The organism is Paenibacillus allorhizosphaerae, from assembly GCF_042659105.1.
GTDB lineage: Bacteria > Bacillota > Bacilli > Paenibacillales > NBRC-103111 > Paenibacillus_G > Paenibacillus_G allorhizosphaerae.
Genome location: NZ_JBHSRV010000008.1, coordinates 1 through 325945 on the forward strand (window position 1 = coordinate 1; position 325945 = coordinate 325945).

Consider the following 325945-nt stretch of genomic DNA (forward strand, 5'->3'; position numbering starts at 1 on the left):
ACAAAAAGAAGCCATAATGAAACAAGCGGTTCGAAGGCTCGAGAATCTTGGTTTTCAGGTAGCTCTCACCGCCTCGACAGCCTCGTAACCATCTTGATTTCACATAAATTCTATGAAGCACAGTTTTTAAAAAAACACTAAAGCTGGGCTTAGTTTCGTATTGCCAATTTTAGATCTATGCTATGTGAAATTTTCGGGGTAGTGCAACAAAGCTGCCGTTCAAAGCGGCAGCTTTATCCTGGTGTGCATTATTGCATTAACGTTCCCCGTTAGTTACTTGTAATTAATATGTTTGAACAAATGCTCCCTCCCAATATGAGTCGCCTGTCCAGTGCATACCAAAAACTTCCTAAAACCTTTCTTATTAGGTTGCAAATAATCTCCTCCAACAATGACCGATCGGCGTTACCGATAATCTCGTCACTGAATCTAATAATAGCAGGCAGATTCATTATGACATTCGCCTTTTTAGCCATTTTACGGTCAATCATACAAGCTTCCTCTTTTCGAGAGCGTATATTGCAATCGAGGAGGTGAGAACAATGCAGAAAAAGACTTTCGCAAAAAATCCAGGCGTTCGCAAAGCAGTTATCACCCAAACACTGCCTCAGCTGACACTTTGGAGCGACAACGAACAAAGAGGACGCCGCCTTCGCTTTCGCGGCAACCTGGGGGTGCGCTCCTTGGTGATCTTTAACTTCAACGATGTCCTGTCGAGCTTCGTGTTAACAGGCAATCGCAACAGCACCCTCGTGCTTTTCCAGGATATCAATTACCAAGGTCCCCGCAGGGTGTTTCGCGGCTCCATCGAAGTAGACAGCCTGCCTGACTTCAATGATCAGACATCTTCCTTCATCTTGTCGCGCCGCCGGCTGTCCAATGCCGAAATCGACCGTATTCAACGGCGCCGTGTCGCACCGGAAAACTTCGCCGAAGTTCTCGGAAACGGGACCGTTGCCATGAACGGAAAGAATGTAAAGCGTTAATTTGCACCAAGGACAATCTAGGCAGCGGCCCAGATTGTCCTTCTTTATTTCATGGAAGGGCTTTAATACTACGACCGTCAGGACTCTGAATTAACCTAGTGGTAATATAATGAAATGAATTATCGATATTCTCCTCCATAGTTTACTGAATTATTCTGCCCGTTAGCATAGCGAGGCTGCCGATCATCTCTGCGGCAGCCTCGTGGCGTGGTTTATTCAGCTATCGTAACCCGTTAGCGTAATGGGGTGCAGCACGTTGTTGAAAACGAAATATCGGATCCACCGCTATGCTTGCGCTTTTGCTTCTTTTAATATTCTCCCTTAATTACAAAAAACGAGCCTCGAATTGTTCCAGCTAGTTTAGACTTCTGTCTAGCAAACTTAAACTTCTTCTCTTCTAACTCCTTTGGTACCTCCATCCCTTCAGAAAGCTTAAAACCAACGGCCCGCTTCTTAGGGTCATCAACCGTATACAGGACGTTGACCGCTAGACCATCCTCATAAAAGACGAAGGTCCATTTAATATTTTCCACTTGAAAACGCGACGTTTCTAAAGGTTTGGCCGCAAACTCAATATCACGTTCTTCTTTCAAAATTCGGTTCACATAATCAAGGGTCTCCTGGCTTTCGCTAGCTGGTACCACCGTAAATTCATGCTTGTATTTGTTCATGAAGTAACGAGCTTCATTCGCACGCAAACCAGCAAGCGCATCTGCTACAGGTGAAGACTCTAAACCAAGCATAGACACATTTTTAAAATCAACGATATAGGACATATCCATCCCGCTCCTTTATCTCTTTGTTCCCTAACATTGGATTTACAATTCGACTAGTACTTGTTCAGGCTGTCCGCACATGCTCGTCCAGCCGTATTTTGCGCCTCCGACTCCTGTTCCTCCTTAAGAAGTTGATCCAGACGAACCATATTTTGTTTCCAAAATTTCTCGTAGTACGACAACCAATCCTGAAGCTCCTTCAGCGGTTCGAGATTGAGACGGTTTCGCGTCTCACGACCGACTTTACGCTCACTCACGAGGCCGGCTTCCTTCAATATCGTCAAATGCTTGGAGACTGCGGTGCGGCCCATCGCAAAATGCGGAGTCAACCGATTGAGCGGCAATTCATCCGCATCCGCCAGCAGTCGAATGATTTCACGCCGGGTCGGATCGGCCACGGCATAATAGACATCCCGTGTCTGTGCAACTGCGCTCATCATCACCCACTCCCTCGCATGAAATGAAATTACACCAAATGGTGCCTCTATTTTAGGACACTATATAGAGTCCCGTCAATAAGAAACATCCACCTTCTTTCCTATCAACCGTTTTCATGTGAAGATGAAAAAATACTATTGACACGACACCAAATGGTATCCTATACTCAGATGCGACACCAAATGGTATCCATTTTTATTGTGAGGTGGAAACAGATGAGCAAGATTGTCGGTGCGGAAACAACCGCGAAAGAAGAAACCCATTCCCGAGGAAGAGTTATCGCTTATTGGGTTACAACGGCGCTGCTTGCATTCGTTGTTGGGAGCGGAGGAATCGGGGATATAACCAATCAATGGGGGACACTCGAGACGGTGGAAATATTAGGGTACCCTGTGTACCTTCTGACCGTAATCGGGATTTGGAAAGTGCTGGGGGCGATAGCCATCCTCGTACCTAGTCTTCCGCGGATTAAAGAATGGGCATACGCCGGTATTTTCTTTGAAATGACGGGCGCTGCTGCATCACATGCATTCGTGGGGGACTACGGGGCTTATGCGTACCATATTTTTACCACCATTGGCTTTGCAGCCCTGGCACTCGTCTCGTGGGCGCTACGTCCGAAGAGCCGCAAACTTTAAGGTGGTGATGAGATTATCGGCGAGGCGATCTAAAAACAATCGAATTGCATCAAGCAACCGGCAATGTAGTCTGCGTAAAACTTATCTGACAAGGAGTTGATGTTATGCCAGCACGCATGAAAAACCCTGCAATGATCATTTCCGAAGCCATGAAGGCGATACAGTCTTTGAATTGGCGCGAGTCAAATTAATGGTTGCAGCGCTTGCGTGGAATCCGGTGCATTGTATGCCAAGAAGTCTGGAGAATCTAATGAGCGCTTATTTGCGGTTACAGCCTGGCGGGATTCACCGCGCTTTACGGACGCCGAACGTGCCGCTCTGGCGTTAACCGAAGCGATCACCAGGCTCAGTGATCGAGAAGACCCGATTCCGGACAAAATTTGGGATGAAGCAACCCGGCATTTTGACGAAACCGCCTTGGCTGCCCTGATTCTCTCGGTTGCTACAACCAACCTGTTTAATCGTCTCAACGTCACAACCAGACAAGTTGCGGGTTCTTGGGGTTGAATGCCGGTGCCAAGTTTTGTTTGAAAGAATTTTAGGAGGGGGTGTTATGAGCGAGAACGACAGGTTGCGAGATTTGTTTGCCGCGGTAGCGGATCCAACCAGACGTCGACTCATCCGTCTGTTGGCAGAAGCGGATGAGATCCCGCTTCATGAATTGACGGCACAATTTAAAATGGGCCGCACAGCGGTATCCAAGCATTTGACAATCCTTAAAGAGGCTGGGCTGGTGATTGACCGAAAAGTCGGCAGAGAACCGCGATTCAGGCTGAACGCCTCTCCACTTAAAGAATTTCAGGTCTGGGTGTCTTCCTACAACAAGTTCTGGAGCAAAGGCATGTTGGGATTGAAACTATTATTGGAGGATGAAGAAAAAAAGAGTGAAACCTTGATCATGGATTTTCAGTACAACACATCGATCGAGAAGGTTTGGTCCGCCTTGACCGATTCAAACAAGCTTGCCAAGTGGGTCATGGAAAATGATTTTAAACCCGAAGTAGGACACCGGTTTCAGTTTCGCACTCAGCCGGTCGAAGGGTGGAATGGAATTATTGACTGCGAAGTGCTGACTTTGGACGCACCTAATCGGTTGTCCTACACTTGGGTCAGCGGAGGACAGAATAACACAGTAACCTGGACTTTGCAGGACCTGGGGAACGGCAAGGTGAACCTTCATTTCGAACAATCCGGAATCACGAATGAGTATGTACTCGAAAACGCTAAGCATGGCTGGGCTGCAATGTGCGGTTCGCTTGAAAAGGTATTGGCTGAATAACCTCCTGCTTGATGCTGGAAAACATAAACCGGCTGCATGCCGTTTGCAGCCGGTTTATGTTTGTTTCGGACAATCTCATGGATACGGCTTCTAAATCATTATCGGTTGAGGAAGCGTTACCTTGATATGCAATCGTAGTCATATTTCCTCCTTAATTTCCTTGAATCATACCATTTGACTACTCAGCATTTTATCATATCATAGTCCACTTTTTATCCATCTTTTGGCACAAATAGTAACTGCCATTTTTCACGCGGCAGCTTGTTTATTGAGCTATAGTACTCAGTGAAATCAATTATTTAGAACGATTGCTTGTTTTTATAATTATTTAAGAGTTCTTCAACCAGTATCCCATTAATCTTCATACCTTTTAGTTCACAATCCAATATCTCTACATTGCTAAGGTCACAGTTTGAAATCTGGCTACCCCTTAGTTCACAATTCTCAAATCTTATTGGCTGACCTGCGGTTTTTGGATTGTAGTGGGGATCTCCTTCTTTAGGTATACCAATGTTACGTATATAGGCTCCACCCATTTGAGCTTCAGAAATTTCAAGATTGCTCAAATTAGCGTCCGAAATTTTAAACCCAGACATATTGACATCATTTAATGCCATCCCACTCATATTTGCATTATGAATTTGTGTCCTTACTAAACAAACATCATTAAAGTTTAAATCCTCTGCTTTAACCTTTTCAAACCTAGACCCAGAAATATCAGCCATTTCTAATTCTAATTTTTCCAGCTTCAAATTCATTCTTCAAAGTCCCCTTTCGCAGCTCATTGTTAATCTAACGATTGTATTTTCGACATTTAAGTCGGATTCCCTTTATTATCCATTTAAAAAACTGCTCGTTAGCGTAGCGAGTCTACCGAGCAATAGCTGCAGTTTTCGAAATACGAAGTGTCAAATCACGTCACGGGGATCTCAAAGCAATGGCGGATCGTCAAACGGCCATTAAAAAAAATTAACAAATTATTCAATATTATGGTATATAATGGATTTGACATCTTAAGAGAATCGTCCAGTCTATCATTCTGAATGAATCAAGGAGGTAGAATGAAATGATCTCAGGAAGAAACGCGAGGAAGAAAGCAAGCTGGATTGCGCTGGTTGCCTTGGGTACCGCGCTGGTCAGCGCCATCGGCGTCAACGCCGCAGCGCCGGACGTGCCCTTGCCGCAGGCGGCTTATGCTGCGGTTTCCGATCCGGTCGGCGGCATCCGGTTCTCCGACCCCGATCCGGTCGCCCCAGGCGTGACCTACCGGACGTTCCAGCTCACCACGTCGCACGGCTCGGCCTCCGGGCATCTGGTGAGCGTAGATCTGCGCAACCCGAAGGTCTCGCTGGAGCTCCTGCACCCGGATGCAGTGGCCAAGAAGGAGCGGATCTCGCAGATGGTGGGCCGGCAGGGCGCCGTCGCCGGGGTGAACGGCGACTTCTTCAACGTCAGCGAGACGCATGCCGGCGTTGCGCCGACCAACTCCGCAGTCGGACCGGAAATTTCGGGCAGCGAATCCCTGAAGTTCGCGGTGCCGAACAAGCAGCGTTTCGGTCCCAAGCTCCCTGACGGCACGTCCACCCGGAACGTCTTCGGCCTCGGCGTCGACGGTCGGGCCCGGGTATCCAGCTTAGCCTTGGACGGCGAGCTGAAGACCAAGGATGGCCGGATCACCATTAACGGCCTCAATCAATATGCGCTGCCGGAAGGCGGCATCGGCGTGTATACCCGCGACTGGGGGACCGCTTCCCGGGTCCGGCCGACCTGCGGCTCCGACACGAGCCGGAGCGCTCCTTGCAGCGGCGAGACGATGGAAGTCACGGTGCGGGACGGCGTCGTCGCTTCCGTGTACAGCAAGCCCGGCGCCGGCGCAATCCCAGACGACACGGTCGTGCTGGTCGGCCGGGAGCAAGGCGCCGCCATACTCGGCCAACTCCAGCCCGGCGACAAGTTGAAGGTCGACTACCGTCTCGTCGCCGAGGACCATCCGCGCTTCTTATTTGCGGTCGGCGGGTTTCCGATTCTCCGGGACGGCCAGCCGTTAGCCGGTATGGACGACCCGGCGCTGGCGCCGCGAACGTCGGCCGGGGTCAGCGCCGACGGCAAGCAGGTGTACCTGGCCGTAGTCGACGGCCGGATCGCCGCCAGCGTCGGCATGACCGTCAGCGAGCTGGCCGCGCTGATGCAGTCGTTCGGCGCCGTCGACGCGGTCAACCTGGACGGCGGCGGCTCGTCGACGCTCGTCACGCGGCAGTCGGAAGCGCCGGCGGCGACCGTGCGGAACGCGCCGTCCGACGGCTCTGAGCGCGCGGTAGCCAACGGGATCGGCGTGTTCGTCCGCGACTGACCCGGCCGAACGCCGGGGATGTGGAATCTCCCCGCGAGCTGCATAATGCGACCCGCTAACAGCATAACGCCCCCCGGAACAAATCCGGCGGGGCGTTTCTATTCTCGAGACGAGCTTATTACCGGCCCCTCGTTGACCACATCGCAATCAACGCCTGAACGTCGCTCGACAGCGTGCGCTTGGCTTCCGGAACGGCCTCCATGTTCTCCAGATGCTTGAGAAATCCAGCATATGCTTTGTCGGAATGCTCACGGTCGCCTTTGTTCAAATCGTTCGCGTGCTTGACGATCGCGTTGCCGATGCCGGCGCAAACGAGCTTCGCCGCTACGGGCAACACTGCCACACGGCGGTCAATTGCAGCAGCAGCTCGCCGATGATGCGCTCCGCGTCGGCGCTTTTTTCATGGTGAGAATTATTGCACTATCGTACTCCATAGCACAATGATTTACTTTATAAGATACGTTTCTCTCAATGTCTAAGGTTCCCTATTTTCCTCGCATGAGTTTAGCTGAAAACCCTTCAATTAATACACTCAATCCAAAACGAAATTCATTCTCCCAATTGGTTTTCGTGGTATAAGTAGCAAGGCGAATCATATTCGGAAATCGTTCTGCCGGTAGTTTTCGATAAAATTGGTCATATTGTTCGCCCAATTCTTCGAATGAAGAATGATGGTGCCTTGCAATTATGTGTAATTGCACCTCTTCGGCTGCAAAACCTTGCACGTAATTTTTCAGCATGGATGCGATCCATGGAACGTGGGGATCTGAAAAACCCGCTGAAACGAGTAATTGATACAGCCTTTCGATTTGGGTTAGCCGCTCGTAGCCCATTGCGATCATTTGATTGAACAACTCTACTGCATCCCGATGGGAGAGAAGAACCTTTCTGAACTGCCCCGCCCATTGATAAATCTGTTCTTGCCAGGAAAGGGACGTTTCCGGCCAAACTATTTCTCCGCTTATCCGGTCTGAAAGCAGCTGCATCAATTCTTCTTTGTCTTTGACATGATAGTAAAGGGATGCCGTTTTTACTTGTAATTTGTCCGCTATTTTCCTCATACTTAACTCTTTCAAGCCAATCTCGTCCAGTAAGAATAAGGCGGTTTCCAGGATTCGAGCCCGGTCAAGCGGAATATGTCTCGTGCCTTCTTCGGTTTCGTTGTTCAGTAGTGGGGTTGTTCGCCGTCTAGCCAATGCGTTCACCTCTTTCACTTGACAAGTATACCACATATTTGTATTCTAACATCATTAGATTATTCTAATAGGATTAGATTGTGAGGGGGCTTATAGTGTATAATGTGCGCGAAATTGCATATTTTACACTGCGGACAAGTAAAGGTCGATCAACGATAAGCCTTATAAAACTGAACATGCGGATGTTCCGCTCGTCGGATCAAGATCAGAAAAAGACCAGCTCCGGCTCCCTGTTATTGATTGAACGCCACAAGGAGATCTCCGATCGTCTATTCCGAGATATCGTGGAAAAATGGTTCTGCTCGGTTATACAAGTGATGGCGAAATGGCATTTCAATCTTTGCAATGGGTCGGTGAGTTTTCTCAAAGAGAGGAGATCATCAAATGAAACTTAACCATTTAAATTTATGTGTTTACGATCTGTCAGAGGCAATTATATTTTTTCAAAATCTTTTCGACTTTCAACTTTTAGATCAAAAAGGAGACTTCATTGCCGCGATGACCGACGGTCATGGGTTTAGCCTGGTTCTTAGCAAATTACGGTCCGACCAAAACGATGCAGCCCCTTACCCAAAAGACTTCCATCTAGGTTTCTATGTCGAAACGATGACCGAGGTTGACCATTTCTTTAAGAAACTTGCGGCAGCCGGCATTGCTTCGGAACATGAACCTAGAATGATAAGGGGCGGTTACACCCTATATTTCACGGCTCTGGGCGGAATTCTTTTTGAGGTAACATGCTATAACCTTCAGAAATGATTTGTTATAAGTTCAGATTCTATTTGAATTATGCCTACGACAAAAGTTGCCGTCGTACTCTCTTCTTCCTTGTATAAACAACGCGGCAGCTTTGCTGTGAATTATTTTGTAACTAACCCATTAAATTCTTGACCTTTGTGAAAGTAAAAGCATAGATCATATGGAACCACTTTCTTTCCATATAGCTTAAAACCAATCCTTTTGTATCCCATACAGATACATTCAATTTGTGAAGCCATATAATGCTTTCCATTCGTGGATATAACGATATCTTCACCAAGGGTGATATGAAGTGTGGTAAAAAAACGGCGCATCACTATAGCCCGATAATGATCGAGAGGGAAAGCATCATTAGAACATTGACGAATATAAAAATGGTGCCTCTATTGCTTAAAATATTAAGAAAAAAACAACCTTCAAGTATTATATACGGCGCTATGTTATTAATGGCTCTTGGATAAAGTTTACATATCGCACGCCTCTCTCCACAAGGTCCTTGGGACCATTGCCTATTCCCAATAACTTTGTTCCAAACCGCATCACTCTTAAGTACATCATAGTCAGCCGGTTTCTCCGTATCAAAATCCCACAAAAAGGAGATTATGCAGGTACCTAAAGATATGCTATTTAAATTCTCATGCCTATGCATAACTCTATCCCTCCCGACATAACCGTCTTTGTCGCAGCCGTTAGTATAACGTTAACCCTTTTTCTAAAACTGGCTCAGTTTCAATCAGGGTGGTCTTAGTTCCGGACCTGCTTTTCTCTCAAACACCATCGTATTTATTTCCTCCCCACTCTATAATAAAATAGATATACGCCTATGACCCACGAACTAGTGATTCATCGGCGTCCGTCTGCATCGCGGTGGCGAATTTACAGGATTACTCATTTTCTATTTTTAGCAAGGAGTCTTGCAATGCGTTCTTCTACTATAAATGACGAGCTATGGCACAAGATGCTCGAACAGGTGGCTAAAACCTTTACGGAGGTCACCCTAAGCCGGGGTTTCACTTATTTTAAACAGCAGCGCGTAGAAGACCTACGCCTGACTGAAAACCATATGATTCACGCAAGAGTAACAGGTTCAGAGGATTACGCGGTTACGCTCAATCTGGACAATCTCAGCTCCTACTCCTGTACTTGTCCGGCGCCTCCGCCTTGCAAGCATTTGGCCGCAGTGATGATGGAGCTGGCCGATCGTTACGGCTATCCCTCTTCCCATATTATGAATGCCAAGCATCATCTTGAGCGGGCGGAGGTACGCTCCTCCTCCTTAGTATGGCTTGAGCAGTTGCCTGACGTCGATGTATCCGAGTGGCATACCTTTTTAAATCAATACACAGCTCATATTAAGCAGTCCTATGACCCTGGCATCTATTTGAACCTGCTAAGGGATCAGCTTCAAGCGATGCGTAAAGCTTCTAATCCGTTATCCGACATCGACCAGAAGTTTTTTGAGCTGCATCAGGAGCTGTTTATGGTCCGGAAGCTGAAGGACTTGAGCGCTCAAAGCAGCGTTGCCTACTTCACCTCCCACGTGTTGACCCGGGCGTACGATAACATTCACGCTTGGCTTTCGCAAGCCTCCGAACACTTCAACTTCACGCTTTCTCCGGAGCGCCTTAAACAAACCTTAGCTTACTTGAGAGTACAAATGGCTGAGGAAAAAGACAAAGACTATCTTCATTTCCGCATTTATGCGGCATTATGGCAGCAAGAGATAGCCCCTCAGCCGGATGCGGGACAATGGGTAACTCATGAATTAAGCGATATCAACAGCCAGTCGACAGGTGATGCCAAATCCATCGGATGCTCCATGGTGAAGGCTTACTTACTCATCAGTCAATCCAGAAATGAAGAGGCTTGGACTGCTTTGGAAACCGGTGGCGCGCTAAAGGACGCTCCGACGAGTCTGCTAATTGTTTTCCTTCAGCAGCTTGCCAAAGCCGGGAATTGGCGGGACCTGCTCGGATGGTTGATCAAGTCGGCCCCGACCTTCAACAGTCGCTTGAATAATGATATGAATAGCTATATGAATTATTGGAAAATGACGGCGGCGCATTTACCTGAAGCCGAGGAGCATTGGTGGAAGGTACTCAAGGACATGCTGCCCCTCTCCTCCCATCTCATCGAGGAAGCGCTATATGAGCAGCGGAAATGGAAAGCATGGATCGAAATGCAAATACATCAAGGCCATGGTCCCTTCTACCATCGGGTCAGTGTGCTGCAGCCGATCGAAAAGGAGGCGCCCGAGCTCCTTCTGCCGTACTACCACCAAGCGATCGCCCACCATGTGTCGCTTAAAAACCGGCAGGACTACAAATTAACGGTGAAGCTTCTGAAGCGACTCCAGAAGGTTTACAAAAAAATGAAGGCGGTAGAGCGCTGGGATCTTTTCTTCCACGATTTTGTGGAGCGGCACAGCCGGCTGCGTGCGCTGCAGGAGGAAATTAAGAAAGGAAAGCTTATGGAATGAATATAAGATTTTACAATATCAACTTGCATATTATGCTGACGGACAGCGGAGATGCCTTGCTGTGGGGATATGACAATGGTTTCGAGATGCCCGGCGATAAATTACGCAAGCTGTTATTCGCGTGGCACGAACCCTCCTGCTACGGCACTTTGCTGGAGCTGCAGCAGGCTGGAGAGCTGACGGTGACGGTCTTGCCTTCGAAGATGGTGCTCCTGTTCTTCTCCGAGCTGAATGTTATGGAAATTGTTGAGTGGGAGGGCGGCGAGCCGGCGGTCAAGGCATGGCTTCATGCCGCACCGAACATTTATAGAGCAGCCAAGGCGAGGCGTTATGTGCCGAGCTACCGTGCTTTTCGGTGCGGCAAGCTGGAGTGGACATGGGATGCTGAAGCCGACGAGCTCAAGGAAGTGGATTGGGATGCGCTTAAAGGCATAGACGCATCCGGCGGGGAGCTGTCTGGCTTGCGTGCCGCCTTCTCCGCTGCGGTATCCGCGCTGCACTATGCCGATGACCTCTCCAAGGCTGAGCTTCGCAGCGAGTACCCGGCGCTGTTCGAGCAGGCGCCTGCTTCCGCCGCGCTAACGGAGGAGGAATGGCTTGCCCTGCTTGGCTGGAGGCCGGACACGGCTCCCTTCCGCCCCGCCCTGCAGTTGCTGGAGCCCGACGAGGAGCATTACGACTGGCGCCTTCGCTTGGTGCTTCAGGATAAAAGCGAGGGCTCGGCGCTTGTCCCCATCCGTCTGATGGCAGACGGACAAGCTTACGGCATATGGGTCAGTGATTGGGGACCCTACATCGGCGAGCGCTCCCAGGGCTGGGCGGCGAGACTGCGCGAGGCACTGCCATATGCATTAAACGGCGATGAGCTGTTCTCCCAGCCGATCAGCGATGAAGACGCTTGGCGATTCCTGAGCACCGACAGTCGCCAACTGTTAAGTGAAGGCTGGAACGTCATGCTGCCCGGCTGGTGGGAGGCAGCCTCGAAGCGGAGGCCGCGACTTCGCGCGCGCGTTTCGGAGAATGCCGGCGGCGAAGCCCAGTCGTCGCTCTTCGGTCTGAACGCCCTCGTCGATTTTGACTGGCGGATCGCTATAGGGAATATGGACCTGAATGAGGAAGAATTCGCGGAGCTGCTCAGCCGCAAGGAACGGCTGATCCGCTTCCGCGGGGAATGGGTCTATCTGGACCCGGCACTGCTGAAGCAAATTCAAAGGCTTATGAGCAGTACGAACCCGGAGGAAGGGCTGTCCCTGCAGGATGTCCTTCAGCTGCATCTGCTGAGCGAACAGGAGGTGGACACCTCCTCTTCCAAAAGGAACGCATCTAAAGCCGATGAACCATCGGAAGATGATGAAGAGAGGGTGCAGCTGGAGATCGAGCTAAACGCACATCTCTTGGCGCTAATACGTCAGCTAGAGAAGCCGTCGCAGCTAGTGGAGCTCCCCGTGCCGGAAGGGCTTCGCGCCGAGTTGCGCAGCTACCAGCGCGAAGGCTTCACGTGGCTAAGCTTCTTAAGAAGGTTCGGGCTCGGCGCGTGCCTGGCCGACGACATGGGACTTGGCAAAACCGTCCAGTTCATCACGTATTTGCTGTATCACAAGCCGGTCTCCGACTCCCCCGCCCTGCTGATCTGTCCAACCTCCGTACTCGGCAACTGGCAGAAGGAGCTTGCTCGGTTCGCCCCTGAGCTTGAGGTCATGCTCCATTATGGGAAGGGCCGCTTAAGCGGTGAGGCGCTCAAGGAAGCCTTGAAGCAGATCGACGTTGTCATTACGTCCTATACAACCGCTTTATCCGACCAGGAGACCTTGCAGGATATCGTCTGGAGCTCCCTGTGTTTAGACGAGGCCCAGAACATTAAGAACGCGCAAAACAAGCAATCCATCGCTGTCCGCTCATTCCAAGCGAAGCACCGCGTTGCCCTAACGGGAACGCCGATAGAAAACCGGCTGTCCGAGCTTTGGTCGATATACGATTTCCTAAACCCCGGCTATCTCGGGAACCAACGGGGGTTTCAGCACCGGTTTTCGGGTCCTATCGAGAAGCATCAGGATGAGGAAAAAACGGCCCAACTCCGAAGACTCGTCAAGCCTTTCATGCTGCGTCGCAAAAAGAAGGATCCCGCGATCCAGCTGGACCTGCCCGACAAGCAGGAGATGAAGGTGTATATTAACCTGACCCCTGAGCAGGGAGCGCTTTACGAGCAGACGGTCAAGGAATTGATGGAGCGAGTGAGAAATCTGGAAGGCATGGAGCGCAAAGGAGCAATCTTAGGCGCGCTGACCCAGCTCAAGCAGCTGTGCAACCACCCCGTTTTGCTGACGAAGGAAGCCGGACTTGCCGTGGAGGTGCTGCAATCGGCAGTGGCGCGGGAGGCATTCATCTCACGTTCAGCCAAGCTGGAGCGGCTCATAGCCATGGTCGGCGAGCTCCGTGATGAGGGCGACTCCTGCTTGATCTTCACTCAGTACGTAGGTATGGGCCGAATACTTACCGACATCCTTCAGGCGGAGCGCGGAGAACCGGTTCTGTACCTGAATGGCAGCACCTCCAAGGCGGGTCGCGATAATATGATCGAGACCTTTCAAGCGGAAGGCGGTACGGGGCCGGGAATCTTCGTTCTGTCGCTGAAGGCGGGAGGCGTCGGCCTGAACCTGACGGCGGCCAACCATGTGTTCCACTTCGACCGCTGGTGGAATCCCGCTGTTGAGAACCAAGCAACCGATCGCGCCTACCGAATAGGTCAGAAGCGGAACGTGCAGGTGCATAAGTTTATATCTTTCGGTACGCTGGAGGAGAAGATCGACGACATGCTTGAGAGCAAAATGAGCTTGAGCGAAAATGTCATCTCCACCTCCGAGAGCTGGATTACCGAGTTTACCAACGAGGAGCTGCACGAACTGTTTGCGCTTCGCTAGGCACCGTAGCAATATAAACGAAGTGTCCTCGAGGATGCTGCGGGCGATTTGCCCAGCAAACCCATAAAGCCTCCCGTCGCCGGGAGGCTTTATGGGCTACAACAAACATAATTACCCCCAAATCGCATTCAACAAGAAAGTTACACCTCAAAATCAGCTACATATTACATAAAGCTTCTCAGCCATGCTTGCATGTTGGCGGGAATTGCTGTAATATAAGAACTCTGGTCGATGTTAATAATCACAGTGCTCGATTATACTTTCGCGGGGTGGAGCAGCCCGGTAGCTCGTCGGGCTCATAACCCGAAGGCCGCAGGTTCAAATCCTGCCCCCGCAACCAACTTTCAATTCAAGCTCGTCACATAAATAGAAATGCCTTCAATCCACGATCAGTGGTTTGAAGGCATTTTTGCATTACCCTAGTGCCTGATTTTTCTCGAAAAATCACTTGAGCGATCTACGTTAAATTATATTCAGCTATCGTTATCCGTTTAGCACAATGCTTTCCGCGTTTGCTGGAAAGAGAAACTGTACCATCAATAATAGCTCACTCACTTCGTTCTATTGCGCTTGTATAGCATATAAGAATAAAACACAGGAATGATAGAAGCAATTAAAATCACGATTAAAAATACGAGTACTGCTGCTAAGCCGCTAAAGAACAATGTAATCAAGGAGGTTACTCCACCGATCATCATTAGGGGACCTGCTAACCTATGGGTTTTCCTCCATATTTCTTCATTAGCAAGCGTCCACGGTGTTCGTATTCCAAACATATAATTATGCTTAACTTGGGTTAAGTAGTTGCCCATGATAGCGAAGAAAAGACCTATAACGAACATGACCACCTTAGTCATGTCGACATGATTTCCCAAATTGTAGGCGATGATCATCCAACCTATTACAGTTAACAGTATAGTGACACCAACTCGAGATACTTCAAATGCTTTTGAAAACTGTCTATAATTTGCTCTCTTGGGGTCGACGTAACGTGCAACACGCATTAAAACCGGCAATAAACCAAGTAAAATAAGAGTGATGATTAGCGCTCCTCTACTCATGGTTCCATTCACTTCGTTATCAACTCCAAAGTGTGTAGCCATCGTTTCCGGAAGTTGGTTATAAAAAAGCAATGCCCCGAATGCCGGCGAAATACTAAGCAAAATAAGAACGATTTCTCTCATTACCTTCATCAGTTTTTTTCCTCACTTTTGTTTAAAATATTGAACATCCATCCGATAACATCTTCTACAACTGTCGTATGCAGTGTATAAATAATGTTTTGCCCTTGCCTTTCGTCTAGGACCAAGCCAGCCTGCTTAAGCAAGTTCAAGTGATGAGAAATGCTTGGCTTGCTGATCTGGAAATGTTCGGATATTTCCCCGGCACTCATACTTTTGTCCCGTAACAGCTGTAAAATTTGCCGACGAGTCGGATCCGATAATGCTTTAAAAGCATCGTTCACAAGAATCACCACCACATTTCAATATTTAGATAAATTTCTAAGTTTCTAATTATAGATTACACATATATTGATTGAATGTCAACAAGCCACTATCCAACCTCTTGCCAATTGCACCTACATGACCTTTACAGTCTCCTTCAACCGTGGATTCAAAAATATTTTATTGCTTCGACAGACTAAAATATGTATTTTTTGTTGACTTAAACCATGGTTTAAGTCGTATCATATTCCTGTCGACATCGAAAGATAAAATTTGGAGGTCTCCAGATGAAGTATTGTTCAATTAGCGAAGCTTCAGCTAAGTTCAATATTCCAGAATCCACGTTACGTTATTATGAAAAAAAAGGACTACTACCATTAATCGAGCGTGATGAAGCCGGCAGGAGGCTATTTTCAGAAGATCAGATTGCGCTCCTTGAAACCGTTATTTGTTTAAAAAACACGCATATGCCAATAAGCGGTATTAAGCAATATATTGATTTGGTAGTGGAAGGAGATAACACCATAGAACTCCGACTTGAAATGATGAAGAATCACAGGCAGGCCGTGCTCGCTGAAATTTCGTTGATGACAGAATCCTTGAAAGGGATTGATGTAAAAATTACACGTTATACAAACGTACCCAGGAAAGAAAAGTAGAATGAGATGAATTCAGGTTTTGCTTAGCGCTAGTTTAATACAAATCTAGAAAGGCATAATAAATTTGTTTTTATTAAGTTAAAAAAATGGAGAAGAGGAAATAATATAATGAAACTTTCAGGAAATACAATACTTATTACAGGCGGAAGTTCTGGAATAGGATTAGCTTTCGCAGAACGCTTTATAAAAGCTGGAAATAAAGTCATTATTTCTGGACGACGCGAAAATGTACTTCAAAATGTGAAAGAAAAATTCCCAAGCCTTATTACGCGTGTAAGTGATTTGGATATTGAATTCGAGCGTGTAGCATTGTTTGATTGGGTAACAGCGAACTATCCAGAAGTGAATGTGTTAGTTAACAATGCGGGGGTCCAACAACGCTTTAATGTGTTAAAAGCGGATACGAGAAACAATTGGAGTTATTTCAGTAAAGAAATTACAACCAACATGGAAGCACCTTTACATCTCTCTATGCTGTTCGCTCCATTTTTTGCAACAAAAGAAGAGGGAACTATCATTAACGTGACATCTGGGTTAGCCTTTACACCGTTTGCGATAGCTCCAATTTATTCAGCAACGAAAGCGGCGCTTCATTCATTTACAATGAGTCTAAGACACCAGCTTTCCGATACGTCTGTTGAAGTAATAGAAGTTGCTCCTCCGGCAGTGAATACAGGTTTAGGCGGAGTGGGGTTGCATACGCATGGAGAACCATTAGATGCCTTCGCAGATGGAATTTTCAAAGGATTAGAAGAAGGTAAAAAGGAAATTGGATATGGCACTTCTGTGAATCGCTTACGCATGTCACGAGATGAAGTCGACGAACACGTAGAAAATATGTATAAGGCAACGAAAGACACAATTGAATAACTACGCTTACCGAAAAAGGTGCTACCATTGTATAGGTGCTTTTCCGAAATTAAATCAAAATGACAGTTGTTTTGACTTCGTATTGGCATATAAAAAAGCAAAGCTATTTCTAAAAGTTGTTTACATTTAATCATACTCACGGTGGACTTTCGGAACTTCTCGGAAGCATTCATGAGCTTGCCTTACGCGTCAATATGAGTCCCTGTCGACTATGTGAAGCCGCCGTTATCGATCTACGGCAGCTTCAAAGTGTCGTGTGTTAAGCTTTTGTCACCCATTAACGTAAATATACCAAACTATTTCCTTCATCGAATCCAAGCATGAGATTCATATTTTGTACAGCAGCACCGGATGCTCCTTTACCTAAATTATCGTATCTTGAAATAATATTTATCTTGTCTTTTTGTCCAAAAACAAATATTTCCAGTCGGTTCGTATGATTACATTCAGATATCATAAAGTGCCCTTCATCGAGGTAAGCTTCTGAATCGTACGGCATCACATGTACGAAACGCTCTGTTTCAAAGTACGTTGATAATACTTCATGTACATCTTTTGCGGAAGGGTTTTTCGGCATATACCTACTCATTAAGGGAACTGACATTGCTAATCCTTGCGCATAATTAGCTTTAATGGGTGTAAATAATGGCTCATATAAAAGTCCTGAATACAACAACATCTCAGGGATGTGCTTATGATTGAGTTGCAACGCATAATGTCTCGGAACATTGAGTTTTTTCTCAGCGACTAATGTTGAATTCTCATATTCCTCAATTCCACTTCTTCCAGCTCCGGAATAGCCAGTCACTGAATAACATGTAACGGGATAATCTTGTTGAAGAATACCAGCTTCGATCAACGGTCTAACGGTAAGAATAAAACCGGTAGCATGACAACCAGGGACGGAAACTCTTGATGCGTTACGTATGAAATCTCTTTGATTTTTTAACTCGGGCAAGCCATATACCCAATTTTTATCGGTTCTAAAAATAGTGCTGGCATTAATGATTTTGGTTTTTTCATTTTTCACAAGAGCAATGGACTCTTTTGCAGCCGAATCGGGAAGGCAAAGAAAAACAATATCTGCTGTATTAAGGAATTTACTTCGTTCTTTAGGATCTTTTCTTTTATCGTAGTCAATCCTGAGAACCTCTATGTCTGATAGTTTTGATAGATACTCAAAGATCTTCAAGCCTGTTGTCCCTTCTTGTCCGTCAACAAATACTTTATATTTCATAATCAGCCTCCTTGTGATGCATAAATATTCTATAATAAGTATAATTATACATATATTTTTGTTTCAATCAAATAAGGCTAAGCCGCTTCAAACGAGCGTACCCGTAACAAAAAGGCTGCCTTCATGATTGAGCTATCGTTCTACGAAAGCTTAATCGATCCTCGATCGGGTCCGGTTACAACGTACCCCGTCAGAATGACGCTCCTTGGCCGGTTTCTGCCTTGCGTAAATACACCCCCGTTATCGAATGCTCGGAAGCAGCCAGCTGGACAGGAGTGCCTTCGAATATAATTCGGCCACCCCGGTGGCCGCCCTCGGGACCCATGTCAATGATCCAGTCTGCGCTCTTGATCACATCCAGGTTGTGTTCGATGACCACCACCGTGTTGCCCCCGTCGACCAAGCGGTTCATAATGTCCATCAGACGAGAGATATCAGACATATGCAGTCCAGTTGTCGGCTCGTCCATTACATAGAGACTGCCTTCCTTGTGAAGTTCCCCGGCCAATTTGATGCGTTGGCATTCTCCGCCCGACAAGGTGCTCAGAGGCTGGCCCAGCGTCACGTATCCGAGTCCCACATCCTCCAGCGTCTGCAATTGACGGAGCAGCTCCTTCCCGCTGAAGAACTCTGAAGCTTCCCGTACCGTCATGGCGAGGACGTCGCTGATGTATTTTCCGTTCAGCTTATACTCTAGCACTTCATCGCTGAACCGCCTGCCCCCGCAAATTTCACAAGTCGTCCTTATTGGCTCGAGAAAGGCCAAATCCGTGTAGATCATCCCGAGACCCTGACAGTTGGAACAGGCTCCCTTGGAGTTGAAGCTGAACAACGATGCGCTCACCTTGTTGGCGGCTGCGAACAGCCGCCGGATCTCGTCCATCATGCCCGTATAAGTGGCCGGGTTAGAGCGGATGGATGTGCCCACGGCCGACTGGTCGATGATAATTGCTTCCGGATGCGACGGCAGGAATGCTCCGTTAATCAACGTACTTTTGCCTGAGCCGGCTACCCCCGTTACCACGGTCAGCACACCGACGGGTATATCGACTGTCACATCCTTCAGATTGTGCAGGCTGGCGCCGGCTACGGTCATCCAACCCTTGGGTACCCTGGTTGAAGTTTTCAAGGGTAGACTTTGCTTCAAGTATCGTCCTGTCAAGGTATCCGCGCGGAGCAAGCCCGCAAAGTCGCCTTCGTAGACGATTTCTCCGCCGCGGGATCCCGCATGAGGTCCGACATCGATGATGTAATCGGCGATCTCCATGACTTCGCGGTCGTGTTCGACGACGAGCACGGTATTCCCTTTGTCCCGGAGCTGGCGCAGCATGCCGTTCAGACGATGGACATCTCGCGGATGCAGCCCGACGCTCGGTTCGTCGAAAATGTAGATCATGTCGGTAAGACTGCTGCTCAGATGACGGACCATCTTGATGCGCTGCGACTCCCCGCCCGACAAGGTTGCGGTCTGTCGGTCCAGACTCAGATACTCAAGCCCGATGGAGACCAGATGATTCAGCCGGGTCAGAATCCCGTCAGTCATCGGGCCGGCAACGGGATCCTGAATGGCTTCAATCATACGTATTAGCTCGCCAATCTCCATCGCCGCGCATTGGGCAATGTTGTATCCGTTAATCCGGCAGCCCAAGGCCGCTTGATTAAGCCGGCTTCCCCCGCAAAGGTTACACTCACTATAGGTTAGAAAGCGGTTAAGGGTTTCGCGTTTGGCATCTGACATCTCGCTGCTGTCTCGCTTCAAATACAGGCGGGTGAGCTTGGGCAGCAGACCTTCATAATCCGATTCGATATCGCCGCCTTTGGTTCGGTATAAGATCTTGCTTTCTTTGCCGTGGAGGAGGGTATCCCATTCTGCCGGCGTAAAGTCGGCGAGCCGCTTGTCGTTGTCGAACAAGCCGGAATGGGTATACGTATTCAAGTACCAGCTTCCTACCTTAAATACGGGGAACAGGATTGCTCCTTCATTCAGCGACTTGGGCCTGTCAAGCAGCTTGTCCACATCGAACTGCACCACCTGCCCGACTCCGGAGCATTCCGGGCACATGCCGGCCGGGTCGTTAAACGAGAAAACATGCGAATAGCCGGCAAAAGGTTTACCGATTCTGGAGAACAGCAACCGGAGCATCGCATAAATATCCGTGATCGTGCCGACAGTCGAACGGGAGTTGCCACCGAGCTTTTTCTGATCGATCACAACCGCCGTAGACAAGTTCTCGATGCGATCGGTATCCGGTTGACTAAACCGGGGCAGCCGATTGCGGATGAATGCAGAAAACGTCTCGTTAAGTTGCCGCTGAGCTTCGGCGCTGATGGTGTCGAAAACCAGGGAAGATTTGCCCGAGCCCGAGACGCCGGTGAAGATCGTGATTTTTTGCTTCGGGATGCAGACATTCACGTTTTTAAGGTTATTCTCGCGTGCTCCTTCAATTACGATATCATTGACTTTCATAGCCCCTCCACCTCGGATTTCTATTTTCTAAACTTTCAGTGTAATGAAAAAGCGGCGATCGAAGACCGGAAAATAAAGTCTTAGACTTGCCGCCGCTGTTAATCTGAAACTAACGATTTTATCATAGGAATGTGCAAAATGATTAGTTCCCATCCAAATGATAAATTAGTTGTACAACACCTGAGGAGAAGGTTCTTGTATTAACGATTTTTAAATTCAATCTCTGTTTTATATCCACAAACAGCGGTTTTCCTTCTCCCAAAACAACAGGGTGAACAGATAATCTAAATTCATCAACAAGTCCTAAATTGATAAAAGTTGTAATAAGACTTGCTCCACCATATAGCCAGATGTCTTTACCAGGCTTATTCTTTAATTCATTTACCTTTTCAAGAATACTATCATTTATGAATATTGCTTTATTATCCGTCCCCTTTTGCGTCCTGGAAAACACATATTTCTCTTTACTATGAACCAATTCCCAGAATTCTCTTTCAGAATCAGCATGTTCAAGTTCCGGAGTAAATTGTCCCCATAAATCATAGCTTTTTCTTCCATATAAAATGGTATCAATTTGATTTAAAAAATGATTAAACCCCATCTCAGAGTCCATAATGCACCAATCAACTTCACCATTTTTTCCTTCAATAAAACCATCTAAAGTAACCGCTAAATCCAAAATTATTTTTCGTTTCATGTTTTGTTACTCCTTTCGTTAATCTACCACCCATTATAGACCTCAACTACGTCACCTATTGTCATATTAATAAAAGAGAGCTCTCCGTCAGAGCGATTCCCTGAAAAGCAATACAGCATTTCTTCTACGCGGGTTCTCATCAATCATTGAAAAAAGTATTAAAGGTAATATTCTTTTCAAGAATCTGCCCAACCTTACTTTATTCTGCCGCCAAGCATTGTGGTTATTCATTGACTTAAACTGCCTTTCAACGAATATCAAAGAGGAGCTGTCCTTTACGGCAGCTCCACACTATCGTTCCCCTTTATTTTAAAGTTACTTATCGTCTATTCAACAGCACCTTACACCGTTTTATTGTTTATTTCTTTTCTAAAATTCGCTATAACCAGGTTAAAGATGTCTATAAAGATATTTCAATGTCATTCAAAGAAATTAATAATAATTAAAATAGAGAACACTGAGGGTTACCATGGTATTTTTTTTTACTTTCTTTGTATTCCATAGAACCCTTAAACTATCCTGTCCTTTAGCTTAACGGGGCCGCCGATTATTTAACTGTCGTAACTGTCAGATTAATAACTTGCTCAGAACAGCACCCGCTGCGCGAACCATTGCTCCAAATCGACAGACCCTTGCACCCCTAACAGTCTATACAAAAAGCGGTATACCTGGCGATAGTTTGATAAATCCGGAGGATCTTGGATCGTCGAATAGCCTTTGAGGAAAGAAGCTGCCGATTTCTCATCCAACACGCACTCCAATCCGACAAAATCAAACTCCCGAGGGCCTATCGCATACGCTTCAACATCAACGACCGCCGACAGCACCCCATCTTGAATCAAGAACTGCGACGGATCAAGATCAATAAACACGGGACAGAAATGATCCGGAACCGGCAGAACGCCAAGTTCTCGGATCATGGCATCGAGCCACACTTTGATCTTGCTATCATTCACATAATCACGCTCGACGAGCTGCCGCATGGTTTGGGACAAACGGGCATGGAATAATTCCCGTCTCTCCATTTGGGGGCGAGCAAGGTTTCCGAAGTAGTCGCAGCGCTGCAAATGCACCTGGGCCAGCCAAACGCCTAACTGATGTAAAAGCGCATCGGATTGCCCGATGAAAGACTGCAATGCCTTGCCGTTCATTTTCTCGACGACGATATATTCCCTGCCCTCGATCGTCGCATGTGCCTGCACTCGCGGCACCGGAATGCCCGCAATTGATCCGAGCATGGCAGCGTTGGCTTCGAAGTGGCGCATTCGTCTGGGATCGATTCCAAACAAATCGTAACACCCCCACCAAAACTCGCGGCTCGGTGCTTCATTCCATCTGGATGAACGTACAACGCGCTCCTCCGAAACGGTCTTGACCAACCAGACGTCGCTGGCATGCCCGGAATAACCAGGATCAAGATACGTGATCCGTTCGATCGGTTCATTAAAGAGCTGCTGCAGCTTAGAAGCGATAGCCATAAATGGAACACTCCCCGTTTATATATCCACCCGATTAGGAGCCTTGCATGTGGAATTCTATATGACTTACCAATGGGCTTGTAGCTTGTTCCCGCTCGGGTCAAAAAAGTGAAAATAGAAATGCCCATTATCTTCTTTCATTTCATCCACCGCTACGCCTTGCTCGCTCAAATACTGTCGCAATTGATGGATATCAGGACTGGTGAAGCCAATGGAAAACTCCGGAAGTCCATCCTTATTAAAATGACCGCGAGAATTAACATCCGCATGCACAAGTACCAACAATGCACCCGCCTTTAATTCCAGCACAGCCCTGTCACCTTCTTTCCTACGCAGCATAAACCCCAAACAGTCGGTGTACCATTGAACTGAAACGTCCAAATCAATAACAGGAATGCGGAAATAATGGATTTCTTCAATTAGCGACCGCTTCAAATAGAGCGCCCTCTGGAAATAAATGGAATATCATTTAATATTTTATTCTACCATATCCCTTCGGTTCCTTCTAAAAGAATGATAGGTTCGAGATGGCCGTAGTACCGATGACTGGCCCAATTTTTCATGCTCCTCTTGACCATCACATTAATGTCATGGTTTAGAATAAATCGTAGGCGAATCACCAAATCAAATAGAAATCGGTGGGATGATCATATGAATGAAAATACAACGTTCCGCATTTTGGCCATTTCCGGCAGCCTTCGCAACCGTTCGTCCAATACTTTTTTGCTGCGTGCTGCCGCCGAACTAGCTCCCGGGAATATGATCGTGACGATGTACGAAGGGTTAGGCGGTATTCCGCCATTCAATCCCGATATTGACGGGGATGAACCGCCGGCGTCAGTCGCGATTTTGCGCGCGCAGCTCCAAGCGGCAGACGGCGTGCTTATTTGTACGCCGGAGTATGCCGGCGGGGTTCCGGGGGTGTTAAAGAACGCGCTCGACTGGATCGTATCTTCTGGAGAGCTCATGAATAAACCGGCAGCTGTCATTAGCGCTTCACCTTCCATGACAGGCGGCGCGAAAGCACTAGAATCGTTGCTGCTCACGTTGAAAATAATGTCCGCCGCCATTGTGGACGGAGGAACCGTTGCTGTCCCGCTTGTGAGCGCAAAATTGAACGCGGCGGGCGAATTGACCGACGATGCAACGGCGCAGCAGTTACAAATATTGCTCGACGCGCTTGCACAGAAGGCAAAAATCGATTGACCTCTCACCGTGGTCAATCGTTCTAAAAGAACCGGTCTACGACGCAAATGAGCCGCGGGAGCCGTACGCCCCTCCAAATAGCGAAAGTTGGGAGGCGTAGGACCACGTCAAAGCTCTGGCTCTGTTTATTCCGTATGAACCGCGGCATAAAGCTGCGCCATCAACCCCATCCCCATCTGCGACAGGACGCGGTAGCCGGACCGCTGCAATTCCAGGCCGCCCGCATTATGCTGGGCTACACCCGACAAGATGCCGTCCGGCGTCAAATACGATTCCAATGCACTCAAGCTTGCTTCGGCTTCGGAAAAGCAAGCTTGCGGCAGCACGCCGTGCTTTGCGCCGAGGGCAAGCGCGGCGGCGATGCCCGCCGAACCGGAGGTGTCGATTCCGGTATCCGGTTCATCCAGGAAGCAAGCCCATAAGCCTTCCGGCCGCCTCCAGGCCAGCGCCGCCCGGGCAACGCGACCAAGCTCCGCTTCAATCTCGGCCATTCCAGTTAAACCGGCATAGCCCGATGCTTTCAGCTCAATCCACGTCCGCGTCATTCCGAGCATATACCAAGCGTACGCACGCGCCCAGCTGCGAAACGATTGCGTTCCTTTTTTCTCGCTGTAGCGCAAATGGATGTGATCGCCTTCGACCAGCCGGTCGCGCCGCAGCAGCAGTTGCCGGATCGCCCGCTCCGCAAGATCCTGCCTGCGCAGTCTAGCGGCGACTGCCGCCATAGGATACGCGACGGTATACGCGCCTTCCGCGGAAACCGTATCTCCGTCGATGACGGATCCGCCAGCAGCCATCCCGCGCGAATCCCAGAAGGCAAGCGCCCGGATGACCGCGGGATGGTCATGGTGAAGCTTGGCGATGATACCGACGGGAAGCGTCGCTTCAATCGTCGTAAACGAGCCGGACACCGCTCTTCCTTGAAGATCCTCATAACGCAGTTCCCCGTCCGCGCTCACGAACTGCCCGAGATGTCGGGCAATGACCGAGTCAACGAGCTCCGTCCCAAGTACCGCTCGCAAGTCATACAAGCCGTCAAGCACGCAGCCTTCCAGCCAACCGAACGGCTGCAAAGAAGCAAGCGACGCCATCCGTTCCAGGAAATGCTCCGATTTCGAGTGCTCCGGCTGCGCGTCAATATAAAGATGCGGCGCTGAAAATTGCCGCGATGCATCCCCGTTCAGCTCGTCAAATATCCACAGCGGGCTCCCTTCATCGACGCCGTCTCCGTCATCCGCCCTCAGTCCTACGCCTTCGCGCAGCACCGCTTCCGTCTGCTCCGCCGTAAGCATTAGCTCGAACGGCTGAAACGCATAAGCGTAACGAATATCGAAATAGCCCAGTATCCGGCCGGACTCCGGCAGGAATGCTTCCACCTGCCTTGCAGCCCTATAGTCCAAGGCCGCGGAAATCCGCAGCCGGCTGACCGCGGGAAGCGGCCGTTTCACGGAAATGCCGCCATCCGGCCACGCGAGCCGCAGCTCCTTGCCTACCCGTACCCCGGACCATCCTCTTGGCAGCCGCTTGCCCTCCGGCAAGGCGCCATCCTGCGAATGAACGATGCGCGCCGGAACATATCTTCGTGAATCCATTATGCTGCCGCCGCCTTTCTATATCATAATACCGACCTTACCGTGATCGACTTGAACCTTGTAGCTTCTCGCCCGCACTTTTTCATCGAAGACCGATTTGCCCGTCTTGATGTCGAACTCCCATCCGTGCCAAGGACAGCGTACCAGCTCACCCTTGCGGCCAAATTCGTATTCGTATACGCCCGACGGCAGCGTCGTGCCGCATACGGGACCTTTGCACAGCGGAGCGCCTTCATGGGGACACCGGTTATGCAGGGCATAATATTCGTCGCCTATTCGGTATATACCGATGGAACGGCCTTCGATTTGGACGATTTTGCTTTTTCCTTCCTGAATTTCTTCGGCCTCGGCCACGTAATGAATCGCCATTTCGGTCACCCGGCTCCCTTCCTAGAGTTTATATAACGTTTTGGCGTTTTGATAAAAGATTTTTTGACGCGCTTCCGGACTTAGTCTTTTCAATATTTCCGTCGGCATGTCATTGTCCCAGTGCGGATAGTCGCTTGAGAACATCAGGAAGTTCTCCGCATCGATCATATCGAAGATGCTGATCAAGTCTTTCGGGTTGTCCGGCTCTTCAATCGGCTGGGTGGAGAACAGGCAATGATCACGAATATATTCGCTCGGCATCCGCTTGAGCCACGGCACCGAGGAACGCAGCCCTTTGTAGTTTTTGTCGAGCCGCCACATCAAGTGCGGGAGCCAGGCGATCCCGCCCTCCAGCATGACGAATTTCAGGTTGGGAAACTTCTCGAACACGCCTTCGCACACGAGACTGATCAAGTGTCCCATGTAATTCAGCGACAAGCACGTATGCCATTCCAAATAACGCGTCGGATACCCGGCCGGGGACGGAGGCGGCGTCGAGCCTGCGCCTTCGCCTCCCGGATGAATCGCAACGGGAAGGCCATGACGCTCCGCCATTTCGTAGATCGGGTGGAATTGGCGCTGGCCCAGCGGCGCCCGCTGCGCGCTCCCCATGAGCACCTGCACCATGCCCGGATGACCGGCCAACCGGTCGATCTCCTTGGCGGCGAGATGCGGGTCTTGCGGTGCGACGGTGATAGAGCTTCGGAACGATTCATGCTTCGGCAGCCAGTCCGCGATCATATGGTCATTGTAAGCCGAAGCGATAACGGCCGCATAATCGGGGTCGTGCATCGTCGAAATGTTCATCATGTTGCCGGTTAAAATCGCGTATTCCATGTTGTGCGGCTCGACAAGATCTTGAACGAGATAATCCGGGTCCGAGGCCGAAGGCCCTCCGGATGGCGGAATGCAATCCTTGCGCATGACGCCGATCGGCGACCGGTATCCGTGCCCGGGCATGCCGATGCCGGAGCTGGCTACCCACGACTTCCACGGTTCCGGCAAAAAAGGAACAAGCTGCTTCGGACTTTTCAGGTCGTTGTGCACATCGACGTCAATAATTTTCATTTCCGTATTCATATGGGTATCCCCTCTCTTGTTTATATTCCCTATTGTAAAAACGATCGGCAGCAATTACGATTGGTAATCATACGTCTTTTTTAGTAATTCTACGGCTTGGTGATCTGTCCGGGATCGGATCGACGGAAAAAGGAGAGGACGTTGGAGTTGAAGATCGAGCATGTATTTTTTGATCATTCCCATACGAAATGGAATATGGCCTTAGCGCCTACCCGTTACCATATTCTTCTTCTGGTCGTGAAAGGAACGGTAGACTACCGGCTTGGCGATGCCAACGTCACCTTGGGCAAAGGCGACGGGCTGTTCATCCCGCAAGGAACGCTGCGTTCGCGTTCCGTACATACCGATGCATCCGAACCGCAGCAAATGTATTCGGTTCATTTTAGGGATTCCTCTCCGGAATATCTCGTTCATTTCATGGACGAACCGTACAAACGGATTCGTCCGTTCGGATACGATTATCTCAAGCAGCGTTTCTCGATGCTGAGCGAGTGCTGGCTCGGGAAGATGCCCTGCTATGAAATGATTTCGCAAGGCATCGCGCTCGAAATCCTCGGCCTCATTCAGAGCGAGCTGGTCGCCGAAGGAATTCCTTCTTCCAAGCGGAACCTGGCTGCGCGCATTCAGCAATATATCGTGAAACATTACCGTGATCCGATCCGGCTGCAGGAGCTCGCCGCGTATGTGGACCGCAGCCCGAATTATATTTCGTCCGTGTTCAAAGAGGTGACCGGGCGAACACCCGTGGAGTATATGCATGAGGTTCGCATCACGTCCGCCAGGGAGATGCTGCTTACGACCAACATGACGATCGGGGAAATCGCCGACGCGCTCGGCTACTGCGACCAAACGTACTTCAATTACATGTACAAAAAAATCGTGGGACAGCCCCCTTCCCATTTAAAAAAAGGAAAGATCGTATGACCCTGATCGCAATCGCTCCCTTCCAAACCGGCAGCGCCAACAATGGCCTGCCTTTTTTACGTCCTGCTACAGATTCATGTTATCCAATGGCGAATAAGGAGGAATCACGGGCAATGCTCCATTCAGAGAAACCGTTGGATCGTTAAAAAAATAGTAAAATTACTAATCGTAATCCGTTTCCTGCCATCGATATAATGAAGGTGTGATCTGGATCACATCTCTGGGAGAATATTCCGTCGGATGAAACCTCGGGCATGCGCATACCGGGTGTTACGCAGAACATCAGCCGATGAAAGCGCTTATTTATCGAAGGGGGAAGCACATGAATCGAATACGACAAGGCGGCTCTTTGCTACTGATCGTCGTTATGCTGGGATCGCTCCTTGCCGCTTGCAGCAAAACAGACCCATCCAGCGCTCCGAACGCGCCCAATGCTTCGGCTAAAGCGCAAGAACCGATCGAGCTTGTATTTTACGGGGGACAGAGTAACTGGACCGATGAGATGTTCTGGGCTTTGTACGGCGACCCGATCAAGAAAAAATTTCCACATATTACGCCCAAATACATTGCCAATACCAGCACTCCGCTTGAGCAGCTCATCACCGCAGGGGCAACGATCGATCTGATGCTCGTCACGCCGGCGGGTACGCGGAGACTTGTGCTGGACAACAAGCTCCATTACGATATTTCCGGGCTCATCAAGGAGAGCGGCTATGATCTGAACCGCTTCGATCCGAGCATCGTCAATGCGCAGCGGGATATCGCCAAAGGCGGTTTGTACGCGCTGCCTGCGTTCATCCAGTTTCCGATCTTATTTTACAACCGGAGTTTATTCGATAAGTTTGGCATCCCGTATCCAAAATCGGGGATGACTTGGGATGAAGCGTACGATTTGGCCGTCAAAATGAGCCGTAGCGTCGACGGGGTCAAATATTACGGACTCGGCACCAACGCCACATTTCATTTTAAAACGAGCCAGCTTCCTTTGGCTCTCGTAAATCCGCAGACGAATAAAGCATTAAACGACGACAAAGTAAAGCGGGTCACCGAAAATCTTACTAGATTTTTTACGGTCCCAGGGTATGAGTTTACGGAAAAAATGAGCAAAGGCGGAGACCTGGAACAAATGTTTTTCAAGGACCAGACCCTGGCCATGTATCCGCACTTTACGAACGTGTCCCGCCGATTGCCCGATACGGAGTTGTTGAACTGGGATGCGGTATCGCTGCCTTATTATCCGGAAGCCAAAGGCGTAGCGCCGGCCGTCGATCCCTACTATCTCTACGTGACGTCTTCAAGCAAATACAAGAAGCAGGCATTCGAAGTGAGCGCATTCCTGACATCGCTGGAGGTGCAAATGGGACTGGCCAAGGAAGGCTTTACCCCCGCCATCCGCGATAAAGAAGTTCAAGCCGTCTTCGGTAAAAACAACAAAAATTATGAGGGTAAAAACATTCAAGCGTTCTTCCCGGAAAAGTTCGCTCCGGCCCCGCCCTTTTCACCTTACTATGCGATCGCCGACACGAGTCTTCTTACAGCCATCAGCAAAGTCGTTACGGGCAAGAAAGATATGAATACGGCCTTGCGGGAGTATGAGGAAGAAGCGAACAAAAGGATTGAAGATCAGATGAAATCGGAGAAATAAGGAGGCAGCCGTATAGCCCGGAATATTCTTGAAGCGGCACGGCACCGGGGTTCGGCTGCCAAAAACAGCAATGCCGGAAAGATGCGGTAAGCATCCTTCCGGCATTTGCCGTTTATACGGAGTCCGGCTTGACGACGATGACGATTTTGCCCCTCGCCCGCCTGCTTTCGCTCCGCTCGTGGGCCTGGCGAGTTGCAGCCAGCGGCACGGTCATATCGAGCGCGACTTGCAAGTCACCCCGGTCGAACCACCTCGCAATGTCCTCCAGCGCCGCCGAACCTATTTGCAGCAGCTGCACTGCTGTAACGGTCACGTTCCGGGCGGCCGCCTTCTCCAGATCGTACTGACCGAAGGCAACAGGCACCAGGCGGCCGCCGGGGCGGAGCAGGTTCAGCAGCAAGTCGCCGGATGTCCCTCCAACCGTATCAAGCGCCAGATCGGCCGGCCATAGCGGCTGCTCCCGTGGTGCCGCCGTATAGTCGATCACTTGGTCGGCACCCAATTCGCGCACGAACGGGGCGTTGCGGCCGGAAGCGATGCCGATCACCCGCGCGCCCGCCTGCTTGGCCAACTGGACGGCAAAGTGGCCCACCCCACCGGAGGCGCCGTTCACGATGACGGTCTCGCCCGCCTGCAGCCGGCCCTGCTTCGTTAATGCATGCCAAGCAGTAAAGCAGGACATCGGCACGGCTGCGGCCTGTATATGGCTGAGCACCGCCGGTTTTCGCGCGAGCTGCGTCACGGGCACGGCGACATATTCGGCGCAAGCTCCGCTGTTCGCCGTCATCCCGTAGACTTCATCGCCTACCCGGAACGCGCTTACGCCAGGCCCGATCGCCTCTACGACGCCGGATACATCCCAACCCGGGATGTAAGGCAGCGGAAACCGGTCGCCGGCATAGCCGGAACGGATCTGCCAATCGCCAGGATTCAATCCGGCGGCATGGACGCGGACCAGCACCTCCATCTCGGATGGAGCCGGCCGCGGAATTTCCTCGAGCTGCAACACTTCAGGACCACCGTGTTTATGATAACGCACAGCCTTCATCGTCATATCGCCTCATTCCTTTCTGTCCGAACTGTAACTATAATAGTAGTAACGAACCGCGTCAGGTTCAATCGATAATGGAGTCGCGATTTCGGATAAGCGACAAACGGCCCGAATTGTCGGATAACAGGGAGTGATTCGTATGGAAGAAAGCATGAGGCGGGATAGACGGATCGGCCGTTCGCAGAAGATGCTCAAGCAGGCGTTTACCGACTTGATGCGGGAAAAAGGTTTCCCGTCCATCACGATTCAGGATATCACCGACCGGGCGGATGTGAACCGCAGCACGTTTTACGCTCATTTTCCCGATAAATACGCGCTGCTCGAAACGGCCGTCCGGGAAAAGTTCCAGCGCATCCTGGAGTCGAAGTTATCTCCGTCTGCCCGGTGGGAACCGGCTCAATTGCGCATCTTGATCCAAGCGGTTCTCGAGCATTATAAGAGCATGAGTGGGCGGTGTTATCCGGTCGATACCGTCAACCCGATTTTTGAGCGAACGGTGCAAGAGGAACTGTATTCACTGCTGCTTCATTGGCTCAAACGAAGCCGGAAAGAACCGAACGAGTGGCCGTTTCCGGCGGAAACGCTAGCGCTGATGACCAGCTGGGCCATTTTCGGGGCGGCAGCCGATTGGAGCAAAGGAACGAGACGGCTGTCGGTGGAACAAATGACAGACCATGTGCTGACGGTCATTACGGAAGGTACAGCCAAGCTGCTGCCAAGTTAGTAAACAAAAGAACATGGCCTGAACGTGTCGCGTTAACATGATACTGCTGTCGTGTCCAACTAATATGCAGCAGGCCGCCGAATCGATGATCGGCAGCCTGCTTTACTTCGTAAATTTGAACTTCTTATTGCTTATCTACATACCATTTGGCCACAGCGATGGAAGAACTATACCGCGGATTCGTCAGCATACTGACGGCCGTTATCCGATATAATCCGGGCTCCTCTGGCAAACTCAGCTTCGCGTGGAACGTATCCTCGTCGAAGGGAGCCGTGGCATCGGAAACTTTCCGGAACCCGTCTCCTTCCTGTTTTTCAACGGTAAACGTAAGGCCGCTCCCAACTTTCGAGTCGATTTGGCCGGAAAATTCCAGTTCGGCCGCCGATGTTTTCAAGTAAGCCCGTTCCGGATCAACGCGCTTGAGCACGGAATAGTTTCCAAATCCAAACGGACCGTTATAGTCGATGATCGAGTCCACGTCATGCATCGTCAGGTTCACAACCAATGTTTTGTAAAACAACAGCCTGCCGTCTTCCACTAGCGACACTTCCAGTTCATTGCGGCCAAAATCGATCGGCGCGCCTGAGCCGAAACGATATTTCGGACCATCGTCCATCCCGCTTCCCGAAGCTCCTCCACCTCCGCCGCCGCCCCGTTCACCGCCGTTTATACGGCTCGTCACATATAGACTCGGGACCCCGGCGTAACCCGATACATATTCATCCGCAAAAACATAGTAATTATAACTGCTGGGGCTTTCGGACAATCCGTAATCTTCCACTTCATAATTCCGGTAGTCTATATTCAACGCACGCGTTTCCGGACTCCAGACGGAGTAGTACCCGAACAAATGCTTCAAATCGGTTTCGAAGGCAAGCAGTTCCCCGTTCACCGTCTTCGGCTCGACGTATAACTCGAAATCCGCCGCAGGGCTGCCGAACCAGAACCGTTCCGCCTTCGTATTGCCGGCTTGAAGGTTAAAGCTGTACGTACCGCTTTTGACGTAAAGCTTGCCATCCTTCGCTCGTTCCGTACGGTAACCCAGCCGCTCCGCCAGCCACGTTACGGACACCATCGGTCTGCCTTCGACAATGCGGCCGATTTCGCTGTCCTCATACGTGATCGTCTCGTCTCCGATGGCGATGCCTTCTATAGCGATGGATTCCTTTTGATGGATTGCGAGCGGCGTATTGGCCGTCCGTGCCCCCTTCCCGGAGCCGGGTGCCGGCGAGAAAGACAGCTTGCGCTCTTGTTCCGACCAGCTTACTTGTCCGAACGGCTCCAAATCGTTCAATAGCACGGCCGTTTTGCCTCCGATATTGTAGGATGGTATCTTTGTATCCCCATAGTACGCCGCTATATCGGTGTACAGCACATCGGCCAGCTTCTCTCCAACCTTTGGGCTGGACGGAGAAACCGGCAGTGGACTTGGCTGTTTGCCGGCAACATTATGGATGACGATCTCGCGCCGCTGCGGAATCCATGCCACATCGAACCCATACTGCCGCAAATCCTCTGCAACGACGGCTGTATAACCGTTCACATTCATGGATGGAATGGGGCTTCCGTTAACAACGGCTTGAATATCAGTTGACAGGACCTGACCGACAACGTCTCCGATTTCCATCTCCGCTGCCAAACCTGTCCCCGACGTTACAATTGATGAACAAAGCGCCGCGATCAACAGCCATTTTATTTTCATAGCGCAAACACTCTCCTTACATTTGGGAGGAATAGGCCGATCCGAAATCTGAAGCCGCATCGCCTGATTCGGCATCCTTCGTGTTAGACGCTATGACCGGCCAAATGGTTGCTGCGTTATGCTATATTCGCCTTCCGCCGTGTTTATATCCTCTTGCCTTGTTCTTCTCCATCTTGTTCTCGATGGCGGCAGCCAGGTCAAGATTATATTCCCCGCAAGCATTAAAAATGCGTATGCAAACATCGGCGAATTCCTCGGTGATATGGGACCACATCACTTCTTCCGAATCTTTCCGGTACGCTTCAAGCGCTTCCGATAATTCCGAATGCATGAGCGCGATCAACGTTCCGAATTCCCGTTGCTCCTCGTGCCAACCGTTTTGTTTCGCCGTCTCGTATGCCTCCCGGCAAAGGTCGTTTATCGTTTTGCTGTGAAATAAGTCCGAAGCCATTCATTCATCTCCTAGCTTTCAATGTTAATATCGGTGTAGTGCTCCCTTTAGTTTCGATAATCATGCTGCGTCTCCTTCCTACGTTAACTGTAAATAGCGGAATGAAACGGGAACGCTTTGGAACAACCGCCGATAAGGTGGTTTCTTATGTAAGAAAAATCATTGACCGCCTGAAAGAATCAGTGATAAGATTGATAAAATTTATTTGCTGAAGCCTGAAAAAATAATTTTTAGGAGGAATGAATGAAGTGGCTACGTATTACCTGGAACCATCGCGCACATTCAGCGAATTTCTGTTAATTCCAAATCTGACAACCAAGGAATGTACTCCGACGAATGTTAGCTTAAAGACACCTCTCGTTAAGTTTAGGCAGGGCGAAAAGCCGGCCATTTCGCTTAACATTCCATTCTCGTCGGCGGTAATGCAAGCCGTGTCCGACCACGGGATGGCGATTGCTTTGGCCCGTTGCGGAGGAATCTCTTTCATCTTTGGCTCCCAATCCATCGAGGAAGAAGCGGAAATGATCCGTAAGGTCAAAGGCTACAAGGCGGGCTTTGTCATTAGCCGATCCAACCTGACCCCCGATCATACGCTCCAGGACGTCTTGAATTTGAAAGAGAAGACAGGACATTCCACTGTTGCTATAACCGAAGACGGCACGGCTAGCGGCAGGCTGCTCGGAATCGTCACCAGCCGTGATTACCGGATCAGCCGCGATCCGCTTACGAAGACCGTTCGCGAATTTATGACGCCCTTTTCCGCGGTGATTTACGGTCAATCCGGAATTACGCTTTCGGAAGCGAACAATTTGATCTGGGAGCATAAGCTGAACTGTTTGCCCATTATAAACGAACGGCAATGCCTCGAATATCTTGTTTTCCGCAAAGACTACGACGCCCATAAGGAAAATCCGCTGGAGCTTCTGGACGGCAACAAAAGCTATATTGTCGGAGCCGGTATTAATTCGAAGGATTATACGGATCGCGTTCCGGCGCTAGTAGAAGCCGGCGTTGACGTGCTTGTCATCGACTCCTCGGACGGCTACAGCGAATGGCAGCGCGAGACGATTCAGTATGTAAAAGCGAACTTCGATGTGAAAATCGGTGCAGGAAATGTCGTCGACCGCGAAGGCTTTCTTTATTTGGTCGAGTCCGGCGCAGATTTCGTCAAGGTAGGCATCGGCGGAGGCTCCATCTGCATTACAAGGGAACAAAAAGGGATCGGGCGCGGGCAAGCTTCTGCGGTGATGGAGGTCGTGGAGGCGAGAGATCAATACTTTAAGGAAACGGGAATTTATGTGCCGATCTGCTCAGACGGAGGCATTGTTCACGACTATCATATTACTCTGGCTTTGGCGATGGGCGCCGACTTTGTCATGATGGGAAGATACTTTGCCCGCTTCGACGAAAGTCCTACCCGAAAGCTGAGAGTCGGCAACAATTTTGTGAAAGAGTTTTGGGGTGAAGGCTCCAACCGAGCGCGCAATTGGCAGCGATATGACACCGGCGGCAAAAGCAGCCTGTTATTTGAAGAAGGCGTTGATTCGTACGTGCCTTATGCAGGCAGTCTGCAGGAAAATTTGGACAAAACGATCGGCAAAATAAAATCCACCATGTGCAATTGCGGCGCCACGAGCATCGAAGAGCTGCAACGTGTTGCGAGAATTACCGTTGTATCCTCTACAAGCCTTGTGGAGGGAGGCGCACACGACGTTATTTTGAAGGAAAGCAGCTTATCCGAAGAGTAGTTCAGGAGGGGCAATGCCCCTCCTTTTCGCATTTTCAGTACTATTGACCTAAAGCTTTGGTAAAAGGAGCGGTCACCAGGAACTTGTTAGCCGGGCCATCTTTGGACTCTTATATTCCTAACCTATTTACTCGCGAACCCAAACGGTCATTTCTCCCTCGCCCCGATTGCCCCAAAGAAAGTATGGAATCGCCTTAAATGGAATCGTTTCGGAGGTTTTTGGCTTTGCTTCGTATAGGTAGTCCCCCCACGATGCTTCTTCCTCCCGCATGGCTCTGCCTTCGATGACGATAGCGCCCCCAAGCAGCTCGGCATCAAACCGTGCTGTCATTGGAGACGTCTTATCCAAGCATAAAGACGCAAGGGGAGCGCCGTTATCGGTCGCTTCCAATGCATACACAAGCGGTCCCCTCTGAATGGCGACCTTTCCCGCATTGGCCCGGACCCGAGGGTGGGATCGGATCAACTGGATCTCCATGTGAAACTCAAGCTCGATCCAGTCCTCCGCCTTCCAGAGGCGGCGTATGTACGCATATCCGTCCTGAAGGCAGGAAGCGACATCGACGGCTTCCCCGTTCACGCGCAAGACCGGCGTACGGCTCCAAGCCGGGATGCGCATCGCTATAGTAAACTCCGCAGGCGCTTCCGCCGCAATGCGCAGATTCACGCTTCCTTCCCAAGGCAAGCGGGTCTCCTGTGTAAGCGTGACCGTTGTGTGGTCAAGCTCCACCGCTGCTTCCCCGCCGATGTACAGGTGGACAAACGCGGTGCGGCCATTCGCGGTGTACATATACTCCCCGAGCGAGGCGATGAGCCGGGAAACGTTAGGCGGACAGCAGGCGCAGGCGAACCAGCCCGGCCGGGTCGGCTTCACATGATGCTTGCCCGGATTATGCCTGCTGGCCTCCGGCCATACCTCCAGCGGATTTACGTAGAAGAAATGCTTGCCGTCCCGCGCCATCCCGGCAATGACCGTGTTGTACAACGCCCGCTCCATCGCATCGGCGTACTCTCCCTTCGCCTCAAGCCGCAGCATGCGGCTCGCAAAAAAGATGAGTCCGATCGAAGCGCAAGTTTCCGCATACACCGTATCATTCGGGAGATCGTAATCAAAGGTGAACGCCTCGCCATGGTGCGTGGAGCCGATGCCGCCGGTAATGTACATTTGTTTGCGAACGATATTGCTCCACAGCTTGCGACAAGCTTGAAGCAGCGACTCGTCCCCCGTATGGGCCGCCAAGTCCGCCATCGCCGTATACATATAGACGGCACGCACGGCATGGCCTGTTGCCGTCTCCTGCTCCCGTACCGGAAGATGACTTTGGAAATACGATAGCTGCGGCGGCTTTTGCGGACCGCCTCTCCAATGGGACGTCCTGCCCCTTCTCTCCCACTCCTCCAAAAAGAAGTGCGGCGCTTGGCCTCGCTGGTCAATGAAATATTGGCTGAGCCGCAAATAACGGTCACTGCCCGTAGCTTGATAAAGCTTCACAAGCGCAAGCTCGATTTCCTGATGGCCGTCATAGCCCTTGAGTTTCCCTTCTTCCTCACCGAACACCGTCCCGATATAATCGGCGAACCGGCACATAACATCCAGCAGCTTCTTTTTTCCCGTCGCCCGGTAATAAGCTACTGCCGCTTCGATCATATGTCCGGCGCAGTACAGCTCATGGCAATCGGTTAAGTTCGTCCATCGTTTGTCCGGCTCTTTGATCGTAAAATAGGTGTTCACATAACCGTCCGGCTGCTGTGCCGCCTCAATGAGATCGATGACTTCGTCGGCTAACCGCTCCAAAGTTTCATCCGGATGGGTAGTCAAAACGTAAGCAACCGCTTCCAGCCACTTAGCCAAATCGCTGTCTTGGAACACAAAGCCGCCGAATTCGCCTTCTTCGACTCCCGCCGCAATCCGGAAGTTCCGAATCGCATGGCTGGGCTCCACGCCGGGTACCCGGTCGTTCAACGTCTCGTATTGATAAGGAATGACGACCTCTCGGATCCGTTTGGCGTATTCCGACCAAAAGTCATCCTCGATTTTCACGTTTTGCAGCAGAACCGGCTTGCTTGCATTCATCGGATTCATGCATCGCACTCTCCCTTGGGTTCAAATGGATATCGACCTCGACAATCTCCATTTTACCGTTTACAATAGGGACCAACCATGCAAGATTTCCCCCGATTTTTATACGATTTCACACAAATTGCCGGAGGTTCTCATGCACGAACGCGAACGTCCCATGCTTTCCATTTCATCTACGCCGCTTCCCTATTATCTGGAATCGGGCAGAGCCTTTTATGCTCCCGGGGAACGGCATCCGAACCGGCGCAGCATCGGCGTATATGATCTCATCGTAGTGGAAGCCGGGCATCTCTATATAGGCGAGGAATCCGTGCAATGGGACGTTGGCCCAGGGCAAATGCTGCTGCTTCAACCGGACCGATTCCATTACGCCGTTCGTCCGTGCGATGCGGAAACGCGGTTTTTCTGGCTGCATTTTCAAACAGCAGGGCTTGCGGCCGCCGACGCCATCCAGTACGTCATTCGTTTGCCGCAGTATTGGATGCTCCCGTTCCCGGGCCAGACGTACCGGCAGTTCGAAAGGCTGCTTCGTTTATCGACGGAACGCCGTTCGGAAGCGTTCTGGGAAGAGCAATCCATCTTTCAGGAGCTGATTCGTCAGCTCGACGGGGCCCGGACGTCGCAGGAAGGGTCGCGTACGCTCACCGTCGCGGAAATGGTGGAGTCGTACCTCAAGCGAAATTATCAAAGGCCGATCAGCAACGCAAAGCTGTCTACCGATCTTCATTTTCATTACAATTACTTAATCCGCTGCATGAAGGAAGCTTACGGCTTGTCGCCTATGGAGTACCTGCTGCGAATTCGGCTGGAGCAAGCAAAGCTGCTGCTGATCAAAACCGATTGGTCCGTTGCGCGAATCGCCGAGCATGTCGGTTTCGGGTATGCTCCCTATTTCTCCCGCTGCTTCTCGGCTCATAACAACATTTCCCCATTGCAGTTCAGGAAGCTTTATTCACAATGACGGGGTCTATTGAAATGCCGTACAAGCCGCCGGTTTATCAACCGTTCCTATCGACGACCCCTTATATAAAAGAATCCCCTACCTTTATAAAGCATCGCCGCTCGTTTCTCGTCGGCAGCCCGCATAAAGGAGAGGATTCCTGTTTCGGTTGTACGATTCCACTTGGCGTAGTTTTTTTAATCAGAAATTATCGGTACTCCAGAATATGTACGGCGTTTCCGGAAACAGGATCCGGAGGTAATCGTGGCCTTGCGACGGCGGTTTTTCCAGCGCATCGCATCCTTTCAGCAGCAGCGTGATCCACTCCGCCTCGCTAAAATGTACCGCGAGATGGTAAGACACGGCCGCCGAAGCTTTGACCACCTCTACCTCCTCCTCGCGGATGCGTAATACCGCCTCCTGCTCTCCCACGCCGATCAGCAGCGCTACAGGGAAAACAATGCCGTCTGCAGCCGAACTTTGACGTACACGGCGCGTTAATTCCGGCGCGAGTTTCGTCAGCAGCCGGACGATGTCGAAGGACTTCCACATCGCGCTCGCCGTTGTTCCTGACGTTCCATGCCCGCGGAAGCATTCCAGCAGCGCATGGCCTGCGGGCAACGCCGCCTGGACGCTCTGCACATCCGGCTGTGCGTCGAGTGCGCCCTGCAATAGCGATAACGCCGCTTTCTCCTGCCCGGACTCGTAGCAGCACTCCGCGATTTGCAGTTGTTGCCCGTCTTTGCGAATTTTATAGCGCATGTAAGCCATAATATTCCCCGAGCCCGTTCCCGTACCAGAACCCTCGGCCACCAGAAAATGTTCCGGCTTCACGGCCTTCCACTGACTTTGGCCCTGCCAATACGCTTTCGTCCGAATCATCGAGCCGGTCAGCCCGCTGTTCATTTCTTCGTATATATCCATCACTCGGGTCAAATCCGCATCCTCATACGTCCTTACCGAGCCGGAAGTCTCGAATGCGCACAGCTTGAGCTCGGATGCTTTGGCGTTCCATATGTTGTTTACCGATCGCACCCAGCCCACTTGCTCGTAAAAGGAATGAATGCCTGTAAACAGCAGCGACGCATCGTATCCGTTGTCCTCCATGTATTCGGACTGACAGCGCAATATGCGCTGAGCGAGTCCGCGTTTTCTGTATTCGGGCGACGTCGCCACGCTGCCAATGCCGCCGACCTTCAATTGTACCGAACCGTATCTCATCCGGTAAGGAAAGATTTGAATCGCCGCGGCGATCTCCCCATCCACCAAGGCGATCCATGTCGTATCCATCGCATAGGCGTCGTCGTAATCAAGCCGCTCTTGAAAAAAGCTTCGTCCTGCGGCAAACACGGTCCCCCAAATATCATATGCCCGCTCGAGCTCCATCCTTGATACGACGGGGCGAATCTGTATCGTCTCCACTTCCATTCCTCCTGCCTGTCCTCGGAATGCCCTGGTAACCGTTTCCGGTACAAAAGCCGGGTTTATTATACCATCCCGCTTCACAGAAAAATATCACATAAAATCGCTCAATTATTATGCGATTTTGTCCTGAACATTGCGGTCAAACCGGCTCTTCCGTAACGTCCCTCTTCCGCAGCCGGGCTCTGAATTCCTTCGGCGAGCAGTGGTTGTACCGTTTAAACATTTTGTAAAATTGAGATATGTTCGGTATCCCGACATTGTGGCCGATTTCAGCGATGCTCAATTCCTGCGTCAGCAGCATACATTCCGCAAGCTTGATGCGCTTGAAGTTTAAATAATCGAGAAACGTAAGCCCCATCACCTTTTTAAAATATTTCACAAAATAGTGATAGCTGAAATTAAGCAGTCGGCAGGCGTCTTCCACCGTAACTTTCTCCGCGATATGTGCCTCCACATGCTGCAGCACCGGCCGCAGCCGCATAATCTCGATATCCTCCGACGCTTTCAGCATGCCCAGGCGATCATGACGCACAAGCAGCAGCAGCAAGCTTCGGACCGATATGCCGACCGCCATCTCGTGCCCTTTCCGTTTGCCCGTCATTTCTTCAAAAATATGCATAATGAGCCGGAACGCTTCCTGACGCGCCGTCGGATCACTTTTGAATATATAGTTCAAATCGTCAAGCGGACGGGTCAACTCCGAAAGACCGTGCATGAATGGCAATGTGCTTTGATCAAAATACGGGGACAAATGGACCTGAAGCACCACATAGTGCACTTCGTCCGTACTCGGCCTGTCCGTTCGATGCGGCTGGGAGGAACCGATCAAGAACACGTCGCCCGCTTCGAGCACCGCGGACTCATGCTTCGTATGCATGATGATCCGGCCTTTGATAATCGCCAGCAGCTCAACCTCCTTATGATGATGCCATTTGCCGGACAACACGCTGTTGCGCCGCAGCTCATAGATGTCCAGGAACAGCAGCGGATTTTGATAAACGACGCGTTCCTTTACCGCACCGGGGAGCATTTCAACCGATTTGACCATATGTCCCTCCTGCCCTCGCTATACGATATATTTTCACTATAGCACCAATGAGGACAAATTCGCATAAAGAATGAATAAATTATGGAATATCATTTTACGGCGCAACTCCCTATACTTACTACTAAAATCGTTCCACGGAGGGGTTGCAATGAACAAAAAGAAAGCGATACCACTATTGCTCGGCATGTCTCTTCTCGGCACACTCGCGCTGAACGGCTGTGGAAAGGAAGCGGCTGAACCCGGAAAAGCGGGCGAAGCCGTCAATCCCGACCGATACAATAATGAGCCGGTGACGCTCACTTTTTTCTCCAACGGCGCAGGGGTGCTGAACGGTGCCGATCTGGATGCGCTCGTAACGAAACCGGTCCAGGCCAAATATCCGAACATTGCGACGCAGCTCGTCACAGGTACGTCACTCGACAAACTCATCGCCGCCGGCGAAGTGCCCGATGTGATCTTGACCAGCAACTATTTTCTATACGATATGGTGGAGCTGGGGCTTGTATCCGACTTGAACGAAATGATCAAGCAGGAGAAGATCGATCTCGGCAAATTCGAGCCGGAAACGATTAACGTCACGAAAAGCTACGGCGATAAAGGACAGTTTTACGGCATGCCTTATGCGATGAACTATGGGTTGCTGCTGTATAACAAAGACATCTTCGACAAATTCGCCGTTCCTTATCCGAAGGACGGCATGACGTGGAATCAAATGATTGAGCTTGCAGGCAAGGTCACCCGCATGGATCAAGGGACTCAATATATCGGTCTCGATCTGCAAAATCCGTCGATTTTGACACGGCCTTACGGATTGGGCGTCGTGGATGCGAAGCAGGAAAAAGCGGCCCTGACAACGGATGCTTATAAAAAAGTATTGGGCCTCTACGAGCAGCTATATAAAGTGCCGGGGATCGTCGAGCCGCAAAAAAAATACACGTACGGCATCGACTACTTCATGAAGGAACAGAAGACCGCCATGTTCCCTTATTGGCACGATTCCACCACGGCGCGCCTTCCGCAGCTCAAGGAAGCGGGCAAAAACTTCAACTGGGACCTCGTTTCGTTCCCGTCCTTCGATGACAAGCCGGGCATCGGCCGGGAAATCGACTACCATCTGGCGCTGGTCACGCCGAACAGCAAAAACAAGAAAGCGGCCTATGCCGCCATCCACACATTGATCGGCGAGGAAGCGCAAAAAACGATGAACAAAGGAACGCGCCTTACAGTGCTCAAAGACCCCGCGCTCAAGAAAGACGCATCGATCGATACGAAGCTGTATGAAGGAAAAAATCTTCAGGGCATTTTCACCGTCAAGCCGGCTCCGCTGCCGAAGGCGACCAAATATGACAGAAAGCTGTACCCGTTTCTGAGCGAGGCCGCCAAAGGCATGGCATTCGATAAAAAGGACGTCAATACGGTGCTGCGGGAAGCCGAGGAAAAAGCGAACAAGTTCATTCAAGAGAATCAGTAGCCTGCATTATTCAAAACCCCGACTTGGAGCCGCTTCGTGGTTCTGGGCCGGGGTGCTTTTACTACATCCACGGACGTCTCATGATCGCTCTGTACATCCGGGCAAAACCCTGCTTGCCTCCTTCGAAGGCATGCTGCCGTGCGGCAATGATTGCTGCAGCAATGGTAGGGAGAATAAGCAGCGTGATCACAACGAGCGGATTTTTGTAATAATCCGATCCGGTTGTGAAAATAATCAAAAAGGCGCTGGCGGGGAACATAGCTACCGAAAAGATTAAATACATAAAGCCTGCATAAAATTGGAGTGGCTTGCCCGATTCCGTCGCCTGATTCGTCTTCAACAGCGACATCATGATGCCAAAAATGGACATGGGCATGAAAAGCAGGAAAAGCGGCGGATACAGCTCCGCCCCGGCCCAAAACAATGCGAAGTACAACAGCGGTTGATACCGATTCTTCGGTTCATCCGACTTCCTCCCGATTCAGGATCGATCCATGAACCCCCGTTTATTTATATTACAGCACGGTACGGATAATTTTGGAAAAAGTTTCGCAGTTTGGAAGTTGCAAAACCCAAAAAAATAGAATATTATTACGTTAGGTGATATATCGCCTTACGTAATAATATAGGGGGTGAACCTTTACATGGGGACTGCCGATTTTGACCGGTTTTCCGATCCGTCCGTACTCATTATGGCAAGCCTCGCAGGCGGCGCTAAGCATGGCTATGCCATGATGGAAGATATCGAAGCGATGTCCGGCGTACGCCTTGGACCGGGCACGTTATATGGTGCGATTTCCCGGTTGGAGAAGCAAGGATTCATTATCTCGCTCGAATCGGAGGATCGGAGGCGGCCGTACAACATCACGCCATTGGGGGCGGATGCGTTAAGAAAGCAGCTCACCAGCTTAAGCCGCATTGCCGAAGTCGGTCTGCAAAGGCTGGCGATGACATGAACATTATGAAATGGCTCATACGCCTTTATCCGAAATCATGGCGCGACCGATATGAAGAGGAATTCATAGCGATGTTGGAGCAATACGACAAGTCTCGGGCAGCCGACATATTGGATATGATCCTTGGCGCTGTGGATGCGCATATATATCATAATGTCAAAAACAACCATCTTCCTCAGACTATTCCCTTAAAAGGAGGAGCTGCAAGCATGCAATCACCATTTGAATCCGGTGCGATCGATAAAACGTTGGCCCAAAAAGTAGTGGAAGAGGGCATCATTAAGCATCAATTGATGATGCAATATGTCGATGTTGCGTACGCCCCTTCATTTGTCGATCAAAAGCCAACGCTGACCTTTTATTTCCGGGCGGATCATCGTCTCGAGTTGGGACCGTTATGCAAAGATTTAGGATCCGTTTACAACCAACGGATTCAGTTAAAACAAACAGGACGCATGACTCCCATACCGCAAGCAGACTCTCATGAGGCAACGGTATGATACCATGTAAATAAGGAGCTGCCGCGGTAGCTCCTCTAATCCTCCAAATTGACCCATATAATCGCGCCGTTCGAATGCTTACACGGCTTCGGCCGTTCAAACAATAGCCTACATCAACCAAAAACCGGCTACCGCAACAGCCGGTTCCACGCCAAACTAAGTCGATCCCGTTATCCTTTCACATCAACCCGCAATTCTTTGGACGGATTATCGGTATAATACCAGAAAATATAGAGCTCCGCATCCGTTCCCGTAAAGTTGGGGTACATATCAATCGACTGGTTGTTGCCGTCACCATACATATTAGCGCTCACACGCCTGCCAACGATGGAACTTTTTCCAGTACCCATGTACGTTTGATTGATCCCGCCAAAGCTTGGGTCCGCGGACTCGCTCTGCACGTAAAGATTTCCGTCCTGCTTGTAGTAGGTCCATTTTACATCATAGCCGCCGACCTGCGTGGTCGAGGTTTGTTTTTGCTCGGTTATGCCTTTCAAACGGATCGGTTCTTTGGCGTCTCTGTGTTCGAGCACCTCATATTTGGCGATGAGCGTCATCTGCGTCTGCTCAGTCACTTGCAGTCCTGGAGGAAGCTCAAAGCGGAACGTCGTTTCCTCGCGATTGTCTCCCCCGTACCAAATGCCTCCGTTCAGCACTTTGCCGTTCACTTCCAAAGCATAGTTCACGAACGGGAACCGCAAATATTTCTCATGACTGGCTTTGATCCGGATTTGCGTCGGCGTCACAATCATTTCCTTGAGCACCATTTGCTTCTCCGCATGCGCAATAGGAATGTTCAAATTCCTTTTGATGGTACCGCTCAGCATCTGCTTTTTATCCAAATGTAGATCGTAGGTCCACGTTTTGTCGATCCGCCGATCCTCCCGCGTATAGAGCAGCTTGTATTTGACGGTCGGTTCCTGCAAATCGCTTACCGCGAAATGCTGTTGGCCGGTGTATTCCCCATGCTCCCCCGGTTTGCCGAATACGCCGGAAGCCGCGTCCTTGACGAGGGTATCCCCTTTGAACACGCCGATCCGAGGATGCGACCAAGCTTGGGCATCCGCGTCACTAAAAGCAACCGCAGAAGCGAACATCACTTTATCCCCTTGAATAAAAGGCTGCAGTGTCAGCTTGCCGATCCCGTCCTGCTGAATATCGAACAATTGCGATTTGTTCTCGAACGGCCGAAACGCAATATCGCGCTGCACGGAGGAAAAAGATTGCAGTTTTTGCGCCGTGAATCGAACGTCGGCTTCCTGACCTTCCGGCGTCCACTCCGTCTCGAAATAGCCGGTCCACGCTTTGTTCGCTTGATCCCATGACTGACTGTGCCGTCCTTCAATGACGTTGCCCTTACTATCCGTCAGCTGCATCTTGGCAAAGTACAAGCTGTCCTTCTCCGAACCGCCGTCAGTCTTCAAGCTGTACAGCAGTACCGTCCGGTTATCGTCCACGATGGCGGTATGTACGGTCAGCTTGGCGCCGTCCTGCGTCACCGACTTCTCAATGCTTTGCCCCAAGCCTTGCTGCAGCGCAGATTGAATTCCGCTGCGATAGGAAAGGATTTGGTCCCAGTTATACGAGATGGCCGCTACTACCGGGGTAGCCACTAGCACCGCGGAAAGAATCGAGATCACTGCTGCTTTGCGAAGGCGCCTGCGCTTCGGGGCGTTCATATCTACCGGCTGCAGCTTATCGCCGGGCCCGGGCAGCGTCTTCTCCAGCCGGTTCCACATCGCGTCAAAGTCCGGGTATTCCAGCTGCTTGTCTTCGTTTATCAATCTGGAAAAAGTTTGCTCCTCTTTATCCATATGCCTTCTCATCCTTTCCACGATGAATTTCCCCCTTAATCATCATCAGCCTCATCAGCTTCAATGCCTTATTCAAACGCGACTTGACCGTCCCAACCGGGATGCCGAGAATGTCCGCGATCTCGTTCAAGCTGCATTCGTTCAAAAACCGAAGCGATACGACCGCCTTCATTTTCCCGGGCAGCCTGCGCAGCAATAGCATCGCTTCCGTTACGGTCTCCCGTTCCTCGGCAATCGTCTCGGCGGCCTTCTCCGTCACCGGCGCAGGCTCGAGCTCGAGTCGTTTTTGTTTGGTTCTGGCACGGCTATCTTTCTTCAAATGGTTGAGGCAGTGATTTACCGTTACGCGCATCAGCCATGTTTTCAAATATTCGACCTTCCTCCAGTCGTGCCGGAATACGGTCATAAACACTTCCTGACACACATCCTCCGCATCGGCGGCATGGTGCAACATATAATAGCATGTTCGGTAAACGTCCTTACTGTATGTTTGAAATAACTCCTTCTCCGTCAAGCTGTGCCCTCCTTTCCGTTTCTGACCTATAAACAACGTCAGCCGTCAAAAGGTTCATTTGATTTTCCCATTGCGCTATGAAAATGATAAAATGTTTCTAACCGCAATGAAAGGTGGAAAAAACGATGGGATATGCATTCACGATCGAGCCCATTACGTATAGCGCCTTTGAAGACGAAACGGCGCAGATGGATCAGTGCAAAGAATGGGGCTTGCTGTCCGAGAAAGCGACCAAAACGAAAGCATTTTATTACAAGCGGGGCAGCCTCCACTTGGCCTGCACCATTGTCGGATATGTCGATGAGATGACGGCGGTCATTGAACTCGAGAATGGGCAAAAGCACTGCATTCACCCTTCGTATCTGAAAGAGATGCAGGCCGCGAATTACGGACAGAAGGTCGGAACGGTGACGGAGGAAACCGCCGCACCGGAGACGGCTGACCTAGGGGCCGAGCAGGAAGCGGCTCCGGTCGCCGCGGAAACGAAAGCGCCGGAGTCTGAAATCGATGCTTCTACCGGCGAAGAAACGGACGCATCAGGGGCCGAAGAAGCCGCGGCGGACAAGCCTAAGGCCGAACAACCGCCGAAGGAAAAGGCGAAAAAGGGAAAGGCTGCAAAAATTGAGCTGCCTGAAGAGAAAGTCAAGATGACCGCCACCGTTCAGCAGTTCACGACCGTGCCGAACCATTTCACCGAAACCGACGATGAAGTGATCGTCTACGAGGCGGTATCCATCGTGGATCCTGCCATCGAGCTCGGCGCCGCGTGGTCCAGCTACAGCAATACGCTGAAAAAGCTGGAGCTCAGCGTCGGCGACGCGATAACGTTCGAAGCGAAAGTCGTAGCCAAGAAGTTGACCAAGCATCCCGTGCCTTACAAAATCAACAATCCGGCTAAAATTCAAAAAGCGGAAGCTTGAATGAAGAGCGGAAGTATGCGTCGGCGTACTTCCGTTTTTTTATTTTTTTAAGCCACCGCATCCGGGAAAAATTTTGCTACAATAGGATTTGGTTTTCATTATCCCAAAGGAGGAGAATGGGCTTGAATCTGTTTCACATGATACCCGAGCTTCGTCAGAAGCTGTTCGGACGGTTTTGGAACCCGATGTTGGTCACCGTCATCGCGGGTGTGCTGAGTGCGCTCTATTTTGGGGTCACCGGCACGTTTTGGGCGGTAACGGGTGAATTTACCCGTTTTGCCGGCCACGGTATGGAGTGGTTCGGAATCGACCCTCACAAGCTTTCGTACATTGAACAAATTATGCATCTGGAGGGCAGTCCCATCGACCGGATTGACGGCTGGGTCGTCACCGGCATGTTTCTGGGCGCCCTGCTCAGCGCGCTGATGGCAGGGCAGTTCAAGCTGCGCCTTCCGAAGCAAAAACGCAGACTCGTTCAAGGCTTCGTCGGCGGCATCATCGCCGGGTTCGGCGCGCGTCTTGCGATGGGCTGCAACCTCGCTTCTTTTTTTACGGGCATTCCGCAATTCTCGTTCCATGCCTGGCTCTTCATGCTCGGGATGGGCATCGGCACTTGGATCGGCGTGAAGCTGGTGCTGCACCCGCTGCTGCTGGGCAAACCGAAGCTTGAGAAAGCAGCCCCCAGGCCTCGTTCGATGGTATCCACTACGCCGAAGGTCCAGCCCTGGATCGGGCTGGTCGTGCTGGCGGCAGCCGTCGTCTTTATCGCAACGGAGTTCGCAGCCGGTAAACCGAAGCTGGCCTTGGCCGGTATGTTCGGAGTAACCTTCGGCTTGCTGATCCAACGAGGGCAAATCTGCTTCACATCCGCCTTCCGCGATTTGTGGGTCACCGGGCGCGCCACGATGGCCAAGGCGCTTTCCGTAGGCATCATCGCCGCAACGTTATGCACTTCCGTCATCATTTCGCTCGGCGTTCCGCAAAAAATTATGTGGGCCAGCCCGGGCGCGCTGATCGGCGGACTGCTGTTCGGCATCGGGATCGTCGTCGCCGGAGGCTGCGAAACCGGATGGATGTACCGCGCGATGGAAGGCCAACTGCAATACGTTGTGGTCGGCGCAGGCAACATCGTAGGCGCCGGTCTGCTGGCATGGGGATGGGATCACTGGTCGTTATATGTGAAGCTGGTGGAAGGCTACCCAAAATACAATCTCGTATCGGAGTGGGGCTGGAGCGGAGCGATTTTCGCCACCGTCGGGCTGATGCTCGCTTTCTACCTATTCGCATTCTTTTGGGAGAAGCGCGTCCGTTATAAAGCGGACCGCAAGGGTCAAACCGTGCTAATGAAAGCCGGCGTGGCGAGAAAGGAGATGGCTTAAGATGAATCCACTTCGGGCGGAAGACTACAAGCCGGAGCAAATCCAACCGACCATGACGTTGAATTTGGAAGGAGAGCCTTGCCCCTACCCCGTCGTCTATAGTCTGGATGCGATGGAACAGCTGCGAAAAGGGGAAATTTTGGAGGTCATCGCCGATTGCCCACAATCGTTCCATGCCGTGCCGGAAGAAGCGCGGCGTGCCGGGTATGTGCTGCTCGGCGTGCCGGTGACGGACGGACCGACGATCCGCTTTTATATTTTAAAGCCTTAAGCAGCGCCCAAACCTCCTGCCCCGCTTCCGCTAGCGGAGCCGGAGGTTTTCGTTTTTACGCGGTTCGATTCAAGGCATTCTTTTAAGAAATCGTAAACACTTCGTGCTCGGCCGAAAGCTCGATGAAACGCTTCATCGTCGATATTTCCCCGGCGTACAGCTTGTCCGACACTCCGTAATAATCGGCGCATGTTTTGCAAGCGAGCACCGGTACGCCCTGCTCCTGAATTTCTTTCAGATGCAGCGATGCGACGGATGCGTCCGTTAAGGCAAGCACCCCTCGATGCATGCAAAAAATAGCGGCCGGCTTCCCTTCCTCCTGCTTGAGAATCGTAAAGAACGATTCCAGGATCGATTGCCCAAGCTCCCCGTCGCCTTTTCCCCAGCTGTCCGTACTAAGCAAAATCACTTTATTGCGCATCGCAACGTCCTCCTTGAATAATATCGGTTCCTGTTCCATTGTATCAGAAATGCTTTCTTTTAGCCGATTCCCATTGGGCTATAAAAACCGCAATCAATAAGAAACGTCCGCTCGTATTTTTTGTTAATATCAAACTGTAGAAGTAACTTCCAGGGATAACCAAGCAAACATAAAATGAAGGAGTTGGCCGTATGAAAACGAAAATTCAAAAAATCACTCCGAATCTATGGTTCGACACACAGGCCGAAGAGGCGGCGAAGCATTACGTATCTATTTTTAAAGATGCCCAGATCGGTAGAATTACCCGCCATGGAAAATCGGAACTGGCCGAAGTCCACGGGATCCCGGAGGGGACGGTCATGACCGTCGAATTCCAGTTGGAAGGGCAGCAGTTCGTTGCCTTAAACGGCGGGCCGCATTTCCAATTTACGGAGGCCATATCGTTTATCGTCCACTGCGAATCGCAGGAAGAGATCGATTATTATTGGGACATGCTTGGCGAGGGCGGGGATGAGAAGGCCAAAGTGTGCGGGTGGCTAAAGGACCAGTTCGGCGTATCGTGGCAAGTGATTCCTGCCGACCTGAGCGAGATGATCAGCGGCCCCGATCCTGCACAATCGCAAAGAGTGATGAACGTATTGCTGCAAACAAAAGCCAAAATCGATATGAATGCTTTACGGCAGGCGTATGAAGGTTAAAAAAGATTCAGCTTCTTGAACTAACAGCGGAGAAACCGACACGGCAGGAAGAGCATGTTGCAATTTCACTGGACCTTAGCCTAGATGAAGTCTCGACTCCCGGCTATTTCCTGAAAATTCCTCACATCGTACACTAAGACTATAAAACAACGATATGAGGAGCGTCATTCTTATGAAAAAAGCAATCTGTTCTATCCTTGCCATTATGTTAACAACGGGCAGTTTTGCAGGGTCAATCTCCGCTTCCTCCGCGGTGAAGGAACCGACCGTGAGTACTGCTACCGCAGCCGCACAAACTACACTTCCTCCACTCGACCCTGGAGCGATGCGTGAAGTGCTCTCCGGCCTACCGAACTCGAAAGCCACGGCGGCCCTGGTCTACGTTGGAACCCCGACGGACAGCTGGATGGGAGCATCCGGCGTAGCCGATATCGCTTCCAACGCCCCTGCGCGGGCCGACGGCAGATTCCGCATCGGCAGCATCACCAAGGTGTTTACCGCGGCTCAGGATCAAAATCTGTTGGGCCTCAACATCGGAATGGCCGCCTTCGGCATAAAATAAGGACAAATCAAAAACCAAGCCCACATGTCCACCACGGGCTTGGTTTTTTGTTTACACGTATTCTGTTAAGATCCTTCTACCCGCTTCCTGAAATAAACAGCGGATTCCTCATACCGGCCATTCCCCTTTCCAGGCATCATTCAACTGCAGGTGGAATTGTTTTTTTGGAGATTCAACCAACAATTGATAGATTGAACCGAATCCGTATGATAACCTGATTACGAACAGAGCGCTCTGAACTATTTTTAGGGAGGTTCATCCATGCTCGATATTTCAAAGATCGGCGCATATATTTCGCGTCTCCGCAAAGAAAAAGATATGACTCAATTGGAATTGGCAGAAAAGTTGAATATAAGCCATCAAGCCGTGTCCAAATGGGAACGAGGCGATTCCATGCCTGACATCGGGACGCTTCCTTTATTGTCCGAACTTTTTCAAGTATCCGTCGACGATTTGCTCCACGGCGGCGAGCGTAAGGAAGCGCGCGGCCTCGGGGCCATAGTCGAGCAACTGGCTAACGAACAGCCGGGGAAAGTGGCCGAGTTGATCAATACGGGGCAAAGCGATCCGGAACAACTGGTGGCGATCGCGCCTTTGGTTAAAGCGAGCACGCTGGATCATATTGTCGATCATATGGAGAAAGATACGCTTCAGGTGAAGGAGCTGATCAAGCTCGCTCCTTTTCTTCATCAAGATACGCTGCACCATCTGGCCGAAAATGTCATCGAAGGGGCGAACGACGTAGAGAAATTAGCCGGACTCGCTCCTTTTTTGGGGAAAGAATGGATTCAAAAGCTCGTTATGATCGTTCACGAAAAAAATCTCGAGTGGAAAACGGTCTCCAAGCTTGCTCCTTTCAGCTCGCCGGAAACTTTCGATTGGCTGGTCGATCGATGCATCGAGGGGCATTTGGATAACAAAAAAATGAGCAGTCTAGCTCCTTTTTTGAAAAAAGAGCATCTTCTCAAGCTTGTAAAGGCAGTGGAATCAGGACGGCTGCCTTTCGCATTCCTTACTCCATTTGCTCCATTTCTGGACCGGTCGGTACTTGGAGATATTGTCGTCCAAAAAATGCAAGCTTGAGAATGATATACAAAATGCAGGCGGCCGAATCAAACTTCGGCGGCCTGCTCTTATCGACGCGGGGCTTGTCGACGACGGCCGGTTCATCGCCCCCCTACCCTCGCCCTATCCGGAGGACTATCTTCCCTTTGCAATAAGGCGCAGTAATCCAAGCTTCTTTTCTTCGCCGCGCACCAATCGAATAATATTGGGCCAATGGGCGATGACGGCTAATATGAAATATACGCCTGTGAATAAAGGTATCCACCAATGCTCATGAACGATGAAATAATAAATGGCTTCTACCGCAAAAAAAGCTAGAGCGAACACCGACATTCGATCTACAATGAACAGCATAATGACTCCCAGGAGCAGTACGATGAATGTAAACAGCGGATTGACGGCAATAAACACCCCTATACCCGATGCAAACCCTTTGCCGCCCCTTAAGCCAAGCAGGACAGGGTAATTATGACCCAATATGACGGCAAGGCCGGCCAAATATTCGGCAAGCATGCCTGCATCCGGCCCACCGATGGACGTAAGGACCCATTTGCTGACCAGCACGCATGCAAATCCTTTAAGGAGGTCAATCAGCAGCGTTGCGGCTCCATATTTCATACCGAATACGCGAGTCATGTTCGTCGTGCCGGCGTTTTTGCTTCCCATCCCCCTGATATCCTGGCGAATAAACTTTTTGGATATAAAAATGGCAGCGCAAAAATTACCGACAAAATAACTAAATAATACGACAAGGGCGAGCTGCCACCCGTAATTCAGCACGATCATTCCGGTCACTCCCTGCGATATGGGTTCGTTGACTCCCATGTTAGCATTTTCCAATTGCAATATTACTTGAATTCTAGCATTGGAACTCCGGAAAAATAAAGGATTAAAATGTGGTGATCCATCTTGCAACCTAATTTGAATCGATCAGCTCTATAACCTTTTTCCCATCTCTGTTCATAATCAATCAACTGAGTAATGATACTTTTTCAAGTAGGACGCTATGGTTTTGGGATTTTCATGCCACCACAATATAGGCAGATCGCATACCTTAATAAACCCTAAACGTTGGGCCAAGCTGTTGGAAGCATCGTTCCCTGCATCACAGTTCCAGTATGGCGTAAGTCCAAGCTCCCTGCTTTTTTGAACATAAAAGGTACATACGATCGTTGCCAGTCCCGTTCTTCGGTGCTTCTTTAAAGTAAGGATATCTGGAGCAATGAACCCTCCGCCTACAAAAGACGTATTACATACACTAGCGAGCTCTCCATTGGTTCTTAAACAAAATCCAAACGCTTTTTGCAAATATTCCTCATCTGATTCCCAAAGTAGACTGTACGTTGTATCTATCTTATCTTGATAGATGTTGAAAAGCGGAGAATCAATCGGTATTACTTCGTAACCTTCAGGTACTGCAATAGGATTATCTACTTTAACCTCATCGTTCAACAAATAATGGTTCGCGTTAACCGCACGACTAGTCCTTTTAGCGCTTGTTCCAACAACCGAATCCAGTCCATCGACGATACATATAGATCGAAATAATTGCCATGATTGGACCGGTTTTTTAAGAAAGCAATAAGAGCGCTATGAAAACTGACGTCGGAAGGATCGCCAAAAACATAGTAGGAACCTCCGCGATGTACGACTAATCCTGATGTCGGCTTGCTAGAGCAATTTACATAGATTTCGCCGGGTTGATGATGGTCTATTACTGAATATACGAATACATTGTGACAATGAAACGAGTTGTTAATGATCTCGCTAATATATCCATAATCGGACTTTGGAAGCAGCTTCATAAATCCTTTCCTTTCAACTGATTGAATTTACTGTCCAGCTCCCGAAACGAGCAGTCGGTGTCAACCGCTAAAAAACATATCGTCTACATGATTCATTTGCTGAGGAATCAGCTTGACTCTTTCGCCTTCTAATGGGATTCCGTTTGTATTCATCACATTCCCTCATCTTGTTGTTCGCTTAATTGCTTAATTAAGCTGATGCGAATGACGTCATCCCAAATCGGACCGCGCCGCACCTTACGATAACCCATCTTTTCGTTCAACTCGATCACATGGTGGTTGGCTTCTTCGGTATGGGTATAAATCAAATTCACTTGATGGCTCTTAGCTTCTTCTTCCAGCCTGCGTTTCAGCTTTGTCGCCAGCCCCAATCTTCGGTAGTTCGGATGGACCCATAATTGAAAAACTTCCATGAATCGGCCGTCGCTTTGAAATAATGCCCGGTCGATCTCACTGTATACGGTTTTCCAAGGATACGTCACGTCCCTGTTGGCTATGTTGTACATAATCATGCCAATCGGTTTGTTCAGAGCGGAGTCCTCGACAATAAAGGCACCTTTACTGGGATCTGTGAGAAAGCGTTCAATTTTGTTACTATGTGCTTCAAGTTGCTGTGTTGTCATTTCAGCTTGATCCGAGACGGTGTACCCGTCGTTCTTCAGGTCAATGTGAACTAAAAACGGATGGTCCGTTATCGTTGCTTTGCGCATGAGCTGCATGCCGTCACCTCATTGTTCCTTATTTTTACTTAACCCCAGACTCCTACGACGATCACCCCTAGCGTTATGAATACGGAGGAAATTAACCGTCTTACTCCTTGTTGTTCGCGAAGAATGAGTACTCCCATAACGGTGCCGAATACGGTTCCAATTTCTCTCATTGGAGCGAGCTGGGCTACAGGAGCAAGCGATAAAGCAAACAAGAACAATACGTATCCACCTGGTGCAATCAACCCGCCAAGCAGCATGATCCTCCAGTTGGCTCGCAGTTCCGTTTGTATACCGCTCGATTTAAAAGTCGCCCAAGAAAGAGCAAGCAAATTCCCGATATTGGTCGCCTCGTTTAAAACGACAGCCGATACATATTGCAATGCCAACTTATCGATTACGATGTAACCGGCGATACATATTCCTACGGCTAGTGCCAACAATGGCGCCTTGAATGATACCGATTCATTGCGCTTCGGCTTGACGTTGCTCAGCAGCACAATACCTGTGACAATAGCCAGTACTCCCATCCATCCCGGAGCCGTTAACTTTTCGTTCAGCAACGTTACCCCTAGAATCGGTACAAGTAAAGGGTTCGTTCCCCGCATGATGGGATACACTTGGGACAAGTCGCCTACGGTATAGGCAGCAGCGAGCAGCAGTACATACAGGCCGTGCACGATCATGGACGCAACAATGACCCCCCAGCCGGTTATCGTTAGCCCGCTGCTATCCCATTCCAGAACAGCCCAAGGTAAAAAAATTACGATCGCGATAAGCTGACAAAACCACAAAAAAACATTTTTGTTTATGCTTCTCTTCGTATATAAATTCCAGACCGAATGCAAAAATCCCGAACCGAGCACGAGGAGTATGGCTATACTCATACGGGGATTCGCCGCCTTCCGCGGCCAGAGAATGCTATAACGCCGATGTTTTCGCTGCTTAGCATAATTTTCTCACCATATGAATGTCATACGGTTCTTTTTCAAATAATTCTTTATCCACTTCCCGCGTTAGCATGGAACCGCAGCTTGTGTAAAATCTCACTGCCGATTCTGTTTCGGTGGATGAAATATATAAAGATTTCGCCCCTTGCGCAATCGCCGCTTGGCTCAGCGCTTCGAGGAGTCGTCGCCCGATCCCTTGTCTGCGGTATTCCCGCGTCACATACATCAGGTCGAGCTGAAGCTGGCTCTTGTCGTTGCCTCGAAATTGATGAGCCAGAACGCCAAATCCGACCAGCCTCTCCCCGTCAAATGCTCCGAAAGCGGTCCCGCCGTTTGCCAGCTCATTCTCGTAGCGGGAAATCATCTCACGGTAATCGTCTTCGCTCCAGTTCGGGCATAGGTGCCCTGCTGCGGTTGCTTCAAGTACTCCTTCGTGGCATCGATACACTCGTTCGATGATCTCCGACCGGTCGATGTCGCGAATTCGATACGAATCCTCAAGCTTCATTGGAAAAATAGAAATCATAGTATGCTCTCCTCTAAAAAGACGTGTCCTCATTTAACTCTATTTTACCATGCGTTTCCAACGGTATTGCGGAAAAATTGATTTTAGTCAAATTGCCTGCGACGTTACATTACCTCAAGGTTACTATATGACTTCAAAGTGCGTACTTTTCACCAACGATGCGGGGGTGCACAATGTGAGTATATCCCAACAGAAAAAGGAGAGAAATTCATATGAACAGTACAGAAACAGCAGCTCGCAAAGTAGCACTTGTCGTCGGAGCAAACGGCGTGATCGGACGGAACCTGATCGACTATCTCGTCATGCTGCCGGATTGGGACATTATCGGGGTTTCGCGGAGAGGCGGCATGTCATCCGACCGTGTGCGATACGTCGCCGCCGATCTGCTTGACCCCGCTGACAGCAGTGACAAGCTGAGCCGCCTGACAGAAGTGACGCATATTTTCTACGCAGCCTACCAGGACCGCCCGACATGGGCGGAGCTTGTTGCTCCGAATCTCGCCATGCTCGTTAATGTGGTCGAAGCGATCGAGCCGGTCGCCGCCGGACTGCAGCATATTAGTCTGATGCAGGGCTTTAAAGTGTACGGAGCGCATCTCGGGCCGTTCAAGACGCCGGCTCGCGAAACGGACGCCAACCATATGCCGCCGGAGTTTAACATCGATCAACAGAACTTCCTAGAGCAGCGGCAGCATGGCAAAGCTTGGACTTGGTCGGCGCTTCGCCCTTCCGTCGTGTGCGGGTTCGCGCTTGGGAATCCCATGAACCTAGCCATGGTCATCGCCGTTTACGCGTCGATGTCGAAAGAGCTTGGGCTGCCTCTTCGTTTTCCGGGCAAACCCGGCGCCTACCACAGCTTGCTGGAGATGACCGATGCCGGGCTGCTTGCGAAAGCAACGGTATGGGCGGCAACGGACGAGCGCTGCGCCAATCAGGCTTTCAATATTACGAACGGCGATCTTTTCCGATGGAATGAGCTGTGGCCCAAGATTGCCGCGTACTTCCAGCTCGAGACAGCGCCTCCACTGCCGATGTCACTGGAAGTGATCATGGCCGACAAGGAAGCGTTATGGGACGCCATGGTGCAAAAATATGGCCTCGAGAATAACACCTACAAGGATGTATCCTCTTGGCGGTTTGGCGACTTTGTGTTTTCCTGGGATTACGATTTTTTTGCCGACGGGACCAAAGCACGCCGTTTCGGCTTTCATGAATTCATTGATACGGAAACGATGTTCCTAGACATCTTCGATGACCTTCGCAGACGCAAAGTGATCCCCTAACCGGTCATGACAAAACGCCGGTCTCTAAATAGCAGAGACCGGTTCCTTATGTCCGTACGCTAACCGTCTGAACGCAGTGCGGCTTCGGACAGGACCGTAGCTTGATCGCCGTACACGCGCTCAATGTGAGTATCGCCCCATTTGCACATCAGATGGAGGATCTCCTTTAAGCTCCAACCGTAGTCTGTCAGCTCATACTCCACTTTAGGCGGGACCGTATTGTAAGTGATTCGCTGAATGACTCCATCCTCTTCTAGCTCCCGCAGCTGCTCCGTCAGTACTTTCTGCGTCACTGCGGGCATAAGGCGCATCAGCTCGCCGTTGCGTCTCTTGCCGAAGGTGAGATAAAACAAAATCACCGGCTTCCACTTGCCCCCGATGACTTCAAGCGTTGCTTCCACCGCCGTATTGTAGGTTTTACCTGATGTAGACATCGTTCGTACGCCTCCTTGCCTTAACGATATCGCCTCAAGTACGTCTTTGCAAGCAACGAAAGTATCCTGCGTTAGGGAAACAATTGAGTCGATATTTCATTAACCACGATTAACCTTCCTTGCTTCCATCCGAAATGAGCTGCTCTAGAGAAATCGGATAAATCGGCTTGATAAGCTCAAGAATCGCCTTGGCGTAATCCTGAATTTCCTTTTGAGCATCGTGCTCGAGCCGCTGCGCCAAAAAGTGTGCAACCGATTGAACGGAAGCGGTCCAGTACCACCGTACATACATGCCGTAAGATGGCAAAAACAATCGGGCTTGCTCGGCGCAAATGCCGTCGGCCAAAGCGTTTTCGTACTTTTGTATCCCTAGCTCGATGTAGTTCATCAACTCTCGTGTATGCTTCTCGCCCAGTTCCCAAGCGATTGGATCCCCGCTCCCCTGTTTGGAATTCTCCGGCTTGGACCTCCACTCATCGGCTTGCGGGATGTAGAATACCGGTTCCTCGGTAATGTAACGGCGGCTTGACTCATTCCAAGCATCCAGGCTGTCGCCGGTGCCTTCATAATGGGCGGAGCCGACCACATATTTCCCTGTTATGTTACGACATGACCGCTTCCGTCATATCTCTTGCAGTTTCCTGCAAGCACAGACTATATCATCATCTCGATTTAGAGATGCCGCGCGCTTCGAGTTCGCTTGAACCCTACTCCTTAAAGGATAGTCGTTGCACCTTCCCTATTAGCAGTCGTAACCACTTATATAAGGCTCGGCTCAGGGTTATCATAGCTTTTTAGGCCTTAGACGTTCCCTGAGTTCACGCGGTTCCGAACGATCATCACTGACCGTTGGGGCTATATTGTAACTTCCAGTATTTTCGTATAGGCTATACTGATAATCTACAATTAATCTAACCATTGCCGAGCTACCATGAGCGGCGCATATACCTCGAATTGCGCGATCGCATGACGAAATGGCGACGTATGCCCTTCGCGAGCAAGGAATTTGATCAGCTTGATGTCTCGTTCGCTCAGCTCCGGCGATTCCTTGGCATAGGATACTCGGGCGGCATTGACAACGGTCAAATCGGAACCCATATGATCCACCAGCCGCACATAACCTTCATTCAGCACTTTTATAAACGACATTCGATTTCCCCCTCAAAATGGTCTAAAATATTGCTTGTATAATAATTTTGTTTGAATTGCGCTCTGCAGAGCGTTCCAATCCCGGCTTCTCCCCTTTTCGGTCTTGGTTAGCCGAATCATATCGAAGGCATAGTCCGGGGTCACCCATCGCACTTCCTGCGTCTCGTGATCATGCGGTACTATACGCGTTGCCGGCTTCATCAAGAAATATTTCGTTACGCATGTATCCGATTGGAACTCCCCGGGGATCGGGGCGACGATTATGCATTCATGCCCGGTTTCCTCAAGAACTTCCCTTAATGCGGTTTCTTCAGGCGATCGATCGTCCGGGTCAGCTCCACCCTTCGCAAATGTCCATACATACCCTCCCCAATAACCGCTCGGACTTCGCATAAGTACTTTCCCTTCATGATTAAATACGATACCTCCATAGGCGTATTCCGTTTCAATCACCTCCCCTCCCTTTGGGTTGTTCAATATTATGCATATAATCGACTCAAAGTCCAGCCTATAGCGGCTTTACCTGAAGGGGTGCGATGCGTTTCGAGGCGAACCGTAAGGCATGACCACATTGGCCAATTGACCTGGCCGATAATACGGGTAGTCCATCATCTTTTGAACGTGCTGCACGATATCCGCGTTGGTTAAAGATTCGACGAAGTACAACCCCAAATCGATGGAGGCGGAGACGCCGCCGCCCGTGAACACATTCCCGTCCCGGACGATGCGGGCTTTAACGACTTCCGCGCAATACGGCGTCAGCAGCTCATAGGCAGACGGGTTCGTTGTAGCCTGTTTTCCGGTTAACAATCCCGCCGCCCCTAACAGCAAAGCCCCGGTACAAACCGACACTTTGTATTCCACATCGCTTGCGCTCCGAATCCAGGAAATAAACTCCGTATCGTATCTCAGTTGTCTGGTGGACATCCCGCCGGGAATAAAGATCAAGTCATATCCGGATAGATCCGGGAGAACATGTTGTATTTTTAGTGTCATCCCCCGGTCATCCGTTATCTCGTCTTTATTGGCACACAGATCCCATGACACGCCTTCTCTGGCCTTTAGAATCTTTAGCCATGACACCGCCTCGTAAAAGCCGATGAAATCCAATGACGTCATCTTGTCAAACAAAACGAAAGCCATCTTCATGTCCATGCACCTGACCTTTCATTGTCTGAAAATAAAAACAGCACCTGATCGAACGATCAAATGCTTTGCCCAGGCGTACGGCTTATGAAATATGCGCTCCCCCGCAGTGACCTGCGTTACGCCAGTCACGCATACTCGTTACCATTAAGCTAACAGATTATTTCAATAATCTCAATATCATTTTTGGATCGTTTCGTTCCGTCCCAACGTGAAAACGAGCCGCTGTTCCCTATGGAAACAACAGCCCGTTTCAGTGCCTCTTGGTTGACGCTTATTTATTTCATCCCTTTTTGCTTGTTGATCGAGTTTTCCAGGCTGCCATCATATCCGTCTTGGAAAAAGTACAGGTTGACTACATCCTTACTTTCGCCGGATATGCCTACAACATAGGCAGTACCGTTAGACAGCTCGCACAGGACGGGCACTCCGAAATTGGGGCTTTGTGACGATACCACTTTGCTGTTGACGATGGAAATATTTTTGGGCAGCAGGACAGCCACCGCTTGCTCCGCCGTTTCGCGCCATGCCGGGTCGTTCACATCCGCCTTTTTCGGCGTAGAGACTGATGACCCGTCGAAAGCACTGGCATTCATGATCGTACCGCTAACCGCGTTCATATAAACATTAAATGATTTTGCAGCTGCTGTGGTAGAACCGTTCGGTTGACCGGATGAACTCGCCGGATCAAATGAAATCGTCCAGGTGTCGGTACCTGGGAGAGATCCCCCTAAAAACATGGCACGGGCCGTGTAACCGCTAAGATTTGCGGCAAACGATTTTTTGAGTACGGCTGCCCCGTAGGCCGCGGCTTGTTCCGCGGAAAGATCTTTATCCCCGGGGATATAGGTGGATTGGATGCCGTCGACCCATTGCTCCTTCGCCTCCGGACTAAGTCCCTTTACTTTGGGCGAATCCATCAGTTCATCTTTTGTAAAAGATTTCGACTGGTCTATCACTGTGTATTCCGCTTTGGCTTCCGTCTTACCTGGCGTTTCAACAGTCTTCTGCAAAGGGTCCGGCTGATATTCGATCACCTGTTTGCCGGTTTCCGCAAACGTCTTGTTGCTCAAAATGAAATTCATGGTTACACCGCTCCCGGCAATCAGCGCGGCAGCTACACTAAATACCCATACCTTGTTCATTGTTTTATTGACCTTTACCATCCCGATCGTCTCCTCTTCAACTTGTTCTGTAGTACTACGAAACCATCATAGCCCGCCCGATATCATCGAGTTTTCAGAGAGTTGTAAAGGAGTTGTAAAAATGACCTGCACCGTCGTACCTACGCCCGGCCGGGATTGTATCGTCAGCTCCGCTCCATGCAAAATAGCGATTTGCCGGCAAAGCGACAACCCCAGTCCGACGCCGCCCGCATGGCGGGTACGTGCTTTGTCCACGCGATAGAACGGTTCACACACCAGCGCGATCTGTTCCTCTTCCATGCCGCAGCCAAAATCCTGCACTTCCAGGATGGGGACAGCGCCGCCATAGACGGATAAGCGAATGGTTGAACCCGGAGTAGAAGCTTTCGCTGCGTTGTCGATGAGGTTGATCAGCAAAGATTGCAGCAGCACCGGGTCCCCTGTCAGTTCATGCAGCATACAGGAAACATCCAGCTTGATATGTTTTTCACTCAGCTTCTGTTCCGCTGCCTGATTCACCGAATCTATCAACAGTGAAGGAACAATGGGATGCAAATCGATGGTACTGTTGCTTAAAAGCGCAAGATCCAGCAATTTGAACGCAAGGCTCTGCATCCTGTCGGTTTCACTCAAAATATATTTTGCCGCCTTGATGCGATCCTGTTCACGGGCATTGGCGTTTTGCAAATATTCCGCATACCCGCGTATAGCCGTTAGCGGCGTCCGCAGTTCATGTGCCAGATTGTCGACAAGACGCTGTTTATTTTGCGCCGTTTGGTCGAGCTCGGATATTTTCTCCTGAATGCTTGCCGCCATTTGATTGAAACTTACGGCAAGTTCATGGAATTCATCTTTGCCCGCGATACTTATTCTACGATCATATACGCCGCCGGCGATTTCAAAAGCGGCTTTCTGCAAAGCTCGTACCGGAGAGGTAAGTTTCCTTAGCAGAAGCAGCAGCACCAAGGCTAGCGCGATTTCCATTGAAATGCTTACGATGATCAAATAACGGGTAAGCTGGGATTGGGCCACATACAGCTCGGACTTATCGCGCACGTACACAAGCGTATATTTACCATCATGATCGCTAACGTTACCGGTAATAAACAAATAGTTCATGTCGTTAATCATCTGTATCTTGGAATCGTCCGCATCCTGAATAAGGCTTTGGATTGTAGCATGGCTATCGGCGTCGGACGGTGTATTCGAGAAAATCGGCTTACCGGCGTTCCACAGCTCCAAATATACATGCTGCTTTGCGTAATAATCGGCGTAGGAACGCATAAAACTTTGCATATAGTCGGGCACCGGTATCGTTTGTTCCCTGAAGTACATGCTGTCGAGCGTCTGGTAAACGCTTTTCGATATAAAATGATATTCTCCGAGCGCCCTGTCGGCGTCACGTTTCATATCCAGGGTGTAATAGTATCTGGCGATGAGGTACAGGCATATATTAATGAATACGATAAAAACCGCAAGGATGACGATAAACGTTTTTTGCCAAAATTTCATGGACTTGCCTCAAGCCGGTATCCCATTTTATACACCGTCTTTATTCGGCTATCCCAGTTTAATTTTTTGCGCAGTTTTTGAATATGTACGTCAACGGTTCTCGTCTCACCGATATAATCATAACCCCACACGAGATGAAGCAGCTTCTCGCGGGACAGCGCAATATTTTTATTTTTGATCAGCGTCTCCAGCAGTTCGAATTCCCGGAGCGTCATTTCAATTTCACTGCCGTCCACGGTGATCACCCGGCTATCCAAATTCACCACCGTACCGTCAAGCGAAAATAGTGGCGTTGCCCGCTGAATCCGGCGAAGCACCGCATCAATGCGTGCCAGCAGCTCCACGGTTTCGAACGGTTTTACGATGTAGTCGTCCGCGCCAAGCTTTAGCCCCTTGACCCTATCGGACAAATTGCCCATTGCCGTAAGGAAAATGACCGGCGTATCCTGATCGACGTGCTCCATCAGACGAAAGCCGTCCAATCCCGGCAGCATAACATCCATGATGATCAATGAATAAGTATGATTGTTTAAGCATACAAGCGCCTCGTCGCCGTCATATACTTGTTCGCTGGTATGGCCTACGAGTTCCAGGTTCATGGCAATAAGATCGTTTATGGATTGTTCGTCTTCGACGATGAGAATATGCGCCATAAAGCCACCTCCGGTATTATTGTAGCACATGAAAGAAATAGACATCGCGGGGCGAGGCGCGCCGGCATTTTGTTACGGATTTGACCTTCACATGGGCCGAACAACAGCAGCGTACCAACGCATTTGACCGGCTTCATCTTTGGCGAGCAGCAGGTTGTCCAAATCCATTGATGAGAATGTCTTCATTTACAACAACGTTCACATACGGATGAAAGTTGCACAATCGCTCACCAAATTCACTCTTTGTGCGGGACTGCAACTCCAGCTTTTGCTCGAGTTGGGGAGCAATCTATAGCGTTAAAAGGGCTTTTTGCACGCAACAAAAGACTGCCAGCGGCAGCCTCGCAATGATTATTACCGTTCATCCAGCTTATTCGCAATGATGAGTTCATTGGCCATTCGCTTGTTCATAGCCTTCATATCGTACTCCAGTGCGTTGCGCTCGATTAAGTCGATTTGCGTCCGGGTCGCCGGCTGCGCTTCAATGATTTCCAGAAAGTTTCGTCTTGCGATTTGCTCGCCGATCGCTTCATCTTCACATAAGTCGATGACTTCGTACATCGCATTAATCGCCTTTTCATAATTGAGGTTTCGTGCCGTGGCGGAATCTGTGCTTAAAAAGAATCGTTCGGAATAATTTCGGATGAGCGGAATGTAGCTTTCTAAAGCATATTGATTATTAGGGTCATAAACGGTAAACCCTGCGAAAAAATCAATATAGAGGTTGGTATGGCGGCTAAGCAGGTTCTCCATCCGTTCCGGAGGATTATATACATTGGCGTGTGCGAATATAAACTTCGTGTCCGGAAATGCGCGAAGCGCTTCTTTCAGCCTGTCTATCGGTTCCCCGAAAGGCGGATCGATATGTAACAATATCGGCACCTTGTATTGTGCACAAAGTTCGTAGATCGCCGGGAGGTTGCCGTCCATCGGATGCTGTGCTTTCCATTGCAATTTCGAAGTGAGCGGAGAATACGTGGAGGCGGCTACCGTCTCTCCGACGCCGTAGTACCCTTTTTCCAGTTTCTCCTTTACAACGGCAAGCGCTCCTTCATCATACATGGAAAAGCCGGAAAAGAACGGATAAAACTTCTCCGGATATTTCGTGTACGCCTTCCAGGACCGCTTATCGCTGACCATCGCGGCCGGTTCGGAAATCGATCCGAATAGTACCGTTTTATCGATATGGTATCGTTCCCATATAGCGATCGAGCCTTTCTCTGCATAATAATCCGCATCGTGATTATGTACATCAATAAGCCCAAGATGCTTGTATTTGTGAAACAAATCCGGCCTGAAGCCCATCGTTTGCCCGCCTTCCTTTCAGCAGTGTCATACGACTGCTCGATCTTCGTCTCCGTCCATGCAATGCTGCCCGAACAGGACTCATCATTTGTTTTCGATATTATGTTTAGTTTAAGTGTTGTCCGCTGGCGCGGTAAAGGGAATGTTTGGTTTATAAATGTTCGCTGATCGATCCGTGCAACATTAGCATCCGGCAAATCGTATTTCGATTGCGGAGCCTGTTTTCGAATGTGAAAAAAGCCGATCTCCCAATGCGAAGAAATCGGCTCTTGTTCTATGGTTTTAACCGTTATGTTTTTGGGCCCAAATGTTAAATGGCTCGAGTTTGCGAGACGAATGCATATGCTGGAATGGAATCGTCCGCTTCTCGGGCGCCTGTAACATATCCGAATAAAAGTGGCTGAGCGGATCGACGAACCCGGTGCCGCTTGCCGCTTCTTTTTTGCTGCATGCATAATACACCGATCCGAGCTTGGCCCAATATATGGCTCCCATGCACATCGGGCAAGGCTCCCCGCTCGCGTACAGCTCGCAATCCGACAAATCTACTTTGCCAAGCCGCATGCAAGCATCCCGAATCGCCAGCAGCTCCGCATGCGAGCTCGGATCGCAGGTCGTATGAACGCAGTTGACGCCGGACGCTACGATTTCCTCTCCTCGCACCACGAGCGCCGCAAACGGTCCTCCTCCTATCGCCGCATTCTCCTCTGCCAGTTGGATAACCCGTTCGATCCACGGATTGCTTGTATTTTCCATCTAATCATCTCCCTTTACACGCTACATTTTACCATGCTGCATGAGGGAAAGTTCAATTATAACGAAACGATCCTTCCCACTCGATGCCGATATTACCATTCCGCTTTCGTGCGATTGCGGAAAAAACCGCCGTTCGGGCCGTCTTCATCGAGCGTCGCAAGCCAAACGGCCGTATCGGCTCCTTCGGCGACCGTCTGGGGCGCATCGGCTCCTCCCATGTCCGTCTGTACCCTGCCCGGGCAAGCGGCATTCACTTTGATGCCCGAACCTTCGACTTCCTGTGCCACTAAACAAGTCAAAGCATTGAGCATCGTTTTCGAGATGCGGTAAGCGGCCGAACTGCCTTTTAGACCCAGCATGCCTTGATGTACCTGAAAAGACCCCAACGCCGAAGAGACGTTAACGATGCGTCCGTATTGCTGCTGTTTCATTAACGGTACTACGGCCTGCATCAGATGAAGCGCTCCGAAGTAATTGGTCTCAAACGTTTCCTGCATAACCGCCTGCTCCACTTGCAAAACGGAAGTGCCCCGATCCAGAATGATTCCTGCATTATTCACGAGAACATCAAAGCGGCCGAACCGCTGCGCCACACGGTCCATCATTTGAGCGATACTGCCCGGACGATTCACTTCAACGACCGCGAGTTCTACCGATCCCCCTTCCTTGCGCAACTGATTGACGGCATCTCGCCCCTTTTCTTCGTCGCGGCATCCGATTAATACGTGCAAACCTTTCTGGGAAAGCTGCCGGGCAATTTCTTTGCCGATCCCGCGGTTCCCCCCGGTCACAAGCGCAATACGCTGCTGATTCATCGTATTCATCCCATCCCCTCCGTCCCGCTGACCATATGTTTCCATTTCGACAAACTCTCTTCCAACCGCGACTCGGCTTTGCTTAAAATATCGATTTGTTTTTTGATTTCGGCTAATTTTCGTTCACCCACTTCAATCGCATTCGGGAGACATTGGGGCTTCTCCCCGCTTTGGAACAAACATTCGAAAAAGTCCATAATTTCTTTGGCCGTCAGTCCAAGGCTAAAATACAGCTGGATAAATTCGACTCTTTCCGCATCGGACTCCGCATAATCTCGGTAACCGTTCTCCAATCGCGTAGGATTCAGCAAATTTTTTTCTTCGTAATATCGCAAAGAACTCAGGCTCACGCCCGTCCTTCTCGACAACTCACTGATGTTGATTGTAATCCCTCCCCTTTTCTCGGCTCATATCGTCATTCTAAACCATCACATCATGTGAAGGTCAAGCGGCATGCTCCGAGTTAACAAACGAACAGTGTCATAATCCATTTGGCAGTAGATGCGAATATGTTTACCCTAATTTTTACTTTTAATGAATGACAAAAAAACGACTTCTCCATTGCAGGAAAAGCCGCTTGTTGTTCTGACTTGTCCGAAAACGATAGTGATCAGGGATCGCTGCAATCTATGTATTACCCCTTTTCAAGATGGAGCTTTCCCCAATCCGATAACGCTTGCAGTACCGGATATAATGTCTGTCCATACTCGGTTATGGCGTACTCCACTTGAACCGGCCTGGCGGGCCGTATTTCTCGGCTCACAACACCGTGCCGCTCCAATTCGCGCAAATGTTGAATCAGCATCTTTCTTGTGATGAACGGAACCTTGCGCTCCAGCTCACGAAACCGGTGGGGCTTCCTGCACAGATGATGAATAATCAATGGTTTCCATTTCGCCCCGATGACTTCCAGCGCTACATCCACCAAGCAGCGATAATGATCTCGTTCGCGCTCCAAAAGCTCCCCTCCCCTAATGCCGTTACTAAAAAGTGCCTTCTTATGCAGCCGGTGCTTTTTTGATATAGTCCATTATACCATACCTTATTTTTCCAAATCATTTAAAAACAGGAGGGCTTTTTCATGCGTACAGAGAAATTAGCGCTAATCGCTGTCTTGGTTATGTTCATAGGATGCGGCTGCGGGAACCAAGTCCGTCAGGAAACCACTGCCTTGCCAGAGCCTCGTGAAAAGACCGTCAGCGGTAACGAGCCTGTCATTTGGGTTAACGGAACTTCCCTAAAGAAACGTATCGATAATTTCATTTTCTCTCCCGATATGAAAACGATGCTATTCGAAGAAGTGGCCGGGCGCTCGTTCGCTATTTATGAGACGCATATGCAGGATGGAGCTTGGAGCGCTCCGGTCACCCCAACGTTCAGTATCTCGTCGGTACACGAAGGCACCCCATTCCTAAGCAGCGATACGCGAAAAGTATATTTCCACTCCTTCCGCTCCTTTCCGGGACAGCAACCGTCCGCTTCCCTCGACTTATGGGTTGCAGACAAAAAGGAACAAGGCTGGAGCGAGCCGCAACGTATAGGCATCCCCAAAGCAAAACCCGACGATTTCCACTATTATCCTTCCGTCAGCGCGAATGGAACGGTGTACTTCACTTCGTTTCGCTCGGATAGTAAAGGGAAGGATGATATTTACCGCTCCCGCTTCGTGAACGGTGCCTATTCGGAACCTGAGCATTTGGGGGATGAAATCAATTCTGCCGATATCGACGCTTATCCGAGCATCAGCCCGGATGAAAGTATCCTGCTGTTTGGCCGAAGTTCCGATTTGTTTGTAAGCTACAACAAGGACGGACGCTGGACGGAAGCAAAACCGCTTGGCCTTCAACGATGGGGGATACGCAAACTCCGCTCGCCCCGGCTAAGCAACGATCAGAAAAATCTTTACTTCGTCGGAGAGAAGGATGGCGTTGCTCATATTTTCCAGATCGGCTGGCCGCTTTCCTGAGCGGCACATTCATTGAAATCGAAGAAAACCCATGAGCATATTAGCACTCATGGGTTTTGACGTTCCATTATTAATGGCTTGGTACTACATATACACTGCCATCGGACAATTGTCTCACTGTGCCGGAAGCCGACTCAATGTCCTGGATTGCCCAGTGGTCCTTCGGTACGTCCGGCCAGCTCGAAGATTGCACGCTTGCCGTCAGTCGTTCAAATAATTTGTTCAACACCTTGACGGCTTCCGCGCGATTCAGCTTGTTATCCGGTTGGAAGGAACCGTCCGGATAGCCTTGTAAAATGCCTGCCTGCGAAGCTTGCTTGATCGCCTCGGATGCCCAATGCCCCGAAGTATCGCCGTAATCGCCCGGCAGCGCCGCGCCGTTCACGGTTTGCGGAAGCAATCTGGCCGCAATGCTGGCCATCTCGCCGCGGGTAATTGCGTCGTCCGGACGGAACAGCCCGTTGTCATCGCCAAGCATCAGTCCTGCACGCTGCATGTCGGCGATCGCTTCCGCCGCCCAATGGGATTCGGCAACGTCAGGATAACCCTTCGCTTGTGCCGTCCCCGCTTGGCCTGCGGCGCCGCGTGCACCGATGCGATGCAGGATCGTCGCCAGCTCCGCACGCGTGATTGCCTGCGCCGGGCGGAAGGTGCCGTCCGGGTAGCCGGACAAGTACGGCTCCAGCACTTTCAGCGCATCCGATCCGTTCTTCTGGATAATGGTAAACGTACTGAACTTATTAATTTCAATCGCAATTCCGACCGGCTTGCCTTCCGCATCGTAACGGATTTCGCCTTGCGAAAGCGCCTTGTCGCCGTCGCTGTGCTCAATATATACAGCCAGCTCCGATAGGATTTGTTTGGCGGCCGCCTCATTGACCGGCAGCGTCAAGTGATCGAGCGGGAACAGGAGCTCTGTCGTGTACCCGGTGTAATTCGTTTCAATCTTGACCGGTTGACCGAAGACGGTGACTGATCGGCCTCCCGCCGCATTCCGCACCAGCTCGGCCGTCTGCACGCGCGCAGTAACCTCGCTGCGCTCGGCATTGTCGCGGACCGGAACAACCCGGAAATAAGCATCTTTGCCATCTTTGCTCAGCTGTTGCAGCGAAGCTGCCGATAAAGCGAGCTGCGCGTCAGGCAGCAAGATTTGCAGCGACATGCCGCCCTTAGCGAGCAAGGACACGGAATCGGCGCTCAAGCTGACAATCCGCTCATCCGCCGGCGCATTCGGTACATCCGTCACGTAAATGCGTGCAATGCTGTCCTTGTTCTGAACCGCTTTGTCGAGTACGTCGCGCGTTTTCTCGGCATCCAGCTTCACGATATCGAGCGTTCTTCCTTCTTCCGTACGCGTCCGAACGATCGTCGTTTGATCCGTCCAGCCTCCGGCGCCGCCCGTAATCGTCGTTTGGCGCGCATTTTGGATCGGTTCTTCAGAAGAAGATTGTTCCTCTACGCGTTTCACGTCGATAGAGTACGTCTGCGAGGCTTCCTTATTCGCGGATTCCACTCTCACGATCAAGGTGTTATCCCCCATGTTAAGCTTAGGCAAGAAGCTGCCGCCGCCCTTCAATGATTCGTCCGCTACCGTCACGGTTGCCTCCGGATCATTGGCCATCGCCGTTATAGCCGCGTTGCCGTTCGTCGTCGTTCCGATCGTGCCGTAGTTCAGCTTGTAAGGATTGAAAGCACCACCTAGAACGCTATCCGCCTGTAAGCTTGCCAGCAAAGGCGGCTTCGCAGGCGACGCCTGCTTACGCAGCAAGGAAATGGTGTACGTGAGCTTCGTGCCATCCTGCGCGCTGACTTCGATGGCGGCGGTTTGCGCAGTTTGATCCAGCTTGAATGGGATCGACGCAACCAAGCCCTTCGCTACCTCTTGATCATTGATTCGAATCGTTGCATCGGCTTGCTGTGCCACCGGCAGCAGTTTTACCTCATCCGCTGCGCTTGGCACAAGCAATTGGTAATTCAATGCGGCCGGATGGAAGGCGGTTACGAGCTCCGCGCCTTCCGTAGCCAGACCCAACTGCTGCAGCTGTGCATTGCTGCTTGGCTCCCGCCACACGGCCACCTGATAGCTGCGCATCTCCGAGCTGTTCGGTGAAGTAACCGTCACAGGAATTTGATTCTCGCCCACTCGCAGCGTAATCGCCTGCGAGGCCTGCTCGCTCTGAACCGCTTGTCCTTGGACCTTGATGCCGGATCCCGCTTGCAAAGCACCGGCTGTCAAAGTAACGCTGTCCACTGTGTTGCCTACATATACGGTATAGCTATTTTCCGCTCCCGTAAAAGGCTGCGCAGCAAGCGCATCGCCGTTTTGCCCGGCAGTCGCGTTGTTCAGCTTCAGCGTGCGCAATGCAGCAACGCTGGAGCCCATTCCGGTGATGTGCAGTGTATAAGTTTTACCCGCCACACTACCCGGCTGAACCTGGATTTGCACGGTACGGCCTGCCGTCGGCACCTCTATCTCGACATAGCCGCCGTCCGTAAGCGCCTGTCCGTCTATCGTCACTGCAGAGGCCGATACCACCGGAACCGCATAGACTCGGACTTTATCGGAGTAAGCCACCGCCTGATACGAAGTCGTGCCGAATGTATATGGCGTGCTCATCGTCGCGTTACCTGTCGTCAGCGCCGCAAGGTCGCTACGATAAGTCGGGATCGTATCCGCGGTGTCCCGCAATATTTCAAATCCGGATTCGGTCTTGTTGCCTATCTCGTCCGAAGCCGTAACCGTAAACTTGTTGCGGTCGGCCTGAGTTTCCCAGTCGAGCGGGGCGTAGTATACGAAGCGCCCTGCGTCATCAAGAGGCACCCTTGTTCCGTTGATGTCCAGCTTCGCGCCGGAGTCCGTTTGACCGGCAATATATATTTTGCTGTCCGCCGTAACGGTGCCGTTCAGCGCAATCCGCTTGCCCTGTGCGTCATCGCCTCCGGACACGATCAGCATTGGCCCGGTGCGATCCACAAACAGCTTGCGGTACGCCGTGCTGCGGTCGCCGCGATCGTTGACCGCTTCGATCAGCACGTTGTAGTCGCGTTCTTTCAGCACGCTTACGTTAAGCAGCTCCTGCAGCGCGAACGCATACGTTCCGCCAGCCGCTACCTGCCCGCTGCCAAGCTGCTGTCCATTAACCGTCAGCGTCAATGTTGCGCTTTGATTGGCAGTTACACGCAAGGAAGCCTGCTCCGCCGCTGTAAGCAGCATCGTCTCTTTATTGCCGTCAATCGCCGTATAGGCGCGTTCTTTAACCGCATGCACGCCGGCGTCAAGCGCCACGGCCAAAGCAGCCGGCTGCGGAACGGGAAGTTCCGTCGTTACGCTTGCGGACGGCGGGCTCAATACGAGACGCCCTTGCTCCTGCCCCATAGCCGATACATATAAGGTATAAGTTGCATCGGTAGACAAGCCGCTAATGACCGCATACTGCAGATTCCCCGACTGCGGCGCGAAGTCCATGACCGGTACGGCTGTTTGGCCGTTCGCAGCTTTGCCTACCCACACCCGGTACGACGTCACATTGCCCGGCAAGGAAGAAAAGCGCAGCGACACTTCGCCGTTTCCGGTAGAGAACACCTCGGGCCGCTCCGGCGCTTGCAGCGTGTACGGTGCGGTTACTTCCACCATTCCTTCTGCAATCGCGTATACCGGTGCTTTACCGGCGCTTGTTCCAGCCACGGTCAAATGATAAGTCCCGGGAATCGTCGTCGCCGGTATATCGATCGCCTTGCTGCCGGAAGCAGACAAACCGTCTGCGATCACTTCCCCGATATACTGATCGGCGCTGTCGGTCAGCATGATCGTCACTTCGGCATCGGATGCTGCATTTTCCATCGACCATATCACTTGAATACGGTTTTCCGCACCGCTCACAGGCGCCGCCGATGCTTTGATCGCAGGCTGCGGGATCAGCTTCTGGATTTGCAGATCCACCTTCTTCGCGTTCTGGATCGACCATTTGCCTGCAGGCGCATTCAGCAGCGAGACGTATAGCGTATCCCGTCCGTCCTTCGCAGGGTTCGGGGTATCGATCTGCGTCTGCTGCAGCGGATCTCCGCCCGCGTTACCGCTTGCCGTCCGGTCTGCCGCCGGTTGCAAATAGGCATTGCCGTTCGGAGCGTTAAAGTTCAGCGTATACGGCGAGCCGTCCGGTGCAGTAATTACCGTGTTCGCATCTCCGCCGCTCACCGTTAGCATGTAGTCGCCTTTTTCCGCCAATTCGAATCGCTTCGTAAATCGGCCTTCCATCAGCATCGGCTTGATCGATTTAAACTTCCTGCTGGACTTGTAAGCAATGATGCTGGTAAAGCTGCTGCCTACCGCCTTCCACTGCCCGCTCAGATCGTCTCCGTTTAGCAGAACGGTCAGCTTCTGCTGCGGTTCATCATAAATGGCATTCATGCCAGGCTGATTCGGATCAAGCTGCAACGGATAAAGCGCGCCGCTTGGCGTGTACAGCTTCGTCTGGGCGTCCGCTCCGTAAATCTCGACAACGGCTTGACCGTTATCGGTACGGTTCATCTCAAGCGCCGTTGGATAAGCTTGGGCTTTCACCCACTGCGCTACGTCGCCGATCGTTGCCTGAGGAAGAATGCTGTATAATGACGTTTTCGGGCTCGTCCCTGCGCTAATCATCCAGGTTCCTGCTTCCACTGCATTCAGCAATACGTACAGATTGCCGTTGGCATCGCGGTAAGCGTTCCAGTCCGGCTGATTTTGCGCCGTTTGCAGGCTGTATGGACGGCCGTCCGGCTTATAGACGATGACCTCGCCCTGCGCTGCTGCAACTTTCAGCACGTAAGCTCCACGCTCCTCCATCACAAGCGATGTCACCGCCCGCTCCGGCGTTTGCGCCCACAGCTTCGACAACGCTTCAAGCGTCATCGATTCGCCCGCAAACAGCAATTCATGGATGCTGATGCGGCTGCTGCCGTTCATCGAGAGCCTCCAAGTTCCAGCAGACAACAACACGCGCATAAATGTCGTATTGCTTGCACTATCGTAGAACATTTCAGGCCGCACGACTTGCTCTTGCGTCTGATTCGGCACGGCCGGCGGGCTTAAAACCGCAGTTCGCTGGTCGCCCGTCAACGCAATGAGTGCGTTGTAGGAACGTCCTACCGTAAAGCTGGAGCTCGACTGTCCGTTCGAAGCATTGGCCTCCGCCGTCATCAGCGGCGTCCGGTCAAGCGTTGTAAACTGTCCATCTACCATCCGAGCTTTAACGTCGGTCTGTGTTGTATCCTCCGGTTGGAAAGACAAGCCGATCGGCGTCAAATCAAATACTCTCTTGAGCGGATTCGCTGCGGCAATGCGTACTTGCTTGCCCGAATCCGGCTTCATCAGGAACAATTCTTCCGCTATGTCCAGCCATGGTTCTGCCGCGTCCATGAAGTCGGAAACATTGTTCATGAAGTCCAAGCCTTTTTCCCACCACGACTTTTTCGGAGGCTCCGCTTCCACCTCGAACAGGATCGTGTTGTTGTTGAACGTATACTTCACGTTCGCGCCTACTCCGTTATGCCGGAACGTGCCGTAAATTCCGGTTTCCGTCACGCTGAGCGCAACGTTTTTCACGGTCGCCCCGCCGATGCGAGGAATGCCTTTGGGCACATAAACGGTTCCCTTGATCACTCCGTTGAAGCCTTTTTTGTTGAAGGAATACGTGGTCATGGCTCCTTTGACGACTTCGAATACGTTGATGTCGCCCTTCGAAGCGAAGCCCGGAGACGTAAATCCTTTCATGCCCGCAGCTGACGGATTCACCACCGTCTGCATGTTCATGTTGTTCACAGGCAGCCAGTAGTAATACTCGATCCCGTTGGCGTTGAAGCCGTAAGAGGATACATCCATATTCACCGCATCGGTTCCGATCAGGTTAAATTTGTAATTCGCCTGCGGATGCTTCAGCTCAGGCACAATGACATCATTCACCGAACCTTTGACGCTGAACGTCTGCGGAACTTGCGTTTTGTCCGCCAGCTTGTCCACGCTGCCGAACAAATAATTGACCTGCAGACCGGTCGAAGCCACCTTCGCCTTGCGGTACATGCTGAAGTTCAAGCCATCCAGTCGTCCCTGCTTGGTCTTCATGCTCAGGTCGAAGCTGATGTCGGTATCCGGCAAGCTGCCCTTGCCTTGAACGCCAACATAAGGAATACGGCTGTCCATGACAAATTGGGTGTCGCTGACGTTAAACGGTCCCACTTTAAATTTGTTACTCATCGTAAACGTGCCGGATAAATCAAAACGGTTGTTGCGGAATTTGATTCCATCCACCGGGACGGATTCCGTCACCTTTTGGCTGCCGACTTGCAAGCCGATTTGAAGATCACCGGTTAGACGCAAGCCGTCCTTGGCAAAAACGAGCGAGCTCGCCTTGACCGGCATGCCCATGTTCAAATAGTCGGTTGCCTCGGCACTGTTCAAAGCGATCGTAAAGTTATCCGACGAAATCGTGAACGGTCCGTCCTGAATCGTATAGGACACATTCGTCCCCAGTGATCCGCCGCCGTTTACATACAAGCGTCCTTCGCCGCTAATCGTGGACTTGTCGCCGGACTTGGTTACATTAAGGCGGCTGCCCTTGAACATAACGGAGTCGTTGATCGATACGATTTCCGACGTGTCGTTGAGAACATACACACCCACATTTGACGGATCCTCTGTAAACGGCCCTTGCAGCATCAGGCTGCTAACTTCATTGCTTGCCGACGTGCTCGGTACTTCTACTCGGGCAAAGTTGCGCGGTTTGTAGAAGTCTAGCGCCGTTACAGTGAGTCCTTGCGGGAATACATAATGTAAATAATCTTCGTGCAGCAAGCGGACATCGTATTTCCCCGGAGGTAATTCAACACCCGGATTCTTTAATGTCAGCTCCAGTTGGCGGTCATTTAAAACATTGTAAGCCAACTCATACTTTGTACCATCCTCACCCTGCAGGAAGTAATTAATGTGGTTTAATGGTTTACGGAGCAAGTTAGTGACGCCCGTACCAATGGCGACCAACCGCTTCTTGTCTTTGACATGTAGGAACGAAGCGCCTACACGGTCATATTTGACATCTGGAGGTTCCAAATTCGTATCGTCATTCATTATAAAAGGCTTGATTTCAGTGTAATTTGTCCCGACTTCGTTAACTGCGTAACCTCGAATCTCATACTCCTGATGCCAAACGAGCCCCGTTAGGATTACTTCAAAAGAGCCTATTCCTTTCGGTTCTGTACCGGTGAACGGTACACGAGTCCAAGCGCTATCTCCCTTCTTTCGGTATTCTGCGCCTCGCATGGTAATCGTTCTCGTGCCATCGTCGTACACACTCGCGATAACGCTGACTTTATCATTGGTATGCTGCGGATCAAATACAGGTAACGGTTCCACATCAAACCTCACACCCGGCGCTGTCGGCGGCGTAAAGCCGAACACCCAGGTTTCGTTCACATTGCCGGCAGGCATGGAACCAACTACTTTACCGCCTTCGGTCCCATACTTATCCATAATAGTGATCTGATTACGGTTTCCGCCAAACAAGACGAAGTTTTTGCCGTCAAACGCCATGTTTGCATAGCTGAGAGCAAAAGGCAGATTCCTCGGTTCATTTTGATATAATGCTTCCATTCCTACTGTGTAATGATAATACTCCCATCCGCTGCCGTTCCAACCATACGCTATCGATCCAGACCACCCGAAACCTGGACCGTCTTTGCCTTTCATATCGGGATACATGCTCGAAGGCAATTTCAGGCGAGGTACTAATACCGCGTTGTACATATGGACATAGTCGCGTTCCCCACTAAAGATCACAACGCGTCGTCCGTCATAAGCCATGGCTTGGCCCCAACGTCCATAACCTGGTTCCGGACCTTCCACCGAGCTCCATGACTTGGCCGTACGATCCCACTTCCACAACAACGAGGAGCTGTCGTCGTGCGTGAGCGTTTTTGTCTCGTGAGTGCCCGTACTTTCATAGGTCTTCATCACCGACCCGATATTGCCGCCGTACAGTACCGCCGTATTGCCATCATAGGCCATTTGGCCTCCATAGGCAGCAGGCGGGGATTGAGCCGGCTGCTGTACCTGCGTCCACGCCGTTCCGTTCCACAACCACGTATCGCCGAGCGGCGGCTTCGAATTTCCGGTGCCGGAATAGCCGCCGAACAACACAAGCTGCTCGCCGTCGTAGGAGATTTGCGCTCCGCCACGGGCCGAAGGAGCGACGGCAAGTCCGGTTACTTGCTCCCATTTGGCATTAATGCCATCCCACAGCCATGTGTCGTTAAGCAAGCCTGATTCGCCTTCCCCGCCAAACAGAAGCACCTTTTTGTTAACCGCGTCATACGCCATGGCTGCGCTTTTGCGTTTAGGAGGCTTGGGGGAAAGATCCAACAATTCCTCCCACTTTTTCTCTCTGCCGTCCCAAATCCATGTTTCATCGAACGGCCTGCCGCCATCGTCTGCGCCGCCGAACATGATCACATTGCCCGCATTTTCGTCGTAGACCATCGATGCGGCTTGTCTCGGATCAGGTTTTAGATTAAGATCGACCCTCTCCCAAACATAATCCTTAATATTGCTGCTGATCGCTTTGGCCGCTATGGACCGCGGTGTCGGCGTATATGTATTCGACTGCACCGTACCGTTCCCAGTTCCGGTACCATATGTTTGTCCCGTTACTGTCCCATCGGCCTGAGCCACATTCAGCCCGCCATGCAAGAAAGGCACATACTGCAATAACAGTACAGCGATCAAAAGCTTGGCCAAGCCGGCATTCCAACGTTTTCGCACTTCTGTTTCCCCTCCACCTGGACTTCTTTCCAAAAGCGTTAATAGAAAATGCAATTCATTTTCGCTGCAACAAGACATGCGAAAATTCTACATCATTTGACATATCCCGCCCTTTCTTTTGTCTAATTTTGTAGTACTTTAGTCATGCAATTATTATAATCGGCGGCTCACAACAAATTCTGAACAAAATAGAGAGCGCCTTTCGCAGGTAAATGTTGGGCATTGGACAGACTTGCAAATGCGGTTGCCTCGTGCCTTGCGAACGAAAACGCAAAAAAACCTCCATTGCTGGAGGAAATCTTCGTATCTTCAAATAGATTTACGCATGCGAGGAATGCGACTCGGCCGTCTTTTTGTTGAGACATGTGCCCTCAGACTCAGCCCAAGCTCTCATGGCGGCAAAAATAGGCTGGAGACGCTGCCCCCGCTCGGTAAGTTCATATTCGACATGCAATGGTACTCCAGGATAAAGAGTACGTGTTACGATGCCATGTTCCTCTAACATACGAAGCCGATCGGTCAACGTTTTCGGACTAATGGGATGCAGGGAACGGCGCAGCTCCCCAAACCGCTTGACGCCATTAAACAAGTCGCGAAGCAGAAGAAGAGTCCATTTGCCATCTAATATTTCAAAGACCGATTCAATGGCGTCGGGACAAGCAGGATCGATCATCGGCATTTCCCCCTTAGTTCATTTTTTGAAACTATTGCACTTTTATGTAACTACTTTTCAAATGTACCATAACAAGCTACGATTGTGAAAGAACGAAAATACGCAATGCAATGTATGCTTGCAACTTATGATTATTTTTAATGAAATCAGGAGGCATTTATATGAAAACTGTATTATGGGCAACTTTGACCGCTAATGGAAACTATGCACAATCCAGTCCAGAGCATCCGCCCAAAAAGGAAGCACTGGATGATTTTGCGGCGCATGCCAAAACCGCAGGCAACTTTATTGTCGGACGCCGAACGTTCGAAGGCATGCAGGCAGCAGGCGGTGGCGGATCGTTTGGCGATGTGGACATCGTCGTAGTATCCAAAAGTATCGAACCCATCCCCGGTATAACCGTTGCGGGATCGCCAAAGGAAGCTCTCGACTATTTGCAGCAAAAAGGGCATCAAACCGCCCTCATCGCAGGCGGCGCGGATCTGCACAACGCATTCCTGGGTCAAGGGCTTGTGGACGAGTTGATATTCAATGTCGCTCCGGTATTGGAAGGAAAAGGACTGCATCTAACGATTGACACGGACCGCTACCAGTACAAGGATGCGCAGCTTTTGGATTGTAAACCGCTCGGCGGAGGTATCATTCAGCTGCGTTATGCAGTAGGCTGTTTCTAAGCAAGCGATCGCCGGTATTCCTCCGGTCGAGATTTGGACTGGCATCGTCATAACCAGGAAGTTATCGATGATTTGATCCATTACGACGGGAAGTTGATTGTAAAGTAAGAGCATGAGAAAGAGCTGCAGCTATGCAGCTCATTTCGCCTTTGTATTGAGCCCGATTAGAGCCACTGAGTCATGTTAACCTCCGAAGCCGATTTTATATCCGTCTATATCTTGAACAATAAACTCTTTCCAACCCGACTCGGATACGGTCAACTCGGACGCGATGATGGCTCCTTTGGATACAAACTCTGCATAAAGTTGTTCTTGTGCATTCGTATAAACAAGAATGTCCCACGGAGGTCCACCCGCCACACTACTAATGGGTTTCACGTCTTCCCGACTTTTCGCTTCATACATTAAGAGGAACAATCCTTCACGGGAAGTATGGCCGCAAGAATCGTGCTCACAACCAAGCATGTCTTTATAATACTTTTTAGATTTTTCCAAATCCGACACCAGCAATAATGTTGGCCCCGTTTGGATGTTCCTTTTCCCTTCCTTTTGGAATGTCCCCCTCGCTGCAGTGTCCAATAATGCCCGCTCTTCCAATGCAATCAACTCCCATTTATTCATGGATAGGTCTATTTTGTTGCCTTTACGATCTTTTGCAACCGTACCGTTCGGAACACGCGGAGGACTACGATAACGATACTTTGCAAGGAGGCGACTGCGAGCCAAATCACAATACTCGGCATCATCATAAAGATTCCCTCCAAGCTGAGCACGCGGCCGCCTCCGATGAATGTGATGATTTGGGGTACGGAAATCAATACATAACACGGGAATAGCGTAAAAATATAAGAAAGCAGCATCCGCCATCGAGAACGGCGCTTATAGCGTTCTTCCCATTCTTTCAAACGTGCAAGACTGCGGAGCCCCATCAACACCGTAATCAGTAAGATGATCCCCATCCCCAGTTCCAGGTTGCTACTGGTAAGAAATGAATCTTCCGGTGGGCGACTCGTAAGCACTCCCGATAAACCGCTGGCGAAGGAATAATAATCGACAAATGCATTCAAACCGCTATTGAATAAAACCACTACTCCAAGTCCCTCGTCCGGCAATAGGATTTCTTCCGCTTTGTAGGTCCATAAAATGCCGCCATGCTGTATCCGTTTTTTTCCATCTTCCGTTTTCGAAATTTCCCAGCCCATCCCGTAGCCGTTCGAAGGATCTGACGGGGCATGCATGGCGTCGATTCCCTCGCCGCTAAGCAGCTGCGCATTTTTATAATTCCCATGATTTAATTGCAGCTGCAGCCATTTGGCCATGTCATTGACCGTAGACACCATGCCGGCCGCGCCTTCCACGAACCACTCCGGTTCTTCCGCCGCTACCGGTTTACCGAATAGCAAATAGTGACCCTGCGATAAGTAGTTGCCGAACATCGATTGAAATTGATTGGTGTTCGCCACATCCAGCGTACGATTCATTTCCAGTGGCCCGAAAATATGCCTCTGCAAATATTCGGGAAACGTTTCGTGACTAACCGCTTCGACCAGCCCGGCTAACAGCTGGTAATTCGTATTATTGTAACGAAATTGTTTGCCGGGATCGCTATGCAGCGTAACGGCATTTAATCGCTGCACTACCTCATCCAACGAATACGGCTGCGGCTTTATTGTCATATCGGGATATACCGTGTCGGTTATGCCGCTTGTATGATTCAATAACTGTCTTACCGTGATCGTCGATCCGCGCGGATCGCTTGGCTGGTAAGAAGGGATATACGCGGCAACTGGTTTATCCAAGTTAACCTTCCCTGCCTCGACAAGCTGCATGACGGCCAAAGCTGTAAAGGATTTGCTTAGCGAAGCGACTGCAAACGGTGTATCTGCTGTAATGGGACGCTGCTCTGACGTGCTTCCGTAACCTTTGGAATAAATGATCTCATCATGGCGAGTAATCGCAACAGCCAATCCGGGAATGTTATTTTGTTTCATTTTGGCTTGGATATAACGGTCGATTTCATCTTCGGGAATGGCGGCTTGCGCCGAGGCGCTTGGAATGAACAGCTGAAATAGGCTTAAACATAAGATAAACATGAACACGGCTATGGCAATTGCCGCGCTCCGTTGTCTTTTCATCCAGATAACTCGTTCTGCTTCGTAATTCATCAGGTCGCTCCTCTTTCTTGTCCTTTTTTATCATTGTAAGAGGAGGATCTTAATACCATTGTAAGTTATTGCTTATGATTTTCTTAAAACCAAGGCAAAATCCGGCTGCCGGGCATCATGGTCAGGTATACAGATATTACCATATAATGCAAAAATAAAACATACGTTCCTATTTAAAAAAGAGCTGTGAGGCAGCTCCATCTCATATTTAGGCCGCAGTACCGGCTGAGCCTTATTTTCTAATATACTAAATCGGTACGAATGGGGTATCGCAAAAGTCGATATAGTGCTTGTAGATCGTGAGCACGTCATCCTGAGCTACGATGCCATCGCGTTTATGCCCCGCACATAAAAGCAAAAAGCACCGATCCTCCAATCGGTGAAGTTCCTTTCGCGATTTGCAGATCGGCTCCTTAACTGAAATAAATTATATTGTGCATGAACTAATGTTGCATGTTCGGGAGATAATTTTCTGTTTATGATTAAATCGAATACGAATTTTAAAAGGGGTGCGATGATTGGCTGTAAGATGAGAAGAGACGACTGAAAAAAACCGTTTCGTTTGAAAGCGATTACAATTTTTATCCAGAATCTGAAGCAAAAAAAGCGATATAGAGAAAGGGTGGATCATCTTTGAAAACTTGGAAAATGGGTATGGCACTAGTATTAATGATGACTGCGGCAGGCTGCGGGAAGGAAGAAGCGGGACAGAAGAGCGGAAGTGATCAGCAACAGTCCGCCCCGGCAAAGGTCGTGGATACGACGCCGGTTACGCTCAAATTCGCCATTCATTTGCCCATTAATGACGAATTCAAGCAGCTGTATATTGAGCCGATCGCAAAAAAATATCCCCATATCACGCTGGAGCTTGTGACCGCCAACTCGTTCAAAACGTACGATCAGCTCATTGCGGCGGGCGAGCTTCCGGACCTCTACATCTCATTTAACGGCAACATGCCGGGGTTAAAAGATCGTGGAATCAACATGGATATGAAATCACTATTCCAGCAAAATAAAGTGGACTTGAACCGATTCGGACAAAACTACCTGGACGATATTCAATATGCTGCGACCGAAAAAGGCGAATTATACGGCTTGCCGCTTGAAACGAGTTTTCATGCGCTGTATTACAACAAGGATATTTTCGATAAATTCGGTGTTCCTTATCCGAAGGACGGCATGACCATGGAGGATACTTATGAGCTTGCCAAAAAGGTAACGCGTCTCGATAACGGCGTTCAGTACCGCGGTTGGGATATCGCGAGTATCGTGAGGCTGGCGCAACCGCTCGGTCTGGAATATATTGACCACAAAACGGAGAAAGCCATTACGTCAAGCGAAGGCTGGAAGCGCGTATTCCAATTAGGCCAGCAAGTATATTCGATTCCGGGCAACGAACCGTCGAAAGATGCGAACAAGAACAGATTAAACGGATTCGCCAAGGAGCGCACCATCGCCATGCTGAATGAAACAAACCTGTTCTCGCGGCTGAAAGAGGCGGAGAAAGACGGGCTCAAGTGGGACGTCGTGCAGCATCCGTTCTACAAGGACAAGCCGAACACGTTCGGCAATGCGACCGTGTATATGGTAGGGGCTGTTCCAAAAACGAAACATATGGATCAGGTGCTCCAGGTGATGGAGGTGTTAACCTCCGATGAGGTGCAGATGAACGTTTCCAGAGCCGGCCGTGTCTCGCCGCTCAAAAATGAAGCCGTTCAGAAAGCGTTCGGTCAAAACGACGAAACCTTGAAAACCAAAAACTTGGCCGGAATCGTGAAAAGCAAGCCGGTAAAATACCCGACTTACTTATACCGGGAAATCGCCGAACCCATGACTGAGAAAAAATTCAGCCAAATATTGTCAAGCAATGGAGATGTAAATTCCGGACTTCGGGAGCTGGACGAAGAAATTAATAAAGCGGTTGAAGCCGAGAAGAAAAAATAACGGAGCGGTTAACAAGGCTCTTCTTGGAGGATATCGACCTCTTTCTATTTAAAATACCGATGACCCGTGGTAACTATTCCGCGGGTCCTTTTTTGGTGTGCCTCACATTCGCACAGTCTAGGTGGTTCAAAGGTGCAGCCCGGCAATGCGCTGAACCAGAGGTGGCAGCGCGTCCCCGTTTCCATATTGTATTAACCAAGTCTATAATTGAAATATAGTCCATTTCACTTGACAGGGGGTGCCGTTATGGGGATCCGAGACGTCCAGCAAATGTTCAATCGCTTTTTCGACGGTCTTGAGGTGCGCAGGCAGTCGGACCACCAGACGGAGCAGATGAAGCTGCATTCACGAATAGGAGAAGGCTCGGTTCACCGGATTGCTCCCCGCGCCGACCTGGGAATCGCTATGGCCGATTTTACATTGAATCACGATCGGCAAGTGAACTTCCGCACCGAGTTGCCCATGGTGGAATTGAGCTACTGCCTGCAGGGAGCAAGAATGGTTCATGTACCCGGTGCGCAATACGAGGTGCCGCCCGGCAGCTACACGCTTCAATTGGCCAATCCTGCCGAAGCCAGACTGCATTTTCCCCGCGATCAAGCCGTTCAAGCAGTGAGCATCGGCATTCCGGTCACCACCTTCCATCATTTTATGGAAGAAGTCGGCGGCGCACGTTCAATCGACTTTCACCGGGTGATCGGCGGACAGCCGTTTCGCATGTTTCATGAAAGGATCGATCCCTCCACTTCCATCCTGCTTGCGCAATTGGTGCAATCCGCCACCAAGCCGGGAGTAAGAAATCTCGAGATGGAGTACAGGATTCTCGAACTGATGTCTCTAGGCTTTCGCTCTTTCTTGCTCGACGGGAAACCCGAATTAACCAAGCTGTCCAGAACCGATCGGGCAAAAATCGAGCATGCGAGGGACATTATGCTCCGACGGATGGCTGAACCTCCTTCGCTGTTGGAGTTGGCGCGCCTGGTTGGCTTGAACGATCATAAATTGAAAGTCGGCTTTAAAGAGGTGTACGGCAACACCGTGTTCGGCTATTTAAGAGAGCAGCGTCTGGAGAAAGCGTTCCGGCTGCTGCAAGAAGGCCCTGCCAGTGTAATCGAAGTATCCTATGCCGTCGGGTATTCCAATCCGAGCTATTTTGCTGAAGCGTTTCGTAAGAAATACGGCATAAACCCCGGACAACTCGTTCGTCGGAGGTAAAAGAGCTTTCCCAGCCTTCGCAGTTCTCTCCGCATATTGAGCAATCCGCAATTTGCGACGTTGCAGGAACAACTGGAAGCGATGTGTCGAGTTCGACAAAACAAAAAGACGAGACCGAGCCTCCTTACTTGCCCGGCAGCCCGTCCTCGTCTTTCAAACTAATGAAATAAAATTTGCGAAAGGTATACCACAATCGATACCGTAATGCTGCTTAGCATCGTCGTCAAGATCACGGACTTGGCGGCATGTTCGGGATGATTATCGTATTCCAAAGCAAGCAGCGACGCATTCCTCGAGGTCGGGAAGGAGCTGGCGATAAACAACGCCTGCGCAATGACTCCATTCAGCCCCAGGTAAAGGATCAGCAGCAGAGATACAACCGGAGATACGATCAACCGCCCCAGAACGCTAAGGATAAGCACCAAGGGAATCTCGTTTATTTTCAAGTAAGCGCTTTGCGCCCCAAGCGTGAACAAGGCAATCGCAAGAAAAGCATCGGAAACGTTGTCTATCGGGTTCCAAACAAATGAAGGAATGCGAATCGCAAACGTATTCATCATAAGGCCGAGAAGCACCGCGTACAACGTCGGAATTTTCAAAAATTCCATCACCGTTTTCCAGCTCTTTTCATGCATGGCTGATACGGAGTTCATCATCCCGTAGCTGTAAGTCAGCATATTTTGGTAAACGGATATGACGACTTGGACGGACAGCCCGATCGGGTTGTCATGGAACACAAGCTGGCTGACGGGAAGGCCAAAATTGCCCGAATTGATGAGTACGACGCTATTTTTGAACACGGCCGCATGCTTTTTGTCAAACCTCGCGATGTTGGAAACGACCGTTGCGATCGCAATGAGCGAAATACTTAGCAAGATTAAATAACCGACGACGCCTAATAATAAGCTCCACTGCACTTTGCTTTCGTAAATGTTGGCGAAGCTAACGGTCGGCAGCAGCACGTACGTAGTTAATTTCGATAACGTGCCGATATCGAAATGAAATCGCCGATGCGCCACCAGTCCCGCCGCAATCAAGGCAAACACAGGGAAAATAACGTTGACTATAATCGTGAAAAATACATCCATCGCATCCACCGGCTCCCTGCTGGAATGTAACGCCCTCCTTATTCATAGTCGGGATCGCCGAAACAATCAAGATTTGCACCATAAATTGCATTAAAATCATACTGTTCATATGCCACGCGGCATGGTCAAATAAAAAAACGGCTGATTCCTCGGGAGAATTCCTCCGGGAAGCAGCCACGGCAGCATCTTTGCTTGCTTTTCGTGCGTGTCGAGTAAGCTTGATCACTTTATTTACAATTCGCCGTGACGTAATCAATCAGCTCATCCAAAGTTCCAATATATTGATCGATTTCATCCAATTGATAAAACGTGCTTGTCGTTTCAACGTTATTGACTTCGTCATCGGGAGCGTACAGATATACCTTTTTACCCAGTCCAAGCGCGATGCCGAGCTCGATGTGACTTCCTTTTCCAGCCGGCAATATGACGATGACAAGGTCGGCTTCGATCACGGCATTCCTCTCTTGCTGCCCGATTTCTTTCAACCGCTCCAGCGTCAGAGCCCCTCCCGGGTTCGTCCAATCATAAGTATGGGTAAATCCGAGATGTTTCAGCTGTTCGCTAACGTACCTGACTTTCTCTATGTTTTTAAAACTCGATGCAACGTAAAATTTCACTGGCTTTCCTCCGACTTGCGTTCTACATGTCTCACTCTAGGGCAGCGAGTTGCCGTTCACCGAAGTTACTTTATCGACGATTTGCTCCCGTGTAACATATCCGATATCCCGGCTGTCCGCACTATTCGACCGATTGTCGCCCAGAATGAAATAGCTGCCGTCCGGCACGATGGCAGCAATGAAAATGAACATTAGTTTTTCCACGATTCCATATAACCCCCAATGAGGAATAAACTTGCGCCAGGCGGCTATTTCCAAACGATTTGCTGTTTGCCGCTAAAGCCTCCCGGAATGGTCGTCCACAGTTGATGAAGCCGCGACTCGGCAAGCTGCAGCTTCCTGAAATGCCATGCCTCCTCTTTGGAAAATGCGCCGCAGTACCGGGCATCCCCGTCTTCGGACAGAATGAAATATTGCCATGAATCATACGGATTTTGAAAATAGCCGTCCAGGCTTTCTTTGTGGCCTTCGTCCGCGAACAAAAACTGTAAGGTATAATCTACACCGTAATTGGCGACGTACACTTTTTTATTCGTTGTGGCATCGATACCCGGCTCAAACTCGCCTCGAATCGCCCGCGGGCTGGAATGCCGGTTGAACAGTTCCATATACCGGTGGCCGCCCGACGCATTCCATGGCACAAGCGCGTATCGTGAGCAAGAAGGAAACGTCCCTCTCACCGACGCTTCAAAGCACGGTTCGCCGTACGGAACGTATTGGCCGCGGAAGCATGGGTCGTCTTCGGGCCGATCGGGCAGCTGCTGGTAATACGGATCCGGCTTGGCTGCAGCGAGCCGCGGCGCGATCCGCTCCGCAAAGGCGTACACCGTGATTTCGAGCGGAGCGAAAAAGCCGTGATTCGAAACGCCAAAGAAGTCAACGACACCGCACACCGTTTCGTTCACCTGCACAAGCTGCGACTCCAACATATGCATCGACCCGCCTGCACGCAATGTGCTTGCATAGGTGTCCTGTCCGTTCGGAGCATTGGTCAGCCACCCGTGCCAGGCAAGCGTTCCTGCCATGATCGACTGGCTGTGGACCGAGATGCCTGTGCGGTTCACATATAGATGCACGGCGGACTTGCCCGGATTTCTTACGGCGACAGCCAGCTTCACAGGAAACTTCGTATTGTTGTAATGGTATAAGAAGACCCGTACCCGGCCGGTTACGGTATCTCTGTACAAATATAGCCCTTCATCCGCCACCGCCTGCTGCTTCAACTGCTGCCCGCCCAAATATTCCGGGTTGTTGCTTTGCATTAGCGTGTAGCCTGTTTTAAAAAGCGATATATGGCTGTTCATGAAGGCTCCTTCGCGAACCTTGCGCACTTTCTCACATTCACCCAGTGTCATCGTTTCCTCCCCCATACCGCAAATAGTTAGGCCTTTTTATACTGTATGTGCGGGATGGAGCGAATTATCGATGATTTTTAAGCAAAAGTTGCGTTCGGCAGGCGGAACGAAATCAACTCGCGCAGGGATGCATCCGTCAAGAAGCCGACTTTGTCCGGTTCGCCGCTTCCATCAAGCGTGCTTTGCGCCAATTGCCGAAACGGTAATACAGCACGTTGAGGGCTGCGGCGATCGCGAAGCTGATCGGAAAGCTCCACCAGATCATATCGAAGCCGTACGCGCTGCCAAAGTACTCTGCGAACGGGATTCGGACAAGGAGCAGCGCGATGAACGAGATGACGAGCGGAACGACAACCGCCCCCGCGGAACGGACCACACCCGCCACGACGTTAAAGATACCGAAGAGAATGAAAGACCAGAGCGTAAGATTATTGATATGGATGCCCAGATCGATCGCCTTGCCCTCCAGCGGCAAAAACAAACCTAACGCTTCGCGGTTGAACAGATGAATGATGGCGACGATAGAGCCGGTCAATCCAATGTTGAAGGCAACGCCGATCCAGGTAATGCGGCTGACCCGGTCCCACTTGCCGGTCCCGATATTTTGCGAAGCCATGGACGTCACCGCTCCGCCGATCGCCATCGCCGGCATCTGCACGTAGCTGGATATTTGGTTGGCAACGCCGAAGGCCGCCGTAGCCTCGGAGCCGAAGGCGTTGACAATATGAATGAGCACCAAGTTGCTGAGCGAGACGACCACCATGTTCAGCCCCATCGGCAATCCTTTGCGGATCAACACGCCGATTAAGGGCCAATCCAGTCGAAGCAGGTGGAGATCGTTTCGCGTAATGCGCAAAAAATATTTTTTCGCGTACAAATACATCAAAAGCAGCACGAAGCTGACGAACTGGGCGATGAACGTCGCGATCGCCGATCCGCTGATGCCAAGCTCCGGGAACGGACCGATGCCTGCAATGAGCAGCGGGTTCAGCACGATGTCCAGCAGCGCGGACAGCAGCAGGAAATAAAACGGTGTCTTTGCGTCACCCGAGCCGCGTAGCACGGCCATGACCAGGTTGTATCCGAACATAAACGGGATACCGGCGAAAATGATTTGGGTGTACTTCACGGCCAGCTCTTTGGCGTCGGGCGGCGTATTCAGCAGGTCCAAAATATGTGGAGAAAATAGGATGCCCGCCAAGCCGACGATCACGGACATGACGGCAAAGAACACCGTGCTGGTACCCACGACACGCTTGGCTTCGTCCACCTTTTGAGCGCCGAGATTTTGCCCGACGAGGATGACCGCCGCCATGGAAATTCCGAAGATGAGACTTAGCAGGAAAAACATAATGATGTTCGCGTTAGACGTGGCCGCCAAAGCGGTCTCGCCGAGAAATTTGCCGACCCAGATGGAGTTGATCGAGCCGTTGAGCGACTGCAGCACGTTGCCCAGCAAAATGGGCAGCGAAAAAAGAAAAAGCGTCTTGCCGATGGGTCCTTCTGTTAATACCGGTCGTGCCTTGGCTTGCGGCTTCATGGAAGATCCTCCTAATGTCCGTCGGTAGTAAAACGGCACCATGCAATCCAGGCCAAGGGAATCCGTTTCGATCGTTACCTTGGCCAAGACATCTACACATTGCCATTACTGCCTATTTTACGTTTCACGGGAGCTATTTTCAATTGCAGCAGGCTCTACTCCCCATCGGACGTTGACAATAAATAATATTGCGTTGAGCTGACGTATTCGCGGAACGACCGTATTCGGCTGTGCTCGAACGCTGGGTGTTGGGTGAAGATGCTTCGGCAGTATCGTTAAGGGGCCGGACTTGAATCACCAGGCATAATACGACTTCACATCCGCGCCGACAAAGCTCTCCAGTAGACCAAATTGAATGGATAATCCCAATCGATCGTTTGCGGTTCGTCAACCATCTGGTGAAGCCGATTATTGTTAAATAGTATCGATCCTCTCTGGTCAAAAGCAACCCCGTCGACCCACAACATCCGGTCATGGATCCATGGTACCCGCTGTTCATTTCCCTACATATACTGTAAGTAGGGAGAGATGAGCATGATCAATAACGGTCACAAAAGAACGGCTAACGACTTCGTTCTATTGGATAGGCGGTATATCGATGTTACCGGGGATCATATTCTTGACCGCATTTCCTTTTACGGGCAAAAATACAACCCGGATACCGCCTATTACAAACAGTTGGTTGTTGAAGTGGCGGATAGAACCCAGCCTAAACCAGCCATTATTACACTGCCGGGCGGATATAATCCGACCATGCAGTTTTGCGATCTTAACGGAGATAACGCCGCAGACATTTATGTTTCTGCTGAGACGGGTGGAAGCGCTGGAACATCGGACTTTTACTTGTATACTGATCTCAATAACATTCCAAAACAACTTCCTGTACCTCAGCCTCTTGAAATCTCCGGCCAATTTCAAGATCAATATCAAGTATCCATTTCGATCAAAGAGTCCAATAAAACCTTTACCCTGGATTTATCTGAAAGGAAAAATCAATACGATCAAGCCGGCTATTATAGGAACGGCAAACTAATCACCCCGACTAACGTGCTTCCGAATGCGTACACCGTTCTTCGTCCGGTTCGCCTGAGTCATGACGGAGTTTGCAGTTTATATGGTATTCAGCGAATCGCCGGATTTTACAATGCCGATACGATCGCTTATGTCACTTCTCTATGGAAATGGCATACCAATCATTGGATGCTTCTCGAAACTGACGTTCGTAAGGCCCCTTGATATTCTATATCTCTTGGAGACGGCAGAAGACTGGGACCTCTCTCTGTTCGAGACCAAAGCTTTGCTAATGAGAATATGCCCACCTGCTGCATGTTGCACGGTCGTAAAGGAACGCGCTGATTGCAAAGAAAAAGCGGCTGCCTCCCGGCAACCGCTTCCCTCGCAAAGACAACTACGTATTCACCAACTTGCCCTGCATATCCACCTCTTCGTTATACCACTGCGCCTGGGCGCGATACATTTTGGCGTATTGGCCGTCCAGGGCCATCAGCTCTACGTGGCTGCCTTCTTCTATAATTTCACCGTCCGCGAATACGAGGATACGATCGACGATAGAGGTAATCCCTAATCGGTGGGAAATTAGAATCGTCGTCTTGTCTCCGGTAAGCTCGGTGAAGTCGCGGTACAGCTGCGCCTCGGCAACCGGATCGAGTGCGGCCGTCGGCTCGTCCAGCACCATGATTCTCGCCTTGTCGCGATATATCGCTCTTGTGATCGCGAGCTTCTGCCATTGCCCGCCAGACAAATTATTGCCGCTTTCGCTGAACGTGCCTACCACTTCGTCCAATCCGCGGGGCTGCGATTCGATTAAAGAATAAGCATTCGTCTTTTTCGCCAGCTGTATGAGTTCTTCATCCGTTGCGCTGCGAGTCCGATCCCCAATCGTAATGTTGTCGCGAATCGAAGTCTCGTACTTGCCGAAGTTTTGAAACACGACCGAAATCGCACTGCGCACGGTCGCAAGATGATCCGCAGCATCCAACCCGCCGACGGTGATGTGCCCGGAGGTCGGCTGATGCATGCCGCACAACAGATTGATGAACGTCGATTTGCCCGAGCCGTTCTCGCCGACAATCGCAATCTTCTCCCCTTGCTTGATGGTCAGATCGATATGCTTCAGTGCCTGTACGTCGGCATTCGGGTAGGCGAAACTGACATTGTCGAATAGAATATCCGCCCGCTCCAGAACGACGGGATGCTCCTCCAGCTTTTCTTTCGGCGTATCTTCCAGCTGGAAAAAATCACGCATATATTGAATGTCGCCGAAAAAACGCGCCGCTCCCACGAACACTTTGGTCGTCGCCGTTTGCAGCTGGGCGGAGAGCGTGAACACCAGCATGAAGATACCGAGGCCCATCGCCGGATTATCGTAAATTTTCTTCGCAACGAGCAGCAGGATACCGATATACACTGCGTTTCGGAGCACATCTGCGATAGAGTTATACAGGACGTGCTTGCGGGTGATGCCGTTTTTCTTTTTCAAATAACCGCTCGATACGTCGCGCCACTTCTCTTTAATCCAATCGTAAATGCCGTAAAATCTTACATCGTTCATCGACTTGCACTGCTCGTTCGCACCGGACGCCATGTAAAACAAATGGACGGACATGGCTCCCTCTCTCATGTTCTTCGTATTATTCTTGTAATCCTCATCCTTCTGGATAATGGAGAGCACGACGGCGGGAATGCAGGTCACGAGCAAAATGACGACAACCCACGCGCTGACATTCGACAGCACTGCAATAATGCTAAGGAACGTAATCAACTGCTGCAAAATGACGACCGTCTGCTGCATGCTTGCCGCTACCTGCGAGCCGCCGAACATTTCGGCAAACGCCAGCTTTTCGCGAAAATCCCCTTCGTTCTCGATATACTTGTACTCCACGCGGCTCGCGCAATCGATAATCGTCTTCTTGATATACTTCGTCGTCCGCTGCTGGTCGATCTCGGCGCAATAGTCGCTCACAAACGTATATCCGGCCTGAATGATATAAAGGCTTATAAGCAAAATGAAGACGATGAGCCCTTGAGACACGGTCTCTTGCCCCTGGGACATGAATTGAACGTGATCCGTAAACGTTCTAAGCGCAGTCGAGATCCATACCGGCATAAACGCCATGGCAAAGCCCAATACGTTAACCGTAAAAGATAGTTTGCTTTTCGTGCGGAAGCTGACCGTCAGCGCCCTCCAGGCAATGGATACGACGTCGGAAGCTTTGAGCTTTTCTTTGTTTGGTTCCCGTTTCATCGGTCGCTCCTCCTTTTCGCCGTTATTGTCCGGTTCCTGCGGCCGGTCTTAGATCGCCGCTCGTTTCGTTGTCGTACCACTGCGCCTGTTCCCGGAACAATTTGGCGTACACGCCGCTTCGCTTCATCAGATCGTCGTGGGTGCCATCCTCGACGATGGTGGCGCCGTCCAGTACGAGTATACGGTCGGCGAGGCGGGCAAAGCCGATCCGGTGCGATACGAGAATCGAAGTTCTTCCTCCCAGCTTCTGCTTGATGTGAAAAAACTGCTCCATCTCCGCGATCGGATCCAGCATCGAAGCCGGCTCGTCGAAAATCATCACGTCCTTGTCGCTCATGTGCGTGCGGGACACCGCCACGCGCTGCCCTTCGCCGCCGGAGAGCACCGCGCCGTCTTTGTACACTTGCTTGCCCAAGCGGTGGCCCAGCCCCTGCCTCAGTTTGTTGATCAGCTTCGCGGCCCCGCCCTTCTCCATCGCGCTCCTGATCATGCGCTCGTTGCCGACTTCCTTTATATTCCCAATGCCTACATTTTCTCCAAGCGTTAGATGAAACAAGTAAAAATCTTGAAAAAACACGCCGACCTTGTCCATCATAAAATGTTTGCGGTAATCGATATGCGGCCGGCCCATAAACTTCACTTCTCCGGACGTCGGCCGGTACAAGCCTAGCAAAACTTTGATCAGCGTCGTTTTTCCGCAGCCGTTGCCGCCCACTAGCGCCACCGTTTCGCCGTATTTGATCTTGAAGTTGAGATCCTTCAGAATCGGCTTCGCTTCGCTGTACCCGAACGTCATGCCGTTCACTTCAAAGCAATGCTCATCATCCAGTGCCGTGTTTGCTTTATGCTGCTCTTCTTTCGGATCGACCGCCTTCGTATTTTCGAAAAAGCGCCGCTGAATATCAAGACCGTAAAGACCGTAATCAAGCTGCTGGTAGCTTCTAGGGACAGTGGAAACGGCTTCCGAAATGTGGAGGCAAAGCGTAAAAATCATGAGCAGCACATCCGGGCCCATTTTGCCGCCCGCTACTTGAAACAAGGAATAGACGATCATCAGCACCATGAACAAATAAAACCCGGCTTTGCTGAGAAAGGTCAGCTGCGCAATGCCGAACGTGCGCCGCACTTCGCTTTGTTCGATCTGACGGTACGCTTTCTCCCAATCCGCTTTAATTTGCTCCGCGCTGCCGAAAATTCGCGTTTCCTTCGCCGTATCGCCGGTCTGTGTGAGCTTCTCGAAATAATCCGCTCTGCGCAGCATTTCCCGCAATTCTTTCCAGACGGTGCGCACTTTGCCGGAGAAGGCGGAGTTGAGGAAAATCACGACTACGATGTAGACCGCCGCCATGACAAAAATGAATTTGGACGCGCTGAACGCTACCGCCAGAAGCGAAACGATCGAGGCGAGCTTGGCGAGAAGCGCGCACCCCGAGCTGGTCAAATCCGTTAGCGAACCGCAGCGGGAGATGGCCGAGAAGTAATCATCCCTGACGTCCTTCTTCACCATTTCGGTCAGATCGATTCGCTGGGCGCTGTCCATCATCACTTCTTCCAGACCCAAGTAGTATGAATCATACATCATCATGTACAGCAGATCGTCGTTCAGCCGCGCCGATAGCCCGGATATCGTAAGTATGAGGCCGAGCATTACAATATCGGGCATTACGGAAGCAAATGTCCCCGTACCTGAGGAAAGAAAGGCGGACAAGTTCGCGATAATACTCCGGTTGTAATGGAGCGCCACCGCAGGCAGTACGGCAAGGCCGACGCTAAGCACCGTCCAGAACAAAAACATCTTCTTGTCGATTTTCCAGGCAAGCTTGATTCCCCACTGCGCCGCTTTCAGTTTGTTCTTCATTTTGTATGTTTTCTTTGCTGCCATGTTGCCCTCGCTTTCTCATCCGATTATGTCAAAAAAACGCGAAAAAGACGCCGGAATCCCTGCTTTCTGCCATTCAGGGTTTCTCAGCGTCTCTCCCTTGATCGAAAGATAACTACCATATTATGCTAATCAAATTTTACTGTCAATCGTTTCCTGCCCTATTTTTCAATAAACTCGAACAAAAACGATTGTCCATTGCGATAGAAGCGCGGATCATACAGCCCGAGCCGCTTCTCATCGTCGACAATCACTACAAAAGGAGACCACTCGTACAGCGTCTTCGCTTTCGGATTTTCCGTGAACAACTGATCCAGGTTCGTACCTTCTTTCGATACGAGCTGCATTTGATGCTGCAGCCCAGTCCATACCGTCGCCCTGGAAAGATCGACCTTATCGCCTTTCTTCCCGATCACCGTAAATACGCCGGGAACAAAGTCCGCCGACAAGGCAATTTCGTCATATATCGGTTCAGCCTGGCGGTATAATGTATAGCCTTGCGCGGACTGCACCAGAACATGAAGCGCCATGACCAGCCACACCAAGCGATAAATGCGAAATGAAGGGATCCGCTTCAAGCGCCCGCCCCATCGAACGGCGACAAAGCCGATGAGCATGACCGCCCAGAAGACGAGATCGACGATCGGCACCGTGCCGAAGGTGACGCGCATCGGCGAGAAAGGCTCGAAGTACCCCGTTCCCCAAGCATTGAACAGATCGCTTGTATCGTGAATGAACACCGCGATCAGCGCGATGATGAATAAACTCCATCCTTTGGTGCGCCACAGCAGGCGTGCCATCCCCGAGAGCAGCGCCGCCCATACCGGCACAAGCCAGACGGAATGCGTCAGGCCGCGGTGCCACATCTGGTATCGGCCGGCCGAATCCCACCAGGCGGAAATGACGTCGATGTCGGGAATTTGCGAGCCGGCTACCGTCGTGAAGAGCAGAGCCTGCTTCTCCCGCTTCGACATCTCGCTTTTATCCACCGCGCCGTACAGTGTAAGTCCGAATAATGTGTGTGTAATCGTATCCATAAATGTTAACGGCTCCTCCCCTACCGCTAAGTATAACGTACTCTGAAACCGGGTGAAAGCTGAGGCTTTTCCCGCTCTCCTGCGGCGCGGGGTTTTCCGTCATCGGCCCAAATGTTTGGAAAAGGAACCGGCTCTTCGGCTATAATAAACCAAGACTATATGGAAGGGAGCGGAGTCAACCATGTCCAGCGTCAGCATTATTTATGCGCACCCTGATGATGAAACGTTTCTAAGCGCCTGTCTCATTCGGCAGCTTGCCGATTCGGGGCATCCGCCCGCCTTGCTGCTAGCTACCAGGGGCGATGCAGGAAAGAAGAACGGTGCCTTCGGCCATCTATCCAATGAGCAGCTGGGAGAACTGCGAGAGCGCGAAATGAGCCGCGCGGCAGCCGTTATCGGGTTATCGGAAGTCGTTCAGCTCGGTTATCCCGACGGAAAGCTCGCAGCCGTGGAGGAGAACGAAGCCGTGAAGCGGGTCGCGGAATTTATCAACCAATGCCGGTCCAAGGCAGTGTTCACCTTTCCCGAAGACGGCGGCAATCGCCATCCCGATCATATGGCGATCTCCCGTATCACGACGAAGGCTGTGCTTAGCGGCCAGTGTCCGGCCGTGGAGCGGCTCTACTATGTCATGTCGGATGAATTGCGGAAGGAAGGGCACAAGCCTACGTTGTCTATCGATACGGAGCCGCAGTGGCGGATGAAAGCGGAAGCGCTGCGGGCACACGAATCGCAAATTCTCGCGATTGAGCGGTATTTCGGCAAATTGGACGTATTTCCGGAAAATCGCAAATACGAGTCTTTCATTCTGGCATGGGAGCAAGGGACTTTCTGGCCTGGGAAAAGCGAAGCGAAGGCCAGAGAAGAACTTCATTTGCCGTCGGTCTAAAGGAAGTCGGACCAAGCGGAATCTATTTTCCAACAAAGGAGCTTCTGACGATGCCACAGATCGATATGCCTTCCATTGTTCTTTTAATTTTAGCGGCGCTCGGGATTCTCAGCAGCAACTCCTCGGTTACGATTGCCGTCGTCGTGCTGCTGCTCGTTCGTGTCGTCCACCTTCATCAAGCCTTTCCTTGGATCGAAAAATACGGTCTGACGCTTGGAATTATTGTATTGACCGTAGGCATCCTGGCGCCGATCGCCAGCGGCAAAATTGAGTTCCAGACCATCTACCAGTCTTTCCTTCATTGGAAATCGCTGCTGGCGATCGCCATCGGCGTACTGGTCGCCTATATGGGTGGCCGCGGCGCCGCTCTAATGACGAATCAACCCACGGTCGTTACCGGATTACTGCTGGGTACGATCATCGGGGTCGCCTTTTTCCGGGGCGTTCCGGTCGGCCCGCTCATTGCGGCGGGAATATTGTCGTTGTTTCTCGGCAAATCCTAACGACCCGGGGTTCAGATTTCATGTGTACAATTGCGGCTACTGCATTATACTAAGTAAAATAGGAACGAGAATCGCAGGAGGATTATAACAAAATGAGCGTACATATCGCAGCCAAACCAGGAGATATTGCAGAAACGATTCTAATGCCGGGCGACCCGCTTCGGGCCAAATTTATTGCGGAGACGTATTTGGAAAATGTCGTTTGCTATAACGAAGTGCGGGGAATGCTCGGTTTCACCGGAACGTACCGCGGGCAGCGCCTGTCCGTGCAAGGTTCGGGCATGGGCATACCCTCGTTCAGCATTTATGCCAATGAATTGATTCGGGAATACGGCGTGAAGAACTTGATCCGCGTCGGAACGTGCGGCGCGATGCAGGAGCATGTCCACGTTCGGGAGTTGATCCTCGCTCAGGCCGCTTGTACGGATTCCAACATCAACCGGCTTGTGTTCCCCGGATTCGATTTCGCTCCGATCGCCAGCTTCGCTTTGTTGAAAACGGCTTATGAGCAAGCGACAGCAAAAGGCATCAAGCCGCATGTTGGGAACATTTTCAGCTCCGACTCCTTTTACCGCGACGACAAAACGGTGGTCGAAAGACTGATGGCTCACGGGGTATTAGGCGTCGAGATGGAAACAACCGCGCTGTATACGGTTGCCGCCAAGTACGGCGTAAACGCGCTGACGATATTGACGGTTAGTGATCATTTGTTGACCGGGGAAGAAACGACATCGGAGGAGAGACAAACTTCCTTCAGAGAAATGATGGAAGTGGCTCTAGAAACGGCTATAACGATGTAACGTGTCATAAAAAAAATGGATCCCGGGCTTCCGTTAAAGGTTGCTCGGGATATTTTTGTTGAAACATTTAAGCATTGTTCAGTACGAATTTACAACCGATCCGCAATCTTCTGCGCCGTCTGTTCGCCGTTCAGGATGCAATCCGGGATGCCGACGCCATAATAGGAGCAGCCGGCCAAGATCACGTTTGGGTAACTCTCGGCAAGTTTGTCTTCAAGCGATTTCACGGTCTGCGGGTGCTTCAAATGATAGTTGGGCATCGTTTCATGCCATTTGGTTACTTCGAACGATACCGGTACGCCTGTGATGCCGAGGCTGTCTTCAATGTCTTTCCGTGCTACCTCCAGCAATTGTTCTTCGGTCATTTGCTGGAGCCTTTCATAATCGCGGCCGGTGCTCTTATAAAATAAGCGGACCAATAACCGTTTTCTCTCCGAAGTGTGCTCCCACTTGCGGCTCGTCCATGTACAGGCATTACACTTCAGATCGCTGCCATCCGCGACGATAAAGCCCGTCCCGTCCTTGGGCAATTCGCTGTCCAGAATGTCGAATCCAAGATAGGCACTGATGAGCGAGCTGTTTTTCAGCCGGTTGAAATCTTCATCCAGCCGCTCGTCCTGAAGAAGGCGCTGCGCCACCGGATGCAGCGTACTCAGTACGATGAAATCCGCCGCCACCTCTTCGTTGTTGGATAGCGAAACGAGGTACCGCTGCGGACGCTTCTCGATTTTCTCGGCCCGTACACCCTTATAAATACGTGCATCCGTCAGCCGTTCTTCCATACGATCGACCAGAGAAGAGACGCCTTGTTTGAACGACAAAAACTTCTTGTCTCCGGTTCCCTGGAACCGCTGCTTGTTCTCGGCCAATCCTTGAATAATGCTGCCGTATTTATTTTTATATTCGAGCAGATACGGCAGCGTAGAGGCGATCGTCAAGTCTTCCAGTTGACCGGAGTATACGCCCGACAACACTGGGGAAATTTGCTTTTCCACCAGTTCCTTGCCAAGAAAATATTCCAGAAACGCCCCGACGGAGCTTTCCTTTGTAAACGTTTCGTTCGTCGTGTAGAAATCTTTTAACGCGTCGACCTTGCCTTGCGCCGATACGAGAGTGGTCGTAGCCAACGATTCCACGCTGAGCGGAATGCCGAACACCGCATCCTTCGGAATTTGTTTTAACTCGCCGTCCGTATAAATATAGGAGATTCCCGTGGCGTTATACACAACGTCATCCTGCAAACCGAGCTCTTCCAATAATGGAGCGACGTTCGTCTTGCGCGCGACAATTGAGTCCGCTCCGGTCTCCATAATAAATTCACCGTCATGAACGGTTCTGATTTTACCGCCTAAGGTATCGCCTGCTTCCACCAGCACGATGTTTGCATCCAGATTCCTCGATTTCATCGTGTTCTGAAGATAATAAGCAGCCGATAGTCCGGTAATGCCTCCGCCGATAATGACTACTGTTTTCAATGCGATCCACCCGCCTTGCCTGTAATGTAAACCGTTATCGTAAACGAAACGCAACCGAATTGCGAGTATAAGTTCTACTCATTATTATACGTCTCTTTGCCAGTCATAACCATGAATTCGGGCTTGTTGTAACGGCAAACAGGGAAAGTTTCATATAAACGACAATTTTAGGAGAGCATCCTGCGCAGCAGTAGAGCCTCTCCTTATGCCAAGCCGCACAGGCCAAACACGGAGACAAAAGGGCTAATATTCCTTCAAGCACAAATTTGCGTCTGTCCATTGTATGGCGGACGTCCGTCTTCAACTTTTCTAATGCGGAAGCCGTGTTATATAATAAGTTATGTATATGCATTCCTGCTGCTGGAATCGGCGCAATTATCGTATATTAGGAGAATCGCAAATGAACATTACCGAAATTCGAACGGATTTGATTGATGAAGATACCGACCAGCCTCGATATCAGTTTATCGAAGAGTCGCTGCAGGAATTAATGAAAAGCATCGAGGAGCTCGGCCTGCTGTCCCCGATCAAAGTGAGAACGACGAATGACGGCCGTTATAAAATCATTTACGGCAACCGGCGGTACAAAGCATGCCGCGAGCTGGGCCGACCGACCATCCCGTGCATCGTGTCCGACGTAACGGATGAGATGGAAATTTATTTGGAGCAAATCGCGGAAAATTTGACGAGAGAAGGCTTCTCTCCGATCGAAGAAGCGGAAGCGTTCCACAAGCTGCTGCACGATCCGAAATTCAGCAGTTCGACCAAATTTTTGTCCAGTAAGCTCGGCAAACCGGAGTCCTATATCAAAAATAAATGCGACCTGCTGAAATTCGGCAATGCGGTGCGCAAATTGATCGTTCACGGGACGGAAATCCGCAAGGATGCACTGACGGAAGATCAATTGATGCCCATCAAAGATTTGCCTCTCGAGTACCGCGATCCCCTCGCCCTGATTATTGCCAGAGACGAGATGCCCGTAAGCGATGTGAAGAAAATTGCCCGTTTGTTCAAAGACGGTGAATTTTCGGACGCCACGAAGGGCAAGCTGCTCTACAAGACAGGGCCCGGACTGCTCGAGACGTGGTCGGTGCATCAGCATAACAAAGCGGAAAGAAACAAAATCGCTGAACCGAAAGAAACAAGTCCCCGGCAAAAAAAAGCAAAAAAAGAAGAAAGCGCGCCGGCGGCCGTTACGGCAGCTTCCATCGAAAGCGAGCTGCACAAGCTAGCCGCCGCCTTGCCGACATACCGACCGATGACGGAAGAAACGATCCTTACCCGGGACGCCCTCCCGGCGGATGCGAAAGAGCGCTTCGCAAGCGATGTCGACGCACTGATCGAGAACTTGGAACATTATTTGGCGGAGTGGAAAAAGGTAAAGGAGCTGTTAAAGTAACGCTATCATAGAGGCGGTTCCCCTGGTCAATTGACTTGGGGGACTGTCTCTTTTTGTTGTATTCGTGTTATTCCTCATTTCATTCATTTACAGTATAATAATGGAAATCAATTGGCATAGGAGGATTGTCCATGGTTCACAGCGACGATATCGTCATTGGCATCGACGGCGGCGGAACGCATACCCGGGTCATGATCAGCGATTTGGCGGGGAATGTGCTTTCTTACGTGGAGAAAGGCGGCGCATCCATCCGCAAAGACATTCAGGCCAAGCGCAATGTTCATGAGGCCATTCACGAAGCGCTGCAGCGTACGGGAAGCGAACTTCATCGCGTTCGCGGAATCGCCGCGGGCATCGCAGGATATGATTCGGAATCGGATCTGGAATGGGTCGAGCCTTTGACCGACGTGGACGGGCTCTCTTGTCCCAGATGGCACATCAACGACGCTGTGGTTGCACACTACGGGGCGCTGCTGGCTCAGCCCGGGATTGTCGTCATCTCGGGAACCGGCTCCATTATTTTGGCGATTACGGAAGATGGGCGGTCGATCCGAAATTACGACTTCCATCATTATGCCGCAAGCGCAGCAAGATTTATCGCGTATGACGCCGCTTACGAAACGTTGGCCGGAAATACCGATGAAACGGATGCCGCATTCGTGCGGTCCATGCTTCGGCATTGGGAGGTCGTTTCCATTCAGGACTTCGAAAAACTCGGACGAGCTGGATTCCTGAACGATAGACGCGAACGCGACAAAAAATTCGGGCAATTCGCCCCCGCCGTCACGGAAGCCGCTTTGCAAGGCAGCTCCACTGCCAAACGCGTATGCGACCGGGCGATTGCGCAAATTAAAGTCGGTGTGGAACTATTGGCTGCTTCCTTTTCCGAACCTACCGTAGCGGTGACCTTCATCGGCAGCGTCGTCAACAGTCCCTACTTCCTCGACCGCCTCGGCGATCATCTGGCCTCCGGCAATAATAAACGATATCGCATCGTTAAGCCCTGCTGTTCTCCCGTTACCGGAGCGGTCCTTTACGCCATGAACCGACTGAATGTACCGCTTCATGACGACTTGGTCCGCAATCTGCAAAAAAGCGTCTACTCGGTTTCGTAACTCCGGGCTTAAACGATTCCCCTTTCCGCTCCCTGTGATTTTCGCAAAAAACGAACAGCCATGTCTCTAATCATCGCGGCGCAGTCGTACGAATTTCGGCCTGCAAGCGATTTGTATTATACTTGACTATATCTCAAATAAACTGGAGTTGAACAATCGCGATGAAACACGAGATTATATCCCGCTTCATCTCCTACGCGAAAGTGGATACGCAGTCCGACGACGGCAGCGAGACTTGCCCTTCAACCCCCGGACAGCTAACGCTTGCGCGTCAACTGGTCGATGAATTGAAAGCCATCGGCATGCAGCAAGTGACGCTCGATTCCAACGGCTATGTGATGGCGACGCTCCCGGCCAATTCGGATAAAGACATTCCGACGATCGGCTTCCTGGCGCATATCGATACAGCCACCGATTTCACCGGAGCCGGCGTCAACCCGCAAGTCGTGGAAAACTATGACGGTCAGAATATCGTGCTGAACGAAGCGATGAACATCGTCCTCTCCCCTCGCGATTTTCCGGAGCTGGCCGGCTACAAAGGCCATACGTTAATCACGACGGACGGCACCACGCTGCTGGGCGCTGACGACAAGGCCGGCATCACCGAAATCATGACGGCTATGGCTTATTTGATTCAGCATCCCGAGCTGAAGCATGGCAGGATCAGAGTTGCTTTCACGCCGGACGAAGAAATCGGCAGAGGCCCGCACCGGTTTGATGTCGAGGCGTTTAACGCTGCATTTGCCTACACGATGGACGGCGGGCCGCTGGGCGAGCTTCAGTACGAAAGCTTCAACGCAGCGGCGGCTCGCATCACATGCAAAGGCAAAAACGTACACCCCGGCACGGCCAAAGGCAAAATGGTCAACGCCGCCAAAATCGCCATGGAGCTGCACGGGAAATTGCCGCCGGCCGAGGCGCCGGAGCATACCGAAGGCTATGAAGGCTTTTATCATTTGATTTCGATTCAAGGTGGCGTGGAGCAAACGGAGCTGCGCTACATTATCCGCGATTTCGACCGCAGCCGGTTCAACGAAAGAAAGGTAGAGCTGACCCGCATCGTCAAGGAGTTGCAATCAGTATACGGCGAACAGCGCATCGTCCTCGAAATGAAAGACCAGTATTTCAACATGCGGGAAAAAATCGAGCCCGTGAAGCATGTCGTCGATATCGCCCATCAAGCGATGGAGAATCTCGGCATTTGGCCGGTCGTTCAACCGATTCGCGGCGGTACGGACGGTTCCCAACTGTCGTACATGGGCCTGCCGACACCGAATATATTTACCGGCGGCGAAAACTATCACGGCCGATTCGAGTACGTTTCCGTGGACAATATGGTTTTAGCTACGAAGACGATCATTGAAATTGCCAAGCTGTACGAACAGAAAGCATAACCGTTCGAATCGACGCAAGCGAGGATCCATCATCGCATGCAAAAAACCAGACGTCCGACATCGGCGGTCTGGTTTTTTCGTCAGGGCGGGATCGCTTATGCCGGAAGCGACCTCTTGCGACCGCCTATGTATTTTTGACTGCTGCCGGCAAAGCCCCATTCGGATAAGCCGCTGTCAGCTCAAGTACACTTTTTCGCCGACCTGGATCTCCCCCGTCTTGGTAACGGATGCATACACGCCGAAATTCAAATTCATTTCCTCGTTTACTTTCTTGAGCAATGTATGATCACGTTCCAGCGTATCCGGGTCGATGGAGATCATCGAGCACCGCTCGCAATACGCGTCCACTTGCAGCCCCGCCGTTCCCACGGACAGCCGCTTTCCGATCCAATCGTCTTCACCGAATGAATGATCGGCTAGTGCCACAACGATGTTTGCCCGAAACCTTCGGTGATCTACCGGCTTTCCCCACTGCGCTTCCAGTTTGCGTAAAGCGGCGTCGGTAATGATCAATATTTCTCCCGTATCGACAGCCATCAGGTCGTCGTTCCGCTCCCCGCTATAGCTCATCATGGACATTTTTATACGGGAATGCGTCTGCATTTCCTTTAATAACTCTTCATTCCATGTAAATTCCCGTTCATCCGGCGCTGCGACAAGCACGGCAGGAGAATCGTTTTCGCGCTGCCCGCCTGTGAGTCTCGCCTTGTACGCCAGCATGGCCGGAATGGTTCTAGCCGTGATGAAACGATCCCAGCCTTCCTTCTGCTCATCGATAAAGGCATAGCTGCGGTCGCCATACAGTCCGTATCGTTCAACCGCGCAGCGATCCAATCGTTCCCCTGCAAACGACTTTACGGGATACCGGTTGATTTCAATCACTTCGCCGACCGCTTTTAATGACATGCTTCTACCCCCAACGTTCGATCCTCGTTTCGTAATCTGCTGAATAAAATGAGCAGCTGCCGCGGCACCTGCTCGTCTCTATCTTTATGATATTGAACCATTCACCTAATTTTTGAAAAAATTCAAAATCGCTTGCAGCCGAATTTTATCATTGCATTGTTCGCAGTAATGCATGCCTTTTCTGTCTTCTTTCAGCTGCTTGTATTTCTGTGAGCCTTCCTCCGCTTTAAAAACTTTTTGGCATACGAAACAGATGGCTTCATAGGAGAACATAGAGATCTACCTCCCTAAAAACCATTTTATCATTTTACGCCATTCCAAATCTATATTTCACTTCGTTGACACGTGTAACCTTTGCTTGACATCGTATAACGGCCGCGCTATCGTTGACCTTACAAAGGACTGGCAAGGAGAATGAATATGGTGACAAGAGACGATGTGGCCAGGCATGCGGGGGTATCCGTTGCGGTCGTATCTTATGTGGTAAACAACAAAAATAACGTGAAGGAAGAGACCCGTCAGAAGGTGCTCAGGGCGATTGAGGAGCTCGGATATAACCCCAATATGGCGGCACGAAGCTTAAAAACCAGAAAAACGAACCAAATCGGCGTGTTGTTTAACAACTTGGGCAATTCGTTTGAAACCGGGATTTCGTTAGGGCTTGAACAACGGGCCAGACAGTACGACCAATCGCTCATTTTCCAAACGTATATCCGGTCGGAGGAACATAAATTAAAGTCGATCTTCAGCGGACGGACGGACGGCATTATTCTGATGGGACAGAGCTTGAAGCCGGAGACGATCGAGCACTTTGCCAAATTCGGCGTTCCGCTCTATTCCGTTTTGAAGCCGGTTCAGGACCACGCCTATGTACGGAGCATTGACATTGACTGGTATGACGCGATGCTCAAGCTCGTTGAACATCTCAAGTCGCTCGGGCATCATAAGATCGGGTTTATGGCCAATGCAATGCACGATCATTACCACCATGTGCGGTTTCTTCACTTTCGGCAAGCAATGGAAGCGTCCGGGCTCGAATTTGAAGAGCATTCGCTGCTGCAAGCGGGCGGATATCTCGAGTCGGCTTACGACCGCATGAGCAATAGGATTAAAGCGAACCCCAAGCTGCCGTTTACCGCGATCGTCTGTGCGGGCGACCTGATGGCCATCGGCGTGCTGTCGGCCTGCAAAGATTGCGGACTATCGGTTCCGGGCGATTTGTCGGTTGCGGGATGCGAAAATATTTTGATGACTTCCCATACGACACCAACGCTTACGACCATTCATTATCCGAGGAAAGAGATCGGCTATATGGCCGTCGATACGATTATGGGTCAAATTCATAACGGGGATGAACCGACGGATTCCACCTTCGGCTTCGAGCTGATGATCCGGCAGTCGACAGTGAAACCAACAGGGTGACTGGCAGGAGCTAGCATCCACTGTCACTATATCGTAATACGAAACGGACGGGATAAGTGCGCTATTTTTCAACCCATGGGAAATAATAGTTGATACGCAAAATATACACGAGTATAATGGAGCCGACGGATCGAACAATTGCATCCTTGATCCATTTTATACAATAATCTACACGAGTAAATAGAGGAGGTAAATTCGATGGCGGACTTGACCCTTGATATCCCGTCGCTCGCAAAGCAATTTGAACAGGACGGCTATTTGCTCTTGCGCAGCGTCCTTTCCGCATCACAGGTAAAGGATCTGAATAAGGCGGTAGACCGAATCATAGCGGAGGAGCCTGAGGCACTTGCCTACAATGTGTACAACAGCGTAGAGAGAGACCCGTCCATTTTGTCGCTGATCGATCATCCGCAAATGTTACCGCTGATGGTCCATTTGATGGGCTACAATATTCAGCTTCACATTTCCCATCTGACCGTGCGCAAGCCGAATCCGAACGACCTCAAGACGACGACCAGCAGTTTCATTAATTGGCACCAGGACGGCCCGCATCCGAAGTTTCCGAACATCGGCGGCCTCACCGCAACGTATTACATTAAAGTTTGTTATATCTTGAGCGACATGTCCGAGCCGGACCGGGGCAATACGAAGGTCATCCCGGGCAGCCACCTTTTGCCGCACTTTCAGCCCTCCCAAACCGACGTGAATGTACCTCTCAAGGGAGAAATCCAAATATGCGGCAAACCGGGAGACGCCTTTGTTTTTGCGCAAAACCTGTGGCATGCCGGATCGCCGAATCGTTCGGCGTCATTTGAAAGGCGCCAGCTGTTCATCGGCTACAGCCCGATCTGGATGCGACCGATCGACTATCATAGCGCCTCGCCGAAACTGCTGGAGGGGGCCGACCCGATCCGCCGCCAGCTGCTTGGAGACATCAGCACGAACTGCTTCAAGTATTACGTTCCCGAACCGGCTATGGTCCCTCTTAAAAAGCTGTGGCATGGCGGTGCCTCTTCACAAAGCGGCTATGAGCAGTAGCTTTCGATTCATGGAACAAAGGGTTACACATGCTTGATTTGATGGGGGGCTGCGCGAGGAGAGCAACGGCTCTGTTGGCCCTCCTGTTCTACAGCGTTCTCTGATGCTTGCAGCCGTGCGCGCCGCCATGTTTGACTCGTCCGGGGCAATCCGATAATATCGGACTTACAACGCATCTGCCGCGAATGGCGGAGCTCCCGCACGATGGAGTTCATCGCGATTGCGGCGAATCTAACGGAGGTGCTGCGAGTCCATGAATCCGGTCATCGATTTATTGAAAAGCCACCGGTCGATCCGTAAATTTACAGCGCGAGCGCTGTCCCCGGAGCAGATCGACGCCATTGTCACGTCCGCCCAAGCGGCTTCGACCTCGAGCAACGTCCAAGCTTACAGTATCATTGCCGTGACCGAGCCCGATATCAAATCGGAGGTTGCGAGACTCGCCGGTTCGCTTGCTTACGTGGAACAGTCAGGCTTGTTTCTTGTTTTTTGCGCCGACCTCCATCGGATCAGGACGGCAACGGAACAACAAGGCGAGATGTTCCATCAAAATGCGGAAAGCTTCATCGTCGCCACCGTCGACGCCGCCCTTGCCGCGCAAAATGCCGCCATTGCTGCGGAATCGATGGGCCTGGGCGTTTGCTATATCGGTTCGATCCGCAACGAGATCGAACACGTAAGCCGGCTGCTAAAGCTGCCGGAGCTCGTCTATCCGGTGTTCGGCCTGACGATCGGCGTGCCGGATCAAGAGCCGTCCTTTCGCCCGCGCCTGCCGAAACAAGCGGTCGTGCATCAAAACGCGTATCAACCGGACCGGATTGAGGCCGGCATTGAAGCCTATGACGAAGTCATGCACGAATATTATAAAGTGCGTACCAACGGCAAAACGTTGACGAATTGGTCGAGCGGGATTGCCGATAAATACCGCAAGCCTGTTCGGGGGCACATGCGCTCGTTCCTTGAAGCGCAAGGCTTTCGGCTCGACTAGTCTTATACTGCTTAAGCGCACGCTTCACGAGCGGCAGGAACACGGACGATGCGAAGGGCTTCCTCACGTCCGCTTCTTGTCCGCGTGTTTCAGCGCTTCCCTAACGCTGAGCGGAGACAACTGGGTCTCCGCCACAAACCGCCGAACCGCCTCTTCATCCGTCTTCGAATATTCGCGCAGCGCCCAGCCGATCGCCTTCCGAATAAAAAATTCATCCGACTCCGATCGCCGCCGAATCAGCGCGAACAGCAGCTCCTTATCTGTCCGTGTCTTGTAACCGAGCTGGAACAAGATCGCCGTTCGCTGAAGCCAAATGTTGTCCGAGGCGATCCACCGCTCCGCTCTTTCCGGAATCAGCTCCGGAAAACGCGAGAGATGCAGCCCTACCAGCCTCGCTGCAATCAAATCGACCGTATCCCACCAAGATTTCGTAACGACCAGCTCCTCAAGCAGCACGATCTGTGCCCGATCCGCTTTCTTTGCCTGCCTTTCCAGCAGGCCCATCGCCGCATACTGAAATTCCCGTTCCGGGAGCCCCCACAGCCCCCGTACGCAAGCTTCGAGCTCATCCTTTGCCGGCAGCCCGCGCTCCTTCCAATATTGCTTCTCAAGCGCAACGCGTTCGGGCGATTTGATTCCAAGAAAAGGGAACTGATCCCGCATATACGCCTGCATCGGACCCGCTTGCCGCGGATTGGCATGCGTGCGCAGCAGTGCCTCGAGACCGGCCGCCGGCTCATAAATACGTGCTTCCATCCGCTTCGCCCCTTTTTGATTTCCGGTTTATTGAATCCGCATATACTCCTCTATTCGTCGCGTCCTTTCGTTTTCCTTTGCATATCCCTAGAATGAAAAAAACGCAGAAATCGCGAGCATCACCTAGAAAATGAAAGAATAATATTTTCAGAAAACGCCATGTTTCCATATGCTGTAACTTCGGATTGCCATATATGCGAATACACAAAACGCTCCTTTTCCGAGTTGACTAGCGAACATACATTCGATATTCTTCTTTCATGGGCATCCGCTCTCTATGAATGATTTCGGATAGGATGGTGTGAACATTGAAACAAACTGGCATCCAATTAGACGGAACGGCATTCTGCATACGCTCATACGGCGATATCGTTTTGCAACAATATAACGAGCACTCTTACGATAATCTGGGCGCTCAGCGCATGAATAATATCGCGAAGCCGCCCCACTCACGGACCGCTGGTCCGAAGCGGACGGGACAAAGGCGGGATGCGAATTGACTTTGACTGCAGAAGCCCGCGTGATAGATGACCCTGCGGTGAGAGAGACGGTATTTGCGCATCTGTCGCGCGCATGGGGAGTCCGGATTACCGGCTACAAACCGAACTTTCTCGGGCTGCACAACAGAAAATGGATCGTACATACCGACGCCGGGGACCTCTTCGTCAAGTGCTACCACCCGAAGCGCTATTCGCTGCTTGATCCGAAGCGCCTTGAGAAAATCGAGCGTTCGCTGATGGTGCAGCAGTATTTGCACGAGAACGGTGTGCCATGCCCCGCAGTTAAGACCGGCGCGGACGGCAGACCCGTTTATCGCACGCCCGACGGCCATTTCTACGTTGTCATGCACTGTGCCGCGGGACGGACGGCGAAAGCCGGTACGGTAGATCCGCTCCGCATGTATCGGCTGGGTCAGGTGACCGGCCTGATGCATCGCCTGCTTGCCCGCTCCTCGCCGCAAACCGGGGCGGTAGAAGGCTGGAAGCCTTCCCTACCGGTCATGAATGAGGAGTGGCGCAGCAATCTTAAGGCGGCACAGCAGCTGCCGAACCTCGACGCGCGCTTGCTCGCAGCGATGGAAGAGCACGGCCGTATTTTATCCACAATCGATCTGTCGATATTCGATGGCCTCAAGCACGGATGGGCGCACTGGGATTATTGGGTCGATAACATCTTGTTTGATGAGGACCAGGTGTCAGGCCTGATCGACTTCGATACCGTTACATACGGCTACCCGGAGATCGATGTCGCCAGAGTGCTGCTATCCGCGGCGTTTGACGCAGAGGAAGGGGAGCTGCGCACGTATGCCGCGGAAGCGTTCCTGGACGGCTACAGGGAGCATCGCATCTTCCCTTACAACCGGCTGCCGCTGGCCTTCAAGCTGCTCTGGTGCCGTGAAGCGCACTGGTGGCTTAGAGGAACGATCAAAGAAAAGGACGAGCCGCCAAAACGGTTCGCCGAAGAAATGATTTGGTTGACGGCACAGTGGGAATACCTGGAATCGCAATATGCCGATTGGTAAACGGCTTCTTCCTAAAGGGGCTGAAGACGAAGCTCATATGTCAACATGCGAAGGACGGCGCTACGAATATACGGGGAATTCGCAAAAATATTGTCCGTTCGGCAAAACAAATATAGTATAATCGAAACTGACCATATGATCGGAGATGACCTTTGCGGCTTCAGGCCGCTACTCCCATTTTGCATAATTCAAGCTTCGCTGGAGGAATGCACTTGTCCACAACCCCCGGTCCAAACCCGCCATCTAGCCTGGAAGACGAACTGCATTTTGCATTAGGCATGGTAGAGGCGCTTACCAACAATGCTACGGTCGCTTTTGTCGTTTGCGACTTGCACCATCTCGTAAGCCATATCAACGGTACGTTCATCCGGTTATTCGGCTGGTCGGAACAAGAGATTATCGGACAACCGAATCCGATCGTCCCTTCTTCGCTGTGGCCGGATTTCGCCGGACAATTGGCGACGCACGACTACGCCGTTCCCAATGTCGAAACGCTGAGGCAGCGCAAGAACGGCTCGATATTCCCGGCGAGCGAGTCGGTCATGCCGATCCGGGATAAGGATGGCCAGGCCATCGCTTATTGCTGTATCATCCGCGATATTTCCGCCCGCAAGCAGGCCGAGCTCGCACTTAAAATCAGCGAACAGCGATACAAATCGCTGTTCGAGCAAAATCCGGACGTCGTCTTTTCCCTTGACCTGAACGGCGTATTTACAAGCGCAAACGCCTCCTTGCGTCGCATCTCGGGCTATCTTCCGCACGAGCTGATCGGCAAGCCGGTCATGGAGCTTGTGCAAATCGACAACGGCGACGAAGTGCGCAAACGATTCATTGACACGAAGGAGCAGGGCGAGCCTCAGTCGATTGAAACGAGCGTGCTGCACAAGAACGGCTCACAGTTGCACCTTCAAATCATTATGCTGCCGATTATGATCGATGAGGAAGTCGTCGGCGTCTATTGTATCGCCAAAGACATCACCAAGCAGAAAGAAGCGGAGGCCACGATCCATTACTTGGCCTATCACGATACGCTTACCGGCCTGCCTAACCGCCGACGCTTCAATGAGGCGATCCAGCTTTCGGTCGAGAAAGCTTCCGTGGACGGCTCCAGGCTCGCCGTACTGCTGATCGATCTGGACAGCTTCAAACATATCAACGACAGTTATGGCCACGCGATCGGTGACCGGGTGCTGGAATCGGTGTCCACCCGCTTGAAAGCAAATGCCGTGAGCGGGTATATGGCCGCTCGGATGGGTGGCGACGAGTTTACGGTGCTGCTGACGGAAGTGCAAGATGAGGAGTCCGTACAGACGCTGGCCGCACGGCTGATCGATTCGCTATGTCTGCCGATACCGATCGGGCATCTGCAGCTGAGCGTTACTCCGAGTATCGGGGTTGCGATCTACCCGCAGCACGGAACCGATGCAGACACGCTGCTGCTGCATGCGGACACCGCGATGTACCGGGTGAAAACCGGGGGAAAGAACGGCTACGGCATGTATACAGGAGCATAAACACCGTCCGGCAATATGCCGGATTTTTTTGATGAGGGGCTTTAACCGGGCGAAGCTTTGTTCAACCGAGGCGATACGGGCGAAACGTTTTCGTGCTTCCCTTCCGAATCCGTGGGGGCTGCGCATTCATATTCGTTGGTGCAGCCAGTTCCAAATACTGGTCAGCGTGAGCTCCAAGTTGGAGAAGCCCTCACGGTTCACATAAGGCGATCTTCGCCGGAAGTAATCGGCGTGCTTGCCGATGATCGGCAGCCGCACATGATGGGATGGCGCATACTTGCGCGCGTTCCACCAAGGCTGCCCGAACGATCCTCGCTCGAAGCCGCCCCAGTTGCCGATCAGCGTGGCCGGATCGCGCGCCGAGCGGATGTAAAGCGTCCGCTCCCGCAGCGGTTCCGGTACGGGGCATTTGGGAGATCCGATTTGCACAACCCGCAGCTGCGCGCTGTGCACCGTACCGGCCCGGCAGAGCAGCTCCGCCGCTTGAACGGCCGCGACACCTCCTCCGCTGTGTCCGATCAACAAGGCGAGGCCGCCGGAGTACGAACCCGCTACCGCATCCGCCGCCAGCTTGCCGCCGATCGGCGCTAGCCTCGCTCTCCGCAGCGGGTACAGATCGTTGCGCATCTCCAGCAATTGATACAACAGCTTGCGGCTCCAATCGCCGTACGGAAAGAGCAGCTCCGTATGCCGAACATCCCAGCCGCCCAGGCGAAGGCGGACCGTAAGCTCGCTGCTGAAGTCTTCCATGAACGTAGGAGCCGTCGCAACGCCGGCCAGCGTGTAGATGTTTATTTTATTTTCCGGCAGGTCGGTACGTTTGCGCATCGATAATCCTCTCCATGATGCTCGGATGAGTCGAGCGGAACAGCTTGACGAGCAGCGGCGGATTCACATCGCTTAATGAGGAAGCAGCCAGTTTCTGATACATCGTTACTGCATTGTCGCTGCTGCCAATCAGCTCGAAAGCGAATAAGTCCGCGGCATGCTCCGCTTGCCTGGAAACCGTATTGGCGACAGGCAGCGAAACGAACGTAAGCACGGATAAAATCAACAACACGAGCGGGAATCCGGCCATGCTGCCGGCTTGCGGAATGCCGAGGCTTCGCCCCCACCGCTGTTGCACCCAGCGGTAAAGCCAGCTGCCGATCCAGATCAGGAAAAACGATGAGACGACCGCCCCGACCGCGCTCCATTCCAGGTGATGCATCACATAATGTCCCATTTCATGTGCCATAATGAGCAAAATTTCCGGTTCCATCAGGCTTCGAAGCGTCGTATCCCACAGTACGATCCGCAAGCTTGACCCGATGCCGGTAACATAGGCGTTGAGCTCATTCGTTTTTTGCGACATATCGACTTCATACACCCGATCCGCCGGGATGTCCGCCTTCGCCGCCAGATCCAAAATATGCCGCTCCAGCTTCGGATCGGACAGCCTTGTAAATTCATTGTACAGCGGATCGATCACAACCGGCTGAATATAGATCATGAACAAAGTGAAAGGAACCGACAGCAGCCACAGTTTGACCCACCAGCGGCCTCCGCGGCGAATGAACCAGAAAGCAACCGCGGCAACAAGCAGCATGACCGCATAATTGACGCCGAAACCGACCGCCTTGTCCCTTAGCCAGCTCCACACCGTTTGCGTGGACAAGCCGTAGCTTCTTGAGAGCGAATAGCTCGTAATGCGGAGCGGAAGGAAGACCAGAAATACAATCAGATTGATCCACAGTACGTAGAGCGGAAACCGCAGAGACACCGGCCGGACTGTCCGTTCCAATCGCTCCTGCCATCGCCCGGCGAAACCGGCGAGCAGCAGCACCAGATAGACCGCCCATTCCCAAGGGTAGCTGATGAAAAAAATCCAGTTGCGCGCTGCGGAAAGCGTCTGGCTCTGCTGCAGCTGCGCCTCGGATAAGTACGTAGCCGGGTCTGCCGCCGTTCCGCGGTACACAGTCGGCACCCCGCCCGTCGGAAATAAGCAAACGTAGAGGGCCATCAAGATGGCGTAAATGGCGAATACCATGAAGAAAATTCGTAAAAGCTTGCGCTGAGCGTCGGACATACCGCTTGTTTCCTCCCGGCTGCATTATCGTTATTTCCATTATATTGCTTCCCGTCCCAAATGAGAAATAAACGATCCGGCCGAAAGAAGGCCGTGTCGACTTTTTGTAATTCTCAAGTAACTTTCATCTCCTGTCTATCGTCTGTATAATGAAAATAGACAACAACAGGATAGGAATGATACGATGCTGAACTTGAATCAACCATGGAAATTGGCCGCTGTCGTCGCGTTAAGCGGCGCGCTTCTGCTGACGGCCGGGTGCGGCGGCGACAAAAAGCCCGAACCGGCAGCCGCCGATCCGGGGAAGGCGACAACGACGACGCCAGTGACGACGCCAGGCACGGATGCCGCTGCAAAGCCGGGATCGGATACCGGAAAAAACGGCGGAACGTCCAGTCAGACGCCGGCAACCCAACCATCGCAGCCTACGACGCAGCAGCCCCCGACACAGGGTGCCGGACCGAAAAGCAATACGGCCATTCAAGTTGTCGCCAATCCGACCGATAATGCGGTGATGGTCAACAAAACGTACAAACTGCCGGACAACTATAAACCGACGGACTTAGTGGAGCCCGACGTTCCTTTTACGTTCAAGGAGCATTTGGAAAAGCGCAAAATGCGCAAGGAAGCCGCTGCCGCGCTGGAGAAGCTATTTGCGGCCGCAAAGAAAGACGGTTTGCCGCTCGCCGGCGTGTCCGCCTACCGCTCTCACGAAACGCAAACGACGCTATATAATAATTATGTCAAGAAGGACGGCGAGGAAGCCGCGAACAAATACAGCGCGAAGCCGGGCCATAGCGAGCATGAGACGGGGCTGGCCATCGACGTTTCCGGTTCCACCGGCAAATGCGCAGCCACCGATTGCTTCGCGGATACGAAGGAAGCGAAGTGGCTTGACCAGCACGCACCGGAATACGGCTTCATCATCCGCTATCCGAAAGGCAAAGAAGCGATTACCGGCTACCAGTATGAGCCATGGCATCTGCGGTACGTCGGTACGGAAACGGCCAAGGACATCGCCAAAAAAGGCGTAACGTTCGAGGAATATATGGGCAGTTCCGTCCCCGTAAGCAAACCGAAATGAGACCTTTGCAAATGCGACAGACTTCGGCACGAACCCGCCCGAAGTCTGTTTTTCTTTTTCCTAACGGTAGGCCGTCTCGCGCCGCATCATGTAGGGATACAGCAGCACCAGGCCGGCAGCGTACAACGCAAAGGCGAAATACGCCGGCAGCAAATGCATGAAATCCGTATAGCCGATCTGAAAATGAACGCTGAAACCGGCGACAAACCCCGGCAGCCCGCCAAGCAGAAACGTCCACCAGAGCCAGCGCCGGCCCTGGTTTATTCCCCACAGCGCCATGATAAGCAGCGCGAGCGCATCCGAGAACAGCGCGCCGCCGAATCCTGCACGGTCGTGCGCGATCAAGGGAACTAATCGCTCGTTGATCGCGTTCAGCATATCCGGTGAAGTGCACAAATATTGCAAATCCTGCGGTACGAAGACGCCGGTCACGCCAACGCCGGCAATCACGAGGCCGCCGACAGCCAGTGCGATTCCAAGCGAGACGAGCATCAGCTGCCCCCATTGCGCCCGAAGCCACATGCGGTCGTTGATCCGGCTCGGCGCATCGCGCGGCGGAGCGTCTGCGCCCGCACGCATCGACAGGATGAACATCGGGAGCAGCACAGCGGCAGCCACTGCATGCAGCGGGTCGAAATAGCCGTAACCCAAATACAGGAAAAAACTGCTGAACCCAACGAGGCCCGAGGTCATCAGTGCGGTTTTGGCCCAATGATGCCGATAGCGCAAGCCGTGCCAGGCAAGCTGAAAGTACAAGATTCCGATCGAAATCATCGTCCCCGCGAGCGTCACACGGTCATGCGACATGAAGCCGAGCAGCCGGGCGTTTGTCGCTGAAAGCTCGCCGCGGCTTAGCCCCAGAAAAGATAAATCATAAGGCAGCACCACTTGGGTCGCCGCAATGAGCCAGGCCAGCAAACCGCCGATCATCATGCCTATCCCAAGCAGACACATCCAGCCCCAGCCGGACCAGAACGACGGGAGCTCCGCCTCCGGCAAGATGCCTTGCCGAATCCGCTCGCTGATGATGGCCTCGTTAATTCGCTTCGGCAGCCCGGGGCCGGCGTACACGAGCCCGCTGTGCAGCTGCACGTACGTTGCGCCGGCTTCCAGCAGGTCGAGCGCATCCTGCGGTTCATGGATGCCGCCGCTCGCGATAAGAGCAAGCCTCGCATCGCAAAGCTCGCGGAGCCGGCCTATAAGGGCCAGACTGACGGCTTTCGCCGGCTTTCCTACCGCAGCGCCTTCCGTAGTTCGAAGAGCCTCGCCCAATACGATGCCGTCCCATTCAGCCGGGCGGATCTGATGAATAAGCTTCTCCAAAGTTTGTTCCGATATGTCAAGAGGCACATACAACAGCAGCGGTTTTTCCTGCCCCCACCGCTCTCTTGCCTCCCGTTGCAGCCGGTTCGCCAGCTCCGCATTCCGTTCTGCGGACCAGGCATGATCGTAAGCATCGATATAAAACGCGGAAGCATACGGAGCGAGCTCAGTCATACCGCTGAGCTGCTGCGCGCAAGCTGCTTCCCATGTACTTCCCGGCATTTGCCGGGTTCGAATGAATAACGGCAGCCGGTGGCCTTGCTTTTTTTGCAGCCGCCATACCGTCTTCGCAAGTCCCGCGTTCGCATACGGCTCGGGATATACGATGACCTCCGCCTCGGGCTCGCGCCGAATCCGCCGGTGCGCGACGATTTCTTCAGGTGTGATCGGGCCGATCTCGATAAACCCGAAACCGAAAGGCGACATCGCTTTGTTGGCCGTACCCTGGCTATCGAGCGTACCGCTCAATCCGACGGGATACGGTATTTGGATGCCCGCCAGCTCACTTTCAAGTATGGGTGACGACTCCATATGTCCAAGCGTTCGTATGAGAAAGGTGCCTCCGGGCATGCGGCTGATCAGCCCCATCGCCTGCAGCGTGAAATCCCGGGCGGTTTCGGACGGCAGACGAAACAGCACAGGACGAAACACGGTTTGATACGACCAGTCGGGCATAACGATTCCCCCTTTTTCCCTACTATATCAGCTGCCCATCCGGTTGGCGATGCCCAGCCGATGAAGTAACGCATCTTGCCTTCCATCGAAAACCATCGGGATACCGCCGTTTCGTTTCGTCAAACTCTGGGCCTCAATGCGGGATAAACGTCCAGTTCAAAGAAGCAATACGGTCATATAATACAGTAGTTCCACCGGAAAGGAGTTGCTTACGATGGGTGTAGGATTCGGCAGTTGTGGTGTAGGCGGCGTATGGACCAGCACGGCAGCGATTCTGGTTCTGTTCATTTTGCTGGTTATCGTTTCCCGCGGTTTGGGCTGGTAATATTCGTCCATGAAATAAGGAGGCCGGGTGCATACCCGAGCCTCCTTTATTTGTCCTGACCCACGCGATGACCGTAACCGGTCATTCCGAATGTAACGAACCCGTCAACGTGCCAAGCCATGGATCCCGGACCGCCCCCCTCACGCCAACCGATATCCGTAAGCAAGCTTCCTCTTGTTCGTCAAACGACTCGATTCCGCTTACGTCCGGGAAATGTTTTGCACCGCCTGCGTTCCCATCCGCTCCACTAACTGCTGCAAATACAGGCTTCTCGGCTGAACATGCTGTCCTTTACGATCCCAATAACCGTCCTGCCGCGGCCGCGGATCGTGCCGGTTCGGCAAAAACGGCGGCTCCACGGTTCCCACGTGCCCGACGGCGTAATTTTGAGCTGTCGGCGGCTGCTGCACGGTCAGCTTCCCTTCCGTGTTCCACGTTACATAGTTCGCCCCGGCCCAACCATGACCGCTGCCCATCCAGCCCCGGTCGCGGATATAAATCGGGGAGCGCACGTTATCGTACAACCCGCCGACGGACCACCGGTGATGCGGCTCGCTCGCGTTAAAATCGACGCTCGATTCGCTGTCGAGAAATACGTTCGGGCCGCAGACGCGGGCATCGAATACGAATGCATGTCTGGCCGTCTCCGTATAGCAGCGCTGCACGAGCGAGAGCTGCCCGGTCACATGGAACGGATACCGCCTGCCGCCCGTAATGATGCTGACCATGTCGGTGACCGTGCAATCCTGTACGGTGACCCATTTGGCATCGCGGTCGATAGTGACAAGCGCGTGTTCCAAATGGCGGCCGCTCACGTCTCTTACCCATGCATTTTTTACGTGATTCAGCACGGCAAAATGGACGACATGGTTTTCATCCGCGCAATAAGGCTCCGTAGCGTCCTGTTTTCCGTCCACTTGGGTATTCGTAATATCCGCATCATAATCGGAGCTGACACTCAAATGCTCAATGCCAACCTGGGCGATTCGATCCCTATCGTCGTATTTCACCATCGCTCCGCCGCCCCACTCCGCCTCGATGGCGCTGGCGATCGGCGCATCCACGGTAATTCGGTCACCCTCGATCTGAGTGATGACCCGGTCAAACAAAAGATCGAACGGGCCCCACTGCTTTGTCCCGCCGGCATTCGGCCTCGGTACGATCGCATCCATGCCGATGGCGTGGATCCACGGCTCGTTGCCTCGGCGGATCACCATCACCGAATCGCCCGGAGCAAATCGGCCGGCATCGGCGACATGAAATGAGCGGGCGCCGGAAGGCACATAGTCGTCAAGGATGTCCGTGATCGTTTGCTCGAGCAGCTGAGGAGCGCCGCCGCCGCTCACCTGCAGCATGTCTCTTCTTCCTTCGCCTCGGGCATGGAGAATCGTTCCGTCTTCCCGCTGGCCTTCCCCTCGAAGCACGACGCCACTTGCTCGAATCGTCAAGGTCCCATCCAACGCGTACGTCCCTTTTTTCAGCAGCAGCGCGCCTCTGAACCCTGCCGGCGACAAAGGCAGGCGGGACAATTGATCGATCGCTTCCTGAATGCGCGCCGTTTGATCGCCCTCCTCCGGCTCAAGCGTCAACACGGCCGGCACTTCGGGAAGCCGGACGCCGCCGCCCATGTAACCGCAGTTCGAAAAGTCGAGAATCCGGTTTCCTTTATAGTCGGGAACGTACGTCATCCGCCCCTCCGCATCCGGAAAGGCGATGCTGCTCTGCTCCGCGGTTAAAAGCGATGGGTCGTACGCCACAAATGAAAAACGATCGTAGTACGGCTTCTGCTCCTCTTTGCTCTCCACCCGGATGTGCAGTTCATACAATCCGGAGCTCAGACTGTCGCATTCCAAGTCGACCGTGCGCTCTTCGCCGGCTGTAAGCATGATTTTCGAAGGTTGCGGCGCGGCCTGTTTCCCCGCCTCGGCTCCAAGCAGCTCCATCGTCAAGGTCAAGTCGGTTACGGCCTGAACATGGAGCTTCGGTGCCATCTCTCCCGGGCGGATGAACGCCGGTTGACCGATTTGCTGCACAAGCGTTGGATGCACGAGATGAATCATCGCTGCCCTGCACCCTATGCGATGGTCCTCCGGTTCCGAACGATGCAGCGAATTCCCTATATTCGTCATCGCTTGCTTCCTCCTCTACAGGTCCACCTCGAATACAAGCACTTTCAGCACTTCATCCGTATGGTTTTCCAAACTGTGCGCCCACTCCGGCCGGTTAATCAAGACGTCGCCTTGACGCACCTCGCGCACTTCCTCGTTTACCGTCATTCGGCCACTGCCTTCTAAAATGATATAAATTTCTTCATCCTGCCGGTGTTTATGGTATCCGATGGACGTATGCGGCGGAAGCTCGGCGTAATTCAAAAACTTCAGCTTCGTCATAAAGTCCTCGTTTTTGAATAGCTGTACGTTTTTGATTTCGCCGTTGCCTTTATGGCTTCGCCCCATAGTGAACTCTGCTTCCAAATAATTTTTGACGATCACGCCTGCGCAGACCTCCCTTCCGGCAACGAGTCCGCCGGAAAATCGTAATCAACCCAGCGCTGCTCGCGGGCGGATTGAATCGCGCCGTCCACCATAAGGAACGTACGGATATTATCGGAAAGATCGGTAACGGACGGAGCGCCGCTGCGAACCGATCGAACGAATGCGTCCAGCGTAAAGCCCTTGCTTTCATAAGGAAGGGCGGGAAGCGGCAGCTGTTCCTTGCTTCCGTCTTTCCGGACAAGCGTCGGCACATCGTCCGTCAGCTCGATAGCGCCCTCGTTGCCTACCAGACGAAAGTTGCCATTCCATGGCGTTAACGTCCCGGTGTCTTCCAGGCTGCCGAAATAATGAACGTTCACCTCGCCGGGAAAGCGGAAAAACGCGCCGTTCACCATGTTCCCCTCACACCAGCTCCAAGACGGACGAAACCCGCTCGCACATACGGCGATCGGGTCCGTACCAAGCAAATAGCGCATTAAGTCAAAATGGTGAACGCTTACATCCGTAAACAAAAAATCGGACGATTGGACGCGCCACGTCCCTTGCCTTGGATTGTGCATCCGCCGGAAAGTCCAATCGACGTAGGCGATCTTTCCGATGACGCCGCTCGTGAGTCCGTCCTTCACCGCCTGAATTTCCGGGGTCCAGCGGTAGTTTTGATTTACCGTTACTTGTTTGCCGTACCGGGGCCGCTTCTCATATAGCGTCATCGCTTCCTCGAAGGAGTAGGATAACGGCTTCTCGGTCAGTACATGCAGTCCTGCCTCCAACGCAAACAGCGCAATCTCGATATGCGTCCTGGGCGGGGTGACGATCAATACCGCATCGGCGGCAACCGATCGGATCGCTTCGCGGTAATCTTGATACGCCGGCAGCGCGTCGTGCTCCAGAATGCTTTTCGCTTCAGCCAAGTTGCTTTCCGACACATCGACTACGGCCGCCATCTCCGCATCCGGATTGGCTTTCACCGTTCGAAGCCAAGAACGGCCAAAGCCGCCGACGCCAATTTGAATGATTTTCAATTTGCTCATGTCGCCAACCTTTCCTAAGCCAATTCTGCTATGTATACGCACGGCTTGATTTTACATCGGTCGGTGTCTCGGCTCCATGGCGGATATATCCTTTATTTTGTATATAATTATCTTTTTGAAGAGAACCGGGTTCGGTGGATGATGGATCATCGTTTGATTCGCGGTAATTACGGGTTCTGGTTCCAACTCGATTCAAGCGTGGGTGGCCTGAACCCACTTTCTTCTGTAGTTTGCATAATGCGTTTTGCAGAGGCCTCTCGCTTGCGAAGGAGAATGACAGCCGGTCATGATGCATTCCGCTTTCGTACCGCTTCGATTGATCAAAGAAACGGACGGATCTTTATGTCTTAACCAGCGCTGATAATGCGTATTGCACAAACCGCGTGATCTGCTCATTCGTCCGCAACCGTCTACGATGCAAGCTATTTCTTTTGTCCTCATGACAAAACCCCCTTGTAATATATACGATACAAATTGTATCTACCAAGTTATAAAAAAAGCGCCTCCTTATACGATCGTTCATGCTGCTTAAATCCATGCTGTGAGATCGTCGAAAATGCAATCGCTTCATTCATATTACATTAATTTTACATCCGTCTCTCTGCTTTTTACAATGGCTGTTGACGCGAATCTTCATAAAAAAATAATAAAATTTTACTGTTCGATTATTTAAATTTGCATTAATTTGTAATAAATGTAAATTACGGCGCGAGATTTTTCAGGTCCGTCAAATGAATCGCAAACTCCCGTTCGATGGCATCGATCCGGACTTTCAGTTCTTGTCCCCATTCTTCATCGCAGACCACGGATGCTGCATACGCGCAGTTATACAGTTCCCCGAGCTTTCGGGCAAACAGCGCATTCGCCTGAAGACATATCGACAGTTCGTGATGCTCCTCTGTCGTCAACTCTCTGGTTTGATGATACGTCCAAAGTTCCGCCATCCGATAATGAAAAGGCTGCATCTTTTCCCACGCTCCCCGGATAAAATGATTACCTTCCCATTGTTGACCGTTTTACGGAGAGTTAGACGCGGCATGGAGATTTTCATCGGGATTCCGCCTATCGAATCATTGTAAACTCGCACTCGTCGCGCAAAAACAATCTGCCCCCGACATTAACGAAGATCGGATTGAAACTTTCGAGCCCGCCGATGAATCCGTATTGTTCCATCATCTCATGCTTGACGAATACGGGCGATTGTGCCAAAAACGCGGCTTCGAAGTCGTAGTCGGTTTTCATGCGTTTCTTCATGTCGTTCACCCCATGTTTAGGATGCGGACCGATTCCCATTTTCATCCGTTCATATAAAAATAATGATTACCTGCGGTGTCACATTGCCGGCAACGGCTGCATATAATGTTTTGGTTGAACAAGTTGATGTTGGAGGGATTCCGGTGGTTGTTACAGAGGAGCTTTGTGAAAAAGAATTGGTTATGCACAAGCTGCACGACATGGGGTTGGATCAGATCGCCAATTGGATTCATGCTTTACCCGAGGACAAGTGGAAGACGCTGTTCATGCTTTACTGGCCTACGCTTGTTAAAAAATGCGGCATTGAGGCATAAGTTTTCGTCCTACATAGCTGCATAATGGTGGAAGAAAACCCTTGACCCTTCAAGGGTTTTCACATGATTAGAGCCAATTTTGGAAAAAATTTGAATTTAACTTTGAACCGCGTTGATAGACGTATTCCGTACAAGAATCTCATTCTTACGAAGCAGCATTTCGAATGTCTTGGCCGGGAGCGGCTTGCCGAATAAAAAGCCCTGCACCTCATCGCAGCCGTACCGTCTGAGATATTCGTACTGCTCGACCGTTTCCACTCCCTCGGCAATGACATTGAGTCCCAGGCTGCGGCATAAGGAAATGATCGTATTCGCTATGACCGCATTCGGTATTTGCTGGACGAATCGCCGATCGATTTTGAGCGCATGTACATCGAACTGCATCAAATAATTCAAAGAAGAGTAGCCTGTCCCGAAATCGTCGATCGAAATATGGATGCCCAAGCTGCGAAGTTCCCGCAATTTCACGATGTTCGTATGTTCCGACCGCATCAAGCCGCTTTCCGTTATTTCAATCTCCAGCCATTCCGGGCTCAGACGGGTTTGTGCGATCACTTCCTTGATCATCGGAATGAAATCATCCTGCTGCAGCTGTCTGGACGAACAATTGACCGCGACGCGCACCGGGGGCAATCCTTGGTCCTGCCAAGCTTTGTTTTGCCGGCAAGCCTCTCTTAACACCCATTTGCCGAGTGGAATAATAAAGCCGGTCTCCTCCGCAAGCGGTATAAATTCGAGCGGAGAGATGGTGCCGCTCTCCGGATGATCCCAGCGGATCAACGCCTCGACGCATTGAATTTTACTCGTCCCCGTATGATACCGGGGTTGGTAATGCAGCACGAATTCATTTTCCCTGAGCGCGCGGTTGAAGTCGCTGACCATCATGAAATTTTTATATATTTTTTCGCTCATTTTCGGCTCGTACAAACCGTAATCCTTTTTGCCCCTTGATTTAACCTGACACATCGCGATATCCGCATGTTGAATTAAATCCTCCGCCCGGCCGCCATGGTCCGGAAACAGGCTGATCCCGATGCTCGCGCTGATGTGGAACAAATGCCCGGCGTAATAAAGCGGTTCTTCCATAATGCGCAGCAGCTGTTTGCAAAGCAACTCCGCCTCTTCTATTCGGTCGATCCGGGAGAGCACCGCAAATTCGTCCCCGTCCATTCGAGCGAGCACCTTCGTTTGCGGCAGTGCCTCCCGGATTTTACGGGAAACGACCTGCAATACCCGATCTCCCATTTCATGGCCGAACGTATCGTTGATCGGTTTAAACCAGTCCAATCCCAAAAAAAGGACGCCGACTTTGGAACGCTCCGACTCAGCCGCCGTCAATGCCTGCTCCAGCCGTTCAATGAAATAACGCCGGTTGGGAAGGCTGGTCAAAGGATCCAGATAGGCAAGACGTTCCATCTTTAGGCCGGCATGATATTTCTCTATAATTTCTCCGAGCAAAAATGACAGCATCTCGACCACTTTTACATTTTCTTTGTTCGGCGTACACACGTGTCTGGAGTATACGGCGAATGTGCCAAGCACCTTATTCGACGCGGATAATACCGGCAACGACCAGCAGGACCTTATGTCGAGCCGTCGCGCTATATCCCTCCACGGACGGCAGGCGGGATCGGACCATAAATTCGATACGATCACCGTTTTTTTGTGCCATGCCGCCGATCCGCACGCCCCTCTTCCCGGGCCGATCTTCACAACGTCGATGGATCGGCTGTATTCACCCGGCAGACTCGGTGCGGCGGCCAGCTGCAGCATCTCCCCGGTTTCATCCACCAGATGAATGGAACAAATCTTGTCTGCAAATATCGTTTCTACGATTCTGATCAGCTTATGTAATATGTCGGATAAAGGCCGTCCGTTCACCATCATTTCCAATACTTCTTGGTGGCCCTTTATCATGAGTCGGCATCCTCCTGTCCGTTTATTTGGATGTTCATCGCTGACGATCCTTCGTCATCGGTCTGCTTTTCGTCAATATCCCTCCCACGAGAAATAAAAAAAATCCAGTCCGAATAAGACTGGATTTGATCGTAGCGATCCCTTCCTAATTCGGCAACCCGGCTGTCGTAGCGATCCCGCTTTAGACCCGCAGCTTTGCGTCCCCACTTTTCAATGGGTTTGCCCTTTGTCGTTAGAACATTTCAAAGAAACGATCAGTAGTTATATTGACCTAGTCGCTTAGATTCATATGCATCACTTATTATACACTTACATAATTCGACAGTAAATATAAAATTTTGCGTTTTTTTGCTCCTCTTATGCCGGATCCGCCGGAAACCGCAGGCCGATTTGCTTTCTCGCCTCATCCATGATTTCCATCGCCGTCAAGGAGACGGCATGAGAGTTCATAGTAGATTCGACGCAGCCTTTTTGCAGTAACCCGATAAATTCCCTCACCTCATGCGACATTGCGTTGGTAGTGTCTGGTTCCACTACACTCTCGACCCTTCCGTCTTTATAGCGAATATGGACATGGCCCGGATCATTGATTTTATCGATCACCATCGTTCCTTCCTCACCCTGGATTTCGGCAGGCAAATCTGAATTTGAAATTTTCGAGTGCATGACGACGGCCTCCATGTCCCGGTACTTTAGAATCAGACTTCCTTCCCCGTCCACTCCGGAGTCCAGAAGGATGCCGCTCGCCTGAATCCGCTCCGGTTTCCCGAACAAAGCCGCCATAGGATAAATGCAATAAATTCCGAGATCCATCAAGGAGCCGTTGGATAATTCTGGATTGAACGCGTTCAGTACTTTTCCTTGCTTGTAAGCGTCGTACCGGGACGAATATTTGCAATAGCTCGCAACATAGCGCCGCACGCGTCCGATTTTCGGCAAGTGGTCGCGGATCGCCTGAAACTGGGGAACCGTCGTAGACTTTAAAGCCTCCATGAGCAGAACACGGTTGTTTACGGCAGCCGCGATCATGTCCTGCACTTCGCGTGCATTGGAAGCGAACGGTTTTTCACACAGTACGTGCTTCCCGCGATTCATGCAGATGATCGCCTGCTTCGCATGAAAAGCGTTAGGGCTGGCGATATATACGGCGTCCAGCTCATGACTTTCTGCCATGCGCTCCAGATCCGTAAAACGGTGCGGAATATCCCATGCCTCCCCGAATGCGCGAGCCTTCTCCTCCGTGCGCGAGTAGACGGCGGTCAGTGCAAAGTGTTCCGACTCGCGAGCCGCTTCAATAAATTTCTCAGTAATCCAGTTCGTTCCGATAACCCCAAACCGTATCATTGGCAATCCCCCATCTCTAAATTGAAAAACACCCCTTGTATGGCAGCGGAATACTCTCACTTTACCAAACGAAGAGATGTTTTTCATGTCGGAACGAAGAAGCTTTCGCTTCCCCATTCCGACAGTTCGGTTGCTGTGCTATGATGCACCGACGCAAATAGCTGCCAGCGCTTGTGCCTGCGTTCGGTTACTTTTTGCCCGCTTTCAACTCGGTCCACAAGCGGTCGTATACTTTAGCCTGCTCGCCGGTGTCCTTGATCCACTCCGTTTGCTTGAGCTGATCGGCGGTCAAGTTCAGCATCGGGATGCTGCGGAATTCTTTGCTGTGCAGCGCTTGCGCTTTCTCGTTCGGATCGCTGTAGCCGATCGACTCGTAGTTTTTGGCGCTCACTTCCGGCTCGAACATGTAGTTGATGAATTTTTCGGCGAGCGACTTATTTTTCGCCCCTTTCGGGATCGCGTAATTATCCGCGAAGATGAGCGCGCCCTCCTTCGGAACGACGAATCCGAGATCGATGTTTTTTCCTTCGCTGACGATTTTGGCCGCATCTCCGGACCAGACCGTACCGATCCAAGCTTCCTCGGCGATAAATTTTTGCTTGATGTTATCGGTATCGAAGGCGAGCACGTTCGGCAGCAAATTTTTCAGATCGGCAACGGCCGCTTGCAGCTGCTTTTCATCTTTCGTGCTGTTGGAGAACCCGTTCTTTTTCAGCCCCATGCCGATGACTTCCTTTTGGTCGTCCAGCAGGATGACTTTGCCTTTATACTGCGGCTTCCACAGATCGGCCCAGCTTTGAACCGGATCTTTGACGAACTTTTTGTTGTATGCGATGCCGGTTACGCCCGACGTGTAAACCAGCGAATACTTGTTGCCGGGATCGAAGGGCAGGTTTTGCATGTTCGCGGCGATGTTTTTCGCATTGGGGATATTGTCCTTATTCAGCTCTTCGAGCAGCCCGAGCTTGATCATCGTCGCCACCATGTAATCGGAAGGCTGGATCAGGTCGTACTTGGAACCCCCTGCCTGCAGCTTCGCAAGCAGTTCTTCGTTGTTCGAAAACGTATCGTAGCGCACTTTGACGTTAAATTTTTTCTCAAACTCTTTCAATACTTCCTCGTCGAAATTGTCCGCCCAGCTGTAAATGCGCAGCTCCTCCTTTAAAGAACAGCCGGAAAATACGGTGAGCGCGAGCAGCAGGCAGACCAGCAAACTTGCGTAACGTTTCATCGCATGAAGACCCCTTTCCTTGGACTAAAATATTATGATCTCCGCCGGATTCGTTCCGCAAGGGTGACGGAGCCTATCGTAAACGCAATCAGCAGCGTACACAACGCATTGATTTCGGGGGAAATCCCCCTTTTCACCAAACCGTAAATGTAGAGCGGCAGCGTCGTCGAGCCCGGACCGGACACGAAGAAGCTGATCATGAAATCATCGAGCGATAAAGTAAAGGCAAGCAGCGCCCCCGCGGCAATCGCGGGCATAATGACCGGCAGCGTCACATGCCGGAACGTCTGCCACGGCCCGGCCCCGAGATCGCTGGCCGCTTCTTCGTATACGCTGCTCGTTCCTTGCAGCCGCGCGGAGACGACGGCGTACACGAACGACAAGCTGAACGTCACATGCGCAATGATCATCGTCCCGGCTCCGAGCGGAATGAGCAGCTGGCTGAACATGCCGAGCAGCGAGATGCCCATCACGATGTCCGGCACGACGACCGGGAGCAGCAGCAGCGCGCGAGCCGCTTGTTCGCCCTTCATCCGGTACCGCTCGAGCCCGAGCGCCGCTCCGGTTCCAAGCGCGGTAGCGATGAAGGTAGATACGAAACCGACGAGCAGACTGTTCAGCAGCGCTTCGATCACCCGTTCGTTCGTAAAGAGCGACGCATACCACTTCCACGTCCAGCCTTGCCACACCGCATTCACCCGCGAATCATTAAAGGAGTACAGCATCACGACCGCAATCGGCACGTACAAAAAAGCAAGTACGGCCCATATATACACGGACCATCGCCGGTGATTTCCGGTCACATCGTCCCACCCCGCTTCGCTCCGCCGGCTCCGGTCAATCGGCTGACCCACGACTGCATGACGCCGATGGCCGCCAGCGACAGAATGATTAGATACACCGATAAAGCCGCACCGAACGGCCAGTCTCTTGCAGACAAGAACTGGTTCTGGATGACGTTCCCGAGCAGTTGGGATTTGGCCCCTCCCATAATATCGGGAATAACGAACATGCCGATCGAGCTGACGAACACCAGCATGCAGCCGGTGAACACCCCGGGCAGCGACATCGGCCATACGACCGCCCAGAACGCGCGGCGCGGGGCCGCACCCAGATCGGAAGCGGCTTCAAGCCATGACTTATCGATCTTCTCCAGCGTCACATAGACGGGTAATATAACGAACGGCAGCAGCGTGTACACCATTCCCAGAAACACGGCTTCTTTGTTGTACAGCAGCTGCAGCGGCTCGCCGATCCACCCCAAGCGCTCCAGCAGCGTGTTGATCACCCCTTGCGAACGCAATAAAATGACCCACGCGAACGAGCGGACAAGCATGTTGATCCAAAATGGAACGAGAATGAGCAGCAGCAGCACGTTTTGCCATTTCCGCTGAAACTGCGTCATCGCATACGCGAACGGGTAGCCGATCAAGGCGCACAGCACCGTCGTAACGATCGCGAGCAGCAGCGTCTCCCCTACGATTTGTACATAAATCGGATCGAGCGCGCGTATGTAATTCTCCGCGGTAAAGGAGTAAACGATCCGGCCGTAGCTATCCCTGCCCATAAAAGACAACGCACCGATCCCGAGTACGGGAACAGCAAAAAAAAGCCCCAGCCACGCGACGGCGGGAACGGTCAACCATCCGCCTTTGTTCACCGGGCCAGCACCACCTCATCCCGTGAAGCCCAGCCGTAGGCTACCTTTTGCCCTGTGCGCCAGCCTTGCACTTCATCGCCGTATCTATACACAAGCAAGTTTGGGCCGCCGCCATCCGGCCGCACATACAGCTTGAGCAGACTGCCGGTGTCGGCCATATCTTCGATCATGCCGGTTCTGTGGCCTTCGGGATGCGGTTTGTCCCGCAGCGGAACCAACTTCACTTTGTCGGGCCTGACCGCGTATGTCCTCCCCTGCTCCTGCAGCGTATTGTTTTCGCCTATAAAGGACGCGACGAACAAACTCGCCGGATGGGCGTATATGTCGCGCGGAGCTCCTACCTGCTCGCAGACGCCCCCGTTCATGACGACAATACGGTCGGATAACGTCATCGCCTCTTCCTGATCATGCGTGACATAAATAAACGTAATGCCGAGCCGCTTCTGCAACTGCTTCAGCTCATGCTGCAAGTTTTTCCGCAGCTGAAGATCGAGCGCCGCAAGCGGCTCGTCGAGCAGAAGCACCTTCGGCCGGTTTACGATCGCCCGCGCAACGGCCACGCGCTGCTGCTGTCCGCCGGAAAGCTGATGAGGCTTGCGCCGCTCCAGACCGGTCAGGCGGGTCAGCTCCACCACCTGCAGCAGCCGTTTTCGCTGTTCCTCCGCCGGCACTTTCTTCATCCGGAGCCCGAACAGGATGTTGTCCTCCACCGTCAAATGTGGAAACAGGGCGTATTGTTGAAACACCATGTTCAAATCGCGTTTGTAAGGCGGCAGCAGCGTAATATCCCGGCCTTCCAAAACAATCGATCCCGAACTCGGCTGCACCAGCCCGGCCAGCATACGGAGCAGCGTCGTCTTGCCGCAGCCGCTCGGCCCCAACATCGTAACGAATTCCCCGGGTTCGATCCGCAGGGAAACATCGGTTACGGCGGACTGGTCATCGTAAATTTTTGACAGCTTCGTCAATTCGAGCATCGTCTTCCCCCCTCTCGCGTCATCGATGCAGACCTCAAATCATCGGCCGCCCAATATATGGTTCATTCGGTATTATATTCATCGCGGTTTTCGGTTTTCCTCTATGCTTTCAAAAAAAAATTTAGTGTCGCTAACCATCCGTTTATTTGAACGAGTACCAACAAGCTACATACCGTCACAGCGTGCTTGGATCCCTGTCGACAGACTTTAACAGAGTCAAGCAACTTGTTCCAGTGAATGCTCCCAATCATTACTCATAAAGAAAAAAAACGTCCCATGAGTCATTTCCGACTCGGGACGCTACGGGTTCTCACCGATGATTTTCAGCCTAATGGAGTTCAATGCCGAAATACGTTCGTAAAGCTTCATGATATTGTTCCTCGGTCTCCGGAACGAAAGTCCGTACGCCGTCAGCGGTAAAAATGCGAAATTCGTTGCCGGCGACCGTGTTGCGTCCCTCCGCTGTCCGGATGGCCAGCATCGAACTGCCCATGAAAATCGAGTCCGGGGCGTTCTCGCACCAGTAGGTGGCCATGACAAAATCTTTCGGCAGCTGCGGCTCTTCGGTAAACGAATAAATCCGGCTCCATCCGCCATGCTTGAACTCGCATAGCAACCAGCCGTAATACGGGTCACGCTCCAGCCGGTAGCACTCGTCCCCCTGCGGATGCTCCAGCCCCTCCACCATTTGGATCGGCCGGCGGGGAACAATGCCTCCCACCCCTACATCGCATAAGTAGAAGGATCCTTCCGCCTCGACTTTCAATACGCGATGGCGGCGCTTCGGAGGAGGATTCGGCTCATCGCGCCAAAAACGAGCCATGAAGTCTGTAACCGGGTACCCGAGCTCTCTTAACAGCCAGCCGAACAGCGCGTTAAGTTCAAAGCAGTAGCCCCCGCGGCCCCGCTCGACGATTTTGCCGAAAAGGTCTTCGATCTCAAGCGACAGCGGGATTCGGCGGACAATATCGAGATTTTCATACGGCACCGTATGGAGATGGCATTCCTGCAGCCGGGCAAGCGTCTCGGCACTGCCGTCAAGCGGGCCGTCGTAGCCAATGCGCTTAAGGTATGCCTGAACATCCGGCCTCGATGAATTGGCAAAATCGTTCATACTATCGCTCCTTTGCAGAGTGAACGTCCCCTTCATCATACCATATTGTTCCATTGTAGAGACTTTGTTTTTTCTTCACCCATGATTTGATGAGCCTATCGATTACGCTCTAACCATCCGCTAGTTTGGCTTTGCCCTTAAGTAGGCCGACGGCCGCCCGGGGGCCCATTGGGCCGGTGTACAGGCGAATACACGAATGTCCGCATATAGTAATTTACGCTCGCAAAATAAAAGATTGGGAGGTGCAAGAAAGATGAGTTTGTTCGGCAAGATGTATCCTTGGAGCAAATGGCGCAAGCACGAAGCTTTGTGGGAACATACGGAATTGCGTCCGCATCTGCCCGAAACGGCAAAATTTACGCACGAACAGCTCCTGTTTTTTTTAGATAAATATCCAGTCGTTTTTTTGAAGCCTTGTTACGGAGGAGGAGGAAGAGGAGTCATTAAGCTATCGCATGAGGGCGAATGGGTTAGAGTGCAGACGCTTACCGATCGAAAAAATGTCACCATTGATAATCTGTATGGATATATCGTTCAAATCATCGGAAAGAAAAGTTACGTTATTCAGCAGGGGATCGATTTGTTGGATATACAGGACCGCAAAATCGATTTCCGCGTTCTTCTGCTCAAACCGCGGAAAACGTGGATGTTTATGGGTTCCATGGGCAAACTCGGCGTGAAAGGGCAAGTCGTGACGAACCACTGCCGCGGCGGTAAATCGATTATCGTCAAAAACGCACTGCAAGAAAGCACGGATTTGAAAAGCGAAGAAATCGACGTATTGGAAAACAAATTGCATACGACCGGGCAGCAAATTGCGCTCGCCCTGGAAAAAAGATATCCTCTCATTACGGAACTCGGTTTGGATATGGGCATCGACCGGGAGAGAAACGTCTGGCTAATCGAAGCGAACACGCGACCGCAGTATAATTTATTTAAGCATCATAAAGACCCTGCGCTATACAATAAAATCAGGCTATCGATCCACAGACTTCGCAGCGTAAGGCCGCGATATCCGAACAAAGCGTTGCAAACGCGGAGCGTTTCGCGGTAAAAAACGAAAACGCCTTAAGGCCACCGGACAGACGTCATCGCAACGCGGCGGAAATAGCAACGGCGCCCCACTGTATAAGGTTCAGATTACAGTTGTTGAATGTCAGTCCCTAGCGCCGGTATGATCCGATATCCGTGATACTGGCTTAAAATACCGGTAATTTCATACCAGGTTTTTTCGCGAATTTGCGAAAGGTCTGCAAGATCTTCGCGGACGTATAGCGTTAAAGCCGTGTTTTCTCCTACCAAGATCGGGATATCGTAAGCTCCCGCTTGCGGCTTATCCGGAATGTGCTGAATTTGGGCCTTCACCTTCACAAGTCTCCCGATATAAGGCATTGCTTTATGAGCTGCAAGCAGATCCTCTGCGTGGATCGCCCTCGGTTCCGGCGCTTGGCCGTCGGAACCCGTTTGAATGTTTTCCGATTCCGGCCTTATTTCAATGAGCCCTTCGTACTCGGCAACCGTTCCGGTTATACGTACGGAATCGCCTTTTTTGACGGCAGTCTTCGGAAGCATCAGGACATGCATCCCGCCCGTATCGTCCTCGATATGTACCGACAGCTTCCCGTCGCGGTTTTTCCAAATGACCGGATCGGTCACGACGACGCCGCGTACGGCTACTTTTTCACCCCGCAAATCCTTGGCTTCCAGGATCGATACTTCCGGCGATTGGAAGGACGAGCCCGGCAAACGGTACGCATCCGGCGCTTCTTTAACAATATTGGTATGTTTCCCTAATACGGATATATTTAACCGGTTCTTTGTCATCGGATCGGAACCGTTCTGAGCAACAACGTTTGGAATATTCGTCGTAACCGCGATGGTAGTCATTGCAGCCGCAAACAGCAGAAGCCGGGCTATATTTTTGCGATTGAACAAGGTCATTCTACTCGCTCCCTTCCTTGTATTGCTTTGACTTTAGCTTAATGGATAGATGTTAATCGGAGACGCATGGATTGTAAACCGGCCGTAAAACTTTATTAAACTAATATTTCCCTCTTTCTAACGGGTGCCAAATGCGATATTTTAATAGTACATTAATGTTCATGATGTATAATGGGGATCAGCTGCTTATATTCAAATACTCTACCGCCGATTGCGCCGTTTGTAGCACTATTCATTATGCACTATACTTATGAAATACTATACTTACGATTCTAAGGAGAACTCATACTCATGCACAAAAGCTTAAAAGTGATTGCTTCCGCTGCCATCGCCTTCTCGATGTCCGCCACAGCTGTTATGGCAGAAACGCCGGCTGCTTCGACTTCAACGGCCAAAACAGCTGCGGATTTTTCGGATCTTGCCAATATTGACACCGGCTTGAAAGCCAAAATTGACGCGCTGCTAGCCAAAGGCGTACTCGAGGGCGTATCCGCCGACACGTTCGGCATTAATCAAACGATGACCCGGGCGCAGTTCGCCAAAGTCGCAACTTTGATTCTCGGACTCCAGGTGGACAACTCGGTAACAACGTCCAGCTTCTCCGATGTGAAAACCGATGATCCGGCCAACGGCTGGGCGGTTGCCTACATTGAAGCTGCCAAAAAAGCCGGCTTGATCGACGGGATTACCGATACGACGTTCGCTCCCGGCGACAACGTTACGATCGGCCAATTCGACACCGTACTGCTGAAGGGGCTTAAGAAAAATGTTGACGTGACCGGCAATCCTTGGTATGCCGACGCCGTGAAACAAGCTACGGAGCTTGGTATCCAGGCAGCAGGCAAAGACGGCGCGAGCGTGGCAACCCGTACCGATCTTGTTATAGGCGCATACGAAACTTCGCAATTGATCAACAATCCTTCGAAGCCGGAAGAACCGACGACAACTCCGGCACCGGATCAAGCAGCCATTAAGGATGCTACCGCCATGGGCCCGCAAACGGTTCAAGTGAACCTTGACCGAGCCGTCGACACATCCAAAGCTTCGCTGTCCCTGCAAAAAAATTCGGAAACCGTGCCCGTGACCGTTTCTTGGTCTGACGACAAGCAAACGGCAACGCTCTCCTTGAAGGACGACGCCCAATTGTCGAACGGTACGTATACGGTATCGTTGGGAGGACTCGGCTCCGCGTCCGTAACGTACTCTTTCACGTATGAAGCCAGCGTATCTACCGGAGATTCCGATACTACAATTGACGGCTTGGGCGCCATTGCAAACGTCATCGACAGCGACTTGACCGAAGCCGCTACCGGAGAGAACGGCTATGTTACGAGAGACGTTGCCGAAAATCCAATTCTTAGTAAGTTTGCCAAAGAAGTGAAGCTCAAAGTGACCAACTCCTCCGGAGAAGTGGTTGCCGTGCCTGGGATTATTCAGGCCATTACGAGTTCCGATTCCGTCGTTGCCCGCGTTGGCTTGTCCAGCGATCACAAGGGATATGTGATCGGGAATGAAGCGGGAACGGCTACGTTGAACATCGTGTATAAAAACGCAAAAGGCGAAACTAAACAGACAACGGTGCCGGTAACCGTAAAAACGGATAGTGTGACGGCCGTGAAAGCTGAAGCCGATACAAAAGCCCAAAAATATGCTACCGTAACCGACGGCGTATATACGAGCGATTTCAATGCTTATACAGCCATGAATTTGAAAGTTTATGACAATTATGGCATCAAGTACGAGAAAGAAGAAGCTCGCGGCTACAACTTCGCTCTAGGGATCGTCTTTATTCCGGAGCATATCGTCGGCGACCCGGCCGAAGGCCCGACCGGTACGGTAACCATCGCTTCTGACGGAGCCGTTCATGTGGAAGGCAATGTGACGCAATTCGATTTGACTGCGAAGCTAACGAACGGAAATTCAATAACAACAGAAATGTATATTCGCCGCTAAGTTTAGCGGCAATAAAAAAACAGATCATCCCTTTGTATAGTAGGGGATGATCTGTTTTGTTTCTTCTAGCGTATGGCTTGAATATCTTCTTTGGAGCTGCTGATTAAATAAGTTCCATCATCGATCGGCGCTTTGGTCAATTTTAAATGAAGAATATATAAATGACCGTTTTCGTTGATCAAATAATTATATTCGTCCTCCCCGGCCACATCCATGATGATCCATGTGCGATTATAGTATACATTTTGCGCCTCGAAATTGTTTGCATCGCGGGGGCACATGGTGGGACTGCAGTTGGAAAGCCTCGCACCAAAGCTGGTCCAATCTTTGACATAGGTTCTAATCGACTCTAATTTTTTTGCGTTTTTCTCCGTCGTCACAATGTTAACGCTCTCCCGGCTGTAGTAAATCGACGGCCGGCTTTTCCACTTTTTGGACAGCTCGTCCTCGCTCACAAATAGCCACTGGGTGTATTTGTCGCGAACCTTTTTCAAACCATCCGTATCGATTCCCATACGCTTCACATCGGTAAGCCGATAATAGTTGGTCAATTTAGAGTTGTCGTGAATGTAGCATGTCAGCAGTGGAAACTGTCCGCCCAAATATTCCACCATATACGCCGATGGATTCGCGAGCTTGATTTCTTCATAGACCAGCTCCTGATCGTTCGGCCGCTGCGCCTGATTGCGGGAGTTGATGTAGATCGTTTTATTTTGTTCCTTCCAATAAACGTTTGCGCCAAGGTAATTGGAAATATCCGTTAAAGCAAGGTAGCTTTTATCGTTATACACAAGCGGCGGCGTGCTTAGCTTTACAGGAGAGCCATCGACCTGCACATTAAAATCGGGGCGCAAGTAAGCTTGAACCTGTTGAAGGACATCCTCGGCGTAGGCGCCTGCCGCAAAACAGGTGCCCATCAAACCTGCAAGCAGAACCGTTCTCCATTTCTTCATCCTCAACTGAACCTTACTCCCCATTCTGTATCATTTCATCCAGTTCCTTCGCGATCAGATCATGGATAAGTTTGTTCGTGTTGTCCATATTTTCGCGAGCTGTCTGAGTTACGTTTAAAACCTGCTGTTGGAACGCCGCCTGTAGAGTGTTGATCTGATTCGTATCTTTTAGCGTGCCAAGATTTCGCACCAATTCGACGGCCGAGCGCAGCTGATCGAGCAGCTTCAACTGTTGGCTGGATATTTCCGTAATCTTATGATCTTTAATCTGCTTCAGCTGTGCGCTCGCTTTTTGCGCAAATTGCTGCGCCTCCAAATATTGATCGGTTAGCTTCTTCATACTGACATCCATATAGTAATAATTCGGAATGCTGGAATTGCCGTTTTGCTGCAGCATTAGGATGTACATCATGATCGATTGATCCACATCGCTTAGCCACTTGTAGGTATCCTTCAGCAGCATTTGTTCCTTTTGCAGACGCAGCTTCTGCGGGTCAGGTTGAGCCGCAGGTTGAACTGTGGGAGGTGCAGGCTGGGCGGCCGCCGGTTTCACGTCGACGCTGTATGTCTCCTGGTTCCATTTGACCTCGGTACCCAGTTTCGCCAAGTAATAGATCGGCACCATCGTTCTGCCGTTATAATTGATGGCGGGGACGTCTTCCGGTTGCAATTCCGTTCCGTCGTAATACACTTTGACGACCGGATTGCCGTTATAATCTCCATTCACGCCTGAAGCGTTAGCGATGCTTGCAGACGCCAACAACAAGGTTCCGACCAACATTATTTTTTTCACGACTTTCACCTTCCATTGGTTAATTTTGCTTCTCTCCTGCATTACGACGGGTCAGGCAAATATTTGACGTTGATATATACCGAGCCTTTGTAGCTGTAGACTTCGCTGCGCTGGTTCATATCGATCGTTTTGTCGACGACGCCGGAATTTTTGTAAAAAGAAATAACCCTGCGGTCCGGATCGATCGAGATTACTTTTTTATCGGCGGTATTATTCTCTTTTGCGAAATCATCATAATGGAAATAAGCGACACCGTTCACTTCGATCGCCTTCATCCGGTTATACCATGTTTCCACGACCGATTGGTCGCTGCCTTTTCTCGGGGTATTGAGCTCGACGGTTTGCCCTTTCTCGTTCCAATACACTTGAATACCGGCGATTTTGGCGACATCGCGCAAGCCCAAATATGTCGAACCGTCATACATCAGCGGAGCGCTCTCCAATTTGAGCAAATTGCCGTCCAGCGTAACAGGCAAGGAAGGGCGCAGGAACGCCTCAATCTGCTGAATGCCGTCCGCCGCGTAGGCCGAGACGGTGATGGACACGGCAATGCCTACGAAAACCCCTGAAACAAACTTCTTCATAGCTTTCCCCCCTTACGTCTCATGTCTATCTACGAAATATCGAAATTAAAGTCTCATTACTTAGTAATAGGCAGTACAATCGGGTTCGTTTGAACCGATTTGAACGTATGACCGTCGGTAGCCCCGTCCATCAAAAAATTGATTTTTGTAATCTCGTCCAGATTGCTGTTTACCTGAACGACGATTTTGCCCTTTTTTTTCATCTTGCCTTCAAATACACCGTCTACCGGGTCGGAGTAGTAGGCCGATCGGGCCGCATCCGCTTTTTCATCCGTGTTTAAGTACAGGCTTCCTCTCGTCGGATACCAGCTTATCGAATTGTCGCTAATATTCTCGATCGTCACATCAAGGATAACCGCCTTGATCGGGGACGCATATTTGTCTCTGGCATAAGCGGAATCGAGCGTCACTTTGGAAACCGTCATCGTCAACGGACCGGACGTAATATCGACTTTCACGTCGTAGGACCGAAGAAAAGGCAAATTTTTATCATTAATCGTAATCGTGCGGCTGCTTTCATCCCACTTGACGTTGGCGCCTAGCAGTTCGGATATCGCTCGCAGCGGGACGTAACTGGTTGCATCTATAATTTGTATATCGGCATTTACTTGTTTTCCGTTAACAATGAGCCGGATATCCGATGCCGCATAAACCCCCAAGGAAAATGTGCCGACCAATAGCGGAACCATGCCTGCCAGCAGCCATATTTTCTTTTTCACAAAAACTCCCCCCTAGTATAGGACGACAAAATAGCGTTTAAAGTTGCTCTATTATACCATATGTAAATAATTTACACTTGTAAAATTTAATATTGTAAAAAGATTGAAAGAGTGCGCATTGCAACTGTAATAACCCCTATCGCACGATAGAGGTTACGGTACTTCTATGATATAAAAGAGCAACTCATCCTTGAATCCCGATGATATACCTCAACGGATCGCTTGCGCTCATAATCTGAATCTGCCTGCCTTCTACGATAGCCGCGACAAACTTTCCTTTCGAAGTGGAGACGTTAATATAATCGGTACCGGGCCGAAAGCCGGACGCGGACCAGCCGCGCGCAATCTCATGGCGCAAGTCCCCGCCTGTTACAGCACCGGTGGCGACGATAACGGAAGAATAATTGCGTATATCATCATTCAGTTCGATTATCCCGGACGTCGCATTCAACGTGCCCGTCAAAAATCGCTCATAGCTTGCCGACGTAATAACGGTGCCTGTCGCCTCATTGCCGATCTTCCCGCTGCGTCCCGCTTCGCCGGAATTGCCGTCGATCACGACGCCACTGCTGCTCTGTTTGACATACACCATGTAGCTATATGCTGGCGTGTACCCCTCATTGCTGATCCGGTTATGGGAAACGTCGGCAATCGCGCAACCATCGAGAAGAATCGCGCTGTAGCGCCCGTCCCCTTCCTGAGACAAGCCTCGAAGCACATTATTTTTGGCGACCAAATGGTTTGTCGTGCTCACATAGATGCCTTCTCGCTTAGCATTGGCAACGGAATTGTCCGCAAGCTGTATATTATCTCCGCCAATGATCCGCAAGCCGCTGTTTTTCACGTCAGATATGACGTTATGGCAGACAACTACCTGGGTCGACGGCTCATCAAAGCCCTTTGCCGTTTTTCGCGTGACCACAATGCCGTGAAAGCCTGTGCTTTGCAGTACATTATTCGATATGATCATGCTGCGGCAGGAATATGCGGCAATTCCGTGTCCACCGACGCGAGCGATCGTATTCCCGGAAATGACGGCGTTATCATAGCTTTCCGGTTTAATGGCAATATCCTGCAAATCCTCAAAGTGATTATTTACGATGCGAATATTTTCGTGAAATACTTGCTTTCCGTCTGCGCCGAACTTGGAGCCGTGCGTACCGACGCCTCGGTGCCCGTTCACAAAAGTACATCCTTCGACAAGCACATCCCGGCACGGCGTATCGTCATAGGCACCGAAGCTTGGAAACGATTCGCTGGAAGCAAAATCAAATTGTACCATTTCGAACTGCCCCGATGTCGTAATCCGCTGATCTTGGAACCGGCAGTGAAGCAGCTTAATGTTGCGGCTGGAATTGAATTCGATAATATGACCGTTATGTCCGTTTATAAAGGTGACCCGTTCCATATGAATGCCGTCGGCATGACCAATCGCGAACGCCATAAAGCCTCTGCTCGGATCGGTAGGGAGGTTCACATCGGCGCATAAATCGATCGTACCGCCGATAATTGTCAGGTTGCCCTCCCCCTTGTACCCGACGGCATAATTCGCATTGCCCAATTGGCCATTGACGAACAGCTTCAAATTCGAATCGGGATTGCCTAGCTTTTTCAAAACGGCGCGATCTTCCATCCATATCGTCGTGTTTTTGTATAGACGAAGTGTCCTGGTGATCACGTAAGCGCCGTTCGGTACGTACATTGTGCCGCAGCCATTGTCTTTAATGGCTTGAAGCGCCCGCTCAAACGCTTCCGTGTCATCCTGAACGCCGTCCCCTTTCGCTCCGAAATGAGCGACATTGTACACCTGCGGTTTGCCTTTCCCGCCCGGCCCTTCTTCGGGATCTTCCTTATATACGGACTGGGTAACGGACGGCGATGCCAGCGAATCGGAATACATGCTGATGGCACCGGCGGTCGCTACCGCACCAAACGCGCCTATTTTTCCAAGCGATGCCAGCAGCTTCCTTCTGCTGATCCGATGGTCGACTCCTTGTGGTTTTTGCTGCATACCGATCCGTCCTTTCGACATTGAGTTAGCCGGTAAATAAATGAATACGATGCTCTTGAGTAACGTCAGAACATATAATTTATAGGGTTACAATCTGTTTTTGGCGACGGCGGAAAAATACCCACTCTTTGAACCCGATTTCCTTGAGCCGAAGGCGTACCTGCTCCCATTCGTCGCCGACCCGGTCCGGACGATGCGCATCCGATCCGAAGGTAATGCCAACGCCGTAATACAGCGCCCGTTCCAAAATATCGTCGGCCGGATACCAGCCTCCGCATTCTTTCGTTTTGCCGGAAGTGTTGACTTCTATGGCGATCCGGCGTTCCGCAATCACCTTCAGCACTTCGTCCAGCACCTTGGACGGAACCTGAGATAACGATGGATAGTTGGCCTTCAGCGCGTCCATATGTCCAATAACATCGAACATGCCGCATTCCGCGGACTGACGGATCAGGTCGAGGTATTGATCCTTATGTTCCGTTATTTGTTCGGGCGTCAGCCCTTTCCAGCGTTTGCGGTCAAATATTTTGATGCCTCCGCTCCAATGAACCGAGCCGATAATGTAGTCGAACGGATACTGACTGTAGACTTTGCGGTGCAGTTCCATATGCTCCGGGAAATAGTCCGTCTCCAAGCCGAGCAGCACCTCAATTCGGTCCTTGTATTCCTCCTTCAGCCGGAGAACCTCAGCGATATATCGCGGAAACTCGCTCTTCGCCATCGCCGTCCGCGGGTTCGGATGATCCTCGGTGCTTTCGAAATAAGGGGAATGGTCCGAAATGCCGATCACGTTCATTCCCGCTCCCAGCGCCGCTTCAATATAATCGCGAATGCCGCTCTCCGCATGACCGCACCGATCGTGGTGCGTATGCAAGTCGAATTTCATAGTCGTTGCTTCCTTTCGCAGCTTAAGATTTCAAAAGATGACGCTTCCCCGCCATATCGCCATTCACACTTACCAAGAACGAGGCAACAGCATACTTTTATAGCAGAAGATGGTCGGTAACAACTGCATTTGACATTATTTTAGCGCTTCCATTTCATATCTCACTATGGAGCAAAACCACTTGCATATGGATTATTGTATCTTTTTCGGAACTTGAGGCGCACGGCTTGCGGAATCCGTGAATGCGTTATTTTCGGCTTGACCGGTAGTCCGAAGGTGTGCGCCCGCTCCATTTTTTGAATTGTTTGGAAAAAAACAAAGCGTCCGTATAGCCTACGGAATAAGCTACCTCTTCAACGGTAAGCATGCGGGATAGCAGGATTTGAGCATGCTCCATCCGAATGTTGTGCAGGAAGGCTGCCGGAGTAAGGCCGGTTCGACGCTTGAATATTTTGGAGAAATACGTGCGGTGGTAGCCCAAAGACTGAGCTAACCGCTCAATCGATACAGGCTGGGAATACTGCAAGGATAGCCACCGGACCGCTTGCTCCACTTTTTGATCCGCCTCGGCGCTCAACATCTGCTTCTCCGTGGCTTCCTCAAGCAGCCACTGACTAAGCAATATCCGCAATAATCCGCTCGATTCCAGATCGCAGCCCCGAAGCCCCTGATTCAGCACGGTCTGTATGCGGTATAGAAATGCCGCCGTTCTGCGCCGCTGTTCGGCCCGGACGACTGGCCGCTCCGAAGATACTGATATTTTCTTTAACAAAATATCGGCCAAATGGCCTTTAAAACCGACCCAACGGTAAAACCACGGATTCGCAGGATCGGCGGAGTAGACGACTTTTTCCCCCGGAAAAATAAAAAAACAATCCCCTGCCTCGATCTTATGCGTCCGCCCGGAACAGTAAAGCTCCCCGCTGCCGGAGACGACATAATGCAGCAAGTAATACTCATGCACTCTTGGGCCTACGGTATGCGTAGGCTTCGTTCGCTGATGCCCGGCGAATAGCACGGTAAGGTCGCCGATATCGGGCCGCGGATTAAGCGTGACCGAGTAGTTCTTCGGGAACATGGATCTACCTCCGGTGACAATCTTTTGCTTGATAGTCTTATTGTACCTGATAGGGTTGTTGAAAAAATATATCAAATAATAATTCAATTAAATATTTGCATGATGGAAGCGAAAAAAACGAATCGTCTATTCAACGATTCAGCCATTTCGTACGATATGATATTTATAAGGGTTTGTCTCATTAGAAAAAATGGAGTGACGATCCCGTATTGTTCACGCCGGCATGTTGCAGCCGCGCTAAAAAATCTGGCTGATCTGAAGCGACGACTCTTTACTAAGATCGATAAAAGCTTCGCCTGCCTGCACCAGAGGATGCGTGGGATCATGCGGCTGGATCATCAGGATCGTCCCTTCCCTTCCGTCGGTGAGCATCACGGAATTGCCTATGGAGAAGCTCATGATTTTATCGATGAACCGCTTGGTGATGGCGGGGTCCAATGCTCCGAAGGCTTCCTTTTCCATTTGCAGCAGCACTTCGTAAAATGGCAAGGGACCGCGGTACGCCCGCTTCGATGACATCGCATGGAATACGTCGGCTACCGCGACAATGCGGCTGAACGGATCCATCTGACTGCCGGTGTTGCCGAGAGGATACCCGCTGCCATCCATTCTTTCATGATGCTGGAGAGCGACCAGCGTCTGCCGATGAATGATGCCGACCGTATCCTTCAATAGTTCGTAGCCCAGCACCGTATGATTTTTCATCCATGCATACTCTTCCGCCGTCAACTTATCCGGTTTTTGTAAAATATCTTGCGGAATCAGCATTTTTCCCACATCATGCAGCAAGGCAGCGGTAGATAGCTGCAGGAGCTCCTGGTGATCGAGTCCGAGCCACGTCCCGAGAAGCGCTGCAATCGCTCCGACAGCGACATTATGCCGGTAGGTGTAATCGTCCTTCGCCTGGAGCGCTGCGAATAAACCAAATATGTCGTTACCGGCCGCAGCTTCAAGAATCATCGGGATGACATCATTGCGTATCTCCCCAAGAGGAATTTTTTTCGTTCTCCGCACTTCCTCAAACATTTGGCGGACTAGCCAAACGGCTTCCTCGATCGATTGATCATGCGGGTACGGTTTCATATTGATATAGGGGCCGATCGCCGCCACGTCTTGACTTTTTAACATAATTCCATGCTTCTTTAAAATGGCCGTGTGCTCATAATTGATGATTGCAGCATTAGGTATCAGCAAAACGCCGCTATCGCTAAAAATATCCCGGTTCAATTTTTTTCCGATTGCATGGCGTAAAATCGAATTCAGCCTTTTCAATGGTTCTCCTCCTTATTCCCATCAACAACGATGACCAGTCCTAATACCATAGTACTATTTCCTTCTAAACATTTTCTTGACAAGGCGGCGACTGCCGTGAAATGTCACGTATTCCATGATCCCATTGCACCGTTGTTCAGAAAATGTATAGAATCGGTTGATATAATAGTCATAGTCCAAAAGGAGTGTTTCCGATGAGCAATCAGGCGAAAAAAGTCGAGTTTTGGAACAATCAATTAATCGAACTGCATACTTACGATAAAGAAATATATATGACGCAAATTATGGCGGATGTGAATGACCTGTTCATCATTCAGCGGCCGGTAAATAACAATAATACGTTCATGCCGGTAACCGACGGCTTTCCGATCACAGTTTACTTTCATGATCAACAGCAGGGGTTATGCACCTTCGATTCCACCATTTGCTTATATAAAAACAAACTGGCTGTCGTTCGGCCTGCCATGGATGCGATAAAAAAAGCGCATCGGAGACGGTTTTTCCGGGTTCCTGTGGAAACGGAGGTGAGCCTGAGCACACTCCCAGCCGACAATCAAGAGGCAGAACCGTACGGCACTTATGTTACGCACGACTTGAGCGGCGGAGGGCTCTCTTTCCTGTGTCCGCACAAACTGGAAGAAGGAGAGCTTGTAGCGGGCTCGCTCCAACTAGACACCGCCCGTTCTCGGAAAAGCATTGCGTTTACAGGAAAAATTATTAATAATGTTAAAATCAGGAACAAACGATATAAAGTCTCTCTGGAATTTACAGAAGTGAAGGAGGCCGTACGTTCCGACATTATTCGATTTTGCAACTTTAAACAAATTGAATTGCGCAACAAGCTGAGAAACTATTCGTTGGAATAAAAATATGAGGGCCGTGCTCTCGAACGTCAAGGTGCGAAGCATGTCAAAGTATAAAATGGTTCTCGTCATGGCGTTGTTTTTGATTGCAATGATCGGCATCCGGATTGCATGGACCGTCTTTCATACAACGCCCCCTCACCCTCAGGCGGAAAAAGGCATACTGGATTTGCGCAATCAAGGGCTTCCGGCGGATCGCGCGATTAACTTGAACGGACAATGGGAGTTTTTTCCCTCTCGCTTTGTGCTGACAGCTCCGGACAAAGCCACAGATCCCGTTTTCCCAAGCGAAGATCCGCTCTATGTTCAGGTTCCGGGCAGATGGAATGGCGACGCAGTAAAAGAGAGCGAATCTTCTTTACACTACGGGACGTACCGGCTGCGAATTTTAACCGACAGCGGCAGCCCGCAGGAGTACAGAATCCGGATGAACAGCATCAAGTCCGCCTCGGCCGTATATGTAGACGGTAAATTATTGGCCGTCTCCGGCCGTCCTGCGCAGGAGAAGGAGCAGCATGTGCCGAAAACCGTCCCTTACTCCGTTACGTTCACATCGGAACGGAGTGAGATCGAACTCGTCATTCTAGTCTCCAACCATTACGGAAAGCTAGGCATTACGTTACCGGTCTACTTTGGAACGCCGGAAGCCGTCGCTCACCGGACGTTATTATCGATCGACATGCAGTTGCTGTTGTGCGTCGTGCTCTTCATGCATGGCGTATATGCCGTTATCCTCTATTTATTGGGGGCGGCTAACAAAGTATTGCTTTACTTTTCCCTATTGGTGATCTGCACGATCATCAGCGTACTGGTCGATGACGACATGCTGTTATGGAGCATATTGCCGTTCCATTACGAATGGTCCGTGAAGATTCTTGCGTTGTCTTATATCGGCATCGTGGCATCCATGCCGCCGTTGATCCGACATTTGTTTTCGGAACACAGTCCAAGCCGAGCCTACCGGTGGTTCGCCGCTTTTTGCGGCGCATACGTTTTGTTTGTGCTGGCCGCTCCGTCCGAGTACACGGTTCCTACGCTGTCGAAGATGCTTCTGATTATCGAGCTTTCATCCATGGTTATCATCACGCAAATGCTGCGCGCCGCTTTAAAAAGAGATAAGGACGTCCTCTTTTTGCTGTTTGCCGTTGCCAGCATTACGCTCAATATTATTTGGGGTATCGTCAAATTCAACATGACGCTCGATCTGATGTATTATCCGTTTGATCTGATGGTTGCGTTTTTCAGCTTTGCGGCCTTCTGGTTCAACCGGTTTTTCCAGGCGACGGATCAGACCAAGCAGCTCGCGGACAAGCTTCGAATGGCGGATAAACGCAAAGACGATTTTTTGGCGAACACCTCCCACGAGCTGCGCAATCCGCTTCACGGGATCGTGAATATCGCCCAGTCCGTCCTGGATGATGCCGTGAGTCCGCCGAATGAAAAAAACAAAAAAAGCTTGGAAACCCTGATCACCGTCGGACGGCGCATGTCGCTAATGCTCGACGACCTGCTTGACGTGACAAGACTGCAGGATAACGCCATTCGCCTGCAAAAGAGAAGCCTCCGGGTGCAATCGGTCGCCGCCGGCGTGCTTGAAATGATCCGGTTTATGACCAACGGCAAACCTATCCGGCTGCATCTCAATATCGAGGACGGTTTCCCTTCGGTGATCGCGGACGAAAACCGGCTTGTGCAAATATTGTTCAATCTGCTGCATAACGCGGTTAAATTTACAGACGAAGGACAGATCGCGATCCGCGCGGAAGTCCGTGACGGGATGGCCAACATTCATATTGCGGATACCGGAATCGGGATGAACAAAGATGTCCAAGAACGAATATTTCAACCGTACGAACAAGGAGAAGTAGCGGCAACGCGGGCGGGAGGAGGCTTCGGCCTCGGCCTGAGCATTTGCAAACAGCTTATTGAGCTGCATGACGGCACTTTGCAGGTTCGCTCGACCCCGGGACAAGGCTCCGTCTTCACCTTTACGCTGCCCTTGTCCGGAGATTCCGGCGAGCCTGACGCACCCGTTCACGATACCGCTTTGCAAGGCAGCGATATCCAAACGGCATACATAACGGCATCCTTCCCCGCGGATGAACCCGGTCAGGAGCTTGCAATCGCGCGGAGCCGGCCAAAACTGTTAGCCGTAGACGACGATACCGTAAACTTGAACGTATTAAGGGGCATTCTCGGCGAAGCGCACTACGATATTACGACGGCGGCAAACGGCCCGGAAGCGATTGCCAAGCTCGAAGCCGGCCACTATGATCTCGTCATTGCGGATGTGATGATGCCGCGCATGTCAGGCTACGAATTGACGCGAGTCATAAGGGGACGCTTCTCGATCTCAGAGCTGCCGGTTCTCTTGTTGACGGCGCGAAGCCGCTCGGAGGATGTTCATACCGGTTTTCATTCCGGAGCCAACGATTACGTAACCAAACCGGTAAACGCTTGGGAGCTGCGCTCCCGGGTGCGTGCGCTAACGGATTTGAAGGAATCCGTCGGCGAACGCCTGCGTATGGAAGCCGCGTGGCTCCAAGCGCAAATACAGCCTCATTTTATATTCAACACGTTAAACTCCATAGCGGCGTTAAGCACCATGGATACGGTAAAAATGCGGCGGCTGCTGGAAGTATTCGGAGACTATTTGCGAAGAAGCTTCGATATTCATAATTCCTACCGTCTTGTTCCGATTGAACACGAACTGGCGCTTGTCCGGTCTTATTTGTTCATCGAGCAGGAACGTTTCGAAGAACGGCTGCAGGTACAATGGGAAATCGACCCTGATATTCACTTTGAACTGCCGCCGCTGTCCATACAACCGCTTGTGGAAAATGCAGTAAGACACGGCATTCTGAAACGCTCCCGAGGCGGGACGATCCGGATTCGGATTATGGATCACGCAAATAGCGCGGAAATATCGATCTGCGATGACGGCATTGGGATGAAAGAAGAAAAGCGAAATCAGATATTGGACAAGCCTTTGGATACCTCCCACGGGATTGGCCTGCGTAATACCGACCGCCGTTTGAAGCAGCTGTACGGAGAAGGATTGGAGGTTCATAGCGCCCCCGATCAGGGCACAACCATCGTTTTTCGGATTCCGAAACAAAGGATGAGCGGCGATTAAGCAGCTCATCCTTTGTTGTCTAGCTTCAAGCGGTCATACCATTCGGTGATGTAGGGACTCGGCAGCTCGTTTAATTCTTCGAGCAGGACGTTCGTCAGCAATCGATACTGACGGGTTACCGCCAGATGATTATTCGTGGCGGCGAAGATGTTCATCAATGCAAAATGCGCTTCCTCCGCAAGCGGATGCCGCTCGGTGATCTGGAAGTACATTTCGGCTGCCGCTTCCCATTTGCCGCATGACTCGTACCATTCCGCCATCTGAAATGCAGCGCGCATCCACAGCGTCTTCAGCCTTTGACGCTCGCTTTCCGCCCACCAGAAGCCATATTCCCGCAAATAATGGCCGGTATACAGCTGCATGATTTCATGATAATATTCGATCGTTTCGAAAGAAACGGGAGGAGCCGACTTTAATTTATGTTCCCATTCCTCCACATCCAGCGTGACGTCATGAGCATTCAAAATATACCCGTCAGTCATATTCGATATTTGAAACCGCCCGCCGAACGGCTCCAGCGTTTTGCGGATGTGATAAATGCTTGTATATAACTGGGCGTACACTTTGTTCGTTTCGTAATCGGGCCACAGCGTTTCGATCAACACGGATTTGCGAACCAGACTGCCTCGATGTTGGAGTAAAAATAAAAACAGCTCATGCGCCTTGGTCGTCCGCCAATGCAAGGGAGTTAGTCGGTCTTTGGACGTTTCGATCAATACATGCTGCAATACAGTCATCCGAATGGACTGGCTGTCCGTCAACTTAGCATCACCGCGGAAGTTCACATTGCCCTGGAGGCGCTGCAATGTTTTGGCCAAACGTTCCGTTCCGACCGGCTTCACGACATAATCCAGCGCGTTCAATTCAAAAGCTTTGACCGCATACTCGTCATAAGCCGTTACAAACACAATATTCAGATTCGGCTTTTTCTCCAGCAGCTGTTCCGCGAGTTCAATACCATTGATCTCAGGCAAATGAATATCCAGAAAGACGAGATCCGCTTGTTCTTGCAAAACGTGTTGTTGTCCCAGTAACGGATCCATAAATTTACCTATGATTTCGACTTCGGCCACTTGCAGCAGCTGGTGTTCCAAATAATCCAAAGCAAGCCGTTCATCGTCAATAAGTATGACTTTCATATGCAGCTCCTCAAGTGTTGGTAATGATGTACTACCGTTTCTATATATTTTCGGAAATTTCATCCCTTTTGTTCATAGCTGCGAATAAAAATACCGCTTCACAAGAAAGTGAACCGCAGGCGAGCATAAATAACCCGCAAGAAAGCCCTTTATTACAAAGTGCTAATCTTACGGGTCATCGTTTTTCATTACCTCTTGTTCGGACGGGAGAATATTCAACGGCCTATGCGCCCCTCATGACTTCATAACCGTTAATGATAGCTGCTGCGAAAGTTACGCGATGATTGCGGAAAAAATGAAATAAGAGTCGGGCGTCCGGACAATCTTCGTCATACCGCGGGAAATTAAAGAAGTCTTCATCCGACCAGCCTTTAGTCCGCAGGCTTTCGATCGATTCGGCGATGATATGCGGAATAACCGGCTTCATTACCGTGGTCATACGCGCTCTCCCCGAAGCTTATTCAGATACTGGGGTTTTCCGGTTTTTGCCCACATCAGGAAACAATACCGATTGTTAATAATGGCTGGATTTTTGGAAGGGAGCAGTGGCTTCTTGGCACTGGATTTCTTTCTCATATCTTTCACCTCCGATTGATTTGGACTTGTTATTATTGTGCCCAATCTATCAATCTATTAAACGTCGGTTTTGAGAGAATCCCTTTGTCCGCCATGCCGCCGCCTCTTATGAGCTCCTAACCATCGTTACTGTTCCTCGTTCGGTGCAAGCATTTCTTTTATCGTATCAAAGAGGAGCGGCTCATAGTTCCAAAGCTCCACGCTGACATTAATATACTGCGCACCTTCGTACTTTTGACCGTGAATATGTCCGTGAATATTGACGTAAGGCATATGTTTATTCATGTACATCGGTTCATGGGATAAAAAATAAAAACCGTTATACACGATCGGATATTCGCTCACTTCATGAAATCCGACATCAAGCCACCAACTTCGCGTTCTACCTCGATCATGATTGCCCATAATTAAAAATTTATAGCCGTTCAACCGGCTTACGATGGCTTGAGTCTTCTCCCGATTCAAAAACGAAAAGTCGCCAAGGTGATAAACCTTGTCATCCTTCCCGACAACTGCATTCCATTTGTCGATCATCGCCGCATTCATTTCATCCACATCGGCGAAGGGGCGGGATTCAAAATCAATAATTTGCTTATGACCGAAATGATGATCGGATATTACGAATACGTTTGTCACCGATCTGACCTCCGTTCTATATCGTTGTTCGATCTGTAATCGTTTCCTATGCTCTGCTCTGCGATGGATTCATGTCATACAAAAAATCGCCGAAATTTACGTTTCAGCGATCTTTTTATGCAATGTCAATCGGTATCATTACCTGACTCTGCGGTATGGCCTCGGGTAGTTATTGTCCTGCTGCGTGAGCGCCCCCAGGATGAGAACAATGGCGGATACGATGTGCATGATCATGCCTACGACCGGAATGAACCCGACCAAGGAGGTGACGATTCCGACTACGCTGCCGAACCGTCCTGCATGTTCTTTATGGCAGATTAGCAATGTGACCAAGTGCAGTGCGAGCATAACCCATAGGGCGGTGTAACCGGTAAATATAATGAAGGCTCCTCCGAGAATAGGTATGCCCAGAAAAGCTTCCAGCCCGCCCGTTACGAATTTCATTAATCTCGATAAACTCATTTTCGTTTCCTCCCGATGTGCAGCCCTAGTATCGGCTCCTTTGTATAAGTTTATTATACCCTCCGGAACCGAAGCAAACATCGGACTTAAGTCAAAACACGTTCCCCGTCTGTGGTCGGGGGTCGCCGTCACAAGGAGCTGGACGGAAACAGAGGCGATCACTGTACAGCGCTAGGGCTGGAGCGGTTGGTTATTCGTCTGCCACACGTCCTTCAGCGCGGAACGAAACAATGCATCGAGCCGGTCATCTTGCTCCTCTTGCCGAGCCTCCATGGCATCTGCGGCTTTATCGTAATAGGCTATTTTCTCCTCCAAAAAACGATGGATCGGAATCATGCTCGGTTCGTAAGTTGTCCCTCCTCCGTCCTTTTTCCGGTCCAGCAAGTGTTGAATCGCCTTCTTCAGCTCGCTTCCGTCCGGCACTAAGCGTTCGACCAAGACGCCAAATTCCAACGGTGGCATCGTACGGTATTGCTCAATCCATTGACATGCCAGTATGGGGCGCAGTACGTAAAAATATTTTTTAATTTGGACCTGATCTTGCTGCAAAAAAATTCGATAGTTCCTTTTTGCCATATGCAAGTAATGATAGGTGCATGACTTGGGAGAAAACAATAATGGTGAAATGCTGCGGATTTGCTCGGCGACCGAAAAGCGTTCCATATAAACGATCGGTGACTCTAGCCACTCAAGCAGCGACGGGTTCGATTTGCGGATCAACTGGAGCGCTTTCTTCAAATCCCATCCGTTGATATCCATCGCGCTGTGGATCGGCCTTTCAATGACATCGCGTTTGTCGAAGATTGACAAATACCACTCCACCGGCCTGATATAGATGAATCTGACGTCGTAGTCGCTAGCCTCCGAATGGACGCCCCATGCCCGGCTCCCCGATTCGCAGGCGTATAGGATGCGTACATGCTCTTCTTGTTCGACGGCTTGCAAATGCTTTGTAAAATGATGCCGAATATTGTTCATGCCGCGTTCCTCCTTTGCTTGCTGTCACATGCCATTATGACCCGATTTGCTCGCTTTACTCCAACGAGAACAAAATCCGCCGCGGCGCCTCGTTGATCGAGAGGTAGCTTTTCCTTGAACCAACATAATAGTTCAGCTTCGCTGAAAAAATATACATTTTGTTGTTAAAAAAAATTATATAGTTATTATTTGTTAGTGAAGGAAAATATAAGATGACTGGAGAATAATTGAAAAGGCTTACAAATAAATATATGGGAGGTTACATGCATGAATCACAAAAAAAGGTTGGCAGCCATTTCGATCATGACCGGCAGCCTGCTGTTCTCGGCTGCTGCAGGTGCTGCGGCGGAGTCCGTCAAGTCGGACATGGCGGTGTTGATCGGCGATACGGAAACGTCTTTTGCCAAGCAAAGCCTTCTCGTCGACAGCAGCTTGTATGCGCCTTATGAAGCTGCGGCCAAGCAGCTGGGTGCCGAAGCGAAGTGGAGCGCGGGGATGAAGACGCTAACGCTGGTTAAAGACGGCAACACCCTGGAGATGAAAGCGGGAGCCCTGTCCTACAAAATGAACGGGCTGGAGCTGACCTCGGCCACTCCGCTCCAGGAAATCGGCGGCAGCGTATATATTCCCGTTCGCACCGTATTTGAAGCATTCGGCTATCAGATCGGCTACGAGAACAAAACACGGACCGTCAGCATGCAGCCTCGCATAAGCACGAAGCCCGCATTGCTCGTTCACGGAATTACGCCTGACGGCTATGTCACCGGAAGCGAGGTCAAGGTGTCCATCTCCGCATATAACCATATTTTGAAGGACTTTGCCCAACAAAAGGAGCCGAAGGCGGGAGAAGGTCATATCCATGTGTGGCTGGACAATGAAAAGCTGGATGCGGCAAGCGCGATCAAAGTGTTTAAAAATGAACCGGTCGTATTCCGCGACGTGAAGCCAGGAAAACATACACTCACGGTTCAGCTCGTCGGAAATGATCATAAACCGGTCGAGCCGGAAGTTAAGCAGACGATTCCTTTCCATTCCGTTTCTTTGTCGATTCTGAAAGATTTGGACCCGGAGAAATCGACCGGTCTGCGCATCGAGGGCGTCATTGCCGACGAAAAGCATCGCGTCTTTACGGTCGAGATGGAATCGAAAAAGCTGTACCGAATTATGGCAGACAGCGGAAAAATGGACATATTGACGGAGCTTCCTCGTTCGGCGACCGGGATGGCTTTTGATGCGGCAGGGAACTTATACATAGCAAGCGGTGGGCAGGAAGGCGTTATTTTCAAAGTAAATGCTAAGGATCTAAACGGGGAACCTTTTGAGACGTCAAGGGTAGAGACATTTGTTAGCGGTGTACAGGGAGCTAACGGGCTGACCTTCGATTCGAAAGGCAACCTGTATGTCAGTGGAGGCGCAAACGGCAATATTTACAAAGTAACGCCGGACGGGCAATTAAGCACATATCAGAGCGGCATTGCAGCGGAACGTAAAGAGCAGCAAATCGTTGTCAACGGCATCGCTTTCGGCAAAGACGGCAAACTGTACGCGGCCAATACGAGCTCGGGCGAGGTGAATCGTTTTACGATGAACGCGGACGGTTCCTTGGGGGCATGGGAGAGAGTCGCGAAAAGCCCGCTGCTGTACGGGGCCGATGGGCTCAACTTCGGCCCGGACGGAGCGATTTACGTTGCGGCGAACGAACGGAATGCCATCGTACGCGTGAGCTTGGACGGAAAAGTGACGGAGGTCGCACAGAACGGAAATCAAGGACCGCTGGAGTTCCCGGCCAGTCTTCATTTTGTCGGAAGCACGCTGTATATCAGCAATTTCGATCAGCCGCGCGGTGCCAACAGCCCGAATGATCCCGGCATCGGAGCTTCGATTGCGAAAATGGAATTCGGAAGCACGAAATAGTAGAGTTACATCTTCGGATCAGGCGTTGATCGGGGCAAAGCTGCAAAGCGTTATTCGTGGGCTTATGTGGTAGGATCGAACTTGTGGCTTCCAGTTCGTTCAAGGAGCATATGACGATTGGGCTGAACAAAGTCCATAAACATAGGAAATACAAACAATCCGACTCGTTGACGTGTCGGATTGTTTTGATGCAGTTGCTGTTGTCCCTTACAAATAATCGGCGATATCTCCCGCCATAAGCGATGCCGTAGTCATCCGTGCCTCAGCCGCCCGGTCACCCGCTCTGCCGTGCCACCAGACGCCGAAAGCGGCCGCCTTCTCGGCATCCCAACCTTGAGCGAGCAGGCTGCCGATGATGCCGGCCAGCACGTCGCCGGAGCCGCCCGTAGCCATCCCGGCGTTGCCGGTCGAGTTCACATAGGCGATGCCGGCCGGCGTAGCAATGACGGTGCCCGCCCCCTTCAGCACGACGTAAACGCCGTGCTTCTCGGCATACGAACGGGCCGCTCCGATCCGGTCGCGCTGCACCTCGGGGACCGTGCAGCGGAGAAGGCGGGCCATCTCGCCCGGATGCGGCGTCAGCACGGCCGGTGCACCGGCAGGACGCTTCACCCAGCCGGCGAAGTCGTCGGCATCGGCTAGCATATTGAGCGCGTCCGCATCCAGCACAAGCGGGAGCGGCTTGGGCGATCGGTTGGCGGCGGCGCGAGCGGGAGCGGATGCCGCGGAGGCAGCATCTGCGGCAGTGGTGGCGCGCGCAGTAGCAGCAGCGGCGTGAGTGATAGCGGCGGCACCGATGGTATCGCCGGCTTGAGCGGCAACAGAGGCTGCACAGGCAGCATCAGCGGTAGTGGTGGCAGCAGCGGCGTGAGCGGCAGCGGCGGCGCCGGGGGTATCGCCGGCTTGAGCCGCAGCGGTGCCGGCATCGGCAGCAACCGGCGGGACGACGCCGGCTGTCGCCTCCCATACGCGCCGCAGCCACGCGCTGTCGCCCTCGAACCGGCCGAGGCCCGGGCCGAGCACAAGCGCGCTGCGCCCTGTGCAAAGCGCCGCTAGCGCCTCGGCCGGCACGGCGGCCCAATCGCCCCGGCCGCCGTCGGCAAGGGGCGCGAGCATCGCCTCCGGCACGCGGCCGAGCAGCGGCTCCGCTAGACGCGCGGGCACCGCCCAAGTGGCAAGGCCGCATCCCGCGCGCAAGGCAGCGCGCACGCACAAGAGCCCGGCGCCGGCCATAGGCAGCGATCCTGCTGCGACAAGGACGTGGCCGTACGTGCCCTTGTGCGTGTCGGTCCGCCGCGGCAGCGACGGGTCGATGCCAAGCCGCTTGCGGACGGCGGCTTCGTCGAGATGGAACGCTCGCACGCCGTATGTTTCCGCAAGCCAGGCGGGAATGCCGATCGGCGCGACGCTGACATCGCCGGCTACCTCCCTGCCAGGGTGCAGCGCAAGCCCCCGTTTGCGAAAGGCGAGAGCGACCGTGCGATCGGCGCGGATGCACGGTTCGTGTACGGCGCCGGTGTCGGCATCGAGTCCGCTCGGGATGTCCGCGGCGACTATCGGCAGGCCGCTCGCGTTGGCTTCGCGAATGAGCGACGCGTATGGTTCGCGGGGTGCGCCTCGCGTCCCCGTACCGAGCAGCGCGTCGATCACGCCGTCATACGCGCGCCAGTCGATCGCTCCCGGAGCGCACACGCTTGCCGCGATACCGAAGCGAGCCAACGCATCGCGCTGCACGGCGGCATCGCCGGTCAGCCGCTCCGGCGGCTCGGCGTACACGACCGCCGTCTCCGCCCCCGCTTCGCACAAGTGGCGCGCGGCCACCAGGCCGTCGCCGCCGTTGTTGCCTTTGCCGGCGAGCACGAGCCAGCGCGCCGGTCCTCCGCGCAGTTCGAGCTGCGCGCTCAAAGCAAGGGCGGCTTCCGCGATCGCCCGACCGGCGTTCTCCATCAGCACGAGAGCAGGCAGTCCGATCGTATCGATCGTATGCCGGTCAAGCCGCCGCATTTCTTCCGCTGTAACGAGATGCATAGAAGTTCCCCTTTCATCCGCCTTTTGAAATCTGCTCATTCCTCATTTTTCAATCACTCGGGCTACCTTATGACTGCATTTCGAACATTTCCCGCGAAGGACAATACCGTATTTATCCAACTGTACTGAAAACTCTTCTATCACCGTCACACTCGAACATTGTCCGCACCAAACATTTTCTATGTACATCCGCCGTATATTATCGGGCATTTTCAGCCATTCACTTGTCGCTGCAAAATCTATGACGTTGGGGGCCTTGGGAACTTTGACATGTGTCATGTCGTTTTCCGCCCATTTGAGCATAGAATATGAGCCCTCCAATGAATCGCAAATCCCCCAGCATTCGCAGCCGGTTGTTTCAACAATCGCTTTCATGCGGTCGCGGTACTTCTCATAAAGCTCAGGCGTCTTCGCCATATTGAGCGCTTGGATCACAGCTTCATACGTGTCGGTCAATAAGTCGCCCATATCCTCGAAAATATCCCCCGTCTCGTGGATGTACCGGACGGCAACTTCACAGAAGTACACCATCAGTTCGAAGGGCCAATCCGTTCCTTGTCCTGCCATCTCCATACTGGATAAGGCTTCTTTCACCTTGTCCGTCCGGAGCTTTGGAAGTCCGCGATCCGGATAAAATTGCTTGCGGATTTGCTCTTTGCATTTTTCGAGCAATTCCAATAAAGCCGGTTCTCCTTGCAGTTTGACTGAAATAAAAACGCGAGCTTCTTTATTGGTTTTAACCGTTTCGTGCAGCAGCTCGATCACCTCATGGGGTGGCAGTTCTTTTAACTTTCGTTTGATTTGGGAGGAAGTCAGCATCTTCTTTACATCTCCTTGGCAACGATTTCCGTCGCTCGCTGTTGTTTCTCATAAACCGTTCATTTTACCTGCAAGCGGGATTGAAATATCACCCATTTTATCACAGACCAACGGATCGTATAAAATGCACGGGCATTCGTTTCAAATTCACAGCGTTGCGAAGTGATTCTATACATCGCTATACGATTCATTTTGAAAAGAACAAATAACCCAAATTTCTTGATAAATAAGGCAACATACCGAATAGAAAAGCGCTTTCTTTGCTTTTATAGTGAAAATATGGGAGATTCAACCACCCGGTAATGCACCAAACAAATTCAAGAGGAAGATCATTTAGCACAATCTGCGAGGAGGTATTTTATGAAAAGTAAACGGATCCATCGGTTATCTTCGTTACTCGGGTTGACCGGAACCGCAGCCATGCTGGCACTAGCCGGATGCAGCGGTCAGGGCAACATCGGGAAAGGCAAGCAGCAGCCGAACGAAGCGGAAAGCCCGGCGCAACAAGGTCCTGTTACCCTGAGCTTGTACATCAATGGGGCGGATATTTCCGACGAAGAACTTCAAAGATATTTTCATGAACCGCTTAAAAAGAAGCTTCCGTACATGACTTTGGAAATCGTCAGAAACGCCAAAGGCACCTCTATTGAAGAACTCGTAACCAGCGGCACCTTCCCCGATCTGATCTATACGAGCAATCCGAATCTGGTGCAGTTCAAGCCTTTCGATATTTTAAGCGACCTGAACGGTTTGACGAACAAAAATTTGGACCCCGGGCGTTTTGAGAATTATGAATGGGACGCCATTAAAATGTACGGAGACAAGGGGGAGCTGTACGGTGTTCCTTTTTCTCAAAACGTGGCGGCGTTAATCTACAACAAAGATCTGTTCGATAAGTTTGCGGTCCCGTATCCAAAAGAAAACATGACATGGGACGATGTATATGAATTGGCCAAAAAGCTGACCACTTCTCAAGACAAAAACGCCTATATCGGGATTGATCCGGCTGGTCCTTGGTTTGTCGGGTCCGGACTGTCTTTGAATTATGCGGACGCCAAAACAAACAAATCCGTCATTGACAGCGAGCAATGGAAAATGGTGTTCTCCATGTTGAAGCAATTTTATGAGATACCGGGATTTTTGGGGCCGGATAACAAAGTCTCTTACGGTACGGCCGCTTTTGCCAAAGACCGGCTCACGGCGATGAATCCGATTTGGGCATCCTCCCTCCAAGCCAATCTGAAACCGCTCACAGAAGTAAATTGGGATTTGACGACGCTGCCCAATTTCAAAGGAAGTGTCGCACCTGCTGGGTATATCCACAACAAGCAAGCACAAGGAGCAGGCGTTCGAAGTAATAAAGCTCGTCACCTCCGATGAAGTGCAGAGCGTCATGAGCAAAAACGGCCGCATTACCGTATTGAAAAGCGCGGACATCAAGAAACAATACGGGTCGGACGTTCCCGAATACAAAGGCAAACACATTGAAGCTTTCTTCAAAACAACCCCCTCCCCGTTTCATCAAGTAACCCCTTACGATAAAACCGTAAGGGACTTGATAGAAAAAGAAAGGATCAAGTTGGCGACAGGCACCGATGTGAATACGTTCATACGGGAAATGAAGGAACGGGCCGACAAAGCGATTGAAACGGAAATGGCCGGTAAGAAGTAAATGAGCATTAGGTGACCCGGTACCTGCAACGATGCAATGTACCGGGCCTTCGCTCTGTTCTGAGCCCAGGCCTGCCCTTACCCTTCGACGATACTGCGATATTTTCGGAATCGCGCGAGAACCCGGTTCACCTGTTCCGCACGGGCTTCAAGCGTTCCGTTCAGAACAAAATACGGAATTTTGCGGACCTGAAGATCGGCGATGATCTGCTTTTGGAAGATGTGCTGCTGCACCTCCCCCGAACGGTCCCATGTGTTTGCGTAAGGAATGTCAGTATCGCATACAAACACAAGATCATAGCGGGAAGCGGCCTCCGCTGCCCGCTGCGTTAGCAACGAAGAGGCTTCTCCGTGGTAGTACAGCGAAAACATATACGTCGTGATGGCGTTCGTATCGACGAAGAGAATGTCGCGCGCATCATGCACGAGCTTCTCTTCCCGCTCCAGATGTCCTTCCGCAATATCCTCCAATTGCTTGAGCGTTAATCTCCGGTCCACTTGATGCCTCTCCCAATATTCCCTGCCGTATTCCGGCATCCATACCGTATTGCGCTGCTCCGCCATATAGGCGGCGAGCGTCGTTTTGCCCGTAGAAGGGGCTCCAAGGAATACCGCTCTCGTGATCATGTCCTTGTAAACGAGCGGGCTCAGGAAGTGCCGGTTCGCAAAAGGGGCATTGCGGACCTGCGTCCCGGAGATCGGAACCGTTCGCCGTTCAGCATCTACTTGACGATTGACCGCCCCCAGCGCTTTACTCATATGATCGCCGTAAAACTCGCTGGAATAGAAGTGCGTTATTTTCTTTCCCGCCAGCTTTTTCAGCATATAGTCCTCGTGCATGCGTTTAATCTCGTCGGTATGGCCCGTTTCCTCCGGACCGTCCCAAGCTTCGATCACGTGCACTTGAGGGTAAAGCATTCGAATCCAATTCGCCCTGACGCTCAAAGGAATATGGATCGTTTCCGGGCAATCGTAGATCACGACGATTACTTCATCCGTTTCCCGAATCGCCGTCTCGATCATCAACTGGTGACCGCGGTGAAGAGGTGCAAATTTCCCGAGTGTCAAACCTGTTTTGTGTGGGCGCATGCTTCGTTCCTCCCATTGGGATGAAGCTCACGTTTCCAGGCGACATACCCGGCCGTGGCGATAAATAAAAAGATTACGTAGAGAAAAGCTACCGCATAAAGCTCTTTGTATGCATACATGGCGACCGACATGATGTCGACGGCGATCCAGCACAGCCAGTTCTCCAATACTTTCGATGACAGCAAATATTGGGCAATTAGGCTAAGCGTGGCTATGAATGCGTCGGCGTAAGGGATGGAAGCGTCCGTATATGTCTTCAGAACGTATCCCCAGCTTACCGTTATGGCTGCGAGCAGCAAGCACATCAGCAGCGCCTGCCGGAACGTGATTTTGCGGGTGGGGCGGACTTCTGCCCCCTCCCGTTTGGTCAACCATACGATCCACCCGTAAATGCTTAAGACGAAAAAGAAGATCTGCAGCGTCATATCTGCGTACAATTTTGCTTCCCCGAACATATAGAAAAAACAGCCGACATTGACCAGCCCGACCGGCCAAGCCCATATTTTCTCTCTTGCCGTAAGCCATACGCTCCATAACCCTGTCGTTGTCGCAACGATTTCAAGCGCCGTAGACGAGGTGAATACGGCAATCGCCGCCATCATGAGCATGAGAATGGGTAGCATCCAAGGTTTATTCATTCTGTGTTCCTCCCTGCTATTAATATTATCAATATGACAATATCAAAAGGTAAAAAGAATGCCTCAGCTGTAAATCGACAGCTGTGGCGTCAAATCGGTGAAACGGTACAGCTGCGCCGCCCGCTGCGAATAGCGGTTGGACAGCTTCAGTTCCCCTTGGCGGTCTCGTACTTCCTCGATAATGCCCTTGCGGCTTTGCGTCGAGGTGACTTTGCGAATGAAGTTTTTTTCCTCAAAGTCCGGGACAACGGTTTGGATCACTTGGTACAGCTCGCTGATCGTGAACTCTTCCGGAAGAAACTGTTTGGCGATCGTCGTTGTGAGCATCTTGTCGCGAATTTTATGCAAAGCGTCAGTCAAAATCTCCCTGTGATCGAAAGCCAATTCCATGCAGAGCGCTTCCTCCACCGAAAATAAGCGTACGTCTGCGGCATCGTCGTCCGCCCGCCGGGCAGCCAATCGCTTCTCTTGTACTAAAGCGAAAAAAGCGTGAGAGATGATCCAGCCTCTCGGATCGCGCCCTGGCTTGCTGTATACGTTCAAGTACTCCATGTGAACGTCCATCACGCCTGTTTCCTCTTGCAGCTCCCGCCGCGCGCATTCATACATGCTCTCCGATTCCTTGCAAAACCCGCCGGGTAAAGCCCATTGCCCTTCGTACGGCCAACTCTTCCGTTGAATCAGCATGACCTGCAATTCGCGTACCGGGAGTGCCTTTTTCGTCGTATTTCTCTCCGTAGAGGTAATCGTGAAAATGACGATATCGCTCGGAGCGCCGTCCGGTGTCCGGTATTTGTTCGGAGTGTAGTTGGACTCGTTCTCGCTCTGTGCCATGTTCTCACCTGCCTGCAGTTGAAGCTATTTGTTAGTTTCGATTTGATATTATCATTATGACATTGTTCGATAAAATGTCAAGCGCCGCAAAAAAATAATTTTGCGGCGCCTCTGGCAAGAAAAGCCGCTTCCCATTTAAAATGTAGAGGCGGCGTATGAGAATAAATTATTAGATTTTTACCAGTGGAACTTCAAATTCATTCTGAATAAAACTCATATCAGAATCTCTTGACACCAGTATTAGATCATAAGCTAGGGCAGTCGCTACAATTAGTGCATCAGGAGTTTTTAACTTTCTTCCCTTGCTCTTCTGGTCTCTGCGAATCGTTCCTCCCAGCTTGGCTATATCAGAAGTCACATCTAAGCATCTCTTGGCTGAAAACAACTTTTCCGCACGAAGTTGTTCCTCTGGCTTTAACCCAGCAAATACTTCGCATTCGGTAATAGCGGAAAAATAAATCGACATTTTATCACGGGAAGCTTGCTGAACGAAATCAATCACCATTCCTTCGTTAACAAGAACTGCAATTGCGATATTAGTATCTAATAAGTACCCTCTACTCACGATCCCCATTCCTCGCGCGATCTGTTCACTTCATCGAGAAGCTCCTTACCTCGTTCTGGAGATAAAGTCCCAGCTGCGTCCAACAGATCATCGATCGAATAATCCTCTTCTTCTGCTTCTACTGTCTGTTTTTCCAGATCAATTACGACACGGGCGTGATTTATATTCAGTTTTTGAAGGATGGCTTTAATTGCGTCCGCGCTTTGTTGATCAATTTTTTTGGGGAGCATGTGTCTATCCCTCCAATATCGTACATTTTAAAATCATTATAGCATATCCGTAACTGTTCCATAATTTCACCGCTATTGCTCTACCTTTACTCCACCTGCGCCTTCTCCGCAGTAACACCAACATCTTTCCACGTCAGCTTGGAGTTCGGATCGACGGTAAAGTTTTTCACCCGATTGTTCACGGCATAAATTTCCGAGCGATACAATGTCGGAATCACCGGCACTTCTTCGCTCATCAATGCTTGCCACTGGTTGTAGATGTCTTTGCGGTACGCTTTATCAAACGCTTGCTCCGAATGACCCTTTGCCAGCAGATCGTCGTTTTTGTCGCTGACCCAGTGCGTGTAGTTGAAGAGGACGTCCCGCGCGTACAGCCCGTACGGGTCTACGTCCGAGCCCGTTCCCCAAGCGCCGGCGAAAATATCCACCTTCGGGTCGTCTTTTTGCACCATATCGTAGAATGAATTGAATTCGGCTAACCGTCCGTCGACCAACTGGACATCGAGCCCTACAGCTCTCCAGCATTGGATATAAAATTTGGCAAGCGGTTCCGCGATATCTCCGCCACTCATCGACAGGAAGCGGATCGGAAATTTCTTGCCGTCCGGATCTTCGCGCAGCCCGTCGCCGTCGCGGTCTTTGTACCCTGCTTCGTCAAGCAGCTTTTTCGCTTTTTCCGGGTCGTACGGGTAGCCCTTCGCATTGTTGTCGTGGTAGCCCGGGAACGACGGCGGGATCAACGTGGTCGCCGGGAAACGCAGCCCATGATACAATTTATCGCCTACGGATTGGTTATCCAGCGCGTAGGCCATTGCCTGGCGAAGCTGTTTGTTCTGGAACTTCGGATTATCCATCACGCTTTGCTGCTTGGCTGCATCCCAGTGGCCGAGCTTGAAGCCGATGTAGTTATAAGCCAGGTCGATTTTGCCGATGAACTGCACGTTCTTCGTGTCTTTGGCCGTCGGATACTGGTCGGTCGGAAAGGTGGCGACGTCGATTTGCCCTTTTTTGAGCGACTGCAGGACGACCTGCGGGCTGACGACTTTGACGATGACGCCCTTCAAATTCGGCTTGCCTTCCCAGTAATCCTCATTGCGGACGAATTCGACCGACTCGCCGGGAACGATTTTGCTCAGCTTGAACGGACCGAACCCGATCGGCGTTTTGCGGATTTTATCAGACTGCGGCAGCTGCTGAATCGGAATGTCTTTCAAATAATGCTTCGGAAAAGGCGTCGCCCATACGCCGGTCAGCAGCGAAGGATTGGCGTTGTTCCATGTGATGGTGAGCGTCTTATCGTTCAGCACCTTGATGCCGGAGATGTTCGCCGCCTTCCCGCTGTGGTACTCCTCCATACCGACGACGTCCTGAAAGAGCGCGCTCCCGTAGCGAACGCCGGTATAATCTTTGCTCCCGATGATCAGGTAGGCGTATTCCAGATCTTCCGCTTTGACCGGCACGCCATCATGCCAGCGGACGTTGTCTTTAATTTTGATCGTCATCGTTTTCCGGTCCGGCGACAGCTCGTACGTGGCCGCCCCGTCATTCGTAATCTCGTAATCGCCGTTGCCATGGAATAAAGATTCGTCGAAAAATTGCAGTATTTCCGCATCCGGCTCCCCCGTGTAAAAAGCCGTGTTCAGCGTCCCTTCGAACGGGGTATCCGATACGAGTCCGTAATTCAGTACGCCGTCGACGATGGCGCCGTCATTTTTGACGTCCATTGGGAAATTGCCGATGTTTTCTTTGGCCGTCGCCGGTTTGCTGCCATCGCCTTTGCCAGAACGGCCGCCGGAGGTACTGATGTACGACGTCACCGCAACGATCAGGACAGCCAGTATGCTGACATAAATCCAGTACGATTTCTTCATTTCGATCTCCCCCTCTTATCCTAATCGCTGTCTCGCATCAGCCGCACGCTTCAGCGCTTGACCTATAAAGTTGATGCACAGCATCATCACCAAAATCAGTACGGAGGCGGGCAACCAAACCCACCATTTGCTTTGCAGCACGACCGGATTCGTCGCATAGCTGACGAGCGTACCGAGGCTTGGCGTGCTCTCCGGCAATCCGAAGCCCAAGTAGCTTAAGCCGGACTCGATCCCGATGTTTCCCGCCAGATTGAGCGTCAAGTTCACGATGATGATCGAGCTCAGGTTGGGCAATATTTCCCGTACCATGATGATCCAGTCGGGCGTCCCCAGCGTCTTCGAGGCGCTGACATAATCGAGCTCCCGCTCCGCCAGCGTCTTGGCGCGAATGAGCCGCGCTTTCCCCGTCCATAAAAAGGCGCTCATAATGACGATAAACATCAATACGTTATTCTTCGGCACGATCGCGATAAACACGATGACAAGCATCAGAAACGGCAGCACGAGAATAAAGTCGATCACGCGCATGATGAGATTGTCAAGAATTCCGCCGAAATATCCAGCAGTCATACCGACAGCCAGACCGATGATTCCGGTAATGAGCGTAATGGCCAGACCGATGGAAAACGAGTTGCGCGCCCCGATGATCAGCTGCCCGAAAATATCTCTCCCTCCGTAATCGGTGCCGAGCCAATGCTCCGCAGACGGCGGTGCATAAATGGATAGCAGATCGACCTTCACGATGCTTTCCTGATCCAGAAACAACGATGAAATATAGACGATGGCGAGAATGAGCAGCAAAAGAAACAAGGAAACGACGGCCAGCGTGTCTTTTGTCAATTCACGCCACAGGATGGAGAGTGCGGAAGGGCTTCTGCCGGCCAGTGCCTCGCCTTGCTCCGAATCGCTTGCGATGGTGGTGTTCACGTTCTTGTCCTCCTATCCCGCTATTCCATTCGTATGCGCGGGTCTACTGCGCTTAGAATGATATCCGACAGCAGCGTTCCCATGAGCGTTGCCAGCCCCGAAATCATGACAAGCGCCGTAACGACGCTGTAATCGCGCTGCGTGATCGACTGAAGAAACAGCTGTCCCATCCCCGGATAGCTGAAGATCGACTCCAGGAAGATCGACCCGCCGATTAACCCCGTAATCTCATACCCCAGAAAGGCGGCGATCGGCAAAAAGGAATTGCGCACGATATGGCGCGAGTAAATGCGCGATTCCGGTACGCCTTTGGCTCTGGCCGTCTTGACAAAATCTTTTATTTTCGTCTCGATGATTTCATTGCGCAAATATAGGATCAACCCCGCCGTGGAAATGAGCGCCCCCGACAAGCTCGGCAATACAAGGTGGTTTATTTTATCGATGTAATAAGCGAATGTTCCCTGCTCCACCTGAATATCGACGCTGCCGCCGGTAGGAAACCAGCCCAGTGCGAAACCGAACACGAACAGCATTACGATCGCAAAAATGAATAACGGCGTAGCCAAGCTGACATAGCTGTACCCGACAATGAGCTTATCCGCCCCCGAATCGGTCCATCTTCCGGATGCAATGCCTAACGGCACGGCAATCAGGTAAGTTAAGACCAGAATACAGGCGGACAGCACAATCGTATTCCCCATTCTTCCCGCAAGCAGATCGTTGACGGGCTGCTGATGAACGTACGAGAGGCCGAGATCGCCGTGCAGCAGGCGCTGTATCCAGCTTGCATACTGGACATAGAGCGGATCGGTCAAGCCGAGCTTTTGCCTTAACTCGTTCAGCGTCTGCGCATCCATTTGCGGATTTTGCACGAGCTGTCCGGTCAAGGCGTCTCCAGGCATCGCCTTGGCCAGCAGGAAGACGAGCACGCTCAATAGAAACAATTGGGGGATCATCGTCATCAACCGCCGCAATATAAAAGTCCACATCAGTTATCCAATCCCCTCTCTCACAGGATGGCGGCAGAATGCGTATCCGAGAGCCGCTTCAGCGGGTGTGCGCGTCCCTCCCGGTCAAAATAATGATGGCGAGTCTCCTCGAACTGCTGCTCCATTTGCTGCCGAAGCATCTTTTGTTCCAGCCGCTCGTGCGGATTCAGATTCGGTATGGCGGAGATCAGCCTTTTGGCGTAAATATGCTGCGGGCTGTGGAACAGATCGTGCGCCGTCCCCTCCTCGACCAGCCTGCCGCGATACATAATGCCGATCCGGTCGCACATATGCCGAATCATGCCCAGATCATGGCTGATCAACAGATACGTAAGCTGAAATTCCTGCTGAATGTCCTTCAGGAAATTAAGCACCTGGGCTTGTACGGACACATCCAGCGCCGATACCGGCTCATCCGCAATGATGATCTTCGGATTCAGCATCAGCGCGCGCGCAATCCCGATCCGCTGCCGTTGTCCGCCGGAAAATTCATGCGGGTATTTCAGCAGCGCTTCCGGGTGCAGCCCTACTTTTTCAATGAACTGCTGCACCTTCTTCTTTTCCTCTTGCGGCGACATCCTCTCGAAGTTGCGAAGCGGCTCCGCCACGATATCGAGCACCCGTTTCCTTGGATTGAGCGAGGAATACGGATCTTGAAAAATCATTTGAATATCTTTGCGGTAATGCGGATGCTCACGCCGGGATCGCTTGGTAAGCGTGGTTTCTTCCAATAAGATGTTCCCGGAAGTGGCTTCGATCAGCCCGATGATCGCCCGGCCGGTCGTCGTCTTGCCGCAGCCGGATTCCCCGACGAGGCCGTACGTTTCGCCGCGCCGCAGCTCGAAGCTGATGCCGTCGACGGCCTTCACCTCACCGACGACCCTTCGAAAGAAGCCGCCGCGTACGGGATAATGGACTTTCAGATCAGACACGGTAAGTAGCGCCATCGCTCATGCCTCCCGTGGACTCGTGTGGAAATCGAAAATTGCGGTAACAGGTGCAGCGAACCCAGTGCCCGGGCTCGACTTCGCGCAGCACCGGATGCTCCTCGTGCTCGGCGTCGGCGATCCAGCGAATGCGCGGCTGGAATCGGCAGCCTGTTCTGGATTGTTTGTGCAGCGGCGGAACCATCCCTTGGATGACATGAAGCGGCTGTTTCGGAGTATGAAGGGAAGGAATCGATTGCAGCAGCGAACGCGTATACGGATGCAGCGGCTGATCGAACAGCGTATGAACATCGGCCAGCTCGACAATCTCTCCCGCATACATCACCGCTACGCGATCGGCCATTTCGGCGACGAGGCCGAAGTTATGGGTGATGAACATAATGCCTGCGCTTGTTTGCTGCTGCAATTCTTTGAGCAAATCCATGATTTGCGCTTGAATCGTCACGTCCAGCGCGGTCGTAGGCTCATCGGCAATGAGCAGCTGCGGCTCGCATGCGATGGCAATGGCAATCATGACGCGCTGCCTCATGCCGCCGGACAGCTCATGAGGGTAGCGGGTGTATGCCTGCTTCGGGTCCGAAATCCCTACCCGTTCCAGCAGCTCCAACGTGCGCTTCCGTTTGTCTGCGGAAGACAGCGTCGTATGGTAATCCATGCTCTCTTCAATTTGCCGGCCTACCGTCATGAGCGGATTGAGTGCGGTAAGCGGGTCTTGAAAGATCATGCCGATCCGCTTGCCGCGAATGTCGTTCAGCTCGCTCGTCGGTAACGTCAGCAAATTTGTACCTTGGAACACGGCGGAACCTTCGATCTTCGTTCTGCCCGTTGCATGCAGTCCGGCAATGGCCAGCGCGAGCGCGCTTTTCCCGCAGCCCGATTCACCTACAATGGCAAGCACTTCATTCGGATGAACCGATAACGAAACACCGTCGACGGCAGCGTAGTACTCATCTTGAATGCGGAAAGAAACCCGCAGCTTCTCGACTTCCAATACGGGTTGCGTAAACAATTCATCCCCTTCTTTCGTGCGTATAGTAGTAAATAGCCGCGGGCTGCAAAGTTGTCCGCACGTGAAGGGGAGCCCTATTGCTTGAATGGTAATAGAGGAAAATATTGTACGTCTATTTTATCATATGGCTGGCCGATCGTTTATACCTAAACAAAAAAAGCCTCCGCTTATTTTTATAAGCTTGGAGGCGGTATGGCATGTGGAAAATGCGGTAAAGCAAGAAACGGATCTCGTGTCCGATCGCTTAGGAATCATTTTCCCGAACGAGTCGAGCGCCGACCATTTCAAGCGTTATTCGCGGCTGTCTCATAATCAAAATGCGGATTGTCGGGAAAGCTCCGCTTCAAGTCTCCCGCCGAGCTCTCAGCTTCATAATGATCTGGTTGATCACTTCCGTAAAAAAGAGCCCCGCCGCGATCGCGCCCGACAGCAAAAATGCCTTAAAACCGAGCTGCACAGCAATGTCGTATCGATTCTCGACGACATTCCTCATCGCATCATAGGCGAGCCCGCCGGGAACGAGCGGAATAATGCCCGCGACATTGAATACGATGATTGGCGTTTTGTACAATTTGGCGAATACGAGGCTCAGTACCGTAATGAAGAACGAGGCGTACAACGTCGCCAGAATCGGATCCGTGGACATTTCCATAAAAGAAATATACAGCAGCCAGCCGGCCATGCCGACAAAGCCGCACTGCAGCAAGGTACGCTTCGGCGCCTGGAACAAGATCGCGAACGCAGCGGAAGCGGCAAAGCTGGTCAAGAGCTGTTCGATCATCATCATGCGATCCCTTCCCCCTTGTAAAACGAAAGGATGCAGGCAATTCCCGCTCCGATGGCAAAGGCTGTCAGGAACGCTTCCGCCCCTTTCGAAATGCCGGAAACGAGATGCCCCGACATTAAATCGCGGACGGCATTGGTGATCAGAAGTCCCGGTACGAGCGGCATGACCGAGCCGATAATCATCTTCTCCAGATCATGGCCGAGTCCGGCTTGCAGCAGCAAGGAAGCCGTCGCGCCGGTCACCAGCGCAGCCAGAAATTCGGCAAAAAACTTGATCGGAATCAGCTTATGAAAATAGATGACGAACCAAAAACCGGCGCCTCCGCACAGCATTGCGGGGATAAAATCCCGCCAGCTCCCGCCGAACATGATCAAAAAACAGCCGCTGGCCACGGCTGCCGCTGCGATACGAAACCATGTCGTGTACCCATCATTGGCCGTCTCGACTTCTTTCAGCAGCCGGTACGCTTCCGCTGCCGTCAACTCACCCTGACTGATCCTTCTGGAAATCGCGTTCACGACCGTAACCTTGCGGAGATCGGTGGAACGTTCAGATATGCGGATTAATCTGGTAGCATGCTCCGGCCCGTCCAAGGAGAACAGAATGCCCGTCGGGGTCACATAGCTATGCGCGTAAGGAAACCCGAACGAATGGGCCATGCGCGTCATCGTGTCCTCTACCCGGGACGTTTCCCCGCCGTTTTCCAAAATGATTTTCCCCGCTAATAAACAAACTTGTGCAATATCATAGGTTGCGTCGGGTATCGATTTCATTCGTTTCTCCTCTCAGCCTCCTTTACGGTAGTGGATCGTATGTGGGAAATCTTTTGTTTCGGAAATATATGGTTAGCTTGGCTTCATGACAGTATAACACTAGCGTACTATTCAGACCAGAACCTGCAATTCAAGGAATGCGGTGTAGAAGAAAAGCGATGGCCGTAAGCCAACGCCTCATTGTTATATCTATATATGGACCACTCTAATTACTCACTTTACCGCTGCTATATATCTCCGCAAACTCTCCTCAACACATTGAGCTATAAGCTGGTGAAAGGAGTTCGAGTCATCACGGATACTTGCTTCTTCTAACGCTTCATAATATTTCAACCGCGTTTCGCTTGCGGCTTTTACGATGGCAGGCGGAAAACCATACTTCATTAGAATTAGATTCATTAATAGTCGGGCAGTTCGTCCATTGCCATCTGTAAAAGGATGAATATATACAAACCGAAAATGAAACGCCGCTGCAAGCTCTACGGGATGGAGTTCATCTTTATGGTCGTGGTACCATCGAACCAACTGCTCCATTCTTTCGGAAACCACCGTAAAATGCGGAGGGGTGTGCTGTGAGCCGGAGATCATGACGTTAATCGTTCGATAGCGGCCGGCATTTTCATCATCGATATTTTTAAGAACCAACTGGTGGATGGATTTGATAACAAACTCCGACAACTCTATGTCTCGATTGACGATTTCTTGAACATAACTTATTGCTTCGGAATGATTGATGACTTCAAAGTGCTCGCGCAGCTTTTTACCGCCAATGGTTAATCCTTCTTCCAATACAAGTTTGGTCTCCAGAAGGCTCAACGTATTCCCCTCGATCGCGTTAGAGTTATACGTCCATTCCACTCTGTAAACCTCATCCAAATTTTTAACCGCTGCCGGTGGTAAAGGTCGGAGCTGATCGAGTTCCCTTTTTAAATCATCGATTTGTTGAAAATCCATCAAAATCCCCTCCTCCCTGCGTAGTTATTACCATTATATCACAGTGAGGGATGGTTAAACTCCAAGAACGGCCATATAGATCTCCAAAGCTTTTAAAATTACATATGTGTTGTTCAAGCAAAGTAAGAATCCAATCATTTGACGAATACGCCACATAAATTAATTATTATCCACAATAGATGGTGATGGATTCTACAAAACAAATTCTAGGCTAATGTCTACAAATATAAGAAACTCTTAAAAAATGGAGGTTAAGGAACATGGCAGATCTCATTAGAGTAACACCAAAGGATTACGGCGCACTTGGCGATGGCGTTACGGATGACACGGCAGCGATAAAAAAAGCAATCGCAGCGGTACTGCAGGACAAGTATCGAAAAACGCTATTTTTCACACCTGGCGACTATGTATTTTCTGAACAGTTAGTTTTAGATAATATAAATGTGGAAGGCGTTGGTTGGAACCACTCCATATTGACTTTAAAGGCTCCATTGGCACAAGGCACGCCTGCTATTCTAATTAAACAATGTGTCTACGAATACAAGACCCAGTTCAGGGGATTAAGGGTCAGGACTGGATATACTCAACCCTCACAAAATGGAGTTGCAATCAAGTACGGTAAAGGAACCGATGGGATCCAACTGAACGGGTCAATGGTCATGGAAGATGTCATGGTCCGCGGGTTTGATTCGGGCATTGTTTTTAACGGTTCACAGAACACGCTGATGAATGTATGGGTACAGCAGTGTTATTACGGCGTGTATTACAGAAACGACCAAGGCGACAACAGCATGATCAACTGTCGTATCTTAGGCAACTCCTTCGCTAGTATCGGCTGCACAAGGATGAGGGATACGTTAATATCCCATTGCTCGCTGGGAACGTCTCCATATGGTATTTACCAAGAAGCGTTCTCTGCAACAACGGGAGTAGGCGCTCCCGATTTTGTGCTATTCGATGTCATGATTAAGCATGTCGGTTTTGAAGGTATGGGTAACGGCGTTATATATTCCGAAAATTGGAGTGTACCGAGTCAAGCAGGCATCATCGATACAACGTTTGAACATGTAGGGTTTTCTTGGGGACCTGCTCTTAGACTTGCAAATAGGCCAGCCGATTATGCTATACAAGTTGGATTTTGCAAGGGAATAAATCGCTATTATCCTGGAGCGGCTCCTTTTTCAAAAGGGGCGAAAGGCATATTTTATGTCCATGGCAATAACGCCATTTGGCAAGGGCATTTTCAACTGGACGATTTTACATTCGGGGCTGGTTATAATGCCGGTCTGTTTCCGGAAGCTCAACGAGCAGTCACTACGAATGGGGCGATAGGCGGAGCGATCAACGCTACGGTTATAAAGAAGCCCGGCTTGCCCTCATCCAATCGAGTTGCTGTTCAATCTTACGCGGAGTTATGGTTATATTTGGACAAATATGTCGGTATTGCAAACAGTGCGCAAACCATTGCATTGCCGAAAAATTTCAGATTCTCCGATAATCCCGTAAAATGGGACATTACCGCCAACTCTACCGGCATACCAAATTCAAATATAAATATTGCCAGCCGGGACGTGATAACAATCACGCCTCCAAGCGGGGCAACCTTCAATGGATTGATCAAGCTAGAAGGCTTCACAGGAAACTAATAAATGGTTTAATCACCTTTAACTTTAGTGCCTTAACCACAGTCCTTGACATGGAGCTTTTACGGGCATGGATGGCTTTCCGCCACGTGGCAACTGCCTAGGAGTTATCATACTAGGACTAGCTAGTCTGTCCATGCCCGTTCCTCCGTGTAAGGGATCTTTCCTTTCCCCTACTTCTCCCTCTGATCCACAACGCGGACGCCCACAACTTTGCTTGCCAAGTCCACTTGTTCATGATCCAGCTCCACTTGTACAAGCCCCCTCCGTCGCTGCTCACGCCATTGCAACAGATCCTCCTCGGTTTCCAGCTTCAGCTCTGCGATTTCAAGAGCGCGGTCGAACATGTACTTCGAGGTATACAGCAGCGTATAAATCCCTCTGCCCCCAGGAACGATAGGTCGCTCCCGCTTCAGCCACTTCTCTACCGTAAACTTTACGTATAGCTGTTCTTCCGTGCCGCGTCGGGCGGGGCGTTCCGTAATTTCCTTACGCCGGACTACCTTCCAGTCTTCTATCTTGCCATACCAATGAATGCCGGCATCTCCGTACGATTGAAACCGCCCTCGCGATTGGTAGAGAGCAACAAAAGAAAAAACTGTGGTTACGAGGTAACTACAGTTTTTGTTGTTTGGGGGAAAGGAGAATTTCATACAAATGCACGTATGCGAGAATACATCCACCCCAGCAAAAGAACACAGCTCACAACCGAGCTGCGCTTTTTCCTGGTTTCCGATTCACCAAAAAAATACTAACAACAATAAGTATTAACCCCGCTAACAAATACAACGTAAACGGCTCATGCAAAAATACGGTGCCGATCAAGATCGCAACGAGCGGAATAAGAAACGTATACGAGGCAACCTTCGTAGCCTCTCCCGAGCCAATCAGCTTGTAAAACACCAGCCATCCGATCGCGATGACGAAGACCGAGATGAACAGCAGGCTCGAGATATAAGGTACGTTCCATATGATGCCGGACCAGCTTTCCACTTCCGAGCCCACTCCCGTCATCACCAGCCCTCCGAAGATGAGCTGAAGCGTTACGAGCCAGATCGGATCAACCGCGCCGCTTACCTTTTTCACATACGATGTACCCAAAGCCCAACTTAACGCAGATCCGAGCGCGAGCAGAATGCCGACGGCGGAGATATGGCCGGACAAGCCGCCGGCGCTGATTACGGCTACGCCGGAAAAGCCGAGGATGAGGCCGACGATTTTGAGGCCGTACATCGCTTCGCCCAGCCACAGCCAGGAAAATACGCCTAGCAGCACCGGCTGCAGGAAGACGATGGTCGCGAACAAGCCGGCCGGCAAATAGTTCAGTCCGATCGTTTGCAGGCCATAGTAGCAAATAATATTGAGCAGCGAAGACAAAATGTAAATATGCCACGTTTCCTTGAGCCGAAGCTGCTTATATCTAGGCACCGCGGCAAACAGCAGAAGCAGACCGCCCAATAACGTTCTCATGCCCGAAAACAGCACAGGCGGCGTGTAGCTAAGCGCAAACTTCGATAACGGCCAGTTCACGCCCCAGACCAATACAAGAAACGCGACAAGCAGTGTCGTTCGCGTTCGGGAAAGCCCCTGCATAGCGTATCACTCCTTATAAGCTGATCATATTCCATCAGAGAAACTTCCACAAATACGAGAAAAGGCCACCCCAAGGCAGCCTTCATCCCTATCATCTTTACTTTCCTGTCATCCATTGCGGCTTGGAGAAGCCTTTGAACTGTTCGTCCATGATTTTCTCGAAGTCTTTGGATTGAATCGTTTCTTTCAAATCTTTCGCCATTTGGCTGTCGATGTCTTTCGTGTTGACGACAAGCACGTTGCGGTAGTTTTCCGCCATGTTTTCCAATTTCAACGCGGAGGTCAGATCCATCTTCGCGGCGAGGGCGAAGTTCCCCGGCACGAGGGCGAGGTCGGAACTGTCTACGGTTCTAGGCAGCTGAGCGGCTTCCAGCGGCTTGATGTTCAGCTTCTTCGGATTTTCTTCGATGTCTTTCTCGGAAGCTTTCGCCGGATCGGCGTCCTTCTTCATTTTCACCAGGCCGATATCTTGCAGCAGCAGCAGCGAGCGGTACAGGTTGGCCGCGTCGTTGGAGATCGTCAGTGCGCTGCCTTCTTTAATGTCGTTAAGCGATTTGAACTTCTTGGAGTACAGACCCATCGGCGCCGTAGGCACACTGATGACTTCTTTCAGGTCCAATTTGTTGTCTTCGGCAAATTTCTTCAAATACAGCACGTGCTGGAACAGGTTGGCGTTCAAAGAACCGCTCGCCAGCGCTTTATTCGGTTGAACGTAGTCGTTGAATTCAACGACTTCGATGGTGTAGCCTTTTTTCTCCATCAGCGGCTTGATCGCTTTGCTGACCATATCGCTGTAAGGACCGGCGGTTGCGCCGATTTTCAGCGCTTTCTTCGGTTCTTCTTTCCCTGCTGCCCCACCGGCTGCATTGTTCGTCGTTCCCGCTCCCGGCTTGCTGCCGCATGCGGCGGCGAACACGGAGAAGATCAGGACCAACGCCAGCAGCATCAACATATTTTTTTTCATGGTTTCTCTCTCCCTCTCTATATGACCCTTTGAATATATTAACGCTTATCTACTTTCCGCGCGGCCCAATCCCCGATAAACTGGATGATTTGAACCATCACGATGAGCAGAATCACCGTTGTAAACAATACTTGATTATCGTAGCGGTAATACCCGAACCGGATCGCGAGGTCCCCAATGCCTCCGCCGCCGACCGTTCCGGCCATGGCCGAGAAGCCGAGCAAGCTGATCGCGGTAATCGTTAACCCGGAGATGATGCCGGGCTTCGCCTCGGGCAGCAGCACTTCGCGAATAATAAGCCAAGGCTTCGCCCCGGCGGCGACGGCCGCTTCTATGACGCCTTTGCTCACTTCCCGCAAAGAGCTTTCCACCAGCCGCGCGTAGAACGGAATCGCAGCGACGGACAGCGGCACCGCCGCGGCGGTCGGACCGATGGTCGTGCCGAGCAGCCATTGCGTGAACGGCAGCAGCAGCACGAGCAAGATGAGAAAAGGGATCGAGCGAATGATATTCGCGATCACGCCGAGCATCTGATTGACCAAACGATTTTCGGCGAACAGCCCCCGGTCGCTAATGAACAGCAGAATCCCGAGCGGAATGCCGACCACAATCGCGATAATGAGCGACAGACCGACCATGTACAGCGTTTCGTAAAAAGCTTTGAGCATGTCCGGCAGCAGCTCCATAAATGCGCTACCCTGCATCGGTGACCACCTCCACGCCGCACTGTTGATCTCTTAGAAATTGCAAAGCTTGCTCCAGCTGCGCCGAGTCGCCGGTTATTTCCATAATGAACGTGCCGAGCGGCTTATCCCCGATGTAGTCGATTTTGCCGTGGAGGATGTTCGTCTTCACGGGAACATGCTTGAGCATTTCATAAATAACGGCCTGCTCCGCGGCTTCGTTGCGGAACAGCACTTTGACTATTCGGCCGTTCGGATCGCGCTTGTCCCACATTTTGCGGGGCAGCTTGAATTCAAGCGTGTTTTGCACGAATTCTTTGGTCAGCGGCTGCTGCGGATCGGCGAAAATATCATAGACGGCGCCCTCTTCGATGATCCGCCCGTTATTCATGATCGCCACTTGATGGCACAACTCTTTCACCACATCCATCTCGTGTGTGATCAGGACGATGGTGATGCCGAGCTTCTGATTAATCTCCCGCAGCAGCGACAAGATCGACTGCGTCGTCATCGGGTCCAGCGCGGACGTCGCTTCATCGCAGAGCAGCACTTGCGGATCGTTCGCGAGCGCCCGGGCGATGCCCACCCGCTGCTTCTGTCCGCCGCTCAGCTGAGCCGGGTAATGATCCGCTTTGTCCGACAGTCCAACCAGCTGCAGCAGTTCATGCACCCGCGGAGCAAAGTCCGATGCGGATTTGCCCGCCGCCTTCAGCGCGAAAGCGACGTTCTCGAATACGGTTTTGCTGCTGATTAGATGAAAATGCTGAAAGATGATGCCGATCTTTTGCCGCGCCAGCCGCAGCCCCTCGCCCGCCAGCGAGGTCAAATTGACGCCGTCTACGATCACTTCACCGGACGTGGGACGCTCCAGCAGGTTGATGCACCGCAGCACGGAGCTTTTGCCTGCGCCGCTGTAGCCGACGATCCCGAAGATCGTCCCTCTAGCGATCGTCAGATTGACGTCGTGAACGCCGATGACGGTGCCTTTTTTCGTTTTATATTGCTTGTGCAAATGCCTCAGCTCGATCATGAAACTCCCCCCAAGCAAAAACACCTTTTCCGTCGAGAAAAGGCGTCGTTCGTCACAACTGATTCCTTTTACGAAATCTAGCGAAAATTAATTAACGATATAAATAGTTACGCTAAATCTTACTATCCTGCTCGGATATTGTCAATGAAGGAAATCGCAATTTTTTTGAACATCGTACGATAAAATGATGATAGCGTTTTCTTTTGGCAAAACCAACCATTATATTATTGAAAGAAAAATATTACCAATCATAACAGGCAAAATACCATGCCAAAAAATCCTCAATCGACGAGATCGAGGATTTGTCAGTCATTCCGCTGCAACGAAGACGAACAGAATGGACTGGGTTTTGTTTGAGAAAAAAATAGCATGACTCCGTAGCCATGGCGTTGGGAATTGTTCAGCAAACAGCAATGATCCGCTCCTGATGCACGAAAAGAAAAGACGCAGCCCCATACTTTACTTATCCGGCCTGACCTTCCCCCTCCGAGAAAGCCCGCTTGATCAACTCGATGACGCCCGGCACGTCCCCCGGCTTCAGATGCTCGATGATGAGAGGAATGTCGGGAGTGTGCCTGCGCAGCAGCTTCGCATACGCCTTGTAGTCCATATAACCGTCACCGGTTTTCGGCGTTTCGATTCCATTGTCCGTATACACGACATCCTTCGCATGAGCGATGGGAGCGTGCGGCGCGAGTTTGCGAAACACATCGTCCAGAACGGCCGTCGGCGCCGCCAAGTCCTCTTGGCGAAAATAGTTGCATGGATCGAGCACGAAACCGATGTGCTCCTCCCCATAGCGGTCTAACACCCGCAGCGCCTCGTCGGTCGTAGCGACCGTATATTTGACGCAGCCTTCAATGAGCAGCTTGACGCCATGCGCCTTGCACTTGTCGACCAGACGGTCGAGCACGATCAGCAGCTGCTCCCAGCCTTCCTCGGTATGATTGGCCGGATAGTCCAAGTTCGGGAATTGCGGATTGAGCCCTCCCGTTTCCGTGGCAATGTAAGACGTACCGAAGTCGTGACAAACCTCGATCAATTGCTCGAACGTGCGGAGCCCCGCTTCGCGAACCTCGGGATCGTGATGCACCAGATTGCAGTAGCCGCATAAGGCGGCAACGTTCAGTTCGTACCGGTCCAACTCCCGTTTCACTGATCGGGCCCACGAAGAAGAAATGCGCTCACCCGAAGGGAGAATTTGCGGGATCCGCGGCTCCAGATGAAGATGGCGAAGACCTAATGACGACACGGTTGCCGCCATGTCCTGCAATGAGTAATTACGGTATACATGATTGAAAATGCCTAACGGATTCATTTCACGCGGGCTCATACCAGCACTCCTTTACAGTTTATTTGCCGTTTGGCACCAAGCGAATCATGTCGAGAACCATGGGATATGTTTTGTTCCTTGGCGATATTTCCTTCACAGTGAACGAGATGGTCTGGTTGCCTGGTTTGGCGATCGTGACGCTGCCCAGAGCAATCTCCTTGTAGCCGGGATCCCGACTAACAGCATCGAACGGCTTGCCTGCCGGTTGTCCGTTGACGCCGGCCTGCACGAGAAACCGCTCCCGCTCTTTTCCCAGTCCCATAATCCATTGCAACAGCCGTATGAAAAAATTCGGCCGAGTTTGCGGTTCGGTAAGCTCCGCTCCGGATCCCGTCCCCGGAACGACTTGCCAACGGACGGACAGGTCATACGAACCTGGTGACGGCACGTTGAAATTCAGCGTCACCTCATCTTGCACCTTGCTTGCTTCGTAGTTCAGCACCGCCCCTTCGCTTGCGTTCGGGTCTTTGACGATGCCGGTTGTGCCGCCGGATAAAGCTGCAACTGCCAAGTCCGCCGCACGATAATTGCCCGCACTGTCGGCCGTCGTATGAAGCAGCTGCTTGCCGTCCACAAAGTACATATAGTTGAACGGATGGCTCTCGATCAAATCCAGGACGCCGTCCCCGTTCCAATCGACCGCATAAAACAGCGGCTCATGATTGGTGACCGTAACATATTTGGTATAGTCGTTATTCAGGATATACCGTGTCTCAAACACGGGGTGACCCGCAGAGCCGACGTTGCGGTACCAGTACAAGTTCTCTTTATCCTTCGTCGTACCGCAAAGGATATCCCATCTCCCGTCGCCGTCCCAATCGACGACTTGCAGATTCGCCCGCTTGTTGTAGCTCACCTTGATCGGATGCCCATCCATGTCTCCGGCCTCGGTCAAAATGTTCAGATCAGTTAAACTTGACCCGTTTCTCTGGTAGACTATAATACGGTAATTTTTATCGATCATGAGCAGCTCAAGTGTCCCACCGGGATCGTTGTCCCAGTTCACCGCCGCTGGCTTCGTTCTCCATGGATTGGCCAATGGTTTCCCGCCCAGCGTGAACGGAACGGGGGCGGCAAGAACCGGGTTCGACCGGGTGCCGGTATTTTCGATAAAATACAACGACCCTTGTCCGTCCTGGGTGATGATGTCCAAATCGCCGTCTCCGTCCCAATCGACCGCAAGCGGATTCGTATACCCGACCGCCGCTTCGAATGGTCCCCAATCATACGAGCCGCGAGGCGCATCGAAATTGAGCACGGCCCCGCCGACATGCAGCTGGACCGGATTGCGAAAGCGGTACTCGCCGTTGGTCCCCACGTTCTCGTACCAATTCACATGTCCATTCTCGTCACCGGTCAGCATATCCAGCCGGCCGTCATGATTCCAGTCGACGATTTCGGGAGTCTGAAACTGCCCGAATTTGATATCTACGTTCGTCCCGTCCGGCGTTTGGACGATGCCCTTCAATGTCCATACCGGAGCGGACCGCGTGCCCGTGTTCTCATATAGCAGCAATCCGTCGGTGGAGCCGAGCAGCAGGTCCAAGTCTCCGTCGCCGTCGGCATCGTATACGGACAGCGCCGTGGTAACGATCCCCGTATCCACCAGCAATGCGGGGGGAGCGAGTACCGGACTCGCGGCGGTTCCGGTATTTTCGATCCAATATACATGGCCGCGATAATCGGCGTAGACGATATCCAAATCGCCGTCGCCGTCCCAATCGACCGCTTGAATTTGAACCCGATACGGCGTATTGATGTCGGCGCCACCGGACTGTAGGATTTGGCCGGAAGCGAATGCCGGGGCATCGTCGGTTCCTATGTTTTTAAAAAACCAGATGGACCCGTACCTATACACCTGCTTCGAATTTCCGGTAACGCCGGTCCGATCAACCATGCCCAGCAGCAAATCCCGTTTGCCGTCACCATCCCAGTCGACCATCTGAATCGACGGGCTCTGGATCGTATTCCAGTTCGTATACGAGCTGAAATTCCCCGTAATTCCGCTGCCGCCCGCTTGAATCTCCCCGGTATCTTTCCAACTCGGCTTGTCGTTCGTGCCGGTATTCAAATACAGACGCAGCGTATACCGGGCAACAAAATCGACAACACCGTCGTTGTTCCAATCCACGAGGTATCCGTCCGCCACGGGAAGCCCGAGGCTTAGGCCCTGCATGGGAAGAAGCGGAACGGCGTTCGTTCCCTGGTTCAAGTACATTTTGCCGCGGACGTACACGTCCAGCTTGCCGTCTCCGTTCCAGTCCAGCAGCTGGTGGATAGTCGCATTCGGCTGATCGGTGCTGTACCAGTTAACCGGGCCGCTCTGGCCGAATTTGAGAATGGTGCGGGCAGCGTTCATCGCAGTCACGTTTGACCCCCCTTGCAAAGCAGCGGCGAGCACGATAAACGGCACCAACACTGCTATTATTCGTAGTTTCCATTTCACTCGCGTTACCCCCATGTTCAGCAGCGCTACAGCGCAGAACGCCGGGACTGCCTTGGAACTCCGGCGATCAGCCCTGCTTCTTCACGCCAACTCCACGCCGCCGCTGCGCATTAAAGCCGCCAAGCTGGCAAGTCCCGTCTCGCTCAATTTGTCCAGAGGATAATGCGGCTGCCCTTCGCCGAAGCCGAGCAGCTGCGGGGCCGCTTTCAGGACGGACAGCGAATAGCCTTCCATCGTAAGCGACTCCTCCAGCCTCACGACAAAATCTTGAACCTCGTACGCCTCCTCCAGCCTTCCGGACTTGACCGCTTCATACAGTCGCACCATCTGCCGGGGAATCATATTGGCGACGCCCGGAATGAGTCCCGCCGCGCCCATTTGCAAGCTGATAACGCTGAGCACCTGCACCCCTTGAAGCACGGAGAAATGCTCCATATGACGAGTGAGCCGGATCGTCTTCTGGAACTGGGGCATGTTGCCCGAGCTGTCTTTGAAAGCGACGACGCCCGGGAATTGGGCAATCTCGTACACCGTCTCGGCGTCAATCGGGTTGCCCGTATATGCCGGTACGTTATAAATGACAATCGGCAGCTCCGTTGCTTCCCGGATGGCCGCAAAATGCTTCACAATCTCCTTCGGCTTGACGCGAAAAAAATAAGGCGAGACGGCGACGACCGCGTCAGCTCCGATCTCTTCCGCTTCCTTGACCAGCTCCAGCACTCTCGCCGTGCTCGTCTCCATCACCCCAACCAGCAGCGGCGACTTGCCCTTGCACTCCTCGCGAACCGCGAGCAAGCCGCGCAGCCGCTGTTCCCGCGTCAGCATCGGAGACTCCGCCGCCGTGCCCATGGCGAATATGCCGTCCACGTGGCAGGACTGCATATAGCGTACGAGCCCTCGGAGCGCCTCTTCATCTACGCTGTAATCGCTTTTCATCGGTGTTATCACCGGTGGGATGACACCGGTAAGCTTTGGTAATACCATGATCGTTTCTCTCCCTCTCATCAAATGTAATTTTCTGTATTCGTACGGACCAACCAATCGAACGACATACGCACCAACACGACCTCTTTCGCAAATCCGGGCGACAGCTCGTAAGCGCCCGCTCCGATCAGCACCACGATCGAGTCAGGCATGACCGCAACATCCGAATAATTGCACGGCCCGCGAAAGACGTCCTTTTGCGTCGTCCAGCTCGCGCCTTCGTCATAGCTGATCGAAACTTCCAAAGCATTATCGGGATCAGGACGTTTGCCCTTAATCGTGCTGTACAACCAGACCGGCGCACCCGATGCCGGCTCTTGTCCGCTCCAGCTCGCAAGGCCGGAATCGCAGCCCCAACGGGCAGGGAACGCCGTGTCGGAGTATGGCTGTGACCAGGTGAGCCCCCGATCGCTGCTGACGCTGATGACCCGGTGCCGCAAGCCGTTCACCCGGGCGTTCAACAGCAGTGCCCCGCTCTCCAGCTCTACAAGGCGCGACTCGTTATTACCGAGCTCCGGCACGAGTGGAACAACCCCTCCCGCCTGCCATGTAGCGCCATGGTTGTCGCTGTATAGGACGCCGTTGCCGTAACATCTTTCCGCCGCAGGGAGCGCAATGTCTTTGCGTGCCCAATATTGCAGTACCAGCCGGCCGTCACGCAGCTGCAAACCGTGTCCGGGCCCGGGCAAAAACAGCGTCCACCCGTAACGGTTACTCTGCTGCAAGAGACCGGTAACCTCCGTCCGTTCCGACCATGTGAGGCCGTCATCAGAGCTAACCTTGAAAAACATCCGCGTCGACACGTTATGCGCGTTCAGCGCGTAGAAGACAAACAGCTTGCCCGTGACGCGGTCCGACAGCGCAGTAGGATTCGCCCAGCATTCGCCGTCCTCGCTCATCTCGATCCGCTGTGCCGCTTCCCATGTGGCTCCGCCGTCCGTGCTTCGCTTCAGCACAAGATGATGCGGGCCGTGATCGGCGTAATGGATTCTCGCTTCCGCGAAAGCGAGAATCGTGCCTTTCATGCTCACGGCGAGGCCGAACACCATATGCGTCATCACGTCCCCTTCCCCGGGTGCCCAAACGGTCGTTTGCGCATAAGGGGGAACCGTTTCGCGCAGCTTGTTCATGGGCATCAGCTCCTTCATTTGGCGGCCGCCTTCATCTCGGCCACTTTTTTGTCGATCGCTTCGTCCAGCTCGCGCAGAATCGTGTTGTTGTCTTTTTTGCCCTCTACGATTTCGTTAAACTTGGCTCTCACCAAAGAATCGACCGAACTATCGAAGTAAGGGCTTACATGTGGGTCCGATTGTTTATGCTTGAAAATCGCCTGCAAGTTTTTGTCCTTCAGCTCGGGCGAGTTGGCGCCGAACTGCTTTTGAATGTCCGCACTTTTCAACACGGTTGGAAAGCCCGCGCGGTTCAGCTGCGTCTGCACCTCATCGGAGTTTAGAAATGTAATAAGTTTGAACGCTTCGTCCGGATATTTGCTCGTCGGTGTAATGCCGAGATACGTGTAGTTCGCATACGGATCGACGCCGGGCGCCTCAGGGTAAGTCGGAACGGTCACAATATCCCATGCCAATTGCGGATATTGCTTGGTCGCAGTGATCATCGTGCTCGGGTTGATGACGACCATCGCGAGCGTTTCTTTGAAGAACGGTTCCATCACTTTGGCAATCGTACCCGGGATCGGCACGTTATTGCCGGGGATGCTGTAAAGCTGCTTGAACATCTCCGCAGGACGCGACCATGCGGACATATTCGCTTTTCCATTCTTATCGATCACCGCCACATTCAGTTGCGAGGCGATCATATTGTAAAATTGCAAATCCATGCCGCGGTACTGAACGCCGTTCTCCAGACGGGTCATGCGTGCGGCCAGCTTGATCGCTTCGTCCCACGTCATGTCATCCTTCGGCACCGGCACGGCAAATTTATCGAACAACTGCTTGTTGTACAGCAGCGAGTGCCCTACTTTGGACGTCGGCAAGCCGTACAGCTGGCCTTGTGGCCCAAAGCCGCGCATGCTTTGAATCAAGCCGGGGTCATATCGTTCCAGATCCACATTGTATTTCTTGATCAGCGGTGTCAAATCCATCTCCATCTTCACCGGGAGCACATTAAATATCATAAAATTTTTCGTCTGCCTGATGATATCCGGCGGATTGCCGGCTGCGATCAGCTTCTCCAGGCTCAGTTCCTGTGAGGCGATCCGCTCCAGCGTCACATTCGGAAACTTTTTCTTAATCGGATCGGCCGTCGTCTCCTTGAAAATTTGCTCGTTGTCGCCGGTCCATACTTTGAGCGTCAGCGGCTCCGAACTGGATAGCCGGTCCGGCTTTTCTTCTTTTGGTGCCGGCTTCGCTTCCTTTCCGCCGCTGTCCTGACTGCACGCCGACATAAACACAGCCAAAACGCAAATGGACATATAGGCGACCGCTTTGTTAAACATTCACATAACCCCTCCTGTTGATCCGTTAAAAGATCGATTATCTTCTTTTTTGGAATGACTTATCCGACCGTTTCTTGCTTGCTAAGATACATAATGGATGTCCATCGTGTGATGTAAGCGCTTAAATTCTCGTGAAACTAAAATTTCATTCATTTCTTACCCCCCCCATATCTTATGAACTCTCATAATATGAGATATAATCTCATTATTATTTCATATAATAAACTGCACCTATAATAAAATGTTCCGGTGCAGTTTGTTACGCTTACCACTTACAGATGATTGCCCAACTTGGCCGATATATTATGAACGGCGGGCAGCAGCTCGCGGACAATGCGTTCTTCGTTTTCCTTGGTAAAGTCATGCGCAGGGCAAGATACGCTGATCGCAGCCACGACTTCATTGCGGTGATCCCGAATCGGGGCCGCTACGCAGCAGCTGATCATGGAATGCTCCTGCCGGTCCACGGCGTACCCGTTAAGCTGGACTTTCGTGAGCTCTTGCAAATACGCCTCCGTATTGGTGATCGTATTTGGCGTCCTGGCCGCCATCTCGCTTTGCAGCAGGATGCGTTCCACCTCTTCGTGCGGCTTCCAAGCGGTCAACGCTTTACCCAGTGCCGTACTGTAGATCGCTACTTTCCTGCCAATCGGTGCGCGGCTAATGACCGAACCGACGCCTTCCAAGCTTTCGATATAGACGACTTCACCTTCGGACAGCACGGCCAAATGCGTCGTTTCGCCCAAGCTGTGGACGAGCCGCTTTAATTCTTGCGCCGCTACCTCATTAAGCCGTCTGCTCTTAAATAAGTAGCCTTGCAGTTGAAGCACTTTGATGCCCAGAAAATACTTTTTGCTATCCGGCTCCTGCTCCACATAGCCTCGATGCTCAAGCAGCGAAACGAGCCGATGCGCGGTGGACAGATTCAGCTTCTGTTTCTCGGCCAAATCCTTAATGCGTATTCCGTTCTCGCAGCCTGCGATCGTCTCGAGCAAATTCAATGCCCGCTCTACCGATTGTACGGAGTAGATTGATTTTTCAGCCATTGTCGTATCCTCATTACTTTCTTGATTTTCTTTCATAATATGGGATTGAATTTCGTATTATAGTTTAATTCTAAGATGCATGCCATATTCTGTCAAGCAGAAATAGCTGCATCCTATGCGGAAATGTACTGGGGTTGTTAGCTCGAGCAATCCGCGGCCGTCCTGCGAAACGAAATAGCCAGTCGCCCATTGAATTTTGGCTACTGGCTGCTTGGATCGTTACATTGATCTCTGTCTCATGATCGAGGGTCAACCCCGGACGGTCTTACCACTCCGAATCCTCGTCTTACTGCAAACGCTCACTTGATCATCTCGCGGATCCCCGGCCAATGAAGCCATATATCGGTCATCGGCGCTTTCCAGTCTTGGTCGTGATCGACGTGCTTCACGCGAAAAAAAATCGCATACCTTGGGAAAGGCGAAACGTTAGGTGCCACGCCGTGAGCCAGTTGGTAGTGGACGAGAAAGACGTCCCCCGGCTCCCCTGTCGTTTGTACCGGCTGGGGCAGTTCCACTTTCGGCATGCCGTTCAGCAGCGATTCCGCGCCGTGCTCGCGGAAGTAATTCTCATAGATGCGATGCGTCCCAGGCCATACCGTGAAATTGCCGGCATATGGAGTGCGGACCGGACTTAGCAGCACGCCGACAAGCATCGTAAAATTGCTGATCTTCCCTTCGGGAACCCCGTTCGTCGGCGTATACATCCCATCAAGGTGGCAGTGCGGCTGGCCCGGCGGATCCTGCAGCGACGGAAAGCGCAGGGCGATTTGCCCGCGCCCCACCGGACGCGCCGCCCCCTCGCCGAGCAAACATTGCACCATATCCGCCACCGGCGTCTTGTTGTACAAGTCCGAAATAACGGAATCTCCTTGCAGCTCCGGGCAAAACGATTGGGAACGAAAGATCGGCATGTCGCTGACATTCATCCCTTGCCCGACGGAATGGTTAATATGGCGCATCGCATCGTCGACCATCGCTTTGGGGATCACGCCCGGCACATGGATATATCCGTTTTGCAGCATGGATTGCTTTTGTTCATAGGCAAGTTTCATCTTCTACCTCCCGCATCATGTCCTCTATCGAATGCATACGCGGCAGCGATTCAAAACATTCGGGAATCGTTACTTCTTATATACGCCGGCGTATTTTTTATTGATTTCATTCAGTATCTCATCCCCGCCCGATTTTTTCCACTTGTCCACGAAAGCGTTGAATTCGGTGTCGAGATTGATTTCGCCGGAAATCGCTTTGACGAAAAACTCCTGCTCGATTTTGCCCAAATCCGGATATTTCGATTGGGCCGGCACAAAGACGTCAACCGGCGTGATGATTTTGACACCGCTTTCCATGCTGTTCATGAACTGGATCGCATCGTCGGGGTAGTCGTACTTTTCCATCGCCTTCGATTTATTGCCGAATAGGCCGTAAAAGGTGCCCGCACCGATTTTGTATTTGGTCGCCTCGCTCGAAAACTCCGGCTTCATGATCGGCTTCCCGCCGACCATCTGGTAATGCTCGCCTTCGATCCCGTAGACGGACAGAAGATACGTGGCATCGTCGGTTGCAAGAGCTTCCATCATTTTATATATTCGATCTTTCTTGGCCGTATCCTTCGTTACCTGAGCTCCCATGGCGAGAAAAGCGTTGCGCGTTCCGTACGACATCGCCATCCCCTCGCCGTAAGGTCCTTGCAGCGCCTTGCCGACGACAATCGGCGTATTCGGCGACTTCTGATAAAAACGCGGCGCAATAATGCCCATCCGTTTCTCAAACTGGAACGATTGCCAATCGCGGATGCCGACTTTTCCGTTGATGAAATCCTGGTGCGCATCCTCCACCTTTTTCGTAATGAACTCGCGGTCGATCAGCCCTTCCTTATACCAACGGTTCAGCAGCTTCAACGCTTCGCGCATTTTATCCGTCGTTAATCCTTGATAAATTGTGCCTTTGTCATCAGCCATCCATCCCCATTTGACCTGGTACGCCGCCATTACGATTTGAAACGTCCGGTTATCCGCCCCTTGACCCGAATAGCCGATCGTGTCTTTTTTCCCGTTTCCATCCGGATCGTTGTCGCGGAATTTCCGCAGCACATCCTCGAACTCCTGCAACGTGCGAGGCGCGTGGTCATAGCCGATTTTTTTCAGCCAATCTCCGTTATAGCCGGGCAGGAAGGGCAGTCTTCCCGCAGGCCAATAGAGCGGAACGGCGAAGCTTTTGCCGTCGACGAGCCCGTTTTTCCACAGCTTCGGATCCGCCTCATCCACCGATTTGGCGTAGGCGGGCATCTTCGAACGGATCTCCTTCTCCGGCAGCTCGGCCAGCACGCCCTGGTTCGCCAAGTCGTATATATCGTTCGGCCCGTCCAAATAGATCAGGTCGGGCACTTCGCCCCCGCTGATCTTCAGATTAATTTGCTCGCGGTAATTTTGCCGTTCGATCCGGATGTTTTTGATTTGCACGTTGAACTTTTTCTCAAGCGCCTTTTGCACCGGGGAGTTGTCATTCTCCGGCGGGTTGAAGCTGAGCCAAGTGATCTGGATCGGCTTCCCGTCCATGCCGCCGTCCCCTCCCTGCGGCTGTCCCGTATTCGCGTTCGAGCTGCAGCCCGCCGCCGTGGACATCGCAAGCAAACCGGCCAGCAAGCCTTTTGTCCCCATACGCTTCATCTGCTTGAACACATGCATAACCTCCCTTTTATCCTTTCAACGAGCCGACAAAGATGCCTTTGACAAAGTACTTTTGAAGAAAAGGATACACGATGAGAATCGGAATGGTCGCGACCATCAGCGTCGCCGCTTTGATCGTTTCCGGAATCATATTTTGTACGCCCGGCTGATCGAGCAGCGCCTGCATTTCCTGCGTCTGGTTTTCCACGACAAGCCGCCGCAAATAAATTTGCAGCACCATTTTCGCCGGATCCTGAATATAGAGCAAGCCGTCAAACCACGCATTCCAATGATTGACGGCCGACCAGAGGCCAACCGTCGCAAGAATGGGCTTGGATAGCGGCAATATGAGCGAAACGAGCACGCGGATATCGCTTGCCCCGTCCATCTTGGCGGAATCCTCCAGCTCGCTCGGGATTTGCATGAAAAAATTGCGCAGGATGAGCATGGAGAACGTGCTGATCAGAAAGGGCGGGGCCAGCACATACACCCAGTGGGAGTTAATTAATCCGAGCTGTTTGATCAGCAAATAGGTCGGAATGAGGCCGCCTTGGAAAAACATCGTAAATACAATGAGCATGGTGTAGAAAGTGCGGTGGGGCAAATATTTTTTCGATAACGGATAAGCGACCATGGACATGAAAATGAGCGACAACAAGGTGCCCACTACGGTCCGGAATATGGTGTTGCCGAAGCCGATCCAGATCTGACTGGAGACGAATACGGTTTTGTAAGCTTCCAGCGACCATTCCAAAGGAAAGATATGAAGTCCGGGCCGAATCGCTTCGACCGGCGTGCTGAACGATACCGCAAGCTCGTGAACGAAAGGGTACAGCATGGCGGCGCTGAACACCGAGAAGAAGACAACGAGAGCCAGTTGAAACCCCTTTTCCCCTGCCGTCATTCGCGTCATAGCGATTCACTCCTTTTAGAACAAGCTTTCCTGCCCCGACTTTTTGACAATATAGTTCGTCAGCAGTACGAGGATGAAACCGACGACATTTTTGAACAAGCCGACGGCGGTCGTAAAGCTGTACTGCATCCGGTTGATGCCCGTTCGGAATACGTAGGTATCGATAATGTCCGAAACCGAGTACACCGCCGGATTGTACAGGTTCAGCACTTGATCGAAGCCGGCGTCCATCAGATGGCCGATGCGGAGAATGAACAGGATGGCAATGACCGGCATGATGCTCGGCAGCGTGATATGTATGATCTGCCGGAACCGGCTCGCACCGTCCATGACGGCCGCTTCGTACAGATGAGGATCGATCCCGGCCAAAGCCGCCAAATAAATAATCGTCCCCCATCCGATTTCCTTCCAAATGCCGGACATGACGAGCGTAAAGCGGAAGTAGTTTTTATCGCCCAAAAAGTAAATCGGTTCGAAACCGAGCCATTGAATGAATTGATTGACGATACCGGTTGTCGGGGAGAGTATGATGGCGAGCAGCCCGGCCAGGATGACCCAGGAAAAAAAATGCGGCAAGTAGGAGATCGATTGTGCGATTCGTTTGAACAGTTGGAGCCGTAGCTCGTTAAACAGCAGTGCGAGCACGATCGGGGCGGGGAATCCGAACACGATATGATAGAAGCTGATGAGCAGCGTATTTCGCAATATGAGCCAGAAATCGGATACGATGAACATTTGCTTGAAGTGGAACAATCCGACCCATTCGCTGCCTCCAATGCCCGCCATAATACGGTAGTCTTTGAAGGCAATCTGTATGCCGTACAGCGGGCCGTAGTAAAAAATAACGTACCAGATGAGTCCGGGAGCCAGCATGAGCAGCAAATACTTGTGCTTTTTATACTGCAGCCAAACGCTTGGTTCACGATGATAAGCTTTGGCCGTACTTCGCTTCGAAAGTGCCTCCGGTTTCATGGAACCTTCACCTCCATTCGTTGCCGTTCCTCTGGTGATTACGAGCCAGTATGCAATGCGTAAATGATCGGCCGATGTCGTTTCCGTTTCATGGTTTGCAAGCTTGCAGCCTCCTTCTACCGTTTACAACGAATGCGGGAGCAGTAAACGATGCGTTTTATATTGGTAATCATATAATAACATCATGATATTTATAATGTAAACGGTTTATTTTCGCGGAAATCCGCTACATTTGACGAAACATGTGCTACAGCAAAGCCTTAATGAGCAGGAAGGAAGGAAAGCCATGAGCCGGGGCGGGATTCAACGATTGATTCGCTTGCCGGCATTCAGAGCGACCACGGAAGGTTGGAAACGCGGAGGCGCATCGTACCAACACCCCGTTCTCGTAAACTTATTCGGATTTGCCGCCTTTGGAACTACTGGAAGCTGCAGCGCCATCCTGCCGTTTCGTCCCTTTGCTTTTATACGGTTTGGGAGCGTTCTTGGCTCTATTGGCACTAGCCTGCCAGCGATTCCAGCCCTTTTTGTCCGTTCCTCTGCCTGTACCGCCCTTGCCTTTTGCTTTACTCAACATCATCACTCCATCATGATCATTTCCCAAGCATACTTGCCTTCTTAATCAAAGAAGTACTGCCCATGCAACAACTGCTTGTGCATACGGCAGTACTCTCGATTGAAGTTACTCTCAACTATATACTTGCATTGCGTTATTTTCAAGCAGCTCGCACGGTTCATTCCGAATTCCCGCCTACGATGGTTAAGGCATGGACATTTGCACCGAGCGGCCTATTCATTCCCCCAATGCCATTCGCTGCCGCTTCATGAATGCTGTTATCCTTTCACGGCTGAACTTGAGACGCCTTCAATAATAAACCTTTGGCCGAACATGAAAATAACAAGCATCGGCAGCACCGCGGCAAACGAGGCCGCCATCATGCTGTTGTAATCGATGTAGTTCACGTCGATAAAGCTTTGCAAGCCAAGCGGAATGGTGAACAAATCCTTGTCGATCAAAAACACGAGCGCCCGCTCGTAATCGTTCCAGTGCCAGGAAAAGTCGATGATCGTGAACGTTGCGAGCACCGGCTTGGCAAGTGGCAGCATCATACGGAAAAAGATCGTAAAGTGACCCGCTCCGTCGATCATGGCGGATTCCGAAATATCGACCGGGACGGACAGGAAAAACTGCCGGATCATGAACACGCCGTAAATCGTAAACAAATTCGGCAGGATGAGCGCCCAGTGGGTATTGTAAATTCCCATCCAATCGAACATGAGGAACTGGGGCACGAACAAAATTTGCGGCGGAATGAGCATCATCGACAAATAAAAGACGAACAGCACATCTCTGCCTTTGAACTGAATATTGGAAAATCCGTAAGCGGTAATGGCCGCCAGCAGGACGGCGCCGAGCGAACTGATCAACGCGATCTTCAACGAGTTCAAATAATAAATGACGAAGCTGTCGTTGCCCGTCCATACTTTGATGTGATGGTCGAGCACGATCGGGGACGGAATCCACTTGATCGGAAAGCGGAACACGTCTTGCGGCGAACTGAACGATGTCGTGATCATCCACAAAAACGGAATGATCATGGCGATGCCCGTCGCGAACAGGACGACCGTCAGGGACAGCATTTTGAAATTGATAGGGATCGGTTTAATGCCGGCAGACGCATGGGTGACTTCCGTTTGTTCCATCGTATCCCCCTTTCTTAGTAATGGACCCATTTTTTCTGTCCATACCATTGGAACAGCGTGATAAGCAAGATGAACACGAACAATACGATCGAAATCGTGGATGCATAGCCCATCTCATAGTAGCGGAAAGCGGTTTTATACACATACAGCGACAGCACCTGCGAGCTCGTTCCCGGACCGCCGTGAGTGACGGCTTCCATGATTCCGAACGCTTTGACCGTAACTACAAATCCGGTCAGCAGCAGGAAGAACGTCGTCGGGCTGACGAGCGGAAGAATGACATGCCGGATCGTGTGCCGCGCCTTGGCCCCGTCCATTTTGGCGGCCTCCAGCAATTCCTTCGGAACCTCCTGCAGCGCGGCCAAATAAATGATCATGTTGTACCCGAGCAGCAGCCAAATCCAGATGATGTCGTAGGCCAGCATCGGCGTAGTCGTCGTAGAAAACCATCCGGGCGGATTGGCAACGCCTACCGAACGCAGAAACTGGTTGATCGGACCGTTCTTCGCATCGAACAGCAGCATCCACACAAACGCAACTGCAACGCCGCTTGTGATATAGGGCAAAAAGTACATGGCGCGCAGCCAATTTTTCAAATACACCTGCTTATTCAGCAGCAGCGCTACAAAAAAAGCCAGCACGACCGAAACGGGTACCGATAACAAGAACACGAACGTGTTTCTCAAAGCTTCATAGAACACTTCATCCTGAAACAATCGCTGAAAGTTGGCCCATCCGACGAAATTGGCCGTCTTGGTCGTAAACTTCCAATTGGTAAACGAAATGACGAACGTGAATAAAGCCGGAATAAAGAAAAATACGGTGACGCCAATAATATTGGGAAGCACGAAGAGGTAACCGACAAGCTGCTGCTTTTTTCCCCATTTCATAGACAAGTCCTCCATTATATTTAAAGGGGCGGGCTTTCAAAGGTAGAAGGGGCGCCGCACACCTGCGCCGCGGCACCCGACATCGTTATTTGTTTTGCTGCAAATAGGTGTTATGGCTTTTGACAACCTTGCTAAACACTTGATCCAGACTCTGGTCATTGGTGAAATACAGCTGGTATTCTTTTTTCCGGGCATCGATAATTTGCTGCGGGAGGCTGCTTTGGAACGTTTTGAAATCATTGTTGAACAACACTTTCTTCACGGACTCGACGTCATACAGCTTGTCGACGCCATCCAATAAGATCTGCATCGATTTGTCCGTGCTGACCGCTTTAGACGACGGAATGCGTCCGCCCTTCGTAAGCGGGAGCATGCCTCCGTCCGCATACCATTTCATAAACTTCCAAGCCGCCTCAATATTTTTCGATTTCGGGTTGATCGCAATCGCGTCGCCTAAGCCACCGAATACGCGATGGTTTTTCTGATCCTCCGTCACTTTTGGAATCGGCGCAATCGCGATTTTGAAATTACGCGGATAATCTTTCAAATTGTTGGCAAAGCGGAAAATCCACTCGCCGGCGTAAAACATGCCGGTATTGCCTTTGAGGAACTCGTCTTCTACCCGCATTTTATTGGCCAGCTGCTCGCCATACATCGGGATGCTCTTGTCCTCGTACATCATGCCGTGCATCGTTTCCAATATTTTTCTCGTGTAAGGGTTATCCAGATTCGAAGTGCCGTCCGGTTTCACGAACCCTTCCGTTACAATCGGCGAATCGAGCACGAAATCCCATGTGACCATGTCTTCGACAAGTCCCCACGGTTTGACGCCGGCCAACGTCTTGGCATATTGCCGCATATCGCTCCAAGTCCAGTTGTAAGGCACCGGAAGTCCCGCTTTATCGAGTGCTTCTTTATTGAGCCATACGAAGTGCAGATCTCTCTTGGTCGGCATCGCGAAATATTTGCCGTCTACTTTCCAATCGGCCGCATTCGGCCCCATCATATCGTCGATGTTGTAATCCTTGAATTGGCCGAGATCCAGAGCAAGACCGGACTTCGCCCTTCCTTGGAACCTCGCGAAGTTGTACGTCGCGTACAGGTCGACATCCTGACCGGTCATTAACGCCGTATCGAGCTTGACGTTCCCGACATCGTCGTTGACGAATCGGACATATTCCACTTGAATATCCGGGTTTTCCTTGTTCCATTGGTCGACCACTTCCTGCGGACCCGCTTCCACAGGCACCCCGCCCCAAAACTTGAGATGCACGACGTTCTTTTTATCGGAACCGGCGGCGCTCCCCTCTTCCTTGCTCGCGCAGCCTACGATGGAGCTTCCCGCCAGCAGCAAGCAAAGCGTAAAAGCACCGATCTTCCTCATCTTCATGATCGCATCACTTCCCCCACAAAGTAGTTGTTGTTCTCTGCCAACCCTTCCTGCGCATCTTCCCAGCCGGCTCTAGAACCGGTCCGACCGGGACTCACACATTTCGCTGAGTCTTTCTCGCAGCATCCTATTGCCTTTCCCCTTGGTACACCCAATAATAACAAGCCACCTAGGGAAGCGTAAGGAACAAATATGTCGTTTGTATGGAAGAAAATGATGCAAATTCGAATGGAACATTTCTACGCATCAATGCGGCTAAAGCCCAAAAACCGCATGAGCCACAGGTAGAGTTTCCCACCTCGGAATGCGGTCGATTCAAGTTATTTCAAGTTTTGCCTGTACTGGCTCGGGGTCGTTCCGGTACATCGCTTGAAAATTTTGATGAAGTAATTGTCATTCACAAACCCGACCTTCATGCCGACTTCATGGATGGTTAACTCGGTTTCGAGCAAATAACGGATCGCCTGATTGACCCGGACTTCATGAAGATAATGAATCAAAGTGGTTCCCATCTTTTTCTTGAATAAGGCGCTGACATAGTTTTCGCCCATCATGACATACCGCGCCAGCGACTTAACAGAAATGTCTTTGTCGTAGTTTTGTTCAATGTACGTCAATATTTTGTTCAATTCGGGATGCGATATGTTCCGTTCGGACGTTACGCCGGAATTTCGAACATGCGCCTTGTCCGGCAGCGGTTTGGCCAGCGTCAGTTCCTTGTTTATTTTGGACAGCGTCTCTCTGAGATCGTTGACGCTCATGGACAGCTTGAGAATATAATTGGAGGCGCCGTACTCCATCGCTTGGCGCATATGCTCGAAGTCGCCCATGCAGGTGAGCATGACGAATTTGCTCGTCATCCCCGCCTTGCGCGCTTCCTTCAGCAGCTCTACCCCGTCCATCCCCGGCATCATAATGTCCGTAATGACCAGATCGGGCGGCTCCTTCTTCATCAATTCCAACGCTTCCAGCCCGTCGCCCGCTTCCGCCACCAGCGTAAAATTCATCTCTTCCCAGCGGATCAGTTCCTTCACGGACTCCCGGACGAACACCTCATCCTCGACGATCATCACTTTCCACATCCGGATCGCCCCCTTTCTCATAAGGCACAGCGAGCAAATACGGCAGCGTAATCCGTACCAACGTCCCTTCCGCCCGGGGAATGATCTCGAGCGCCCCCTTGTCCTTGAACAGCAGCCGGAGCCGCTGCCGAATATTTTCCAATCCGATGCCGGGACGCGTCCGGTTTTTCCGCAGCTGCTTGGCTTTCTCGACACCGAGCCCGTTATCTTCTACTTCCAGCACCAAAGCTTCATGCCCGGCTCCCTTGATCCGAATCCGGATCACCCCGCCCTGCGGACGGCCCGCAATGCCATGCTGAATCGCGTTCTCGACGAGCGGCTGAAGGCTGAGCTTCGGCACCAATACATATTCGTCCCGCTCATCATACTCGTAGTGTACCTCAAACCGATCCTTGTACCGGGTACGCTGGATATAAATGTAGGCGCGGATCAGGTCCATCTCATCCTTCAAGTAAATGAGCTCCATATCCGCATTCAAGCTCGTTTCCAGCAGCTTGCCCAGCGACATGCAAATCTCCGCAATATCCGCCTGCTCCTTGCGAAGGGCGATCCACTTCATCGTATTGAGCGTGTTGAGCAGAAAATGAGGATTCATTTGCGCCAGCAGCATTTGAAACTGAACCGCATCCTTCTCACGCTGCTCCACCTTCAGCCGCTGAATCAGCTCGCCCATATCCGACAGCATCGTATTGAACGTACGGGAAAGCTCCAAAATCTCCCCTTTGTACGGATCTTCAGGAAGCCGTATCTTCAAATCGTGGCGCACCGCTTCCCGCATTTTCATCTGAATATGCGACAAAGGCCGGGTGACCGTAAACGAGATCATCAGCGCGATGAGGATGAACGCGGCCATAAATAAACTGTACGTGATGTAGTAATTATGCTTCAGCGCCTGAATTTTGTTGAACAGCAGATCAAACGGAATGATCGTCACGATATACCAGTCGAGCGACTCGATATAGCTGAAATTTATGAGCGCCTGGGACGGTTCGTCGAGGATATAGCCTTTTTCGGGCTTCGCCGTCACCTTCTGCACGATCGGATCGGGAAGCGCGCTGCTCGCAACCGACTGCGCCACCGGTTCTCCTTTGCCCGTAATGATGAAGTAAGGCTGGTTGCCGGAAGAAGAATAGCGCACCGACTGGAACCAGTACGTGTAGTCGATGCTAATCCGCACCAGACCGTAGGGCCGGTTGTCCGGCTCTCGCATCACCGCATATAACGATAACAAATAAGGGCTGGCCGAGGTATCCCGGAACACATGGTTAACATCGCGAGGCACCCACGTATACTTGACTTCCCCTTTCAGCGATTCCTGAAAGCGGGGATTGGCGAGTATCGTTTCGTAGTTCAACGTTTCCTTCGGCAAATTGGAAGTGTAAACGTTTCCTTTTAGATCCAGAACGGTGAAGTACACCGTGGGATGGAGCAGAAAAAAACTGGTGTTCAGCCCCCTGAACTTCTCTTCCATCAAAGAAATGTTATCGAGCTTATGGAACTGCTCCGGGTTCTTCAGCGTCGCCCGAACCGCCGAGTCCTGCTCTAGAAAGAGCACCGAGCGGAAAGCGATGCTCATCTGATCCTGAAGCGAGCGATTCAAATTTTCGAGCTGCGCGTGGCTTTGCTGGCTGACCTCGTCTTGAATGATCGTCTCGATCTTACCGTAGTTGTACACCGTCAGCACGCAGAACGGCAGCAAAATCAACAGCACAAACGCCATAAACAAACGGTATTTCAGCTTCTGCGGCCAAAACTTCCCGAGCCATTTCTTCATTTGCATGCAGCCCCTTCAGCCTCCGGGTATGACTCTTGTTGTAGAGCCATTATACCACTTCTGTCCGGGGACGTGGCGGGCTCAGGAAAAGCGCGTAGATTTGTAGCATGGGGGGTGCGGGGAGGTATAGATTTGTTCTATCCTCGATCATTTTGCGAACGGCCTCGAATAATAAAAAGCGACCAACCCCAGCGTGGATTGGCCGTCATCTGTTCAATCAATTTTCCATAGCTCAACTTTCATTCATTCGATCACTCTTTACGGCATATTTCATAGTCGCTGTATCCAGCATGGATTTCCAATTGTCAAAATCCGTCTCCCTTGCGACATGCCGATCGAAAAGTTCGTCGGGAATGTTATGGATATCTTCCCGGGTCTTTACTTGAAAGTTGCCTTTCTCAAGAAACGCTTCAAATGTCTTGCAGTTGGAATGCTCACCCATGAACGATTCATTAAACAACACGTCTAATGCAACATGATTAGGATCTTCTTGGACCGTATTCTGGCCTTGCAAATCTTTCAGAAGATCGTCAAACGACATTGGCTTTTGCTTTTGTCTTCTCAGAAAATCACCCACAATCAGTTTTATCGTTACTCAGCCTATCTTGTCGATAACGACGCCCATGTGCTTTCCAGCCACGTATCGAAGTCAGCGCCCTTATCCCCTTCGTAAGTATCATATACATCGAGTCTCATCTTTTTCAATTTCTCTTTAAACATCTCAAAGGAATGGCCTTCGGGCAAACTTTTCTTAATTCTAACTAAAATTTTAGCTAATCCTTTAATCAACTCGCCTTTTTTCCTTGGCGGCAGCTGAACCTCTTCGCCCAACTGTTTGAGCTTATGGAAAGCCGCCTCTTGCACTTTATACACTGTATCGTTATACATTCTATGCGTCAGTACATCAATGGTTTGCTTACTATTCCATTGACCTAATTGTTCGACAGCATCTAAACGTTCTCTCCAATTGGACGTTCGATTCGCGGATGTTTTTAATTGCTCATAATTCGAAGGTAATCCGCTTTGTACTTCTAATGTACCCAAATGATCCCATCCTGTTCCATTTTTTATTAACAAACTTGCAAAAAAAACTTGGTCTACACGATACTGCGTAAAGAAGTTAAAGGCCGGTTGCCCTATGTAGCGGGCTTGCCGCCTTTTGGAATTACTGGCAGCTGCTTTGTCGGGCGCCTCCATTAGTATATTGTAACCCCATTTTTTTCACAAGCGCTATACTCATTTGCTTTTAAGTTTTTAATTCCATATATACATGCACCAAAAGTGATGCATGTGGTAAAAAATCATGGAAATGTACAGCCTAAGGATCATTTGTATTATTTCGGGGATTACTTAAAAATATTAACACCAATTCTCACGGCTTGTTCCCAATTTAAGCATACGGTTGCTGAACCGTCGATACGATAAAAGAGTCTAATCCATGCTTCCAGCGGAAGGGGATCTCTTGAAGGTCATACTTCTTTCAGCATATTTTACTGCCGCCCCTTATACAACACCATCAATACGGAAGAACGCCGATGCCGTCTCCGTGGTGGCCTTGGCAACCTCTTCCACAGGTCTCCCAATACACCGGGCTACGGTTTGCAAGATATGCGGCAGGAATGCAGGCTCGTTCCGGCCGTCCGCCGGCTTCTCCTTTACGTCCCGTGGCGTCAAGAACGGGGCATCCGTCTCAATCATAAGCCGGTCCAGCGGAATCATGCGGACCAGGTCTTTCAAATGTTTGCCTCTCCGTTCATCGCAAATCCAGCCGGTGATGCCGATATGGAATCCCATGTCCAGATAAGCTTTCAGTTCTGCGCCATTTCCGGTAAAACAGTGAACGACCGCTTTTTGGACGCCGTGCTCCCTCAAGATCGTGGCAAAATCCGCAAAAGCTTCCCGTTCATGCAAAAACAGCGGCATGTCCAGTTCGAGCGCCAAGCGAATTTGCTCGGCGAACCATTTGCGCTGCACGTCCCGCGGCGAGAAGTCCCGGTTATAATCCAGGCCGCATTCTCCGATGGCAACGACCTGGGGCAGTGCCGCCAGCTGTTTCAATTGAGCGATCGTCTCTTCGCTGCAATTCTTCGCATCATGAGGGTGAACTCCTGCGGTAGCGTACAGCCTCCCCTCATTGCGCTCTGCGTAGCGGGCGGCTTCCATGCTGTTTCTCAAGCTCGTTCCGGTAATGACAAGGGGCGAAACGCCGTTCGCTGCCGCCCGCTGAACCACCTTCTCACGATCTTGATGAAACGAACGATGCATCAAATTGACACCGATATCGACCATTGGTTATGATTCATCTCTCTCTTACTCCTTTCCCTGCGGGTCCCATACTTTGCAGCTTTCGGGCGGCACTTGATCCGCCAGCCACACTTCGTTCCCCGCGTAATAGAAGGTGGCGCCTGATTGCTTCGCATGTAGCGTGTCCACCCTCAGAATCACCAGCTCACCCCTGCGGGTTCCCGCTAGCGTTGCGAAGTGGGTGCCTTCCGACAAATGAACATATTGCCGGCTCATCGGGCTTAGCCCTTGCTGCAAGATTGCCGGGAGAGCTTTCTTGTTCGTCCCATGGTAGAGAGCCGTTGGGGGCTCGCTCGGTTCATAACTTACTTTATTATGACTATGCCCGTACCTTGCTCGGATGCGACCGCCTTCGATTTCAAAACGCTGCTTATCCGAATGGCGGACCACCTGTTCTATGTCTTCCAACTGAATCCCCGACCACTTGGGCTGGGCATGAATGGCTTCCAATAAGGCGCTCACCGCACATGAGCCGTCCTCAGGATCCAAGACAATGCCGTAATCCTCGGGCGTGTGCCGGAGAAGCTTGGTCATGAACTTGCTTAAGCTTTTTTCCTGTGCTTGATTTAACATCGTTTTCACTTCACTTCCTGATCCGCTTCCTAGATTGCATTATAACCTACTCGAATGCCGGGGAGACGGGAATCTTTGGTTAGACTCAAATGTTCCAAGTACCCCATGCAAAAAAAGGCGCCCGAATCCTCAGTAAGATTCAGAAACCCTAACCCTTTTATAGACGCGGGTCGATGCCCCGCTCCTGCGCGACCTCAAACAACAGATTGGCCGCAATTTCTTTATAAGCCTCGTGCTCGGGTGCCATCTCCTCAAACGGCACCTCCAGCATCCCGAGCTGTGGCTGAACCATTTTGTGAACGTTTCGTCAGAAAGAGCTTATTGCAACGAATAGCGGATCAACACGAATACATTGCTTTGTGCTTCACGTATCAAGACGTCGCTTTCATCCAATGACATATCAAATTTCCCATGGTCCGTTAACTCCGTTGTCAACTGGGTCAAGTCGAGTCCATCCGCTTTGGACGACTTTACCTCGTCGACATCCATCAACGCGAGACGTATTTCGTCGATATTGATCGTCTTGCCGCTTGTGAAGTAAGGAAAATAATTCCTGTGTATCGTTCCCTTAAACTTGGCTGTACTTCCGGGCGTGATGAACAGGTGCCATTCGCTCGGGAAATCATGCTTCAGGCTGAGCATCAGCACCAGCCCCGATGTGTTGGCCTCTCTTACCTTGTCTCTCAGATGCCCATAAGCTTTATCGCGAAGCAGCCCTCCGCCTTGTCTTGCCGTGTATCGGATATGGAGAATGACGTCGGAGATGGTGTTGTAATCGAATTGACGGAACTTGGACGGCAGTTCCAGCTTCCAAGTACTTAATGTGCCCGCGCCTTCGAACGGTAAAAACCGCTCATCGCGCAAATTCGTTTCAAACATGCCGCTATCGTTCGTACCGCTGCTGGTCACAATCGATTGGGCGGCTCCGAAATAGTCCGTAAACCGTGTATCCTCGATGCCTTGGCGAGCGTAACTGTCGTCCTGCAGCAATGGAGAGGTTCGAATCGAGCTTCTGAGCAGCGTTAACGTGCAATTTACATTGGTATATGGCCCGGATACGGACGGAATGGACAAGCTGACGTATTTGATCCGCCGCATGTAATGCCCCGCGCCATCCAGGTCGTACAACCATTCGGGAATGACGACCTCGCAGCTGCCGGTCGTTTTCAATTCAAGCAACTTCATTGGATCAAGCTGCCGCAGCGAGATGTGCTTCGTCAATTCGTACTCACGCTTGTCGTTCTCGTGGTATGCCGTCTCCATTCGCTTCAAATCCAGATATAGCGCTTCTCCGGATAGCAGCCCTTTATGTCCGCCATCCCAATAGTTGAACTTGATGTAATCGATGGCGTCCACTTCCGGGCGCATCAATTCATGCTTCATCGTCTTTTCCGCCTTACGGGCGGTGTCGAAGGCGAACCGGTAGTACTCGTAATAGAGGCGGGTGAGCTCGCCTTGCATCCACACGTATAGCTGCTCGTTGGTAAATTTGCTCGCGAGTTCGTTTTTGATGTTTTCTTGCGATTTGATCTGCTCATCCGTATTGTTATATTCATGTTTGGCATATTGCTCGGAGATGGCGGAGCCGATCATTTGTCTTCCGATATGCTCCAATTCCAGAGCGGCCGTTCTGGCCGCGAACACCCACTCGTTGGCGCGGCGCTCGTACTCCGCTTTTTTCATTGCATCGTGCGCTTTTTGATCGTTGATGGCCTCCGCAATATTGATTCCGGCCATAGCAAACTTGCCGGATTCCGCTAGAAAAGCTCCTCCCGTCATTTTCACACCATTAAATGGAGTACCCATGTAAATGTCGGGTATCATGGAAAGCCCCGAAGTTACGGCAGCCGTACCTGCGGCCGCAAGCTTCAATCCCTTCGACCACTCGCTGTACGTATTTAACGAATCATACTCTCCAACCAGCAAGCCTAACTTGCCGTCGCCTTTGATTGCCGTGTCCAAATAATCGGGCACCTTGACAGGCATTCCATTCTTTAAGACTTGTGCTATCCATTGCCCTGTATAGTTATCCTCGGTTACATCTTGATCGAATCCTTTGGCTTCGATCTCGTTCGCATCCAGGCCTGATTGAATTAGCCGGTTATAATAGCGGAATTTCTCTAACGCGATCTTACTGCTTCTTTGCAATGCAACAGTGGCCTCCTCCGCTTGTTTCCACTGCAAGAAGCGAACGTCTTTCGCCATCTGATGAATCTTGACCTCATGTTCTTGCCGAAGAAAGGCAAGCTTCTCCCCATCGCCTTTTTCAATAGCGGTCAGCAGCGCATTGCCGAAATTTCGCACCTCGGCGCAAAGCTCCAGCGCTTTCTGCATGAGCGGCAAAGCGCGAACCGGCCCCATCGGCTGATTCAGTCCGCCGATCACCGAGCTGAGGCTTAATCCGGCCGCCGCCGCTTTCACAAGCAAGCCCGGATCGATCGGCGGATCGAACAAGGCCAGTTGGCGCTCCACGCCCTCCATATTCATGCAATGACGAATCTTGAAGAGCCGGTCGGCTACCGTATCCCAATAGCGGAGCATTTTGTCATTCGGAGGGAAACAGAAATACATGGCACGCCCGGTACCGAATAGAGCTTCTAAAGCATCGGGATCGGCGCCCTTTACATTCCGGCTGCCAAAGTTGAACGGGATCTTCCCTTCCATCTCGACCGCCATATTGCCCATCGCGTCAAAGCCGCCCTGCCGGTCCTTGAGCTGTTTAAACGTCAATGGAGGAACATTACCCTGCGAAGGCTTGCGCTGCGGACGTTTTCCAAGAATATTGGCCGCCATGACATACAGCATCATTGCTTCCTGGACGGATTCACGCGTATCTTGTAAAAATAACGAATCTCCCCATGCAATTACATTGTCCAAATATTTCATAACCACATTGTACTTATAGGCGACGTATCTTGTCCTTGCAATCACATGCGGCTGAAACGGTTTCTGCATAATATCTTTGTAGCCGTCGAGGATGGACTCCTTCAGCTCCTGATGTTCCGGATCGGTACTGGATAAGAGATTGATCACGTTATAGATGCCGGTATGATCGTTCTCCGGCCGGAACCCGATAAATTTCCAATACTTCTTCTTGGAATCCGGCTCGCGGTCGGTAGGGTCGAAAATCAAATGAAACCAGCTTTGCGCTTCGGCGAACCGCTGATTCTTGCTTAGATGCACGGCGATCGCAAGCGGAATATGAAACAATAACTCCCAGTTATAGTTCGCGTACGGACCGCCTGCACGGACATCGATGCTTTTCGGAAAGCTTTTCACGCTGCTTACTCCGAATTTGTTTACCGGCTTATAGGTTTGTTCAAAATCGTCAACCTGCAGCGATTGCAGAAAATTCGGATCGAGCATGCCGGCGACCGAGTCTTGAAGCAGCTTCTCCTTCAGCTTGCCGACAAATGGATGAAAAAAATGTTCAAACGTATACGTAATTTGCGAGTCTTTCAGCTCAGACTTTGCAGCCTCTTGAAGCGCTTGCTCCTCTATAAACTTCCAAATTCCCTGCTGAAGCGTTTCGGAATACAGATCTTGCAGATTGGGCATGGATTCTCTCTCCTATCGACTCCGGGATAAATTCGTTATCAAGGTTCCGAGGGGTCCAATCTCTTGATCTCCGAATCGGATGGTCCACGCCGGATCTATTTGTAATGCCATGTCGGGTAGTTTGAAGCGTTTGGCAGGAATCGTATTCGCATCGTCAAATATTAATTTGGGCAATGCTTTAGGTATAAAAATGTTATTAGGAAGAAATTTGGGGGCGGGCTTCCATTCCGGCTGAACCAGGAAAACGTGACGGGTATCCCAGACAAAATATGGCGCCGTCCATGAAGCAAGCTGTCCGTCCATTTCATTGTAAGCCTGAAGAGACCCGTTATAGTTTGGATATGGACCTCCCTGGCTCTCCCCCATCTTAAGGATCGTATCCGTCCTGGAAATCGCATTGCTCCCTCCGGCTCCGCCAAACGGATTGGGCGCCATAGAATACGCTTTATCCCCATATTGAGCAAAATACCATACTTCCAGCCCGTCGCTGGTATGATGAACGGTACGTGTTATGGTGAATTTTTTCGACTCCGACCCGGCGATTTCCGTTGTATTGGGTTGACCGGTTACACTGCGCAATCGGATCAGCCAATCGCCGAGATAGTTGATGCGAAATACGAGATCGGTATCCTTTCGCCATTGCATCGATGAAGGAAAAAAGGACGGAGATAGCGGTCCGGAATGCTTGCCGAGCTTTTTTGCGGTTATTTTTCGTTCAGGCAGCCATTTTCCATTATAAAACTCGCTTAAGCACAATAGGATCTCCGGATATACGCTTCCATCTTGGCCGGAAATATTTTGGAGCTCCAGCCAAACGAGCAGCAGACGGTCGTTCCACACGACAGGCAAGGGGGAAGCGCCTTGAATGTTAAACGGAATTTCCTCCCAGTATGTCCAAGCACGGTGTTCTTTGCGGCGGTAATAGTGTTTGCGGCTTGCATCCGACGTGCGGGCAACAACATGGATGATATCATCGCTTCCTTTGTCCGGATTGTTTTCAACATAATGCATACCGCACGGTTCCAGCTGAGATAAATCGTCGAGTTGCTGCAAATAGTTCGAATAGACGGCTTGGGCCGCTTCTTCCGTAATATCCCGCTGCAGCAGTCCGCTAAGCGCTTCCTTGTAGAGCGACGATGCATCCATTAACAATTCGGGCTCCAGCCAATTTTCCGGATAGAGGAACACCTTGCGGTTCGCTTCCCACACCCGGTACCTCTTCATCCATTCCCACGGCTTGGCATCTATCGATGACGGGGACACGCGTTCCTCCAAGTTCATCAAACACCGCTCCGTGAAAAGCTGTACCGCCGCGGTCGCAAACAAGATTCGTGTCGTTTGCATGCAGGGCTCCATCTCTACGTCCATGAGGAAGTATTCGAACAGCTTCTCCGGGGTGTCGATATGTTCCGAATCTTTCTTCTGAATCATCTGGTGGAGAATATAGGCAACAAGCGCATCGCGCTGCGACTTCCGCATCTTGTCGTTTACCGATTCGATGACGTTTGTCCATTCCTCCTCGTCGTATCGGGCTCGAAGTGCGGCGTTCAGATTGCGCACGACGGTCCCGTCAGGCTCGTTCGTTGCTGCATGGATTAGCGTGGATGCCGGAACGCGAAGCTTTTTTAGAAGCTGATTGGCATCATAAATGGTTCGAAAACGATCAAGCCGAGACAGTTCGTTTAATGTGAGGTTGAATCGTACGAGTAGTGCATCAAGCGAGTCCTTTTCCCAGCGAGTAAGCTTATAGAGCAAGCTATCCGGGTAACGTGAAGCGGCACCGGGATTGACCTCCTCAACCTCTCTCAGTACGGATAAGAGCCGTTCATCGCTCGGCGAAAGCTCGGCTTTAAGAACGGAGTAATCAAGGAGTCCATGCAAAACGTAGAGAAGCGATGCCGATGTCTCGGAGTCCAGGTCCCCCGTAACCGGCAAGCTGTTCAACCAACCGGTCTTCTCCAGTTGAGCTCCAATCGGCTCCTCGATCCGATATTCCGTTCGGGCGGCGATCCAGGCGAACTCCGCCGTAGTAAGCTTCAGGATAGACATCAGCGCACTGGCTTTAAGGAATCGAACGTAATCAGCCTGCATGCGATCGACCAATGCTTGCGGGTATAAATATGGGGCCGGAATGATCTCCCTGCCTTTTTCACTGGTTTCCCATCGTACACGCAGCAGGTCCTTCACTTTCTCTACTTTAAGGGAAATTTCAACCCATGCTCCGCCCTTGATTTCAATGGCTTCGCTGTTAAATCGGGTCACGCCGTCTTGGTCCAAATCAAGCGCTATCTTCCTGCCGCTAATTTCAAGGGTGACCATAGCGTCCGCGTCGGCTTCAATGAGAAAATTGTAAAAACCGGCTGCCGGCGCTTCCAAATAGCCGCTCCAGATGCCTGAAATAACGGACTCCGGCGTCGGCTTGGCCGAAATGCGGCTGCCGTCGGCGGCGGTGAACGCCAAATCCAATACACCCTCGGCCGGGCTGATATGATCCGCCTCATCGTTTTCGCCAATTGTCTCCCGGTGGTAAAACTGGACCGACAAGCCCGGCGTCTCCATCGCGATAAAGTCTTGTAACGCAGATGCTCCAACATCATCGGCCGCATGCAGAACGGAAGCATGATCCAGCAGGGCAGCTGCCGTATCGGAATTGGAGCCTGCAACAGTAGCTACGGTCTGAAGGGCGTATTGACGCTTATAAACGGGCTTGAGATCGAGCATCAAGCTGGCGAATAATTCGGCGGTTCTGATCTCAAGGGGATATGAGCTCGAGACATACTCGTTATATCGTTTGAAAAGCTCGGGATAACGTTTGAACAAAACTCTAGAATTGTGGTGAATTTCAACGATCGCCTTCTTGAAACGATCGCTTGCGTCCGGCAAACTCTTAAGCGCATCACGCATGTCGTCAGGCATGACGCCTGCGTTAAACGTAAGCTGCTTGCGAAGAGCGTCATAAACCAAATGTCCGGCCGCGGTATCGATCATGTCCTGCTGCAATACTGTCGTGTCGTGGGAGTAGCTGATTTTCGTGACGGCGGTGTTGTCTATGATCCCGAAAAAGCGGTCAACCGCTTCGATGCCGTATACAAGCGCCATCTTGGATTTTGCAATTTGGCCGTCAGGGTCCCCGGCGATGTTAAACTCGTTGTCTATCGAGACATACCCGTTACGGAGGGTACGGGCGATCGCCGTCATTTCACTGACTGCGGGTGATTGCAAACCGCCGATATCCTGATTCCAAACCAAATACAACGCTTGAGACGGCTTAAGGGTAGACTCGCGCAGACGCTCGATGAGCCCGATAAGCTGCAGCATTTGCGGATGTACCGGATCAGGCGCAGCGAACGGATCGGTGCTCGTGCACTGAATGAGCAGCAGCAGTTCCTGCACGCTAAGTCTCAGCTTGCGAGCCAGCCACCCTCTCCGGTACACGGAGGAGACGTTATCCATATTCAGCGGTGTGTCGGCATCGTAACCAAGCGCCCCCACAATAAGCACAAATTCATCATCCGTAAGCTGACACGCTGCCCGCAGCGCTTCCCGATGCGCAAGCAGTTTTTCCGAACCGGTTAAATAACGGCCGTACCCGTTATCGGCAAACACCTCTTCCTGCCTTACCTTATTCGGGCCGAGAAACAAATTCCTATAAAGCGAAGACGATCCGTACGTATCGATAGGGGCAAAGCATGCCAGTAAAGGCAGCAGATCTTTGTTTGCATTCAAATGGAGCGTATCCATTACTCGTTTTACGATGCCAAGGCGCGGCAGCAGAACGAGAAAGCCTTCGTCGAGCTTTTGCAAATTCAGCAGGTCATCTGGATCGTTTGGCGTCAAATTCGCCGGGTACAGCGCCGCAATCGCCTTATCCGTCTGCTCGATCGACCAGCCCAGCTTCCGCCACAACCGGATGAACCGGATCATACGGATAAATTCGAACGGCCGGATGAAATCCGTTATCTTCTGTTTGCCGGGATCGGTGTATCGGAACGCCATTTTACCATAATCGGATAAATCTTCCTTGCCTTCTTCATTCATAAGCGTAATCAGTCCCATGATGCTATCGTAATGGGTACGGACCCATGCTTTGATATCGCCGCTATATTCGGATACGTCAAGTGCCGGCGCCAACTGCTGCTCGAACTGATCGTCCGTAAGCAGCCCTTCCTTAAACTTTTTTATAGTGTCAAAAGAAACCCCCAGCCGCTCCAGCTTAGGGATGATCGCAAGAGACGGATTAATAAACCGGCACATCAGCAGCTCGTTCAGCTCTTCGTAGGTAAGACCAAGCCGGCGCGTAAATTGCAACGGATTCGACAGCTCCGCCATCATCTCCTGATCCGTTATGGCCACCGAATATCCGTACAGAAGTCTCAAATTCAACGTATTGTCCGGATTCAACGACAAAGTACGATCGGTAAGGCGCGCATATTCCGCGCGGGATAGCCGAAGCTCTTCCATCCATATGTCTCTCCAGCCGAATGCATCGGCACCTGCACGCTCCAGGTTATCGCTTGTCCGCAATGCTTCCATCACTTCCTGTAACGACAGCTCAAACTTTTCCAAATGACAGCGCAGATTTTCCAGAGGCTGATGGAACGGCAGCGAAGGCGGGAGAAGCGGCGCTGCTCCACCCTCAAGAACAGGCTTGCCTGCCACAATCTCATAGGCCTTGTCGCTGATCATCTGCGTTTGCGGACCGTTTCCAGTAAAGTCCGTCAAATTCAGTCCGTGTACGATATAAAATTCCAGCGTTTCAATGACAAGATCGATATACGGAATCGTTGTGTTCGTATTTTCGCAGTCCAGCGGGATATGTTCGATCTCCGGGCGGCGTTCCAGCAGAACCGTCTGGGGATTGTGGAACCCGCCCGGTACAACGGGACGGTCCAGAAAACGCAGCAGCTCCACCAAGTAGGCGGCCGGACCGTGAATCGATCTGCACTGCTCGCAAGCGAAATAATCCATATTGCCGAATAGAGCTTCCAGCGCAGGATACGCAAGAACATCGGATGCATTCGGATTCGGATTAATATATCGCGGCTCGCTGTGTACGCCGATCCCGGGCGCATTCCGGGTTGTAGCATAAGATAATATCATGTTCACAACCGTATGATTTACCTGCATCGCTCTTTCATAAATCTTCAGGGCGTCCCGCTCGCCGCCCAAATCGTTCATGAACATTTGGACAAAATCATCCTTTTTGTATTGAACGACCGAATGGGCGGAATCGAGTCCCTTGGTCAGCATCGCATTCATCGATTCATAGGTTGGCGCGATCCGATTGACCCGCTGTATACGCAATATTTCCTTCGTCGCACCGTCCGAAAGCCGAATATCGTGCTGCTCGATATATTTCTCTATGGGATGCAGCGCAAGCTCGAATTTTCCCGCTTGTTCGTTAAAGAAGGCATGAATCTCATCCTTAAGCCGAATGTCAGCCAAAGGCGTTTCGTCGTTTCGGACCATACCGGCGACGACAGCTGTCGGATAGCTCATTTGCAGCCTCACCGCTAACAGCTCGGCATATCGTTCACGGCGCTGGAGCTCGCCTTCTCCGGAAATTTCCGAAGGGACCGGACTGTCCCCGATCGCACTCATCCATGCATCCTTTCGATAGAAGCCTTGATCCATCAACTGCCGGATGTCGGTGATTCCATTGTCGGCATGAACGGTTTCGTGCAATGTACGCATAAGCGGGGCGTTGTTATAGGCAAGGCCAGCCAATTGTCCATCCAGCTTCAGCCGCTTCCCCATTGTTTCCCCGAAGGCGGCTTTTACAGACTCCCAGAACTGCTCCTCATCACCCGAATGCTCTGTGTAAAGGCTTGCAAATTGGTTCAATCGGCTCTCATCCGTTCCGAGCGAAACCGATACGATTTCCTTTAACGGAGATAGACCGATCGAGGCCTTTCTGTCCAGAATTTTGTTCCGAGCCAACTGTTGAAACCGCTCCAACGCGGTAGGCAATTGTCCTTCCAAATAGTTCGGGATCATGCCTTCGGATAACGCCTGCTTCCACACCTGTTCCACCGTCGATAAGCCGATCCGATAGATCGATTCCTCTTGTGCCGGAACTCCCGCCCGAAAGAGCGCGTAGAAATAGGCAGGATCGATTGCAGGCGCATCCGCTTCCACCGTGTCGGCGCTGAATTGGTCGGCTAATGAGGCCAGCGCAACCGCGCGGGCGTCCCAGCCTGTCTTATTCGCCAAATACGTAATATCCTGACGGCCGTCCTTTTCATTCAAATCTCGAAGCCGCCCGCCGAAGTGTCCGGATAAGCTCCGGAGCATCGTCTCGTATTCGGACTTCATTGCGGAAACGGCTTCATCACCCAAGTGCACATCCAACGTCACTTGTTGTGCGATGGCGACATTGTACTGAACTTCCGAAGCCGCGAGGAACGCATCGCCTTCTCCAAACACCTTGGCTTGCAGATCGGGAAGCGATTTTCGGATATCGCGCCGGAGAAGATCCGCCTCCGTGAACGAGGCTTGATAGCTGCCGTTCTCGTCGGTAAACGTCTCGACAATCGGCACATCGTCACGACCGACGTTTTTGTCCACGATCTGTACCTTCAACCCGCCAACAGCGGTACTGACATGGCTTGTGACGCGCCCCCCGGTTTGATAAGCTTGACTCTCGTCAAACGCCCCGGCTTCCTCCAATACGGAGTTCAGCATGATAGCCGTACGCTCATCCACTGTCCCCGAACCTGGAAGACCATGTTCCTCCTGGAATATGGCGACCAGCTTCTTGGTTATATCCGAATAGGAGCTTTCCGCTTGTTCGGAACGCAGCCCTTCCAAGTAAAACCGGCGGTCTGATTCATCGAACCGAAACATGTTCCGCTCCAGCAGCCAGATCAAGCCATTCTGGAGATTGGTTACGTGCTCTTTGTTCCACGTATCGAACGGGAACGTGATTTTGTTCATGGATGGGCCTCCTTGGTACACTCACTTGTGTTCCTGTATTTTTCATCCAGTGCCGCTTTATCCTAACCCGTTTTTTTTTAACGTTGGGTATCCGGATTGGCCATATTAGCTACAAAGCTCCTGTCATTGCGGAGGTGGAATTACCATGCGTTTTAACACTTGTTGCGTAATTTCCTCCTCAACCACTTCTACACTCGCTCTCTCAGCGATTTGTATACTGCCTACGCGTACAACGGGTGCTTCTACACCCACTCCCTCAGCGATTCGTACGCGTACACCGGTCGATGCAGTGGTACCTACGCCGTTAGTTGCAGTCGCCCCCCCAGCTTTAGCAGCCCCACCGAAAGCACCATAAAACATACCGCCCCCAAGATTAAGGATTTGTCCGAACGCGGCCAACGTATTGATGGTGCCTCCTGCAGCTATACTCATTCTTACTTCGCCATGAGCCTGGGCTTCCGCATTCTGATTAATGTTCGTCTTAAGCATCTGCTGCACACGATTAACGTTGTTGTTTGCCAGCTCTTGTTCTTTCATAGCCCTTTGCACCAATTTGACAGCGGTTTTGGTATCCATACCGGGATGGTTCCGCATTACGGTTGCTATGATTTGCATCTCCTCTTGTGAATGTACGGATACTTCTCCCGAAGAATGCAAAATGGTTCCGTATCCCTTCGGAATAACTTCCAGTTCCGAAAGGACTTTACCTACATTCCCTCTACGAATGATCTCATATCGTGATGTTGATATTTGAGTATTCGGACTTACCTTGAGCTTATCTGCAATCTCAGCGACCTTCGCTTTGTCGGTTGCCGATATGGTTACGGCCTTACCGGACAACAGGTGGTCTCTTATCTTCTTCTGCGATTCGGTAAGCTCCGTTTCCGCACTCAGTTTCGATTCGATCACGATCCACCCTTTTTTATCTAACCCGAGGCCGTCAAGAACGGACTCGACTTCCTTTCCGTCAATTGTAGCCTTGACCGTGACTTGCTCTACCGTCGGTATTCTCTCTTTGACTAAGTCCAAAACTTTCTTCTCCCATGCCTTTCCGGCAGCGAAATTTTCGGCACTCTTAGATTGCGTTTGCGTACCTTTATAATCCACCCATCGAACAGGGTTGCTCTGAACGTATTGGTATATGTTAGTCCCGTCCCTAATCCCAATCGGATCACAGCTCGTCCATCTCCCCACCCAAGGAGCATAATACCTCGCACCGTGATAGCTAAACCCCGTCTCCTCATCCCGTTCCTTGCCGGTGTAGCGGTAACGCTTCAAGCTCACTTCAGCTGCGCTGCGGCCGGCACAGTAAGCGGTGCTGCCATAGGGCGTGTACTCCTCATAGGTGATCACGGCAGCGTGCTCATCCAGTTCCAGGCTTGCGGAGCCGAGATGGTTGCCGAGCTGGTAGCGAACAAGGGGCTGTGGGCTAACGATCGGAGTCTGATCTTTAATCGTCTGCGACTCGATCAACGCCACTCGCTGCTTGTCGTCCATCACATGCAGCGATTCTCGCTCGAGCTCAACCGTGCCGCCGCTGTATTCGCGATACACCTCATACCTGCCAAGATAAATGCGCTGCTTACTTCGTGTGCCGGCTTGCGTTTCGGTCACTTTGCGGACGCGCTGGCCTGTCGAATCATAGACATAGTAAGTAGCTGCAGGTACGATACCGGATGGCGGGTTGTCGCTGGTAACCATTCTCGTCGTTGAGCTTAACTGGTCTTTGAAGTCCCAATTCATTTGTTGCAAGTGCGGCATCGCCGTCATGTTGCCATGCAAGTCATAGGCATATTTAGCGCTGTATCCGCCTGGTGATGCAACATAGTCCGGCAAGTTGTCAGAATCGTCAGGCACACTGGTGGCAAGCAAGCGGTTGCTATCCAATGCATATTGGTAACGCCGGTTCCAAATCACCTGACCCGGCTGCTCGAGGCTGCTTCCTGCGCGATGAACCATTTGCATGATGTTGCCGACCCCATCATAGCGATACGTCTCGACGTAATTCTGCAGCGCCTGACAATCGTTAGGCAGGTTGGGCACAAAGCGGGAGGTATCGTCCCCATCATATGGCCGGCCGTTCCCCTTGTGTTCACGTCCGCTGGCCGCGATCAGCCTATATAGCGCATCGTAGCGGTATTCCGCCCCCGGAAGCACACACTGGTTGTTATGAAAAACAAGATCCTGGGCGTTGTCGCGAATCCGGGTGACGTTGCCTACCGGGTCGTAGGTGTAATTCAGGTCCTGCAGAAGCACGCCGTCACTCTCGCGAGCGGTCTTCATCCGTTTTAGCCGAAAGGTCTTCGTATCATAGTCATAACCGGTTTCCGATCCGTTGCCGTATTGCAAAAGCACACGCTGCCCTTTGGCGTTGTAGGCTATATTCTTCACCGGTCGCTGGCTTGCCGTCGGAGCGGCAAGCAGCGCTGCCGGTTCGGCCGGTTGGTTAAGCCACACGTCTACCCGCTCCAGCAGCCCGGCCTCATTGTAGACCGGCTGGGTGATGTTGATGCGCTGCATAGGGGTCGCTGTACTGTGCGGCGCGATGATTTGGACCGGCCGGTTCAGCGCGTCGTACCGGGTGCCGGCAGCAAACGCTTCCGCTTCCAACGCCGGATTCCGCGACCAGTCCGGGGTCGATTTGTAATCCGCCGTCAACTGGCGCACCATGCGCAGCGGATTCCCCTTGAAGTCGTAAGCCTCGCTGGTAACCAAGCCCGCCGTGTCGTATTGCTTATACTGCCTGCCGCGCAAGTTGAGCTGCTTATCGTTCTCCTGCCCTTCGCCGTACACAAGCCTTGCAAATTGAATCTCCCGCGCAGGATCGGCCGGGTCGGCGCCGGTGACAAAGGAGCCGATCGGACGCTGCAATTCATCGTAAGTCATCCTGGTCATGAACAAGCGGCTGTTCCAGGCGAACATTGGCTTACCCGTCGCATCATTCAGCATCCAGCGGTCGCCGGCATCCATGCTGTGTTGAAACAGCAAGTTGCCCGCCAAGTCGTAGCACGGCGAAAAGCCTTGCGGATGCAAATTGTTCGAGTCATTGAACGGGTGAAAACCGCCCTGTAGCGGCGGCGTAACGTATTGCATCACACGGTTGCCTCGTGCGTCTTGTACCCACAGCGGCTTGCCCTCGGCATCCAGCTTGGTAAACGTCACGTATTTCTCTTCCACCGTCGCATCGACTGATGCCACCCGGTTGTGAGCAATCGTGACCACCTCGCGCCCGAGGCTGTCGAGCACTGTCACCGCAGGCGTATCCGCATGCTCAGCGGCGAGCCGGGCAGCGCGCCGCTCCTCCGCGGAGGCGGTCGGCGCACTCATTCCGATAAACCAAGCGTTGCCGGCTTCCTTTACCGTGTCGTTCGCGTCGTAGCGGGCCGCATGCCACGGTGAAAATTCAACACGGCTGTAGGAGCCGTCCGGCGCTTCCGTACGTATCGCCCTTCCGACCGCGTCATAGTAGATCACCGGTGTCACGCCTACTTCTATCGGTTCCTCGAAGCGATGCCCGACCGCCGGCGGGCTGAAATACGGCTCATACTGTTTAACCGGCTTCCCTTTGTTGTTAAGGATCGTTTTGCCGCTGGCGACCCACCGCAAAGGGCCGCCGGGCTGTTCCGGTTCGGCTTGCACCTTGTTCACCAGCACGTTGCCCGTCCCATCCGAGTACTCAAAGTTGCACTGCACCGGGCTGTCCGGCTCGTCAGCCGCGTGCCGCTCACGCTGGATGGTGCAGGCGCAGGCAGGATGCTGCCCCCAGACGACCGTGCCGCTTTGGACACTTTCGCCGAAATCATACACATGCCGAATGCTTGCATGCTTCAGCAAGCTCTTCGCATCGGCCTCGTCATAGTCTTGTAAGATGAAAAGTTTTTGCCGGGTATCCGGGTCCAAATTCAGGTATGCGTCATCAAAGCCGTTCATGGTGTCGGCTTCCATGCCCTTGCCCATTACCGCCATCACAGCGGGCATGCCCAAAATATCAAATTGCACTTCCGAAACATTATCGTTCGCATCCTTCATCCGACATGCGGCCAGCACGCGAAAATCGAACTCGACAACCTCGGTCCGGCTGCCCAGTGCATCGGCACTGGACTGGATGTAGAGATCCCGCGAATCATAAGTCAATGTAGTCAAATTCCCAAAGGGATCGGTAAACCGCTCAGGCAAAAAGAAGTGCTGTGGGGCGTCTGCATGAAAGCCCGCCACACCCGAGCACATCCAATACTGACCGGCCGAATTCTCGCCGAAACGTACAACCAGGTCGGCACCGTTCAGATAGCCGCTTATCTTCTTGTCCGTCAGCGCCGCTACAACGTCCGTGCCGATCTTGTCCCCAAACACGACGCCGAGAAGTTCATCGGTATGTGCGAGCTTGTAGGTTTCATACGTCAAAGCGAGCGCATTCAACTGCCCCAGCATCAGCGGCCTATCCAGCGCAGTGTCAAAGAACAGCGTGCGGGTATGCTCCACAATGCGCTTTTGCGGCGAGACGCCGTCCGGCAGTATGTGGTAGGCGGTCTCTTCAACTTCCATGCCGCTGTCCTGGTAGTGGCCGCTTAGTTTGCAGGCGCGCAGCTCGCCCGGCGTAAAGTAGCGATCCGTGACCGGGATGCCGGTCAACTCATACGTAATCACCTCGCAGGGCAGGCGGAGCCGGTAGCTGTCCGGATCGAGCACGTCGTTCGTATAACGCGTCTCGGTATAGGACATATGCCGTTCGGACTGCACGTGCCGGATCAGCTCCAGCGCATCGGCCTTCAACGCCGCATCCGCATACTCACCAAGGCGAGGATAGACCTCCGTGACCGATTGCCGGACGTTGCCGTATTCGTCAACGCTCAAGTTGAGCGTATGAACGATGCGCGGATCCGGCTTCAGCTGTTCATCGCGCATGTCCAGCTCATAGTGGTAAGTGATCGCTTCGCTCTCGATGACGTGAAACACTGCATGCGGGTTGGCTGCTTTCGGCTGCACGAGATGAATGTGAGCGTTGTGACAGGCAACCGTGAAAAGCTTGACCGGCTTATGCGTGCCGGCGGCCAGCAAGTCCACGTCAAGCTCATACACCTCTTGCCGCAGCATCATGCCCTTGCAGGCGCGCAGCGCTTCGCGCCATTCGTCGGCATGAAGGTTCAGTGCATCTAGGTCGGGCTCTGGCAACGCATTTTCTTGGAATGTGCCGAGCACTTGCGCACCCGTATGCTCATTTTGAAAGCCGTTTGGAAAATACTCTTCTTTAAAGTGCTCAAGTATGCGTCTGTTTTCGAAAAAAGCCCCGGTATGATACCAGGTCACGGTTTTGACAGGCGGCTGGTACAGCGTCTGGTCGTCGGTGATATAGGGACTGCTTGCGTTTCCCGCGGCAAACTTGCCGTAGCTCTCCACATCGACCTGTTCCACGCGGCCAAAACCGCGAAACTCGCGCTCCGGCCCGTCAAAGTATCCGTGATGGTAATTGTAGGCGGTTGTGAATGTGGCTTGGCGCCACTTGTCATGCACCGTCACTTTCTCCACGCAATGCACTACGCTGGGCAGTTTGGTGATCCAAGGTTTCCCGGCCTGCTTGTCCTGCAGGTAAAACTTGGTCGAAGGCGCATACTCCACCGTCGTCTCCGCGCCCAGGTTGTTGATCGCTTTTACAAGCAGGTGCGGCTTTTGCCCGCCGATCAGGTTAAGGTAACGCAGCGGACTTCGCGCATCGCCCGGCAAAGAGGATGACCAGACGAGGCACGCCGTTCCGTTGCCGAGAAGATCCGCCACTTGCACCTGAGTGAAGTGATCGGGCGCGAGGAAATGTCCGATGATAGTCGGATCGCTCCAGCCGTTACCGCATTGATTGAAATATACATGAATTCCATCGGAACCTAGGTATAAAATGTCCGTCGTCCCCGAGCCGTCGATATCGGCCAGCCGGATGCGGACAGGTTCGAATTGATCGTCATGGTCAAACCGGGGCGCGTTATCCATCGTCACCTTCGCACCGAAGCAGCCGTAGCCGAGGTTAGGCCAATAGCACACCTCCCTGTTACGAATACGCACAATATCGGTGAGTCCGTCGCCCGACATATCGGATAAATAGATGGATTGCTCTTCATCGGCAAAAACGATGTGCGGCCCCTTTTCTTCATCCCACGGCCTGCTCTTGCGCTGCGCCGCTTCAAAGCCTTCTTCACCGAGCGAGCGATGCCACACGAATGCGCCGTCCTTGCTGATCAGGATATCCACCTGCCCGTCGCCGTCCAGATCGATGAACTTCAGATTCGGGTCACTCCAGTTCACATGGGGCATAGAGGCGAACGGTACGAACGGCTCCCACTTCCCGTCCATCGTCCGTTCGTAAAACCCTGGCGTCGGGCCTGCATATTGCACCAAGTCCGGACGGCCATCCCTTGCCAGATCGAGGAGCTGTGCTTGCCCCGCCAACGCCATCTCAGGCTTCAGCGGCAATAGCTCCATCGGCGCGAGCTTCGCCTCCAAGCGTTCTCCATCCTCTCGGACAACCAGGTTGGCTGGACTGAGGTTGCGTTTGTAGAACCAGGCATTCGCCTGCTCGGTAAGTACACCGGACATCCCTTCGCCGTCGAGGTCGACGAACAAATAGTTGGTGCCGTCGATCCCGACCGGTACATTTGCGAGGCTGCCGTCGCCTATCTCATGCACTTCCGTCTGAATGACGGCCTCGCTGTAGGTGAACTCTACCGGGGGCAGAGACGCAGTCAAATAGCTTCCCTCTGCCGTAAGCTGATAGCTTTTTTGCGTCACTTTCATGAGTTTGGAATATATCGGTGTAGGTGAATCGGAACGTTCATTATCGGCCTGGTAAGTGAAATCCGTCGAGCGAACAAGACCGTCATAACCTTTCTGTCCTTCCGGATCATCCGGGATGTGATGAAACATCAGTATGCGCTGACATAGGCGGTGGGTACGGATTTCGAACGTTGAGCGGTAAACTGAGAAGGGATCCGGGCGAGACGACCATATGCCGGTCTCTTGAGGTGTGGGGGCGGTCGCATCGTGCTCGCCGTAATCGAACACGATTTCAAAATACCAATTATTATCGTCCGGCGGGTCCGGCCACGATCGGTCTGACATGAGGTTGGGAAAATAAGGCGTTTGATTGCCGTAGCGGATATTCTTGAGGTATTTGTTGACGGTACGGCGAGGATCAAAGCGATCGCCGCGATTTCGCTGGTGAGCTAGCGAAAGATCAATATTTTCTGCATTTTCCGATTTGTACCGATACGTGATCGCGTTTCCCTTATCGTCGTAGCTCTCGCAGATGAGCCAGCTGAAAATGCGTTCCGGATGCTCCAGATCGGCGATACGCGAATGATCGCTTCTGCCGTACCAGGTGGTGACGTTATCCTTCGAGATGGAACGCCAAAAGACATCATCCGGCTCAGACGCATTGGTCCATCGCTCAATCCGGGCGAACAGTCCTTCGATACGCGGGCGATACCGGCGAATGAGGTAGCTTTTCCCATCTACCGTACGCGGCGGCAGCTCCTCGCGCTTCCAGCTTCCCTGCGCATCCTGTTCGAGCATAGGCACCAGATCTTCGGCACCGGACAAAATGAACACATCTGACTCCGGCTCCCCGTCATCCCGGTACCGAGGCAACCCCTTATCGGTTTTGCGCGTGATGGAGGGAAGCGACAAGCTCCATCCGATGCCAAACGGCCCATTGCCCGCTCCGGAGTCATACGATAGGGAAAGCTGAGGGCCGAAGCCCGAGCGACCTGGGCTGGTGGCTATGGGAACGGTCATGGAACCGGTACCCGTGACCGGATTGGACGCGAACTTCTCGCCGATGCTGCGGATCGCCCCGCCTCCTTTGGGCAGCGAGATCGAAGGCGCCGTTAGTGCATGCTCGTCTTTACTTGGACTTGATTCCTTGTCCTGCAAGGACATGGTGGTCGTCACTCCTTCAGGGTCTCTTTGAGCATGTATGTAAAGTGTGGGTGTTACAAGCAAGGTAGTCTTTCTTCATAGGGGAGGAATTGCGCAGAACAAATATAGTATAGAAGCGGGGAATATAAAATGTCTGTCGATTATTGTCAGCCTAGTACTAATGATGGGGGAAATTGATTCAAAAGAGATATACAGGCCTTTGAGGATAGGAGTCGTTTGCTCCATTGGTCTAATTCATTGCCGTTAATATCGAGCTGATAAGCTTTCTCGACCATTGATTTGTCCTGGACAAATAAGTGAGTCGATTTCTGATGCCGCCGCTCTCCTCCGCCGGATTATGAAAGGTAACCGTTGCATTTCTTTACCGCTTCAAAAAAGGCAGCCGTCGACCAAGTCCACCATATTCATCGCACTGACCGCCGCCTGATGAGCTGGTCATAGCGGTGTTCACCAAGCTCAGACAAACCACGAAGCCTGAACTATGAGATTCGGTACGAAAAGAGAAACGCTGCTTATATGAGATTTCATTGTCCGCATCTTTAAAGTCAACATTAAAGATCTGCTCGTTGGTATACCAGCCGTACGCCATGCCCTTGCGAATCGGGCGTGGATTGGCCGTTATCTGTTCAATCCATTTTTCATAGCTTAACTTTCATTCTTTCGATCATTCTTTGCATAATTCATAGGCGCCTCCGACATAAAACATTGTGATCTCGAACCCATTGGTTTTGGCATCACGCTTGAGGCGAATAGCATTACCACCGGCCAACGTTGTTTCTACTGAAAATCACGTCTGTTTCGAATACAGTCCTTCGCTAATTTTATGGCTTCTTTTCCTGCTGACACTTTTCTACTCTCAGGGTAAAGTGAACTGATACTCCTTGCCAAAGCATCTGGGTCGATATTAACACTTATTCCGAGTCGATCAACAATAAGGTTTCTTATGGTGCTTTTCCCACTTCCATTGTTCCCAGCAAAAACGTACATGATCGGAGACAGTTTATGCATGAGAGGAATCCTGTCCGGTAACTGGGATAACATGACCATTATTGTATTCCTTAATTATCTGGCCTTCTGCATTCTTATACACAATATATGTTTCGTTCGCCTTAGCATCTAGCTTAGCGCGATCACCAGTAAGCTGAGCAAATTACGGCTGTCGGCAGACGATCTGTTCGTCGATCGGGCAGGTAACTTGTGCGCAGTGATTTATTGCGGGGAAGGCTCTACGGTATTGCTGTCGGCGCACATGGATATTTATCAGGAGCTGGATGAAGGGCGTATAATCGTCCAGGACGGAACGACCCTTCGTTCAACCCGAGGCATACTCGGTGCAGACGACCGGGCAGGCATTGCCATCATTCTGGAGATATCGAATGAAATTCACCGGACCAACTTTAACGGCACCTTGAAGATCGCCTTTACGGTAAAAGAAGAAATCGGCCTTATCGGCTCGCAGAAGTTGGATCCTTACTTTCTTGCCGATGTCGATGCCGCCATCGTAGTCGATCGCCGGGGAACACGTGATATCGTCACCTCCTACGCAGGCATCATACCATTTTGCACCGAAGACTACGGGCGGTTGCTTGAGGAAGCGGGTCGGCTAACCGGCATGGCGGATTGGAAGGTCACCGCCGGCGGCTCCAGCGATGCCAAAATTTTGTCGCAAAAGTTCAGCATTCCTTCCGTGAACCTGTCTGCGGGTTACATGAACGAGCACACGGACCGGGAGACCGTGGATTACCTTGCCGCCTACGAAACGTCTAAGCTGATCGAATGTGTTTTAAGCCGTCATTCGATTAAGAGCAGACAGCAGACCAATGAACGATCTGAATCATGTCATACGGAATTGTCGACGATCTTCAAATAATCTTTTGATAAAAGCAAGAAACCGCCATGTCCTTTTCTTACAGGAATGTGGCGGTTGCTGCATTTATGCCTCTATTTCTAGAGATGGAAGAAACCTTTCGAAAGTGTCACTGGCATAAGTAAGCGAGGTTTCATTCCTTGTTACCTCAAGTAAGCCTCTGTTCACCGAATCTATATGCTGCATGGTTATTTCTGAAAAATACGCGTTACTAAGACGTAACTGCTCTATCGCTTTTCTAATGTCGAGTTGTATCCTATCAATTTTATGAATCATGAATACCTCCGCAATTAATTCAGTATTTATTCATAATAATAGCGGATTGATTTGACAATACATTGTCATAGAACGCTTGTTTGTAACAATATCAGCAATTGTAGCACCTCGGTCATTTATGGAGATCAAAGTGGCAATTCTTACTAAAGCCGCGGCAAGCTTATACCGTTGTCCTTGAACGTATCCCTAACATTATCCACCATTCGCGCTATGTCCTCATAGCGATTTAATAGACCACCTTGTACACGTAGAAATTGATGCAGCGCGATTAAGGGTCTACCTCTCCAATTGTGCAATGTATAGCCTAGCTTTTTATCCCCACCTAATTTAATCAAATTCTTTTCCTCAGCATTAAGAAACATATCCGTTATCCCTTTTCCATTCGTCACTACGCAACAATCATCCGCCATATGCGCACTTAATGATTCAATTAGCAGCGTATGATACGCTTTCAGTTCAGGCATTTCGTTATATATTTCCTGCAGCCTCTCATAATTCACAGCATCCGTATTGTTCGAGTAAAAAGGAATAAACTCGCCTACACCGAAAGGGTATTTTCCAATAAACTCCACATAATGCCGAATCGTATCTTCCTTATTCAGACCCTTTTTAAATTCGCCCCACCCGATAAATTTTTCGCTTAATATGGTATTGATAAGCATTGTTATGTTTCGGTGAAACGGCGCGATCCGTTCAGGCTTCGAATTGTTATTGTAAAAATGAGTGTACGATGTCCATTCATTCTTAGCTGCTCGCTTTTCTCGCACAGTGACATCCCCTGCATACTTCGGATTTAATCCGAAAAAGACGAAGCGAAATGGCTGATCGGTAGAATGAAACGGCAACGGACCAATCATCTGTCCCTCCGTCTCGGCAACGAATTCCGATGGCTTACCTGATAGCTTTAATAGGTTATTTAATTTGCCTACCGCATTCATTAACGGTTCACGAATATTGTCCACTCTACCGCCGGCATCCTTAATACCCAGAATCGTTTCTATCAGCTTCATAAAATCCTCATGAACAGATTTCATATGATGGCCCCCCATGATTGTTATGAATTCAACTCCAAGGCATTAAGCCGCGCTGTAATCGTCTCGATGCATAAATTGCATTCCCGTTGGTTCCACTTCCGGACCGGTCAGGGATTTAGCCTGCGATGCTATTTTTTTATCATTTTTTTGATGTCCATCTGTAGACTTTGTGAAAAATCATATCTCGGCAATCCATTCGCATCGAGCGCCTCCGTTAACCAGAACTTACTGTCAAAAGGAGGCAGTCCTTCCGCCGAATCCAATAGCTTGGTCTGAAACGCCCCCAGCTTGCTGATGGTTGCATACGCGTTCACAGTTCCCTCCTGATAGACCTTGTCCCAGGCTTCACTGTAAGAAAGGGCTTCTACTTTTCCCGTTTGCTTGTTTTTCAACAGGTAACCGACTACGTTGGGATTGCCTCTTCGGTCTTGGATCATAAGGCTCTTCACGATTTCGTTTCCATTCTCCTCATTCGGAGATACGCCGGGCGTTGTTTGCCATTTACGCTCGAGCTCATAAAATGCTGGATCCTCAATCGGTACCAAAGCGATAAATGTGCCATACAAGTTTTCGTGCGCATTGGTTTCAACCAACCAAACACCCTCTATATAGTGTATAAGGTCCCCTTCTCTAATCCACTCGGGTAAGTCCTCCGGGAGCAGGTATACGGTTCTTTTCCGATCCAACTTATCCTTGTCCGACAAGCAGCGTACCAGCAGCGCGCCGCTCCCTAGTTCATCCTCATAATTCTCATCGACGATTCGGTAGCACTCGCCATCCAGCTTGATCAACCCTGTATTAGGCTTCGGTAAAACGTCATGATTCACGATGATCGTTGTCAAGCTCATTACCTCCCTCGTAGATAACCATGTTTTATAACTGCATCGCAGCATACTTCCCACATACTTACCGGGAACTCCATCATAGGCCGAGATCCTCGCAATTCTTAATAAAGCTCAAACACCCCATATTTCAGACGGGAATGGATGTCCATAGCGGCGATGACGGTTTGCCCCGGGCTGAAGAGGTTATCGTAGACGCAAGGCAATATTTCATACCCGGTTGTATCGATCAGACCGGTTTTGCCGCCAATGCTTGCGGTCAATAACCCATTCGGAAATAAGGCTAACTGATCATATTTCTGCGGGAGCCGCTCGCTTCCTTGCAGATCGATCAGACTGTATTTCCCTTCCTGCTTGACGGCAACCATCCCATCATAGATGAGACTGACCGCATCATACTTATAGGGAAGGATCGGCCTCGCTTGCCTGTCGATCACCCCCCACTTCCCGTGAAGCCTTGCCGCCATATGATCGTCCTTGTCGTTCCACCGGATTTCATCATAAATCGGGGATAGGATATGTTCTCCCGACGGATTGACGATCCCCCACTTGCCTTGGAGCATCACCTTGGCAAAGCCGTTATGAAATCCGCCCATCACCTTATCGTATTGGAACGGCAGAACCGTCTCTCCCTTACTGTCGATATATCCCCATCGGCCGTCCCGGGCGGCATGACAAAGTCCTTCGCTGAAATAACCGAGCACATCGAACGTGCTGCTGCCGATGGGCCGGCCGAAACGATCCACGAGCATGCTTCGTCCGTTACGCTTGGCCGTCCCGACCGTCATATTCTCCTCGAATCGAAGCTCGTCATAAGCGAACGGAATCACGACTTCACCCCGGGTATGAATCACTCCCAGCTTTCCATTCAGCTCGGCCGCCAGGCAATCAGCCAAACCACTTTCCGCCAAATCGTCATAGGAATAAGGAACCAGCGGTTTCCCGTTCAAATCCATGGCTCCCCATTTACCCGACCGTTTGGCGCATATCATGGTTTCAAACGGATAGCGGGCTTCGTCGTACAGAAACGGAATGATTGTTTCCTCGAAGCGGTTAATGAACCCCCACTTGCCATGCCTGCTAATGGGGACCATCCCGTGGACAAAAGTATCACCGGGCGCGACTTCGATTTCGTCAAACTGAAAGGGGATGACCACCTCGTTATCTCGGTTGACGAAGCCCCACAAATCATGGAGCTTGGCCAGCAGAAGCTCGTCGTCGCCTGGAAATTGAAGACTGTCATACATAAGCGGCAAAATAACCCTGGATTGGAATCTGTTATTTTTCAATGGCTGCGGTCCCTTTCTTTCTCCATTTGCTGCCTTCTCAGCATTACGTCGTTCATGAGTTGTTCTCCCGTTTTTCCCGCAATCTCAAGCGACGCCTCGATAACGGCCGTTAGTCTCGGACTCCGCCCGGCATCCGGCAATAAGGCCAGCTTGGTGACGAGGATGCCATAGGGCTCCGCCCCGCGGTTCATGCACGGCTGGCAGTAAGCTGCGGAGACGGGTGCGATCCTTGACGAATACACCCCTTCTGCGGCGTTCGTCCGGCAAACAGCGCACGTCAGTGACGCCGGTTTGCGCCCTGACTCCAGATCCATGGCCGCTTCGATCTCCTTCAATATGCCGCCGATCGGCCCTCTCAGGACAAGATCAAATAGATCGTCATGCGGCGTCGGTTCATGATTGATGATGATTTTCCTCGCATGCTTTGCAAGGCCCGGCAATTCGTTCATCGGGGATACTTGAAGCGAGGTCCCGGCAACGATCAGCAGATCGGCGCTTTCCGCCAGCTCGCTTACATGCTCCCAGTGCTTCACCGGATCGCCGAACAACACGACATCCGGAAGAAGAATCCCCTCACAGCGCTTTCCTTCGCGAAAGTGAAGCCCCGGCGCATCGGGCTGGTTCATGATATCGAGCGTATTCGCTTCTGCGCCGCACACCGAACAGCGGGAACGCAGCAGGGCGCCGTGCGGATGAATCACGGCCAAGCTGCCTGATTTCTCGTGCAGATCGTCGACATTTTGGGTGACGATGGAGATTTGCTTGCCCATATTCTCCAATCGCGAAAAAAAGGTATGACCGGCATTCGGCTGAATGAAGCCTATAGCCCGGGTTAGCGCTGCTTTTGAATGGTTTGGAATTATTTCTTCCATAGCATCCGTTAATAGTTGCGTGAAGCTCTCCCAAAATCGCTCGGGATTCGCATCGCGGTATGGTGCGCTCATTGTCACAAGGTACGACGGGTTCGCCGAAATCGCGCCCGCTCCCGAGCGGAAGTCCGGTACGCCGGATTCCGTGCTTATTCCTGCACCGGTGAAAACGACAATATGGGCGGCATTTCGAATCCAATCCTTCGCCGTGTTCCGCTTCTCCTTCTCCGGCGCCGAATGCATATGCTCGTAGAGATACCGCTCCTGCTGCTTCCATCTCCGTTTGCGCACCTCCAGATTCCACCGGATATCCGCGTCCACTGCCCGGTCGACGGCCTGCTTCAGCTGATCCGAGAATGGATACGGATGCTGCAGATCGGCTGTAAACACGAAAAGATGCCACGACGAGTCGTTAAATCGCAGAAGCGGCGGGATCGGAAGGTCTTGACGGGGCTCCAGCCGCTTGTTGCTGCCGTCAGCGGTTTGTTCGGCAACCGCATTGGTCCCCCCCTCCGAACGGATCCTCTCCCACGCTTCATCGAACGTATAACCTGCGGTTTCTCCAGTTTTATGATCCTTTAAGACAAAGCCCAGATAATCATGGCGATGCAATGTTTTTTTCCAAAACACCAGCGTATGCAGCACCTCGAACCGGCCGTTTGTTTTCAAATCCATCTAACCCCTCTCATGTGATTTTATCGTAAAGCGTCAGGCTCCTCGGGTCCCTGCCACGTTGCAGTGTTGTAAGCTGCGCATTGATTCCGCCCTATCGTTCTAAAGCTACATCTTCTCCCAGAACGTACAGCAGGCGCTTGCGAACGTATCTGCCAGGCCATTGACGCCATCCACGTTGCATGCGCCTTGTTCCGCTTGAACCTCAACCTCCTCCTTGTTGTACGGTACGAGCTTTCTTCTTCCGCCCCAATAAATGCACGTTGCACAGCATTCCATGCCGCGCCAGACCATATATCCCATGCAGGCTCATCTCCTCGTAAAATAAACGATTCGCTCGTCACCCTTTCGAGCTCCCAACGCTTGCAGCTTTCGTTTGATAGGGGCGTGGCCTTGCATCTCGGCGTAATCTACGGCGGTCTTTCCCTCGGAATCCCGCGCAGATAGCGCTATTCCATTCGACAGCAATATATCGATGACCGCTTCATGACCGAATTCCGCCGCACACATTAGCGCCGTTTGCCCTTCCTTCGTTATAAAATGCGAATCGGCACCGTATAAGAGCAGCAGCGTTACGATCCTTGCATCCCCCTCGCAGCAAGCATACATCAGCGGCGTGCCACTGGATTTGTCGTCGGGCTCATTCGGATCCGCGCCGCGCGCTAACAGCAGCTGAATGGCGTCGTATCGCCGTCTTATGATATATGCTTTCAGCAGGCCGCAGGGGCGGCAGCCCCTATCGAGCAAATACTTCACGGTATCTACACTCGCCGTTTTAGCTGCATGCGCTAATGGAGTTCCCCGGAATTTGTCTTGATCTTCCAGGCCATTGCCTATGTCCGCAAAATATCGGACAAGGGCTAGCGCTCCTCTGGCTGCCGCCAGCATGAGCGGCGTCCGGCCTTGACGATCCCTCGCCTTAGGGTCCGCACCGCTTCGAATCAGCATATCGATCATTTCGATGCTGTTGCTTTGGATGGCGCTCAGCAGCGGCGTTTCTCCGCGTCCGTTCGGAAGCTCGGGGTCGGCCCGTTGCCGCAGCATATATTTGGCGGCTTCGTACTTCCCTTGAGATGCAGCCAGCGTCAGCCAAGTTGCCCGATTGGGCAGCGGTTGATTGAGATCGATAGGAAGCCGCCGAAGCAGCCGCACCATTTCGGCATCCGTCCAAGGTGCCATGCGCATGGCTTCCCATACCATCACCGTCAAATCCCCCGATGAATGCTCAAGCATCCTGGAGGCGAGCTCCACACGCCTTTCGCTCGCCGCCTTCGTGAGAAGGCTGGGGAGCGCATCGTTCAATCCATTGTGAATGGATATATCGATCTCTCCTTCTCTGTTCGTCTGTCATAGCAAATCGCGATACAAAAAGCGCCGTTTCCGGCGCATGCTTTACATTTGTTATTCAATCGCTTTTCTTCTGCTTGCGGCCGGGCGAGAACACGCAGGACAATGAACATCGTTCACAGATACGACCGTCACCTCATTCGCACACGCCCTGCATAAAGAAGGATGGAGTTTCTCCTGCTCCGGTGTCTGGGCCGTCACAATGTGCAGATACCGTTCGACCTGCGCACATTCCCGGCAAACGCCCAGCTCCCAGCCAGAATACACATAAGGCTTGCTCGAAGCTTGCAGCCCCCTTCTCCCGTGAAGGAATGCGGGAACATACGGCTTGCTCCGGTCGGGGCGCTGCTTCTCCAATTGCAGCTGCGGGCTGTTTAAGAGCGCTTCCCACATCCGCCTTACTTCGGGATGCTGTTCAGACGCCAGCTCCCGCTCAAGGTCGGAGTAGGCGTCGCGTAGGAATGTGTCCCCACCCAGCCAATAGCTGCGATGCCAACCGCATTCGCACGTAAGCTCATAGCGGGCGCTCATTTCGGTTTTTCACCGGCTTCCGCAATCGTTCTGCCGTCCGGGAATGTCCAGAGCAAAAATCCGCTAGGCTTCCCAGGACCGTCTTTCCCCAGTATGGCCGCTGCCGTCCCGCTCGGACTTCCGCACACCGGCTTCAGAACCAGGTAACCGTTGGCCTTCTTTTCAAGGTATCCTTCGCGCGTCAGCACATCCAGATTGTCCGGGATCCATCCGCCCGCATGCTTGTCCGTAAACATCGAACCGGGCAGCACAATCAGCATCTGCCTCCGCTTGGCCGACTTGTCATAATACCCCTTCGCGGTCTGGTTAAGGTATACATTGGCCTCTACTTTCCCGACAGCCGCCGGACGAATCGTCAATTGTTTTGTCATCTATGTTTCCCCGCTTTCCATTGGTGTGAAGAGAAGAAGAGCGGTCGGAAGACCGCTCTATGAAGCTTTGAGCGAGCAAAACGCTCTGAACCGCATTTCGATTTCACGAATCAGCATTTCATTCGTTGCCCTATTAACTTTCGAATATGCTATAATCACGTCATAAACGGATTGAAGCAGCCTTTGATTGAACGGTTTCTCTCCGAGCTCGGATAAAAATTCCCCTTGCAGCTTTCGCGATAAATGGCGGAGCATTTGATTTTGATAGTAGAGCCGGTCTTTACGGAATCCAATGAGTCTGTTCAAACTCTCCATCTTCCCTTTCCGAACCATCCCAACAATCTCAACCAAATTTTTATCCAATCCACATAACCCCTTCCACGTCGTTTGTTTACTCACTCATTATAGAAGGGGGGTGCCGCACCATATGCGGCTGCTATAATTATTTTTCATATAAATGATTCATTTGCCGAAGCTTCTCTCTCATGATCGTCCGAAGCTCCTCCGGGGCGAGAACCTCGACCCATTCCTGCTGTGAGAAGATCCAAAATAAAATGCCTTCATAGCCCAAAACGGTCACCTCGACCGTGAGCGAAGCGCCGTCCTCGGACCGGCTAACAACCCGCAGCTCCGGACACTCTCGGCGTAAATATTCCTCCACGTTAGAGGGAATGCGAAGCCGGACCTTCTTCTCCTCCCCGCTGAACATGTTAAACGACCGATTGTGGTACTCCCCGACCCGGAAAAAATCCGCTCCTTGCTCGACATAAAACTTCGTTTCGGTCTTCCGCAGGTCCGTCATCCGATCGATCCGGTAGTGCCGCAACATATGATCCTCCCGCTTGCCTAACAAGAAAAAGCTGCCTTTATGGTAGGTGATCGTGACCGGGGAAAGCTCTCTTAATACAAGCTGCCATCTGTTCGCCGGGTGCGGATACCGAAACGTCACCTTCGTTTGCTTCATGATGCTTTCGAATAAGATCTGAATGCTCTTCAGTAGAGGGACGGTCGTTACTTCTTCATAGTAATAATTAAAGCTGTTAAAGAACCTTCGTAATTTCGACTGCTCTTCCGCAGAAAATCTTCGAATAAGACGGTCGACCGTCCCGGTGCACTCGTCGCGGTTCAAGCTTCGGCTGTTGTACAGCATCAGGATAATGAAGAAGACTTCGCCTACGGTAAGCAGGCTTTCTTTGTCCGTCAGCACATACGACTTCCGTACGGAATCGTATTCGACCGACACGCCAAACACGTCGCGGATATACCGGATATCCCGCTGAATCGTATCTTTGCTGCAATTGTATTCATGACACAGCTGTTCCACGCTTAAAAAGATTCCCGAAGACAACTGCTTCCATATGGTTAATACACGAGTGATTGAGTTCATCTAGGATAGGCCCCTTCGTTGCTCCACTGCAGTTACATAAAAAAGATAAAGCCCCGGACTGTATCCGGCTTTATCCGCATCGTCATCAGGAACGATTCTCGTTCATCAGGTTTTCCCTAATATATGCCGTCAGGTCGCGCACTCCCGCGTAGCCCATATGCTCATAACCGAAAAAGGGACTTAAGACAATTTCCGTCCCCAAACCGACCTTCTGTTTTGAAACGAATATCTTTTTGCCGCTGGGCGACAATACGATCTCATCGAACTCCCGGATTCCCCATATATGCTCGGCAAGCCGTTTCTTAGCCGGGATATCGCCGACACAGAGCACCAAAGGCACGGGGTAAATGTGAAACAAATCGTTAAAAATTTTAATTCGTTTCTCTCTCCAGCTTATGTAAGGATTATCAGACCCGTTGTCGGAGAAGTTGAATGCTTTTAAATAAAGATTTTGTTCCACATTCTCATAAGGTAAAGGGGATCTTTCATTATTTCGCGGCAGCGGTCTCCAGTCCAAAAGAGCCGTCCGGATACCCGGGCGATTCGAATACAGGCCACCTTCGCTTAGGAACCGCCTAACATGATTGATTACGGAACGATCTCCGCGTTGAAACCACTTTTGCGGCGACGAATCCTTGTCTTCCAACGCCAAAACCATTCGGGAACATAATCTAAGAAAAGGACTGACGGGCACCCTCTCGATGCTTCCGGGCTCCCACTCTCCCACCTTCCAATATCCATTCGCCCCATCCCCATTGACCCAACACTCCGGTTTGGCCTTAAACGGTCCGCAAATGTCCATAATATTCGCTTCTACAGACCTGTCGCCAAGTCCACCCTCATTTGCAAGAAAAATGATGTCCGGTCTTGAAAAATCACCATAACCTACATAAGAGAGCAATGAATCGATCTGTTCTTCACTTAAGTACATAAGAAGCTCACTCCAGTGCTGTGGTTATTTGCAATCAAATCTTAATCCCCTAGACATGTAATTAGGGGGCAGTAACGATGGTGCTGCAGCCCGGTGATCACAATGAGTGCTTTAGACCCACAGATTACACCTATATTTACAGTTCATTGGACCCATTCCATGCCGACTGTAATCGAATAATACGACAGAAACCGGGAATTGTCGATAAAAAAAGTCAGTTTCGTTGCGGAAACTGACCTCTTTTTAAAAAGAAAAGACTCGGCATGATTCCATTTGTCCTCATTCAAATAAGTTTGCCGCTCCCTCCCTCCTCAAATCCCCCAAACTCCTTGCCCCACATGGCTCTCCCCCCCTTTCCTCTCCTATTCCTCAACCCGTAGTTGCAAAATAAGTTTGCCGCTGAAACCGGAGATCTACAGGATAAAATCCAGAAAAATTACCAGAAAACAGCACAAAAAATGCAAAATAAGTTTGATGTAAAGGGCAGGGAAAAATACAGGGGAAGACCAAGGTTGGGAGGGAAATTCATTGAGTTAAACCGATTGGAAAGAGCATTCAAACAGCTTGAGAAGAGTGATTGGGGATCGGATTGGTAAATGCCTGAAAAAGCATTTGAAAAGGCTAATATGGGTAAAAACGTAGGCGTGGCAAGGTTTTTTTGATTGGGAATGGCTTGGACTTGCCCTCGTCAGGTTGAGACATATGAGGAAAAATCGTGGCTTTATGTTCCCGCGGCGGAAGATAGATTTGTCAGTCTGGGAGATCGCTTGAGAAACAAGAAAAGCCGAGCGAAAGTCAGGGCAAATGCCTGATTCCGGCCGCCGGCTCAGCGGCAAACATATTTTGCTTAGTGCCAGACTTTAAGTGTTCAGTGGCAGACTATTTTTGCTGTCTACAACTACTTCCTTACGAGCGACACACAGCATTCCACATGCACCGTATGCGGAAACATATCCACCGGCTGCACCTCTACGGTGCGATACCCGCCGTCCTCGAGGACGCGCAGATCGCGTGCGAGTGTCGCCGGGTTGCACGACACGTACACCACGCGAGCGGGTCGCATCTCAAGGATCGTCTCGAGCAGCGCCGCGTCGCAGCCCTTCCGCGGCGGGTCGACGACGATGACGTCAGGGGCGATGCCCTGACGCTTCCACGCGGGGATGACCTCCTCCGCCGCGCCGACCTCGAACTGAACGTTACGCATCCCGTTCAGCAGTGCATTGCGCCGAGCATCGTCAATCGCTTCGCGGACGATCTCGACGCCGTACACCTCGCGCGCGCTTTGCGCGAGGAACAAAGAGATCGTGCCGATGCCGCAGTAGGCATCGATCACGGTTTCTTCGCCGCTTAGCCCGGCGTAGTCGAGTGCTTTGCCGTACAGCACCTCGGTCTGTACCGGGTTCACTTGATAGAACGAGCGCGCCGAGATGGCGAAACGGATGTCTCCGATCGTATCGTAGATCACGTCGCTGCCCCAGAGCACCCGCGTCTCGTCGCCGAAAATGACATTCGTCCGCTCGCGGTTAATGTTCTGGCAAATGCTGCACACATCAGGGATCGCTTCCCGAATGAGCCCTACAAGCTCATCCGCGTGGGAAATATTCGTGCCATTCGTGACAAGCACGATCATGATCTCGCCGGTGTTGAAGCCGTAACGTGCGATGACATGGCGCAGCAGACCTTTGCCGCTCGCTTCGTCGTACGGGCGGATGCCGAGTTCCCGGGCGATGTGCTTCACGGCCGCAACGACGTTATCGTTGTGCTCGTGCTGGATGAGGCACGCCTCCATGTCGATGATGCGGTGGCTGCCCTGCGCATAAAAGCCGCCGATCAGGCCACCCTCTTCTGAGCCGAGGCCGATCGGAACCTGCGCCTTGTTGCGGTAGCGCCAAGGATCGCTCATGCCGAGCGTCGGATGGACGACGATACCTGTACCGTTCGCTCCGTCGCCATGGCCAACGCCCGACTCGCCGCCTTGCCGCCCACCGAACTCGTCGCTAACCGCCACCCTCGCTTCCGTCCGCGAAGCCAACGCCTCGTCCGCACGCTCCTGCTCCGCCAATCCAGCCGCTCCCGCAACCTGCAGCTTCCCGATCCGCTCCAGGCTGTCCACGACGAGCTGCCGCTTCCAGCGCAGCTGCGCGTCGTAGCTCATGTGCTGCAGCTGGCAGCCGCCGCACTGCTTATAGATCGGGCACGGCGCGTCCACGCGGTCCGGGCTCGCTTCCACCACTTCCAGCAGCTTGGCGTAGCCGTACTGCCTTTTGAGCTTGAGCACCTTCGCCCGCACCCGCTCGCCCGGCAAGGCGCCCTGAATAAAAAGGGTAAAGCCGTTCACACGGCCTACCCCTTCTCCGTCATGTCCGATGCCGATGACATCTGCGATATATTCTTCGTTCTTCGCGACGGGCAGTCCGCTGAGATCGGCCGTTGCCGTACCCGCGGCGGCTTGTCCGGCCCGTCCGCCGAAGCCGCGCTTATTGCTCTTCCTGCTCATGTTCGTCCACTCCAGCTTTGTTTTTCCAAGGCAGCTTCATCAGGTGCAAATTCAGCGGCGGTGCCTTGTAGGTCGATTGCCCGGTCTCGTCCACGAAGATATGCAAGTGCTGCTGCAAGTTCGTGAACACACAAGGCAGCGTGCCGCCGAATTCGCCGTCCAGGTTGATCTGCACGTAGTCCGGGGACGTCACCTGAATTTGCCTCGTCTGCAAATAGATGACGTTCGGGTCGGCCAGATGCTCGCCGCGCAGCGCCAGCGTCACGACGCGGATAAATTCCGCGAGATTGCACTTGCGCAGGATGAGCACATCAAACAGTCCGTCACTGAGCGACGCGTCAGGAGCAAGCCGCTCGAAGCCGCCGACCGAGTTGCTGTTCGAGATGAGGAACAGCATCACTTCCTCATGCAGCTCGATCTCCGCCGTCTGGATGTACAGCTCGATCGGACGCAGACGGGGCAGTTTCTCGATGCCTTTCATATAATAAGCCAATTGGCCGATCATCGTCTTGAGCTTGCTCGGCACTTCGTAAGTCAGCTCCGTCATCGAGCCGCCTCCGGCAATGTTGATGAAATACCGCTGATTTACTTTTCCCAGGTCGATCGCCTGTGAATGCTGCGCGAGAATGACGTCGACGGCGGCGTCCCAGCTGCGCGGAATATTAAGCGCCCTGGCAAAATCGTTCGTCGTCCCGAGCGGCAAAATGCCGAGCTGCGGACGGAACTCTTTCTCCGCCATGCCGTTGATGACCTCGTATAGCGTCCCGTCGCCGCCGGCCGCGATAATAATATCGAAGCCGCGTTCAATCGCATCCGCCGCGGCAAGGGTTGCATCCCCTTCACCGATCGTCGCATGCGTGCTCGTCTCCAGTCCGCCGCGCTCCAGCCGCTGCAATATTTCCGGCAGCCGCTTCTTTGCTTCCTCCCTGCCGGAGGAAGGATTATAGATCAACCTAGCCCTTTTGGCCCTAGCCGTCATTCTTTCACTCACCCGTTCGCCTATGTAAATTACGTAATTACAATGTACATCAGATCCGCTGCAAGTACGTCTGATGCCTGTACGACATTTTATATTGTAAAAGCTTCCTTCCGAAGCTCAATCTCGTTCTGCGTTATAAGTCCAATTCCGCTATCGCGGGAATATAAGGCCTGATTTGATGTTCGATCCACCGGGAAATGTAGGGGTGGGGCAGCAAGGCTTCCCCGCCGTAGCGGTAATCAAATCCGGTAAGCCGTGCCGGTATGACCTGTCTTGTAAAATAGCCTTCGCTCAAAAAGAGCGGTGCTACAATCACGGTATGGTCCGGCTTGCGGACCTTCCAATCGTTCATCTTGCGGGGCAGCTGATCCGGCAATAACATGGCCGCATCGGCTTCATCGAAGCCGCCGAGCTCCCGTACGCGGGCCGCAAGGCGTTCCAAACCTTTTCGCCACAGAAGATGAAATCCCTTCTCGATGCTTCCGTGGCCGACGAGCATGACGATTTCGCGCGATGGCTGCACCGACAAGCTGCGCAATTTGCCATACACGATCTCGGCGATGACCGGATCGTCGTCGATCGGCGATGTCCAGTGGATGCGCGCCCGTACCGCGAACGGCTTCATGTCCGTCGGCAGCAGCGGCTGCTTCTTAACGCCAAGCGCGTAGCTGATCTCATCAATGTGCGTGCTCCCCGACGAAACGAACAGGGGAACCACGACAATATCCGTTACACCGAGCGTTTCGAGCTGCGTAATGCCGTCCTGAATGAGGCGCCCTTCCACGATTTCGAGATAAGCGGAGTAGATCGGAACCGATTCAGGCAGCCGGACGGCCGCCACTGCCTCGTCGACAAGACGCACCCAATCCGCGCTCCGCGATCCGTGGCTTATGACTAATATGCCGTATTTTACCACCGCCTATCCCTCCTTGCAAAAAGCAGCCGGCTCCTAAAGGCGCCAACTGTAGACGTTGCGGCGCTGAAACGAACTTTGAAACCGTATACCCATCATAACATGAAAAATCCCGCTCAGCCAAAAAAGCCAAGAAGGATTTTTGTCGCGTATTGCCACTCGTTGAGCGCCCCATGCAGCAGCGGTTAGCGGCCGAGCCGCTCCAGCGTCATTTTGTAACCGTCGTTACCGTAATTCAGACAACGCTTCACCCGCGAAATGGTCGCTGTGCTGGCGCCGGTCTCCGCTTCGATCTGGTTGTACGTGTTGCCCTTGCGCAGCATGCGAGCCACTTCAAGCCGCTGGGATAGCGACTGAATTTCGTTCACCGTGCACAAATCGTCAAAAAACACGTAGCATTCTTCAATATCCTTGAGCGTCAATATTGCTTCAAACAGTTGGTCGATTGCTTTATCGTTAAGTTTTTTCAATTGCATAGGAATATTCAACCCCTTGATGGTCTGCTAATCACATACTCAAATGTATAGTTCGACGTTAGGGAGCGAAATCCTCCCTTTAGATTTGCGAAACGTTACTATTTTTATGCGGTGATGAAGTAAAATGTCGGGCAAATCGGGCGAACCCGTGACAGGAGTCCAATCCACGCGCATGCCTATGTCATACAGTATACTAGGTAAATGACTGTAGATGAAAGCCCGGAACGTGTTCAGACGGCGAAAAATGATCAGAAAAGCTTCGGATCGGGATGCTTTCGGAAACAGTATTTTCGCCCTGCAGTGACGCTTTCCTGCAATTCATCCGGCGCGCTAAACTTTTATTCAATGAATGAAATGATTGAAATCTGAACAAAGGATCGTGAGACCATGAACCATAGCAAGCAAACCATCGGCAATCAAGGGGTGCCTAGGCCGCGGCAGTACCAGGCCAGAACGCACGCTTATCCGTATTACCGCGGCTACGCAAATCCTGAGTATGTTCAGTCCAGCTCCTTTTCCGGTTACCCGGGCCTGGGGGGAAGCCAGCTTTCTTCACAGCTCGGCGCCAACTTGCCGGCGGCCTTGCCGTCGCAGACCACATTTGCAACACAGGCAGGCAGCGGCGGTGGCGGCGCATTAAGCGGACTCGCGTCCCTGTTCGGGGGAAGCTCCGCGGCAAGCGGCGCTTCGGGAAGCAGCTTTAACCTGGCTCAGCTGAAAACCGTAGTGGACCGCCTGGGCGGCATCGAAGGCATCGTCGATACATTCGGCAAAGTGCAAAAGATGGTGGCGGGCGTGCAGCAGATGGCCCCCATGATTAAACTGCTGCTCGGCACCTTCGGCAAAGGGAAAAAAGCCGCGGACAACGACGAAGACGGCGACGGGCTCGCTCCGATCGGCAGAAGAAGGCGGAAGCGCAAAAACGCTCCAAATGCACGCCGCAGGAAGCGGCGCCGTTAAACGCCTGCGGCCTCGACCGCCCGCTAGACAATGCAGCAAGACCGGTTCCTCAGAACAAGGCAATGCCTTGCGCAGGGACCGGTCTTTTTTTATGTAGGGAAACCGGACAAGCAGCGATGCTGTCATGACAGGTTCCAGAACAGTCTACAAGCGACAGCCCCATCCAGCCTTTCCGCTGCCTGAAGAAGCATGCCGTTCAGGCGCTAAACGCAGGCTAAAATACACGTGGTCTGGACACCCCCTCTATCTTCGCCCGACTGCCTAACCAGTGCCAACAACCATTCACGATTGGAAGCGCTGCTCTCTTTTCAAAGTGCAAAACAGGCCAATTTAAGGTCCGTGTTCGCCGCTACGAAGAAGCTTGGGGTTCGACCGATAGCCTCGCAGAGCCAAAACGGTCACCAGGAATTCGCGCGCGGTTGGACCGGCTGGTCGATCGCACACAGACATAGTCGTATATGCAATTTTGCCTTATTCTTTTTGCATTGCTAAAATTAATATAGTGGGCACCCTACAAAAGGATTCACCTCATTAAAGATAAAGGACGTGAAGCATTTATGCTGTTTACCCCTTACTCCATAAAAAATGTAACGCTCAAAAACCGGATCGTCATGTCGCCGATGTGCATGTACTCATGTACCGATCAATCGGGACGCGTGCAGGATTGGCACAAAATCCATTACCCGATGCGAGCCGTAGGCCAGGTCGGGCTGATCATCGTAGAGGCGACGGCGGTGACGCCGCAGGGGCGAATCTCGCCGTACGATCTCGGCATTTGGAGCGACGAGCATGTGCAAGGCTTGAAGGAGCTGACCGCGCTCGTTCACGGGCAAGGCGCCCACATCGGCATCCAGATCGCCCATGCCGGACGCAAGGCCGTACTGGACGGACCGATTATCGCCCCGTCGGCCATCCCTTTCAACGAAAAGTCGAAGACGCCGGAAGCCATGACGGTGCAGCAGATCGGAGAAACGATTGAAGCGTTCGTTGCCGGAGCCCGGCGAGCGAAGGAAGCCGGCTTCGACGTAATCGAGATCCACGGGGCCCACGGCTACCTGATCAACGAGTTTTTGTCGCCTCTATCCAACCGCCGCGAAGACGAATACGGCGGCGACCGCGACCGCCGTTACCGTTTCCTGCGCGAAGTGATCGACGGCGTGAAAACCGTGTGGGACGGCCCCCTGTTCGTCCGCGTATCGGCGCATGATTACCATCCGGAAGGCTGCACGCCGGAGGATTATGTGTATTACGCCGGCCTGATGAAAGAACAGGGCATTGACTTGATCGACGTAAGCTCCGGCGCGGTCGTAACCGGACCGCCGAAAGTGTACCCGGGGTACCAGGTGCCCTTTTCCGAGACGATTCGCCACGGAGCCAGCATCGCGACCGGCGCGGTCGGCTTGATCAGCGACCCGGATATGGCCGAGGAGATCCTGCACAACGGACGCGCCGACCTTGTGCTGCTTGCCCGCGAGCTGCTGCGCGACCCGTTTTGGCCGCGAACCGCCGCCAAAAAGCTTGGCGTCCAGCTTGAAGCGCCGAAGCAATATAAGCGCGGCTGGGACGTTTGACGGCCGGATGAATTCTCCCTTTTCACGCAAATAAGCGCCTCACACCGCGGTATGCGGTTGTAAGGCGCTTATTTTTTATTCAAGGATTGCGCACCGGCTATCATCCCGCCGAGCCTTATCCTTTTGCAGTTGCTTCCGATCGATATTAAGCTTTAATCGTGGCCCCTTTGATCGGTTCGAGCGGCTTATGATTGCCGTATTTCGGGTATTCCCGCGTCGTCGGAGCGGCCCACTGCACGCCATTGCGGATAATGCGGCGCACATTTTCGTTGTAGTACGTCGGGTACGTTTCGTGACCCGGACGGAAATAAAAGATTTTGCCGCTGCCGCGATAGAACGTGCAGCCGCTGCGGAACACTTCTCCGCCTTCGAACCAGCTGACGAGAATCACCTCATCCGGCGCCGGAATATCGAAGTGCTCGCCGTACATTTCTTCCGCTTCCAGCTCGAAGTACTCGCCGATGCCTTCGACGATCGGATGTCCCGGCGATACGACCCACAGACGCTCCTTCTCGTTCGCTTCACGCCATTTGAGATCGCAGCTCGTGCCCATCAGCTTTTTGAACACTTTGGAGAAGTGGCCGGAGTGAAGCACGATGAGGCCCATCCCTTGCAGTACGCGCTTGTGAACGCGTTCGACGATGGCATCCTCCACCGCTTTGTGCGCCTTATGGCCCCACCAGATCAATACGTCGGTATTGTTCAGCTTCTCTTCGGTCAGCCCGTGTTCCGGCTCATCCAGCGTCGCGTAAGACACTTCAAAATCCGTTCCCAGTCCTTCGCCAATAACCGTATGAATGCCGTTCGGATAAACGGAGCGTACTTTCTCGTTTTCTTTTTCATGGCGAAACTCGTTCCATACCGTAACTCTCAGCTTCTGGCTCATATGTATTCCTCCATCAGTAAGTTATTGACAATATCGTTACTAAGAGTATAGTTGTTCCGCAGCCGAAAAGATATTCTCAATCCTGTTTCATCTTTATTCAATACTGTCATCGGATAGGTTTCATGATATACTGAATTTATACAACGCCTTGTTTTTTCCGATAGGTTGCTCTTCAAAAATGGTATATCCAATTATTCACAAACGATCGAGGTGCGATGAGAGATGACTGCTGCCGCCGATGTGGAACTGCCGCTTCCATCTCCGAAAGAAACGGTAAGCGAGGAAAAAGTGAAGTATCAAAACCCGCTGCTTTTTCTAAAAATATGGGAAATCCGGGCTTCCCACCCTCCGAATCCGCTCTGGCCTTCCAACTGGCATTACCACAAGGAGGTCGAGTTTCTGGCGATCGAAGAAGGCTGGCTCGGCGTGCAGACGAAGCACAACTATTATTCGCTTGGACCGGGAGACGTCCTCGTGCTTGGTTCCTCTCAACTTCATCGGACACGCAAGCTGAAAGAAGGCGACCTGCGCTACGTCGTGTTTCAGGTCGATCTACATAAGCATTTCGATGCCAGCACGATGCCGTACCTGCATTGCTTTTCCGAACTGACACAGCCTTTGGGCAATTTGAATTATATTTTGCGCGACAATGCGCAAGCCCGCCGCGAAGCTTGTTCCATCATTATGGATATATTCGAAGAATCGAAATCGCGCGTCCGCGGCTACGAGCTGGCAATCAGCTCGTCGATTAAGCGACTGATGCTGCTGCTCATGCGCAACGACACCCAGGGCGTTCTCGGCGGATCGGGTTCGGAGGAATCGGATCTGCAGCGGCTTCGTCCGGTGTTCGACTACATCGAATGGCATCTTGGCGAAAAAATTGCCGTCGAGGACGTATGCGGCCTGATCAATTTGAGCTACCATTACTTCATTAAGTTTTTCAAAAAAGCGATGGGCATTTCCTTCATCGATTATGTCAACTACCGCCGTATTAAAAAAGCGGAGCGCCTTCTGCTGACCCAGGATTTGAGCATCATGGAGGTCGGATTCGAGGCAGGCATACCGAATATGGCGCAGTTTTACAAGCTGTTCAAGCGCCATAACCACTGCTCGCCGAAGGAATTCAAGCAGCGCATGGGCAGCGAAGCCGGGATCAGCGGCTCCGGCATGATTATGTAGGGTTAGAGAAAAAAACGGCTATCCTCCCACTCGGGAAGATAGCCGTTTGCCGTTTGTATGAGGAGCGCCTTAGAAAATGCGGCTTTTCCAGCCGAGCAGCTTGGCCAGCGCTTCGACGTAGTAATAGTCGCCGTAGATCAAGGAGACGTCGACGTTTTGCCCGGCCGGCTTGTTGCCGGTGCCGCCGATCAGGATGCCTTCGTGCGCGGGATTATCCCACGTGCCGTAATGCTTCGTCAGCGCGAGCAGCATGCGCTCGGCGGCGCGGCGGTACATCGCGCCCTCGATGCCCGGGAGCGCGTCCGCGAGCTCGAGCAGGCCGGAAGCGGCGCAGGAAGCCGCCGACGTGTCGCGCGGCTCGCCGTCCAGCGGATCGGCGGCGCGGAAGTCCCAGTGCGCGACGTAGTCCTCCGGCAAGCACGACAGAAAATAATGCGCGACCCGCTGCGCAGCGCGCAAGTAGCGCGTATCGCCGGTGTAGCGGTACGTGTTCGCCATGCCGTGCAGCGCCCAAGCGGCGCCGCGGCTCCACGAAGAGTGCGGTCCGGCGCCTTGGCCGCCGAGCGATTCGATCAGCTCGCCGGTGCGCGGGTTGAAGCTGAGAATATGGTTGACCGAGCCGTCCTCGCGGATGAACTTGTCGACTACCGTATCGGCATGCGCACGGGCGATCAGTTCGAACCGCGGGTCGTTAATTTCTTGCGCAGCCCAGAACAAGATGGACAAGTTCATCGAGGAGTCGACGATCGACCAGCCGATCTTCTCCTGGTTCCATGCGCGCAGGAACGATCCCGCAATGTTGAAACGGCCCGCTAGGAAGTTCGCTGCGGCCAGACCGCGGCGTTTCCCGTCTTTATCGCCGGTCAGCTTGTATTTGATGACCGATGTCGGCAAAAATTGAAACCCTACATCATGGTGGAAGTTGTTGTCCTGAATCGTTTTTTGCTCGAACTTCTCGTCCCAGCCCCATGCGGCTTCCTTGTAGTGGTCCTTACCCGTCATTTCGTGCATAATCCACAAAATGCCCGGCCAAAAACCAGCCGTCCACCAATCCAGGCGCATATCGTCGTAAATCCCGTCCGCCTTGGCGACATGCGGCGATTTGTTCCCCAATTGCCCGATCATCCGGTCGACCTTGCCCTGCAGCGCCTCCCAGATCGCCGGGAGCGCCTCCTGCAGGCTTGCCGCTTGATCCCATTTGCTTGTATCCACTTTCGTTGTCATCGTTACGCCTCCTTCGTTTCGATTCATTTACACGCATCAATCTTTTTAAAAGCAAAGCCTATTTATATGAAAATAATTCTGGTTGCTCAAATACGGTCTATAGACTATTACAGCGTCAGCGTAAAGAACGCCGTCGGCATGCCTTCGCCTGCCGCGCTGACCACCGACACCGGCAAGTAGCCGGATACGCTTGTGCCTCCACTCAGCGAAGCCGCGGGGCCGCCTGCGGAGACGAAGTCCGTCACGGAAATGCCGGCCGGAAGCCCGCCGTACGGATCGATGTAGATACCGGCGCGACCGGAAGCGAGCTGCACGAGACGGGATCCGCGAATCGTGCCGAGGTTATCGATCAGGCGGCCGTCGCCCGCAAGTCCGAAGCGGACAAAACCTGCCGCATCCGGGCAAAACACACCGTGCTCGTCGTAAGCGCGAGCTTCCACGTAGACTCGGCCGTCTTCCTGCTTCTCCGCCGAAAGCTTGAGGCTTGCCGGCGCTCCCCACGTTTCCGTCTGGTATTCAAATGTCAATTCATCCTCAACCGTAACGCCGTCTTTCTGAGCAACCACCTTCACATGGTTCACTCCCGGCTGGAATACAGCATCCCAACGCAGCCCGGCTGCCGGGAAGTTTTGCGAGTCGCGCTGCTTCACGCCGAGGCTGACGCCGTTCAGGAACAGCTCCGCCTCGGGGCAGTTCGAATATACTTTTATCGATTTGCGCTCGTCTGCCGCTCCCCAGCGAACCGGCATCGTATGGCCGTAAATGCGCGCCATTGGCGCTTTGCCCCAGTACGATTGGAACACGTAGTACGCTTCTTTTTTACTGAAATCCCGCTCGATGATACCCTTCATGTTCAAGTACGGAATCGGCGAATCGGGACGCACCGGCGTGGAGAAATCTTTGAACGCCCACTGCGCGGCACCGGTCAGCCAATCCATATTCTCCTGGCTTTTCAAATACCAGTCGATCATCTCGCAGAAATACGTCTCCGACCAGTCGCCGTCGCGGGATACGCGCGGCTCGCCGCCCGTCAGCAGGTAGTCGCCGTCGCGCTCGTCCGTCGCGCCTTCGCCTCGCGGGATGAATTCAAAGCCGGTGAACGTCTTCTCGACATGGCGGGTCGCCAAGTTGTCCGCGCCCCATTCCATATGGAAGAACGATCCGACGTTCTCGAACGCGCTGCGGGAGCTGGATTCGTAGTCGGTATAAATGCCGCGGTACCAACCCGCCCAGATCGACGGGGAGTACACATCGATAATGTCTTTGCAAAATTCGCAGCGGCGAATGGCAGTCAGCCGGCTTGGGTCGAGACGATGCGACAGGTCGTGCAGCTCTTTCATGAACGCGCGAATTTCCTGCTGGTCAAAATAGTCGAAGTCGCACTCCCAGTCGTTCTCGTTGCCGAGTCCCCACAGGATGACGGACGGATGGTTGTAATGCTGCTCGATCATCGCCGTCAGCATATCGCGGCACTGCTGGCGGTACATCTCGCCGCCAAGGCCGCCGCGGCACCAAGGAATTTCCTCCCACACGAGAATGCCGAGCTCGTCGCACAGCTCCAGCACGATGCGGGACTGCTGGTAGTGGCCCAGACGAATGAAGTTGGCCCCCATGTCCTTGATCAGCTGCATTTCATAGCGGATCATGTCCTCAGTCATCGCCGGACCGACGCCGGCGTGATCTTCGTGACGGTGCGTGCCGCGAAGCAGCAGCCGCTCGCCGTTCAGCTTGAACGGACCGTGCTGCACGAACTCGAAGTAGCGTACGCCGAACCGCTCGGACAAGGATGTTTCGCCATGCACGCTGCTAAGCGTAACCTCGCATGTATACAAGTACGGCGCGTCAGTCGTCCACAACTGCGGATTCGCCAGCTCATACACCGCCAGCTCCTTCTCACCTTCCCATGGCGCGGAGTTAACGGCCGATTCCGCAATCACGGCGCCACTCGCATCCTTGATCCGGATCGTCAGCGTCAAGCTGTCGCTCGCGGCTGCCGGATTGTACAACTTCGCTTTCACCGTTACACCGCACGCCGGCGTTCCTGCCTCCAGCTTGGCCGTATCGGTCACCACATGCACCTGCGCAAGCGATACCGCCGGCACGTAAACCAGGTTCAAGTAACGGTAGATGCCCCCGTTCAAGTTAAAATCGCTCGCATCGGACGGAATCGTCTCCAGCTCGCGGCTGTTGTCGCAGGCGACCGCTACCGGTATCAGGCCTTTATACCGCTCGATTTTAGCCGCTTCCGCCGCCGCTTCGGTTATATCGACGGTGAACTCGTCATAGCCCCCGAGGTGGGAACCGACCTTGTTCGTGTAAACGTATACATCGGTCCGCTGTCCCGCGCCTTCAAAATGCAGCAGCGTCCGCCCGTTCGGGTACGGATTGTCGACCGCCAATCTCGTACGGTACCAGCCTTGTCCCTGATAATATTTGCTGTCCGGGTCCATCACGTCGAGCCCGTTGTAGCAGTGCGGCAGCTCCACCGCGTGCCACGGCACATTGTAATGGTTTTTCAGCTTGTCCGCGCGCCATACTTCCCATGGACCGCCGAGACTGCCCGTATAGTGTTCCCATTGATCGTTTAACCGCCGCTTCAACATCGGGATATTCGCTCCTTTTATGCTTAACATGTCAGAAGATGATTGTTCGTTCAGTTATTGCAAAATACGGCCGGCGGCGCTTGAAACAAGCTTCCTTGAGCGCCTCCGCAATACTAATAAGCATAACAAAAAAAACGCCCGCATAGTTTGGCGCTCTTATGATAAAATGTTGTTATATTACGGTCAGCCAGAAAGGAATGAATCCCTCGTGAAGCTGATGAACTATTTGAATTTGAACCAGCATCCGGTGCAGCTTTCGTTTTACAAAGACCGTACGAATGAATTTGTCGAGATTTACCATGCGCATCAGGGGATGGAACTGCTCTATGTGCATGATGGCTATGGAACCGCCATTGTAGAACAACAAATTTTCGAGATGTCTCCGGGCACTTTAATCTACTTCAAGCCGTTTCAGCTGCACCGCATCCGCATTAATGCCGAGGCCGGGAAGCCGTATATCCGCTCGCTGTTCGTCTTCGAGCCGACCGTCCTGGATGAAGCGTTCGCGCCGTTCCCTGCGCTGCGGGCTTTTTTGGGTACGCTCTGGAAAGATCCGCTCGCCCCGCAGCTTTTCCGCAGCCCCGAGCCGGAGAAGACGGAAGCGCTGCTTCGCACGTACTTGCCGCTGCTTGCGCAGCCGTCGGCCGAGCTGCTGCTGGAAGAGCAGCTGCTGTTTCTCACAGCATTCGTGCACCACTGGAAGACGGTAGCCGACTTGTCGATGCAGAGCAGCCCCGCTCCGCTCAAAGCTTCCTCCACCGCGGAGAAAGTGATGGCCTGGGTCGAGGCTCATTACATGGAACCGTTCTCGCTCGATCTGCTCGCGCAGGAGGTGCATTTGTCGCCGAACCATGTGTCCGCCGTGTTCCGCCAATCGGTCGGCAGCAGCATCACCGAATATTTAGCGGCCCGGCGCATCCGGCAAGCGTGTTGGCTGCTCAAATCGGGCGATATGTCCGTGCAGGACATCGGACAAGCGGTCGGGCTCGGCAACTTCTCCTACTTTTGCCAGCTGTTCAAAAAGCATGTCGGCATGACGCCGAACCGCTTCAAACGGCAGCCGAATGCGGCACCCGGTCGGACATGAGGGGAAAAGACGCGTCTCTGGAGTAAGTTCCGTTTGCACCCGTCCTGAATGGATGGATGTGCCTCACCTGTCGTTCCGCATACACAAGCCGCCTCTTGTCCCATACCGTCATCGCACGGCGCGTCAATCTTCCGCTTCCTGCCCATTGCGTCTTTCCGTATATTTACGGTACTCAGTCGGGGACAAGCCGCTCTGCTTTTTGAACAATCGGGAGAAATAGTACAGCTCCAGTCCGATCTTTTCCGCCACGTCCGTTACCGACAACCCGGTCGACATCAGCAGCTCCTTCGCTTTGTCCATCCGTTTGCGGTTAATGTAAGCGATCGGCGAGAGGCCGAGCATCGTTTTGAAATATTGCATAAAATAGTTCGGGTGAAAATGCACCAGCCTGGCCAGTTCCTCCACGGTCATCTGCTCCTGTAAATGCTCCTCGATGTATTCGAGCACCGTGTTGATTTTGCCGGTCTCCGCCGTAGGCGCCAGCCTAAGCCCTTGGTCCGGACCGAGAGAGGCTTCCACATAATCCGAGACGAGCTCCAGCAGCAGCGATTTGATGCGCAGCGGTACGGTAAGCGACGACGGGTTTTGGTACAGCGCAATGAGCGTTTGAAACTTCTTCTCCAGCGCCGGCTCATCTTGCACGTCGATGCAATAAGGCAGATCGAGCATCTGAAACAGGTTGACTTCCCCCACCGTCGCCGTAAAATGGCACCAATATTTTCCGAACCCGTTGTCGTTAAGCCGCCCGAACGCCAGCCGCACGCCGGCGGGAAGCAGCAGCAGCTGTCCCGGCTTCGGATGGTACAGCTTGTTGCGTACCCGGATCCACCCTTCGCCTTCGCGGATATAATAGAGCCGGTTCACGTCGGTAATGTTGATATCGAACTTCCAGCTTGCGTTGACTTTCGTATAGTGCGCCGTTTCCAGCGTAATCTGCGTGTTTTCCAAATAGCTGCGCATAATCTGCAATTGCTGCCCGTCCATGCTTCAAGTCCCCCTTTGCCCCATCCGCGTTACTCCTATTAGACCAAAAACAACTTAGGATTATGCAAACTTTTGCTACTATCATACATCCTCAAAGGCATCCTTGCATACTACAATAGGTTCGAGTGAACAAAATGTTTCCATATCACATGGACAACAGGTTCCGCAGCTTGCGGGGATCACAGCGGCAATTGACATGGACAACGGATTGTTGGAGCCATGCCGGAATAACAGTTGCAATATTTCATTGACAACTGATTCCGCTTCGCCGGAATAACAGTTGCAATATCACATTGACAACTGATTCCGCAGCTTCGCCGGAATAACAGTTGCAATATGGGAGGATGAACGACGGATGAGCGCTTTACGCCAGCAAATTTTGATCCTGCACCTGGCGCAGCCGGATCTTGAATCGAGGACGGTTGCGTGGGCGTTGTATGACAGCAGCAAGCCGAAGGGGGAGCTGCAAATGCAGACGGGAGATTCCAATGTCCCGCCTTATGAATCGGTGCTCGACGCCATGCGCGACGGCTGGTTCGTCATGCAGCTGCCGACGATGCCGGTCTTTTTGAGCGGACACGAATTTGAACAGGGGCACTTGCCCTATGAATATGTGCTGGAAAGAAAGGTGACGGTCGAATGAGCGGCGGTTCCGTAAAAATGCAGCATCTTCTCACGGCAAAGCAGATGGCCGATTTTGCCGTAAACGGATTTTTGGTGTTAAACGAGGTCGTACCTCAGGAGTACAACGAGCGAGCGGCCAAAGAAATGCGCGAATTCACCGGCGGCGGCGGAAGCTACTGGCATGAATCCGGCGTCATTCAAGAGATTTTTGGCTTGCCCGAGGTGAAAGGCGCGATGCAAAGCTTCGTCGGCACGAGTCCGGTATATGACCACTCGTTCCTGCACGTCGTCTGGGCGCAGCACCACAAGGGGCAGTTTTATCATGCCGACTCCGTGATCGATACCCGGCCGTTCGGCTACGACATTCAGGCGTTCTACTTCTCCCACGACGCGCCGGACGAAATGGGGCCGACACTCGTATTGCCCGGCTCGCATTTGCGTAAAGTGAGCAACGGCAGCATCGCCCGCTACAAAAATATCGTCGGCCAGCGCAGACTCGTCTCGAAAGCCGGTACGATCGCATTTCTGCATCATGCCATTTGGCACTGCGCGCAGCCGAACTTTACGGATACGACCCGCTACGTCTTCAAGCTTCGCATGCGGCCGGGACAAGAGCAGCGCGCGCTGTTCAATACCGAAGGCTATAACAACCCGGAAATCGAAAGCTATATCCGCAAAGCGGGCCATCATGCATGGGCCGGAGATGAAGCCCGCGTGAACCAGATTCAAATCGCCAAGTTCTGGCGTTATTTGACCGGCGACAAACGCGTAGACGTATCGTTCGAAGGCGCTTTGACGCGTATGGGGCTGTAAGTCGTCAGCACCTCATTCGTGGATTTGACACCCCATGCGGCGTCTTGTATATTAAGGAATATAATTCCATTTGGACGCTTACGACGGAAGCACCCGTAAGAGAAGGCCTCACGCCTTTCTTACGGGTGCTTTTTTGTTGGAAGCCGTCCATGATTATTCGTTCAAGGGAGGAATACAATGAAGAACTACAAATGGATCACGGCTTCGCTCGTCGCTTTTATGCTTGCTTCCCCTATTTCAGGAACAGCAACCGCCGCACAGGCCACCATCACCGCTTCCGTTAAAACATCGCTCGACAAAATCGCAAAGTCGGATCATGCGCAGGCAGATCAAGTCCGTACGCGGTACAACGAATTACTCGCGCTGCAAAGTGAGGAAAAGGATTGGGACGCAAAAATCAAATCGCTCCACGCCGAAAATCAGAAAACGTTAACCGAGGTGAATAAACAAATCAAGCAAATCGACAGCGATAAGATAGCGCCATTGGAGGAGGTGCTGGCACAAGCAAAGGAAAGGTACAAACCGTTGATTGCCCATTATACGTCGTTGAACAAACAGATCTCGGAAGCTGGGAAGCTGAAAAACAAAGAACTCTCCAGCATGCTCCGGTTGCAGGCCAACACTTTAAAAATACCCGTACAGTTCGCGCGGTTGGACGTTCAAATAAAGGAATCCACTTTGCGGGAAGCCAAGGACGCTGCGGCCAATAAAATGAAAGACATTCGCGGTACCTTAACCGGTATCGACTCGGCCAACGCACAGATCAAAACTTCAAAAAATACGATAAAAAACGCCGAATCCGAAGCCGCTCAAGCGTTGAACGCACTTAAGCAAGCACTGAAAAACGGGGACGTGAGCCGAGTCTCGGACACCCTCGCCTCTCTTGTCTCGCTTTCTCGCCAAATCGTGAAAGAGAAGCAAACTGTTTTTAACCTGGAAAGCAAGATCAGCAATATCGTATCGGCTGCGAAGGCACAATTGCCTTAAGCACCTTGCAAAGCTTGCCCGGCTCAAAGATTCCGGCATGATCACGCAAGAGAAATTTGACGACAAGAAGAACAAATCGTGGGACTTGTAAACACGTGATGTTCATAAAAAATAACCACTAACGACAATTCGTTCGTGGTTATTTTTCCGAATTTGTTAAAGACACATCCATATAGCTACCGCTTCGACATGTCGTTCCTTCCTTGCGTCAGCGCCTGCTGTCCCTGCACCTGCAGCTCCTGAAGCGCCGCATCCAGCGTCTTCTTCCCGCTCAGCACTGCTTCGGACTGTTGCAGTGCCAGTTGCTCTACGTCCCGGTAAAAGGAAGCCGGAGGCTCGGTCACCGAACGAGACGTCTCTGCAGGAAGCAGCATGTAGAAAGCTTCCAGCCCTTTGCCCGTGCCGGTCAGTCCGGACGAAGTAACACTCGGCAGACGCGAAGGATTGAATCCGCTCGGCGAAGCAGATAGTGCGGTCCGTGCCGACTCCTCGCTGTTGACGAACTTGACAAGCTCCCACGCCGCGCGCAGCTGGCTTGAATCCGCATTTACCGCGTAGACCGCGCCGAGCGAGAAAGAGGCGGAGCGCCCCGGCTTGCCCGGATCGGTCGGCTCGGTAACGGTCTGCCACGTAAACCAGGGCAGCGTATGCTGCTGCCGTGCCTCCGTCAATTCGTGCGTAAAGCTGAAGCTTTGCAGCGTCATCGCCGCCTGACCCGAAATAAATGGATTCGAGCGGGCAACCTCAGCCGCAGCAGTGGAAGACGTCGCTGACGGCGGCTGGTAAATGACGCCATTGCGGTATGCTTCCAGCGCTTGACCCCACAGCTGCTTCCACTGCGGCGTATCGATCGTCGCCCGTCTCCCATCCGCATCCGTCAGTCGCAGTCCGCGGGCTTTGCCCGCCATCTGTACAAGCTCGAACGGACTCATGCCGGCAGGAACCGTCAGGCCGTATAATTTCTCTTTCGCTTTCCCGTGCGCAGCGAACGCCCCGGCAAGTTTCAGCAGTTCGTCCCAGCTCATCCCGTTCTTCGGATAACTCACATTGTACCGGTCGAACATATTCTTGTTATAGTACAATGCAAGCTGCTCATACTGCGGCGATAATCCGTACAGCGTTCCGCCGCCTGGCGAACGCAATTGCTCTACGACACCCGCATGTATATTTTGCAGATCGAAGCCATCTTGCTTGATCGCGTTGTCCAGCGCATACAGCTTCCCGCTTTTGGCCAGACGTTCGTATTGATCCGGCGTAAGGATGAGCACGTCCGGCTTCTCCTGGGCAAGCCATTCTTCGAGCTCCACGCGGGCCTTACTGCTCCACAACGCAAGCCCTCCCGGAGCATCCGTTTGAAGGGTAATGTTCGGGTAACGCGCCATGAACGCAGTTCCATAGCGGGACGCAAACGATATGTCATCGATGTTGCCAACCTTGAGCGTGATCTTTTTGTCCGGGTCCATCGCTTCCAGCGATGCCGGCTGCCGCACTTTGGACAGCTTCGATACCGCATCCGTCAGCGCGTCGGTTTGCGTCGCGACGCCTATCGCAGCCGCGACAACCAAGGCGGCCGCCGGACTCCACCATAGCCACCGGCTTTGGCGCCGCTGCGGCGGCCCCGCTTCCACCCGGTCTTTTACCTTCTGCATCAATTCCTGTGAGAAGCCCCCCTGCCGTAAAGGCAGCTTGGCCAAATGCTTCTCCCAATGCTCCGGCTCTACTCGCTTCATAGCGTCTCCTCCCCCTTTCTTCCGAGCTTCTCCGATACTTTCGCCCGCGCCCGGAAAAGACGCGATTTGACCGTTCCTTCCGAAATGCCGAGCAGTCTTGCAATTTCCGTATGCGGCAGCTGGTGATGCGCATGAAGAAGCAGCACTTCGCGCAGCTTGAAGGGCAGGCCGAGCACCGTATTCCAAATTTCCTCGGCATATAGTCCGCTCAAGGCCAGCGATTCCGCCGATGGCCCGATGTCGCTCCGTTCCAGCGCGCCGAACGGAATGACGCGCCGAATCCAGGCCGACCGCCAATGGTCGCGCACCAGATTGCGCGTAATCGTAAGCAGCCACGTCCGCATACCCGCCTCGCCGCGGAACGTATACAGCTTTTCATACACCCGGACAAACACATCCTGGGTTATATCGTCAGCCAGCGCGGTTTGGCGCGTGAGAAAAAAAGCGTAATTCCACACATCCTCACCATACGCCTGCATAATTTCAGATAAGACGGCGTTTTTATCCAGACCGCCGGTCAAGCTTTTCAAATATTCAAAGGTCACCCGGGTTCACCTCACAATCATTGGACGAAACGGGCGCGGAAAGGTTCCCTTCCCCGAAAAAAAAGATGAGATTCAAGTGACTAACGCCCCACGGTCTCACCGGGAATCGCCGCTTGCGTTTCATTCTGCCGTTCTTAGGGTAAATAAAGGACAAGCAAGACCAGCTTCATGAAAAGGAGCGTGATGAACATGGTAAGCTTGCTGATTACGATTATTATGGCTATTGTCATTGGCGCCATCGGTTCCGCCATCGCCCCCGGCGCGATGCCCGGAGGAATCATCGGATCGATGATCGCCGGCTTTGCCGGAGCGTGGCTTGGCGCTTTGCTGCTTGGCTCATGGGGTCCGGTGATCGGCGGTTTTGCCGTCATCCCGGCCATTGTGGGCGCCGCCTTGTTTATTTTCCTGATCGGCCTGCTTGCTAAAGCGTTCCGCGGACGCGCCACCTGATACGGCCGGCGAACGATCGTTGCGGATGGATTTGTCCTGGCGGAATGTCTCATTGCATAAGACGAATGAACTAAATACGAATGGAGTGACGATGATGACAACAACGGATACGATGTCCACGACAACGGAACAACCCGTACGAAGCGGCGTATTGCTTGGAATCATGATCGGAGCGGCAGCCGGCTCGCTCGCCGCCCTGCTGCTCGCGCCCAAATCGGGCAAAGCGCTGCGGAGCGGCCTGAAAGACAAGGCGCAAACGCTGCAGTCCAAAGGGCAGGAATGGCTGCATACTGCAAAAGAAGCGGCGGGGAATGCAGCCCAAGTATACAAAGAGCAGAGCACGCGATTGATCGACAAGGCGCATGTCGTCGCGGATCGCGCATCGGAAGCGACTCATGAGGCGATCGGCCGTACCGCGGACGCTGTCGCCGAGACGGAAGCCTCTGCGCACCGCACGATCGATAAAACGGCGGACGCTGCGCACCATGCGCTCGACGAAGCCGGGCGTACGTTAAAATCGACGAGCTGATGAAGAGAAGCTCTCGTCTCAAATTAGGGATAGCTGCATTTAGAAATTCTTTTAAGCAGAACTGTTATCCCATAGATGGAAGGTGTATCCGAGAATTGCGGGTACGCCTTCTTTGTTTGCTGCTTCATTTGAAGGTACAATGGTGAGGTAATCCAGATGAAGGAGGGAATGGAGATGACGGCGATGAGCCGCTGGTTTCACCGCTATTACGACCGTTTGATGGAGCCGTTGGAGCGGCGTCGCTTTCTCACAATCCGCACCTCCCTGCTCTCATGCGCGAAGGGGGAAGTGCTCGAAATCGGTTCCGGTACCGGCATCAATTTCCCGCTGTACCGCGACGTTCACGTGACGGCCGTCGAGCCGTCCGCGCTCATGCGGGAACAATCCACGGCTCGCGTCCGCCAGGCGTCCGTGCCGATCACCGTCATTCCCGGCACGGCCGAGCGGCTGCCGTTTGAACCGGACGTCTTCGATACGGTGGTCGGAACGCTCGTGCTGTGCACGGTTCCGGACGCGGTGCAGGCGGTTCGCGAGATGAAGCGCGTGTGCCGTCCGGGCGGCACGCTGCTGCTGTTCGAGCATGTCCGGCTCGATCATCCGGTATGGGGGCGGCTGCAGGATGCATTGACGCCGGCATGGAAGCGTCTGTGCGACGGCTGTCATCTGAACCGCGACACGATGCGGCTGCTTCGTTCCGAGGGACTCGACATCGTGAAGACGCAATCTTGTATGGGCCATATTTTCATCGCCGTAGAGGCGGTTAAGCGGGCAGATTAACCTGCCGCCCTGTGGCTTTGCAGGAAAATATGAAAAAGATAGCCACCGTTACTTACCGGTATGCTATCTTTCCGCATTTTTGAAGCGCAGCCCCTTGCCTATTTCTTGGCGGAACCAACTGAGAATCGGCCTGCCGCTTATTTCGACTCGGAGAAACGTTTGTTCAGCCAATAGACGCCGGTCGGCCGTTTTCCCCGATCTTCCATATCCACGACATTCACTTCCGGAATCGAGCTGATTCGTTTCAAATCATCCACTCTCGCCGTACCTTCCAGCTCCGTAACCTGTAAAGTCGCAAACCCGCCAACCGCCTTGCTGATCAAAGAAAAGGGGCGATCCCATTTCGGGTCAAACCAGCTGATCGTATATTCATCCTTGCTAGAGCTTCCCATGCGTTCTCCTGCCGCATAGTACTGTGTTATATTCAGCCGATAATCTTTAGCGAGCTCGGCTACTTTATTAAAACCGACATATTTATTCAATGTGATGGCAAAACGAACCGGGCTGCAGCAGTCCTGCGCCGCTTTCAACCGTTTGGCCGCATCGCTTTTGTACTGATCGAGCGCTGCTTTCGAATCCATCGAAGAATAACCCTTTAGTATCGCATCATTCGCGAAGGTTTCGTCGTGCTCTCTGGTGAAGTAAAACGGATCCCGGTTGAACGCTGCGGTTATTTCCTTATCGCGTTGAGTCGAGCTCTGTTCAAATTGTTTCCAGCGAAGTCCGGACAATGCCCGCTCCGTCTCCGTCTGCTCATGAATCCCCCCGCCCGCGCCTTGGTCAAATTCTTGCAGCGAGCTCAGCGTAACCTTCGGTTTGCCTTCTTTCGATCCCGAAAACTGCCATCCCGTATAAAACGTATAATCCATATCCGCCTGCAAATACGCCGCTCCCAATACAGACACTTTGATCCGGTCGCCGCCGTCCTTATCCGCAGGCGTTCTTGTAAACTTCGCCCCCGGCAAATTGCTTACCATCACTTGCGGCTGCAGTTCTCTTCCTTCGTCTACTTGATAGGCGAACGAAGGGAGAAACCGGCCGACGCCAAGCTGACCTTTTACCGGAAATCCGCTAAGCTGGTCGGCGGTCCAACTTAGCTCCGCATTCGTGTCCAGAATGACATCCGCTCTATTGAAGCCTTCCAAGTGCACCTCATCCGGCATCGCCCAGCGGGCCAAGTCGGGGGTATAAGCGGCAAAGGCGCTCGTACTCAGTAATAAGCTTGCCGAAACACATAAAGCCATGATCGTTTTTTTGTTTCGCATTCGTCTCCTCATTCCTTTATCAACGATTCTCTCATTTGCTCCGGCCTCATATCGAAGAGCATTTTCCCGGACGAATGTCGCTTCTCTACTACGGTAACGTATGAATCCTGCTTATTCTAACGCAAGCACATCCAATAATGTTTCATTTTTCCAAAAAAAGAACAAACCGAGGCTCTCCGAAAAACGTTCCTTGTTTCGGATAGCGGCGATTTGCTCTTTGCGCGATCGAGCCACCATTGTTTGTGAAGGTTATGCGAACCAGCCGATGACGGTTTGCACCAGCAAATACAAATTCAATACCGCGATCAGCACCCCGACGACCCAGGCTAACCATTTGAGCCAGCGCGGATTGGCGAACTCGCCCATTTTGGACCGGTCGCTGGTGAACATCACAAGCGGAATGACGGCAAACGACAGCTGCAGCGACAGGACGACTTGACTCAAGATGAGCAGCTGCGCCGTCCCGCTCTCCCCGGCGATAGCGGTGACGATCACCGCCGGAATAATCGCGATCAGCCGCGTAATCAACCGTCGGAGCCAGGAAGGCAGCCGTATGTTCAGGAAGCCTTCCATCACGATTTGACCGGCGAGCGTGCCGGTTAGCGTGGAATTTTGTCCGGAGGCGAGCAGTGCCACCCCGAACAAAATGCTGGCCATCGTCGTGCCGAGCAGCGGAGCAAGTAGATGAAACGCATCGCCGATCTCGGCTACGCCGGTATACCCGGTCTGATGAAACGTCGCCGCGGCAATGATCAGGATGGCCGCATTGATGAACAGGGCGAAAAACAACGCGATGCTGGAATCCCATGTCGCATACTTGATCGCCTGCTTCTTTCCTTCCCGCGTCAGCTCGAACTGCCTCGTCTGCACGATGGAGGAGTGGAGGTACAGGTTGTGCGGCATGACCGTTGCGCCGAGAATGGCGATGGCGATATACAGCATAGCAGGGTTCGTGACGATTTCCGAGCTCGGCACAAACCCTCTCAACACCCCGCCGACATCCGGCTTCGACCAGATGATTTCCGCCAGAAAACAAAGGCCGATCGTAGCAATCAACGCAATAACCATTGCTTCTATGTAGCGGAAGCCTTTGTTTTGCAGCAGCAGCACGATGAGTACATCAATCACGGTGATGATGACTCCGTATAAAATCGGGATGCCGAACAATAAATTGAGGGCGATGGCGGTTCCGATCACTTCCGCCAAATCGCATGCGGCGATCGCCAGCTCGCAGAGCACCCATAAGCCCATGGCGACAGGCCGGCTGTAATGGTCTCTGCACGCTTGCGCCAAATCTCTTCCGGTTACGATACCGAGCTTCCCGGCGAGCGCTTGCAGCAGTATCGCCATCAAGCTGGACAGCAGTATGACCGACAGCAGCGTATAGCCGAACATGGAGCCTCCGGCCAGGTCGGTCGCCCAGTTGCCGGGATCCATGTAGCCGACCGCCACCAAATAACCCGGACCGGCAAAAGCCAGAAACTTTTTGATCCAGGAGCCGTGCTTCGGAATGCGCATCGACCGGTATACTTCCGGCAAACTTTTACCGCTCCGCTCCTTGCGCCAGCCATGGTTGTCGTCGCCCGCAGCCATTTCCTCACTCATGAAAACACCTCCGCTCTACATGGGACCAGCGAAAACTTTTGCCCGGATACAACTTTCGGGCAATAAAGATGCACCTTTTAAAAAAGCACCGGGCTTAAGCCTCCGTGCTTTGCATTTACCGATATGATATGCGGCATGGGCGGAATGGTTCCCGCTATGCCGAAGGCATCGGAGTAGGCGTAGGCTTTGCATACCCGGTTTTGTACGTTTGCTCGATGAACTTGCGGATTTCAAGATCGGACTTTCCATCCTGTTTCATGCGAATCGACTGCACGGCAATTTCCAGGCATACGTCGCAGCGTGTACCGTGATCGTCCCATACGATGGAGCCGTCCGCATTCTTCTTCTGTATAAAGCAGTTCAGATTGCTTTGATGGCCGGCGCTCTCGCCGCAGCCGCAAAAGCAAGGAATCCACTGCAAAAGGTCGGTTGCTTGTCCCGCCGCCTGGTAGACTACCCGAATCGGCTCCGGTTTATTCTTCAGAAATTCCGGCAGCACGCCGGCGGAAGCCGTTTGTTCCCGCAAATCGCCGTTCGGCGCTTTATGTTGATGCTGCTGCGCTTGTTCCTTCGGGCTGCACGCGCTAACGAGCGTCGCTGCCAGAATCACGAGCAATGCCGCTTTTTTCATACGATTTCTCACCTCAGTCAACAATATACCACGCACTGTCATCTATGGCAAAACGAGCCTCATCCACGCGGCGCCGACCTCTGCAAACGCACCAAAAAAGCGCGCCCTCGTTGGACGCGCCTTCAGCCGTAGCCTTCCTCTTCCTTAAAATAATGCTTCAGTTTATCCAACGCTCGCTTCTGTATGCGAGAGACGCTCATCTGCGACACGTTCAGCTGCTGTGCGATAACGCGCTGCGACTGTCCCTCGACATAAGCGAGCTGCAGCACCTTCTGCTCCTCCGGCTTCAGGTGCACGAGCGCTCCCCGGAGCGCGAGCCGGTTCTCCACCTGAGCGTAGGCATCGCTCGTACTTCCGATCACATCGCCGATGGTTGAGCCGTTATCTTCCGCAGACAGCGGCGTATCGAGCGATACATAATGGTAATAATCGCGGCCGGCCAAGATTTCAATCGTTTCCTCGACGGAAAGCTCCATCTCGGCGGCAATTTCATCGACGTTGGGAGAGCGTTCGAACTTTACCGTCAACGTGTCGATGACCTGCTGGATTTGGTTTCCTTTTTCCTTAATGCGCCGCGGTACCTGGACGTACCACGATTTATCCCGCAAATAATTTTTCATATGGCCGATGACGCTTTTCATCATGTAGGCTTCAAATTGCACGCCGATCGACAAATCGAATTGCGACAGCAGCTTCAGTACCGACATTTGCCCCACCTGGTATAAATCCTCAAATAGATCGGGGCGATTGCGGGACATTTTGCCGGCGGCCATCTTCACCATCGGCTCATACTTCTGCAGCAGCACGGTGGCAATCTCGTTGCAGCCGGTTTGCTGATATTGTACGATAAGCTCCTCAGCGCTTACGTTTGCGAATCGCTCCGAATTGATTTTCATACCATTTCCTCGCTTTTGTACACCCGCTTGGTCATGACCACTTCGGTACCGGCACCGGTGTGTACTTCTACGTCATCCATGAGCGCCTGCATCAAGTAAATGCCGAGCCCGCCCACGCGAACTTCATCCAAGCTTTTGCCCAGCAGCGGCTCCGCCTGCTGCGCTTTTTCCACAAAATCGAAGCTTGGGCCGAAATCCTTCACGGAAATGCGGAGGCCATCCTCGATCCGTTCGAACCGCACCTCCAGCTCTCCGGGACTGCCCGGATCGTAGGCGTGCACAACCGCGTTGTTGCAAGCTTCCGCAACCGCCACCTTCATATCCTCGATCTCCTCGTAGGAAAAGCCGAGCTTCGAACAAATACCGTACAGCGTCAGCCGAACGAGATCGATGAATTCCGCCTCGGCCGGCACAGTGAGACTAACGACTTGAGATTCACGTTTCATGTTCTTCGCTTCTATCCTTTCTTTATGCATTAATGGGCCGTGCTGTTCGAAGCAAACGACGTATCGGAAGGCTGCAAGAACGGAGTAATGCCCGTCAAATCAAACAGCCGCTTAATTTTCAAAGGGATTTCCTCTACGGCAAAGTGCGCGTTCAGCAAATCTCTTGCTTTTAATACCGATACAATCACACCGATGCCTGTGCTGTCAATATACTCCAATCTCTTCAAATTCAAGATGAGCTGTCGGCCCGTATCCGCAATGAGCGGATCCAGCGTCCGGCGCAATTCCCCCACCTTCGATAAATCGAGCTCCCCCGTAATCCATACCATATTCCGACCTTCCTTGCGCATCATGTCAATCTGAAAAGACTCCCGCCTTGTCATCGTGATTCCTCCTCCGAATACGGCCTGTCTCGTTACTATCGCGTGGCTGCATCCGTTATCGTTTTGTTCTCATTACCCGTTGATCCGCGGATTGAAACAACCGCCTCCGATACGAGTTACGTTTTTGCCGTCTTCGGTGCGGTGCCGGCTGGGGCTTGCGACTGATGATGGCCATTCGCGGGCTTGTCCTTTTTCGGCCGCAGCGTATGCCAAAGATCGAGCAGGACGGGGACGCTTTGCAGCAGGGCAGCGGCTTTGCTCCCCGGCCGTCCGGAGCCGTTCTCCGCCTTCCGGCGAATCGTGCCTGCCGCAGCGGCGGAAACCTGCTTCATCGAAGACGTCACTTCCTGCACGGCATCGCCGATATGCTTGACCGAATATACGACCGGATCGAAGGCGTACAGTTTGTTGCGCACGTCTACCGCCACCTCATTCGTATGACGCAGCAGCGTGGTCGCTTCCGTACCGACCGTATGGAGCTGCTGCTGCATCTCTTTGATCGTCACGCCGGTCTGGGCAAGCATGTTGGACACGGTGCGCAGCGTCCGAATCAAGCAGATGACTAGAACGATAAACCCTATGGCGGCCACAGCCGCACTGATCTGAATAAGCATGGCTAACATCCTTTCTTGATCGTATTGGAAGTATTGGAATGTCCGCTTTTTTACCCTCTCGGGACAGAACTGAAACTTGCCTTCGAGGCGATGTCTGCTGCCGTTGTTTCATCCCCGGGTGCGATGGTTAAAAGAATGACAAGCAGGCACCGCACAGGCGCTTGCTTTACGCGGAAGCCGGATACGCACATTCCGTTCCGGCTGTCCGCTCCAGGCATGATAAAACTGAACACGATATACGGGAGGGATTTAGAATGGCGAAACCAATGGAGAAAGCTTCGATCAAAAAGGCTGATCTGCAGCAGTTGCTGAACGGACAAGTTGCGAACTGGGCGATGCTGTACATAAAAATCCACCAATACCACTGGTATGTGAAAGGTCCGCATTTTTACACGCTGCACCAAAAGTTTGAGGAGCTGTACAAAGAAGTGGATCAATATATGGATAAGATCGCGGAACGCATCCTTGCGCTCGGCGGGTCGCCGGTGTCCACGACGAAAGAGATTCTGGCTTCGGCAACGATCAAGGAAGATAAGCCGGGGCTGGACGCGGAACAAATGGTGGCGAAGCTTACCGCCGATTACGAGCTGCTGATCGACGAAATGGGCCTCGCCATGCAGGTTGCGGAGGAGCATGGGGACGACGGCACGGCCGATATGCTGCTCGGCATGCGCACCAGCCTCGAAACGCATGTGTGGATGCTGAAGTCTTACTTGGGCAAATAATCCGGCGACCTAGCATGCAAACAGCGTCGCAAGTACATCAGGTGAAAGCGAAAAGCCGCACCCCCGTGAGCTTACGGAGTTGCGGCTTTTTCTTTGACGTAATTCAGCTTGTGCAGCGATCTCGGAACGATCGTTTGCTTCAGCCGGGCATGCAGCGGTTTCTCTATCCAGCGGTATACGAAGAGACAGAACAGCAATGCGAAGACGTAACATACGGTGACCGTTGCCGGTATGCCGACAAAGTCCGCCAGATGCGCGGCTCTTGCCAACTTGAGCATAATGGATAGCGCAGGCAAGCTGGCGAGCAAAATCGAATAAGAGGCGTCGCCGCAAGCGGCAAGCGGCTTTAAGAACCGCGAGTAAGCCGCCTTCCATTGAACGACCCCGGTCAAGATGAGAGCGGAGCCTGCTGTGTAAAGTAAGTCGACGTAAGGAAAATTCGGAAATTTCAATCGCAGCAGCCAAAGCACCGGATACAACGCCGCGCCCGACGCGAGCCATAATACGCTGCTTCCTCTTATTTTATTGCGCTGAGCCGCATAAGCGACAAGGACGCCAGAGAAAAACTCCAGATGAATTTCACTGAACAAAAATTGAAGCAGCAGCGTATCCTTCACTTGAATGAATCCGAGCGCATGCAGCACAATCATTGACAGCCATGAGGAAAACACGGCGATCGCCAGTTTCTCCCGCAATACGAACAACAGTGAGAATATGAGATAAAAACAAATGACGTAGCTCAATGACCAGGCTACCCCCAAGATCGGAGCGTGCGCCTGAGGCCATAAAAGCATCGACCGGATGATGACGGAAGGCTCCCGTTCGTACCCGAGCCCGAAAGCCGGATACATGAAGTAGATCGGGACGACGGCCGCCATAATAAGCCAGTACAGCGGATAAATCCGCAAAAATCGTTTGAGCAAAAAAGGCGCCGCCTCCGCCTGATTTCCAAACCGGTCCCGGTACAAGGTATACATCAAATACCCGGTCAAGGCAAAAAAGAAAGTGTATGCGCCGGACTTCCCCAGCGAGCTGACGCCGAGAAAATCGTATTGAAAGTACTTCTGTCCCATTTGCGATGCATGAAAAAGCATGACGAGCATGACGGCGATCCCTCGCGCCGCCTGAATCGGCATCATTTGCAGCTTCGGTTTCATTTCTCCAGGCCATCCTTCTCTATGTTTGTGCCTAGTATCGCACAGCAAGATGAAGAAAATATGACCCTAAGCTGAAAGGAGCCTTAAAGTTTGCTTAAAGCAAGCCTACAGCACGACCGGATTGCCTCCGAACGCCGGCGCCGCGGGTGGTGCGGCAGCGGCCGGCGGCGGCTGCAATTGCTGCGAGGCCAATGCCGGTGTACCGGACGAGCCTCCGGCCTGTGCAGGAGCGCCTTGTTCCATTTTGCTGATGCCCTGGAACACGCCTCCCTCGTCGATAATAAGCGATGCCGCGTTCGCATTACCGAACAGTTGGCCCTTGGAAGTGATCGTCAGCTTTCCTGTGGCCGTCACATTGCCGTGCACGATGCCGGCAATAACAACGTCGCGCGCGGCAATATGCGAGTTGACCTTCGCCTGTTCCCCGACAGTCACGTCGCCTTCACAGCGCACGTCGCCGGTCAGCTGTCCTTCGATCCGAACGCCTGCGGCTGAATTGATCTTTCCTTCGAACACCGTTCCTTCCCCGATTAACGTATCGGTCGCATTCGGATTGATCATGTGTTTCTTCTTAAACATTAACGTCATCCCCTTTCATTCATTGAACTATTTCAAATAGGGCCGCGGATCGACGCTTTGACCCTGTTTTAACACCTCGTAATGCAGGTGCGCTCCCGTGCTTCTCCCGGTGGAACCGACAAGGCCGATATAATCGCTCTTCTTCACCTTGTCGCCTTGCGACACCAATATTTTGTTTAAATGCATGTACCATGTCTTGATCCCGTTCGAATGGTCGATGAGAATGTTGTTGCCCCGGCTGTTATCGTATCCGGTGGAGGCGACGACGCCGTCCGCCGTTACCTTCACTTTCGTATTCTCGCGCTCGGCAATATCGAGCCCGGAATGAAAGCTCAGCCGGAAGGTGAACGGATCTTTGCGGTAACCGAATGGCGATGTGATCGTTCGGGAATCGATCGGCCAAATATCGGGCGTAATCCGCTGCAGCTGCTGCTTTTGCAGTACTTCTTCGCGCGTCTGGGCCAAATGAACCTGCAGTTCGCTCATTTGCTCCGTCAGCCCCCCGAATTGCTCCAGCGTTTCCTCCGACAGCTTGACGATATCTTCGGGCTTCACCGGAATCATTTCCCCGCCGAGGCCTAGTCCCTTCGAAGCATACTGGTTCTCACCGGTGGTAGCCGAGGCGACCCCTTGCGGCAGTTCGCCGCCGGTGATCGAGCGCAAGTCTTCTTCAAGCTTCTTGACCTCCTCAATCTTCGTCTGGACCTCTTTCGCCTGCTCGGATAAGCGGATGACTTCGGTTTGCAGCTGTTCGATCGTCTTATTTTTGACCGCCATCTCCTGCGTGAACTGCGACGTTTTCCCGTTCAAATCGGTCTGCAGCATTTCATTCGCTGACAGACTTTCGATTCGAAGCCCGTACACGTACAGCGACCAAAGCAGCACCCCGAACAGCAGAACTGCCGCAGCATATAGGACGAGAGGGGTAAACCGCAATTGAACGACCGGGCGGTGCGCATTGTCAGGAATGATGACAAATGTGAGTTTGTTTTTTCCCCAATTGAGTTTCATAACAGCTCCTCTGTCTTTGGGCATAACTGCCAATATGTCTTCTTTCCTTGCACATATTCTCCATTTTCCCGAAATTCCCTTTCGTTTTTTGTCGAACTAACGAAAAATAGGAAAATAGTAGCAGAGGATTCTACCGGTAAAAATCGAAATTAGTAGGTATATCGAGGCATTTTTTTGACATTGGAGAGGAGCAAAATGATGAGGCTTGCTGGCATAGATTTGGGCAATGACAGCATCAAAATCGCGTATGACGGCTCGAATGAGCCGATAACGGTACCGAATATCGTAACGCCGGGCTATGATCGACATATTTTTCAAGAAGAGGACGCTCCGCAGAAAGCGCTGGATGTTACGGTATACAGTCCCTCGCTGACATTAAATAACCGCCGCTGGTTCGTCGGCCAACTGGCGACGGAGCTGGAGGACAACAGCGAGCTGGAGGAAACGGATAATAAGGCGCTGTCCGATCAATCGCTGATCGTCGCTCTGACGGCGCTGGCGTACTCCGGAATCACCGGCCCGTCCTACAGCCCCCCCACCTATTCGCAGACCGATGAGGTCGAGCTGGTCATCGGAACGGGGCTGCCGGTACGCACGTATGCCAAATACCGCGAGTCGTTCGAGCAGCGGCTGGTCGGCGAGCACGAAGTCGTCTTCCATTCGACGCCGCAGCTGCGCGGCCGCAAAGTGAAGCTCCGCATACGCAAAGCGGTCGTCTCCATCGAGGGAGCCGCGGCGATTTTCAATCTCGCCACACACGATAATTTACAGGTGCGCGACGAGGAAATTTACGGCGGGGTGATCGGGGTCTGCGAGATCGGCGCCCTTACGACGGACCTGCCGGTCATTCGGCGCATGGCCATCGACAACCATTTCAGTTACGGCGAACAGATGGGGCTGGCCAATTATTTGGACCCGATCATGCGCGAGGTCGAGGATCAGTTCGGGTATACGTTTCCGAGCCGCGCCAAGCTGGCGCAGCGGATCAAGCAGCGGGATTACGTCATTCAGCGCATCGGCGAGGGGCAAGCCACGATGAAGCCGATCGTGGATACTTATTTCTCCCGAGCGGCCGTCCGCATTGTCGACCTGATCAAGAAGCGTTGGAAAAAATGCCCTGACATCCAGTGCTTCTACGTCATCGGCGGCGGAGCGGCGGCGCTGAAGCCTTATTTGCTCGAAGCGGCCGGTCCGATCAAGCTGCGCTTCGTGCCGGACAGCGAGCTGCAGAACGTGCTCGGGTATGTGAAAGTGGCCCGAAGCCGAATGAACCAAGGCGCTTTCGCGGAAATCACGACCTAAAACGAATGACCCCGTCCGGAACGCATCCCGGCGGGGTCATTCTATGATCACTATGCAATCCGGCCGCAATTTCCGGTGTGATACAGGAATTGACGTAATGCATCCTCGCCCGGCGATCGACACGAACGGCCATCCTGCCGCGCTCATTACCGGATACCCCCTTTCATCCAATCTTTAACCGCCGTTGCCGCTTAACCGGACTTGCTGTCCTACAAACGGCTTCTTTTTCAATTCCAATGTCCGGAATCCGTCCTGCAGCTTTTGATGAATTTCCTGAATTCGCTTCACGTCTTCAAACGAATATTTCCGAACCCCACCTTTCGTCCGCTCGGGAAAAATGAGCTTGCGCTCCTCGTAATAACGAATTTGCCGCTCGGATAATCCGGTCAACTCCCGTACAACCCCGATGTTCATCACTTTCTCTTCCATACCATTCACCTCATATGTAATGTATTTTACAGTTAAAGACGAACGATCCGATGAAAAGAGATGCTTTTGATTCGTATCCACCCCCTCATCTTAGCAAGAGACGCATAAAAATAGCAATTATTTTCGTTCGACAAAATTTTCGTGTAAGGAATTCTTACACATTTGAAGTCAAACGATAAAATCTCTGCTACGATTTACGTTATGAGGCGACCACACTTGGTGTAAAGGAGCAGAGGCGAATGGACAAAAAGGAACCGGTAATGGAAATGACCCGAAGACAGTTTCTGACGAAGGTTGGGAAAATCGGCGGAACCGCAGCCGTATTCAGCATGATGGGCACGCTCGGATTGCTCTCGCCCGAAACGCTGAAGGCGGCCGAATTCAACCCTCCGAATCAGGGAGACTTAACCTCCGCGCACCGGAAAGGGAAAAAAGTGATTATTCTCGGCGCCGGCATCGCCGGGATGACAGCGGCCTACGAGCTTGGATTAGCCGGCTACGATTGCACCATTCTCGAAGCAAGATCCCGTTCGGGCGGACGCATCTGGACCGTTAGACGAGGCACGTCGGAGACGGAGATCGGCGGCGTCAAGCAGGTCGCAAGGTTCGACGAAGGAGAATCGATGTACGTGAACGCCGGCCCGATGCGGATACCGCAGTTCCACTCCACGATGGACTATTGCCGCAAATTCGGCGTGGCCGTCGAACCGTTCAATAACGTCAACGAGCACGGCTATTATTACAATGAAAACGTCGGTTCGCTGTCCGGTAAAAAAGTGAGAAAACGCGAGGCGAAAGCGGATGTTCGCGGCTATGTAGCCGAAATGCTCGCCAAGGCGGTCAACCAAAACACGCTCGATTTGCCGCTAACGCCGGACGAGAAGCTGAAGTTGGTCGACTACTTGAAGCGGGAAGGCGATCTGAATGCCGATCTGTTCTATAAAGGCTCCGAACGCGGCGGGTATATCGAGGAGCCGGGCGGCAAGCTGGATGCCGGGGTAAGGCGCGACCCGTTCGATATGAAGTCCATCATCACATCGGGCTTCGGCAACTTTTTCGCGAGCGAATACTCGTACGACCAGCAAATGATGATGTTCCACCCCATCGGCGGCATCGACGCCATTCCCCAGGCATTCGAGAAACGCGTCGGACACGCGATCGAATTCAACTCGGAAGTGAAGGAGATCCGGCAAAACGAAAGCGGCGTACGCATCGTGTATACGAACACGAAGACCGGAACGACTACAGAAATCGCCGGTGAGTACTGCATATGCACCATCCCACTTTCTGTGCTGAAAACGATCCCCGCCGACTTTTCCACGGAAATGGTGGATGCGATCGGGAAGGTCACGTATGCTTCCGCAGGTAAAATCGGCCTTCAATTCAAGCGCCGGTTCTGGGAAGAAGACGAGCACATCTACGGCGGCAGCTCGCTGACGAATATGGACATCGCGCAAATGTATTATCCACCGACAGGCTATTTCGGGAAAAAGGGCGTACTCCTCGGCTATTACGTCACCGGCGCCAATGCCGACAAAATCGGCAAAATGTCGACTGCCGAGCGTGAAAATTATGCGCTCAGCCAAGGCTCGAAAATTCATCCGCAATTTTATCAAGAGTTTGAGGCTTCCTTTTCGATCCATTGGAAAAACATCAAGTACAATGTCGGCGCATGGGGCTCCTACTCGGCGGAAGAACGAAAAACGATCTATCCGACGCTCTGCAAGCCGGACGGACGCATTTATCTGTGCGGCGAGCATATCAGCTACATTCCCGCCTGGATGGCCGGGGGCATCGATTCGGCGCGCAAAGTCGTAACGGAAATCCACGAACGCGTCATGAAAGAATAGCGAAGGAGCGAACACATGAACAAGTTCAAGTCTTTGAAAACGATACTGGCCGCCGGCGCACTTTCCTCTTTTTTGGCGGTTAGCGTCTATGCGGACGACGCCGACAAGCCGAACAAGTATCCGGCCGAGCCGATCCATGAAGCGGAATTTTACGGCAATCCGTCTTCGGCGATTTCCGGCGGCGTCTCCGTTCCCCGCGGGGCCTCCTACTTATATACGAGCGGTACAACGCCACCACTGCTCAATAAGGAAGGCAAGACGGTATATGAGCGTTATGGGGATACGAAGACCCAGGCGGTCGGCGTTCTCAAAAATATCGAGAACCAGCTCAAGGAAAAAGGGTTGACGATGAACGATGTCATCTATTTGCGGGCGTACTTGACCGCGGACGCGGCCAAAGACAACAAGTTCGATTACGCCGGATGGAATGAAGCGTACGGCCAGTTTTTCAACACGGAAGCGAATCCGGTAAAGACGGCGCGATCCACGGTCGGCGTCGCCAGTCTCGTCAATGCCGATTGGCTCATCGAAATCGAAGCGGTTGCCATTTATCCGAAGAAATCTAGCGCACAATAACGAACTGGCACAGAAAGGATGGAATGACCTATGCTGCAAAATATCGGACTGCCCGGCCTCCTGATCATTGTCGTTGTCGTGTTGATTTTATTCGGGCCATCCAAGCTGCCGGAGTTCGGCAGAGCGGTCGGACGAACGCTGCACGAATTCAAATCGTCGGCCAGAGAGCTCGTATCCGAGAGCAAGAACGAAGACGAGGACGTAAAAGGCAGCGGCACGGTTGCCGCAGACCGCAAACACGCCTGAATCCCCCCTCCCAATCATGGCGAAACCGTCAGGCTCCTCCCTGACGGTTTCGTTGCGTTTCCCTTGATTAAGCCTCGTTCCCCATAGGAACTGTCAGCCCGCCTGCGCCTCACGGTATTTAATCAATACGATTTCTTCCTCGCCATTGTCTGCCGGAACGACATTCACCTCGTCTACTAGCGCCTGCATCAGAAACAATCCGAGCTGCGAAGCGTCCGCCCCGCCCAAGCCGCCGTCCTCGATCGGCGCCGCATCTTCGATCGCCCGGCTGAACTTTAACGCGCCTTGCTCCGCGCCAACCCGTACCCGGAGCGCCTTGTCATTCATCGCGTACGCGATGAGAAGCCTGACTTCCGCGCCGTCTTCCAGCTGCATCAGCGCGTGATTGCAAGCTTCTGTTACGGCCACCTTCAAATCCTCGATCGATTCGTACGAAAATCCCATCCGTACGGCCACCCCGTATAATGAAAGCCGAATCGTATCCAGATACTCGGCGTCGGCCGGGACGGATAACCGCACTTCCTTGTCGCTCTCCGTGCTCATCCCCCTCCTCCTTCCACGGTCAAGAATTGGGATAAGCCGGTCATATCGAACAACCTGCGAATTTTGGGAGGGACCTCCTGTGCGGTTATCAGCCCGTTCGAATCTTGCCTCTGCTTCAGCAGCGTTACGATAATACCGATTCCGGTGCTGTCGATGTAGGTCAGCTCCCTCATGTTCAGCTTGAGCGGCACGTCCTTCTGCGCAGCGATCGTCTCAACCGCCGACTGGAACAACTCCGCCGTCCCCAAATCGAGCTCGCCTGTCATGAACACGATATGCGCCTCCGGCGTGGAAAGCACCTTCACATGAAACTTCTGCGCGTCCAGTTTCACGATTCATCTCCCCTTTCCATGGAATAAATTACGGTTCGGATCTAATCGTCTCGCTTGTGAGAGGCGGGGACATCAGTTCAAATGTATGATTGTTGTTAACGTCTACAGGTTCGATTTGTTCGCTCTTCGTGACCCACCCTCTCGCGATCAACGATGCTTTCCCCGAATTGACGATAATTCTCCCCAAGTACGCGCGATCGCTGCACTTTATATGATTGCCGAAATTGATGTGATAAAGACCGGTCGCGTATCCTGCAAGCGAGAACGGCTTGCCAGGTACGATCGTGGAGTTGATCTCGCGATACGACGAGCCTTCCACATTAAATTTGCTGCCATCCAGCTTATAGAAGAACAGCGTAATATCGGCTGGGTTAGCCGACGTATTCGACAATTGAAACGAGAAATCAAGCGAATCCTCCGGGCTGCAATAATTGTTGACTGGAAGCTGAAAAGCCATCGACTCCGGCAGTGCGCGCAGTTCGCCGGTTGCGACGGTCGGTTCCACCGCTCGGGCCGGAAGCATCAGCATGAAACTTAACGCAATGGTCGGAATAGCGATTCTTTTGATCTTGTTGTTCATCGTGCAAAATCTCCTTTATTCTTTACTGTCATTATAACGTATATGGCGGCTTGTGGCGGATATGATCTCCGTCAGTCGCGTCCCCACTGCAGCTGCTTTTCGCGGAACTCCTTCGGCGAGCAGTGATTGAACTTGCGGAAAATTTTATAAAAATGTCCCATGTTCGTCATGCCGATCTTCTCCCCAATCTCCTCGATGCTCAAATCCTGCGTCAGTAAAATACGCTCCGCCATTTTGACCTTATTGTAATTCACGTAGTCGACGAATGACATCCCCATGACTTTCTTAAAGTATTTAACAAAATGATGATAGCTGATATTGGTCATTCGGCTCGCTTCTTTGACGACGATTTTGCCGCTGATGTTTTTATTGATGTAATCGAGCACCGGCTTCAGACGGATCATATCCGCGTGGTCTTTAAACGGCAGCACTTGACGCGTATCGTTGCGGATCAGCGTGAGCAAAATTTTGCGGATCAGCATGCTGACGGCCATCTCGTAGCCGGGCGACTTCCGCTTTTCCTCTTCGAAAATGTCTTGTATGCTCCGGGCGATTTCCGCCTTGGCGGCGCTGTTCTCCTTGAATATGTAATTGAGCTGGCTGAGCGGCGCATTCACTCTTTCGAACAATTTCATGTACGTCAGCGTCGACGGGTCCAGATATTGATGGCAGTCGAATTGGAAAACGATGTATTCCACCACCCGGGACATATCCCGATGCAGCTGGTTCGGACCGATCAGAACGATATCACCGTCTCCGAGCGGATACATATCCTTATCGACGTATACGTCCAATCGCCCTTTCAAAATATACAGCAGTTCGATTTGCTTGTGATAGTGCCATATATTCCAAAACCCGTCAACCTTTTTGTGAATGAATATTTTTAGCGGGATGAGCGGATTGACATATGAAATTTTTTCGTGGTATGGATTGTCTTCGTCATAAATGACCAATATGCCAAGTCTCCTTTGCCGCCTGCACAAAATCGCGTAGGAAGTAAACCAAATCGCGCATAAACTTTTCTACTGTTTCTATTATAAGATAAAACTGAAACCGCTTAAAACCCATAAATCATAAAGATCTTATGAAGCGGAATCGCATGATGGTATATAAATAAGGAGGGTTACTCTATGTTGCGCAGTCCAAAAAAATCGATAGCTTTGATCGTCATGCTAGCCGTTATGCTCGCAGCCTGCGGCAAGCAAAATGCGGCAACGAACCAAACGCAGGACGCTCCGAATGCGGCGGCACCGAAAGCCTTGAGCACGGAACCGGCCACGATCGTCCTCTATAACCAGCAGCTGTACAGCAAGGAAGAGATGGAACGGATCTTTATCGAGCCGGTGAAAAAGAAGTTTCCGCATATTACGCTCGATATCATTTATCCCGGGAAAGGCACGCAGCTCGCCGACCTGATCGCGGCCGGGACGATTCCAGACATGTTTTTCTTCAAGCCGTATATCGAAGAGTTGATCGAAGCCGACATTCCGCTCACCCTGGATGATCTGATCAAGCAATCGCAATATGACTTGAACAAAATCGATAAAGTCTATTTGGATGCAATCCGTTCGTATTCGCCGGAAGGCAAGCTGCTTGGCGTCCCGGTTACTTCGCAGTTTTACGCTTTATGGTACAACAAGGACATTTTCGATAAGTTCGGCGTACCTTACCCGAAAGACGGCATGACGTGGGAAGACACGATCGAGCTGGCCAAGCAGGTAACCCGCAATGTCGACGGCGTGCAATATCGGGGAATCGACCCGAACAGCTATTTTAATTTCTCGTCGGCGCTGTCCTTGCCGCTCATCGATCCGAAGACGGAAAAGCCGATCATTTCGGACAAATGGAAGTACGTATTCGAAACGATGATGAAGGTGTATAACATCCCCGGCAATAAGCCGGCCAAATTGGTCGACAACCAATTGAACTCCGTGTTCACGAAAGATATGACGCTGGCGATGATTCCTTCATTTAACATTTTATCGTCGTTCAAGGATGCGACAGCCAAAGGCTTGAACTGGGATGTTGTTCAAGCGCCCAGCCATAAGGATGCGCCGAACAAATATTACCAGGTCGATTCCCACATTCTCGTCGTATCGAAGACGAGCAAATATAAGGAACAGGCGATGCAGGTCATTATGGCGGCAACCGCGGAAGATACCCAAATCGCGCTGTCGAGAGCAGGCCGTATGGCGGCAATCAACAGTCCGGAAGTGAAGAAGCAGTTTGCCGCCGACCTGCCGTATACGCAGGGCAAAAACATGCAGGGCATATTCAAAAGCCAGCCGTCGGCATTCACGCTGCAGCATAAGTATAACGGTCTTGTCCGAGCCCCGATCAAAAACGCATTCCAGGACGTGTTCGATGGAAAGACGGATATCAATACGGCGCTTCGTACGGCGGAGGAAAAAGCGAATGCCGCCGTGCAGCAGGCAAAGGAAACCGGCAAATAACAAGCGCTTGTGGATAGAAAGGTGGAAATGGCTTTGAACAGACGTGCGATTCGTTCCCTCGGATGTACGCTTACGGTACTTTTGCTATCGCTCGGGGTCGGCTGTGCGTCTTCCTCTTCCCTTCCCGCTAAAACAAACGCCGATCAGGCGAACGGCAAACCGCAACGAATCGGCCGGGCCGCCTTTACGGACAAAAACAGCGGCGTGTGGGTTGTTGCGCACATGTCGGATTGGCGCAATCATTCCGCCAATTCGTTAAGCGGCATCCAAGGCGCCATTGATATGGGCGTACATATTGTCGAGGTCGACGTGCAGCTGACGAAAGATCACGTGCCGATTCTGATGCACGACGAAACCGTGGACAAAACGACGAACGGAACCGGGAAAGTGGCCGATATGACGCTAGCCGAAATTAAATCGCTGTATTTGAAGCAGCGGCAAGGCGGCGACAACGAGCCTATGACGAGCGAGCGGGTGCCTACGCTGAAGGAAGCAATGGAGCTGGCCAAAGGCAAAGTGATGGTCAACCTCGATAAAGGCTGGGTTTACCGCGACGCGATGTGGGACGTTCTCGTGCAAACCGGCACGTCCGATCACGGTATTTTCAAAAGCGCAGCCAACAATCTGGAAGTGGAGAGCTGGCTGAAGTCCAAGTCGCCGAGACCGCTCTATGTTCAGGTGATGCTCGACAGCCACCTGGATAAGCTGGACGCGCTGCTCCAAGGCGCCAAGCCGGACGCGTTCGAGCTCGTGTTCGGTTCAAAGGACGCGAAGGTGATTGCGGATGAGACGTTAACGAAAATCCGCAAATCCGGCGCGAAGCTATGGGTCAATACGATGATGCCGTCGCAGATCGCGGGCATGAAAGACGTCGAGACCACGTGGGATTGGAGCATCGGCAAAGGGGTTCAGCTCATCCAGACGGACGCCCCTTCCAGGCTGCTCCGTTATTTGAAGAAGGAGTAGCTGCCTCGAACGGCGCGGTTTTCTTCGAAAAGATTCATGCAAATTTGAAAGCCTCCAGTTCCGTTCTTAGAAGCGGTTTTGGAGGCTTTTCATTGTGGGTCAAAACAGCGACATCTGATTGGATTCCGGCAAGTCGCGAAAGCAGCCCATGGACGACAAAATATCGATGACCGCCTTGGATACTTTCGACCGCTGCTGGAAATCTTCAACGGACAGAATGCTCCCTTCGCTCACGGCGGCAGCGATTTGCCTCGCTGCGTTCAGCCCGATGCCGGGAACAGCCGAAAACGGTGGAACGATCGCGTGACCGTCGATAAGAAATCGGTGCGCATCGGAGCGGTAAAGCTGAAGCGGCTTGAATGCAAATCCGCGTGCCGTCATTTCCAGCGCAAGCTCCAGCAGGGAAAGCATGCTTTTTTCTTTCGGCGCAGCCTGCATGCCTTTCGCTTCGATCTCGTCGTACTTTTTCAAAATCGCCTCGTACCCTCTGCAGCACAGGTCGCTATCGAAGCCGTCGCCTCCATCGACCGTAAACGATACGGCGTAAAATTCAATCGGATAATACAATTTGTAATAAGCGGTCCGAACCGCCGATGTGCAGTAGGCCGCCGCATGCGCCCTCGGAAACATGTACTCGATTTTCTCGCACGAATCAATGTACCAATTCGGCACGCCATGCCGCCTCATCGCTTCGATCCATGCCCCGGTCAGTCCTTTGCCCTTTCGCACGCTTTCCGTAATTTGAAACGCGAGCGCAGCGTCCATTCCGCGGTAAATCAAGTACAACATGATGTTATCGCGGCACCCGATGACCGTCTTGATCGTACATATGCCTTGCCGGATGAGCTCCTGTGCATTGCCGAGCCATACGCCGGTTCCGTGCGACAGGCCGGATATTTGCAGCAGGTCCGAGAACGCGGACGGCTTCGTTTCGCTTAACATTTGCCTCGTGAACCTCGAGCCGAAATCGGGAAGCCCGTACGTCCCGACCTCCGTACGAATTTGCTCCGGCGTCACCCCCATCGCCTCGGTGGAATGAAACAGGCTGAGCACCTTCGGATCGTTCATCGGAATGCGCAGCGGATCGACGCCCGTAAGCTCATGCAGCAGCTTCATCATCGTCGGATCGGTATGGCCGAGAATATCGAGCTTGAGCAAGTTTTCGTCGAAGGCATGGTAGTCAAAATGGGTCGTTTTCCACTCGGAGCCCGTATCGTCCGCCGGGTATTGCACGGGTGTAATATCTTCGATCTCGATGTAATCCGGCACGACCACAATGCCGCCGGGATGCTGCCCCGTGCTGCGTTTGACACCGGTGCATCCTTCGGCCAGACGGGCAACCTCGGCGCTGCGCCATGCCGATCCTTTCTGCTCTTCGTACTTTTTCACAAAGCCGAACGCGGTTTTGGCGGCAACGGTCCCGATCGTTCCGGCGCGAAACACGTTTTTCTCGCTGAACAGCACTTTCGTGTAGTCGTGAGCTATCGGCTGGTACTCGCCGGAAAAATTCAGATCGATGTCCGGCACCTTCTCCCCCGTAAATCCCATGAACGTCTCGCAAGGAATGTCCTGCCCTTCGCCGTGCATCAGCTCGCCGCAGCTCGGGCAGCGCTTATCCGGCAAGTCGAAGCCGGAGGCGACCGACCCGTCCGTGAAAAATTCGCTATGCCTGCAAGCAGCGCACAAGTAGTGTGCAGGCAGCGGATTCACTTCCGAAATGCCCAGCATATGGGCGACAAACAAGGAGCCGACCGAGCCTCGCGAGCCGACAAGGTAGCCGTCCTCATTCGATTTGCGCACGAGCCGTTCGGAAATGAGGATGTTCGCGGAAAATCCGTTCTCAATGATTGGCTTTAATTCCCGATCCAGCCGTTCCGAAATAAGGCACGGCAGCGGATCTCCATACAGCTGCTTTGCCCGCATGAAGCATTTTTGCTGAATTTCTTGCTCGGCGCCTTCCAGGACCGGGGAAAACAGCTTTTTCGGAAACAGCTGGATCTCTTCAAAAGCATCGGCAAGCCGGCTCGTATTGGCGATGACCACCTCATGCGCCTTCGCTTCGCCCAGGAATGCGAATTCCTGCAGCATTTCTTCCGTTGTACGGAAATGGACGTCCGGCAGACAGATCTCCTTCAAAGGGCTGAACCCGGTAATGCCTTGAATCGTAATCTCCCGGCAAATGCGGTCCCGGGGATGCAAATAATGGACGTTGCCGGTAGCGATGACCGGCTTGTTCTGCTTCTCCCCGATGTCGCATATGCAGCGAACGGCCCGCTCCAGCGCGTCCCGACCGCCGACCAGCTCCTTCTCCGCCAAATGCATGTACACGTTCATCGGCTGAATCTCCAGCACATCGTAAAACTGTGCCGTTCGCTCCGCTTCATCCGGTGATTTGTTCAGCACCGCCTCGAACAACTCGCCCTTCTCGCAGCCGGATGTGACCAAGAGACCCTCGCGCAGCTCGGCCAGCTTGCTTTTGGGAATGCAGGGCACTTTGTTGAAATATTCCGTATGGGAAAGCGAAATAAGCTTGTACAAATTCTTTTTTCCGACGGCATTCGTTGCGTAAATGCAGCAGTGAAACGGCCGCGAGTGGTGCCATTGCCGGCAGACGTCATGATGGAGTTGATTCAGGTTCACGATGTGACGTTCCGCAGCGTCCTTTATCATATGAAAAAGCACATAACCTAGCGCCTCCGCATCGTCTACGGCACGGTGATGGTTATCGAGGGCCACCTTGAATTTGGCGGCGATCGTGTTCAGCCGATGATTTTTCAAAGTCGGGTATAACAGCCGGGACAGCTCCAGCGTATCCAGCACCGGATGTTCAAGCTCCTCCACGCCGCATGCTCTCAGATTCGCCTGCAGAAACCCTACGTCGAATCTGGCGTTATGGGCGACGAGTACAGAATTTCGTGCGAAATCGACGAAGCAGGGGAGCACGTCGGCGATATCCGGCTGTCCTTGCACCATTTCATCCGTAATGTTCGTCAGTTGGCTGATCGCATACGGAATGCTCTCTTGCGGATCGACGAACGCTGCGAACTTGTCGACAACTTTGCCGCTACGCATTTTTACGCCGGCAATTTCAATGATTTTATTCGACGTTACGGATAAGCCCGTCGTTTCAATATCGAACACAACGTAGGTCGCTTCCGCCAATGCGGCATCGACCGGGTTCATCACGATCGGTACGGCATCGTTAACAACGTTGGCCTCGACGCCGTAAATCATCTTGATTCCGTGCTTTTTGGACGCCTTGTTCGCTTCGGGAAACGACTGCACGTTGCCGTGATCGGTGACCGCAATCGCTTTGTGTCCCCACATCGCCGCCGTTTCGATATACGCTTCGATCGGCGTTATGCCGTCCATTACGCTCATCGCCGTATGCAAGTGAAATTCCACCCGCTTTTCTGCGGCCTCATCGGCCCGTTCGGGGGGCGGAGCGAGCTCGCATACGTCATGCGGCACCAGCATCAGCTCCGGCGGCTGGGAGAACCGGTCGTATTCGACTTTGCCCCGCAGCAATACCCATGCTCCGTCGGCCAAAAGGCTGTAAGCTTGTTTGTCTTCCTTCGATTTGGCGAATATCTTCACCATGATGGAATCCGTATAATCCGTTACGTTGAAAAGGAACAGCGTCGAGCCCGTCTTCAGCTCTTTTGCCTGCAAGCCGAAGATTTGGCCTTGCACCGTGATTCTCGGTTCTTCTTCCTTGATCTCCTGCAGCGGAACGGGCCGTTCGGCGATGGGACTTCCGGCAAGCAGCTTCGTCTTTGGGGCCGATAGGGAACCGGATGCATTCGGCTCGTCTTCTCGCAGCGGCTGCGCAGCATGGAGCGTCATCATGTCCCGCGTCAGGGTCGCCGCTTCTTCCCGTATTTGCATGCCAAACCGGTCGAATTGCCGCACCCCCGCTTCATTCAAGCTAAGTCGTACCGTGAAGTCAAGGGAAAAGGAATCGCGGTAAAATTGCCGCACGCGCTGATCCAGCTGTTTCTTCTTTGCCACTTCCAAGCTGATCCGGTCCAAAAAAAGCAGCGTAACGCCACGTCCCGCAGCTTTTAGCTCGACCGTTTTGATCCATCCATTGGCGGATATGCGGTCATGGACAATGGCATCCTTCACCAGCTCCCAATATTCATGAACGATCGCTTCCATTTCCACTTCGGCATAGCGGACAACAAGGCGGATGTCGGCTACCGACCGGAATGCCGCTTGAATTTTCTCGCAAAAGGTACGGTATACGGCAATCGGGAGCAGCTTCATCATACACAGATGAATCACCCACTCGCGACTTATCCGGTTCACTTCGACTTGATCGATAAACCCGCCCGCAAAAAAGGTCTCCGCCATGTCGGCGGAAATAGCTGCCCGTCCCATCAGCAGCTCGAAACGGTGTCTCTTGTCCGATAATGGATTCACGGCCGTTCCTCCTCTACAATTCCACCCCTTTTTCTGAAATTACAAAACGTACGTTCCCCCGTCAACCGTCAAAAAACGTTGTTTTGAAGCGTCCCCATTCCGGCCGGAACTTTACAATATAAGGAAACCGCATTTCCCGGGACTGGGATTTCTCTTTGTTGCTCGCGCGGACAACGATTTTCAAATTGGACGCAGCCTGTATTAAAAAGTAAACTGGAAAACAACCGTTCGGTCCGGTTGCTTCATAAGCAAAGACCGATTATAAAAAAACAGGAAAAGGACCGATTGAACACTGACACGCTGTTGTCAGCGTTCCTGATATACAGTAATGACATGAAGTCATTCATTGCGATTCCGAATGGTTGGCGTTTCCCCACTACTTACGACTAATGGAGGTTATATGATGATGTATTTAACGGTACAAAGTTTTATTGAAGATTACGAGAACGAATCCATGGCCACGCAAAGGCTATTAGACGCATTGACGGATGAATCCCTCCGGCAGGAGGTGGCTCTCGGTTACCGAACGCTCGGCCACCTGGCGTGGCACCTTGTGCCGAACGGCAGCATGCTGGATCAAGCCGGCTTGCGGTTTGAAGTACCCGCGGCGCGCAATGAGCCGCCGGCATCGGCCGATATCATCGCGCAATCATACCGCTTTACGACTCGGTCGCTGATCGAAGCGGTACGGACACAGTGGACGGACGAAACCCTTCAAGAAACAAACCGTGTATACGAAAACCCATGGAAAAACGGACTGACGCTGTCGATTTTCTTGCGGCATGAAATTCATCACCGCGGGCAGTTGACCGTTTTGATGCGCCAGGCCGGACTGCAGTTCACCGGCGTTTACGGCCCAACCAAAGAAGAATGGGCCGCCTTCGGGATGGCCGCTCCGGCGATATAAACGATTCGCGGCATTATCCATTAACCGCGTAAACCATCAAGAGGCTGCATCATTAGCGACTTTTCCGCCAACGACACAGCCTCTAATTGTTGGAAATATGAAATGCAACGTTGAGTCCTCAGCACCTCTTACTAATGGAATGAGTTCAGCGCTCTCTCCCCTATTGAACACCACCGCAATCGGCTGTTTTATTCCAATGCCACCAGACAAAGCTGCTCTTCGCAAGCTTTTGCCTGAATCGTAAAAACAAACTCCGCTCCTTGTCCGTTCGAGTCTGCCAGCGCAATCGCTCCGCCCATCAGCTGCACCAGATTTTTGCAAATCGCAAGGCCAAGGCCTGTCCCCCCGTATTTGCGCGCCAGCGAGGAATCCACTTGCGTAAATGGCTGAAACAGCATGCTGCGCTTCTCCTGCGGAATGCCGATGCCCGTATCGATTACACGAAATTCGAGCGACAAGCGATGCGCCGGGAGCTTCTGCTGCGACACCGTTACATGGACGCCGCCCTTCTCCGTAAATTTGACGGCGTTGCCGATCAAATTAATCAAGATTTGCCGCAGCCGGGACTCGTCGCCCGTAATGCAATCGGGAATGGCCGCTTCGATATCAGATGTAATTTCCAGCGATTTGCAGCGGCACTCCGGCATGAAAATCTCAATCGTTTCCAGCAAGCAGGCGCGAAGATCAAACGGTTCTTCCTTGATCTCCATTTTCCCCGATTCGATCTTGGACAAGTCCAATATATCGTTAATGATATACAGCAGCGCCGCCCCGCTCCGGCGAATCGTGTCGGCGTATTCCTGCTGTTCCGGGCTCAGCCGCGTCTCCAGCAGCAAATCGGCCATGGCCAGCACCCCATTCAGCGGCGTGCGAATCTCGTGGCTCATGATGGCCAGAAACTGCGCTTTGGCGAGCGCCGCTTGCTCCGCCGCTTCTTTCGCCTTCTCCAGCTCACGCGTTCTTTCGTTGAGCAGCGCCGTCTGCTCCCGGAGCTTGATTTGCGCTACGTGGATGCTGACGAATCCCTGAATCTTCGATTTCAGCGTTCGCGGCGAGAACGGCTTCACGATATAATCGATCGCCCCCACCGAGTAGGCGGTGAAGTAGTCCTGTTCATCCGGCGCCGCCGTCACAAATATGATCGGCACGGCTTTCGTTCGTTCGCGCGACTTAATCCATTGGGCGGTTTCGAAGCCGTTCATACCCGGCATTTGCACATCGAGCACGATGACCGCAAAATCATGCTTCAGCAAACAGCGCAGCGCTTCCTCCCCGGAGGCTGCTTTGACCAAATCATAGTTTTGGTCCTCCAGTACCGCTTCCAGCGCAAGCAAATTTTCCGGTTGGTCGTCGACCAGCAGTATGCGGATCGGTTGTTCCATACCAACCCTCCTCACTTTATCTTGCGAAATATTTTCTCGTGTACATCAATTGATTCATAACAATCGGCATGCTTCGTAAACGTAATCGATTCCTTGGACCCGAGCACAAGATAGCCGCTTGGCGTCAAGCTTTCGTAGAACAGCCCGTGTACCTGGTTTTGCAGCGTCGCGTCGAAATAGATCAGCACATTCCGGCAAAAAATCACGTGAAATTCGTTAAACGACCGGTCGGTTACCAGGTTGTGCTGGGCAAACACAATATGTTCCCTCAGCATCGGATGAAACACCGCCGTATCTCCGGATGCGCCGTAATATTCGGAAAATGCCTCTTTTCCCCCCGCCGAAATATAGTTTTTGGTATATTCCTGCATTTTCTTGAGCGGATACGACGCCTGTTCGGCTGTATGCAGCACCTCTTCGTTAATATCGGTCGCATAAATCGTGGACCGCTCATACAGTCCTTCCTCATAGAGCAAGATCGCCATGGAATATACTTCCTCCCCGGTCGAGCAGCCAGCATGCCAGATGCGTATGGAAGGCACGTGCTTCAGCAGCGGCACCACTCGCTCGCGGAACGCGGCGAACATCGACGGATCGCGGTACATCTCGGTTACGTGAATGACCAAATCGCCGATCAGCCGTTTCATGCAGCGTCGATCATGCAAGATGCGCTCCAGCAACCCGGAGACGCTCTGCAGCTTCTCGGCGTAAATGCGGTGCCAAATGCGCCGCCGCAGCGAGGGATAAGCATAATTGCGGAAATCGTACCCGTAAAACCGATAAAGCCCCTCAAGCAGAAGCTGAATTTCGAGCCGCTCGCGCTCCTCCTCCATCCATTCCTTGCTACCTTCCGGCTCCAACCCCATATCCATATCCATTTTAGCGAACTGCCCCTTTGGGCCGGTGCCCCTATATTTCTCTTCGATGTTATATTCACCGTTTATTTGCACAGCCAAACCCTCATCAGCGAAAGCAGTTGTTCCGTATGAACCGGCTTTGTAATATAGTCCGATGCTCCGGCCTGGATGCATTTCTCGCGGTCTTCCTTCATCGCCTTAGCCGTCAGCGCAATGATCGGCAGCTTATCGAACCGTTCGTCCGCGCGAATCGCCTGCATCGCTTCGTAGCCGTCCATCTCCGGCATCATGATGTCCATCAGCACGAGATCGAAGCCCGGCTCCCCGTCCAGCAATTCCAACGCCTGCCGGCCCGTCTCGGCGAAGGCCACCTGCATGCCGAGACCTTCGAGCAGATTGGACAGCGCGAACACATTGCGAATATCATCGTCGACGAGCAGCACTTTGCGTCCCGAGAAGTCGGCTTCGATGCTGTGCAGCTTTTGCAGCAGCTGCTTCTTCTCTTCCGGCAGCCGCTCTTCCACCCGGTGGAGGAACAGAGCGGTCTCGTCAAGAAGCCGCTCCGGCGACTTCACATCTTTGATAATGATCGACTCGGCGTATTTTTTCAGCCGCAGCTGCTCGTTTTTGCCAAGCGTCGTTCCGGTGTACAAAATGATCGGAATGCGGCGCAAAGTTTCATCCGCCTTGATCCGGTCGAGCATCTCGTAGATCGGAATATCGGTCAGCCCGTAGTCGAGCACGATACAGTCGTACGGCTGTTCCGCCAGCCGCGCAAGCGCCTCGGCCCCGCCGGCCGCCGCCGTAATGCTCACATCGTCGTGAGCGATCAGCTCGGTCAACCGGCTTCGCTGCGCTTCGTCCGGCTGGACGATCAGCAAATTGCCGATATGCCGGTCAAGGAATTTCTGGATATGGACAAACGCTTCCTCCAAGCTCTCTTTGCTTGTCGGCTTTTGCAGCCAAGCGATCGCTCCGAGCGAAAGCCCCTGGTGGATTTCGTCGACAACCGAAATAATGTGAACCGGGATATGTCGGGTCGCCGCATTGTTCTTGAGCTGCACGAGCACGGACCAGCCGTCGATGACGGGCAGCTGAATATCGAGCAGAATCGCGTCCGGCAGCCGTTCTTTCGCCAGTCGAAGACCCGTATCGCCCTGCAGCGCGACGATCGCTTTAAAGCCCCGGCTTCGCGCCATATCGAGCAAAATGGTCGCAAAATGCGGGTCATCTTCAATGATAAGCAGCACTTTGTCGCCCTCGGCAACCGAATCGCGGTCATCCGCAAGCGATGCCGCCTTCCCGGCGGGAGGCGTCGTACCGGGAATCGCCAGCGCCGGTTCCGGCCGCACCCGTACCGCCTCATTGGGCAGCGGGGATTCCAGAGCAGACGGCAGCTGTACAAGCGCCGTCGCCGCCTCGCGGGAGGCGGGAGAAAAGCTCATCGGCAGCCAGAGTGTGAACACGCTGCCTTTGCCTTCTTCGCTTTCAAGCTCGATCGTGCCGCCCATTAAAGCGGCAAGCTGGCGGCTGACGGACAGACCTAGGCCGGTCCCTCCGTATTTGCGGCTCGTCGTGCCGTCCGCTTGCTGGAACGCTTCGAAAATCATTTGCTGCTTCTCCGGCGGAATGCCGATCCCGGTATCTTCTACGACAAAAGCGATCATCGGCCTGGGATCGGTGACAAGCCGCACGGCAAGGCGAACTCCGCCGCTCTGCGTAAATTTGAACGCGTTGGAAAGCAAGTTCTTCAATATTTGCATCAGTCGTGAGCTATCCGTATGAATATGGAGCGGCACGCCGTTCTCCACGTGTATTTCAAAGTCAAGCGCTTTGTTCTGGGCAAGCGGTTCGAACGATCTGTTGGCGTATTCGACGATCTCCGCAACGCCCACCTGCTCCTGACGAATTTCCATCCGTCCCGATTCCACTTTCGCCAAATCAAGCACATCATCGATCAGCTTCAGCAGATCGCAGCCGGAGGAATAGATCGTATCGGCATATTCCACCTGTTTGCCGGTTAGATTGCCGTCTTTATTCTCTTTCATCAGCTGCGACAGTATCAGCAGGCTGTTAAGCGGCGTGCGCAGCTCATGCGACATGTTGGCCAAAAACTCGGTTTTGTACCGTGAAGCCACCGCCAGTTCGAGCGCATGTTTCTCGAGCGATTCCTTTGTAATCTCAAGCTGGCTGTTGATTTCCTCCGTCTCGCGAACCTGCACCTCCAGCTCGGCGGTCTTGCGCATCAAGGCGTCGTTGGCCTGCTCCAGCTCCTCCTGCTGCCGCTGCAGCAGCTCTTCCGAAGCCTGGAGGACCCTCGTCTGCTCCTCCAGCTTTTCATTGGACGCCTTCAGCTCATCCTGCTGCGACAGCAGCTCCTCGGATTGGCTCTGCAGCTCTTCGGTCAACGCTTGGTGGATGCGCAGCAATTCCTCATTGTGCAGTCGGCTTTGCAGCGCATTGAGCAGCGTACCAAACGTATCGCTCATTTGATCGATCAGTTTTTGCTCAAGCTCGGATATGGGTTTCACCGAGACGAGCTCGAACACGCCCAACACGTCATCGGTATAAAGGATCGGCTGTATCGTAATCATAAGCGGCTCGATGTCGCCGTAGGCGGAACGAATCTTGGCGTAATCGCCCGACGGAACCTCGACGCGAATCGGCTTGCCATCCTTGGCGCATTGGCCGGCAAGACCTTCACCGATCTTGAACTGCGGGATGGGATTCGCCTCTGCGTAAGCATACGTTCCCGTCAGGTACAATTGTTGTTCCCTGGCAGATTTTCCGGCAACGTAGAACGCGCCGCTTTGAGCGCCTACAATGCGGGAAAGCTCGCTTATGAAAATCGTAGTCATTTCCTCGATCGACTCGGTCTCTTGCATTTGGAACCAGACGCTGGCCGACTTGGATTGCAGCCAGATCGTATCTTCATTGATCCGAACAAGCGCCTCTTCCTTTTTGCGCGTGGCTTGCAAGTCGTCTGCGAGCTGATTGAACAATACACCGAGCTGGCCGAGCTCGTCGTTTGATTTTACCTGATAACGGTATGCGTTATCCTCCCAGTCCCCGCTGGTAAAATGGTTCATCATATCCGACAACGACGACAACCCGCGCGTCAGGCTCGCGAGAATCCAAAGGATAAGGGCGATACCGAGCAGCACCCCGGGAACGGCCAATAGGAGGACGTAGTTCGTCGTCCGCTTATTGTCGTTCTGCGTATCCGCAATGGCCTTGTCCATCGCATCCTCTTGGTATACGCTGATTGCGGTCATGCTGCTCATAAAATCTTCCAGCAGCAAGGCGCCGGTCGTATTGCGAAGCAAGTTCGCCTCCTCCCGTTTTCCTTCCTGATGCAGACTGACAGCTTGATCCTTGAATTCCAAATATTTTTTGCCGGTATTCATCAATTCGACGGCGAGCCTCTTTTCTTCGCTGTCTTGAAACGACGTCTCGATTTGGCTCATCTGGGTTGTCACTTTTTTGCTCAGGCTGCGGATCAAGTCCGAATTTTTTTTCTCGCTGTCTAAGTTATTGGCCAAGAGCAAGTTTCCGACGGCTCTCGTCAAATCGGCGGCATCGCTGCGCATCTGCGCCGTCAGCTTCACTTTCTTATACCGATTTTCGTAAATATCTTGAATGGAGGCATCGCTGCCCGTCAAACGGTTCACGCCAATACCCGCAAGCACAAACAGCAAAATCAGCATAATGCTGAATCCCATAATCAGCTTGGTTTTAATTTTCATACGTTTTTGTCCACTCCTTGCCACAAGAAAAAACTCGGACCATAACCGATGGGTCCGGTCGCATATGCCGATCCCGCCCTATGTCGCTTTGATCAGCACCATGCAAATGTCATCGCTCTGCGCTTCTCTTGTATGCACCGGGAGCAGTTGATCGACGAGCACGTTCGGATCAGGCTCCCGGTATACGTTATCGCGCAGCCGCTCCGCAAGCACGTCGTATTCCGGCACCTCGTCCGGATGATCATCGGACAGCGGGATCGATTCGAGCAGCCCATCGGTATAAAGCGCAATGCGAATCGGGTTATCGTATGTGAAGCTGCTGCTCGTAATATCCATCTGATCGAAAAAACCGACGGCACAGCTGCCTTGGCTTAGCAATACCGGTGCTTTCCCCTCTTCGAAAAGCAGTCCGGGGGGATGTCCGGCATTCACGTATTCGACTTTTTTTCGTTTCGTGTCGATGAGCAAGTAAATGGCCGTAAAATAATAGTTGACGGAAGGTTTTTTGCGATTTAATTGGTTCATATAGCGGTTCAGCTCCGCAATGACGAATTCCGGAGATACGAAGCGGATGATCGTGTCCTGCATGACGGAGGAGATGAACATGCATACAAGCGAGGACGAAATGCCGTGCCCCATCATATCGAGCAAAATAACGCCGTACCGATCCTCGTCGATCCGGTACCAAGCATATAAATCGCCCGCCAGCTCGGAGGACGGATAATAGGCGGCGCGTATTTCTAGCCGATCCCTTTGAAGAGGCGGACTCAGCACGCTCGACTGCACTTGCTTCGCCAGCTCCAGCTCGCCGCGCAGCCTCGCTTCGTATTCTTTGTGCCAGTCTTTCTCGTATTTGAGCCGCAATGCGACGCGAATGCGAGCGATCAGCTCGACTTTGTTGACCGGCTTCATCACGTAATCGCTGGCACCCGCCTCCAGCGCCTCCGCGAGCTTGATGGAATCCCCCACGGCCGTAACGATAATGACAGGGATATCCTTCAGCCGCTCGTCCTGCTGTATGCGCCGGCATGCTTCAATGCCGTCCAATTCGGGCATCATCATGTCCATGAGTATAAGGTCGACTGGGATGCTGCCTGCCTCGGCATGCTCCTGCAGCCGGTTCAGCAAATCCCCGGCGGATGCGAACTTCCAGAAGGAATCGTAGCCCGCGCTTTTTAATATTTTTTCTATCACGATAAGATTGACCGGATTGTCGTCTACAATGGCAATATTCATGCTTGTTGTCGCTCCCCGCTCTATTGGCTGTACGGCCCTGAAAGACCGCCGGCGGTACGTGCCTAATAATTAATTATAACGACTTTATTTAATTTATGTAACCTTAAAGACAGAACGGTGAATCAGGAGAGTAAGGAATGGTGCCACGTTTTCATCGCTTTAGGATTCAAGGGAGGATGAGGGCAATTCAACATGAATCACATAGCTCTCAAATGATGCGAAAGCTTTTCAAACTAAAAACTATGAAATTAGATCTAGTACGCAGAAGTAAAATATTGTATAATCATATCCGTTGTCCATTTTTATAGGTCTTTTCGCTTATACTTTTGGATATTATACTAAAAAGAGAGTAGGAGAGAATGTAATGCTTTTCAAGTCAGTACGCAGCAAGATCAGCGCATTTTTAATTTTTTCAATGCTCGCGAGCACCTTTTTGCCGGTTCTGGCATCCGGTGCTGAAGCCGAGTTCAAAGACATCGCCGAATCTTACGCTCAACGAGAAATTATGTCTTTGGCTGAGGCCGGTATTATTTCTGGTTATGAAGACGGGTACTTCCAACCACGCAAAGAAATGACTCGTGCAGAGCTGGCTAAAATTATCGCATTAACTATGGGATTAAAGGAAAATGCGAATAAAGCCGTAATGTTCAAGGACGTTGATGCAACAAGTTGGTACGCGGGATATGTAGGGTCATTGGTCGAACACGGCATCGCTCAAGGAACTTCCGAGACCTCTTTTTCTCCTGATGCGAAAGTGACCCGTGAAGAGCTTGTTGTTTTCTTTATTAGAGCGTTAGGGTTAGAAAACGCAGCCAATCAAGCTGCGGTTGAGCTGAATCTGTCGGATATAGCTTACATATCTTCATGGGCAAAGGCCGACGTTTTATTGGCGTTTCAATTAGGTCTAGCGAACGGGATCGAAAATAGCGATGGAACTTTGAGGTTTGATCCTAAGAACAATGCGGAGAGACAAGCCTTGGCGCGATTGGCTTATGAAATCAGCATAAACAAAGCAAAATTTGTTGATAGGGTAAGAGAATCCGGGGATAAAAAAGCAACAAGTACCGAAGAAGCTGTTACTGCAACCGAACTTCCGACTGTAAGCAATATTTTGGCGGTAGACAACACGAGTGTAGAGGTTACCTTCGGCAAATCTGTCGAATCCGCTGATAAAGCTGACTTTACATTTGATAACGGTTTGAATGTAACGCAGGCAGATATAGATGCTGGCGACAAAAGCGCTGTTCTGTTGACCACGACCGCCCAAATGGAGAACGTAAAATATAAATTATTTTATAAAGGCAAAGATACAGGGAAAACGGTGTTTGGGGTTGCGGCGCCGGTCAGCGGGGGCAGCAGTTCTGACTCCGGATCAGACAGTTCGGATCTTCGTTTACCCAGCGTGGTTACCGACGGCGATAATGTTACCATTAACGAACCGGGCGTTACATTATCGGATATGGTGATCGCTGGCGACCTCATCATTAGCAAAAGTGTTGGCAATGGCGAAGTATACTTAAAGAATGTAACCGTTAAAGGTAAAACATATGTTTATGGCGGCGGCGAGAATAGCATTCATTTGGAAAACGCAGTAATGCTAACCGTTATTGTTGATAAGAAAGATGGCACGGTTCGTCTGGTAGCCAGTGGAAAAACGGTTGTGCAAGAAATGGTGCTGCAAACAGGAGCAAAAGTGGAAACGAATAATGGTACGAGTATTAATAACGTGACGTTGTCTAACGAGCTTCCATCGGGTACGCGCATTACGTTGTCCGGAGGATTCGAAACGGTCAATGTAAACGCAAGCGGCATAAAAATCGAACTTCCGTCGGGCAGCATTCAAAATGTAAATGTCGCTAGCAATGCGGGCGGCACCGTAATGCAAACGTCTAGCGAAAGCACCATCGTAAAGATGATATTGAATGCAGCGGTCAGCATTTTGGGACAGGGCACAATCAAAGACGCAACGATTAACGCTGCAGGAGTAACGATGGATAAAGCTCCAACGAATATGACTGTAGGGAACGACGTACCGATCGATACGCCAATAAACATCGGGGGATGCGAAAATACAGTTGCCTTCAGGCCTACCGTCGAAAATCTTGTGGTAAACGTAGGTGAGGCCGTTTATGCAACAAGCCCCCGCGATGGAGTGATGTATCTTGTTCCATATAGCATAAAGGTTCCTGCTGCGAATGACGACAAAGGCGTGGCAGAACAAATCCCGTACCTCGATGCTGCGGTTGCGGCCGGAGCGGCCAAGAAAGCGACGGTTCAGACAGGCGTGCGCACGTGGTTTGAAACAACGGCCTCTATGATCAATAGCAATTCAAACATTTACTATAGGCTTTTTGTTATCGATAAAAATATGCAGGTTTCCAGTACCGTTACCAACATTGTTGTTTTGGCTGACGGAAAAACACCGCTTTCTATGTTGACCTCTTCCATTAGTTCTACTGCAGGCTACAAATCCGTAACAATCTTATATAACCGTGACATCATGTTCGTTCCTGGGAAGAATCCGGCTGAAACCGTAACGTTTTCTGCCTATGGCAAGCCTGACCGCTATCTCGATATGAGCGAAATCACCATTGATCGAAACAAACTGATTTTGCGCCCGAAACAGCCGGTTGCCAGCAAACAATTTGGTTACCGCATCGCTTCCGGGATTGTGCAGACGTTGGATGGGAACTTCAAGTCCATAGCTCTCGATATTACAAATCTGTCGACAAGCGGAACCTTGGAAATGGTCTCTCCGGGATTGGTTTGCAAAAAAGTAACCGCCAAAGTGGGGACCGTTTTGAAATTCAAAGCAAGCTCCAACAGCGTCTCGAAACAAGAATCAAACAGACAAGACACCGTGTACTTGCTGCTGAATGACATGATCGCAAGCGGCTATTCCAGTTTGGACAGACCCAAATTCGACGAGCAAGTTGCCAAGGGATTCGGACGGAAAGTCAGCTTGACCGGCGATGGCAGCGCTCAAGAGTATGAAATCGACACTTCCAATCTGCCAGCGCTTACCTATAGATTGGTTCTCGTGTTCGGGGGTCCTAGCATCACTGTAGAGCTGACCGAATAAGTAGTAAGAATACAATCTCTGTTCTAGATATTTTTGACACATAGCTATCATGTAGAAAAAAAACGAAGCCACCAATAAAATATTGGTGGCTTCACTATTTTATGCAGCGTTAAAATTCGCCATCTCTACACTTCATCCCACAAACGGCGCACATTCTCAAGCCCGAGCTTGGCACCCGTCTTGCACTCTTCCATTCCTTCGAATTCGATGGACACGTACCCGTCATAACCGGATTGTTTAATCACGCTGAGCACCTGCCGCATCTCAATATCCCCGTTGCCGACGATCGCTCCGCGCAAATAGTTGCCTGACGCCGTCTGGAACCACCCGGTTCCCGGATTGCGGTCCGACGGACGGCGGTAAAAGTCTTTAATATGCACCATCGAGGCATAGGCGATATTTTTTTTCACGGCGGATACCGGGTCTTCGTCTACGCACAGGAAGTTGCCGACATCGAGCGTCGTTCTGAAATTGTCGCGGTCTACCGCGTGAATGAGCGCTTGAACGCGGTCGCTTGCCTGAATGTAGTAGCCGTGGTTTTCCATGCTCGTGACGATGCCGTACTGCGCAGCGTAGTCGGCGATTTGCCTGCAGGCCGCGGCGAGCTTCTCCAAGTCCTCGTGAAAGCGGGCAATGGAAGTATCCTTGCGCGAAGCGACGTCGTGCCGCATCCGCTTGACGCCCAGACGGCTCGCGATGTCTACCTCCCGCTTCACCCGCTCGATCTCCGCTTCGTATTCCTCCTGCGTATCTTTAATGAAATTGGCCCCGATCGCATAGTTAGACACATCGATTCCGACGGCAGCCGCCTTTTCCCGAATCGCATCGATCAGTTCGGGATTGTCTACCAAGCTAAAACCTAGAGGCACAATTTCAACATGCTCGCCTCCGTGCTCGACGATCCAGTCGATGACGCCAAGAATGTCCATTTCCCCCGATCTTAACGCACGAACGAGACTGTAGGAGCTTAAACCGAGCTTCATTGGGACACGACCTCCTGACGGGAACCGTCGAACCGGATCTCGATGCCTTTCTCGGCCGATTCGTAAATTCCGCACAATATTTTCATGATTTCAAGCCCATCCTCTACCGGGCTAAGCGGCGCATTGCCGGTCTGGCAGCATTCGACGAAATGATTGATCTCATTTTGGAATGCGGCTGTCACGTTCAGCGATTTATGATCGGTTTGCGGCACAACGTTCAAGATCGTATTATGCTTCTCCGCAACGATCGTCACCGCCGGCTCCAGCTCGACTCCGCCTTTTTCGCCGAACAGCTTGACGACCGTCTCGTCCTGCTTCGCATGCAGCGTAAAGCTGACGTCTACCAAGAGCGACGCGCCGTTCTCGAAACGAATGACCGCGTTGGCCATATCCTCTACCGTATTTTTGCTGGCATCGTAATCGGCCGCTTTATAGAACGACAAATTTTTCACGTTGGAACGGTTTCCAACCTTCCGGTATGTATTTCCGGTGATGGATGCGACTTTCGGCCGGCCCATCAAGTACCAGCACAAATCGATCACATGCACGCCGATATCGATCAGCGGGCCGCCGCCGGAGCGGTCCTGGTCCGCGAACCAGCCGCCGGGATTGCCCAGCCTGCGGATGCTGCTGGCTTTGGCATAATAAATTTCGCCAAGGTCGCCGCTCTCGATAAACTGCCGCATGAGCTGGGCGTTGGCGTCGTATCTGCGCACAAAGCCGACCTGCAGAATGTTCCCCGTCTCCCGCACCGCCTGCTGCACTTTGAGCGCTTCCTCCACCGTCCGGCACAGCGGCTTTTCCACCAGCACGTTTTTGCCGGCACGCAGTGCGGCGATACTGATCTCCGCGTGCGTATTGTTCCATGTACAAATGCTGACGGCATCCACGTCCGGATCGGCCAGCAGCTCATGGTAGTCGGTATATACTTTGGTTGCACCGTATTTGGCGGCCTTCGCCTGCGCTCTCGCTTCATTCAAATCGCAGATCGCATAAATGGTCGCTTGCGCGTTTTTTTGATAAGACAGCAGATGATGCTCCGAAATGGAACCTGCTCCGATGACGCCGATGTTCAATTTCTCCATGCAAAAAGCCACCTCCGGATAATGTCAAAGCTATGTACTATATCGTCAAATTACCACGACTTCCCCGAGGAAGGAATGCACTTAATGATCAGTTGCATGGACTATAGCGTCAGTTTGGCCCGAGTCGACTTTAGAGCATGCCGCAGCCTTGCCAATACAACAAAAAAACGCAAACCCGGCAAAAGCCGGATCGGCAGTTTCGATTGTATTGCGGTATCGGGCCTATACTTTGTCTTCCAACATATGAACGATTTCTTTCAGACGAGCCGCATATTCCTTAATCTTGTCGTCATCGTAGCGTAACGACGGACCGGACATGCTGATTCCCGCGACAACCTGCTTCTTCTTGTTCAAGATCGGCATCCCGACGCATTTAATGCCGAATTCGTGCTCCATGTTGTCAATGGAATAGCCTCGGGTTCGAATCTCCGAGATTTCCTTAAGCAGCCTATCCGGCTCCGTGATCGTATGATCCGTGAACTTCCGGAGCCCTTTGGCGATAATCGAATGCAGCACTTCCTCCGGCAAGTAGGCCAGCATCGCTTTTCCGATCCCGGTGCAGTACAGTGGAGCCTTTACCCCAAGCATCGATCTTGTGGAAAGCTGATGCTTCGGCGAGGAAGAATCGAGATAAATCACTTCTCCCTCGTTCGGGATTCCCAAATAGACAGTCTCGTTGGTGAAGTCCGCCAGCTCCTGCATATATGGCAATATCAGCTTCCGCAGATTGATGTTGCTGGAAATCACATGTCCCAGCTCCAATATTTTCATGCCGAGCCTGTACTTTTCGTTTTCCGGATTTTGCTCCAAATAGCCCGCTTTGACGAACGTATCGACGATGTTGTGCACGTTGCTTTTATACAGTCCGAGCATCCCGCTAATTTCGGTAATGCCTAGCTCCGGCTGATTGACGGTAAAACAATCAAGCACTCTGAGCGCTTTATACAACGACTTCACTTTTATTTCATCCGGCATCGCTACAACCTCTTCATATCCATTATTGAGCACTACTATGTTCCTTATCTCATAACCAGGTTCCCGAAAAAACCATACGTTAATCATAAGGGAGTCCATGTTTTTTTACAACTTGTATTTTCAAAAAAACGATGCGTGCGCCGGACTGTCCAACGGCTTGTACGGCCTGCTGGCACGTAGGCAATGCATTCGATTCATGTTATTCTAAACGCAGTGGAGCTGCCGGACGGAAGCGATGAAACGGAACTAACCCAACGGAAGGAACATAGGTCATGCCCTCACGGAAGGAAGATTGGACCGGACAGCCGGTCCGCATCGTAGAGAACCGCCATATCAGCAACAGGCCGACGCGAATCGTTGACCTGAAAGTGGATCCAAGCAGGCTCATGCTGAAATCGCTGACCATTCTCAACGTCGGACATATTCCCGAGCGGATCCACTACCGGGAGCAGGCGCATTTTCAATATTGGGCGATCGTATACATTGCCGAAGGCTCGGGTAGCTACCGGTACAACGACTGCGAGCCGCAGTTGGTGAGGAAAGGAAGCATGTTCGTTTTCTCGCCGGACGGCACGTTCCATTACGGACCGGGGGCGGGCGAATCATGGGATGAGCATTATTTTACGATTGAAGGTACGCGGATTCAAGAATGGCTGGATACAGGGTTGATCGAACCCGGCAAGGTCAAACAAACGACGGGCGATCATCACGCCAAAATAACCCGGATCGGCCTGCTCATGGCCAGCGGTATCCCGGGCCATATCGATCAGGCGGCGCTGCTGCTGGAATCGTTGCTGTTCGACCTCGCGCTAAGCTCGCGGCTTGCACCCCAATCAGCCGAAGCCGAAAGCAAAAACGATCTCATGGAAGATATCGCCGACTGCTTATATCGGCCGTTCGAAGCCAAAGCGTTATGCGAAAAGCATCATATTTCCGCCTCCACGCTCAGACGATCGGTTGCGAAATATACCGGCTATCCCTTGAACGAGTATATCCATCGGCTCAAAATCGCCGAGGCGAAAAATATATTGCTCAACACCGACCAATCGGTCAAAGAAATCGCATCCGCCTTAGGCTACGGCGATGCCTTCTACTTCTCCCGCCTGTTCAAAAAATTCGTCGGCGTCTCGCCTAACCATTATCGCCACTCACTATAGATGGCGCAACGTCATGGCATGCGATGACCGGTTTCTTCCCTACCCAGCCGCTGCCGCGCCGTTCTCGCGAACCGGTTGCCGGCACATCGCTTATGAATGCGCATGCCAATGACGAACACGACAAAATCACCTTCGAGCTGAGCCGTAAACCGGCCGAGAACCACTTTTGCCATGCCTTGCCTCCTCCATTGTTTATGTTCTCCCGCTTTCCAGCAGCGCCAAATGTACTTCATAAAAACGCATAACATCCTTTTCCCCGTACAGATGAGCGGACTGAAACGCGCCGTAAAATATAGTGAACAACGCTTTCACCGCCGTTTCCACATCGACCTCCTCGCGAAGGACACCATCCTCCCGCGCATTGCCGAAACAGCTCAAGCAGGCTCGGCTCTTGGGCAAAGTGTCAATCCTTATTATGCTTTGCCCTGCCGGAATCCGCCCCATCTGAGCGAAGAAGCGGTTTAGACATAGCGATACCTTGGATAAAACAGCTTCTTTTGGGGAAAATGAAAAAAAAAGGAAGAGGCTGCGCGATGGACTTATTCAAATCTATAAGCCGCTTGTTGTTTCGATCCAAACGCCAGCGTCTGGCGATGAACGAAACCTTCATCACCGATGCGCAGATGCTGTCCTCGGATTTTAATCAAAATATAAAAAAACTGGAAGGCCTTTTTACCGAATGCGCGGATATCGTTTTCCACCGTTTTCAAGCGTTCCACCGCCTCAACGCCGTTCTTATTTATTTTGAAGGCATGTCCAATACGGAGCTGACCAATGAGCACATTGTGGCCCCGCTTCTGCGGCCGCAGGAAATACCCGGAGAAGATGTCCGCACGGCGGTCATGAATTCCATATCCTCCTCCCATACGAAAGAGATCGTAACATACGCCGATATTGTAGAAAATCTGACGATCGGGAATCCTGTCCTTCTCGTGCAAGGGAATCCTTATGCCGTCTCTGTCGGCCTCGCCAGCATCACGAAGCGTTCGATCGAAGAGCCTACCGCCGAGTCTGTAGTCCGCGGGCCCCGGGAAGGCTTTACGGAGTCGATCGGCATCAACACGACATTGCTTCGCAAAATCATCAAAAGCCCGGCGCTCAAGATGAAGTCGGTCAAAATCGGCCGCTATACGCAAACGCAAACGATGATTGCCTTCATCGACGGGATCGCGGACCGCGCATTGATCGAAGAAATGGAAACCCGCTTGCGCCGAATCGACATCGATGGCATATTGGAGAGCTCCTATATCGAAGAGCTTATCGAAGACAATCCATATTCGGTGTTTCCGCAGCTGATCTCGACCGAACGTCCCGATGTCGTAAGCGCCAATTTGCTGGAGGGCCGGGCGGCGATTCTTGTGGACGGTACGCCGTTTGCTTTGGTTGCGCCGATCAATATTTTCTCCTTATTGCAATCGCCGGAAGATTATTACGAACGATTTTGGGCCGGTTCGGTCATTCGCTGGCTGCGGTATTTCTTCTTTATGATCGCACTTGTCGTCCCTTCGGCTTATGTAGCGGTTCTAACGTATCATCAGGAGATGATCCCGACGTCGCTTCTGCTCAGCGTAGCGAAATCGAGGGAAGAAATTCCGTTTCCGGCCCTTGTCGAAGCGCTCGTGATGGAAGTGACGTTCGAGGCGCTGCGCGAGGCGGGGGTTCGCCTGCCCAAGCAGGTCGGCGCCGCGGTCAGCATCGTCGGCGCTCTCGTTATCGGCCAAGCGGCCATATCGGCCGGGCTTGTCTCCGCTCCGATGGTCATGGTCGTCGCCATTACCGGCATCGCCTCCTTTACGATTCCCAGATACGCTCTCGGCATTTCCGTAAGAATCTTGAGGTTCCCCCTTATGTTCTTGTCCGGTATGCTGGGGCTGCTTGGGCTCATGCTTGGGCTCATTACGATATTTGTCCACTTAAGCGCGCTGCGCTCCTTCGGCGTTCCGTACTTGGCCCCGCTGGCACCCCTCCATCCGCGGCTAGGCCGGGTCTTATCGAAGATGCCGCTATGGTCAAGAGATTCGCGTCCGCTTCAGACAGGTCAAAATAATTTGTACCGGCAGGCTTCCGGATTGAAGCCGGGACCGGAGCAAGGAAATGAATCATGATGCTCGAGAAGGGTAAAATATCCGCGCTCCAAATGGGAATCCTGATGTACCCGACGATAATGGCTACGGCCATTCTCGTCGTACCTTCCATCACCATCAAGCATGCTGAGCGGGATATGTGGATTTCGCCGATTTGGGGTTCTTTTGTTGGGTTTGCTCTAACATACATCACCTATCAGCTTCATAAGCTGTATCCGGGTCAAAGCCTGATTCAATACAGCGAGCGGGTGTTCGGACGTATACTGGGCAAATGCTGCGGGCTCCTATTTCTTATGATGCAATTGCACGATACGGGGTTTGTCATCCGGGAATACGGAGAATTTGTCATTGGCAACTTCCTTTCGCGTACCCCGGTCGTCATGGTCATGGGCAGTCTGGTGTTGGTATGCGCCTTTGCCGTCCGCAGCGGGGTGGAGGTCATTGCCAGGTGTGCTCAGTTGTTCGTCCCCGTGTTCATATTGTTGCTGCTGCTGCTTATGCTGCTGCTCGGGCCGGAATACGACCCTCATAATATGCTGCCCATGCTGGAGAACGGGATCGGCCGTTCCTTAAGAGGCTCACTCACGGTTAATAGCTGGTTCAGCGATTTTGTCATGCTCACCTTTTTGCTACCCGCCGTGTCGGATCCAAATAAAGGACGCAAATGGGGAATCATTGCGGTCGTTTCCATTATGCTGACGATGGTGATCACGAACATCGCTATCCTGATGTTATTCGGCGATTTAACGGCCGGCTTTAATTATCCGTTCATGGTCGCGTCCCGTTATATCGGCCTCGCGGATTTCGTGGAGCATCTGGAAGCCATAACGATGGCGATATGGGTACTTGTCATCTTTATCAAAATGTGCATCTACTACTATGTATTCGTGCTCGGCACCGCCCAATGGCTGAAGCTCTCGGATTACCGGCTCCTCGTATTTCCGGTCGGAATCTGCATTGTGGCGCTGGGGATTTGGGTCACGCCAAACATGCAAGTGATGGCCAAGTTTTTCGATTCCTCCGGCTTGTTTTACAGTTTATCCGTCAAAGCGCTGCTGCCTGCGCTGCTATGCGCGGTGGCACTGGTAAGGCATAAATTCCGTTCCCGGCCTGTGCCCGGTAGCAAAACAAGATAGTGAGCGCTAATGAACCCTTCGAGGAGATATGCAACATGACGCCAGCCACCATTACAACAAAGCTCAAGTTTCTCCTCCTGATTCCCTACGCATGTTCCGTCCTGCTGTTAACCGGCTGCTGGGACCGCACGGAGGTTAACGATTTGGCAATCATCATGGCAGCGGGGTTGGATAAAAAGACGGAAAAGACGGTGGAGCTCTCCGTCCAAGTATTTGTTCCAAAATCATCCAAAACCGGTGGCGAAGAGCTGGCCTCCGCTTCCAGTGCGGGCGGAACCGGCCAGACGCTGGTTCGAGCGGCTGAAGGATATACGCTGGCTGACGCCATATCCAAGCTGCAGGAAAAGCTGCCGCGCATCATCTTTTGGGGCCATGCCGAAATTTTCATTTTCGGCGAACAGATCGCCAAGGAAGGGCTTAGCGAGCATATCGATTTCCTCGCGCGGGCGCCAGGGCCCCGCGAACGCGCCAACCTGTTTATCAGCAAAGGCACGGCCAAAAACATCTTAAGACTTCTCCCTCCTTTGGAACGAAGTTCGGCCGAAGTATTAAGAGAGCTGGCCAAAGCGCAAACCGGACTGAGCGTAACGATCAAAGATTATGCTCAAATGATGATCGGAGGCTCTGACGCTTCTGTGCTACCCTGGATTGACATCGTGCCGCCTGAGCCTGAAGCGCCCCCTTTGCAATCGATCGGATTCATTAACGGCTCCGCCATATTAAAACAAAACCGCATGGTCGGCTGGATTGACGATCGCCTGACCCGAGGTTTGCTGTGGCTCCGCAATGAAGTGAAGACGGCCACGGTCACGATCGAGCCGAAAGAAGCGGAAGGTCGCGTGTCGCTCTCCCTGCTTCGCGCCCGGACGGAACTCGTTCCGCGGATCGAGAACGGCGTGTGGAGCATGACGGTCAAAATCTATACGGAAGACGATATCATTCAGAATACGACGATACTGGATTTGTCCGATCCCAAGCTGTCCCACAGTATGGAACGGCAGCTCGCCGAAGCGATCGAAGCCCGAATACGGGCGGTGCTGGTCAAACCGCAAAAGCAGTGGAACGCGGACATTTTCGATTTCGCCGAGGCATTTCGCAGAGCGTACCCGAAAGAATGGAAGCGGGCCAAAACGCAGTGGGACGACATCTTTCCCCATGTAACCGTCCATATCGAGTCCAAGGTTAAAATATTGCGGACCGGCTTGTCCTCATCCGGCGTGATCAATTTGGAAAGAGAGAAGATGAACAAATGAAGTGGGGTACATTCATCGTAATTACTTTGGCCGCATTGATGATGATTTTGTTTGAAAATCCGCAAATGGGGCGGTATTCGGGGAAAGATAAGCTTGCTTTTTCGGTACTGCTCGCGTTTGGATGGGTGATAACGCTGCTGCTCGTCATCTATCCGGAGCTGCCCGGCCCGACCCAGTTGGTGGATGCGGTGTATAAGCCGCTGAGCAAGCTAATCGAAAAGTGAGCAATGACTCTCCCTTTGTTCCGTCCATTTTATGGAAGGCGGAACAACGCCACAACCGCCGAACCTTGCGACAGCGCAGCTATCAGCAAAATGTTGCTTATTTATCACTTTCCTAATCGCCGCCCGCGGGTTACACTTAAGATAACCTATCAGCGCCGGAACTCCTTTTGCTATCGGGGGTCCGGCTTTTTTCATCATCACTTTTTACATAACATTGAACTGACTATGGACTTGGTTCGTCAAAAGGATTAGAGGTGGCCCCGTTGGAATCCGAAGCAAACTTCGAATATTTGAAATACTTGACGGAAACTTCCGATAAGAAGGCGATCGTCTCGGAGCTCATGACCGCCTACGGAAAAGACGTATGGAACTACGCATATAGCATTACGCACAAGCGGGATCAGGCGGACGACATTACGCAGGAAGTGTTTATCAAAGTGTTCCGCAACCTGTACACGTTTCGCAGCGAATCGTCCGTGAAGACGTGGCTGCTCGCCATTACCCGCAACATGGCGCTTGATTACCGCCGTTCGGCGTTTTTGCGCAAAGTCACACTGACCGGCTTCTTGCACACATCGGCCGAGAACGGGAAAAGCGTGGCCGGAGCGGAGACGCAGGTCATGGAGAAGCTCGCCGTGGGCGAAATGTGGAATCTGGTGATGAAGCTGCCCGCAAAGTATCGGGAGGTGCTTATTTTGTACGCGCATTATCAGCTGTCGATGAAAGAAATGGCCGAGGTGCTCGGCGTTAGCGAAGGAACGGTGAAATCGAGGCTTTTTCACGCACGAAGCAAAATTTCGAAGCTGAAGGAGAGTAAGTCCCGTGGATCCGATTGACAAGGAGCTAAAGGAAGGGTTGACCAACGGCCCGTTCGGCCATCAGGACGGGTTTTCGGATAGCTTAAGGAAACGAATCGAGAGGCGGATCGAGGAAAAGGTCAAGCCTCGCCGATCCCGAATGCCCTGGTTTGCGGGGACTTGCGTCGTACTTGCGGCAGCGGCTTGTCTCCTGGTTGGCGATTGGCAAAGTTTGCTGCCTCATCAAGCGATGAATACGGCGGCGGAGACGGCCCAGCCCATCGCAGACATCCAATATTATGCCGACGACCAGCAGGCCGTCCCGCTTCAATCCGCACTGCTCATCGGACTTCGCACGGATCAGCAAAGTCCGCAGATCGGCGAACAGTTCAGCACCTATCGGACGTTATTGATCGCGCCGGAGCAAAATCGCCTGCAGACGATCGCCGAAGGCTCGGGCATTTTAATGCCTTACAAGATGAGTTTTTGGAAAATCGTGAACGAACGCCGCGAATCGGCGCACGAAGAAACCCGTACGCTGTCCGCTTATTTGACCAGCAACAGCAAGACCGCCACCCGCCAGCTCGTAGCCCCGCCGGTGAAACCGCTGACCCAATCGGAGAAGCTGCTGTTCGCCGGGAACCGGTACATGGCCGTGGAGCAAACATTAAACGATCGTTCGACGAAAGAGGCCGCGTCAAAATACGAATATGTGTGGGTGAAAGAACTGGGTCAGATAACAGGACGCGATAAACTGACGATGGCTCCTCTGCGGGAGCCGCACGTAACGCTCCGCAGCATATACGGCGCCGATACCGCCGATCCTGCGATGCGGAAGCTGCAGCCCGCGTTGCCCGTTCAGCCGGGCGAGCCGGCTTCTCGCACAGCCGCAGCGGCGGCTGCGGATACGGCGGGAGAAAGCTGGACGATCACCCGCAAGCAAGGGCAATGGGTGCCGCAAGTGGCGGACTACTCCGCTCAGCCGTCGTCCAAGGAGCACCGCTATGAGCTCAAGGACTTTCCGGCCTCTCTGCCGGAATCCGTTGTGTCGCACGACCGGCTTGTGGCGGGCTGGCAGGAAATCAAGCGTCTGCGCCCAAGTGCAAACGATGCTTTTTCCTCGCCGACGGAAGATATGGTCGCCGTCGTGTCGGAGCGCGACGTTGTCATTTACCCGTATCAGAACCGGCTGATCGCTTCGCCCCTCTTGTCCTTTAATCTGGGACGCAACGAATCGGTTGTGATGGTGCAATGGGCCGTCGGGGACTACGTCGAGCAATGGAAACAGCAGGCCAAAATGTATTTGGACAATGAATAGTTAGGATAACGGCCCGTAAGCGACATGGCTTTCGAACGACGGCTTCACGGGAACAATGAGAATATGCGTCTGTCCCGGCATCAGGGACACTTCACGGCCTTGATCGAAATAGCGGATCGGGTCGTTTTCTTTATCCCGCCTCCATTCGACCTGACGCATCTTTCCTTGCTGAAACACCATCGCGCGTCCCGTTCCGGTTAGCCTCACCTCTTGCCGGCCTTCGCTGTCGAGTACCCGATGGTCGGTCCCCATCACAATCACGTTCGACGCCGTCAACTGCTCGCTGTTGTTCAGATCGATATGCTTAACGCCGTTAATAAATCGCTTGTACAAGCGGGAGGCTGCGTCGAATTCGTAGGATACTTTATAGCTTTTGAGCAAAAAAGTGACGTCCACCTTCTGCGCCTCCGCCGCAGCCGGCGTTTCCGCCCCATACCTCGGCGCCTTGTCCGTTCCGAGCGTTTGCACCGCCTCGTCCCCGTTCGGGATAAAGCGGAATACCGCGGCGTCCGGAACGCTCCGGTTCAGCCCGCGCTTCTCGGCACCCGCCCGAATCTTGTCCAGGTTGGTGTATAGATTATGGGGAGCCTTGCGGAACGACTCCCGCCAAAAGAACGGCCCGGCATTCGTAATTTCGTCCAAGTCGGCGATTTTCTCCCTGTCCAGCTGCGTGTAGGCGTCCGGGCTGCCGCCGGCATGCACCTGAATCGCGCCTAGCCCTTTCCCGAGCTCGATAAAGTACGGACGGATGCTTCGCACCGGACCAATCGGATCCGTGAAGCTTCGGCTCTGGAATACCGCGACGAGCCGCGTGATCTCCCCTTCCGCCAAGCTTTCGTACAGCAAGTCCGCCTGAGACAGCCCGCTTTGCGGACGCGCCGACGGATGGTTATTGACCATCACCATGACGGGGCGGTTATCCGCTTTTTGCGGCAGCTCCATTCCCGTCAGCGGCGCACGGTATACAGGTGCGGACGGCGTGGACGACGCCGCCGGTTCCTGCACGCCGCTGACCGGCTGGACCGGCGCCGACGCCGGGGCTTCGGCTGCAGGATGCCCCGCAGCTCCCTGCTTCACCGGCTGGCAAGCCGCCGCCGTGCACACCAGACCGCTAGCGAGCAGGGCGAGCGTCCCCCGCCTCCGCAGCTTGCGCCACAACTGCTTCCAGCTTTGTCTTCTTCTCATCTGTACCATCACCTCATCCTTGTGCTTCTACTAATCTATATTCTAGCAGCGGCCCAATTAGAAGTCGGATTTCTATCAAATGAAAACGAAAGAGGCATCCTGCGATTTTGGAATGGCAGCATTACAGCACTGCCCTCATAAACCCGATGTTCGGACGCAACAAAAAAATGCCCTATTTACGGGCATCTCTTTGTTGTTGCTCGTTCATCATGTCAACTTACAGCTCGGCAAGCAAACCGCGAATTTGCTGCGCGTATACCTTGAGCAGCTCCTTGGACTCGTATTTGCCGCTGAAATCTTCCACCCCGAGATATCCGTCATACCCGGCCGATTGCAGATCGGTCAGCACCTGCTTCCAATCTACAATCCCTTCGGCGATCGGTTCCCAATAAGAAGTCCATGCCTGCGAACCGTTCGAACGAAGCTCGGATTTCTTGTAGCCCGCATTTTTAATATGCACATGCGCCAAGTAAGGACCGAGCAGCTCAAGGCCCATGCGGAAATTCTCATAGCCTTCGTGAATCATGTTGCCTGGATCAAACAGTACACCGATATGATCCGGATTGTACCGGCTGACCAAACGATGCGCAAGACCGGCGCTCGGCGCGATCGTCATATGGTGCGTCTCGATAAGGCATTTGACGCCGTACTGCTTCGCCATCTCCTCCACGCCTGCCAAATACGTAACCGCACGGTCAAACAGCTCGTTGTAATGCTGCTTCCGGTTATAGCCGGGCACGCCAACGCGGATCATCTTCGCGCCAAGCTTGCTCGCCGCCTTCAAAGCATGCTCCGTCTCATCCAGATCGCAAGCGTTCAAATAAGGCGTCAGGCTGAGCAGCTCCAGCCCGTTGTCCCGGGTGATGCGGACGAACCGTTCCAGCTCGGCGTCGTCCGCTCCCGGATCGATGGAGCACAGATTGTTCCGCCAAAACGACGGCTTCTCGTTTTTCAGTTCTTCGGGAGTTTCCTTATACCGCCATTCGATCCCGTCCAGTCCCGCTTCCTTCGCGGCAACCGCCAGCTCTTCCGGGGTCAAGTCCGGCGTGACAACGCTAAATACGGACAATTTCATAGGGATGATCCTCCGTTCCGGTATGTAAAAATAGGTTGTATCACTCCGATTATAACAGGCCGCGCAGCGTCGCGTCATTAAAATTGTTCACGTGAACATAAAGCCTTATTACTGCCTTTCACCGATCTTGTTCACGATACGAAACGGCTGCAAGACGCTCGGAGCTTCACTAAATTTGCGGCATAGAACTCGCGGCGATAGGCGGGCGCTGAACGAGGCCAGCGGCAAATGCGAACGAACACCTCGTTTACAATTTCAAAAATCTGGAAATACCTGTTTAAAGCGGTATGTATATTTTTTCCATATGACTACCGAATCTTGTCAAGATTGGGTTTGCCAAAATAGGAGACGGCATGAAGCAAACACGCAGAAATATTGTCAGTTCCAGCCCTTTTTCAAGCAATACGCTAAGCTTTAAAAGCCCGTGGATCGTTTTTTGGTGGTCGGCGGCGTTTCCGGGCTTCGGGCATATTCTCGTCAACAGCTATATATGGGGCTTTTTTCTTATGGTGTTCGAGTATACCGCGAATACGTTGTCCAAAATCAATTCCGCCATTTACTTCACGATGACCGGACAGTTTGAAACGGCCAAAGACATCATTGAATGGAGATATTTTTTGGTGTACAGCACGGTTTATGTGTTTGCGATGTGGGACAGCTACCGCCGATGCGTCGATCTGAACAAAGTGTATCAGCTCGCTTATCGCGATTCGCCTGCGATTAAACCTTTTCATTTCACTTCGCTCGAGCTCAACTTTCTGGAGAAAAAGAAGCCGGGTCTGGCGCTAATCTGGTCGTTCTTACTCCCTCCGCTCGGGTATATTTATTTGCAGCGGATTCCAGCCGCGCTATTTTCGTTTATATGGTGGGGGACCATTCTCCACTGCTCACACGTGCTGGAAGGCGTCCATTACACCGCTCTCGGCCAGTTTGCCCAAGCGAAATCGATTCTCGATTTCCAGTGGCTGTTGTACATCCCTTCGATCTACGGTTTTTCATTGTACGACTCTTATACGAAAACCGTAGAGAACAACTTGATATTTGAAATCGAACTGTCCCGGTTTCTGAAGCAAACGTATCAGCAAGGAAGTTTGGACGAGCTGTACGGGAAGGAGAACCAATGCATGTCGTAGCCGCTTTTGAATATTCAACGTCGCTCGAGATGGCGCTGCAAAAACTCGAACAAAAAGGGATTGGAAAAGAAAATATCGTAGCGGTTCCGCTCGACCGGAGAATCGAGGAATCCAAGCTGTTCGATACGATTCACCGGTCGGACGGAAAAAGCTTGCTGGATGTGGCCTGCATTTGGGGCGTGATCTGTATGCTGCTCGGGACGATCTACGGCTTCGTCCTGACATGGGGCCCCATCTTGTGGGGGCTCATTGGTCTGGTGTTCGGACTGCTATTCGGCTTTTGCATCGATTATTTGCATATGAAGCGTGTAAAAAAGCGAAGCAAAATTTACAACGAGAAAGCGACGGAAGTATTCGTCACGGTGAAATGCGCCGATGCGAAGCAATTGCAGCTGGTCGAAGAAATTTTCTGGGAGCATTTTGCTTTGGGCGTCGGGAAAGTGCGGCCGTAACCGCTTAGCCTTGCGGTCCCTACCGTCCCCTATGGGCTCAACGCAGCGGTTACACTTTGACCGTTTCGCCCGTTTTTTCCACGGCATGTCCCCCGAATTCGCTGCGCAGCGCGGCGACAACTTTCCCTGTGAACGTATCGATATCGAGCGAACGGTAGCGCATAATTAACGACATCGCGATGACGGGCGTTGCCGTCTGAAGATCAAGCGCGGTCTCTACCGTCCATTTTCCTTCGCCGGACGAGTGCATTACGCCTTTGATTTCCTCAAGAGTGGCATCCTTGGCGAACGCGCGCTCCGTCAAATCCATCAGCCACGAGCGAATGACCGAACCGTTGTTCCAGACGCGCGCCACCGACTCGTAATGGAAGTCGAATTCGCTTTTCTCCAGTATTTCAAAGCCTTCTCCGATCGAAGCCATCATCCCGTATTCGATGCCGTTATGCACCATCTTCAAGAAATGGCCGCTGCCAGACTTCCCTGCGTACAGATAGCCGTTCTCCACCGCCGTATCCCGGAATAGCGGCTCCGCCACGCGCCAGCCTTCCGGATCGCCGCCGACCATGTAGCAAGCGCCGTGACGGGCACCGGCCGTTCCTCCGGAGGTACCGGCGTCAAGGAAGTGAATGCCTTGTTCCTTCAACCGCTCAGAACGGCGAATCGATTCTTTGTAGTGCGAGTTGCCGCCGTCGATGACAATGTCGCCCTCCGATAAGTGGGGGGCGAGCTCGTCAAGCACCGAATCGACCACGCCATGCGGAACCATGATCCATACCACGCTAGGCTTGTCCAGCGATTGGGCCAGCTGCTGCACGCTGCTTGTCCCTTTCGCGCCGAACGCCGACAGCTCCGCCACCGTCTGAGCGTTCACATCGTAAGCGATAACTTCATGCCGATGATCCAATAAATTTTGGGCCAAATGGAAGCCCATTTTACCAAGACCGATTAAACCAACCTTCATGCGTCGATCTCCTTTCCGTATGTAATTTCGCAAGCTCCCGCTGCTGGCTTACCACCAGGTAAACCCGTCCTGCTCCAGCAAACGGCCCGCTGCTTCCGGTCCGTTCGAGCCCGCCGGATACGAGTACAGTGGGACGAGATTTCGTTCAAATGCCTCCAGCACCGGCTGTACCCATTTCCAAGACTGCTCCACTTCGTTCCAATGCGCGAAGAACGTCGCGTCCCCTTGCAGCGCGTCGGACAAAAGAATTTCATATGCCTCAGGAATATCTTTGCCATTGGCGCAAAAATCGACCATGATCGGTTCGAGCTTGCCTTCCTGCAGCAAATTTTTGCTGTTCAGCCGCAGAACGACGCCGACGTTCGGACTGATCTCGATGATCATCAGGTTCGGATCGCATTGTTCCGTCCCGCATAAATGCATGGCGCCGCGCGGGTTTTTAAATTCAAGCACAATGCGGGTCGACTTCTCTTTCAGCCTCTTGCCGGTCCGGATGTAGAACGGCACGCCTTCCCAAAAAGGATCGTCCAGCCACAGCCGCGCAGCTACGAAAGTATCGGTTTGGGACGATGGCGCCACGCCGGGCTCGTCCGTATAACCGGGAACGGCTTTGCCCTGAACTTCCCCGGCAACGTATTGTCCGCGCACGACGCTGCTGCCGGCCTCTTCCGGGGAGACGCACCTGATCGATTCCACAATTCTTCGTTTTCCGGCCCGTACGTCTCGCTCGGTCATATGCGGCAAATGCATGGCGATCATCATCAGAAGCTGCAGCATATGATTCTGAAACATGTCGCGAATCGCTCCGGACGTATCGTAGTAACCGGCTCTTTCCTCCACGCCGACGATTTCGCTCGCCGTAATTTGCACGTTGGCGATATAATGGTTGTTCCACAGCGCTTGAATGACGGGATTGGCGTATTCCAGCGCCTCCAAATTTTGCACCATCGGCTTGCCAAGATAATGATCGATGCGGTACACTTCGTCTTCCTCGAAAGCTTGGCTTAATTTCTCGTTCAACCGACGGGCCGATTTCAGATCGTGCCCGAACGGCTTTTCGATGATCAGCCGCTTCCAGCCGCTCCCTTTCCCTAACCCGCTCTCTGCGATATGCAGCGCGATCACGTCAAAAAAGTCCGGCGCAACCGACAAATAAAACAACCGGTTCTGCGGGATGTTCTGTTCGCCCTCCCGCTTCTCGACTAGCTCGAGCAGCTTGCGATAATCCGTCCCAACGGACGCGTCGGCCGCACAGTAGCGAAACAACTCGAGAAATGCATCCACCTTGCTGCGGTCATCCGCCGGCCGCCGCGAATAGGCGGTTAGCGATTGCTCCACCTGCTGGCGAAATGCAGCATCGTTCATCTCCCGCCGGCCGCTGCCTACGATCGAAAACCGTTCGGGCGTCTTTCCATCGATATATAAACGATAAAGCGCAGGAAAAATTTTTCTTTTCGCCAAATCGCCCGTCGCTCCAAATAAAACAAACGTCATTGCGTCCATCAGGAAACCCTCCTCTCGTTTCGAAAAACAGCCACAACTATTATTGTTTCGGAGGACGGGATATTTATCCGCATTTTTTTAACTGAACATCCAACAATTTAAGCTTAATGTGCCGTATTGATACTGCTGATGCAGCAATTTGGCCTTCCGGTTGCCGTCGCACGCCCCCATACTGACGAACAGCGGCAGCAAATGTTCTTTTCCGGGAACGGCATCTTTGGCGTAAGGTGCCCTGTTCTCGTAATCGTACAAGCTTTCCAGGTCCCATACCTGGATTTTCTCGTCAAGCCAGCGATCAAATCGAACGGCCCAGCGCTCCACTTTATCGTGATCCCAGTTCATTTTGCGCAAATTACGCACCGTCCCGCCGCTGCCGATGATCAAACAGTTGTTCTTCCTTAGATCGGTTATCGCCTTTCCGATCCGGTAACTGTCCTCGGGCACGGACCTCGGATTAATCGATGCCGCGATGATGGGAATGTCCGCATCCGGGTACATGAGCGACAACACCGTCCACCCGCCGTGATCAAGCCCCCGCCCGTCGTCGGCTTCGCAGCGAATCCCTTCGGCGGCAAGCAATTGCTGCACATCATGCGCGAGAATGATGTCCCCGTGAGCCGGGTACTCGAACGCGAACAGTTCATCGGGTAATCCCCAATCGTCTTTTATCGTCCTAAGCCGCTGAGCGCCGGTCACCTTCTGAACGGGACTCGCCCACTGTGAGCTGAAAAGGACGATGCCGTTCGGCTTTGGAATTCTTGAGCCGAGGTACGCAAGAAATCTCGTAAAAGCATTATGATCCGTAACAAGGTTCGGTACGCCATGCGACACAAAAAACGCGGGAAACATCGTTATGCCACCTCCTTCGTTATATCCGCTCCGCCAACATGGCACAGGGAATGCACACTTCCACGTATTATACGTTCCACAACCGGGGTCAAATGCCTGCCAAACAGAAAAAGCAGCCCCGAAAGGACTGCCCTCTGACATGATATTATAGATGCGGCTGTACCAAAGCTTCCAGATCAGCAAGAGGACGGAAGCCTACGAACGTTCCAACGTCTTTGCCGTCCTTGAACAGCTTCAACGTCGGGATGCTCATTACGCCATATTGCCCTGCCGTCTCCGGATTATCGTCCACGTTGATCTTTGCGATCGTTACCGATTCGCCGAGCTTTTGGCTGAGCTCCTCAAGCACGGGCGCGATCATTTTGCAAGGACCGCACCAGGGGGCCCAGAAGTCCGCGAGGACTACGCCCTCTTTGATCGTTTCTCCAAAATTTGCGTCTTGTACATTTACAATAGCCATGATGCTCCACTCCTTATTTATAGTATGGGTATTAATCGATGTTTACGCGTCTTGTTCCCATGTTCGAAACGCCACGAAGCTTCGGGCTTTGCTGAGAGCCTTTGGACGAAGCGAACGCTGCGATCGCTTGCTCGGCGCGAAGCTGCTCGAACCACGCCCGGTCCCGGGTCATCAAAGCCAGATCGATCAAGCTTTGCAAATCCGCCGGTTCGGTAGGCGCATAGTCCGGGAGGCGTTCAAGCTTCGCCAGACGGCCTTCCACCGTACGCCCGACGGCCTCTTCGCGGTCGCTCTGAGTAACGTATACTTTCGCGATGCCGCCCAGGTCGATCGATTCCACATAGCCTATGAATTTTTCATCTTCCAGCGAATTGCCTGTTACCCAATCCCCTTCAGCGATGCCGTTGCGCTTTACATTCGTCATTTCGTTCACCCTCTCTGTTCAATATGGACAAGAACTGAAACTGAAAACATAACAGTTCGTTTAAAAAAAATCACACTTTGTCTTGCTGCGCTTCCCGAAGGCGCTCAAGCACCTGCTGTATGGTTAGCTTATCAAAGTAGGCAAGCAGTTGCATTTCCGCTTCCGTGAAAATTTGTTCCATTACATCGGCCATGTTGCAAGCAACCATGCAATCTTGTCCCGTATCGCCCGAGCACCAGCCCGGTTTGATCGAACCGATTGATGTGGTCTTGTAAATTTCGGCCAAAGTGACTTCGGCCGGATCGCAGCATAGAATGAATCCTCCGCCGCTGCCTTCCTTGGTTGTGACGTAACCCATCTTGCGCAGGCATCCCATCACTTTACGCACTCGCGCCGGATGGGTGCTTACATTGTGAGCGATCATATCGCTTGTCGCCATATGATCCGGTCGATAAGCCAAAAGCACCAGACTGTGGACGGCAATCGTAAATTCGCTGTTCATCTCTGGTGTCTCCCTTCTTCCGGTTCGCTTACTGTAATTATATGCATTACAGTTGATTTTGTCAACAATAGATGACCATTTAAATATATAACCGAAGCCAAAAAAGAGCCGGTGCCTTTGCAGGACCGACTCCTTTGTAATCCGTTCTTATTGGAAATAAGCATTACGGGCGAATTGTCCTTGCTGCGCCTGACGGCCGGCAATCGACATTTGCGCTACGGTTTGCTCCAATTGGCCGCATACTTGCGCAATATGCTGCATTTGCTGCATAGCTGCCTGATGGCCTTGCAGCGCCGTTTGGATCACTTGAGCCGCCTGACGCTCACGCTGTGCCAATATTTCCAGCTGCTGCGCGTTTTGCTGTTCCTGCTGAAGCATTTGCTGGTACATTTGGCTAGCTTGCTGCGTTTGCTGCATCAACTGTTGTATCGTTTGCTGGCATGCGGCAATTTGCCCGTCGATGTTATTGATCACGAATCGGATCCTCCTCAAGAAAATAAGTTTGGACTTATAAGCCCATCCTATTTTGCTTAAAGCATACTCCCCTTATGCAGCGAAATTACGGTTTCACGTCATACATCTTGAACAGGTCGTCAAGCATCAAGTTAGCCGCCTTGACGCCGCCCGCCGTATTCCATGTCACGTCGTTTACTTTCACCAGCTTGTTGTTTTTAACGGCCTTAATGTTTTTCCAGATCGGGTCATTGAGCCATTCCTGCTCCTGCTTCGTCCCTTTGCCGTCACCGGTTTCATACGTGAAGTAAAATATTTTGTCAGCCGCTTCGAGTTCGGTCAATCGTTCCTTGGAAATATCCTCAAACGATTTTTCATCGCTTTTCGGATCCGAACGCGGGAAGCCGATCTGCTTGAAGATGACGCCCGAGAACATATCCCCGTAGTAGTATCTTGTTTTGCCGCCCATAAACCGTACAACGGCCACTTTCTCCTGCTTGATTTTGTCTCCCGCTTTTTGCTTGAAGTCCTCAATGCGTTTATCGAACGCGGCGATCACTTTCTCGCCTTCCTGCTTTTTGCCTAGCGCTTCGGCATAAAGGTTAAAGTTGTTCTTCCACTCGCCGCGAAGCGTTTCGGAGAACACGGTAGGCGCAATCGCTTTTAATTGATCGTAAATTTTTTCTTGGCGCATCTTGTTGCCGATAATGAGGTCCGGCTTCAGCGAAGCGATCAGCTCCAGATTTGGCTGCGATTCTTCGCCAAGCACTTGAACGCCTTCCAAATCCGCCTTCAAGTGATCAAACCATGGATTGCCGGTAAACGATTTTACGGCGCCAACCGGCTTTACTCCCAAGGAAAGGAGAGCTTCCGTTCCTTCGTTCGTTAGAATAACGACGCGCTTCGGGTTAGACGGGACATCGGACTCTCCCATGGCATGCTTGACTTTATGCGTGCCTTCCGACTTTCCGGCGCTCTGAGCGGCACCTGCCGATGGCGACGGATTGCCCTGGGACGACCCGCAAGCAGTCAGCCAAACGGACAGCAGCATGACGACAGCCAGCAAGGCCGCTCCTTTAATTCGTAACGATCGACCTGATAAAAACATGTTGTATATTCCCCCTATGTATCGTACCGTCTTCAAAACGACAACCGATAGTTTCGCGTGAAGTGATGCCGGGTCAGCCTGAGTGACCGAAACCAACTCCATTGATAATGATTATCATTTACGTTGATAATAGTAAAGGCTTCAGCGCATCTTGTCAACCATTGTTTGAAAATGATTCTCATAGGCTGTACGCCTCACTTATGATGGAAAAAGAGCCGCCCTTTCGGGCCGACTCTTTCAATGCTGTATGTTTTATGAGATTAAGCTTTAACCCCGTAAAATTGAAACAATTCGTCCAGCATCAGGTTCGCCGCTTTGACGCCGCCGGCCGTATTCCAGATCGCATCGTTCACTTTGTACACTTTGTTGTTCTTAACCACTTTCAAGTTTTTCCACAACGGATCGTTCAGCCATTCCTGCTCCTGCTTGGACCCGTTGCCGTCTCCGGTTTCGTAAGTAAAGTAGAACAGCATATCGGCGTCCGCTTCCGGCAAACGTTCCTTATTGATTTCATCGGCGAACGTCTCTTTGCTCGGCGATGCCGGGCGTTTGATCCCGATCTGGTTGAAAATAACCCCGGTAAACGTATCTTGCTTGTAGATACGGGTTTTCCCCGCCATGAACCGAACGACCGATACGGTTTGGTTCAACTTGTCGCCCGCTTTTTGCTTAAAGTCGTCGATCCGCTTGTCGAATGCGGCGATCACTTTCTCGCCTTCCGCTTTTTTGTTAAGCGCATCGGCGTACAGCAAGTAATTCGTCTTCCATTCGCCGCGAAGCGTCTCCGACATGACCGTCGGCGCAATCGCTTTGAGCTGTTCGTATATTTTCTCCTGACGCAGCTTGTTGCCGATGATCAGATCGGGCTTCAGCGAGGCGATTAATTCCAGGTTCGGCTGCGATTCCTCGCCAAGCGGCTGTACGCCTTGCATATCGGCCTTAATATGATCGTACCAAGGGTTACCCGTAAACGACTTCACGGCGCCGACCGGCTTCATGCCCAGAGAGAGAAGCGCCTCGGTCCCTTCATTCGTCAAAATGACGACTTTCTTCGGGCTCGCCGGTACATCCGATTCGCCCATTGCGTGCTTGATTTTGCGTGTCCCTTCGGACTTTCCGGAAGCGGCTCCCGCTGCAGAACCGTTGCTAGGTGATGATGCAGGATTAGAATTGCCTGGCGACGATCCGCAACCTGCCAGCCATACAGACAATGTCAAGATTAAAGCAAGCAAAGCGGGCATCTTCCAACGGAATGATAAAGAGTGCATATTTCCCCAATTCCCCCTATGTATCGTGCAGCCGCGATCGTACGTCAAATCATCATCATACTCGCACGAATCTCACGCCACAATTGATAATGATTATCAATCACACTGCTATCGTAATGGCTCGCACGAATGATGTCAACAATTATTTGATAATGATTCTCAAAATCATTGACACGCGAATTTCGTTACCCTACAATTAGTTTTATACATTATTCTTCAACTAAGTAGCGGAAGCAGGTTTATTTGCATGCAAAGTGTTTTGCAACGCCGCTCCTTCAAATGGACAGGTATAATCGTGGCGCTCTTGCTGCTTCTTATCGCAATGGCGGGCAGCGTCATGCTCGGTGTTACCAACTATTCCTGGCGCACCGTCCTGTCGGCCTACACCGCATTTGACGGATCGAACAGTCATCTTATTATTCAAACTTCGCGCGTCCCCCGCGCATGCATCGCCGCCATCGTCGGCGGGAGTCTTGCGGTCGCCGGCGCTTTGATGCAGGCCATCACGCGAAACCCGCTTGCTTCGCCCAGCATATTCGGCGTCAATGCGGGAGCGGCATTCGCAATCGTACTCATGGTTACTTTTTTCGATATTTCCGGTTTGACGGCGTTCACATGGATCGCGTTTGCGGGAGCGGCGATTAGCGCCGGAGGCGTCTACTTTCTCGGCTCGATCGGCCGGGACGGCCTTACACCGATCAAGATCACGCTCGCCGGTTCGGCGTTAACCGCATTCTTTTCCTCGCTGACGCAAGGTATCTTGCTCGGCAACGGCAAAGCGTTCGACCAGGTGTTGTTTTGGCTCGTCGGCTCGGTTGCCGGACGCACGATGGATATGCTGCTCGCGGTGCTTCCCTATATGGCGACTGCCATTGTCGCAGCGATGTTCCTCTCGCCTCACATTAATATTATGGCGCTCGGGGACGATGTGGCCAAAGGCCTCGGCCAGCGAACGATCCTTATTAAGGCATTGGCTGCCATCGTCATCGTCGCGCTGGCCGGCGGCTCGGTGGCCGTAGCCGGACCTGTCGTCTTCGTCGGCATCATTGTGCCTCACATGGTCCGATTTCTCGTCGGCGGCGACTATCGCTGGATTTTACCTTATTGCGCCGTGCTGGGGGCGCTGCTGCTCGTAAGCGCCGATCTTGGCGCACGATTCATCGCGATGCCCAAGGAAGTACCCGTTGGCGTGACGACGGCGTTGATCGGCGTTCCGTTCTTCGTCTACATCGCGCGCAAAGGGGGACAGCAGAAATGAAACGGAAACAAAGCCGTTACATAACGATCCGCGGTCCCCGGTATTCGTTTCTTCTCAATCGCAAAACGCTGACCGTCGCGTTCCTGCTCGCCATAGCTATGGCAGCTATATTTATCGTCAGCACGGGCATCGGCAGCGTCTTTATTAGCCCGAAGGAAGTCGTCCTTTCCATCATCGGAAAAGGGTCCGATACGAGCGGCCTTATCATTCGATCGCTGCGGCTTCCGCGGGAAGTGGCGGCGATTCTGGTCGGAGCTTCTCTGGCCGTAGCCGGAGCGATTTTGCAAGGGGTCGTGCGTAATCCGCTTGCGTCTCCCGATACGATCGGCATGACCGGAGGAGCGACGCTCGGCGCCGTCTCGTTCTTCTTCTTTTTCTCTGAAAAGGCGAGCATCTCCTGGCTGCCGGTATGCGCCATCATCGGCGCTTTCGCGGCGTCGACCATCGTTTATTTGCTGGCTTGGAAGCAGGGAGGAATCACGCCGCTGCGCCTGGTGCTGATCGGCATCGGGTTCTCGGCTGCCACCAGCTCGCTATCTTATATGATGATGATCTCGGGACCGATCATTCTTGCCAATCAGTCGCTTACGTTTATGACCGGAAGCATCTATGGCGTCTCGTGGGAAAAAGACGTACTGCCGCTGCTTCCATGGGTGCTCATCTTGCTGCCGCTCGTATTTCTCTTAGCCAGACAGCTTGATAATCAGGAGCTCGGCGACGATGTGGCTCGCGGCGTCGGCAGCAGAGTCGAAAAGGAGCGGTGGATTTTGCTGCTTCTCAGTGTCGCCTTGGCCGGTGCGGCGGTCGCGATTGGCGGAGCGATCGGCTTCATCAGCCTGATGGCGCCGCATATGGCGCGCAAGCTGGTCGGCCCCGCTTTCGGCGGGCTGCTGCCTGTCTCGGCGCTGATCGGCGCCATTGTACTGCTGCTAGCCGATCTGGCCGGGCGCGCGCTGATCCCGCCGCTGGATATCCCTGCCGGCGTGTTCACCGCAGCGATCGGCGCGCCGTTCTTTGTCTACTTGCTGTACCGCAGCCGAAATCGAACGTAACCTATGGTCTACAGCCTATCTGAACCGGGGAGGACTTCTACATGAACTTACAATGCGCAGACTGCCACTCGATCCGTTCCAACGGATTATGCCTCCGTTATGGAGAAACGACGATATTTCAAGAGCTGAACCTCTGCATTCCTCAAGGGAAAGTGACCGTATTCATCGGCAGCAACGGCTGCGGCAAGTCGACGCTGCTGCGGTCGCTCGCCCGGCTGCTGAAGCCTCACAGCGGGGAAATCATTTTGGACGGCAGCGATATCTCGTCTCTCTCCACCAAGGATGTTGCACGGCGGCTCGCCATTTTGCCGCAAGGTCCATCGGCTCCGGAAGGCCTCACGGTGCTTCAACTGGTCAAGCAGGGCCGTTACCCTTACCAGAACTGGCTGCAGCAATGGTCCGAGAAAGATGAACGCATGGTGCGCAAAGCGCTTGAGCTTACCCATATGACCGATCTCGCAGAGCGGTCCGTCGATTCACTATCCGGCGGCCAGCGGCAGCGTGCCTGGATCGCCATGACACTGGCGCAGGAGACGCCGACGATTCTTCTCGACGAGCCGACAACGTATCTCGATTTGGCTCATCAAATCGAAGTGCTCGATCTGCTGCACGAGCTGAACGTTCACGAGAACCGCACCATCGTGATGGTGCTTCACGATATTAATCTGGCTTGCCGTTACGCTCATAACATTGTCGCCGTCAAAGACCGGAAAGTGTGGTCCGAAGGCCCGCCGAGCGAAGTCGTAACGGAACAGCTGATCCGCGACGTATTCGATCTGGAATGCCGTGTCATCGAAGATCCGTTGTTCTTTACACCGATGGTCGTGCCTTACGGCAAAGGCAAATCACCGGCGAAAGCGCCTGCCGCTTCTGTCGTAAACACCGCTGCTGCGATTTAGATATCGTACAACGCTGCCTCTTTTTGAATGATCGATTTTCAAACGATATACGAAAGAACCTTCGGTCCCATATACAGCAATGGGGACCAAAGGTTCTTTTTTTGCATTGGATCGTTCTCTCATATGTGCAACACAACGCACTGCACATTTCGTAAGGTCTGGACCATACGATAACTCCGGGCAGGTTCCGAAACACATCGCCGAATCAGTCCTCCTAAGCCGGGCCGCAGTGATCCAGGTAATAAATCGCGCTGTGCAGGGAATGCTAGCTAGCAACGATTGGTGAACAGGAGGCACTCGCTGCTATGAATCGTGTACAAGTTTTCTTCGAACATTACGGGCTTTCCGTTATTCTTGTAATTGGCGCGCTTCTTGCCATATTCTTCGTATATAAAAACTGGGACAAAATCGTGATCAAAGGCAGCGGGCGAAAATGACTCATTGCTGCAAACGAAAACAAGCAGGTAGAGAAGAACGGAATGGTTCTTCCCTGCCCGCTTGTTGTTCGCTGCGATAACGTTGTTTGCCTATTACAACGTTATACAAGCGCTTTTTTGGCGATATCGGTGCGGTAATGCTTTCCTTGAAAACGAATGCGGTCCGCATCCGCATACGCTTTAGCCCGTGCTTCAGCGATGTCTTTGCCGAGCGCGGTAACGCCCAGAACGCGGCCGCCGTTCGTTACGATTGCGCCATCCTTCACGGCCGTACCGGCATGGAAGACGATGGCGTTCTGTACCTGATCGAGCCCCTCGATCGGCAGCCCTCTCGGATAAGAGCCCGGATAGCCTTCGGATGCGAGAATGACGCATACCGCCGCTTCATCGCTCCATTCGATGTTCATTTGATCGAGCCGTCCGTTAATGGCCGCAAGAAAAATATCGAGCAAATCGGTTTTCAGCCGCGGCAGCACGACCTGCGTTTCCGGATCGCCGAAACGGGCGTTGAACTCGATCGTTTTCGGCCCGTTCGGCGTCAGCATCAAGCCGGCGAACAGCACGCCGCGGAACGGCCTTCCTTCCGCTACCATCGCTTTCGCCGTCGGCTTAATGATCGTTTCGATAGATTCCTCGATCACCGATTGCGGAATATGCGGCAGCGGCGTATACGTCCCCATGCCGCCGGTATTCGGACCTTTGTCGCCGTCGAACACAGCCTTGTGATCCTGAGCAGGCACCATCGGACATACCGTCTCTCCATCGACGAAGGAGAGGATCGACATTTCCTGCCCCGTCAAAAATTCCTCAATGACCACCTGATTGCCGGAATCGCCGAAAATCTTCGCCACCATAATATCATGCAGCGCTTCTTCCGCTTCTTTGAGCGTCTGGGCTACGACAACGCCTTTTCCCGCAGCAAGCCCATCCGCTTTAATGACGATCGGCGCCTGCTGCTTGCGCAAATACGCCACAGCCTCGTCATATTGCTCGAATGACTCGTAGGCCGCCGTCGGAATATTGTATTTTCTCAGCAGCTGCTTCGTAAACACTTTGCTGCCCTCGATGATCGCCGCATTTTGGCGAGGGCCGAACACTGTGATGTTTTTGGCCTCCAGATGATCGACAATCCCTTCCGACAACGGATCGTCCGGGCCGATCACGACCAGATCGATCGTATGATCCAGCGCGAACTGTGCGATCTCCTCGAATTGATTCACCTGAATCGGCACACATTCCGCAACCGACGCGATACCGCCGTTACCCGGTGCGCAGTACAACTCCTGTACCTTCGGGCTTTTGCGCAATGCCCAGCAAATCGCATGCTCGCGGCCGCCGCCGCCTACTACCAATATCCGCACGACTTCAGCTCCCCCTAATTCTTGTTTACGACGAGCAGCTCGGCCGCTCCGTCCGCCAGACGAATCGTTTTGACCAGCAGCGCAATTTTATTCTCATCGTTCAGCGCATTCCAGTACGTATCGGCAATTTGCTGCGCATCGTCGAACAGCGGTACGAGCGCCGGCTCGCCTTGAAACGACGGCAGCGGGTTTCCGTCTCCCGCATACGTGTGGATACAATGTCCGAGGCCGGGCAGCGCCTTCTCATACGAATACGTGTGGCGCAGCGTCTGATCCTCGGTGTTGCCGCTCGACTTCAAAATCGAAAGCTTGTACGCAAACTGCTCATCGCGCAGATCGACAATCCCGCTGATGCGCGGCGTGAAGTTTGGTGCGTCCGGCTCATAGGTCCGGGTAGCAAGCGCCGATTCGAACGAACCGCCGGCTTGCAGCGCTTCATGAATCGTGTCGGTTTGATCGCCGTTCGTAACGATATGGGCACCGTTCAAATGCTTGACCGGATAATAAATAATTAAGGACGGGTCCGTCAGCCTGGCCGGGTCTTTCGCTTCCGTTCGCAGGAAGCCGTTCGCTTCCTGAATGAATACCCGGTTACGGCTGTTCTCGCTGCGCCCCATGATCCAATACACTTGAACAAGGCGCGTGCCGTCCGGCGTTAACCCGAGAATAATGCCGCGTCCCGGATATACGTTCTCCCGCAGGCTATTCAAATATTGTTCCGCTTGCGCGGTTCTGGTCGTCGTCACAGGTTGTCTCCCCCTTATATTAGTGATGGAACAAACGCACGCCGGAATACACCATCACCATGCCGTAATCGTTCGCGGCTTGGACGACTTCCTCGTCGCGCATGGAGCTGCCCGCTTGGACAACGTATTTGACGCCGCTGCGGCTGGCGCGGTCCAGGTTGTCCCGGAACGGCAGGAACGCGTCCGAACCGTAGGAAACGCCTTGCAGCTTACCCAGCCATTCGCGCTTTTGCTCCCGCGTCAGCTTGGCCGGCACTTCGTCGAAGCAAGCTTCCCAAGCGGCTTGCTCCACCGGGGTAAGCTCCTCTTCGAGCCACAAATCGATGGCGTTGTTTTGCTCCGCACGGGAGAGGCCTTGGCGGAACTTCATGCTGAGTGCTGCCGGATGCTGGCGAAGGAACCAGCGGTCGGCTTTGTCGCCGGCCAAGCGCGTACAGTGGATGCGCGACTGTTGACCGGCGCCGATGCCGATCGTCTGTCCGTCCAACGTGTAGCAGATCGAGTTCGATTGCGTATATTTCAGCGTCACGAGCGCGATGAGCAGGTCCCTCTTGGCATTCTCCGGAAGCTCCTTGTTCTCGGTCACGATCTTCTCCAGCGCGCTTGCGTCAATAACCGCGTCATTCCGCTCCTGTTGTAAAGTAAGACCGAATAGGGTGCGCGTTTCTACCGGGTCTGCCACATAATCCGGATCGATTTGCAGGATAAGGTATCCGCCGTTCTTTTTCGCTTTCAAAATCTCCAGCGCTTCGTCCGAATAACCCGGTGCCACGACCAGATCGGATACTTCGCGCTTCAACAGCTGCGCCGTCGAAGCGTCGACGATATCGCTAAGCGCTGCGGCGTCGCCGAATGAAGACATGCGGTCGGCGCCTCTCGCCCGTGCGTAGGCGGTCGCAAGCGGCGACAATTCGAGCCCTTCCACGAAGTAAGCTTTCTTCAGCTCCGGCGTCAGCGGCGCTGCAACGGCGGCTCCTGCAGGACTGACATGCTTGAACGATGCGGCTGCCGGCAGTCCGGTTGCGCGGCGCAGCTCGCGTGCGAGCTGAAAGCCGTTCAGCGCATCGAGCAAGTTGATGAAGCCCGGATCGCCGTTCAGCACTTTGATCGGCAGCGGGCCGTCATTCATCAGTTTGGCTTGCTTTTGATGCGGGTTCATGCCGTAACGAAGCTCGAGTACGTTCGTTTGGTTCGCGGTCTGGCTCATTGTACGATCATCCCATCTTTCGTTTTATGATGAGCCGCTTGCTTCAGGTCGATAGCTCCTTCGGCAATGGCTTGAATGACTTGAGGGTACAGCACGTGCTCAATCGGATGTATTTTCTCGCTTAACGATTGCTCCGTATCTTCCGGCTCAATATCGACGGTACGCTGGGCGAGAATCGGCCCGCTGTCGAGCCCGCCGTCCACCAAATGGACAGTGACGCCGGTTACCTTCACTCCGTGTTCGAGCGCCTGACGTACGGCGTGAAGACCGGGAAAGGACGGCAGCAGCGAAGGGTGGATGTTGATCATCCGTCCCCAGTACGCATCCACCAGAACGCTCGTTATAATCCGCATGTAACCGGCAAGCACAACGAGTTCGACACCTTTTTCCTGCAGCATCGATAAAATTTCCTGCTCATACGCTTCGCGGGAAGGATAATCTTTCGGTTTGAACGCATGCACCGGTATGCCGGCATTCAAAGCGCGTTCGACGACTTCCGCTTGCGGCCGGTCGCAAACGAGCAGCTCGATGCGCGCATCGAGCCGTCCTTCCTGCACGGCATTTGCTATCGCCTGGAAGTTGGTCCCGCTACCGGAAGCAAAGACGGCGATACGCAAAGGCTTTGTTCTCATACGACCGCCCCGTTAAAGGTAACGATGCGCTCTCCGGCAGTGATGCGGCCGAGCGTATAGGCTTTCTCACCTTGCCGTTCGAACAGCTCGATCGCCTTCGCCGCATCCGCTTCGGCTACGATGACGACCATTCCGATGCCCATGTTGAACGTCCGGAACATGTCGTTGTTGCTGATCCCGCCTTCGCGCTGCATCAGCTCGAAGATCGGCAGGATCGGCCATGAGCCGTAATTGATGTCCGCATTCACGCCATCCGGAAGCACGCGCGGAATGTTCTCAAGGAATCCGCCGCCCGTAATGTGTGCCATGCCCTTGATCGCTACCTGCTCCAGAACGGCAAGTACCGGCTTCACATACAGCTTTGTCGGCGCGAGCAGCACGTCGCCTAGACGTCCGCCGAGGGCTTCGACTTGATCGTGAAGGCCGTATCCTTTTTCCTCAAGCAGCAGCTTGCGCACAAGCGAGAACCCGTTGCTGTGCACGCCGCTAGAGGCAAGACCGAGCACAACGTTGCCTGGACGAATCGTCGAACCGTCGATGATTTTTTTCTTGTCGACAATGCCGACGGTAAAGCCTGCGATATCGTATTCGCCCTCGCTGTACATGCCCGGCATTTCCGCCGTTTCTCCGCCGATCAGCGCGCAGCCCGATTGCACGCAGCCGTCGCTGATGCCCTTGATAATCGCTTCGATCTTCTCCGGAACGACTTTATCGCAAGCCAGATAGTCGAGGAAGAAAAGCGGCTCCGCACCCTGAACTACAATATCGTTGACGCACATCGCAACGGCGTCGATACCGATCGTGTCGTGTTTATCCATGGCAAAGGCGATTTTCAGCTTTGTGCCGACGCCGTCGGTACCGGAGACGAGCACCGGCTCCTCGTATTTCTCCTTATTCAAGCCAAACAGCGCGCCGAAGCCGCCAAGATCGGTAAGCACTTCGGGACGGAACGTCGTCTTGACGTGTTTTTTCATGCGCTCTACCGCTTCATTGCCGGCCGCGATATCGACTCCGGCTTTTTTATATGCATCGGACACTTGGTTTTTCCTCCCTAAATTTGGTTAGCTGCGCCTGAGCGAGCTCCGGAATTTCGTGCTGTCAGACTTCGGCCGCTCTTGAAAATGAGTTCCAAGGAACTTACCTGGCGGTAAGAACTCATTTTCAAAGGCGGCACGTAAACTGTCCGTCTGACACACGATCCTCCGCATATCGGGCTTCGCTAAAAAGTGACAACGCAAGGATCAACCTGCGTTGGTAAAAGGAAGGCGGTCGCTGTGCGCGGGCCGCCGTAATGATGGTAGCGATGACATTCATCGCTTGCTAATCGTCAAGCTTGCATGTCATATCTGTATAGCGATAATGGCTCGTCCCGTCAAATCAATCGCAGCCGCAGCCGAGTGCCGCTTCGTCCGGAACCGGCGTCGGATAGCGGTTGTCGAAACAGGCGGTGCAATAGCCGCGAGTCGCTTCCGAATTCGTCTGGCCGATGGCGGCGAGCAATCCGTCCTTGCTTAAGAAGTGCAGCGAATCGGCATTGATCGCCTGGCGAATTTCTTCAATCGATTTCACGGAGGCGATCAGTTCCTCGCGGCTTGGCGTATCGATGCCGTAGAAGCACGGGTTCGCGAACGGCGGCGAGCTGATGCGCATGTGCACTTCCTTCGCTCCCGCATCGCGGAGTAGATTGACGATCCGCAGCGACGTCGTGCCGCGTACGATCGAGTCGTCGATAATGACGACGCGTTTGCCGGCCACGATGCTGCGCACGGCGGACAGCTTCATCTTCACGCCCTGCTCGCGCAGCTCCTGGCTCGGCTGAATGAACGTCCGGCCGGTGTAGCGGTTTTTGATCAGCCCGAGCTCGTAAGGGATGCCCGTCTGCTCGGCATAGCCGATAGCCGCCGAAATGCTCGAGTCCGGCACGCCGGTGACGACATCCGCATCCACGAACGATTCCATCGCGAGCTGACGGCCCATCCGTTTGCGCGCGGAGTGGATGTTCACCGCATCGATATCGCTGTCCGGACGCGCGAAGTAAATATACTCCATCGCGCATACGGCGCGCTGCTTGATCGGCGAGAACCGGTCTTCCGTTACGCGTCCGGTTTTCATATCGAGCACAAGCAGTTCGCCCGGCTCGATGTCACGGTAATACTGCGCACCCACCGTATCGAAGGCGCATGATTCCGAAGCGAACAGCCAGGCGGTGCCAAGCCTGCCGGCTACGAACGGGCGCAAGCCGTGCGGATCGCGCGCTACGATCAATTTGTCTTGGGCCATGAACAGGAACGCATAAGCGCCCTCCACCTTGAGCAGCGCTTCCTTGACGGCGAACACGATATCGTCGTGCTTGGAGCGCGCGATCAGATGCGCTACGACCTCCGTGTCGCTCGTCGTCTGGAAGATCGACCCTTGTTTCTCCAAATCCTTCTTAATCTGCGGCGCGTTGGTCAGGTTGCCGTTCGTCGCGATCGCCAGGTCGCCTTCGCGATACTTGAAAACGAGCGGCTGGGCATTGGCCAGCTTGCTTTCACCGGAAGTGGAGTAACGCACATGACCGATTGCCGTAGAACCGGTCATCGGACCGAGAATATCGTTGTCGAACACTTCTTTGACGAGTCCCATGCCCCGGTGATACTTGAATTCTTCGCCGCCTCCGGCAACGCAGATGCCTGCGCTTTCCTGACCGCGATGCTGCAGCGCGTGCAGCCCGTAATACGACATAGAGGCTGCTTCGGCGTGACCGAACACGCCGAATACCCCACACTCCTCGCCCAGCTTGTCGAACAAGCCGTTGTGAGCCGCAACGCCTTCGTTATAGTAATCTCCCGTCCAAAGACGCGGAGTCGCTAGCTTTACTCCTTGTCCGCCGACTTTTATTGCATCAGACATGGAATCGCATCCTTCCAGACCTTTTCTAGCTGTGCAACAGATGCATCAATAGCGGATTGCCCGTTAACCGATATGTTGAGCGTCTCCCCGCCAACCGTTCCGAGTACTTGAACCGGAACGCCTTGCGCGGATACATATTGCTTGAGCGCGTCCGCTTTGTCCGGCGAAGCGCTGAGCAAGATGCGCGATTGGCTTTCGCTGAACAGCGCAACGTCGTTGCGCAAACCGGAGGCAGCGAAATCGACTTTCGCACCGAGACGGCCGCTCATGCAGCTCTCCGCCAGTGCAACGGCGAGACCGCCCTCGGACAAGTCATGCGCCGAAGCGACAAGCCCTTGCTGAATCGCGCCCAAAACCGCGCCAAGCAGCTTTTGCTCGACATCCAGATCGATTTGCGGCGGACGTCCTTCCGTCAATCCGTGCAGCACGTACTGGAATTCGCTGCCGCCGAGCTCCGCTTTCGTGTCGCCGAGCAGCAGGATGATGTCGCCTTCGTTCTTGAAGCTTTGCGTTGTAATGTGATCCGTATCGTGAACGAGACCGACCATACCGACGACCGGCGTCGGATAAATCGCGCCCTTCGCATTTTCGTTGTACAGGCTGACGTTGCCGCCGATGACCGGCGTGTTCAGCTTGCGGCAAGCTTCGGCCATGCCGTCGACCGCTTTTTCCAGCTGCCAAAAAATTTCCGGCTTCTCCGGGCTGCCGAAGTTCAGGTTGTCCGTAATCGCCAGCGGCTCTGCGCCGGTACATACGTTATTGCGTGCAGCCTCGGCTACGGCGATCTTGCCGCCTACTTCCGGATCGAGATAAACGAACCGGCCGTTGCAGTCCGTCGACATGGACAGAGCTTTGCGCGATCCGTGGATCGTCACAACCGCCGAATCCGATCCCGGCCGTACCGCCGTGCTGGTGCGCACCATGTAATCGTATTGGTTATACACCCACTCTTTGCTCGCTACCGTCGGCGAAGCAAGCACCTTCTGCAGCGCATCGTTCAAATCCGCCACTTCCGGATAACGCAGCGTATCCACGTTCGCATTCGCTTCATAGTATGCCGGCACCGTGGACGGCTTATGGTACATCGGGCACTCGTCGACCAGCGCCGTAACCGGCATGTCTCCGACAAGCTCGCCTTTATGGTACAGCTTCAGATTGCCGTCGTCTGTCACTTTGCCGACCTTTGCGCAGTGCAATCCCCAGCGTTCGAAGATTGCCTTCGCCTGCGCCTCATGCTCCGGCTTGACGACGAACAGCATCCGCTCCTGAGACTCCGACAGCATCATTTCGTACGGCGTCATGCCCTCTTCGCGCTGCGGCACTTCATCGAGATACAGCTCCATCCCGTTGCCCGCTTTGCTTGCCATTTCCGAACTGGAACAGGTCAAACCCGCCGCGCCCATATCTTGTATGCCGACGACGATGCCCGAATTGATCAGCTCCAGGCAAGCTTCCAGCACGAGCTTCTCCATGAACGGGTCGCCAACCTGCACGGCCGAACGCTTTGCTTCCGATTCGGCCGTCAAGTCTTCCGACGCGAACGTTGCGCCGTGGATGCCGTCGCGGCCGGTCGCCGGCCCGACATAGAACACTGGGTTGCCCACGCCTTTGGCTACGCCCTTCTGGATTTTATCGTGATCGATCAGGCCCACGCACATCGCATTGACGAGCGGATTGCCTTCGTAGCTTTCATCGAACATCACTTCGCCGCCGACGGTCGGAATGCCGATGCAGTTGCCGTAGCCGGCAATCCCCGATACGACGTGTTCGAACAAATATTTGACCCGGTCGCTTTCCAAGCGGCCGAAACGCAGCGAATTGAGCACGGCCACAGGACGTGCGCCCATGGAGAAAATATCGCGGATGATACCGCCGACCCCTGTTGCCGCGCCTTGGTAAGGCTCGACGGCGGAAGGGTGATTATGGCTTTCGATTTTGAACACGACGGCTTGGTTATCGCCGATATCGACGATGCCCGCGCCTTCCCCTGGGCCCATCAGAACGCGAGGTCCGCTGGTCGGGAACTTGCGCAATACCGCCTTGGAGTTTTTGTACGAGCAGTGCTCCGACCACATGACGCTGAACACGCCGATCTCGACGTAATTCGGCTTCCGTCCCAAAAATCCGCATACCTTCTCGTACTCTTCGTCCGTCACGCCGAATTGCTTGTATATTTTTTGCTCCGCGATTTGTTCCGCCGTTGGTTCCTTAGCCGATAACAGCTGCGCCATGTTTCTCCCTCCAAGTGCTCAGTATCGATGTAAACATCCGTTTGCCGTCCGCCGATCCGAGCAGTTCGCTGACCGCCCGTTCCGGGTGCGGCATCATGCCGAGCACGTTGCCCGCTTTATTGCTTACGCCCGCGATGTCTTCTACGGAACCGTTCGGATTATTGCCCGCTTCGTAGCGGAATACGATTTGACCGTTGGCTTTCATTTCGGTCAGTGTTTCCTCGTCGCAATAGTAGTTGCCTTCTCCGTGAGCGATCGGGACATGAATCAGCTCGCCTTGTTTATATTCCGATGTAAAGGGCGTATTCGCGTTTTCCACTTTAAGCAGCGCCTGATGGCAGCGGAATTTGAGCGAATTGTTGCGCATGAGCGCTCCGGGTAGAAGACCCGCTTCCGTCAAAATTTGAAACCCGTTGCAAATGCCAAGTATATACTTGCCCTCTTCCGCCGCTTTGACAAGCGCGCCCATCACCGGGGCAAAACGCGCAATCGCGCCGCAGCGCAAGTAGTCGCCGTACGAAAAACCGCCGGGAACCAGGATGCAATCGTATTTCGACAAATCGGTTTCCGTATGCCACACGTAATCCACAGGCTGTCCGATCGTATCTTCTACCGCTTTGTAGCAGTCGATGTCACAGTTGGAGCCGGGAAATACCAGTACTGCGAAATTCATTTACGCTCCTCCTTTTCTTGGCCTTACGCCAGCTCGTAACGGTAATCCTCGATCACGGTATTGGCAAGCAGCTTTTCGCACATCGCTTTTACACGCTCTTCCGCTACCGCGCGGTCGTTCGTATCCAGCTCCAATTCCAAATATTTGCCGATCCGCACTTTGCCTACCTCGTCAAACCCCATCGAGTGAAGCGCGCCCTGCACCGCCGTCCCCTGAACATCCAATACGCTTTGCTTAATCGTTACATAAACGGTCGCTTTTAACATCGGAATAATAATCTCCCTTCGGATCCTCAATAAAGTTCGCTGATTGCACTGATTTGCCGCGATCGCCGTTCTCGTATGTTTGGCCGATATCGCGCTTCGTTCCGCCCTCGGTGCCGATCTATGCTGCCACCATCCGCCATTCGTCTCTTCTCTCTTTGTCCGTTCGATTTCCCCTGTTACCTTATCTATCTTTACCGCTGCGCTGCGGCAGGCAGCCGCTTCATCCCCGCAGCCTTAAAAACCGTGCCTATCCGTTCACCAATCGGTTATAAATATCGCGGTAGCGCCGCGACGTTTCTTCCACCACTCCCGCCGGCAGCGGGTCGGGCTCGCTGTTTTTGTCCCAGTCCGTTCCCGACAAATATGCTCTCACCGGCTCTTTGTCCATGCTGTCAATCTCGATGTCGAGCGCGTATTTTTCCTTAGCCCAGAAGCGCGACGAATCCGGCGTAAAAATTTCGTCAATCAGGATGATCTCGCCGTCGATAAGTCCGAACTCGAATTTCGTATCCGCCAAAATGATGCCCCGCTGCTCGCAAAACGCTCTTGCGAACTCGTACAGATGAATGCTCTTCTCCTGCAGCTGCTCCGTCAGTTCCGCGCCGACCAGCTCTTTCATCCGTTCAATCGAAATATCTTCGTCATGCCCTACGTCGTTTTTAGCTGCGGGTGTAAACAGCGGCTTCTCCAGGCGGTCATTTTTGCGCAAACCTTCAGGCAGCTTGTGTCCGTTCACTTCGCCGGTCTTCTGATACTGCCGCCAGCCGCCGCCGGTAATGTAGCCGCGCACCACGCACTCGATATCGATTCGCTTCGCTTTTTTTGTAACCATGAAGCGGTTTTTCATGACCTCGCGGTCCGTGATCAAATCGCCGAGCCGTTCCACGTCGGTATGTACGACATGGTTCGGTTGGACCGCCGCCGTTTGCTCGAACCAGAACGCGCTCAAGCTGTTCAGCACGTTGCCCTTGTCCGGCACCGCCGGGCTAAGCACCCAGTCGAATGCCGAGATGCGGTCGGTTACCGCAATGAGAAAATGCTCGCCCAGATCGTATAGCTCCCGCACTTTGCCTTTGTACAGCAGCGGCGCCTTTACGTACGGCTCCGCGCTTGATATGGCTTTCGGTTTAGTTTCCCCGTTCATCCTTCAGCCGTCCTTCCGTTTAGATTAGCTCAAGCCGAGCCGTTTAAATATCGTATCGACATGCTTCAAATGCCAGCTTGGATTAAAAGCATCCTCGATCTCTTCAAGCGACAAGTATTCGCGGATCGCCGGCGTATTTTCCACAATCTCGCGGAACGAACGCTGCTCCTCCCACGCCTGCATCGCTCTAGGCTGAACCGTGTCGTAGGCTTGTTCGCGGCTGAAGCCTTTGTCGATCAGCTTCGTCATGACGCGGCCGGAGAACGGTACGCCATACGTGCTTTGCATGTTGCGCTTCATGTTTTCCGGGAACACCGTCAAGTTTTTCACGATATTGCCGAGACGGTTCAGCATGTAGTTGAGCAAAATCGTCGCATCCGGCAAAATGATCCGCTCCACCGAGGAGTGCGAGATGTCGCGCTCATGCCAGAGCGTGACGTTCTCGTACGCGGAAACCATATGGCCGCGAATGACGCGAGCCAGACCCGAAATGCTTTCGCAGCCGATCGGATTGCGCTTATGTGGCATCGCCGACGAGCCTTTCTGGCCTTTGGCGAACGGCTCCTCCACTTCGCGGAACTCGCTCTTTTGCAGCCCGCGAATTTCGGTCGCGAACTTGTCGAGCGAGGTTGCGATCAAGGCGAGCGTTGCCATATACTCGGCGTGGCGGTCGCGCTGCAGCGTCTGGGTCGAGATCGGTGCAGGCTTCGTGCCGAGCTTGCCGCACACATACTCTTCCACGAACGGATCGATATTGGCATACGTGCCGACGGCGCCGGAAATTTTGCCGAACTGCACGCCGTCCGCCGCGAAGCGGAAACGCTCCAGATTGCGCTTCATTTCTTCATACCACAGCGCCATCTTCAAGCCGAACGTCGTCGGTTCCGCATGCACGCCGTGCGTCCGTCCCATCATCGGCGTATCTTTATACGCGATCGCTTTGTTCCGGACGATTTCGATAAAGTTGAGCAAATCGCGCTCCAATATTTCGTTCGCTTGCTTCAGCAAGTACCCGAGCGCCGTATCGACGACGTCCGTCGATGTCAAGCCGTAATGTACCCACTTTCGTTCCGGACCTACCGTTTCCGAGACGGCACGGGTGAAGGCGATCACATCGTGACGGGTCTCCTGCTCGATTTCGTAAATGCGGTCAATGTTGAATCCAGCGTTCTTCCGTAATTCCACTACGTCTTCCTTCGGAATGACGCCAAGCTCCGCCCAAGCTTCGCAGGACAATATTTCCACTTCGAGCCAAGCCTTGAATTTATTTTCTTCCGTCCAAATGCGTCCCATTTCGGGTCTTGTGTAACGATCAATCATGGTTTCCCCATCCTCCGTTATTTTCCGTTAAAGTCATTCGTGTTTAGCGTCCCATATAGTAGAAGCCTCTATCCAACGAAGCGCCTGCTCCGGCGAATTCGACAGCAGATTGACATGCCCCATCTTGCGGCCTTTCTTCGCCTCCTGCTTGCCGTACAGATGCACCTTCGCCGTAACGCCTGGCACCTGTTCCGACTCGGGCCGAACGATCCAGTCCAACAGCGGCTGCACATGCTCGCCGAGCACATTGACCATCACGACCGGCGTCAGCAACCCGGGATCGCCGAGCGGCAAATTGCAAATCGCGCGCACATGTTGCTCGAACTGCGAAGTGCGGCACGCTTCCATCGTGTAGTGGCCGGAATTATGCGGCCGCGGTGCAAGCTCGTTGACATATAACTCGCCGTCCGCCGTAAGGAACATCTCCACCGCAATGAGACCGATCACATCCAGCGCCTTCGCAATGCGCAGCGCCATCGTCTCCGCTTCGCGAAGCACTTCGTCCGCGGCACGTGCAGGGACGATCGATAAGTGCAAAATATTGTTTACGTGCACATTTTCCGCAACAGGAAAAGCTTTCGCCTCCCCTTGCGGGCTGCGCGCCGCAATGACCGATATTTCCTTGGCGAAGCGGATGAACTGCTCCAGCACAAGCTCCGTTCCCGCCTTGCTGAGCTCCGCGTATGCCGCTTCGATTTCTTCCTGCGACCGGATGACCCATTGTCCTTTGCCGTCGTAGCCGCCGGTCGCCGTCTTCAGCACGCAGGGCGTGCCGAAACGCTGCACCGCTTGACGCAGCTCTTCCACGCTGCCAATCTCCGCATACGGCGCAACCTTGACGCCCGCGGCTTCGATCGCCCGCTTCTCGCGCAGCCGGTGCTGCGTCGTGTAGAGCAGGCGGCTTCCTTGCGGCACATAAGATTCTGCCATCAGCAGTGACGTCACGCCTGCGTCCACATTCTCGAATTCGTATGTGATGACATCCGCCTGCTCCGCCAGCTGACGCGCGGCTGCTACGTCATGATATGCCGCGACGATTTGCCGGTCCGCCACTTGGCCGCAAGGCGCATCCGGCGTCGGATCGAGCGTGACGAAGCGGTAGCCCATGGCCCGTCCGGCCAGTGCCAGCATTCGACCGAGCTGTCCTCCGCCAAGCACGCCGATCGTTGCGCCCGGAGCAATCACTTTGCCGGGGTCGTACGCCTTGCCTTCTGCCGCCGCTGTCATTCGAGCACGCTCTTTTCCATCACGGTTTGCGCAATCCGCTCGCGGCGCGCCGCAACTTTCCGCTGAAGCTCTTCGTCAAAAGCACCGAGCAGCTGCGCAGCGAGCAGACCTGCGTTCGTTGCACCGGCATGCCCGATCGCTACCGTCGCAACCGGAATGCCGCCAGGCATCTGTACGATCGAGAGCAAGGAATCGAGTCCGTTCAAGGTAGACGTTTTCACCGGCACGCCGATCACCGGCAGCACCGTCTTGGAGGCGACCATCCCCGGCAAATGCGCCGCGCCTCCGGCGCCCGCGATGATAACCTTTAACCCCCGTTCCACCGCTGAAGCCGCATATTCGAACATTAAATCCGGGGTACGGTGCGCGGAAACGACTTTCTTCTCATACGGAACGCCTAATTCCTCGAGCACGTCACAGGCGTGCTTCATCGTTTCCCAGTCGGACTGACTTCCCATGATGACGCCAACAAGTACGGACACTGGCTGAACCTCCGATATTATAGATTAAATTAGCAACATACACTGCAATGCACATAGCGCTTTTGATCGGTGAAGATCCATTCGTGTTTAAGTTAAGCTTCTGATGTATAAAAAAACGTCCGGCTGATAGGGCGCATACCGATGCGTTCTATCCACTGGACGACAAATAGCCCGAAGCGCAAGCTAAGGCCGGGCACAAACATGCCGACCTTCCTTATCGTTCGTTCACTCGTAGTCCAAAAATTTATGGTTTTTGGGTAGAAACTTTCGGGCCATATTCCCGACTTTATACGAGATTATTCGACTTTATTCTCCAAAAATTCGTTTGTTCCATCTTGTTATTACCCTCTCAGTTTAACAGCCTTTAACAGCGCATGTCAACTATAAAAGACGAACATTAAATAAATTCAAACAAAAAATAGTTCGCATTTATTGAATGATCTTCAGCGATATGCCGTTTAAGTTTGCGAATTCGCTTTCATTTTTATCAAATCCTGCAATGTGCTATGGATTTCGGCCGAACTCAATCCGCCTGCCGATATTTTCCCTTCATCTAATTGAAGCCATTGCTCGCACATTCGAATCCCTTCATCGATCGCCTTAAGTCTCCGCTCCCATTGTCCGGATTTCTCCAGCTCGTCCAACCATTGAAACAACACGTCTTCCGCATCGGCCAGCTTGCCCGCCTCATTGCAATAAGGAATCAGCTTTTCCAATAGCTCGGCGCTTTTGGGAGCACGCCCGGCCATGTCCAGCGCATGGTTCAAACGCTCGTCGAATTCATTCTTCAGCTCGGACCGGGCATCCAGTTCCATCGCCGTCAGCAGCATTTCAACGCATTTGAGTGCCGTCTGCCGGGCCGCGGTCTCGTTACCCGCCTCTTTCCATACGGACGCTTCCGCATGAAGCAGATCGCCCGCCGCCAGCACTTTCCCTTGATCAATCCCGCCGTCCTGAGAAAACATGGCGAGCAAATCTTTCACCGACAGCGCTCCGATCAGCTTCGAATTCATACCGAGCAGTTGTTTCATCGCTTGATTCAACAGCGCCATCGCCTCTTCAAATTGCGCGTTTCTTCTGGCCGCGGCCACTTTATATACCGCAACGGCTGCCTTCTCAATCAGTCCCAAAATATAGTCTCGTCTATACATTGTGCTTCTCCTCCCCTGCCCTGACGGTCATAAACTTCTACTCTTGCACGAATTTATTTTCATTGTACCCCATTTCTGCCCGGGAGGAAAAAGGGGGCTTCCATTAATCGGAAATGACTGGATAATTTTATGCATTGAACCGGTACGTACGCTATGGTAAATTACTAAAAGCCGAATCGCGCATTTTTTTGCCGTGCGCGTACGGGGGATGAAACACATGGGGTGAATGCATTTCGGCATCGTCACGATTTAAGGCGACGGCTGCAATACTAGGGAGCATCCTCTTCCCGAACCCGACAACTAACCTCGGAGGCATTCATAGGAGGGAAATGAATGCAATTGAATATTAAGGGCATGTTCCTCGCATGTTTGTTCGCCTTGCCTGCCGTTTTGCCGGTATGCCAAAAAGCGGAAGCGGCCGAGCCTCAACGCTTGGCGGAAGACGTGAAGGTGCAAGTCAACGACAGTCTGGTCCATTTTCCGGACGCACAGCCTTTCCTGGATGAGAATCATAAGTTGCGGGTGCCTGCCCGCGTCGTCGCAGACAAGCTTGGAGTTCAAGTACAATGGGAACCGGCGGGCTCGCAAATAAAAGTCACTTTGGCGAATGGAAAAAAGAGCATTTCGCTTACGACGGGCGATAACCATATTTCGGTCGACGGCAAATCAACCGAAATCGCAACACCAGCAGAACTGATCGACGGGAAAGTCTATGTTCCTTTCCGGCTGCTCTCCGATACGTTCGGGTATAACAGCCAGTGGGACAACTCGAACCGTATCGCCATTTTGGGTACGGACGGTAAATATTATGCTCCGGCATGGTACAAGCCAAAAGAACAGCCAGCCGCCGTTTCGACATTGAGCAGCAGTGCGATCCCTTCGTACAGCAAACTCATCGAAGCGAAAGCAACGGCGTATACGGCTTCTCCGAGCGAGAATGGCGGCAACGGCCCAGTCGATTATATGGGAAATCCATTGCAGCTCGGAACGATCGCCGTCGACCCGAACGTGATCCCGCTCGGCACGAAAGTATATATCGAGGGCTATAATTACGACGGCTTGCCGTCCGGTGGCTTGTACGCTACGGCCAGTGATATCGGCGGTGCCATTAAAGGCAATAAAATTGATATTTTCTTGCCCGAAAGCCGCTCAAAAGCAAGGATGTTCGGCGTACAGCAAGTTAAAATTTACGTATTAGGTTCCTAACTACATCTCTACAGCAGTCTGGACTCATCCAATGGCAAAAACAGTCGTCCTCTTTAGGGCGGCTGTTTTTTTTTGCATGCCGCCGCTTCCGAATACTTTTCATCCGTTGGCCCACCCTAACTAAGGTACTTTAGATGCCGAGGTGAAGCCCGTTGACGAAAACAAAAACCGTAGTAACGCTCCTGCTCATTGTTTCGCTGATGATTCCGATTACGACTACCGCGGCGCCTCCGCTCGGCAGCGAGGTTGTATGGAACGTGCAGACGGACCAGAAGCTTATCGCCTTAACGTTTGATGATGGTCCTAATCCGGTATATACCCCGCAAATACTGGATTTACTTCATCAGTATCAGGCTAAGGCGACTTTTTTCGTGCTCGGCAAACGCGTGAAAATGTATCCGGCCATTGCGATCCGTGAAGTAAATGAAGGCCATGAGATTGCCAATCATACGTTTGACCATCATTTTCTGAAAAACTACCCTCCCGAACGAATCGTCGAGGAAATTCGGCAAACCCAGGAAGTCATCTTCGATATTACCGAGCAAATGCCGAGCGTCTTTCGGCCCCCAGGCGGATTTTACAACGATGCGCTGCTCCAATCCATGAAGGAGGACAAGCTGACGGTCGTCATGTGGTCCTGGTATCAGGATACGAAAGACTGGAAGAAGCCTGGCGCCGACAAAATCGTTCAAACGGTGCTAAACAATGTTCACAACGGTGACATCATTTTGTTCCACGATCTTGAAGGAGATTGTAGCCAAACCGTAGAGGCGCTCAAACGCATCCTGCCGGAGCTTCAGCAGCGCGGCTACCGCTTTCTTACCGTATCTGATCTCATCGCTAAGACGCGAAAATGAGCATTTTCAGCGCTCTTGCCCCGGCGGCAAGAGCTTATTCCATAAACCCGACCTCATTGCAAAGCTCTACCAATATATAAACGCAGTACAACTGTTGGCGGTTGCACCAATGAATGCTTGATAGTGCGCCTTCGATCTCTTTTTTTGCTTTATTAATGCTACGATGCTCAACTGCCTGTAAGATTTCCTTCATTTTTTGTATTTTGCATAAAATAAACCGTTTTCCGGATCGCGCTCTGGCCATAGCAGTCCTTCTTCTTCCCAATGCCGGATTGCCGAAGAAGCGCAGCCATGTTTTCGTTATACACGGGAATGGCTCCGGCTGCGAAATTCAACTATAATATCTTCATAATAAGGAGGTATTGCCGTGGTTCTTGCTGAAAAAGACCCTTTCATCCGAAGCTTCGCTCTGCTGCGGGAAAAGGTCCCGTCGTTTGCGCAATATCCGTTCAATCTCCCAGCACTGGGAGAACTGCACAATCTTACGCTTCATCCGAAAGTCACTTATATCGTGGGTGAGAACGGCATGGGGAAATCTACGCTGTTGGAAGCGCTGGCCGTTGCCTGGGGCTTCAATCCGGAAGGCGGAACCATGAATTTCAACTTCTCCACGCAGGAGTCGCACTCTACGCTGCATCAATATATTCGGATCGTGCGCGGTATTAATAAGCCGCGTGACGGTTTCTTTTTCCGAGCCGAAACGTACTATAACCTTGCCACCAATATTGATCAAATGGATCGGGAGCCTGGATCGGGAGGGAAGATCATCGATTCTTACGGAGGCAAGTCGCTGCATGAGCAGTCGCATGGAGAATCGTTCTTTTCCGCATTTATGCATCGATTCGGCGGCAACGGACTTTACATCCTGGATGAGCCGGAAGCGGCGCTCTCACCTTTCAAACAACTGTCTATGCTCTCCCGTATCCATACCTTGGTGAATAAAAACTCGCAATTCATTATTTCGACCCATTCTCCCATATTGATGGCTTATCCTGATTCCGCTTTATATCAGCTTACCGCCGATGGCATTCAACACACCCGGTTAGATGAAACGGACCATTATATCATTACGAAGCAATTTCTGAACAATCGGGAGCGGATGCTGAGGGAGCTTTTTCTTGATGAATAAAAAAAGAGCAGAATTGTTCCGCTCTTTCTCTCCCGTAATGATGTTTAGATGGGCTGGCCGTTCTTTTTATTATCGAAACGGCGATCCCGGTTATCGATCGCGCCCGGATTCGGCGAAACCGGCGGATCAATTTGTACAGGCATACTTGTCGTACGTGTCTTGTGCAGATCCGTCGCTCCGCTAGCATGCGTACCCAGCTGGCCAAGCTCCTCATTCGGACTGTTCTTTTGGGTTTCATTCATAACAGGCTTCACCTCCGTGGATGAGTTACGCCTTAGTTTACGGCTTTCGAACAACTTTCATTCAGGTGCCTCTTTTATCTCCAAGTATCGGATTTCGACGAATAACGTTTGGGAGCCAATGATTGCTGCTGACACAGCCAAATGCAACATAAAAAGAGCCCCATCGGATTTCTCCAATGAGGCTCTTCTTGTTGCTTGGCGACGTTCTACTCTCCCAGGACCCTGCGGTCCAAGTACCATCGACGCTGGAAGGCTTAACGTTCGTGTTCGGGATGGGTACGCGTGGTTCCCTTCCGCCATCATCACCAAACGGTTGATGTTTCTGCCAGGAAACATCTATTACTTTTATTCAAGGTCGCTTGTACCCTGAAAACTGGATCGAAACGAGGCTCCGATTTATCTTTTATCGTTCCGTTGTGCTTCGCACAAAGGTCACTTCAAAAAGATAAATCTTCGCTGCAACAAAATGCTTAATGCTGAATCTTTTAGCTAATGCTTCCGAAGCTAGCTTTTCTTCGAAAAGCGCTTAGGATAAGCCCTCGACCGATTAGTATTCGTCAGCTGCACGCGTTACCGCGCTTCCACCCCGAACCTATCTACCTCGTCGTCTACAAGGGGTCTTACGAATTGGGAAATCTCATCTTGAGGGGGG

The 325945-nt window shown here is 52.2% G+C and carries 295 protein-coding genes, 1 tRNA gene, 2 rRNA genes, 6 pseudogenes and 4 riboswitches; of the genes and pseudogenes, 91 read left to right on the top strand and 213 right to left on the bottom strand.

The window, feature by feature from the left end; all coding sequences use genetic code 11:
• The first annotated feature begins 542 nt into the window (after positions 1 to 542).
• On the top strand, positions 543 to 986 hold the full coding sequence (locus ACFQI7_RS24800) for a hypothetical protein (RefSeq protein WP_230415044.1): 444 nt from the start codon (positions 543 to 545) through the stop codon (positions 984 to 986).
• 308 nt (positions 987 to 1294) lie between these two features.
• Here ACFQI7_RS24800 and ACFQI7_RS24805 read toward each other — a convergent pair whose 3' ends face one another.
• Positions 1295 to 1762 carry a phage tail protein gene (locus ACFQI7_RS24805; RefSeq protein ID WP_218099658.1) on the bottom strand — a complete coding sequence of 156 codons (468 nt, stop codon included), beginning with the start codon at positions 1760 to 1762 and terminating at the stop codon, positions 1295 to 1297.
• Between the two features lie 53 nt (positions 1763 to 1815).
• Complete coding sequence (locus ACFQI7_RS24810) at positions 1816 to 2199, bottom strand: ArsR/SmtB family transcription factor (protein WP_218099659.1); 384 nt, start codon at positions 2197 to 2199, stop codon at positions 1816 to 1818.
• Positions 2200 to 2415: 216 nt separating this feature from the next.
• Between ACFQI7_RS24810 and ACFQI7_RS24815 the strand changes: the two genes are divergently transcribed.
• The 4 genes and pseudogenes from ACFQI7_RS24815 (at position 2416) to ACFQI7_RS24830 (ending at position 4117) form a co-directional block, all read left to right on the top strand.
• Positions 2416 to 2838 (top strand): DoxX family protein, encoded by a 423-nt coding sequence (locus ACFQI7_RS24815; protein ID WP_218099660.1) that lies wholly within the window; start codon positions 2416 to 2418, stop codon positions 2836 to 2838.
• Between the two features lie 207 nt (positions 2839 to 3045).
• The gene (locus tag ACFQI7_RS24820; RefSeq protein WP_218099661.1) at positions 3046 to 3345 is read left to right on the top strand and encodes a carboxymuconolactone decarboxylase family protein; all 300 of its coding nucleotides are present in this window, start codon (positions 3046 to 3048) and stop codon (positions 3343 to 3345) included.
• 46 nt (positions 3346 to 3391) lie between these two features.
• Positions 3392 to 3718 (top strand): annotated as a pseudogene (locus tag ACFQI7_RS24825) (ArsR/SmtB family transcription factor); the annotation flags it as partial.
• An 18-nt stretch (positions 3719 to 3736) separates the two neighbouring features.
• Positions 3737 to 4117, top strand: coding sequence for an SRPBCC family protein (locus tag ACFQI7_RS24830; RefSeq protein ID WP_329958244.1), 381 nt, complete (start codon positions 3737 to 3739; stop codon positions 4115 to 4117).
• Positions 4118 to 4416: 299 nt separating this feature from the next.
• Here the strand turns inward: ACFQI7_RS24830 and ACFQI7_RS24835 are convergent, their stop codons facing one another.
• Positions 4417 to 4875: a pentapeptide repeat-containing protein gene (locus tag ACFQI7_RS24835; protein WP_218099663.1), complete on the bottom strand. Its 459-nt coding sequence runs from the start codon at positions 4873 to 4875 to the stop codon at positions 4417 to 4419.
• Positions 4876 to 5183: 308 nt separating this feature from the next.
• Here ACFQI7_RS24835 and ACFQI7_RS24840 point away from each other — a divergent pair, with 308 nt between their 5' ends.
• Positions 5184 to 6467, top strand: a complete 1284-nt coding sequence (locus tag ACFQI7_RS24840; protein WP_218099664.1) for a phosphodiester glycosidase family protein — start codon at positions 5184 to 5186, stop codon at positions 6465 to 6467.
• Positions 6468 to 6585: 118 nt separating this feature from the next.
• On the opposite strand, the gene ACFQI7_RS24845 is transcribed toward ACFQI7_RS24840, so the two are convergent.
• Complete coding sequence (locus ACFQI7_RS24845) at positions 6586 to 6810, bottom strand: hypothetical protein (RefSeq protein WP_218099665.1); 225 nt, start codon at positions 6808 to 6810, stop codon at positions 6586 to 6588.
• A 142-nt stretch (positions 6811 to 6952) separates the two neighbouring features.
• Positions 6953 to 7663: a TetR/AcrR family transcriptional regulator C-terminal domain-containing protein gene (locus ACFQI7_RS24850; RefSeq protein ID WP_218099666.1), complete on the bottom strand. Its 711-nt coding sequence runs from the start codon at positions 7661 to 7663 to the stop codon at positions 6953 to 6955.
• 384 nt (positions 7664 to 8047) lie between these two features.
• Here ACFQI7_RS24850 and ACFQI7_RS24855 point away from each other — a divergent pair, with 384 nt between their 5' ends.
• The 4 genes from ACFQI7_RS24855 to ACFQI7_RS24870 all read left to right on the top strand — a co-directional run bounded on the left by ACFQI7_RS24855 (position 8048) and on the right by ACFQI7_RS24870 (position 14159).
• The gene (locus tag ACFQI7_RS24855) at positions 8048 to 8422 is read left to right on the top strand and encodes a VOC family protein (protein WP_218099667.1); all 375 of its coding nucleotides are present in this window, start codon (positions 8048 to 8050) and stop codon (positions 8420 to 8422) included.
• A 919-nt stretch (positions 8423 to 9341) separates the two neighbouring features.
• The gene (locus ACFQI7_RS24860; protein ID WP_218099668.1) at positions 9342 to 10901 is read left to right on the top strand and encodes an SWIM zinc finger family protein; all 1560 of its coding nucleotides are present in this window, start codon (positions 9342 to 9344) and stop codon (positions 10899 to 10901) included.
• Positions 10898 to 13819 (top strand): DEAD/DEAH box helicase, encoded by a 2922-nt coding sequence (locus tag ACFQI7_RS24865; RefSeq protein ID WP_218099669.1) that lies wholly within the window; start codon positions 10898 to 10900, stop codon positions 13817 to 13819. The genes ACFQI7_RS24860 and ACFQI7_RS24865 overlap by 4 nt, the downstream gene beginning before the upstream one ends.
• A 263-nt stretch (positions 13820 to 14082) precedes the next feature.
• A tRNA-Met gene (locus ACFQI7_RS24870) sits at positions 14083 to 14159 on the top strand.
• A 211-nt stretch (positions 14160 to 14370) separates the two neighbouring features.
• Here the strand turns inward: ACFQI7_RS24870 and ACFQI7_RS24875 are convergent.
• Both ACFQI7_RS24875 and ACFQI7_RS24880 read right to left on the bottom strand, forming a co-directional pair.
• A complete protein-coding gene (locus ACFQI7_RS24875; RefSeq protein WP_218099670.1) occupies positions 14371 to 15012 on the bottom strand; it encodes an SdpI family protein in 642 nt (213 codons plus the stop codon).
• Positions 15012 to 15284 carry an autorepressor SdpR family transcription factor gene (locus ACFQI7_RS24880; protein WP_218099671.1) on the bottom strand — a complete coding sequence of 91 codons (273 nt, stop codon included), beginning with the start codon at positions 15282 to 15284 and terminating at the stop codon, positions 15012 to 15014. The genes ACFQI7_RS24875 and ACFQI7_RS24880 overlap by 1 nt, the downstream gene beginning before the upstream one ends.
• A gap of 267 nt (positions 15285 to 15551) precedes the next feature.
• On the opposite strand from ACFQI7_RS24880, the gene ACFQI7_RS24885 reads away from it, so the two are divergent.
• Positions 15552 to 15923, top strand: coding sequence for a MerR family transcriptional regulator (locus ACFQI7_RS24885; protein ID WP_218099672.1), 372 nt, complete (start codon positions 15552 to 15554; stop codon positions 15921 to 15923).
• A gap of 108 nt (positions 15924 to 16031) precedes the next feature.
• A complete protein-coding gene (locus ACFQI7_RS24890) occupies positions 16032 to 16793 on the top strand; it encodes an SDR family oxidoreductase (RefSeq protein WP_218099673.1) in 762 nt (253 codons plus the stop codon).
• Between the two features lie 277 nt (positions 16794 to 17070).
• On the opposite strand, the gene argC is transcribed toward ACFQI7_RS24890, so the two are convergent.
• The 5 genes from argC to ACFQI7_RS24915 form a co-directional block, all read right to left on the bottom strand.
• Positions 17071 to 18030 carry an N-acetyl-gamma-glutamyl-phosphate reductase gene (gene argC / locus ACFQI7_RS24895; protein ID WP_218099674.1) on the bottom strand — a complete coding sequence of 320 codons (960 nt, stop codon included), beginning with the start codon at positions 18028 to 18030 and terminating at the stop codon, positions 17071 to 17073.
• Positions 18031 to 18220: 190 nt separating this feature from the next.
• Positions 18221 to 20497: an ATP-binding cassette domain-containing protein gene (locus ACFQI7_RS24900; RefSeq protein WP_218099675.1), complete on the bottom strand. Its 2277-nt coding sequence runs from the start codon at positions 20495 to 20497 to the stop codon at positions 18221 to 18223.
• A 142-nt stretch (positions 20498 to 20639) separates the two neighbouring features.
• Positions 20640 to 21194, bottom strand: a complete 555-nt coding sequence (locus ACFQI7_RS24905) for a dihydrofolate reductase family protein (RefSeq protein WP_218099676.1) — start codon at positions 21192 to 21194, stop codon at positions 20640 to 20642.
• Between the two features lie 584 nt (positions 21195 to 21778).
• Positions 21779 to 22672, bottom strand: coding sequence for a phosphotransferase family protein (locus ACFQI7_RS24910; RefSeq protein WP_218099677.1), 894 nt, complete (start codon positions 22670 to 22672; stop codon positions 21779 to 21781).
• A 66-nt stretch (positions 22673 to 22738) separates the two neighbouring features.
• On the bottom strand, positions 22739 to 23107 hold the full coding sequence (locus ACFQI7_RS24915; protein ID WP_218099678.1) for a VOC family protein: 369 nt from the start codon (positions 23105 to 23107) through the stop codon (positions 22739 to 22741).
• 216 nt (positions 23108 to 23323) lie between these two features.
• Here ACFQI7_RS24915 and ACFQI7_RS24920 point away from each other — a divergent pair, with 216 nt between their 5' ends.
• Positions 23324 to 23878 carry an NADPH-dependent FMN reductase gene (locus ACFQI7_RS24920; RefSeq protein ID WP_218099679.1) on the top strand — a complete coding sequence of 185 codons (555 nt, stop codon included), beginning with the start codon at positions 23324 to 23326 and terminating at the stop codon, positions 23876 to 23878.
• 125 nt (positions 23879 to 24003) lie between these two features.
• Here the strand turns inward: ACFQI7_RS24920 and ACFQI7_RS24925 are convergent, their stop codons facing one another.
• From ACFQI7_RS24925 to ACFQI7_RS24935, 3 genes are read right to left on the bottom strand one after another with little or no spacing between them, the layout of a single operon-like run.
• A complete protein-coding gene (locus ACFQI7_RS24925) occupies positions 24004 to 25470 on the bottom strand; it encodes a glycoside hydrolase family 88 protein (RefSeq protein ID WP_218099680.1) in 1467 nt (488 codons plus the stop codon).
• An 18-nt stretch (positions 25471 to 25488) separates the two neighbouring features.
• Positions 25489 to 25839 carry a Rieske (2Fe-2S) protein gene (locus ACFQI7_RS24930; RefSeq protein WP_218099921.1) on the bottom strand — a complete coding sequence of 117 codons (351 nt, stop codon included), beginning with the start codon at positions 25837 to 25839 and terminating at the stop codon, positions 25489 to 25491.
• 21 nt (positions 25840 to 25860) lie between these two features.
• The gene (locus ACFQI7_RS24935; RefSeq protein WP_218099681.1) at positions 25861 to 26919 is read right to left on the bottom strand and encodes an amidohydrolase family protein; all 1059 of its coding nucleotides are present in this window, start codon (positions 26917 to 26919) and stop codon (positions 25861 to 25863) included.
• 141 nt (positions 26920 to 27060) lie between these two features.
• On the opposite strand from ACFQI7_RS24935, the gene ACFQI7_RS24940 reads away from it, so the two are divergent.
• Both ACFQI7_RS24940 and ACFQI7_RS24945 read left to right on the top strand, forming a co-directional pair.
• A complete protein-coding gene (locus tag ACFQI7_RS24940) occupies positions 27061 to 27843 on the top strand; it encodes an AraC family transcriptional regulator (protein WP_218099682.1) in 783 nt (260 codons plus the stop codon).
• 322 nt (positions 27844 to 28165) lie between these two features.
• On the top strand, positions 28166 to 29488 hold the full coding sequence (locus ACFQI7_RS24945; RefSeq protein ID WP_218099683.1) for an ABC transporter substrate-binding protein: 1323 nt from the start codon (positions 28166 to 28168) through the stop codon (positions 29486 to 29488).
• Positions 29489 to 29600: 112 nt separating this feature from the next.
• Here the strand turns inward: ACFQI7_RS24945 and ACFQI7_RS24950 are convergent, their stop codons facing one another.
• Positions 29601 to 30536: an NADP-dependent oxidoreductase gene (locus tag ACFQI7_RS24950; RefSeq protein ID WP_218099684.1), complete on the bottom strand. Its 936-nt coding sequence runs from the start codon at positions 30534 to 30536 to the stop codon at positions 29601 to 29603.
• 142 nt (positions 30537 to 30678) lie between these two features.
• On the opposite strand from ACFQI7_RS24950, the gene ACFQI7_RS24955 reads away from it, so the two are divergent.
• On the top strand, positions 30679 to 31263 hold the full coding sequence (locus tag ACFQI7_RS24955) for a TetR/AcrR family transcriptional regulator (protein WP_218099685.1): 585 nt from the start codon (positions 30679 to 30681) through the stop codon (positions 31261 to 31263).
• A gap of 124 nt (positions 31264 to 31387) precedes the next feature.
• Here the strand turns inward: ACFQI7_RS24955 and ACFQI7_RS24960 are convergent, their stop codons facing one another.
• Both ACFQI7_RS24960 and ACFQI7_RS24965 read right to left on the bottom strand, forming a co-directional pair.
• The gene (locus tag ACFQI7_RS24960) at positions 31388 to 32965 is read right to left on the bottom strand and encodes a hypothetical protein (RefSeq protein ID WP_218099686.1); all 1578 of its coding nucleotides are present in this window, start codon (positions 32963 to 32965) and stop codon (positions 31388 to 31390) included.
• Positions 32966 to 33086: 121 nt separating this feature from the next.
• On the bottom strand, positions 33087 to 33416 hold the full coding sequence (locus ACFQI7_RS24965) for a nucleoside triphosphate pyrophosphohydrolase family protein (RefSeq protein WP_218099687.1): 330 nt from the start codon (positions 33414 to 33416) through the stop codon (positions 33087 to 33089).
• Positions 33417 to 33664: 248 nt separating this feature from the next.
• Here ACFQI7_RS24965 and ACFQI7_RS24970 point away from each other — a divergent pair, with 248 nt between their 5' ends.
• On the top strand, positions 33665 to 35164 hold the full coding sequence (locus ACFQI7_RS24970; RefSeq protein ID WP_218099688.1) for an IMP dehydrogenase: 1500 nt from the start codon (positions 33665 to 33667) through the stop codon (positions 35162 to 35164).
• 126 nt (positions 35165 to 35290) lie between these two features.
• On the opposite strand, the gene ACFQI7_RS24975 is transcribed toward ACFQI7_RS24970, so the two are convergent.
• Complete coding sequence (locus ACFQI7_RS24975) at positions 35291 to 37246, bottom strand: glycoside hydrolase family 127 protein (RefSeq protein ID WP_218099689.1); 1956 nt, start codon at positions 37244 to 37246, stop codon at positions 35291 to 35293.
• Between the two features lie 133 nt (positions 37247 to 37379).
• Here ACFQI7_RS24975 and ACFQI7_RS24980 point away from each other — a divergent pair, with 133 nt between their 5' ends.
• Positions 37380 to 38204: a helix-turn-helix transcriptional regulator gene (locus ACFQI7_RS24980; protein WP_218099690.1), complete on the top strand. Its 825-nt coding sequence runs from the start codon at positions 37380 to 37382 to the stop codon at positions 38202 to 38204.
• Positions 38205 to 38384: 180 nt separating this feature from the next.
• On the opposite strand, the gene ACFQI7_RS24985 is transcribed toward ACFQI7_RS24980, so the two are convergent.
• Together ACFQI7_RS24985 and ACFQI7_RS24990 are read right to left on the bottom strand one after the other, a co-directional pair.
• The gene (locus ACFQI7_RS24985) at positions 38385 to 39605 is read right to left on the bottom strand and encodes a GNAT family N-acetyltransferase (RefSeq protein WP_218099691.1); all 1221 of its coding nucleotides are present in this window, start codon (positions 39603 to 39605) and stop codon (positions 38385 to 38387) included.
• 142 nt (positions 39606 to 39747) lie between these two features.
• Positions 39748 to 40656, bottom strand: coding sequence for a helix-turn-helix domain-containing protein (locus ACFQI7_RS24990; protein WP_218099692.1), 909 nt, complete (start codon positions 40654 to 40656; stop codon positions 39748 to 39750).
• Positions 40657 to 40804: 148 nt separating this feature from the next.
• Between ACFQI7_RS24990 and ACFQI7_RS24995 the strand changes: the two genes are divergently transcribed.
• Positions 40805 to 42127: an ABC transporter substrate-binding protein gene (locus ACFQI7_RS24995; protein WP_218099693.1), complete on the top strand. Its 1323-nt coding sequence runs from the start codon at positions 40805 to 40807 to the stop codon at positions 42125 to 42127.
• Between the two features lie 61 nt (positions 42128 to 42188).
• Here ACFQI7_RS24995 and ACFQI7_RS25000 read toward each other — a convergent pair whose 3' ends face one another.
• Positions 42189 to 42563 (bottom strand): hypothetical protein, encoded by a 375-nt coding sequence (locus ACFQI7_RS25000; RefSeq protein WP_218099694.1) that lies wholly within the window; start codon positions 42561 to 42563, stop codon positions 42189 to 42191.
• Between the two features lie 208 nt (positions 42564 to 42771).
• Between ACFQI7_RS25000 and ACFQI7_RS25005 the strand changes: the two genes are divergently transcribed.
• Together ACFQI7_RS25005 and ACFQI7_RS25010 are read left to right on the top strand one after the other, a co-directional pair.
• Positions 42772 to 43083 (top strand): PadR family transcriptional regulator, encoded by a 312-nt coding sequence (locus tag ACFQI7_RS25005; RefSeq protein WP_218099695.1) that lies wholly within the window; start codon positions 42772 to 42774, stop codon positions 43081 to 43083.
• Positions 43080 to 43583 (top strand): PSP1 C-terminal domain-containing protein, encoded by a 504-nt coding sequence (locus tag ACFQI7_RS25010; protein ID WP_218099696.1) that lies wholly within the window; start codon positions 43080 to 43082, stop codon positions 43581 to 43583. The genes ACFQI7_RS25005 and ACFQI7_RS25010 overlap by 4 nt, the downstream gene beginning before the upstream one ends.
• 170 nt (positions 43584 to 43753) lie before the next feature.
• Here the strand turns inward: ACFQI7_RS25010 and ACFQI7_RS25015 are convergent, their stop codons facing one another.
• The gene (locus ACFQI7_RS25015; protein WP_230415083.1) at positions 43754 to 45409 is read right to left on the bottom strand and encodes a DUF4179 domain-containing protein; all 1656 of its coding nucleotides are present in this window, start codon (positions 45407 to 45409) and stop codon (positions 43754 to 43756) included.
• Positions 45390 to 45911: an RNA polymerase sigma factor gene (locus tag ACFQI7_RS25020; protein ID WP_218099698.1), complete on the bottom strand. Its 522-nt coding sequence runs from the start codon at positions 45909 to 45911 to the stop codon at positions 45390 to 45392. The genes ACFQI7_RS25015 and ACFQI7_RS25020 overlap by 20 nt, the downstream gene beginning before the upstream one ends.
• A gap of 125 nt (positions 45912 to 46036) precedes the next feature.
• On the opposite strand from ACFQI7_RS25020, the gene ACFQI7_RS25025 reads away from it, so the two are divergent.
• The 3 genes from ACFQI7_RS25025 (at position 46037) to yedF (ending at position 48481) form a co-directional block, all read left to right on the top strand.
• Positions 46037 to 46831 carry a hypothetical protein gene (locus ACFQI7_RS25025; protein ID WP_218099699.1) on the top strand — a complete coding sequence of 265 codons (795 nt, stop codon included), beginning with the start codon at positions 46037 to 46039 and terminating at the stop codon, positions 46829 to 46831.
• Positions 46832 to 46953: 122 nt separating this feature from the next.
• A complete protein-coding gene (gene yedE / locus ACFQI7_RS25030; RefSeq protein ID WP_230415046.1) occupies positions 46954 to 48210 on the top strand; it encodes a selenium metabolism membrane protein YedE/FdhT in 1257 nt (418 codons plus the stop codon).
• 1 nt (position 48211) lies between these two features.
• A complete protein-coding gene (gene yedF, locus ACFQI7_RS25035; RefSeq protein ID WP_218099700.1) occupies positions 48212 to 48481 on the top strand; it encodes a sulfurtransferase-like selenium metabolism protein YedF in 270 nt (89 codons plus the stop codon).
• 82 nt (positions 48482 to 48563) lie between these two features.
• On the opposite strand, the gene ACFQI7_RS25040 is transcribed toward yedF, so the two are convergent.
• On the bottom strand, positions 48564 to 48902 hold the full coding sequence (locus tag ACFQI7_RS25040) for a DsrE family protein (protein WP_218099701.1): 339 nt from the start codon (positions 48900 to 48902) through the stop codon (positions 48564 to 48566).
• Positions 48903 to 49093: 191 nt separating this feature from the next.
• Here ACFQI7_RS25040 and ACFQI7_RS25045 point away from each other — a divergent pair, with 191 nt between their 5' ends.
• The 3 genes from ACFQI7_RS25045 to ACFQI7_RS25055 all read left to right on the top strand — a co-directional run bounded on the left by ACFQI7_RS25045 (position 49094) and on the right by ACFQI7_RS25055 (position 51245).
• Positions 49094 to 49600: a VOC family protein gene (locus ACFQI7_RS25045; RefSeq protein WP_218099702.1), complete on the top strand. Its 507-nt coding sequence runs from the start codon at positions 49094 to 49096 to the stop codon at positions 49598 to 49600.
• Between the two features lie 268 nt (positions 49601 to 49868).
• Positions 49869 to 50162 (top strand): beta-lactamase family protein, encoded by a 294-nt coding sequence (locus ACFQI7_RS25050; protein WP_230415048.1) that lies wholly within the window; start codon positions 49869 to 49871, stop codon positions 50160 to 50162.
• Between the two features lie 261 nt (positions 50163 to 50423).
• Positions 50424 to 51245 (top strand): helix-turn-helix domain-containing protein, encoded by an 822-nt coding sequence (locus tag ACFQI7_RS25055; RefSeq protein WP_218099704.1) that lies wholly within the window; start codon positions 50424 to 50426, stop codon positions 51243 to 51245.
• Between the two features lie 117 nt (positions 51246 to 51362).
• Here the strand turns inward: ACFQI7_RS25055 and ACFQI7_RS25060 are convergent, their stop codons facing one another.
• The 6 genes from ACFQI7_RS25060 to ACFQI7_RS25085 all read right to left on the bottom strand — a co-directional run bounded on the left by ACFQI7_RS25060 (position 51363) and on the right by ACFQI7_RS25085 (position 55215).
• Positions 51363 to 52052: a glycerol-3-phosphate acyltransferase gene (locus tag ACFQI7_RS25060; RefSeq protein WP_218099705.1), complete on the bottom strand. Its 690-nt coding sequence runs from the start codon at positions 52050 to 52052 to the stop codon at positions 51363 to 51365.
• A gap of 141 nt (positions 52053 to 52193) precedes the next feature.
• Positions 52194 to 52682 carry a GNAT family N-acetyltransferase gene (locus ACFQI7_RS25065; RefSeq protein WP_218099706.1) on the bottom strand — a complete coding sequence of 163 codons (489 nt, stop codon included), beginning with the start codon at positions 52680 to 52682 and terminating at the stop codon, positions 52194 to 52196.
• Positions 52676 to 53032, bottom strand: coding sequence for a GNAT family N-acetyltransferase (locus ACFQI7_RS25070; protein ID WP_218099707.1), 357 nt, complete (start codon positions 53030 to 53032; stop codon positions 52676 to 52678). Before ACFQI7_RS25070 ends, ACFQI7_RS25065 begins: the two co-directional genes overlap by 7 nt.
• 152 nt (positions 53033 to 53184) lie before the next feature.
• Positions 53185 to 53751, bottom strand: coding sequence for a GNAT family N-acetyltransferase (locus ACFQI7_RS25075; protein ID WP_218099708.1), 567 nt, complete (start codon positions 53749 to 53751; stop codon positions 53185 to 53187).
• Between the two features lie 29 nt (positions 53752 to 53780).
• Positions 53781 to 54626 carry a DMT family transporter gene (locus tag ACFQI7_RS25080; RefSeq protein WP_218099709.1) on the bottom strand — a complete coding sequence of 282 codons (846 nt, stop codon included), beginning with the start codon at positions 54624 to 54626 and terminating at the stop codon, positions 53781 to 53783.
• Between the two features lie 58 nt (positions 54627 to 54684).
• Positions 54685 to 55215, bottom strand: a complete 531-nt coding sequence (locus ACFQI7_RS25085; RefSeq protein ID WP_218099710.1) for a GNAT family N-acetyltransferase — start codon at positions 55213 to 55215, stop codon at positions 54685 to 54687.
• A gap of 212 nt (positions 55216 to 55427) precedes the next feature.
• On the opposite strand from ACFQI7_RS25085, the gene ACFQI7_RS25090 reads away from it, so the two are divergent.
• Positions 55428 to 56498, top strand: coding sequence for an SDR family oxidoreductase (locus ACFQI7_RS25090; RefSeq protein WP_218099711.1), 1071 nt, complete (start codon positions 55428 to 55430; stop codon positions 56496 to 56498).
• A 59-nt stretch (positions 56499 to 56557) separates the two neighbouring features.
• Here ACFQI7_RS25090 and ACFQI7_RS25095 read toward each other — a convergent pair whose 3' ends face one another.
• From ACFQI7_RS25095 to ACFQI7_RS25155, 13 genes are all read right to left on the bottom strand, one after another.
• A complete protein-coding gene (locus tag ACFQI7_RS25095) occupies positions 56558 to 56932 on the bottom strand; it encodes a winged helix-turn-helix transcriptional regulator (RefSeq protein ID WP_218099712.1) in 375 nt (124 codons plus the stop codon).
• A gap of 109 nt (positions 56933 to 57041) precedes the next feature.
• Positions 57042 to 57518 (bottom strand): FAD-dependent thymidylate synthase, encoded by a 477-nt coding sequence (locus ACFQI7_RS25100; RefSeq protein ID WP_329958239.1) that lies wholly within the window; start codon positions 57516 to 57518, stop codon positions 57042 to 57044.
• Positions 57519 to 57838: 320 nt separating this feature from the next.
• Positions 57839 to 58081, bottom strand: coding sequence for an FAD-dependent thymidylate synthase (locus ACFQI7_RS25105; protein ID WP_377517803.1), 243 nt, complete (start codon positions 58079 to 58081; stop codon positions 57839 to 57841).
• Positions 58082 to 58093: 12 nt separating this feature from the next.
• Complete coding sequence (locus tag ACFQI7_RS25110; RefSeq protein ID WP_218099713.1) at positions 58094 to 58534, bottom strand: NUDIX hydrolase; 441 nt, start codon at positions 58532 to 58534, stop codon at positions 58094 to 58096.
• Positions 58535 to 58600: 66 nt separating this feature from the next.
• Positions 58601 to 59230: a DJ-1/PfpI family protein gene (locus ACFQI7_RS25115; protein WP_218099714.1), complete on the bottom strand. Its 630-nt coding sequence runs from the start codon at positions 59228 to 59230 to the stop codon at positions 58601 to 58603.
• A gap of 60 nt (positions 59231 to 59290) precedes the next feature.
• Positions 59291 to 59369, bottom strand: a riboswitch (ZMP/ZTP riboswitch).
• 136 nt (positions 59370 to 59505) lie between these two features.
• Positions 59506 to 60393, bottom strand: a complete 888-nt coding sequence (locus ACFQI7_RS25120; RefSeq protein WP_218099715.1) for a hypothetical protein — start codon at positions 60391 to 60393, stop codon at positions 59506 to 59508.
• 45 nt (positions 60394 to 60438) lie between these two features.
• The gene (locus ACFQI7_RS25125; protein WP_218099716.1) at positions 60439 to 61884 is read right to left on the bottom strand and encodes a sensor histidine kinase; all 1446 of its coding nucleotides are present in this window, start codon (positions 61882 to 61884) and stop codon (positions 60439 to 60441) included.
• Complete coding sequence (locus tag ACFQI7_RS25130; protein WP_218099717.1) at positions 61881 to 62537, bottom strand: response regulator transcription factor; 657 nt, start codon at positions 62535 to 62537, stop codon at positions 61881 to 61883. Before ACFQI7_RS25130 ends, ACFQI7_RS25125 begins: the two co-directional genes overlap by 4 nt.
• Before the next feature lie 354 nt (positions 62538 to 62891).
• Positions 62892 to 63842: an amidohydrolase family protein gene (locus ACFQI7_RS25135; protein ID WP_218099718.1), complete on the bottom strand. Its 951-nt coding sequence runs from the start codon at positions 63840 to 63842 to the stop codon at positions 62892 to 62894.
• A 282-nt stretch (positions 63843 to 64124) separates the two neighbouring features.
• Positions 64125 to 64598 (bottom strand): nucleoside deaminase, encoded by a 474-nt coding sequence (locus tag ACFQI7_RS25140; protein WP_218099719.1) that lies wholly within the window; start codon positions 64596 to 64598, stop codon positions 64125 to 64127.
• A gap of 92 nt (positions 64599 to 64690) precedes the next feature.
• Positions 64691 to 65422 (bottom strand): SDR family oxidoreductase, encoded by a 732-nt coding sequence (locus ACFQI7_RS25145; protein ID WP_218099720.1) that lies wholly within the window; start codon positions 65420 to 65422, stop codon positions 64691 to 64693.
• Positions 65419 to 65781, bottom strand: a complete 363-nt coding sequence (locus ACFQI7_RS25150; RefSeq protein WP_268966830.1) for a MerR family transcriptional regulator — start codon at positions 65779 to 65781, stop codon at positions 65419 to 65421. The genes ACFQI7_RS25145 and ACFQI7_RS25150 overlap by 4 nt, the downstream gene beginning before the upstream one ends.
• Before the next feature lie 266 nt (positions 65782 to 66047).
• Positions 66048 to 66371 (bottom strand): winged helix-turn-helix transcriptional regulator, encoded by a 324-nt coding sequence (locus tag ACFQI7_RS25155; RefSeq protein WP_218099721.1) that lies wholly within the window; start codon positions 66369 to 66371, stop codon positions 66048 to 66050.
• Positions 66372 to 66494: 123 nt separating this feature from the next.
• On the opposite strand from ACFQI7_RS25155, the gene ACFQI7_RS25160 reads away from it, so the two are divergent.
• On the top strand, positions 66495 to 67379 hold the full coding sequence (locus ACFQI7_RS25160) for a TolB-like translocation protein (RefSeq protein WP_218099722.1): 885 nt from the start codon (positions 66495 to 66497) through the stop codon (positions 67377 to 67379).
• A gap of 70 nt (positions 67380 to 67449) precedes the next feature.
• Here ACFQI7_RS25160 and ACFQI7_RS25165 read toward each other — a convergent pair whose 3' ends face one another.
• Positions 67450 to 76170 (bottom strand): cadherin-like beta sandwich domain-containing protein, encoded by an 8721-nt coding sequence (locus tag ACFQI7_RS25165; RefSeq protein WP_218099723.1) that lies wholly within the window; start codon positions 76168 to 76170, stop codon positions 67450 to 67452.
• A 319-nt stretch (positions 76171 to 76489) separates the two neighbouring features.
• On the bottom strand, positions 76490 to 76843 hold the full coding sequence (locus tag ACFQI7_RS25170; protein WP_218099724.1) for a winged helix-turn-helix transcriptional regulator: 354 nt from the start codon (positions 76841 to 76843) through the stop codon (positions 76490 to 76492).
• A 161-nt stretch (positions 76844 to 77004) separates the two neighbouring features.
• Here ACFQI7_RS25170 and ACFQI7_RS25175 point away from each other — a divergent pair, with 161 nt between their 5' ends.
• The gene (locus ACFQI7_RS25175; RefSeq protein ID WP_218099725.1) at positions 77005 to 77517 is read left to right on the top strand and encodes a dihydrofolate reductase family protein; all 513 of its coding nucleotides are present in this window, start codon (positions 77005 to 77007) and stop codon (positions 77515 to 77517) included.
• Positions 77518 to 77700: 183 nt separating this feature from the next.
• Here ACFQI7_RS25175 and ACFQI7_RS25180 read toward each other — a convergent pair whose 3' ends face one another.
• Entirely contained in the window at positions 77701 to 78114 is a 414-nt protein-coding gene (locus ACFQI7_RS25180; protein ID WP_218099726.1) for a VOC family protein, read from the bottom strand.
• Positions 78115 to 78146: 32 nt separating this feature from the next.
• Entirely contained in the window at positions 78147 to 79652 is a 1506-nt protein-coding gene (locus ACFQI7_RS25185) for a serine hydrolase domain-containing protein (protein ID WP_218099727.1), read from the bottom strand.
• Positions 79653 to 80315: 663 nt separating this feature from the next.
• On the opposite strand from ACFQI7_RS25185, the gene ACFQI7_RS25190 reads away from it, so the two are divergent.
• Positions 80316 to 81626, top strand: a complete 1311-nt coding sequence (locus tag ACFQI7_RS25190; protein WP_218099728.1) for an ABC transporter substrate-binding protein — start codon at positions 80316 to 80318, stop codon at positions 81624 to 81626.
• 246 nt (positions 81627 to 81872) lie between these two features.
• Positions 81873 to 82841, top strand: coding sequence for a helix-turn-helix transcriptional regulator (locus ACFQI7_RS25195; protein WP_218099729.1), 969 nt, complete (start codon positions 81873 to 81875; stop codon positions 82839 to 82841).
• Positions 82842 to 82999: 158 nt separating this feature from the next.
• On the opposite strand, the gene ACFQI7_RS25200 is transcribed toward ACFQI7_RS25195, so the two are convergent.
• From ACFQI7_RS25200 to ACFQI7_RS37935, 6 genes and pseudogenes are all read right to left on the bottom strand, one after another.
• A complete protein-coding gene (locus ACFQI7_RS25200) occupies positions 83000 to 83929 on the bottom strand; it encodes an AEC family transporter (RefSeq protein ID WP_218099730.1) in 930 nt (309 codons plus the stop codon).
• A 227-nt stretch (positions 83930 to 84156) separates the two neighbouring features.
• The gene (locus tag ACFQI7_RS25205; RefSeq protein ID WP_218099731.1) at positions 84157 to 84546 is read right to left on the bottom strand and encodes a nucleoside 2-deoxyribosyltransferase; all 390 of its coding nucleotides are present in this window, start codon (positions 84544 to 84546) and stop codon (positions 84157 to 84159) included.
• Positions 84547 to 84582: 36 nt separating this feature from the next.
• A complete protein-coding gene (lepB, locus tag ACFQI7_RS25210; protein WP_230415052.1) occupies positions 84583 to 84750 on the bottom strand; it encodes a signal peptidase I in 168 nt (55 codons plus the stop codon).
• Positions 84751 to 84794: 44 nt separating this feature from the next.
• Positions 84795 to 85901 (bottom strand): hypothetical protein, encoded by a 1107-nt coding sequence (locus tag ACFQI7_RS25215; RefSeq protein ID WP_218099732.1) that lies wholly within the window; start codon positions 85899 to 85901, stop codon positions 84795 to 84797.
• 136 nt (positions 85902 to 86037) lie between these two features.
• Positions 86038 to 87441 carry an MATE family efflux transporter gene (locus ACFQI7_RS25220; RefSeq protein ID WP_218099733.1) on the bottom strand — a complete coding sequence of 468 codons (1404 nt, stop codon included), beginning with the start codon at positions 87439 to 87441 and terminating at the stop codon, positions 86038 to 86040.
• 294 nt (positions 87442 to 87735) lie between these two features.
• Positions 87736 to 87914 (bottom strand): annotated as a pseudogene (locus ACFQI7_RS37935) (L-dopachrome tautomerase-related protein); the annotation flags it as partial.
• 61 nt (positions 87915 to 87975) lie between these two features.
• Between ACFQI7_RS37935 and ACFQI7_RS25225 the strand changes: the two are divergent.
• The gene (locus ACFQI7_RS25225; protein WP_218099734.1) at positions 87976 to 88677 is read left to right on the top strand and encodes a hypothetical protein; all 702 of its coding nucleotides are present in this window, start codon (positions 87976 to 87978) and stop codon (positions 88675 to 88677) included.
• 172 nt (positions 88678 to 88849) lie between these two features.
• Here the strand turns inward: ACFQI7_RS25225 and ACFQI7_RS25230 are convergent, their stop codons facing one another.
• From ACFQI7_RS25230 to ACFQI7_RS25240, 3 genes are all read right to left on the bottom strand, one after another.
• Positions 88850 to 90706, bottom strand: a complete 1857-nt coding sequence (locus ACFQI7_RS25230) for an ABC transporter ATP-binding protein (RefSeq protein ID WP_218099735.1) — start codon at positions 90704 to 90706, stop codon at positions 88850 to 88852.
• Positions 90707 to 90728: 22 nt separating this feature from the next.
• On the bottom strand, positions 90729 to 92588 hold the full coding sequence (locus ACFQI7_RS25235) for an ABC transporter ATP-binding protein (protein ID WP_218099736.1): 1860 nt from the start codon (positions 92586 to 92588) through the stop codon (positions 90729 to 90731).
• Positions 92589 to 92746: 158 nt separating this feature from the next.
• Positions 92747 to 93622, bottom strand: coding sequence for a metal-dependent hydrolase (locus ACFQI7_RS25240; RefSeq protein ID WP_218099737.1), 876 nt, complete (start codon positions 93620 to 93622; stop codon positions 92747 to 92749).
• 181 nt (positions 93623 to 93803) lie between these two features.
• On the opposite strand from ACFQI7_RS25240, the gene ACFQI7_RS25245 reads away from it, so the two are divergent.
• The 3 genes from ACFQI7_RS25245 to deoD all read left to right on the top strand — a co-directional run bounded on the left by ACFQI7_RS25245 (position 93804) and on the right by deoD (position 95814).
• Complete coding sequence (locus tag ACFQI7_RS25245) at positions 93804 to 94511, top strand: PIG-L deacetylase family protein (protein WP_218099738.1); 708 nt, start codon at positions 93804 to 93806, stop codon at positions 94509 to 94511.
• A gap of 50 nt (positions 94512 to 94561) precedes the next feature.
• The gene (locus ACFQI7_RS25250; RefSeq protein WP_218099739.1) at positions 94562 to 95014 is read left to right on the top strand and encodes a DUF441 domain-containing protein; all 453 of its coding nucleotides are present in this window, start codon (positions 94562 to 94564) and stop codon (positions 95012 to 95014) included.
• A 92-nt stretch (positions 95015 to 95106) separates the two neighbouring features.
• Positions 95107 to 95814, top strand: coding sequence for a purine-nucleoside phosphorylase (gene deoD / locus ACFQI7_RS25255; RefSeq protein ID WP_218099740.1), 708 nt, complete (start codon positions 95107 to 95109; stop codon positions 95812 to 95814).
• A gap of 89 nt (positions 95815 to 95903) precedes the next feature.
• On the opposite strand, the gene ACFQI7_RS25260 is transcribed toward deoD, so the two are convergent.
• Positions 95904 to 97289, bottom strand: coding sequence for a protoporphyrinogen oxidase (locus ACFQI7_RS25260; RefSeq protein WP_218099741.1), 1386 nt, complete (start codon positions 97287 to 97289; stop codon positions 95904 to 95906).
• A 400-nt stretch (positions 97290 to 97689) separates the two neighbouring features.
• Here ACFQI7_RS25260 and ACFQI7_RS25265 point away from each other — a divergent pair, with 400 nt between their 5' ends.
• From ACFQI7_RS25265 to pepT, 3 genes are all read left to right on the top strand, one after another.
• A complete protein-coding gene (locus tag ACFQI7_RS25265) occupies positions 97690 to 98688 on the top strand; it encodes a ParB/RepB/Spo0J family partition protein (RefSeq protein WP_218099742.1) in 999 nt (332 codons plus the stop codon).
• Between the two features lie 131 nt (positions 98689 to 98819).
• Positions 98820 to 99803 carry a BadF/BadG/BcrA/BcrD ATPase family protein gene (locus tag ACFQI7_RS25270; RefSeq protein ID WP_218099743.1) on the top strand — a complete coding sequence of 328 codons (984 nt, stop codon included), beginning with the start codon at positions 98820 to 98822 and terminating at the stop codon, positions 99801 to 99803.
• Between the two features lie 161 nt (positions 99804 to 99964).
• On the top strand, positions 99965 to 101197 hold the full coding sequence (gene pepT / locus ACFQI7_RS25275; RefSeq protein ID WP_218099744.1) for a peptidase T: 1233 nt from the start codon (positions 99965 to 99967) through the stop codon (positions 101195 to 101197).
• A 174-nt stretch (positions 101198 to 101371) separates the two neighbouring features.
• Here the strand turns inward: pepT and ACFQI7_RS25280 are convergent, their stop codons facing one another.
• On the bottom strand, positions 101372 to 102103 hold the full coding sequence (locus tag ACFQI7_RS25280; RefSeq protein ID WP_218099745.1) for an MOSC domain-containing protein: 732 nt from the start codon (positions 102101 to 102103) through the stop codon (positions 101372 to 101374).
• Positions 102104 to 102208: 105 nt separating this feature from the next.
• Positions 102209 to 102376, bottom strand: coding sequence for a DUF2197 domain-containing protein (locus tag ACFQI7_RS25285; protein WP_377517813.1), 168 nt, complete (start codon positions 102374 to 102376; stop codon positions 102209 to 102211).
• 147 nt (positions 102377 to 102523) lie between these two features.
• Between ACFQI7_RS25285 and ACFQI7_RS25290 the strand changes: the two genes are divergently transcribed.
• The 3 genes from ACFQI7_RS25290 (at position 102524) to nfsA (ending at position 105551) form a co-directional block, all read left to right on the top strand.
• Positions 102524 to 103525, top strand: coding sequence for a LacI family DNA-binding transcriptional regulator (locus tag ACFQI7_RS25290; protein WP_218099746.1), 1002 nt, complete (start codon positions 102524 to 102526; stop codon positions 103523 to 103525).
• 198 nt (positions 103526 to 103723) lie between these two features.
• A complete protein-coding gene (locus tag ACFQI7_RS25295; RefSeq protein WP_218099747.1) occupies positions 103724 to 104563 on the top strand; it encodes a phytanoyl-CoA dioxygenase family protein in 840 nt (279 codons plus the stop codon).
• Between the two features lie 253 nt (positions 104564 to 104816).
• The gene (nfsA, locus tag ACFQI7_RS25300) at positions 104817 to 105551 is read left to right on the top strand and encodes an oxygen-insensitive NADPH nitroreductase (protein WP_218099748.1); all 735 of its coding nucleotides are present in this window, start codon (positions 104817 to 104819) and stop codon (positions 105549 to 105551) included.
• A gap of 63 nt (positions 105552 to 105614) precedes the next feature.
• On the opposite strand, the gene ACFQI7_RS25305 is transcribed toward nfsA, so the two are convergent.
• Entirely contained in the window at positions 105615 to 106307 is a 693-nt protein-coding gene (locus ACFQI7_RS25305; protein WP_218099749.1) for a DNA alkylation repair protein, read from the bottom strand.
• A 496-nt stretch (positions 106308 to 106803) separates the two neighbouring features.
• On the opposite strand from ACFQI7_RS25305, the gene ACFQI7_RS25310 reads away from it, so the two are divergent.
• Both ACFQI7_RS25310 and ACFQI7_RS25315 read left to right on the top strand, forming a co-directional pair.
• Positions 106804 to 107829, top strand: a complete 1026-nt coding sequence (locus ACFQI7_RS25310) for a phosphotransferase enzyme family protein (protein ID WP_218099750.1) — start codon at positions 106804 to 106806, stop codon at positions 107827 to 107829.
• Between the two features lie 212 nt (positions 107830 to 108041).
• Complete coding sequence (locus tag ACFQI7_RS25315; protein ID WP_218099751.1) at positions 108042 to 109343, top strand: diguanylate cyclase domain-containing protein; 1302 nt, start codon at positions 108042 to 108044, stop codon at positions 109341 to 109343.
• A gap of 126 nt (positions 109344 to 109469) precedes the next feature.
• On the opposite strand, the gene ACFQI7_RS25320 is transcribed toward ACFQI7_RS25315, so the two are convergent.
• Together ACFQI7_RS25320 and ACFQI7_RS25325 are read right to left on the bottom strand one after the other, a co-directional pair.
• Positions 109470 to 110171, bottom strand: coding sequence for a hypothetical protein (locus tag ACFQI7_RS25320; RefSeq protein ID WP_218099752.1), 702 nt, complete (start codon positions 110169 to 110171; stop codon positions 109470 to 109472).
• Positions 110140 to 111411, bottom strand: a complete 1272-nt coding sequence (locus tag ACFQI7_RS25325; protein ID WP_218099753.1) for a M48 family metallopeptidase — start codon at positions 111409 to 111411, stop codon at positions 110140 to 110142. The genes ACFQI7_RS25320 and ACFQI7_RS25325 overlap by 32 nt, the downstream gene beginning before the upstream one ends.
• A gap of 184 nt (positions 111412 to 111595) precedes the next feature.
• Between ACFQI7_RS25325 and ACFQI7_RS25330 the strand changes: the two genes are divergently transcribed.
• On the top strand, positions 111596 to 112495 hold the full coding sequence (locus ACFQI7_RS25330; protein WP_218099754.1) for a M15 family metallopeptidase: 900 nt from the start codon (positions 111596 to 111598) through the stop codon (positions 112493 to 112495).
• A 60-nt stretch (positions 112496 to 112555) separates the two neighbouring features.
• On the opposite strand, the gene ACFQI7_RS25335 is transcribed toward ACFQI7_RS25330, so the two are convergent.
• Entirely contained in the window at positions 112556 to 114493 is a 1938-nt protein-coding gene (locus ACFQI7_RS25335; RefSeq protein ID WP_218099755.1) for a beta/alpha barrel domain-containing protein, read from the bottom strand.
• 214 nt (positions 114494 to 114707) lie between these two features.
• On the opposite strand from ACFQI7_RS25335, the gene ACFQI7_RS25340 reads away from it, so the two are divergent.
• On the top strand, positions 114708 to 114818 hold the full coding sequence (locus ACFQI7_RS25340) for a YjcZ family sporulation protein (protein ID WP_218099756.1): 111 nt from the start codon (positions 114708 to 114710) through the stop codon (positions 114816 to 114818).
• Between the two features lie 200 nt (positions 114819 to 115018).
• On the opposite strand, the gene ACFQI7_RS25345 is transcribed toward ACFQI7_RS25340, so the two are convergent.
• From ACFQI7_RS25345 to ACFQI7_RS25370, 6 genes are all read right to left on the bottom strand, one after another.
• A complete protein-coding gene (locus tag ACFQI7_RS25345; RefSeq protein WP_218099757.1) occupies positions 115019 to 116947 on the bottom strand; it encodes a hypothetical protein in 1929 nt (642 codons plus the stop codon).
• Between the two features lie 15 nt (positions 116948 to 116962).
• Positions 116963 to 117310 carry a cupin domain-containing protein gene (locus ACFQI7_RS25350; RefSeq protein WP_218099758.1) on the bottom strand — a complete coding sequence of 116 codons (348 nt, stop codon included), beginning with the start codon at positions 117308 to 117310 and terminating at the stop codon, positions 116963 to 116965.
• Positions 117307 to 118344: a Gfo/Idh/MocA family protein gene (locus ACFQI7_RS25355; protein WP_218099759.1), complete on the bottom strand. Its 1038-nt coding sequence runs from the start codon at positions 118342 to 118344 to the stop codon at positions 117307 to 117309. Before ACFQI7_RS25355 ends, ACFQI7_RS25350 begins: the two co-directional genes overlap by 4 nt.
• A gap of 192 nt (positions 118345 to 118536) precedes the next feature.
• Positions 118537 to 118785, bottom strand: a complete 249-nt coding sequence (locus ACFQI7_RS25360; RefSeq protein ID WP_218099760.1) for a hypothetical protein — start codon at positions 118783 to 118785, stop codon at positions 118537 to 118539.
• A 260-nt stretch (positions 118786 to 119045) separates the two neighbouring features.
• Positions 119046 to 119309 (bottom strand): DUF7667 family protein, encoded by a 264-nt coding sequence (locus ACFQI7_RS25365; RefSeq protein ID WP_218099761.1) that lies wholly within the window; start codon positions 119307 to 119309, stop codon positions 119046 to 119048.
• Between the two features lie 97 nt (positions 119310 to 119406).
• On the bottom strand, positions 119407 to 119598 hold the full coding sequence (locus tag ACFQI7_RS25370; RefSeq protein WP_218099762.1) for a hypothetical protein: 192 nt from the start codon (positions 119596 to 119598) through the stop codon (positions 119407 to 119409).
• A 143-nt stretch (positions 119599 to 119741) separates the two neighbouring features.
• Here ACFQI7_RS25370 and ACFQI7_RS25375 point away from each other — a divergent pair, with 143 nt between their 5' ends.
• Positions 119742 to 119912, top strand: a complete 171-nt coding sequence (locus ACFQI7_RS25375; RefSeq protein ID WP_218099763.1) for a hypothetical protein — start codon at positions 119742 to 119744, stop codon at positions 119910 to 119912.
• 96 nt (positions 119913 to 120008) lie between these two features.
• Here ACFQI7_RS25375 and ACFQI7_RS25380 read toward each other — a convergent pair whose 3' ends face one another.
• From ACFQI7_RS25380 to ACFQI7_RS25410, 7 genes are all read right to left on the bottom strand, one after another.
• A complete protein-coding gene (locus tag ACFQI7_RS25380) occupies positions 120009 to 121829 on the bottom strand; it encodes a bifunctional diguanylate cyclase/phosphodiesterase (protein WP_218099764.1) in 1821 nt (606 codons plus the stop codon).
• A gap of 149 nt (positions 121830 to 121978) precedes the next feature.
• Positions 121979 to 122063: riboswitch (cyclic di-GMP riboswitch) on the bottom strand.
• 123 nt (positions 122064 to 122186) lie between these two features.
• Positions 122187 to 123173 (bottom strand): Gfo/Idh/MocA family protein, encoded by a 987-nt coding sequence (locus tag ACFQI7_RS25385; protein ID WP_218099765.1) that lies wholly within the window; start codon positions 123171 to 123173, stop codon positions 122187 to 122189.
• Positions 123174 to 123360: 187 nt separating this feature from the next.
• Positions 123361 to 124404: a polyamine ABC transporter substrate-binding protein gene (locus ACFQI7_RS25390; protein WP_218099766.1), complete on the bottom strand. Its 1044-nt coding sequence runs from the start codon at positions 124402 to 124404 to the stop codon at positions 123361 to 123363.
• Between the two features lie 32 nt (positions 124405 to 124436).
• A complete protein-coding gene (locus ACFQI7_RS25395) occupies positions 124437 to 125207 on the bottom strand; it encodes an ABC transporter permease (RefSeq protein ID WP_230415088.1) in 771 nt (256 codons plus the stop codon).
• Positions 125204 to 126064, bottom strand: a complete 861-nt coding sequence (locus ACFQI7_RS25400) for an ABC transporter permease (RefSeq protein WP_230415055.1) — start codon at positions 126062 to 126064, stop codon at positions 125204 to 125206. Before ACFQI7_RS25400 ends, ACFQI7_RS25395 begins: the two co-directional genes overlap by 4 nt.
• Positions 126061 to 127041 (bottom strand): ABC transporter ATP-binding protein, encoded by a 981-nt coding sequence (locus ACFQI7_RS25405; protein WP_218099767.1) that lies wholly within the window; start codon positions 127039 to 127041, stop codon positions 126061 to 126063. Before ACFQI7_RS25405 ends, ACFQI7_RS25400 begins: the two co-directional genes overlap by 4 nt.
• 328 nt (positions 127042 to 127369) lie before the next feature.
• The gene (locus tag ACFQI7_RS25410; protein ID WP_218099768.1) at positions 127370 to 128155 is read right to left on the bottom strand and encodes an arylamine N-acetyltransferase family protein; all 786 of its coding nucleotides are present in this window, start codon (positions 128153 to 128155) and stop codon (positions 127370 to 127372) included.
• 253 nt (positions 128156 to 128408) lie between these two features.
• On the opposite strand from ACFQI7_RS25410, the gene ACFQI7_RS25415 reads away from it, so the two are divergent.
• On the top strand, positions 128409 to 129209 hold the full coding sequence (locus ACFQI7_RS25415) for a YheC/YheD family protein (protein WP_218099769.1): 801 nt from the start codon (positions 128409 to 128411) through the stop codon (positions 129207 to 129209).
• 86 nt (positions 129210 to 129295) lie between these two features.
• On the opposite strand, the gene ACFQI7_RS25420 is transcribed toward ACFQI7_RS25415, so the two are convergent.
• Positions 129296 to 130096 (bottom strand): hypothetical protein, encoded by an 801-nt coding sequence (locus ACFQI7_RS25420; protein ID WP_218099770.1) that lies wholly within the window; start codon positions 130094 to 130096, stop codon positions 129296 to 129298.
• A gap of 291 nt (positions 130097 to 130387) precedes the next feature.
• Here ACFQI7_RS25420 and ACFQI7_RS25425 point away from each other — a divergent pair, with 291 nt between their 5' ends.
• On the top strand, positions 130388 to 132049 hold the full coding sequence (locus ACFQI7_RS25425) for an S-layer homology domain-containing protein (protein ID WP_218099771.1): 1662 nt from the start codon (positions 130388 to 130390) through the stop codon (positions 132047 to 132049).
• A gap of 65 nt (positions 132050 to 132114) precedes the next feature.
• On the opposite strand, the gene ACFQI7_RS25430 is transcribed toward ACFQI7_RS25425, so the two are convergent.
• The 8 genes from ACFQI7_RS25430 to ACFQI7_RS25465 form a co-directional block, all read right to left on the bottom strand.
• Entirely contained in the window at positions 132115 to 133002 is an 888-nt protein-coding gene (locus ACFQI7_RS25430) for a stalk domain-containing protein (RefSeq protein WP_230415089.1), read from the bottom strand.
• A gap of 13 nt (positions 133003 to 133015) precedes the next feature.
• Positions 133016 to 133795 (bottom strand): stalk domain-containing protein, encoded by a 780-nt coding sequence (locus ACFQI7_RS25435; RefSeq protein WP_218099773.1) that lies wholly within the window; start codon positions 133793 to 133795, stop codon positions 133016 to 133018.
• Positions 133796 to 133836: 41 nt separating this feature from the next.
• A complete protein-coding gene (locus ACFQI7_RS25440) occupies positions 133837 to 134379 on the bottom strand; it encodes a stalk domain-containing protein (protein WP_218099774.1) in 543 nt (180 codons plus the stop codon).
• Between the two features lie 56 nt (positions 134380 to 134435).
• Positions 134436 to 135098: a copper amine oxidase N-terminal domain-containing protein gene (locus ACFQI7_RS25445; RefSeq protein WP_218099775.1), complete on the bottom strand. Its 663-nt coding sequence runs from the start codon at positions 135096 to 135098 to the stop codon at positions 134436 to 134438.
• Positions 135099 to 135282: 184 nt separating this feature from the next.
• A complete protein-coding gene (locus ACFQI7_RS25450; protein WP_218099776.1) occupies positions 135283 to 137109 on the bottom strand; it encodes a right-handed parallel beta-helix repeat-containing protein in 1827 nt (608 codons plus the stop codon).
• 79 nt (positions 137110 to 137188) lie between these two features.
• Entirely contained in the window at positions 137189 to 137995 is an 807-nt protein-coding gene (locus ACFQI7_RS25455; RefSeq protein ID WP_218099777.1) for a histidinol-phosphatase, read from the bottom strand.
• 247 nt (positions 137996 to 138242) lie between these two features.
• Positions 138243 to 139073: an AraC family transcriptional regulator gene (locus ACFQI7_RS25460; protein WP_218099778.1), complete on the bottom strand. Its 831-nt coding sequence runs from the start codon at positions 139071 to 139073 to the stop codon at positions 138243 to 138245.
• Positions 139074 to 139310: 237 nt separating this feature from the next.
• Entirely contained in the window at positions 139311 to 140345 is a 1035-nt protein-coding gene (locus ACFQI7_RS25465) for an HD-GYP domain-containing protein (protein ID WP_230415057.1), read from the bottom strand.
• 194 nt (positions 140346 to 140539) lie between these two features.
• Here ACFQI7_RS25465 and ACFQI7_RS25470 point away from each other — a divergent pair, with 194 nt between their 5' ends.
• Complete coding sequence (locus ACFQI7_RS25470; RefSeq protein WP_218099779.1) at positions 140540 to 141211, top strand: flagellar brake protein; 672 nt, start codon at positions 140540 to 140542, stop codon at positions 141209 to 141211.
• Positions 141212 to 141251: 40 nt separating this feature from the next.
• The gene (locus ACFQI7_RS25475) at positions 141252 to 144344 is read left to right on the top strand and encodes a hybrid sensor histidine kinase/response regulator (RefSeq protein ID WP_218099780.1); all 3093 of its coding nucleotides are present in this window, start codon (positions 141252 to 141254) and stop codon (positions 144342 to 144344) included.
• A 5-nt stretch (positions 144345 to 144349) separates the two neighbouring features.
• Here ACFQI7_RS25475 and ACFQI7_RS25480 read toward each other — a convergent pair whose 3' ends face one another.
• The 5 genes from ACFQI7_RS25480 to ACFQI7_RS25500 form a co-directional block, all read right to left on the bottom strand.
• Entirely contained in the window at positions 144350 to 145483 is a 1134-nt protein-coding gene (locus tag ACFQI7_RS25480; RefSeq protein WP_218099781.1) for a response regulator, read from the bottom strand.
• A gap of 223 nt (positions 145484 to 145706) precedes the next feature.
• A complete protein-coding gene (locus tag ACFQI7_RS25485) occupies positions 145707 to 145922 on the bottom strand; it encodes a hypothetical protein (RefSeq protein WP_218099782.1) in 216 nt (71 codons plus the stop codon).
• Positions 145923 to 146185: 263 nt separating this feature from the next.
• Positions 146186 to 146695 carry a metallophosphoesterase gene (locus tag ACFQI7_RS25490; RefSeq protein ID WP_218099783.1) on the bottom strand — a complete coding sequence of 170 codons (510 nt, stop codon included), beginning with the start codon at positions 146693 to 146695 and terminating at the stop codon, positions 146186 to 146188.
• Between the two features lie 138 nt (positions 146696 to 146833).
• Positions 146834 to 147157 (bottom strand): hypothetical protein, encoded by a 324-nt coding sequence (locus tag ACFQI7_RS25495; RefSeq protein WP_218099784.1) that lies wholly within the window; start codon positions 147155 to 147157, stop codon positions 146834 to 146836.
• Between the two features lie 171 nt (positions 147158 to 147328).
• Positions 147329 to 148135: a nucleotidyltransferase domain-containing protein gene (locus ACFQI7_RS25500; RefSeq protein WP_218099785.1), complete on the bottom strand. Its 807-nt coding sequence runs from the start codon at positions 148133 to 148135 to the stop codon at positions 147329 to 147331.
• 267 nt (positions 148136 to 148402) lie between these two features.
• On the opposite strand from ACFQI7_RS25500, the gene ACFQI7_RS25505 reads away from it, so the two are divergent.
• Complete coding sequence (locus ACFQI7_RS25505) at positions 148403 to 150049, top strand: stalk domain-containing protein (protein WP_218099786.1); 1647 nt, start codon at positions 148403 to 148405, stop codon at positions 150047 to 150049.
• 207 nt (positions 150050 to 150256) lie between these two features.
• Here ACFQI7_RS25505 and ACFQI7_RS25510 read toward each other — a convergent pair.
• The 3 genes and pseudogenes from ACFQI7_RS25510 to ACFQI7_RS25520 all read right to left on the bottom strand — a co-directional run.
• A pseudogene (locus ACFQI7_RS25510) lies at positions 150257 to 150724 on the bottom strand (NAD(P)H-hydrate dehydratase); the annotation flags it as partial.
• 327 nt (positions 150725 to 151051) lie between these two features.
• Positions 151052 to 152116: pseudogene (locus tag ACFQI7_RS25515) on the bottom strand (NAD(P)H-hydrate epimerase); the annotation flags it as partial.
• A 3-nt stretch (positions 152117 to 152119) separates the two neighbouring features.
• On the bottom strand, positions 152120 to 152896 hold the full coding sequence (locus ACFQI7_RS25520; RefSeq protein ID WP_218099788.1) for a hypothetical protein: 777 nt from the start codon (positions 152894 to 152896) through the stop codon (positions 152120 to 152122).
• Between the two features lie 360 nt (positions 152897 to 153256).
• Between ACFQI7_RS25520 and ACFQI7_RS25525 the strand changes: the two genes are divergently transcribed.
• On the top strand, positions 153257 to 154276 hold the full coding sequence (locus tag ACFQI7_RS25525) for an ABC transporter substrate-binding protein (protein WP_218099789.1): 1020 nt from the start codon (positions 153257 to 153259) through the stop codon (positions 154274 to 154276).
• A 13-nt stretch (positions 154277 to 154289) separates the two neighbouring features.
• On the top strand, positions 154290 to 154568 hold the full coding sequence (locus ACFQI7_RS25530; RefSeq protein WP_218099790.1) for a hypothetical protein: 279 nt from the start codon (positions 154290 to 154292) through the stop codon (positions 154566 to 154568).
• A 77-nt stretch (positions 154569 to 154645) separates the two neighbouring features.
• Here the strand turns inward: ACFQI7_RS25530 and ACFQI7_RS25535 are convergent, their stop codons facing one another.
• The 13 genes from ACFQI7_RS25535 to ACFQI7_RS25595 form a co-directional block, all read right to left on the bottom strand.
• Entirely contained in the window at positions 154646 to 155656 is a 1011-nt protein-coding gene (locus ACFQI7_RS25535; protein WP_218099791.1) for an AAA family ATPase, read from the bottom strand.
• Positions 155632 to 156294, bottom strand: coding sequence for a nicotinamide riboside transporter PnuC (gene pnuC, locus ACFQI7_RS25540; protein WP_218099792.1), 663 nt, complete (start codon positions 156292 to 156294; stop codon positions 155632 to 155634). Before pnuC ends, ACFQI7_RS25535 begins: the two co-directional genes overlap by 25 nt.
• Before the next feature lie 63 nt (positions 156295 to 156357).
• Positions 156358 to 157128 carry an NUDIX domain-containing protein gene (locus ACFQI7_RS25545; RefSeq protein ID WP_218099793.1) on the bottom strand — a complete coding sequence of 257 codons (771 nt, stop codon included), beginning with the start codon at positions 157126 to 157128 and terminating at the stop codon, positions 156358 to 156360.
• Between the two features lie 169 nt (positions 157129 to 157297).
• Entirely contained in the window at positions 157298 to 157693 is a 396-nt protein-coding gene (locus ACFQI7_RS25550) for a PIN domain-containing protein (RefSeq protein ID WP_230415059.1), read from the bottom strand.
• A complete protein-coding gene (locus tag ACFQI7_RS25555) occupies positions 157690 to 157923 on the bottom strand; it encodes a hypothetical protein (protein WP_218099795.1) in 234 nt (77 codons plus the stop codon). The genes ACFQI7_RS25550 and ACFQI7_RS25555 overlap by 4 nt, the downstream gene beginning before the upstream one ends.
• An 86-nt stretch (positions 157924 to 158009) precedes the next feature.
• Positions 158010 to 159794 (bottom strand): oligopeptide ABC transporter substrate-binding protein, encoded by a 1785-nt coding sequence (opp4A, locus tag ACFQI7_RS25560; protein ID WP_218099796.1) that lies wholly within the window; start codon positions 159792 to 159794, stop codon positions 158010 to 158012.
• A gap of 15 nt (positions 159795 to 159809) precedes the next feature.
• Positions 159810 to 160709, bottom strand: a complete 900-nt coding sequence (locus ACFQI7_RS25565) for an ABC transporter permease (protein ID WP_218099930.1) — start codon at positions 160707 to 160709, stop codon at positions 159810 to 159812.
• A gap of 32 nt (positions 160710 to 160741) precedes the next feature.
• Positions 160742 to 161710 (bottom strand): oligopeptide ABC transporter permease, encoded by a 969-nt coding sequence (opp4B, locus tag ACFQI7_RS25570; RefSeq protein WP_218099797.1) that lies wholly within the window; start codon positions 161708 to 161710, stop codon positions 160742 to 160744.
• Positions 161711 to 161730: 20 nt separating this feature from the next.
• Complete coding sequence (locus tag ACFQI7_RS25575) at positions 161731 to 162657, bottom strand: ABC transporter ATP-binding protein (RefSeq protein ID WP_218099798.1); 927 nt, start codon at positions 162655 to 162657, stop codon at positions 161731 to 161733.
• A complete protein-coding gene (locus ACFQI7_RS25580) occupies positions 162635 to 163666 on the bottom strand; it encodes an ABC transporter ATP-binding protein (RefSeq protein WP_218099799.1) in 1032 nt (343 codons plus the stop codon). Before ACFQI7_RS25580 ends, ACFQI7_RS25575 begins: the two co-directional genes overlap by 23 nt.
• Before the next feature lie 343 nt (positions 163667 to 164009).
• Entirely contained in the window at positions 164010 to 164450 is a 441-nt protein-coding gene (locus tag ACFQI7_RS25585) for a threonine/serine exporter family protein (RefSeq protein ID WP_218099931.1), read from the bottom strand.
• Complete coding sequence (locus ACFQI7_RS25590) at positions 164450 to 165226, bottom strand: threonine/serine exporter family protein (protein WP_218099800.1); 777 nt, start codon at positions 165224 to 165226, stop codon at positions 164450 to 164452. Before ACFQI7_RS25590 ends, ACFQI7_RS25585 begins: the two co-directional genes overlap by 1 nt.
• A gap of 213 nt (positions 165227 to 165439) precedes the next feature.
• Entirely contained in the window at positions 165440 to 166180 is a 741-nt protein-coding gene (locus ACFQI7_RS25595) for a Fic family protein (RefSeq protein ID WP_218099801.1), read from the bottom strand.
• 260 nt (positions 166181 to 166440) lie between these two features.
• Between ACFQI7_RS25595 and ACFQI7_RS25600 the strand changes: the two genes are divergently transcribed.
• Entirely contained in the window at positions 166441 to 167826 is a 1386-nt protein-coding gene (locus ACFQI7_RS25600; protein ID WP_218099802.1) for a glycosyl hydrolase family 28-related protein, read from the top strand.
• Between the two features lie 170 nt (positions 167827 to 167996).
• Here ACFQI7_RS25600 and ACFQI7_RS25605 read toward each other — a convergent pair whose 3' ends face one another.
• The 31 genes and pseudogenes from ACFQI7_RS25605 to ACFQI7_RS25755 form a co-directional block, all read right to left on the bottom strand.
• On the bottom strand, positions 167997 to 168476 hold the full coding sequence (locus tag ACFQI7_RS25605; protein WP_230415061.1) for a hypothetical protein: 480 nt from the start codon (positions 168474 to 168476) through the stop codon (positions 167997 to 167999).
• 49 nt (positions 168477 to 168525) lie between these two features.
• Positions 168526 to 169416 (bottom strand): DMT family transporter, encoded by an 891-nt coding sequence (locus tag ACFQI7_RS25610; protein ID WP_218099803.1) that lies wholly within the window; start codon positions 169414 to 169416, stop codon positions 168526 to 168528.
• Positions 169417 to 169513: 97 nt separating this feature from the next.
• On the bottom strand, positions 169514 to 170380 hold the full coding sequence (locus ACFQI7_RS25615) for a MetQ/NlpA family ABC transporter substrate-binding protein (protein ID WP_218099804.1): 867 nt from the start codon (positions 170378 to 170380) through the stop codon (positions 169514 to 169516).
• Positions 170381 to 170418: 38 nt separating this feature from the next.
• A complete protein-coding gene (locus ACFQI7_RS25620) occupies positions 170419 to 171084 on the bottom strand; it encodes a methionine ABC transporter permease (RefSeq protein ID WP_218099805.1) in 666 nt (221 codons plus the stop codon).
• Positions 171074 to 172093, bottom strand: coding sequence for a methionine ABC transporter ATP-binding protein (locus ACFQI7_RS25625; protein ID WP_218099806.1), 1020 nt, complete (start codon positions 172091 to 172093; stop codon positions 171074 to 171076). The genes ACFQI7_RS25620 and ACFQI7_RS25625 overlap by 11 nt, the downstream gene beginning before the upstream one ends.
• A 463-nt stretch (positions 172094 to 172556) precedes the next feature.
• Positions 172557 to 173426 carry a sugar phosphate isomerase/epimerase family protein gene (locus tag ACFQI7_RS25630; RefSeq protein ID WP_218099807.1) on the bottom strand — a complete coding sequence of 290 codons (870 nt, stop codon included), beginning with the start codon at positions 173424 to 173426 and terminating at the stop codon, positions 172557 to 172559.
• Positions 173427 to 173445: 19 nt separating this feature from the next.
• Positions 173446 to 175785, bottom strand: a complete 2340-nt coding sequence (locus ACFQI7_RS25635) for an FG-GAP repeat domain-containing protein (protein WP_230415093.1) — start codon at positions 175783 to 175785, stop codon at positions 173446 to 173448.
• 168 nt (positions 175786 to 175953) lie between these two features.
• Positions 175954 to 176856, bottom strand: a complete 903-nt coding sequence (locus ACFQI7_RS25640; protein WP_218099809.1) for a dihydrodipicolinate synthase family protein — start codon at positions 176854 to 176856, stop codon at positions 175954 to 175956.
• Between the two features lie 20 nt (positions 176857 to 176876).
• Positions 176877 to 178004 (bottom strand): sialidase family protein, encoded by a 1128-nt coding sequence (locus ACFQI7_RS25645; RefSeq protein WP_218099810.1) that lies wholly within the window; start codon positions 178002 to 178004, stop codon positions 176877 to 176879.
• Positions 178001 to 179311, bottom strand: coding sequence for an ABC transporter substrate-binding protein (locus ACFQI7_RS25650; RefSeq protein WP_218099811.1), 1311 nt, complete (start codon positions 179309 to 179311; stop codon positions 178001 to 178003). The genes ACFQI7_RS25645 and ACFQI7_RS25650 overlap by 4 nt, the downstream gene beginning before the upstream one ends.
• Positions 179312 to 179583: 272 nt before the next feature.
• Positions 179584 to 180357: an IclR family transcriptional regulator gene (locus tag ACFQI7_RS25655; protein WP_218099812.1), complete on the bottom strand. Its 774-nt coding sequence runs from the start codon at positions 180355 to 180357 to the stop codon at positions 179584 to 179586.
• A 299-nt stretch (positions 180358 to 180656) separates the two neighbouring features.
• Entirely contained in the window at positions 180657 to 181409 is a 753-nt protein-coding gene (locus ACFQI7_RS25660) for a phytanoyl-CoA dioxygenase family protein (protein ID WP_218099813.1), read from the bottom strand.
• A gap of 69 nt (positions 181410 to 181478) precedes the next feature.
• Positions 181479 to 183038, bottom strand: a complete 1560-nt coding sequence (locus tag ACFQI7_RS25665; RefSeq protein ID WP_218099814.1) for an extracellular solute-binding protein — start codon at positions 183036 to 183038, stop codon at positions 181479 to 181481.
• A gap of 16 nt (positions 183039 to 183054) precedes the next feature.
• Positions 183055 to 183939 carry a carbohydrate ABC transporter permease gene (locus tag ACFQI7_RS25670; RefSeq protein WP_230415063.1) on the bottom strand — a complete coding sequence of 295 codons (885 nt, stop codon included), beginning with the start codon at positions 183937 to 183939 and terminating at the stop codon, positions 183055 to 183057.
• 15 nt (positions 183940 to 183954) lie between these two features.
• Positions 183955 to 184911 (bottom strand): ABC transporter permease, encoded by a 957-nt coding sequence (locus ACFQI7_RS25675; protein WP_218099815.1) that lies wholly within the window; start codon positions 184909 to 184911, stop codon positions 183955 to 183957.
• A 394-nt stretch (positions 184912 to 185305) separates the two neighbouring features.
• Positions 185306 to 185485 carry a DUF3934 family protein gene (locus ACFQI7_RS25680; RefSeq protein WP_218099816.1) on the bottom strand — a complete coding sequence of 60 codons (180 nt, stop codon included), beginning with the start codon at positions 185483 to 185485 and terminating at the stop codon, positions 185306 to 185308.
• Positions 185486 to 185745: 260 nt separating this feature from the next.
• Positions 185746 to 186615, bottom strand: coding sequence for a carbohydrate ABC transporter permease (locus ACFQI7_RS25685; protein ID WP_218099817.1), 870 nt, complete (start codon positions 186613 to 186615; stop codon positions 185746 to 185748).
• 14 nt (positions 186616 to 186629) lie between these two features.
• Positions 186630 to 187505 carry a carbohydrate ABC transporter permease gene (locus tag ACFQI7_RS25690; RefSeq protein WP_329958240.1) on the bottom strand — a complete coding sequence of 292 codons (876 nt, stop codon included), beginning with the start codon at positions 187503 to 187505 and terminating at the stop codon, positions 186630 to 186632.
• Positions 187506 to 187590: 85 nt separating this feature from the next.
• Positions 187591 to 188895 carry an ABC transporter substrate-binding protein gene (locus tag ACFQI7_RS25695; RefSeq protein WP_218099819.1) on the bottom strand — a complete coding sequence of 435 codons (1305 nt, stop codon included), beginning with the start codon at positions 188893 to 188895 and terminating at the stop codon, positions 187591 to 187593.
• Positions 188896 to 189215: 320 nt separating this feature from the next.
• Positions 189216 to 189977 (bottom strand): response regulator transcription factor, encoded by a 762-nt coding sequence (locus tag ACFQI7_RS25700; protein ID WP_218099820.1) that lies wholly within the window; start codon positions 189975 to 189977, stop codon positions 189216 to 189218.
• Positions 189949 to 191751 carry a cache domain-containing sensor histidine kinase gene (locus tag ACFQI7_RS25705; RefSeq protein WP_218099821.1) on the bottom strand — a complete coding sequence of 601 codons (1803 nt, stop codon included), beginning with the start codon at positions 191749 to 191751 and terminating at the stop codon, positions 189949 to 189951. Before ACFQI7_RS25705 ends, ACFQI7_RS25700 begins: the two co-directional genes overlap by 29 nt.
• Before the next feature lie 232 nt (positions 191752 to 191983).
• Positions 191984 to 192292: a hypothetical protein gene (locus tag ACFQI7_RS25710; protein WP_218099933.1), complete on the bottom strand. Its 309-nt coding sequence runs from the start codon at positions 192290 to 192292 to the stop codon at positions 191984 to 191986.
• A gap of 59 nt (positions 192293 to 192351) precedes the next feature.
• Positions 192352 to 192795, bottom strand: a complete 444-nt coding sequence (locus ACFQI7_RS25715) for a HEAT repeat domain-containing protein (protein ID WP_218099934.1) — start codon at positions 192793 to 192795, stop codon at positions 192352 to 192354.
• A gap of 459 nt (positions 192796 to 193254) precedes the next feature.
• A complete protein-coding gene (locus tag ACFQI7_RS25720; protein WP_218099822.1) occupies positions 193255 to 194040 on the bottom strand; it encodes a TatD family hydrolase in 786 nt (261 codons plus the stop codon).
• A 21-nt stretch (positions 194041 to 194061) separates the two neighbouring features.
• The gene (locus ACFQI7_RS25725; RefSeq protein ID WP_218099823.1) at positions 194062 to 194628 is read right to left on the bottom strand and encodes an RNA 2'-phosphotransferase; all 567 of its coding nucleotides are present in this window, start codon (positions 194626 to 194628) and stop codon (positions 194062 to 194064) included.
• Between the two features lie 157 nt (positions 194629 to 194785).
• A complete protein-coding gene (locus ACFQI7_RS25730) occupies positions 194786 to 194920 on the bottom strand; it encodes a hypothetical protein (RefSeq protein WP_268966831.1) in 135 nt (44 codons plus the stop codon).
• A 26-nt stretch (positions 194921 to 194946) separates the two neighbouring features.
• Entirely contained in the window at positions 194947 to 198186 is a 3240-nt protein-coding gene (locus tag ACFQI7_RS25735; protein ID WP_218099824.1) for a Tc toxin subunit A-related protein, read from the bottom strand.
• A gap of 12 nt (positions 198187 to 198198) precedes the next feature.
• On the bottom strand, positions 198199 to 205122 hold the full coding sequence (locus ACFQI7_RS25740) for a neuraminidase-like domain-containing protein (RefSeq protein WP_218099825.1): 6924 nt from the start codon (positions 205120 to 205122) through the stop codon (positions 198199 to 198201).
• A 123-nt stretch (positions 205123 to 205245) separates the two neighbouring features.
• Positions 205246 to 213042 carry a SpvB/TcaC N-terminal domain-containing protein gene (locus tag ACFQI7_RS25745; RefSeq protein ID WP_218099826.1) on the bottom strand — a complete coding sequence of 2599 codons (7797 nt, stop codon included), beginning with the start codon at positions 213040 to 213042 and terminating at the stop codon, positions 205246 to 205248.
• Between the two features lie 361 nt (positions 213043 to 213403).
• Positions 213404 to 213649 (bottom strand): annotated as a pseudogene (locus ACFQI7_RS25750) (hypothetical protein); the annotation flags it as partial.
• Between the two features lie 69 nt (positions 213650 to 213718).
• A pseudogene (locus ACFQI7_RS25755) lies at positions 213719 to 214050 on the bottom strand (zeta toxin family protein); the annotation flags it as partial.
• 196 nt (positions 214051 to 214246) lie between these two features.
• Here ACFQI7_RS25755 and ACFQI7_RS25760 point away from each other — a divergent pair.
• On the top strand, positions 214247 to 214912 hold the full coding sequence (locus ACFQI7_RS25760; protein WP_230415100.1) for a M28 family peptidase: 666 nt from the start codon (positions 214247 to 214249) through the stop codon (positions 214910 to 214912).
• Positions 214913 to 215328: 416 nt separating this feature from the next.
• Here the strand turns inward: ACFQI7_RS25760 and ACFQI7_RS25765 are convergent, their stop codons facing one another.
• The 15 genes from ACFQI7_RS25765 to ACFQI7_RS25835 form a co-directional block, all read right to left on the bottom strand.
• Positions 215329 to 216219, bottom strand: a complete 891-nt coding sequence (locus ACFQI7_RS25765; RefSeq protein WP_218099827.1) for a hypothetical protein — start codon at positions 216217 to 216219, stop codon at positions 215329 to 215331.
• 128 nt (positions 216220 to 216347) lie between these two features.
• The gene (locus ACFQI7_RS25770; protein WP_218099828.1) at positions 216348 to 217061 is read right to left on the bottom strand and encodes a hypothetical protein; all 714 of its coding nucleotides are present in this window, start codon (positions 217059 to 217061) and stop codon (positions 216348 to 216350) included.
• A gap of 104 nt (positions 217062 to 217165) precedes the next feature.
• Entirely contained in the window at positions 217166 to 218350 is a 1185-nt protein-coding gene (locus tag ACFQI7_RS25775; RefSeq protein ID WP_218099829.1) for a WG repeat-containing protein, read from the bottom strand.
• The gene (locus tag ACFQI7_RS25780) at positions 218347 to 219894 is read right to left on the bottom strand and encodes a Sir2 family NAD-dependent protein deacetylase (RefSeq protein ID WP_218099830.1); all 1548 of its coding nucleotides are present in this window, start codon (positions 219892 to 219894) and stop codon (positions 218347 to 218349) included. Before ACFQI7_RS25780 ends, ACFQI7_RS25775 begins: the two co-directional genes overlap by 4 nt.
• A gap of 105 nt (positions 219895 to 219999) precedes the next feature.
• Entirely contained in the window at positions 220000 to 220194 is a 195-nt protein-coding gene (locus tag ACFQI7_RS25785) for a hypothetical protein (protein ID WP_218099831.1), read from the bottom strand.
• 6 nt (positions 220195 to 220200) lie between these two features.
• Positions 220201 to 221124 carry an ankyrin repeat domain-containing protein gene (locus ACFQI7_RS25790; protein WP_218099832.1) on the bottom strand — a complete coding sequence of 308 codons (924 nt, stop codon included), beginning with the start codon at positions 221122 to 221124 and terminating at the stop codon, positions 220201 to 220203.
• Positions 221125 to 221292: 168 nt separating this feature from the next.
• On the bottom strand, positions 221293 to 221769 hold the full coding sequence (locus ACFQI7_RS25795) for a hypothetical protein (protein WP_218099833.1): 477 nt from the start codon (positions 221767 to 221769) through the stop codon (positions 221293 to 221295).
• Positions 221766 to 222140, bottom strand: coding sequence for a hypothetical protein (locus ACFQI7_RS25800; RefSeq protein ID WP_218099834.1), 375 nt, complete (start codon positions 222138 to 222140; stop codon positions 221766 to 221768). The genes ACFQI7_RS25795 and ACFQI7_RS25800 overlap by 4 nt, the downstream gene beginning before the upstream one ends.
• A gap of 57 nt (positions 222141 to 222197) precedes the next feature.
• Complete coding sequence (locus ACFQI7_RS25805; protein WP_218094463.1) at positions 222198 to 222503, bottom strand: hypothetical protein; 306 nt, start codon at positions 222501 to 222503, stop codon at positions 222198 to 222200.
• 79 nt (positions 222504 to 222582) lie between these two features.
• On the bottom strand, positions 222583 to 223527 hold the full coding sequence (locus ACFQI7_RS25810) for a helix-turn-helix transcriptional regulator (protein ID WP_218099835.1): 945 nt from the start codon (positions 223525 to 223527) through the stop codon (positions 222583 to 222585).
• A gap of 85 nt (positions 223528 to 223612) precedes the next feature.
• Positions 223613 to 224458, bottom strand: coding sequence for a hypothetical protein (locus ACFQI7_RS25815; RefSeq protein WP_218099836.1), 846 nt, complete (start codon positions 224456 to 224458; stop codon positions 223613 to 223615).
• 898 nt (positions 224459 to 225356) lie between these two features.
• A complete protein-coding gene (gene rlmD, locus ACFQI7_RS25820; protein ID WP_218099837.1) occupies positions 225357 to 226955 on the bottom strand; it encodes a 23S rRNA (uracil(1939)-C(5))-methyltransferase RlmD in 1599 nt (532 codons plus the stop codon).
• Positions 226936 to 227934: a diacylglycerol kinase gene (locus ACFQI7_RS25825; RefSeq protein WP_218099838.1), complete on the bottom strand. Its 999-nt coding sequence runs from the start codon at positions 227932 to 227934 to the stop codon at positions 226936 to 226938. The genes rlmD and ACFQI7_RS25825 overlap by 20 nt, the downstream gene beginning before the upstream one ends.
• A gap of 133 nt (positions 227935 to 228067) precedes the next feature.
• A complete protein-coding gene (locus ACFQI7_RS25830; RefSeq protein WP_218099839.1) occupies positions 228068 to 228850 on the bottom strand; it encodes a sirohydrochlorin chelatase in 783 nt (260 codons plus the stop codon).
• A 182-nt stretch (positions 228851 to 229032) separates the two neighbouring features.
• Positions 229033 to 229323 carry a YerC/YecD family TrpR-related protein gene (locus tag ACFQI7_RS25835; protein WP_010494821.1) on the bottom strand — a complete coding sequence of 97 codons (291 nt, stop codon included), beginning with the start codon at positions 229321 to 229323 and terminating at the stop codon, positions 229033 to 229035.
• Between the two features lie 387 nt (positions 229324 to 229710).
• Between ACFQI7_RS25835 and ACFQI7_RS25840 the strand changes: the two genes are divergently transcribed.
• Entirely contained in the window at positions 229711 to 230283 is a 573-nt protein-coding gene (locus tag ACFQI7_RS25840) for a hypothetical protein (RefSeq protein WP_218099840.1), read from the top strand.
• A gap of 557 nt (positions 230284 to 230840) precedes the next feature.
• Positions 230841 to 231854 carry an NADPH dehydrogenase NamA gene (gene namA, locus ACFQI7_RS25845; RefSeq protein ID WP_218099841.1) on the top strand — a complete coding sequence of 338 codons (1014 nt, stop codon included), beginning with the start codon at positions 230841 to 230843 and terminating at the stop codon, positions 231852 to 231854.
• 145 nt (positions 231855 to 231999) lie between these two features.
• On the opposite strand, the gene ACFQI7_RS25850 is transcribed toward namA, so the two are convergent.
• Positions 232000 to 232740 (bottom strand): ThuA domain-containing protein, encoded by a 741-nt coding sequence (locus tag ACFQI7_RS25850; RefSeq protein ID WP_218099842.1) that lies wholly within the window; start codon positions 232738 to 232740, stop codon positions 232000 to 232002.
• Positions 232741 to 232962: 222 nt separating this feature from the next.
• Between ACFQI7_RS25850 and ACFQI7_RS25855 the strand changes: the two genes are divergently transcribed.
• A complete protein-coding gene (locus ACFQI7_RS25855; RefSeq protein ID WP_218099843.1) occupies positions 232963 to 233919 on the top strand; it encodes an AraC family transcriptional regulator in 957 nt (318 codons plus the stop codon).
• A gap of 69 nt (positions 233920 to 233988) precedes the next feature.
• Here the strand turns inward: ACFQI7_RS25855 and ACFQI7_RS25860 are convergent, their stop codons facing one another.
• Positions 233989 to 235143, bottom strand: a complete 1155-nt coding sequence (locus ACFQI7_RS25860; RefSeq protein ID WP_218099844.1) for a glycoside hydrolase family 88 protein — start codon at positions 235141 to 235143, stop codon at positions 233989 to 233991.
• Positions 235144 to 235250: 107 nt separating this feature from the next.
• Positions 235251 to 237746 carry a glycoside hydrolase family 2 TIM barrel-domain containing protein gene (locus ACFQI7_RS25865; RefSeq protein ID WP_218099845.1) on the bottom strand — a complete coding sequence of 832 codons (2496 nt, stop codon included), beginning with the start codon at positions 237744 to 237746 and terminating at the stop codon, positions 235251 to 235253.
• Positions 237747 to 237963: 217 nt separating this feature from the next.
• Between ACFQI7_RS25865 and ACFQI7_RS25870 the strand changes: the two genes are divergently transcribed.
• The gene (locus tag ACFQI7_RS25870) at positions 237964 to 238833 is read left to right on the top strand and encodes an AraC family transcriptional regulator (protein WP_230415102.1); all 870 of its coding nucleotides are present in this window, start codon (positions 237964 to 237966) and stop codon (positions 238831 to 238833) included.
• A gap of 123 nt (positions 238834 to 238956) precedes the next feature.
• Here the strand turns inward: ACFQI7_RS25870 and ACFQI7_RS25875 are convergent, their stop codons facing one another.
• A complete protein-coding gene (locus tag ACFQI7_RS25875; RefSeq protein WP_218099847.1) occupies positions 238957 to 239817 on the bottom strand; it encodes a helix-turn-helix domain-containing protein in 861 nt (286 codons plus the stop codon).
• Positions 239818 to 240172: 355 nt separating this feature from the next.
• Here ACFQI7_RS25875 and ACFQI7_RS25880 point away from each other — a divergent pair, with 355 nt between their 5' ends.
• The 3 genes from ACFQI7_RS25880 to ACFQI7_RS25890 all read left to right on the top strand — a co-directional run bounded on the left by ACFQI7_RS25880 (position 240173) and on the right by ACFQI7_RS25890 (position 242241).
• Entirely contained in the window at positions 240173 to 240460 is a 288-nt protein-coding gene (locus ACFQI7_RS25880; RefSeq protein WP_218099848.1) for a hypothetical protein, read from the top strand.
• On the top strand, positions 240457 to 241254 hold the full coding sequence (locus ACFQI7_RS25885) for a phytanoyl-CoA dioxygenase family protein (RefSeq protein ID WP_218099849.1): 798 nt from the start codon (positions 240457 to 240459) through the stop codon (positions 241252 to 241254). Before ACFQI7_RS25880 ends, ACFQI7_RS25885 begins: the two co-directional genes overlap by 4 nt.
• Before the next feature lie 177 nt (positions 241255 to 241431).
• Positions 241432 to 242241, top strand: coding sequence for a hypothetical protein (locus tag ACFQI7_RS25890; RefSeq protein ID WP_218099850.1), 810 nt, complete (start codon positions 241432 to 241434; stop codon positions 242239 to 242241).
• A gap of 176 nt (positions 242242 to 242417) precedes the next feature.
• Here ACFQI7_RS25890 and ACFQI7_RS25895 read toward each other — a convergent pair whose 3' ends face one another.
• Both ACFQI7_RS25895 and ACFQI7_RS25900 read right to left on the bottom strand, forming a co-directional pair.
• On the bottom strand, positions 242418 to 243971 hold the full coding sequence (locus ACFQI7_RS25895) for an ABC transporter substrate-binding protein (protein WP_218099851.1): 1554 nt from the start codon (positions 243969 to 243971) through the stop codon (positions 242418 to 242420).
• A complete protein-coding gene (locus ACFQI7_RS25900; RefSeq protein ID WP_218099852.1) occupies positions 243968 to 244516 on the bottom strand; it encodes an RNA polymerase sigma factor in 549 nt (182 codons plus the stop codon). The genes ACFQI7_RS25895 and ACFQI7_RS25900 overlap by 4 nt, the downstream gene beginning before the upstream one ends.
• A 189-nt stretch (positions 244517 to 244705) precedes the next feature.
• On the opposite strand from ACFQI7_RS25900, the gene ACFQI7_RS25905 reads away from it, so the two are divergent.
• From ACFQI7_RS25905 to ACFQI7_RS25915, 3 genes are all read left to right on the top strand, one after another.
• The gene (locus ACFQI7_RS25905; protein WP_218099853.1) at positions 244706 to 244966 is read left to right on the top strand and encodes a GlsB/YeaQ/YmgE family stress response membrane protein; all 261 of its coding nucleotides are present in this window, start codon (positions 244706 to 244708) and stop codon (positions 244964 to 244966) included.
• 91 nt (positions 244967 to 245057) lie between these two features.
• Positions 245058 to 245495 carry a YtxH domain-containing protein gene (locus tag ACFQI7_RS25910; protein ID WP_218099854.1) on the top strand — a complete coding sequence of 146 codons (438 nt, stop codon included), beginning with the start codon at positions 245058 to 245060 and terminating at the stop codon, positions 245493 to 245495.
• Between the two features lie 174 nt (positions 245496 to 245669).
• A complete protein-coding gene (locus tag ACFQI7_RS25915; protein ID WP_230415065.1) occupies positions 245670 to 246272 on the top strand; it encodes a class I SAM-dependent methyltransferase in 603 nt (200 codons plus the stop codon).
• 137 nt (positions 246273 to 246409) lie between these two features.
• Here the strand turns inward: ACFQI7_RS25915 and ACFQI7_RS25920 are convergent, their stop codons facing one another.
• From ACFQI7_RS25920 to ACFQI7_RS25950, 7 genes are all read right to left on the bottom strand, one after another.
• On the bottom strand, positions 246410 to 247537 hold the full coding sequence (locus ACFQI7_RS25920) for a hypothetical protein (RefSeq protein WP_218099855.1): 1128 nt from the start codon (positions 247535 to 247537) through the stop codon (positions 246410 to 246412).
• A gap of 249 nt (positions 247538 to 247786) precedes the next feature.
• Positions 247787 to 249142 (bottom strand): Nramp family divalent metal transporter, encoded by a 1356-nt coding sequence (locus ACFQI7_RS25925; protein ID WP_218099856.1) that lies wholly within the window; start codon positions 249140 to 249142, stop codon positions 247787 to 247789.
• Positions 249143 to 249296: 154 nt separating this feature from the next.
• Positions 249297 to 249773 carry a PCYCGC domain-containing protein gene (locus ACFQI7_RS25930; RefSeq protein ID WP_218099857.1) on the bottom strand — a complete coding sequence of 159 codons (477 nt, stop codon included), beginning with the start codon at positions 249771 to 249773 and terminating at the stop codon, positions 249297 to 249299.
• Between the two features lie 122 nt (positions 249774 to 249895).
• Positions 249896 to 250669, bottom strand: coding sequence for a sigma-70 family RNA polymerase sigma factor (locus tag ACFQI7_RS25935; RefSeq protein WP_218099858.1), 774 nt, complete (start codon positions 250667 to 250669; stop codon positions 249896 to 249898).
• Positions 250666 to 251115: an anti-sigma B factor RsbW gene (gene rsbW / locus ACFQI7_RS25940; RefSeq protein ID WP_218099859.1), complete on the bottom strand. Its 450-nt coding sequence runs from the start codon at positions 251113 to 251115 to the stop codon at positions 250666 to 250668. The genes ACFQI7_RS25935 and rsbW overlap by 4 nt, the downstream gene beginning before the upstream one ends.
• A 29-nt stretch (positions 251116 to 251144) precedes the next feature.
• Entirely contained in the window at positions 251145 to 251498 is a 354-nt protein-coding gene (locus tag ACFQI7_RS25945) for an STAS domain-containing protein (protein ID WP_218099860.1), read from the bottom strand.
• A gap of 116 nt (positions 251499 to 251614) precedes the next feature.
• On the bottom strand, positions 251615 to 252112 hold the full coding sequence (locus ACFQI7_RS25950) for a DUF948 domain-containing protein (protein WP_218099861.1): 498 nt from the start codon (positions 252110 to 252112) through the stop codon (positions 251615 to 251617).
• Between the two features lie 254 nt (positions 252113 to 252366).
• Between ACFQI7_RS25950 and ACFQI7_RS25955 the strand changes: the two genes are divergently transcribed.
• Positions 252367 to 252837: a Dps family protein gene (locus tag ACFQI7_RS25955; protein ID WP_230415067.1), complete on the top strand. Its 471-nt coding sequence runs from the start codon at positions 252367 to 252369 to the stop codon at positions 252835 to 252837.
• Between the two features lie 71 nt (positions 252838 to 252908).
• On the opposite strand, the gene ACFQI7_RS25960 is transcribed toward ACFQI7_RS25955, so the two are convergent.
• The 3 genes from ACFQI7_RS25960 to ACFQI7_RS25970 form a co-directional block, all read right to left on the bottom strand.
• On the bottom strand, positions 252909 to 253994 hold the full coding sequence (locus tag ACFQI7_RS25960) for an acyltransferase family protein (RefSeq protein WP_218099862.1): 1086 nt from the start codon (positions 253992 to 253994) through the stop codon (positions 252909 to 252911).
• 105 nt (positions 253995 to 254099) lie between these two features.
• Positions 254100 to 254573 carry a bactofilin family protein gene (locus tag ACFQI7_RS25965; protein ID WP_230415069.1) on the bottom strand — a complete coding sequence of 158 codons (474 nt, stop codon included), beginning with the start codon at positions 254571 to 254573 and terminating at the stop codon, positions 254100 to 254102.
• A gap of 27 nt (positions 254574 to 254600) precedes the next feature.
• Positions 254601 to 255584 (bottom strand): M23 family metallopeptidase, encoded by a 984-nt coding sequence (locus ACFQI7_RS25970; protein ID WP_218099864.1) that lies wholly within the window; start codon positions 255582 to 255584, stop codon positions 254601 to 254603.
• A gap of 195 nt (positions 255585 to 255779) precedes the next feature.
• On the opposite strand from ACFQI7_RS25970, the gene ACFQI7_RS25975 reads away from it, so the two are divergent.
• On the top strand, positions 255780 to 256886 hold the full coding sequence (locus tag ACFQI7_RS25975; protein WP_218099865.1) for a ParM/StbA family protein: 1107 nt from the start codon (positions 255780 to 255782) through the stop codon (positions 256884 to 256886).
• Between the two features lie 174 nt (positions 256887 to 257060).
• Here the strand turns inward: ACFQI7_RS25975 and ACFQI7_RS25980 are convergent, their stop codons facing one another.
• Complete coding sequence (locus tag ACFQI7_RS25980; RefSeq protein ID WP_218099866.1) at positions 257061 to 257315, bottom strand: MerR family transcriptional regulator; 255 nt, start codon at positions 257313 to 257315, stop codon at positions 257061 to 257063.
• A 239-nt stretch (positions 257316 to 257554) separates the two neighbouring features.
• Here ACFQI7_RS25980 and ACFQI7_RS25985 point away from each other — a divergent pair, with 239 nt between their 5' ends.
• The 3 genes from ACFQI7_RS25985 to tatA are packed head-to-tail and all read left to right on the top strand — an operon-like array spanning position 257555 to position 259987.
• Positions 257555 to 259165, top strand: coding sequence for a flavin monoamine oxidase family protein (locus tag ACFQI7_RS25985; RefSeq protein ID WP_218099867.1), 1611 nt, complete (start codon positions 257555 to 257557; stop codon positions 259163 to 259165).
• 15 nt (positions 259166 to 259180) lie between these two features.
• Positions 259181 to 259741 (top strand): RidA family protein, encoded by a 561-nt coding sequence (locus ACFQI7_RS25990; RefSeq protein ID WP_218099868.1) that lies wholly within the window; start codon positions 259181 to 259183, stop codon positions 259739 to 259741.
• A 30-nt stretch (positions 259742 to 259771) separates the two neighbouring features.
• Positions 259772 to 259987 (top strand): twin-arginine translocase TatA/TatE family subunit, encoded by a 216-nt coding sequence (gene tatA, locus ACFQI7_RS25995; protein ID WP_218099869.1) that lies wholly within the window; start codon positions 259772 to 259774, stop codon positions 259985 to 259987.
• A 93-nt stretch (positions 259988 to 260080) separates the two neighbouring features.
• Here the strand turns inward: tatA and ACFQI7_RS26000 are convergent, their stop codons facing one another.
• The 4 genes from ACFQI7_RS26000 to ACFQI7_RS26015 all read right to left on the bottom strand — a co-directional run bounded on the left by ACFQI7_RS26000 (position 260081) and on the right by ACFQI7_RS26015 (position 262395).
• Positions 260081 to 260530, bottom strand: coding sequence for an ATP-binding protein (locus ACFQI7_RS26000; protein WP_218099870.1), 450 nt, complete (start codon positions 260528 to 260530; stop codon positions 260081 to 260083).
• Complete coding sequence (locus ACFQI7_RS26005) at positions 260527 to 260862, bottom strand: STAS domain-containing protein (RefSeq protein WP_218099871.1); 336 nt, start codon at positions 260860 to 260862, stop codon at positions 260527 to 260529. The genes ACFQI7_RS26000 and ACFQI7_RS26005 overlap by 4 nt, the downstream gene beginning before the upstream one ends.
• Positions 260863 to 260890: 28 nt before the next feature.
• Positions 260891 to 261442: a hypothetical protein gene (locus tag ACFQI7_RS26010; protein WP_218099872.1), complete on the bottom strand. Its 552-nt coding sequence runs from the start codon at positions 261440 to 261442 to the stop codon at positions 260891 to 260893.
• 71 nt (positions 261443 to 261513) lie between these two features.
• Complete coding sequence (locus tag ACFQI7_RS26015) at positions 261514 to 262395, bottom strand: helix-turn-helix domain-containing protein (protein WP_230415072.1); 882 nt, start codon at positions 262393 to 262395, stop codon at positions 261514 to 261516.
• Between the two features lie 177 nt (positions 262396 to 262572).
• On the opposite strand from ACFQI7_RS26015, the gene ACFQI7_RS26020 reads away from it, so the two are divergent.
• Positions 262573 to 263895 (top strand): ABC transporter substrate-binding protein, encoded by a 1323-nt coding sequence (locus ACFQI7_RS26020; protein WP_218099873.1) that lies wholly within the window; start codon positions 262573 to 262575, stop codon positions 263893 to 263895.
• Positions 263896 to 263928: 33 nt separating this feature from the next.
• Complete coding sequence (locus ACFQI7_RS26025) at positions 263929 to 264861, top strand: glycerophosphodiester phosphodiesterase family protein (RefSeq protein ID WP_218099874.1); 933 nt, start codon at positions 263929 to 263931, stop codon at positions 264859 to 264861.
• 99 nt (positions 264862 to 264960) lie between these two features.
• Here the strand turns inward: ACFQI7_RS26025 and ACFQI7_RS26030 are convergent, their stop codons facing one another.
• The gene (locus ACFQI7_RS26030) at positions 264961 to 269286 is read right to left on the bottom strand and encodes a PolC-type DNA polymerase III (protein WP_218099875.1); all 4326 of its coding nucleotides are present in this window, start codon (positions 269284 to 269286) and stop codon (positions 264961 to 264963) included.
• A 400-nt stretch (positions 269287 to 269686) separates the two neighbouring features.
• Here ACFQI7_RS26030 and ACFQI7_RS26035 point away from each other — a divergent pair, with 400 nt between their 5' ends.
• Positions 269687 to 270193, top strand: coding sequence for a DinB family protein (locus ACFQI7_RS26035; RefSeq protein ID WP_329958242.1), 507 nt, complete (start codon positions 269687 to 269689; stop codon positions 270191 to 270193).
• A 188-nt stretch (positions 270194 to 270381) separates the two neighbouring features.
• On the opposite strand, the gene ACFQI7_RS26040 is transcribed toward ACFQI7_RS26035, so the two are convergent.
• From ACFQI7_RS26040 to ACFQI7_RS26055, 4 genes are all read right to left on the bottom strand, one after another.
• Positions 270382 to 271575 carry an ATP-binding protein gene (locus ACFQI7_RS26040; RefSeq protein WP_218099876.1) on the bottom strand — a complete coding sequence of 398 codons (1194 nt, stop codon included), beginning with the start codon at positions 271573 to 271575 and terminating at the stop codon, positions 270382 to 270384.
• An 11-nt stretch (positions 271576 to 271586) separates the two neighbouring features.
• A complete protein-coding gene (locus tag ACFQI7_RS26045) occupies positions 271587 to 272453 on the bottom strand; it encodes a CheR family methyltransferase (RefSeq protein WP_230415074.1) in 867 nt (288 codons plus the stop codon).
• A gap of 62 nt (positions 272454 to 272515) precedes the next feature.
• Positions 272516 to 276178: a response regulator gene (locus ACFQI7_RS26050; protein WP_218099877.1), complete on the bottom strand. Its 3663-nt coding sequence runs from the start codon at positions 276176 to 276178 to the stop codon at positions 272516 to 272518.
• A gap of 78 nt (positions 276179 to 276256) precedes the next feature.
• Entirely contained in the window at positions 276257 to 277414 is a 1158-nt protein-coding gene (locus ACFQI7_RS26055) for a PP2C family protein-serine/threonine phosphatase (RefSeq protein WP_218099878.1), read from the bottom strand.
• 364 nt (positions 277415 to 277778) lie between these two features.
• Between ACFQI7_RS26055 and ACFQI7_RS26060 the strand changes: the two genes are divergently transcribed.
• Positions 277779 to 280496, top strand: coding sequence for an S-layer homology domain-containing protein (locus ACFQI7_RS26060; RefSeq protein WP_218099879.1), 2718 nt, complete (start codon positions 277779 to 277781; stop codon positions 280494 to 280496).
• 125 nt (positions 280497 to 280621) lie between these two features.
• On the opposite strand, the gene ACFQI7_RS26065 is transcribed toward ACFQI7_RS26060, so the two are convergent.
• The 3 genes from ACFQI7_RS26065 to ACFQI7_RS26075 form a co-directional block, all read right to left on the bottom strand.
• Complete coding sequence (locus ACFQI7_RS26065; protein ID WP_218099880.1) at positions 280622 to 281479, bottom strand: sugar phosphate isomerase/epimerase family protein; 858 nt, start codon at positions 281477 to 281479, stop codon at positions 280622 to 280624.
• The gene (locus ACFQI7_RS26070; RefSeq protein ID WP_218099881.1) at positions 281476 to 282564 is read right to left on the bottom strand and encodes a Gfo/Idh/MocA family protein; all 1089 of its coding nucleotides are present in this window, start codon (positions 282562 to 282564) and stop codon (positions 281476 to 281478) included. Before ACFQI7_RS26070 ends, ACFQI7_RS26065 begins: the two co-directional genes overlap by 4 nt.
• A 222-nt stretch (positions 282565 to 282786) precedes the next feature.
• Entirely contained in the window at positions 282787 to 283539 is a 753-nt protein-coding gene (locus ACFQI7_RS26075; RefSeq protein WP_218099882.1) for an IclR family transcriptional regulator, read from the bottom strand.
• Positions 283540 to 283811: 272 nt separating this feature from the next.
• Here ACFQI7_RS26075 and ACFQI7_RS26080 point away from each other — a divergent pair, with 272 nt between their 5' ends.
• Positions 283812 to 284696, top strand: a complete 885-nt coding sequence (locus tag ACFQI7_RS26080; RefSeq protein ID WP_218099883.1) for a helix-turn-helix transcriptional regulator — start codon at positions 283812 to 283814, stop codon at positions 284694 to 284696.
• Positions 284697 to 284707: 11 nt separating this feature from the next.
• On the opposite strand, the gene ACFQI7_RS26085 is transcribed toward ACFQI7_RS26080, so the two are convergent.
• Together ACFQI7_RS26085 and ACFQI7_RS26090 are read right to left on the bottom strand one after the other, a co-directional pair.
• Entirely contained in the window at positions 284708 to 284869 is a 162-nt protein-coding gene (locus ACFQI7_RS26085; protein WP_218099884.1) for a hypothetical protein, read from the bottom strand.
• A gap of 19 nt (positions 284870 to 284888) precedes the next feature.
• Positions 284889 to 285074 (bottom strand): hypothetical protein, encoded by a 186-nt coding sequence (locus tag ACFQI7_RS26090; protein ID WP_218099885.1) that lies wholly within the window; start codon positions 285072 to 285074, stop codon positions 284889 to 284891.
• A gap of 155 nt (positions 285075 to 285229) precedes the next feature.
• Here ACFQI7_RS26090 and ACFQI7_RS26095 point away from each other — a divergent pair, with 155 nt between their 5' ends.
• From ACFQI7_RS26095 to ACFQI7_RS26120, 6 genes are all read left to right on the top strand, one after another.
• The gene (locus ACFQI7_RS26095) at positions 285230 to 286801 is read left to right on the top strand and encodes a spore germination protein (protein ID WP_230415076.1); all 1572 of its coding nucleotides are present in this window, start codon (positions 285230 to 285232) and stop codon (positions 286799 to 286801) included.
• Positions 286798 to 287916: a GerAB/ArcD/ProY family transporter gene (locus ACFQI7_RS26100; RefSeq protein ID WP_329958243.1), complete on the top strand. Its 1119-nt coding sequence runs from the start codon at positions 286798 to 286800 to the stop codon at positions 287914 to 287916. Before ACFQI7_RS26095 ends, ACFQI7_RS26100 begins: the two co-directional genes overlap by 4 nt.
• 35 nt (positions 287917 to 287951) lie before the next feature.
• The gene (locus ACFQI7_RS26105; protein ID WP_218099886.1) at positions 287952 to 289169 is read left to right on the top strand and encodes a Ger(x)C family spore germination protein; all 1218 of its coding nucleotides are present in this window, start codon (positions 287952 to 287954) and stop codon (positions 289167 to 289169) included.
• Positions 289166 to 289393 carry a hypothetical protein gene (locus ACFQI7_RS26110; RefSeq protein ID WP_218099887.1) on the top strand — a complete coding sequence of 76 codons (228 nt, stop codon included), beginning with the start codon at positions 289166 to 289168 and terminating at the stop codon, positions 289391 to 289393. The genes ACFQI7_RS26105 and ACFQI7_RS26110 overlap by 4 nt, the downstream gene beginning before the upstream one ends.
• Before the next feature lie 263 nt (positions 289394 to 289656).
• Positions 289657 to 290229 carry an RNA polymerase sigma factor gene (locus tag ACFQI7_RS26115; RefSeq protein ID WP_230415078.1) on the top strand — a complete coding sequence of 191 codons (573 nt, stop codon included), beginning with the start codon at positions 289657 to 289659 and terminating at the stop codon, positions 290227 to 290229.
• A complete protein-coding gene (locus tag ACFQI7_RS26120; protein WP_218099888.1) occupies positions 290216 to 291508 on the top strand; it encodes a hypothetical protein in 1293 nt (430 codons plus the stop codon). Before ACFQI7_RS26115 ends, ACFQI7_RS26120 begins: the two co-directional genes overlap by 14 nt.
• Here the strand turns inward: ACFQI7_RS26120 and ACFQI7_RS26125 are convergent, their stop codons facing one another.
• Both ACFQI7_RS26125 and ACFQI7_RS26130 read right to left on the bottom strand, forming a co-directional pair.
• Positions 291509 to 292693, bottom strand: coding sequence for a DUF3048 domain-containing protein (locus ACFQI7_RS26125; RefSeq protein ID WP_218099889.1), 1185 nt, complete (start codon positions 292691 to 292693; stop codon positions 291509 to 291511).
• Between the two features lie 217 nt (positions 292694 to 292910).
• On the bottom strand, positions 292911 to 293768 hold the full coding sequence (locus ACFQI7_RS26130; protein ID WP_218099890.1) for a sugar phosphate isomerase/epimerase family protein: 858 nt from the start codon (positions 293766 to 293768) through the stop codon (positions 292911 to 292913).
• Between the two features lie 353 nt (positions 293769 to 294121).
• Between ACFQI7_RS26130 and ACFQI7_RS26135 the strand changes: the two genes are divergently transcribed.
• Positions 294122 to 294901, top strand: a complete 780-nt coding sequence (locus ACFQI7_RS26135; RefSeq protein ID WP_218099891.1) for a hypothetical protein — start codon at positions 294122 to 294124, stop codon at positions 294899 to 294901.
• Positions 294889 to 295353: a hypothetical protein gene (locus tag ACFQI7_RS26140; RefSeq protein ID WP_218099892.1), complete on the top strand. Its 465-nt coding sequence runs from the start codon at positions 294889 to 294891 to the stop codon at positions 295351 to 295353. Before ACFQI7_RS26135 ends, ACFQI7_RS26140 begins: the two co-directional genes overlap by 13 nt.
• A 49-nt stretch (positions 295354 to 295402) precedes the next feature.
• On the opposite strand, the gene gnd is transcribed toward ACFQI7_RS26140, so the two are convergent.
• From gnd to ACFQI7_RS26185, 9 genes are all read right to left on the bottom strand, one after another.
• Positions 295403 to 296314, bottom strand: coding sequence for a phosphogluconate dehydrogenase (NAD(+)-dependent, decarboxylating) (gene gnd, locus ACFQI7_RS26145; RefSeq protein ID WP_218099893.1), 912 nt, complete (start codon positions 296312 to 296314; stop codon positions 295403 to 295405).
• Between the two features lie 48 nt (positions 296315 to 296362).
• Complete coding sequence (gene zwf, locus ACFQI7_RS26150; protein ID WP_218099894.1) at positions 296363 to 297817, bottom strand: glucose-6-phosphate dehydrogenase; 1455 nt, start codon at positions 297815 to 297817, stop codon at positions 296363 to 296365.
• A 78-nt stretch (positions 297818 to 297895) separates the two neighbouring features.
• Positions 297896 to 298666, bottom strand: coding sequence for a dioxygenase family protein (locus tag ACFQI7_RS26155; protein ID WP_218099895.1), 771 nt, complete (start codon positions 298664 to 298666; stop codon positions 297896 to 297898).
• A gap of 145 nt (positions 298667 to 298811) precedes the next feature.
• Positions 298812 to 299126: a thioredoxin gene (gene trxA, locus ACFQI7_RS26160; protein WP_218099896.1), complete on the bottom strand. Its 315-nt coding sequence runs from the start codon at positions 299124 to 299126 to the stop codon at positions 298812 to 298814.
• A 31-nt stretch (positions 299127 to 299157) separates the two neighbouring features.
• A complete protein-coding gene (locus tag ACFQI7_RS26165) occupies positions 299158 to 299550 on the bottom strand; it encodes an IDEAL domain-containing protein (RefSeq protein ID WP_218099897.1) in 393 nt (130 codons plus the stop codon).
• Between the two features lie 70 nt (positions 299551 to 299620).
• Positions 299621 to 300052, bottom strand: a complete 432-nt coding sequence (locus tag ACFQI7_RS26170; RefSeq protein WP_218099898.1) for an Rrf2 family transcriptional regulator — start codon at positions 300050 to 300052, stop codon at positions 299621 to 299623.
• Positions 300053 to 300199: 147 nt separating this feature from the next.
• Complete coding sequence (locus ACFQI7_RS26175; RefSeq protein ID WP_377517869.1) at positions 300200 to 300469, bottom strand: hypothetical protein; 270 nt, start codon at positions 300467 to 300469, stop codon at positions 300200 to 300202.
• A 142-nt stretch (positions 300470 to 300611) separates the two neighbouring features.
• Entirely contained in the window at positions 300612 to 301613 is a 1002-nt protein-coding gene (locus tag ACFQI7_RS26180) for an ABC transporter substrate-binding protein (protein WP_218099899.1), read from the bottom strand.
• A gap of 260 nt (positions 301614 to 301873) precedes the next feature.
• Complete coding sequence (locus ACFQI7_RS26185; protein ID WP_218099900.1) at positions 301874 to 302881, bottom strand: ABC transporter substrate-binding protein; 1008 nt, start codon at positions 302879 to 302881, stop codon at positions 301874 to 301876.
• Positions 302882 to 303128: 247 nt separating this feature from the next.
• Between ACFQI7_RS26185 and ACFQI7_RS26190 the strand changes: the two genes are divergently transcribed.
• From ACFQI7_RS26190 to ACFQI7_RS26205, 4 genes are all read left to right on the top strand, one after another.
• Complete coding sequence (locus tag ACFQI7_RS26190; protein ID WP_218099901.1) at positions 303129 to 304139, top strand: FecCD family ABC transporter permease; 1011 nt, start codon at positions 303129 to 303131, stop codon at positions 304137 to 304139.
• Positions 304136 to 305191 (top strand): FecCD family ABC transporter permease, encoded by a 1056-nt coding sequence (locus tag ACFQI7_RS26195; RefSeq protein WP_218099902.1) that lies wholly within the window; start codon positions 304136 to 304138, stop codon positions 305189 to 305191. Before ACFQI7_RS26190 ends, ACFQI7_RS26195 begins: the two co-directional genes overlap by 4 nt.
• Positions 305192 to 305232: 41 nt before the next feature.
• Positions 305233 to 306090, top strand: a complete 858-nt coding sequence (locus ACFQI7_RS26200; RefSeq protein ID WP_218099903.1) for an ABC transporter ATP-binding protein — start codon at positions 305233 to 305235, stop codon at positions 306088 to 306090.
• Positions 306091 to 306395: 305 nt separating this feature from the next.
• A complete protein-coding gene (locus tag ACFQI7_RS26205) occupies positions 306396 to 306527 on the top strand; it encodes a hypothetical protein (protein ID WP_268966832.1) in 132 nt (43 codons plus the stop codon).
• Between the two features lie 101 nt (positions 306528 to 306628).
• Here ACFQI7_RS26205 and purD read toward each other — a convergent pair whose 3' ends face one another.
• From purD to ACFQI7_RS26275, 14 genes are all read right to left on the bottom strand, one after another.
• A complete protein-coding gene (purD, locus tag ACFQI7_RS26210; protein WP_218099904.1) occupies positions 306629 to 307888 on the bottom strand; it encodes a phosphoribosylamine--glycine ligase in 1260 nt (419 codons plus the stop codon).
• Positions 307889 to 307902: 14 nt separating this feature from the next.
• Positions 307903 to 308634: an IMP cyclohydrolase gene (locus ACFQI7_RS26215; RefSeq protein ID WP_218099905.1), complete on the bottom strand. Its 732-nt coding sequence runs from the start codon at positions 308632 to 308634 to the stop codon at positions 307903 to 307905.
• A gap of 19 nt (positions 308635 to 308653) precedes the next feature.
• The gene (locus ACFQI7_RS26220) at positions 308654 to 309841 is read right to left on the bottom strand and encodes a phosphoribosylaminoimidazolecarboxamide formyltransferase (RefSeq protein ID WP_218099906.1); all 1188 of its coding nucleotides are present in this window, start codon (positions 309839 to 309841) and stop codon (positions 308654 to 308656) included.
• Positions 309838 to 310473 (bottom strand): phosphoribosylglycinamide formyltransferase, encoded by a 636-nt coding sequence (purN, locus tag ACFQI7_RS26225; RefSeq protein WP_218099907.1) that lies wholly within the window; start codon positions 310471 to 310473, stop codon positions 309838 to 309840. The genes ACFQI7_RS26220 and purN overlap by 4 nt, the downstream gene beginning before the upstream one ends.
• The gene (gene purM / locus ACFQI7_RS26230; protein ID WP_218099908.1) at positions 310470 to 311510 is read right to left on the bottom strand and encodes a phosphoribosylformylglycinamidine cyclo-ligase; all 1041 of its coding nucleotides are present in this window, start codon (positions 311508 to 311510) and stop codon (positions 310470 to 310472) included. Before purM ends, purN begins: the two co-directional genes overlap by 4 nt.
• Positions 311511 to 311850: 340 nt before the next feature.
• Entirely contained in the window at positions 311851 to 313365 is a 1515-nt protein-coding gene (purF, locus tag ACFQI7_RS26235; RefSeq protein ID WP_218099909.1) for an amidophosphoribosyltransferase, read from the bottom strand.
• Positions 313350 to 315596 (bottom strand): phosphoribosylformylglycinamidine synthase subunit PurL, encoded by a 2247-nt coding sequence (purL, locus tag ACFQI7_RS26240; RefSeq protein ID WP_218099910.1) that lies wholly within the window; start codon positions 315594 to 315596, stop codon positions 313350 to 313352. Before purL ends, purF begins: the two co-directional genes overlap by 16 nt.
• On the bottom strand, positions 315574 to 316269 hold the full coding sequence (gene purQ / locus ACFQI7_RS26245) for a phosphoribosylformylglycinamidine synthase subunit PurQ (protein WP_218099911.1): 696 nt from the start codon (positions 316267 to 316269) through the stop codon (positions 315574 to 315576). Before purQ ends, purL begins: the two co-directional genes overlap by 23 nt.
• Before the next feature lie 23 nt (positions 316270 to 316292).
• Positions 316293 to 316535, bottom strand: coding sequence for a phosphoribosylformylglycinamidine synthase subunit PurS (gene purS / locus ACFQI7_RS26250; RefSeq protein WP_218099912.1), 243 nt, complete (start codon positions 316533 to 316535; stop codon positions 316293 to 316295).
• A 247-nt stretch (positions 316536 to 316782) separates the two neighbouring features.
• Positions 316783 to 317679, bottom strand: coding sequence for a phosphoribosylaminoimidazolesuccinocarboxamide synthase (locus ACFQI7_RS26255; protein ID WP_218099913.1), 897 nt, complete (start codon positions 317677 to 317679; stop codon positions 316783 to 316785).
• 24 nt (positions 317680 to 317703) lie between these two features.
• Complete coding sequence (gene purB / locus ACFQI7_RS26260) at positions 317704 to 318999, bottom strand: adenylosuccinate lyase (protein WP_218099914.1); 1296 nt, start codon at positions 318997 to 318999, stop codon at positions 317704 to 317706.
• 33 nt (positions 319000 to 319032) lie between these two features.
• Entirely contained in the window at positions 319033 to 320226 is a 1194-nt protein-coding gene (purK, locus tag ACFQI7_RS26265; protein ID WP_218099915.1) for a 5-(carboxyamino)imidazole ribonucleotide synthase, read from the bottom strand.
• Positions 320223 to 320708, bottom strand: coding sequence for a 5-(carboxyamino)imidazole ribonucleotide mutase (purE, locus tag ACFQI7_RS26270; protein ID WP_218099916.1), 486 nt, complete (start codon positions 320706 to 320708; stop codon positions 320223 to 320225). The genes purK and purE overlap by 4 nt, the downstream gene beginning before the upstream one ends.
• A 212-nt stretch (positions 320709 to 320920) precedes the next feature.
• A riboswitch (purine riboswitch) is annotated at positions 320921 to 321022 on the bottom strand.
• A gap of 144 nt (positions 321023 to 321166) precedes the next feature.
• A complete protein-coding gene (locus ACFQI7_RS26275; RefSeq protein ID WP_218099917.1) occupies positions 321167 to 321859 on the bottom strand; it encodes a DUF6483 family protein in 693 nt (230 codons plus the stop codon).
• Positions 321860 to 322018: 159 nt separating this feature from the next.
• Positions 322019 to 322189: riboswitch (cyclic di-AMP (ydaO/yuaA leader) on the top strand.
• 3 nt (positions 322190 to 322192) lie between these two features.
• Here ACFQI7_RS26275 and ACFQI7_RS26280 point away from each other — a divergent pair.
• Both ACFQI7_RS26280 and ACFQI7_RS26285 read left to right on the top strand, forming a co-directional pair.
• Positions 322193 to 323065: a stalk domain-containing protein gene (locus ACFQI7_RS26280; RefSeq protein WP_218099918.1), complete on the top strand. Its 873-nt coding sequence runs from the start codon at positions 322193 to 322195 to the stop codon at positions 323063 to 323065.
• 152 nt (positions 323066 to 323217) lie between these two features.
• Positions 323218 to 323922 carry a polysaccharide deacetylase family protein gene (locus tag ACFQI7_RS26285; RefSeq protein WP_230415080.1) on the top strand — a complete coding sequence of 235 codons (705 nt, stop codon included), beginning with the start codon at positions 323218 to 323220 and terminating at the stop codon, positions 323920 to 323922.
• A 189-nt stretch (positions 323923 to 324111) separates the two neighbouring features.
• Here ACFQI7_RS26285 and ACFQI7_RS26290 read toward each other — a convergent pair whose 3' ends face one another.
• Positions 324112 to 324195: a hypothetical protein gene (locus ACFQI7_RS26290; protein WP_377517871.1), complete on the bottom strand. Its 84-nt coding sequence runs from the start codon at positions 324193 to 324195 to the stop codon at positions 324112 to 324114.
• Positions 324196 to 324289: 94 nt separating this feature from the next.
• Between ACFQI7_RS26290 and ACFQI7_RS26295 the strand changes: the two genes are divergently transcribed.
• Positions 324290 to 325051 (top strand): AAA family ATPase, encoded by a 762-nt coding sequence (locus ACFQI7_RS26295; protein ID WP_218099919.1) that lies wholly within the window; start codon positions 324290 to 324292, stop codon positions 325049 to 325051.
• 44 nt (positions 325052 to 325095) lie between these two features.
• Here ACFQI7_RS26295 and ACFQI7_RS26300 read toward each other — a convergent pair whose 3' ends face one another.
• The 3 genes from ACFQI7_RS26300 to ACFQI7_RS26310 form a co-directional block, all read right to left on the bottom strand.
• The gene (locus tag ACFQI7_RS26300) at positions 325096 to 325293 is read right to left on the bottom strand and encodes a hypothetical protein (protein WP_218099920.1); all 198 of its coding nucleotides are present in this window, start codon (positions 325291 to 325293) and stop codon (positions 325096 to 325098) included.
• 193 nt (positions 325294 to 325486) lie between these two features.
• A 5S ribosomal RNA gene (gene rrf, locus ACFQI7_RS26305) occupies positions 325487 to 325603 on the bottom strand.
• 217 nt (positions 325604 to 325820) lie between these two features.
• Positions 325821 to 325945, bottom strand: a 23S ribosomal RNA gene (locus tag ACFQI7_RS26310); the annotation flags it as partial.

What these genes read in the sequence shown, in the direction of transcription:
- purQ (WP_218099911.1), bottom strand. Translation starts at nt 316,269, where the DNA reads ATGAATTTCGCAGTACTGGTATTTCCCGGCTCCAACTGTGACATCGAC.
- ACFQI7_RS26175 (WP_377517869.1), bottom strand. Translation starts at nt 300,469, where the DNA reads ATGCAGCAAACGCAGCAAGCTAGCCAAATGTACCAGCAAATGCTTCAG.
- ACFQI7_RS25605 (WP_230415061.1), bottom strand. Translation starts at nt 168,476, where the DNA reads ATGAAATTCTCCTTTCCCCCAAACAACAAAAACTGTAGTTACCTCGTA.
- ACFQI7_RS24960 (WP_218099686.1), bottom strand. Translation starts at nt 32,965, where the DNA reads ATGAAAATAAAATGGCTGTTGATCGCGGCGCTTTGTTCATCAATTGTA.
- ACFQI7_RS25070 (WP_218099707.1), bottom strand. Translation starts at nt 53,032, where the DNA reads ATGAAGCTGCTTCCAAAGTCCGATTATGGATATATTAGCGAGATCATT.
- ACFQI7_RS25970 (WP_218099864.1), bottom strand. Translation starts at nt 255,584, where the DNA reads ATGAAACTCAATTGGGGAAAAAACAAACTCACATTTGTCATCATTCCT.
- ACFQI7_RS25135 (WP_218099718.1), bottom strand. Translation starts at nt 63,842, where the DNA reads ATGGGCTTCAGGCCGGATTTGTTTCACAAATACAAGCATCTTGGGCTT.
- ACFQI7_RS26140 (WP_218099892.1), top strand. Translation starts at nt 294,889, where the DNA reads ATGCATGTCGTAGCCGCTTTTGAATATTCAACGTCGCTCGAGATGGCG.
- ACFQI7_RS26100 (WP_329958243.1), top strand. Translation starts at nt 286,798, where the DNA reads ATGATGCTCGAGAAGGGTAAAATATCCGCGCTCCAAATGGGAATCCTG.
- ACFQI7_RS24840 (WP_218099664.1), top strand. Translation starts at nt 5,184, where the DNA reads ATGATCTCAGGAAGAAACGCGAGGAAGAAAGCAAGCTGGATTGCGCTG.
- ACFQI7_RS25675 (WP_218099815.1), bottom strand. Translation starts at nt 184,911, where the DNA reads ATGAAACCGGAGGCACTTTCGAAGCGAAGTACGGCCAAAGCTTATCAT.
- ACFQI7_RS24830 (WP_329958244.1), top strand. Translation starts at nt 3,737, where the DNA reads ATGGATTTTCAGTACAACACATCGATCGAGAAGGTTTGGTCCGCCTTG.
- ACFQI7_RS25455 (WP_218099777.1), bottom strand. Translation starts at nt 137,995, where the DNA reads ATGAAATTCGACTTGCATACGCACCACGATCGGTGCGGTCATGCGGAG.
- ACFQI7_RS25790 (WP_218099832.1), bottom strand. Translation starts at nt 221,124, where the DNA reads ATGCTTGAGCATTCATCGGGGGATTTGACGGTGATGGTATGGGAAGCC.
- ACFQI7_RS24965 (WP_218099687.1), bottom strand. Translation starts at nt 33,416, where the DNA reads ATGGCTTCGGACTTATTTCACAGCAAAACGATAAACGACCTTTGCCGG.
- ACFQI7_RS25185 (WP_218099727.1), bottom strand. Translation starts at nt 79,652, where the DNA reads ATGAAAAGACAACGGAGCGCGGCAATTGCCATAGCCGTGTTCATGTTT.
- ACFQI7_RS24875 (WP_218099670.1), bottom strand. Translation starts at nt 15,012, where the DNA reads ATGAAGGTAATGAGAGAAATCGTTCTTATTTTGCTTAGTATTTCGCCG.
- ACFQI7_RS26110 (WP_218099887.1), top strand. Translation starts at nt 289,166, where the DNA reads ATGAAGTGGGGTACATTCATCGTAATTACTTTGGCCGCATTGATGATG.
- ACFQI7_RS25470 (WP_218099779.1), top strand. Translation starts at nt 140,540, where the DNA reads ATGAGCAATCAGGCGAAAAAAGTCGAGTTTTGGAACAATCAATTAATC.
- ACFQI7_RS26035 (WP_329958242.1), top strand. Translation starts at nt 269,687, where the DNA reads ATGATGATGTATTTAACGGTACAAAGTTTTATTGAAGATTACGAGAAC.
- ACFQI7_RS25475 (WP_218099780.1), top strand. Translation starts at nt 141,252, where the DNA reads ATGTCAAAGTATAAAATGGTTCTCGTCATGGCGTTGTTTTTGATTGCA.
- ACFQI7_RS25895 (WP_218099851.1), bottom strand. Translation starts at nt 243,971, where the DNA reads ATGAAGCGAGTAGAGCCGGAGCATTGGGAGAAGCATTTGGCCAAGCTG.
- ACFQI7_RS25740 (WP_218099825.1), bottom strand. Translation starts at nt 205,122, where the DNA reads ATGAACAAAATCACGTTCCCGTTCGATACGTGGAACAAAGAGCACGTA.
- ACFQI7_RS25175 (WP_218099725.1), top strand. Translation starts at nt 77,005, where the DNA reads ATGAAAACTGTATTATGGGCAACTTTGACCGCTAATGGAAACTATGCA.
- ACFQI7_RS25170 (WP_218099724.1), bottom strand. Translation starts at nt 76,843, where the DNA reads ATGATCGATCCTGCTTGTCCCGACGCCATTGAATCGGTCTTTGAAATA.
- ACFQI7_RS25925 (WP_218099856.1), bottom strand. Translation starts at nt 249,142, where the DNA reads ATGAGTGAGGAAATGGCTGCGGGCGACGACAACCATGGCTGGCGCAAG.
- ACFQI7_RS26220 (WP_218099906.1), bottom strand. Translation starts at nt 309,841, where the DNA reads ATGAGCCAGACCGCGAACCAAACGAACGTACTCGAGCTTCGTTACGGC.
- ACFQI7_RS25695 (WP_218099819.1), bottom strand. Translation starts at nt 188,895, where the DNA reads ATGAAGATGAGGAAGATCGGTGCTTTTACGCTTTGCTTGCTGCTGGCG.
- ACFQI7_RS25590 (WP_218099800.1), bottom strand. Translation starts at nt 165,226, where the DNA reads ATGAAATCGATACCCGACGCAACCTATGATATTGCACAAGTTTGTTTA.
- ACFQI7_RS25280 (WP_218099745.1), bottom strand. Translation starts at nt 102,103, where the DNA reads ATGTCATTAAAAGCGGTCGGCGAAGTGATTGAAATCAACCGGTATCCC.
- ACFQI7_RS25130 (WP_218099717.1), bottom strand. Translation starts at nt 62,537, where the DNA reads ATGGCGCATATTCTCATCGTCGAAGACGAACAATCCATAAACGATCTT.
- ACFQI7_RS25045 (WP_218099702.1), top strand. Translation starts at nt 49,094, where the DNA reads ATGAAAACGAAAATTCAAAAAATCACTCCGAATCTATGGTTCGACACA.
- ACFQI7_RS25630 (WP_218099807.1), bottom strand. Translation starts at nt 173,426, where the DNA reads ATGAGCCCGCGTGAAATGAATCCGTTAGGCATTTTCAATCATGTATAC.
- ACFQI7_RS25610 (WP_218099803.1), bottom strand. Translation starts at nt 169,416, where the DNA reads ATGCAGGGGCTTTCCCGAACGCGAACGACACTGCTTGTCGCGTTTCTT.
- ACFQI7_RS24980 (WP_218099690.1), top strand. Translation starts at nt 37,380, where the DNA reads ATGCACGAACGCGAACGTCCCATGCTTTCCATTTCATCTACGCCGCTT.
- ACFQI7_RS25365 (WP_218099761.1), bottom strand. Translation starts at nt 119,309, where the DNA reads ATGCAGCCTTTTCATTATCGGATGGCGGAACTTTGGACGTATCATCAA.
- ACFQI7_RS25235 (WP_218099736.1), bottom strand. Translation starts at nt 92,588, where the DNA reads ATGGCAGCAAAGAAAACATACAAAATGAAGAACAAACTGAAAGCGGCG.
- nfsA (WP_218099748.1), top strand. Translation starts at nt 104,817, where the DNA reads ATGAATCCGGTCATCGATTTATTGAAAAGCCACCGGTCGATCCGTAAA.
- ACFQI7_RS24905 (WP_218099676.1), bottom strand. Translation starts at nt 21,194, where the DNA reads ATGAAACGAAAAATAATTTTGGATTTAGCGGTTACTTTAGATGGTTTT.
- ACFQI7_RS25890 (WP_218099850.1), top strand. Translation starts at nt 241,432, where the DNA reads ATGAAGAACTACAAATGGATCACGGCTTCGCTCGTCGCTTTTATGCTT.
- ACFQI7_RS25215 (WP_218099732.1), bottom strand. Translation starts at nt 85,901, where the DNA reads ATGACACTGGGTGAATGTGAGAAAGTGCGCAAGGTTCGCGAAGGAGCC.
- ACFQI7_RS25585 (WP_218099931.1), bottom strand. Translation starts at nt 164,450, where the DNA reads ATGATGATCGAACAGCTCTTGACCAGCTTTGCCGCTTCCGCTGCGTTC.
- ACFQI7_RS25010 (WP_218099696.1), top strand. Translation starts at nt 43,080, where the DNA reads ATGAACATTATGAAATGGCTCATACGCCTTTATCCGAAATCATGGCGC.
- ACFQI7_RS26085 (WP_218099884.1), bottom strand. Translation starts at nt 284,869, where the DNA reads ATGGCAAAAGTGGTTCTCGGCCGGTTTACGGCTCAGCTCGAAGGTGAT.
- ACFQI7_RS24945 (WP_218099683.1), top strand. Translation starts at nt 28,166, where the DNA reads ATGAATCGAATACGACAAGGCGGCTCTTTGCTACTGATCGTCGTTATG.
- ACFQI7_RS24935 (WP_218099681.1), bottom strand. Translation starts at nt 26,919, where the DNA reads ATGAATACGGAAATGAAAATTATTGACGTCGATGTGCACAACGACCTG.
- ACFQI7_RS24800 (WP_230415044.1), top strand. Translation starts at nt 543, where the DNA reads ATGCAGAAAAAGACTTTCGCAAAAAATCCAGGCGTTCGCAAAGCAGTT.
- ACFQI7_RS25915 (WP_230415065.1), top strand. Translation starts at nt 245,670, where the DNA reads ATGACGGCGATGAGCCGCTGGTTTCACCGCTATTACGACCGTTTGATG.
- ACFQI7_RS25690 (WP_329958240.1), bottom strand. Translation starts at nt 187,505, where the DNA reads ATGAAATGGGGAAAAAAGCAGCAGCTTGTCGGTTACCTCTTCGTGCTT.
- ACFQI7_RS25875 (WP_218099847.1), bottom strand. Translation starts at nt 239,817, where the DNA reads ATGGACGGGCAGCAATTGCAGATTATGCGCAGCTATTTGGAAAACACG.
- purK (WP_218099915.1), bottom strand. Translation starts at nt 320,226, where the DNA reads ATGACAGCGGCGGCAGAAGGCAAGGCGTACGACCCCGGCAAAGTGATT.
- ACFQI7_RS25955 (WP_230415067.1), top strand. Translation starts at nt 252,367, where the DNA reads ATGGCGAAACCAATGGAGAAAGCTTCGATCAAAAAGGCTGATCTGCAG.
- ACFQI7_RS25330 (WP_218099754.1), top strand. Translation starts at nt 111,596, where the DNA reads ATGCTGAACTTGAATCAACCATGGAAATTGGCCGCTGTCGTCGCGTTA.
- ACFQI7_RS25055 (WP_218099704.1), top strand. Translation starts at nt 50,424, where the DNA reads ATGCTCGATATTTCAAAGATCGGCGCATATATTTCGCGTCTCCGCAAA.
- ACFQI7_RS25075 (WP_218099708.1), bottom strand. Translation starts at nt 53,751, where the DNA reads ATGCAGCTCATGCGCAAAGCAACGATAACGGACCATCCGTTTTTAGTT.
- ACFQI7_RS25965 (WP_230415069.1), bottom strand. Translation starts at nt 254,573, where the DNA reads ATGTTTAAGAAGAAACACATGATCAATCCGAATGCGACCGATACGTTA.
- ACFQI7_RS26205 (WP_268966832.1), top strand. Translation starts at nt 306,396, where the DNA reads ATGAATCGTGTACAAGTTTTCTTCGAACATTACGGGCTTTCCGTTATT.
- namA (WP_218099841.1), top strand. Translation starts at nt 230,841, where the DNA reads ATGCTGTTTACCCCTTACTCCATAAAAAATGTAACGCTCAAAAACCGG.
- ACFQI7_RS25285 (WP_377517813.1), bottom strand. Translation starts at nt 102,376, where the DNA reads ATGTTCTCCTATGAAGCCATCTGTTTCGTATGCCAAAAAGTTTTTAAA.
- ACFQI7_RS25835 (WP_010494821.1), bottom strand. Translation starts at nt 229,323, where the DNA reads ATGCAATTGAAAAAACTTAACGATAAAGCAATCGACCAACTGTTTGAA.
- ACFQI7_RS25725 (WP_218099823.1), bottom strand. Translation starts at nt 194,628, where the DNA reads ATGTTAAATCAAGCACAGGAAAAAAGCTTAAGCAAGTTCATGACCAAG.
- ACFQI7_RS25085 (WP_218099710.1), bottom strand. Translation starts at nt 55,215, where the DNA reads ATGATTTCTATTTTTCCAATGAAGCTTGAGGATTCGTATCGAATTCGC.
- ACFQI7_RS25635 (WP_230415093.1), bottom strand. Translation starts at nt 175,785, where the DNA reads ATGAACGCTGCCCGCACCATTCTCAAATTCGGCCAGAGCGGCCCGGTT.
- ACFQI7_RS25745 (WP_218099826.1), bottom strand. Translation starts at nt 213,042, where the DNA reads ATGTCCTTGCAGGACAAGGAATCAAGTCCAAGTAAAGACGAGCATGCA.
- ACFQI7_RS26065 (WP_218099880.1), bottom strand. Translation starts at nt 281,479, where the DNA reads ATGAAGCTCGGTTTAAGCTCCTACAGTCTCGTTCGTGCGTTAAGATCG.
- ACFQI7_RS25345 (WP_218099757.1), bottom strand. Translation starts at nt 116,947, where the DNA reads ATGACGAATATAGGGAATTCGCTGCATCGTTCGGAACCGGAGGACCAT.
- purB (WP_218099914.1), bottom strand. Translation starts at nt 318,999, where the DNA reads ATGATTGATCGTTACACAAGACCCGAAATGGGACGCATTTGGACGGAA.
- ACFQI7_RS25625 (WP_218099806.1), bottom strand. Translation starts at nt 172,093, where the DNA reads ATGATCGAGCTGAGGCATTTGCACAAGCAATATAAAACGAAAAAAGGC.
- ACFQI7_RS25840 (WP_218099840.1), top strand. Translation starts at nt 229,711, where the DNA reads ATGAACCATAGCAAGCAAACCATCGGCAATCAAGGGGTGCCTAGGCCG.
- ACFQI7_RS25195 (WP_218099729.1), top strand. Translation starts at nt 81,873, where the DNA reads ATGGGGATCCGAGACGTCCAGCAAATGTTCAATCGCTTTTTCGACGGT.
- ACFQI7_RS24990 (WP_218099692.1), bottom strand. Translation starts at nt 40,656, where the DNA reads ATGGTCAAATCGGTTGAAATGCTCCCCGGTGCGGTAAAGGAACGCGTC.
- ACFQI7_RS25645 (WP_218099810.1), bottom strand. Translation starts at nt 178,004, where the DNA reads ATGAAGGAGCTGATGCCCATGAACAAGCTGCGCGAAACGGTTCCCCCT.
- ACFQI7_RS24860 (WP_218099668.1), top strand. Translation starts at nt 9,342, where the DNA reads ATGCGTTCTTCTACTATAAATGACGAGCTATGGCACAAGATGCTCGAA.
- ACFQI7_RS25730 (WP_268966831.1), bottom strand. Translation starts at nt 194,920, where the DNA reads ATGGTTCAGCCACAGCTCGGGATGCTGGAGGTGCCGTTTGAGGAGATG.
- ACFQI7_RS25355 (WP_218099759.1), bottom strand. Translation starts at nt 118,344, where the DNA reads ATGAGCAAATTGAAAATCATTCAAATTGGCGTCGGCGGCTTTGGCCGT.
- ACFQI7_RS26125 (WP_218099889.1), bottom strand. Translation starts at nt 292,693, where the DNA reads ATGAGAAGAAGACAAAGCTGGAAGCAGTTGTGGCGCAAGCTGCGGAGG.
- rsbW (WP_218099859.1), bottom strand. Translation starts at nt 251,115, where the DNA reads ATGAAACGTGAATCTCAAGTCGTTAGTCTCACTGTGCCGGCCGAGGCG.
- ACFQI7_RS25390 (WP_218099766.1), bottom strand. Translation starts at nt 124,404, where the DNA reads ATGAAACGTTACGCAAGTTTGCTGGTCTGCCTGCTGCTCGCGCTCACC.
- opp4A (WP_218099796.1), bottom strand. Translation starts at nt 159,794, where the DNA reads ATGAAGAAATCGTACTGGATTTATGTCAGCATACTGGCTGTCCTGATC.
- ACFQI7_RS26275 (WP_218099917.1), bottom strand. Translation starts at nt 321,859, where the DNA reads ATGTATAGACGAGACTATATTTTGGGACTGATTGAGAAGGCAGCCGTT.
- ACFQI7_RS25090 (WP_218099711.1), top strand. Translation starts at nt 55,428, where the DNA reads ATGAACAGTACAGAAACAGCAGCTCGCAAAGTAGCACTTGTCGTCGGA.
- ACFQI7_RS25335 (WP_218099755.1), bottom strand. Translation starts at nt 114,493, where the DNA reads ATGCCCGACTGGTCGTATCAAACCGTGTTTCGTCCTGTGCTGTTTCGT.
- purF (WP_218099909.1), bottom strand. Translation starts at nt 313,365, where the DNA reads ATGTCTGATGCAATAAAAGTCGGCGGACAAGGAGTAAAGCTAGCGACT.
- ACFQI7_RS26190 (WP_218099901.1), top strand. Translation starts at nt 303,129, where the DNA reads ATGCAAAGTGTTTTGCAACGCCGCTCCTTCAAATGGACAGGTATAATC.
- yedF (WP_218099700.1), top strand. Translation starts at nt 48,212, where the DNA reads ATGAATCCACTTCGGGCGGAAGACTACAAGCCGGAGCAAATCCAACCG.
- ACFQI7_RS25500 (WP_218099785.1), bottom strand. Translation starts at nt 148,135, where the DNA reads ATGAACAATATTCGGCATCATTTTACAAAGCATTTGCAAGCCGTCGAA.
- ACFQI7_RS25360 (WP_218099760.1), bottom strand. Translation starts at nt 118,785, where the DNA reads ATGAGGACAAAAGAAATAGCTTGCATCGTAGACGGTTGCGGACGAATG.
- ACFQI7_RS25015 (WP_230415083.1), bottom strand. Translation starts at nt 45,409, where the DNA reads ATGAGAAGGCATATGGATAAAGAGGAGCAAACTTTTTCCAGATTGATA.
- ACFQI7_RS26050 (WP_218099877.1), bottom strand. Translation starts at nt 276,178, where the DNA reads ATGAAAATTAAAACCAAGCTGATTATGGGATTCAGCATTATGCTGATT.
- ACFQI7_RS25535 (WP_218099791.1), bottom strand. Translation starts at nt 155,656, where the DNA reads ATGCGCCCACACAAAACAGGTTTGACACTCGGGAAATTTGCACCTCTT.
- ACFQI7_RS25800 (WP_218099834.1), bottom strand. Translation starts at nt 222,140, where the DNA reads ATGACAAAACAATTGACGATTCGTCCGGCGGCTGTCGGGAAAGTAGAG.
- ACFQI7_RS24815 (WP_218099660.1), top strand. Translation starts at nt 2,416, where the DNA reads ATGAGCAAGATTGTCGGTGCGGAAACAACCGCGAAAGAAGAAACCCAT.
- ACFQI7_RS25615 (WP_218099804.1), bottom strand. Translation starts at nt 170,380, where the DNA reads ATGAAAAAAAATATGTTGATGCTGCTGGCGTTGGTCCTGATCTTCTCC.
- ACFQI7_RS24925 (WP_218099680.1), bottom strand. Translation starts at nt 25,470, where the DNA reads ATGGATTCACGAAGATATGTTCCGGCGCGCATCGTTCATTCGCAGGAT.
- ACFQI7_RS25810 (WP_218099835.1), bottom strand. Translation starts at nt 223,527, where the DNA reads ATGAACTCAATCACTCGTGTATTAACCATATGGAAGCAGTTGTCTTCG.
- ACFQI7_RS25005 (WP_218099695.1), top strand. Translation starts at nt 42,772, where the DNA reads ATGGGGACTGCCGATTTTGACCGGTTTTCCGATCCGTCCGTACTCATT.
- ACFQI7_RS25295 (WP_218099747.1), top strand. Translation starts at nt 103,724, where the DNA reads ATGGCGGACTTGACCCTTGATATCCCGTCGCTCGCAAAGCAATTTGAA.
- ACFQI7_RS24995 (WP_218099693.1), top strand. Translation starts at nt 40,805, where the DNA reads ATGAACAAAAAGAAAGCGATACCACTATTGCTCGGCATGTCTCTTCTC.
- ACFQI7_RS25240 (WP_218099737.1), bottom strand. Translation starts at nt 93,622, where the DNA reads ATGGATACGATTACACACACATTATTCGGACTTACACTGTACGGCGCG.
- ACFQI7_RS25225 (WP_218099734.1), top strand. Translation starts at nt 87,976, where the DNA reads ATGATCAATAACGGTCACAAAAGAACGGCTAACGACTTCGTTCTATTG.
- ACFQI7_RS25815 (WP_218099836.1), bottom strand. Translation starts at nt 224,458, where the DNA reads ATGTACTTAAGTGAAGAACAGATCGATTCATTGCTCTCTTATGTAGGT.
- ACFQI7_RS25430 (WP_230415089.1), bottom strand. Translation starts at nt 133,002, where the DNA reads ATGAAGAAATGGAGAACGGTTCTGCTTGCAGGTTTGATGGGCACCTGT.
- ACFQI7_RS25670 (WP_230415063.1), bottom strand. Translation starts at nt 183,939, where the DNA reads ATGACGCGAATGACGGCAGGGGAAAAGGGGTTTCAACTGGCTCTCGTT.
- ACFQI7_RS25450 (WP_218099776.1), bottom strand. Translation starts at nt 137,109, where the DNA reads ATGCAGCAAAAACCACAAGGAGTCGACCATCGGATCAGCAGAAGGAAG.
- ACFQI7_RS26055 (WP_218099878.1), bottom strand. Translation starts at nt 277,414, where the DNA reads ATGAATATTGCCATTGTAGACGACAATCCGGTCAATCTTATCGTGATA.
- ACFQI7_RS25905 (WP_218099853.1), top strand. Translation starts at nt 244,706, where the DNA reads ATGGTAAGCTTGCTGATTACGATTATTATGGCTATTGTCATTGGCGCC.
- ACFQI7_RS26170 (WP_218099898.1), bottom strand. Translation starts at nt 300,052, where the DNA reads ATGAACAGCGAATTTACGATTGCCGTCCACAGTCTGGTGCTTTTGGCT.
- ACFQI7_RS25880 (WP_218099848.1), top strand. Translation starts at nt 240,173, where the DNA reads ATGAGCGCTTTACGCCAGCAAATTTTGATCCTGCACCTGGCGCAGCCG.
- ACFQI7_RS25440 (WP_218099774.1), bottom strand. Translation starts at nt 134,379, where the DNA reads ATGAAGAAGTTTGTTTCAGGGGTTTTCGTAGGCATTGCCGTGTCCATC.
- ACFQI7_RS25530 (WP_218099790.1), top strand. Translation starts at nt 154,290, where the DNA reads ATGAGCAAAAACGGCCGCATTACCGTATTGAAAAGCGCGGACATCAAG.
- tatA (WP_218099869.1), top strand. Translation starts at nt 259,772, where the DNA reads ATGCTGCAAAATATCGGACTGCCCGGCCTCCTGATCATTGTCGTTGTC.
- ACFQI7_RS25460 (WP_218099778.1), bottom strand. Translation starts at nt 139,073, where the DNA reads ATGTTCCCGAAGAACTACTCGGTCACGCTTAATCCGCGGCCCGATATC.
- ACFQI7_RS26155 (WP_218099895.1), bottom strand. Translation starts at nt 298,666, where the DNA reads ATGTTTCCCGCGTTTTTTGTGTCGCATGGCGTACCGAACCTTGTTACG.
- ACFQI7_RS25270 (WP_218099743.1), top strand. Translation starts at nt 98,820, where the DNA reads ATGGTTCACAGCGACGATATCGTCATTGGCATCGACGGCGGCGGAACG.
- rlmD (WP_218099837.1), bottom strand. Translation starts at nt 226,955, where the DNA reads ATGAGCAGGAAGAGCAATAAGCGCGGCTTCGGCGGACGGGCCGGACAA.
- ACFQI7_RS25640 (WP_218099809.1), bottom strand. Translation starts at nt 176,856, where the DNA reads ATGGTATTACCAAAGCTTACCGGTGTCATCCCACCGGTGATAACACCG.
- ACFQI7_RS25780 (WP_218099830.1), bottom strand. Translation starts at nt 219,894, where the DNA reads ATGGATTTGAAAACAAACGGCCGGTTCGAGGTGCTGCATACGCTGGTG.
- ACFQI7_RS26130 (WP_218099890.1), bottom strand. Translation starts at nt 293,768, where the DNA reads ATGAAATTGTCCGTATTTAGCGTTGTCACGCCGGACTTGACCCCGGAA.
- ACFQI7_RS26070 (WP_218099881.1), bottom strand. Translation starts at nt 282,564, where the DNA reads ATGGAGAAATTGAACATCGGCGTCATCGGAGCAGGTTCCATTTCGGAG.
- ACFQI7_RS25485 (WP_218099782.1), bottom strand. Translation starts at nt 145,922, where the DNA reads ATGACCACGGTAATGAAGCCGGTTATTCCGCATATCATCGCCGAATCG.
- ACFQI7_RS25620 (WP_218099805.1), bottom strand. Translation starts at nt 171,084, where the DNA reads ATGCAGGGTAGCGCATTTATGGAGCTGCTGCCGGACATGCTCAAAGCT.
- opp4B (WP_218099797.1), bottom strand. Translation starts at nt 161,710, where the DNA reads ATGTGGACTTTTATATTGCGGCGGTTGATGACGATGATCCCCCAATTG.
- ACFQI7_RS25920 (WP_218099855.1), bottom strand. Translation starts at nt 247,537, where the DNA reads ATGCGAAACAAAAAAACGATCATGGCTTTATGTGTTTCGGCAAGCTTA.
- ACFQI7_RS26000 (WP_218099870.1), bottom strand. Translation starts at nt 260,530, where the DNA reads ATGAGCACGGAGAGCGACAAGGAAGTGCGGTTATCCGTCCCGGCCGAC.
- ACFQI7_RS25855 (WP_218099843.1), top strand. Translation starts at nt 232,963, where the DNA reads ATGACTGCTGCCGCCGATGTGGAACTGCCGCTTCCATCTCCGAAAGAA.
- ACFQI7_RS25410 (WP_218099768.1), bottom strand. Translation starts at nt 128,155, where the DNA reads ATGAACGATTTTGCCAATTCATCGAGGCCGGATGTTCAGGCATACCTT.
- ACFQI7_RS25710 (WP_218099933.1), bottom strand. Translation starts at nt 192,292, where the DNA reads ATGTCGTTTGACGATCTTCTGAAAGATTTGCAAGGCCAGAATACGGTC.
- ACFQI7_RS26300 (WP_218099920.1), bottom strand. Translation starts at nt 325,293, where the DNA reads ATGAATGAAACCCAAAAGAACAGTCCGAATGAGGAGCTTGGCCAGCTG.
- ACFQI7_RS26195 (WP_218099902.1), top strand. Translation starts at nt 304,136, where the DNA reads ATGAAACGGAAACAAAGCCGTTACATAACGATCCGCGGTCCCCGGTAT.
- ACFQI7_RS25975 (WP_218099865.1), top strand. Translation starts at nt 255,780, where the DNA reads ATGATGAGGCTTGCTGGCATAGATTTGGGCAATGACAGCATCAAAATC.
- ACFQI7_RS25595 (WP_218099801.1), bottom strand. Translation starts at nt 166,180, where the DNA reads ATGGATTTTCAACAAATCGATGATTTAAAAAGGGAACTCGATCAGCTC.
- ACFQI7_RS25480 (WP_218099781.1), bottom strand. Translation starts at nt 145,483, where the DNA reads ATGAAAGTCATACTTATTGACGATGAACGGCTTGCTTTGGATTATTTG.
- ACFQI7_RS25735 (WP_218099824.1), bottom strand. Translation starts at nt 198,186, where the DNA reads ATGCCCAATCTGCAAGATCTGTATTCCGAAACGCTTCAGCAGGGAATT.
- ACFQI7_RS25520 (WP_218099788.1), bottom strand. Translation starts at nt 152,896, where the DNA reads ATGCTGACTTCCTCCCAAATCAAACGAAAGTTAAAAGAACTGCCACCC.
- ACFQI7_RS26105 (WP_218099886.1), top strand. Translation starts at nt 287,952, where the DNA reads ATGACGCCAGCCACCATTACAACAAAGCTCAAGTTTCTCCTCCTGATT.
- ACFQI7_RS25415 (WP_218099769.1), top strand. Translation starts at nt 128,409, where the DNA reads ATGAGTTTGTTCGGCAAGATGTATCCTTGGAGCAAATGGCGCAAGCAC.
- ACFQI7_RS25950 (WP_218099861.1), bottom strand. Translation starts at nt 252,112, where the DNA reads ATGCTTATTCAGATCAGTGCGGCTGTGGCCGCCATAGGGTTTATCGTT.
- ACFQI7_RS25885 (WP_218099849.1), top strand. Translation starts at nt 240,457, where the DNA reads ATGAGCGGCGGTTCCGTAAAAATGCAGCATCTTCTCACGGCAAAGCAG.
- ACFQI7_RS25660 (WP_218099813.1), bottom strand. Translation starts at nt 181,409, where the DNA reads ATGAAACTTGCCTATGAACAAAAGCAATCCATGCTGCAAAACGGATAT.
- ACFQI7_RS25495 (WP_218099784.1), bottom strand. Translation starts at nt 147,157, where the DNA reads ATGAGTTTATCGAGATTAATGAAATTCGTAACGGGCGGGCTGGAAGCT.
- ACFQI7_RS25865 (WP_218099845.1), bottom strand. Translation starts at nt 237,746, where the DNA reads ATGTTGAAGCGGCGGTTAAACGATCAATGGGAACACTATACGGGCAGT.
- pnuC (WP_218099792.1), bottom strand. Translation starts at nt 156,294, where the DNA reads ATGAATAAACCTTGGATGCTACCCATTCTCATGCTCATGATGGCGGCG.
- ACFQI7_RS26095 (WP_230415076.1), top strand. Translation starts at nt 285,230, where the DNA reads ATGGACTTATTCAAATCTATAAGCCGCTTGTTGTTTCGATCCAAACGC.
- ACFQI7_RS24810 (WP_218099659.1), bottom strand. Translation starts at nt 2,199, where the DNA reads ATGAGCGCAGTTGCACAGACACGGGATGTCTATTATGCCGTGGCCGAT.
- ACFQI7_RS25795 (WP_218099833.1), bottom strand. Translation starts at nt 221,769, where the DNA reads ATGAGCGCCCGCTATGAGCTTACGTGCGAATGCGGTTGGCATCGCAGC.
- trxA (WP_218099896.1), bottom strand. Translation starts at nt 299,126, where the DNA reads ATGGCTATTGTAAATGTACAAGACGCAAATTTTGGAGAAACGATCAAA.
- ACFQI7_RS25600 (WP_218099802.1), top strand. Translation starts at nt 166,441, where the DNA reads ATGGCAGATCTCATTAGAGTAACACCAAAGGATTACGGCGCACTTGGC.
- ACFQI7_RS25080 (WP_218099709.1), bottom strand. Translation starts at nt 54,626, where the DNA reads ATGAGTATAGCCATACTCCTCGTGCTCGGTTCGGGATTTTTGCATTCG.
- ACFQI7_RS25060 (WP_218099705.1), bottom strand. Translation starts at nt 52,052, where the DNA reads ATGGGAGTCAACGAACCCATATCGCAGGGAGTGACCGGAATGATCGTG.
- ACFQI7_RS25870 (WP_230415102.1), top strand. Translation starts at nt 237,964, where the DNA reads ATGAACTATTTGAATTTGAACCAGCATCCGGTGCAGCTTTCGTTTTAC.
- ACFQI7_RS25655 (WP_218099812.1), bottom strand. Translation starts at nt 180,357, where the DNA reads ATGGCTGAAAAATCAATCTACTCCGTACAATCGGTAGAGCGGGCATTG.
- ACFQI7_RS25200 (WP_218099730.1), bottom strand. Translation starts at nt 83,929, where the DNA reads ATGGATGTATTTTTCACGATTATAGTCAACGTTATTTTCCCTGTGTTT.
- ACFQI7_RS25720 (WP_218099822.1), bottom strand. Translation starts at nt 194,040, where the DNA reads ATGGTCGATATCGGTGTCAATTTGATGCATCGTTCGTTTCATCAAGAT.
- argC (WP_218099674.1), bottom strand. Translation starts at nt 18,030, where the DNA reads ATGAAATATAAAGTATTTGTTGACGGACAAGAAGGGACAACAGGCTTG.
- ACFQI7_RS24930 (WP_218099921.1), bottom strand. Translation starts at nt 25,839, where the DNA reads ATGGCGATTCATTACGTGGCCGAGGCCGAAGAAATTCAGGAAGGAAAA.
- ACFQI7_RS25420 (WP_218099770.1), bottom strand. Translation starts at nt 130,096, where the DNA reads ATGACCTTGTTCAATCGCAAAAATATAGCCCGGCTTCTGCTGTTTGCG.
- ACFQI7_RS25685 (WP_218099817.1), bottom strand. Translation starts at nt 186,615, where the DNA reads ATGGAACAAACGGAAGTCACCCATGCGTCTGCCGGCATTAAACCGATC.
- ACFQI7_RS24910 (WP_218099677.1), bottom strand. Translation starts at nt 22,672, where the DNA reads ATGGCTATCGCTTCTAAGCTGCAGCAGCTCTTTAATGAACCGATCGAA.
- ACFQI7_RS24920 (WP_218099679.1), top strand. Translation starts at nt 23,324, where the DNA reads ATGAATGAAAATACAACGTTCCGCATTTTGGCCATTTCCGGCAGCCTT.
- ACFQI7_RS25265 (WP_218099742.1), top strand. Translation starts at nt 97,690, where the DNA reads ATGAACATTACCGAAATTCGAACGGATTTGATTGATGAAGATACCGAC.
- purN (WP_218099907.1), bottom strand. Translation starts at nt 310,473, where the DNA reads ATGAGAACAAAGCCTTTGCGTATCGCCGTCTTTGCTTCCGGTAGCGGG.
- ACFQI7_RS26280 (WP_218099918.1), top strand. Translation starts at nt 322,193, where the DNA reads ATGCAATTGAATATTAAGGGCATGTTCCTCGCATGTTTGTTCGCCTTG.
- ACFQI7_RS25945 (WP_218099860.1), bottom strand. Translation starts at nt 251,498, where the DNA reads ATGACAAGGCGGGAGTCTTTTCAGATTGACATGATGCGCAAGGAAGGT.
- ACFQI7_RS25785 (WP_218099831.1), bottom strand. Translation starts at nt 220,194, where the DNA reads ATGGGATATATGGTCTGGCGCGGCATGGAATGCTGTGCAACGTGCATT.
- ACFQI7_RS25145 (WP_218099720.1), bottom strand. Translation starts at nt 65,422, where the DNA reads ATGAATACGATGAATCAGCAGCGTATTGCGCTTGTGACCGGGGGGAAC.
- ACFQI7_RS25115 (WP_218099714.1), bottom strand. Translation starts at nt 59,230, where the DNA reads ATGAAGATGGCTTTCGTTTTGTTTGACAAGATGACGTCATTGGATTTC.
- ACFQI7_RS25325 (WP_218099753.1), bottom strand. Translation starts at nt 111,411, where the DNA reads ATGTCCGACGCTCAGCGCAAGCTTTTACGAATTTTCTTCATGGTATTC.
- ACFQI7_RS25220 (WP_218099733.1), bottom strand. Translation starts at nt 87,441, where the DNA reads ATGAAGCCGCAAGCCAAGGCACGACCGGTATTAACAGAAGGACCCATC.
- ACFQI7_RS25985 (WP_218099867.1), top strand. Translation starts at nt 257,555, where the DNA reads ATGGACAAAAAGGAACCGGTAATGGAAATGACCCGAAGACAGTTTCTG.
- ACFQI7_RS26135 (WP_218099891.1), top strand. Translation starts at nt 294,122, where the DNA reads ATGAAGCAAACACGCAGAAATATTGTCAGTTCCAGCCCTTTTTCAAGC.
- ACFQI7_RS25125 (WP_218099716.1), bottom strand. Translation starts at nt 61,884, where the DNA reads ATGAAATTTTGGCAAAAAACGTTTATCGTCATCCTTGCGGTTTTTATC.
- ACFQI7_RS25250 (WP_218099739.1), top strand. Translation starts at nt 94,562, where the DNA reads ATGCCACAGATCGATATGCCTTCCATTGTTCTTTTAATTTTAGCGGCG.
- ACFQI7_RS26045 (WP_230415074.1), bottom strand. Translation starts at nt 272,453, where the DNA reads ATGGATATGGATATGGGGTTGGAGCCGGAAGGTAGCAAGGAATGGATG.
- ACFQI7_RS26080 (WP_218099883.1), top strand. Translation starts at nt 283,812, where the DNA reads ATGCCCTCACGGAAGGAAGATTGGACCGGACAGCCGGTCCGCATCGTA.
- ACFQI7_RS25545 (WP_218099793.1), bottom strand. Translation starts at nt 157,128, where the DNA reads ATGGCACAGAGCGAGAACGAGTCCAACTACACTCCGAACAAATACCGG.
- ACFQI7_RS25960 (WP_218099862.1), bottom strand. Translation starts at nt 253,994, where the DNA reads ATGAAACCGAAGCTGCAAATGATGCCGATTCAGGCGGCGCGAGGGATC.
- ACFQI7_RS26010 (WP_218099872.1), bottom strand. Translation starts at nt 261,442, where the DNA reads ATGAACAACAAGATCAAAAGAATCGCTATTCCGACCATTGCGTTAAGT.
- ACFQI7_RS25290 (WP_218099746.1), top strand. Translation starts at nt 102,524, where the DNA reads ATGGTGACAAGAGACGATGTGGCCAGGCATGCGGGGGTATCCGTTGCG.
- ACFQI7_RS25555 (WP_218099795.1), bottom strand. Translation starts at nt 157,923, where the DNA reads ATGCTCCCCAAAAAAATTGATCAACAAAGCGCGGACGCAATTAAAGCC.
- ACFQI7_RS25340 (WP_218099756.1), top strand. Translation starts at nt 114,708, where the DNA reads ATGGGTGTAGGATTCGGCAGTTGTGGTGTAGGCGGCGTATGGACCAGC.
- ACFQI7_RS25040 (WP_218099701.1), bottom strand. Translation starts at nt 48,902, where the DNA reads ATGCGCAATAAAGTGATTTTGCTTAGTACGGACAGCTGGGGAAAAGGC.
- ACFQI7_RS25425 (WP_218099771.1), top strand. Translation starts at nt 130,388, where the DNA reads ATGCACAAAAGCTTAAAAGTGATTGCTTCCGCTGCCATCGCCTTCTCG.
- ACFQI7_RS26040 (WP_218099876.1), bottom strand. Translation starts at nt 271,575, where the DNA reads ATGGAACAACCGATCCGCATACTGCTGGTCGACGACCAACCGGAAAAT.
- ACFQI7_RS24975 (WP_218099689.1), bottom strand. Translation starts at nt 37,246, where the DNA reads ATGAATCCGATGAATGCAAGCAAGCCGGTTCTGCTGCAAAACGTGAAA.
- ACFQI7_RS25095 (WP_218099712.1), bottom strand. Translation starts at nt 56,932, where the DNA reads ATGTCTACATCAGGTAAAACCTACAATACGGCGGTGGAAGCAACGCTT.
- zwf (WP_218099894.1), bottom strand. Translation starts at nt 297,817, where the DNA reads ATGGACGCAATGACGTTTGTTTTATTTGGAGCGACGGGCGATTTGGCG.
- ACFQI7_RS25120 (WP_218099715.1), bottom strand. Translation starts at nt 60,393, where the DNA reads ATGGTAAAGGTCAATAAAACAATGAACAAGGTATGGGTATTTAGTGTA.
- ACFQI7_RS25320 (WP_218099752.1), bottom strand. Translation starts at nt 110,171, where the DNA reads ATGCGCAAACGTACCGACCTGCCGGAAAATAAAATAAACATCTACACG.
- ACFQI7_RS24950 (WP_218099684.1), bottom strand. Translation starts at nt 30,536, where the DNA reads ATGAAGGCTGTGCGTTATCATAAACACGGTGGTCCTGAAGTGTTGCAG.
- ACFQI7_RS25850 (WP_218099842.1), bottom strand. Translation starts at nt 232,740, where the DNA reads ATGAGCCAGAAGCTGAGAGTTACGGTATGGAACGAGTTTCGCCATGAA.
- ACFQI7_RS25935 (WP_218099858.1), bottom strand. Translation starts at nt 250,669, where the DNA reads ATGAAAATCAATTCGGAGCGATTCGCAAACGTAAGCGCTGAGGAGCTT.
- deoD (WP_218099740.1), top strand. Translation starts at nt 95,107, where the DNA reads ATGAGCGTACATATCGCAGCCAAACCAGGAGATATTGCAGAAACGATT.
- ACFQI7_RS25700 (WP_218099820.1), bottom strand. Translation starts at nt 189,977, where the DNA reads ATGTGGAAAGTGATGATCGTCGAGGATGAGGTGTTCGTCCGGGAGTCC.
- ACFQI7_RS26185 (WP_218099900.1), bottom strand. Translation starts at nt 302,881, where the DNA reads ATGCACTCTTTATCATTCCGTTGGAAGATGCCCGCTTTGCTTGCTTTA.
- ACFQI7_RS25380 (WP_218099764.1), bottom strand. Translation starts at nt 121,829, where the DNA reads ATGATAAAGGGCCACCAAGAAGTATTGGAAATGATGGTGAACGGACGG.
- ACFQI7_RS25860 (WP_218099844.1), bottom strand. Translation starts at nt 235,143, where the DNA reads ATGACAACGAAAGTGGATACAAGCAAATGGGATCAAGCGGCAAGCCTG.
- ACFQI7_RS26255 (WP_218099913.1), bottom strand. Translation starts at nt 317,679, where the DNA reads ATGAACGGGGAAACTAAACCGAAAGCCATATCAAGCGCGGAGCCGTAC.
- pepT (WP_218099744.1), top strand. Translation starts at nt 99,965, where the DNA reads ATGAAACACGAGATTATATCCCGCTTCATCTCCTACGCGAAAGTGGAT.
- ACFQI7_RS25990 (WP_218099868.1), top strand. Translation starts at nt 259,181, where the DNA reads ATGAACAAGTTCAAGTCTTTGAAAACGATACTGGCCGCCGGCGCACTT.
- ACFQI7_RS26165 (WP_218099897.1), bottom strand. Translation starts at nt 299,550, where the DNA reads ATGACGAATGTAAAGCGCAACGGCATCGCTGAAGGGGATTGGGTAACA.
- ACFQI7_RS26180 (WP_218099899.1), bottom strand. Translation starts at nt 301,613, where the DNA reads ATGTTTTTATCAGGTCGATCGTTACGAATTAAAGGAGCGGCCTTGCTG.
- gnd (WP_218099893.1), bottom strand. Translation starts at nt 296,314, where the DNA reads ATGAAGGTTGGTTTAATCGGTCTTGGTAAAATGGGCTTCCATTTGGCC.
- ACFQI7_RS25910 (WP_218099854.1), top strand. Translation starts at nt 245,058, where the DNA reads ATGATGACAACAACGGATACGATGTCCACGACAACGGAACAACCCGTA.
- ACFQI7_RS25385 (WP_218099765.1), bottom strand. Translation starts at nt 123,173, where the DNA reads ATGATACGGTTTGGGGTTATCGGAACGAACTGGATTACTGAGAAATTT.
- ACFQI7_RS24865 (WP_218099669.1), top strand. Translation starts at nt 10,898, where the DNA reads ATGAATATAAGATTTTACAATATCAACTTGCATATTATGCTGACGGAC.
- ACFQI7_RS24885 (WP_218099672.1), top strand. Translation starts at nt 15,552, where the DNA reads ATGAAGTATTGTTCAATTAGCGAAGCTTCAGCTAAGTTCAATATTCCA.
- ACFQI7_RS25930 (WP_218099857.1), bottom strand. Translation starts at nt 249,773, where the DNA reads ATGAAAAAAGCGGCATTGCTCGTGATTCTGGCAGCGACGCTCGTTAGC.
- ACFQI7_RS25980 (WP_218099866.1), bottom strand. Translation starts at nt 257,315, where the DNA reads ATGGAAGAGAAAGTGATGAACATCGGGGTTGTACGGGAGTTGACCGGA.
- ACFQI7_RS24890 (WP_218099673.1), top strand. Translation starts at nt 16,032, where the DNA reads ATGAAACTTTCAGGAAATACAATACTTATTACAGGCGGAAGTTCTGGA.
- ACFQI7_RS24955 (WP_218099685.1), top strand. Translation starts at nt 30,679, where the DNA reads ATGGAAGAAAGCATGAGGCGGGATAGACGGATCGGCCGTTCGCAGAAG.
- ACFQI7_RS25825 (WP_218099838.1), bottom strand. Translation starts at nt 227,934, where the DNA reads ATGACGGCTAGGGCCAAAAGGGCTAGGTTGATCTATAATCCTTCCTCC.
- ACFQI7_RS24835 (WP_218099663.1), bottom strand. Translation starts at nt 4,875, where the DNA reads ATGAATTTGAAGCTGGAAAAATTAGAATTAGAAATGGCTGATATTTCT.
- ACFQI7_RS25525 (WP_218099789.1), top strand. Translation starts at nt 153,257, where the DNA reads ATGAAAAGTAAACGGATCCATCGGTTATCTTCGTTACTCGGGTTGACC.
- ACFQI7_RS26200 (WP_218099903.1), top strand. Translation starts at nt 305,233, where the DNA reads ATGAACTTACAATGCGCAGACTGCCACTCGATCCGTTCCAACGGATTA.
- ACFQI7_RS26060 (WP_218099879.1), top strand. Translation starts at nt 277,779, where the DNA reads ATGCTTTTCAAGTCAGTACGCAGCAAGATCAGCGCATTTTTAATTTTT.
- ACFQI7_RS25765 (WP_218099827.1), bottom strand. Translation starts at nt 216,219, where the DNA reads ATGAAATCTGTTCATGAGGATTTTATGAAGCTGATAGAAACGATTCTG.
- ACFQI7_RS25650 (WP_218099811.1), bottom strand. Translation starts at nt 179,311, where the DNA reads ATGTTTAACAAAGCGGTCGCCTATATGTCCATTTGCGTTTTGGCTGTG.
- ACFQI7_RS25305 (WP_218099749.1), bottom strand. Translation starts at nt 106,307, where the DNA reads ATGGAAGCACGTATTTATGAGCCGGCGGCCGGTCTCGAGGCACTGCTG.
- ACFQI7_RS25575 (WP_218099798.1), bottom strand. Translation starts at nt 162,657, where the DNA reads ATGGCGCTACTTACCGTGTCTGATCTGAAAGTCCATTATCCCGTACGC.
- ACFQI7_RS25230 (WP_218099735.1), bottom strand. Translation starts at nt 90,706, where the DNA reads ATGAAACGGGAACCAAACAAAGAAAAGCTCAAAGCTTCCGACGTCGTA.
- ACFQI7_RS25140 (WP_218099719.1), bottom strand. Translation starts at nt 64,598, where the DNA reads ATGGAAAATACAAGCAATCCGTGGATCGAACGGGTTATCCAACTGGCA.
- purL (WP_218099910.1), bottom strand. Translation starts at nt 315,596, where the DNA reads ATGGCGCAGCTGTTATCGGCTAAGGAACCAACGGCGGAACAAATCGCG.
- ACFQI7_RS25505 (WP_218099786.1), top strand. Translation starts at nt 148,403, where the DNA reads ATGAATCACAAAAAAAGGTTGGCAGCCATTTCGATCATGACCGGCAGC.
- ACFQI7_RS25245 (WP_218099738.1), top strand. Translation starts at nt 93,804, where the DNA reads ATGTCCAGCGTCAGCATTATTTATGCGCACCCTGATGATGAAACGTTT.
- ACFQI7_RS25105 (WP_377517803.1), bottom strand. Translation starts at nt 58,081, where the DNA reads ATGTCGTTTATAAAAGTGCTGAATGAAGGTTATGTGCGGCTGGTGGAT.
- ACFQI7_RS25160 (WP_218099722.1), top strand. Translation starts at nt 66,495, where the DNA reads ATGCGTACAGAGAAATTAGCGCTAATCGCTGTCTTGGTTATGTTCATA.
- ACFQI7_RS25405 (WP_218099767.1), bottom strand. Translation starts at nt 127,041, where the DNA reads ATGCTCGAATTGACGAAGCTGTCAAAAATTTACGATGACCAGTCCGCC.
- ACFQI7_RS26020 (WP_218099873.1), top strand. Translation starts at nt 262,573, where the DNA reads ATGTTGCGCAGTCCAAAAAAATCGATAGCTTTGATCGTCATGCTAGCC.
- ACFQI7_RS25705 (WP_218099821.1), bottom strand. Translation starts at nt 191,751, where the DNA reads ATGAAGAAATGGCTCGGGAAGTTTTGGCCGCAGAAGCTGAAATACCGT.
- ACFQI7_RS24805 (WP_218099658.1), bottom strand. Translation starts at nt 1,762, where the DNA reads ATGTCCTATATCGTTGATTTTAAAAATGTGTCTATGCTTGGTTTAGAG.
- ACFQI7_RS25025 (WP_218099699.1), top strand. Translation starts at nt 46,037, where the DNA reads ATGGGATATGCATTCACGATCGAGCCCATTACGTATAGCGCCTTTGAA.
- ACFQI7_RS24855 (WP_218099667.1), top strand. Translation starts at nt 8,048, where the DNA reads ATGAAACTTAACCATTTAAATTTATGTGTTTACGATCTGTCAGAGGCA.
- ACFQI7_RS26075 (WP_218099882.1), bottom strand. Translation starts at nt 283,539, where the DNA reads ATGCCGGATGAAATAAAAGTGAAGTCGTTGTATAAAGCGCTCAGAGTG.
- ACFQI7_RS24900 (WP_218099675.1), bottom strand. Translation starts at nt 20,497, where the DNA reads ATGAAAGTCAATGATATCGTAATTGAAGGAGCACGCGAGAATAACCTT.
- ACFQI7_RS25370 (WP_218099762.1), bottom strand. Translation starts at nt 119,598, where the DNA reads ATGAAGAAACGCATGAAAACCGACTACGACTTCGAAGCCGCGTTTTTG.
- purS (WP_218099912.1), bottom strand. Translation starts at nt 316,535, where the DNA reads ATGTTAAAAGCGACCGTTTATGTAACGATTAAGCAAAGCGTATTGGAT.